At 59.1% G+C, this 450,677-nt stretch carries 450 protein-coding genes, 6 tRNA genes and 1 other RNA gene (2 of these 457 running past the window's edge); 253 read left to right on the top strand and 204 right to left on the bottom strand.

Annotation, left to right across the window (positions count from 1 at the left end):
- The 5 genes from ACR3FB_RS10880 to thrS form a co-directional block, all read right to left on the bottom strand.
- A protein-coding gene (locus tag ACR3FB_RS10880; RefSeq protein WP_170459064.1) for a DoxX family protein crosses the window boundary here: on the bottom strand, positions 1–127 show its 5' portion. The gene continues 392 nt to the left of window position 1, outside the view; only the first 127 of its 519 coding nucleotides appear in the window; its start codon is at positions 125–127; the stop codon falls past the left edge of the window.
- Positions 124–885 (bottom strand): HvfC/BufC family peptide modification chaperone, encoded by a 762-nt coding sequence (locus ACR3FB_RS10875; protein WP_419739972.1) that lies wholly within the window; start codon positions 883–885, stop codon positions 124–126. Before ACR3FB_RS10875 ends, ACR3FB_RS10880 begins: the two co-directional genes overlap by 4 nt.
- Positions 882–1,739 carry an MNIO family bufferin maturase gene (gene bufB, locus ACR3FB_RS10870; RefSeq protein WP_419739971.1) on the bottom strand — a complete coding sequence of 286 codons (858 nt, stop codon included), beginning with the start codon at positions 1,737–1,739 and terminating at the stop codon, positions 882–884. The genes ACR3FB_RS10875 and bufB overlap by 4 nt, the downstream gene beginning before the upstream one ends.
- A 73-nt stretch (positions 1,740–1,812) precedes the next feature.
- Positions 1,813–2,115: a BufA1 family periplasmic bufferin-type metallophore gene (locus ACR3FB_RS10865; protein ID WP_170374122.1), complete on the bottom strand. Its 303-nt coding sequence runs from the start codon at positions 2,113–2,115 to the stop codon at positions 1,813–1,815.
- A 221-nt stretch (positions 2,116–2,336) separates the two neighbouring features.
- Positions 2,337–4,295, bottom strand: a complete 1,959-nt coding sequence (gene thrS, locus ACR3FB_RS10860; protein WP_480563895.1) for a threonine--tRNA ligase — start codon at positions 4,293–4,295, stop codon at positions 2,337–2,339.
- A 215-nt stretch (positions 4,296–4,510) separates the two neighbouring features.
- Here thrS and ACR3FB_RS10855 point away from each other — a divergent pair, with 215 nt between their 5' ends.
- From ACR3FB_RS10855 to ACR3FB_RS10840, 4 genes are all read left to right on the top strand, one after another.
- Complete coding sequence (locus tag ACR3FB_RS10855) at positions 4,511–5,260, top strand: alpha/beta fold hydrolase (RefSeq protein ID WP_480563897.1); 750 nt, start codon at positions 4,511–4,513, stop codon at positions 5,258–5,260.
- A complete protein-coding gene (locus ACR3FB_RS10850; RefSeq protein WP_480563899.1) occupies positions 5,257–6,252 on the top strand; it encodes an alpha/beta hydrolase in 996 nt (331 codons plus the stop codon). Before ACR3FB_RS10855 ends, ACR3FB_RS10850 begins: the two co-directional genes overlap by 4 nt.
- Before the next feature lie 40 nt (positions 6,253–6,292).
- Positions 6,293–6,907, top strand: a complete 615-nt coding sequence (locus tag ACR3FB_RS10845) for a hypothetical protein (protein ID WP_480564991.1) — start codon at positions 6,293–6,295, stop codon at positions 6,905–6,907.
- Positions 6,908–6,989: 82 nt separating this feature from the next.
- On the top strand, positions 6,990–7,700 hold the full coding sequence (locus ACR3FB_RS10840) for an alpha/beta fold hydrolase (protein WP_480563901.1): 711 nt from the start codon (positions 6,990–6,992) through the stop codon (positions 7,698–7,700).
- Here the strand turns inward: ACR3FB_RS10840 and ACR3FB_RS10835 are convergent.
- The gene (locus tag ACR3FB_RS10835) at positions 7,697–8,275 is read right to left on the bottom strand and encodes a DUF6151 family protein (protein WP_419739965.1); all 579 of its coding nucleotides are present in this window, start codon (positions 8,273–8,275) and stop codon (positions 7,697–7,699) included. The genes ACR3FB_RS10840 and ACR3FB_RS10835 overlap by 4 nt on opposite strands.
- 5 nt (positions 8,276–8,280) lie before the next feature.
- Positions 8,281–9,552 carry a polyhydroxyalkanoate depolymerase gene (gene phaZ, locus ACR3FB_RS10830; protein ID WP_480563903.1) on the bottom strand — a complete coding sequence of 424 codons (1,272 nt, stop codon included), beginning with the start codon at positions 9,550–9,552 and terminating at the stop codon, positions 8,281–8,283.
- Positions 9,553–9,663: 111 nt separating this feature from the next.
- On the opposite strand from phaZ, the gene ACR3FB_RS10825 reads away from it, so the two are divergent.
- The 4 genes from ACR3FB_RS10825 (at position 9,664) to ACR3FB_RS10810 (ending at position 13,505) form a co-directional block, all read left to right on the top strand.
- Entirely contained in the window at positions 9,664–11,466 is a 1,803-nt protein-coding gene (locus ACR3FB_RS10825) for a PHA/PHB synthase family protein (RefSeq protein ID WP_425083114.1), read from the top strand.
- A gap of 143 nt (positions 11,467–11,609) precedes the next feature.
- Positions 11,610–12,056 carry a phasin family protein gene (locus ACR3FB_RS10820; RefSeq protein ID WP_170374114.1) on the top strand — a complete coding sequence of 149 codons (447 nt, stop codon included), beginning with the start codon at positions 11,610–11,612 and terminating at the stop codon, positions 12,054–12,056.
- Between the two features lie 134 nt (positions 12,057–12,190).
- On the top strand, positions 12,191–12,739 hold the full coding sequence (phaR, locus tag ACR3FB_RS10815; RefSeq protein WP_170552879.1) for a polyhydroxyalkanoate synthesis repressor PhaR: 549 nt from the start codon (positions 12,191–12,193) through the stop codon (positions 12,737–12,739).
- 10 nt (positions 12,740–12,749) lie between these two features.
- Positions 12,750–13,505 (top strand): trypsin-like serine peptidase, encoded by a 756-nt coding sequence (locus tag ACR3FB_RS10810; RefSeq protein ID WP_480563906.1) that lies wholly within the window; start codon positions 12,750–12,752, stop codon positions 13,503–13,505.
- Here the strand turns inward: ACR3FB_RS10810 and ACR3FB_RS10805 are convergent.
- The 7 genes from ACR3FB_RS10805 to ACR3FB_RS10775 form a co-directional block, all read right to left on the bottom strand.
- The gene (locus ACR3FB_RS10805; protein WP_480563908.1) at positions 13,493–14,707 is read right to left on the bottom strand and encodes a DegT/DnrJ/EryC1/StrS family aminotransferase; all 1,215 of its coding nucleotides are present in this window, start codon (positions 14,705–14,707) and stop codon (positions 13,493–13,495) included. The two genes, ACR3FB_RS10810 and ACR3FB_RS10805, sit on opposite strands and share 13 nt — an antisense overlap.
- 115 nt (positions 14,708–14,822) lie before the next feature.
- Complete coding sequence (locus ACR3FB_RS10800) at positions 14,823–16,127, bottom strand: NAD(P)/FAD-dependent oxidoreductase (protein ID WP_480563910.1); 1,305 nt, start codon at positions 16,125–16,127, stop codon at positions 14,823–14,825.
- Positions 16,128–16,146: 19 nt separating this feature from the next.
- Positions 16,147–17,505, bottom strand: a complete 1,359-nt coding sequence (locus ACR3FB_RS10795) for a glutamine synthetase family protein (RefSeq protein WP_170374109.1) — start codon at positions 17,503–17,505, stop codon at positions 16,147–16,149.
- Positions 17,505–18,185, bottom strand: coding sequence for a type 1 glutamine amidotransferase (locus ACR3FB_RS10790; RefSeq protein ID WP_480523215.1), 681 nt, complete (start codon positions 18,183–18,185; stop codon positions 17,505–17,507). Before ACR3FB_RS10790 ends, ACR3FB_RS10795 begins: the two co-directional genes overlap by 1 nt.
- 59 nt (positions 18,186–18,244) lie before the next feature.
- Complete coding sequence (locus ACR3FB_RS10785; protein WP_480563912.1) at positions 18,245–19,564, bottom strand: glutamine synthetase family protein; 1,320 nt, start codon at positions 19,562–19,564, stop codon at positions 18,245–18,247.
- Positions 19,565–19,693: 129 nt separating this feature from the next.
- Positions 19,694–21,880: a xanthine dehydrogenase family protein molybdopterin-binding subunit gene (locus ACR3FB_RS10780; protein WP_480563914.1), complete on the bottom strand. Its 2,187-nt coding sequence runs from the start codon at positions 21,878–21,880 to the stop codon at positions 19,694–19,696.
- Positions 21,881–21,883: 3 nt separating this feature from the next.
- Entirely contained in the window at positions 21,884–22,348 is a 465-nt protein-coding gene (locus ACR3FB_RS10775) for a (2Fe-2S)-binding protein (RefSeq protein ID WP_170374105.1), read from the bottom strand.
- Positions 22,349–22,486: 138 nt separating this feature from the next.
- Here ACR3FB_RS10775 and ACR3FB_RS10770 point away from each other — a divergent pair, with 138 nt between their 5' ends.
- Positions 22,487–23,098, top strand: coding sequence for a TetR/AcrR family transcriptional regulator (locus ACR3FB_RS10770; RefSeq protein WP_480563916.1), 612 nt, complete (start codon positions 22,487–22,489; stop codon positions 23,096–23,098).
- A 32-nt stretch (positions 23,099–23,130) separates the two neighbouring features.
- Here the strand turns inward: ACR3FB_RS10770 and ACR3FB_RS10765 are convergent, their stop codons facing one another.
- A complete protein-coding gene (locus ACR3FB_RS10765) occupies positions 23,131–25,188 on the bottom strand; it encodes a CocE/NonD family hydrolase (RefSeq protein WP_480563918.1) in 2,058 nt (685 codons plus the stop codon).
- Between the two features lie 487 nt (positions 25,189–25,675).
- On the opposite strand from ACR3FB_RS10765, the gene ACR3FB_RS10760 reads away from it, so the two are divergent.
- The 16 genes from ACR3FB_RS10760 to ACR3FB_RS10685 all read left to right on the top strand — a co-directional run bounded on the left by ACR3FB_RS10760 (position 25,676) and on the right by ACR3FB_RS10685 (position 39,880).
- Positions 25,676–25,930 carry a helix-turn-helix transcriptional regulator gene (locus ACR3FB_RS10760; protein WP_480565621.1) on the top strand — a complete coding sequence of 85 codons (255 nt, stop codon included), beginning with the start codon at positions 25,676–25,678 and terminating at the stop codon, positions 25,928–25,930.
- A complete protein-coding gene (locus ACR3FB_RS10755) occupies positions 25,927–26,172 on the top strand; it encodes a hypothetical protein (protein ID WP_480563920.1) in 246 nt (81 codons plus the stop codon). The genes ACR3FB_RS10760 and ACR3FB_RS10755 overlap by 4 nt, the downstream gene beginning before the upstream one ends.
- A complete protein-coding gene (locus ACR3FB_RS10750) occupies positions 26,172–26,630 on the top strand; it encodes a hypothetical protein (RefSeq protein ID WP_480563922.1) in 459 nt (152 codons plus the stop codon). Before ACR3FB_RS10755 ends, ACR3FB_RS10750 begins: the two co-directional genes overlap by 1 nt.
- An 830-nt stretch (positions 26,631–27,460) precedes the next feature.
- Positions 27,461–27,724, top strand: a complete 264-nt coding sequence (locus ACR3FB_RS10745; RefSeq protein ID WP_480563924.1) for a hypothetical protein — start codon at positions 27,461–27,463, stop codon at positions 27,722–27,724.
- Positions 27,721–29,049 carry an AAA family ATPase gene (locus ACR3FB_RS10740; RefSeq protein WP_480563926.1) on the top strand — a complete coding sequence of 443 codons (1,329 nt, stop codon included), beginning with the start codon at positions 27,721–27,723 and terminating at the stop codon, positions 29,047–29,049. The genes ACR3FB_RS10745 and ACR3FB_RS10740 overlap by 4 nt, the downstream gene beginning before the upstream one ends.
- Positions 29,050–29,718: 669 nt before the next feature.
- On the top strand, positions 29,719–29,877 hold the full coding sequence (locus tag ACR3FB_RS10735; RefSeq protein ID WP_480565619.1) for a hypothetical protein: 159 nt from the start codon (positions 29,719–29,721) through the stop codon (positions 29,875–29,877).
- Entirely contained in the window at positions 29,867–31,144 is a 1,278-nt protein-coding gene (locus ACR3FB_RS10730; RefSeq protein ID WP_480563930.1) for a terminase large subunit domain-containing protein, read from the top strand. Before ACR3FB_RS10735 ends, ACR3FB_RS10730 begins: the two co-directional genes overlap by 11 nt.
- A gap of 1 nt (position 31,145) precedes the next feature.
- A complete protein-coding gene (locus ACR3FB_RS10725; protein WP_480563932.1) occupies positions 31,146–33,191 on the top strand; it encodes a portal protein in 2,046 nt (681 codons plus the stop codon).
- Positions 33,192–33,202: 11 nt separating this feature from the next.
- The gene (locus ACR3FB_RS10720; protein ID WP_480565617.1) at positions 33,203–34,168 is read left to right on the top strand and encodes a hypothetical protein; all 966 of its coding nucleotides are present in this window, start codon (positions 33,203–33,205) and stop codon (positions 34,166–34,168) included.
- On the top strand, positions 34,168–35,208 hold the full coding sequence (locus ACR3FB_RS10715) for an SU10 major capsid protein (protein WP_480563936.1): 1,041 nt from the start codon (positions 34,168–34,170) through the stop codon (positions 35,206–35,208). The genes ACR3FB_RS10720 and ACR3FB_RS10715 overlap by 1 nt, the downstream gene beginning before the upstream one ends.
- Before the next feature lie 58 nt (positions 35,209–35,266).
- Positions 35,267–35,437 carry a sigma factor-like helix-turn-helix DNA-binding protein gene (locus ACR3FB_RS10710; protein WP_480563938.1) on the top strand — a complete coding sequence of 57 codons (171 nt, stop codon included), beginning with the start codon at positions 35,267–35,269 and terminating at the stop codon, positions 35,435–35,437.
- A 210-nt stretch (positions 35,438–35,647) separates the two neighbouring features.
- A complete protein-coding gene (locus ACR3FB_RS10705; protein ID WP_480563940.1) occupies positions 35,648–35,959 on the top strand; it encodes a hypothetical protein in 312 nt (103 codons plus the stop codon).
- Positions 35,960–36,119: 160 nt separating this feature from the next.
- Positions 36,120–36,569, top strand: coding sequence for a hypothetical protein (locus ACR3FB_RS10700; protein ID WP_480565615.1), 450 nt, complete (start codon positions 36,120–36,122; stop codon positions 36,567–36,569).
- Positions 36,569–37,240 (top strand): hypothetical protein, encoded by a 672-nt coding sequence (locus ACR3FB_RS10695; RefSeq protein ID WP_480563944.1) that lies wholly within the window; start codon positions 36,569–36,571, stop codon positions 37,238–37,240. Before ACR3FB_RS10700 ends, ACR3FB_RS10695 begins: the two co-directional genes overlap by 1 nt.
- A 32-nt stretch (positions 37,241–37,272) precedes the next feature.
- Positions 37,273–38,241, top strand: coding sequence for a hypothetical protein (locus ACR3FB_RS10690; RefSeq protein ID WP_480565613.1), 969 nt, complete (start codon positions 37,273–37,275; stop codon positions 38,239–38,241).
- A gap of 4 nt (positions 38,242–38,245) precedes the next feature.
- Entirely contained in the window at positions 38,246–39,880 is a 1,635-nt protein-coding gene (locus tag ACR3FB_RS10685) for a hypothetical protein (RefSeq protein ID WP_480563948.1), read from the top strand.
- Positions 39,881–40,270: 390 nt separating this feature from the next.
- Here the strand turns inward: ACR3FB_RS10685 and ACR3FB_RS10680 are convergent, their stop codons facing one another.
- Positions 40,271–41,305 (bottom strand): tyrosine-type recombinase/integrase, encoded by a 1,035-nt coding sequence (locus tag ACR3FB_RS10680; protein WP_480563952.1) that lies wholly within the window; start codon positions 41,303–41,305, stop codon positions 40,271–40,273.
- Positions 41,306–41,380: 75 nt separating this feature from the next.
- On the opposite strand from ACR3FB_RS10680, the gene dusA reads away from it, so the two are divergent.
- Genes dusA through ACR3FB_RS10665 form a run of 3 tightly spaced genes read left to right on the top strand, consistent with a single transcriptional unit; the run spans position 41,381 to position 44,012 of the window.
- Entirely contained in the window at positions 41,381–42,370 is a 990-nt protein-coding gene (dusA, locus tag ACR3FB_RS10675) for a tRNA dihydrouridine(20/20a) synthase DusA (RefSeq protein ID WP_480563954.1), read from the top strand.
- Positions 42,371–42,408: 38 nt separating this feature from the next.
- Positions 42,409–43,233: a sulfite exporter TauE/SafE family protein gene (locus ACR3FB_RS10670; protein WP_480563956.1), complete on the top strand. Its 825-nt coding sequence runs from the start codon at positions 42,409–42,411 to the stop codon at positions 43,231–43,233.
- A complete protein-coding gene (locus ACR3FB_RS10665) occupies positions 43,227–44,012 on the top strand; it encodes a hypothetical protein (RefSeq protein ID WP_480563958.1) in 786 nt (261 codons plus the stop codon). The genes ACR3FB_RS10670 and ACR3FB_RS10665 overlap by 7 nt, the downstream gene beginning before the upstream one ends.
- Positions 44,013–44,533: 521 nt before the next feature.
- Here the strand turns inward: ACR3FB_RS10665 and ACR3FB_RS10660 are convergent.
- From ACR3FB_RS10660 to ccmI, 3 genes are read right to left on the bottom strand one after another with little or no spacing between them, the layout of a single operon-like run.
- Positions 44,534–44,764 (bottom strand): DUF1289 domain-containing protein, encoded by a 231-nt coding sequence (locus ACR3FB_RS10660; RefSeq protein WP_170639526.1) that lies wholly within the window; start codon positions 44,762–44,764, stop codon positions 44,534–44,536.
- Positions 44,765–44,781: 17 nt separating this feature from the next.
- Positions 44,782–45,246 (bottom strand): Holliday junction resolvase RuvX, encoded by a 465-nt coding sequence (gene ruvX, locus ACR3FB_RS10655; protein WP_170639527.1) that lies wholly within the window; start codon positions 45,244–45,246, stop codon positions 44,782–44,784.
- Positions 45,243–46,469, bottom strand: a complete 1,227-nt coding sequence (ccmI, locus tag ACR3FB_RS10650; protein WP_480563961.1) for a c-type cytochrome biogenesis protein CcmI — start codon at positions 46,467–46,469, stop codon at positions 45,243–45,245. Before ccmI ends, ruvX begins: the two co-directional genes overlap by 4 nt.
- A gap of 175 nt (positions 46,470–46,644) precedes the next feature.
- Between ccmI and ACR3FB_RS10645 the strand changes: the two genes are divergently transcribed.
- From ACR3FB_RS10645 to ACR3FB_RS10630, 4 genes are all read left to right on the top strand, one after another.
- Complete coding sequence (locus tag ACR3FB_RS10645) at positions 46,645–47,889, top strand: sarcosine oxidase subunit beta family protein (RefSeq protein WP_170666423.1); 1,245 nt, start codon at positions 46,645–46,647, stop codon at positions 47,887–47,889.
- A gap of 76 nt (positions 47,890–47,965) precedes the next feature.
- Entirely contained in the window at positions 47,966–48,295 is a 330-nt protein-coding gene (locus ACR3FB_RS10640; protein ID WP_419739951.1) for a sarcosine oxidase subunit delta, read from the top strand.
- Between the two features lie 43 nt (positions 48,296–48,338).
- On the top strand, positions 48,339–51,368 hold the full coding sequence (locus ACR3FB_RS10635) for a sarcosine oxidase subunit alpha family protein (RefSeq protein ID WP_480563963.1): 3,030 nt from the start codon (positions 48,339–48,341) through the stop codon (positions 51,366–51,368).
- The gene (locus ACR3FB_RS10630; protein ID WP_480563965.1) at positions 51,361–51,927 is read left to right on the top strand and encodes a sarcosine oxidase subunit gamma; all 567 of its coding nucleotides are present in this window, start codon (positions 51,361–51,363) and stop codon (positions 51,925–51,927) included. Before ACR3FB_RS10635 ends, ACR3FB_RS10630 begins: the two co-directional genes overlap by 8 nt.
- A gap of 109 nt (positions 51,928–52,036) precedes the next feature.
- Here the strand turns inward: ACR3FB_RS10630 and ACR3FB_RS10625 are convergent, their stop codons facing one another.
- Complete coding sequence (locus ACR3FB_RS10625) at positions 52,037–52,798, bottom strand: FkbM family methyltransferase (protein ID WP_480563967.1); 762 nt, start codon at positions 52,796–52,798, stop codon at positions 52,037–52,039.
- Between the two features lie 100 nt (positions 52,799–52,898).
- Here ACR3FB_RS10625 and ACR3FB_RS10620 point away from each other — a divergent pair, with 100 nt between their 5' ends.
- The 3 genes from ACR3FB_RS10620 to ACR3FB_RS10610 all read left to right on the top strand — a co-directional run bounded on the left by ACR3FB_RS10620 (position 52,899) and on the right by ACR3FB_RS10610 (position 55,162).
- Complete coding sequence (locus ACR3FB_RS10620) at positions 52,899–53,498, top strand: superoxide dismutase (protein ID WP_480563969.1); 600 nt, start codon at positions 52,899–52,901, stop codon at positions 53,496–53,498.
- A 185-nt stretch (positions 53,499–53,683) separates the two neighbouring features.
- A complete protein-coding gene (locus ACR3FB_RS10615) occupies positions 53,684–54,469 on the top strand; it encodes an ABC transporter permease subunit (RefSeq protein WP_480563971.1) in 786 nt (261 codons plus the stop codon).
- 234 nt (positions 54,470–54,703) lie between these two features.
- Complete coding sequence (locus ACR3FB_RS10610) at positions 54,704–55,162, top strand: host attachment family protein (RefSeq protein WP_170552939.1); 459 nt, start codon at positions 54,704–54,706, stop codon at positions 55,160–55,162.
- A 36-nt stretch (positions 55,163–55,198) separates the two neighbouring features.
- On the opposite strand, the gene ACR3FB_RS10605 is transcribed toward ACR3FB_RS10610, so the two are convergent.
- Positions 55,199–55,738 (bottom strand): LOG family protein, encoded by a 540-nt coding sequence (locus tag ACR3FB_RS10605; protein ID WP_480563973.1) that lies wholly within the window; start codon positions 55,736–55,738, stop codon positions 55,199–55,201.
- 126 nt (positions 55,739–55,864) lie between these two features.
- Between ACR3FB_RS10605 and ACR3FB_RS10600 the strand changes: the two genes are divergently transcribed.
- The 3 genes from ACR3FB_RS10600 (at position 55,865) to ACR3FB_RS10590 (ending at position 59,606) form a co-directional block, all read left to right on the top strand.
- The gene (locus tag ACR3FB_RS10600; RefSeq protein ID WP_480563975.1) at positions 55,865–57,301 is read left to right on the top strand and encodes a LysM peptidoglycan-binding domain-containing protein; all 1,437 of its coding nucleotides are present in this window, start codon (positions 55,865–55,867) and stop codon (positions 57,299–57,301) included.
- A gap of 77 nt (positions 57,302–57,378) precedes the next feature.
- On the top strand, positions 57,379–59,184 hold the full coding sequence (locus tag ACR3FB_RS10595) for an ABCB family ABC transporter ATP-binding protein/permease (protein ID WP_170640856.1): 1,806 nt from the start codon (positions 57,379–57,381) through the stop codon (positions 59,182–59,184).
- 98 nt (positions 59,185–59,282) lie between these two features.
- Positions 59,283–59,606, top strand: a complete 324-nt coding sequence (locus ACR3FB_RS10590; protein WP_480563977.1) for a hypothetical protein — start codon at positions 59,283–59,285, stop codon at positions 59,604–59,606.
- Between the two features lie 55 nt (positions 59,607–59,661).
- Here ACR3FB_RS10590 and ACR3FB_RS10585 read toward each other — a convergent pair whose 3' ends face one another.
- A complete protein-coding gene (locus ACR3FB_RS10585) occupies positions 59,662–63,453 on the bottom strand; it encodes an efflux RND transporter permease subunit (protein WP_480563979.1) in 3,792 nt (1,263 codons plus the stop codon).
- Complete coding sequence (locus ACR3FB_RS10580; RefSeq protein WP_480563981.1) at positions 63,450–64,682, bottom strand: efflux RND transporter periplasmic adaptor subunit; 1,233 nt, start codon at positions 64,680–64,682, stop codon at positions 63,450–63,452. The genes ACR3FB_RS10585 and ACR3FB_RS10580 overlap by 4 nt, the downstream gene beginning before the upstream one ends.
- Positions 64,683–64,907: 225 nt before the next feature.
- On the opposite strand from ACR3FB_RS10580, the gene ACR3FB_RS10575 reads away from it, so the two are divergent.
- From ACR3FB_RS10575 to ACR3FB_RS10555, 5 genes are all read left to right on the top strand, one after another.
- Positions 64,908–65,579 carry a hypothetical protein gene (locus ACR3FB_RS10575; protein ID WP_170552958.1) on the top strand — a complete coding sequence of 224 codons (672 nt, stop codon included), beginning with the start codon at positions 64,908–64,910 and terminating at the stop codon, positions 65,577–65,579.
- A gap of 42 nt (positions 65,580–65,621) precedes the next feature.
- Positions 65,622–66,944: a PQQ-like beta-propeller repeat protein gene (locus ACR3FB_RS10570; protein ID WP_480563983.1), complete on the top strand. Its 1,323-nt coding sequence runs from the start codon at positions 65,622–65,624 to the stop codon at positions 66,942–66,944.
- Between the two features lie 48 nt (positions 66,945–66,992).
- Positions 66,993–68,456 carry a ribosome biogenesis GTPase Der gene (gene der / locus ACR3FB_RS10565; protein WP_170676506.1) on the top strand — a complete coding sequence of 488 codons (1,464 nt, stop codon included), beginning with the start codon at positions 66,993–66,995 and terminating at the stop codon, positions 68,454–68,456.
- Positions 68,457–68,618: 162 nt separating this feature from the next.
- Complete coding sequence (locus tag ACR3FB_RS10560; RefSeq protein ID WP_170676504.1) at positions 68,619–69,608, top strand: fatty acid desaturase; 990 nt, start codon at positions 68,619–68,621, stop codon at positions 69,606–69,608.
- 72 nt (positions 69,609–69,680) lie between these two features.
- Complete coding sequence (locus tag ACR3FB_RS10555; RefSeq protein WP_480563985.1) at positions 69,681–70,307, top strand: helix-hairpin-helix domain-containing protein; 627 nt, start codon at positions 69,681–69,683, stop codon at positions 70,305–70,307.
- A 60-nt stretch (positions 70,308–70,367) separates the two neighbouring features.
- Here the strand turns inward: ACR3FB_RS10555 and serS are convergent, their stop codons facing one another.
- A complete protein-coding gene (gene serS / locus ACR3FB_RS10550; protein ID WP_480563987.1) occupies positions 70,368–71,660 on the bottom strand; it encodes a serine--tRNA ligase in 1,293 nt (430 codons plus the stop codon).
- An 88-nt stretch (positions 71,661–71,748) separates the two neighbouring features.
- Positions 71,749–73,263: a mechanosensitive ion channel family protein gene (locus ACR3FB_RS10545; protein ID WP_480563989.1), complete on the bottom strand. Its 1,515-nt coding sequence runs from the start codon at positions 73,261–73,263 to the stop codon at positions 71,749–71,751.
- A 345-nt stretch (positions 73,264–73,608) separates the two neighbouring features.
- On the opposite strand from ACR3FB_RS10545, the gene yajC reads away from it, so the two are divergent.
- The 10 genes from yajC (at position 73,609) to ACR3FB_RS10495 (ending at position 80,599) form a co-directional block, all read left to right on the top strand.
- Positions 73,609–73,896, top strand: coding sequence for a preprotein translocase subunit YajC (gene yajC, locus ACR3FB_RS10540; protein WP_155151194.1), 288 nt, complete (start codon positions 73,609–73,611; stop codon positions 73,894–73,896).
- 33 nt (positions 73,897–73,929) lie between these two features.
- Positions 73,930–75,591: a protein translocase subunit SecD gene (secD, locus tag ACR3FB_RS10535; protein WP_480563991.1), complete on the top strand. Its 1,662-nt coding sequence runs from the start codon at positions 73,930–73,932 to the stop codon at positions 75,589–75,591.
- Between the two features lie 2 nt (positions 75,592–75,593).
- Positions 75,594–76,562 (top strand): protein translocase subunit SecF, encoded by a 969-nt coding sequence (gene secF / locus ACR3FB_RS10530; RefSeq protein WP_480563993.1) that lies wholly within the window; start codon positions 75,594–75,596, stop codon positions 76,560–76,562.
- Positions 76,555–77,301, top strand: a complete 747-nt coding sequence (locus tag ACR3FB_RS10525) for a TSUP family transporter (RefSeq protein WP_480563995.1) — start codon at positions 76,555–76,557, stop codon at positions 77,299–77,301. The genes secF and ACR3FB_RS10525 overlap by 8 nt, the downstream gene beginning before the upstream one ends.
- 9 nt (positions 77,302–77,310) lie before the next feature.
- Positions 77,311–77,664 (top strand): Mth938-like domain-containing protein, encoded by a 354-nt coding sequence (locus ACR3FB_RS10520; protein ID WP_170552987.1) that lies wholly within the window; start codon positions 77,311–77,313, stop codon positions 77,662–77,664.
- 145 nt (positions 77,665–77,809) lie between these two features.
- On the top strand, positions 77,810–78,424 hold the full coding sequence (ccmA, locus tag ACR3FB_RS10515) for a heme ABC exporter ATP-binding protein CcmA (protein WP_170640834.1): 615 nt from the start codon (positions 77,810–77,812) through the stop codon (positions 78,422–78,424).
- Positions 78,421–79,077, top strand: a complete 657-nt coding sequence (gene ccmB, locus ACR3FB_RS10510; protein ID WP_170676494.1) for a heme exporter protein CcmB — start codon at positions 78,421–78,423, stop codon at positions 79,075–79,077. The genes ccmA and ccmB overlap by 4 nt, the downstream gene beginning before the upstream one ends.
- A gap of 61 nt (positions 79,078–79,138) precedes the next feature.
- Complete coding sequence (locus ACR3FB_RS10505; protein ID WP_425083039.1) at positions 79,139–79,912, top strand: heme ABC transporter permease; 774 nt, start codon at positions 79,139–79,141, stop codon at positions 79,910–79,912.
- Positions 79,909–80,067 carry a heme exporter protein CcmD gene (gene ccmD / locus ACR3FB_RS10500; RefSeq protein WP_170374069.1) on the top strand — a complete coding sequence of 53 codons (159 nt, stop codon included), beginning with the start codon at positions 79,909–79,911 and terminating at the stop codon, positions 80,065–80,067. The genes ACR3FB_RS10505 and ccmD overlap by 4 nt, the downstream gene beginning before the upstream one ends.
- Entirely contained in the window at positions 80,060–80,599 is a 540-nt protein-coding gene (locus tag ACR3FB_RS10495) for a DsbE family thiol:disulfide interchange protein (protein WP_170466049.1), read from the top strand. The genes ccmD and ACR3FB_RS10495 overlap by 8 nt, the downstream gene beginning before the upstream one ends.
- Here ACR3FB_RS10495 and ACR3FB_RS10490 read toward each other — a convergent pair.
- Both ACR3FB_RS10490 and acnA read right to left on the bottom strand, forming a co-directional pair.
- Complete coding sequence (locus ACR3FB_RS10490; RefSeq protein ID WP_480563997.1) at positions 80,596–81,297, bottom strand: SDR family NAD(P)-dependent oxidoreductase; 702 nt, start codon at positions 81,295–81,297, stop codon at positions 80,596–80,598. The genes ACR3FB_RS10495 and ACR3FB_RS10490 overlap by 4 nt on opposite strands.
- 143 nt (positions 81,298–81,440) lie before the next feature.
- Positions 81,441–84,131 carry an aconitate hydratase AcnA gene (gene acnA / locus ACR3FB_RS10485; protein ID WP_480563999.1) on the bottom strand — a complete coding sequence of 897 codons (2,691 nt, stop codon included), beginning with the start codon at positions 84,129–84,131 and terminating at the stop codon, positions 81,441–81,443.
- A gap of 222 nt (positions 84,132–84,353) precedes the next feature.
- Here acnA and ACR3FB_RS10480 point away from each other — a divergent pair, with 222 nt between their 5' ends.
- Positions 84,354–85,055, top strand: a complete 702-nt coding sequence (locus tag ACR3FB_RS10480) for a DUF1223 domain-containing protein (protein WP_480564001.1) — start codon at positions 84,354–84,356, stop codon at positions 85,053–85,055.
- Here the strand turns inward: ACR3FB_RS10480 and ACR3FB_RS10475 are convergent, their stop codons facing one another.
- From ACR3FB_RS10475 to purB, 4 genes are all read right to left on the bottom strand, one after another.
- The gene (locus ACR3FB_RS10475) at positions 85,056–85,979 is read right to left on the bottom strand and encodes a lysophospholipid acyltransferase family protein (RefSeq protein WP_480564003.1); all 924 of its coding nucleotides are present in this window, start codon (positions 85,977–85,979) and stop codon (positions 85,056–85,058) included.
- A gap of 83 nt (positions 85,980–86,062) precedes the next feature.
- The gene (locus tag ACR3FB_RS10470) at positions 86,063–87,148 is read right to left on the bottom strand and encodes a flagellar motor switch protein FliG (RefSeq protein ID WP_480564005.1); all 1,086 of its coding nucleotides are present in this window, start codon (positions 87,146–87,148) and stop codon (positions 86,063–86,065) included.
- A 77-nt stretch (positions 87,149–87,225) separates the two neighbouring features.
- Complete coding sequence (locus ACR3FB_RS10465) at positions 87,226–87,774, bottom strand: tetratricopeptide repeat protein (RefSeq protein WP_425083033.1); 549 nt, start codon at positions 87,772–87,774, stop codon at positions 87,226–87,228.
- Positions 87,775–87,948: 174 nt separating this feature from the next.
- Positions 87,949–89,253 carry an adenylosuccinate lyase gene (gene purB, locus ACR3FB_RS10460; protein WP_170458892.1) on the bottom strand — a complete coding sequence of 435 codons (1,305 nt, stop codon included), beginning with the start codon at positions 89,251–89,253 and terminating at the stop codon, positions 87,949–87,951.
- A gap of 117 nt (positions 89,254–89,370) precedes the next feature.
- On the opposite strand from purB, the gene ACR3FB_RS10455 reads away from it, so the two are divergent.
- The 4 genes from ACR3FB_RS10455 (at position 89,371) to ACR3FB_RS10440 (ending at position 91,502) form a co-directional block, all read left to right on the top strand.
- Positions 89,371–89,799, top strand: a complete 429-nt coding sequence (locus ACR3FB_RS10455; protein WP_480564007.1) for a DUF6314 family protein — start codon at positions 89,371–89,373, stop codon at positions 89,797–89,799.
- A 72-nt stretch (positions 89,800–89,871) separates the two neighbouring features.
- The gene (locus tag ACR3FB_RS10450) at positions 89,872–90,459 is read left to right on the top strand and encodes a biotin transporter BioY (protein WP_480564009.1); all 588 of its coding nucleotides are present in this window, start codon (positions 89,872–89,874) and stop codon (positions 90,457–90,459) included.
- 140 nt (positions 90,460–90,599) lie between these two features.
- Complete coding sequence (locus tag ACR3FB_RS10445; protein ID WP_480564011.1) at positions 90,600–91,157, top strand: hypothetical protein; 558 nt, start codon at positions 90,600–90,602, stop codon at positions 91,155–91,157.
- A gap of 9 nt (positions 91,158–91,166) precedes the next feature.
- The gene (locus tag ACR3FB_RS10440) at positions 91,167–91,502 is read left to right on the top strand and encodes a hypothetical protein (RefSeq protein WP_170374057.1); all 336 of its coding nucleotides are present in this window, start codon (positions 91,167–91,169) and stop codon (positions 91,500–91,502) included.
- A gap of 12 nt (positions 91,503–91,514) precedes the next feature.
- Here the strand turns inward: ACR3FB_RS10440 and ACR3FB_RS10435 are convergent, their stop codons facing one another.
- Entirely contained in the window at positions 91,515–92,729 is a 1,215-nt protein-coding gene (locus tag ACR3FB_RS10435; protein WP_480564013.1) for a bifunctional alpha/beta hydrolase/OsmC family protein, read from the bottom strand.
- A gap of 216 nt (positions 92,730–92,945) precedes the next feature.
- On the opposite strand from ACR3FB_RS10435, the gene ACR3FB_RS10430 reads away from it, so the two are divergent.
- Positions 92,946–93,137: a hypothetical protein gene (locus ACR3FB_RS10430; protein WP_170374055.1), complete on the top strand. Its 192-nt coding sequence runs from the start codon at positions 92,946–92,948 to the stop codon at positions 93,135–93,137.
- A 4-nt stretch (positions 93,138–93,141) separates the two neighbouring features.
- Here the strand turns inward: ACR3FB_RS10430 and dddP are convergent, their stop codons facing one another.
- Complete coding sequence (gene dddP, locus ACR3FB_RS10425) at positions 93,142–94,485, bottom strand: dimethylsulfonioproprionate lyase DddP (protein ID WP_480564015.1); 1,344 nt, start codon at positions 94,483–94,485, stop codon at positions 93,142–93,144.
- Positions 94,486–94,609: 124 nt separating this feature from the next.
- On the opposite strand from dddP, the gene ACR3FB_RS10420 reads away from it, so the two are divergent.
- Positions 94,610–95,353, top strand: coding sequence for a heme-dependent oxidative N-demethylase family protein (locus ACR3FB_RS10420; protein WP_480564017.1), 744 nt, complete (start codon positions 94,610–94,612; stop codon positions 95,351–95,353).
- A 36-nt stretch (positions 95,354–95,389) separates the two neighbouring features.
- Here the strand turns inward: ACR3FB_RS10420 and ACR3FB_RS10415 are convergent, their stop codons facing one another.
- The 5 genes from ACR3FB_RS10415 to ACR3FB_RS10395 all read right to left on the bottom strand — a co-directional run bounded on the left by ACR3FB_RS10415 (position 95,390) and on the right by ACR3FB_RS10395 (position 99,867).
- Positions 95,390–96,286 (bottom strand): hypothetical protein, encoded by an 897-nt coding sequence (locus ACR3FB_RS10415; RefSeq protein WP_480564019.1) that lies wholly within the window; start codon positions 96,284–96,286, stop codon positions 95,390–95,392.
- Between the two features lie 199 nt (positions 96,287–96,485).
- The gene (locus tag ACR3FB_RS10410) at positions 96,486–97,277 is read right to left on the bottom strand and encodes a lytic murein transglycosylase (protein ID WP_480564021.1); all 792 of its coding nucleotides are present in this window, start codon (positions 97,275–97,277) and stop codon (positions 96,486–96,488) included.
- A gap of 63 nt (positions 97,278–97,340) precedes the next feature.
- Complete coding sequence (locus tag ACR3FB_RS10405; protein WP_480564023.1) at positions 97,341–97,985, bottom strand: MSMEG_1061 family FMN-dependent PPOX-type flavoprotein; 645 nt, start codon at positions 97,983–97,985, stop codon at positions 97,341–97,343.
- A gap of 103 nt (positions 97,986–98,088) precedes the next feature.
- Positions 98,089–99,495, bottom strand: coding sequence for a type I glutamate--ammonia ligase (glnA, locus tag ACR3FB_RS10400; RefSeq protein WP_480564025.1), 1,407 nt, complete (start codon positions 99,493–99,495; stop codon positions 98,089–98,091).
- Positions 99,496–99,528: 33 nt separating this feature from the next.
- Positions 99,529–99,867 carry a P-II family nitrogen regulator gene (locus ACR3FB_RS10395; protein ID WP_170325301.1) on the bottom strand — a complete coding sequence of 113 codons (339 nt, stop codon included), beginning with the start codon at positions 99,865–99,867 and terminating at the stop codon, positions 99,529–99,531.
- Between the two features lie 169 nt (positions 99,868–100,036).
- Between ACR3FB_RS10395 and ACR3FB_RS10390 the strand changes: the two genes are divergently transcribed.
- The 3 genes from ACR3FB_RS10390 to tig all read left to right on the top strand — a co-directional run bounded on the left by ACR3FB_RS10390 (position 100,037) and on the right by tig (position 104,629).
- Complete coding sequence (locus ACR3FB_RS10390; RefSeq protein WP_480564027.1) at positions 100,037–101,680, top strand: NAD(P)H-hydrate dehydratase; 1,644 nt, start codon at positions 100,037–100,039, stop codon at positions 101,678–101,680.
- A 308-nt stretch (positions 101,681–101,988) separates the two neighbouring features.
- Positions 101,989–103,113: a porin gene (locus tag ACR3FB_RS10385; protein WP_480564029.1), complete on the top strand. Its 1,125-nt coding sequence runs from the start codon at positions 101,989–101,991 to the stop codon at positions 103,111–103,113.
- Between the two features lie 184 nt (positions 103,114–103,297).
- Entirely contained in the window at positions 103,298–104,629 is a 1,332-nt protein-coding gene (tig, locus tag ACR3FB_RS10380) for a trigger factor (protein ID WP_170666493.1), read from the top strand.
- Between the two features lie 94 nt (positions 104,630–104,723).
- Here tig and ACR3FB_RS10375 read toward each other — a convergent pair whose 3' ends face one another.
- From ACR3FB_RS10375 to rpsF, 6 genes are all read right to left on the bottom strand, one after another.
- Positions 104,724–105,578, bottom strand: a complete 855-nt coding sequence (locus ACR3FB_RS10375) for an acyl-homoserine-lactone synthase (RefSeq protein WP_480564031.1) — start codon at positions 105,576–105,578, stop codon at positions 104,724–104,726.
- Between the two features lie 107 nt (positions 105,579–105,685).
- Positions 105,686–106,387: an autoinducer binding domain-containing protein gene (locus ACR3FB_RS10370; RefSeq protein WP_170374044.1), complete on the bottom strand. Its 702-nt coding sequence runs from the start codon at positions 106,385–106,387 to the stop codon at positions 105,686–105,688.
- A gap of 220 nt (positions 106,388–106,607) precedes the next feature.
- On the bottom strand, positions 106,608–107,093 hold the full coding sequence (locus tag ACR3FB_RS10365) for a transglycosylase SLT domain-containing protein (RefSeq protein WP_170466117.1): 486 nt from the start codon (positions 107,091–107,093) through the stop codon (positions 106,608–106,610).
- A gap of 149 nt (positions 107,094–107,242) precedes the next feature.
- Positions 107,243–107,863, bottom strand: a complete 621-nt coding sequence (gene rplI, locus ACR3FB_RS10360; RefSeq protein ID WP_170640804.1) for a 50S ribosomal protein L9 — start codon at positions 107,861–107,863, stop codon at positions 107,243–107,245.
- A 12-nt stretch (positions 107,864–107,875) separates the two neighbouring features.
- Positions 107,876–108,103: a 30S ribosomal protein S18 gene (gene rpsR, locus ACR3FB_RS10355; RefSeq protein WP_005608650.1), complete on the bottom strand. Its 228-nt coding sequence runs from the start codon at positions 108,101–108,103 to the stop codon at positions 107,876–107,878.
- A 27-nt stretch (positions 108,104–108,130) separates the two neighbouring features.
- Positions 108,131–108,484 carry a 30S ribosomal protein S6 gene (rpsF, locus tag ACR3FB_RS10350; RefSeq protein ID WP_068332653.1) on the bottom strand — a complete coding sequence of 118 codons (354 nt, stop codon included), beginning with the start codon at positions 108,482–108,484 and terminating at the stop codon, positions 108,131–108,133.
- A 284-nt stretch (positions 108,485–108,768) separates the two neighbouring features.
- On the opposite strand from rpsF, the gene ACR3FB_RS10345 reads away from it, so the two are divergent.
- Positions 108,769–109,287, top strand: coding sequence for a hypothetical protein (locus tag ACR3FB_RS10345; protein WP_480564034.1), 519 nt, complete (start codon positions 108,769–108,771; stop codon positions 109,285–109,287).
- 130 nt (positions 109,288–109,417) lie between these two features.
- Positions 109,418–109,990: a YceI family protein gene (locus ACR3FB_RS10340; RefSeq protein WP_480564036.1), complete on the top strand. Its 573-nt coding sequence runs from the start codon at positions 109,418–109,420 to the stop codon at positions 109,988–109,990.
- A gap of 59 nt (positions 109,991–110,049) precedes the next feature.
- Here the strand turns inward: ACR3FB_RS10340 and ACR3FB_RS10335 are convergent, their stop codons facing one another.
- Positions 110,050–111,276 (bottom strand): cytochrome b/b6 domain-containing protein, encoded by a 1,227-nt coding sequence (locus tag ACR3FB_RS10335; protein ID WP_480564038.1) that lies wholly within the window; start codon positions 111,274–111,276, stop codon positions 110,050–110,052.
- Between the two features lie 174 nt (positions 111,277–111,450).
- Here ACR3FB_RS10335 and fabD point away from each other — a divergent pair, with 174 nt between their 5' ends.
- The 7 genes from fabD to mltG all read left to right on the top strand — a co-directional run bounded on the left by fabD (position 111,451) and on the right by mltG (position 117,774).
- Positions 111,451–112,389, top strand: coding sequence for an ACP S-malonyltransferase (gene fabD / locus ACR3FB_RS10330; protein WP_480564040.1), 939 nt, complete (start codon positions 111,451–111,453; stop codon positions 112,387–112,389).
- Positions 112,390–112,431: 42 nt separating this feature from the next.
- On the top strand, positions 112,432–113,169 hold the full coding sequence (gene fabG / locus ACR3FB_RS10325; RefSeq protein ID WP_170374037.1) for a 3-oxoacyl-[acyl-carrier-protein] reductase: 738 nt from the start codon (positions 112,432–112,434) through the stop codon (positions 113,167–113,169).
- Between the two features lie 209 nt (positions 113,170–113,378).
- Positions 113,379–113,612 (top strand): acyl carrier protein, encoded by a 234-nt coding sequence (locus tag ACR3FB_RS10320; RefSeq protein WP_008756330.1) that lies wholly within the window; start codon positions 113,379–113,381, stop codon positions 113,610–113,612.
- Positions 113,613–113,751: 139 nt separating this feature from the next.
- Positions 113,752–114,291, top strand: a complete 540-nt coding sequence (locus ACR3FB_RS10315) for a GNAT family N-acetyltransferase (RefSeq protein WP_480564042.1) — start codon at positions 113,752–113,754, stop codon at positions 114,289–114,291.
- A gap of 124 nt (positions 114,292–114,415) precedes the next feature.
- Positions 114,416–115,159 (top strand): 1-(5-phosphoribosyl)-5-[(5-phosphoribosylamino)methylideneamino] imidazole-4-carboxamide isomerase, encoded by a 744-nt coding sequence (locus ACR3FB_RS10310; protein ID WP_170676451.1) that lies wholly within the window; start codon positions 114,416–114,418, stop codon positions 115,157–115,159.
- A gap of 191 nt (positions 115,160–115,350) precedes the next feature.
- Positions 115,351–116,616, top strand: a complete 1,266-nt coding sequence (gene fabF / locus ACR3FB_RS10305) for a beta-ketoacyl-ACP synthase II (protein WP_480564044.1) — start codon at positions 115,351–115,353, stop codon at positions 116,614–116,616.
- On the top strand, positions 116,617–117,774 hold the full coding sequence (mltG, locus tag ACR3FB_RS10300) for an endolytic transglycosylase MltG (protein WP_170676447.1): 1,158 nt from the start codon (positions 116,617–116,619) through the stop codon (positions 117,772–117,774). It begins immediately after the preceding gene.
- 43 nt (positions 117,775–117,817) lie between these two features.
- Here the strand turns inward: mltG and ACR3FB_RS10295 are convergent, their stop codons facing one another.
- Together ACR3FB_RS10295 and ACR3FB_RS10290 are read right to left on the bottom strand one after the other, a co-directional pair.
- A complete protein-coding gene (locus tag ACR3FB_RS10295) occupies positions 117,818–119,074 on the bottom strand; it encodes a DEAD/DEAH box helicase (RefSeq protein ID WP_480564046.1) in 1,257 nt (418 codons plus the stop codon).
- A gap of 319 nt (positions 119,075–119,393) precedes the next feature.
- Positions 119,394–120,899 (bottom strand): peroxidase family protein, encoded by a 1,506-nt coding sequence (locus ACR3FB_RS10290; protein WP_480564048.1) that lies wholly within the window; start codon positions 120,897–120,899, stop codon positions 119,394–119,396.
- A gap of 414 nt (positions 120,900–121,313) precedes the next feature.
- On the opposite strand from ACR3FB_RS10290, the gene ACR3FB_RS10285 reads away from it, so the two are divergent.
- Entirely contained in the window at positions 121,314–121,658 is a 345-nt protein-coding gene (locus ACR3FB_RS10285) for a hypothetical protein (RefSeq protein ID WP_480564050.1), read from the top strand.
- Positions 121,567–122,937: a DNA-packaging protein gene (locus ACR3FB_RS10280; RefSeq protein WP_480564052.1), complete on the top strand. Its 1,371-nt coding sequence runs from the start codon at positions 121,567–121,569 to the stop codon at positions 122,935–122,937. The genes ACR3FB_RS10285 and ACR3FB_RS10280 overlap by 92 nt, the downstream gene beginning before the upstream one ends.
- Before the next feature lie 72 nt (positions 122,938–123,009).
- Here ACR3FB_RS10280 and ACR3FB_RS10275 read toward each other — a convergent pair whose 3' ends face one another.
- Both ACR3FB_RS10275 and ACR3FB_RS10270 read right to left on the bottom strand, forming a co-directional pair.
- Entirely contained in the window at positions 123,010–123,264 is a 255-nt protein-coding gene (locus ACR3FB_RS10275; protein ID WP_170553092.1) for a hypothetical protein, read from the bottom strand.
- A gap of 261 nt (positions 123,265–123,525) precedes the next feature.
- A complete protein-coding gene (locus ACR3FB_RS10270; protein ID WP_480564054.1) occupies positions 123,526–124,374 on the bottom strand; it encodes an SDR family NAD(P)-dependent oxidoreductase in 849 nt (282 codons plus the stop codon).
- A 239-nt stretch (positions 124,375–124,613) separates the two neighbouring features.
- Between ACR3FB_RS10270 and ACR3FB_RS10265 the strand changes: the two genes are divergently transcribed.
- From ACR3FB_RS10265 to cysE, 17 genes are all read left to right on the top strand, one after another.
- Complete coding sequence (locus ACR3FB_RS10265) at positions 124,614–125,774, top strand: phage portal protein (RefSeq protein WP_480564056.1); 1,161 nt, start codon at positions 124,614–124,616, stop codon at positions 125,772–125,774.
- Entirely contained in the window at positions 125,767–125,985 is a 219-nt protein-coding gene (locus tag ACR3FB_RS10260) for a GTA head formation protein, RCAP_rcc01685 family (protein ID WP_170721787.1), read from the top strand. Before ACR3FB_RS10265 ends, ACR3FB_RS10260 begins: the two co-directional genes overlap by 8 nt.
- A gap of 26 nt (positions 125,986–126,011) precedes the next feature.
- The gene (locus ACR3FB_RS10255; RefSeq protein WP_480564058.1) at positions 126,012–126,557 is read left to right on the top strand and encodes an HK97 family phage prohead protease; all 546 of its coding nucleotides are present in this window, start codon (positions 126,012–126,014) and stop codon (positions 126,555–126,557) included.
- 33 nt (positions 126,558–126,590) lie between these two features.
- Entirely contained in the window at positions 126,591–127,769 is a 1,179-nt protein-coding gene (locus ACR3FB_RS10250; protein ID WP_480564060.1) for a phage major capsid protein, read from the top strand.
- 171 nt (positions 127,770–127,940) lie between these two features.
- Positions 127,941–128,540 carry a head-tail connector protein gene (locus ACR3FB_RS10245; RefSeq protein ID WP_480564062.1) on the top strand — a complete coding sequence of 200 codons (600 nt, stop codon included), beginning with the start codon at positions 127,941–127,943 and terminating at the stop codon, positions 128,538–128,540.
- Positions 128,537–128,875, top strand: a complete 339-nt coding sequence (locus ACR3FB_RS10240; protein WP_480564064.1) for a phage head closure protein — start codon at positions 128,537–128,539, stop codon at positions 128,873–128,875. The genes ACR3FB_RS10245 and ACR3FB_RS10240 overlap by 4 nt, the downstream gene beginning before the upstream one ends.
- Complete coding sequence (locus ACR3FB_RS10235) at positions 128,872–129,285, top strand: DUF3168 domain-containing protein (RefSeq protein ID WP_419739886.1); 414 nt, start codon at positions 128,872–128,874, stop codon at positions 129,283–129,285. Before ACR3FB_RS10240 ends, ACR3FB_RS10235 begins: the two co-directional genes overlap by 4 nt.
- A gap of 20 nt (positions 129,286–129,305) precedes the next feature.
- Positions 129,306–129,719, top strand: coding sequence for a phage major tail protein, TP901-1 family (locus ACR3FB_RS10230; RefSeq protein WP_170374021.1), 414 nt, complete (start codon positions 129,306–129,308; stop codon positions 129,717–129,719).
- On the top strand, positions 129,719–130,033 hold the full coding sequence (locus tag ACR3FB_RS10225) for a gene transfer agent family protein (RefSeq protein ID WP_480564066.1): 315 nt from the start codon (positions 129,719–129,721) through the stop codon (positions 130,031–130,033). Before ACR3FB_RS10230 ends, ACR3FB_RS10225 begins: the two co-directional genes overlap by 1 nt.
- Entirely contained in the window at positions 130,030–130,239 is a 210-nt protein-coding gene (locus ACR3FB_RS10220) for a rcc01693 family protein (RefSeq protein ID WP_480564068.1), read from the top strand. Before ACR3FB_RS10225 ends, ACR3FB_RS10220 begins: the two co-directional genes overlap by 4 nt.
- The gene (locus ACR3FB_RS10215; RefSeq protein ID WP_480564070.1) at positions 130,226–130,888 is read left to right on the top strand and encodes a phage tail tape measure protein; all 663 of its coding nucleotides are present in this window, start codon (positions 130,226–130,228) and stop codon (positions 130,886–130,888) included. Before ACR3FB_RS10220 ends, ACR3FB_RS10215 begins: the two co-directional genes overlap by 14 nt.
- 12 nt (positions 130,889–130,900) lie before the next feature.
- A complete protein-coding gene (locus ACR3FB_RS10210; protein ID WP_480564072.1) occupies positions 130,901–131,533 on the top strand; it encodes a phage distal tail protein, Rcc01695 family in 633 nt (210 codons plus the stop codon).
- On the top strand, positions 131,533–132,420 hold the full coding sequence (locus ACR3FB_RS10205; RefSeq protein WP_480564074.1) for a DUF2163 domain-containing protein: 888 nt from the start codon (positions 131,533–131,535) through the stop codon (positions 132,418–132,420). Before ACR3FB_RS10210 ends, ACR3FB_RS10205 begins: the two co-directional genes overlap by 1 nt.
- Positions 132,417–132,863 (top strand): NlpC/P60 family protein, encoded by a 447-nt coding sequence (locus tag ACR3FB_RS10200; protein ID WP_480564076.1) that lies wholly within the window; start codon positions 132,417–132,419, stop codon positions 132,861–132,863. The genes ACR3FB_RS10205 and ACR3FB_RS10200 overlap by 4 nt, the downstream gene beginning before the upstream one ends.
- The gene (locus ACR3FB_RS10195) at positions 132,863–136,804 is read left to right on the top strand and encodes a baseplate multidomain protein megatron (RefSeq protein ID WP_480564078.1); all 3,942 of its coding nucleotides are present in this window, start codon (positions 132,863–132,865) and stop codon (positions 136,802–136,804) included. The genes ACR3FB_RS10200 and ACR3FB_RS10195 overlap by 1 nt, the downstream gene beginning before the upstream one ends.
- Positions 136,805–136,809: 5 nt before the next feature.
- Positions 136,810–137,106: a DUF7742 family protein gene (locus tag ACR3FB_RS10190; protein ID WP_480564080.1), complete on the top strand. Its 297-nt coding sequence runs from the start codon at positions 136,810–136,812 to the stop codon at positions 137,104–137,106.
- 131 nt (positions 137,107–137,237) lie between these two features.
- Positions 137,238–138,047, top strand: coding sequence for a serine O-acetyltransferase (gene cysE, locus ACR3FB_RS10185; protein WP_170374012.1), 810 nt, complete (start codon positions 137,238–137,240; stop codon positions 138,045–138,047).
- Positions 138,048–138,050: 3 nt separating this feature from the next.
- Here cysE and ACR3FB_RS10180 read toward each other — a convergent pair whose 3' ends face one another.
- The 7 genes from ACR3FB_RS10180 to ACR3FB_RS10150 form a co-directional block, all read right to left on the bottom strand.
- The gene (locus tag ACR3FB_RS10180) at positions 138,051–138,368 is read right to left on the bottom strand and encodes a hypothetical protein (RefSeq protein WP_480564082.1); all 318 of its coding nucleotides are present in this window, start codon (positions 138,366–138,368) and stop codon (positions 138,051–138,053) included.
- Between the two features lie 69 nt (positions 138,369–138,437).
- Positions 138,438–139,742 (bottom strand): pyruvate dehydrogenase complex dihydrolipoamide acetyltransferase, encoded by a 1,305-nt coding sequence (locus ACR3FB_RS10175; RefSeq protein ID WP_480564084.1) that lies wholly within the window; start codon positions 139,740–139,742, stop codon positions 138,438–138,440.
- A 1-nt stretch (position 139,743) separates the two neighbouring features.
- Positions 139,744–140,004 carry a hypothetical protein gene (locus tag ACR3FB_RS10170; RefSeq protein ID WP_170374009.1) on the bottom strand — a complete coding sequence of 87 codons (261 nt, stop codon included), beginning with the start codon at positions 140,002–140,004 and terminating at the stop codon, positions 139,744–139,746.
- Positions 140,004–141,377, bottom strand: coding sequence for a pyruvate dehydrogenase complex E1 component subunit beta (locus ACR3FB_RS10165; protein WP_425082999.1), 1,374 nt, complete (start codon positions 141,375–141,377; stop codon positions 140,004–140,006). Before ACR3FB_RS10165 ends, ACR3FB_RS10170 begins: the two co-directional genes overlap by 1 nt.
- A gap of 15 nt (positions 141,378–141,392) precedes the next feature.
- On the bottom strand, positions 141,393–142,382 hold the full coding sequence (gene pdhA / locus ACR3FB_RS10160; RefSeq protein WP_170721817.1) for a pyruvate dehydrogenase (acetyl-transferring) E1 component subunit alpha: 990 nt from the start codon (positions 142,380–142,382) through the stop codon (positions 141,393–141,395).
- Between the two features lie 128 nt (positions 142,383–142,510).
- On the bottom strand, positions 142,511–142,810 hold the full coding sequence (locus ACR3FB_RS10155) for an FtsB family cell division protein (protein WP_170458795.1): 300 nt from the start codon (positions 142,808–142,810) through the stop codon (positions 142,511–142,513).
- A gap of 161 nt (positions 142,811–142,971) precedes the next feature.
- A complete protein-coding gene (locus ACR3FB_RS10150) occupies positions 142,972–144,162 on the bottom strand; it encodes a phosphoglycerate kinase (protein WP_480564087.1) in 1,191 nt (396 codons plus the stop codon).
- 132 nt (positions 144,163–144,294) lie between these two features.
- Between ACR3FB_RS10150 and ACR3FB_RS10145 the strand changes: the two genes are divergently transcribed.
- Together ACR3FB_RS10145 and ACR3FB_RS10140 are read left to right on the top strand one after the other, a co-directional pair.
- Positions 144,295–144,801: a peptidylprolyl isomerase gene (locus ACR3FB_RS10145; RefSeq protein WP_170374004.1), complete on the top strand. Its 507-nt coding sequence runs from the start codon at positions 144,295–144,297 to the stop codon at positions 144,799–144,801.
- Positions 144,794–145,348: a peptidylprolyl isomerase gene (locus ACR3FB_RS10140; RefSeq protein WP_170374003.1), complete on the top strand. Its 555-nt coding sequence runs from the start codon at positions 144,794–144,796 to the stop codon at positions 145,346–145,348. Before ACR3FB_RS10145 ends, ACR3FB_RS10140 begins: the two co-directional genes overlap by 8 nt.
- A gap of 57 nt (positions 145,349–145,405) precedes the next feature.
- Here the strand turns inward: ACR3FB_RS10140 and aqpZ are convergent, their stop codons facing one another.
- The 6 genes from aqpZ to ACR3FB_RS10110 form a co-directional block, all read right to left on the bottom strand.
- Positions 145,406–146,092 (bottom strand): aquaporin Z, encoded by a 687-nt coding sequence (gene aqpZ, locus ACR3FB_RS10135; RefSeq protein ID WP_480564090.1) that lies wholly within the window; start codon positions 146,090–146,092, stop codon positions 145,406–145,408.
- A gap of 92 nt (positions 146,093–146,184) precedes the next feature.
- Positions 146,185–147,000, bottom strand: a complete 816-nt coding sequence (locus ACR3FB_RS10130; protein WP_480564093.1) for a M90 family metallopeptidase — start codon at positions 146,998–147,000, stop codon at positions 146,185–146,187.
- Between the two features lie 125 nt (positions 147,001–147,125).
- Positions 147,126–147,626 carry a bactofilin family protein gene (locus ACR3FB_RS10125; protein WP_170374000.1) on the bottom strand — a complete coding sequence of 167 codons (501 nt, stop codon included), beginning with the start codon at positions 147,624–147,626 and terminating at the stop codon, positions 147,126–147,128.
- The gene (locus ACR3FB_RS10120; protein WP_480564096.1) at positions 147,616–148,947 is read right to left on the bottom strand and encodes a DUF5930 domain-containing protein; all 1,332 of its coding nucleotides are present in this window, start codon (positions 148,945–148,947) and stop codon (positions 147,616–147,618) included. The genes ACR3FB_RS10125 and ACR3FB_RS10120 overlap by 11 nt, the downstream gene beginning before the upstream one ends.
- Positions 148,948–149,121: 174 nt before the next feature.
- Complete coding sequence (locus ACR3FB_RS10115; protein ID WP_480564997.1) at positions 149,122–149,940, bottom strand: ferritin-like domain-containing protein; 819 nt, start codon at positions 149,938–149,940, stop codon at positions 149,122–149,124.
- An 87-nt stretch (positions 149,941–150,027) separates the two neighbouring features.
- Entirely contained in the window at positions 150,028–150,489 is a 462-nt protein-coding gene (locus ACR3FB_RS10110; RefSeq protein ID WP_480564099.1) for a peroxiredoxin, read from the bottom strand.
- A gap of 68 nt (positions 150,490–150,557) precedes the next feature.
- Between ACR3FB_RS10110 and ACR3FB_RS10105 the strand changes: the two genes are divergently transcribed.
- The 4 genes from ACR3FB_RS10105 (at position 150,558) to ACR3FB_RS10090 (ending at position 157,101) form a co-directional block, all read left to right on the top strand.
- The gene (locus tag ACR3FB_RS10105; protein WP_480564102.1) at positions 150,558–153,941 is read left to right on the top strand and encodes a YhdP family protein; all 3,384 of its coding nucleotides are present in this window, start codon (positions 150,558–150,560) and stop codon (positions 153,939–153,941) included.
- A 41-nt stretch (positions 153,942–153,982) separates the two neighbouring features.
- Positions 153,983–155,029, top strand: coding sequence for a tRNA preQ1(34) S-adenosylmethionine ribosyltransferase-isomerase QueA (gene queA, locus ACR3FB_RS10100; protein ID WP_480564104.1), 1,047 nt, complete (start codon positions 153,983–153,985; stop codon positions 155,027–155,029).
- Between the two features lie 112 nt (positions 155,030–155,141).
- Positions 155,142–156,422 (top strand): MFS transporter, encoded by a 1,281-nt coding sequence (locus tag ACR3FB_RS10095; RefSeq protein WP_480564107.1) that lies wholly within the window; start codon positions 155,142–155,144, stop codon positions 156,420–156,422.
- 100 nt (positions 156,423–156,522) lie between these two features.
- Complete coding sequence (locus tag ACR3FB_RS10090) at positions 156,523–157,101, top strand: DUF924 family protein (RefSeq protein WP_480564110.1); 579 nt, start codon at positions 156,523–156,525, stop codon at positions 157,099–157,101.
- On the opposite strand, the gene ACR3FB_RS10085 is transcribed toward ACR3FB_RS10090, so the two are convergent.
- On the bottom strand, positions 157,098–157,532 hold the full coding sequence (locus tag ACR3FB_RS10085) for a hypothetical protein (RefSeq protein ID WP_480564113.1): 435 nt from the start codon (positions 157,530–157,532) through the stop codon (positions 157,098–157,100). The genes ACR3FB_RS10090 and ACR3FB_RS10085 overlap by 4 nt on opposite strands.
- Positions 157,533–157,748: 216 nt before the next feature.
- Here ACR3FB_RS10085 and lpdA point away from each other — a divergent pair, with 216 nt between their 5' ends.
- Positions 157,749–159,143, top strand: a complete 1,395-nt coding sequence (gene lpdA / locus ACR3FB_RS10080; RefSeq protein WP_480564116.1) for a dihydrolipoyl dehydrogenase — start codon at positions 157,749–157,751, stop codon at positions 159,141–159,143.
- Between the two features lie 136 nt (positions 159,144–159,279).
- On the opposite strand, the gene ACR3FB_RS10075 is transcribed toward lpdA, so the two are convergent.
- Positions 159,280–160,665, bottom strand: a complete 1,386-nt coding sequence (locus ACR3FB_RS10075) for a dipeptidase (protein WP_480564119.1) — start codon at positions 160,663–160,665, stop codon at positions 159,280–159,282.
- Positions 160,666–160,994: 329 nt separating this feature from the next.
- On the opposite strand from ACR3FB_RS10075, the gene hemA reads away from it, so the two are divergent.
- The 3 genes from hemA (at position 160,995) to ispG (ending at position 164,737) form a co-directional block, all read left to right on the top strand.
- Positions 160,995–162,218 (top strand): 5-aminolevulinate synthase, encoded by a 1,224-nt coding sequence (hemA, locus tag ACR3FB_RS10070; protein WP_170660136.1) that lies wholly within the window; start codon positions 160,995–160,997, stop codon positions 162,216–162,218.
- Positions 162,219–162,347: 129 nt separating this feature from the next.
- Positions 162,348–163,544, top strand: coding sequence for a helix-turn-helix domain-containing protein (locus ACR3FB_RS10065; protein ID WP_480564122.1), 1,197 nt, complete (start codon positions 162,348–162,350; stop codon positions 163,542–163,544).
- A gap of 71 nt (positions 163,545–163,615) precedes the next feature.
- Positions 163,616–164,737, top strand: coding sequence for a flavodoxin-dependent (E)-4-hydroxy-3-methylbut-2-enyl-diphosphate synthase (gene ispG / locus ACR3FB_RS10060; protein WP_480564125.1), 1,122 nt, complete (start codon positions 163,616–163,618; stop codon positions 164,735–164,737).
- Here the strand turns inward: ispG and ACR3FB_RS10055 are convergent, their stop codons facing one another.
- The 3 genes from ACR3FB_RS10055 to ACR3FB_RS10045 are packed head-to-tail and all read right to left on the bottom strand — an operon-like array spanning position 164,738 to position 167,955.
- Positions 164,738–165,808 carry an agmatine deiminase family protein gene (locus ACR3FB_RS10055; RefSeq protein ID WP_480564128.1) on the bottom strand — a complete coding sequence of 357 codons (1,071 nt, stop codon included), beginning with the start codon at positions 165,806–165,808 and terminating at the stop codon, positions 164,738–164,740. It abuts the gene before it with no gap.
- Between the two features lie 9 nt (positions 165,809–165,817).
- Positions 165,818–166,576: a DsbA family protein gene (locus ACR3FB_RS10050; protein WP_480564131.1), complete on the bottom strand. Its 759-nt coding sequence runs from the start codon at positions 166,574–166,576 to the stop codon at positions 165,818–165,820.
- Positions 166,573–167,955 carry a M48 family metalloprotease gene (locus tag ACR3FB_RS10045; RefSeq protein ID WP_480564134.1) on the bottom strand — a complete coding sequence of 461 codons (1,383 nt, stop codon included), beginning with the start codon at positions 167,953–167,955 and terminating at the stop codon, positions 166,573–166,575. The genes ACR3FB_RS10050 and ACR3FB_RS10045 overlap by 4 nt, the downstream gene beginning before the upstream one ends.
- On the opposite strand from ACR3FB_RS10045, the gene ACR3FB_RS10040 reads away from it, so the two are divergent.
- From ACR3FB_RS10040 to ACR3FB_RS10015, 6 genes are all read left to right on the top strand, one after another.
- Positions 167,954–169,114 (top strand): pyridoxal phosphate-dependent aminotransferase, encoded by a 1,161-nt coding sequence (locus tag ACR3FB_RS10040; RefSeq protein WP_480564137.1) that lies wholly within the window; start codon positions 167,954–167,956, stop codon positions 169,112–169,114. The genes ACR3FB_RS10045 and ACR3FB_RS10040 overlap by 2 nt on opposite strands.
- Positions 169,115–169,180: 66 nt before the next feature.
- Positions 169,181–170,401 carry an N-acetylmuramoyl-L-alanine amidase gene (locus tag ACR3FB_RS10035; protein WP_480564140.1) on the top strand — a complete coding sequence of 407 codons (1,221 nt, stop codon included), beginning with the start codon at positions 169,181–169,183 and terminating at the stop codon, positions 170,399–170,401.
- A 94-nt stretch (positions 170,402–170,495) separates the two neighbouring features.
- Positions 170,496–172,985: a penicillin-binding protein 1A gene (locus ACR3FB_RS10030; RefSeq protein ID WP_480564143.1), complete on the top strand. Its 2,490-nt coding sequence runs from the start codon at positions 170,496–170,498 to the stop codon at positions 172,983–172,985.
- A gap of 112 nt (positions 172,986–173,097) precedes the next feature.
- On the top strand, positions 173,098–174,222 hold the full coding sequence (gene prfB, locus ACR3FB_RS10025) for a peptide chain release factor 2 (protein ID WP_170373982.1): 1,125 nt from the start codon (positions 173,098–173,100) through the stop codon (positions 174,220–174,222).
- A gap of 190 nt (positions 174,223–174,412) precedes the next feature.
- Positions 174,413–175,813, top strand: a complete 1,401-nt coding sequence (locus ACR3FB_RS10020; RefSeq protein WP_425082981.1) for an amidase — start codon at positions 174,413–174,415, stop codon at positions 175,811–175,813.
- Positions 175,814–175,836: 23 nt separating this feature from the next.
- A complete protein-coding gene (locus ACR3FB_RS10015; protein ID WP_425082980.1) occupies positions 175,837–176,610 on the top strand; it encodes a DUF2189 domain-containing protein in 774 nt (257 codons plus the stop codon).
- Here ACR3FB_RS10015 and ACR3FB_RS10010 read toward each other — a convergent pair.
- The 3 genes from ACR3FB_RS10010 to ACR3FB_RS10000 form a co-directional block, all read right to left on the bottom strand.
- Complete coding sequence (locus ACR3FB_RS10010; protein ID WP_170466303.1) at positions 176,607–177,308, bottom strand: helix-turn-helix domain-containing protein; 702 nt, start codon at positions 177,306–177,308, stop codon at positions 176,607–176,609. The two genes, ACR3FB_RS10015 and ACR3FB_RS10010, sit on opposite strands and share 4 nt — an antisense overlap.
- Positions 177,309–177,587: 279 nt before the next feature.
- Positions 177,588–178,148, bottom strand: a complete 561-nt coding sequence (gene ilvN, locus ACR3FB_RS10005; protein WP_170466306.1) for an acetolactate synthase small subunit — start codon at positions 178,146–178,148, stop codon at positions 177,588–177,590.
- Between the two features lie 66 nt (positions 178,149–178,214).
- A complete protein-coding gene (locus tag ACR3FB_RS10000; protein WP_480564147.1) occupies positions 178,215–179,966 on the bottom strand; it encodes an acetolactate synthase 3 large subunit in 1,752 nt (583 codons plus the stop codon).
- Positions 179,967–180,391: 425 nt separating this feature from the next.
- Between ACR3FB_RS10000 and ACR3FB_RS09995 the strand changes: the two genes are divergently transcribed.
- Positions 180,392–181,237, top strand: a complete 846-nt coding sequence (locus tag ACR3FB_RS09995) for a HalD/BesD family halogenase (RefSeq protein WP_480564150.1) — start codon at positions 180,392–180,394, stop codon at positions 181,235–181,237.
- A 46-nt stretch (positions 181,238–181,283) separates the two neighbouring features.
- The gene (locus tag ACR3FB_RS09990) at positions 181,284–181,667 is read left to right on the top strand and encodes a bleomycin resistance protein (protein WP_480564153.1); all 384 of its coding nucleotides are present in this window, start codon (positions 181,284–181,286) and stop codon (positions 181,665–181,667) included.
- Positions 181,668–181,746: 79 nt separating this feature from the next.
- Here the strand turns inward: ACR3FB_RS09990 and ACR3FB_RS09985 are convergent, their stop codons facing one another.
- Both ACR3FB_RS09985 and ACR3FB_RS09980 read right to left on the bottom strand, forming a co-directional pair.
- The gene (locus tag ACR3FB_RS09985) at positions 181,747–182,385 is read right to left on the bottom strand and encodes a response regulator transcription factor (RefSeq protein WP_170373975.1); all 639 of its coding nucleotides are present in this window, start codon (positions 182,383–182,385) and stop codon (positions 181,747–181,749) included.
- Positions 182,382–183,815, bottom strand: a complete 1,434-nt coding sequence (locus tag ACR3FB_RS09980) for a cache domain-containing protein (RefSeq protein WP_170466340.1) — start codon at positions 183,813–183,815, stop codon at positions 182,382–182,384. Before ACR3FB_RS09980 ends, ACR3FB_RS09985 begins: the two co-directional genes overlap by 4 nt.
- Before the next feature lie 248 nt (positions 183,816–184,063).
- On the opposite strand from ACR3FB_RS09980, the gene ACR3FB_RS09975 reads away from it, so the two are divergent.
- From ACR3FB_RS09975 to ACR3FB_RS09965, 3 genes are all read left to right on the top strand, one after another.
- A complete protein-coding gene (locus tag ACR3FB_RS09975; protein WP_170373973.1) occupies positions 184,064–185,146 on the top strand; it encodes a TRAP transporter substrate-binding protein in 1,083 nt (360 codons plus the stop codon).
- Between the two features lie 120 nt (positions 185,147–185,266).
- Positions 185,267–186,193: a TRAP transporter small permease subunit gene (locus ACR3FB_RS09970; protein WP_170466343.1), complete on the top strand. Its 927-nt coding sequence runs from the start codon at positions 185,267–185,269 to the stop codon at positions 186,191–186,193.
- Between the two features lie 17 nt (positions 186,194–186,210).
- Positions 186,211–188,565, top strand: coding sequence for a TRAP transporter large permease subunit (locus tag ACR3FB_RS09965; RefSeq protein WP_170639624.1), 2,355 nt, complete (start codon positions 186,211–186,213; stop codon positions 188,563–188,565).
- 124 nt (positions 188,566–188,689) lie between these two features.
- Here ACR3FB_RS09965 and ACR3FB_RS09960 read toward each other — a convergent pair whose 3' ends face one another.
- The 4 genes from ACR3FB_RS09960 to ACR3FB_RS09945 all read right to left on the bottom strand — a co-directional run bounded on the left by ACR3FB_RS09960 (position 188,690) and on the right by ACR3FB_RS09945 (position 190,907).
- Positions 188,690–189,079, bottom strand: a complete 390-nt coding sequence (locus ACR3FB_RS09960) for a VOC family protein (RefSeq protein ID WP_480564157.1) — start codon at positions 189,077–189,079, stop codon at positions 188,690–188,692.
- A 7-nt stretch (positions 189,080–189,086) separates the two neighbouring features.
- Positions 189,087–189,911, bottom strand: coding sequence for an arginyltransferase (locus ACR3FB_RS09955; protein WP_170676309.1), 825 nt, complete (start codon positions 189,909–189,911; stop codon positions 189,087–189,089).
- A 75-nt stretch (positions 189,912–189,986) separates the two neighbouring features.
- A complete protein-coding gene (locus tag ACR3FB_RS09950; RefSeq protein WP_170482976.1) occupies positions 189,987–190,418 on the bottom strand; it encodes an RDD family protein in 432 nt (143 codons plus the stop codon).
- Positions 190,419–190,484: 66 nt separating this feature from the next.
- Complete coding sequence (locus ACR3FB_RS09945; protein ID WP_480564160.1) at positions 190,485–190,907, bottom strand: DUF2852 domain-containing protein; 423 nt, start codon at positions 190,905–190,907, stop codon at positions 190,485–190,487.
- Positions 190,908–191,050: 143 nt separating this feature from the next.
- On the opposite strand from ACR3FB_RS09945, the gene ACR3FB_RS09940 reads away from it, so the two are divergent.
- The 5 genes from ACR3FB_RS09940 to ACR3FB_RS09920 are packed head-to-tail and all read left to right on the top strand — an operon-like array spanning position 191,051 to position 196,319.
- Positions 191,051–191,437, top strand: a complete 387-nt coding sequence (locus ACR3FB_RS09940) for a DUF4440 domain-containing protein (protein WP_480564163.1) — start codon at positions 191,051–191,053, stop codon at positions 191,435–191,437.
- A gap of 49 nt (positions 191,438–191,486) precedes the next feature.
- On the top strand, positions 191,487–194,282 hold the full coding sequence (locus ACR3FB_RS09935; protein WP_480564166.1) for a [protein-PII] uridylyltransferase family protein: 2,796 nt from the start codon (positions 191,487–191,489) through the stop codon (positions 194,280–194,282).
- On the top strand, positions 194,266–194,538 hold the full coding sequence (locus ACR3FB_RS09930; RefSeq protein ID WP_480564169.1) for a hypothetical protein: 273 nt from the start codon (positions 194,266–194,268) through the stop codon (positions 194,536–194,538). The genes ACR3FB_RS09935 and ACR3FB_RS09930 overlap by 17 nt, the downstream gene beginning before the upstream one ends.
- Before the next feature lie 39 nt (positions 194,539–194,577).
- A complete protein-coding gene (locus ACR3FB_RS09925) occupies positions 194,578–195,780 on the top strand; it encodes an RSP_2647 family RNA methyltransferase (protein ID WP_480564172.1) in 1,203 nt (400 codons plus the stop codon).
- Complete coding sequence (locus tag ACR3FB_RS09920) at positions 195,777–196,319, top strand: RSP_2648 family PIN domain-containing protein (protein ID WP_480564175.1); 543 nt, start codon at positions 195,777–195,779, stop codon at positions 196,317–196,319. The genes ACR3FB_RS09925 and ACR3FB_RS09920 overlap by 4 nt, the downstream gene beginning before the upstream one ends.
- A 70-nt stretch (positions 196,320–196,389) precedes the next feature.
- Here the strand turns inward: ACR3FB_RS09920 and ACR3FB_RS09915 are convergent, their stop codons facing one another.
- The 8 genes from ACR3FB_RS09915 to ACR3FB_RS09880 form a co-directional block, all read right to left on the bottom strand.
- Complete coding sequence (locus ACR3FB_RS09915; protein WP_480564177.1) at positions 196,390–197,076, bottom strand: M48 family metallopeptidase; 687 nt, start codon at positions 197,074–197,076, stop codon at positions 196,390–196,392.
- 85 nt (positions 197,077–197,161) lie between these two features.
- Positions 197,162–198,508, bottom strand: coding sequence for a hypothetical protein (locus tag ACR3FB_RS09910; RefSeq protein WP_480564180.1), 1,347 nt, complete (start codon positions 198,506–198,508; stop codon positions 197,162–197,164).
- Positions 198,475–198,882, bottom strand: a complete 408-nt coding sequence (locus ACR3FB_RS09905) for a hypothetical protein (protein ID WP_480565599.1) — start codon at positions 198,880–198,882, stop codon at positions 198,475–198,477. Before ACR3FB_RS09905 ends, ACR3FB_RS09910 begins: the two co-directional genes overlap by 34 nt.
- Positions 198,883–199,206: 324 nt before the next feature.
- On the bottom strand, positions 199,207–200,391 hold the full coding sequence (locus ACR3FB_RS09900) for a vWA domain-containing protein (RefSeq protein ID WP_480564185.1): 1,185 nt from the start codon (positions 200,389–200,391) through the stop codon (positions 199,207–199,209).
- Positions 200,392–200,394: 3 nt separating this feature from the next.
- On the bottom strand, positions 200,395–200,565 hold the full coding sequence (locus tag ACR3FB_RS09895; RefSeq protein ID WP_170373958.1) for a hypothetical protein: 171 nt from the start codon (positions 200,563–200,565) through the stop codon (positions 200,395–200,397).
- Positions 200,566–200,572: 7 nt separating this feature from the next.
- Entirely contained in the window at positions 200,573–201,937 is a 1,365-nt protein-coding gene (locus ACR3FB_RS09890) for a DUF2927 domain-containing protein (RefSeq protein WP_480564188.1), read from the bottom strand.
- Positions 201,934–202,383 (bottom strand): N-acetyltransferase family protein, encoded by a 450-nt coding sequence (locus ACR3FB_RS09885; RefSeq protein ID WP_480564190.1) that lies wholly within the window; start codon positions 202,381–202,383, stop codon positions 201,934–201,936. Before ACR3FB_RS09885 ends, ACR3FB_RS09890 begins: the two co-directional genes overlap by 4 nt.
- Positions 202,384–202,460: 77 nt before the next feature.
- Positions 202,461–203,306: an AAA family ATPase gene (locus ACR3FB_RS09880; protein ID WP_480564193.1), complete on the bottom strand. Its 846-nt coding sequence runs from the start codon at positions 203,304–203,306 to the stop codon at positions 202,461–202,463.
- Positions 203,307–203,677: 371 nt separating this feature from the next.
- Between ACR3FB_RS09880 and dksA the strand changes: the two genes are divergently transcribed.
- Both dksA and ACR3FB_RS09870 read left to right on the top strand, forming a co-directional pair.
- Positions 203,678–204,100, top strand: coding sequence for an RNA polymerase-binding protein DksA (gene dksA, locus ACR3FB_RS09875; RefSeq protein WP_170374347.1), 423 nt, complete (start codon positions 203,678–203,680; stop codon positions 204,098–204,100).
- Positions 204,101–204,171: 71 nt separating this feature from the next.
- Positions 204,172–205,323 (top strand): FAD-dependent oxidoreductase, encoded by a 1,152-nt coding sequence (locus tag ACR3FB_RS09870; protein WP_480564195.1) that lies wholly within the window; start codon positions 204,172–204,174, stop codon positions 205,321–205,323.
- A 2-nt stretch (positions 205,324–205,325) separates the two neighbouring features.
- Here ACR3FB_RS09870 and xth read toward each other — a convergent pair whose 3' ends face one another.
- Entirely contained in the window at positions 205,326–206,105 is a 780-nt protein-coding gene (xth, locus tag ACR3FB_RS09865; RefSeq protein WP_480538172.1) for an exodeoxyribonuclease III, read from the bottom strand.
- Positions 206,106–206,386: 281 nt separating this feature from the next.
- Positions 206,387–206,710, bottom strand: coding sequence for a HesB/IscA family protein (locus tag ACR3FB_RS09860; protein WP_170373953.1), 324 nt, complete (start codon positions 206,708–206,710; stop codon positions 206,387–206,389).
- A 76-nt stretch (positions 206,711–206,786) separates the two neighbouring features.
- Here ACR3FB_RS09860 and ACR3FB_RS09855 point away from each other — a divergent pair, with 76 nt between their 5' ends.
- Positions 206,787–207,929, top strand: coding sequence for a deoxyguanosinetriphosphate triphosphohydrolase (locus ACR3FB_RS09855; protein WP_480564199.1), 1,143 nt, complete (start codon positions 206,787–206,789; stop codon positions 207,927–207,929).
- On the opposite strand, the gene ACR3FB_RS09850 is transcribed toward ACR3FB_RS09855, so the two are convergent.
- Positions 207,930–208,475: a putative pterin-binding protein gene (locus ACR3FB_RS09850; protein ID WP_480564202.1), complete on the bottom strand. Its 546-nt coding sequence runs from the start codon at positions 208,473–208,475 to the stop codon at positions 207,930–207,932. It abuts the gene before it with no gap.
- Between the two features lie 131 nt (positions 208,476–208,606).
- Here ACR3FB_RS09850 and argS point away from each other — a divergent pair, with 131 nt between their 5' ends.
- The 6 genes from argS to ACR3FB_RS09820 all read left to right on the top strand — a co-directional run bounded on the left by argS (position 208,607) and on the right by ACR3FB_RS09820 (position 214,209).
- Positions 208,607–210,352, top strand: coding sequence for an arginine--tRNA ligase (argS, locus tag ACR3FB_RS09845; RefSeq protein ID WP_480564204.1), 1,746 nt, complete (start codon positions 208,607–208,609; stop codon positions 210,350–210,352).
- Between the two features lie 87 nt (positions 210,353–210,439).
- The gene (locus ACR3FB_RS09840) at positions 210,440–211,495 is read left to right on the top strand and encodes an SPOR domain-containing protein (RefSeq protein ID WP_480564207.1); all 1,056 of its coding nucleotides are present in this window, start codon (positions 210,440–210,442) and stop codon (positions 211,493–211,495) included.
- On the top strand, positions 211,492–212,499 hold the full coding sequence (nagZ, locus tag ACR3FB_RS09835; RefSeq protein WP_480564210.1) for a beta-N-acetylhexosaminidase: 1,008 nt from the start codon (positions 211,492–211,494) through the stop codon (positions 212,497–212,499). Before ACR3FB_RS09840 ends, nagZ begins: the two co-directional genes overlap by 4 nt.
- The gene (locus ACR3FB_RS09830) at positions 212,489–213,283 is read left to right on the top strand and encodes a segregation and condensation protein A (RefSeq protein WP_170688808.1); all 795 of its coding nucleotides are present in this window, start codon (positions 212,489–212,491) and stop codon (positions 213,281–213,283) included. Before nagZ ends, ACR3FB_RS09830 begins: the two co-directional genes overlap by 11 nt.
- Positions 213,276–213,926, top strand: a complete 651-nt coding sequence (scpB, locus tag ACR3FB_RS09825) for an SMC-Scp complex subunit ScpB (RefSeq protein ID WP_170373946.1) — start codon at positions 213,276–213,278, stop codon at positions 213,924–213,926. The genes ACR3FB_RS09830 and scpB overlap by 8 nt, the downstream gene beginning before the upstream one ends.
- Before the next feature lie 64 nt (positions 213,927–213,990).
- Positions 213,991–214,209, top strand: a complete 219-nt coding sequence (locus ACR3FB_RS09820) for a hypothetical protein (protein ID WP_425082952.1) — start codon at positions 213,991–213,993, stop codon at positions 214,207–214,209.
- On the opposite strand, the gene ACR3FB_RS09815 is transcribed toward ACR3FB_RS09820, so the two are convergent.
- The 8 genes from ACR3FB_RS09815 to ACR3FB_RS09780 all read right to left on the bottom strand — a co-directional run bounded on the left by ACR3FB_RS09815 (position 214,206) and on the right by ACR3FB_RS09780 (position 219,516).
- Positions 214,206–215,285 carry a 2'-deoxycytidine 5'-triphosphate deaminase gene (locus tag ACR3FB_RS09815; RefSeq protein WP_480564213.1) on the bottom strand — a complete coding sequence of 360 codons (1,080 nt, stop codon included), beginning with the start codon at positions 215,283–215,285 and terminating at the stop codon, positions 214,206–214,208. The two genes, ACR3FB_RS09820 and ACR3FB_RS09815, sit on opposite strands and share 4 nt — an antisense overlap.
- Positions 215,286–215,346: 61 nt before the next feature.
- Positions 215,347–215,423 (bottom strand) — tRNA-Pro (locus ACR3FB_RS09810).
- A gap of 60 nt (positions 215,424–215,483) precedes the next feature.
- Positions 215,484–216,044, bottom strand: coding sequence for a MerR family transcriptional regulator (locus ACR3FB_RS09805; protein ID WP_480564216.1), 561 nt, complete (start codon positions 216,042–216,044; stop codon positions 215,484–215,486).
- Between the two features lie 18 nt (positions 216,045–216,062).
- Entirely contained in the window at positions 216,063–216,365 is a 303-nt protein-coding gene (ihfA, locus tag ACR3FB_RS09800) for an integration host factor subunit alpha (protein WP_037316145.1), read from the bottom strand.
- Between the two features lie 96 nt (positions 216,366–216,461).
- A complete protein-coding gene (locus tag ACR3FB_RS09795) occupies positions 216,462–217,433 on the bottom strand; it encodes a beta-ketoacyl-ACP synthase III (protein WP_480564218.1) in 972 nt (323 codons plus the stop codon).
- Positions 217,434–217,455: 22 nt separating this feature from the next.
- Complete coding sequence (gene plsX / locus ACR3FB_RS09790) at positions 217,456–218,544, bottom strand: phosphate acyltransferase PlsX (protein WP_170548168.1); 1,089 nt, start codon at positions 218,542–218,544, stop codon at positions 217,456–217,458.
- A gap of 24 nt (positions 218,545–218,568) precedes the next feature.
- Complete coding sequence (rpmF, locus tag ACR3FB_RS09785) at positions 218,569–218,775, bottom strand: 50S ribosomal protein L32 (RefSeq protein ID WP_008756996.1); 207 nt, start codon at positions 218,773–218,775, stop codon at positions 218,569–218,571.
- 204 nt (positions 218,776–218,979) lie between these two features.
- Complete coding sequence (locus tag ACR3FB_RS09780; protein ID WP_480564221.1) at positions 218,980–219,516, bottom strand: YceD family protein; 537 nt, start codon at positions 219,514–219,516, stop codon at positions 218,980–218,982.
- A gap of 84 nt (positions 219,517–219,600) precedes the next feature.
- On the opposite strand from ACR3FB_RS09780, the gene ACR3FB_RS09775 reads away from it, so the two are divergent.
- The 3 genes from ACR3FB_RS09775 (at position 219,601) to ACR3FB_RS09765 (ending at position 222,789) form a co-directional block, all read left to right on the top strand.
- On the top strand, positions 219,601–220,077 hold the full coding sequence (locus ACR3FB_RS09775; protein WP_425082948.1) for an outer membrane protein assembly factor BamE: 477 nt from the start codon (positions 219,601–219,603) through the stop codon (positions 220,075–220,077).
- Positions 220,078–220,177: 100 nt separating this feature from the next.
- Positions 220,178–220,912 carry a GNAT family N-acetyltransferase gene (locus tag ACR3FB_RS09770; protein ID WP_480564224.1) on the top strand — a complete coding sequence of 245 codons (735 nt, stop codon included), beginning with the start codon at positions 220,178–220,180 and terminating at the stop codon, positions 220,910–220,912.
- Between the two features lie 68 nt (positions 220,913–220,980).
- A complete protein-coding gene (locus tag ACR3FB_RS09765; RefSeq protein WP_480564227.1) occupies positions 220,981–222,789 on the top strand; it encodes an ABC-F family ATP-binding cassette domain-containing protein in 1,809 nt (602 codons plus the stop codon).
- Positions 222,790–222,832: 43 nt separating this feature from the next.
- Here the strand turns inward: ACR3FB_RS09765 and ACR3FB_RS09760 are convergent, their stop codons facing one another.
- Together ACR3FB_RS09760 and ACR3FB_RS09755 are read right to left on the bottom strand one after the other, a co-directional pair.
- Positions 222,833–223,387, bottom strand: coding sequence for a sugar O-acetyltransferase (locus tag ACR3FB_RS09760; protein WP_480564230.1), 555 nt, complete (start codon positions 223,385–223,387; stop codon positions 222,833–222,835).
- Positions 223,388–223,397: 10 nt separating this feature from the next.
- Positions 223,398–224,153, bottom strand: coding sequence for a 3-hydroxyacyl-CoA dehydrogenase (locus ACR3FB_RS09755; protein ID WP_170638478.1), 756 nt, complete (start codon positions 224,151–224,153; stop codon positions 223,398–223,400).
- 199 nt (positions 224,154–224,352) lie between these two features.
- Here ACR3FB_RS09755 and ACR3FB_RS09750 point away from each other — a divergent pair, with 199 nt between their 5' ends.
- Positions 224,353–225,105, top strand: coding sequence for a hypothetical protein (locus ACR3FB_RS09750; protein WP_480564232.1), 753 nt, complete (start codon positions 224,353–224,355; stop codon positions 225,103–225,105).
- A gap of 100 nt (positions 225,106–225,205) precedes the next feature.
- Here the strand turns inward: ACR3FB_RS09750 and ACR3FB_RS09745 are convergent, their stop codons facing one another.
- Entirely contained in the window at positions 225,206–225,967 is a 762-nt protein-coding gene (locus tag ACR3FB_RS09745; RefSeq protein ID WP_480564235.1) for a DNA/RNA non-specific endonuclease, read from the bottom strand.
- 109 nt (positions 225,968–226,076) lie between these two features.
- Complete coding sequence (gene tyrS / locus ACR3FB_RS09740) at positions 226,077–227,327, bottom strand: tyrosine--tRNA ligase (protein WP_480564238.1); 1,251 nt, start codon at positions 227,325–227,327, stop codon at positions 226,077–226,079.
- A 230-nt stretch (positions 227,328–227,557) separates the two neighbouring features.
- Between tyrS and ACR3FB_RS09735 the strand changes: the two genes are divergently transcribed.
- The 3 genes from ACR3FB_RS09735 to ACR3FB_RS09725 all read left to right on the top strand — a co-directional run bounded on the left by ACR3FB_RS09735 (position 227,558) and on the right by ACR3FB_RS09725 (position 229,532).
- On the top strand, positions 227,558–228,694 hold the full coding sequence (locus tag ACR3FB_RS09735; protein ID WP_480564241.1) for an anhydro-N-acetylmuramic acid kinase: 1,137 nt from the start codon (positions 227,558–227,560) through the stop codon (positions 228,692–228,694).
- 84 nt (positions 228,695–228,778) lie between these two features.
- Complete coding sequence (locus ACR3FB_RS09730) at positions 228,779–229,060, top strand: hypothetical protein (RefSeq protein ID WP_480564244.1); 282 nt, start codon at positions 228,779–228,781, stop codon at positions 229,058–229,060.
- Between the two features lie 10 nt (positions 229,061–229,070).
- A complete protein-coding gene (locus ACR3FB_RS09725) occupies positions 229,071–229,532 on the top strand; it encodes a hypothetical protein (RefSeq protein WP_480564246.1) in 462 nt (153 codons plus the stop codon).
- Positions 229,533–229,623: 91 nt separating this feature from the next.
- Here ACR3FB_RS09725 and ACR3FB_RS09720 read toward each other — a convergent pair whose 3' ends face one another.
- Positions 229,624–230,046, bottom strand: coding sequence for a cupin domain-containing protein (locus ACR3FB_RS09720; protein WP_480564249.1), 423 nt, complete (start codon positions 230,044–230,046; stop codon positions 229,624–229,626).
- Between the two features lie 87 nt (positions 230,047–230,133).
- Here ACR3FB_RS09720 and ACR3FB_RS09715 point away from each other — a divergent pair, with 87 nt between their 5' ends.
- The gene (locus ACR3FB_RS09715) at positions 230,134–231,552 is read left to right on the top strand and encodes a protein adenylyltransferase SelO (protein WP_480564252.1); all 1,419 of its coding nucleotides are present in this window, start codon (positions 230,134–230,136) and stop codon (positions 231,550–231,552) included.
- On the opposite strand, the gene ACR3FB_RS09710 is transcribed toward ACR3FB_RS09715, so the two are convergent.
- Entirely contained in the window at positions 231,528–232,445 is a 918-nt protein-coding gene (locus ACR3FB_RS09710; RefSeq protein WP_480564255.1) for an adenylate/guanylate cyclase domain-containing protein, read from the bottom strand. The genes ACR3FB_RS09715 and ACR3FB_RS09710 overlap by 25 nt on opposite strands.
- A 157-nt stretch (positions 232,446–232,602) precedes the next feature.
- On the opposite strand from ACR3FB_RS09710, the gene ACR3FB_RS09705 reads away from it, so the two are divergent.
- From ACR3FB_RS09705 to ACR3FB_RS09685, 5 genes are all read left to right on the top strand, one after another.
- Complete coding sequence (locus tag ACR3FB_RS09705) at positions 232,603–233,307, top strand: endonuclease/exonuclease/phosphatase family protein (RefSeq protein WP_170676235.1); 705 nt, start codon at positions 232,603–232,605, stop codon at positions 233,305–233,307.
- An 83-nt stretch (positions 233,308–233,390) separates the two neighbouring features.
- The gene (locus tag ACR3FB_RS09700) at positions 233,391–233,804 is read left to right on the top strand and encodes a Fur family transcriptional regulator (RefSeq protein WP_170373928.1); all 414 of its coding nucleotides are present in this window, start codon (positions 233,391–233,393) and stop codon (positions 233,802–233,804) included.
- 140 nt (positions 233,805–233,944) lie between these two features.
- A complete protein-coding gene (locus ACR3FB_RS09695) occupies positions 233,945–234,829 on the top strand; it encodes a DMT family transporter (RefSeq protein WP_480564258.1) in 885 nt (294 codons plus the stop codon).
- A gap of 136 nt (positions 234,830–234,965) precedes the next feature.
- Positions 234,966–236,243, top strand: a complete 1,278-nt coding sequence (gene eno / locus ACR3FB_RS09690; protein ID WP_480564261.1) for a phosphopyruvate hydratase — start codon at positions 234,966–234,968, stop codon at positions 236,241–236,243.
- 221 nt (positions 236,244–236,464) lie between these two features.
- Positions 236,465–236,635, top strand: a complete 171-nt coding sequence (locus tag ACR3FB_RS09685; protein WP_480564263.1) for a hypothetical protein — start codon at positions 236,465–236,467, stop codon at positions 236,633–236,635.
- Here ACR3FB_RS09685 and ACR3FB_RS09680 read toward each other — a convergent pair.
- The 3 genes from ACR3FB_RS09680 to mazG all read right to left on the bottom strand — a co-directional run bounded on the left by ACR3FB_RS09680 (position 236,632) and on the right by mazG (position 238,925).
- The gene (locus ACR3FB_RS09680) at positions 236,632–237,081 is read right to left on the bottom strand and encodes a GNAT family N-acetyltransferase (RefSeq protein WP_170659736.1); all 450 of its coding nucleotides are present in this window, start codon (positions 237,079–237,081) and stop codon (positions 236,632–236,634) included. The genes ACR3FB_RS09685 and ACR3FB_RS09680 overlap by 4 nt on opposite strands.
- Positions 237,078–238,016: a nucleoside hydrolase gene (locus ACR3FB_RS09675; protein WP_480564266.1), complete on the bottom strand. Its 939-nt coding sequence runs from the start codon at positions 238,014–238,016 to the stop codon at positions 237,078–237,080. The genes ACR3FB_RS09680 and ACR3FB_RS09675 overlap by 4 nt, the downstream gene beginning before the upstream one ends.
- A gap of 63 nt (positions 238,017–238,079) precedes the next feature.
- Positions 238,080–238,925: a nucleoside triphosphate pyrophosphohydrolase gene (gene mazG, locus ACR3FB_RS09670; RefSeq protein WP_480564269.1), complete on the bottom strand. Its 846-nt coding sequence runs from the start codon at positions 238,923–238,925 to the stop codon at positions 238,080–238,082.
- A gap of 66 nt (positions 238,926–238,991) precedes the next feature.
- Between mazG and ACR3FB_RS09665 the strand changes: the two genes are divergently transcribed.
- The 4 genes from ACR3FB_RS09665 (at position 238,992) to ACR3FB_RS09650 (ending at position 242,645) form a co-directional block, all read left to right on the top strand.
- A complete protein-coding gene (locus tag ACR3FB_RS09665) occupies positions 238,992–240,155 on the top strand; it encodes a M20 aminoacylase family protein (protein WP_480564272.1) in 1,164 nt (387 codons plus the stop codon).
- Positions 240,156–240,166: 11 nt separating this feature from the next.
- Complete coding sequence (speB, locus tag ACR3FB_RS09660) at positions 240,167–241,141, top strand: agmatinase (RefSeq protein ID WP_170483447.1); 975 nt, start codon at positions 240,167–240,169, stop codon at positions 241,139–241,141.
- Between the two features lie 89 nt (positions 241,142–241,230).
- Positions 241,231–242,178 (top strand): agmatinase, encoded by a 948-nt coding sequence (gene speB, locus ACR3FB_RS09655; RefSeq protein ID WP_480564275.1) that lies wholly within the window; start codon positions 241,231–241,233, stop codon positions 242,176–242,178.
- Positions 242,179–242,243: 65 nt separating this feature from the next.
- Entirely contained in the window at positions 242,244–242,645 is a 402-nt protein-coding gene (locus tag ACR3FB_RS09650) for a DUF1499 domain-containing protein (protein WP_480564278.1), read from the top strand.
- Between the two features lie 7 nt (positions 242,646–242,652).
- On the opposite strand, the gene ACR3FB_RS09645 is transcribed toward ACR3FB_RS09650, so the two are convergent.
- Positions 242,653–242,934: a hypothetical protein gene (locus ACR3FB_RS09645; protein WP_480564281.1), complete on the bottom strand. Its 282-nt coding sequence runs from the start codon at positions 242,932–242,934 to the stop codon at positions 242,653–242,655.
- A 63-nt stretch (positions 242,935–242,997) separates the two neighbouring features.
- Here ACR3FB_RS09645 and prfA point away from each other — a divergent pair, with 63 nt between their 5' ends.
- The 3 genes from prfA to ACR3FB_RS09630 all read left to right on the top strand — a co-directional run bounded on the left by prfA (position 242,998) and on the right by ACR3FB_RS09630 (position 245,718).
- On the top strand, positions 242,998–244,053 hold the full coding sequence (gene prfA, locus ACR3FB_RS09640) for a peptide chain release factor 1 (protein WP_480538233.1): 1,056 nt from the start codon (positions 242,998–243,000) through the stop codon (positions 244,051–244,053).
- Positions 244,050–244,895 (top strand): peptide chain release factor N(5)-glutamine methyltransferase, encoded by an 846-nt coding sequence (gene prmC / locus ACR3FB_RS09635; RefSeq protein ID WP_170638534.1) that lies wholly within the window; start codon positions 244,050–244,052, stop codon positions 244,893–244,895. Before prfA ends, prmC begins: the two co-directional genes overlap by 4 nt.
- 241 nt (positions 244,896–245,136) lie before the next feature.
- Positions 245,137–245,718, top strand: coding sequence for a DUF4167 domain-containing protein (locus ACR3FB_RS09630; protein WP_170466528.1), 582 nt, complete (start codon positions 245,137–245,139; stop codon positions 245,716–245,718).
- 55 nt (positions 245,719–245,773) lie between these two features.
- Here ACR3FB_RS09630 and rsmA read toward each other — a convergent pair whose 3' ends face one another.
- The 5 genes from rsmA to lptG form a co-directional block, all read right to left on the bottom strand.
- On the bottom strand, positions 245,774–246,616 hold the full coding sequence (rsmA, locus tag ACR3FB_RS09625) for a 16S rRNA (adenine(1518)-N(6)/adenine(1519)-N(6))-dimethyltransferase RsmA (protein ID WP_480564284.1): 843 nt from the start codon (positions 246,614–246,616) through the stop codon (positions 245,774–245,776).
- 84 nt (positions 246,617–246,700) lie between these two features.
- The gene (gene pdxA / locus ACR3FB_RS09620; RefSeq protein WP_480564287.1) at positions 246,701–247,666 is read right to left on the bottom strand and encodes a 4-hydroxythreonine-4-phosphate dehydrogenase PdxA; all 966 of its coding nucleotides are present in this window, start codon (positions 247,664–247,666) and stop codon (positions 246,701–246,703) included.
- Positions 247,663–248,916 (bottom strand): peptidylprolyl isomerase, encoded by a 1,254-nt coding sequence (locus ACR3FB_RS09615; protein ID WP_480564290.1) that lies wholly within the window; start codon positions 248,914–248,916, stop codon positions 247,663–247,665. The genes pdxA and ACR3FB_RS09615 overlap by 4 nt, the downstream gene beginning before the upstream one ends.
- Positions 248,907–251,069 carry an LPS-assembly protein LptD gene (locus tag ACR3FB_RS09610; RefSeq protein ID WP_480564293.1) on the bottom strand — a complete coding sequence of 721 codons (2,163 nt, stop codon included), beginning with the start codon at positions 251,067–251,069 and terminating at the stop codon, positions 248,907–248,909. Before ACR3FB_RS09610 ends, ACR3FB_RS09615 begins: the two co-directional genes overlap by 10 nt.
- Entirely contained in the window at positions 251,069–252,169 is a 1,101-nt protein-coding gene (gene lptG, locus ACR3FB_RS09605; RefSeq protein ID WP_170764542.1) for an LPS export ABC transporter permease LptG, read from the bottom strand. Before lptG ends, ACR3FB_RS09610 begins: the two co-directional genes overlap by 1 nt.
- 229 nt (positions 252,170–252,398) lie before the next feature.
- On the opposite strand from lptG, the gene ACR3FB_RS09600 reads away from it, so the two are divergent.
- From ACR3FB_RS09600 to ACR3FB_RS09590, 3 genes are read left to right on the top strand one after another with little or no spacing between them, the layout of a single operon-like run.
- Positions 252,399–253,865 (top strand): leucyl aminopeptidase, encoded by a 1,467-nt coding sequence (locus tag ACR3FB_RS09600; protein WP_480564296.1) that lies wholly within the window; start codon positions 252,399–252,401, stop codon positions 253,863–253,865.
- Positions 253,866–253,869: 4 nt separating this feature from the next.
- Positions 253,870–254,328: a DNA polymerase III subunit chi gene (locus ACR3FB_RS09595; RefSeq protein WP_480564299.1), complete on the top strand. Its 459-nt coding sequence runs from the start codon at positions 253,870–253,872 to the stop codon at positions 254,326–254,328.
- A gap of 34 nt (positions 254,329–254,362) precedes the next feature.
- The gene (locus ACR3FB_RS09590) at positions 254,363–255,409 is read left to right on the top strand and encodes an aldo/keto reductase (RefSeq protein WP_480564301.1); all 1,047 of its coding nucleotides are present in this window, start codon (positions 254,363–254,365) and stop codon (positions 255,407–255,409) included.
- A 100-nt stretch (positions 255,410–255,509) separates the two neighbouring features.
- On the opposite strand, the gene ACR3FB_RS09585 is transcribed toward ACR3FB_RS09590, so the two are convergent.
- The 3 genes from ACR3FB_RS09585 to ACR3FB_RS09575 form a co-directional block, all read right to left on the bottom strand.
- The gene (locus tag ACR3FB_RS09585; RefSeq protein WP_480564304.1) at positions 255,510–256,490 is read right to left on the bottom strand and encodes a GlxA family transcriptional regulator; all 981 of its coding nucleotides are present in this window, start codon (positions 256,488–256,490) and stop codon (positions 255,510–255,512) included.
- 290 nt (positions 256,491–256,780) lie between these two features.
- Complete coding sequence (locus ACR3FB_RS09580; protein WP_170373905.1) at positions 256,781–256,963, bottom strand: hypothetical protein; 183 nt, start codon at positions 256,961–256,963, stop codon at positions 256,781–256,783.
- An 80-nt stretch (positions 256,964–257,043) separates the two neighbouring features.
- Positions 257,044–257,910 (bottom strand): helix-turn-helix domain-containing protein, encoded by an 867-nt coding sequence (locus ACR3FB_RS09575; protein ID WP_480564307.1) that lies wholly within the window; start codon positions 257,908–257,910, stop codon positions 257,044–257,046.
- 110 nt (positions 257,911–258,020) lie between these two features.
- On the opposite strand from ACR3FB_RS09575, the gene ACR3FB_RS09570 reads away from it, so the two are divergent.
- From ACR3FB_RS09570 to ACR3FB_RS09560, 3 genes are read left to right on the top strand one after another with little or no spacing between them, the layout of a single operon-like run.
- Entirely contained in the window at positions 258,021–258,230 is a 210-nt protein-coding gene (locus tag ACR3FB_RS09570; RefSeq protein ID WP_480564309.1) for a DUF2061 domain-containing protein, read from the top strand.
- Positions 258,217–259,110 carry a fatty acid desaturase gene (locus ACR3FB_RS09565; RefSeq protein ID WP_480564312.1) on the top strand — a complete coding sequence of 298 codons (894 nt, stop codon included), beginning with the start codon at positions 258,217–258,219 and terminating at the stop codon, positions 259,108–259,110. Before ACR3FB_RS09570 ends, ACR3FB_RS09565 begins: the two co-directional genes overlap by 14 nt.
- A 21-nt stretch (positions 259,111–259,131) precedes the next feature.
- Complete coding sequence (locus ACR3FB_RS09560) at positions 259,132–260,034, top strand: EamA family transporter (protein ID WP_480564315.1); 903 nt, start codon at positions 259,132–259,134, stop codon at positions 260,032–260,034.
- A gap of 105 nt (positions 260,035–260,139) precedes the next feature.
- Here ACR3FB_RS09560 and ACR3FB_RS09555 read toward each other — a convergent pair whose 3' ends face one another.
- From ACR3FB_RS09555 to ACR3FB_RS09540, 4 genes are all read right to left on the bottom strand, one after another.
- The gene (locus ACR3FB_RS09555) at positions 260,140–261,498 is read right to left on the bottom strand and encodes a DEAD/DEAH box helicase (protein WP_170373900.1); all 1,359 of its coding nucleotides are present in this window, start codon (positions 261,496–261,498) and stop codon (positions 260,140–260,142) included.
- Between the two features lie 184 nt (positions 261,499–261,682).
- Positions 261,683–262,612, bottom strand: coding sequence for a glycosyltransferase family 2 protein (locus ACR3FB_RS09550; RefSeq protein WP_480564318.1), 930 nt, complete (start codon positions 262,610–262,612; stop codon positions 261,683–261,685).
- Entirely contained in the window at positions 262,609–263,364 is a 756-nt protein-coding gene (locus ACR3FB_RS09545) for a hypothetical protein (RefSeq protein ID WP_480564321.1), read from the bottom strand. Before ACR3FB_RS09545 ends, ACR3FB_RS09550 begins: the two co-directional genes overlap by 4 nt.
- A 49-nt stretch (positions 263,365–263,413) precedes the next feature.
- Complete coding sequence (locus ACR3FB_RS09540) at positions 263,414–265,021, bottom strand: peptide chain release factor 3 (RefSeq protein ID WP_480564324.1); 1,608 nt, start codon at positions 265,019–265,021, stop codon at positions 263,414–263,416.
- A gap of 110 nt (positions 265,022–265,131) precedes the next feature.
- Between ACR3FB_RS09540 and ACR3FB_RS09535 the strand changes: the two genes are divergently transcribed.
- From ACR3FB_RS09535 to ACR3FB_RS09505, 7 genes are all read left to right on the top strand, one after another.
- Positions 265,132–265,494: a nuclear transport factor 2 family protein gene (locus ACR3FB_RS09535; protein WP_170458600.1), complete on the top strand. Its 363-nt coding sequence runs from the start codon at positions 265,132–265,134 to the stop codon at positions 265,492–265,494.
- 74 nt (positions 265,495–265,568) lie between these two features.
- Positions 265,569–266,348 (top strand): SDR family oxidoreductase, encoded by a 780-nt coding sequence (locus ACR3FB_RS09530; RefSeq protein ID WP_480564326.1) that lies wholly within the window; start codon positions 265,569–265,571, stop codon positions 266,346–266,348.
- A 2-nt stretch (positions 266,349–266,350) separates the two neighbouring features.
- Complete coding sequence (locus ACR3FB_RS09525) at positions 266,351–267,466, top strand: hypothetical protein (protein WP_480564329.1); 1,116 nt, start codon at positions 266,351–266,353, stop codon at positions 267,464–267,466.
- A 126-nt stretch (positions 267,467–267,592) separates the two neighbouring features.
- Positions 267,593–268,636, top strand: a complete 1,044-nt coding sequence (locus tag ACR3FB_RS09520; RefSeq protein WP_480564332.1) for an ABC transporter ATP-binding protein — start codon at positions 267,593–267,595, stop codon at positions 268,634–268,636.
- 111 nt (positions 268,637–268,747) lie between these two features.
- Entirely contained in the window at positions 268,748–269,530 is a 783-nt protein-coding gene (gene surE, locus ACR3FB_RS09515; RefSeq protein ID WP_425082910.1) for a 5'/3'-nucleotidase SurE, read from the top strand.
- Complete coding sequence (locus tag ACR3FB_RS09510; RefSeq protein ID WP_170373891.1) at positions 269,527–270,177, top strand: protein-L-isoaspartate(D-aspartate) O-methyltransferase; 651 nt, start codon at positions 269,527–269,529, stop codon at positions 270,175–270,177. Before surE ends, ACR3FB_RS09510 begins: the two co-directional genes overlap by 4 nt.
- Positions 270,178–270,243: 66 nt before the next feature.
- Positions 270,244–271,425 carry a peptidoglycan DD-metalloendopeptidase family protein gene (locus tag ACR3FB_RS09505; protein WP_480564335.1) on the top strand — a complete coding sequence of 394 codons (1,182 nt, stop codon included), beginning with the start codon at positions 270,244–270,246 and terminating at the stop codon, positions 271,423–271,425.
- Between the two features lie 63 nt (positions 271,426–271,488).
- Here ACR3FB_RS09505 and ACR3FB_RS09500 read toward each other — a convergent pair whose 3' ends face one another.
- A complete protein-coding gene (locus ACR3FB_RS09500) occupies positions 271,489–272,160 on the bottom strand; it encodes a helix-turn-helix transcriptional regulator (protein WP_425082908.1) in 672 nt (223 codons plus the stop codon).
- A gap of 21 nt (positions 272,161–272,181) precedes the next feature.
- Positions 272,182–272,484, bottom strand: coding sequence for a hypothetical protein (locus ACR3FB_RS09495; protein WP_480564337.1), 303 nt, complete (start codon positions 272,482–272,484; stop codon positions 272,182–272,184).
- Positions 272,485–272,702: 218 nt separating this feature from the next.
- On the opposite strand from ACR3FB_RS09495, the gene ACR3FB_RS09490 reads away from it, so the two are divergent.
- The 4 genes from ACR3FB_RS09490 (at position 272,703) to ACR3FB_RS09475 (ending at position 275,217) form a co-directional block, all read left to right on the top strand.
- Positions 272,703–272,918, top strand: a complete 216-nt coding sequence (locus ACR3FB_RS09490) for a twin-arginine translocase TatA/TatE family subunit (RefSeq protein WP_170373887.1) — start codon at positions 272,703–272,705, stop codon at positions 272,916–272,918.
- 6 nt (positions 272,919–272,924) lie between these two features.
- The gene (gene tatB, locus ACR3FB_RS09485; protein WP_170548320.1) at positions 272,925–273,383 is read left to right on the top strand and encodes a Sec-independent protein translocase protein TatB; all 459 of its coding nucleotides are present in this window, start codon (positions 272,925–272,927) and stop codon (positions 273,381–273,383) included.
- Positions 273,380–274,255 (top strand): twin-arginine translocase subunit TatC, encoded by an 876-nt coding sequence (tatC, locus tag ACR3FB_RS09480; RefSeq protein ID WP_170665008.1) that lies wholly within the window; start codon positions 273,380–273,382, stop codon positions 274,253–274,255. Before tatB ends, tatC begins: the two co-directional genes overlap by 4 nt.
- Positions 274,256–274,374: 119 nt before the next feature.
- Positions 274,375–275,217: an ATP-binding protein gene (locus ACR3FB_RS09475; RefSeq protein ID WP_480564342.1), complete on the top strand. Its 843-nt coding sequence runs from the start codon at positions 274,375–274,377 to the stop codon at positions 275,215–275,217.
- 59 nt (positions 275,218–275,276) lie between these two features.
- Here the strand turns inward: ACR3FB_RS09475 and ACR3FB_RS09470 are convergent, their stop codons facing one another.
- The 7 genes from ACR3FB_RS09470 to ACR3FB_RS09440 all read right to left on the bottom strand — a co-directional run bounded on the left by ACR3FB_RS09470 (position 275,277) and on the right by ACR3FB_RS09440 (position 282,071).
- On the bottom strand, positions 275,277–275,933 hold the full coding sequence (locus tag ACR3FB_RS09470) for an SDR family NAD(P)-dependent oxidoreductase (protein ID WP_480564345.1): 657 nt from the start codon (positions 275,931–275,933) through the stop codon (positions 275,277–275,279).
- Positions 275,934–275,975: 42 nt separating this feature from the next.
- The gene (locus ACR3FB_RS09465; protein WP_170373882.1) at positions 275,976–276,224 is read right to left on the bottom strand and encodes a hypothetical protein; all 249 of its coding nucleotides are present in this window, start codon (positions 276,222–276,224) and stop codon (positions 275,976–275,978) included.
- A 221-nt stretch (positions 276,225–276,445) separates the two neighbouring features.
- Positions 276,446–277,969, bottom strand: a complete 1,524-nt coding sequence (gene purF / locus ACR3FB_RS09460) for an amidophosphoribosyltransferase (protein WP_170373881.1) — start codon at positions 277,967–277,969, stop codon at positions 276,446–276,448.
- Positions 277,970–278,569: 600 nt separating this feature from the next.
- Positions 278,570–279,160 carry a CvpA family protein gene (locus ACR3FB_RS09455; RefSeq protein ID WP_170373879.1) on the bottom strand — a complete coding sequence of 197 codons (591 nt, stop codon included), beginning with the start codon at positions 279,158–279,160 and terminating at the stop codon, positions 278,570–278,572.
- A gap of 40 nt (positions 279,161–279,200) precedes the next feature.
- On the bottom strand, positions 279,201–280,565 hold the full coding sequence (gene radA / locus ACR3FB_RS09450) for a DNA repair protein RadA (RefSeq protein ID WP_170458573.1): 1,365 nt from the start codon (positions 280,563–280,565) through the stop codon (positions 279,201–279,203).
- Between the two features lie 120 nt (positions 280,566–280,685).
- Positions 280,686–281,468, bottom strand: coding sequence for a kinetochore Spc7 family protein (locus ACR3FB_RS09445; RefSeq protein WP_480564352.1), 783 nt, complete (start codon positions 281,466–281,468; stop codon positions 280,686–280,688).
- A gap of 156 nt (positions 281,469–281,624) precedes the next feature.
- Entirely contained in the window at positions 281,625–282,071 is a 447-nt protein-coding gene (locus ACR3FB_RS09440) for a paraquat-inducible protein A (RefSeq protein ID WP_425082901.1), read from the bottom strand.
- Between the two features lie 103 nt (positions 282,072–282,174).
- Between ACR3FB_RS09440 and ACR3FB_RS09435 the strand changes: the two genes are divergently transcribed.
- On the top strand, positions 282,175–282,603 hold the full coding sequence (locus tag ACR3FB_RS09435; protein WP_480564355.1) for an acyl-CoA thioesterase: 429 nt from the start codon (positions 282,175–282,177) through the stop codon (positions 282,601–282,603).
- Here the strand turns inward: ACR3FB_RS09435 and ACR3FB_RS09430 are convergent.
- The 10 genes from ACR3FB_RS09430 to ACR3FB_RS09385 form a co-directional block, all read right to left on the bottom strand.
- The gene (locus ACR3FB_RS09430; protein WP_170466619.1) at positions 282,600–283,346 is read right to left on the bottom strand and encodes an ATP-binding cassette domain-containing protein; all 747 of its coding nucleotides are present in this window, start codon (positions 283,344–283,346) and stop codon (positions 282,600–282,602) included. The two genes, ACR3FB_RS09435 and ACR3FB_RS09430, sit on opposite strands and share 4 nt — an antisense overlap.
- Positions 283,343–284,125, bottom strand: coding sequence for an MlaE family ABC transporter permease (locus ACR3FB_RS09425; protein WP_480564358.1), 783 nt, complete (start codon positions 284,123–284,125; stop codon positions 283,343–283,345). Before ACR3FB_RS09425 ends, ACR3FB_RS09430 begins: the two co-directional genes overlap by 4 nt.
- Positions 284,122–285,156: an alanine racemase gene (gene alr / locus ACR3FB_RS09420; RefSeq protein ID WP_480564361.1), complete on the bottom strand. Its 1,035-nt coding sequence runs from the start codon at positions 285,154–285,156 to the stop codon at positions 284,122–284,124. Before alr ends, ACR3FB_RS09425 begins: the two co-directional genes overlap by 4 nt.
- A 226-nt stretch (positions 285,157–285,382) precedes the next feature.
- Positions 285,383–286,426 (bottom strand): Hint domain-containing protein, encoded by a 1,044-nt coding sequence (locus ACR3FB_RS09415; RefSeq protein WP_480564364.1) that lies wholly within the window; start codon positions 286,424–286,426, stop codon positions 285,383–285,385.
- 106 nt (positions 286,427–286,532) lie between these two features.
- A complete protein-coding gene (locus ACR3FB_RS09410) occupies positions 286,533–288,023 on the bottom strand; it encodes a replicative DNA helicase (protein ID WP_170458558.1) in 1,491 nt (496 codons plus the stop codon).
- Between the two features lie 259 nt (positions 288,024–288,282).
- Positions 288,283–288,960, bottom strand: a complete 678-nt coding sequence (locus ACR3FB_RS09405) for an orotate phosphoribosyltransferase (RefSeq protein ID WP_170458556.1) — start codon at positions 288,958–288,960, stop codon at positions 288,283–288,285.
- A 141-nt stretch (positions 288,961–289,101) separates the two neighbouring features.
- Positions 289,102–290,283 carry an ammonium transporter gene (locus tag ACR3FB_RS09400; protein WP_475215730.1) on the bottom strand — a complete coding sequence of 394 codons (1,182 nt, stop codon included), beginning with the start codon at positions 290,281–290,283 and terminating at the stop codon, positions 289,102–289,104.
- A 198-nt stretch (positions 290,284–290,481) separates the two neighbouring features.
- Positions 290,482–290,958 (bottom strand): CinA family protein, encoded by a 477-nt coding sequence (locus tag ACR3FB_RS09395; RefSeq protein WP_480564368.1) that lies wholly within the window; start codon positions 290,956–290,958, stop codon positions 290,482–290,484.
- Positions 290,955–291,452, bottom strand: a complete 498-nt coding sequence (locus ACR3FB_RS09390; RefSeq protein WP_209253716.1) for a phosphatidylglycerophosphatase A family protein — start codon at positions 291,450–291,452, stop codon at positions 290,955–290,957. The genes ACR3FB_RS09395 and ACR3FB_RS09390 overlap by 4 nt, the downstream gene beginning before the upstream one ends.
- On the bottom strand, positions 291,449–292,579 hold the full coding sequence (locus ACR3FB_RS09385) for a bifunctional 2-C-methyl-D-erythritol 4-phosphate cytidylyltransferase/2-C-methyl-D-erythritol 2,4-cyclodiphosphate synthase (RefSeq protein ID WP_480564371.1): 1,131 nt from the start codon (positions 292,577–292,579) through the stop codon (positions 291,449–291,451). The genes ACR3FB_RS09390 and ACR3FB_RS09385 overlap by 4 nt, the downstream gene beginning before the upstream one ends.
- A 182-nt stretch (positions 292,580–292,761) precedes the next feature.
- Between ACR3FB_RS09385 and dusB the strand changes: the two genes are divergently transcribed.
- From dusB to ACR3FB_RS09350, 7 genes are all read left to right on the top strand, one after another.
- Positions 292,762–293,745, top strand: a complete 984-nt coding sequence (dusB, locus tag ACR3FB_RS09380; RefSeq protein WP_480564374.1) for a tRNA dihydrouridine synthase DusB — start codon at positions 292,762–292,764, stop codon at positions 293,743–293,745.
- Positions 293,742–294,830 (top strand): two-component system sensor histidine kinase NtrB, encoded by a 1,089-nt coding sequence (locus ACR3FB_RS09375; protein WP_170373864.1) that lies wholly within the window; start codon positions 293,742–293,744, stop codon positions 294,828–294,830. The genes dusB and ACR3FB_RS09375 overlap by 4 nt, the downstream gene beginning before the upstream one ends.
- Positions 294,830–296,197 carry a response regulator gene (locus tag ACR3FB_RS09370; protein ID WP_170373863.1) on the top strand — a complete coding sequence of 456 codons (1,368 nt, stop codon included), beginning with the start codon at positions 294,830–294,832 and terminating at the stop codon, positions 296,195–296,197. Before ACR3FB_RS09375 ends, ACR3FB_RS09370 begins: the two co-directional genes overlap by 1 nt.
- A 99-nt stretch (positions 296,198–296,296) precedes the next feature.
- Positions 296,297–298,585, top strand: coding sequence for a sensor histidine kinase NtrY-like (locus ACR3FB_RS09365; RefSeq protein ID WP_425082890.1), 2,289 nt, complete (start codon positions 296,297–296,299; stop codon positions 298,583–298,585).
- Positions 298,582–299,991 (top strand): nitrogen assimilation response regulator NtrX, encoded by a 1,410-nt coding sequence (gene ntrX / locus ACR3FB_RS09360; RefSeq protein ID WP_170373861.1) that lies wholly within the window; start codon positions 298,582–298,584, stop codon positions 299,989–299,991. Before ACR3FB_RS09365 ends, ntrX begins: the two co-directional genes overlap by 4 nt.
- Positions 299,992–300,009: 18 nt before the next feature.
- Complete coding sequence (locus ACR3FB_RS09355; RefSeq protein WP_480564377.1) at positions 300,010–300,600, top strand: helix-turn-helix domain-containing protein; 591 nt, start codon at positions 300,010–300,012, stop codon at positions 300,598–300,600.
- A gap of 43 nt (positions 300,601–300,643) precedes the next feature.
- Positions 300,644–301,804, top strand: coding sequence for an MFS transporter (locus ACR3FB_RS09350; protein ID WP_480564380.1), 1,161 nt, complete (start codon positions 300,644–300,646; stop codon positions 301,802–301,804).
- On the opposite strand, the gene ACR3FB_RS09345 is transcribed toward ACR3FB_RS09350, so the two are convergent.
- Complete coding sequence (locus ACR3FB_RS09345) at positions 301,792–302,271, bottom strand: hypothetical protein (RefSeq protein ID WP_480564383.1); 480 nt, start codon at positions 302,269–302,271, stop codon at positions 301,792–301,794. The two genes, ACR3FB_RS09350 and ACR3FB_RS09345, sit on opposite strands and share 13 nt — an antisense overlap.
- Before the next feature lie 96 nt (positions 302,272–302,367).
- Here ACR3FB_RS09345 and trkA point away from each other — a divergent pair, with 96 nt between their 5' ends.
- The 4 genes from trkA (at position 302,368) to hflX (ending at position 306,923) form a co-directional block, all read left to right on the top strand.
- Entirely contained in the window at positions 302,368–303,744 is a 1,377-nt protein-coding gene (trkA, locus tag ACR3FB_RS09340; RefSeq protein WP_425082887.1) for a Trk system potassium transporter TrkA, read from the top strand.
- A complete protein-coding gene (locus ACR3FB_RS09335) occupies positions 303,744–305,282 on the top strand; it encodes a potassium transporter TrkG (RefSeq protein WP_170458533.1) in 1,539 nt (512 codons plus the stop codon). Before trkA ends, ACR3FB_RS09335 begins: the two co-directional genes overlap by 1 nt.
- A gap of 130 nt (positions 305,283–305,412) precedes the next feature.
- A complete protein-coding gene (gene hfq, locus ACR3FB_RS09330) occupies positions 305,413–305,652 on the top strand; it encodes an RNA chaperone Hfq (RefSeq protein WP_005982826.1) in 240 nt (79 codons plus the stop codon).
- Positions 305,652–306,923, top strand: coding sequence for a GTPase HflX (gene hflX / locus ACR3FB_RS09325; RefSeq protein WP_480564386.1), 1,272 nt, complete (start codon positions 305,652–305,654; stop codon positions 306,921–306,923). Before hfq ends, hflX begins: the two co-directional genes overlap by 1 nt.
- 3 nt (positions 306,924–306,926) lie before the next feature.
- Here the strand turns inward: hflX and ACR3FB_RS09320 are convergent, their stop codons facing one another.
- From ACR3FB_RS09320 to hemB, 4 genes are all read right to left on the bottom strand, one after another.
- A complete protein-coding gene (locus ACR3FB_RS09320) occupies positions 306,927–307,322 on the bottom strand; it encodes an SgcJ/EcaC family oxidoreductase (RefSeq protein WP_480564389.1) in 396 nt (131 codons plus the stop codon).
- A 109-nt stretch (positions 307,323–307,431) separates the two neighbouring features.
- Positions 307,432–309,894 (bottom strand): penicillin acylase family protein, encoded by a 2,463-nt coding sequence (locus ACR3FB_RS09315; RefSeq protein WP_480564392.1) that lies wholly within the window; start codon positions 309,892–309,894, stop codon positions 307,432–307,434.
- 162 nt (positions 309,895–310,056) lie between these two features.
- On the bottom strand, positions 310,057–310,629 hold the full coding sequence (locus tag ACR3FB_RS09310) for a lipid-binding SYLF domain-containing protein (protein ID WP_170373852.1): 573 nt from the start codon (positions 310,627–310,629) through the stop codon (positions 310,057–310,059).
- Between the two features lie 143 nt (positions 310,630–310,772).
- On the bottom strand, positions 310,773–311,771 hold the full coding sequence (gene hemB / locus ACR3FB_RS09305) for a porphobilinogen synthase (protein ID WP_425082884.1): 999 nt from the start codon (positions 311,769–311,771) through the stop codon (positions 310,773–310,775).
- A 119-nt stretch (positions 311,772–311,890) separates the two neighbouring features.
- Between hemB and ACR3FB_RS09300 the strand changes: the two genes are divergently transcribed.
- Together ACR3FB_RS09300 and mfd are read left to right on the top strand one after the other, a co-directional pair.
- Positions 311,891–312,415: a component of SufBCD complex gene (locus ACR3FB_RS09300; RefSeq protein WP_425083202.1), complete on the top strand. Its 525-nt coding sequence runs from the start codon at positions 311,891–311,893 to the stop codon at positions 312,413–312,415.
- A gap of 20 nt (positions 312,416–312,435) precedes the next feature.
- Positions 312,436–315,897 (top strand): transcription-repair coupling factor, encoded by a 3,462-nt coding sequence (mfd, locus tag ACR3FB_RS09295; RefSeq protein ID WP_480564395.1) that lies wholly within the window; start codon positions 312,436–312,438, stop codon positions 315,895–315,897.
- A gap of 132 nt (positions 315,898–316,029) precedes the next feature.
- Here the strand turns inward: mfd and ACR3FB_RS09290 are convergent, their stop codons facing one another.
- The 4 genes from ACR3FB_RS09290 to ACR3FB_RS09275 form a co-directional block, all read right to left on the bottom strand.
- Positions 316,030–317,688 carry a tetratricopeptide repeat protein gene (locus ACR3FB_RS09290; RefSeq protein ID WP_480564398.1) on the bottom strand — a complete coding sequence of 553 codons (1,659 nt, stop codon included), beginning with the start codon at positions 317,686–317,688 and terminating at the stop codon, positions 316,030–316,032.
- Positions 317,689–317,749: 61 nt separating this feature from the next.
- Positions 317,750–318,958 carry a multidrug effflux MFS transporter gene (locus ACR3FB_RS09285; protein ID WP_480564400.1) on the bottom strand — a complete coding sequence of 403 codons (1,209 nt, stop codon included), beginning with the start codon at positions 318,956–318,958 and terminating at the stop codon, positions 317,750–317,752.
- Between the two features lie 78 nt (positions 318,959–319,036).
- The gene (locus tag ACR3FB_RS09280) at positions 319,037–319,693 is read right to left on the bottom strand and encodes a DsbA family oxidoreductase (protein ID WP_480564403.1); all 657 of its coding nucleotides are present in this window, start codon (positions 319,691–319,693) and stop codon (positions 319,037–319,039) included.
- Positions 319,690–321,207 carry a class I adenylate-forming enzyme family protein gene (locus ACR3FB_RS09275; RefSeq protein WP_480564406.1) on the bottom strand — a complete coding sequence of 506 codons (1,518 nt, stop codon included), beginning with the start codon at positions 321,205–321,207 and terminating at the stop codon, positions 319,690–319,692. Before ACR3FB_RS09275 ends, ACR3FB_RS09280 begins: the two co-directional genes overlap by 4 nt.
- A gap of 65 nt (positions 321,208–321,272) precedes the next feature.
- Here ACR3FB_RS09275 and ACR3FB_RS09270 point away from each other — a divergent pair, with 65 nt between their 5' ends.
- Complete coding sequence (locus tag ACR3FB_RS09270) at positions 321,273–321,896, top strand: helix-turn-helix domain-containing protein (protein WP_170373845.1); 624 nt, start codon at positions 321,273–321,275, stop codon at positions 321,894–321,896.
- A gap of 2 nt (positions 321,897–321,898) precedes the next feature.
- Here ACR3FB_RS09270 and ACR3FB_RS09265 read toward each other — a convergent pair whose 3' ends face one another.
- Positions 321,899–322,120 (bottom strand): hypothetical protein, encoded by a 222-nt coding sequence (locus tag ACR3FB_RS09265; protein WP_170665037.1) that lies wholly within the window; start codon positions 322,118–322,120, stop codon positions 321,899–321,901.
- A gap of 295 nt (positions 322,121–322,415) precedes the next feature.
- On the bottom strand, positions 322,416–324,230 hold the full coding sequence (locus ACR3FB_RS09260; protein WP_480564410.1) for an extracellular solute-binding protein: 1,815 nt from the start codon (positions 324,228–324,230) through the stop codon (positions 322,416–322,418).
- 285 nt (positions 324,231–324,515) lie between these two features.
- On the opposite strand from ACR3FB_RS09260, the gene ACR3FB_RS09255 reads away from it, so the two are divergent.
- Complete coding sequence (locus ACR3FB_RS09255) at positions 324,516–325,289, top strand: 3-hydroxybutyrate dehydrogenase (RefSeq protein ID WP_425082878.1); 774 nt, start codon at positions 324,516–324,518, stop codon at positions 325,287–325,289.
- 64 nt (positions 325,290–325,353) lie between these two features.
- Entirely contained in the window at positions 325,354–326,379 is a 1,026-nt protein-coding gene (locus tag ACR3FB_RS09250) for a patatin-like phospholipase family protein (RefSeq protein ID WP_480564412.1), read from the top strand.
- On the opposite strand, the gene ACR3FB_RS09245 is transcribed toward ACR3FB_RS09250, so the two are convergent.
- From ACR3FB_RS09245 to ACR3FB_RS09235, 3 genes are all read right to left on the bottom strand, one after another.
- A complete protein-coding gene (locus ACR3FB_RS09245) occupies positions 326,380–327,057 on the bottom strand; it encodes a DUF502 domain-containing protein (protein WP_170373840.1) in 678 nt (225 codons plus the stop codon).
- Positions 327,058–327,121: 64 nt separating this feature from the next.
- On the bottom strand, positions 327,122–328,033 hold the full coding sequence (locus tag ACR3FB_RS09240; protein ID WP_170458499.1) for a pseudouridine-5'-phosphate glycosidase: 912 nt from the start codon (positions 328,031–328,033) through the stop codon (positions 327,122–327,124).
- Positions 328,030–328,923, bottom strand: coding sequence for a PfkB family carbohydrate kinase (locus ACR3FB_RS09235; protein ID WP_170665042.1), 894 nt, complete (start codon positions 328,921–328,923; stop codon positions 328,030–328,032). The genes ACR3FB_RS09240 and ACR3FB_RS09235 overlap by 4 nt, the downstream gene beginning before the upstream one ends.
- Positions 328,924–329,088: 165 nt before the next feature.
- Between ACR3FB_RS09235 and ACR3FB_RS09230 the strand changes: the two genes are divergently transcribed.
- Positions 329,089–330,201 carry a HupE/UreJ family protein gene (locus ACR3FB_RS09230; protein WP_480564416.1) on the top strand — a complete coding sequence of 371 codons (1,113 nt, stop codon included), beginning with the start codon at positions 329,089–329,091 and terminating at the stop codon, positions 330,199–330,201.
- Here the strand turns inward: ACR3FB_RS09230 and ACR3FB_RS09225 are convergent.
- A complete protein-coding gene (locus tag ACR3FB_RS09225; RefSeq protein ID WP_170705178.1) occupies positions 330,194–330,817 on the bottom strand; it encodes a thiamine phosphate synthase in 624 nt (207 codons plus the stop codon). The genes ACR3FB_RS09230 and ACR3FB_RS09225 overlap by 8 nt on opposite strands.
- A gap of 161 nt (positions 330,818–330,978) precedes the next feature.
- On the opposite strand from ACR3FB_RS09225, the gene ACR3FB_RS09220 reads away from it, so the two are divergent.
- The 4 genes from ACR3FB_RS09220 (at position 330,979) to ACR3FB_RS09205 (ending at position 335,760) form a co-directional block, all read left to right on the top strand.
- Positions 330,979–331,722 (top strand): RNA methyltransferase, encoded by a 744-nt coding sequence (locus ACR3FB_RS09220; RefSeq protein ID WP_480564419.1) that lies wholly within the window; start codon positions 330,979–330,981, stop codon positions 331,720–331,722.
- Positions 331,723–331,784: 62 nt separating this feature from the next.
- Entirely contained in the window at positions 331,785–332,930 is a 1,146-nt protein-coding gene (gene ctaA / locus ACR3FB_RS09215; RefSeq protein ID WP_480564422.1) for a heme A synthase, read from the top strand.
- Positions 332,931–332,934: 4 nt separating this feature from the next.
- Positions 332,935–334,404 carry a carboxypeptidase M32 gene (locus ACR3FB_RS09210; RefSeq protein ID WP_480564425.1) on the top strand — a complete coding sequence of 490 codons (1,470 nt, stop codon included), beginning with the start codon at positions 332,935–332,937 and terminating at the stop codon, positions 334,402–334,404.
- Between the two features lie 87 nt (positions 334,405–334,491).
- Positions 334,492–335,760 (top strand): DsbA family protein, encoded by a 1,269-nt coding sequence (locus ACR3FB_RS09205; RefSeq protein WP_480564428.1) that lies wholly within the window; start codon positions 334,492–334,494, stop codon positions 335,758–335,760.
- A gap of 30 nt (positions 335,761–335,790) precedes the next feature.
- Here the strand turns inward: ACR3FB_RS09205 and gyrA are convergent, their stop codons facing one another.
- Complete coding sequence (gene gyrA / locus ACR3FB_RS09200) at positions 335,791–338,529, bottom strand: DNA gyrase subunit A (RefSeq protein WP_480564431.1); 2,739 nt, start codon at positions 338,527–338,529, stop codon at positions 335,791–335,793.
- Positions 338,530–338,722: 193 nt separating this feature from the next.
- On the opposite strand from gyrA, the gene ACR3FB_RS09195 reads away from it, so the two are divergent.
- A complete protein-coding gene (locus ACR3FB_RS09195; protein WP_170373832.1) occupies positions 338,723–338,992 on the top strand; it encodes an usg protein in 270 nt (89 codons plus the stop codon).
- A 4-nt stretch (positions 338,993–338,996) separates the two neighbouring features.
- Here ACR3FB_RS09195 and ACR3FB_RS09190 read toward each other — a convergent pair whose 3' ends face one another.
- A complete protein-coding gene (locus tag ACR3FB_RS09190) occupies positions 338,997–340,565 on the bottom strand; it encodes a caspase family protein (protein ID WP_480564434.1) in 1,569 nt (522 codons plus the stop codon).
- Positions 340,566–340,754: 189 nt separating this feature from the next.
- Between ACR3FB_RS09190 and zwf the strand changes: the two genes are divergently transcribed.
- The 4 genes from zwf to ACR3FB_RS09170 all read left to right on the top strand — a co-directional run bounded on the left by zwf (position 340,755) and on the right by ACR3FB_RS09170 (position 346,289).
- Positions 340,755–342,206, top strand: coding sequence for a glucose-6-phosphate dehydrogenase (gene zwf / locus ACR3FB_RS09185; protein WP_480564437.1), 1,452 nt, complete (start codon positions 340,755–340,757; stop codon positions 342,204–342,206).
- Entirely contained in the window at positions 342,203–342,874 is a 672-nt protein-coding gene (gene pgl / locus ACR3FB_RS09180; RefSeq protein ID WP_480564440.1) for a 6-phosphogluconolactonase, read from the top strand. Before zwf ends, pgl begins: the two co-directional genes overlap by 4 nt.
- Before the next feature lie 3 nt (positions 342,875–342,877).
- Positions 342,878–344,485, top strand: coding sequence for a glucose-6-phosphate isomerase (gene pgi, locus ACR3FB_RS09175; RefSeq protein ID WP_480564442.1), 1,608 nt, complete (start codon positions 342,878–342,880; stop codon positions 344,483–344,485).
- Between the two features lie 184 nt (positions 344,486–344,669).
- Entirely contained in the window at positions 344,670–346,289 is a 1,620-nt protein-coding gene (locus ACR3FB_RS09170) for a long-chain-fatty-acid--CoA ligase (protein WP_480564446.1), read from the top strand.
- Between the two features lie 11 nt (positions 346,290–346,300).
- Here the strand turns inward: ACR3FB_RS09170 and ACR3FB_RS09165 are convergent.
- The 3 genes from ACR3FB_RS09165 to ACR3FB_RS09155 form a co-directional block, all read right to left on the bottom strand.
- Positions 346,301–346,375: transfer RNA gene (locus ACR3FB_RS09165), tRNA-Asn, on the bottom strand.
- A gap of 133 nt (positions 346,376–346,508) precedes the next feature.
- Positions 346,509–346,583: transfer RNA gene (locus ACR3FB_RS09160), tRNA-Asn, on the bottom strand.
- 75 nt (positions 346,584–346,658) lie between these two features.
- Positions 346,659–347,573, bottom strand: a complete 915-nt coding sequence (locus ACR3FB_RS09155; RefSeq protein ID WP_480564449.1) for an MBL fold metallo-hydrolase — start codon at positions 347,571–347,573, stop codon at positions 346,659–346,661.
- A 44-nt stretch (positions 347,574–347,617) separates the two neighbouring features.
- On the opposite strand from ACR3FB_RS09155, the gene ACR3FB_RS09150 reads away from it, so the two are divergent.
- Positions 347,618–348,937: an ATP-binding protein gene (locus ACR3FB_RS09150; RefSeq protein ID WP_480564452.1), complete on the top strand. Its 1,320-nt coding sequence runs from the start codon at positions 347,618–347,620 to the stop codon at positions 348,935–348,937.
- Positions 348,938–348,970: 33 nt separating this feature from the next.
- Here the strand turns inward: ACR3FB_RS09150 and ACR3FB_RS09145 are convergent.
- Positions 348,971–349,047: transfer RNA gene (locus tag ACR3FB_RS09145), tRNA-Ile, on the bottom strand.
- A gap of 107 nt (positions 349,048–349,154) precedes the next feature.
- Here ACR3FB_RS09145 and purM point away from each other — a divergent pair.
- From purM to rnd, 3 genes are all read left to right on the top strand, one after another.
- The gene (gene purM, locus ACR3FB_RS09140) at positions 349,155–350,201 is read left to right on the top strand and encodes a phosphoribosylformylglycinamidine cyclo-ligase (RefSeq protein WP_480564455.1); all 1,047 of its coding nucleotides are present in this window, start codon (positions 349,155–349,157) and stop codon (positions 350,199–350,201) included.
- Complete coding sequence (gene purN / locus ACR3FB_RS09135; RefSeq protein ID WP_419738032.1) at positions 350,198–350,794, top strand: phosphoribosylglycinamide formyltransferase; 597 nt, start codon at positions 350,198–350,200, stop codon at positions 350,792–350,794. Before purM ends, purN begins: the two co-directional genes overlap by 4 nt.
- Positions 350,795–350,903: 109 nt before the next feature.
- Entirely contained in the window at positions 350,904–352,061 is a 1,158-nt protein-coding gene (gene rnd / locus ACR3FB_RS09130) for a ribonuclease D (protein WP_480564458.1), read from the top strand.
- Positions 352,062–352,065: 4 nt separating this feature from the next.
- Here rnd and ACR3FB_RS09125 read toward each other — a convergent pair whose 3' ends face one another.
- Positions 352,066–352,593, bottom strand: coding sequence for a hypothetical protein (locus ACR3FB_RS09125; protein ID WP_170466753.1), 528 nt, complete (start codon positions 352,591–352,593; stop codon positions 352,066–352,068).
- Positions 352,594–352,731: 138 nt separating this feature from the next.
- Here ACR3FB_RS09125 and ACR3FB_RS09120 point away from each other — a divergent pair, with 138 nt between their 5' ends.
- Positions 352,732–353,142, top strand: a complete 411-nt coding sequence (locus ACR3FB_RS09120; RefSeq protein ID WP_480564999.1) for a SufE family protein — start codon at positions 352,732–352,734, stop codon at positions 353,140–353,142.
- 2 nt (positions 353,143–353,144) lie between these two features.
- On the opposite strand, the gene ACR3FB_RS09115 is transcribed toward ACR3FB_RS09120, so the two are convergent.
- Together ACR3FB_RS09115 and ACR3FB_RS09110 are read right to left on the bottom strand one after the other, a co-directional pair.
- Positions 353,145–353,804: a DUF1638 domain-containing protein gene (locus ACR3FB_RS09115; RefSeq protein WP_170717909.1), complete on the bottom strand. Its 660-nt coding sequence runs from the start codon at positions 353,802–353,804 to the stop codon at positions 353,145–353,147.
- 108 nt (positions 353,805–353,912) lie between these two features.
- Entirely contained in the window at positions 353,913–354,611 is a 699-nt protein-coding gene (locus ACR3FB_RS09110; RefSeq protein ID WP_170373819.1) for a corrinoid protein, read from the bottom strand.
- Positions 354,612–354,866: 255 nt separating this feature from the next.
- Between ACR3FB_RS09110 and ACR3FB_RS09105 the strand changes: the two genes are divergently transcribed.
- The gene (locus ACR3FB_RS09105; RefSeq protein ID WP_480564461.1) at positions 354,867–355,934 is read left to right on the top strand and encodes a PA0069 family radical SAM protein; all 1,068 of its coding nucleotides are present in this window, start codon (positions 354,867–354,869) and stop codon (positions 355,932–355,934) included.
- Positions 355,935–355,942: 8 nt separating this feature from the next.
- On the opposite strand, the gene ACR3FB_RS09100 is transcribed toward ACR3FB_RS09105, so the two are convergent.
- The 3 genes from ACR3FB_RS09100 to gltX form a co-directional block, all read right to left on the bottom strand.
- Complete coding sequence (locus tag ACR3FB_RS09100; protein WP_480564464.1) at positions 355,943–356,836, bottom strand: autotransporter domain-containing protein; 894 nt, start codon at positions 356,834–356,836, stop codon at positions 355,943–355,945.
- A 230-nt stretch (positions 356,837–357,066) separates the two neighbouring features.
- A complete protein-coding gene (gene gltA, locus ACR3FB_RS09095; protein ID WP_170373816.1) occupies positions 357,067–358,362 on the bottom strand; it encodes a citrate synthase in 1,296 nt (431 codons plus the stop codon).
- A 124-nt stretch (positions 358,363–358,486) separates the two neighbouring features.
- Positions 358,487–359,887 carry a glutamate--tRNA ligase gene (gltX, locus tag ACR3FB_RS09090; protein ID WP_480564467.1) on the bottom strand — a complete coding sequence of 467 codons (1,401 nt, stop codon included), beginning with the start codon at positions 359,885–359,887 and terminating at the stop codon, positions 358,487–358,489.
- 78 nt (positions 359,888–359,965) lie between these two features.
- On the opposite strand from gltX, the gene ACR3FB_RS09085 reads away from it, so the two are divergent.
- Complete coding sequence (locus ACR3FB_RS09085) at positions 359,966–362,017, top strand: ComEC/Rec2 family competence protein (protein WP_480564470.1); 2,052 nt, start codon at positions 359,966–359,968, stop codon at positions 362,015–362,017.
- On the opposite strand, the gene lexA is transcribed toward ACR3FB_RS09085, so the two are convergent.
- From lexA to ACR3FB_RS09055, 6 genes are all read right to left on the bottom strand, one after another.
- Positions 362,011–362,709, bottom strand: a complete 699-nt coding sequence (gene lexA / locus ACR3FB_RS09080; protein WP_170638631.1) for a transcriptional repressor LexA — start codon at positions 362,707–362,709, stop codon at positions 362,011–362,013. The genes ACR3FB_RS09085 and lexA overlap by 7 nt on opposite strands.
- Before the next feature lie 78 nt (positions 362,710–362,787).
- Positions 362,788–363,960: a molybdopterin molybdotransferase MoeA gene (locus ACR3FB_RS09075; protein WP_480564473.1), complete on the bottom strand. Its 1,173-nt coding sequence runs from the start codon at positions 363,958–363,960 to the stop codon at positions 362,788–362,790.
- Complete coding sequence (gene moaC / locus ACR3FB_RS09070; RefSeq protein ID WP_170665063.1) at positions 363,957–364,430, bottom strand: cyclic pyranopterin monophosphate synthase MoaC; 474 nt, start codon at positions 364,428–364,430, stop codon at positions 363,957–363,959. Before moaC ends, ACR3FB_RS09075 begins: the two co-directional genes overlap by 4 nt.
- On the bottom strand, positions 364,430–365,242 hold the full coding sequence (trpC, locus tag ACR3FB_RS09065) for an indole-3-glycerol phosphate synthase TrpC (protein WP_480564476.1): 813 nt from the start codon (positions 365,240–365,242) through the stop codon (positions 364,430–364,432). Before trpC ends, moaC begins: the two co-directional genes overlap by 1 nt.
- The gene (gene trpD / locus ACR3FB_RS09060) at positions 365,239–366,258 is read right to left on the bottom strand and encodes an anthranilate phosphoribosyltransferase (RefSeq protein ID WP_170688719.1); all 1,020 of its coding nucleotides are present in this window, start codon (positions 366,256–366,258) and stop codon (positions 365,239–365,241) included. Before trpD ends, trpC begins: the two co-directional genes overlap by 4 nt.
- Positions 366,255–366,836, bottom strand: a complete 582-nt coding sequence (locus tag ACR3FB_RS09055) for an anthranilate synthase component II (protein WP_170459279.1) — start codon at positions 366,834–366,836, stop codon at positions 366,255–366,257. The genes trpD and ACR3FB_RS09055 overlap by 4 nt, the downstream gene beginning before the upstream one ends.
- Before the next feature lie 195 nt (positions 366,837–367,031).
- Here ACR3FB_RS09055 and ACR3FB_RS09050 point away from each other — a divergent pair, with 195 nt between their 5' ends.
- Positions 367,032–368,459, top strand: coding sequence for a divergent polysaccharide deacetylase family protein (locus ACR3FB_RS09050; RefSeq protein ID WP_480564479.1), 1,428 nt, complete (start codon positions 367,032–367,034; stop codon positions 368,457–368,459).
- A 53-nt stretch (positions 368,460–368,512) separates the two neighbouring features.
- Here the strand turns inward: ACR3FB_RS09050 and trpE are convergent, their stop codons facing one another.
- The 5 genes from trpE to fabI all read right to left on the bottom strand — a co-directional run bounded on the left by trpE (position 368,513) and on the right by fabI (position 374,501).
- Complete coding sequence (gene trpE / locus ACR3FB_RS09045) at positions 368,513–370,024, bottom strand: anthranilate synthase component I (protein WP_480564482.1); 1,512 nt, start codon at positions 370,022–370,024, stop codon at positions 368,513–368,515.
- Between the two features lie 11 nt (positions 370,025–370,035).
- The gene (locus ACR3FB_RS09040) at positions 370,036–371,877 is read right to left on the bottom strand and encodes a SurA N-terminal domain-containing protein (RefSeq protein ID WP_480564485.1); all 1,842 of its coding nucleotides are present in this window, start codon (positions 371,875–371,877) and stop codon (positions 370,036–370,038) included.
- A 68-nt stretch (positions 371,878–371,945) separates the two neighbouring features.
- Positions 371,946–373,121, bottom strand: coding sequence for an aminotransferase (locus ACR3FB_RS09035; protein WP_480564489.1), 1,176 nt, complete (start codon positions 373,119–373,121; stop codon positions 371,946–371,948).
- Between the two features lie 57 nt (positions 373,122–373,178).
- Positions 373,179–373,688, bottom strand: coding sequence for a xanthine phosphoribosyltransferase (gpt, locus tag ACR3FB_RS09030; RefSeq protein ID WP_170717921.1), 510 nt, complete (start codon positions 373,686–373,688; stop codon positions 373,179–373,181).
- A gap of 6 nt (positions 373,689–373,694) precedes the next feature.
- Positions 373,695–374,501: an enoyl-ACP reductase FabI gene (gene fabI, locus ACR3FB_RS09025; RefSeq protein WP_170458428.1), complete on the bottom strand. Its 807-nt coding sequence runs from the start codon at positions 374,499–374,501 to the stop codon at positions 373,695–373,697.
- Positions 374,502–374,637: 136 nt separating this feature from the next.
- On the opposite strand from fabI, the gene pdxH reads away from it, so the two are divergent.
- The 4 genes from pdxH to ACR3FB_RS09005 all read left to right on the top strand — a co-directional run bounded on the left by pdxH (position 374,638) and on the right by ACR3FB_RS09005 (position 376,485).
- On the top strand, positions 374,638–375,243 hold the full coding sequence (gene pdxH / locus ACR3FB_RS09020) for a pyridoxamine 5'-phosphate oxidase (RefSeq protein WP_480564493.1): 606 nt from the start codon (positions 374,638–374,640) through the stop codon (positions 375,241–375,243).
- 121 nt (positions 375,244–375,364) lie between these two features.
- Positions 375,365–375,892, top strand: coding sequence for a cold-shock protein (locus ACR3FB_RS09015; protein WP_170373801.1), 528 nt, complete (start codon positions 375,365–375,367; stop codon positions 375,890–375,892).
- A gap of 4 nt (positions 375,893–375,896) precedes the next feature.
- On the top strand, positions 375,897–376,364 hold the full coding sequence (locus ACR3FB_RS09010; RefSeq protein ID WP_480564497.1) for a DUF192 domain-containing protein: 468 nt from the start codon (positions 375,897–375,899) through the stop codon (positions 376,362–376,364).
- 44 nt (positions 376,365–376,408) lie between these two features.
- Positions 376,409–376,485, top strand: a tRNA-Pro gene (locus ACR3FB_RS09005).
- Between the two features lie 9 nt (positions 376,486–376,494).
- Here the strand turns inward: ACR3FB_RS09005 and ACR3FB_RS09000 are convergent.
- A complete protein-coding gene (locus tag ACR3FB_RS09000; protein WP_480564500.1) occupies positions 376,495–376,929 on the bottom strand; it encodes a hypothetical protein in 435 nt (144 codons plus the stop codon).
- Between the two features lie 507 nt (positions 376,930–377,436).
- Between ACR3FB_RS09000 and ACR3FB_RS08995 the strand changes: the two genes are divergently transcribed.
- Positions 377,437–381,051, top strand: coding sequence for a vitamin B12-dependent ribonucleotide reductase (locus ACR3FB_RS08995; protein ID WP_480564503.1), 3,615 nt, complete (start codon positions 377,437–377,439; stop codon positions 381,049–381,051).
- A 536-nt stretch (positions 381,052–381,587) separates the two neighbouring features.
- Positions 381,588–381,833, top strand: coding sequence for an EF-hand domain-containing protein (locus ACR3FB_RS08990; RefSeq protein WP_170373797.1), 246 nt, complete (start codon positions 381,588–381,590; stop codon positions 381,831–381,833).
- A 50-nt stretch (positions 381,834–381,883) separates the two neighbouring features.
- On the opposite strand, the gene ACR3FB_RS08985 is transcribed toward ACR3FB_RS08990, so the two are convergent.
- A complete protein-coding gene (locus ACR3FB_RS08985) occupies positions 381,884–383,428 on the bottom strand; it encodes a trimethylamine methyltransferase family protein (protein WP_480564506.1) in 1,545 nt (514 codons plus the stop codon).
- A 645-nt stretch (positions 383,429–384,073) separates the two neighbouring features.
- On the opposite strand from ACR3FB_RS08985, the gene ACR3FB_RS08980 reads away from it, so the two are divergent.
- Positions 384,074–386,923 carry an Rne/Rng family ribonuclease gene (locus ACR3FB_RS08980; RefSeq protein WP_480564509.1) on the top strand — a complete coding sequence of 950 codons (2,850 nt, stop codon included), beginning with the start codon at positions 384,074–384,076 and terminating at the stop codon, positions 386,921–386,923.
- Between the two features lie 64 nt (positions 386,924–386,987).
- Here ACR3FB_RS08980 and ACR3FB_RS08975 read toward each other — a convergent pair whose 3' ends face one another.
- A complete protein-coding gene (locus ACR3FB_RS08975) occupies positions 386,988–387,221 on the bottom strand; it encodes a sulfurtransferase TusA family protein (protein ID WP_170373795.1) in 234 nt (77 codons plus the stop codon).
- Positions 387,222–387,326: 105 nt separating this feature from the next.
- Between ACR3FB_RS08975 and ACR3FB_RS08970 the strand changes: the two genes are divergently transcribed.
- The 4 genes from ACR3FB_RS08970 (at position 387,327) to ACR3FB_RS08955 (ending at position 391,638) form a co-directional block, all read left to right on the top strand.
- Complete coding sequence (locus ACR3FB_RS08970; RefSeq protein WP_170458345.1) at positions 387,327–388,079, top strand: cytochrome c biogenesis protein CcdA; 753 nt, start codon at positions 387,327–387,329, stop codon at positions 388,077–388,079.
- A 55-nt stretch (positions 388,080–388,134) separates the two neighbouring features.
- The gene (locus ACR3FB_RS08965) at positions 388,135–389,337 is read left to right on the top strand and encodes a hypothetical protein (protein WP_480564513.1); all 1,203 of its coding nucleotides are present in this window, start codon (positions 388,135–388,137) and stop codon (positions 389,335–389,337) included.
- Entirely contained in the window at positions 389,334–390,683 is a 1,350-nt protein-coding gene (locus ACR3FB_RS08960; protein ID WP_480564516.1) for a cytochrome P450, read from the top strand. Before ACR3FB_RS08965 ends, ACR3FB_RS08960 begins: the two co-directional genes overlap by 4 nt.
- A gap of 73 nt (positions 390,684–390,756) precedes the next feature.
- A complete protein-coding gene (locus tag ACR3FB_RS08955) occupies positions 390,757–391,638 on the top strand; it encodes a fructose bisphosphate aldolase (RefSeq protein ID WP_480564519.1) in 882 nt (293 codons plus the stop codon).
- Between the two features lie 3 nt (positions 391,639–391,641).
- Here the strand turns inward: ACR3FB_RS08955 and ACR3FB_RS08950 are convergent, their stop codons facing one another.
- Genes ACR3FB_RS08950 through fumC form a run of 4 tightly spaced genes read right to left on the bottom strand, consistent with a single transcriptional unit; the run spans position 391,642 to position 394,091 of the window.
- Entirely contained in the window at positions 391,642–392,244 is a 603-nt protein-coding gene (locus ACR3FB_RS08950) for a DNA-3-methyladenine glycosylase I (protein WP_480564522.1), read from the bottom strand.
- A gap of 58 nt (positions 392,245–392,302) precedes the next feature.
- On the bottom strand, positions 392,303–392,524 hold the full coding sequence (locus ACR3FB_RS08945) for a ribbon-helix-helix domain-containing protein (RefSeq protein WP_170466824.1): 222 nt from the start codon (positions 392,522–392,524) through the stop codon (positions 392,303–392,305).
- The gene (locus ACR3FB_RS08940) at positions 392,521–392,697 is read right to left on the bottom strand and encodes a DUF4169 family protein (protein ID WP_480564525.1); all 177 of its coding nucleotides are present in this window, start codon (positions 392,695–392,697) and stop codon (positions 392,521–392,523) included. Before ACR3FB_RS08940 ends, ACR3FB_RS08945 begins: the two co-directional genes overlap by 4 nt.
- Positions 392,697–394,091, bottom strand: coding sequence for a class II fumarate hydratase (fumC, locus tag ACR3FB_RS08935; RefSeq protein WP_480564528.1), 1,395 nt, complete (start codon positions 394,089–394,091; stop codon positions 392,697–392,699). The genes ACR3FB_RS08940 and fumC overlap by 1 nt, the downstream gene beginning before the upstream one ends.
- A gap of 241 nt (positions 394,092–394,332) precedes the next feature.
- Between fumC and ACR3FB_RS08930 the strand changes: the two genes are divergently transcribed.
- Positions 394,333–394,848 (top strand): hypothetical protein, encoded by a 516-nt coding sequence (locus ACR3FB_RS08930; RefSeq protein WP_425083199.1) that lies wholly within the window; start codon positions 394,333–394,335, stop codon positions 394,846–394,848.
- 29 nt (positions 394,849–394,877) lie between these two features.
- On the opposite strand, the gene ACR3FB_RS08925 is transcribed toward ACR3FB_RS08930, so the two are convergent.
- The 9 genes from ACR3FB_RS08925 to ACR3FB_RS08885 form a co-directional block, all read right to left on the bottom strand.
- Positions 394,878–395,336, bottom strand: a complete 459-nt coding sequence (locus tag ACR3FB_RS08925; RefSeq protein WP_170466831.1) for an SspB family protein — start codon at positions 395,334–395,336, stop codon at positions 394,878–394,880.
- A 76-nt stretch (positions 395,337–395,412) separates the two neighbouring features.
- Positions 395,413–396,666, bottom strand: coding sequence for a chromate efflux transporter (gene chrA / locus ACR3FB_RS08920; RefSeq protein WP_425082837.1), 1,254 nt, complete (start codon positions 396,664–396,666; stop codon positions 395,413–395,415).
- Between the two features lie 161 nt (positions 396,667–396,827).
- A complete protein-coding gene (locus ACR3FB_RS08915; RefSeq protein ID WP_480564531.1) occupies positions 396,828–397,259 on the bottom strand; it encodes an ester cyclase in 432 nt (143 codons plus the stop codon).
- Positions 397,260–397,360: 101 nt separating this feature from the next.
- Positions 397,361–397,733: a transfer-messenger RNA gene (gene ssrA / locus ACR3FB_RS08910) on the bottom strand.
- Positions 397,734–397,758: 25 nt separating this feature from the next.
- Positions 397,759–398,121 carry a DUF4345 family protein gene (locus tag ACR3FB_RS08905; RefSeq protein WP_170638655.1) on the bottom strand — a complete coding sequence of 121 codons (363 nt, stop codon included), beginning with the start codon at positions 398,119–398,121 and terminating at the stop codon, positions 397,759–397,761.
- An 18-nt stretch (positions 398,122–398,139) separates the two neighbouring features.
- Positions 398,140–398,790 (bottom strand): TenA family protein, encoded by a 651-nt coding sequence (locus ACR3FB_RS08900; protein WP_480564534.1) that lies wholly within the window; start codon positions 398,788–398,790, stop codon positions 398,140–398,142.
- A 75-nt stretch (positions 398,791–398,865) separates the two neighbouring features.
- Entirely contained in the window at positions 398,866–399,516 is a 651-nt protein-coding gene (locus tag ACR3FB_RS08895) for a hypothetical protein (protein WP_170373782.1), read from the bottom strand.
- Between the two features lie 13 nt (positions 399,517–399,529).
- Positions 399,530–400,930: a selenium-binding protein SBP56-related protein gene (locus ACR3FB_RS08890; protein ID WP_480564537.1), complete on the bottom strand. Its 1,401-nt coding sequence runs from the start codon at positions 400,928–400,930 to the stop codon at positions 399,530–399,532.
- A gap of 127 nt (positions 400,931–401,057) precedes the next feature.
- The gene (locus ACR3FB_RS08885) at positions 401,058–401,789 is read right to left on the bottom strand and encodes a FadR/GntR family transcriptional regulator (protein WP_480564540.1); all 732 of its coding nucleotides are present in this window, start codon (positions 401,787–401,789) and stop codon (positions 401,058–401,060) included.
- An 84-nt stretch (positions 401,790–401,873) separates the two neighbouring features.
- Here ACR3FB_RS08885 and ACR3FB_RS08880 point away from each other — a divergent pair, with 84 nt between their 5' ends.
- From ACR3FB_RS08880 to ACR3FB_RS08790, 19 genes are all read left to right on the top strand, one after another.
- On the top strand, positions 401,874–402,665 hold the full coding sequence (locus tag ACR3FB_RS08880) for a DUF2182 domain-containing protein (RefSeq protein WP_480564543.1): 792 nt from the start codon (positions 401,874–401,876) through the stop codon (positions 402,663–402,665).
- 4 nt (positions 402,666–402,669) lie between these two features.
- Entirely contained in the window at positions 402,670–403,374 is a 705-nt protein-coding gene (locus tag ACR3FB_RS08875; RefSeq protein WP_170458301.1) for a DUF1326 domain-containing protein, read from the top strand.
- The gene (locus tag ACR3FB_RS08870; protein ID WP_480565002.1) at positions 403,374–403,901 is read left to right on the top strand and encodes a DinB family protein; all 528 of its coding nucleotides are present in this window, start codon (positions 403,374–403,376) and stop codon (positions 403,899–403,901) included. The genes ACR3FB_RS08875 and ACR3FB_RS08870 overlap by 1 nt, the downstream gene beginning before the upstream one ends.
- Positions 403,902–405,005, top strand: a complete 1,104-nt coding sequence (locus ACR3FB_RS08865; protein WP_480564546.1) for a dimethylsulfoniopropionate demethylase — start codon at positions 403,902–403,904, stop codon at positions 405,003–405,005.
- Positions 405,006–405,106: 101 nt separating this feature from the next.
- A complete protein-coding gene (acuI, locus tag ACR3FB_RS08860; RefSeq protein WP_480564548.1) occupies positions 405,107–406,102 on the top strand; it encodes an acryloyl-CoA reductase in 996 nt (331 codons plus the stop codon).
- A 168-nt stretch (positions 406,103–406,270) separates the two neighbouring features.
- Positions 406,271–406,834, top strand: coding sequence for a ribosome recycling factor (frr, locus tag ACR3FB_RS08855; protein ID WP_170373774.1), 564 nt, complete (start codon positions 406,271–406,273; stop codon positions 406,832–406,834).
- A 10-nt stretch (positions 406,835–406,844) separates the two neighbouring features.
- Positions 406,845–407,576 carry an isoprenyl transferase gene (locus ACR3FB_RS08850; protein WP_170458293.1) on the top strand — a complete coding sequence of 244 codons (732 nt, stop codon included), beginning with the start codon at positions 406,845–406,847 and terminating at the stop codon, positions 407,574–407,576.
- The gene (locus tag ACR3FB_RS08845; protein ID WP_480564551.1) at positions 407,573–408,355 is read left to right on the top strand and encodes a phosphatidate cytidylyltransferase; all 783 of its coding nucleotides are present in this window, start codon (positions 407,573–407,575) and stop codon (positions 408,353–408,355) included. Before ACR3FB_RS08850 ends, ACR3FB_RS08845 begins: the two co-directional genes overlap by 4 nt.
- Complete coding sequence (gene dxr / locus ACR3FB_RS08840) at positions 408,355–409,527, top strand: 1-deoxy-D-xylulose-5-phosphate reductoisomerase (RefSeq protein ID WP_480564553.1); 1,173 nt, start codon at positions 408,355–408,357, stop codon at positions 409,525–409,527. Before ACR3FB_RS08845 ends, dxr begins: the two co-directional genes overlap by 1 nt.
- Positions 409,528–409,531: 4 nt before the next feature.
- On the top strand, positions 409,532–410,884 hold the full coding sequence (gene rseP / locus ACR3FB_RS08835; protein ID WP_480564556.1) for an RIP metalloprotease RseP: 1,353 nt from the start codon (positions 409,532–409,534) through the stop codon (positions 410,882–410,884).
- Positions 410,885–410,964: 80 nt separating this feature from the next.
- Complete coding sequence (locus tag ACR3FB_RS08830) at positions 410,965–411,093, top strand: hypothetical protein (protein WP_419737989.1); 129 nt, start codon at positions 410,965–410,967, stop codon at positions 411,091–411,093.
- Positions 411,094–411,261: 168 nt separating this feature from the next.
- A complete protein-coding gene (gene bamA / locus ACR3FB_RS08825) occupies positions 411,262–413,580 on the top strand; it encodes an outer membrane protein assembly factor BamA (RefSeq protein ID WP_480565583.1) in 2,319 nt (772 codons plus the stop codon).
- A gap of 90 nt (positions 413,581–413,670) precedes the next feature.
- The gene (locus tag ACR3FB_RS08820; protein WP_480564562.1) at positions 413,671–414,171 is read left to right on the top strand and encodes an OmpH/Skp family outer membrane protein; all 501 of its coding nucleotides are present in this window, start codon (positions 413,671–413,673) and stop codon (positions 414,169–414,171) included.
- 75 nt (positions 414,172–414,246) lie between these two features.
- On the top strand, positions 414,247–414,720 hold the full coding sequence (gene fabZ, locus ACR3FB_RS08815; RefSeq protein WP_480564565.1) for a 3-hydroxyacyl-ACP dehydratase FabZ: 474 nt from the start codon (positions 414,247–414,249) through the stop codon (positions 414,718–414,720).
- Positions 414,717–415,502, top strand: coding sequence for an acyl-ACP--UDP-N-acetylglucosamine O-acyltransferase (gene lpxA, locus ACR3FB_RS08810; RefSeq protein ID WP_480564568.1), 786 nt, complete (start codon positions 414,717–414,719; stop codon positions 415,500–415,502). Before fabZ ends, lpxA begins: the two co-directional genes overlap by 4 nt.
- Positions 415,503–415,506: 4 nt before the next feature.
- Positions 415,507–416,301 (top strand): LpxI family protein, encoded by a 795-nt coding sequence (locus tag ACR3FB_RS08805; RefSeq protein ID WP_480564571.1) that lies wholly within the window; start codon positions 415,507–415,509, stop codon positions 416,299–416,301.
- Positions 416,301–417,467, top strand: a complete 1,167-nt coding sequence (gene lpxB, locus ACR3FB_RS08800; protein WP_480564574.1) for a lipid-A-disaccharide synthase — start codon at positions 416,301–416,303, stop codon at positions 417,465–417,467. Before ACR3FB_RS08805 ends, lpxB begins: the two co-directional genes overlap by 1 nt.
- Positions 417,460–418,035, top strand: a complete 576-nt coding sequence (locus ACR3FB_RS08795) for a hypothetical protein (RefSeq protein WP_170665099.1) — start codon at positions 417,460–417,462, stop codon at positions 418,033–418,035. Before lpxB ends, ACR3FB_RS08795 begins: the two co-directional genes overlap by 8 nt.
- 80 nt (positions 418,036–418,115) lie before the next feature.
- Entirely contained in the window at positions 418,116–418,661 is a 546-nt protein-coding gene (locus ACR3FB_RS08790) for a carboxymuconolactone decarboxylase family protein (protein ID WP_480564577.1), read from the top strand.
- On the opposite strand, the gene mnmA is transcribed toward ACR3FB_RS08790, so the two are convergent.
- Positions 418,658–419,803 carry a tRNA 2-thiouridine(34) synthase MnmA gene (mnmA, locus tag ACR3FB_RS08785; protein WP_480564580.1) on the bottom strand — a complete coding sequence of 382 codons (1,146 nt, stop codon included), beginning with the start codon at positions 419,801–419,803 and terminating at the stop codon, positions 418,658–418,660. The genes ACR3FB_RS08790 and mnmA overlap by 4 nt on opposite strands.
- Positions 419,804–419,931: 128 nt before the next feature.
- Between mnmA and sciP the strand changes: the two genes are divergently transcribed.
- From sciP to ACR3FB_RS08760, 5 genes are all read left to right on the top strand, one after another.
- On the top strand, positions 419,932–420,225 hold the full coding sequence (sciP, locus tag ACR3FB_RS08780) for a CtrA inhibitor SciP (RefSeq protein ID WP_170466867.1): 294 nt from the start codon (positions 419,932–419,934) through the stop codon (positions 420,223–420,225).
- A gap of 84 nt (positions 420,226–420,309) precedes the next feature.
- A complete protein-coding gene (gene ctrA / locus ACR3FB_RS08775; RefSeq protein WP_170466869.1) occupies positions 420,310–421,026 on the top strand; it encodes a response regulator transcription factor CtrA in 717 nt (238 codons plus the stop codon).
- A gap of 125 nt (positions 421,027–421,151) precedes the next feature.
- Positions 421,152–423,404: an NAD-dependent DNA ligase LigA gene (ligA, locus tag ACR3FB_RS08770; RefSeq protein WP_480564583.1), complete on the top strand. Its 2,253-nt coding sequence runs from the start codon at positions 421,152–421,154 to the stop codon at positions 423,402–423,404.
- Positions 423,401–425,491 (top strand): ATP-dependent DNA helicase RecG, encoded by a 2,091-nt coding sequence (recG, locus tag ACR3FB_RS08765; RefSeq protein ID WP_480564586.1) that lies wholly within the window; start codon positions 423,401–423,403, stop codon positions 425,489–425,491. Before ligA ends, recG begins: the two co-directional genes overlap by 4 nt.
- Positions 425,492–425,604: 113 nt before the next feature.
- Positions 425,605–425,727, top strand: a complete 123-nt coding sequence (locus ACR3FB_RS08760; protein WP_256439826.1) for a hypothetical protein — start codon at positions 425,605–425,607, stop codon at positions 425,725–425,727.
- Between the two features lie 187 nt (positions 425,728–425,914).
- Here the strand turns inward: ACR3FB_RS08760 and ACR3FB_RS08755 are convergent, their stop codons facing one another.
- Both ACR3FB_RS08755 and ACR3FB_RS08750 read right to left on the bottom strand, forming a co-directional pair.
- Entirely contained in the window at positions 425,915–426,553 is a 639-nt protein-coding gene (locus ACR3FB_RS08755; RefSeq protein WP_425082814.1) for a MarC family protein, read from the bottom strand.
- Positions 426,554–426,612: 59 nt separating this feature from the next.
- A complete protein-coding gene (locus tag ACR3FB_RS08750; protein WP_425082813.1) occupies positions 426,613–427,065 on the bottom strand; it encodes an iron-sulfur cluster assembly scaffold protein in 453 nt (150 codons plus the stop codon).
- Positions 427,066–427,113: 48 nt separating this feature from the next.
- Here ACR3FB_RS08750 and hisI point away from each other — a divergent pair, with 48 nt between their 5' ends.
- The gene (gene hisI / locus ACR3FB_RS08745) at positions 427,114–427,503 is read left to right on the top strand and encodes a phosphoribosyl-AMP cyclohydrolase (protein WP_425082812.1); all 390 of its coding nucleotides are present in this window, start codon (positions 427,114–427,116) and stop codon (positions 427,501–427,503) included.
- Positions 427,504–427,558: 55 nt separating this feature from the next.
- Here the strand turns inward: hisI and gluQRS are convergent, their stop codons facing one another.
- The 4 genes from gluQRS to ACR3FB_RS08725 all read right to left on the bottom strand — a co-directional run bounded on the left by gluQRS (position 427,559) and on the right by ACR3FB_RS08725 (position 431,461).
- Positions 427,559–428,431 carry a tRNA glutamyl-Q(34) synthetase GluQRS gene (gene gluQRS / locus ACR3FB_RS08740; protein WP_425082811.1) on the bottom strand — a complete coding sequence of 291 codons (873 nt, stop codon included), beginning with the start codon at positions 428,429–428,431 and terminating at the stop codon, positions 427,559–427,561.
- Entirely contained in the window at positions 428,428–429,042 is a 615-nt protein-coding gene (locus ACR3FB_RS08735; RefSeq protein ID WP_480564589.1) for a class I SAM-dependent DNA methyltransferase, read from the bottom strand. The genes gluQRS and ACR3FB_RS08735 overlap by 4 nt, the downstream gene beginning before the upstream one ends.
- Positions 429,043–429,079: 37 nt before the next feature.
- On the bottom strand, positions 429,080–430,420 hold the full coding sequence (gene trmFO / locus ACR3FB_RS08730; RefSeq protein ID WP_480564592.1) for a methylenetetrahydrofolate--tRNA-(uracil(54)-C(5))-methyltransferase (FADH(2)-oxidizing) TrmFO: 1,341 nt from the start codon (positions 430,418–430,420) through the stop codon (positions 429,080–429,082).
- Positions 430,421–430,675: 255 nt separating this feature from the next.
- Positions 430,676–431,461 carry an enoyl-CoA hydratase gene (locus ACR3FB_RS08725; RefSeq protein WP_480564595.1) on the bottom strand — a complete coding sequence of 262 codons (786 nt, stop codon included), beginning with the start codon at positions 431,459–431,461 and terminating at the stop codon, positions 430,676–430,678.
- 58 nt (positions 431,462–431,519) lie between these two features.
- Here ACR3FB_RS08725 and ACR3FB_RS08720 point away from each other — a divergent pair, with 58 nt between their 5' ends.
- Positions 431,520–431,963, top strand: coding sequence for a PaaI family thioesterase (locus tag ACR3FB_RS08720; RefSeq protein WP_170458244.1), 444 nt, complete (start codon positions 431,520–431,522; stop codon positions 431,961–431,963).
- Positions 431,964–432,026: 63 nt separating this feature from the next.
- Here ACR3FB_RS08720 and ACR3FB_RS08715 read toward each other — a convergent pair whose 3' ends face one another.
- The gene (locus tag ACR3FB_RS08715; protein ID WP_170373748.1) at positions 432,027–432,254 is read right to left on the bottom strand and encodes a DUF1127 domain-containing protein; all 228 of its coding nucleotides are present in this window, start codon (positions 432,252–432,254) and stop codon (positions 432,027–432,029) included.
- A gap of 99 nt (positions 432,255–432,353) precedes the next feature.
- On the opposite strand from ACR3FB_RS08715, the gene ACR3FB_RS08710 reads away from it, so the two are divergent.
- From ACR3FB_RS08710 to rpsI, 3 genes are all read left to right on the top strand, one after another.
- Positions 432,354–433,757 (top strand): aminotransferase-like domain-containing protein, encoded by a 1,404-nt coding sequence (locus ACR3FB_RS08710; protein WP_480564598.1) that lies wholly within the window; start codon positions 432,354–432,356, stop codon positions 433,755–433,757.
- Positions 433,758–433,919: 162 nt separating this feature from the next.
- Complete coding sequence (gene rplM, locus ACR3FB_RS08705; RefSeq protein WP_170373746.1) at positions 433,920–434,378, top strand: 50S ribosomal protein L13; 459 nt, start codon at positions 433,920–433,922, stop codon at positions 434,376–434,378.
- A 6-nt stretch (positions 434,379–434,384) separates the two neighbouring features.
- Positions 434,385–434,870 carry a 30S ribosomal protein S9 gene (rpsI, locus tag ACR3FB_RS08700; protein WP_039535473.1) on the top strand — a complete coding sequence of 162 codons (486 nt, stop codon included), beginning with the start codon at positions 434,385–434,387 and terminating at the stop codon, positions 434,868–434,870.
- A gap of 58 nt (positions 434,871–434,928) precedes the next feature.
- Here the strand turns inward: rpsI and ACR3FB_RS08695 are convergent, their stop codons facing one another.
- The 3 genes from ACR3FB_RS08695 to ACR3FB_RS08685 form a co-directional block, all read right to left on the bottom strand.
- Positions 434,929–435,957, bottom strand: a complete 1,029-nt coding sequence (locus ACR3FB_RS08695; protein ID WP_480564601.1) for an alcohol dehydrogenase catalytic domain-containing protein — start codon at positions 435,955–435,957, stop codon at positions 434,929–434,931.
- Between the two features lie 175 nt (positions 435,958–436,132).
- Positions 436,133–436,687, bottom strand: coding sequence for a hypothetical protein (locus ACR3FB_RS08690; protein WP_480564604.1), 555 nt, complete (start codon positions 436,685–436,687; stop codon positions 436,133–436,135).
- Positions 436,688–437,269: 582 nt separating this feature from the next.
- Positions 437,270–437,359 (bottom strand) — tRNA-Ser (locus ACR3FB_RS08685).
- A gap of 123 nt (positions 437,360–437,482) precedes the next feature.
- On the opposite strand from ACR3FB_RS08685, the gene ACR3FB_RS08680 reads away from it, so the two are divergent.
- The 9 genes from ACR3FB_RS08680 to ACR3FB_RS08640 all read left to right on the top strand — a co-directional run bounded on the left by ACR3FB_RS08680 (position 437,483) and on the right by ACR3FB_RS08640 (position 444,916).
- Positions 437,483–438,325 carry a DUF2059 domain-containing protein gene (locus ACR3FB_RS08680; protein WP_480564607.1) on the top strand — a complete coding sequence of 281 codons (843 nt, stop codon included), beginning with the start codon at positions 437,483–437,485 and terminating at the stop codon, positions 438,323–438,325.
- Entirely contained in the window at positions 438,325–439,125 is an 801-nt protein-coding gene (locus ACR3FB_RS08675; RefSeq protein ID WP_480564609.1) for a DUF2059 domain-containing protein, read from the top strand. Before ACR3FB_RS08680 ends, ACR3FB_RS08675 begins: the two co-directional genes overlap by 1 nt.
- 209 nt (positions 439,126–439,334) lie before the next feature.
- The gene (locus ACR3FB_RS08670) at positions 439,335–439,946 is read left to right on the top strand and encodes a 50S ribosomal protein L21 (protein WP_480564612.1); all 612 of its coding nucleotides are present in this window, start codon (positions 439,335–439,337) and stop codon (positions 439,944–439,946) included.
- 11 nt (positions 439,947–439,957) lie between these two features.
- On the top strand, positions 439,958–440,227 hold the full coding sequence (gene rpmA / locus ACR3FB_RS08665; RefSeq protein ID WP_039535512.1) for a 50S ribosomal protein L27: 270 nt from the start codon (positions 439,958–439,960) through the stop codon (positions 440,225–440,227).
- Positions 440,228–440,323: 96 nt separating this feature from the next.
- Positions 440,324–440,932, top strand: coding sequence for a LysE family translocator (locus ACR3FB_RS08660; protein ID WP_170373740.1), 609 nt, complete (start codon positions 440,324–440,326; stop codon positions 440,930–440,932).
- The gene (locus ACR3FB_RS08655) at positions 440,929–441,465 is read left to right on the top strand and encodes a GNAT family N-acetyltransferase (RefSeq protein WP_170458229.1); all 537 of its coding nucleotides are present in this window, start codon (positions 440,929–440,931) and stop codon (positions 441,463–441,465) included. The genes ACR3FB_RS08660 and ACR3FB_RS08655 overlap by 4 nt, the downstream gene beginning before the upstream one ends.
- Positions 441,466–441,503: 38 nt before the next feature.
- On the top strand, positions 441,504–442,538 hold the full coding sequence (gene obgE, locus ACR3FB_RS08650; RefSeq protein WP_480564616.1) for a GTPase ObgE: 1,035 nt from the start codon (positions 441,504–441,506) through the stop codon (positions 442,536–442,538).
- Positions 442,526–443,632, top strand: a complete 1,107-nt coding sequence (proB, locus tag ACR3FB_RS08645; protein ID WP_480564619.1) for a glutamate 5-kinase — start codon at positions 442,526–442,528, stop codon at positions 443,630–443,632. The genes obgE and proB overlap by 13 nt, the downstream gene beginning before the upstream one ends.
- A gap of 21 nt (positions 443,633–443,653) precedes the next feature.
- On the top strand, positions 443,654–444,916 hold the full coding sequence (locus ACR3FB_RS08640) for a glutamate-5-semialdehyde dehydrogenase (RefSeq protein ID WP_480564622.1): 1,263 nt from the start codon (positions 443,654–443,656) through the stop codon (positions 444,914–444,916).
- Here ACR3FB_RS08640 and ACR3FB_RS08635 read toward each other — a convergent pair.
- Positions 444,913–445,509, bottom strand: coding sequence for a histidine phosphotransferase family protein (locus ACR3FB_RS08635; protein ID WP_425082798.1), 597 nt, complete (start codon positions 445,507–445,509; stop codon positions 444,913–444,915). The two genes, ACR3FB_RS08640 and ACR3FB_RS08635, sit on opposite strands and share 4 nt — an antisense overlap.
- Before the next feature lie 40 nt (positions 445,510–445,549).
- Here ACR3FB_RS08635 and ACR3FB_RS08630 point away from each other — a divergent pair, with 40 nt between their 5' ends.
- The 5 genes from ACR3FB_RS08630 (at position 445,550) to tsf (ending at position 449,331) form a co-directional block, all read left to right on the top strand.
- Complete coding sequence (locus tag ACR3FB_RS08630) at positions 445,550–445,732, top strand: DUF3553 domain-containing protein (RefSeq protein ID WP_170393080.1); 183 nt, start codon at positions 445,550–445,552, stop codon at positions 445,730–445,732.
- 100 nt (positions 445,733–445,832) lie between these two features.
- The gene (gene olsB / locus ACR3FB_RS08625; RefSeq protein WP_480564625.1) at positions 445,833–446,588 is read left to right on the top strand and encodes an L-ornithine N(alpha)-acyltransferase; all 756 of its coding nucleotides are present in this window, start codon (positions 445,833–445,835) and stop codon (positions 446,586–446,588) included.
- Entirely contained in the window at positions 446,575–447,429 is an 855-nt protein-coding gene (gene olsA, locus ACR3FB_RS08620) for a lyso-ornithine lipid O-acyltransferase (protein ID WP_480564628.1), read from the top strand. Before olsB ends, olsA begins: the two co-directional genes overlap by 14 nt.
- 166 nt (positions 447,430–447,595) lie before the next feature.
- Positions 447,596–448,378, top strand: coding sequence for a 30S ribosomal protein S2 (rpsB, locus tag ACR3FB_RS08615; protein WP_170466928.1), 783 nt, complete (start codon positions 447,596–447,598; stop codon positions 448,376–448,378).
- A 77-nt stretch (positions 448,379–448,455) separates the two neighbouring features.
- A complete protein-coding gene (tsf, locus tag ACR3FB_RS08610) occupies positions 448,456–449,331 on the top strand; it encodes a translation elongation factor Ts (RefSeq protein WP_170373730.1) in 876 nt (291 codons plus the stop codon).
- A 362-nt stretch (positions 449,332–449,693) separates the two neighbouring features.
- Here the strand turns inward: tsf and ACR3FB_RS08605 are convergent, their stop codons facing one another.
- Positions 449,694–450,449 carry a LuxR family transcriptional regulator gene (locus tag ACR3FB_RS08605; protein WP_480564631.1) on the bottom strand — a complete coding sequence of 252 codons (756 nt, stop codon included), beginning with the start codon at positions 450,447–450,449 and terminating at the stop codon, positions 449,694–449,696.
- On the bottom strand, positions 450,446–450,677 hold the 3' portion of the coding sequence (gene aroQ, locus ACR3FB_RS08600; RefSeq protein WP_425082796.1) for a type II 3-dehydroquinate dehydratase. The gene runs 218 nt beyond the window's last position; only the last 232 of its 450 coding nucleotides appear in the window; the start codon falls outside the window, past its right edge; the stop codon is at positions 450,446–450,448. Before aroQ ends, ACR3FB_RS08605 begins: the two co-directional genes overlap by 4 nt.

The raw sequence follows: 450,677 nt of genomic DNA, 5'->3' as shown, positions 1-450,677 counted from the left end.
CCGAATTCCAGTAATAGACGAGCAATACAGCAATAAACACGAGCCGGGCGAGGGTAGGCGTCAGCCAACCGGACGCATGGTCCACCTTTCCCAAAACGGAGTTGTGGATTGAGATGAGCGCAGTCATGACTCCAGCCTTTCGATAGTCACAGAGGTTATTGCACCGCCTTGCAAAAGCAGTGCCAGAGTGGTTCCAAGATCAAAGTCGGGCGTGTCGGCAGCGGTTTTTTCGAACGCGCTGCCGATGGTGTCGCCCGCTTGCATATGTGCGATCCAGTCTGCTCCGCCTTTGGGCAGCAGATGCGGTGCGGGATCATATTCGGGGCGGGTGACCAGAACGTCCTCGGCCTGAGCGACCGGTTTCGGGGCATCCGCTTCCGAATTGTAGCGCCAGATCGCGTGGATCGGCCAATCCGACCGGATTACGCGCATCGCCGGGGCAAAACTCAGCCGCGCGCGCATCACGTCTTCGGGCGGAACGGCCAGCGCATCGGCGTGCGCAGGCGTGCTGTCTGCTGCGTGGTAAGAGTGGCGCAAGGCAAGTTCCAGCCGGGCCATGTCGGCAAGGTAGCCCAGATGGGATAGTTGAGGCATTTCGGCGACAAAGGCTGGAAACGCCTCACCATAGAACATCATCAGCGGGGATGTAGGCGGGTGCTGGCGCAGGAAAATGCCGGAAAGGCCGTCCATATTCTGCGGCCCCAGCAGCTTGGTGATCACCGGAAAGGCCTGCTGCATGGCCTCGGTCAGTGAGACAGCGACATTGTTGCGATAGACGCTGAACCGACGACCGGCGGGTTGGTTTTCGGAATCCAGCAACCCATCCGGGACCGGGGTAGAGGCGTCCAGAAGCGCGGCGCGGAACTGGGTTTGCGACACGCTCATGCCGGGATCCGTTCCAGTGCCGCTTGGGCGCGCTCGGCCTCGTCCCGCAGGACCGGCCAGTCGGGGACATCCGTGTCCCACTCGACCAGAAGCGGCTTTGGCCCCGACCGATCCAGAACATAGTCCAAAAGCGCCCAGACCGGATCAACGACCTCGCGCCCGTGGCTGTCGATCAGCAGAGGTTTGCCGTGGTCGTCTTCGTCTTCATCGTGACCGCCGAGGTGAATCTCACCAACCTTTTCAAGCGGGTAGGCGTCGATATAGCCCTGAGGCGAGAAGTCCAGATTTGTAGCTGAGACAAAGACGTTGTTCACGTCCAGCAACAACCCGCATCCGGTTCGGTTCGAAACTTCGCGCAGGAAGTCGGGCTCGGACCAGGTGCTTTCCTCAAACGCCAGATAGCTGGAGGGGTTTTCGAGCAGCATTTGCCGTCCGACCACCTCTTGCACCTGGTCGATGTGATCGCAGATGCGGGTCAATGTGGCATCGGTATAGGGCAGGGGCAGAAGGTCGTTCAGGAAGTGGCTGTCATGAGTCGACCAAGCCAGATGCTCAGAGAAGCTGGCCGGGTTCAGCCAGCCGACCAGATGTTTCAATCGCGCCAGATGGTCTGCATCCAGCGGGCCTTCGCCGCCGATGGACAGGCCAACACCGTGGACCGAGATAGGGAATTGTTCTGACAGATGGCGCAGTTGCGCCAGCGGGCGGCCGCCGTCGCCCATGTAGTTCTCGGCATGGATTTCCAGCCATGCGACGGGCTGTGCGTGTTCAAGGATCTGTGCAAAGTGCTGCGGTTTATACCCAACACCCGGCGCTGCGGGCAGGCGATTCGACCTGAGTGCGTCGTCCAGCATGTGTCAGTTCCCTATGATCACGCGAAAAGGGGCGGGCGAATTGGCCCGCCCCTTGGATCTCGTATGGCAGATATTATGCCGGCAGGTCGCGGTTCAGTTCTTCCAGCGAACCTTTACGCGGGGTGCCGTCTGCCTGTGCAGGCAGTTCGATATCGGCGCAGGTGCCTGCATCAACCAGAGTCCAGGCGTTGCCCTGATAGTCAACGGTCGAGGTGCCCGCGCATGTGGTGCCGGGGCCTGCGGCGCAATCGTTCTGACCGGCCAGCGAAACGCCATAGCATTTCTCTTTCGCTTGTGCGGAGGCGGTGGTTGCTGCGCCCGAAACGGCGGCTGCGACTGCTGTTGCGATAACCAGGGATTTGGCTGTGTTCGACATCTCGGTAATCCTTTTGATGACTGCGTATGTCTGCTTGTGACAATGACAAAGGTAACGACTAGTGAGCCACAGTTAAATTCACGAGGCCGTGTCTCACAAGCGCGTCAGGCATTGTCATGCCCTCTTGCAGGTTAACAAATTGTTTTTGAATTGAAAAATGTAAAATGTTTCAATCCGGCCCCGAATTCAGGGCCGGATGAGCGGTTAGAATCAACCCAATGTTACAGCAGGTCTGGTGGGGTGGCTGCCTTGGACAGCTCATTTGTTACAGTCTCAAGCGATTGAACCTGTGTCTGTTTTTCACCTAGGCGTCGGACGCTTACAGTGCGCTCATCCACCTCGCGGTGACCCACGGCCAGAATGACCGGAACCTTGCCGACCGAGTGTTCTCGGACCTTGTAGTTGATCTTTTCGTTGCGGATATCTGCCTCGGCCCGGACGCCGGCGGCGCGGAGCGTTTCAACAACCTCGGCCACATAGTCATCCGCGTCCGAGGTGATCGAGGCCACAACGACCTGCCGCGGAGCCAGCCAGAATGGCAGCTTGCCAGCGTGTTCTTCGATCAGAATGCCGATGAACCGTTCGAACGACCCAAGACAAGCCCGGTGCAGCATGAAGGGCCGATGCTTGGAACCGTCCGCGCCGATGAAATTCGCATCCAGTCGTTGCGGCAGGTTGGGGTCGACCTGCAGCGTGCCGCATTGCCAGTTGCGGCCGATGGCGTCTGTCAGAGTGAACTCCAACTTTGGACCGTAGAACGCGCCTTCGCCTTCGAGGACCTCATACTCATAGCCAGCGGCCTTGCAGGCATCGCCCAAGGCTTTCTCGACGAAATCCCAGCTTTCGTCGCTGCCGATCCGCTTTTCCGGGCGGGTGGACAGCTTGATGGTCCAGTCGTGGAAGCCAAGGTCGGCGTAGACCTTCGACAAGAAGGCGATGAACTTCGCGGTCTCGGATTCGATCTGATCTTCGGCGCAGAAGATGTGGCCATCATCCTGAGTAAAGCCTCGCACCCGCATGATTCCGTGCAGCGCGCCCGAGGGCTCATACCGCGCGCAAGAGCCGAACTCGGCCATGCGCAGTGGCAGGTCGCGATAGGATTTCAGGCCCTGATTGAACACCTGGACGTGGCAAGGGCAGTTCATCGGCTTCAGCGCATTAATCGCCTTTTCGCGGGCATGCTCTTCGTCGACTTCGACGATGAACATGTTCTCCTGGTACTTGTCCCAGTGGCCCGAGGCCTCCCACAATTTGCGGTCGACGACCTGCGGGGTGTTGACCTCGACATAGCCATCGCGGTCCTGCATCCGGCGCATGTAGTCCTGCAGGGTGGTGTAGATTTTCCAGCCGTTGGGATGCCAGAACACCTGACCCGGAGCCTCTTCCTGCATGTGATACAGGTTCATCTCGCGGCCCAGCTTGCGGTGGTCGCGCTTGGCAGCCTCCTCCAGCATGTTCAGGTGCGCTTTGAGCTTTTCCTTTCCGGTGAAGGCTACGCCATAGATGCGCTGCAACATCGCGCGGTCGCTGTCGCCACGCCAATAGGCGCCCGCAATGCTCATCAGCTTGAAGGCATCGCCCGGCAGTTGACCGGTATGCTGCAGGTGCGGGCCGCGGCACAGATCCTGCCAGTGGCCGTGCCAATACATGCGCAGAGGCTCATCACCCGGAATGGCTTCGATCAGCTCGACCTTATAGGGCTCGTTGTTTGCCTTGTAGAATTCGGTCGCACGGTCACGCTCCCAGACCTCGGTTGTGACGGGGTCTCGCTTGTTGATGATCTCTTTCATCTTTTTCTCGATAAGGCCGAGATCTTCGGGCGTGAATGGCTCTTCACGGTCAAAGTCATAGTACCAGCCGTTTTCGATAACGGGGCCAATGGTGACTTTGGTCGCGGGCCAGATTTCTTGCACTGCGCGCGCCATGACATGCGCCAGATCGTGGCGGATCAGCTCATTGGCCTGCGCTTCATCCTTCATGGTGTGGATGGCGATTTGGGCATCTGCATCGATGGGCCATTGCAGGTCCCAATGCTTGCCGTCCACAGTGGCCGAGATGGCCTTTTTCGCCAGCGAGGTTGAGATGTCGGCAGCCACCTGCGCGGGCGTTACGCCTGCGTCATAGGAACGTGCATTGCCATCGGGAAAGGTGAGAGAGACGGATTTTGAATCCAGGGCCATATCGGCTCCCCTCGTCGGTTTGGCGCCCACTGAACGCCCGGTTGCGGGTTATTTGCGTCTGGCTGCTTTGGCAGGTGGTGGGGATTGTGTCAAGAGCGGGAGCGAGGGGCCAGCCCCTCGCGCTCCCCGAGGTATTTTTAGCCAGATGAAGAGGGATCACGGAATTGCACTTGGGCGGGGGGCGTGCATGATGTCAGGAAAGCAAAGAGGGCTCCATGGCAGCAACAGATTTTTTAGAAACGGCGCAGGGGCGGCGGTTGGCTTATCACAAGAGCGAAGGGGCCGGTCCGACCATTGTTTTTCTGGGCGGTTTGAAATCGGATATGGAGGGTACCAAGGCCGTTCATCTTGAGGCCTGGGCACAGGCGCGGGTGCAGGCGTTCTTGCGGTTTGACTATTCCGGGCATGGAGAAAGCTCTGAGGCGTTCACAGATGGCTGCATTGGCGATTGGCACGAAGACACTCTAGCAGCGGTGAGCGCCTTGACCGAGGGGCCTTTGGTGGTCGTTGGGTCCTCAATGGGTGGCTGGCAGGCGCTGCTGCTGGCAAAGGCGTTGCCGGAGCGAATTGTGGGCATGGTGACCATCGCGGCAGCTCCGGATTTTACCGAGGACGGCTATTGGGCGTCCTTCTCAGATGCGCAAAAGGCGGCGCTGGATGAGGTTGGGCATGTGGAATTGCCCTCGGACTATATGGAGCCTTACATCATCACAAAGCGTATGATCGAGGATGGTCGGCAGCGCCTGGTTTTACGGGACGCGTTGAATCTGCCGTTTCCCGTACGTTTTTTGCAGGGGACGGCTGATACGGCGGTATCGACTGAAACAGCGGTGCGCCTACTAGAGCATGCGACCGGACCGGAAATGCGATTGTTGCTGGTCAAGGATGCGGATCATCGGTTCTCGGACGGTCCGTGCCTTGGCTTGATCGAGAACGCCGTGCTTGACGTTTTGGGGGGTGAATGATGCGTTGGTTCGGATGGGTGCTGGGTCGGGTTTTACTGGTTCTGATCGTTATCGGAGGCCTGATCTATTGGTTCGGGCCGCGGGAAGAAGTGAAAGTGGACCCCGATTTCGACCCCCGCAAATTTGGCGAAGGTGTTCAGGTCTATTTTGAAAGCACGGAATCCGCCTTTGACGATATCGTTCCCGGCGTTGAAAAACGTGTGATCTGGCAGGACGGGTTCAAAGAACAGCGGACGCCCTATTCGGTGCTGTATATCCATGGCTTCTCGGCCAGTTCCGAAGAGATCCGCCCTGTACCAGATATGGTTGCTGATGCTCTGGGCGCCAATCTGGTGTACGCGCGTTTGCAAGGACATGGGCGCAGTGGGGCCGCGATGGGCGATGCGACCGCCTCGGGCTGGATGCAAGACATGGCCGAGGGGCTCGCGGCGGCCAAAGCCGTTGGTGAAAAGGTCGTGGTCATTTCGACATCGACCGGGGGCACGCTGGCGGCGGCGGCTGCTTTAAACCCGGACCTCAGCGAGAATGTCGCGGCGATGGTGTTCGTATCGCCGAATTTCGGAGTGAATGCGGCAGGGGCGTTCATACCCGGTCTGCCTTGGGCTCGGGATTGGTTGCCACTGCTGATGGGGCCGAAACGAGATGTATCCGGGCCAGATCCAGAAAAGAACAAGTACTGGACTTCAGTTTACCCGTGGGAGGCCGTGGTGCCGATGACAGTTCTGGTCGAAACGGTCTACGGTCTTGATTTCTCACAAGCTTTGGTGCCAGCGCTGTTCTGGTTCTCGGATGATGATCAGGTCGTGCGCCCGGACAAGACCCACAAGGTGGCTGAGGCCTGGGGTGCGCCAGCAACGGTTGAGCTTGTCACCATGGGGCCGGGGGATGATCCGATGTCGCATGTGATTGCCGGTCGCCTGATGTCACCGAACCAGACAGAGCCGACGGTGAATGGGCTATTGGCTTGGTTGAAAGCGCAGGGGATCGAATGACCCCTCGTTCAAGGGCATAGCGATGCGCAAGCCGGGCAGTATGTGGAGCCTAGAGACGCTGGGTCGTGTGCGTCTGTCCCGGCATTTCTTCATGCGCGATTTCCTGTACTCCGAGATCGGGAATTTCCACCAAAAGCAGAACCTGCCTGAGAACCCGGATCTGGCCATCGAAACCGGCAGCGCCTTTTGCCAAACCTTGCTGGACCCGCTGGAGGAGACCTTTGGCCGGGTCGCAGTGCGCTCGGGCTATCGGTCACCGTCCTTGAATGCCTTTGGCAACGAAAACCGGCTGAACTGCGCGCGTAATGACAATCCGTTGGAGTGCCATGTCTGGGACTGGGGGCAGGGTGAGGCGCGAGTCGCTGGCGCGTCTGTCGTGATCCCCTGGTTTGCGGATCGCTACGCGCAGGGGCGGGACTGGCGCGATCTGGCGTGGTGGATGCATGATCATCTTGACTACTCCGAGATCTGGTTTTTCCCGAAACTCTGCGCATTCAATCTGGTGTGGCGCCCCAGGCCTCAACGCCGGATCGACAGCTATATCGCGCCCAAAGGTTGCCTTTTACGACCGGGGGCCGAGCCAGCCGAGACACTTTCCGTCCGTCAGAAACGCTATGCTGATTTCCCGCCGTTCCGTGGAATCGCCTATCCATAAAGATTCACTTGCTGGGCTGATCCAAACCTTCCATCCTGATGAGAAGGAACGACTCGGATAACCGAGCAGAAGGAGGCCCCACGTGATTGAGCCGCTGGTGTTGTTGCCGGGTTTGATGTGTGATGCCCGGCTGTTTCATCCCCAAATTGATGCGTTTTCACGCCGCCGTGCCGTGGTCGTCTCGGCGATCAGTCGGGGGGAGCGTATTGAAGAGATCGCCTCGGACCTACTGGATCAGTTGCCCCATCGGTTCGCTCTGGCCGGGCACGGGCTGGGCGGCGTGGTGGCGTTGGAGCTTGTTCGACGTGCCCCGGATCGGGTGTCGCGGCTGTGCCTGATATCGACCGATGCGCAGGCCGACACCCCGCAGATCGCGGCGGGGCGGGAGGATCTGATTATCGGCGCGCAGGCAGGGCGGCTTGAGGAGGTGATGCGGCAGGTTGTGGGGTCAGACACTCTGGCGCCAGGACCGCAGCGCATCCCTGTGTTGAATGACCTACTGGCGATGGCACTGGATCTAGGCCCGGAGGTGTTTGTTACCCAGATGCGCGCTTTGCAGAGGCGCGCGGATCAGCAGGGCACGTTGCGACGGATCAAAGCGCCCAGCCTGATCCTGTGTGGAAAACATGACCGGCTGACGCCCGAGCGCAAGCATGCCTTCATGGCGGACATGATCCCGAATGCGGTGATGCACACAATCGACGCAGCCGGATATCTGCCAACTCTGGAAGCGCCCGAGCAGGTGGTCGACCTGATGCAGGCGTGGCTGGATGAACCCTTGCGCATGGCCTAGGGGTAAAGCGCTGCGCGTTCCTCTTTGCTGATCACCGTCGGTGTCACGACGGGTTCAAAACTCTCAGGATCAAAGAACGGCGTGTTTTTCCACCCACCGGATAGTCTTGATTTGATCACGCGGCGCAGCAACCCGATTACCGCTGGAGCCAGATTTTCGTGCTTTTGCTTGCCGTTGGGCCGAGGCACGAACCCACGAGTCGCAATCGGACCAAGCCGTGCGCGATCATCGATACGCAAAGCGATGAACCCCGCAAAAGGAAATCTGGCGGTGCGTGGCGTGGTTGCCAAGGGTGCATTGCAGCATTTGGCATACCATCGCAGCATGCCCTTCGGGCTCAGAGACATCGCCGCCAAATGTTCGGCGCCGCTGTCAATCGTGACCTCGTCGGGGGCGATTTGAAACACCTCAACCGGTCCGGGGGCCGGGTCGGGTTGGCCGAAGTAAAGCTGGGCCGCACGGCAGTCGCGGCAAAAACACTCGGCATGAGTCCCCAGACGCGCACCATCGGATGTGATGCGGCCTGTCAGTGTCCCGCAGGCGCACGAAAAGGTGAGGTCAGACTCTGACGCCAAAGCCCTTACGCGACTTTGTTGCTGTTGGCCGCCCGACGACGCGGTTTGCGGCTGTTCTCGTTCATGAAGTCGATGACCAGCGGGCGGATATTGTCGCGCCAGCTGCGGCCAGCGAAGATGCCGTAGTGCCCCGCACCGGGTTCCACATGACTGGCTTTCTTGCTGTCAGGCAGGCCGGTACACAGATCAAGCGCGGCGATACACTGCCCAGGCGCTGAAATGTCGTCATTCGCGCCTTCCACGGTTTTCACGGCCACATCGGTGATCTTGCCCATATCCACCTTGTGCCCGGCGACGACAAATTCGTTCCGCCCGATCTCGCGATTTTTGAAAATGCGTTCGACCGTGGAGAGGTAAAACTCCGCCGGCATATCCATGACAGCGAGGTATTCATCGTAGAAGCGATTATGGGCGTCATGGTCCGAGGCTTCCCCCCGCATCACGCGCTGGATCTGATCCGTGAAGGCGGTGGAGTGGCGTTCGGCATTCATCGACATGAACGAAGCCAGCTGCAACAGGCCGGGATAGACCATCCGACCCACGCCTTTGTATTTGAAACCAACGCGCTGGATCATGGTCTCTTCCAACTGGCCCATCGTCACGCGACGGCCAAAGTCGGTCACGTCGGTCGGGGTGGCGTCGGGATCGACCGGGCCACCGATCAGGGTCAGGGTGCTGGGTTGGGCCTTTGGTTCGACCTCGGCCAGATAGGCGGTCGCGGCCAGTGTCAGCGGCGCAGGTTGGCACACAGCGACTACATGGGTGTCCGGGCCAAGCTCTTTCATAAAATCGACAAGGTAGAGGGTGTAATCCTCGACATCGAACTTTCCGGCGGACACGGGGATATCGCGCGCGTTATGCCAATCGGTGATGTAAACTTCGCAATTGACCAGCAGGCTTTTGACGGTCGAGCGCAGCAATGTGGAGTAGTGACCGGACATCGGAGCCACCAAAAGCACCTTGCGAGGTTGCGTTTCGCGCCCGTTTACCTTGAAATGGAGAAGGTCCCCAAAGGGACGCTCCAGAACCGAGGTGACTTCGACCAGATGATCTTTGCCATCTTCACACGTGAACGTCCGGATGCCCCAATCGGGCTTCGCGACCATGCGTTGAAAGGTGCGCTCGGTCACTTCACCCCAGGCGGCCATCCAGCTGAATGCCGGGTTCGGAACCATCGAAAACAGCGGGTAGGAGGCCATCGCATTTGCCGTCGAACCAAGCCATTGGTTCGTATTGCGCATGGTTTCCATCAGATCGTAGGTCATCATGTAGCGCATCGAAGGATCCTCCGTAGTATCAACCTAAGAGTTCGGACCATTCGTCGCTTTGTCGACCAACGTCCGCGACGTTATTCTGCATAGCAGCGAGAGTAGGGGTGAATTGTTAAAATGACAACAAGTGAAGACAATACGGGCCAAGTTACCGAAGAACATATTGAACGCATTAAAGAAAATATGGAGAAGGTTGAGGCTCTCTCCAAGCGCCTGATAGAAGTCATGGCTTCAAAGAAGTCTCATGTCCCGGCTTTGGACGGCCCGAATCAAGAGCTTTATGCACGTGCGGCAACAGCCTATTGGGCCGACGCATTACAGAACCCCGCCAAACTGCTGGAACAGCAAATCGAATACTGGGGCAAGTCCGTTCTGAACTTTGCCGAAGCGCAGCAGGCCCTGACCACGGGCGAAGTGGAGGAAGACGAACCCAAGTCCAAGGACAAACGCTTTTCCAACCCGCTTTGGGACACCAACCCCTATTTTCGCTTGATCCGCCAGCAGTATCAGACCAATGCCGAAGCCATCGCGCAGGCGGTGTCGTCGGTTGAGGACCTTGAGGAAAAGGACAAGCAGCGCCTTCAGTATTTCTCGCAGCAGATCATCGACCTGATGGCCCCCACCAATTTTCTGGCAACCAACCCCGATGCCTTGGAGAAAGCTGTCGAAACCGAGGGGCAATCCCTGATCCAAGGGCTTGAGAACCTCGTTTCGGATCTAGAGGCCAATGATGGTGAGCTTGTGGTCAAGCTTGCCGATGACAGTGCATTCGAGGTTGGGGTCAATATTGCGACCAGCCCCGGCGATGTCGTCTATCGCAACCGTATGATGGAGCTGATCCAATACAAACCGGCAACCGAGACAGTGCATGAAACCCCCATCGTTCTGTTCCCGCCGTGGATCAACAAATTCTACATTCTCGACCTCAAAACCCAGAACAGCCTGATCAAATGGGTGACCGAGCAGGGGTACACGCTGTTTGTCGTCAGCTGGATAAATCCCGACTCCACCTACGCCGATGTGGGGATGGAGGACTATATTCAGGATGGGTTCCTGACTGCGATCGAGACGGTCAAGAAGATCTGCAAAGTAAAACAGGTCAACGCCGTTGGGTATTGCATTGCGGGCACGACGCTCAGCCTGACCCTGTCACTGCTCAAACAGCGCGGGGACAAATCGGTCAAGTCGGCGACCTTCTTTACGGCTCTGACCGATTTTGGCGATCAGGGAGAATTCACGCCGTTTTTGCAAAACGACTTTGTGGATGGGATCGAGGATCAGGTCGCCAAGGATGGCCTCCTCCGCGCATGGATTCTTGGGCGCACCATGTCTTTCCTGCGTTCACGCGACCTGATCTACACGCCTGCAATCCGCAGCTATATGATGGGAGAGACCCCTCCGGCTTTTGACCTGCTGTATTGGAACGGCGACGGCTCGAACCTGCCGGGGAAGATGGCGGTGCAGTATCTGCGCGGCCTGTGCCAGCACAACGAATTCGTGGGCGATGGCTTCGAGATGCTGGGCCACAAGCTGCATGTCAGGGATGTGGACGTCCCCCTGATGGCTATCACCTGCGAGACGGACCATATCGCCCGCTGGAAAGACTGCTATCGCGGTGTTCAGCAGATGGGGTCCAAGTCCAAGACTTTTGTTGTGTCAGAGTCCGGTCACATTGCAGGGATCGTGAACCCGCCCAGTAAGAAGAAATACGGCCACTACACCAACCCTGATCTGAAATTGGATGCCGAGGCCTGGTTGAAAGACGCTGACTTTCACGAAGGATCCTGGTGGCCGATGTGGGGCGCTTGGCTGAAGAAACGGTCTGGCAAGCAGGTTCCGGCGCGCGAAACGGGTGATTCGGAGCATCCGAGCCTGTGTCCGGCGCCTGGCAGCTATGTTTTGCTAAAGGCAAATCGTTGAGCAAATCGCTGATTTCAAAATGAAACTCGATTTTTTCTGCATTGCAGCAAGAAAAAACTTGAAATGCTGCGATGCAGAAATCATATTGTCCTCAAGCCGATGGAAACCGGGGTGGGCCCGGTTCGGTGAAAAGGATTAGGACAATGGCAAAGACCCAAGACTTCACCGCGATCATGAAAGACGTCATGGGCGCGTTTCCGGTAGACACCACCGCAATGGAAGGTGCCTTCAAATCGACCGCAGCGCTGAACGAAAAGCTGTCGGGCGTTGCTCTGGACGCGGCTGAGAAATCGGCTGAAATCTCGAACAAATGGACCAAGGACACCCTGGCCAAGCTGACCGAGATGTCGAAAGCAAAGGCCGAGCCTGCTGACTACGCAAAAGCCGCAACCGACTTCGCAAGCGCGTCGGCCGAAGTTGCTGCTGAAAACCTTGCTGCTTTCGCTGAAATCGCGAAAAAAGTTCAGTCGGAAACCGTTGAGCTGCTGATGGCCGCTGGCAAAGACGCTGCTGAAGAAGCAACCGCAGCTGTCAAGAAAGCGACTTCTGAGGTGACGACTGCTGCCAAGAAAGCTGCAGCTGCCAAGTAAGAACGTCCGCGACGAGCATCTTATCCTCCCTATAGGTGCCATCGCGTTGGGCAGGTCGATTGACCTGCCCTTTCTTTTTGTGCTGCAGTCGCATAACCTCTGCTGCAACGCATCATCCTTGGGGAGGGTACAAGGTGTCGGACAAAGAAAAACCGCTGTTGATCAAGCGCTATGCCAGCCGTCGGCTGTATAACACCGAGACCAGCGATTACGTGACGCTCGAAGATATTGCGGGGTTCATCCGCGACGGGCGCGAAGTTCAGATCATTGATCTGAAGACGGGCGATGACCTGACCCGCCAGTACCTTTTGCAAATCATAGCCGAACATGAAAGCCGGGGCGAAAACGTCCTGCCGGTGAATGTCCTGAACGATCTGGTGCGCAGCTACATGGTGCCGGGCGGGGGTATGATGCCGCAATTCCTGCAAAGCTCGTTCGATATGCTGCGCGAAAGCCAAAGCAAGATGATGGAGAACATGAACGCGATGAACCCGATGTCTCAGATGCCGGGGTTCGAGGCGATGCAGGCGCAGCAACAGGCGTTCCTCAAAGCAATGACAGGCGGGTTGTCCGGCAACTGGTCTGGCCCTGACAAAGAGGACGAGTCCGAGCCGAAAGAGGATCTGGACGACATTAAAAAGCAATTGGCCGAGTTGCAGCAGAAGCTTTCGAAACTGAACTAGGGCGCAGGCGATGCGCTGGCTGGTCCTGTGTGTCGCTATTTTGTGGTCGCAAGCCGTTTGGGCCGAGGGGCAGTTCTCTGAAAACTGGTCCGCAGTCTGTCGGCTGGGGACCGATACATCTGCGGGGTGTCAGGATATCCGTGCGCGTGAAACCCTAGATGCGTCCGAGGCCCCTTGGCGCGCGATTGGTCGTGTGAACTACGCAGGGCGGGATCAACGATCTCATTGTACGGGCGTTCTGATCTCGGAAAACCATGTGCTGACGGCGGCGCATTGTCTCTACAATCGATCACGTAAACGCTGGATACCACCCGAGAGCATCCGATTTGCAGCCGGATACCAGCGGGGCGAGGCGGTCTCGGTTGCGCGGGCCGATGACTATATCTTACCTGCGGGTCAGGATGTATCGGTCAGCTTCTCCGATCAGCCCGAATTAGACTGGGCCATTCTGGTACTGGACGCTCCGATCGGGGCCGAGGTCGGTTTCGTTAAGCCGGCAAATCAAGAGGTCGAGGCAGGCTTTGTCGCGGGCTATCCGGGGCTGAGGCCACATGTCTTGAGCCAGACAGAGACTTGCCCCATGCGTCCATATGCAGACCAAATGTTGCGTGGAATTTGCCCGGTGATGATGGGGGATTCCGGCGCGCCGCTGTTGGTGAAGACCTCGGACGGGCTGCGGGTTGCTGCTATCTTGTCCCGCATCGCACCGACCCCCGAAGGGATCGACGCATTGTTCGTCTCAGTGCTCGGAGTTCATGTACCGTAAGCGGGGACAGGGCCAATCACCTCACCGACCGAGGCCAGCAAGATATCGGCGATCACGTCCAATTCCTCGCGCGTCAGGCGCACGGGCAGGCGCACGTCACAGGCTGTCATCAGCATGGCACGCGTTTGCGGCAGCTCGAATTGCTCAGGCAGGAATTGCCAGTTCCAGTAGGCGCGGGCATTGTCTTCACTCATGCCAAAGACCTGAACCTTGACGCCGCGCGCCTCGGATGCGGCGGCAAAGGCACGGATTTCACCCTCATCCATGCCGACCAGATTGAACTGAATCGAATCCGGCGCACGACGTTCGGGCGCAAGCGGGGCGGGAACGTCGATATAGTCCGAGCTGTTCAGACGTTCGGCTACATAGTCGTGGTTCGCCAGCCCATCGCGCACGCGGCGCGCCAGTTCTGGAACCTGAGGGCGGATCACTGCGGCGCTGAGGTTGCTCATCCGCAAGTTATATAGCGGCAGTTTGTTCTGCCAGCGTGCAAAGGCCTGCACCAACTCAGGTGAGTTGTCGCCATGCGGAGTTTTGTGCTTCTTCCAGTTATGCTCATAAGCGCCGGACATGATCACGGTGCGCGCCACCAGATCGGCGTCGTCGGTGATCAGAATGCCACCTTCGCCCGCGTTGATCATCTTGTAGGACTGGAACGAGAAGCAGCCAATTTTGCCGATGGTGCCGATGTTGCGCCCATGCCAGGTTGTGCCCAGCGAGTGGGCGGCATCCTCGATCACCGGGACATCGCGCGCGTCGCACAGCGCCATGATCGCATCCATATCCGAGGTATGGCCGCGCATATGGCTGATGATCACCGCTTGTACATCGTCCAGCTTGGCCTCGAAATCAGCCATGTCGATGCGGTAGTTCGGACCAACTTCGCACAGAACCGGAACGCAATCCGCATGCACGACCGACGATGGCACAGCGGCGAAAGTGAAGCCCGGGATCAGAACCCGCGCATCCCGCGGCAGGCCAAGTGCCTTCAGGGCCAGAAACAGAGCAGCCGAGCAGGAAGAAACGGCCAAAGCGTATTTTGTGCCTAGTAGTGTGGCGAACTCGGATTCCAGCAAAGCGACCGGAGCGTCCTGCGGCGCGGTGTAGCGAAACAGGTCGCCTGACTGCATCAGGGCGTCAATTGCGTCTCGTGCGGCGGCGGGGATGGGTTCGGCGTCATGAACGTTGGGTGGCAGCGTCATATTTGGTTTTCCCGAATTCTAACTTTCACTTTATTAAATCAAGCGTGCCGCCCGTGCCAAGCCCCCAATCGCAAGATCGGCAAAATTTCACCAAATTGTCGTATGGAAACGTGGGCTAGATCCCCAGCCGATCCCGCATCGCGTACCATGTCATCGCCAGCACCAGCAGAGGGTTCCGCAGGGCCGGACCGCCGGGGAAGGGCAGGGCCGGGACGCGGGCCATGGTATCGAACCCTTCGGCCTGTCCTTGAATGGCCAATGCCATCAGCTGACCGGCATGTGTTGCCGTGCCTACGCCATGGCCGGAATAGCCCGAGGCGGACAGGATATTCGGCGCGACACGCGTTAGATAAGGCATCCGACGCATTGTAATCGCCAGAGTGCCGCCCCACGCGTAGTCGAGTTTGATCTCCCGCAGATGCGGAAAGATCTCGGTCATTGGTTTGCGCACGGTAGCGGAGATATCCGAAGGGAACCGGTAGCCATAGCTTTCGCCTCCGCCAAACAGGAGGCGCCCGTCGGCGCTGAGACGGAAGTAGTTCACCACGAATTTCGTATCCGCAACCGCGACATCCTGCGTCAGCACATGTGCGGCCTCACCCCCGAGCGGTTCTGTCGCGGCGATGAAGTTGTTGATCGGCATCACCCGCGCCGCGACCTGCCGGTTCAGCGCCCCAAGGTATCCGTTGCAGGCCAGTATGACGTGGCGGGCGTTGACCTTCCCACCTTCGGTGAGAACCGCGGCCGGGTCGCCTTGTTCGATCCCTGTCACCTCGGTGCCTTCAAAAATACGCACGCCTGCGGCCTCAGCAGCACGGGCTAGACCGAGCGCATAGTTCAACGGGTGCAAATGCGCCGCCCCCATGTCCAGATACCCACCCTTGTAAGCGGGGGAGGGGCAAAGCGCATGGCCCGCCTCTTCATCCAGCAACTCGATCTGATCGTAGCCGTAACGGTCCAACAAATGCGCCGCATGGGCGTGCAGATCACTGCGCTCGGACGCTGACAGACCTAGGTTGGCGATACCGGGCTTCAGGTCGCAGTCAATTTTGTGCTTTTCAATCAGAGATTTGACCAAGGTCTTTGCATCCTCGGCCAGTTCCCAAAGCTTGGCAGCGTCGTCCTGCCCGACGAGCCGCTCCAGATCTTCCTGGTCCATGCGCTGGGCGCTGCCCAACTGGCCGCCATTGCGGCCTGATGCGCCAAAGCCCACTCGGTGTGCCTCAAGCAGGACAACGTTCATCCCGGCCTCGGCCAGATGTAACGCAGCCGACAAACCCGTATAGCCACCACCGACGATACACACATCGGCGCGTGTTTCGCCCTTGAACTCAGGGAACCGCGCGAGCGGATTGGCTGTCGCGGCATACCAGCTTGCCGGATACTCGGCTTTGCTATCGTTGGAATAGAGAAGGTTCATCCCTGGGACCCCAAAAGGCTCAGACGTTCAGCAAGAGATGTTCCCGCTCCCACGGAGAGATTACCTGCAGGAACTCTTCATACTCGGCCCGTTTCACGATGCCATAGACGCGGGCGAACTCGGGGCCCAGAATCTCATGCAGCTCCGTGGCTCCGTCAAACAGGTCCAGAGCATTCCCCATCACCTGTGGAATATCCCCTTCGCCCTCATAAGCGTCACCGTAGAACTGCCGGCGGGGGCGCTCCTGTTGGACCAGCCCCAGATAGCCACAGGCCAGCGACAGCGCGATCCCGAGATACGGGTTGCAGTCCATCCCAGCGATACGGTTTTCCACGCGCCGCGCCTCAGGCCCCGACAGAGGCACCCGGATGCCCGTGGTGCGGTTGTCCCGCGCCCATTCCAGATTGATCGGCGCGGCGTGGTCTTTCACATAGCGGCGGTAGGAGTTCACATACGGCGCCATCACGGCAAGACCGGCGGGCAGGTGGGTCTGCAGGCCCGCGATGAAGTGATAGAACGCGTCGGTCTCTCCGCCTTGAGGTCCAGAGAAGATGTTCTGGCCGGTCTCAATGTCGATGATCGAATGGTGGATATGCATGGCCGATCCCGGCTCATCCTCGATCGGTTTCGCCATGAAGGTCGCGAAGCAATTGTGACGCAAAGCGGCCTCGCGGATCAGGCGTTTGAAGTAGAAGACCTCATCCGCCAGCTTCACCGGATTGCCGTGGCGCAGGTTGATCTCAAGCTGGCCTGCGCCGCCTTCCTGAGTGATCCCGTCGATCTCGAACCCTTGATGTTCGGCGAAATCATAGATGTCGTCGATCACCGGGCCGAATTCGTCCACGGCCGTCATGGAATAGGCCTGACGCGCGGCGGCAGGACGGCCCGACCGGCCCATCATCGGCTCAATCGACTGCGCCGGGTCAACGTTGCGGGCGACTAGAAAGAACTCCATCTCCGGGGCGACCACCGGCTTCCAGCCCTTGTCGTGATAGAGCTGCACAACACGCTTCAGCACGTTGCGCGGGCTGTAGGGGATCGGGTTGTCGTCGCGGTCATAGGCGTCGTGGATCACCTGCAGCGTCCAGTCGCCAGTCCAAGGCGCCGCCGATGTGGTCGAGAAATCCGGTTTCAGGATCATGTCGCGTTCAATGAAACCGTCCTCACCCGCGGCTTCACCCCAGCCGCCCGTGATCGTCTGGTAGAAGATACTGTCAGGCAGGTGGAAATAGGATTGCCGCGCGAATTTCGATGCGGGAACGGCCTTGCCGCGGGCAATGCCCGGCAGGTCCGAGATGATGCACTCGACCTCATCCAGCCGATGTCCGGCGATATAGTCTTGTGCGGCCTGCGGTGCTGCGTCTGTCCAATCGGCCATCAGGCCCTCGCTTTCTTCAGAAAATCCGCCATGATCTGCGCGATCCGGGCATTGTGATCCGGTGCTGTTTGTCTGTTCGCTGCGGCTTGCATGAGGTCATCAGGCACCAACCCTTTGCCGCGCGTGCGCATCAGGCCCGAGACGAAATCGTTGGTAAATTCAGGGTGGGCTTGCACGGTCCAGATCTGGTCACCATAGCGCAGCATGGCGTTTTGGCAGAAGTCGTTGCTGCCGATCACCTCGGCCCCGTCCGGCACGGCCACGACCTGATCCTGATGCCAGGCGTTCAGCCAGACGTTATCGCCATCGAAGTCATATTCGGTCCGCCCAACCGACCAACCACCTTGGTATTTTTCGACCTTGCCGCCCAGCGCCTGCGCGATGATCTGATGGCCAAAGCACACGCCTACCAGCGGCTTGCCGCTTTGATGAATCTGGCGGATCAGGTCCTCAAGCGGGGGAATCCATGGCAGATCCTCATAGGCCCCGTAGCGAGAGCCTGTGATCAGCCAGCCATCTGCGTCTTCTGCGCTGTCTGGGAAGATCCCGTCAACGACTGCGAAGGTTCTGAATTCAAACCCATGTCCGTCCAGCAACGCCGGAAACAAAGAGTCATAGTCCCCGAAGTCCTGCATGAGCGCATCAGGGGTGTGGCCAGTTTGTAGAATGCCGATTTTCATAAGTCACCGAATTTGATCAAATTCAGAAATACCCGAGAGCGGGCCGTCGGGCAAGGGGGTCACACGGCCTCGAGATAGCTTAGCCAGTGTTCGTCGTCGGGGCGGTCTGCAAAACGTGCAATTTCCTGCCGTTTGGTCATCGACAGATTGCGGACTAATTCCGATGGGAAAAGCCGGGTAATGATCGGGTCGCTCTCGAACAGGTCGATGGCGGCGGACCAATCGCCAGCCAGCTGAGGCAGGCCTTCAATCTCATAAGCGTTGCCCGAGATTGGGGCGGGGGGCACCATGCCGTCCTCGATGCCGACCATCGCCGCGCCCAGAACGGCACTGAGCATCAGGTAAGGATTGATGTCGCCGCCAGCCACGCGGTGTTCGATACGTCGGGCCGAGGGCGCTCCGCCCGGAATACGGATGGCGGCGGTTCGGTTTTCATAGGCCCAGCTTGCACCGGTGGGTGCATGAGCGCTGGGCACAAGCCGCGCGTATGAATTCCCATGAGGGGCAAAGATCAGAGTGCTAGCCGGCATGGCAGCAAGGCACCCGGCCACGGCTGAGCGCAGCAGGTCGGTGCCCTCGGGCCCGCCATCGTCGAAGATGTTCCGCCCATCTTGGTCCAGGACAGAGAAATGCACATGCATCCCGTTTCCCGCGTCCTCGACATATGGTTTCGACATGAAGGTCGCAGCAAAGCCGTGTTTTCGGGCCAAGCCGCGCGTCAAAGCCTTGAAAAGCCACGTATCATCGGCGCAGCGCATGGCGCCCTGATGATTGAGGTTGATCTCGAATTGACCGATACCGCTTTCGGATATTGCGGTTTGCGCGGGGATGCCCATTGCAGCGCACCCGTCATAGAGGTCGGTGAAGAATGCCTCGAACGCGTCCATTTCGGCGACGGACAGAACCGCCTCGTCCGTCAGGCGGCGGCCAGTGATCGGGTTGAAGGGTGCTAAGGGTTGGGGGCCGGACGCGTCGACAAGGGTGAATTCCAACTCGGTCGCCGCAACGACTGACCAGCCGCGCTGCGCGTAACGCGACAGCACAGAGGCTAGTGCATGGCGCGGGTCGCCTGAAAAGGGAACGCCGTCATCGTCATAAAGGCTCATGGGAACCAGAGCTGTTGAAGTCTCCAACCAAGGGACCGGAACGGGCCCGCGCTCGGTCGGAAACAAGATGCCATCGGCGTCACCGGTTTCGAACACGAGGGGGCTTCCGTCGATATCTGCGCCCCATAGGTCGACGTTCAACGCCGAGAATGGCATGCGCACAGCACCCTTGCTCAGCTTATCGGCATAGGTTGGCGGGACACGTTTGCCACGCATCTGACCGTTCAGGTCGCAGGCGGCAACGCGGAAATTATGCAAGGCGTTCAGGTCCATTGGGGCTGTAGCTCCTCTCGGTTATCTGAGATGTAGCGAAGCCAAACGGCCTTGTCACGAAATTTGATCAAATTTCAGGGGTGGAAAAAGGCGTCGGCACAAATTGCGCCGACGCCCCGTGTTTTAGGATCAGACGAAGGTTACGCCGTTTTCCGCCATGGGTAGGGTCGTGACCTTCACACCCGAAAGCGCGCGGATGGCATTCGCCAGCGCCGGAGCGGACGGAGGTGTGCCCGGCTCGCCAACGCCTGTGGGCGCTTCGGCCGACGGAACGATATGGACGTCAATCGCCTGGATGTCGCCGATCCGCAGAGGCTCGTAATCCGGGAAGTTGAACTGGTCCACGGCACCGCTGGTCAGCGTGATCTGGTCGCGCATAACGTGACCAATGCCATAGCCGACACCACCTTCGATCTGCGCTTTGACCACATCGGGGTTCACCGCAATGCCGCAATCCACTGCACAGGTTACTTTTTCGATGCGAACTCCGCTGTCCAGATCGCCGGACACCTCGACCACTTCGGCCACATAAGAGCCAAAGGACTTGTGGACCGCGATGCCCTGCGCGCGCCCGGCTGGAGCGTTGCCCCATCCGGCCTTCTCAACCGCCAGCTTCAGAACTCCGGCCTTGCGGGCCTGATCTGCGTTGCTGTCATCGCTCAGATGCGCCAAGCGGAACTCGACCGGGTCGCGACCGGCGGCCTCTGCGGCCAGGTCCATCATGGCCTCCATCGCATAGCCCGTATGGGTGTGCCCGACCGAGCGCCACCACAATACCGTCGTGGCTTTCGGTGTATCCGTCAGACCTACGGCCATGCCGGGGATGGCGTATGGGCTGTCAGAAACCCCTTCGACCGAGCTGTGGTCGACACCGTCATGCACCAGAACAGCTTCGAAGGGCGTCCCCTTGATGACCGATTGACCGGCGATTTGATGGTGCCATCCGACGATGTTTCCTTCACCGTCCAGACCGACGCGCACTTTGTGACCAAAGGCAGGGCGATAGTAGCCGCTGCGTATGTCATCTTCACGCGTCCAGACCAGTTTGACCGGGCGAGAGCGGTCTGTGACCACGAAGGCCAACGCAGCCTCGACCTGATAATCCGCATCAGGTGTTGCGCGGCGGCCAAAGGACCCGCCTGCCAGCATCGTGTTGATATGGATCTTTTCGGCCGGAAGCTCGAAGATCTGCTGGTAGGCCATATGCGGGCCGGTCGGCATCTGCGCGCCATCATGCAGGACAATGTCTCCGTCCGCAGTCTGTTCGATGGTGCAGTTCAGCGGCTCCATCGGCGCATGGGCCAGAAGCGGGAAGTAGAATGTCCGCTCAACCACCGTGTCAGCGCCGTCGATGGCGGCAGAGACGGTTGCAAAATCAGCCTTGTTGACATTGTAGGTCGGCTCGGCATCGAGCGCGTCCATGATCTCGGCATTGATCTGGTCCGAGTCGCGGGTTTCAGCGCCCGACATATCCCATTCGACCTCAAGCGCATCACGCGCCTGGATCGCGGCCCAGGTGTTTTCCGCGTAGACGGCGACACCCGCTTGGTTGGGTAGAACTGCGGCACTGATGTAGCCTTTGACCTCTTTCGAGGCGCTATCATCAAACCCTTGCGCAATTCCGCCCTTGGATTCGGGGCGTTTGATCATAGCGATCATCTGGTTGGGCAGGTGGACGTCCATGGCATACATGGCCTGACCATTGCCCTTGATCGCCGAATCTTTACGCCGAACGGTTTCATTTCCGATCAGGCGGAACTCGGACGGGTCCTTCAGACGCGGCTCGGTCGGGGCGTCCAGCTGAGCGGCTGCGGCCACGAATTCGGCAATCGGAGCCGACTTGTCGCCGGATTTGACAATGCTTTCTTCGATTGTGACGCCCGATGCGTCGACGCCCCAGCTTTGGGCCGCCGCGTTGATCAGCATCTCGCGTGCGGCAGCACCGGCCTGACGGTATTGCAGCCACGAATTCGCCATCGCGGTCGACCCGCCCGTGCCTTGGAACGGGCCGAACAGAAGGTTGTTGTAGACGTTGGGATCAGAGGGCGCGAATTCGTATTCGATCTGGTCCATTGTCAGGCCGATTTCTTCGGCGATCAGCGTGGGCAGACCGGTCGCAGGACCCTGACCCTTCTCAAAGTGTTTGACGATTGCGGTCACAGTGCCGTCGGCATCAATTTTAACGAAGGGGTTGAACTGAGCGGTCTCGGTCGAGGTCGCCGCCAAAGCGCCATCCGGACGTGCGCCAACTAGCAGGACGGCACCAGCAGCAGCGGCGCCTTTCAGAAATCCACGGCGAGAGGTGTTGATGTTCATGGATCAGGCCTCCAGAATTTCAGATGCGCGCTGGATGCCGGCGCGGATACGTTGATAGGTGGCACAGCGGCAGGCATTGCCGTACATGTACGCGTCGATTTCCTCTGCGCTGGGCTTGGGGTTCTCAGCCAGCAGGCCAACTGCCGACATCACCTGACCCGACTGGCAGTAGCCGCACTGAACCACGTCCAGCTCGACCCAGGCCTGTTGGACAGCTGCGCCGATCTTGTCCTCACCGACGGCTTCGATTGTGGTGATCTCGGCGTCTTCGACGTCTTCGATATATGTCTGGCACGAGCGGACGGGCTCGCCATTCAGATGCACGGTGCAGGCGCCGCAAGACGCGACGCCGCAGCCAAATTTGGTTCCGGTGAGCTTCAGCTCATCCCGGATCACCCAGAGCAGGGGCGTGCCGGGTTCGGCGTCGACAGTATGCGTCTCGCCGTTCAGTTTCAGATTGATGGCCATGAGGGGATACTCCGTGTTGGCTTGCTACCTGAGTCGGTAAACTTGCGGGTTTACATGTCGCACAGAAAGTCGCGCCTGTAAACTCCCGCGTTTACCTAGTGTTTGACCCGATGCTGTCAATGGGTCTATAGCAATGGAATGAATGAGATCAGCGCGCCCAATGCGTCCAAATATGCACAGATCATCGAAGCTGCTGTGGCCGAATTCCAGGAAAAGGGGTTCGCGGCGGCCAGCATGGATCGAATTTCACGTCAGGCCGAGGTGTCCAAGCGGACGCTCTATAAGTATTTCGAAAGCAAGGAAAATCTGTTCCGCTCAATCGTGACGGAACTGTCCAGTCGCTTTGCGGAAGTGCTTGAGATTAGGTACGAAAAAGGGCGCGATGTTCATGAACAACTGACTGAACTGGCCTGGGCCGAGGGGCGCATTCTGATGCTGCCGGATGTGATGGCCATGTCCCGCATGGTGATCAGCGAAATCCTGCGCAACCCTACCTTGGCTGAACAAGCGCAGGGCAAGTTGGACAAGACGGCCTCGTTCATCGACATGCTGCGGGAAGCCGCCGCAGACGGGCAACTGAAGATCGACGACCCCGAACAGGCTGGGCGCGAATTCATCGGCCTGATCAAGGCGCGGGCGTTCTGGCCGCTGTTGTTCTCAGGCACGGTTCTCAGCCATGAGGAAATGGCGGACACAATCAACAACAGCGTCGAGATGATGATGCGCAGATACGGCCCGGGCACCGCGTAGCGTTTAGCGCCATAGGGCGGACAAACCCGCCCCTACATGCCGTTGCGCGGGATCACGTGATTCCATTCCGTTTTGAAGAACAGCGTGTCTCCGTCCCAGCATTCGACCGTGGCGTTCAGCACGAAATCACTTGCCGTGGCCGTCTGCTGAGACCAGGTCTTGATACGCGCATCCCAGTCTCCACGCTCAAAGCGGGTTTCTTGCCGCATGGTCGCGACCGCGGATAGGGGATCATCGGGCAGGATGGAGTAAATCCGCTCGGACGTGTCGGAAATCTCGGTCCCTGTTTCGAGCACCTTCTTTGACGACGGTCCCATGACGCCGCCGCCGATGAAGACGCGCTCCGTCAGTCTGCCGGTGTGGGTGTCCCGTGTCAGCGTCGTCTCGGATCCGCCCTGACCTCTGGTCGAGGTCTCGGGTACCGAACCCGGGGCAGGAACCGGAAGGTCCCGAGGGGTCGACGCATCCGGCGCATTGGTGCGAACGGGCAACGACAAGGCCGAGGAGCCGGGCACGACAGTCGCGCAAACTGGATTCGGGGCGGGCCACAAGATGGGCCAATAGGCGGTCGCAAGCTGCACCATGATCCGGTGACCGACAGGTACGTTGTAACCGATGGCGTGTAGCTGGATCGAGATATCCATCTCTTCTCCGGGCACGACCGGGGTAGGTTTTGTGTCACTGTCGCGGTGCATCAGGTTGAAGAACCCACGTGAAATCAGGGTTTGTGCGCCGTCGGGGGCTTCATCGATCAGCAGGGCAGCGACAAAGGCCTGAGGCTGGTCGACACTGACCCGCAGCGCGACTTCAGGTTGGCCCAGAATGTCCAACGATGACTCCAGCTTGTCTGTGCGGAACACCATCGCCCCGGCCGCGTCGATCCGACAATCCAGAGGCAAATCGCCCGGAATACCGAAAGAACACATGACCCCACCGGCCGAGCCGAACGTCTGCGGCGAGGTGATCTGCATCGGCGCGCCTGTTTGCGCCTGAGCGTCCAGCGACCCCGCGTTCAGCCAATAGGTCTCGTTCGACACATTGGGCGAGGGCCAGCTGGGCTCCTCGACCCAGCGCCCGGGGCGGTGTGTTTGCGTTCCAGCGGGGCGCATGCTGTCCATCATGTACAGTTGCAGAGGTGGCTCCTCCTCGATCCCGGTGTCGATCCCCTTCAGCCAATAGTCCCAGAACCGTAATACCTCGGCGACGAAATCGACCTGAGGAGTCGGTTTGCCCTCATGCGGGTAGAGGTGAGACCACGGGCCCATCATCACCTTGACCGGCACGTTCAGGTGTTGCGAGATCCGGAACGGTGTGTCGCGATACAGATCGGCCCAGCCGCCGAAATAGTAGACGGGCACATTGAGTGCGTCATAGTCCTCGCAGATCGAGCCACGTCGCCACATCTCGTCATGGGTCTGATGTTCCAGCCACATGGCGGGCCAGAACTCCATCGCCTCAAGCCGTTCACGCCAGAGGTCGCGCCACTTATCCTCGCCTACAATTTCAGGGTCGGGCGGGAAGGCGTTCAGCAATTGCATGATCGACCCCCACCAGAAATTGTCACCAGCCAGCACGCCGCCGTAGAAGTGGATATCTTCGCGCCAGCGGTCGTCGCAACCCATCACCGGCGCGATGGCTTTCAGTGCAGGGGGGCGTTTAGCGGCCACCTGAAATGAGTTGTAGGCCCCCCAGCTTTTGCCGAACATACCGACATTGCCGTCGCACCAAGGCTGTTCGGCCAGCCACGCGATGACATCAACGCCGTCCTGTGTTTCCTGGTGCGAGTATTCATCCTCGGCCAGCCCACCACTATCGCCGTTGCCGCGGATATCCACCCGGATCGAGGCATAGCCCGCCTCGGCAAAGCGCGGATGCATGGTTTCATCGCGCAAACGCGTGCGATCTCGGCGACGATAGGGGATGTACTCTAGCAGACAGGGGACAGGATTCTCGCGCGCATTGGGTGGCAACCACAGACGCGCGGCTAATTGCGTGCCGTCGGGCATCGGAATCCAGATGGTTTCGATCACCTCTACGCTATTCATTGCCGGGTCCTTCCTGTTGTTTTGGCTTGTGTTTCTCTCATGCACCTGTGTCGCGTCGCCGCGTTTGGTCGTATGAAACGCACAACCCGTTCAGCGCGCAAGCGAATAGGAGGCTTCGGGCCGCAAAATGTGACTCAAGTTTGCCGTTCCGCTGTGATAGCCACACGCAGGCACAGACCGGGATTTGTCAGGTGACAGAGAATAACGTGAAGAACTTGGACCGAGCAGCGCGTTTGAGCGTGGCCCCTATGATGGATCGGTAAGACTTTCGTTAAAAAACAATTACTTACTTGGCGTCATTGCCAGTAATTTGGTACGCGATTTTCCGCCCCTAGGGTGGGGGACGCAAGAAAATCCTTATTTGTCAATATGTTAGCTAAAATTGGGGGTTGACAAATCAAATTTAATGTAGTATACTCAAGGGGTTGTGAGAAAGCTGATGCAGGTATTGCCGCCCTGCTTTATCAAAAATCCGGTTACGCCACAGACTTAGGCGGTCTGTAGTCCCCCACATTGGGGGCGGTGAAATGCTATGTCTATTGCAGACAAAGAAACTATGTCGCGGAACGAGGCCGCTGCATACATTGGCTGCACCCCGCAGCACCTTGCTAACCTAGCTTGTCGCGGTGAAGGCCCGCCGTACTTCAAGGGTAACAGCCCCTACACTCGGAGCGACGGAGAAGTACGGAACGTCGGGCGAGTTCGCTACCTGAAAAAAGATATCGACGCTTGGATTAACAGCCAGTTCAACTACGTGAAGCCCGCTGTAAACGGTGCGCGGCTATGAGTGCGCCTAACGTAGACATGCTGAAAGACGCTGACTTAGACGACCTCAAAGAAATCATCATGTACCAGCAGGGGCAAATTCAGGCCCTTACGAGCGCGGTGCAGAAGGTCGCTCAAGACAACGTAGACCTAGCCAAGAACGACAACACCCTGAGCAACAATCAGCGGCTCATGTCTGAGGACATGGGTAAGCTGCGCGATGCTGTTCTGTCACTCTCAACCCCCGCAAAGGAAAAGCACTGATGCAGCAATCAATCCTAGATGAAATCGTATTTGGCATAGCGGAACAGGCACCGCCGCAGGGCTTTGAGGCTACTGAGTTCGGCAAGACGCTCTTACACGGCACAGAGGCGCAGCTACGGTTGCGTATCCTACAGCTAGAGGATGACCGCGCTATGCAGGATGAGCGTATCAACAAGCTAGAAAAGGCGCTCAACCTCATGGTGAAAGCGTTTGATGACCGCTTTAAGAACTTAGACAACTCCGTAGACGGGAACACTATGTTCCGCTTTCGGATCATTCACACGCTGGTAGAGGCGGGGCTGATCCCAGAGCATACAGAGAGCGACCCCAAGGCGGTGCCAGCGGCGCTTATGGAGATTATCAAGTCCGTAAACGATATCTGGGACTTTGCCCGCACAATCGACGGTAAGGCAGCGCGGGCGCACCAGAAAATCGACAGCATTAAGGGCGCTGAGTGATGGTGTACTTTTGTCTGGTGATACTGCTGCTTAGCCTAGCGCTTTTCTCTAGTGGCTTGGTCGGCGTTTCCATAGCGCTAGCGATGATAGCTCTGTCTTGGTTGGTGCCTGTTGCGGCGGTCAATCTATACATGGTCTACCTGCGCGGCACCGCCTCAAACAGAAAAGCCTGAAATCCCCCAACAGAGGGGACAATAGCGGCGTGTTTTTGCAAATGCGTCGCAATAACAAAAAGGAAATGTCCGATGAACCCATACGGCGTACCGCGCAAGCCAGAGAGTTACTACGCAGAGAGGCTTAGACGCGCTGGTGCTTCTGACGCCTTGCTAGACACCCTTTCATTCTCTCGCCTTAACACTGCAAAGACGTCTGTTGCTGCCTACAAGAGCGAGTGTACCGACTGTGGGACTACCGTACATAGGTCAATCGGTGACTGGATTAAGTCGTTAGCAAAAGGGCGTAAGACAACTTTGTGTGACCCTTGCAGTAGGCAGCGCAGCAACTCAGACCGCAACCACATCAACAAGCGGGCGCTGGGTCGGCGTAGTCGGTTCGATCACCGCTACTATGACAATGAAATACTGTACCTGTCAGGCGGCGCGTTTCAATTAGATGCAACCCATTGGGCGGGACCGCGCAACCGCATTACTCTTGAGTGCGTGACTTGCGGGACTAACAAGAGCTACGCCAACTTCAACAACGCATCCACCACGTTCAGGCGCGGCAACATTGTATGTGAGACGTGCGGCTGCAAGGCGGTTGCGGGCATCAGGTACGGTAAGCCAGCGACACTGTACGTTGTGCAGCTTTCTCACTGTGGCAGGCAGTATGTGAAAGTAGGGCTAACCACGATCCCGTTAGAAAAGCGCTTCAAGCTGCTACCCACAGAGACAAAACTGGAAGGTGTTTTGTTTCAAACAGAGCTTTCGTGTGGACAAAAGGCGAGAGAGCTTGAGGCCGACATATTGAAACGGTTCTACAGAGACAAAGCGCGCAACTACTGGATCACAGAACGGGCCGGTGGTGACACTGAGGTCTTAAACTATGAAGTCAAAGACGCCGTGCTTGACTACGTGCGGGGGTTGGCAGCATGAGCGACGATAAATTTGACCCGTTTGAGATAGTCGGCGGCACAGAACACGACAGCGACAAGTCTTTAAGCGATCTGTTCAGCATCCTACCCGAGGCAGCAGTCAAAGACCCAGAGGTACAGGCGCGTTTCATCCCGGCGATGCTGCGACAGCTACGCGCTCAAGAGGTTTTAGAGCGTGAGGAACGCCGTAAATCACGCCAGAAACAGACAGAGCTACGCTCAGCCTTTGGCAAGCGGCGCGATTGGCGTAGCAGAGCCGAGAAAGCGCCGCCTATCCCTTGGGTTTTTCAGGGTTGGATACCAAGAGGCGAGGTCACGACCTTCTTTGGTGAGGACGGTAAAGGCAAAACTACGGTCATGATGCTGATTTGCATGATGCTAGCTGTAGGTAGACCCATTTTCGGCGTCAAAACTACGCCTCAGAGGGTGTTTTTCCTAGCGGGCGAGGACAGCGAGAGTGTTTTGACTAAGCGCGTGATGGTTCTAGCCGAGAAACTTGGTTTGACTGAGGAAGAATGGGGCAAGTTAGCGAACAATTTTGTCTGTGAGGACATGACCTTAGAGGAAATACAGTTTTTTCAGTGGGTCAGGGACAGCAAAACGCATGAAAACTCAGTCAAAGAGACGCCGTTCTACAACGCTTTGCTAGATGAGCTTGATAATCGGGATTATGACTTGCTTGTCATTGACCCTATGCTTGACGCTTACGCTGAAAACGAGGTCGATACGAACAAAGTGCGTGAATTTATGCAGCGTATCAGACGCTTGGCGCGTCAATACAGCATCGGCGTCGTGTTTATCGGACACCCTGCGAAGTCAGCAGACAGCGAATACGGCGGGTCGCGTTACTTTTCCGCTAAGGCAAGGTCACGCTGGTTCCTTGAGGAAGTGTCAGACGGCATGGTCAGGCTCTCAGTCAAGAAGCTGAGCTATGGCAAGAAGCCAAATCCTGAGACGTTTGTGCTGCGTGATGGCGGCGTTGAGACGGTAGAGGAAGAGTTTGTAGAAGCGGTGAAGCATGAGCAGCAAAAATCTGTCCGTGAACACATCGTACAGACGCTGTTTTCGCTTGCCACTCGTGATGAGGTAGCGTCGGCTTCGAAGAACGCGACTACCTACTTCCCAAAGCTGGCAGACCGGCGCTCATTCTTGGGTCCGTATAGCTTCGCTCTTGTTGAGAATGTGTTCCATGAAATGCTTGCAGATGACCTGATGAAAGTACCGTTTGATGGTTCGGATGGGCGTCCTTTGATTAAGAACAACAAACGTATGCCAAAAGAGGGTGTTTGGCCTGTTGATCCCCTCAAGTGGGGGAGGTCAGAATAGTGCTGCTACCCGGTTGCTACCTAGTTGCTAACCGGTTAGCAACCGGGTAGCAGACCCAATCTAAGTGTATGTTTTTGCTTGACAAATCAGGATGGATGTGCTAGACTGTCAATATGATCAGATTTTTGACCACGCTGCTGAAATTTCTGCTACCCGGTGCTGCTAACCGGTTAGCAAAAACCTGCTACGCAGTGTCCTTTAGGGCTACTGCGGAGCGCGTAGCAGGGCAAATCGAACTAGGTAGCAGGCGGGGTCTACCAAGGTCAGGTTTCGAGGGCGCGCGCAGTGGCGCAAAATCAATCGCTGTGGGGCGGGTTCGAGCATTTTCGGCACCGAGACACCCGGCGAGGCTAGAGGCGCTGTATCGGGCTATTTTCGGCCTCTCCGTCGATTCTAGTTTTAAGCACTGTGCTAACTGGTCTGCACCACCATAGGTAGAGTTTTGTTCACCTTCTGTTCCCCTTGACTATGTTCTCGTTTTGTGCTACTAATTACGAGGACATTTCCGCTTGCGCGACAGCCACGCTAGGGCAAGCCGTTTTCTGAGAAATCAACGGCTTAACCTTAAAATGGTATGACATGGCAAACCGTCGTAGGCAGTCTGCATCAGACATAGCAAAGGCTCTTAACTGTAACCCGTTCACCTACTTGGCTGAGCGGTTTAACGGTATGGACGACGGTAAGGAAAAAGACGGTATTGCCCTTGAGCTTCTGCCTTACATTTTCCCAAAGCTCAAAGCCGTAGACGCTAACGTAGCAGTAGACGGTGAAATCACCGTAACCATCGGCACCACAGCCCCTATCGTGGGGGACCAAGATGGGGATTGAGCTTCAAGTCAACTTCAGACCTGAGCAGTTGTCGCTGTATAACTCAGCGGCGCGCTTCCAGTGCCGTGTTCTGCATCGGCGCTTTGGCAAGACGTGGCTGGCGGTGTGTGAACTGCTAATCAAAGCGTTGACTACAAAGCGCAACGATTGGCGCGGCTACTACATCGCACCGACATTTAAGCAGGCAAAACGTATCGCATATGACATGCTCAAGACGTTCTGCCGTGGCATCCCCGGCGTGTCGTTCAATGAGCAAGAACTGCGCGCTGACTTCCTCAACGGTTCACGCATCCAATTGCTTGGCGCTGAAACGTATAATTCGCTGCGCGGTATCTACATTGATCACGCCGTACTTGATGAGTGCGCGCAAATACCATCGGCAGCGTGGTCGCAAGTCATCCGTCCAGCGTTGTCAGATCGTCTTGGTACAGCGGTGTTGATGGGTACGCCAGCAGGTAGGCATAACCTGCTGTTTGACTTGTTCAGCTACGCCGACACAAGCAACGATCCAGATTGGGACGCAACGCTGCTTTCAATCAATGACACCAACGTATTGCCTACTCGTGAAGTCAAGGCGATGCAGCGGGAAATGAGCCAGTCAGAGTATGAGCAAGAACTGCTTTGCTCATTCAATGCAGCCATCAGGGGCGCTTACTACTCCAAAGAAATGATGGCGCTGGACGCGCGCGGTCAGATCACCAGCATAAAGTATGAGGCTACAGCGCCCATCTACTGCGCTATGGACCTTGGCTGGTCTGACTTGATGGTCTGCCACTTCATACAGCCAGTCGGGACAGAGCATCGCTTTCTGACAACCAAGGCGTATGCAGAGACCAAGCTGCCAGACGTTGTGAACGATTGGAAATCGCTACCATTCGAGATTGATACGGTCATCATGCCACACGACGCGGTGCAGCATGAACTGACTAGCGGTATGACCCGTGAACAGGTCGTGCGGAATATGGGCCACAACGTCCGTATAGCGCCGCGCGTCAAGTCAAAGCATGAGGGCATTGAACAGGTGCGGGCGCTGCTGCCTCACTGTTGGTTCGACAAGGAAGAATGCGGCACGACAGTTGAGGCGTGTTTTTCCTACCGCGCCGAGTACGACGAAACAAAGCGCGTAGTGAAGCTAAGCCCGGTTCACGACTGGTCCAGCCACTACGTTGACGCAATCCAAACCTACGCGACTGGACGCCCTGACCACATGGTCAACTGGGACAGCTTCCCGCGTTCCAGATCACCCAGCGCAAGTGTGAGGTTCTAAGATGGCTATTAAGCAGACAAAGAAAGAGCAGCGACTGCGTAGCGTGATCCAAAGCGAGATTGCGAACGGCGAGAACAGCACACAGTCGGAGACGTACCAGAACCGGCAAAACGCTCTGGACTATTACGAGGGCAAGAAGCCCGCACCGGGCGAGGACGGTACAGAGGACTTTATCGTCTCTACTGACGTCGCAGACATGACCAATGCAGTGTTGGCGCAGCTAACGCCTATGCTCAGCACAGACGCGCTTGTCACCTTCGAGAGCAACGGCAAGCAGGACGAACAGAACGCGCGGGCAGAGAGCAACGCAGTCAACAACGTGATCATTGAACGCAACCAAGGCTTTATTGAGCTTGAGGAAGCAATCAAAGACGCGCTGCTGATGCGCAACGCCGCAGTCAAAATCTATACCGACGATGAGGTAGACGTTAGGTACATCAACACTGAACTGCCCCCCTCTGATGGGGGAGAACCTGAGCCGCTGCCACCTGAACAGATTGCAGCGTTGTTACAGCCACGATCCCCGCAAGAGACCCGTGAGCTAGTCGGTAAGCGTATCAAGGTCACGACTACAAACCGTCAATTCCGGTTTGATGCAGTGCCGATTGACAACATCATCTATGAGGCCAACGCCACTACGTCGGACGTGCAGAAACTGCGCTTCCTAGCTGAGCGCCTTTACTACACACGCTCTGATCTGGTCGAAATGGGTTTCGATAAGGCCGAGGTAGCGCAGCTACGCTATGTGACTGACGCTCAGCAGTTGGTTGAGCGTAAGCGGAACAAGTCAAACCAGACACCGCACCTTGCTCAATCAGAAGATCAGCAGGTGATTGAGTGTTACGAGGTCTATCTACGCTACGACATTGACGGTGACGGTATCTCAGAGCGCTTGCGCATCCTCTACGCAGGCGGTGCAGGCGGCTATGTGCTTGACTATGAGGAAGTAGACGTGACGCCCTACGCAATCGGGACAGCGTTTATCAGCAGTCACCGCATTCAGGGCGAAAGCCTATTCGATCACCTGCAACAGACGCAGGTTTATAAGACCTATCTACTGCGTCACTGGATGGACAACATAGGCTACATGAGCGGCGGACGCTGGGTCGCTGATCCTATGGCCGTTGACTTCCGTGACTTCATAAACGGTAGCAAGGTCATCAAGACCAAAGACCCGAACAGACCACCGCTCAGAGTAGATGAGGCTGACATAGGCGGTAGCATTCTCAACGCTCTAACGTACCAAGACAAGATGCGGACAGAGCGCGGCGGTGCTGCGCTGGATATGATGAGCGCAGACGCTCAGCTAGTGGGCGAGACCGCCTACGGTATTGAGCGCCAGTACGGGCAGCGTGAGTTGCTTGTGTCGTTCATGGCCCGCAACCTAGCAGAGACCTTGATCCGTCCCGCTTACCTGCTCATGCACCATTACATGCGCAAGTATTCCAACGCGCCGCTCAGCCTCAAGTTCAATGGCGATTGGGTGCAGATTGATCCTACGCAATGGCCGCAGCGTGTGCGTTGCAACGTCAAGGCTGGCATGAGCGCAGGTGAGCGCACACACATTCAGCGTACCTTGTCGCAAATGCTGCAAATCCAGATGAGCGCAATCGGGCAGGGCATGAACGGTGTGCTTGCCGACGTGAATACGATCTATAACACGATCCACGATTGGGCGGTGATGGCTGGCCTAGATGAGCCAGATAACTACTCAATCAACCCAAATTCAAAAGCCGCCAAGCAAGCCGCGCAGCGCAACCAGCAGAGCCAGCAGGCGCAGCAACAAGCGCAGCAGCAAATTCAGCAGGCAATCTACCAGCTTGAAATGCGCAAGCTGCAACAGGCGGCAAAAGAGAGCCAAGACGAGCTTGCCTACAAATACTGGTCAGACCGTCTCAGCGCAGAAGTCAAAGAAGCGGAAATAACCGCAAAAGGCGTGATCGACCTAGAGCGCGTCCAGATGGAAGGGGAGACCCGTGAACGCATCGCACTTAACGGCGCTGAGAGACGCGCTGACAACAATCAAGAAGATAGAGGAACAGCATGAACGAGAGTTCTATGAACAGTGGCTTACTTGCGGAGACGCAGCCTCAGCCGAGAAGCTCAGAAACGAAATCAACGGAAGCCGCGCAGCCTACCGAAGCCTCTACTTCGAAATCGAAAAAGGGCCGGAGCAAGGGTCGCCAAAGCCAGCAAGACAGGCTGGCAGCAGTAAATGACCTTCTGCAAAACAGCACGTCCCCCACTGAGGGGGACCAGCGACCGAGCCAACAAGAAACCGCCGGTTCATCCACTGACAGCGGCGGCTCTGCTGGCGTCCCCGACGATGGAACAGCCACCATCCCGGCGCAAGGAGGGGACGTCAGCGACCTATCGGTAAAGGAACTAGCTGAGCGGCTAGGGACAACGCCAAAAAAGCTGTACGACAGTGTGCAGATTACTACCCAAGAGGGTGAAACCTTGACTTTGGGTGAGGTCAAAGACCGCATTCAGAGCCAAGAAGCGGCCACGCGAGAGATCGTGAAACGTGAGACCGCGATTAGTGAGCGCGAGAGCGCGACGTTGCAGAACATGCAACTGCTTCAAGAGGTCATGAGTGATCTGAAAGGCAAACTCAACCCGCAAACCATCCAGAAGCTACAGCAGCGGACAGCAGAAACAGAGGCGCGAGAGCGTCAGATGATGCTGCAAGTCATGCCAGAGCTACAGGACAAGGCGCAGCTTGATACGTTCCGCTCAGAAGCGGCAACGCACATGGAGGCGTTTGGGTTCCGTCCGAATGAGCTAGTGATACGCGACCATCGCATTGCGCTAGCCATCAAGGACGCAATCCAGACTAAGCGACAACTGCAAAAGCTCATGGACTTTGAGCCGACGCAAGACCCGCCGAAGCCCCACAAGCCGCAGGGTAAGAAGCGCCGACAGTCAAACATGGCCGAGACAATCGCAACCGGGCGTAAGAGCGCGAGACCACAAGACAAGGCCCGCGCTGCTAACGCCATCTTACATGAGGCCAAACGATAATGCCTAATCCTTCAACACATCAGGACTTTGCGTCCGTAGACTTCAACGGCACGATCCACGAGGACGTAATGGACGCTATCTGGGATATCTCAGACTATCCGCTTCCATTCACTGATCTGGTCGGTTCAAGCACCGCCGAAAACCACTACCATGAGTGGGTAGAGGACAAACTGTCCGATCCTGCTGCGGGTGGCTGGGTTGCTGACGGTGCGGACAGCGACAAAGACGACAGCAAACTCGGTACACGTCTGGGCAACCACACCGGCATTTTGACTAAAGAAGTCAAGGTGTCTCAGGCTGCGCAGGACGCCAACAGCATCGGCAATATCGCATCGCTGGGCTATCAGGTCATGCAGCGCCAAAAGGAACTGCGCCGCAACTATGAAGCTAACTTTCTTGGCTTGCAGGGCAACACCGCAGACAGCGGCGACGGGGTAACGCCCGGTGTTCCCGCTGGTTTGGCTTGCCAGTTGACCCAGGTAGATACAGGCTCAGGCGCAACAGGCGGCGGCTTTGCTGCTGGCGTATGGACCGGCATTACGCCCGGTACGCGCACACCGTTGACTGAGACGCTGGTACGCGATGCGTGTCAGGCAGCTTGGGAAGATGGCTCAAACCCGAATGTGATCATGTCGGTTCCGTCTGTGATCCGCGCACTCAGCGAGTACATGTTCACGTCGTCCAGCCGCATCGCCACTCTGACCCGCGAAACGGTTGGCGTAGGCAAAGGCGGCGCTGCCGAGGCAATGGGTTCGGTCAACGTGTTCATCACTGATTTTGGCGTCACGCTGGACATGATCGCAAACCGTCTGCAACTGACCTACCAAGACGTAGGAACCGACATTGCAGCGGCGGTGTATGTGATCGACCCCATGTACGTCGATATCAGCTGGTTGACTGGCTATACCGTCGATGAACTGGCGAAAACCGGACTTGCCGATAAGCGTCTGATGCACGCCAACGGCACCGTATGCGCTCTGAACCGGGACGCGGGCCGTGTCCTTCTGGATATCAATCCAGAAGCCGCAGTGACGACCTAAGCGCTAAGCTAGTTCCCCCATCTTGGGGGAGCTAGCCCACATAGTCTGGGGGGACACTATGGAGGGCGAATACAAGCGCGGTCAGCGCAAGCTAACAGAAGAAGAAGTGCATGACATAAAGTACGGCGATTGGGATGGATGGACGCAGAAAGAAATAGGCGACCTTTTCGGCATAACTCAAGGCGCTGTTTGTAAAATACAAACCGGGGTCACTTGGAGAAAAACATAATGGCGAAGTTAGCAGCACCATACGTAGCCAGAGGCGGTAGAGCCACGACCAAGAGCGCTTTCAACGAGGGCGTACAGGTGCCGCAGAAGGACTTCGACGCCATCGCCAAGCGTAACCCAGCGCTCAAGTCAAAGAACCGCCTAGAGCGCTCTGAGGCGATGAAAAAGGAAATTCTAACTGGCGAACTAGCCAAGTACAGGAGGCGCTAAAATGCCCGGTAAGTTAGATATCGGTAGAGACCCGCACCACGGGTTTTACCCGAAGCTGGCAAAGCTTGAGGCCGAGGGGGCCGACGCAGTAGCGGCGTTTAACGATATCAGGTTTTCGCAAGTTACTAGCGGGCCGTATTCGTCTGCCAACGGTCCCGACTACTCGGTAGCTGAGAACCTAAACGGGTCTTACGTGCTGGTTGAGGGCGATACGTGGTTTCTCAGCACGTTCATGGGGCTACCGACTTACAGCCAAGCGTACAAAGACGATGTGTACGCAAAGGCCGTAGAGCAGTTGCAGAGTGTGGAGTGATGGGAAAGCTAACGCCCCTCAAGCAGACGCCCGCAACCATTGTGCGTAGGCCGGGGCAGTTGATTGTTCCCAAGAAGCCGCCGAGGAAACCCAGCTAATGCAGATGATACGACACAGACAGCGCGTTATTTCAGCGGTACGCAGACCGGGACAGGCTCTTGTGCCTAACCGTCGCGCAACCGTCGAACTGACAGCCGCATTCACTTTAGGAACAGGCGCAACGGACCAAGGCGGCGGGCAGTACCGTCTGACCGGGCCTAGCGCCGTGCTAGAGGTAGGCGTAGCCAATGCGCCTGCTGGTCAGTACGTCCTGTACTACGACGTTATCGAAGCCTTTGTAGGCGGCGTTCTGTACGATACGCCCAAAGGTGACACTGGCTTTAGCACCGCTATCCCCACGTGTGCTGACCCTATCCCCAACGGTTTCCATCCAGCACGAGGCGGCATGGTCCCTAGCGTTAACGGTCAGTATTTTGCAATGCGCCGCTATCAGCAGGTGCCAGCCAACGCTATCGGAACTGACAAATTGTTCCGCTTGTCACTGTGTAGCAGCGCCGCCGCTGGTGACTACGAAACCTACGGAAACTTCAAGCTAGAGAGGTACTTGTAATGTCGATCGGCGGTAAAGCATCCGAGGACAACACTTATAGCTACACTAACCGGGATGCGTTTGACTTTAGCAGCGCAAGCGGCGGCACGTTCATTGATCCGAGCCAAGCACCGTTTCTAGACAGTCTGCGAAGCATGGCGATGGGGCAGTATTCGAATGAAAGCCCTGCCTTTGACAACATCGCCAACGTCACTGATGCAGTTGGGGCAGGTGCTGTGAACAACTTAGGCGCTCTAGGTAACACCGAGCAAGTTGTGAACGCACAGCTTACAGGGCTGCGCTCTGGTCTGGATGAGATACATCAAAAAGGGCTGAACACGTTGGGCGACAACGCCGCCGCCGCTGGTGCCTTCGGTGGATCACGTCACGGCGTAACTGAGGCAGCGTTAGCGGGTGAAATCGGTGACGCTTACACGCGCGGTTATGGCGATATCATTGCCAACGCTAACCGTCAGGCAATCGACGCCAACTTAGGCGCTATTGCTGGTGGTAGTCAGGCACTAGGCAACGCAATCACTGGAAACTTTGGGATGCTGCAAGGGCTGCAAGGCTTGCTTGGTGATCCAACCATTCTCAGCAGTCAAGAAAGCATCGGGTTTGGTTCTGACACGACCAGAAGCGAGAGCTTTGGTGACGCGCAAAGCGCAGGGTTCGACATCGGGATTAAGTGATCCCCCTCAGTGGGGGACTTGGAGGATAGACAATGGTAGCACCAGTTTTACTAGGCATCCTTGGGGCGGGGCTTGCTACCCAAGCAGCCGCGCACGGTTGGGCTATACCCAAGTTCAAAGAGCGCCAAGGACAGAAAGCCAAAAGCATTCTGGACGAACTGCCTGACGATGCGGGTATTGACGACAAGCGCCGCGCGCTGATGGCAGGCGGTCTGCTTGACCCTGATCGGTTTGCAGAAATCGGCTTTGACGACGCCGCCAGTAGCCGTGACTTCTTTGAGGCGTTGCAGCTTGCCAACACGAACAACGCCGCCGCAATGGATCGCGCTATTCTGGGTGAGGAAGGCGCTACCAACCGTACCCAAATCACTCAGGCAGGCGCAGACAAGCGGCAAGAGAACAGCCAAAACTTCACCGCTGAACAGAACGAGCTAGACCGTCAAGCTGATCAAGACGTGATCACCGCTAACCAGTGGCGTGAGGCTGACGACACGTTCTGGGCTACTCAAAACGCCCTAGAAAGCGCGGTAGCACCAATCAACAACAACATTGCGATGCGTAACCGCGCTATTGAGATTGCGCAGAAGCTGCAAGAGCAAGGCAGGGTTGGCGGTGTCTTGTCGCCAGAAGAACGTAACGCCCTGATGTTTGAGTTGAGCGAAATCGACGACCAACTGTTCTTTGAATACAAGAACAAAGTGTACGGGGAGGCAGAGCCGCCGCCAGCGGTGCTTGAGCAACTGCGTCAGTCCTACCCAACGTTTACAGATCAGCCGCGTAGACGCTGGAATGAGACGTTGAAGCAGTACACGCGAAGAAACGATGAGGACGCCGGGACGGTTCAAGGCGCAATCGACAAAGCGCAGCAGACCATTGACCGGATTAACCAGCGCTTCCCCCAAAGTGGGGGAGGATGGGCGCTAGAGAACCCTGACCAGTACGTTGTTCAACCGTGGCAGTCGGGCGGCGGCGTACCTAACGACGAGGTAGTGAGGGACTAAGCCAATGGAAACCGGACGCACAAAAGACGGTCGCTTTGTCATCAAGCGCACTGAGGATACTACGTGGACCGAAGTACCAGAGGACGTGTACCGCGCCGCAAAGGCAGGACCGGCTGAGGCTTTTGGGCGCAGCGCAGTTGAAGGTACGCGGGACTTAGGCGCTGGTGGTACTGAGCTACTGGCAGGTGGTCTACAGGTAGGCGAGAGCGGGCCAAACTTTGACTTGCTCAACCTCATGCCCGGCGGTGCCTTGGTGAGGCAGGGTCTAAACGCCATGCAAGGCGTTAGCGGCGTTGACGCTACCGAGCTTGCGCGTGAAATCCGTACTGAGAACGACCCACGCCAAGAAGCGCTGAGAGAGGGACAGCCCGTCGCTAGCTTTGCTGGTGAAATGCTTCCAGAACTAGCCCTAGGAGCGCCAGCGCGGACTATTCGCGGTGCTATGGCCCTAGACGCCGCTCTAGGGGCCGCTAGGAACCCTGACGACCCGCTTACAGGGGCAGCGATAGGGGCAGGCATCGGCGGGGCTGCTAACGTCGTTACAAAGGGCGTCACAAGAGCTACGCAGCGGGGTTTGAACATCGGGCAGAACGTCGTGAACACTGTCAGAGGCAGACCACGCGCTGATAGCGTGAACGCCGCTAGAAATCCTGACCCAGAGTTCACCAGAACTGAGCGCGAGCTTAGGGGCTTTATTGAGCCTAGCCGCGCTGAGCAATTGGGTTTTCGTTTGACACCGGGCGAGCGTATGGCGCTAGAGGCTACCAGCGCTGAACAACTCGCAATTGCTAACCGTATCCGTGACACAGAGGACTTGGTAGCAAGTACCAATATCACTGGCACTGGTATCAGGGGCAGCGACATACCGGGCATCAGCCGCTTTGCGCGTGACGATCACCGCCAAGCCTTCACAAGCTATATCGGTGACATTCTGGACGAACCCAACGTAGACACGCTGACACCGCGCCGCCTTGGTGACTTGTTGGCTGATACGCAAGCGGTGTTCAAAGAGAACATTGACGAACTGGACGAGCCTATCCCGTCTGCGACCATCATTGACGACGTGTCAGAAATGGCCGAGGAAATCGGACCTACTGGACAGTCTCAGCTAGCCAAGCTGGCTAAGGATATCCAGAAGCTAGGCGAGGATGGCAACCTAGACGCTCAGGCAACTACGTCGCTCATGAACATACTGCAACGCCGCTCTAAGGCTGCGTTTGATGCAGGCAACTATGAGCTTGGTTCTGCTTACTCAGCGGTGCGTAACTCGCTGAATGACGCGATTGTAGCAGTTGCAGAGGAAGTCAGGCCGGGGGCAGCGGTAGAGCTAAAGCTAGCGCGCCAGAAATACGGCATCATCAAGTCTCTGCAACGTGGCAGGGCTGTTGATCCCGGTGGTATCATCAACGCGCAGACGTTCAGCAACAACTACGCCAAGACGCACCGCCGCTACGCCAACGGGCAGGACGACAGCGAACTGGCGCAGGTCATGGACACCATGAACTACCTGACAGCGCGTCAGACAGGCGATAGCGGCACCGCTGCGCGCCTCATTGCTGCTGGCGTAGGTAGCGCACCAGCCACGGCAGCAGGGGCAGGAGCCGCCGCCGCTGGGTACAACGCACTGTTTGGCCGATGAACGTAGTCACGCCGCCTGAAAGTCTCACTGAGACGCTTCTTAGGTACAAACCTCAGATAGAGGCGGCGTTAGGGTACGCGGATTCCTCCCACAGCTTCGATCAGATTGTGCAAGCGGTACTGTCTGGGAAGCTGCACTTCTACCCGCTAGAAAATTCCTTTGTCATCATGGAGCTACGCCAGTTTGGTAACTGGTCTAGCTATCACTGTTTTCTAGCGGGTGGGCTTTTTGAGGAAATCAACGCGCTAACTGAGATAGCCGCCGACAACGCCCGCAAGCTAGGCGCAAAAAAGCTGACACTGACAGGGCGTAGAGGGTTTGAGCGGCGACTAAAGCCGCATGGCTGGAAAGCAACTCATGTGCTGCTAGAGCGTCCCCTATGATGGGGGACTATTGCCCAAAGCCCCTAGCGCCGCCTTTTTCGTGAATGCTCTGTGCAGTCGGGTGAGTGTATCGACTGATCATGTTGGCGTCTCTGTGGCCGCTCAGCGTCATTATCTCAGCCCACACATACCCACGGCGCAGCAAGTCAGTGATCGCCGTGTGGCGCAGATCGTGGAAGTGCAAATCATCAATCTCAAGCTTGGCGACAGCCCGCGTGAAGTTGGCTGTTGTAGCGACCCGCGTGTAGGGAAAAATCCGTTCATCCGTTCTAGGTTGGCGATTGATTATGGCAGGTGCTGAGCCAAGCAGCGCTACTAGGTCGTCGTGTCTTTCGTCGTCGTCTGGGTGCTTTCGATCACGCACCATTACCGTGCGTCCTTGGGCGTCGTAGTCAGCCCACCTAAGCCCTAAAATCTCACTCATACGCAGGCTGGTTTCTAGAGCGAAATCGACAATATCTGACATAGGCACTTTGATGCGTTTGTTGCTGTCAAAGTATGCTTTCAGCCGCTCAATCTCATCAGGCTTAGCCATACGCTTCCGGTGCTTGCTGCGTCCTATCAGCCCTAGCGTTTTCATGTTGGTGCGCGCTTCCTCAAACGCAGTCAAGTCAATGTCATAGTCTTTGACTGCCGAGCCATATTTCAGAACAGCGCCCAAATAGCTAATCTCAGGCGACACAGTAGCAGGGCCAGCGCCTTCCGCTTTCCTTGACTTGGCGTGGTCTAACATGACTGTTTTTGTCAGGTTTCGTAACGGCTGATTGCCTAAACGATCTGACAGCATATTCAAGGAAGCCTCTTTGCTGCGACCCCACGGTTTGAGTGGTTTGACTTCCTTTCTGTATTCTTCAATAAGCACCCCAAGCGTGAGTTTTGAAACGTCTTGCTTTAGTCCCGCTGCGCTGCGCTCTATCTGACGTTCAATGGCTCTAGCCCAATTCTCAGCAGCCTTGCGGCTGTTAAAGCTAGCGGTCTTTGTAACGCCCTTCTTGCGTACTCTGACCATATAGGAATTACCCCGTTCTGTGATCGTCGCCATGTACCAAACCTGTACCAAAAAATGTTATGTCAGAGTATATAATGGTAATATTTTGGTACATCAAGGCTTAGAAAAATGCAGCTAAATCAACACGCTAAACTATCTATTGCGCCGATGATGGATTGGACCGACCGCCATTGCCGGTTTCTGCATCGGCTGCTGAGTGAGCAGACGCTGCTTTACACCGAGATGGTCACCGCGCCCGCGCTGGTGCGGGGTGGGGCGTTGCATCTGTTGGACTTCAGCCCACAGGAACATCCCGTTGCGCTGCAGCTTGGTGGCTCGGACCCCGAGGAACTGGCGCGGGCCGCGCGACTTGGAGCCGAGGCAGGGTATGATGAGATCAATCTGAATTGCGGCTGCCCCTCGGACCGGGTGCAATCGGGCACGTTTGGGGCTGTGTTGATGAAAGACCCCGCGCGGGTCGCCGATTGCGTGGCCGCCATGGGTGAGGCCGTCTCGGTCGATGTGACCGTAAAATGCCGGATTGGCGTGGACGATCAGGAACCGCGCGACGTGCTGCCGAACTTTCTGGACAAGATACAGCAAGCCGGGTGCCGACGGGTGACGATCCATGCGCGCAAGGCGTGGCTGCAAGGCCTCAGCCCGAAAGAGAACCGCGATATCCCTCCGCTGGACTATGATCTCGTACATCAGATGAAGGCCGATTTTGCGGATCTTCACATTTCGATCAATGGCGGCATCACCTCGTTGGACGAGGCGCAGACGCATCTGGAGGCCGGGCTGGACGGGGTGATGATTGGACGGGCGGCCTATCACCAGCCTTCGGACATCCTCTCCGAAGCGGATATGCGGATTTACCAAAGCGGCAGCGCTCGGGACCCGATCGAAGTGGCCCGGCAAATGGTGCCCTATATCGAGCAGCACCTTGTCAACGGAGGGCGTTTGCACCAGATCACGCGGCATATGCTTGGCCTCTTTGCCGGTCGCCCTGGCGCACGGGCCTGGCGGCGCGCGCTGTCGGAAGGGGCGGTGCAGGATGGGGCAGGGCCCGAAGTGATGCTGAAGGCGCTCGATCACGTGGCGCCTCTGGCCGAGGTTTGAACAAATGAAGCCTGGTCTATGACCGGTTTGGGGGGAAGATGCCCGAGACGATGTTGCTGGCCCAGATGCTGGGCCTTTTGCTTGTAATTGGCGCACTTGCGGGCGTTCTGGCGGGGCTGCTTGGCGTCGGCGGAGGCATCGTGCTTGTGCCCGCGTTTTTCTATGCGTTCCAAACGCTTGGATATGGTGGGCCGCAGTTGATGCAGCTGTGTCTGGCGACCTCGTTGGCGACGATCATCGTAACCTCGATCCGGTCGGTGCTGGCCCACAACAAGAAGGGCGCAGTCGATTGGGAGATCCTGCGCGGATGGGGGCCGGGTATTGTCGTTGGGGCGATTGTCGGCGTGCTGGTCGCCTCGGCCCTGCGGACTGAGGCCTTGCAGGCGCTGTTCGGCGTTCTGGGCATGTTGATTGGTGCATATCTGGGCTTTGGCCGTTCGGAATGGCGCTTGGGGGATGCGATGCCAAAGGGGATCAAGCGCGCGGTTCTATCCCCATCCGTCGGGTTCCTATCGGTGCTGATGGGGATCGGAGGCGGCAGTTTCGGCGTCCCTCTTATGAGCCTTTACAACACGCCCATCCACCGCGCCGTGGCAACGGCCGCAGGGTTCGGAGTGATCATTGCCGTGCCATCTGTACTTGGTTTTCTCTTTCTGGAGATCGCTCCTGAACACAGGCCTCCGCTGACGATCGGGGCCGTGAACCTGGTGGCCTTCGGGATAGTAGTCGCGATGACGATGATCACCGCCCCGTGGGGCGTTAAACTCGCTCATGCGATGGATCCGAAGCCACTCAAGAGGGTCTTTGCGCTGTTCCTGACACTGGTCGCTCTGAACATGCTGCGGAAGGCTTTGGGATGGTAGAGGATTTCTGGGCGAAGGGTTGGGTCAAATTTCCGTTCGACCCGGCTCTGGCCGAATGGGTTGGGCAGGTTTTGCCCGCCGCTCAGCAGTCGATCACGGCGCCTGAGCATGCCGAATGGCTGGATTGTGAGGGCACGTGGTTCATTGGCGTCGATGCCTTGCCCAACGATGAATTTGGACAGGTTGGGTCGTCAAAACCGCTGTCCGGGATGGCCATGGATTTCATCGCCGCGCATCTGGGCAGCTTGCCGTTGCATCCGGGGCAGGTGTCGATCATCTATCCGGGGTATCCTCGCCCTCGAAAAGGCGAAAGCGAGGCCGCCGGGCGCTACCGGCGCAATCGCGACGCGGCGCATGTGGACGGGTTGCGGCCTATGGGCCCGGATCGTCGCCGCCGCGTGGATGAACCGCATGCGTGGATTTTGGGCATTCCCCTGTCGGAAGCCAGCCCCGATGCCTCGCCCATGGTGTTGTGGGAAGGTAGTCATATCCCAATGGGCGAGGCCTTCAGAGCGGCTTTCGCGGATCAGTCCCAGACCGATCTGAGCAAGGTCGACATCACCGATATCTATCAAGCGACCCGCCGCGAGGTGTTCGAGACCTGCCCAAGGATCGAATTGCCTGCCAAACCTGGCGAAGCCTATCTGCTGCACCGCCATTGCCTGCATGGCGTTGCGCCATGGCCAGATGAGGCGACCGCGGGTCCGGATGGACGTATGATTGCCTATTTCCGCCCCGAATGCGCAAACGGCGTCGCGGAGTGGATTGAAACACGCTGATGTCTCGGTGGGGAAACGGTTCCCCCGAATTACCCCAGCAGACCACGCCCACATCTGCCCGTTTCGCAACTTGTGGGCTTCAAAACCCGGCTTATCACGAAAAATGACGTAGGGTCATTTTGCGATAAGTTTATTGATTGCTGAGTCAATGAATATACAACTGAGGGCGTTTTCTTCTTCGTTCCGGCTGAAAACTCTTTAGCCAGACCGTGCCGCTGCGGGTCGCCACTCACTCACGGAACCGGTTTTCGCCTCGCATTTTTTGAGGCGTGCGTCCGGCCCGCAGCAGGCACACTTAATTGATTGGTTCTTAGTGTTTTTCAAAAGCTTTCTACGACGCTTTTCCAAGCTGCGGGATCACGCGCAACCCGTGACTGTCGCCACCACGATGGAACGGTCTGCCAAACATCCAAGAACCAGCCGGTCCGAATATTCTGACCTGTTCAAGGATGAACTCGCGATCCGACAGGCGGGCAGGTGTGACAAATCAAAGGATGAAACCAGCCCGGTGGACTGAGCGGTTAGCTTTTCAGGCGGGCCGAACGTCCGCCGCGCCGTTTGGCAAGGCGTGGTTTGCGGGCGGGCAGAGCCTCCATGATTTCGGCGCGTTCGCTGCTGCCCATGCGGGACCAGCGCGCGATCTCATCAAGGGTGCGGTAACAGCCGGTGCAAATCTGCTCTGTCGGGTGGACAACACAGATTCGTACACAGGGGCTTTCGACCTCATCGCGCTGCCAAACCATGTTCGTCATTCGTGGTCTCCGACCCGTTACAAAAAGCGCAGCCTGTCCAGCGCTCCTTGCAAGATATACCCTGCTGCAACGTGATCAATAACCTGTCCGCGACGTTTTCGTGTCGTATCCGCCTCTAAAAGTGCCTTTTCTGCCGCAACTGTGCTCAGACGCTCGTCCCAGAAGCCGATGGGGCAGTCGGTCAGGCGGGTCAAGTTGCGGGCAAAAGCGCGGGTGGATTGGCAACGGGGGCCCTCAGTACCGTCCATGTTTTTTGGCAGCCCGAGGATGACGCCACCAATCTCACGATCCTTGATCAACTCAAGCAAGCGCGCGGAATCGAGTGTGAATTTCTTGCGACGCACGGTCTCCAGAGGGCTGGCCACCCCGCGCATCCGGTCCGAGACCGCCACGCCGATGGTCTTTTCACCCAGATCCAGCCCCATAAGCGCCGTCATCGGCGACAGGGAAGCGGCGAAGTCCTCAAAATCGTCGTGGATCATTGGGCAATACCGGCTTGCAGGGCGGCTGCGTCGATCATCTCAAGCGCCTCGGGGTTGTCGGCAAAGAGGATCTCGGCTTCGTCGCGAATATCTATTGCACGCTGGGCCTGACCCAAAACGCCAAGCGCCGCGATCAGGCGCGCCCAGTCCTGAGGAGGACCGCCCTCAGTCGCCAGGCGATCAGACAGACGGTCAACCATGCCTTGGATCATCTCTTGCCGTTCTTCCGGGGTCATCTCCGCTGCGGCGGCGACATCGTCCTGACTTGGGCCGGGCTGGCCCAATGAGCTGGGGTCGGGGCCGTTGAAAACCCCAGCGCGGAAGGCAAGCTCATCCAACTGGGTGCGAATGGCATCACCCCAGGGTGCGCCCACCGGCGCATCCCGCGCGGTGTCGACCCAGACACGATAGGCGAGGTCTGGACGTCCGGTCTGGGCCAGCATCTGCCCCCAGTAGTAGCGCGCCGGGCCGTGTCGGGGATCACGCTCAAGCGCGGCGGCCAGAATTTGCTCGGCTTCGGGCGAGACATAACCGCCTGCCGCAAGGATCATCTTTTCGGCCAGATCCGAGTAATCATCGGCTGTTGCCGCCTGACCCGAAAGCTCGATAACGCGTTGCTGCGCGGCATAAGCGGCCTTGAAGTTCCCCGCATTGACTTCGTGCTGTGTCAGCAGGATATGCCCTTGCAGGTCATTAGGCCGGGCCGCCACGGTGTCGCGCAGTTGCTGGAGCAGCGTTGCGTAGCTTTCTTCCAGTTGTCGCGGCTGCGGCGGGGTGGCAAGGGCTTCGGCTGCTTCCTGCGCCGGGCGGTTCGTCCGGACCTCCTCGGCCAATGCCAGTCGTGCTGTCAGGGGTTGATCGGGCAAGCCGACGGCACCGGTTCGGTAGTACATCGCCAGCGCGCCGCCGATAACGATCAGCATCACGATCGCGATACTGACGACGGAAACCCCGCGCGACGGGCCCGAGGCCACCCGGTCACCCTGCATCTGGGCGTCCGCTGCCAGAATGCGGCGTGAGATCTCGGTACGGACCCTCTCGGCATCGGCTTCGCCAATGACTCCTCGGGCCAGATCACGGTCCACACCGGCCAGTTGTTCACGGTAGACGCGCAGATCGTAGGCTGCGGTTGGCTCGTCCGCGCGGCGGCCGCGCAAAAGCGTGTAGCCGAGGAACCCTGCGACCAGCAGCGCGATCAGACATGAAATGACCCAGAACGTCATGCTCTCTCCTGAAATTCTGCCCTGACTTAGACCTGCGGGCCGCCTAAAAAAAGGGACAAATGGCCGCGAATGTGCCACATGTCGCAATAGTGCTATATTGCGGCGTTGACCGGCGTGGATATACCCGGTCGACGCGGCATACCTGCGCTAATCACCGAACCGGATGGATTCGCTTATGAAACACTATTCAGCCTTTGCTGTCGCGCGCGAAGCGTTGCGCTATCACACCGGATGGGAGCGCGCATGGCGCTCGCCCGAGCCAAAGAAAAAATACGACGTCATCATCGTCGGTGCCGGGGGGCATGGTCTGGCGACCGCCTACTACCTTGGTAAAAACTACGGCATCCAGAATGTCGCCATCATCGAAAAAGGATGGCTGGGCGGCGGGAACACGGGCCGGAACACGACCATCATCCGGTCGAACTACCTGCAGGATCCTTCGGCGGCGCTCTATGAAAAGGCGCGGGGCCTCTATGAGGACCTGAGTCAGGACCTGAACTACAACATCATGTTCAGCCCCCGCGGCGTGATCATGCTGGCGCAGACTCAGCACGAAATTCGCGGCTATCAGCGCACGGCGCATGCCAACGCACTGCAGGGTGTTCAGACTGAGTGGATCGGACCCGAACGCGTGAAAGAGCTGGTACCGATCATCAATCTGGACGGTCCGCGTTATCCGGTTCTGGGTGGCCTTTGGCAGGAACGCGGCGGCACCGCGCGTCACGATGCGGTGGCGTGGGGCTATGCACGCGCCTGTTCGGCCATGGGCATGGACATCATCCAGAAATGCGAAGTCACCGGTGTGCGCTCGGACAATGGTCGCGTTGTTGGCGTTGATACAACCAAAGGCGCGATCGACTGCGACAAGCTGGGGATCGTCGTTGCAGGCCATTCCGGTCAGCTGGCCGAGATGGCAGGCTTCCGCTTGCCGCTGGAAGCCGTTGCGCTGCAGGCGCTGGTGTCCGAGCCGATCAAACCCTGCATGGACGTGGTCGTGATGGCCAACACCGTACATGGCTACATGTCGCAGTCCGACAAGGGCGAGATGGTGATCGGCGGCGGTACCGATGGGTTCAACAACTTCACCCAGCGCGGCAGCTTCCATCACATCGAGGAAACCGTCCGCGCATTGGTTGAGACCTTCCCGATGATCTCGCGCCTGAAAATGCTGCGTCAGTGGGGCGGGATTGTGGATATGACCGGCGACCGGTCTCCGATCCTGTCGAAAACACCGCTGCAGGGCTGTTTCATCAACGCAGGTTGGGGCACCGGTGGCTTCAAGGCCATTCCGGGCTCGGGCTGGGGTATGGCACAGCTGATGGCGACAGGTCATTCACCGCTGACCGAGGCCTTCTCGATGGACCGCTTCAAAGAGGGCCGCTTCATCGACGAAAGCGTCGCCGCCGGGGTGGCGCACTAAGGGCTCTGCCCGAGGTGGCCACAACACAGAATTCTGGTCGGCCCGAGTGCCGACCGACCGAGAAAAGGATGACCATATGCTGATCCTGAATTGCCCCTATTGCGGCGTCGATGCCGAAGAAACTGAACTGGCCGCCGGCGGCGAAGCGCATCTGAAGCGCTATGGCCCCGGCTCGTCGGATGATGAATTCCACGACTACCTGTTCATGCGTGAGAACCCGAAAGGCGTTCATTTCGAACGTTGGCGCCACGCGAATGGCTGTGGCAAGTGGTTCCACGCGGCGCGCTGCACCAACACGCTTGAGGTGTTCGGCACATATCCGGCCCAGACCACCGAGCCACCGCAAGAAATCAAGGACGCCATCACCGCCAAGCGTCCCGGCTGGACGTGGAGAGAGTTTAAATGATCCACCCAGCCAACCGTAATTCCGCCTGCGAAAGGTCCGCAACATGAGCACCCGTCTCGCAAATCAAGGCCGGCTGATTGACCGGTCGAAACAGGTTACCTTTACCTTCAACGGCACCTCGATGCAGGGCTATGAAGGCGATACCCTTGCATCCGCCCTGTTGGCCAACGACCAGATGATGATTGGCCGGTCGTTCAAATACCACCGTCCACGCGGCGTCGTCGCAAGTGGCGCGGAAGAGCCGAACGCTCTGGTCGGTTTGGGCGAAGGCAACCGGTTTGAACCGAACCAGCGCGCCACCACGACCGAGCTGTTCAACGGTCTGACGTCTGTATCGCAGAACCACTGGCCGAACCTCGAGTTCGACATCGGGTCGATCAACACCCATCTGTCGCGCTTCCTGCCGGCTGGCTTCTACTACAAGATGTTCATCCATCCGAAGCCGTTCTGGAAACACGTCTACGAGCCGTTCATCCGTCAGTCCGCCGGGCTGGGCAAAGCGCCCGACAAGGACAATCGTGATGCAGACACCTATGAGCATTTCTACCACTTCACCGATGTACTGGTGATCGGTGGCGGTGTCGCTGGTCTGCAGGCGGCTAAGGCGGCGGCTCAGTCCGGTGCCAAGGTCATGCTGATCGAGCAGACCGCGCATTGGGGTGGTCGTGCTCCTGTTGATGGTGGAACGATCGACGGTGAGCCTGTGGATAAGTTCGTGGAACAATTAGTTTCTGAACTCGAAACAATGGACAACGTCATCCTGCGCAATCGCTGCATGGGGGCAGGGGTTTATGACCACGGTTACGTACTGGGCTACGAACGCCTGACGGACCACACTCCGGGCGTGCAAGGCCCGCGTCATCGCCTGTGGCGCATCCGTGCCAAACAGGTTGTCACAGCAACCGGCGCGATTGAGCGTCCGCTGTCTTTCGCGGGTAACGATGTTCCGGGCGTGATGTTGGCCTCGGCTATGCGGGATTATGTGGTGAACTGGGGCGTGACCCCCGGCGACCGCGTGATCGTTGCGACCAACAATGACGACGCCTATCGCACTGCAATTGCCCTCAAGAAAGCCGGTGTGGATGTTCTGCGCGTGGTCGATGCGCGCGCAAGCGCCGGACCTCTGGCGGAAGAGGCGCGTCAGTTGGGCATCCGTGTTGATCCCGGCAAGGCCATCGCCAAGGTCAAGGGCGGCAAGCGCGTCAAAAAAGTTGCGCTGTGCAACCAGGAAGGCATCGGTGGTGCGCGGGAAGAGGTCGAATGCGATGCAGTCGCCATGTCGGGCGGCTGGTCTCCGGTTGTTCACATGTGGTCGCATTGCGGCGGCAAGCTGATCTGGGATGAGGCAAATGCCCACTTCCGTCCTGACCCTGAACGTCCTCCGCTGGGTGCAGACGGTGAAGGCTTCGTGATTGCCGCGGGTTCGTCCAATGGTCCGTTGGCTCTCGGCGACGTTCTGACTGACGCGGACGCTGCAGGTAAAACAGCGGCGAAGGCGGCCGGCTATAAGGCAAAACGTACCAAGGCTCCTACAGGCGAAACCACGGCCGAGGCTCCGATGGCGGCTGTTTGGCTGATGCCTGCGAATGCGGACATCCAGCTGCGCATGAAATCGTGGTTGGACTTCCAGAACGACGTGAAGGTCTCGGACGTTCAGCTGGCTGCGCGCGAAGGTTATGAAAGCGTTGAACATACCAAGCGCTACACCACGCTGGGTATGGCGACCGATCAGGGTAAGTTGAGCAACATCAACGGCTTGGCGATCCTTGCTGATGCGTTGGATTCCGAGATTCCGAAGGTCGGTACCACGACGTTCCGTCCGCCCTATACGCCCATCTCGCTGGCGTCGATCGGTGGTGAAGCACGTGGTGAGGTGTTCCAACCGATCCGCCAGACCCCGATGCACAACTGGCACGACCAGAATGGCGCAGACTGGGAGCCAGTCGGCCATTGGCGCCGGGCCTATGCCTATGTCCGTCCCGGTGAATCCGTGCATGACGCGGTGAATCGTGAGGTGAAGAACACCCGCGAAAACCTCGGCCTGCTGGACGCCTCGACACTGGGTAAACTGATCGTCAAAGGCCCCGATGCGGGCAAGTTCCTGGACATGATGTACACCAACATGATGTCCACGCTGAAGGTCGGTAAATGCCGCTATGGCCTGATGTGTTCCGAGAACGGCTTCCTGATCGATGACGGTGTTGTTGCCCGCATCGACGAGGACACATGGCTGTGCCACACCACCACCGGCGGTGCCGAGCGCATCCATGGTCACATGGAAGAATGGCTGCAGACCGAGTGGTGGGACTGGAAAGTCTACGTTGCGAACGTCACCGAGCAATATGCTCAGGTCGCCGTGGTTGGTCCCAACGCCCGCAAGGTGCTAGAGAAGCTGAACGCTCAAGCCGGTGGCGGCATGGATGTCTCGAAAGAAGCGCTGCCTTTCATGGAATGGCGTGACGGTAAGATCGGCGCGTTCGATGCGCGGGCCTACCGCATCTCGTTCTCGGGTGAACTGTCCTATGAAATCGCGGTTCCCGCATCTCAGGGTCAGGCGTTCTGGGATGCTCTGATCGACGCGGGCAAAGAATTCGGCGTTATGCCGTATGGCACCGAATGCCTGCACATCCTGCGGGCCGAGAAGGGCTTTATCATGATCGGGGACGAGACAGACGGCACCGTGATCCCGCAGGATCTGGGGCTGCATTGGGCGCTGTCCAAGAAGAAAGAGGATTACCTCGGCAAACGCGCCCATTCGCGGACCCATATGGCCGATTCAGAGCGTTGGAAACTGGTCGGTCTGGAGACTGTGGATGGATCGGTTCTGCCGGACGGAGCCTATGCGGTCGGCGAGGGCGTCAATGCCAACGGTCAGCGCAACATGATCGGGCGTGTGACCTCGACCTATTACTCGTCCAATCTGGACAAAGGCATCGCGATGGGTCTGATCAAGCACGGTCCTGACCGCATGGGCGAGATTGTCGAGTTCCCGGGAACCGATGGCAAAACCTACAAAGCCAAGATCGTCGATCCGATCTTCTACGACAAGGACGGGGAGAAGCAGAATGTCTGAACCCATCAGTGCACTGAACCACGCCAGCTATGACGGTATCGCCAAAGTGGCCGAGGTCGGCCTGCAGGGCATGATCACCCTGCGCGGCGATCTGTCCGACAAGGTGCTGGCCAAGGCTGTCAAGGATGCAACCGGGCAAAAAATGCCCGGCCAGCGTGAGGCTCTGGTCGATGGCGATACCGGCGTGTGCTGGATGTCCACCGATGAGCTGCTGGTGCTTGTGCCCTATGCCGAGGTTGAGGCCAAACTGGCCGAGATGGCCAACGCGCTTGGCGGTACGCATGCGCTGGCCGTCAATGTCTCGGACGCCCGTGCGGTGTTCTCAGTCACGGGCAGCAACGCGCGTGAAGTTCTGGGCAAGGTTGCTCCGGTCGATCTGTCACCTGCGGCTTTCCGACCCGGCCAAATTCGCCGTTCGCGTCTAGCTCAGGTGGCTGGTGCATTCTGGATGGACGACGCCGAGACCCTGCGCATCGTCTGCTTCCGTTCGGCGGCTGACTATGTGTTCAAACTGCTCAAGGTTGCGGCGCAGCCGGGCAGTGAGGTCGGGGTTTACTAACGAACCGACGACTGATGTAAAAAAAGGCTCCGGTTTTGGCCGGAGCCTTTTGCGTTCCGACCTTGGGAATACCAGTTAAGAGTGATCGGAGGCCCGAACGGCGCCCACTTCAATCATGTAAAAGGATCGTTTGAAAGCGGCTGAGCGCCGCGGGTTCCAACAGCGCCTGTACCGTCACCGGCTGTCCGTTTTCGTCGCACAGATGGTTGTAGTACCTTAGGCTTTCTAGCAGGCTTTCCATACGGGAACGCCGGTTCGCCTCTTCCAAAAGTGGCGCATGCAGGGACAGAAACAAAGCGGGACGTTTCTGTTTCAGCCAGTCCAGTAACGTAGGCAGGACAAAGAACTCGGCCCCTTCGATATCCATTTTCACCAGCGAGACGCGGCTTAAATCCTGGGCGGCCTGGAACTGATCCCATACGATTGTCAAAGCATCCGTTCCATGCGCCGCGTCATGCAAAAGGGAACTGGTGGAATCGCCTGGCTCTCCTCGGGTTGAGGCTATGCGGGCCACTCCGAACTGATCCGACAGAGCGACCCCAAAGGCCGAGACATTGCGGATATTGTTCAGGTCCAGGTTCCAGGCCAGATGACGAAAAGCGGTCGGGTCAGGTTCAAAGCAATACACATGGCGGGCTTTGCGCGCACCGTAAAGGACAGTCGGCCCGATCCACGCGCCAATATCCAGATAGTCGTTTTCCGGGGACAGGAACTGATCGAGAACGGCGAAGGTCTCGGGCTCCCAATCTCCGGCCGAGGCTTTACGCCAGAATTTCGAATGGTAGGGATCCAGCCGGAACGCCTGACCATTCAGGTTCCCAGCATAGTATCCGCGGGCGCGGTAAAAGATTTTGCGCGCCTGTGTCAGCATCGCGGACCTCCGGGTTTTATTGTCTCGCCCCTTGACCTGCGGCGGTTGCCAAAGCATTTAACCCTTGGGAACCGCAACTTTTATTTTACAGGGGGCCGACATGGCTTTTGAACTTCCTGATCTTCCTTATGCACATGACGCGCTGGCAGCCAAGGGCATGTCCGCCGAAACGCTGGAATATCACCACGACCTGCACCACAAAGCCTATGTCGACAACGGCAACAAGCTGATCGCCGACACCGAGTGGGACGGCAAGTCGCTGGAAGAGATCATCGTAGGTACCTACGACGCAAACGCCGTCGCGCAGAACGGTATCTTCAACAACATCAGCCAGCTGTGGAACCACAACCAGTTCTGGGAGATGATGGGCCCCGGCGAAAGCGCGATGCCTAGCGAACTTGAAAAAGCGCTGACCGAAAGCTTCGGCTCGGTTGACGAGTTCAAGTCGCAGTTCAGCGCGGCTGGCGCGGGTCAGTTCGGCTCGGGCTGGGCATGGCTGGTCAAGAACGCAGACGGCTCGCTGGCCGTGACCAAAACCGAAAACGGCGTGAACCCGCTGTGCTTTGGTCAGACCGCTCTGCTGGGTTGCGACGTGTGGGAGCATTCCTACTACATCGACTTCCGCAACAAGCGTCCGGCTTACCTGTCGAACTTCCTCGACAACCTGGTGAACTGGGAAAACGTCGCATCGCGGATGTGATCTGAGAGTCCCGTTTGGGCACAAGGGCCTGCTGGCGGAGACGCTGGCAGGCCTTTTTCATTGGCATAGTTTTTATGTGGCGCGGTTGGTTAATCCGCGCAGCAAACCTTGCGGGACCACCTCAACCGTGACAGTCCTGCTGAAACCAACTGGCAAACCGCCATTTTGACGATTGGACCTCAAGCTTGCGTGGAAACCATCTCCTCGATCACGCGATTCTTCTGGCGGGCGTTGCCTTGATGTGCGGGCCGGTCTGCCTGCTGCTTTGGCAGTTGCTCACGGCCCTTGATCTGCCCGAGCTTTGGGTCTTGGTTCAGCGGGTCTGGCGTGGTGGCCTCAGCAGCGCTGGCATTGGGGCAGGGGCGATGATGTGGAATTCGCTGGTACTGGCCCTTGGCGTTGCCATCTTGAAAAGCGTGATGTCGATGATGGCCGCTTATGCGCTGGTTTTCTTTCGACTGCCTTGCAGCGGGTTGATCTACGGCGTGATCCTGATCGCGATGTTCTTTCCGATCGAGACCCGGATCCTGCCGACCTTCGCCGTTGCCAGTGATCTTGGGCTGCTCAATTCCTACGCCGGGATGATCCTGCCGATCACGGCCAGCGGGCTCGGCGTGCTGGTCTTTCGCCAATACATGCGCCAGATCCCTAATGAGGTGATGGAGGCCGCCCAGATGGACGGCGCCGGACCGCTGCGTGTTCTGGTCGATATTGTAATCCCTCTGTCTTTGCCGATGATCGCGGCGGTATTCGCGATCCTGTTTGTTCTGGGGTGGAACCAGTATGTCTGGCCGATCATGATCACCACCACGAGTCAGGACCATGACACCTTGGTGCGCGGCATGGCCTATTCGGGCTTTGGTGGCACCGCGGGTATGGTTCTGGCGCTTTTGGCGCTGCTGCCACCAGCTATTGTCGTGATCGGGCTGCAGCGATGGCTGATGCGGGGTCTGACCGCAGGCATCCACTAGGTCCGCGATCTGCTCGAACATGAAGCGCAGGTGAAAACTTGCCGATACGTCAAGTTTCGGTATGAGACGGGATTGTACCGGGTCCGCCAGTGCTTAAGTAAATAGAGCGGAGGGAGAGAACCGCACTCATTGGAAGCACAAGCAAACACCGCGCCAGAACGCTCTGGCCGCGAAGCAAAGAACTTGTGCCCAATACATGAGGGATAGCCATGGAAACCACTACGGGAGAGCATAATGGCTGCACTTGAACAGGGAACCTGGGTTGTTATCGCGGATGGGGAAAAGGCACTGTTCGTCGAGAACATCACCGATGCCGAAGACCCCAATCTGGTTGTTGTTTCGGTTGAGGAGCAAGAATCTCACGACCGCCCCACTGACAGGGCCGGTCGGCGGTCTGATCCGGGGCCGAACCAGAAATCGGCGGTTGAGGAGCCGGACTGGAAATCCCATGCGAAATCGCTGTTCGTGCAGGACCTTGCCAATCTTCTGAACCGCAAGGGTTTAAAAGGCAAATTCCAAAGGCTTGTTCTGGTGGCCAGCCCACATGTTCTGGGGCTGCTGCGGCGCAGGCTTCATAGTGAGGTGCTGGCCAAAGTTGTGGCCGAGGTGGACAAAACCCTGACCAACCACCCGCTTCACAAGGTCGAACAGGTGCTGAAACAGCGCCTTCGCCCTGCGCCACGTTTAGCGTGAATGAAAACGGGCGGCTTCGTCCGCCCACAAAACGGCCTACCGCAAAGCGGTGATGGCCGCGTCCGCGTCCTCGACCCACGTCACGAAACTTGACAGAGACTGATCGGCAAAGCCCTGTTCGATCACCTGTTTCAGCAGGTCGCGGAGCTTATCCCAGTAGCCCCCCACATTCACCACCACAATCGGCTTATCATGCAGGCCCAACTGCCGCCATGTCAGCGCCTCAAACAGCTCGTCCAGTGATCCCGGCCCTCCGGGCAGCACCACGACGGCATCCGCATTCATGATCATGACTTTCTTGCGCTCGTGCATCGTCTCAGTGATCACGTAATGCGTCAGGTCGCTTTTGCCGACTTCGCGCTGGACCAGATGCACCGGGATAACGCCGAAGGTTTCGCCACCGGCAGATTGCGTGGCGCGCGCAACTTCCCCCATCAGACCCACATCTCCGGCCCCGTAGACCAGTCGCCAGCCTTCCTGCGCCAGCGCGGCTCCCAACTGTTTGGCGGCGTCAGAATAGGCGGGATTGGTGCCATTGCGTGACCCGCAATACACACAGACGGATTTCTGGGACATGACAGGTGCGCTCCGGGCTTGTTTCAGACGTTTTGACCCCTGATAGCGAGATTGGTAGGTTGGCTCAACTGTCCGCCGGAACACGAGTCACTCACATCAGTTTCGCGGCGGAATGAAAGGGAAAGAATGAACGGCACATCGGGAAGCGGAAGCTCGGGCAGCTTCATCTGGGGGCTGCTTGTCGGCCTTGTGGCAATTCTTGCGGCCGGTGGTCTGTATTTGTCGGGTGTGTTTTCAAGCAGCCCCGAACCCGTACAGGAACAGGTTGAGGTTGCAGAGGAAACTCCAGCGCCGGAGGTTGCACCCGAAGAAGAGGCCTCGCAGGAGCCCGCACCCGAGTCAGAGGAGGCTACCGCCGAGGCTGAGGAACCTGCCGCAGAAGAACCCGAAGCCCAGCCCGAAGAAGTTGCAGTTGAGGCTACCCCTTCGACACCTCCGGCGTTGGACCAGATTTTCGTGTCGCCGGACGGTAGCGCGTTGCTGTCGGGTGAGGCAGAGCCGGGCAGTGACGTTGATGTGGTGCTGAACGGCGAGATCGTGCATCAGTTTTCGGTCGATGAGACGGGCGAGTTCGCCGAATTCGTTGCGGTCCCATACAGCGATGATCCACGTGGCCTTGTTTTGCAGTCTACCGATGGGGATGAAACCGTTCGATCTGACGACTATCTGATAGCAGCCCTGCCAGAACCCGCCCCCGAGGAGCCAGCGCCAACGGTTGAGGAAACGTCCTCGGAACCGGAAGTTGCTGAAGATCCCGAGCCTGAGGCGGAAGATACGACTGTGGCAAATGTTGAGCCTGAGCAGTCGACGGAAACCGCAGACGCGGGCACCGAAGCCGCGGAAGCCGGTACGGAAACTGCAGACGCGGGTGCGGAAGCCGAGAACACCAGTACAGAAATTGCAGATGCCGGTGCCGAAACCCAGAACACTGGTGCGGATACAGAAGAGGCCGTTTTTGAGGCTGAATCGACCTCGGAAGAAGCAACCGAAACCCCTGCTGAAAACCAACAGGTTGCCATCCTGCGTTCAGGCGAGGATGGGGTGGAGCTGGTGCAATCCCCGTCCGAAGAGAACTCCGCGCCCGAGCAGGTTGAGTTGGACACAATCGGCTATTCAGACACCGGCGATGTGCAACTTACAGGCCGTCTGAACGAAGGTTCAGCTGTGCGGATCTATCTGAATAACCGACTGGTGGCCGATGTAACACCGCAAGACGATGGCAATTGGAGGGGAGACCTCGAGGGGATTGATCCCGGCGTCTACACCCTGCGAGTGGACGAGGTGCATTCCGACGGCACAGTCCTGAGCCGGGTTGAAACGCCTTTCAAACGTGAACCCGTCGAGGTGTTGCAAGCGGCCGAGGCGCAGACCTCGGAGCAACCGCAGGAAACCCCTGCGCCGATCCGGTCGGTCACGGTTCAGGCGGGCGACACCCTGTGGGCCATCTCGCGTGAGAGGTTCGGAGACGGCGTGCTATATGTCCGCCTGTTCGACGCTAACCGCGAGCTGATCCGCGACCCGGACCTGATCTTCCCGGGGCAGGTGTTCACCATTCCTGAATAAGCTCAGGCTCTGGCCTTTCTCGGGCCGGGGCCCATATTGCACTTCACACTAGGCAGGTAATGCGACGTATGCCCCCCATGACATCGGACGAATTGGCCGGAATTGACGAGCGCCGCTCTGGCTGGCGGACGATACGCAAGGTTGCGCCCTATATGTGGCCTGATGATGAGCCATGGGTGAAGCGACGCGTTGTGATTGCCATGGCGATGCTGGTGTTGGCCAAGCTGATCGCTGTCTATACGCCGATCCTCTACAAAGGCGCGGTGGACGGTCTGGCGGGCGAGGGCGTGCCTCCTCTGGCCCTTGGCGCTGTTGGGTTGACTGTGGCCTATGGTGTCGCCCGGATGATGACCGTGGGCTTTCAACAATTGCGCGATGCAGCCTTTGCCCCTGTTGGCCAACGAGCCTTGCGTGCGCTCGCGTTGGAGACCTTTCAGCATATCCACCAACTGTCCATGCGCTATCACGTTGGACGCCGGACAGGCGGCCTCAGCCGGATCATCGAGCGTGGGGTCAAGGGGGTCGAGTTCCTTTTGCGGTTCCTGCTGTTCTCGATCGGGCCGCTGATCCTGGAGCTGCTGCTGGTCGCCATCATCCTGATGTGGCTGTTCGATGTCTGGTATCTGGTCGTCGTGGCCGTCACTATTGCGCTTTACATCTGGTTTACTTTTGCCGTCACCGAATGGCGCGTGAAGCTGCGCCGCGAGATGAATGATCAGGATACCGAGGCGAACCAGCGCGCCATCGACAGCCTGCTGAATTTCGAAACCGTCAAGTATTTCAATGCCGAACAGCGTGAAGCAAACCGGTATGACGTGTCGATGAAGGCCTATGCCGGGGCGGCTTTGAAGACCGCCTATTCGCTGGCCTTCCTGAATTTTGGGCAGTCCTTCCTGATCACCTGTGGCCTGATCGGAGTGATGGTTCTGGCGGCCATCGGGGTTCAGAACGGAACGCTCACGGTTGGCGATTTCGTTATGGTAAACGCCTACATGATCCAGATCACCGTACCGCTGAATTTTCTGGGCACGGTGTATCGCGAGATCCGGCAAGCACTGGTCGATATGGGCCAGATGTTCGACCTGCTGGAACAGCCCGCCGAGGTGAAAGACAAGCCGGACGCTCCGGACCTAAAGGTCAATGGAGGCGAGGTGACCCTGCAGGATGTGCGTTTTGGCTATGACCCGGAGCGTGAGATCCTCAAAGGGGTGTCGCTGTCGGTGCCCGCAGGGCAGACCGTTGCCATTGTTGGCGCGACGGGGTCCGGGAAATCCACCATCGGGCGGTTGTTGTTCCGGTTCTACGATGTGACCGGTGGGGCGTTGAAAATTGATGGTCAGGACGTACGGGATGTACGTCAGACCAGTCTGCATGCGGCCATCGGCGTTGTGCCTCAGGACACGGTGTTGTTCAACGACACCATCCGCTACAACATTGCCTATGGCCGTGACGGCGCAACGCAGGCCGATGTGGAAGAGGCCGCGCGTGCAGCACAAATCCACGACTTCATCGCCTCTCTGCCCGAAGGCTATGACACCAAGGTGGGTGAGCGTGGCCTGAAGCTCTCGGGCGGCGAAAAGCAGCGTGTCGGCATCGCGCGGACGCTGCTCAAGAACCCGCCTATTCTGTTGCTGGATGAGGCGACCTCGGCCCTCGACACCGATACCGAGCAGGAGATCAAGGATGCTCTGGCCCGTGCGGGTGAAGGGCGGACCGTGATCACCATCGCGCACCGTCTGAGCACGATTGCCGAGGCCGACCAGATTGTGGTTCTGGAAAGCGGTGAGATCATCGAACAGGGCACCCATGATGCGCTATTGGCGCGCGAAGGTCGTTATGCCCAATTGTGGAGCCGCCAGCAGGCCGACACGCAGGCTGCCTGAGATTTTCTGTTTGACGCGACTCGTCCGCTGGTTGAAACCACAGCTAGCGCAGTATCGCGTTAGGCTTGGTTTTGCCATCGAACAGGAAAGAGCAAAGAATGAAGAAAGTCGTCACTTCCTTGACACTCGGTTTGACACTCGCAGCATTTGCCGCGTCAGCCGAAGATCTGGAGTTTCTGCTGGTCAATGAAACCAGCGTGGATCTGGTCGAGTTCAATGTCTCCCCCGCGTCATCCGGCAGTTGGGAGGGGAACCTTCTGCAGGGTGGATACCTCGCGCCAGACTATGAGATCGATGTATTGATCGCGGATGGGCTTGTAACCTGCGTCTATGATATTCGCGGCGTGTTTGATGACGGCAGCGCGGTTGAGGATTACGACCTGGACCTGTGCGACCTGGGCGAATACGCGTTCTCGGAATAGAAAAACGTTTCAAGAAACGAAAAATGGCGAGCCATTGGCTCGCCATTTTTTTTGGTTATTCGGCTGCTTTTAGCGGTGACCCAGGCGGGATTGTCGGGTGATCCTCGTCTGTCCCAGTGGCCTGTTCGGGCCGACGCGCAGGCTGCTCGTCCCAGACGATCTCAGTCGCTTGCGCGGCCCGAGCGCTTTGTCCGATCGCCATGTCCTGCGCGATCTGGCTGGACCGACCCGCTGTGACTCTAGCAAGGAGTTTGCCCAGCCAGATGGCATAGGTTGTCACCCAGACCCGCAGGGCCAGCATCGATGGCGTCACGATCAGGGTCAGCACGGTGGCGATTCCGAGGCCAAAGACCACAGCGGTGGCCAGCTGTTTCCACCACAGTGCTGTGGGGCTGTCGATCGTGTAGCCGCCATTGATGAAGTCCAGCGACAGGCCAAACATCATTGGCGTCAGACCGGCCATTGTGGTCAGCGTTGTCAGCAGAACGGGGCGAATCCGAGCCTCAGCCGTACGCACAATCGCGTCGATCCGCGGCATGTAGCGGCTGTATTCCTGATAGGTGTCGATCAGAACGATGTTGTTGTTCACAACAATCCCAGCCAGAGCGACGATCCCTGTACCGGTCATGATGATCGAGAAGGGTTGCTCCATCACCAGCATCCCGATCAGAACGCCGGTTGTGGACAGTACAACCGCCAGCAAAACCAGAACAGAGTTGTAGAAGCTGTTGAACTGCGCCAGCAGGATCACGAACATCAGCCCGAGGGCCGCCAGAAACGCGCTGGACAGGAAGGCCTGGCTTTCGGCCTGTTCTTCCTGATCACCGGTCCATTCCCATGTGATCGAAGGGTCGAACGGGTTGGTGTTCAGCCATTCAGTCAGGACGGCGATACGTTCGTTGGGATTGATCGGCGCGATGCTGGCTTCACCATTTTCAACGGCGGTGCGCAGCTCCTCGGTTGTCTCAGCCCCGGTCAATTGCACCAGATCGTATTGCTTGCCATTGGGCGCAGTGATCGCGGTTGAGGAGGGTTCAGCCCCATCCGCAACCGCGCGCAGAACGGCCAAACGTTTTTCACCATCGTCTGGTCCAGCGACCACTGCTTTGCTGAGGCCAGCTTCGACATCGGCTTTGACGTCATAATAGCGTTCCTGATCAACACGGTTGATTTCGGCCAGTTTGGCAACCGGCTGGCGGGTGACGAAGTTGGAAAGAGGCACAAGGCCGTCCGCCGTGCGCACCTTCAGCGTGTCCAGCGTTGACAGGACACGGTCCTCTTCGGGTAGGCGGACGCGGATCTCGATCTCTTCATCCGTAGTGTCAGGGCGCATTTCGCCCAAAAGGATACCGCGTGTGACCAACTGCACCATGGCCCCGACAGTGGCCACATCGGCGCCAAATCGGCCGGCTTTGGCGACGTCAACGTCGATCTGCCAGTCGATGCCGGGCAAGGGCAGGGTGTCTTCTATCTTGATCAGGCCGGGGGTCGTGTCGAAAACCTCTCGGGCGGCGACAGTGGCGGCGGTCAGAGGCTCCCACCCGTCGCCCTTGATCCGCAGATGCACGGGCTTGGCTGAGGCGGGGCCTTGCTCCAGCGCCAGAATCTCAACCTCGAAACCGGGCAGCTCGGCCAATTGGGTGTTCAGCTCTTCCAGAACATAGTCGCCATCATATTCGGGGGCGATGAAATGTCGGTCGAATAGCCCGCCCAGAATGGGCTCCGAGACGTTGGGGCGGTCTTCCCATGGGATGATTTCGAACTGGACGCGTCCAACCGTGTCTGCCGGGTCTTGCGCGCCGCCATTATTCTGCGTCAGCCCACCTTCGCCCGCAAACGAGAAGACGTTGATCACGGCCGGGTGCGCGGCAATCACCTGTTCGGCGGCCAGCACCATGGCGTCTTTTTCCATCAACGAAAGGTTGCCCCGCGCGCGGACGTAAGCCGTGGCCTGTTCCGGCTCGCTTTCGACGAAGAACTCAACGCCTCGGTTGTTTTCGCCGAACACCGAGATTACCGTCATCACAGCCATGATAACGGCAGCGATCGAGACAATCGGCATCACCGGATTGCCCACGAGGAATTTGATGACATAGCCGAAGGGCGTGTGTTCCTTCGCCGTGTGAACCTTGGTGTCGGGTTTGCGCTCGATCCGGGCGGCGCCTAGCGTGACCGATCCGGCGAAAGCTCCGAGAATCATCAGTATGGCCCCGAGGAGCGAACCACCACCCTCGACCAGATAAGAGGGGTTCAGCACCTGCATCGCGCCGAGGAAGACCAGATAGAAGGACGGGGGGACCATTACGGCGCGCAACCACCACGGCGTGCGACCGCGCAACCAATCCGAGGCGCGGTCGAAGACGCGGCTCAGCCGACCCGAAACACCGCCCATAACCGGCAGGTAGATCAGCGCCACGATCAGCGACGCGGAGAGAACAAAGATCAGCGTGACCGGCAGCATGCCCATGAACTCACCCGGAATACCGGGCCAGAACAGCATCGGTAGGAAGGCGCAGAGTGTTGTCGCCGTGGATGAGACGATAGGCCAGAACATGCGCTGCGCCGCTTCGACATAGGCATGCATCGGGCCGACGCCCTCTTTGATACGCTTGTCCGCATATTCGACCACAACGATCGCGCCATCCACCAGCATACCAACGGCTAGGATCAGACCAAACATCACGATGTTCGATATGCTGACCCCCATGACCGCAAGAAAGGCAAAGCACAGCAGGAATGAGGTCGGAATCGCAAAGCCTACCAACAGCGCTGCCCGCGATCCCAGCGAGGCCAGAACCACGATCATCACCAGCGCAATCGCCGTCAGGACCGAGCCTTCCAATTGGCTAACCATGGATCCAACGATCCGGCTTTGGTCGTTCGAGGTGCCTACGTCCACCGCAGCCTGCAATTCTTCGGGCCATTTGGTTTGCGCTTCGGCGATTGTCGCTTTGACCTGCTCGACCGTGTCGATCAGGTTGAAGCCCTTGCGCTTCACCACCTGCAAAGCGACGGTTGGCACATTGTCGAACCGGGCCGTGCCCTCGCGGTCCTCAAACGTGTAGTTGATTTCGGCCAGTTCACCCAGAGTCACGACGCGGTCGCCGTTGACCTTGATGGGCAGGCCGTAGACGTCCTGCGCGGTTTTGAAAGACGAGGGGATTTTAACCGAAAAGGCCCCTTGCGCGCTGTCCACTTCGCCCGCTGCGATCAACTGGTTGTTGTTTTGCACAACCGTGATCAGCTCATTGGCGGTGACGTTGTAGGCCTCAAGACGCAGAGGGTCGATAATGACCTCAAGCAGCTCATCCCGGTTGCCTGCGATCCCGGCTTCAAGCACGGAATCCAGCGCTTCGATGTCGTCCTGCAAATCCTTGGCGATGCGTGCCATCGTGCGCTCTGGCACCGCTCCGGTCAGGTTGACGATGACGATGGGGAATTCGGAGAAGTTCAGCTCGCTCAGCGAGTATTGCTCGGCCCCGTCCGGGAACTCGGCCTGCGCGCTGTTCATCGCGTCGCGGACGTCTGCGGTGATCGCGGTCTTGTCCCAGCCGAATTCGAACTCAAGGAACAGGCCTGCATAGCCTTCGGCGGCAGTGGCGGTCATCTCTTTCAGACCATCCAAATCTGCCAGCTCGGTCTCCATCGGTTTGACCAGCAGGTTCTCGGAATCCTCAGCCGAGATTCCGGGGAAAACGACCGATACGAAAAGGGCAGGGACCTCGATATCCGGCTCGCCCTCTTTCGGTAGATTGACATAGGCAAACCCACCAATGACCAGCGAGATCAGGATGAAAGCCAGAACCATACGGGCCCTGTCGGCGGCCCAGCTGACGATTCCCGTCATTGCGTGACCTCCTGATAGGTTGGGTTCACGGTGACACCTTTGACGACGAACTCCTGCCCCACGACGATGATGTCAGTGGTTTCAGGCAGCCCGTCGATCCAGACGCCCTCGGCCGTGTCGCGCAACACACGGACCGGAATGAAATCGACCACATCGCCTGCGCCGACGGTGCGCACGCCCAACTGTCCTTCGTTGCTGAGGGTCAGGGCCGATTGCGGCAGCAGATGCGCCTTGGCCCCTTCGGCCGAGATACGGATTGTCGTTGTCTGGCCATCGCGAATAGTCAGGTCTTCATTCGGCACGGTGATCTCGACCTCAAAGGTACGAGTGGTTTCATCTGCCGAGCGGCTAAGGAAGGTCACGCGGCCTTCGACCTGACGACCGGTGACCAGCTGCGCCGAGGCCAGCGCCCCGACCTGAACACGGTTAACTTCGGTCTCGGGCACGAAACCCACCAGCTTGATCGGGTCCAGCTGGATGATGGTGGCGCAGAGCGTTCCCGGCTGCATCAGGCTACCCAACTCAGCGGTGTCGCTTTCCAGCAGGCCCTGAAACGGGGCCTCAATCGTCAGCCGATCCATTTCACGTTGGGCGGCTTCAACCTCGGCAGCGGCGGATTCAATACCGGCGCGGGTGGCTTCCAGGCCTGCCTCGGCCGATTTGATGCCTGCTTCGGCGCTGCTCATCGCGGCCTCGGAGGAGACGCGGCGGGTTTCCGAGCCAAAGCCCGTCTCTGATAGTTTGCGGGCCGCTTTCAGGTTGATATCAGCCTCGGCCACAAGGGCATGTGCTTCTTCCAGACGCGCCTCGGCCTCGGGGATGCGGCTTTCGGCCTCAAGCTTGCCTGCCTTCGCTTCGGCCAGGCTGGCAGGGCGGGTGCCGGGATCAAGCTCACACAGCAGATCGCCCGCCTCAACAAAAGCACCGCGGCGCATAGGTTCTGAGATCACGGTCGAGGTCGTCTCGGCCAGCACTTCGACCTGACGGTTGGCTTTTGTTTGGCCGCGCAGCAGGACGGCGCTGTCAATCTCGCGCGCGACCGAGCGCAGGGCGACCACGCGCACAGCATTTTCATTGGCTATCGAAACCACCGCCTCTTCGGTCTCTGATGAGGCGCTTTCCTCTACGTCACCTCGGCCTGCAAAGGCGAACAGCGCGTCACGCTCAAAAACAAGGAAATACAGCGCGACAATCACCAAGGCGGCATTGATGAATGAAATCAGACGCATAAAGCTGGTCTCCTTAAAAAATTCGCCGGCTTAGACCGGGGTAGTATAGTGAAAGATGGGCGTCGGCTTGTGTATTTTCTACGCTAAACTGATTAGTTCGGTTTATTTTTTTTGGCAAGGGCGCATGCAGTCAGCGGAATTGTGCAAAATCCGGCCCTTGGCTTGGCCGTGGTGCCGGGGTATGACATGGCCCACCAAGACAGGATACACAGCCCGGGGGCAGGTATGAGCGATACCGACAGTTTTATTGATGAGGTCACAGAAGAGGTGCGCCGCGACCGGCTGTATCTGCTTTTGCGGCGCTGGGGCTGGGTCGGTGTTGTTGCCGTCGTGCTGATCGTCGGTGGGGCTGCATTCAACGAATACCGCAAGGCGCGGGATACCTCACAGGCTCAGAAGCTGGGCGATGACATTCTTGCCGCGCTGGCGGAAAACGATACGGCCGCGCGTGTCGCTGGCCTGGAGCAGGTGGACGTGTTGACGCCGGGTGGTGAGGCTGTGCGCAACATGCTTTTGTCCGCCTCACAGCTCGATGCTGATTCCCGGCAGGACGCGGTCGATAGTCTAAATGCTGTGGCCGTTCAGGGCGATTTGCCCGAGATTTACCGTGCTATTGCCAGCTTCAAGGCGCTGCTGCTTCAATCCGACACGATGCCCGCTGCAGACCGTCGGCAACAGTTCGAGGCTTTGGCCGCACCGGGCGCCCCGTTGCGCCTTCTGGCCCAAGAGCAACTGGCCCTGATCGACATCGCCGAGGGCGAAGTAGACGCCGCGTTGGAGCGATTGCAGGCGCTGCGTCAGGATGCAGAGGTCAGCGTGGATCTGCAGCAGCGCGCCGCGCAATTGATTGTTGCACTGGGCGCTGAGCCCGAGCCATTGGTCGCTCAGCAGGGCTAATCGGGCGGAACACAGGTTAATGACAGGCGAGTTCGGATTAAAATGGTAACAAGACTTTTCTCTCGCGTGGGACTGCCGATTGCGGCACTGGCCCTGACCGCTCTGGCCGCTTGTGAAGAACCCGAACAGATTTTGCCGGGCGTGCGCGAGGATATCCGACCCGCCTCAGACCTTGAAACGGTCGCCAAAAGCGGCTCGCAACCGATTAGCCTGCCATCGCAGAGTGCAAATGCAAGCTGGCCCCAAAGCCCTGGCACGCCAGCCTTCCGGACGTCCAATGCTTCGTTGCGTACGACACCTCAACGTATTTGGTCGGCCTCGATTGGGGATGGCGATTCCCGCAAACAACGAATTACGGCTGACCCGGTTGTCGCGGGGGGGCTGGTCTACACGCTTGACGCGGGGGCGACGGTTTCAGCGGTGACACCGCAGGGACAGGTCGCCTGGAGCACCAATCTGATTCCAGCAACCGACGGAGACGCGGATGCCACGGGCGGTGGTATGGCCTATTCGGGTGGCATTCTCTATGTCTCCTCCGGTTTTGGCCGTCTAACAGCGCTGGATGCCAAGACAGGCGCGATCCGTTGGCAGAAACGCCTAAACGCAACCGGCAGCGGCGCGCCTTTGGTGAGTAACGGACTGCTGTATCTTGTCGCCGGAGATGAAACCGGTTGGACCGTTGACACCAAGGATGGCCGCATTCAATGGCAGATCGAAGGCACCCCTAGCGTTGGCAACGTTCTGGGCGCACCTGCGCCGGTTGTGACCTCGGACCTAGCTGTCTTTGCCTTTGGTTCGGGTGATATCGCCGCAACATTCAAGCGGGGCGGGATCAGCCGTTGGAATGCCTCGGTGGCTGGGGGCCGCCGTGGACGCGCGACTGCGCGGATCGTCGACGTGACAGGTAGCCCAATGGTAGTGGGCGACACCATCTTCATCGGTAACCACTCTGGCCGTACCGTTGCGTTTGACGCGGGAACAGGTGAGCGTCGCTGGACTGCAGATGAAGGCGCGGTTGATACCGTCTGGCCCGCAGGCAACAGCATCTTCCTGATCAGCGATCGCAGCCAGCTGGTCCGCTTGAACAGCGCCGATGGTTCGGTGATCTGGGCGCAGGACCTACCGGGCTTTGTAAAGGACAAACCAAACCGTCGCGGTCCGATCGTGGCCCATTATGGCCCGATCATGGCCGGAGGGCGCATTGTGATCGCCTCGAATGACGGGTTCCTGCGGTTCTTCAACCCGGTGAACGGGGCGCTTGTGCATCAGGTCGAAGTTCCCGGAGGCGCGACCACCGCGCCTGTCGTTGCCGGACAAACACTGTATGTCGTGTCGACCAAAGGTGATCTACACGCTTTCCGTTGACCAAAAGATACGCTAAAGGGCGCATCTTGAGTCTTGAAAGTTGAGAACATGTCACTGACCCTCGCCATCGTGGGGCGCCCGAATGTGGGCAAATCCACTCTGTTCAACCGCCTTGTGGGCAAACGTCTGGCCTTGGTCGACGACCAGCCCGGCGTGACGCGCGACCTGCGCGAGGGTGAAGGGCGGCTGGGTGATCTGCGGTTCACCGTGATCGACACGGCGGGTCTTGAAGACGCAACTGATGATAGCCTTCAGGGCCGCATGCGCCGCCTGACCGAGCGCGCGGTCGATATGGCAGATGTCTGCTTGTTTATGATTGACGCGCGCACCGGCCTGACTCCGACCGACGAGATGTTTGCCGAGATTCTGCGCAAACGCTCCAAACACGTGATTTTGGCTGCCAACAAGGCCGAAGGGTCGGCTGCTGATGCCGGTGTTCTTGAAGCCTATAACCTTGGCCTTGGCGAACCAGTGCGCCTTTCCGGCGAGCATGGCGAGGGGATGACCGACCTTTACGCCCAGCTGATGCCTCTGGCGGATGCGGCTGAGGAAGAGGCCGAAGACGACGCTCCCGTGGTCGAGATTGAGCTGGATGAGGATGGAGAGGGCGAATCCCCTCTGATCACCATAGCGAAGCCGTTGCAGGTTGCCGTTGTCGGCCGACCGAACGCAGGTAAATCCACACTCATCAACAAGATCATGGGCGAGGATCGCCTTCTGACCGGCCCCGAGGCTGGGATCACCCGTGACGCGATCAGTCTTCGGGTCGATTGGGCCGATCCGGATGGCGAAAGCACTCCGATGCGGATTTTCGACACTGCGGGCATGCGCAAAAAGGCCAAGGTTCAAGAGAAGCTCGAAAAGCTCTCGGTCTCTGATGGACTGCGTGCGGTGAAATTCGCCGAAGTGGTTGTCGTCCTGCTGGATGCGGCCATTCCGTTCGAGCAGCAAGACCTTCGCATTGCCGATCTGGCCGAACGCGAAGGCCGTGCGGTCGTGGTCGCCGTCAATAAATGGGACGTTGAGGAAAACAAGCAGGAGAAACTGCGTGAACTCAAAGAGTCCTTCGACCGACTGCTGCCGCAACTGCGGGGCGCACCTCTGATCACCGTGTCAGCCAAAACGGGCCGGGGGCTGGAACGTTTGCGCGCCGCCATCTTGCGTGCGCATGATATCTGGAACCGCCGGGTACCCACCGCCGCGCTGAACCGCTGGCTGACCGCCATGCTCGAGCAGCACCCGCCGCCAGCCCCGCAAGGCCGCCGCATCAAGCTGCGCTACATGACCCAGGCAAAAACGCGGCCGCCGGGCTTTGTCGTTATGTGCTCGCATCCCGACAAGATGCCGGCCAGCTATACTCGCTATCTGGTCAACGGCCTGCGTGAGGATTTTGACATGCCCGGCACGCCGATCCGCCTGACGTTGCGCGGGCAAGGTGACAAGAACCCTTACAAAGGGCGGCGCAAGAAAAACGCCGGTGCCTTGGCCAAACACCTCAAGGGACGCGCGTAACTGCGCCAATTTTCAGCATTTTCAGCGCAAGGGCGTGACAGCGCCCTTTCTGCACGCTAGCATTCAGGAGCGTGCATTTGTTTCCTGTGCGCGGTCCGTCCTGCGGCGGGTCTGAATTCCTTTTGCTTCTCATTTAACCGGGCCATCGTGGGAGAGGGCTTGATGAATCTCAGAGACTACACGCGGCAATACGCGGTTCAGGACAACAGGCTTGCAGCCCTGAGCTATTTCGGAACCTTCGCCGTCTATTTTGCCTCGCTGGCCTTGGCGATTGTGAACGTGGACCACTGGTATGTCATGGTCCCAGCCGGGATCATCTTCGCCTTTTCCGCTGTGCGACTTTACGTGCTGCAACACGACTGCGGGCATCATTCCCTGTTCGAAACCCGGCAGCAGAATGAATGGGCGGGGCACGGCCTGTCGCCTTTCACCTTTGCCCCTTTTGAGGTGATGAAGCAGAACCACAATCTGCATCACGCAGGGATCGGCAACCTTGAGCATCGGGAGACTGGTGAAATCCACACCATGACCCTGCGGGAATGGAACGAGGCGGACTGGCTCAAACGTCTTGTCTATCGCCTGTACCGCAACCCGTTCATTCTGGTGCCGGTCGGTGCTTTGTTCACTTATTTCATTCGCTACCGGTGGCCCAAAAACACGGTGCGGTTTGGTGTAAAGGGCGTTGTTCTGCACAACCTCTCGATCGTCGTTTTTCTCGGGCTGCTTTATCTGATCGCCGGGACGACCGGTATTTTGGTCTGGCTTGTGTTTTCCTTGCTGGGTGGGATGCTGGGCGTATTCCTCGTCTACCTACAGCACAATTTCGAGGACACATATTGGGATCGTCGCCCGGAGCTGGATCCGCAGATCGCGGCGCTTCAGGGCTCGTCAGCGCTGGATTTCGGTTGGTGGTTCGACAACGCGGTGGCCTGTATCACCTTGCACGATATTCACCATTTCAACGCTCGCATTCCGTCCTACCGGTTGCGTGAGTGCCACTACAACCTGCCGCCCGAATACACCCCGCGTCGGATCAAGTTTCCCGAAGCCGTGGCCGCGTTAAATCTAAAACTGTGGGACGAAGACGCCAAGCGACTGGTGCCTTTTCCGAAAAAAGGGCAGACTGCTGACTTGGCCCATGGATCGTCATAGGCGCAGCTCCGCTTGAAGAACGTATATCCTGTGTATATACAGGTGACCAGGGAGATAGAGAAAGGACCCAGAATGACCGCATTGACCGAGATAAAAGGCGTTGGCGATACTCTCGCTAAAGGTTTGGCGGATAACGGTCTCAAGACCGCCGAAGCCGTTGCGAAAGCGAAACCGGAAGATCTCGTCAAGGTCCCCCGCGTCGGTGTGGCGCGCGCAGCGGTCCTGATTGCCGCTGCGAAAGAGGCGACCGCTGCGAAACCGGCGGCTGCCAAACCAGCCCCGCGTCGCGCGGCCGCTCGCAAACCTGCTGCCCGCAAGCCCGCTCCGCGTAAACCGGCGGCCCGACGCCCCGCTGCGCGCAAGACAGTTGTCGCCGCCGCTGCCGAGAAGCGCGCCGCCGAAGCCGCGCGCAAAGCGGCCGAGGAAAAAGCCGCTGCAGAAGCCGCAGAGGCGAAGGCCAAGAAGAAAGCCAAGGCAAAAGCCAAGGCTGAAAAAGCTGCGAAAAAGCGGGCCGAGATGGAGGCCGCGTTCTCAAAAGCCAAGGACAAGGTTAAAGCCAAGTCCAAGAAGGGGAAGAAATCCAAGAAGGACGACAAGTCCAAAAAGGCCGACAAGAAGAAAGATGCTGGCAAAAAGGATGCCAAGAAGTCGGACAAAAAATCTGACAAGAAGAAGGATAAGAAAAAGGCGAAGAAATAACCTTTCTGCGCCCTTTCAAGTGTTTCGAACCGGCACCGCGCAACGCGGATGCCGGTTTTCTTATGACAGCGTACCGTCCAGTTGCAGCGTCAGCTTGCCACCCAGATAGGGGGCAAGGGCATCGGGCAGGGTGACCGTGCCGTCTGCGTTCTGACCGTTTTCCAGTACAGCGATCAGGCAGCGACCCACCGCAAGGCCAGAGCCGTTCAGTGTGTGGACATATTCTGGCTTGCCACCGCCTTCGGGCCGGAAACGCGCATTCATGCGACGGGCCTGAAAATCACCACAGGTTGAGACCGAGCTGATCTCGCGATAGGTGTCCTGACCGGGAAGCCATGCCTCGATGTCAAAGGTACGGCGGGCGCCAAAGCCCATGTCGCCGGTACACAGGATAACGGTGCGATACGGCACGCCCAGCTTTTCCAGAATGCCCTCGGCGCAGCCCACCATGCGTTTTTGTTCGTCATCCGAGGTCTCGGGATGGGTGATCGAGACCATCTCGACCTTTTCGAACTGGTGCTGACGCAGCATTCCGCGGGTGTCTTTGCCCGCCGAACCGGCCTCGGACCGGAAGCAGAGCGAATGCGCGGTATAACGGCGGGGCAGGTAGCTTTCCTCGATCATCGTGTCGTTGACGATGTTGGTCAGCGAAACCTCGGAGGTCGGGATCAACCACCAGCCTTCGCGGGTCTGATAGCTGTCCTCGCCGAATTTCGGCAGCTGGCCGGTGCCCTGCATCATCTCGGACAGAACCAGAACCGGGCCGTTGACCTCGGTCAGTCCGTTTTCGTTGATATGCGTGTCCAGCATGAACTGAGCCAGTGCACGGTGGATACGCGCAACGCCGCCGGACAGCAGCACAAAGCGCGAGCCAGAGAGTTTCGCTGCGGTTTCGAAATCCATACCGTTTTGAACGGCCTCAATCTCAAAATGCTCTTTTGGGGCAAAGTCCATTTCGCGCGGGGTACCCCAACGGCTCACCTCGACATTGTCGTTCTCGTCGGCGCCCTCTGGCACATCGTCGGCGGGTAGGTTGGCAATACGGATCAGTTGGTCTGTCAGCAGAGCGTCCAGATCCTTGGCCTCGGTCTGCATCCGGGCGATTTCGGCCTTCTTTTCAGCTACTAGCGCGCGCAGACGCTCAAATTCGGCCTCATCACCGCGGGCTTTGGCCGCGCCGACTTCTTTCGAAGCTTTGTTCTGTTCGGCCTGTGCGGTTTCTGCGGCCAGAATCTTGGCGCGGCGGCTTTCGTCCAGCCGCAGCAGGTCTGACGACACCGGCGCGTCCCCACGGCGCGCGAGAGCGGCGTCGAAAGCGGCTGGATTTTCGCGAATGGCGCGGATGTCGTGCATAGTTCAGATCCTTGAATGCAGTGAATCACTGCGACTGCTTATGCACCATATATCGCGGAGGGTGTAGCGCTGGTTAACCAAACTACGCCTAACTGTCCGGCTCCTCATCGTGATGAGCCAGATGTCCGTCCCATTCCCCGGGCGGAATCTTTGGTTCGGGCGGGTCAGCGATGTAGGAGGGGGTCATGATCTGCACGTTATTCTCGTTGAATACGGCCACAATGTTGCGATGCAGATCTGACCGAATCTTGGGAATAATGCTGCCTCGGGTAGTGTATCCGTTGATCTGGTAGTTGATCGCGTAGTCGGCCAGCGCGGTCCACAGAACAAAGGGCTCGGGCTTGGCCTTGATCCCTTTGGTGCGATTGGCGGCCTCGATCAGCATTGCCTCGATCTTTTCGGGTGGCTCTTCATAGCCGATGCCAACGGTTGTGTGCAGCAACAGCCCGCTGCCATCTGTTTTCTTCGAAAAATTCACCACGTCCGAATTCATCAGCTGCGCATTGGGGATCGAGATTAACTCGTTCTTGATGGATTTCAGATGTGTTTCCATCAGTTTGATCTGCACCACGTCACCGATGTGGTCTCCAATCTGAATACGGTCCCCGATCGAGGTTGAGCGGCGATAGATTACAAACAGCCCGGCCAGCATGTTCGACACGACTGAGTTCGCGCCCAACGACAGCATTGCGCCGACCAGAATGGTCAGGCCCTGAAATGCCGCCGAATCCGAGCCTGGAATGTAGGGCACGGCAAAAACCAGCGCGATCAGTATCACGACCACTCGGGCAATGTTGAAGGTCGGGTTAACCCAATGCTTCTCAAAATCGCCCATATCGAACGATCCCGCTTCGACCGCGTCAAAAAAGACCCGCATGCCCTTGATAATATACAAAGTTACCCAGGCGATCAGGCCAAGCATGATCATGTTTGGGATATAGCTGAGGATGCCTTTGAAGATAAGGAGGACCGGCTCGGTCAGATAGGTCAGCAGCAATTGCGCGAAATACCGGGTTTCGGCAAAGGCCAATAAGACGAACGACAGGTAGTAGTAGAAACCCAGGAAGAAAATCACCAGCAGAGCGAAATTCAGACCGTAACGCACCAAGGCTGCAATGGCCTCGGCTTGAACGCTCTTGGCCGTGGCGGTTTCCACGTCCTTCAGGTAGCGCTTCACGAATCTCAGTGTCCGCCGCCGTATCCTGCGGTGCAGCCACAAGATCATCACGATAAAGACAACGAAGCCCAAGGTCCAAGCCGCGGCTTCGATAGCACCTGAAACCCGCGCCTGTTCTGTTCGATTCAAACGGTAGGCCTCAATAGCCTGTTTGATCGCATTGCCGTGCAGAACGCTGACAACGCTGAGTTCCATCTGGTCCAATTCTGCATCGGCTTCGGTGACGATCGAAACCCGTTCACCATCAACCAGAACCCAGGTGCCGAACTCGGTTTCCTCAAAGCTGATCGTGACCTCGGACGCGTCCGACGCTTCGGCGATTTCTATGATCTTGTCTTGAACTTCTTCGGCACGCTCGGGGGCGGGTAGTGCGCTTGAGCCTCGAACCTGAAACAGAACGTCCCCGTCGATTATGACTGGGGCCATAAAAGATTCTGATTCTGCAGCTTCTGGCACAGGCGTATCGGTCGGTGACTCTTGCGCCTCGACAGGTTGGCTTAGCCAAAGGGCTGCTGCCATTGCAGTCAGCAAATAACGTAGCGAATGGAAGGGTTTGAATTGCCGTGCCATGTGTCCCCCTTGTTGGGAACTATACCCGGTTTGAACAGTGTTCCTAGGACATATCTGCAACGTTTTGACGGTTCTTGTGGCGGCAGGTGTGCGTTCAGGTGGGTCACGCTGCCGCCATTGCTTGCAAACACGCATATCAGCGCATAGGTTCCCGCCAAATTTGCGGAACGGTGCCGCAGGTCAAAGAAAAAGGAATATCCCATGGAAGGTGGCGCAATCGCCCAGTTTCTCCCGCTGATCCTGATCTTCGCGATCATGTATTTCCTGCTGATCCGTCCGCAGCAAAAGAAGATGAAAGAACACCAGGCCATGGTCGAAGCTGTGCGCCGTGGCGATCAGGTCGTCACACAGGGTGGTCTGATCGGCAAGGTGTCGAAGGTCAAGGAAGGCGACAACGAGATCGAGGTCGAGATCGCCGAGGGCGTTAAGGTTCGTGTGGTCAAATCGACCATCGCTCAGGTTCTGAACAAGACCGAACCTGCGAAGTAACTTCGCCTTACAATTCCTTGAAAAGGCAGGGTTATGCTGCAAATTGATACCTGGAAGCGGGTTCTGATCTGGCTGGTCTGTGTGACCGGCCTGCTCTTGGCTCTGCCGAATGCGTTCTACACGCGGGTCGAACAATCTAATGACGCCAAAGCCGCGATTGAGCTTGGCGCGGATACGCCCGAAAATCAGGCCGAGGCGGCGCAGTGGCCGAACTGGCTGCCGTCCTCCTTGGTCAATCTGGGCCTCGATCTGCGGGGCGGTGCGCATCTGCTGGCCGAGGTCAAGGTCGAGGATGTCTACGAATCCCGCATGGAGGCGATGTGGCCCGAAATCCGCGACGCCCTGCGGGATGAGCGTTCCACCGTTGGCACGATCCGCCGTCAGGACTCGGACCCCGATCAGATTCGCGTCCGCATCAGCCAGCCCGAGGGGATGTCGCGCGCGCTCGAAACCGTTCGCGGTCTAGCCCGTCAGGTTCAGACGCTGACTGGTGTCGGTGCGACTGATATCGAGGCCTTTGCCGATGGCGATACAATCGTCGTGCAGCTTTCCGAGGCGGAGAAGCTGGCCTCAGATGATCGCACTGTGCGCCAATCGCTTGAGATCGTGCGCCGCCGGATCGATGAGGTCGGTACGCGTGAACCCACCATTCAGCGCCAAGGTGCGGACCGCATCCTCATTCAGGTTCCCGGAATCGGAAGTGCAGGCGAGCTGAAAGAGATCATCGGCACCACGGCGCAGCTGACCTTCAACCCCGTTGTTGGTCGTGGCACGGACCCGGATGCCACTGCCGGTATCGGTGAAGAAGTGGTGCCGTCGATTGACGAAAGCGGAGTGTACTACACGCTTGAATCCTCTCCGGTCGTGACTGGGGAAGAGCTGGTGGATGCGCAGCCCTCGTTCGATCAGAACGGCCGTCCCGCGGTCAGCTTCCGGTTCAACACGTCGGGCGCGCGAAAATTCGGCGACTATACGCTGGAAAATATCGGCGCGCCTTTCGCGATCGTGCTAGATGATGAGGTAATCTCGGCCCCTGTGATCCAAAGCCACATTCCCGGCGGCTCAGGCATCATCACAGGCAACTTCACGGTCGAGGAAAGTACTAACCTTGCTATCCTGCTACGGGCAGGGGCCTTGCCTGCCGAGTTGGAGTTCCTCGAAGAACGCACAATCGGCCCCGAATTGGGTCAGGACAGCATCGACGCAGGTAAAGTCGCCACTATGGTAGCCTTTGCCGCGGTACTGGTTTTCATGGCGCTCAGCTACGGTTTGTTTGGCGTCTTCGCCAACATTGCCTTGATCATCAACGTGGGCCTCTTGTTCGGCCTGCTGTCGCTGATCGGCGCGACGCTGACCCTGCCGGGCATTGCGGGTATCGTTCTGACGGTCGGTATGGCCGTCGACGCCAACGTGCTGATTTTCGAACGTATCCGAGAGGAACTGAAATCTGCCAAAGGCCCTGCGCGTGCGATTGAGTTGGGCTATGAAAAGGCCCTGTCGGCCATCGCGGATGCCAACGTGACCACCTTCATCACGGCGGTGATCCTGTTTGCCATGGGCAGCGGCCCCGTGCGCGGATTTGCCATCACTCTGGGCCTGGGCATCCTGACCTCGGTCTTCACCGCGATCTTCGTGACGCGCCTGATGGTCGTCATGTGGTTCGAGCGCCGCCGTCCGAAAACGATCGAGGTTTGATCATGAGACTGAAACTCGTACCCCAAAGCACCTCGTTCGATTTCTTCAGCCGCTGGAAGGTCTGGCTGGGCATCTCGGCCCTGATGATGGTTGTGGCCTTCGCCTCATTCATGTTGCAGGGCCTCAACTTCGGCATCGACTTCCGGGGCGGCACGACGATCCGCACCGAAAGCACCCAGCCGATTGACGTGGGTGTCTACCGTGACGCGATTGCACCGCTGGAACTGGGCGATGTCTCGATCACCGAGATTTTCGACCCGACCTTCGGACCAGAAGACAACGTCGCGATGATCCGCATTCAGGCGCAGGCAGATGCGGAAGCTGTCGAAGCCTCGACCATCACAGCTGTTGAGGGCGCGTTGCAGGCCGTGATCCCCGATATCCAATTTGTATCGGTGGAATCGGTTGGCCCGAAAGTCTCGGGTGAGCTAATCCAGACAGCCGTGATCGCCATCGTTTTGGCCATCGGAGCGGTGCTCGTCTACATCTGGCTGCGGTTTGAATGGCAGTTCGCTCTTGGCGCGGTCGCGGCGCTTGTGCATGACGTGATCCTGACCATCGGCATTTTCTCGGAACTTCAAATCCGCTTCGATCTGGCTATCATCGCGGCGCTTCTGACCATCGTGGGTTACTCGCTGAACGACACGGTGGTTGTGTTCGACCGCGTGCGTGAGAACCTGCGGAAGTATAAGAAGAAAGACCTAAAAGAGGTCCTCAATATCTCGATCAACGAAACCCTCAGCCGGACGGTGATGACCTCGGTCACAACCCTGCTGGCGCTGATCTCGCTCTACGTGCTGGGCGGCGATGTGATCCGGGGCTTTGTCTTCGCGATGATCTGGGGTGTGATCGTGGGGACCTATTCGTCGGTCTTCGTGGCCTCGACCATCCTATTGTGGCTTGGCGTCAAGCGTGACTGGTCCAAGCCATCAAACAACGCGGGCAACCAGTTTGCCAACGTAGATGCCTGAGCTCTTCGGCCAGTCCCCACAGGGTCTGGCCGTTGTCTTATTGGCAGCCTTTCTTGGGGGCGTCGTTCGCGGCTTTTCGGGGTTTGGCACCGCTTTGGTTTTCCTGCCTATCGCGACCCCTTATCTCGGCCCGTTTGGAGCGCTGATCGGCCTGACAATCATGGACATCTTTGGCCCCCTGCCGAATCTGCGCCGGGCATGGAGTGCCGTGAACAAGGGCGATCTGACACGCCTCCTGCTCGGCTGCGCACTGGTCCTTCCGCTGGGGCTTTGGGTGTTGACGCAGGTCGCGCCCGAGGTTTTCCGCTATGCGGTCAGCGGTCTGGCCCTTGCGATGTTGGCCATTCTGATCCTCGGTCTGCGCTATCACGGTCATGTCAGCCGCATGATGGTCACAGGTATCGGCGGAGCCGCCGGGTTCCTTGGTGGCGTAGCCGGGCTCCCTGGTCCGGCCGTCATCCTGTTCTACATGTCGCGCCCACTGCCGGTGGATGTCATTCGCGCGACGATCCTGCTGTTTCTGTTCGGCTTCGACTTCCTGCTTCTCGGTTACCTGACCGGTATGGCGCAGGTCACCCTCGCCGCTGCTGGGCTGGGGCTTCTTCTGGCGCTACCTAACCTGCTGGGCAATTGGCTTGGCGGGTGGCTTTTCCGACCAGACCGAGAACGCCTCTACCGCGCGGCCGCCTATATGGTGATTGCCCTGGCGGCCTTGTCCGGCCTGCCGCTTTGGGGGTAAACACAACGCATGCGATTGAATGAGATCAACTACACCAACGCCGAACCCGTTGACGGGTACGGCCCCGGCTTTTTCCGGATCGGAGGGCGCGTTCATCAAGGCGCCGCGCTGATCGGCCCGACGGGAACGCAGGCGTGGGGCGGATACTCAGACGACGAGCCACTGCGCGAACTGTCCGAGGTCGTCGATGTCCTGTTCATAGGAACCGGAGCAGAGCTTGCCCACATCCCACCCGAGCTGCGCCAAACTCTCGAATCTGCGGGGATCGGAGTCGAGATCATGAACTCCCCCGCCGCCTGCCGTACCTACAACGTCCTGCTATCCGAAGGTCGCCGCATTGCGCTCGCTCTGATCCCCGTCTGACGGGATCCCCTTCATCTGGCCCAAAATATCTCGGGGAGCGCGAGGGGCTGGCCCCTCGCATCCGAACCCATCCAAGCGCACTGCCCTAGCTCCCTGCGTCAAATCCAACCTTTTGCCTGCGTCCCCAATCGGATAAGCGAGTCTCATGACTCTAACCGTTTTCGATCTGACCATCACCCGTGGTGGCGTGCCCGTGCTCGAGGGGGTGAGCTTCAAACTCACCCCCGGTCAGGCGCTCATTTTGCGCGGGCCGAACGGAATAGGAAAAACAACGCTGCTCCGCACTCTGGCAGGGCTACAGCCTGCTTTGGCGGGAAAGATCGAAGGTGCCGAGGACCAGATCGCCTACGCCTCGCATTCCGATGGTTTGAAGCCAACCCTGACGGTTGTCGAAAATCTTGCCTTCTGGGCGTCCGTCTTTGGGACCCATGACATCCAGCCAGCACTAGACGCCTTTGCGCTGAATGACCTGTCCGACCGCCATGCGGGCAACTTGTCGGCCGGGCAAAAGCGCAGGCTGGGCCTTGCACGGATGCTGGTTACGGGGCGGCCGATCTGGATGCTGGACGAACCAACCGTCTCACTCGACAAAAACGCCGTTCAGATGTTCGCTGACGCTGTGCGCGGGCATCTGGGGCAGGGCGGCTCGGCCCTGATTGCAACCCATATCGACCTCGGCCTCGACGGAGAGGTTCTGGACGTCGGCCCCTACAAAGCCAAACCGCAACCCATCGATGACTTCGACGGAGGCTTCCTGTGATCGCCCTATTGTTGCGCGACCTGAAGCTGGCCTTTCGCGCAGGCGGAGGCTTTGGTCTCGGCCTGGCCTTCTTCCTGATCGTAACGGTTCTGGTGCCTTTTGCTGTCGGTCCACAATCGTCGCTGCTCTCGACCATCGCGCCGGGAATTCTGTGGCTGGGCGCGTTGCTGGCCTGCCTGTTATCTCTCGACCGTCTTCTGGCCCTGGATTGGGAGGACGGATCGCTGGACCTTCTGGCTACCGCGCCTCTCCCGCTAGAGGCCGTCGTCTCGATCAAAGCGCTGGCGCATTGGATCACGACCGGTTTGCCTCTGGTTCTGGCGGCACCGTTTCTGGGCGTCTTGCTGAACCTTCCCACGCCGGGCTTCTTCTGGCTGGTGATCTCGCTCCTGCTCGGCACCCCCGCCATGAGCGTCATCGGCACCTTCGGCGCCGCTCTGACCGTCGGGCTGAAGCGCGGTGGCCTGCTGTTGTCATTGCTGGTTCTACCGCTCTACGTCCCAACCTTGATCTTCGGCGCAGAAGTCGCCCGCCGGGGTGCCGTCGGGATGGAGACCCAAACGCCACTTTTGATGCTGGCGGGGATCACGATGGCCACGATAGCTCTGCTTCCATTCGCCAGCGCAGCGGTCCTGCGCATCAATCTGCGGTGAAGCGCCACAACTTTGAGCAAGGTCAATTGAGAATGAACCCGAGTCAGACTAAATAACGGCCATGTCTATCGCAGCCAAAGCCAACGCCCTCTGGGAATATGCCAACCCGCGCAAGTTTCTTGCCACCAGCGAGCGTATCTTGCCCTTTTTCTGGATCACCTCGGCGGTTTGCATCGTGGTCGGGCTGATCTGGGGCTTCTTCTTCACGCCGGATGACTTCCGACAGGGATCGACAGTCAAGATCATCTACCTGCACGTCCCATCGGCCCTGATGGCGATCAATTGCTGGCTGATGATGCTGGTGACCTCGCTGGTCTGGCTGGTCCGCCGCCATCACGTCAGCGCTCTGGCCGCGCGCGCCGCCGCACCTGTGGGCATCGTGATGACCCTGATCGCACTGGCGACCGGAGCGATTTGGGGCCAACCGATGTGGGGCACCTGGTGGGCCTGGGATCCACGCCTGACTTCGTTCCTGATCTTGTTCCTATTTTATCTCGGTTACGTCGCCTTGTGGGAGGCGATCGAGGACCCGGACACCGCCGCCGACTTGACCTCGGTCCTGTGTCTTGTGGGGTCGGTCTTCGCGATACTCAGCCGTTATGCGGTGAATTTCTGGAATCAGGGGCTGCACCAGGGTGCCTCGGTCATGCGGGCGGGAGCGGTCACGGGAACGGACACCGAAGAGAAAGTCAGCAACGTGTTCTTCTATCCATTGCTGACCTGCATCATTGGCTTCGTTCTGCTGTTCATAGCATTGGTTCTGTATCGCACCGGCACCGAAATCCGCGCGCGTCGGGTCAAAGCGCTGCTGGCTCGTGAAAGGGTGGGCGCATGATGCCTGATCTTGGAAAATACGCAGACGCTGTCTTGTCGTCCTACGCTGCTTCGATCCTTCTGCTCGTTGCGCTGGTCGTCTTCAGCGTGATCCGGGGACGCAAAGTGCGGGCCGAAATGGAGAAAATCGAACAAAGGATGTCGCGCAATGGCTAAGATTTCGCCTTTGATGATCGCGCCGCCGCTGATCTTCGGTGCTTTTGCCGTTCTGGCCGGTATCGGCATGTTCCGAGACGACCCCAACGCCCTGCCATCCGCCCGCGAAGGGCAACCCGCCCCTCCGGTCGTCCTGACTGAGTTTCCGGGCAAAACGCCTTTCGACGACGCGACCCTGCGGGACGGGCAGGTCAAGCTGGTCAACTACTGGGCCAGCTGGTGTGCCCCCTGTCGGGCAGAGCATCCAAACCTTGAGGCGCTGTCGAACGAAGGCATCCCGGTCTACGGCGTCAACTACAAAGACAAGTTGGACAATGCGCAAAGCTTTCTGACTGAATTGGGCGATCCCTATACCGGCATCGGTCGCGACGAGCAGGGCCGCATGGCTTTGGATTGGGGGCTTTACGGCGTTCCCGAAACCTATGTGATCGACGGGGAAGGCACCGTGATCCTGCGTTTCGCCGGTCCGATCACCCAACGTGTGATCGAAAGCACGATCCGCCCGGCGCTTGAAAAAGCGGCTGGCGGTTAGAGCCTGTAGCCACCGGTCACAGCCAAGGTCTCACCCGTGATGAATGCGGCGTCGTCTGACGCCAAGAACCGTACGGCCTTCGCGATATCTTCGGGCCGCCCAATCCGCCCTACGGCTGTGTTCTCGACGAACAAGGCGGTCAAGTCTTCGGGGCGCGGGTCTTCAGGGATGTTAATCGCCCCCGGTGCCACAGCATTGACCCGAATACCCTGAGGCCCAAGTTCCTTTGCCATCCCGCGTGTCCAAAGGTTCAGGGCTGCCTTGCTTGCCCCGTAAATCACCGCGCCTTTCGGTGGCAAAACGGCGTTCATCGAGGAAATACTGACAATCGCCGCCCCCGGTTTCAAATGGGGCATGGCAGCCGCCAGCAAAGCAGAAGGGACCAGCAGGTTCAAATCCAAAATTGCGCGATGATCTTCCAGTTCAAAAACCTCTTTCGGAGTAGACCTGACCAAACCCGCATTGTTCACGATCACGTCCAGCCGCCCGAAACGTTCGACAACGTCGCGTATCACTGCTTCAGGCTGTCCGTCCTGCGTCAGATCGGACCGTATCGGCTGCAAACCTTCCCCTTCCAACGCAGGATCTGGCTCGCTTGACAGCCATGTGAAAGCAACACGATGATCGCGCCGCAGATCCTCAACAATCGCGCGCCCAATCCCCCGCGCGCCGCCGGTTACCAAAACCACTTTCTCCAAACCAACCTCCCGCGCACCGCTGATCGTCCACTTAGGACACAATCAACTTCTTCTGTTCAAAAATACCTCGGAGCGCGAGGCAGAGCCTCGCATAAAAAAGGACGCCAATCGGCGTCCCTTTCAGTCCCTTGATAAGCACCGCGTCAACCCGCCTTCGCGAGATTGCGCAGCACATAGTGCAGAACACCGCCGTTCTCGATGTATTCGATCTCAGGGGCTGTATCTATGCGGCATTTCAGGGTGATGGTCTTCTCGGTCCCGTCGCCATAGGTGATGGTGCAGGGCACCTCCTGCAGCGGCTCAATCGTGTCCAGACCGTGGATCGAGACCGTCTCATCCCCTTTCAAACCAAGCGTTTTGCGCGTGTCTCCGCCGGAGAACTCAAACGGAATCACGCCCATGCCCACGAGGTTCGAGCGGTGGATGCGCTCAAAACTCTCTGCAATCACGGCTTTGATGCCCAGCAGAGCAGTCCCCTTCGCGGCCCAGTCACGGGAAGAGCCCGCGCCATATTGCTCGCCTCCGAAAACGACCAGAGGGGTGCCATTCGCCTGATACGCCATCGACGCGTCGTAGATCGAGGTCTGCGCGCCATCCGGCCCCTTGGTGTAACCGCCTTCGACCCCGTCCAGCATCTCGTTCTTGATGCGGATATTGGCGAAGGTGCCGCGCATCATGACCTCATGGTTGCCCCGGCGCGAGCCGTAGGAGTTGAACTCACGCGGCTGCACCTGACGTTCCATCAGGTACTGACCGGCGGGCGAGGTCGTGGCAAACGATCCGGCGGGTGAGATATGGTCGGTCGTGACCATATCGCCCAGGATCGCCAGTACCTTGGCCCCTTCGATATTAGAGATCGTGCCCGGCTCGGCCCCCATGCCCTGAAAATAGGGCGGGTTCTGGATATAGGTCGAGGTCGGCGGCCAGTCATAGGTTTCCTGCTGCGGAACCTCGACCTCACGCCATTTCTCATCCCCTTTGAAAACGTCGGCATATTTCGACTGGAACGCCTCGCGGGTTACGGTTGCTTCGACCAACTCCGCGATTTCGCTCTGGCTGGGCCAGATGTCCTTCATAAAGACGTCATTGTCGTCCCGGTCCTGACCAATGGGTTCAGAGGTCAGGTCGATATCCATGGTGCCCGCCAAGGCATAAACGACCACCAGCGGTGGCGAGGCCAGATAGTTGGCGCGCACATCCGGCGATATCCGACCTTCGAAGTTGCGGTTACCGGACAGAACCGAGGTGGCGACCAGATCGCCTTCGGAAATCGCCTCGCTGATTTCTCGCTGGATCGGACCCGAGTTGCCGATACAGGTGGTGCAGCCATAGCCCACAAGGTTGAACCCGATCTTGTCCAGATCGTCTTGCAGACCCGCGGCCTCAAGATAGGCGGAAACCACCTGCGATCCCGGTGCGAGCGAGGTCTTGACCCATGGCTTGCGGTCCAGACCCAGCGCGGCGGCTTTGCGGGCAACCAGACCCGCTCCGATCATCACATAGGGGTTCGAGGTGTTGGTGCAGGAGGTGATCGAGGCGATCACGACCTTGCCCGATTCCATACCGTAGTTCTCGCCTTTGACTTCGACCTGCTTGCCCATCGGGCGTTTGAAGGTTTTCTCCATCTCGTTCAGGAACGCGGCCTTCGCTTCCGTCAGCGCCACATAGTCCTGCGGACGTTTCGGCCCCGAGATGGCAGGAACGATGGTGCCCATATCCAGTAACAGGGTGTCGGTATAGATCGGCGCGTAGTTTTCATCACGCCACAGCCCGTTTTCCTTTGCGTAGGCTTCGACCAGCGCAAGACGGTCTTCGTCGCGCCCGGTATTGCGCATGTAGCGCAGGGTTTCGCCGTCGATCGGGAAGAAGCCGCAGGTTGCGCCATATTCGGGGGCCATGTTGGCGATCGTGGCACGGTCGGCCAAAGGAAGACGATCCAAACCTTCGCCGTAGAATTCGACGAATTTACCAACCACGCCCTTTTCACGCAGCATCTCGACGACTTTAAGCACCAGATCAGTGCCGGTAGTGCCCTCGACCATCGCTCCGGTCAGTTCAAAGCCTACAACCTCGGGGATCAACATCGAGATCGGCTGGCCGAGCATAGCTGCCTCTGCCTCAATCCCGCCGACGCCCCATCCCAGAACGGCCATGCCGTTGACCATGGTGGTGTGGCTGTCTGTACCGACAAGGGTGTCGGGATAGGCGACCTCTTCGCCGTTCTGATCAGTATCCGTCCAAACGGTTTGGGCCAAATATTCTAGGTTCACCTGATGGCAGATGCCGGTGCCAGGCGGTACGACGCGGAAATTGTTGAACGCGTTCTGACCCCATTTCAGGAACTGGTAGCGCTCCATATTGCGCTCGTATTCGCGGTCCACATTCACCTGGAACGCACGCGGGTTGCCGAACTCGTCAATCATGACCGAGTGGTCGATGACCAGATCCACCGGGTTTAGCGGATTGATTTTTTGCGCATCTCCGCCCAAAGCTTTGATCCCATCGCGCATGGCCGCCAGATCGACCACGGCAGGCACACCGGTGAAATCCTGCATCAGCACGCGGGCAGGGCGATAGGCGATCTCGCGCGGGTTTTTGCCTCCGTTCTCACCCCATTCCGCAAATGCTTTGATGTCGTCGACCGAGACGGAGAACCCGTCATCCTCGAAGCGCAGCATGTTTTCCAGCACCACTTTAAGCGCGGCGGGCAGCTTGGAGAAATCACCCAGGCCGGCCTTTTGAGCGGCGGGGATGGAATAGTAGGAAATGGTTTTGCCATTCACGCTCAGGCTGCGGCGTGTTTTGGCGGTATCCTGTCCGGTTTTGATAGGCATCCTGTGGCCTCCCTCTCAAATAACTTGGAAAATGGGATTCGTTGCGGTTTATCTTGATCACGTTTGTCCGGGGTTCAAGCGTCAGTTACTGACAAGATGAAAGTGTATACTGTGGTATGCAAAATCAAGAGCAAGGGACTGCCTCGTCTCAAGAAACCTTGATTGGAGCTTGAAGAGCAAAACGTTTATCCGTTTTGCATGATTTTCAAGCCGAGGGGACTCATGTTCAAATCCGCCCTAGCAGCCGCCATTCTATCCGCCTGTGCCGCCTTTTCAGTATCGGCGCAAGAGGATCCGGTTGTGATCGAGTTGTTTACCTCGCAAGGGTGTTCATCCTGCCCCCCGGCGGATCGGCTTTTGCACGAGCTGATCAAGCGCGACGACGTGATCGGGCTGGCGCTGCATGTGGACTATTGGGATTACATCGGCTGGAAGGACGAATACGCCATTCCTGATCATACGACGCGGCAGCGGGCCTATGCCCGCAATGGTGGCCGGTCGATGATCTACACGCCGCATATGGTGATCAATGGGCGGCATGACGTGGTTGGCGCGCAAGTGCAGGAGTTGGATCGGCTGATCAAGGCGCATCTGATCGCCGCGCCCACTGCTGAAGTGCAGGCTGAGCGTTCGGGGCAAGAGGTGACGGTGCGCGTGACGCCGATCGATTTGCCTGGTGGAGAGACCTATGACGTGCGGATCGTCCAGTACACGCCGCTGCGTCACGCCTCGATCCGGCGTGGAGAGCTCGCGGGCCATGAGCTCGACTATGCCAATGTGGTGGAAAGCTGGCAGATGGCCGGGCGCTGGGATGGGGCTAACGAGCAGGCGTTTTCAGCGCAGTTGGATTCTGACCTGCCAGCGGTTGTTCTGGTGCAGCGGGCAGGTCACGGTCCAATCATCGCGGCCGCGCATGCGAAGTGATCAGGGCATATCTTCGGGCTGAACACCCAGCCCGTTCCACGCCTTCCAGCGGCGGTGAATCCAGAACCATTGACCCATATGCTGGCGCACCATCTGCTCCAGATCATCGTTGATATATTGCGTCATGGTCTTGGGGTCGGAATGCGGCACCGGGTCGTGCATCACGATTTCGAAATCCAGACCATTGGCTTGGCGCACCGCGTAGCAGGGGATCATGACCGCGTTGAATTTCATCGCAAGTTCGGCGTTCAGAACGGATGTGACGGCGGGCTTACCAAAGAACATCAACTCCTCGCCGCCGTGAACATGCAAGTCAGAGACGATGGCGATCATCTCACCCCCTTTGAGGGAGCGCACCATCTCAACCATTCCGCGCCGACCCTGTTCGAACATGGGCGAGCCGGTTTTGTAGAAGGCTTCGACATAGGCCTCATTGAAATAGGGGTTGGCCATACGACGATAGAGGCAGCCCAGAGGGCGCCCGCTGCGGGCTTGCAGCGCGATCCGCGTTGCGAGGTAGTGGCCGAAATGCGCGGCGATGATCATGACCGGTCGCCCCTCGGCGGCAGCGGCATCAAAAGCAGCGACACCGGGGCCGGACAGCTTTGCGTTGCGTTGGCGCGCTGTGAACCCTTCGGGCGAGAAGTGCTCCATCATGGCCCGACCTGCGTTGTCCGAGACCTCAGCCGAAATACGGTTAATGTCACGCTCTGACAGCTCGGGGCAGGTGAGTTTCAGGTTGTCTCGGACCCGTTTGCGAAACCCAACCAACGGGGCCAATCCGCGCACCAAGGTCCCCATTGCCCCGATGCGGGTTCCATAGGGCAGCAACCGCATGCCACCGATCACGCCTTTCAGGAACAGACTGGCGACATAGTATTTCCCAAGCTCAAACCGGCTGAGCTCTGACTTTTCGACAGGCATGGAGGTGTCTCACGGCGTGTTGCGTTTGCTGGGCCAGACATACAGGCCCGGCCCGGCAAGCTCAAGCACTCAGCCGGTTGAGGTCAGTCTTCGTCTTCTTCCGGCTCGACCAATGTCAGCGTGCCATCGTCTACCAAGGTGCGAATTGCGCCTACGATTTCGGTCATGGCCTCTTCGGCCTCGGACTGTTTGACGCGCCCGCGTTCAGCCATTTCTTCGCGCAGATTGTCGGCCATACGGGCGGAGATGTTGGATAGGATGAACTCAACCGAGGCTTTGTCATCGTCAGCGGCGGCCCCAGCCAGTGCAGTGACAAGGCTGGCTTGTTCAACCCCGCGCAGAATAGCGGGCACATCGCGTGTGGCGATACGGGCCGGGATGTGCGCGAAGGTGAAAATGGATTGACGCACAATGTCTGCGAATTCGGCGTCCTCTTCGTTCAGGGCCGTCAGCAACCCGTCGCGGGTTGAGGCTGCCGATTGATTCAGGATCGCCCCCACGCGCGCACCGGGGCCATCGGAAAACGCCTGCGACGGGCGTTGATCCAGTTGAGCAGCCAGCGACCAGCCGATCCGTTCCACCGCTTCGGGGGTCACATTGGCCGTTTTGGAGATCGCATAGGTGATGCGTCGCGCAATGGGGCCGGGCAGGTGCCCCAGCAATTGCGCGGCTTTGGCCGTGTCGAGCTTGGACAGCATCACGGCGGCCACCTCGGTGCTTTCTGCCTGCGCCTTCTGGGCCAGATCTTCGGCCGAAATCTCTCTCAGTCGCTGCCATGGATCGCCGATCTGACGCACGCCTGCGATTTTTCGCAATCGCGCTGCCGTGGCCGGGGCAATCTTGCCGTTCACCGCATCCAGCGCCCCAGCGAGGCCATGAGGGAAGGACAGGCCCACGCTATCCAGCGCGTCGCCAAATTCCTGCGCCACGGCATCCAGCGTCACACGGTTCACAAGACCCATCTGACCCAGTTGATGCGTGAGTGTTTCCTGCAATGCGTCGGGCAGTTCCTCTAGCGGGATATCCGCCCCTTCATTCAGCAACAGACGCACCACGATAGCGGCCTTTTGACGATTGCTGAGTGTGCGTGGGACGACGCGGGGCGCGTCGTCCGCCTGACCTGCGCCCGAGGGCTGCGCCCCCGAGGCCACCTGAACCAAAGTATTCATGTCCTGCATCTGCCTGCGGTGCCAAAGTTCTGTTCCACAGGCAGGTTAGCGGGAATCAGGTAAAGAAAGGTTGAACCTCAGTAGTTATAGGTCAGCCCGGTCTTGATGGCTTCGCGCAGAGACGCCTCGGCCCAGGTGCCTTCGCCTCCACGCGCCTTGATCTCGCGCCATTGGGCGATGGCCAGATCAGTTTTCCCTTCGGAAACAAAGCCCTGAGCCATATAGCTGCGCGCCAGAAGGTTATCGGGGTTTGTGGCGATAGCCTGCTTGTAATAGGCATTCGCAAGCTCAATGTTGCCCATCTTGCGGTGCGTGAAGCCCCAGTAGGTCAACACGCGGTCATCATTTTGATCGCTCATGACGCGCAGGATGTTCTGGGCGTTTTCCAACTGACCATCATAGGCCAGCTCACGAACGGCTTCATAGAGGTCCTCATCGGTGAAATTCGTCGCGCTCGGTTTGACGCAGCGCCCGCGGTCTTCGCTCCAGACTCGGCCGAACAGGCATTTCTTGGTCGTGTTAGTGGGCTTGGGCGGATTGGCACCGCCGCCACCGGCTGCGTGGGCTGCTATGGGGGAAAAGGCGAAAGAGGTCAGTGCAATCGCGGATGCAAGAAGAATGCGCATAGTTTTAACTCCGTGGTCAGGTCTGCTCATTGAAATCATAGTGTGATCTTCAAAAAAGCTAACACCGGAGCTTTTCGATTTATTCACAAAGCAGACAGAATTTTTGTTCACGAAGTGCGTGATGATGCGAAAAGCGCCCGGTCGATGAGGGGCCGAGCGCTTTTCTGGGATGGTTTATTCGCCGAAGACACGCTCGAAAATCGTGTCGACATGCTTGGTGTGGTAGCCCAGATCGAACTTCTCCTCGATCTCTTCCACGCTGAGGGCAGCGGTCACCTCGGCATCGCCCAGAAGCTCGGTTTTGAAGTCCTTGCCTTCTTCCCAAACCTTCATCGCGTTGCGCTGCACCAAACGGTAGGCATCTTCGCGGCTGACACCGGCTTGGGTCAGGGCCAGCAGCACGCGCTGGCTCATGACCAAACCACGGAACTTGTTCATGTTGGCCAGCATGTTTTCCGGGTAAACGACCAGCTTGTCGACCACGCTGGTCAGGCGCGACAGCGCGAAGTCCAGAGTGACGGTGGTGTCGGGGCCGATGTTCCGCTCGACCGACGAGTGCGAGATGTCACGCTCATGCCACAAGGCCACGTTCTCCATCGCGGGCACGACGGCCATGCGGACAAGACGGGCCAGACCGGTCAGGTTCTCAGTCAGGACCGGGTTGCGCTTGTGCGGCATCGCCGAGGAGCCCTTTTGGCCTTTCGAGAAGAACTCTTCGGCCTCAAGAACCTCGGTCCGCTGCATGTGGCGGATTTCGATGGCGATGTTCTCGATGCTGCTGGCAATGACGCCCAGCGTGGCAAAGAAGGCCGCGTGGCGATCGCGCGGGATGACTTGAGTGCTGATCGGCTCGGGCACTAGACCCAACTGGTCGCAGACATGCTCTTCGACGCGCGGGTCGATGTTGGCAAAGGTCCCAACCGCGCCGCTGATCGCGCCGGTGGCGATTTCGGCGCGTGCGTCGCGCATACGAGACAAATTGCGATCCATCTCGGCGTAGAAGCGGGCAAAGGTCAGGCCCATCGTTGTCGGCTCGGCGTGGATGCCGTGGCTGCGGCCGATGCGAACCGTGTCTTTGTGTTCGATGGCGCGGCGTTTCAGGGCTGCCAGCAGGCCTTCGAGGTCTGCGATCAGAATATCGGCGGCGCGGGTAAGCTGTACATTGAAGCAGGTGTCCAGAACGTCTGAGCTAGTCATGCCCTGATGTACAAAGCGGGCCTCTTCGCTGCCTACATGCTCGGCCAGGTGAGTCAGGAACGCGATAACGTCGTGCTTGGTGACGGCCTCAATCTCGTCAATGCGGGCCACGTCGAATTCCACGTCCTTGGCTTTCCACACCGCGTCGGCGTTCTCACGCGGGATCACGCCCAGATCGGCCATCGCTTCGCAGGCATGCGCCTCGATCTCGTACCAGATGCGGAACTTGGTTTCGGGTGACCAGATGGCAACCATCTCGGGGCGGGAATAACGAGGAATCATTGGCAGCAGGACCTTATTGTGATTTGGCAGAGAGCGATGCGGCGGGGTTTAACGCCGCAGGCGTATGGGAACAAGGCATGAGTGCCCGATTGCGGCGATCTGGCCGGGATAGTGGAAATGACGACCTTACCGACAACATTGTCCGATTTCGAAGGGCGCTGGCGCCTGACGCGCACAATCCGCGATGCGCGGGCCGGGCAGGTCGTGCAAGCAGAAGGAGAGGCCCTGCTGCAGCGATCCGAGGACGGGCTGATCTACACTGAAGAGGTGACGCTCAACATCCCCGGACAGCCTCCGATTAAAGGAACCCGCAAGTATTTATGGTGCGATGGTGGACGTCGCGTGTTGATCCATTTCGACGACGGGCGGTTTTTCCATGCCTTGACGCTGGGCGAGCAAAACGCCTCGGACCACCATGATTGTGCGCCTGACAGTTACGATGCGGTCTACGATTTCCACGACTGGCCCCGTTGGTCGGTGCAATGGACGGTGAATGGGCCGCGAAAATCCTACGAAATGACCACAGACTATGCTGCGGTAGCGTAATCATGTTGCAGTTTGAGCGCTGACAAGGCATTGCTGGTGCAGAAATCTTGGTCCGAATTGGGAGAAGTTAAGATGAATGTAAACGTTCTGGCCAATGCGTTTGGCCCGCGTGAAGGTACGGCGCTGCTTGTAAAGCAGGTTGTACTGGTCGCTCTGGGCATCGTAGCCTTGGCGGTTGCAGCGAAAATCAAAGTGCCGATGTGGCCCGTTCCGATCACCATGGGCACCTTTGCCGTCCTGACCATCGGCACCGCCTATGGCGCACGTCTGGGTCTGGTCACCATGCTGGGCTACCTGTTGGTCGGCGCACTGGGCTTTGATGTGTTCGCAGGTTCCTCGGCCGAGAAATTCGGTCTGACCTACATGATGGGCGGCACCGGCGGCTATCTGGTTGGCTACCTGATGGCGACCGTTCTGCTGGGCGCTCTGGCCGCGCGCGGCTGGGACCGCTCGGTTACCAAACTGGCACTGGCGCTGTTGCTGGCCAACGTGCTGATCTACGTACCGGGCCTGCTTTGGCTGGGTCAGCTCTACGGTTGGGACAAGCCGATCCTGGAATGGGGTCTGACACCGTTCCTGCTGGGCGACGCAATCAAGCTGGGTCTTGCAGCCCTGCTGATCCCCGCCGTTTGGAAACTGGTCGGCGACGCACGCAGCTAAGCGCCTGAACCTTCCGAAATTCAAACCCGCGCCCCGAGATCCGAGGCGCGGGTTTTTTCGTTTCCAGGCAAGGCGGTGCTGGACAAGACTAGCCGCGACGGGCCAATCTGCGGTCAGTGAAATAACTAGGCAATTGAGATATGCGTATTCGTTTAAAGACGGCTCTGGCGGCCTGCGTGGCCCTTTGGGTCGGGGCGGCTGTGCCAGCTGCCGCAGAAACTCCGGTGACGTATACCGACGCCGGGCGTGCGCTCTTCAGCTTTGCGGTGCCGGATTTCTGGGTGCTGCGCACAGGCGGGCCACGCGACATTGAAGACACCGAGCTGGGCGACCCCCGCGCTGTGGCGCGTGTGATAGGGTTCAAGCCGGTCACGGATGACACGGTCTGGATGGGCTTTGTCTCGCCGGCCGGAGTTACCAGCATTCAGGACGGGTTGCGGTATCTGGATGATATCGACAAGTTTCTGGTGAATGATCCCACGGTTACCAGCACCAGCGACATTCGGATTGCAGGACTGCCTGCCAAGGTGATCCGGGGCACCGGCACGCGAGACGGAGGGGTGAGTTTCACTGCCACCATTATTGATCTGCCCCGTGGGCGCGTTGCGATTGCCGTGACGATCCTGCGGAACGGGGCCGATCCTGCCTATGTGGATGATCTGAACGCCGTGTTCGCGTCGTTCCGGTCTTTGCAATAGGGGGCTCAGATGACACGTAAACTGATGAAGCGATCCGTTCTAGTGTTGGGTCTAGGGATTTCAAGCCTGACTCTGGCGGCCTGTGATGGCGTCAGCGTGGGGGTAGGCGTCGGATATGGTTATGATCCCTTCTACGACTCGATGCTGTGGAACGATTACTATCACGACGTGGATGTGGATATCGATATCGACCGTCCGGACAGGCCGGACCGACCGCCGGTCAACAGACCTCCGGCACGTCCGACGCCGCCGATCGCGAAGCCTCCGGCGCGCCCACGGCCTCCGGTTGCGCGGCCGCCAGCAGCACGGCCTCCGATCCATCGGCCTGCGCCTCGTCGGGGCTGAGAATCGTCAGGCTCAGGGGAGGAGTTCGGTCGTGATATGTGCCGAACCCTCCAACGTGCGATGCACTGGGCATTTGTCGGCGATTTCCAGAAGACGGTCGCGCTGGGCCTGATCCAGAGGCCCCTCAAGCCGAATCTTGCGGCGGAACAGATCGACCTTGGCGTCCCCGTTAAGCCCAGCATCCTGCGCGTGGACCTTATTGTGACACACATCGACCGACACGCTGGTCAGCGGCCACTTCTTGCGCCGCGCATACATGCGGATCGTCATCGACGTACACGCCCCAAGCCCAGACGAGACAAAGCCGTACGGCGACATACCCCGATCAGTGCCGCCGTATGAGGCGGGCTCATCCGCCACGACGTGATGGCGCGGTCCGGCTTGGATATCCTGCAGGAAGCCATTGGGATCGGCCTCGGTCACTCGGACAACACCTTCGGGCGCGCCCGGTGGCGGGGCAGGTGGGCGGAGTTCGATATAGCGCGAAACCCATGCTGAAATGACGTCAGCGGCATATTCGGCGTCTTTGGCCCGCGTGATCAGGTGATCGGCATCGTCGAGTGTCACGAAGCTCTTGGGGTGTTTGGCGGCCAAAAAGAGCGTGCTGGCGTTGTCGATGCTCACCGTTTCATCCCGCGGCGCGTGCAAGATCAAAAGTGCGGCCTTGAGGTCGGCAACCGAGGGGGTCAGCGCAGCCTCCGAAATATCATCGACAAAGGCCTTGCCGATGCGGAAGGGGCGACCGCCCAGAGACACCTCGGCGCTGCCTTCTTGTTCGATCTCGGGCAGAGCCTGTTCGAAATGGTGCGAGACGTGTCCCGGATCGGCTGGTGCCCCAAGCGTTACCACCGCCTTGACCGAAGGAATGCCCGCCCGCGCGCGCAGAACCGCAGCGCCACCCAGCGAATGCCCGATCAGCAATGTAGGGGCCATGTCTCGGCCCGCAAGGTAGTGCGCCGCCGCGATCAGGTCTTCGACATTGGAGGTGAAGGTTGTGTTTGCGAACTCGCCCTCGGAATGGCCCAGTCCCGTGAAATCAAAACGCAAAACGGCAATGCCCATTGCCGCCAAACGGGCCGAAATCCGACGCGCGGCAGGAATGTCCTTTGAGCAGGTGAAGCAATGCGCAAACAGAGCGGTCGCCAGGACGGGTCCTTCCGGCATGTCGAGTCGCGCGGCAAGACGGCCACCGTCGTGACCGGCAAAAGTGATGCGTTCGGTGGGCATGGCAGTTCCTTGGATTTCGGTATGGGATCAATAGTGTGCAGTTGTGCCGGATGTCTCAACCCCATTGTAGGAAGCGTCACGGGAAGGTGAGCAAAAACCAGTGAATATTTCGGTATTCACGAAATGTGATGATACACACATCAAATATTCGTTTTCATAATTGATCTCTTCGCCCCATCTTGCAGCTGTCACACCAAGCAAGACAAGGAGACCGAGATGACACATACGGCATGCGCCCCTCGCCAGCATAACCTTCGCGCTGATCTGCTGATCCTTATCGCGCTCAGCGGGGTATTGGGCTTTTCACTGGGTCAGAATTGGGAAAGGGCGACCCCGACCAGTGTCGAAGCCGCCCTTCCATCCGAGGATTGGCACGGGAATGTCCGGCGCTCAACCTGGCCGGACTGAGTGCTTATTCCAGCCCCATCAAGCGGGCATCAAACGGGTATTTGGTCAGGTTCTCATAGCCGTCTTCGGTGATCAGAACCTGATCCTCCAGCTTGATCGAGAAGTCCCCACCGACCTCACCAACAGCGGCCTCGACGCACAGGACCATGCCGGGTTCGAGCGGGTAGTCATAGGCGCCCGCGACCGCTTTGTCCGAGTAAGCGACCAGAGGCCATTCATCGCACAGACCGACGCCATGCATCAGGCAGCCGTATTTCTGGGCCTGGAACTTGTCGTCGAGTTTGTGCGCATTTGCGGTAAGCTCAGGGATCATGACGCCGGGTTTGAGCATTTCCATGTTGGTCATGATATGCTCATGCGCGTGCTGCATGGCATAGACCATGTCCGGGCGCGGCTTCTGGTCACCGATCCACCATGTGCGTGAGATATCGATGCAGATCCCGTATGAACCGACCAGATCGGTATCAAAGGCGATGATCTCGTTCTGTTGCGTGATGCGTGGGCCGCACTCTTGGAACCACGGGTTGGTGCGCTGGCCCGAGGCCAGCAGGCGAGTTTCAATCCATTCGCCACCGCGGCGGATGTTCTCGGCGTGCAAAACTGCCCAGATGTCATCTTCCGAAGTCTTGCCATCCCCAACATTGGCGCGGGCGAATTTCTCCATCTCGGCCACGGCGGTTTCGCAGGCGTGGCTGGCGCAGCGCATGGCCAGAATCTCATCCGGGCCTTTGATGGCGCGGGTTTTCTCGGTCAGCTCTTCGCCTTCCATCACCTCGAAACCCTGCACCTCAAGCGCGCGCAGCCCGTGCAACATGATCTTGTCGACGGCCAGACGCTTGTTGCCGCCGCTATGTTCCTCGATCAGGACCCGCACCTCGTTCGAGAACACATCCGCCGCGACATCCACCTTGTCGCCTCGGTCGAAATAGAACAGGTCCGCGCCCGAGCGCTGCTCGCGCACCAGCGGGTTGAATTCGGATAGGAAGGGCGAGTTCTTGTAGTCCCAGATCACCATATACCCGTCAGCGCACAGCAGAACGGCGCGGAATGGGTTGTGGGTGTTCCACAGCTGCATGTTCGTGCTGTCGGTTGCATAGCGGATATTGAGCGGGTCAAAAATCAGCAGCCCGCCATAACCACGATCCACGATGGCTTGGGTCAGACGCTTCCAGCGATGCTCGCGCATACGCTCGAGGTTGGGCAGGGTCAGCCCGGCCTCGGCCCATTCTTCAAAGGCAAGCTGGGTGGGCCCGATTTCGATTCGGTCATTGTCATTCGGCGTGCCGTCGCCGAGCGTTGCGCCTCGGGTCGGGTCAATTTTACGCGTGTCACGGTAATGCTGGTTCATGACTGGCCTCTGCTGGTTCACCCGAGAGGTATCAAACTTCGGTCTGGGGTGTCCCAGAAGAATACGACGGATTCTTGGTCGCTTTTTTACCGACAGTCGGTCAGGCTGATGATAAGTGGATGGCATGGTTGCCATTTTACAGTCCAGTATCCCATACGATCCGAGCCAAACCCGTGCCTTGCCAGGCATTCAGCCCACCGATATGTCGGAATGGTTGCATCAGGACGATGCCTTCGCCGCGCAGATGGCGCACCGCGCTACCTTGTTGAAAAACCAGCGGGACGATGTTCTGGCCCTGTCCACCGAGGCGGAGCCAGCCGCACAGGAGTTGTTACAGCTTGTGCTGCGTCAAACCTACCCAGAGGCGACTGACTGCGCTTTGCGTTTGGATGGCGTTCGCGTGCCGATTGATTTTGCAAACCCGTTGGATACGCTGTGCAATCTGGTGCAAGAGGATTTCTGCATCCTTCAGAAGCACGGGGATGAGCATGTTCTGACCGGTGCGATCTTGTGCTTTCCGGCCAGTTGGCTCTTGCGTGAAAAGTTCATGCGGCCGTTGGTGGGAATTCATGTGCCCGTGGACAGCTATGATGACAATATCGCCCGTCGCGTGCAGCGCCTATTTGACGGGATACAACCGGGGCGACCGCTCTGGCGGTTCAATGCCCTATGGTACGACGACCCCGAGCTGCACCAGCCCCGTAGTGCCAGCGAACGGCGTGAAATCCGCGATCATGGTCGCGCCCCATATTTGCGTAGCGAACGTCAGACCCTTCTGCGCCTGCCGGAAACACGGGCAGTGGTGTTTTCGATCCATACCTATGTTTTGGCAGCAAACCAGATGCCAGAAATGGAAAACCCCGCCTGATGGCGGGGCCTCCAAGGAGGGTCTTCGGTAATAAAGTTACATGCCGAGCGCGGTGGCGACATCGGCAAATGCATTGCTGGCGTTCAGCGCAACGATGGCAAAGGTAAAGACCAGAACCTGAGTGTTCAGGCGGAAATCCTCGCCCCGGATCAGGTTGACTGCGGCCATCGACACAGCAATCGGAGCCGACATGCTGGCGACGACACCAGTCAGGCACCAGCTACTCAGCCGCAGGGCGTCGCTTGGACGATCGGATGTGTCCTCTTGCGGATCAGGTGTCGCTTGCGCCACTGGGTCATCTTCGGTTCGAAAGGCGATGCTCAGCAATTGCTCATCGGTCAGTTGGATGGGGCGGGGGGCAGGTTTGGCAGTTTCAGGCTCTTCGGGTTCCGGATAGTTCAACCCTGCAAACTGTCCGCTGACCGACTGAAAGATCTGTTTGCGATTTCTGGGTTTGGTCGGTGCGAGCGTGTCAAAGGCGCTCATGAACTGCTCGACTGTCAGAACCGTATGAGGCGACAGCCACTCCACCCGCTGGGATGAGCAGATGTCGACCATGCGATACAGGATAACCACCAGCATCAACTCCGAGATTTCGGAATCATCCAGCAAGGGGGACACTGGGGAGATGTTGATAACCAAACGGTTGCGAGGACGCGACGCAGACGGCCTGACCAAGGTTTTCAGGCCGGCGGCACGGTCCAGACGCTCATGCCGGTCGTTGGGCTGCAGGTCCTCGGTCTCGAGCGTCAACCGCACGAGATACTGGCTGCAGACGATGCTGGCCTCAGTGTTGCTCAGCAGGGCCTTGCGCTCAACGAGGTGGCCGTAGTCCTCTAAGGTCGCAGCGACAATTGTTCCGAAACGCTCGACCGCGCCGTCGGTGTCGCCTGCAAACTGCAAGCCGCCATGATAGCTGTGCTTTTTGGTCACTGCGCATTCCTTTGCCGCAAGTCGTCTTGGGCATCATTCTAAAGCGCGATGTGGGGCAGAATTTGACGAAATTACAAAAAAATCGAAATTCAGATGGATTGACTACGCTTTGGAAACCAAGCGATTGAGGCTTTTTCCGTGCAACTATGGCGATATTGTGGCTGAACTGTGAGGGGTGCGCGGCGGGATCGCGGCCGGGCTATCCATCGATTCGGGCAGCCATTATCGCGATAGATTGCTGGTAGACCGAGGCGGCGTTCCACTGTTGGATAACCTTGAAATTTGGCTGCCCTGGCTGGTAGCCGCGACCGGGTTTCCAGCCTTTCTTGCGCAGGAAATTGGCGGTTGAGGCCAGCGCATCCGTCATGTTGTAGAAATCCACACGCCGGTCCCCAGTGGCATCGACACCATAGGTCAGCGCGTTGCCGGGTAGAAACTGAGTATGGCCCAACTCGCCATGTTTTGCCCCTTTTGTCGCCATGGTAATACTACCTTGATCGACCAGCTTCAGTGCCCCAATTGCATGGGGAATGAAGAACTCGGATCGGCGACAATCATAGGCCAGAGTGGTTATTGCTGACACAACCTGACTGTCGCCCATAAAACCTCCAAAGCCGGTTTCCATACCGTGGATGGCGATCAGAACCCCTGCCGGAACTCCATATTGGCGTTCTAACGCGGCGTAGAATTCCGGGTTTCTGGCCTTCCGTTTGCGTCCCTGCGCTACGATGGTATCGGCACCGCGCACGCGCATGAATTTATCCAGCGAGTATTTGAAGCTTTTCTGGTTTCGATCTGCGGCAATGGTTCCGGTCGCATATTGCGTCTGTGCTAGGGCTTGCAAGCCCTTCTTCTTCACCCCGGATTTCTTGGCCTGCCTGGCAAAATCAGCTTTCCAGGCCTCGAACCCGGCACTGGTGTTCCCACAGGGGGCCGCGAGACCAAGCGTCGGTGCAAACATGGCGAGCGTCAGGGTTAGAATGCGCAACATCAGGTCAATTCCCTCATACAATCTGCATCAAGGCTAAACGCCAGTTCTTGCTTCGCAAAGGGTTTAATACAGGTCCAACTCGCCTGCTTGCTTGAGGTCTTCGAACCACTCATCGGGCGTTTTGTCGATCTTGGCGTGTTTGACCATCATCGCGTTCATATTCGGCAGGTCCGAGGAGTCAGGCCAGTTCTCCGGCTGCCAGAGGTTGGAGCGGATGACGCATTTGGGGCAGTGGGCAAAGGCGGTTTCGACATGGACCAGCAGAGCCAGCTTGGGCGCCTTGCCTTTGATAGCCATGCTCTTCAAGAGCGTTTTATCGGCACAGATGCGCGCCGTACCGCGAAGGCGCAGCGTCTCCATCTTGCCGGGGACGAAAAAGATCACACTGACGCGTGGGTCTTTCAGAACGTTGTGAAAGGTATCGACGCGCTTGTTGCCGGGGCGGTCGGGGATGGCGAGCAAGTTGTCCGAGATGACATGAACGAAGCCTTCGGGGTCGCCACGCGGGGAGATATCGAGATACCCTTCCGGGTTCGCTGACGCGATCAGGCAGAAGGTGGACCTGTCTATGAAGTCCCGGCACATCTGATCCAGAGCCGACTGCTCCTTTGCGATGATCTGAGGCAATGGCGCGCCGGTGAAGCCTTCCAGCTGTTCAGCCGAGGTCACATATTCGGTGAATTGCGCGAACGGGTCATCGGATGACATGCGCTCTCTCCCAACCTGTTTTGACTTTCAGTTTGAAAGATCACGCCATATCAGACAAGGGCGCCCGAATGGACGCCCTTGGAATGGAAGGTCTGCAACCGGCTTAGCAGCTGTAGTACATGCCGTATTCTACCGGGTGCGGTGTATGCTCGTAGGTTTCGACCTCTTCCATCTTCAGTGCAATGTAGCCGTCGATCTGGTCTTTGGTGAACACGTCGCCCTGCAGCAGGAAGTCGTGATCGGATGCCAGAGCTTCCAGAGCCTCACGCAGCGAGCCGCAAACGGTCGGGATGTCGGCCAGTTCTTCGGCAGGCAGATCGTAAAGGTTCTTGTCCATGGCTTCGCCCGGATCGATCTTGTTCTTGATGCCGTCCAGACCAGCCATCAGCAGTGCGGCAAACGCCAAGTAGGGGTTCGCAGCTGGATCCGGGAAGCGGGCCTCAACGCGCTTGGCTTTCGGGCTCTCGGTCCACGGAATACGGACACAACCCGAACGGTTACGGGCCGAGTAGGCACGCAGAACAGGTGCTTCGAAGCCCGGGATCAGACGCTTGTAGCTGTTGGTCGACGGGTTGGTGAACGCGTTCAGGGTCTTCGCGTGTTTCAGAACGCCGCCAATGAAGTTCAGTGCTTCGTCCGACAGGTCGGCGTATTTGTCGCCAGCGAACAGAGGCTTGCCGTCTTTCCAGATCGACATGTTCACGTGCATGCCGGTGCCGTTGTCACCTGCGATAGGCTTCGGCATGAAGGTGGCCGATTTGCCGTAGGCATGTGCAACGTTGTGGATGACGTATTTGTACTTCTGCAACTCGTCAGCTTGCTTGGTCAGGCTGTCAAAGATCAGGCCCAGCTCGTGCTGACAGGACGCAACCTCGTGGTGGTGCTTGTCCACTTTCATGCCCAGACGCTTCATAGTCGACAGCATTTCCGAACGCAGGTCTTGTGCTTCGTCAACTGGGTTCACGGGGAAGTAGCCGCCCTTGACGCCCGGACGATGGCCCATGTTGCCCATCTCGTACTCGGTGTCAGTATTCCACGACGCATCAGTTGCATCAACTTCGTATGATACCTTATTGATACTGTTTGAGAAACGGACGTCATCGAACAGGAAGAATTCGGCTTCGGGGCCCATGTAGGCGACATCACCGATACCCGAGGATTTCAGGTATGCTTCAGCTTTCTGAGCGGTGCCGCGAGGATCACGCTCATAGGCTTCGCCGGTGTCGGGCTCAACAATCGAGCAGTGCAAGCAGATGGTCTTTTCCGCATAGAACGGGTCGACATAGGCGCTTTCGGTGTCGGGCATCAGTTTCATGTCCGACGCTTCGATCGACTTCCAGCCCGCAATGGACGAACCGTCGAACATGAAGCCTTCTTCCAGGAAGTCTTCATCGACCTGGTCGGCCATGATGGTCACGTGCTGAAGCTTGCCGCGCGGGTCGGTGAAACGGATGTCGACGTACTCTGCGCCTTCTTCCTTGATCAGCTGAAGAACTGCGTCCTTGCTCATTCTCTTGATTCCTCTGGGTTGAAGATGTGTGTGTTACAGGGCTTCCGAACCGGTCTCGCCGGTACGGATGCGAATGGCTTGCTCGACAGGTGAGACAAAGATCTTGCCGTCACCGATCTTGTCGGTTTTCGCGGCCGAGACGATGGCTTCGATCGCGGCGTCAACCTGATCGTCGTCGAGTACGACCTCAACTTTTACTTTGGGCAGAAAGTCGACGACATATTCCGCGCCGCGATACAGCTCGGTGTGACCTTTCTGGCGGCCAAAGCCTTTGACTTCGATCACGCTGAGACCCTGGACGCCAACGTCCTGCAGTGCCTCTTTCACTTCGTCCAGTTTGAACGGCTTGATGATCGCTTCGATCTTTTTCATTCCGGCTCACCTTGCATGGTTGTCTGAAGTGCAGTGATCACGTCTAAAGGGATGCAGCAATCCGATTGCGCGCTTCGGCGTGATCTGGTGCATTGAAAAAAGGCGCATGGTCAAATTTTGATCGGTTTGCACAAAAAGTAATCGAAATTGAATCGCGTGAGGATTTGAGATGGTTGATTTGCTGACAGCTGCGCAGATGGGTGCGCTGGAACGCGTGGCTATCGACTCGGGCGAGGTGACCGGACTGCAGCTGATGGAGCGCGCCGGTCAGGGCGTTGTGGACGCGATCTTCGAGGAATGGCCAGAGCTGAGGGATCGAGTGGCCAGCCTCTCGAGCTCCCCGGGATATTTACAGCCAGATGAAGCGGATCCCTTGCGCGCCATTGTGCTGTGCGGACCCGGGAACAATGGGGGCGACGGGTTTGTGGTGGCGCGGCTGCTTCGACAGTTGGGGTGGGCGGTTGAGGTGGTCTTGTTTGGCGACCCGTCAAAACTGCCTGAGGACGCGCGGACGAACTATGAGCGGTGGGGTGGACCAACACGCCCGGCGGCGGATTTGGGGGGCGAGGATTTGCACCTCCCGGATGTGTCGATTGATGCGCTGTTTGGGACCGGGTTGGCCCGACCAATCGACGATCCTGCGCTTTGGGAACACCTTTGGGCGCATGATGATGCAGCAGATGCGTGGGCTTTGCGGCAGCAGGGGTGCGGTACAGATATCATGCCACCGCGGACGGTCGCGATTGATCTGCCCTCGGGGCTTTGCTCGGATTCGGGGAAGGTATTGGGGGGTGCGTTTCCGGCACATGGTCGGAGGTGTGCCCACTCGGCCCTTACGGTCACGTTTCATTCGCGCAAACTTGGGCATGTACTGGGGGATGGAGCGTCCTATTGCGGGAAGCTGGTCGTCAAGGATATCGGGCTTAAGGGTGAGCCGAGCGCGCCCGAGGTGGTGACGGCGGTTCAGCAGCCGTCTGGCGAGGAGTTAGGGAAGGGGGCGCCAGGCCACAAATACGCGCATGGGCATGCTTTGATTCTGACGGGTGGGTTTGGAAAAACCGGAGCCGCGCGACTTTCGGGGTGGGGGGCGTTACGGATTGGGGCAGGGTTGGTGACATTGGGTGTTCCGCCCTCAGCGCAGATGGAGGTGGCCTCTCAGATCACGGCCCTGATGATGAAGCGGGTCGAAGGGGGCGATGACCTGCGCGGCATTCTGACGGATCATCGACTTAACGCTTTGTGTCTTGGTCCTGGAATGGGTGTTGAGCGGGCGGCGGATCTGGTACCTGTTGCCCTCGCGGCGAAGCGCGCGACGGTGTTGGACGCGGATGCGCTAGCGGCATTTGCCGAAGACCCCTCGGCCTTGTTCGGTCAGCTGCATGAAGGCTGTGTTCTGACGCCTCACGGCGGCGAATTTGCGCGGCTGTTTCCTGATATTGCCGATAAGCTCTCGGCCTCACCGACCCGAGGACCGGCGTTCTCTAAGGTAGATGCAATGCGTGAGGCTGCAAAGCGCGCAGGCTGCGTAGTGCTGTTCAAAGGGCCAGATACGGTGATCGCCGCCCCGGACGGGCGGTGTTCGGTTCACTCGGCGCAGTATGAGCGCGCGGCCCCTTGGCTGGCGACGGCCGGGTCCGGGGATGTGTTGGCCGGTTTCATCACCGGATTATTGGCTCGGGGGTTCGACGCGATGGATGCGGCGGAGACGGCGGTGTGGCTTCATGTGGAATGCGCGCGTCGGTTCGGTCCCGGATTAATCGCTGAAGACCTGCCTGAGGTCTTGCCTGATGTTTATAAGTGTATGAATATGTAAAAGCGTCTTGCGCGACCGGGATGCGAAAATCACATCTGATCGCGCGTCCGTTACAGGAATTTCCCTGTGCGCATAGCGGCTATTTGCTGCACTCATGAGAAGCTGTCAGATTTTTCTTGGGGGCAGCCCGTTGTTTTCGCGGGAAGGCAGTTATATGATTGAATTAAAAGAACTTATCTTGATTGCACCAAGATATTCTGTTGCGGATTCGCCACCTTCTTTTGGCGTAGGGCGCGCCCCATTGGAACGGCTCGGTGTGGTGAGCATGTGAGCAAGACCTAATAATAAACCCTTTCAAGGTGAGTGACATGACCCTTAACCTGAAAACCTCGTCTGTTGCCGCGATTTTGGCGGCGACCACGGCCATTCCGGCTGCGGCTGAGCTGAAATACGAAAACAATAGCGGCGGATATGTAGAGCTCTACGGACAGTTCAACCCCGCGCTGATCTCAGTTGACGACGGACAAGACACCGAGACACGTTTGCTGGACAACGACCTGTCCAACAGCCGTGTCGGCTTGCGCCTTATGCAGCCTTACGGTGACAACGAGTTTACGTTTCGGCTCGAAACCGGACTAGGACTGCCAAACTCGAGCGAATGGAACCAGCTGGGTACGGATTTCAGCGGTTGGACGCGGGAAGATATCCGTCACGTGGATTTCGCGCTGAAGGGCGGCTACGGTAAGTTCTCGGCGGGGCAGGGCAGCATGGCTTCGGACGGGGCGGCTGAGACGGACTTGTCTTATGTTGGAACGGCGCTCTATTCGTTCACCAACGATGAGAACTCGGGCTTCTTCTATCGCGGAACCGATGGGGTACTCAGCGACATTACGGTCGGTGACTCCAGCAGCAACTTCGACGGTGGCCGCCGGACGCGCGTACGCTACGATACGCCTGACTTCAACGGGTTCAGTGCAGCTATCGCCTATGGTGAAAACGCGCTCTCCAGCAGCGACGATGACACGTATTACGACTTTGCGATCGCGTATAACAACACCTTTGCCGGTGGCGTCGAGTTTGCTGCCAGCGTGGCCTATGCAGTGCGAGACTTCGACAATGTATCGGGTGAGCGCAAGGATACCATAGGGTCTGCCTCGGTTCTGCTGCCCAGCGGGTTTAGCTTTACCGCTGCTGCAGGGTCGCGGGACGACACCGCAAGTGGCGCATCGGATCCAAGCTTCTGGTACGCAAAAATAGCATACGAGGGCGACTGGGTGGCCTGGGGTAAAACCGGTGTGGGCATCGACTACTACGATGGGTCAGATTTCAACAATGATGGGTCGGACACCAAAGCATGGGGTATTGCTGTCGTGCAGCGGATCGACTCGATCAACACGGATGCATACCTGAAATACCGCAACCACGATTTCGAAGATGGGACGTCGTTCGACAAGAACGAAGCCTGGGTCTTGGGCGCGCGCTGGCAGTTCTGATCAGCGATAGATGTTTCACAAAACGCTCCGGTTCCAGCTGGGGCGTTTTTTTGCTGTTGAAGACGGTAAAACCGGGGTGATCCGGGCATTGCCCCCTTGCACGTGGGCGGCTGGGCAAATAGAAGGCGTCAAATTTGCCCGGCGCGCCGTTTTGCGCGCCCCGAATCCTATGGGGACTACCATAATGCAGGTTACCGAGACGCTGAACGAAGGTCTGAAACGCGGCTACAACATCGTTGTGACCGCAGCCGAGCTGGACGACAAGGTCAACGAGAAGCTGACCGAAGCGCAGCCCGAAGTCGAGATGAAGGGTTTCCGCAAAGGCAAAGTGCCGATGGCGCTGCTGAAAAAGCAGTTTGGCCAGCGTCTGCTAGGCGAAGCCATGCAGGAAACCATCGACGGTGCGATGAACAAGCACTTTGAAGACAGCGGCGACCGCCCTGCGCTGCAGCCCGAGGTCAAGATGACCAACGAGGACTGGAAAGAAGGCGACGATGTCGAGGTCGCGATGTCCTACGAGGCGCTGCCTGAAATCCCGGAAGTTGACCTGAAATCGGTTGAGCTGGAAAAGCTGGTCGTCAAAGCTGATGACGCAGCCGTCGAAGAAGCGCTGAACAACTTGGCCGAAACCGCGCAGGACTTCAAAGCGCGCCGCAAGGGTTCGAAAGCCAAGGACGGCGACCAGATCGTGTTCGACTTTGTTGGCAAGGTTGATGGCGAAGAATTCGAAGGTGGCTCGGCCGAGGACTACCCGCTCGTTCTGGGCTCGAACAGCTTCATCCCCGGTTTCGAAGAGCAACTGGTTGGCGTGAAAGCCGAGGAAGAAAAAGACGTCAACGTCACCTTCCCCGAGGAATACGGCGCCGAGCATCTGGCCGGTAAAGACGCTGTCTTCACCTGCACCATCAAAGAAGTGAAAGAGCCGGTTGCAGCCGAGATCAACGACGAACTGGCAACCAAATTCGGTGCCGAGGATCTGGAAGCCCTGAAGGCCCAGATCTCTGAGCGTCTGGAAGCCGAATATGCCGGTGCTGCACGCGCTGTCATGAAGCGTGGTCTGCTCGACGCGCTGGACACCAAAGTGTCGTTCGACCTGCCTCCGTCGCTGGTTGAAGCCGAAGCCAAGCAAATCGCACACCAGCTGTTCCACGAGGAAAACCCGGATGTGGAAGGCCACGACCACGGCGAGATCGAGCCTTCGGATGAGCACAACAAACTGGCTGAACGCCGCGTGCGTCTGGGTCTGCTGCTGGCCGAGCTGGGTCAGAAGGCCGAGGTTGAAGTTACCGATGCCGAGATGACTCAGGCGATCATGAACCAGGCGCGTCAGTACCCGGGTCAGGAGCGTCAGTTCTTTGAGTTCGTTCAGCAGAACGCACAGATGCAGCAGCAGCTGCGCGCGCCGATTTTCGAAGACAAGGTCGTCGACTACGTGTTCGAACTGGCTCAGGTATCTGACAAAGAAGTCAGCAAGGACGACCTGCAAAAAGCCGTTGAGGCATTGGAAGAGGAATAATCCTCTTCCCCCATTTAGGGGCGCCAAAATAGAAGCGGAGCCGCCTGATCAGGGCGACTCCGCTAGGGTGGCTTTGTACTATGAGGTGAGGGGGTCAGGCCTCATGAGCAAAAGCACGGGGGGTATGTAGCAGAGCGGTCTTCTGCTCTGGCGTGAAGGTGTTGGAGAGCGTCTCGATGAGCCTCAGAACATCTTGCCGTTCGGCCTCGGTCCGCGCTGCGTTCATCTGCTCCACAAAGTATTTCTCAAGCTCTGTGAGTGGTTTGTGGTCGCGATTTGCAGGGTTCTGATCAACCAGCTTCTTGCTGTTGAACAGCTCGAGCGCCTTGTCTTCTTCCAGGAAGACATTGGTTTTGATGCCGGCAAAGTCCCGAATGGCGTCGATACGTTCATCGGTGCAATCCAGAAGGGCGGCAAGGGCCGAGACTTTACCCATCGGCACGGTTTTACCCACATAGTCATAGGGCGCACAGTTCGACCGTTTCAGCACCCGATCCATGATCGGGTCGATCACGGTGATGATGTCCTGGATACCGGCGTTCTTCGCATATTCCAGCGAGCCGATCATCAACTCACAGGTTGCGTAAGATACCGAGTTCTTATCTTTGCCGCGGTTCAGGCGTTGGGTATCGACGCAGAAGCGGGTGGATTCCCACATGGTCGCGCTGCGGATCGGAGGTTCACCATCCAGAATGGCCGAGAACACGTCCGACAACATATGCGGTCCGGTGGTCTGCAGGGCACGCACGGCTGCGACGACATTCCCCCCGTCGTCGAGTCCGATTACGTATGCAGGATCCAGATGGTCGAATTCATCAATCTCTTTGCCGTCTTCGATTTTGACGTCCCAGCCCAAGCGATCGCCGAAAACGCGCGCGCGCAGTTCAAACATTTCGTCAAGAACGTCGCTGAATTGGTGTCTGTTCAGCCCATCTACTACGATGATCATGGTTTCCCCCTTCGAGTGGTTGTTCGGTAAACCGATCGTTACCTGTTTGAAGGGAGATTTCTATTGGGGGTTTCCCGTATTTTGGCCGAATTGTGTGATTTTTGTGTTTATCCCGGGGTGATAAGCCCGATCGCAATCGCTCGTCCAACGGCCTGTGGCGTCGTCAAAGCGCTCAGTTTTTCGCGGCTGGAGCGCAGATGAACCTCAACCGTGCGGTGCGAGATCGACAGAATGTCGCCGATATCCTGCTGAGATTTCCCTGCCGCGACCCATTGCAGGATCTCGGCCTCGCGGGTCGAGAGGTTCGGGTGATAAAGCGCACCTGTCAGCTCATCCGAGGTCACCACGTTGTCATGGATATGCACGGCCATGGACTGCAGATCGCTGATCACATGAGTATATAGCTTGCGCCATTCTTCTTTGGAGCAATCCCGCGTCGCGCTCAGGAACCCGATATCTCCGTAGGGGCCGCGAACCGGTATCGTAACACCTTGATTAGACAAGCCAAAATCATGTGCATCGCGGAATACGCGTTGGAAGTCGGGGCTGCGTTCCAAGCGGCTCCAATCAACGGGGGCGATGCTGCGTTTTGCCATGTGAAGTGTCGGGTCAATCATGACCAGACCCTGCTTTTGATAGTGCTCGTTCCAGGCATCATCATAGGTCACGAAGCCAGCGACTTTGCCTGCAGCGGGGTTCATCCCAGCGTAGGCGGCGTGGTCCATATCGTGTTTTTCGCACACCTGCTTCAGAAACTCGGTGTACCGAGTTTCTGAGTCCGGCAGAGTGCTCAGATCAACGATCTCCATCTTTCGCCTACGACCTGCGGCTTATCTTGAAATCCGGTGGTGTGGCCGGACTTGCAATTTACCTAGAGTGGAACCCAACTTACCTCACGGCAATCAGGACATCACATAATTCAAAACATGACAAGTCAATGCAGGAAATGTCTAAGCTTTTGGCGTGTTGTTTCAAGCTATAGAGCATTTTTGTCACTATTTTGCCCAAACTGCTAACAGCGCACAGGGCCTAGGGCGCGGGTCGTAGCCCTGTTTCTACGAGCATTCCGCGCGCCTTTGCTTCGGGGTAAAACCCTTTGGCGTAAAGGAAAATCGCGCGTTGTTGATCTCCGTCCGCCAGCATCCAAGCACCTTTCAGGTACTTGCCTGCGTATTCAAGATTTGTGTCTGCGTCCAGCAAACCTTGGGCATTTCCCTTGTATCCCATCGAACGTGCGGTAGCGGGCAGGATCTGCAAAAGCCCGTAATACGGCCGATTTACAGCCCATGGCCTGTGCGTGCTTTCGCGTATCGCAAGTTTGTGGACCAGCTCTCGGGGGAGTTCGTAGTGATCGGCCCATTTGTTGATAGAGGCCCTCAACTCGGGCGTTTCGTTGGGGTAGAGCGGCGGATCGAAGGGATCAGGGTCACCGCGTGAAACCTCCGCACCACTGCACGCGGCGAGGGCAGACAGCGCAAGGAAAGCGATAATGCTGCGACGTGAGAATAGGGCCATCAAACTACTCCGAACTTCAGGCGGCGATCATATGGATCACGGGTCTTGTCGCAACCTTAGCTTTAAAATTTGGCTGAATTTTGCTGGTTCCGATACGAAAAAGGGCCGCGCGAGTAGCGCAGCCCTTCAATCTTGTTGCGTCAGCCAGATCAGGCTTTGGCTTCGTCTTCGTCCGCCGGAGCGGCCTCGGGCGCCAGATCCTCGTCTTCCGACGCGGCCGAGCCGATGTCGTCAAACAGTTCGGCGATTTCGAATTCAGCAGCGGCTTCTTCTTCAGCAGCCAGTTCCTGAATCGATTTGCCCGATGCCTGCAGTTCGGCTTCTTCTTCCGAACGAGCAACGTTCATCTTGATCTCGACTTCAACCTCGGGGTGCAGGCGAACTGCAACCGCGTGCAGGCCCAGTTCTTTGATCGGAGCGACCAGAACGACCTGTTTCTTGTCGACGGTGAAGCCTGCTTCGGTCGCAGCGTCTGCGGCGTCACGAGGCGTGACCGAACCGTACAGAGCGCCAGCATCCGATGCCGAGCGAATCACGATGAACTGCTGACCGTCCAGCTTTTCAGCCAGCGCTTCAGCTTCTTTCTTGGTTTCCAGGTTGCGCGCTTCCAGCTGCGCTTTCTGGGCTTCGAACGACGCGATGTTGGCGTTCGATGCGCTCAGGGCTTTGCCTTGGGGCAGCAGGAAGTTGCGGGCGTAGCCGGGCTTAACGTCAACGACGTCGCCCATTTGACCCAGTTTCGCAACGCGTTCCAGAAGGATAACTTGCATGTCAGTCTCTCCTTACTTCACAGCGTAGGGCAGCAGGGCGAGGAAGCGGGCGCGCTTGATAGCACGGGCCAGTTCACGCTGCTTTTTCGCCGAAACGGCGGTGATGCGCGAAGGTACGATCTTGCCACGCTCAGAGATGTAGCGCTGCAGCAGACGGGTGTCTTTGTAGTCGATTTTCGGCGCGTTCTCACCCGAGAACGGGCAGACCTTGCGGCGGCGGAAAAATGGTTTTGCGGCCATGGTTTATGTCCTTTCGTCAGGCGTTGATCAGCGGCGCTCGCGGCGGCCTTCGCGCTCATCGCGCTTCTGCATCTGGACCGAGGGGCCCTCGGCATGCTCGTCGACCTTGATGGTCAGAACGCGCATAACGTCGTCATGCAGGCGCATCAGGCGTTCCATTTCCTGTACCGCGCCCGAAGGGGCATCGGTTTTCAGGAAGGCATAGTGGCCTTTGCGGTTCTTGTTGATCTTGTAAGCCATCGTCTTGACGCCCCAGTACTCGCTTTCGACGACGTTGCCGCCGTTGTCAGCCAGAACGGTGCCGAAATGTTCGACAAGGCTTTCTGCCTGCGCGTTGGACAGATCCTGACGCGCGATCATTACATGCTCATACAGTGGCATGTGCACTCCTGTTTATATCAAGGCGCATTTCAAAGGCGGGGCCATCTGGTCCTTCGCGACCCTGCCACGAGAGGCTGCGCGATTCATATCTCTTGCGAAGGATGGCCCCGTATACACGTTTGAGCGGGCGGGGCAAGCCCTGCCACATATGCCTCTGTGAAGTCGCCCAATTTCCACTGCTGCGCCCAATTCCTGACGCTTTTCGCCCCGAAGTTGATAAGCAACCCGGAAATAACCGGATAGCACAGACTTACGACGGTAACCTTAATAAGGGTATGGATGTTATGACCGCGATTCAGACAAATACGCTCGACAATAAAACTACGGGTACGAGCTTTGAGCATTCCGTTCCGGTCATGATCACGTTCAAAGCGAACTGGGAAGCACGGCTGGTTCTGGCGCGCGCCGTCGGAGCCTTCCTGATCGTTTCCGCCTTTTCGATGTGGCTGATGCCCGGTTCGATGTTGGGAGCCGAGGTTTGGCCGATCAAAATGGTGGCCTCGATGGTGTTTTTGATCGTTGGCGTAAGCCTGTTGACGATCGAAGTGATGGACAGCCGCCCGGATGCCTATTTTGATCCGATCCGCCGCGAGGTACGCGTGCTGCAGAAGAATGAAAACGGACGCCCTCAGACCGTTCTGCGTCGCAGCTATGACAGCCTAGGTGGTGCAAAGTTCGAGGATGACGAGGTGCAGTTGTTCGATGTTGACGGCAGCCTGTTGATGAAACTGCCTCTGCAATCGGCGGATGTCAGCCGAGCGCTGAAGGGGCAACTCAGCCAAAGTGTAACAATTTTTGCCTGAGATTTATTCTGTTCAACCAAGCACAGAAATTGTGAATCAAAAAGACTTGTGTGCTGCCCTTGGGCAGCACATTTTTGTTTCCGAGCAAACGCACTATGTTTGCGTATAGTCCACAAACCCGGAGACAGTCATGAAATCCACCCTCCTTGCTGCCGCGCTTGCCCTTACGGCAACCACTGCTTTCGCCAGCGCCGAAAAATACGTTCTGGACCCCAGCCATAGCCAGGTACTTTTCAGCTACGATCACCTTGGTTTCTCGACCACTTACGGCATGTTCTCGGGCTTTGAAGGCGAGATCATGTTCGATCAAGAAGACCCCGCCGCGTCGAGCGTTTCGGTCTCCATGCCGGTTCTGGAGATGTTCACAGGCTGGAAGCCGCGTGAAGATCACTTCATGACCGAGGACTTCTTTGGCGCCGCCGAGGGGGACCTGGTGACGTTCACTTCGACCTCGATCGAAGTGACCGGCGAAAACACCGCCAATATAACCGGTGACCTGACCATGAACGGCGTTACCAAATCGGTTGTTCTGGACGCCAAGCTGAACAAGGCTGACAGTCACCCGATGGCAAACAAGCCCTGGGCTGGCTTCGACGCAACAACGACGCTGGTGCGCAGCGAGTTCGACCTGGGCCAGTTCGCGCCCTTCGTCAGCGATGAAGTTCAGGTGCAGATCTCTGTCGAGGCTCAAAAAGCCGAGTAAATCTGCGCTGATCCTTTGGATCACAACCGCCGGGGGCCAAAACCCCCGGCGGTTTCTCTTCATTCTGAGCGTTTCGCCGTCAAGTCAACGGAGACCGTAACGTTGAAGCCCAGAGACTCCTCGGTCGGTTGGGACGTGCCCACATCGAACGCCATGCGGTTCAGCTCCAATGCGCCGGACATGGTTGCCGTGTCGTCCTCGAGCTGCAGGGAGAAGGGCAGTATGACGTCCACCGATTTGTCTCGGATGGTCAGGGGGCCTCGGGCCTCGTAGCCTGTATCTGTCTTGAACAGGTCGGCTTTGAACTGGGCTGTTGGGAATTGCGCGCTGTCGAAGAAATCAGCGCCCATGGCTTGGTCCGTGACCGTCCCGAGGCTGAGCGACGCGATGGCGATGGTCACATCCACCGATCCCGCAGGGCCCGGTTGGGCGGGGTCTTCAAAAGCGATTGCGGCCGTCCATTCGTTGAAACTGCCGGTGACGGGGCTGCCCAACTGCGAGATTGTGATCGCAAGGGTGCCTTCTTCGACGTTCCAGTCGGATTGCACATCGCCAAGCTCGGCCGCGTCCACGGCGCCTTTTGCGTGATCCTCGAACACTCCGATGGACCAGCCGCCGACCAGAACGGCACCCCAGATGGCCAAGGCTGCAAATGCAGGTACGGGTGAGTGGTGTTGCGTTGGAGGTTCGGGCGCGTCAGCTCGTCCCGGCAGCATCCGTCGCAGGGTGCTGTCCTTGTCCACGACGTGATGTTTCAGCGCACCCGCGATGTGCAGCGCCAGCGACCCGGCAAGAACCCAGATGAACAGCCAATGCAGGTTTGCCGTCACCTCGGACAAATAGAGGGATTTGGGCACGAAGGGCAGGTTTTGGCCGAAGGGCCACCAAATGGGTGCAAAGCCTTCGGTCGCGGCGTGGTGTATCCAGCCGGTCAAGGGCACCAGAACAAGCGAAGCGTAGAGCATCCAGTGAACGGTCTCAGCGGCGAAAGCCTCGGGCTTGTTGTCCGCATTAAGCAGGCCGGGTTTGGTTTGGGTCAGCGCCCAGAGGATACGCGCCAGCGCCACGAAGAACACGGTGACCCCGATCGTTTTATGCAGGGAAAACAGCGTTGCGGCCCGCGCGATATCGGATTCGCTGGTCGGGATGTTCGGGTCGTAGATGGCATGCGCCAGATCATTGGCAAACCAGCCCAAGGGCAGGGCGGTCAGGATCAGCAAAGCGGTCAACCAGTGAAAGGTTTTGGTCACGCTGCCATAGCTTGAAAAGGTATTGGTCGAGGGCATCTCTTGCACGCTCCGGATTCGATTGTCTGACTTGAACCTAAAGCCAGAGGGATTCGGCACAAGCCCGACCCGCGCACAGATATGGTGCCCGAATGCAGAGCGCAGGCCCTACTTGTGCCGCGTCCTCACACGGTTTACACCCCGCCGCAACCTAACGTCATCCAAGAGGTTGCAATGACACGCGCGTTCGTTTTCCCAGGGCAGGGTGCCCAGACCATCGGCATGGGCAAGGCTCTGGCCGAGGCATACCCGGCAGCTCAGGCCATCTTTGAAGAGGTGGACGACGCGCTTGGCGAAAAGCTGAGCCAGCTGATCTGGGAAGGCGACATTGCCGATCTGACCCTTACGCAGAACGCGCAACCGGCGCTGATGGCGACCTCGATGGCGGCGATGCGCTCGCTTGAGGCCGAAGGCGTCTCGGTCACCGATGCCGCTTTTGTGGCCGGGCATTCATTGGGTGAGTATTCCGCACTTGCTGCAGCTGGTGCGTTGTCGGTGGCCGATACCGCACGTCTGTTGCGGACCCGTGGACAAGCCATGCAAAGCGCCGTGCCGGTGGGCGAAGGTGCGATGGCTGCGATCTTGGGGCTGGATCTTGATGCCGTGCGCTCTGTGGCTGAAGAGGCCGCGCAGGGTGAGGTTTGTCAGGCGGCCAATGACAACGACCCGACTCAGGTTGTGGTGTCCGGCGCAAAAGCTGCCGTGGAACGCGCGGCTGAGATTGCCAAAGAAAAGGGCGCAAAGCGTGCGGTTATGCTGCCAGTCAGCGCTCCGTTCCATTGCGAGCTGATGCAACCCGCTGCGGATGTGATGGCCGAGGCACTGGCCGCCGTTGAGATCAAGGCACCGGCCGTTCCTCTGATCGCCAATGTGCGGGCCGAGGCGGTCACAGACCCCGATTTGATCCGCCAATTGCTGGTCGAGCAGGTCACAGGATCGGTCCGCTGGCGGGAAAGCGTGCAATACATGGCGGCGCAGGGTGTCACCGAGACATGGGAAATTGGCGCGGGTAAGGCTCTGTCGGGTATGATCCGCAAAATTGACCGCGCAATTGCAGGCAAGGCCGTTGGTACGCCCGAGGATGTTCAAAAGGCCGTTCGGGCCGAATCGTAAGCATAGAACGCGGCCTTCGGGGCGCCTCACGAGGGAAATAGAATGTTTGATTTGACAGGTAAGAACGCGCTGATCACTGGTGCTTCGGGTGGTATCGGAGGCGATATCGCACGGGCTCTGCACGGCGCGGGTGCCTCGGTCGGTCTGTCCGGCACGCGGGTTGAACCGCTGCAGAAACTGGCCGACGAACTGGGCGAACGCGCCCACGTGCTGCCGTGCAACCTGAGCGACTCCGAAGCCGTCGAGGCCCTGCCAAAACAGGCAGCCGAGGCGATGGGCTCGGTCGATATCCTGGTCAACAACGCGGGTATCACACGTGACAACTTGTTCATGCGCATGTCCGACGAGGAATGGCAGAGCGTGATTGACGTCAACATGACCTCGACCATGAAGCTGTGCAAAGGCGTGATCCGCGGCATGATGAAGGCGCGTTGGGGCCGGATCGTGAATGTCTCGTCCGTTGTGGCTGCGATCGGCAATCCGGGGCAGGCGAACTATGCGGCCTCCAAGGCGGGGATGATCGGGTTCTCGAAAGCGTTGGCGCATGAGGTCGCAACGCGTGGGATTACGGTGAACGCAGTGGCCCCTGGCTTTATCACGACGGCGATGACGGAAAAGCTGACGGACGAGCAGAAAAAAGGTTTGTTGCTGAAAGTTCCGGCTGGTCGAATGGGCGACCCTGAGGAAATCGCGGCCGCTGTTCTGTACCTGTCCAGCCCCGAGGCCGGATACGTGACCGGAACAACCTTGCATGTGAACGGCGGCATGGCCATGTTGTGACCGCAACCAAGGCGGTGCGAAAGCGTTTGCCTTGCGCGTCGACTATGCTATAGGCGGCGCATCTATGCTGGGGCCGGTCGTTTTGGTCGGCCCTCGACTTTCCCGGACAGCCGGGAGCCAAACCGCCCGGAACGGGCAAAACAAGTCCATCCCGAGCGGGCAAGGGCAGAACCGGGCGGATCGCCCTGAAGAAAGAATGAGGAATAGACATGAGCGACGTCGCAGATCGCGTGAAGAAGATCGTTGTTGAACACCTGGGTGTTGAAGAAGACAAAGTAGCGGAAAACGCTTCGTTCATCGACGACCTGGGCGCAGACAGCCTGGACACCGTTGAACTGGTCATGGCCTTCGAAGAAGAGTTCGGCATCGAGATCCCTGATGACGCAGCCGAGACCATCCAAACCTTTGGTGACGCCGTCAAATTCATCAGCGAAGCGTCCTAAACGTATCGTACTGATAGAAAAGCGGCGCTTCCGGGCAACGGAGGCGCCGCTTTTTTGTGCCTGCGTTAAATTCAGGGTTGCACGAGGCGATTTCGATTCGCACTGTTTCCACTGAGGCACAATTCAAGGTGGGCAGGACATGATAAGATCCACCCCGATGATAAATACGGCGCGTCTGACACTCTGTGCGATGCGCCCTGAGGATTTTGAACGGTTCGCCGAGATCTGGCGCGACCCTTGTGTAACGCGCCATATCGGTGGCACCCCGCGGTCGCGCGGTGAGGCCTGGGACTCGTTTCTGCGCAATGCAGGGCATTGGCAGATGGCCGGGTTCGGGCAATGGGGTGTGCTACAGCAATCGAATCGCAAGCTGATCGGGCAAGCCGGATTCTTCTATGGAAACCGTGCAATGGGCGAGGATTTCGACACTTATCCCGAAGCCGGTTGGGTTATGGCCCCCGAAGCACAGGGGCTGGGTCTGGGATATGAGGCCGCGCAGGCCGCCCATGATTGGTTTGATCGGATCATGCCGGGCCGATTGGTGGCGATGGTGAACGCAGCCAACGCTTCGTCGCAGAAGCTGGCGAAAAAGCTGGGCTATGTCGTGATGCGGGAGGCCGAGTACAACGGCACCCCTGTCCATCTGCTTCGCCGCAACGGTCCTCCGGCGCGGGCATAATACCGCCAACACACTGCAATGCCGCAAACAGCGCAAACAATGCCGATCCTGGTCGCAGCAGGCTCGAAGGTGAGCGTGTATGTTACAATGAGACTTTAGGGCGCTTGGGCGGAGGAGAAAGCTCATGAGAATCTACCCCACAATGGAACTTCAGAACGGTCGCTGCGTCACCTTGGACAAAGGGCGTCTGGAGGATGCGATGATCTGGCATGTGAACCCGGTCGAAACCGCGCGGGGTTGGGCCGAGGCCGGGGCCGAGTGGATGCATCTGACAGACTTCGATGCCGTAGAAGGCCGCGACACCAACCATGAACTGGTGGAAGAGATCATTCGGTCGGCCGAGATCCCCGTGCAATTGGCCGGTGGTATGCGTAACCGCGAGCAGGTCGAATACTGGATCGACAAGGGCGCAGGCCGCGTTGTCATCGGGACGCTTGCGGCGCGGGACCCTAACCTGGTAAAAGAGCTTGCGAAGCTCTACCCGGATCAGATCGTTCTTGCGGTCGATGTCTGGCAGGGTTTTGTCATGACCGACGGCTGGCGTAGCCAAAGCGCGTTCACTCCCGAGGCGTTCATTGACGCCTTCGACGGCACGCCTTTCGCAGCCATCGTTGTGACGGACATTGACAGCGACATGGAAGATGTCGAAGCGCAGCTTGGCCTGATCTCCGGCTTGGCGCAGCATTCGCGAACGCCGGTCATAGCCAGTGGCGTGGTGCGTACTGCGGACGATATCTCGCGCCTGTCCTACATCCCGAACATTGCTGGCGCGATTGTCGGCCGAGCTTTGTTCCGGAAAACAGTCGATCTGTCCGACGCTCTGGGCGTAGCGGCTGGCGCGCATGAGCCAGTGGCGCAGTTCCAGTAACGGAACCGAAAATGAAACTCTCTCTCGCCCTGCGATGTCAGCAGGGCGAGGGGGATTTGCAGGCGCAGGTTCGCCCAAAATCAAGCTGAAACCGCAAGATGCAGACGGGGAATGGAGCGTGGCCCTTGCCCCCGCACCCCGGGCCGGGGTATGAGCGGTTCGCATAACAGTAAGCAGGCAAGAGGCACTTCATGCGCAGAGTCGTCGTAACCGGTCTGGGGTTGGTCACTCCTTTGGCCAGCGGAGTCGAGGAAACCTGGTCGCGTCTGCTGGACGGAGAGTCCGGCGCAGGGCCAATCACACATTTCGATGCCGAGGCAAGCGGGGTCACTACGACCTATGCCTGCGAGGTGCCGCGTGGGGACGGAACAAACGGAACGTTCAACCCCGATGACTGGATGCCTCCGAAAGAACAACGCAAGATCGAAGACTTTATCCTGTACTCGATCGCCGCAGCGGAGATGGCGTGCAAGGATGCAGGCTGGACCCCTGAGGGTGAGGAAGATCGCCTGCGCACTGGCGTTCTGATCGGCTCTGGCATTGGTGGGCTGGGCTCGATTGCGGATACAGCAAATCTGATCCGTGACAAAGGCCCGCGCCGTGTGTCGCCCTTCTTCATTCCCGGCGCGCTGATCAACCTGGCGTCCGGTCAGGTGTCGATCCGGTTTGGGTTCAAGGGACCGAACCACTCGGTCGTGACAGCATGTTCGACAGGTGCCCATGCGATTGGGGACGCCAGCCGCATCATCCGCGCGGGCGACGCCGATGTCATGGTGGCCGGTGGCGGCGAGGGCTGCATCTGCGAGATCGGCATCGCAGGTTTCAACGCCTGTAAGGCGCTTTCGACCAAATATGCAGACGATCCGAAGAAAGCCAGCCGCCCCTACGACGTTAACCGCGATGGTTTTGTCATGGGTGAAGGCGCAGGCATCGTCATTCTGGAAGAATATGAACACGCCAAGGCGCGTGGCGCGAAGATCTATGCCGAGGTTCTGGGCTACGGCATGTCGGGCGACGCTTATCACATCACCGCACCGTCCGAGGATGGCGACGGGGCTGAGCGTTCGATGAAAGCCGCTCTGCGCAGCGCTGGGCTGGAGCCGAAAGATCTGGACTACATCAATGCGCATGGCACCTCGACCATGGCGGATACCATCGAATTGGGTGCTGTTGAGCGTCTGTTGGGTGACCATGCAGCGAATGCCACCATGACTTCGACCAAATCGGCCACGGGGCACTTGCTCGGGGCTGCAGGCGCGATTGAGGCGATCTTCTCGATCCTTGCGATCCGCGATCAGGTGGCTCCTCCGACCATCAACCTCGAAAATCCGGCGGTTGAAACACCGATTGATCTAGCTCCGAACGAAAAGCGCGAGCGTGAGATCAACGTGGCCCTTTCGAACTCGTTTGGGTTTGGTGGCACCAATGCCAGCGTGATCTTCGGAAAGGCCAGTTAAATGTGGCGGGCCATTGCATCGAACGCGCTGACCATCCTGGTGGTCGGCCTGTTTCTGGTGGGCGGTCTGATCCTTTGGGGCCAGACCCAGTATCAGTCAGAAGGCCCGCTGGAAACCGCGATCTGCCTGCGGGTGGAAAGCGGTTCGAACATGACGCGGGTCAGCCGCGAGCTTGAGGACCAGGGCGCGATCACCAACGCCACGATCTTTCGCATGGCCGCTGACTACACCGACCGGGCGCAGCAGTTGAAAGCAGGCAGCTTTTTGGTGCGTGAAGGCGCGTCGATGGAGCAGATCATCTACGAGATCACCAGCAGCGGCGCGAGCACCTGCGGTTCGGAGATCGAATACCGCATCGGCGTGACCCGCGCTCAGACTCGCGTGCGTGAGTTGAACCCAGCCACGCTGGAATTCGACGAAATCGCCGAGTTTGATATGGCCGAGGAAGAATCCCCGGCGGCCTATCAGGAGAAGCGCCAAGAGGCAGACACGCGCTATCGTGTTTCACTCGCAGAAGGCGTGACCTCGTGGCAGGTGGTTGAGGCGTTGAAGGGTTTTGAAGCGCTGAGCGGCGAGATTTCCGAGATTCCTGCCGAAGGCTCGCTTGCGCCAGACAGCTACGATGTCGCTGCCGGTCAGGACCGCAACGACATCCTGAAAGCGATGCAGGACAAACAACAGCTTCGGATCAATGCTGCCTGGGAAAACCGCCAAGAGGGTTTGCCGCTGGAAAGCCCTGAGGAAATGCTGATCCTTGCCTCGATCATCGAAAAAGAAACGGGCGTTCCCGGAGAGCGGGGCCAGGTCGCCAGCGTCTTTGTGAACCGTCTGAATCAAGGCATGCGCCTTCAGACAGACCCGACGGTGATCTACGGCGTCACCAAGGGGCAGGGAACGTTGGGACGTGGCCTACGGCGCAGCGAGTTGAACCGGCCAACACCTTGGAACACCTATCAGATCGACGGGCTACCACCGACCCCGATCGCCAACCCCGGTCTGGCGAGCCTCGAAGCAGCCGTTGCGCCTGACAACACGAACTATGTGTTCTTTGTTGCGGATGGCACTGGAGGTCATGCCTTTGCCGAGACGTTGCAGGAACATAACCGCAATGTCGCGAAATGGCGCGAGATTGAGGCCGAACGAAACTCGGGCAACTAAGTTAAAACGAAAAACAGCGCCGCTTTCGGCGCTGTTTTTTTGATCAGGCCGCGGGTTTGCGACGGGGGCGCCGGTGCTTGTTTTGCCCGGGCTTCGCACTTCCGTTCGCCGATCTCGGCTTGAAACGCCGATTGTTCTGGCGGCGTCCGCTACGTTCCGCCTCAACAGGTTCGGGCTGTGTGCCGCTGGCAACCGGGATGTCGATCTTCATCAGCCTTTGGATTTGACGCAGCAGATCGACCTCTTCCGCCGAGCAGAACGCAATCGCCTCGCCTTCGCGACCGGCCCGGGCCGTACGGCCAATGCGGTGGACATAATTGTCGGGCACCTCGGGCAGGTCGTAGTTGATCACATAGGCCACACCGGGAATGTCGATCCCGCGCGCGGCGACATCGGTTGCGACCAGCACGTTGATCTCTCCGGCGCGGAAGGCCTTGATGGCGCGGTCACGCTGTCCCTGGCTTTTGTTGCCGTGGATCGAGGCTGCGTTGTAGCCATCGGCAACCAGCCCCTTCATCAGCTTCTCGGCCCCGTGCTTGGTGCGCGAGAAGACAAGGGTCAGGGCGTCGGTGTCCTGCGACAGGATCTCACGCAGTTTGCCAGGTTTCTCGGGTTTGGTGACGAAGTGAACCGATTGCGTGATCTTGTCCGCCGCTTTACCTGGAGGCGAGACTTGCACCCGCTGCGGATTGGTCAGGTAAGCCCGGCTGATCTCTTCCATCTGCTTTGGCATCGTGGCCGAGAACAGCATGGTCTGACGCGGCGTGCCCAGAGCAGGCGCGATTTTGCGCAACGCGTGGATGAAGCCAAGATCCAGCATCTGGTCGGCTTCGTCCAGAACAAGGTGGCGAACCGACCCAAGGTCGACGGCCTTCCGCTCCATCAGGTCGATTAGACGCCCTGGCGTGGCCACCAGAATATCTGTGCCGCGGCCCAGAAAGGCGATCTGTTTGTTGATGGACTGACCACCCACAACAGTTGCCACGCGCAATTTGGTCTTGCCGGTTAGAACGCGCAGGCTGTCGGCAATCTGGTTCACAAGCTCGCGCGTGGGCGCGAGGATCAGAGCCTTGGCCGTTTTGGGCGCAGGTTTGCCGGGTTGGTTTAGCAGGTGATCAATCAAAGGCAGGCCAAAGGCCAGCGTTTTGCCGGTACCGGTCTGCGCCAGCCCCAGAATATCATGCCCGTTTAGAGCCAGCGGGATCGCCTGGTTCTGGATCGGCGTGGGCTGTGAGAAATTCGCACTTTTCAGTGCATCGTTGAGCGCTGGTGCAAGGCCCAGCATATCGAAGTCGAACAATATTTATCCTTTGCCGCCCGCAGCATTCGCCAACGGGCAAGTCGTGATGGGCCGCATTCGCGACCGATAGGGTCAAGCGGGACCTCGGGACAGGCAGGCGAATCCTGCTCTATCTGGTCGTCGCGTTAAGAACCCTGCGTGATGGGGAACTGGAAAAATCTGTGGCGCTGTGGGGCAGATGGTGCCCGCCGAGGCTCACGCGTCAGCGCTGGTCAGAGGCACATGATGCGTGGCAACTGAATTGTCAAGGCTTGTGAGTGATGGTTCCTTGGTCGCGCGAAAACCCTGATCCGACTTACCGGATCAGGGCATGGTAGATTTAGGTGCGAAGATCCCCCGCATGGGCGATGCTATCGCGATTGGCTTCAACGAATTTCAGCATATGACCCATCGAGTATGTGCCGTCATCATCTGCACCAAGTTCTTTCCACGGCTTAAAGCCGTGGGTCGAGCAGACCAGGCTTTCCGGGTCAAGATACAGAAGTCGTAGCAGTACCGTCGCGACGATCGTGCCGCCCACCGGCCCAAGTCGTCCGCCATGACCTTCAGCCTCTTGCAGACAGTAGTACCACAGCGGTGTTTTGGTGACGCCGTGGTCTGACAGCTCAGGCGGAGCGTCAAGTTCGGGCACATGCATCTTGCGCGCCATTTGCTGACCTGAGGCAAGCTCTAACGTGAGGCGGTCGCGCAGCAGGTTGCGCAAGGGAAGTTTGCGGTTTTGATCTTCGGACATTGTGGCGCCGCCGATATCGGCCGTGCCGCTGATGAAGGGGAGCGCGAAAATGGATTGCGCCATTTTGCGCCCAATGGGTCGCGCACGCGTGCCTGCAGTTTGACCGGGATAGTCGAACAATTTCTCGAAATGAATGTTCAGGTTTGACGGCCGGAAGGAGAACTCGGGCCGTCCTAGCTTGAACAGGTCAAAATCCAGATTGTCATGATTGAGTTGGTATTTGGATTGCACTGTTGCGTGTCCGAAGCGGTAAGCAGCGCCGGAGAATTCTATCGGCATAACCGGAGAGTCAACTTTGAAAGGCTTTGGAAGTGTCCCGCCTTCGAGGTGATCGCGCACATGTTTTAGAGTGTGGGCGTCGACGAATGCCTGAAGCAAATCATGGGCTACGAGATATTGATAGTGCAGCCGACAAATACGGCGTGCAACCTGGAAAGGCTCCTCGCTTTTCTTGAAGGTATGCATGGCTGCCGCTGAGATGCCGGACAAGGCTTTGCGCGCCATGCCACTGTCTGCCTCCAAGGCTGTCATGACGATGTTGTGTAAGCAGATAAAAGCGCCCTGCAATTGCGAAACGATTTGGTTTTCGTCGTTACGAGGATCGCCAATCAGCGCTGTACCTTGTTTGGTTCGGGCAAGATCGAGATGATTGTCAGCGTTGCCAAAAAGAAGGAAACCGTGATGGTCTGGGTGATAAAGGAGCGGTGATGCTTCGGGACCATCGCCGTAAACGCAATCGAGGTCCAGTGTTGGGGTGCGGATATTGCGAATGGTGGCTGGATCAATAACTGTCCCAATGGCTGAGGTTGCGTCCAGCGTTACATCGTGGTCGACGAATTGACCGAAGAAGGTCATACCGGCGGCGACGTCATGCCCCTGTGGGTCATTGGCATCTTTCATAGAGTCAACCGCTGCATCAAACGCGGCGAGGACATCGGCGGTATCAAAAGGCTCACCGCCTGGGGCGATACCTGAGAGAGGGTTGCGATGTCCGATTCGTCCAAACGTATCCGGCAGCGGCGGGCGTGGGGTATCCGCGCATTCTTTTACCAGCGTTTCATATCGGCTAAGCCCATGGGGTTGGCGTGACATAACTACTCCAAAAAATAAACAACTTCGTTCTAGGTTGAATCATGCTCACAAAATGATGAGCATAATGGTCAAAATAGCACAAATGAGGACCAATTTCCTTCTTTTTCTCAAAAAAGGAAACGTAATTGGGAAATAAGTCTGTGTTTAATCTGCATATGTGAGCTGTATTGGTGGGTTTTTTCTATCGATAAGGTGGTTCGCGCAGGAGAACGCTCGCGGAGGGTTTTGAAAAGCTTAATCTACAGAACGGTTTAGGCGTTGCGACCCGTTGCGCACAAACTTGACGCCGCGCACTCATTATCGTATAAGTTGTGCCATGCTAGAAGAAGTGGGCAACGGCCCCGGGGCGACCCGGTGGCCGTTTTTTCATTTCTCTCGTGCGGAGAAAACTCACGCATGAGGTCACAGGCAAACATGACTTTGATTAACCCGGAAGAGCGGATTTCCCAGACGGCTGACTTGTTGCAGTCGCTCGAGAGGTCCATTCGCGATCTGCGCCATACAGCGGAAGAACTGCGCCAGCAGATCGGAGCCGGGGAGGATGCAGACCTTGCCGGAACAGGCAAGCAACTCGGCCAGCTAGAGGGGCTGATCCGCAGTTGCCAGAAAGTGGAGACAAGCTTTGTCGAACAACATCACAGACAAGCCGGAATTGCCCAAGGTGGATATGCGCTCGACCTTGACCGAGCTCGGTTCGAGGTCGGGTGCAGGCTGGCTCGCCTCCGCACCTGTTGCGGTGCAGGACAGATTTCTGAGTGAGATCGGGGAGGGGGGGCTATGTGCCCTCCCTTTCCTTTTCGAGTTCTGGGCGCTGCCGCATCAGTTGCCCCCCAAAGGCGACTGGCGGTCCTGGGTGATCATGGGCGGGCGCGGGGCGGGCAAGACGCGGGCGGGGTCTGAATGGGTGCGCTCGATGGTCGAAGGGGCCAAGCCGTTGGACAAAGGCGCGGCGTCTCGTGTGGCTCTGGTGGGTGAGACCTTTGATCAGGTGCGTAATGTGATGATTTTTGGCGATAGCGGTATTTTGCAATGTTCGCCGTCCGATCGACGGCCCTTGTGGAAAGCCTCGGAACGCAAGCTGATCTGGCCCAACGGGGCCGAGGCGCAGGCGTTTTCAGCGCATGATCCCGAGGGGTTGCGCGGCCCTCAGTTCGATGCGGCCTGGGTGGATGAGTTGGCCAAATGGAAAAAGGCCAGTGAGACCTGGGATATGCTGCAATTCGCGTTGCGTTTAGGGGATCAACCTCGGGTTTGTGTAACGACCACGCCGCGAAATGTGAAGGTTCTGAAACTGTTGCTGGCGTCGCCCTCCACCGTTCAAACCCATGCGCCGACTGAGGCGAACCGGGCCAATCTAGCCGCGTCTTTCCTGGAGGAGGTGCGTGCGCGTTACGCAGGCACGCGGCTGGGGCGGCAGGAGTTGGATGGGGTGCTGCTGTCGGATGCCGAGGGGGCGTTGTGGACGGGCTCGATGTTGGAGGCGGTGCGTTGCGCGCATTTGCCCGAACTGGACCGGGTGGTCGTAGCGCTGGACCCGGCGGTAACGGCGGGATCGGATGCGGATGCCTGTGGGATCGTGGTCGCGGGCGCACAACTACAAGGTCCGCCGGAGGAGTGGCGCGCCTATGTGCTGGCCGACCGGACGGTGCAGGGCGTCGGCCCGGCGGGCTGGGCGCAGGCGGCGATTGACGCGATGGATGAATTTGGGGCCGAGCGGTTGGTGGCCGAGGTCAATCAGGGCGGGCAACTGGTGGAAGAGGTCGTGCGGCAGGTGGACCCTTTGGTCCCGTTCCGCGCTGTGCGAGCCTCTCGCGGTAAGGTCGCGCGGGCCGAGCCTGTGGCGGCGTTGTACGAGCAGGGGCGGGTGGGCCACGTGATTGGCCTGGACGCGTTGGAAGAGCAGATGTGCCAGATGACTGCGCGCGGGTTCGATGGGCAAGGCTCACCCGACCGCGCCGACGCGCTGGTCTGGGCTCTGCATGAGTTGATTGTAGGGCCTGCAGGATTGTATCGGCGGCCAAGGGTGCGGAGTTTGTGAGCTTTAAGAAGTGTGCTTGCCAACAATCGCATTTTGCATAGCGGACTGATCGCTTGTTGGATGCACTCAGGTTCAAGACATCGGCTTCCCTTGGCTCCAACTATCCTCATATTCACCGAGCAATCGGGACAACGCCAACAGCGAAGAAAACAGCCTTGCATAGACATCCGGTGACATCATTGTTTTGTAGTCATCAAGCACCTGCACAAGATTGACTACGCTTGAGGCAAACGCCTCGTAGACGTGTTTGTCAGCAGCGGTAGGTTCATTTGTCCAGATATCGTGCGCATCGTAGTAGATGGGCGGGACAGGGTCTTTTTCATTCATCGTCTGGCCTCATGCATTCGAAGCGCACGTGGGGGGCAAATGAGACGCAAACAACATGTCTGGCATGAATTCAAAAGACTTTGGCTGCGACTGAAAAGGAATTTGGTTCAATCTTCAAAGAGCGGCCAATTCTTACAATTGGCCATGTTGGGTTCAGGGCAAGGCTCGCACGACCGGCTCGACGCGCCGGACAGGGCGCTGCACGAGTTGATGGTGGGGCCCGCGGGGGCGTATCGGCGGCCTCGGGCGTGGTGCCTTTATTTATTGCTCACCAGTTTTCTCGAATTTAGCAAATGCTTCTGCGTAATCGGGGTGCCAGCGAGAGAGTGGAGGGCGGTTTTTGGTAATGTCTTGAATAGCCCATTGTGCTCGACGTCGATCGCGTGTCTCGTCGACATCGTTGTCCGGGCAAAGGATATAAAAATCACCGTTGGCCATTCGACTGAACAAGTGATCAACTGTTTGTTCACTGGTCCAAGCCGCGGGCGGTTTTTCCGGGAGGAAAGACGCAATCATACCAGTGTATGTAAAACCTGGCACAAACAAGTGAACAGAAATTGGCGCTCCGGCTTCTCGCAACTCATGAGCCAATTGTTCGCTGAGCACTTTGACCGCGGCCTTGGTGACATTATAGCCGGGGTTGCCCGGCGGTGTTGTAATACCCTGTTTCGAGCCGGTATTTATGACTAAAGCAGGGCGGTTCGCTTCGACCATGCGAGGCATAAAGGCCTGCACACCTCGTAGAACGCCGAAAAAATTCACCTGCAAAAGCCGCTGCCAGTTTTCCATTTCCGACCAAGCGGTTGTCGGCAGACTAATCCCCGCGTTGTTCATCAAAGCAGCAATTGGACCGATCTCAAATGCGAGATCGGCAAGTCTGTTTACCTCTTCATCTGACGTTACATCAGTCGGTATGCCTTCAATAGGTGCGTTAGCGGAGGCCAATTGACGTGCTTCTTGAACTGTTGCGTCAAGTTGTGCTCCGGGTAGATCTGCCAGAACGACGCCCAAACCCGCGTGCGCAAACCGTAGTGCGGCAGCGCGCCCGACCCCACTTGCTGCCCCGGTAACAACCGCGACGCCACCATTTTTCACTGCCTCGTTGAACATATTGCGTTCCTTCCCGATTCATGAAACTTCGCAAATTTGAAATGGTCATCCAAATGTATCAAAGGTTGTCTCAATAGAGTATCAAGCTCATCAACAATTCTGTCTACTACTCTGACGACAGATGATTTTGGGGGCTTATGTTGCTCACCCTCCGTACGCCCCATTCCCAAGGCTTAAACGTCTTTCCGACATAACTCCTTTCAACAAGCCGGGCAGAGCAGCGGCAGAAAGGAGCACAGATGGTATTCGATTTCTTGCGTCGTGGAGCGGCCGTGGAAGCGCCCGAGGCGAAGGCGAGCGCCGCGGGCCCCGTTGTGGCGTGGCAGACGGGCGGGCGCGTGGCGTGGAGCCCTCGGGACGCGGTGTCGCTGACACGTACGGGGTTTTCGGGGAACCCGGTGGGTTTTCGATCCGTCAAGCTGATTGCTGAGGCGGCGGCGGCGTTGCCGTTGGTGCTGCAGGATCAGGCGCAGCGGTTTGATGTACATCCGATCCTCAGCCTCATGCGCCATCCGAATGCGGCGCAGGGACGGGCGGAGTTGATGGAGGCTCTGTTCGGGCAGTTGCTGCTGTCGGGCAATGCCTATGTTGAGGCTGTTCAGGCCGACGAGGGGCTACCGGTTGAGCTGCATGTGCTGCGATCCGACCGGATGAGCGTTGTGCCGGGCGCGGATGGCTGGCCCAAGGCGTATGACTACGCTGTGGGCGGCAAGAAGCACCGGTTTGCAGCGGAAAATATCTGTCATATCAAATCGTTCCACCCGCAGGATGATCACTACGGGTTCTCGCCCATGCAGGCGGCGGCGATGGCGATTGATGTGCATAACAGTGCGTCTCGCTGGTCAAAATCGCTGCTGGATAATGCGGCGCGGCCTTCTGGGGCGCTGGTGTGGAAGGGCGACGGCCATGGGGTGATGGCCGAGGATCAGTTCCGGCGTTTGTCCGATGAGATTGAGCAGAACTATCGCGGGGCGCGCAATGCAGGCCGCCCGATGGTTCTGGAAGGGGGGCTGGACTGGAAGCCGATGGGGTTTTCGCCCTCGGATATGGAGTTTCAAAAGACCAAGGAAGCCGCCGCCCGCGAGATCGCGTTGGCCTTTGGGGTCCCGCCGATGCTGCTGGGGATACAAGGCGACGCGACCTATTCGAACTATCAGGAGGCCAACCGGGCGTTCTATCGCCTGACCGTGCTGCCTCTGGTGACGCGGGTGGCGGCGGCGGTGTCGGAGTGGCTGGTTGGCTTTACCGGCGAGGATCTGATGCTGAAACCCGATCTGGATCAGGTGCCCGCGCTATCGGCGGAACGCGATGCGCAATGGGCGCGGGTTAACGGGGCCGATTTCCTGACGGACGCCGAGAAGCGCGCCCTGCTGGGCCTGCCGGAGCGCGCGGATGTCTGACGGGTATCCTCCGTTCGAATGCGCGCCGGGCCTGCGTCTGGCCGCGCATGAGCGGGTGGCTGAGATCCAGCACGCGCATCTTTGCCAAAGGCTGGATCAGATCGAAGAGATGATGGAGCGGCTGGAGAAGCGGTTGTGGCTGACGGTCTATGGCGTGGTCGCGGTGATCCTGGCGCAGGCGTTTCAATCTATCTTGGTTGTAACGCCATAATTTCAGTAGATTACATGGAGAAGTTCATGGATTTAGAGCATAAATTCGCCCAGTTTGGAGACGGGTTGTCCGTCACCGATGACGCGGTGATCGAGGGTTATGCCAGCCTGTTCGGTCAGGTCGATCAGGGCAGTGATGTGGTGCAGCGCGGGGCGTATCGCGGCTCGCTTGAGGGGCTGGCAAAGGCTGGGCAGCGGGTCAAGATGCTGTGGCAGCACGATCCGGCGCAGCCCATCGGTGTGTGGGAGAAGGTCCGCGAAGATGACCAAGGCCTTTGGGTCAAAGGACGTCTGCTTGAAGCCACGCAAAAGGGCCGTGAAGCGGCTGAATTGATCCGGGCGGGCGCGATGGATGGCCTCTCGATTGGTTATCGTACCAAGCGGGCCATGAAGAATGACAAGGGCCAGCGGGTCCTGACCGAACTGGAGCTTTGGGAAGTGTCCTTGGTGACCTTCCCGATGCTGCCCAGTGCGCGGGTGGTGGCCAAGGGCGTGGACCCCGAGGCCGAGAAAACCTGGCGCAGTATTGCCGAGGTGTTCCGTGACGCCCGGCAGGAGCTGGCGCGGATCTAGCGCCTCAAAACCCACCCAGAAAAGGAAGTGCTGATGAGCAAGACCGAGACCCCGGCCTTGAACGGAGAGGGTGCGCCCCTGGTTCAGGAAGTGAAGCAGGCGATGGCTGGATTCGTGAATGAATTCAAGGGCCTCAAGGCCGAAGTTAAAACCCAACTGCAACAGACAGAAGAGCGACTGACCATGCTGGAACGTAAATCAACCATCGCGGCGCGCCCGCATCTTGCAGCCTCGATTGAGGACGGCGCCCCGCATCAAAAGGCTTTTGATGCCTATGTGCGTTCGGGCGAGGATGACGGGCTGCGCGGGCTTGAGATGGAATCGAAATCTTTGTCGACGGCGGTGAACAGCGATGGCGGATTTCTGGTTGATCCGCAGACCGCTGAGGCGATCAAATCGGTACTGAATTCGACCGCTTCGATCCGTTCGATTGCGTCGGTGGTGAATGTCGAGGCGAACTCTTTCGACGTGCTGATCGACCATACGGATGTGGGTGCGGGCTGGGCGGATGAAAACTCTGCGACTGCGGAAACTGGTACGCCTTCGATTGACCGTATCTCGATCCCGCTGCACGAGCTGAGCGCGCTGCCCAAGGCCTCGCAACGCCTGCTGGATGACAGCGCGTTCGACGTCGAAGGCTGGTTGGCCGGTCGCATCGCCGACAAATTCGCCCGCGCTGAGGCAGCGGCGTTTATCAATGGCGACGGTGTGGACAAGCCCAAAGGCATTCTGACCCACCGCACGATGGAGAATGACAGCTGGGATTGGGATAGCTTGGGCTATATCGCTACCGGCGTCGATGGCGGCGTTGATGCGGATGCCATTGTGGATGTGGTTTATGCGCTGGGCGCGCAGTACCGGGTGAACGGCACTTTCGTGATGAACTCGAAAACCGCGGGTCTGATCCGCAAGCTGAAGGACAGCGATGGCCGCTTCCTGTGGTCGGATGGCCTGGCCGCTGGTGAGCCTGCGCGTCTGATGGGCTATCCGGTGCTGATCGCCGAGGATATGCCGGATGCAGCGACCGACAGCTACTCGATTGCCTTTGGTGATTTCCAGTCGGGCTATACCATTGCCGAGCGTCCTGACCTGCGCGTGCTGCGCGATCCGTTCAGCGCCAAGCCGCATGTCCTGTTCTACGCGACCAAACGTGTGGGCGGCGATGTAAGCGATTTTGCTGCGATCAAACTGCTGAAATTCGGCATCGCCTAAGCGGTGGCGGATCCGGGGGGCTGCAAGGCCCCTCGGGCGGCGGGCGCGGGCCGGGGTGAGATCCCCCGCGTTGTCTAGCTGCTCCCCTCCGTCCGAGCAACGTGGGGCGGCGCGTGCCCGTCATTTTCAAGGATACGGCCCCGGAGGGGTCCGAGATTGCGGAGTGAATGGATGATGTTGATCGAAGAAACCGCCATCGCGGATGCGGCGCTGCCGGTGGATCAGTTCAAGGCGCATCTGCGGCTGGGCACGGGGTTCGCCGAGGGTGATACGCAGGATGAAGTTCTGACCGGTTTTCTGCGTGCAGCGATTGCAGCGATTGAGGCACGCACCGGCAAGGTGCTGATCGAGCGAGAGTTTTCGTGGAGCCTGAATGGCTGGCGCGACCCGGAAAGCGAAACTCTGCCGGTGGCCCCAGTGGTTTCAGTTGACGCTGTGACACTGACGGATGCGCTGGGCGCTGAAACCGTGGCGGACAGCGCGACGTACAGGTTGGAGCGGGATGCGCAGCGCCCTCGGGTGCGGGCGGCGGGGTCTTGTTTGCCGAGAATCCAGACCGGTGGATCGGTAAAGATCACCTTCACAGCCGGCATGGCGGCAGATTGGGGTGGCTTGCCCGCCGATCTGGGACAGGCGCTGCTGCTGTTGGCGGCGCATTACTACGAATATCGCGACGAAACAGCCTTGGGTGCGGGGTGTATGCCTTTCGGTGTGACTAGCCTGATTCAACGCTATCGCACAGTGCGCTTCGGCGCTGGGGTGACGCAATGAACGCGCCTCGACTGAACCGCAAGCTGGAGCTGGAAGCGCCGGTTCGCACCGCTGACGGCGCTGGAGGCTATGCCGAAACCTGGGCCGCTTTGGGCTCGCTCTGGGCCGAGGTGACGGCGCGTAGCGGGGCGGAGCGTGCGGTCGGTGGGGCTTCGATCTCGCGCGTTGGCTACCGGATCGTTGTGCGGGGCGCGCCTGAGGGGTCGAGCATGCGGCCTGCTCCGGACCAGCGGTTCCGAGAAGGTGCCCGACGGTTCGTGATCCGGGCGGTCGCTGAGCGGGACCCACGCGGCCAGTACCTGACCTGTTTTGCAGATGAAGAGGTGGCGGCATGAGCTATGGCGTTTCAGCCGCTTTGCAGGCGGCGGTGTTTCAACAGCTGTCAGGCGACGCGCAGGTGAGCACGCTGTCGGGCGGTGCGATTTACGACGCGGTGCCTGCGGGGACCATGCCGCAGACCTACGTGACTTTGGGCCCGGAAGAGGTGCGAGAGGCCTCGGACCGCGCGAACGCGGGCGCTGTGCATCGCTTCACAGTCTCGGTGGTTTCCGAGGCAGCAGGCTTTGGTGCCGCCAAGGCGCTGGCCGGCGCGGTTTGTGACGCGCTGGAAGGTGCCGCGCTGAGTTTGGACCGCGGCCATCTGGTGGGGCTGTGGTTCGAACGGGCCAGCGCCCGACGCACGGGAACTGGCGGCGCGATCCGCCAGATCGACCTGAGATTCCGCGCCCGCGTGGAAGACGACTAAGCAATCAACGGAGAGAGCATATGGCTGCCCAGAACGGAAAAGACCTGTTGGTCAAAGTGGATATGAACGGCACCGGCCTGTTCGAGACCATCGCGGGCCTGCGCGCCACGCGGATCAGTTTCAATGCGGAAAGCGTGGATGTCACTAGCCTGGAAAGCCAGGGCGGGTGGCGCGAGCTGCTGTCGGGGGCGGGGGTCAAATCGGCCTCGATCTCGGGCTCGGGCGTGTTCAAGGATGAAGGCACGGATGAGCGTGCGCGTCAGCTGTTCTTTGACGGTGAGACGCCCGGGTTTCAGGTGATCATCCCCGATTTCGGCATCGTTGAAGGCCCGTTTCAGGTCAGCAGCATCGAATATGCGGGCTCGCATAACGGTGAGGCGACCTATGAGATGAGCATGGCAAGCGCTGGTGCGCTGAGCTTTACGGCGCTCTGATGGCCAATCAGTGGACGGGCGAGGTGGCGCTGACCATCAATGGGGAGCAGCGGGTGCTCAAGCTGACTTTGGGTGCTTTGGCGGAATTGGAACAGGAACTGCAGGCCGGGTCTCTGGTCGAGTTGGTGCAGCGGTTTGAGGGTGGAGGGTATTCCAGCGGCGATGTGCTGGCGCTGATCGTAGCGGGGCTGCGGGGTGGTGGTGCGCGGGTCACTCGCGATGACCTGCTGCATGCCGAGATCGCGGGCGGGCCGATGGCGGGGGCCAAGGCAGCGGCAGAACTGCTGGCGCGGGCCTTCATGGTGCCCGAGTGAGCGGGTTCGACTGGCCCGTGCTGATGCGGGCCGGGTTTCTCGGCCTGCGCCTGACGCCGGATCAGTTCTGGCGTCTGACTCCGGCCGAGCTGCGGCTGATGCTGGGGCAGGGCGCGGGGATGCCTGCGATGAACCGGGCGGGGCTGGATGCGCTGCTGGTGGCCTATCCGGACAGAACACAAGGAGAGCGTGATGACGGATCGTGAGGGTTTTGACGACCTACAGGAGCGGGGAGAGGCGCTAGGCGATGCGCTTGGGGATGCCGCCACGATGGCTTCGGCGTTTGATGGCCAGATGCGGCGGATCAAGGCTGCGTTTGAAGAAACCGGAAAGGATGTGGCCACGCTGGAGCGCGGCATGTCCGGCGGGCTGCGCAAGGCATTTGATGGCGTGGTGCTGGACGGGATGAACCTGTCGGGCGCGCTGGATGTGCTGAAGAATTCGATGATCCGCACGGCGTATTCGGCGGCGATCAAGCCGGTGACGGATCACTTTGGCGGCATGCTGGCCAATGGGGTGGGCGGTTTGGTGCAGGGCATTTTGCCGTTTGCCGATGGCGGCAGTTTTTCCCAAGGCAGGGTGATGCCGTTTGCCAATGGTGGCATCGTCAGCAGCCCGACTATGTTCCCGATGCGCGGTGGCACCGGGCTGATGGGTGAGGCGGGTCCCGAGGCGATCATGCCGCTGGCGCGCGGCGCAGATGGCAAGCTGGGCGTGCGGACACAAGGCGGGGGCCGGGCGGTGAATGTGGTGATGAATATCTCCACACCCGATGTGCAGGGATTCCGCCGCTCGCAAGGTCAGATCGCGGCGCAGATGAGCCGCGCCTTGGGCCGTGGCAATCGCAACAGATAAGAGGAGCAGGGTATGAATTTCCATGAGGTGAGATTTCCGGCCAGCCTGAGCTTCGGCTCGGTTGGGGGACCTGAGCGGCGCACGGATATTGTGACGCTGGCCAACGGATTTGAGGAACGCAACACGCCCTGGGCGCATTCGCGCAGGCGCTATGATGCGGGTCTGGGGATGCGGTCGCTGGACGACGTCGAGACGTTGATCTCGTTCTTTGAGGCGCGGCAGGGGCAGATGTTTGGATTCCGCTGGAAGGACTGGTCGGATTTCAAGTCGGGCGCGGCAACGGCAGAGGTCGACAAGGGCGATCAGGTCATCGCGCGCGGCGACGGAGAGCGTACCGAGTTTCAACTGGTGAAAACCTATAGCTCGGGCGGGGTCAGCTATGTGCGACCGATCACCAAACCCGTCCTCGGTACGATGCGTTTGGGTCTGGATCAGGATGCCATGCGTGAAGGTGTCGACTATGAGGTTGATCTGGCCCGTGGGGTGGTCACATTCGTGGCCCCTCCGCCCGAACAGGTCGAGATCACGGCGGGGTTCGAGTTTGACGTGCCGGTGCGGTTCGACACCAACAAGATTCAGACCAGCGTGGCCAGCTTTCAGGCCGGGGATGTGCCGAATGTTCCCGTGGTCGAGGTGCGCGTCTGATGAGCGGGGATACTCAGGCACTTCAGGCCCATCTGCAAAGCGGTCTGACCACTGTGTGCCGTTGCTGGGCGATCACCCGCAAGGATGGTCAGGTCTTTGGCTTCACCGATCATGACATGGAGCTGCGGTTCGACGGGCTGACCTTTCGCGCCAGCACCGGCCTGACCGCAGCCGCCATCGAGCAGGCCACCGGGCTGTCAATTGACAATTCCGAGGCGATGGGCGCGCTGTCCAATGCCTCGGTCCGAGAGGATGATATCGAGGCCGGTCGTTTCGACGGGGCCGAGGTGCGCGCCTGGCTGGTCAATTGGGCCGCGCCAGAGCAGCGTGTGCTGCAGTTTCGCGGCTCGATTGGTGAGCTGCGGCGGGCGGGCGGAGCCTTTCATGCAGAGCTGCGCGGGCTGACTGACCTGCTGAACCGCCCGCTGGGACGGATCTACCAAAAGCCCTGCACGGCTGTATTAGGGGATTCCGCCTGCCGATTTGCCGTAAGCCAGCCCGGTTATCAGGTCGAGGCTGAGGTCTCCGGTTTTGACGGAGGCACGTCGCTTCGGCTGCTCGGCGGGACCTCCTCCGACGAAGCCTGGTTTGAACGGGGGCGGCTGGATGTGATCTCAGGCACGGCAAATGGGCTATGGGGGTCGATCAAGCAGGACCGTCGGACGGAAGACGGGCGCGAGATCACCCTGTGGGCCAGCATCGGTGGTGGATTGGCCGTTGGAGACCAGGTGCGCCTGACCGCTGGCTGCGACAAGCGGATGGAGTCCTGCCGGTTGAAATTCAACAATTTTCTGAACTTTCAGGGCTTTCCGGATCTTCCGGGCGAAGACTGGGTGATGGCCGTGCCAAAGAAAGGCAACGCGAATACAGGCGGAAGCAGACGATGACGAAAAGCAAGCAAGAGATCGTGGACACTGCAAGCGCATGGCTTGGCACGCCTTATGTGCATCAGGCCTCGGTTCGCGGGGCGGGAACGGATTGTCTGGGCCTGCTGCGCGGTGTCTGGCGCGAGGTGATCGGGCACGAGCCCGAGGCGGTTCCCCTCTACAGCATGGACTGGTCCGAACCGCAGGGTGAAGAACGCATGTGGGCAGCTGCGCGCAGGCACCTGAGCGAAAAGCCCTCAGCTGAAATGGCCGCCGGAGATGTGCTGCTGTTCCGGATGCGGGACAGCGGTGTTGCTAAACATCTGGGTATTGTCAGCAGCATCGGCGAGGTGCCGCGCTTCATCCATGCCTATTCCGGACATGGCGTTGTTGAAAACGCCCTGAGCGACCCCTGGCGCCGCCGGGTGGTCGCCTGTTTTGAATTCCCGTTGGAGGGTCGCTGATGGCTACTATTCTTCTTTCCGCTGCAGGGGCTGCGCTGGGCGGCTCGATCGGCGGCACGGTGGCCGGTCTGTCCACCGCCATCGTCGGCCGGGCAGTTGGGGCCACGCTGGGCCGCGTGATCGACCAACGCATGATGAGCCAATCGGTCATGGGCAGCGGCAGCGAAGTGGTCGAGACCGGTCGCATGGACCGTTTCCGCCTGACCGAAACAGCCGAGGGCGCCCCCGTCACCACTGTCTTTGGCCGTATGCGCGTAGGCGGCCAGGTGATCTGGGCCTCGGACTTTCTGGAGACCCGGACCACGAGCACGCAATCCTCAGGCGGGGGCGGCAAGGGCTCGCCGAAACCGCCCAAGGTGACGACGACCACCTACAGCTACTCGATCTCTCTGGCGATTGCGGTTGGCGCGGGCGAGATCGCCGATGTTACCCGCGTCTGGGCCGATGGTGAGGAGCAGGAGCGCGCGAGCCTGAACATCCGTGTCTATCAAGGGACACAGGATCAACTCCCCGATCCCCTGATCGAGGCCGTCGAGGGCACCGGCAATGTCCCGGCCTATCGCGGTACGGCCTATGTGGTGATTGAGGATTTCCAGCTGGCGTCCTTTGGCAACCGGGTGCCTCAGTTCTCGTTCGAAGTGGTGCGCCCCACACAGCCCGAAATGCCGGACCATGTGTCCGCGCTGGGCCAGATCGTCAAAGGCGTGGCGCTGATGCCGGGCACTGGCGAATATGCACTGGCCAGCACTCAGGTGAACTATTCCCAAGGACGCGGGCGCAGTTGGGCGGCCAATGTTAACTCGGCCTCGGGTGAGCCGGATCTGATCACCTCGACCAAAGCGCTGGCGCGTGAGTTGCCGGGCTGCGAAGCGGCCTCCCTGATTGTGTCGTGGTTCGGAAATGACCTGCGCTGCGGTGAGTGTCAGATCACACCCAAGGTGGTGCGCGATGACATTGATGGTGTGAACATGCCCTGGGTCGTGTCGGGCCTGCGGCGCAACACGGCCCAAGTGGTCCAGCATCAGGATGACCGACCCGTTTACGGTGGCACTCCGGCGGATGGCGCGGTTGTGCAGGCGATCCAGCATCTGAAGGAGGGCGGCAAGGATGTGATGTTCTACCCGTTCATCCTGATGGATCAGTTGCAACAGAACGGCTTGCCCGATCCATGGTCGGATGGCGAGCAGCCGCATCTGCCCTGGCGTGGACGGATCACGCTGGACGTGGCTCCGGGGCGCGACGGGTCGCCGGATCAGACAGCCGCCGCCGACGCGCAGGTGGCCGCGTTTTTCGGGGCGGCTCAGGTCAGCGACTTTGGCATCAGCGCGGGGCAGGTGACCTATTCCGGCCCGGAGGAGTGGGGGCTGCGTCGGTTTATCCTTCACTATGCCACCCTCTGCCAGATTGCAGGTGGCGTAAGTTCCTTTTGCATCAGTTCCGAAATGCGCGGCCTGACGCAAATTCGCGGAGAAAACGGCTTTCCTGCCGTAGAACAACTGTGCCAGCTGGCTGCGGACGTGCGCCAAATTCTCGGGCCGGATACCAAGATCGGCTACGCAGCGGATTGGAGCGAATACTTCGGCTATCAACCTTCGGGGACAGGAGACAGGTTCTTTCACCTCGACCCCCTTTGGGCGGATGACAATATCGACTTCGTCGGTATCGATAACTACATGCCTCTGTCCGATTGGCGCGATGGTGAAGACCATCAGGATGCCGATGCCGGGTCGATCTACAATCTGGACTACCTGCGCGCCAATGTCGAAGGTGGCGAAGGTTATGACTGGTACTACGCCTCGCCAGAAGAAGCCGAGGCGCAGATTCGGACTCCGATCGAAGACAGCACCCATGATGAGCCGTGGATCTGGCGCTACAAGGACCTGCGCAACTGGTGGTCGAACTGGCATCACGAACGGATTGATGGCGTCCGGCAGAACGCCCCGTCGGACTGGGTGCCAGGGTCCAAGCCGATCTGGTTTACGGAGCTGGGCTGCGCGGCCGTGGATAAGGGTACCAACCAGCCGAACAAGTTTCTCGATCCTAAATCCTCGGAATCGAGCCTGCCGCCGCATTCCAACGGCCTCAGGGATGACTTCATTCAGGTTCAGTATCTGACTGCAACACTGGGCTACTGGTCCGAGCCGCAGAACAACCCGGTATCCGAGATTTATGACGGCCCGATGCTGGACCTTTCCAACGCCTATGTCTGGGCCTGGGACGCGCGTCCTTATCCCACCTTTCCGAACCTGCGAAGCCAATGGGACGATGGCGAAAACTACGCCCGAGGGCATTGGCTGAACGGCCGATCCGGCGCGCGCACGCTGGCCTCGGTGGTGACCGAGATCTGCCATGGGGCAGGGGTCACGGATATTGATGTCTCGCAGCTTTATGGCGTGGTCCGGGGCTATGCGGTCGAGGATGTCTCGGACGCACGTTCGGCGTTGCAGCCGTTGATGCTGCGCTATGGGTTTGACGCGATCGAACGGGACGGTGTCCTGCGGTTCCAGACACGTGACGGCTTTGGTGCTGTGACGCTGGGCCCGGATCATCTGGCTGTCAGTTCCGATCTCGACGGTACTGTGGAATACCGCCGCGAGGCCGAGGCCGAGATGACCGGACGCGTTCGCCTGCGCTTTGTTCAATCAGACGCCGATCACGATCTGGTCGCGGAAGAGGCCGTGTTGCCCGACGCACAGACCCATGCGGTTGCGGTCAATGAGATGCCCCTGTCCATGACCCGCGCCGAGGGTCGTCAGACCGCCGAACGCTGGCTCAGCGAGGCCCGCGTGTCCCGCGATACCGCCCGGTTTGCCCTACCGCCCTCCCTGTTGCATCTGGGTGCCGGAGATGTGGTTCGCCTGTCTGAACAGGACGGTAGCGCGTTTTTCCGTATCGACCGGCTGGAGAAAGCCGACCTGCAACTGGCCGAGGCGGTGCGGATCGAGCGTGGAGTCTACACGGCTAACGGATTGCAGGATGACCCGGTTGCGATCCGGCCCTTCGTCGCCCCGGTACCGGTGGCGCCTGTGTTCATGGACCTGCCTCTGTTGACGGGGACAGAAGCTCCGCACGCGCCGTATCTCGCCGCATCGGCCGATCCTTGGCCTGGCAGCGTCGCCGTTCATGCGTCGTCCCGAGATGAGGACTATGCGCTGCGCGACGTCATTGCAGATCAGGCGGTGATGGGTTTTACCGAAACGCCGCTGCATCGCGCCTCAGCAGGGATCTGGGATGAGGGCGCGCCCCTGCGGGTCAAACTGATTGACGGCATTCTGGAGTCCCGTCCGCGTTTATCCATGCTGAACGGGGCCAATTTGGCGGCCATTGGTGACGGAACACCGGGCAATTGGGAGGTGTTTCAGTTCTCCGACGCCGCCCTGCAAGAGCCGGGCGTCTATGCCCTGTCCGACCGTCTGCGTGGTCAGCTGGGAACGGACGCCCTGATGCCCGACGTCTGGCCCGAAGGATCAACTTTCGTCCTGCTGGACGAACGCGTTGCGCAGACCAGCCTGTTGCCAAGCGAACGGCGCGTGGCGAGGCACTTTCGGATCGGCCCGGCCTCGCGCGGGTATGACGACCTATCCTATGAGTATATGGTTGAGGCTTTCGACGGGAACGGCTTGCGCCCCTATGCGCCGGTGCATGTGTCTGTGCAGACCAAGTCGGATGAGGATGCGTTCAATTGGATCAGGCGAACGCGGATCGAAGGGGACGACTGGGCGGGGCTGGACGTCCCACTGGGTGAGGAAAGCGAATCCTACCTCATCCGTGTGCGGGCAAATGGGGCTTTGATCCGCGAAGAGATCGTGCCTGAACCGCGCTGGGCCTATACCGCAGCCGTGAAGTCCGCTGATGGCCTGACAGGTGGATATGCGGTCGAGATCGCGCAAATCTCGGCCACATATGGTGCTGGTCCGGCCGCGCGCATTCAGGTCGCGTAAGACCTTTGCGCTCCGTCCTCCACGGAGATGTCAGTGCTGCGGCACGCGCCTTGTTGGCCGTGCCGCAGCGCAGCCGCCGATCGCTTTGTATCAAGATGGTGGCCGAGGCCGAACTGGCCGACCTCCATGTCCAGCGCACCGGGCGGCTGCACCCGGACTATGGCAACGGATCCCTAATGACAGCCGCCCGCACGCGGGTACTGGCGGATGAACCGAGCTTTGATGATCCAAACTATTGCCAGTGTTTTGGGATGGTTTTGCGCCAGTTGATACGGCATCAGGCTCGGAAGACGCAGGGCTAGCATCTTGTAGTACCAAGAGGTGAAGGCATCCTCCTGGAACACATTCATTTTGGTTAAGTTACAGATCACGGGTTTGCGTTTGGCGTTTTTACCACTAAATGGCATGCTAGGCGCAGCAAAGGATCAAAGCCATGTTTGAAAAGCGCAGCCACGTGACCCCCGTTGACCCGGTCTGGAACCGGATCACGACCGAGGCCCATACCGCCGTTGAACAAGAGCCGCTTATGGGCGGGCTGGTGCATGCCTGTATTCTGCATCACCGCAGTCTTGAAAGGGCATTGTCGTACCGAGTGGCGGCCAAGTTGTGTTCGAACGAGATGTCGATGATGGTCCTGCGTGAGATCGTGGACGAGGCCTACGCCGACGACCCAAGCTTGATTGAGGCTGCGCGCGCCGACCTGATGGCCGTCTATGAGCGCGATCCAGCTTGCCACCGTCTACTGCAGCCGATCCTTTATTTCAAAGGTTATCAGGCGATGCAGGCGTATCGTGTGGCACACTGGTTGTGGCGCAAGGGACGGCATGATTTGGCCTATTTCTTCCAGATGCGGTCGTCTGAGATTTTCGGCATCGACATTCACCCCGCCGCCAGGATTGGCAAAGGGATCATGATCGACCACGCCCATTCCATCGTGATTGGTGAGACTGCTGTGGTTGGTGACAATGTCTCGATGCTGCATTCTGTTACGTTGGGCGGAACCGGCAAGGAAGAAGAGCAGCGCCACCCAAAGATCGGTGATGGAGTTCTGATCGGTGCCGGTGCCAAGGTTCTTGGCAATATTGAGGTCGGCCACTGCAGCCGGATCGCCGCCGGATCGGTGGTGCTACAAGAGGTTCCCGCCTGCAAGACAGTCGCCGGCATCCCGGCCAAAATCGTGGGGGAGGCGGGGTGCGATCAGCCCTCGATCTCGATGGACCACATGCTGGGCAAAGACCAATAAACCTCAGTTCGAGCGGTTGTTCATTCGGTTCAACCGCTCCTGTCGCCTTTGCTCCCGCCGTGCCTTGCGCTCGTCAATGCGTTGCTGGCGCTCAGCCTTTTGCTGGGCGATGACAGCAGGATCACTGGATTTGAACCTGGAGTTTTCGCCCGGATAACTGTTGGGTTTCGCCAGCGCCGTGTCAGCCGCAGTTGCGGACGCGACAACGACAAGCAATATCTTAGTAAAATCAAAAAAGCGCATGGGCCACCTTTGGTTTTTAAAACCGTCTTTTAGAAGGTGGGAAAGTGCGGTTGCTGCGACAACCTTTTGGGTGATCACACTTGCTCACATCGTGGCCGTGATCGCGAGAGCACCCGCCGAGGTCATACCCCGGCGGGTAGAATTTGATCAGGCTAGCATGACCATCGGATTCTCCAGGTTTTCGACGATGGCTTGCAGCAACTGTGCCCCAAGCGCGCCGTCGATAACCCGGTGATCCACCGACATCGTGACGGACATCACGGTGGCGACCGTCAGCTCTCCGTCTTCGCCTACTATCGGTTTCTTCAGGCCTGTGCCGACCGCAAGAATGCCTGCATGCGGCGGGTTCACGATGGCGTCGAAGTTGTCGATGCCGAACATGCCGAGGTTCGAGACTGCAAACGTGCCGCCCTGGTATTCATGCGGAGCCAGCTTGCGTTCCCGGGCACGACCAGCAAGGTCCTTCATCTCGGTCGAAAGGGCAGACAGAGACTTGGTGTCGGCATCCTGCAGGACCGGAGTGAACAGACCGCCTTCGATCGCAACCGCAACGGCCACGTCCGACGGTTTCAACTGCAGCACTCGGTCGCCTGCCCAGACGGCGTTGCATTCGGGTACCTGCTGCAACGCGTTGGCGACGGCTTTGATGATGAAGTCGTTGACGCTGAGCTTCACGCCACGGCCTTCCAGCTGCTTGTTCAACTGGCTGCGGAACTTGAGAAGCGCGTCCAGTTTGATATCGCGGCGCAGGTAGAAATGCGGGATGGTCTGCTTGGCCTCGGACAGGCGCGCGGCGATGGTCTTACGCATGCCGTCGAGCTTGATTTCCTCGTAGTCGCGAGTTTCGTACATCTTGGCCACGGCATCTGCCGACGGGCCAGCCGGTGCCGCCGCTGCGGGCGCGGCTGCTGCGGCAGGCGCAGGAGCGGCTGCTGCTGGTGCTGCGGTTGCGCTTTCGACATCCGCTTTGACGATGCGACCATGCGGGCCCGAGCCGGTGATCTGTGCCAAATCAAGGCCCTTTTGCGCCGCGATGCGACGGGCCAGCGGTGAGGCGAAGATACGACCGCCATCGGCTTTAGCCGGAGCTGCCGGAGCAGGGACGGGCGCCTCGGACGCCGCTGGCGCGGCAACCTCGTCGCCCGCGGCGGCTGCAGGCGCAGCCGCTGGGGCTGGGGCCGGTGCAGCGCCGATGTCATCGACGCTTTCGCCATCTTCCAGCAGGACTGCGATGGCAGTGTTGACCTTGACCCCTTCGGAGCCTTCCGGGATCAGAATCTTACCAATGGTGCCTTCGTCAACAGCCTCGAACTCCATCGTGGCTTTGTCGGTTTCGATCTCGGCCAGCAGGTCGCCGGAGGACACGGTGTCGCCCTCGTTGACCAGCCATTTGGCAAGGGTGCCTTCCTCCATGGTCGGAGACAGGGCGGGCATTAGGATTTCGGTGGGCATTTCAGCGCTCCTCAATCAGAGTAATTTGGTCAAAGGGCGCCTTGGGGCGCCCGGTGCCGCGTGCGAGCGTCGCAATCGCGGCCTCGATTTTTTCTTTGTTCTCTGCCATCCAGACATAGGCGGTCTGGTGCGAGGGGCGCGCGCCTATCAACCGCATATCCGCCGCCAGTCGCTCGGGCACAAGCGCCCGTACGATGCGGTTGTCGATGTCAATCTCGACACGGTAGCATTCGGTTGCTGGATCGCGGCCCCTGATCTCCATTACCGGTAGGTCACCTGTTTGACGGCAGCGATCACCTCATCCGTGGTGATTAGGGCCAGTTTTTCGAGGTTCGCGGCATAGGGCATCGGAACATCCTTGCCCGTGCAGTTGATGACCGGCGCATCGAGATAGTCGAACGCTTCCTGCATCACGACCGAGCTGATGTAGCTACCGACCGATCCTTGTGGCCAACCTTCTTCCACAGTCACGAGACGGTTGGTCTTCATCACCGAGTTGATGATCGCGCCTGTGTCCATCGGTCGGATAGTGCGCAGGTCGATGACCTCGGCGCTGATGCCCTCTTCGGCCAGTTTGTCGGCGGCTTCGAGGGCATACTGCATGCCGATGCCGAAGCTGACGATGGTCACGTCCGAGCCTTCGCGCCAGATGCGGGCCTTGCCCAGAGGAATGGCTAGGTCATCCACTTGCGGCACGTCGAAAGTGCGTCCGTAGAGGATTTCGTTTTCCAGGAAGATCACCGGGTTGGGGTCGCGGATCGCCGATTTCAGCAGGCCTTTTGCGTCGGCGGCCGAGTATGGCATCACGACTTTCAAACCAGGGATCTGCATGTACCATGCGGCGTAGTCCTGAGAGTGCTGCGCGGCCACGCGGGCGGCGGCACCGTTGGGACCACGGAACACGATCGGGCAGCCCATCTGGCCGCCGGACATATAGAGCGTCTTGGCGGCGGAGTTGATGATCTGGTCAATCGCCTGCATTGCGAAGTTGAAAGTCATGAACTCGACGATGGGTTTCAGACCACCGAAGGCTGAACCAACCGCGATACCGGCAAAGCCATGCTCCGTGATCGGGGTGTCGATCACGCGTTTGGGGCCGAATTCGTCCAGCAGACCTTGGCTGATTTTATAGGCGCCCTGATATTCGGCGACTTCTTCACCCATCAGGTAAACGTCTTCGTCGCCACGCATCTCTTCGGCCATCGCATCGCGGAGCGCTTCGCGGACAGTCTCGGTTTTCATTTCCGCGTCAGCTGGCCAATCGGGCGACAGGTCCACGACCGGAGCGGCCGGGGCGGCGGCTGCGGGAGCGGGGGCCTCAACCGCCGCAGGGGCGGCCTCGGTCACCGCTGCGGCTGCGGGGGCAGCCGCGGGCAGGGCGGAGGCATCTTCGCCTTCTTCAACCAGGATCGCGATGGGGGTGTTGACCTTGACCCCCTCGGTGCCTTCTTCGATTAGGATTTTGCCGACTATGCCTTCGTCAACGGCCTCGAACTCCATCGTGGCCTTGTCGGTTTCGATCTCGGCCATGATGTCGCCGGAAGATACGGTGTCGCCTTCCTTGACCAGCCATTTAGCCAGCGTGCCCTCTTCCATTGTAGGCGAAAGGGCGGGCATGAGAATTTCGGTTGCCATGTCTTATTCGTCCTCTCAGGCGTAGATATCTGTCCAGAGCTCTTCGACGGAAGGCTCGGGGCTTTCTTTCGAGAATTCGGCGGCCTGGTTGACGACCTCTTTGATCTCTTTGTCGATCGCCTTCAGGTCATCTTCGGTCGCGTGTTTGCCGGTCAGCAGCAGCTCGCGCACATGTTCGATCGGGTCGCTTTGCTCGCGGACCTTCTGAACTTCTTCGCGGGTTCGGTACTTGGCCGGGTCGGACATTGAGTGGCCACGGTAGCGGTAGGTTTTGACCTCAAGGATGTAGGGGCCTTTGCCTGCGCGGCAGTGCGCGACGGCTTTCTCGCCCGCGGCTTTGACCGCCAGAACATCCATGCCGTTGACCATTTCGCCCGGGATACCGAAGGCCTGACCACGGTGATAGATATCCGCCGAAGAGGTCGAGCGCGCCTGGGCGGTGCCCATAGCGTATTGGTTGTTCTCGATCACGAAAACCACGGGAAGTTCCCAAAGGGCTGCCATGTTGAATGTCTCGTAGACCTGACCCTGGTTGGCGGCGCCGTCACCGAAATAGGTGAAGGTCACGCCACCGTTTTCCTTGTATTTATCAGCGAAGGCCAGACCCGCGCCCAGCGGGACCTGAGCGCCAACGATACCGTGGCCGCCGTAGAAATGCTTCTCTTTCGAGAACATATGCATCGAGCCGCCTTTGCCCTTAGACAGGCCGCCCTCACGCCCGGTCAGTTCGGCCATGACGCCGCCCGGATCCATGCCGCAGGCCAGCATGTGACCGTGGTCGCGATAGGATGTGATGCGTTTGTCGCCTTCCTTCGCAGCAGCCTCAAGGCCGACAACAACCGCTTCCTGTCCGATGTAGAGGTGGCAGAAACCACCAATCAGACCCATACCGTAAAGTTGCCCCGCCTTTTCTTCGAATCGACGGATCAACAGCATTTCGCGGTAGTAGGTTTTCAGCTCTTCCGCAGAAACGTTTGGTTTCTTTGTGGTTTTTCGCGCAGCCATTGTGGCGATCTCCCCCTTTCGGACAGATAGTTTAGCGTTAAACTATCTTTTAGAGCATTTCTTGCGATCTGGCGAGCGTAAATATGACGCAGCGTAGCTTTGCGCAATTCGTGCAGGGGGAGGAAGGGTTAGCGGATGACGATTTCATCCGCGCGGATCATGCCCAGTACGGATCGGGCCTGTTGATCCAGTAGGTCGAGATCAAGGTAATTGTCCGAAAGACGGCGGGTGAGGTTTTCCATCTCGGCAATCTCAGCTTTGAGCGCCGCGAGGTCGCGTGACAGGGCGTCCCGTTCCGCCGAAATCTCAACCCGTCGGAACAGGCCATAGTCTCCTTGCACGGCGGCAAAGGTGAAATATACACCCAGCATAAAAGCCACCGAAAAGAAAAAAACTGCGCCCAAACCGGGCCGATGGGAACGGGACACTCTGTTGACCGCCGTATGAAGTCTGCCTCAATAACGGGCCCTTTATGGGCCTCTGATTGCACTATGTCACAGGTGATTCGGGATGTGAATCCCCTGATTCGCAAAAATTGCGTGGTTGAGTCAGATTGTCTTACGGCACGCGTGGAAGCGCGCGGCGATGATCACTGCTCCAAAGCTGCGACGCCGGGCAGGGTCTTGCCCTCCATCCATTCCAGGAAAGCTCCGCCTGCGGTCGAGATATACGAGAAATCCTTGGCCGCGCCCGAAGCATTCAGGGCAGCAACCGTATCCCCGCCACCTGCGACCGAGATCAACTGACCCGCGCGTGTCAGCGCAGCGGCTTTGAGGGCGGCGGCGTTGGTGGCGGCGTCAAACGGCTCCAACTCGAACGCGCCGAGCGGGCCGTTCCAGATCAGGGTCTGGCTTTTGCCGAAAATCTCGGTGATGGCGGCAACACTTTCGGGACCTGCGTCTAGGATCATGCTGTCTGGAGGGCACTGATCAGCGGGCAGAACCTGATGCGGCGCGTTTGCTTCGAATTTCTCGGCGACCACCACATCAACGGGCAGCACGATGGTGCAGCCGGAAGTTTCGGCCTTGGCCAGGATTTCTTCGGCGGTGTCTTTCATCGCGGTTTCGGCCAGCGATTTTCCGACATCGACGCCCTTGGCGACAAGGAACGTGTTTGCCATGCCGCCGCCGATGACCAGATAGTCGACCTTGTCGATCAGGTTGCCCAACAGCTCCAGCTTGGTCGACACTTTCGCGCCACCCACAACGGCTGTCACGGGGCGTTTAGGTGCGCCCAGAGCGCCCTCCAGCGCCTCAAGCTCGGCCTGCATCAGGCGACCGGCGCATGCAGGCAGCAAACGGGCCAGCGCCTCGGTCGAGCTGTGGGCGCGGTGAGCGGCCGAGAACGCGTCATTGCAGTAGACATCGCCCAGACGCGCCATGCCAGAAGCCAGATCGGGATCGTTCTTGGTCTCAGCCGCGTGGAAGCGGGTGTTTTCCAGCAGCAGAACCTGACCGGGCTGCAGGGCTTCGGCGGCCAGTTCCGCCTCAGTGCCCACGCAATCGGCGGCGAACAGGACCTTCGCCCCGAAAGCAGACTCCAAGGTCGGGACAAGTTGGTTCAGCGACAGGCTTTCACGACGCTCACCGCCAGGACGACCGAAATGGGCCAGCAGGATGGGTTTGCCACCGGATGCCAGAATGTGCTGCACCGTGGGCACAATACGCTGAATACGGGTGGCGTCGGTCACAACACCGTCAACGACCGGCACGTTGATATCCACACGCACCAGCACGCGTTTGCCGTTCAGGTCCATATCGTCCAGTGTTTTCCAGCCCATCGCGCAATCCTCGTGTTTTGATACCCTTTGGGCGGTTCTTTTCCTGCATTTTGCCCTCAGGTCAATGCGTCACTTGGCATTCAGGCGCTTGGCGCATAGGTATTTGCGCAAGACAAACGACAGGAGGGCCAGATGGCCGAGATCAAGGATCCCGAAAACACAATCATCATCGAGCTGAAAGACGGCAATGTCGTCATTGAGCTGCTGCCCGACGTGGCGCCTCTGCACAGCGCCCGGATGAAGGAACTGGCCCGTGGAGGCGAGTATGACAACGTGGCCTTCCACCGAGTGATTGACGGCTTCATGGCCCAGACCGGCGACGTCCAGCACGGCGACATGGAAGACGGGTTCAACATCCGCATGGCGGGCACAGGCGGGTCGTCTCTTCCGAACGTTCCGGCGGAATTCTCGAAACTGCCGCATGACCGTGGAACTCTGGGCGCTGCGCGCTCGCAGAACCCGGATTCGGCAAACTCGCAGTTTTTCATCAACTTCAAAGATAACCACTTCCTGAACGGTCAGTATACGGTCTATGGCCGCGTGATCGACGGGATGGAGCATGTAGACGCAATTGTACGGGGTGAGCCGCCTGCGAGCCCGGACCGCATGATCAGCGTCAAGGTAGCGGCAGATGCATAAGCTCGCCGCCGCTTTTGTCCTGCTGGCCAGCCCCGCGCTGGCCACCGGGCTGCAGATCGAGGTTGAGGGTGAGGCCAATGGCACCATCACCGTCGACTTGTTTGAAGATGTCGCTCCCAAGCACGTGGAACAGATCACCGCGCTCGCCAACGCGGGTGAATATGACGGCGTCGTCTTCCACCGCGTGATCGAAGGGTTCATGGCCCAGACCGGAGACGTTCAGTTCGGCAACCAGACCAAGGGCAGCTTCAACGCTGCGAATGCAGGTCGTGGTGGCTCGGACCGTCCCGACCTGCCGGCCGAGTTCTCGGACATCACCTTTGATCGCGGTGTGGTCGGCATGGCGCGGTCTCAGAACCCCAACAGCGCGAACTCGCAATTCTTCATCATGTTCGAGCCGGGACCGTTTCTGGATGGCCAGTACACCGTTGTCGGTCAGGTCACGGACGGGATGGACGTAGTTGATGCGATCAAACGCGGTGCGGGTCAGAACGGTGCCGTTGTCGGCCAGCCTGACGCGATGAAAAAGGTCACAGTGACCGAGTAACGAAAAACCCCGGCGCAGGCCATGCGCCGGGGTTTTCTTGTGGGCTAGGGACTGAAATCAGTCGTCGCCCATTGCTTTCCAGATCAACGCACCGATAGCGCCCCCGATCAGCGGGGCGACCCAGAACAGCCATAGCTGTGCAAGGGCAGGACCATCCGCAAACAGGGCCACGCCCGTTGACCGCGCCGGGTTGACCGACGTGTTGGTGACAGGGATCGAGATCAGGTGGATCAGGGTCAGCGCCAGACCGATGGCGATAGGGGCAAAGCCCGCAGGCGCTCTGCTGGAGGTCGCCCCCAGAATGATCACGATGAAGAACGCGGTCAGCACGATCTCGATCACCAAGGCGGACATCATGGAATAGCCTTCGGGTGACGCCTCGCCATACCCGTTTGAGGCGAACCCGCCAACACCTTCAAATCCGGGCGCGCCGCTGACGATCACGTACAGCACCACCGCTGCTGCAATTGCACCCAGCACCTGCGCGACCCAATAAGGCAGCAGGTCCTTGGCGGGGAAGCGCCCTCCGATCATCAGGCCGAGGCTGACCGCGGGGTTGAAATGCCCGCCCGAGATATGGCCCACCGTATAAGCCATGGTCAAAACGGTCAGGCCGAAGGCGAAGGATACACCAAGCCATCCTATGCCAACATCAGCGACCCCTGCCGCCAGAACTGCGCTGCCGCAGCCGCCCAGAACCAGCCAGAACGTGCCGAAGAATTCGGCCATGAGTTTTGATGACATGAATAGTCCTCCGTAAATCAATGAGGACCAGAGTAATTCAAAAACTGTGATTTGTGAAACTAGCGTTTGGGGGAATTTTCACGGTGTGCAAGTCAGTTATGCACTTCACCCCATGCTGCGGGATCGAGATTGAACAGCGCGGACAGCTGTTCGTAGACCTGAGGCACTGCCTTTTGCAGGGCGTTAGGACGCTCAAAAAACACCTCGACCGAGACGGCGAAGAACTCCTCATGGCCCTCGGCTCCGTAAGGATCGATGACGGTGCGATGCCCGGCCTCTACTGCTTTGACATGGTCGGAATAGGCCGTCAGGAAGACATGTTCCCACTCGGCATAGCTCTGCCCCTTTGCAAGGACCGGAATGCCGTTGGTGCCGCCCGACAGGTCGTCGATCTGATGCGCAAACTCGTGGAACACCACGTTGTGCCCGTCATGGTCATTCATCGCGCCCTGCTTGCTATGCGCCCATGACAGGATCACCGGCCCACGATCCCAGCTTTCGCCGGTTCGGATGATTTCCTTCTCGGTTACGACATAGCCGCTGCGCCTTTTCTGCCGAGACTTGAACGCGTTGGGATAGATCAGAACGGTTGTCAGGTTGTCGTACCAGGTGTCGGTGTTCACCACGAGCAGGCAGGCTTGCGCGGCGATGGACAATTGCATCTCATCGGTGACTTCCAGCCCGTCGCAGCCGTAAAAGCTCACCTGCTCGAGAAACAGGTTGATCTTGCCATCCAGTTTCTCACGTAGGTCGGCGGGAACACGTTGGAGGATGGGGACCAGTGCCGCGATGATGCGCCGGTCGTCTTCGCTCAATGGCTCGGCCAGAAGTGCTGCGCGCGCCTTTTTCTTGGACCAGGACCAATACAGAATCGCGGCTGCGACGGCTGCGACAAGAGCAAAAAACATCCACATGGGCAGAGTTTATCTGGATCAGTTCAAGCTTGGAACTGGATTCAGAGGAACGCATGCAGTTGAATCGAAAACGCCGCAGGATGGCCTGCGGCGTTTCAAAAATCCGGGTTGGATTTGCTCTACTGTTTGACTTCCGCAGCCGGGTTGGCACCCGGTTTTGCGCCGCGGCCAGGGTTCAGGGGGTCGTCCTGACGCTGAACCGAGCCTTCGAAATGCGCGCCGCTTTCGATGGCGATGGTCTTGTGGATGATGTCGCCTTCGACCCGTGCGGTCGAGGTCAGGCGGACCTTCAGGCCACGCACGCGACCCACGATGCGGCCGTTGACCACGACGTCGTCTGCAGTGACTTCGCCTTTGATGGTCGCGGTTTCGCCGATGGTCAGCAGATGCGCGCGGATGTCGCCTTCGACAGTGCCTTCAACCTGAATGTCACCGGTTGTCTTGATGTTGCCGGTGATGTGCAGGTCCGAAGACAGGACCGATGCGGGTGGCTTCGGCTTGGGCGCCGTGCTGGCCTTAGGTTCGGAAGGTGCAGGGGCCGCCGGAGTCGCCGGAGCAGCAGGTTTTGCCGCCTCAGAATCCTTGGATGCGGGTTCGTTGATTTTGCTCTTAGAAAACATTTCTCGCAGCCTTGATGTAAGTCATTGGGTTTACAGGTTTTCCGTTCACGCGCACCTCATAGTGCAAATGCGTGCCGGTGGACCGTCCGGTGCTACCCATATCAGCAATATGATCCCCGCGCGAGACCCTTTGGCCGACCTTCACACGGATCTTGGTGTTATGAGCGTAAAGTGTCTCAATCCCGAAGGCGTGTTTGATCCTCACAAGGCGTCCAAAGCCGGACTGCCAGCCGGCATGGGTGACCACGCCGTCTGCAGTTGCAAAGATATCGGTACCCTGAGGGCCCGCGAAATCGACGCCGTTATGCATCCGGCGTCCGCCCGTTTTGGGGTCGCGACGAGAGCCGTAGCCGCTGGTAAACCGCACAGCGGAATGAACCGGGTTCGCAAAGGGCGCTTTTTCGGCCGCCAGACGATACAGGTTCAACTGATCCATTTGTTGCAGAAGCTGGTTTGCGCGCACCTCGTCGGCGGAGATGTCACTCTCCTCGCCGCGGGTGCTCAGGGATAAAGGGGTCAGCGGACCGCCCATACCGCTATACCCGCGTCGCACCTCTTCGATGATGCGGTCCGTGGGCATGCCCGCCTGGCGGAACATCTTGTCCAGAGGCTCGATCGAGATCACCATCGCCTCTTCCAACTGGCGGAAAATCTCGTCACTGCGTTCCTGCATCAGCCGGATTTCCAGCTCCAGATCATCGCGCTGGTCCAGAGCATCACGCGCGTCGGCTGCGATCTGATCCCGCTCTTCCGCGGTTCGGGTCAAAGCGTCTGTCATGAATTCCATCTGCGCTGGGGCCGAGGCGGCCACGACGTAGGAGTCCGGTGTATCCGCATCCTGTTGCATCTTCGCCAGCTCGCCACGGGCCTCTTCGCGTTGCTTCATCGTGGCGCGCAGGGTGGTCTGGATCACCTCGATTCCGGTTTCCAACTCGCGCCGACGGTTTTCCGATGCCAAAAGCTCAGACTGCATCGCCGAGACCTGCGTCAGTGCAGCGTTGAACCGGTCCTGCGCGGCCAAGGCTTCCTGCGCGCGGGCGTCACGCTCGGCGGACAGGATGTTGAGGCGTTCTTGATAGGTGGCCTGATCGCGTTTGGCTTGCTCGCGGAAGTTGCCAGATCCGATGCTGTCCATCAGCAGAATCGCAGTGGCGACCGCGGTCCAGCCAACCATCACTGCAACACCGGCCACCGCAGCGATCTGCGTTTCCGAGCTGAGCCGGATGTACCGTGTGTCTTTGTCAGATTTCAGAAAAACCCGGCGTTCCGGGAAATGCCGTTCGAGCAGCGAGTGAAATTTTATTGCCAGACGTGTTCTCACGCGTCTTACCTCTCATCCCCAAGATCGGGACCGGTCGTGGTGCAATAGCCGTCCCTTGGACGGGATGCTTAATAGGGTCTCAGCATTCGGGCAAGTTTGTTGACCAATTTGTCGTCGAAGGTGCAGATTTCCCCCTACGGATCGGCGAAAACCTGCCGAAATTAACCTCTAACTTCAGTCTGAGACCTGACCCGGCGCAGGCATATCCTCGGTTAGTGGCCAGTAGAAGTCCGGCGGCAATCCTGCCTCGGCGCGCTTCTCTTCGTTAAAGGGCGGTTTCAAGGCACCGTGGAAATAGCGCCGAACCAATTGGTGGAAGACGTCCTTGGGGTCGGCGTTTTCGCGTCCGCACAGAAAATGAAACCACTTGGAGCCATAGGCGACGTGGCCAACCTCTTCTGCATAGATCACCTCGAGCGCGGCGATGGCCTGTTCGGCCTTTGCCTTGCGAAAGATGTCGATCATGCCGGGTGTAACGTCCAACCCGCGTGCCTCCAGCACCATGGGAACCACCGCAAGGCGGCCCATCAGATCCTCGGCGGTGTCTTCGGCAGCGCGCCACATGCCTGCGTGGGCGGGCAGGGCGCCGTAAAAGCTGTCCATCTGTTCAAGGCAGTCGCAGACCATCTCAAAATGGCGCGATTCTTCTTCTGCGCATTTGACCCAGTCATCATAAAAACCGATCGGCATGGGCACGTGACCAAAGCGGGCAATGATGTCCCAATGCAAATCCACCGCGTTCAGCTCTATATGCGCAACGGCGTGCAAAAGCGCGATCCGCCCGGCATCGGACCCCGGTTTGCGCTTTGGCACTTCGCGCGGTGAGAGCAGCTCGGGCTTTTCAGGGCGTGCAGGGGTCAAAGGCGGGGTGGCGGTGCCGATTTCAATCGCTTCAGCCTCGCCCTTGCGCGACGCGAACCAAGCGGCGGCATGGCGTTTGGACAGGGCGGTTTTCTCCCGCCCGTCCGCTGTTGTCAGAACCTCGGTTGCCATCTGGGTCAGTGTTTTGGGCACTGGTACGCTCCACCTTGTCGTATCGAGGTTGGGGATAGACCGGATGGCGCTCGAGGTCGAGGGGGGCTACATCGCCTTAACGGCTTCAAGCACTGCATCCACGTGGCCCGGCACTTTGACCTTGCGCCAGACCTGTGCGATGCGGCCCTCGGCGTCGATCAGGAAGGTCGAGCGTTCGATGCCCATGGATTTGCGGCCATACATGTTTTTCTCGACCCAGACGCCGTAATCCTCGCAGACGGTCGAGTTTTCATCCGACAGCAAAGGCGTAGTCAGGTCGTGTTTGGCGACGAAGTTGTCATGTTTGGCCACGCTGTCGCGCGAGATGCCGAAGACCTGAGCGCCTGCATCGGCAAAGGCCTGAAGCTGCTCTGAAAAACCGATGGATTCCTTGGTGCAGCCCGGCGTATCATCGCGGGGATAAAAGAATAAAACGACGGCACTGCCGCGCAGATCCGCGAGGGATACCTCACCGCCGCCGTCTCGGGGAAGGGTGAAATCAGGGGCCATGTCTGAAACGTCGGGCATTGGAAACTCCGCTAAAGGTTTTTAAACGCTGCCCGATATCATAGGGCAACGCGGACGGGTTGAAAGGCGTGGAACGCAAATTGGTGCAGCAGGATCAGGACAATAGCGAAGAGGTCGGCCAACCGAAACGCCGCCGCTCGCGCCGTCGGACGGCGGGCATCTGGACGTTGCGCGGCGTTGTTTTGCTGGTCGTTCTGGCTGTGGTCACGGGGTTCATGGTGCTGGGCCAGCGTATGCACGCCCCGGCCTGGCTGCGCAGTAACGTTGAGGCTCGGCTGGAGGAAAATCTGGGCGGCCTCCAGATCCGCTTTGGCGATGTCAGCTTTATCATTCACGAAGGCTGGCGGCCCCGTTTGCGTCTGACGGATGTGTCCATCAGTGATCAGGCCGGACAACAGATCGCCCAAGTGTCGGATATGCGGGCCAGTCTGGCGATGCGGCCCTTGCTGCGCGGTCATGTGAGGCCCAAGCGGATCAAACTCAGCGGAGCGCAGATCGCCCTGACCCGAGGTGAGGATGGCGCGCTGACGCTGACAGTGGGCACCGGCAGCGCGCCGGTGCAAAGCGCATCAAACCTGGCCGAATTGATCGAGGCCGGGGATGAGGTGTTCCTGTCTCCGGTCCTGTCTGCGCTGACATCGGTGCAGTTGGATGCGATCACGCTGGACTATCGCGATCTGCGGCTTGGGCGGTCTTGGATTCTGGACGGCGGCCATATTCAGCTCACCCGCAATGACGATGACATGCGGTTGGCCACCGGGTTCTCGGTCCTGTCCGGGCGCGATTATGTCAGCCAGATCGAGGCCAATTATACCAGCATCCTGGGAACGCCCGAGGCGCGTTTTGGTGTCACGATCACCGACCTTCCGGCCGAGGATATCTACGGCCAAAGCCCGGCGTTGGCGTGGTTGCAGGTTCTGAAAACGCCGATCTCGGGCGCGGTGCGAGGCAGTGTGGATGGCTCAGGGGCGTTTGGCCCTGTTTTCGCAACGCTCAATCTGGGGGCCGGGGCGGTGCAGCCGAATCCAGAGACACGTGCCATCCCGTTCGACTCCGCGCGCACCTACTTCACCTATGATCCCAACCGGCAGGAGTTGGACTTCAACGAGGTCTCGATCGATTCCGCCTGGGGATCGGTGCAGGCCGCGGGCAAAGCCTATCTGCAAGGGGTGGAAAACGGGACGCTCGACAGTCTGGATGGGCAGTGGAGCCTGACGGGGATCAACGTCAACCCGGCCAAACTCTTCCCCGAGCCGCTGAATCTGACGCGGGCCGACCTAGACGTTCAGATGAAATTTGCCCCGTTCCGGTTGCGCGTCGGCCAGATGACGATCGAGGATGGTGGCCACCGCGTGAGGACCTCGGGTCTGTTGGTCGGGCTGGCCGATGGCTGGTCGGCCGATCTGGATGCGCATCTGAACCAAATGGGTTCCGAAGATGTCCTAAACTATTGGCCCGAGCGTTTGGCGCCAAAGCCGCGGGAATGGGTGACTAAGAACCTCTCCAAGGGCGCCTTGTCGGATATGGATTTCGCGCTGCGCCTGCGGCCCGGTAACAAACCCGACATCTATCTGGATTTCGGGTTCGAGGATGCCACCATCCGTTTCGCCAAGACCCTGCCTCCTGTCGAAGGCGCGCAGGGGCAGGCCAGTCTGATTGATGATCGCTTCACCGCAACGGCGCAGCAGGGTCTGGTGATGGCCGATCAGGGCGGGGCCGTGGATGTGTCGGGAACGTCCTTCATCATTCCCGATGCCGAAATCAAAAAAAATACGCCGGGTATTGCAAGGATAAGTGCGACGGGGGGTGTCACTGCCGCGCTATCCCTACTGGATCGCCCGCCTCTCAGCCTGCTCAGCAAGGCAGGACTGCCGGTCGATATGGCCGAGGGGAATGTTGCGCTTTCGGGCACGTTGTCCTTACCGCTGATCAAGGGCCTCAAGTTTCAGGACACCCAGTTTCACTTTACCGGCACTCTTGGAGACTTGAGGAGCAACCGTCTGGTGCCGGGATTCTCCGTCAGCGCACCGATGCTAGAGTTGTCCGGAGACCAGACCGGCGTGCAGATCGAAGGGCAGGGCCTGTTCGGCGATGTGCCCGTGCAGGCCAAATGGCAGCAGCCGATTGACGGCGAAACGGCTCAACGCAGCACCGTGACGGGGCAAATCGAGCTGTCTCAGCGTCTGATGGCCGAATTGAAGGCCGGGTTGCCGCAAAGCTTCCTCAGCGGGTCCGGCACGGCTGATTTTACGTTGGGCATCGGTGCAGGCGCGCCGCCGCAACTGTCCGCCTCATCAGATCTGGTGGGCGTCACACTGGCTATCCCCGAGCTGGGATGGCGCAAGCCCGCGTCGACCAGCGGCACGCTTACTGCTGATGTAACACTGGGCCATGGGTTGAAGGTTGATGCCCTGAACCTTCAAGCGGCGGGGTTGCGGACCGCAGCGTCGATCACCTTTCGGGACGGGGATTTTGACCGAGTTTCCTTCAGTTCCTTCGATCTGGACAACTGGCTGGCTGTACCGGCCGAGCTGATCGGGCGGGGCAATGCCGCACCTGACATTCGCGTTCTCGGCGGGGCGCTGAACCTGGGCCGCGCCACATTCGGCGGGTCTGAGGGTGGCGGTGGCGGGTCGGGCGCTGGCCCGAATCTCGACGTGACGCTCGACCGTCTGCAAGTCACCGAGAGCGTGGCTCTGACCGGCTTTAAAGGCGCGTTTCAAACGACCAGAGGGGTCAACGGTACATTCAACGCCCGCGTCAACGGAGGGGCTGCGGTGCAAGGCCGCCTCACGCCACGAGGCGTGCGCAGTGCAGTATCGTTGACCTCGATTGATGCGGGCGCTGTCTTGCGTTCTACAGGTTTGATGACACAGGCACGGGGCGGAACGCTGGACGTCCAGCTAGAGCCTGTCGCGACGGTTGGCAACTATGACGTGATCCTGAAAATTGCCAGCACCCGTATTCATGATGCGCCCGCAATGGCGGCGTTGCTGAATGCAATCAGTCTGGTCGGGCTGTTGGACGAAATGGCCGGGCAAGGCATCTTTTTCGCTTCAATCGACAGCCGAATGCGGATCACTCCGACCGAGGTTAAAATTCTGAGCGGCAGTGCGGTCGGACCGTCCATGGGCCTGTCTTTTGATGGAACGGTGGATACGGTTTCCGGAACGCTGGACCTGCGGGGGGCCATTTCTCCGATCTACCTTTTGAATGCGGTGGGCAGCGTCTTCACCAAGAAGGGCGAAGGGGTCATCGGGTTCAACTACAGGCTTACGGGGCCGTTGACGGATCCCAAGGTCTCAGTCAACCCTCTCTCGGGCCTCGCGCCGCTGTTCTTGCGCAACCTGCTGCGCCCGGCGGCCCCGACGGTTTCGGACGGGCCCAATGCTCGACCGCGCAAGCCGGACGAACCCAACCGGACGTACGGTACGCCGAACTACGACCGCTAGAGGATATGGCCGAATCTCTTGCGGCCTTGTATGGCGCGGCCATGAAACTCAGCGATTTTGATTTCCACCTGCCCGAAGACCTGATTGCGACTCGCCCCGCCAACCCGCGCTCGTCTGCGCGTTTGCTGGTGGCCGAGCGCGAGGCGATCTCGGACAGCCATGTGTTCGATCTGCCCAACTGGCTGCGCCCCGGCGATCGGCTTGTGTTGAACGATACGCGCGTGATCCCGGCAAGGCTCAGCGGGCGGCGGCACCGCGACAGCGCGCAGGGGCCGGTTTCCGCTGCGATCGAGGCGACGTTGCTGGAGCCTCAGGCGGATGGATCCTGGACCGCGCTGATCAAGCCGCTGAAAAAGGTCAAACCGAGCGAAGAGATCGTGTTCTCTGACGATCTCAGCGCGACGCTGGACCGGGTAGAGGACGGGCAGGCCTATCTGCAGTTCAACCTCAGTGCTGAGGATTTTGACGCTGCCCTCGAACAGGCCGGTGCGATGCCCTTGCCACCCTACATCGCCGCCAAACGTCCAGCGGATGAGCAGGACAAGACGGATTACCAAACCATCTGGGCGCGCAACTCGGGCGCTGTGGCCGCACCAACCGCGTCGCTGCATTTCGATAGTGCGTTGATGGCCGCGCTGGCAGAGCGTGGGGTGGAATTCAGCCACGTGACCCTGCATGTGGGCGCGGGAACCTTTCTGCCGGTCAAGGTTGAGGACGTGACAACCCACAAGATGCATGCCGAATGGGGCCGGGTCAGCCAGCAGGCCGCTGATGAGATCCGCGCCACCAAGACGGCAGGCGGCCGGGTGGTCCCGGTCGGTACAACCGCGCTGCGCCTGATCGAAAGCGCCGCGCGTAGCGGGCGGATTGCACCTTGGGAAGGGGAAACCGACATCTTCATCTATCCGGGCTTTCAGTTCCACGTGACGGACGCACTGATGACCAACTTCCACCTGCCCAAGTCGACCCTGCTGATGCTGGTTTCGGCGCTGATGGGGCAGGAGCGTATGCGGTCCGTCTATGCCCATGCGATTGAACAGAAATATCGCTTCTTCTCGTATGGGGATTCGTCCCTTCTGATCCCCTAAAATCCTCAGCCGCGACACTGTCAGACAGGGAATGTCGTAGACAGGCGCGATCTGCATTTGTTTTGATCACATAACGACTCGCAATTCAGCTTGGCACATCCCGGAGGCCCAAATGATTCAGGTTCTGTCCACCGCTTGGGCGCTTCTTCTCGGTATGGGATTGCTGATGGTCGGCAACGGCCTGCAAGGTACGATTCTGGGTGTTCGAGGTGAAATCGAAGGTTTCTCGACCCTGGAGATGTCCTTTGTGATGTCGGCCTATTTCATGGGGTTTCTGGGCGGATCGCGCCTCGCGCCTGAGATGATCCGCAGGGTTGGCCATGTGCGTGTCTTTGCAGCCCTGGCCTCGTTCATTTCCGCGGTCATGATCATGTATCCGATGCTGACCGACCCGATCGCGTGGTTCCTGGGACGTGCCGTGATCGGCTTCTGTTTCTCGGGCGTGTACGTGACCGCTGAAAGCTGGCTCAACAACGCGGCCAGTAATGAGAACCGGGGGCAGGCACTGTCGCTCTATATGATTGTGCAGATGCTGGGGATCATTTCGGCTCAGGGATTGGTCTTGCTGGGCGATCCCGCAGGGTATGAGACGTTTGTGATCGCGTCGATCCTCGTTTCCGTCTCGTTCGCGCCGATCCTTTTGTCGATTTCTCCGACCCCCGCATTCGACACCACCAAACCCATGACCCTGCGCGAGCTGATGGGCAAATCCCCCTTGGGCTGTGTCGGTATGTTTCTGTTGGGCGGGGTGTTCTCGGCGCAGTTCGGCATGGCGGCGGTCTATGGCGCGCGCGCCGGGTTGAGCCTGATCGAGATTTCGACCTTCGTGGCCGCCTTCTACATCGGCGCTATCGTGCTGCAATACCCGCTGGGATGGTTCTCGGACCGAATGGATCGGCGTTTCCTGATCCTGCTGGCGGCAGCCATAGGCGGTGCCAGTGCCGTAGCTGGCATGCTACTCGGGGTGAATTTCCCGATCCTGCTGGTAACCGCTTTCTTTATTGGCGGTATGTCAAACCCGCTCTATTCCCTGCTGATCGCCCATACGAACGATTTTCTGGATCGCGAGGACATGGCCGCTGCATCTGGTGGTCTGCTTTTCATCAACGGCTTGGGCGCGATTGCTGGCCCGCTGATTACGGGTTGGTTGATGGGGGACGGGGTCTTTGGACCTCCGGGCTTTTTCCTGTTCATCGCGGCGTTGCTGTTCGCGATGGCTGGCTATGCAATGTATCGCATGACGCAGCGTGCGGCGATTCCTGTCGACGAAACCGGTACCATGTCGCCTCTGTACCCGTCCGCATCCCCCGTTGCGCTTGAGGTGGCCCAGGAAGTGGCCATCGAAGCCGCCGAGGCCGAGGAAGACGCACAAGATGTTTCCGCTAACGCCTAAATATGTCCGAAATGTAGTAATATTTTACTGTCACAAATCTGTAAAACAGCCTTAAATGACCTTACGTCCCTGGGGAGGGCAACACACGGAGTTAAGGGCAATGGTTGGTCCTGAAGACGTATTGAGTTTTTGGTTGGATGAGGTCGGCCCCAAGGGGTGGTACATGCAGGACGACGCGCTGGATCAGCAGATCCGCGACCGTTTCCTGACCACTTGGGAAGCCGCGGCAGAGGGCAAGTTTTCGCTCTGGCTGACATATCCCAGCGGGTCGCTGGCCTATATCATCCTAACAGACCAATTCCCGCGCAACATGTTCCGCGGCGAGGCACGGGCTTTTTCGTCGGATCGGGCGGCTCTGGCCGCTGCGAAATGCGCGGTGGACAAGGGCTGGGATCTGAAAATCGACGAACCCGCGCGGCAGTTCTTTTATCTGCCGATGATGCATTCCGAGAACCTGTGTGATCAGGAGCGCTGTGTGCGTTTGATTTGCCAGAACCTCAGCAGCGAGGATTCCAGCAACCTGCTGCACGCGCGCGCGCATCGTGAAGTAATCCGGAAATTTGGACGCTTCCCCTATCGGAATGAGGCCCTTTCACGCACACCAACCGTGCATGAGACCGCCTATGTCGACATGGGCGGCTATGGCTCTACCGTGCGTGAGTTGCAAGCAGCTGGTTAACTTTCGGGCCCGCATCCACGGATAGCAATGATCCGGTCGGCTACCACGTCGGCCGAGGTCTCAATTGCATGGTCAATTAATTGGCCAGGTGAATCCGCCAACTCTGCAAACCGGGTCTGAACGGTCTGCAGCTTGGTTTCTATCGTTTCCAGCTTGTCTAGCGTATTGGACATTCGCAGAGAAACGACGGTGTTGCTCACCAGACCGTCCTCTTGAATGCGCGCCAAATCACTGCGCAGCCCTGAAAGTTGTTCGCGAATACCCTGCGCCTCGTCACGCAACGGGGCGACAACTTGCAGCTTTTCCGACAGACCCGAGGTGACGTCCTCCACCGTCGAAGCCAGTTTCCAGCCCAAAAACAGGCAAAGCGCCACTAGGATCAGCGTTGCATTCAGAAGTGCAAGGAGAAGGTCTTTGAGGGTCTTGGCCATGATAAGTCTTTCGAATGCTTTGTGAATATAAGACGGGTGGAGGCCCCGACTGTTCTTTTCTAGCCTTTGAAAAAGCTTGGGTATAGGCTGAAAGCTGCACGTATCGACCATAACATACCGGCGTCGCTTTTGTCGCGGTATGTCTATATTGATGCGCTGTGAAAAATAGTTTAATGCTAAACTAAATTTCAAACCGACCTGGGCCGAGAGGGACACATGGCTGAAAAATCTTTTGATCTGATCGTAATCGGTGCTGGTCCGGGCGGCTATGTGGCCGCAATCCGCGCGGCGCAGCTGGGCCTCAAGACCGTCGTGGTCGAGCGGGAGCATCTGGGCGGCATTTGCCTGAACTGGGGCTGCATCCCAACCAAGGCAATGCTGCGCTCTTCGGAAGTCTTCCACCTGATGGAGCGCGCAAAGGACTTTGGTTTGACGGCAGACAAGTTCGGTTACGATCTGGACGCGGTGGTCAAACGCTCACGTGGCGTTGCCGGCCAGTTGTCGGGTGGGATCGGCCACTTGCTCAAGAAGAACAAAGTCAGTGTCGTGATGGGCGAGGCGACGATTACCGCAAAAGGCAAAGTCTCAGTCAAAACTGAGAAGGGCACCGAAGAGCTGACCGCCAAGAACATCGTCCTCGCCACCGGCGCGCGCGCACGTGAGCTTCCAGGGCTGGAAGCGGATGGCGATCTGGTCTGGACCTATAAACACGCACTTCAGCCGCCGCGGATGCCGAAGAAACTGCTCGTCATCGGCTCGGGCGCCATCGGGATTGAATTCGCCAGCTTCTACAACACGCTGGGCGCGGATACGACCGTGGTTGAAGTGATGGACCGCGTGCTTCCGGTTGAAGATGCCGAGATCAGCGCCTTCGCGAAGAAAGCCTTCACCAAGCAGGGTATGACCATAATGGAAAAGGCGATGGTCAAGCAGCTTGATCGCGGCAAGGGTAAGGTCACCGCGCATATCGAGGTCAAAGGTAAGGTCGAGAAGCACGAGTTCGACACGGTAATCTCGGCCGTTGGCATTGTCGGCAATGTCGAGAATCTGGGACTGGAAGCAATCGGCGTGAAAATCGACCGTACTCATGTTGTGACGGATGAGTTCTGCCGCACCGGCGTTGATGGTCTCTATGCAATTGGAGATATCGCCGGCGCGCCTTGGTTGGCTCATAAAGCCAGCCACGAAGGCGTCATGGTAGCAGACCTGATCGCAGGTAAACACGCGCATCCGGTCAAACCCGAAAGCATCGCAGGTTGCACCTATTGTCATCCGCAGGTGGCATCGGTCGGCTATACCGAAGCCAAAGCTAAAGAGCTTGGCTACGACATCAAGGTGGGCCGCTTCCCGTTCATCGGGAACGGTAAGGCGATAGCGCTTGGAGAGCCTGAGGGCATGATCAAGACGATCTTCGACGCCAAGACCGGCGAGCTGCTGGGCGCACATATGATTGGCGCAGAAGTGACCGAGATGATTCAGGGCTACGTGGTCGGTCGTCAATTGGAGACGACGGAAGAAGACCTGATGAACACCGTCTTCCCGCATCCGACACTGTCAGAAATGATGCATGAAAGTGTTCTGGATGCGTATGATCGCGTGATCCATATGTAAAGGGTTAGGGGGCTCTGCCCCCGCGGCGGCAAGCCGCGACTCCCCCGGGAAAATTACAGCCAGATGAAGCATGGGATCCGTCCTTCATCTGGCCGAAAATACCTCGGAGCGCGAGGCAGAGTCTCGCAAAAGACTTCTACGAATTCAAAGCATCGAGAATGCGGGCCCAAGAGCGGATGCCCTTGTGGAAACTTTTGACATCGTATTTCTCGTTCGGAGAGTGGATGGCATCGTCGTCATTGGCGTAACCCACCAGCATCGAATCCAGGCCCAGAACGGTGTCGAAATAACCAACGACCGGGATTGAGCCGCCCATTCCGGTGAACACGGCCTCGCGGCCCCATTCGTCAGACAGCGCAGCGCGGGCCGCTTCGAATTCAGGGCGATCCAGGTTCATGACCGAGGCTGGTGACCCTTCGAGGTCATTGTCCCATACAACTTTGGCATCCGGGGACAGGTGCTCTTCTACGTGTTTGCGGATTTTGTCGCGCAAGGCGTCTGGGTCCATGTCGCCGACAAGGCGGCAGGTGATTTTGCAGTGAGCTTCCGACGGAATCACCGTTTTAGATCCGGCACCATTGTAGCCGCCCCAAAGGCCGTTGACCTCAAGTGTGGGGCGTGCCCATTGCTGTTCCAGCGTGGAATAGCCTTTTTCACCATGCGGTTGGCTATATCCCACAGAGTTCAGGTACTCTGCTTCGTCGAAACCGCAGTTTTCCCACTGGCGCAGTTGATCTGCCGGGACCTCGTGAACGCCTTCGTAGAAACCTACGACAGCGACCCGTCCGGTCTCATCGTCATAGAAGGAAGCCACGATCTTGGACAATTCGCGCAGCGGGTTCAGGCCGGGGCCGCCGTAGTGGCCGGAATGCAGGTCGATGCGGGGGCCGACGATGGTGAACTCATCCTTCAGCATGCCGCGCAGTTGCGACGCGATAGAAGGCACTCCGCGTGACACCATCGAGGTGTCGCAAACCAAGGCCAGATCGGCCTGCAATTCGTCTTTATTCGCTTCGAGGAACGGAACCAGCGAGGGCGAGCCTGATTCCTCTTCACCTTCGAAGAAAAAGGTGATGCGGCAGGGCAGGGTGCCGTGGACGGCTTTCCAGGCGCGGCAGGCTTCGACAAAGGTCATCAGCTGGCCCTTGTCGTCGGACGATCCACGGCCACGGATGACGGGTCCGTTTTCGGTCTCCTCGATGGCGGGGTCGAACGGATCGCGGTTCCACAGGTTCAGAGGGTCGACGGGTTGCACATCATAGTGCCCATAGAACAGCACATGCGGGCCTTCGCTGCCCTCACCTACATGACCCACGACCATAGGGTGGCCGGGTGTTTCGCGCTTTTCTGCTGCGATCCCAATGCTCTGGAGGTCTGAGACAAGCCAGTCGGCAGCCTTGTCGACTTCGGCTTTGTAAGCGGGATCGGTTGAGATCGATTGGATGCGCAACAGCTCCATCAGGCGGTCGATCGAGGTTTGCAGATCAGAATCGATCCGGCTCAGCACGGCGTCTAGCGACATAACAGGGCTCCTGCTTGGGAATGATTTGCGCGAACCCTATCAGTGTTGGCGCTGCCGTCCAGAGCAGAGTGCGCAGCACCGCCCAGTTGCGAGCGGCCGACGTTAAGCTTCTGTACCTGCGTCGTTTCCCCGCGTCTTTTAGACGTAAGTTTACTTGCTGCCCGGCTATGAAGCTTATATTTGATGCAAATCAAAGTTGGGTTCTAACGGGCGGCTTTAATAAGGTGGAACGTGCGAACACAAAGCTGCTTTTAGGGGCGATGCCCTTTCGGGTGGCGGAATACAGGCTTTGGGTGAGGGGTTTGCCCGAGGCGATCAAGGAGGGTCCGTTGGACTATACTGCTCAGCTCGATTCAGCGATTGCCAGGCTGCATGACGAAGGACGTTACCGGACCTTTATCGATATCGAACGCCGCAACGGGCACTTCCCGCATGCCGTTCGGACCCGTCCCGATGGAACGCAACAGAACATTACCGTATGGTGCGGCAACGACTATCTTGGCATGGGCCAGCACCCGGTTGTCCTGAACGCAATGCACGAAGCCGTCGATGCGGCCGGTGCCGGTTCGGGCGGAACGCGCAACATCTCGGGCACGACTGTATATCACAAGCGTCTTGAGGCTGAGCTGGCCGATCTGCATGGCAAAGAGTCCGCTCTGCTGTTCACCAGCGCCTATATCGCCAATGACGCGACGCTTTCGACTCTGCCGAAACTGTTCCCCGGTCTGATCATCTATTCGGACGCGCTGAACCATGCCTCGATGATCGAAGGCGTGCGGCGCAATGGCGGCGCCAAGCGCATCTTCCGCCACAATGACGTCGCCCACCTGCGTGAGCTGCTTGAGGCTGACGACCCCAAAGCCCCCAAGCTGATCGCATTTGAGTCGGTCTACTCCATGGACGGCGATTTTGGCCCGATCGAAGAGATTTGCGATCTGGCCGATGAATTCGGAGCGTTGACCTATATCGACGAAGTCCACGCGGTTGGCATGTACGGCCCGCGCGGCGGTGGTGTGACGGAACGTGATCGTTTGGCGCATCGCATCGACATCATCAATGGCACTCTGGCCAAAGCCTATGGCGTGATGGGAGGCTATATCGCCGCCAGCGAAAAGATGTGTGACGCCGTGCGTTCCTACGCTCCGGGGTTCATCTTTACCACCTCTCTGCCGCCGGCTGTTGCGGCTGGTGCGGCGGCCTCGGTCGCGCATCTGAAAGTGACGCCGGAACTGCGTGAGCAGCATCAGACCCAGGCAAAGATTCTGAAGCTGCGCCTGAAAGGCTTGGGCCTGCCGCTGATCGACCATGGCAGCCATATCGTGCCTGTTATCGTCGGTAACCCAGTCCATACCAAAATCCTGAGCGACCGGTTGCTGGACGATCACGGTATCTATGTGCAGCCGATCAATTTCCCGACGGTTCCACGTGGTACAGAGCGCCTGCGCTTCACCCCATCTCCGGTCCATGGACCAGGTGAGATGAACCGTCTGGTTCAGGCGATGGACGAACTTTGGTCACATTGTGCGCTAAATCGCGCCGAACTTGCCGGTTAACCTCACGCTAAAGTGTGCAACGTGTTTGCCGCGTGTTAAGCTTACGCTAACAAAATAAGTGGACGAATCGTTATGGGGACGATTCGCCATTAGCGTGAAACACGCGACGGGCAAAATGGGGCGGCAGGAATGATTGGGCGCAGATCACAGCGCGATTCCGAAGAAGGTTTAGAAGTCAGACCGAAGGGGTTTGACGACTACGAAGTACGGCTTGGTGATCAGATGCGCGGCGAACGCGCCACCATGGGCAAATCCCTTCTGGATGTTCAGCGCGAGCTGCGGATCAAAGCCAACTACATCGCTGCCATTGAAAACGCCGATCCTGATGCATTCGATACACCCGGCTTCATCGCCGGGTATGTGCGTTCTTACGCCCGGTATCTAGGCATGAACCCGGATGAGACCTTTGCCGCTTTCTGCAAGGAGAGCGGCTTTGAGGTCGCGCATGGCATGTCCGCCGAAGCATCCGTTGTTCGCAAACCGACCGGAGATCTTCCGGCCCGTGGCCCGATGGGGCGGGATCCGTTTGTGTCTCCGAACACCCCGTATATCCCTGGCAAAGAATCCTTCGTCAGTCAGGTTGAACCACGCGCGATTGGCTCGTCACTGGTCTTGCTGGCCGTCATTGGCGGTATTGGCTATGGCGGCTGGGCCGTGTTGAACAAGATCCAGCAGGTGCAGGTCAGCCCGGTTGAGCAAGCCCCCGTGGTTCTGTCGGATCTCGACCCCCTTGATGCGGCGCGTAGCACTGAGACCGTCGAGACCGCTTCGACCGAAGCGCTGGATCGCCTCTATCGCCCGCAAGCGCTGGATGTTCCGGTGATGGTCGCGCGGGATGCTCCAATTTCCACGCTTGACCCGCGGACCGTTGGCACATTCCGCCCGCCGGAACTGCCCGAGGTTCAGGTGGCCGAATTGCACACAGTTGAACGCCCAGCCCTGCCGCAGGTGGTCGAGCAGTTGGATACGACGTTGAAGATTGTTGCCGTGAACCCTGCTTGGATGCGTGTCACCGCCGCCGATGGCAGCGTGATCTTCGAAGGTACGCTCGGCACGGTAGAACAGGGCAGCGTGTTCGAAGTGCCCCTGACCGAAGAACCTCCGCTGTTGAGGGCGGGGGCATCGGGTTCTGTGTTCTTTTCGATGAATGGTGAACATTTCGGACCGGTCGGTGCGCCGGGTACAGTGGCGAAAGGCGTCGTCCTATCCAAGGACGCAGTGGCTGAGACTTATGCCGTCGCCGATCTTGAGGCTGAACAGAACAGTGCCCTCAAGCAATTAGTAGCCGAGCTTCAGACGCAAGCAGCGGGCGATCCTGCCGAATAGTCTTGCCATTGCTCAACTGCGGTTGCCGAACTATCTATGAGGCAACCTAGGCTAGATGCGGACCACTCTTCATGTCGCTCAACCACGTACGTCCCTGGCGCGATATCTACCGCCGCAAATCCCGTCAGATCATGGTCGGCAACGTGCCGGTCGGAGGCGATGCTCCAATTGCCGTGCAAACCATGACCAACACTCTGACCACCGACGTGGCGGCAACGGTCGCGCAGGTTCAGGCCGCTGCTGAGGCCGGGGCCGATATCGTGCGAGTCTCTGTCCCGGATGAGGATTCCGCCAAGGCACTGAAAGAGATCGTGCGCGAAAGCCCGGTGCCCATCGTGGCCGACATTCACTTTCATTACCGCCGTGGCATCGAGGCCGCTGAGGCCGGCGTCGCTTGCCTGCGGATCAATCCGGGCAATATCGGCAACGAACAGCGCGTGAAAGAGGTCATCAAGGCCGCAAGGGACCACAATTGCTCGATCCGGATCGGAGTGAATGCAGGCTCGTTAGAGCGGCACCTGCTTGAGAAATATGGCGAACCCTGTCCCGAAGCGATGGTCGAGAGCGGGTTGGAACATATCCGCATACTGCAGGACAATGATTTTCACGAATTCAAGATCAGCGTGAAGGCCAGCGATGTCTTCCTGTCCGCGGCGGCCTATCAGGGCATTGCCGAGGCCACCGATGCCCCCATTCACCTTGGCATCACCGAGGCCGGAGGGCTGGTCAGCGGCACTATCAAATCCGCCATCGGGCTAGGCAACCTGCTGTGGATGGGGATCGGAGATACGATCCGCGTCAGCCTGTCCGCCGACCCGGTCGAAGAGGTCAAGGTTGGCTTTGAAATTTTGAAATCTCTGGGCCTGCGCCATCGCGGCGTCAACATCATCTCATGCCCGTCCTGCGCGCGTCAGGGATTTGACGTGATCAAAACCGTCGAGGCGCTGGAGCACCGCCTGGAACACATCAAAACGCCGATGTCCCTGTCGATCATAGGTTGCGTCGTCAACGGCCCGGGCGAGGCGCTGATGACCGATGTCGGCTTCACTGGCGGCGGAGCAGGGTTGGGCATGGTCTATCTGGCGGGCAAAGCGAGCCACAAGATGTCGAACGACCAGATGATCGACCACATCGTGGAAGAGGTCGAGAAAAAGGCCTCGGAACTGGATGCGGCGGAGAAGGCCGCTGAGTAGCTACACTGCGGGCATTTGCTGCGTCGCACAATGAATGCCTCCGCCCAATTCGCCCAGTATGTCGACATTTAATGAAACGACCTCGCGCCCAGGATAGTGACGCCCAAGGGCATCGCGCGCGATCCTGTCTGTTTCCCGATCTCCGAACTCGGCCATCACCACCGCACCGTTGCAGACATAGTAGTTTGCATATGAGGCGACGAATTCCGGGTCTTGAACACGACGTTTGAAAGGTTCGGGAATGACGTCGATCTGCAATCCTTCGTCCGCAAGCCGATCATGAGTGTCCAGTGCAGCGAGGTGAAACGGATCATCCATGTCGGGTTCATCTGGAAGGTTGATGAGAACGCGCCCCGGCCCTGTAAAGCGGGCTAGGCTATCAATATGGTAGTCGGTGATATCTTCGCCCAAGACACCTTCGGACCAAATGATGCGGTCAGCGCCATAAGCTGCCAGCAGACGGCTTTCGATTTCGGCGCGTGTCATGCCAGGATTGCGGTTTTCATTCACCCAAGAGCTTTCATGCGCCATGAGCAGCCCATGCCCATCCTGCTCGACCCCACCAGCCTCGCCTTGCAAACCGGTGGGTCGCAGAGTTAGGCCCAACCGATCCGCTACCCTGCTGGCTACTTTTGCATCGAGGGCGTGGAGTTGCTTTTGCCCCCAGCCATTGAATTGGATTTGGCTGATAGCCAATTTGCCCTGTCCGTCGACGACAAAGACCGGACCGGCATCGCGACACCAAAGGTCTTCGGTCGGGATATCCCACAGCTCGACCTGCGCAGAGAGCCTTTGGCGGGCGGCGTTGTGATGTTCTGCCGCGGCCAACATGGTTACAGGCTCAAAAGCCGAGATCGCGTTGGCAATGTCCGCGATTGTCTGTTGTACCAAGTCCAGAAATATGTGGTCGCGATAGACTTTGCGACTGCTGGGCCATTGCATGAAAGTGCGCTGATGAGGCATTTCCTCGGCCGGTACGTAGTAGCCAGAACGGGGCTGGGTCGAGGATTGATTTGGCAAACCCATAAGACCCAGCGCCCCTCCGGCAATCAAAAGCTGTCGACGATTCACTTCGGGAGTCTACCCTTGTTCAGCCCGCACTCCGTCTGCGATCTGCTTCATCTGATCCGCTGGTAGGAAGCCGCGCAGCATTTCGGTGCCCAGCACAAACGAGGGCGTGCCGGTGATCTGCATGCGTTGTGCCAGCTCTCGGGTGCGGGTGATCTCTTCGGTGACCTGGTTGCTGTCCATCGCGGCGATGATGGCGTCGCTGTCTAGCCCAAGCCCGTCCGAAATACGGCGCAGGGTCACTTCGCTGGGTTCTCCGCTGAATTCCATCAGGGCGTCGTGGACCTGTTTATAGGCGTCATCCCCGGCGACATGTTTGGTTGCCACGGCGAAGCGCGAGGACAGAACCGAGGCATCGCCCAGGATCGGGAACTCTTTGATCACAAGACGGATATTTCCGTCCTCGGCCAACAGGCTGGCTACCTCGGGCACGGCACGGCGGCAGTAGCCGCAGCGGTAGTCCATGAACTCGACCAGGGTGATGTCGCCATCCGGGTTGCCGCCCACCCAGCTATAGCCATCATTGAACAGCTCATCCGCGTTCGAGGCGACCAGATCACGGTCGGCTTGTTCCTGAGTCGCGGCGTTGCGCTCCTCCAGAATGGTGATCGCTTCAATGATCACTTCTGGGTTTTCCAGCAGATATTCGCGCACTTGTGCTCCGAACTCTGCCTTTTCGGCGTCGCTGAGCGCGTTCAGGTCCAGCGCCTGCGCCGAAGTCGATATCAGGGAAAGCCCCAAAAGGGCGGGGGCTGCATGTTTCAGGATCATTTGCGTTTCCTTTTCGCTTTCTCTGCGCGTTTTGAGGCAATCAACACATCTTGTGCCCTTTGCCAACCCGGTGAGCCTTCGGGAAGTTGCCCGATGGCCCGTCTTGCGTGAATGCCTGCATCGGACAACCGGCCCTGCAAAGCGTATCGTTCTGCGGTGACGGTCGAAGCCATCCCGTTATTACCCACCTTGGAATAGGCCACGCCCAGATCCCGCATCAGCCGAGCATTGCGGTAGTCACGGGCACGGGCTTTCTCAAGCGCTTCCAACGCCGTGTCGGTCTGGCCTTGTAGCAGCAGCGCTCGTCCGTACCCGGCAAGGATCAACGCATCGTGCGGCGCCATTTCAACCGCTTGGGCATATGCATTAACAGCCTCGGATAATTGCCTGTTTTCCAGAAGAATTTGTCCTTTCAGTTCGTAGTAGAAGGGGTCCTCGGGCCGAATTTTCAAGGCTTCATCTATCGCTGCGCGCGCACGGGCCAGATCGCGGTTCTGGTGATGGGCCGACGCCTCGCGCATCATTCGGATGTCGTGGGCCGTTTCCTCTTTCGCGCGGCGCATTGTCCAACTCGGAGAGCGCAAAAAGGCCGAGAGCTTACCCTTGACCCGCGCAAACCAGTAATCGGCGCTTTCATTGGGTTGGGTTCGATCGCCGAATTCGTCCAGAAACGCCTCAGCCGCGCGCAGACGATCCCGGCTGGTGGGGTGAGAGCGCATGTAGAGGTCCTGATTGGCCGTGCTCAGCAATTCCTGACCTGCGAATTTGCGGTGGATTGCGACCATTCCCTTGGGTGAGATTCCGGCCCACCTTAGATAGCTGGCTGCGCTGCGATCGGCTGAGGCTTCCTCGGCCCGCGTGTGCCCCAGAAAGCCACGAATGGCAGCGCCTTGCGTGCCAACTGCAAGTCCTGCAGCGGCTTCCCGAGCGCCCGCGGCGGCAGTGATAAGGGCAAGCGCTGTGCCAAGGTTTGCCTTGCTCTGTGCGTCCTGCAGGTTTTGGTGACGGCGGGCCAGATGACCGTTGGCGATATGGGCGGCCTCGTGGGCGATGACGGCTTGCAGCATTTCGGGGCTGTCGACTGACAGGATCAGGCCGTAGTTCAGGTAGATCGCGTTGTAGTCGATCACGAAGGCGTTGAAGGTGTTGTCGTTGACCACCAGAATACGCACCTGATTGGTGCTTAGGCCGGCGGCACGCAGCACCGGAAAGGCCAGTTCGCGCAGGCCGAACTCGATATCGGGGTCGCGGATCAGGCTTTGGGCGTGGCTCTGCGCTGCCGCCGTCAGCCAGATGACAGCCGCAAGTATCAGGGCTGGGATTGACGCCAGCCGGGATACGCGTTCAAAAGCCATGGCTGCAACATGGGAGATGGGCATGAGAAACTCAACCCGGTCCGGGGTCGATCCGTTTATTGTGATGGACGTGATGGAGGCCGCACGCAAAGCCGAAGAGGCCGGACGCCACATCGTTCATATGGAGGTCGGCCAGCCCGGAACCGGCGCCCCGAAAGGCGCGACTGCGGCATTGGCCAAAGCAATGGAACAAGGCTCGTTAGGTTATACCGTCGCGCTTGGGCTGCCCGCCTTGCGACAGCGGATCGCGCAGATGTATGGCGAGTGGTACAATGTCGATCTGAACCCCGAACGGGTGGTGGTGACACCTGGGTCTTCCGGCGGGTTCTTGCTGGCCTTTACCGCGTTGTTCGACAGCGGGGATCGCGTGGGGATCGGTGCGCCGGGCTATCCGTCCTACCGTCAGATCCTCAAAGCGCTTGGGTTGGTGCCCGTCGACCTGCCGACCTTGCCCGAGAATCGGCTGCAACCGGTGCCTTCGGATTTTGCTGGACTTGATCTTCAGGGCCTGATGGTTGCGTCCCCAGCCAACCCGACCGGCACCATGTTGGATCATGCCTCGATGGGCGCGTTGATCGATGCCGCGCAGGGGCAAGGTGCCTCGTTCATCAGTGACGAAATCTACCACGGGCTGGAATATGAGGCCAAAGCCGTCACCGCGCTGGAGCTGACGGATGAGTGCTATGTGATCAACTCGTTCTCGAAATATTTCTCGATGACAGGTTGGCGTGTTGGTTGGATGGTCGTACCCGAGGACCAGGTCCGCGTGGTTGAACGGATCGCCCAGAACATGTTCATCTGCGCGCCCCATGCCAGCCAGGTGGCCGCCTTGGCCGCGATGGATTGCGATGAGGAGCTGCAGGCCAATCTAGATGTTTACCGTCGCAACCGTGAGCTGATGCTCGAAGGGCTGCCAAAAGCTGGTTTCACGAATATCGCGCCACCTGATGGGGCGTTTTACGTCTATGCCGATGTCTCTGACCTGACAGATGACAGCCGCGCCTTTGCAGCCGAGATTCTGGAAAAGGCCGGTGTCGCCGTCACGCCAGGTTTGGACTTCGATCCTGAGCGCGGACATACGACCCTGCGATTCTCCTACGCAAGGGCCACTGCCGATATTCAGGACGGGTTAGAGCGTCTGCGCAGCTTCATGGCCGAACGCGGCGCGTTGCAGCCGGTGTAAAGCGTTCACAAGAGGGGGCGGATGCGCTAGGGTCACGCTCAAACGATCTCGGGAAAACTTGAGGCCATGAGCAGGATTTTCTTTTGCATCGCGCTGATCTGGGCGCTGTCCGGCGCCGCATTGGCGCAAGACTTTAATGCGTTGGCGCGCGTGCAGCCGGACCAAAGCCGCATCATCGATTCTGGTCGCACGGCGGTTCAGGTCGATCTTGGCGTCAGTCAGGGGGTGCCCTACCGCATCTTCACGCTGCGCGATCCCTACCGCATGGTTCTCGACTTTCAGGAGGTCGACTGGACCGGCCTCAACGCCGACGACTTCCTACAAACCGACCGGATCAGTGGCGTGCAGTTCGGGGCCTATGTCCCCGGCTGGTCCCGTATGGTGCTGGAACTGGGCGCGCCTATGGCGGTGGACACGGCCGAGTTGCGTTTGGATGAGGCCTCGGGCGCGGCACTGTTGACCCTTCAATTGGTCGGTACCGATTTTGACACGTTCAACGCGTCCGCTGGCGTGCCGCAGAACCACGGCTGGGATCTTCCAGAACCCGCCGTCACCACGTCCGAGGTCCCGCGCAATGTGGCGCAGGTCATGCGGGTGATGCTGGACCCCGGCCATGGCGGTATCGACCCGGGCGCCGAATTCGGTGGCATTGACGAGAAAACCATGATGCTGACCTTCGCACGTGAACTACGTGAATTACTATTAAGGTCAGGTGGTTACGAAGTGGTGCTGACGCGGGTAGAGGATCAGTTCGTCTCGCTAGAGCGTCGTATCGCTCTGGCACACAGGGCGGGTGCAGATGTGTTCATCTCGCTTCATGCCGATTCCCTCTCTGACGGGCAGGCGCACGGCGCGGCGGTCTATACCTTGTCCGAGGATGCCTCGGATGTGGCCAGCGTCAAACTGGCCGAGCGCCATGATCGGGGTGATCTTTTGTCTGGGGTCGACCTGAACGGGGCTGATGATCAGGTCACCGATGTGCTGCTGGATATGGCGCGGCAGGAGACCAAACCCCGCACCACATCGCTTGCTGGCGCGATTGCCAATGGCATGGCGCAACAGGGCGGGCCGATGAATCGTAAACCGCTGCGCACCGCATCGTTTTCGGTGCTGAAAGCGGCAGACATACCGTCCGTTCTGGTCGAACTTGGGTTTCTTTCCAGCCCCAGAGACTTGAAAAACATCAAAGATCCCGAATGGCGCGCCAAAATGGCGCTGGGGATTTATCAGGGGCTCGAGGACTGGCGGCAGCAAGATGTGATCAGGCGGTCCCTGATTGGACAGTGACCTGACGACGCAAAACGGCTAGAATGCGCTTGTGGTTTTGACCCTCGGGCTTGGCATCCCTATATAGGCGGCAGCGCGAAAAAAAGGCAGTGACGTGATCCGGTTCATTCTATCGATTTTCGGGGCAGTTTTCAGCCTCGTGACTTTGGGTATCTTCATGGTTGCGCTGGTGATCGGCGCGGTCTTCTGGATGTATGGCCGCGACCTGCCCAGCCACGAGTCGCTGGCCCAATATAAGCCGCCCACGATCAGCCGGATCTATTCCGGCGAGGGGCAGTTGATCGACGAATTCGCTCAGGAGCGCCGTCTGTTCACCCCGTCCGAGGAAATCCCCGATCTGGTGAAACAGGCCTTCATTTCTGCGGAAGACAAGAATTTCTACACCCATCAAGGCTATGACCCGCGCGGCATCATCGCTGCCGGTGTTGAAGCTGTGCGCACCAAGGGAGAGACCGTGCGCGGGGCCTCAACCATCACACAGCAGGTGATGAAGAACTTCCTGTTGTCAGGCGACCGCCGGGCCGAGCGTAAGATCAAGGAAATCATCCTCGCCACTCGGCTTGAGGATACGCTCGACAAAGAACAGATCCTCGAGCTTTACATGAACGAGATCTTTCTGGGTCAGAACTCCTATGGTGTGACCGCCGCGGCGCAGACCTATTTCAACAAGACCCTGCAGGAACTGGCCCCGCATGAGGCCGCGATGCTGGCCGCGATGCCCAAGGCACCGTCGGACTATCACCCGGTCCGTCAAAAGGAACGCCTGCTGGCCCGCCGCAACTATGTTCTGCGCGAGATGAACCAGAACGGCTACATTGATCAGGCGACTTATGAGACCGAGGTCGAGATGCCTCTGCGTTCGGTTCAGAACGGGGATTTCGAAAGCTTCCGCACTGCCTTGCCGCCGCGCGATTACTTCACCGATGAAATCCGCCGTCAGCTGAGCGAAGACTTTGGCGAGGGTGAGTTCTTTACCGGCGGTTTCACCGTACGAGCCTCGGTCGACGAAGAAATGCAGGTCGAGGCCGCGCGTGCGCTGCGTGAGGCATTGCAGAAATACGACCTGTCACGCGGTAGATGGCGTGGCACGGGCGAGGTGATCGCCGAAGAACAGTTGGCGGATGAAGCCCAATGGCGCGATGCGCTGGCGCAGATGGAGATCCCCCGTGACGTCGTCCTGCCGACCCAGTGGTACCCGGCCGTTGTGCTGGATGTGGCTGAGCAACAATTGACCGTCGGAATCGAGGATGGCCCCGCCGATGGCACCATTCCTCGCTCTGACATCAAGTGGATGCAGGGCAACTTCTTCGACAATTTCAAACGTGGCGACGTGATCCTTGTCATGGCCGGGGAAGAGGGCCAATGGTCCGCCCGTCAGGTGCCCGAAGTGCAGGGTGGCTTTGTCGCGATGGACGTGAACTCGGGCCGTGTTCTGGCGATGCAGGGCGGGTTCTCGTATCAAGATACCGTGTTCAACCGCGCCACGCAGGCGCAGCGCCAGCCGGGGTCTTCATTCAAGCCGTTCGTTTACGCCGCCGCGCTCGACAGTGGCTATAGCCCGGCGACGATCGTTGTGGACGCGCCGATTGAGGTGAATACACCGCAGGGCCTGTGGCGCCCCAAGAACTCGTCGAACAAGTTCTACGGCCCGACACCGCTGCGCACCGGGATCGAACAGTCGCGGAACCTGATGACCATCCGTCTGGCGCAAGAGGTCACGATGCCCGTCGTTGCGGGTTATGCGGAACGGTTTGGTGTCTATGAACGGATGGGTGCGTTCTTGGCCAACTCGCTCGGGTCCGAAGAAACCACACTGTATAAAATGGTTGCGGCCTACGCGATGTTCGCAAATGGCGGTGAGCGGGTCGAACCTACTCTGGTCGATCGGATTCAGGACCGCTTTGGCAAGACAATCTATCGCCATGACGATCGCCAGTGCCTCGATTGCAACTCGACCTGGTTGGAGCCAAACGAGTCGCCGACCATCGAGACCAACCGCTCGCAGGTCATGGATGCGATTACCGCCTATCAGCTGACCTCGATGATGAAGGGTGTTGTGGATCGCGGGACAGCGTCGCGCTATGTCAACCTGCCGGTGCCGACGGCGGGCAAGACCGGAACGACCAACGAATCCAAGGATGCGTGGTTCATCGGCTTCACCTCGAACATCGTGGCCGGTTGCTATATCGGTTATGACCGTCCGCGTCCGATGGGCCGGGGGGCTTATGGTGGCACCATGTGCGGGCCGGTCTTCCAGAGCTTCATGGAAAAAGCCGTTGAGAAATACGGCGGTGGTCCGTTCGAGGTGCCCGAGGGCGGTCACTTCATCAAGATCGACCGTTTTAGCGGCGCGCGCCTGCCTGATGACGCATCCGGAGAATATGTCGTGGCCGAGTTCTTCCGTGATGGTGTGGATGGGTTTATCGACCGCGTTTATGACGGCGGCTTTGCCATCGGATCGGACCTTCCGCTGTTCGAAGAAGCGCAACGCGCAGGCGTTCAAGTCCAAACCTCGACCGGTAGCACCGTCACTGTTGGCCCCAAAGCTTCGCAAGGGGATTTGAGTACCGGCGGCCTTTACTGATCGCTTTGCAAAATCTCTGACGGCCAGACGTGCAATCCCGTCTGGCCCGTCTTGTGGTGGCCTTCTGCTCTTGCTATCACGCAGTCCTGTTTGACCAAGTTGGGGCAAGACCATGCGCGCCGAAACCCAGAATATCGTGGCGGAAATCGAAAAGTCGCTAGAGCTGCTGGCGCAGCGTATGGACTATGAAACCGCGCCCCATCGGCTTGAGGAATTCAATGCGCGAGTCGAGGATCCGAACCTATGGGACAGCCCCGAGAACGCACAGAAACTGATGCGCGAACGGCAGATGCTGGTCGACGCGATCGAGACCTACGAGTCCATCAAAACCGATCTCAGCGACAATATCGAGCTGATCGAGCTGGGCGAGATGGAAGAGGATGAAGAGGTTGTTCAGGACGCCGAAGCCTCGATCAAGTCTCTGAAGGACAAAGCCGCCAAGAAAGAGCTGGAGGCTCTGCTGGACGGCGAGGCTGACAGCAACGATACCTTCCTCGAGATCAACTCGGGCGCGGGTGGGACCGAGAGCTGTGACTGGGCCTCGATGCTGGCGCGGATGTATGTGCGTTGGGCGGAAAAGAAGGGCTATACGGTCGAGCTGCAATCCGAAACAGCGGGTGAAGAAGCCGGGATCAAGTCGGCGGCCTACAAGATTTCGGGTCACAATGCCTATGGCTGGCTGAAATCGGAAAGCGGCGTGCATCGTCTGGTGCGGATCTCGCCTTATGACTCGGCGGCCAAGCGGCATACCTCGTTCAGTTCGGTCTGGGTTTACCCCGTAGTCGACGACAATATCGAGATTGAGGTGAACCCAGCCGATATTCGGATTGATACCTATCGGTCCTCGGGCGCGGGTGGTCAGCACGTGAACACCACGGACTCGGCGGTGCGGATCACGCACATCCCGACCGGGATCGTAGTGACCTCATCCGAAAAGTCGCAGCACCAGAACCGCGATATCGCCATGAAGGCGCTGAAATCACGCCTTTACCAGCAAGAGCTGGACCGTCGGAACGCCGATATCAACGCGGCGCATGAGGCCAAGGGTGATGCGGGCTGGGGCAACCAGATCCGGTCTTACGTCTTGCAGCCTTATCAGATGGTGAAGGATCTGCGGACCAATCATGAGACTTCGGATACCAAAGGTGTTTTGGACGGAGATCTGGATGGGTTCATGGCGGCGACGCTGGCGTTGAACGTGGCGGGCAAAAGCCGGTCCGAGGCGCAGGGCGACTAAGTCTGGGCAGGGGGCGCTGCCCCCGCCGCGGCAAGCCGCGAGTCCCCCGAGATATTTTTAGCCAGATGAAGGGGATCCGGGTGGTGCTTAGCCATTCGGGAAAAGATGTATTTAAACAATGGGTTTTATTGGTCGGGGTGCGCGGCTAGGCTGGATTTGAACCAAACAGATCGAGGTGATTGAAACCCGGATGGATATCACTCAGCTTTCCGCAAAGGCGCTGGTCGATCAGCTGTCATCTGGTGCTGTTTCATCGGTCGAGGTGATGGCTGCGACGCTGGAGCGTATTGGGGCCGTAAATGGAGCGGTCAATGCGATTGTGGCCCTGCGCGACGCGGATGATCTGATGGCCGAGGCGGCGGCACTGGATGCGGGTCCGAAGCGGGGACCACTGCACGGGTTGCCGATTGCGGTGAAGGATCTGGTTAATGTCGCCGGGATAGTGTCATCGCAGGGATCGCCGCTGTTTCGCGATTTTGTGCCCGAACAGGACGATCTGATTGCAGCGCGGATGCGCGCGGCGGGGGCGATTTTGATTGGTAAGACGAACACGCCCGAGTTTGGGCTTGGCTCGCACACGTTCAACCCGGTCTATGGCGCGACCCGGAACCCCTATGACGGCGTGCGTACCTGTGGGGGGTCGTCTGGCGGCGCGGCGGTTGCGTTGGCGACTGGGATGGTCGCGTTGGCCGATGGCTCGGATATGATGGGAAGCCTGCGCAACCCGGCCGCATGGAACAACGTCTACGGATTTCGCCCCAGCTGGGGGCGGGTACCGTCGGAACCTATTGGGGACGAGTTTCTGCATCAGTTGTCGACCCTGGGACCGATGGCGCGCAGCCCTGAGGATTTGGGGCTATTGCTCGACGTGATCTCGGGCGCTGATCCACGGTCACCTTTGGTCGCCGATGCCAGGCGTGTGAGCCCCGTTCAAGAGGTTGATCTTCGCGGGGTTCGGATTGGTTGGTTGGGAGATTGGGGCGGTGCGTTTCCGATTGAGGACAGCGTTCTGGCCCTTTGCCACGATGCCCTTCGCGTTTTCGAAGATAAAGGCGCAGTGGTCGAAGATGTGCCTCCACCCTTTGATGCCGAGAAGATGTGGGGCAGTTGGGTTACCCTGCGGTCCTGGGCGGTGGCGGCGGGATTGCAGCCGTTGCAGGGCAAATCAGAGGCCTTGAAGGACAGCGCGCAGTGGGAGTTGGAGCGGGGCCTGATGCTATCAGCGATGCAGGTGCATGAGGCCAGTGTTACCCGTTCGGAGTGGTTCCGACGGGCGGCTGAACTGTTTCAGGAGTACGATGCTTTGGTTTTGCCGGCCGCACAGGTCTGGCCCTTCGATATCGAGACGCCGTATCCGCGTGAGATCATGGGGCGGGCGATGGATACCTATCATCGCTGGATGCAGGTGACAGTGCCGGTCAGCCTGATTGGCTTGCCCTGTCTTGCTGCGCCTGCCGGGTTCGGAGCGGAAGGCCTGCCAATGGGCTTTCAGCTATTTGGGCCCAAGGGGTCGGATGCGCGGCTACTGTCCATGGGTGCCGCGTATCATGACGCAACGACATGGCCGCAGAAAAGGCCCGCGATGAGATAGGGCCAGACGGGGAGGAGAAACAGATGGAAAGACCATTCGGAGCGCCTCAGATGCGCCCTGTTGACAGTGGGATGCTCAAACAGGCGATGCGGCGGGCGTGGGTTGACCTCCGCAGGGCGCCGCTGTTCGGCTTGATATTTGCGGGGTTTTATGTGCTGGCGGGCTGGACGATCGCCTGGGTGACACTCCAGTCGGGAACAAGCTATTGGCTGGTCCTCGCCGCGATCGGGTTCCCTCTGATCGGACCGTTTGCAGCGGTCGGGCTGTATGAGGTGTCGCGCCGCCTGGAGGCCGGGGAGGATCTTGATTTTAAAGCGATATTCGGGGTCGTGCTGCAACAGAGCCGTCGCCAGTTGCCCTCAATCTGCGCGATCATCGTGGTGATGTTTCTGTTTTGGTTCTTTCTGGGCCATATGATCTTTGCCCTGTTCATGGGGCTGTCGACGCTGACGAACGTATCCTCTTCGCTCGAAGTGTATCTGACGGCAAACGGGTTGATGATGCTGGCCGTAGGGTCGGCCGTCGGGGCTGTCTTTGCCACTATCCTCTACATGATCACCGTGCTGTCCATCCCGATGCTGTTGGACCGCGAGCTGGATTTTGTGACGGCAATGATCGCAAGTTTCTCCTACGTAAGGGACAACTTTCCAGTCATGATCGGGTGGGGCATTTTCATCGCCGTGCTGACGTTTGTCGCGATGGTGCCGTGGTTCTTGGGACTGCTGCTGGTGCTGCCGCTTTTAGGCCATGCAAGCTGGCACCTGTATCGCCTGATCTGCGAGGATGGCCCGAGCTAGCGTCGTTCGTCGGGCCTGTGGGCCCTTATCAGCTTGCGCGCGGCACCAAGCGCATCTGTTGCATCCTGCCCCAGACGGGTCAGGGTCACGGGGCGCGCGTCGTCTTTGTCCGGACGCGTGTAGCTTGTACCTTGCCAGAGGGTATCTTTCTTGCTGACCACATAGACCCGGCTGTTTTGGCCGTTACGACCGGAAATCAGCATGTAGACATAATCGCCGGAACAGCTCGCTATACCGCGCACCTCTCGTGCCATTGATGGGCTGCCGGGCATGACGCTGCGCGGTGTGAAGCCGCGTATCAACGTGCATTGCGGCAGCCGTTTGGCGTGCAAAACGATGGACGTTCGGGTGTCCGTCGCCGCATAAAACCCTGGCGGAAAGGTGCAGTCGTGGGTGGCCTGAGCGCCCGAGCCGAGGAATTGCGTCAGTGTGGCGTTCACACGATGCGTATTGGCATCCGGGATGTCGTCAAGCGGTGTGAGAACGATACGGGCATCCACATCAAAGAAGCGACATATCCGGTCCAGAACATCCGCGCGCGGAAAGCTCTCGCCCGCAAGATATCTGTTGAATTGAGTTCGGTTGATGCCCAGTTCGCGGCACAATGCCGAAATCGAAGGGTAGTTTCGTGCCAAGCGTCTGAGGTTTGCACCGAACATGGCGCGAAGTTCGTCCGGGCTGCGCGTATCCTCTGGCATCGGTTCCCCCTGCATCGGCGGTTTCAGTCGTGAAAACAGCGGTGCAGATCGGCAGACCGGATGTGTGACCGAAATCGTAAAGATGACCCCAAAGCAACGTTTCCCCACGCCGCGTTGCACCTGAGATGCTAGTCGGACGTAGGGTAAAGGCAATAGGTATTTGTCTGTTGGGGGTGATCTTTACGGTTAATTTGCAGGCTTTTTGCGCGAAGTATCAAATAGATACTTGCTGTAAAAAGCGAAAGGTCCCGGGGACGCCCTGCCGGGACCTTGCAATTGTCAGTCGCCGCGCAAAAGGGCGGCCACGCCGGTTCTGGCGATCTCGACGAGCCCCAACGGGCGCATGAGGTCGGCAAAAGCATCGATCTTGTCGGGGGCGCCCGTGATCTCGAAAATGAACGAGTTCAACGTGCTGTCGACCACATTGGCGCGGAAGATATCGGCCAGACGCAGTGCCTCGACCCGCTTGTCACCTTCGCCAACGACCTTGATGATCGCCAGTTCCCGCTCGACCGCAGGACCTTCGACCGTCAGGTCATGGACCTCGTGAACCGGCACAATGCGGCCCAGCTGTGTTTTGATCTGTTCGATCACCTGCGGGGTACCGGTGGTCACGATGGTGATGCGGCTGAGATGTCCAGTGTGGTCGACCTCGGCCACGGTCAGGCTTTCGATGTTGTAGCCACGGCCCGAGAACAAGCCGATCACGCGGGCTAGAACGCCCGGTTCGTTCTCGACCAGAACCGCAATCGTATGGCGCTCCTGCACGTCCGAAAAGGTCGGGCGTAGGTTATAGGCCGAATGGCGGGTAGAGCCTTTTTTGATATGTAGGGCAGACATTTACGTCCCTTTCATCATCTTGCGAAAACCGGGCGCCGGACGCCCGGTCAATTCCGACGAATGTTGTTAAACTAGAACCGAACCTTTGGAATCGATCACGCCCTGCGTCTCCGCCTCGCCCAGCAGCATCTCGTTATGGGCTTTGCCCGACGGGATCATTGGGAAGCAGTTCTCGTGCTTTTCTACAAGGCAGTCAAAGATCACCGGACCGTCGTAGTTGATCATCTCCATGATCGCGTCGTCCAGATCGGCTGGGTCGGAACACAGGATGCCCTTGGCCCCGAAGGCCTCGGCGAGTTTAACGAAATCGGGCAGGGCTTCGGACCACGAATGCGAGTAGCGCTCACCATGCAGCAGCTCTTGCCACTGGCGGACCATGCCGAGGCGTTCGTTGTTCAGGATGAACTGTTTCACAGGCAGGCGATACTGAACTGCGGTGCCCATTTCCTGCATGTTCATCAGCCATGAGGCCTCACCCGCGACGTTTATCACCAGCGCGTCGGGATGCGCCATCTGCACACCGATCGAAGCCGGGGTGCCATAGCCCATCGTGCCCAGACCGCCTGAGGTCATCCAGCGGTTGGGGTCCTCGAACCCAAGGTACTGCGCGGCCCACATCTGGTGCTGACCAACCTCGGTCGTGATATAGCGGTCGTGGTTTTTAGTCAGCTCTTCAAGGCGTTGCAGCGCGTATTGCGGTTTGATCGTCTTTTCGCTGTTGGTGTAGGCGAGGCAGTTGACCTTGCGCCAGTCGGCAATCTGCTCCTGCCACTTGGCGACCGAGGCGACGTCGGTCTTGCGGCCACGCGATTTCCAGACCTTCAGGATGTCTTCCAGAACATGCGCAACGTCGCCGACGATCGGGATGTCGACGCGGATCACCTTGTTGATCGAGGACGGGTCAATGTCGATATGCGCCTTTTTCGAGTTCGGTGAGAACGCGTCGATACGGCCGGTGATCCGGTCGTCGAACCGCGCGCCGATGTTGATCATTAGGTCACAGTCATGCATCGCCAGGTTGGCCTCATAGAGACCATGCATCCCCAGCATGCCCAGCCAGTTCTCACCCGAGGCCGGGTAAGCGCCAAGGCCCATCAGGGTCGAAGTGATCGGGAAACCCGTCGCATCCACCAGCTCACGCAGCAATTGGCTGGCTGCGGGGCCTGAGTTGATGACGCCGCCGCCGGTGTAGAACACGGGTTTCGTGGCGGTCTCCATCGCGGCGACCAGTTCGGTGATTTCTTCCAGATCGCCTTTCAGAACAGGCTGATAGCGAGAGGTCGAGATCTTGGGGCCGGTATAGTCGCCCGATGCAAACTGCACGTCCTTGGGAATGTCGATCAGCACCGGACCCGGGCGGCCCGAGGTGGCAACATGGAACGCCTCGTGCATGGTTTCAGCCAGCGAATCCGTGTCCTTCACCAGCCAGTTATGCTTGGTGCAGGGGCGGGTGATGCCAACGGTGTCGGCCTCTTGGAACGCGTCCGAGCCGATCATGAAGGTCGGGACCTGACCGGTTAGAACAATGATCGGAATCGAGTCCATCAGCGCATCCGTCAAACCGGTGACCGCGTTGGTCGCGCCGGGGCCGGATGTCACCAGCGCAACGCCGGGTTTACCGGTCGAGCGGGCATAGCCCTCGGCTGCGTGAACCGCGCCTTGCTCATGCCGCACCAGGACGTGGCGAATGTCGTTTTGCAGAAAGATCTCGTCATAGATCGGTAGGACGGCGCCACCGGGATATCCGAAAACTGTGTCTACGCCCTGATCCTTGAGGGCCTGAACCACCATCTTTGCGCCGGTCATCTCACGTGTCATCTGCTTTGCTCCGTTCGCGACATGTGTCTTGCGTTTGCCAAAAAAAAGCCCCCGAGGTTTTCGGAGGCGCATGGGTTCGATTGTGGTTTTCCGTTACCGGCCCATACGCGTGTTTCCTACGATTACGACTAGCGTGTTCATCGCCAGAGGCTCCTTATCAGCTTGCAGGGGACATTATGTTCGGCGCGACGGAGCGTCAACAGGCAATCGTATGAATTTCATGACCGGATTGATGAATTTTGCGACATTTTGTTGCGCAAAATGACGCATGTCGGGAATTTCCGGTAAAGCAGAGGGGGCCGGGTGGTGTTTTGACTGATTTCTGACTTGTCTAAATCCGCCAACGCGATGTCTGAAATGAACCAGAAGCGCGCCATGTGCTGCGGCAGGCTGCCTTGTATGAGGGGCAAATAGGGAGGTCGGCCTTGCTGCAGGAACTCGTGGACTTGGGGCGCTATCCGATTGATCGTCCGGACTCAACCGCGTACCGCCAGTTGATCGGTGATCTGCGCCGAGAGCTTGAGCATGACGGTTGCGCGGTTCTGCCGAGCTTTGTGCATGAGGCCGGGTTGGAGCAGTTACTGGCCGAGGCAGATGCCGTCGCGCCCAAGGCTCACCGGTCCTTCAACCGAACGAATGTCTATTTCACCAAGGATGACCCCAGCTATGGGATCGGGCATCCGGTGCGTCGGTTTTATGATAGGTCGAATGCGTTTGTACCTGCGGACAATTTCCCCGGATCAGGGCCTTTGCGGCGCATCTATGAGTTCGACGGTTTTCTGCCCTTCATTCGCGATGCGCTGGATGAGCCTGAGGATCGGTTCTTTCGCTATGATGATCCGCTGGCGGATGTCATCATCAATGTCGTGGAAGAGGGGCAGGGATTTCCCTGGCATTTCGACACCAACAATTACACGGTGACTTTGGCCATTCAGAATGCCGAGACAGGCGGTGCGTTTGAATATGCTGCGGATCTGCGCAGTTCAGAGGATGAGAATTTTTCGGCGGTAAGAAGAGTTCTGGATGGCGATATGCAGGCCGTTCGCAGGATCGACCTGCAGCCCGGTGATCTGCAAATATTCAAAGGTCGCTATGCCCTGCACCGAGTCGCGCCGGTTGAAGGCGCGCGCAAACGCTATGTTGGCATCTTCTCGTTTGTGGACACCGAAGGCATGTGTGGCGGGGTTGAGAGGACACGACAGCTCTATGGCCGGGTTCTGCCGCATCACTACGCGCGGGAGGGCCGTCGGGCCGACGAGCTGTTGGACTGAGTTGCCGACGGAGGTAGGCTAGGGCCCATTCAGGGAGGGCTTTGGCATGGCACGTATATTGCAACTCACGCCGTTTGTTTTGTGCTCGTCGTTGCAGAACCAGATTGATTTCTATTGCGACCGTTTGGGATTCAGTTGCGGGTTTCGGCAGGACAATTATGCTTTTCTTTCGCGCGGACCGTTGGCTATTCGGCTGCTGGAATGCCCGCCGCGAGACGATGGCAAGCTGCTGGGGGAAGAGCAGTCCTATTACATAGATGTCGAGGGGGTTGATGCGCTGTATGACAGCCTCAAACCGGGGTTGGAAGATCTGCCCGACGGACGTGTTCGCCCTCCGTTTGATCAGCCGTATCAGCAACGAGAATTTCACGTCATTGACGAGGATGGGACGTTGATCTTTTTCGGTGAGGATATCAGGCCGCGCGGGTAACCCTCCCGCCCACCGTCAACGCGCCTGAGGCGCGCCTCCTCTAGTTGGGCCGTGCGGCGCGTGCCGCGCTGCGGGTGGCTCAGAAGCCGACGCCGGTACCCTGTAACACGCCATGTTCCAGCGCATAGCGGGTCAGGCCCGCTGTTGAGGAGATGCCCAGTTTGCGTTTGATGTTCTTGCGGTGGGTCTCAACAGTCCGGACCGAGATATCGAGTGCCAGGGCGACTTCTTTGTTGGATTTACCCTGCGCCAGTTCCAGAAGGATGGTCTGTTCGCGCCCGGTAAGGGCTTCGCGTGCGCTGTCGCCTTTGGGCTTCAAGGACCCGCTGGCGCCGGTGCATAGATATTGCTCGCCCTTCATCACGGCATCAATCGCCTCTTTGATCTCATCCGTGGGGACGTCTTTCAGCACATATCCTTTGGCCCCGTGGCTGAGCGCAGTCGAGATGTATTCGGGGCTGTCATGCATCGAAAGGATCAGGATGCGGGTTTCGGGCAGGCGTTCGAGGATCAGTTCGGTCGCGCTGAGGCCGCCGAGTCCAGGCATGTTGAGGTCCATCAGGATCACGTCAGGGGTCAACTCGGCCGCGTGATCAACGGCGGCCTGACCGCTGCCCAGAGTGCCGACGACCTCAATCTCATCATAGCTTTCGAGGATCGACTGGATGCCCTCGGCCACCATGGGGTGATCGTCAACGATGAGGACTCGGATGGTCATGTCCCGGCCTTTCGGTTCGGTGTTGCGTCTTCCTGCGGCGGCAGCAGGTGGCTGAGGGGCAGGCTGACTTCGATCACCGTGCCCCCATGCGGGCCGCGTGATGACAGAATACGCAACGTGCCGTCAAGCTGTTCGATCCGTTCCTGCATGTTGCGTAGCCCGATGCCGGTGCCGCTCTGATCTGGTTCAGAGCGTAGCCCGCGCCCGTCATCAGTGATCCGCATAGTCGCGCCTTTCTTGTGCCCGCGCAGGTCGATTGTAACATGCGAGGCGTCTGCGTGGCGCTCAATATTGGTCAAAGCTTCTTGAGCGATGCGGTAGAGGGCGATCTTGCTGTCCTGATCCAGCCGGTTGCGGAAGACGACGGTCGAAAACTCGGTTTCGATCCCGGTGCGCTCGCGGAAGTCATCGGTCAGCGCCTTGAGGGCCGGGCCGAGGCCCAGATCATCCAGCACGCCCGGGCGCAGGTCGCGGCTGATGCGGCGCACTTCGGTGATCGCCGTGCCAAGGTGATCAATGCCCTTGTCCAATGGGGCCTGCGCGCCCGCGTCATCGCCACGCGACAAGCGCCTTCGCGCATTATCCAGCGCGTAGCGCACACCGACAAGGATCTGGCTGATCCCATCATGCAGCTCGCGCGCGACGCGGCCGCGTTCTTCTTCTTGAGCGTCGAACACCCGCTGGGTTAGCTCTTTCAGCTTGGCATCTGCCAGCCGCCGCTCGCGTATGTTCAGCAACATGCCCGAGGCGAAGACGATCAGAACCGAGGCGACAACGATGGCGCCGATATACATGAAGGTACGCTGGACCCGGTCTTCGACCTCCGCGCGGGCATTGGCAACGGTGGCCAATATGTCGTCGATGAAGACACCGGTGCCCACGGCCCAACGCCAATCCTGCAGGCCCACGACATAGGCGATCATTTGCGCCTCTTCCCCGGTCGAGGGCTTTTCCCACATGAAACTGTGCCAGCCTGCACCTTGGCGCGCCAGACGGATGAACTCATCCACAACCGGAGTACCGTCGCTGTCGGTCAGACCGTCCCAATTGCGGTTGATGAACTGAGTCTGGCGCGGGCTGACCAAGTTCGTGCCGTCATAGTCATAGACAAAGAAGAACCCGTCCTGCCCGTAGATCATCGCCGACAGAATCTGAGTGACCAGCGTCTTGGCGACATCATCATCGGGTTCGGCGCGACCGTAGATATAAGCAAAACCGTTGCGCGCCTGTGTGACATAGTTCTTGAGTTCTTCCTTCTTGGCCTCGATCAGGCGCAGCTCCAGCGCCTGTATTTCGCGCTCGGATGTCGCACGGGCCTGGTAGGCGACCAGAAAGGCAATGGCCGCGACGGCAACGACCAGTGGAATGGCCGCAACCAAAGACAGTTTCTGCGCATAAGTCAGCGAAACCAGATGTCGGAGTCTCTGCATGGTCGAATCGATACGCAAGCGGCGGCGAAAATGCAAAAAGATTGAGCGTTTCTGGGGGTAAATGCCCTTGAGAACGTGGAGTGGCTGGCTTTTTTGCCGATTTTATCTACGAAAAACGGGCAGAAATTCGGGTTTCTACGCAGTAGTAGGTATTCCCTTTCATATCCCTGCCTCTAGGCTCCGATCCATTGAAAGCGACAGGCCCGGACACCTCCGGGTGATGACTTATGAAGGGGAGGAACACTCATATGGATCGTCGTTCATTTCTGAAGAAATCTGCTCTGGGCGGCTCGGCTGCTGCGGCAACCGCACTGGCGGCACCAGCTTATGCGCAGGGTCAGCGGACCCTGACCATGGTTACCTCGTGGGGTCGTGGTCTGGCCGGGGTGTTCGACAGCGCACAGCGCTGCGCCGATAGCATCAACGCGATGTCCGATGGCAGCCTGAACGTAGAAATCAAGGCCGCAGGCGAACTGGTTGGCGCGTTCGAAGTGTTCGACGCCGTTTCGTCCGGTCAGGCCGACATGTACCACGCGGCTGACTACTACTTTGTGGGTCAGCACCCAGGCTATGCCTTCTTCACCGCTGTTCCGTTCGGCATGACCGCGCAGGAACTGGTGAACTGGTACTACCACGACGGCGGTATGGAGCTGCATGACGAGCTGGGCTCGATCTTCGGCCTGAAGTCCTTCCTGGCGGGTAACACCGGCGCGCAGGCAGGCGGCTGGTACTCGAAAGAGATCAACGGCCCCGAGGATTTCCAGGGTCTGAAGTTCCGTATGCCAGGTCTGGGTGGCCAGGCACTTGGCAAACTGGGCGCATCGGTTCAGAACATTCCGGGTTCGGAAGTGTATCAGGCGCTGTCCTCGGGTGCGATTGACGGCACCGAGTGGATCGGCCCCTGGGCGGACGAAAAAGCGGGCTTCCAGGAAATCACCAAGACCTACTACACCGCGGGCTTCCACGAGCCGGGCGCAGGTCTGTCGCTGGCAACCAACCGCGACGTGTTCGACGAACTGACACCGGCCCAGCAGAAGATCATCGAGATCGCAGCTGCCGAAGCGCACCAGTGGAACCTTGCGCAGTTCCTGGCCAACAACGGCGCAGCTCTGCAGCGTCTGCAGTCGGGTGGCGTGAAGGTCATGGAATTCCCAGACAGCGTGTGGGACGCATTCGGTCAGGCCTCGCAAGAGGTTCTGGACGAGAACATGGGCGACGAGCTGTTCAAGAAGATCCACGACAGCGCAATGGCGTCGATGGCATCGTCCTCGGGCTGGCTGAACCTGTCGTCGGGTGCCTACACCGCTCAGCGCGACCGCGTTCGCGGCTAATCCCAAGTGAACTGACCAAACGGTTTCCCCGCAATCGCGGGGGAGCCTTTCTTGTTGCATATGCGCGGACCCATCATGCCGCTATAATTTGCAGTGCAACTGACGTGACCCGGGGACAACATGCAGGACGATAACGGTATCTCGTTTTTCGGCGCCCTGTGGAATGGACTGATCTGGTTCATTCAGAACATTGCCGAAGCCTTCTATAATTTTGGATATGCGATCACGCATCCGCAGCTGTGGCTGGATTGGTCCGACAAAGAATCCATCATGCGCTTTGTCTACTACGGAGGCTCGGTCGAGTTCTTCTTCGTGGTTTTCACGCTGTTTCTGGTGCTGACAGCCATCGGCCTCTACTACCGAAATGTGATGTGGGGCATGGTGCGCGGGCTGGAGGCCTTCGCCAACACGACCGGGCGGTTCTTTGCCTGGGCGGGCTTGCTGATGGTGATCCAGCAGATCGTTATCGTGTTCATGCAGCGTGTCTTTGCCCGGCCTGATATGTCTTTTGGTCTGGGTATTCCTTTCAATCAGGACATCAGCTGGTTCGCCGAAGAGCTGAAGCTCTATAACGCGATGGTCGTCTGCCTATGCTGCACCTACACCTTTGTGCAGGGCGGGCATGTGCGGGTTGACTTGATCTATGCCGGTATCAGCCACCGCGCCAAGCGCGTCGTTGATATGTGTGGCGCCGTTCTGTTCATGATGCCAATGGCCGTACTGACCTGGATGTATGGCTGGTACTTCATGTGGCGGCATCTGATCGTACCGAAACCCTCGGCCAGTGACACACTGGACAGGCTGGTGGCCAAGTCGCGCGCCCTGCGCTGGAACGTGGAAACCATCGGCTTCAGCCCGAACGGTTTCAACGCGTATTTCCTGTTCAAAATCCTGCTCGTGATCTTTGCGGGCATGGTGTTCCTGCACGCGGTTGCCTTCCTGTGGCGGTCGTATCTGGAATACGTGGAAGGGCCGGAAAGCGCCGGAAAATACCTCGACAAGGATAGCCTTGGTGAGGGTGAAGAAGCCTACGAAGGCGCACATTAAGGACGGAGACCAAGACAATGCTATTCGGACTTGATGGCGTCGAGATAGGCCTCATTATCGTATTCTTTTGCCTTTTCGGAGGCATTCTTTCAGGCTTCCCGGTGGCCTTCGCCATCGGTGGGGCAGGTGTGATCTCCTTCGGGATCATCGCCGCGCTGGACAGCGCCGGACTGCTGATCCACCAGGCGATTGACACTGGCTCACAAGCTTACCGAGACCTGGTGAATTCCGGGGTGAAACCCGATACGGTCTCGGTTTTCCGATACCCGGACTTACCAAGGATAGGCGAGCCGGTCTTCCCCTCAGGTTGGGAAACCGCGCTGGACCGGAACGTTTCCTTCATCGTCAACCGCATGAACGAACGGGTTCTGGCCGGTCAGTCGATTGAAACCCTTCTGGCCGTGTTGATGTTCGTTCTGATGGGAATCACGCTGGAGCGTTCCAAGATCGCCAATGACCTGCTGACAACGATGGCGCGCGTCTTTGGACCGCTGCCCGGTGGTCTGGCCGTGTCTATTGTTGTCGTGGGTGCGTTTCTGGCCGCCTCGACCGGTATCGTTGGTGCGACTGTGGTTACCATGGGCCTGCTGGCGCTGCCGACGATGTTGCGAAACAACTACTCGCCCGAGTTGGCGACAGGTGTGATCGCGGCCTCGGGGACACTTGGGCAAATCATCCCACCCTCGATCGTGATTGTTCTTCTGGGTACGCTGGCGGGTGACCTGTATTCGACGGCGCAGGAAGAGCGTGCGGTCGAGGCGGGCTGTACCGATGCGCTGACCTTTTTGGGGGAACCTGCGGTGGTCTCGGTTGGAACCTTGTTCCAAGCAGCCTTGTTGCCGGGGATTATGCTAGCGCTGCTTTATGCGCTTTATGCCTTTGGTTATGCGCTGCTGAACCCGGACAAGGCTCCGGCTGTTGAGCTGTCGGGTGGCTCTGGTGAGACGATCACCCGTTCTGAGGGTCTGACGTGGCTGCTGGGTGCGCCGGTTGCGATCATCGTCGGTGCGGTGCTTCTGGGCAGCGCAGGAGTGATCGGCAGCCAGAACATCTCGGTCTCGGCCTTCTCGGATGTGGGGCAGGGCGCGTCTTTGCGCACGAATGTCTCGGCTGAGTGTCAGGCCTCGATGATCGAGCTGCATGGCCAATCCGCCTGGGATCAGGCCGTGGCCGAGCAAGAGGCAATCGACGCCGCCGGTGGCGTTGCCAGCGCTGAGCGCCTGAGCGAGGAAGAACTCGCTGCCGCCCGTGACGCCAAGATCGCCAATGCGGCTCCGATCGGAACCGGCGTTTCGATTGTTGTGGTGCTGCTTGCGCTGACCTTGGTTCTGGGTCGTGGCATCGCGCCTTCACGCTCGCCGCAACCTCTGATCGTTGGGGCGATTGGCCTGTTGTTGATGCTGTTGGTGGATATTCTCTTCATCCAGCCAACAACCTCATCCGGGGCGACATTCGTGTTGCTGGCGATTCCCTTCGCCATCGCGATCTACGGCTGTAAGGAGGCTGCCGCGCGTTGTGCCACCAACGATCTGATCCGAGTTGTGTTCCCGCCGCTGGTTCTGATCATCGCGGTGCTGGGTTCGATCCTTGGCGGTGTTACCAATCCGACACCTGCTGCGGCACTGGGTGCCGGTGGTGCGATCATGCTGGCTGCTTACCGCAAGCTGCAGGATCAGGGCCGGTCCGGGAGTGTGATTATCTGGTCGACCTTTGCAGTCATCATCTGTCTGCTGATGGGCGTGAACTTCGATTTGCGGATCAATCAGGGCAATGTCCCGGTTGAGACCTGGATCGCCTTTATCATGGCCTATGCGACTTACCTCTACGCTCTGTTCGGTCTGTTGTTCGGCTGCTGGGTCCTGTTCTCAAGCGGAGTTCTGACGCCGGTGGTGCGCGAGACGGCGAAGGTGACCTCGATGGTGTTTACCATCCTGATCGGGTCGCAGCTGCTGAACCTTGTGGTAATCTCGTTCGGGGGTGAGCACTACATCCAGCAGTTCCTACGCAGCTTTGACAACGAGTTCACGGTCTTCCTGATCGTGATGCTGGTCCTGTTCATTCTGGGCTTCGTGCTGGACTTCCTTGAGATCATCTACATCGTGATCCCGATTGTTGGGCCTGTGATCTATGGCGGGTCGTTCGATCCGAAATGGGTGACCATCATGGTGGCGGTGAACCTGCAGACATCGTTCCTGACGCCACCCTTCGGGTTCGCCTTGTTCTACCTGCGAGGGGTCGCCCCGAAAGAGGTGACGACAGGCCATATTTATCGTGGCGTTGTACCTTTCGTGATCATTCAGGTCGTTGGTATTGCGATCCTATGGTTCTTCCCGACCATTGTGACCATCGTGCCGGATCTGATCCCGAACTGATCACTGAGTGTAGTCCAAATGAAAAAGGGGGCCTGAAGGGCCCTCTTTTGCTTTCTTGCTTGAGTTTTGATGCGAAGCGCTTTCTCGGACTTTGCATGAGTTATCCTCGGCCGGATGAACGGGATCAGGCGAACTGGATGAGGTCCCAACGATTTCCGAAAGGGTCCTGCCATACCGCGACTGTGCCGTAGGGTTCAACACGAGGCTCTTCTTCGAAATGGACACCCTTTGCCCGCATTGCTGCGTGATCGCGTTGGAAGTCATCGGTTTCCAGAAAGAACCCAACACGACCTCCGGTTTGGTTGCCGATAGCGGCCTTTTGTTCGGCCCCGTCGGCTTTGTCCAGCAGAAGGGAGGCCTCGCCCGAACCCGGCGGCGTGACGAGGACCCGGCGTTTCCCGCCTCCCAAATCAATATCTTTGGAAAGGATGAAGTCCAGCGTTGCAGTGTAGAAATTGATCGCAGCATCGTAGTCAGGCACCACAAGGGTGACAGCGTGCAGGCTCTGTTTCATGAAAGGATCAGCCTTTAGTGGGGTGGCGGTCAGGCAGTTGGATGTTTGCCACCTGCTCGGCTATAGGGGCCGAGGCGAGAGGGTGGTGCGAGGCATCTGCGAAAGCCTCGGGGTTGGAGATTTTCTCCCAGCGCCCCCGAACATAGGCCTCTAGCCCGGAAAACTTGGCTTTGTAGCCCATTTTCGGACTGCCCGGGACCCAGTAGCCTAAGTAGATATAGGGCAGGCCGGCCTCACGCGCGATCTCGATATGGTCGAGGATCATGTAGGTGCCCAAAGAGTTCTGCGGCTGGTTTGGGTCGTAGAAGGAATAAACCATGCTGAGGCCGTCATCCAGAACATCGGTCAGACTGACGGCGATCAGGTTTCCGGTCTCGGGGTCGGCATACTCCACAACGCGGCTGCGGATTGGGGTTTCCTCGATCATCGCGGCGAATTCGAAAACGTCCATATCGGCCATGCCGCCATCAGCGTGGCGGGTATCGAGGTAGCGACGGAACAGCTCGTATTGATCATCGGTGGCCCAGGGCGAGGTTGCGCGGCGTTCCAGATAGCCATTGCGTTTGGCCGCGCGTTTCTGGCTTTTGGTCGGGCGGAAGGCCGAGACGTCGATCCGGGCGGAAAGGCACGCAGCGCAATCAGTGCAGGATGGGCGATAGAGGACGTTCTGCGACCGGCGAAACCCTTGTTGGGACAGCGAATTGTTCAACTGATCCGCGCCTGCGCCTTGCAGAGCGGTGAATAGTTTGCGCTCCATCCTGCCCTCAAGGTAAGGGCAGGGCTGGGGGGCCGTCACATAGAATTGTGGCGCAATTGGCAGCGTGTGTCGCATGAAGGTCCCATGTAGCCTCGGACCGGATGATAGCAACGGATTTTTAAGCCGCCAAGTGATTCAAGTGTGTTGCGTTCAGGCCCGCTGGTTGATCATGACTGTGCCAAGGAAGGCATCCGTCAGACCCTGGCAGCGCGCGCTGGTCAGCATCATGATGACAGATACGATCTGAACAACGAAGAACGCCATGCTGATGAAGTATCCGGCCGTATGGGCCACGGCCTTGCCCATATCCATCCGTTCGCCGAATGCGTCGCGCAGTTCGATCCCCATGAACCGCATGCCAAGCGTGGCAGACCCGTTCGAGATCGTGATGACCCGGTAGACAAAGCTGATCACGGCATAGATCAGCGGCAAGAAGAACAGCCCGGCCCCAAGTGTTAGGAAGACGGGGACGATGCACAGAAGTGAGATAAAGGCGATGTCGAACAACCATGCGACAAAACGCTTGGTTGCAACGGACTGGTAGAACTCGGGTTGAGTATCGGGATCGGGCAGATGGTTCATTGTCAGGTTTCCGAAAGGGTAGGTCGTGTTACCCTGTCCCGAATAATCGGGACAGGGCAAGTCAATTCAGGCCGGTTCGCCTTTGCCATCGTCTTCGTAGTTTTCACGTGCGCGTTCATCCATGAACTGGTCGAACTCAGCTTTGTCCTTGGCTTCGCGCAGGCGGCGCAGGAAGGCTTCGAAATCCTGCTGTTCACGTTCCAGACGGGCCAAAGTGTCGGCCTTGTAGGCGTCGAAGGCGCTGTTGCCTGATGGCTTCATTGCACTCATGTGACTGTGCCAGGATTTGCGGCGGCTGCAGGACTTGCTGAACATGCGTTTGCTCCAGATCATATAGGCCAGAAGGGCGAGGCCTACGGGCCAGAAGAAGATGAACCCAAGAACCATGGCGGCGATCCAGGCGCCTTTGCCTTTGTCGTCCATCCAAGCCTCGGCACGATAGAGCCACCCCGGATTTGCGGGTGCGGCGGGTTCGGACAATGCGGTCATGTGGTCTCTCCTGGGGTTGATGTAAATTCCTTTCACATGATCTAGATGGGGAGCGCTTGCGGGGTTGCAAGGGGCCGATGTGAAAAAGATTTACATTTTCGGATTTGGTTGACGACGCAGGCCTCGGGCAGCAGGGTGCGGACATGATGAATGAGAACGCAAATGCGTCAACGCTTGTTGAGATCTTGGAGCTGGAAAAGCAGGTATGGTCTGCTTTGGTGACAGGCGATGCCCATGCTGACAGGGCGCTTCTGAGTGCTGATTTCCTGGGTGTCTACCCCTCGGGTTTTGCAAATCGGGACGACCATGTCGGGCAGTTCGCTGAGGCTCCGACAATGGCGGAATTCAAGTTGAGCGAAGAGCAACTGCGGATTTTGACCCCGGATATCGTATTGCTGTCCTATCGGGCAGACTATGTGCGACCGGGCGCGGAAGAGTGGGAGGCGATGCTCATATCTTCCCTTTGGGAACGTCGGGCGGGGGCCTGGATCAACAGTTTCAGTCAGGACACTCCGCTCGAACAGGAATAATGCGTTTGCCGCATTGACCTTGCCGCCCAGCGGTGCGCAGGGTCCGGGTATGACTGAGAGTTTGACCATCAACCGTCTGCCGCGCGCGTTCGACCAATCCTTGGGCGACGAAACCCGCGCTCTGCTTGCTGACCTGACGGCTGAGCAAGGCGATCTGATCGCCGGAACCGCTGGGTCCAGCCCGTATCTGAAGGGCCTGATCGAGCAAGAGAAGGAGTGGCTGCCGCAGGCCTTGCACCAGCCGGACCACGCTTTGGCAGAGGTGATGGAGGCCGCGCGCGCCTTGGCACCAGATCTGCTCAAGCCGGGATTAAGGCTGGCCAAGCGGCGGATGGCGGTACTAACCGCTTTGGCGGATATTGCAGGTGCTTGGCCGCTGGAAAGGGTCACGGCAGCGCTGACCGAGTTTGGTGCGCTGGCGGCGGATGTGGCCGCAAAGGCCGAGATTGCCGCCTTGATCCGCCGCAAGAAGCTGCCCGGAATGACTGAGGATGATGTCGAAACCGCAGCCGGGATGGTCATTCTCGCGATGGGCAAGATGGGCGCGCATGAGCTGAACTACAGCTCGGATATCGACCTGATCGTTCTGTTTGATGAAACACGCTTTGACCCGGATGACTTCTACGAAGCCCGGCACGGGATGGTGCGGGCCACGCGCAATTTCTGCGCCACGCTCAGTGACAAGACCGCCGACGGCTACGTGTTCCGCACCGATCTGCGCCTGCGGCCCGACCCGGCGGTGACCCCGGTCTGCATGGCGACGGAGGCGGCCGAACGGTACTATGAGAGCCTCGGCCGCACATGGGAGCGGGCAGCCTATATCAAAGCACGCGCCTGTGCGGGTGATTTGGCGGCCGGAGAGCGGTTTCTGGATACGCTGAAACCCTTTGTCTGGCGTCGGCATCTGGACTTTGCCGCCATTCAAGACGCCCATGACATGCGCCTGCGCATACGAGAAAACAAAGGGACGGGCGGTAGCCTCTCGATCCCTGGTCATGATATGAAACTGGGTCAGGGCGGTATTCGCGAGATCGAGTTTTTCACCCAAACCCGGCAGTTGATTGCAGGTGGGCGCGACCCCGATCTGCGCGTGCGCGGCACGGTGCCCGGGCTGGCGGCTCTGGCGCAAAAGGGCTGGGTGCCGGAAGAGGTTGCGGAAAAGCTGACCGATCACTATCGCGCGCATCGCGAGGTCGAACATCGCATTCAGATGATCCACGACGCTCAGACCCATAAGGTCCCTCAATCTGACGATGGGATCGAACGGGTCGCCTGTCTGCTGGCGCTTAGTAGCGGCGATCTGACCAAGGGTCTGACCCGCCGCCTGACCGAAGTGCATGAGCTGACGGAAGGCTTCTTTGCACCGGGTGCAGGGCCCGCGCCGACGCCCACGCCTGAGGTGACGTTCGACCAGAATATCCTCGCCCGCTGGGCCACATATCCGGCCCTAAGGTCCCAGCGCGCGCGGCGCATCTTCGACCGGTTGAAGCCCGAGCTCCTCTCGCGCCTCGCCAAAACCGCGCAACCTGACGAGGCGCTGCTGGCGCTGGATGGGTTTCTGGCAGGCCTGCCTGCGGGTGTTCAGTTGTTCTCGCTCTTTGAGGCCAACCCACATTTGAACGACCTGTTGATCGACATCGTCGGCACCTCTCATGCGCTGGCGTCCCACCTGTCGCGCAACGCTTCCGTTTTTGACGCGGTGATCGGAGGCAGTTTTTTCAGCGATTGGCCCGGTTTGAAGGCTTTGCAGGCCGAGTTGGTCGAAGCTCTGGCGCAGGAAGCCGACTATGAAACGCAACTCGATCTGGCGCGGCGCTGGTGCAAGGAATGGCATTTCCGCATTGGCGTTCACCACCTGCGCGGCCTGATCGATGGGGCGCAGGCCGGTCGGCAATATGCCGAGCTTGCCAAAGCCGTGATCGCCGCGATCCTGCCCTATGTGACCGACGCCTTCGCCCGCAAACACGGCCCGGCACCGGGGCGCGGAGCGGCCATTCTGGGCATGGGGTCGCTGGGGGCAGGGCGGATCAACTCGCAATCCGACCTGGATATTATCGTGATCTACGATCCGCTCGATCAGGACATGTCCGACGGTCCCCGCCCGCTGGCAACGCGCACCTATTACGCTCGGTTCACGCAGGCGCTGATCACGGCGCTTTCGGCTCCGATGTCTCAGGGGCGGCTCTATGAAGTCGACATGCGCCTGCGCCCTTCGGGCAATCAGGGACCGGTGGCGACCAGTTGGGCAAGTTTCACGCACTACCAGCAGGAAGAGGCGTGGGTGTGGGAACATCTTGCCCTGACCCGCGCTCATGTCGTCGCCGGAGACTCGGGCTTGGCTCAGGACATCGAAGCCTTCCGAACCGAGCTGTTGTCGCGACCTCGGGAGGCAGACAAAGTTCTGCGTGAAGTGGCCGAAATGCGGACGCGTCTGGCGGCGGCCAAGGCCCCGGCAGGCGTTTGGGATGCCAAGAACGGCGAGGGCCGGATGATGGATATCGAGTTGATGGCCGAGACCGGAGCGCTGATGGCAGGCCTCGCAAACCGGGATGTAGTGTCTGGCCTCGACGGGGCGGTCGCTGCCGGTTTGTTGGATGTCGCGCAGGCACAAACATTGAAGGACAGCTACGATCTATGCTGGTCGGTACAATGCGCGGCGCGGCTGTTTTCGGGCAAGGTGATTGAAGCGGATAAAATCGGCGAGGGCGGAGCGGCCTTCCTATGCCGCGCCACCGGGTTCGAACAGGTCGAAGCACTGCAATCCGCGTTGCAGGTCAGCTACTCCACCGCCGCCGCGATCATCGGCAGCGTAATCAAAGAGGATGAAGATGGCGCGCAACACTGATCCAAACGACCCCAAGGGCCTGATCCGCGAGGCATATAACATCGAAGGCATCGCCATGCCGGAATGCCGCAGCATCTTTCTGGACTGGGCGCTCAGCCTGCCCGATGGCTTGGACCAGAAACAGGCTCTGGCCGAGCTGCACGCGGCCTATTCCGCACAGGACGCCGATCATCCCATGACTCAAGTGATGAGCGAAGGGTTGCAGGCCGCCCAAGCGCCCAAGCGGCGCGGTGGCTGGCGCTCTCGCCCGCGCTAGGGGGTTTTCCTTCGGGCTGTTCGCGACTATGAGGCGGTCATGACCCAAGCCGCTGACCGCCCCCGTATCCGCCTGAAACCCAAAGCCAATGCGCGCGGGCTGCGCCATGGGTTCCCATGGGTCTATGCCAATGACATCGTCACCGACCGACGCACGCGCAAAATCCCTGCCGGGGCGCTGGCCGTGCTTGAGGATGACAAACGCGCGCCGATCGCTCTGGTCGCGGTGAACCCTGAATCAAAAATCATGTGTCGTGTTCTGGATCGCGATATTGAGGCCGATCTGAATGCGGACTGGTTCGAATCCCGCCTGCAGCGCGCGCTTGAGATGCGTGAACGCCTGTTTGACGCGCCATATTACCGCCTGATCCACGCCGAAGCAGATGGCTTTCCCGGTGTGATCATCGACCGTTTCGGCGATGCCTGCGTGATCCAGCCCAACGCCGCCTGGGCCGAAGCGCATCTGGAGGTGCTGACCGACGCGCTGGTCAAGGTGACCGGCGTGACAACCGTTCTGAAAAACGCCTCGGGCCGGACCCGCGGGTTGGAGGGGTTGGATGATGTCAACCAAACCCTGCGGGGAACCGTGCCTGACGCGCCTCTGCCTGTGCCCATGAACGGCGCGACCTATATGGCCGACCTGACAGGCGGTCAGAAAACCGGCCTCTTCTACGATCAACGTCCCAACCACGCTTTTGCGGCGCGTTTGGTGCATCCCGAAGCTCAGGTGCTGGACGTGTTCAGCCATGTGGGCGGCTTCGGCCTCGCCATGTTGGCAGGTGGGGCCGCACAGGCGCTATCCGTCGATGGCTCTGCCGCCGCTTTGGACCTAGCCACCAAAGGGGCCCAAGCAAGCGGATGTGCTGACCGGTTCCAGACCCGCCAAGGCGACGCTTTCGATGTGCTGACGCAACTGGGCGAAGAGGGCGCAAAGTTCGATGTCGTCATCTGCGACCCGCCTGCCTTCGCGCCTTCGAAACAAGCCCTCGACGCCGGCCTGCGCGCCTATGAACGCATCGCTCGCCTCGCCGCCCCACTTGTCAAACAAGGCGGCTATCTGGGCCTCTGCTCCTGCTCTCACGCGGCCGATCTGGGCCGCTTCCGCGACGCTTCGTCCCGCGGGATCGGACGGGCCGGGCGACAGGCGCAACTGATCCACACCGGCTTTGCCGGACCCGATCATCCGCAATTGCCGCAATTGGCCGAAAGCGGGTACCTCAAAGCCGTATTCTACCGGCTGTGAAGGCGGTACTGGATACCTGCGTCATCTACCCGACGGTGATGCGAGAGATGCTGTTGGGCGCGGCTAATCTGGGCCACTTCACCCCCATCTGGTCCGCGCGTATCCTTGAAGAATGGGCCCGCGCCGCCCGCAAACTGGGCCCCGAAGGCGAAGCACAGGCCCGCGCCGAGATCGCTCTGGCCCAAGCGCAATGGCCTAAAGCCGAACGCAATGTCGCATCGGGTATAGAGCAACGTCTTTGGCTGCCCGACAAGGCCGATATCCACGTTCTGGCAACGGCCATTGAGGCCTCGGCGGATGTCATCGTCACCGTCAACGCCAAGGACTTCCCCAGAAACATCCTGTCCGAAGAAGGCCTTGAGCGCCGCGACCCAGACAGCCTGCTCCACAGCTTCTGGCAAACCGACCCCACAAGTATGACGGAGGCCGCCAACGCGGTTCTGTCCGAAGCCAACCGCCTTTCCGGCGATCAATGGACCCTGCGTGCGCTCATGAAAAAGGCCCGCCTGCCGCGCCTTGGCAAAGCCCTGACCACCTAGGCGGGATCTCTCTTCATCTGGCTAGAAATACCTCGGAGAGCGCGAGAGGCTGGCCTCTCGCTGCGCATCCTCAGCCACGCGCCCAACGCTGCTCCAGAGCTTCCAATGCAGCAATCCGCTCATCCGTCTTTGGATGGCTCATCAGCCACGCAGGCACGATTCCGGCACGCTGCTGCGTCAGGTCTTCCAACTTGTGGAACAGAGATTTCTGCGGCGCGATCCCAATCCCGGCCTTGGTCAGCAAGGCGGCGGCATATTCGTCCGCCTCATACTCATCCTGCCGTGACAAACGCGACGCCAACACGGAGGTCAGCGCATTCGCAATCATGGCTCCGATGAAGGGAATGAACCGGTTCAACACCATGATCAATGCGGTCCGCATTGCGTTCTGGCCTGAGAAATCAATCATCCGCCGTTTCGCATGCCCCAAGGCTACATGACCCAGCTCATGGGCAATCACGCTCGCCATCTCCTCGGCAGAGACCTCACCGTTGCGAAACTTGCGATAAAACCCGCGCGTGATGAATATCCGCCCGTCCGGAGCCGCCAAGCCGTTTACCGGATCAATCTCGTAGATATAGACCGGCACCCGCGCGATATTCAAAGCAGCGGCCAGCCTGTCTGTCATCCGTTTGAGGGCAGGGTCAGCGAGTTCGGTCGACTTCTGATCCAACTCACGATGGGTGCGCCAGATGGAAATCCGGTACATCACAAGGCCATAGGCAATCGCCAGAAGGATCGGAGTTAAGCGAAGCATGACATAGATATGGGCGGCTCACCCAGTCTAGGCAAGCCGCAATTGCAGTTAAGTCCTAGGTCAAAACATGCCCCGAATGCTGAACCTACCTACCCGGCAGAGGAAGCTGCAAGTTGGAATGGAATTCAGAGAGAGACTGTTTCGTTAACGTGGCACCTTTTGAAGCCTCGAAAAAGGCATGTTCTGCCTCCTTCTCCGCGACCAGTGCATCCACTCTCAAGTCCCTGACATCCGCGCGCAGGTCCTCACGCGCTTCTTCATAGGTTTCGGCGTCACGCAGTTCATCCTCAAGCGCGTTCAGGTCGTCCTCGTAATTGGGGTCCGAGGGATCAAGCGCGGCAATGTCGTCCGCAATGTCGTCGCTGCTACGGCCGTCATAGCTTTCGTTCAGATCCCGCAACTCGCGCCGTGCGTCATAGAGATCCCCACGCAGGTCATAGTAGGTTTCCGCAGCAGCCTGATAGGTCGCGATCTTGCCGACATTGCTGTTGGGAGACGCGTTACGAAACGCCGGAGCCGCCGCTTTCGATGCGTTCAGATTGCGCAGCTTGTCCGAGCCATAGGGGTCGGTAATCGCAGCCACAAGCGGATCGCGGTAATAGCGATACCGATCCTTCTTTTGATGCGAATAGGTGTCATAAAGATCCCGCTTATCATCCCACTGTTCGTAGGTCGCATCGTCTTTGGTGTATCTGTAACGATCAGGATCGTAGGGCACGGGCTGGATTGTTACTCCATCCTTGTAGCGATGCCGCGGCTGCGGCAGATCTAGGTAGCCGTGGAACTGAGACAAAGTGCCTTTGGTCACCGTCCGGCCTTTGGACGCGTCGAAGAAGGCGGTTTCTGCGTCTTGCAGGGCGTCGCGCGTTTCGTGGCGCAAATCCCTTACATCTGCGCGCAGGTCGTCACGTGCCTCTTCATAGGTTTCTGCGTCGCGCAGTTCGTCTTCAAGCGCGTTCAGGTCGTCTTGGTAGTTGGGGTCTGAAGGATCAAGCGCGGCGATGTCGTCGGCAATGTCGTCGCTGCTACGGCCGTCATAGCTTTCGTTCAGGTCACGCAACTCGCGCCGTGCGTCATAGAGATCTCCGCGCAGGTCATAGTAGGTTTCCGCAGCGGCCTGATAGGTCGCGATCTTGCCGACATTGCTGTTGGGAGACGCGTTGCGAAACGCCGGAGCCGCCGCTTTCGATGCGTTCAGGTTGCGCAACTTGTCCGAGCCATATGGGTCGGTAATCGCAGCCACAAGCGGATCGCGGTATCTACGCTTGTCCGGGTTTTGTTCGTCGTATCGCTTGGTGCGATAGTCCGAGCGAGCAACTGGTCGCGGGGAGTATTCGACCGGAGCAATGGACGCTTTGCGGTAGGCTTTGTTTACGCGTTTTCCGCTGGCTTTGGGTTTCACGCGTGAGCGTTTGCCGAACAGTTCTTCCACATCGCGTTTGAACTCTCGCCCAACGTTCGCGAGGGTTGTTTTCTGAACTTTGCCGCTTCGTGACTTGTTGTTGGAAGGTTTTTGGGACTTCGCTTTCTGCTTGTTGCCAGTTCCGAATATGTTGCGAGAGCGTTGAGTTGTGGACTTGGCTTTTTGCTTTTTGCCATTTCCAAATAGGTTGCCAGAGCGTTGGGTTTTGGACTTCGCTTTCTGCTTGTTGCTACTTCCGAATAGGTTTCGAGAACTCTGGGTTTTGGATTTGGCTTTTCCATGATCCTTACCGGCACTTTTTGCGCCGTTGCTTTTACCAGATTTTCCCTTTTCGCCGCTCTTGCCTCCGTCTTTTCCTCCCTTGCCGGAATTCCCCTTGCCACCTCCGTTGCCCCTTCCGTTCCCCTTGCCTTTGCCGTTGCCTTTATCGTTTTTTGCGTAAGCCGCATCCGGCGCAAAGGCAAAAGTCGCAACGGCTCCGGACGCCAGCACCAATGCAGAAACGGTCAAAAAAGATGTCAGGTAGTTGCGAAGTTTAGATTTGGTCATCTCAGCCCCCCAGCGTCGATCCATTTGGTTTATACCACGAATCTCAAAAATGCGGGGAATATTGCTTCGATTGTTTCCTCTGAAGCTATTTCGAGGGCAAAATCTAAGACTTTGTCTTGTTTTTAGCAGCGTTGATCTACTTCGGCGCGCAGTGACGCCTAGCGAGTCAACTCGCGCATGCCTTGTTCCAACCCGGCTAGTGTCATTGGCACCATGCGGTCCTCGAAAATCTCTTGGATCATGCCGATGGAGTGAGTGTAGCCCCAGTATTTCTCGGGCACCGGGTTAATCCACAGGTTTGACGTCCACTGCTCGCGCGCGCGCTGCAGCCAGACTTGGCCTGCTTCTTGGTTCCAGTGCTCGTTGGCGCCGCCGGGGTAGGCGATCTCGTAGGGGCTCATCGAGGCGTCGCCGACAAAGATGCATTTGTAGTCGCCGCCGTAGGTGCGCAGCACCTCGTGGGTGGGGATCTGTTGGTCCCAACGGCGGCGATTGTCGCGCCAGACGCCTTCATAGAGGCAATTGTGGAAGTAGTAGTATTCCAAATGCTTGAACTCGGTCCGCGCGGCCGAGAACAGCTCTTCAACCACCTTGATATGCGGGTCCATGGAACCACCGACGTCCAGAAACAGCAGGACCTTGACCGCGTTATGCCGCTCGGGGCGGGTTTTGACGTCGAGATAGCCGTTTTCGGCAGTGGCGCGGATGGTGCCGTCCAGGTCCAGCTCCTCCGCCGCGCCCTCGCGGGCCCAGCGGCGCAGACGCTTCAAGGCGACCTTGATGTTGCGCGTTCCCAGTTCAACAGTGTCGTCTAAGTTCTTGAATTCGCGCTTGTCCCAGACTTTCACCGCGCGCTGGTGACGGCTTTCCTTCTGGCCGATCCGCACGCCTTCGGGGTTGTAGCCATAGGCCCCGAACGGAGAGGTCCCCGCCGTGCCGATCCACTTGTTCCCCCCCTGGTGACGGCCTTGCTGCTCTTTCAGGCGTTCGCGCAAAGTGTCCATCAGCTTGTCGAAGCCGCCAAGGGCTTCGATCTCGGCCTTTTCTTCTTCCGAGAGGTGTTTTTCTGCCATCTTGGCCAGCCAGTCCGCAGGGATGTCGACCGCCTCCAGCACCTGATCGAAACTGATCTCACCCAGCCCCTCAAAACTGGCGGCAAAAGCGCGGTCGAACTTGTCGATATTGCGCTCATCCTTCACCATCGAGACTCGTGCGAGGTAGTAGAACGCCTCGACATCATAGGTGGCCAGGCCCTTTTTCATACCCTCCAGAAAGGTCAGATATTCCCGCAGTGAGACCGGGATGCCTGCTTTTCTGAGGTTTTCGAAAAAGGGCAGGAACATGGGCTACACCAAGAACCGCACAAGGATCAGCGACAGGATCAGGCCCAAAAGCGCAAAAGCTATGCCGTAACCGGCCGCGTATTGCGCCATGTCGGCCCGGTTGCCGTTGCGCTTGCGCGCGGCCATTACGCCCAGGATCGCACCCAAAACAGCCATTCCCACTACTACGAGCATTCGTCTGTCATCCACCTGTATTGTTTCTCGACGTTCCAGCGTCGCCCTCTGCCAGAGACCGGGCCACCAGATCCGAGCCAAACCCGTATCGCGCCCATCCGATACTGTCCAGCCTGACCGCACGTGCCTGCTGCTCCTGTCCGGCTTGTTTCAGGGCCTCGGATTTCAGCAGTAGCAACGTCGCCAGAAGCGAGGCGTTCTCTGCCCTTGTTATAACGTCAATTGCGGAGTTCAGTTCGGGCAGGATTTCGGGCCCTCTGTCCTGCGCCAGTGCAAAAGAGGCGGTTTGGGCCGTGACATGCGCGCGGTGAACCTCGGTTCCGGGGGTGGCGTTCAGGAACTGCAGCGCGATTTGGTAGTTCTGCAAGGCGGCGGCGGGGTCGCGGAATTGGATCATGCGGCCCATCAGGTAGTGCGGATAGGCTCGGCGGTGGTCGGTCCAGCCCTGTCGCCGTCCGATTTCGGCCGCGCGTTTAGCGGCGCGCAGCTGTCGGGGGGATCCGGGACCGGGGCCGAGGGCTTTATTAATCGCGTCGACCCATTCGCGCGGGGTTTCGGTCAGCGGTTGCACCGGCAGCCGGTCGCCGCGCGGGTTGAGGCGGCTGAGCAGGCCGGGGATCACGGCCTCGACCTGTTCACGGGTCATGCCCGAGCGCAGTTCAGGAGAGTAGGCCGCCCGCAGGATCAGCATGTCGAACCCGGTCAAAACGGTGTGAATGTTGTCGTCGTTGAACACGGAATCTGGCAAATGATACAGGTCGTTGAGCGGCCCCAGCGCCTGCGCCAGTTCCTCATGCAAGCAATCGCGGATTTCTTGCGGGCTAACATCTGCAGGGATGAAAATGCCCAGACGCTCGCGCCGTTGCAACTCGGTCCAGCTGCTCTTGGGCTTGCGGCGGTCGCGGCGGTATTCCTCGAGGCTCGATGAATTGGGGACCACGAAGCAGGCAGCATTGGGCAGGATGCGTTGGATGTCGCGCTGGGTGACGGCCTCAATGGTGATGTTGGCCTGACCTTCGGGAATTTGCCGGATGTCGATCCTGGCCTCGCGCCGAATGCGGTTCAACAGGCTGGTCAGGTCGCGCTGCATGCTGGCCGTGGGCGTGCCCGTCAGGCGCACGGTGACGGGTGTTTCGAACCGGGTGAAAACCGGCAGCTCAACGCCGCTTTCCAACGCAAAATGCAAGTCCAGGAAATCGGCAGCAATGTTGGTATTGGACCGCGCAGGGGGCGTTGGCCGCGACGCCGAGAACGACTTTGTGGGGGGCAGGGATTGCTCAACGACCTTGACGTTGTCCGGCAATTCGATCCGTTCGACCGTTGTACAGGCTGACAGCGCCAACACTGCAACGAAGGCGACAAACCGCTTCATGCGCGATTGTACTTTATGAACGGCGTCAGGGTGCCAATCCGATCATAGAGCTGGCGTGCGGTGTGATTGAACTCCTGCGTGAGCCAATAGACTGCCGGAGCTCCTTGGCGATCGGCCTCATCATAGACCGCCTGAATCAGGGCGCGCCCGACGCCGGTTCCACGCGCCTCGGGGCGGGCGAACAGGTCCTGCAAATAGCAGACATTCTCGACTTTCCACCCATGACGGTGAAACAGGAAATGCGTCAATCCGACCAGCTTGCCGTCCTGTTCTGCAACAAAGCCCGAGAAATCCTGCGGGTCATCGCCCAGCAGACGTTCGAATGTCGTCTCGTAGATTGTGTCGGGCAGGGTGGTTTCATAGAACGCAAGATAGTCACGCCACATCTCGGCCCATTGGGCCTTGTCCTCGGCGGTCAGTGGGCGGATTTTGAGGTCTTTGGCCAAGCGATGCGTCCTGCTTATTTGGTTTGTGGGATGCTGACACCCGGACCGCCAAGAAGCAAGCCGCGCTCACATCCTGTTCAACGTCGACTGCGTGCCATGAAGGCCAATCGCTCAAACAAATGCACGTCTTGTTCATTTTTCAGCAGCGCGCCGTGCAGTTTGGGCAGCGCGTTGGCCCCGTCTCGTTTGAGGTCTTCGGCGCTCAGATCCTCGGCTAGCAGCAGTTTCAACCAGTCCAGAACCTCGGAGGTTGAAGGTTTCTTCTTCAAGCCTTGCGTGTCCCGGATCTCGTAGAATTGCGTCAGAGCGGTGGTCAGCAGGGCATCCTTAATACCGGGATGATGGACTTCGACAATGCGGCGCATCGTGGCTTCATCCGGGAAGCGGATATAGTGAAAAAAGCAACGGCGCAGGAAGGCGTCGGGCAGCTCTTTTTCGTTGTTTGAAGTGATGATCACGATCGGGCGGTTCTTTGCCTTGATCGTGTCGCCGGTCTCGTAGACGTGGAACTCCATCTTGTCGAGTTCCTGCAGAAGGTCATTGGGAAACTCGATATCCGCCTTGTCGATCTCATCAATCAGCAGAACGACTTTTTCGTCGGCCTCAAACGCTTGCCAGAGCTTGCCCTTGCGGATGTAGTTCGAGACGTCATGCACACGCTCTTCGCCCAGCTGGCTGTCCCGCAACCGGCTGACGGCGTCGTATTCGTAAAGTCCCTGCTGCGCGCGCGTGGTGGATTTCACATTCCACTCGATCATGCGCAGACCCAACGCGCCGGCGACCTGTTTTGCCAATTCGGTCTTGCCAGTGCCGGGTTCCCCTTTGACCAGCAAGGGGCGCTCCAGCGTGACGGCGGCGTTCACGGCGATGGTCAGATCTTCGGTGGCGACATATTCGGCTGTGCCTTGAAAACGTGCGGTCATCGGGTCCTCTTGCTGTTTCCGGCGAAACTGTGGTGTCCGGGTTACAGAGCGATGGGGAATTTGACAAGCCGGGCCGCTGCGTCGGTGAATCAAATTTACCTGCGACTCCAACCGCTTTTGCATGATTCGCAGGCAGGTGCCTTTCTCGAGGGTTGAACAATGCCCTGAAATTGCCTGTCGATTTTCACAGAAAAACAAGGATTTGTTGTTTTAAGTCTCATATTTAGATGAAGGCTTGCGACGGGGCGTCGGTTCTACGTTTGTGTAGTGACATTCCAGTGCCCGTCGGCTAAACGCTGCGCAGAAGGGAGAGCCAAATGTCTGGTGAAGCAACCGTGACCGACGTTACAGGCCATACCGAGGGAGCAAATATGAAGCAGGAAGTTTTTCTGCCGGAGGACTACCGTCCGGCCGAAGATGAGCCTTTCATGAATGATCTGCAGCTTGAGTATTTTCGCCGCAAGCTGCTGGACTGGAAGACAGAACTACTCGCAGGCAGCCGCGACACGATCGAAGGGCTGCAGGACAACACCCGCAACATTCCGGACGTCGCCGACCGCGCCAGTGAGGAAACCGACCGCGCGCTGGAACTGCGCACACGGGATCGTCAGCGCAAACTGGTGGCGAAGATCGACTCGGCCCTGCGCCGGATCGACGAAGGCGAATACGGGTATTGCGAAAAAACAGGCGACCCGATCTCGCTGAAGCGCCTGGATGCGCGCCCGATTGCGACCATGACACTCGAGGCACAGGAACGGCACGAGCGTCGCGAAAAGGTCCACCGCGACGATTGATCGTCCTGATAAAGTGAATAATTCAAACGCCGGGGCCTGTCGCTCCGGCGTTTTTGCGTTAAGGCAAGGCCATGAAGATCAACGGTTTGAAGTTTTGCGTGGTGGGCGGCGGCATTGGCGGCCTTGCGGCGGCGTTGGCCCTGCGCCAGCGCGGGGCGCAGGTGACCGTGTTAGAGCAGGCCCCAGCGCTGACCGAGGTTGGAGCAGGCCTTCAGATCAGCGCCAACGGGATGTGCGTTCTGCGCGCCTTAGGGGTTGCGGGGGATCAGCCCAAGGCCGCGCAATTCTCGCACGGAACTGTTTTGCGCGACTATCGCAAGGGCCGGGTGATCAGTCGTATTCCAGCCCCGGCGGCGGGCCCGACATTCTACTATTACCGCGCCGATCTTCTAGAGCTGTTGCGACGGGCGTCTGAGGATGTAGGTGTCGACATACGCCTTGGTGCGCGAGTGCAGACGGTTCGCAAACACCCGTCCGAGGCCGAGATTGTGCTGGATGATGGACAGCGCCTTCGCGCCGAATGTGTCATTGCAGCAGATGGCGGACGCAGCACCCTTCGCCCGATCCTGAATGGCCCCGAGGCTCCTGCCTTTACCCACCAGATTGCCTGGCGCGCCACGGTGCTTTGGGAGGACCGGGTTGAGAGACCGCAAGCTTCACTGACTATGGGGCCGGGGCGGCACGTCGTCACTTATCCGCTGCGCGACCAACGCCTGATGAACATCGTCGCGATTGAAGAACGCTCGGACTGGCAGCAAGAAGGCTGGCGCGTTAAGGGCGATCCCGACGACTTGCGCGCGCGGTTTGCCGATTTTGGCGGACCGGTAAGGGACATACTGACAAAAGTCGAAGAAACGCATCTTTGGGCGCTGTACCTGCGTCCGGTGGCCGAGAGATGGCAGAACGGACGCTTGGCTCTGTTGGGCGATGCGGCACATCCGACGTTGCCCTTCATGGCACAGGGGGCATGTCTAGCGCTTGAGGATGCCTGGGTTCTGGCACGCTCTTTCGACAGCCAATCGGGTGTGAGGCAAGCTCTTGCAGCCTACGAATCCGCGCGCCAGCGCCGCGCGCAACATGTGGTCGCTGCTGCATCCGCTAACGCGCGCAACTTCCATCTGCGGGGTCCGATGCGTCTGGCCGCGCAAGCGGTTCTGGCAGCGATTGGTCCGCGCCTGACGCGAAAATACGACTGGATTTACAACTACGACCTGACCGTCTGATCTCAGATGTCCAGATCGACCCAAACCGGCACGTGGTCCGAGGGTTTTTCGTGCCCACGCACTTCTTTGTCGATCTGACAGTCCCGCATCAAATCTGCGGCCTGCGGGGTCAGTAGAAAATGGTCGATGCGAATGCCGTCATCCTTGTTCCACGCTCCGGCCTGATAGTCCCAGAAAGAATAGTGGCCCGCACCTTGCACGCGGGCACGGAAAGCTTCGGTGAAGCCAAGGTTCAGGATCTTGCGGAACGCAGCCCGGCTTTCGGGCCGGAACAAGGCGTCCTCGCGCCATGCATCGGGGCGTTTTGCATCTTCTGCTTGGGGAATGATGTTGTAGTCGCCCGCAATTAACGCAGGCTCTTCGCTGGCCAACAGGGCACGGGCGCGATCGTACAGACGCTCCATCCACGCCAGTTTGTAGTCGTATTTTGGCCCGGGCGTTGGGTTTCCGTTCGGTAGATAAAGGCCACAGACCCGCAGCGCCTGCTTGCCGACAACAGTTGCTTCGATCCAACGCGCTTGTTCATCTTCATCGTCACCGGGCAAACCGCGCGTCACATCCTCCAAAGGTAGCTTCGAGAGGATTGCGACGCCGTTAAAGCTCTTCTGACCATGTGTCTCGACATTGTACCCGCGCTCTTCGAAAATTTCGCGGGGGAAGTTCTCGTCGATGGATTTGATTTCCTGCAAAAGAACCACGTCTGGCTGGGCATCATCTAGCCAACGTGGCAAGGCTTCGGCCCGCGCTTTTATGCCATTGATGTTGAACGTGGCGATTTTCATGCGCGATCCTCCGAAGCTGTTTGCAACCTATCGCCCAGAATGATCGCAGCGGCAAGGTGGTGGACGGGGTTGCGAGGCTCTGCCTCGCGCTCCGAGGTATTTTTGGCCAGATGAAGAAGCGGATCCTTAACCAATTTGGTTGTAGAAAAGAGATGCGGTACAAGCGGAGGCGCCGATGACCGCGCCAGGTGAAGCTCTCCGGCGTTCAGGTCGGAGAGTGGATCCCCGCTTCATCTGGCTGAAAATACCTTGGGGGTGTGGGGGCAAAGCCCCCACGTGGCTTACATGGAAAACGATGTTCCGCATCCGCAAGAAGACGTCGCGTTTGGGTTTTCGATCACGAACCGCGCGCCGATAAGTTCCTGGGTAAAATCAATGACTGCATTTTCCAGAAAGGGCAGGGAGATCGAGTCGACAATCACCTTTTGGCCTTTGCCTTCCAGCACAAGGTCGTCCTCTTTCGGTTCGTCCAGCGCGATTTCGTATTGAAAACCGGAACATCCGCCGCCTTCAACGGCGACTCGAAGGGCCTGACCCTGATTGGCAGCACCGATTTCAGCAAGGCGCTCAAATGCTCGTTCTGTGACTGTCGGAGGCAGATTCATGCCAGACTCCAAAGGTTTATTTCCCAACCAACGTACAATATATGAAACCTATCGACAGGCGACAAGGACCAGACTTTTGGACAGAGCGGGTTTTGCCTCGGATCCAGGCCGCGCACGGGGGCGGTTGGTGCCTGAGGAGGAAAGCAGTTTCCGGTCATGCTTTCAGCGTGATCGTGATCGCATCATTCATGCCAGCGCGTTCCGGCGGCTCAAGCATAAGACGCAAGTTTTTGTCGAACATGAAGGCGATAGCTACCGCACCCGCCTGACGCATTCGATTGAGGTGGCTCAGGTCGCGCGCACAATTGCTGGGGCTTTGGACCTGAACCCAGAGCTTACCGAGGCCATCGCGCTTGCGCATGACTTGGGTCACACACCTTTTGGTCACACGGGTGAGGACGCGCTGCATTCTTTAATGGCCCCTTACGGCGGTTTTGACCACAACGCGCAGGCCATCCGCATCGTCACCAAGCTGGAGCGCCACTATGCCGAGTTCGACGGCTGCAATCTGACATGGGAATGTCTGGAAGGGATCGCAAAGCACAACGGACCGGTGACCGGAGAGCTGCCTTGGGCTCTGGCCGAATGCAACGGCGAATTTGATCTGGAACTGCACACCCACGCCAGTGCCGAGGCACAGGTGGCGGCCTTGTCGGACGATATTGCCTATAACAACCACGATCTGCTGGATGGGCTTCGGGCCGACCTGTTCTCTGACGATGAAATCCAGCTACTCCCGATTGTGGGAGAGTGCTATGCGGCGGTTGATCGGGCCTATCCCGGACTTGACCCGTATCGCCGCCGGCATGAGGCGTTGCGGCGGGTTTTTGGTGTTATGGTCTCGGATGTGATTGATACATCGCGAGAGCTCATTGCCAGATCGGGGGCGCAGTCGGTTGAGGATATCCGGCACTATGGTGCTCCGGTCATTCAATTTTCTGACGGGCTTTGGGCGCAACTTAAGGAGATCCGCGCTTTCCTGTTCGCGCGGATGTATCGCGCCCCCAGTGTGATGGAGGTTCGGGAAAAAGTGGCGCGTGTGGTCGAAGACCTGTTCCCGATCTATCTGAATGATCCCAAACAGATGCCGACCCGCTGGCATAACGATATCGAAGCCGCGCAGGATGAGACCGCGTTGGCGCGGATCGTTTCAGATTACATTGCGGGCATGACAGATCGGTTTGCGCTGCAGGATCACAAGCGCCTGACCGGCCAGTAACTATTCGATCCCGATATAGGCCAGCGCCCAGACCTGCTGACCGGCCTGTTCCGCAGCCAGATCAGCGTCGTCGGTAGGCGGGAAGACGATCATGGTAGGACCGTAGCCGCCAATGCCCATCGGGCTGCCGTCTGCATGGGTCGCGACAATCGGGTTGTGGGCCTCAATACTGCTCCAAGGAATTTCGGCCTGATACCCGTCCAGTGCCATGGGTTTGGCGGTTCTTCCCTCAGCTCCGGCCATTGACATCACCGCCGACAGAAGAGGGCCAGAGAACGTGATCTCGCGTTTGTTGCCTTCGGGGCCGTAGGGTATCGTGATTTCGGTCTGATCAAGCGCGTCCAGCATCGCGGTGTCGAAACCGGCTGCCCCGCTATGCGTGACCTCCAGATATCCAAGCAGACCGCCGTCATTCTCGCCGCGTGCGGGCAGGTTGGTCTCAGACACCGCGCCGCCCAATGTCAGCAGAACGTGCCCCTTGGGCGCGGGCATCTCGGCCCATACGGGCGTCGCTAGGGCAAGGACAAGGGGCAGGACTAGGCGCATGGGTCGTCTCCGGTTTTGCAATCCTGCTCAAATTAGCCGTGTTCGTGGACAATCCAAGCCCAAACAGATGCCCTCCATTGACCTTGACGCTTTGCGTGGTAAACCGCCGGGCAAGCAAAAGGACATCCGAAATGAACCTGTTTTCCGAGATCCGCGGCCTTGTACTGGACGCGTTGGCGCAGATGCAGTCCGAAGGCGCTCTGCCCGAGGGGTTGAGCTTTGACAACGTGGCGGTCGAGCCGCCGCGCGATGCCGCGCATGGCGATATGGCGACCAATGCGGCGATGGTGCTGGCGAAGCCAGCCAAGATGAAACCACGCGACATCGCGGATGCTTTGGCGGTCAAGCTGGCCGCCGATGACCGGATCACCAGCGCCGAGGTTGCGGGGCCCGGGTTCCTAAACCTACGTCTGGCCGCAACGGTCTGGCAGGGTGTTCTGGCGCGCGTGTTGGAGATGGGCACGGACTACGGCCGCTCGACCATGGGACAGGGGCAGAAGGTCAACGTGGAATATGTCTCAGCCAACCCGACAGGTCCGCTGCATGTCGGTCATACAAGGGGTGCCGTGTTCGGGGACGCTCTGGCGAGCTTGCTGGCCTATTCCGGCCACGACGTGACGCGTGAGTACTACATCAACGACGGTGGCGCGCAGGTGGATGTGCTGGCACGTTCGGCCTATGAGCGCTACCGCGAAGCCAACGGTCTGAGCCCCGAGATTGCCGAGGGTCTCTATCCTGGCGACTACCTGATCCCCATCGGTGAGGCTCTGAAAGAGAAATACGGCGATAGCCTGATCGACAAGCCCGAGAGCGAATGGCTGGAAGATCTGCGCAACTTCGCCACCGACGCGATGATGGATCTGATCCGCGCCGACTTGAAGGCGCTGGGCGTTGAAATGGATGTGTTCTTCTCGGAGAAATCCCTCTATGGCACGGGCCGGATTGAGGCCGCGTTGCAGTCGCTGACCGACAAGGGCCTGATCTATGAAGGCGTGCTGGAACCGCCCAAGGGCAAAAAGCCCGAGGATTGGGAGCCGCGTGAGCAGACCCTGTTCAAATCGACCGAACATGGCGATGACGTCGACCGTCCGGTCAAGAAATCGGATGGCGCCTGGACCTATTTCGCCCCGGATATCGCCTATCACTACGACAAGGTCAGCCGTGGTTTCGACGCGCTGATCGACGTGTTTGGCGCGGATCATGGTGGCTATGTCAAACGGATGAAGGCCGCTGTGTCGGCGCTGTCTGACGGCAAGGTGCCGCTGGATATCAAACTGACCCAACTGGTGAAGCTGTGGAAAAATGGCGAGCCGTTCAAGATGTCCAAGCGGGCTGGGAACTTTGTCACCCTGCGCGATGTGGTCGATCAGGTTGGCCCGGATGTGACCCGTTTCGTGATGCTGACCCGCAAGAACGACGCGCCGCTGGACTTCGATTTCGACAAGGTGCTGGAGCAGAGCCGTGAGAACCCGGTGTTCTACGTGCAATACGCCCATGCCCGCGTCATGAGCGTGCTGCGCCGCGCGGCCGAGTCCGAGATTGCTGCCGACGATGCGACCCTTGTGGGCGCCGATCTGGGCAAGATCGACCATGCCTCCGAGCTGGCTGTGGCCAAGAAACTGGCCGAATGGCCACGCTTGGTTGAGATCGCAGCCCGGACCAACGAACCGCACCGCGTAGCCTTCTATCTGTATGAATTGGCAGGGGATTTTCACGCTCTGTGGAACAAGGGCAACGAAGAAACTCAGCTGCGCTTCATCCAGGATGGCGATGTTGCCACAAGCCAGTCGAAAATCGCATTGGCCCGTGCCGTTTCTGTTGTGATTTCAGCAGGCTTGGGTATTCTTGGCGTTACTCCGGCGCAGGAGATGCGGTAACCAATACCGCCCGAACCGCCGGTCTGAGGCAGACAAGAAATGACCCGCGCGCCTTAATTTCAGGCGCAATCGGGCGGTGAGGCGGACATGACGAGTTACGATTACTCGGGGCATCAAAGCCCCGGGCAGATGCATTACCCGAATCAATCCTATGCCGATGATGGGTATGACTACCCTGACGAGATGGCCGACCATGCCGCGCCGCGCAGCGGTTTTGGCGTCGGCAAGGCGATGAATGTGCTGGGGGCGGTCGCCTCTCTGGCGCTTGTGGCCGGAATCGGGATCTGGAGCTACAAGCTGGTGATGCGCGATGTCAGCGGCGTACCGGTTGTGCGCGCCGCCGAAGGTCCGATGCGCATTCAGCCCGAAAATCCGGGCGGGCGCCCCGCAGATCATCAGGGTCTGGCCGTGAATGCGGTTGCTGCCGAAGGCTCGGCAGCCGCCCCTGCGGATCGTCTGATCCTGGCTCCTCGTCCGGTCTCGCTGACAGATGAGGACCTGCCCGCCGGTGAATTGAAGCCGACCAAAGCTGTCCATGTCGTCGAAGAGCCGATCTCGAACGAAGAGGCCGCGGCGCTGCGGCAGAACGCAGTGGACGCACTGGTAGCCGAACTCGCGGGCGAGGCGGCTCGTGCCAATGATGAACAAACCGAGGCTAGCGTGCAGTTGGCCTCTCTGGTGACGCCCGAGGAAGAGCCGGCGATCGACCCGGCGGATTTCGCCGCGGCCCTGCCGGATCCGGCCATTGCCGAGCTTCCGGGTGTGCGCCGCTCGTTGCGCCCGCAGACCCGCCCGGCCCGCCGTGCGGTGGTCACCGATACGTCTGAGAAAGCGATCAACGCGGCCGTCAAATCCGCCGTTGGGTTGGATGTAGACCCTGACACGCTGAGCAAAGGCACTCGTCTGGCGCAGCTTGGCGCTTTTGAAAGCGCAGATGTCGCGAAGTCCGAATGGGCACGTCTGAACGGTCAATTCGGTGAGTATATGGATGGAAAACAGCGCGTTATCCAGAGAACCTCAAGCGGTGGCCGGACCTTTTACCGGTTGCGCGTGCTTGGCTTTGATGACCTAAGCGACTCACGCCAGTTCTGCGCGGCGCTTGTGGCGCAAGGGGCCGACTGTATCCCGGTGGCCGTCAGGTGACGTTCGGCGCCGCGATTTCTGACGCAGAAGCGCTGCGGTTGACCGATGACGAAAGGGCCCTGTTCCGTGAGATGAACCCGTTTGGGTTCATCCTGTTCGCGCGCAACATCGAAAGTGCCGATCAGGTCCGGGCCCTGTGCGATGACTTTCGCGAGGCCGTAGGGCGGAATTGCCCTATCACGATTGATCAAGAGGGCGGCCGTGTTCAACGCCTGCGCGCCCCTCTGGCGCGTGAATGGATGCCGCCGCTCGATCATGCCGAACGGGCCAGAGAGCATGCGGAACGCGCCATGTACCTGCGCTATCGCCTGATTGCGCATGAGCTCTTTGAGCTGGGGATCGACAGCAACTGCGCGCCGATGGTGGATGTCGCGCGCACGGAAACCCACGCCTTTCTACGTAACCGCTGCTACGGCAGCGATGCAGATAGCATCGCTCAACTTGGGCGCGCGGTTGCGCGGGGGCATTTGGATGGCGGGGTATTGCCTGTCGTCAAGCACATGCCCGGTCACGGTCGGGCCACGCTGGACACACATTTCGATCTGCCGCGCGTCGACCTGACGCTCGAAGAGCTGACGCAGACCGATTTTGCCCCGTTCAAAGCTCTGAACGACTTGCCGATGGCGATGACCGCTCATCTGGTGTTCGAACAAATCGACCCGACTCCGGCCACGATCTCGGCTCCGATGATGAAGGTCATACGCGAGGTGATCGGCTTTGACGGCCTGGTCATGACCGATGACATCAGCATGAAGGCGCTGAGCGGGTTGGTGTCCGAGCGCGCGGCACAGGCCTTGCAGGCAGGCTGTGATGTCGTATTGCACTGCAACGGCAGCTTCGCTGAGCGTCGTGATGTGCTTGAAGCCGCAGGCCAGATGACCGAGGCGGCGCAGGCCCGCGCAGATCGGGCCTTGGCCATGCGCAAAAAGCCCGCCGAACTTGACATCGAGGCCACTGAGGCTGAACTATCTGCCCTAATGGGCGGGCAGGTATATGAACGATAGTCTTTTCAGCGAAGATCCGGTCTCGGTCGCCGACCGGCTGGCGGCCGAAGCACTGATCGTTGACGTTGACGGTTTTGAGGGCCCGTTAGACGTGCTCCTGACCCTGTCGCGGACGCAAAAGGTCGACCTGCGCAAGATCTCGGTCCTGGCACTGGCGCAGCAATATCTGGCTTTTGTCGAAAAGGCGCGCGCGCTGCGGATCGAACTGGCCGCAGACTACCTGGTGATGGCCGCTTGGCTGGCCTTTCTCAAATCCCGCCTCCTGCTGCCGCCTGACCCGGATGATGAGGGGCCCTCGGGTGAGGAACTCGCAGCCCACTTGGCGTTTCAGCTTGAGCGCCTGCAGGCCATGCGTGATGCCGCCGCCCGGCTCATGGCGCGGGACCAGCTGGGGCGCGATTTCTTCAAGCGCGGGCAGGCCGAAGACGTCACTCGCATTCGCACAGTGACCTATTCCGCCACGCTGTTGGACTTGATGCAGGGCTATGCGCGCATCCGTACCCGAGATGAATTCCGCCCCTTTGTGATGGACCGCGACTCGGTTTTCACGATGGAGCAGGCGCTGGAGCGTATGCGCCCTCTGATCGGGTTTGCCGGTGCCTGGACCGATATGGAGACCTATCTGCCCGACGGATGGGACGGTGATCCGGTGCGGCGACGCTCGGCCACGGCGGCAACCTTTGCGGCCTCGCTGGAGCTGGTGAAAGAAGGACATATGGAGATCAAGCAAAGTGACACCTTTGCCCCGATCCATCTGCGCAAGAGGACCGAGACCCGTGACTGACGCCCCCGAAGAAACCGGCACCCTGTTCGAAGCGCCCCCTCTGGCCGAGCAGGAGCGGATGGTCGAGGCGGTGCTGTTTGCCAGCGCCGCACCAGTGACGAATGCCGATCTTGAGGCGCGGATGCCACATGGTAGCAATGCCTCGCAGGCCGTCGAATTGCTTCAGAAACGCTACGAGGGCCGCGGTGTGCGCGTGGTCAAGGTAGGTGAGGCATGGGCGATCCGAACCGCCCCTGACCTTGGCTTTCTAATGCAGAAGGAAACGGTTGAGACCCGCAAGCTGAGCCGTGCGGCGATCGAAACGCTGGCCATCGTGGCCTATCACCAGCCTTGCACGCGGGCCGAGATCGAAGAGATACGCGGTGTCTCCGTGTCACGCGGGACCATCGACCAACTGCTCGAGATGGAGTGGATCCGGCTGGGCCGCCGCCGCATGACGCCCGGTCGTCCGGTGACCTTTGTCGTCACGCCCGAGTTTCTGGATCATTTTGGTCTGGAGAACGCCCGCGACCTACCGGGCCTCAAGGAATTGCGCGCCGCTGGCTTGTTGGAAAATCGCCCGCCGCCGGGTGCTATCCCACTGGGCGAGGGGCGCGAAGACGAAGTTGACGAAGATCAGACCGAACTCTTCGAGGAAGAGTGATCAGACAGCCCTTTTGCCGCCGTATAGATACCCTATCTCTAGGCGCAGGAAACGGAGTTGAGCAATGAGTGCAAATCGGATCATCGACATGATCGTCCGCCAGGTCACGCGCCGTCTTGTCAACAAGGGGATCGACAAGGGATTTGATATGGCCAGCCGTATGGGCGGTTCGTCGGATGCGGATAGTAGCCAACCAAAAGGGAAACCGGGGCCGGCCCAGTCGCAGAGTATCAAACAGGCCAAGCAGATGACCCGTCAGATGCGGCGGTTCATGCGGTTTTAGGTAGCCGCCTTGAAGTGTTTGGACAGTTTCAGTCCCTGTCCTTGATAGTTCGAGGCAATGCCCGCGCCATATAGCTGCGTGGGCATTTCGGACATCTTCTCATAGACCAAGCGCCCTACGACCTGACCGTGTTCTAGCACGAACGGGGCTTCGTGGCAGCGAACCTCAAGCACACCGCGCGATCCGGCACCACCTGCGGCCGCGTGGCCAAAGCCGGGGTCAAAAAAGCCCGCATAGTGAACACGGAACTCACCGACCATGGCCAGATAGGGGGCCATTTCTGCCGCGTACATGGGTGGGATATGCACCGCCTCCCGGCTGACGAGGATATAGAACGCGCCGGGATCGAGGATGATGCAGCCATCGCTCGTGCGCACCTCTTCCCAATAATCCTGCGGGTCGTATGCGCCGATCCGGTCCAGATCAATCACGCCTGTATGCGGCTTTGCGCGATAGCCAACCAGATCGGTGTCGGGCAATTGCAGGTCAACGGAAAAGCCCAACCCGTCCTGAATTACGGCAGGCCCGTCGACCAGCGGGGACTCGGTGTGCAAGGCGGTCAATTCCGCGTCGGTCAGAACGGCCTGGCCCTGACGGAATCGAATCTGGTTCAGCCGCATGCCGGGTCGTACAAGAACCGAGAAGGACCGTGGACAGATCTCGGCATAGAGTGGACCAGTATAGCCTGCGGGCACCCGGTCGAACTCGGTGCCGCCATCGGTGATAGTGCGGGTCAGTAGGTCCAATCGACCGGTCGAACTTTTGGCATTCGCCACCGCGCTGGTCTCGGCTGGCAGGGCGAGTGATTCCATCAACGGCACCAGATAGACGCAGCCTTTCTCCAAAACGGCTCCGTCGGTGATGTCGATCCTGTGCATTTCGAACTCGGACAGACGGTCGGCGACCGATCGCCCTTCGCCCGCCAAGAACGAAGCGCGGACGCGGTAAGCCACTGTTCCCAAACGCAGATCAAGGCTAGCGGGTTGCACCTGTGCCGGGATCACATCCGGGCTTGCACTGATTTCGCCACGCGCAATCATCGCTTCGATCTGCTGGTTTGGGCATACACCTGTCATTTCGATCCCCCCTGATGCCAGAGCGGGATCTGGCCTGTCTGCCATAAACGTCGGTGTGATTTGGTCGGGCTAGCAGGACTCGAACCTGCGACCTTCCGTCCCCCAGACGGACGCGCTACCAGGCTGCGCCATAGCCCGACGTTGGAGTGTTCATAACGGTTTTCCCGGCAGGGGCAAGAGGAAAACATTGCCTTTTTTCTATCCCGCAGTCCGTGTTTCCACCCGGTTCAACCATGCACGCAAATCCTTGGCCAAGGGCGCGATACGGCTGAGTAGTTCATCGTCGAATTCGGACCGATTCCATGCCAGTGAAGCGATGCCTCCAACCAAAGGCGCGGCATCCAAATCGGCTGGTTCTGCGCTTTCCTCTGGTGCCTCGGCCTCTTGTGGTGCGTCGAGGTCCATGGGGATTTGTTCGGTCTGCGGGGCAGGTTTGGCGGAAAAGGGAACAACGGTGTTGTCCGTATTCTCGGCCGTGGGATCATCCAGAGAAGGAGAGAGCGCGGCGACATGGGCAACGCCCTGTTCGCGCAAAATCCGCTGTACGCCCTTGATGGTGATCCCATCCTCGTGCAGCAGCTTTTTGATACCGCCCAGCAGACGCATATCATTGGGGCGGTAGTACCGGCGCCCTCCGGCCCGTTTCACGGGCTTGACGTGTGTGAACCGGCTTTCCCAAAAGCGCAGGACATGGGCCTGTACTCCGAGCCAATCCGCAACTTCACTTATGGTGCGAAATGCGTCGGGAGATTTGCTCATGTCCGCGAGGTCCTAGGATTACTTGCGATTCCCGGCGGCGACGCGATCCTTCATCAGGTGCGACGGACGGAAAGTTAGCACGCGGCGGGGTTGAATGGGAACCTCCTCGCCGGTTTTGGGGTTGCGACCGATACGAGCGGTTTTGTCCCGAACGCTGAACGTGCCGAATGAGGAAATCTTAACCTGTTCACCGCGCACCAGCGCGTCGGACATGTGGTTCAGAACGCTTTCCACCAGCTGCGCGCTTTCGTTGCGTGACAGGCCAACTTCACGAAAGACGGCTTCGCTTAGATCCATTCGGGTCAGTGTTTTGTCGCTCATACCTTTTCCCCTGTTGCTGTCAAAGCATAGGGCGGGGGCAAATTCACTGTCAATATCAATGAATTGCAGGTGGGGGCGTAAGCTGAATTGCGCCGGTTACCAGCGCAGAACAACAGCGCCCCAAGCCAGCCCGCCGCCGATGGCTTCGGTTACGATCAGATCGCCTTGCTTGATTTGCCCACGCTGTTTGCCAACCGACAGGGCCAGAGGGATCGACGCGGCCGAGGTGTTGCCGTGATCCTGTACGGTGACCACGACATTCTCCATCGGCAGGCCCATCTTCTTGGCGGTGCCCTGAATGATGCGGATATTGGCCTGATGCGGCACAATCCAATCAACGTCCGAGGCCGAAAGCCCGGCGCGATCCAGTGCGGTGTTGGCGGTTTTGGCAAGCTTTTCAACGGCATGACGGAAGACCTGATTGCCTTGCATCCGCAAATGACCGGTCGATTGCGTTGACACGCCGCCATCCACGTAAAGCAGGTCCTGATAACGTCCGTCCGAGTTCAGATCAGTTGCCAGAACGCCTCGGTCGGCTGCAGTGCCTGCGCCGTCTTGTTCCTCAAGGATCAGGGCACCTGCGCCGTCGCCGAACAACACGCAGGTCGAACGGTCGGTCCAGTCCATGATTCGGGAAAACGTTTCGGCCCCGATCACCAGAACGCGTTTAGCCTGACCCGAGAGGATCAGCGCGTTTGCATTGCTCAGCGCGAAAACGAATCCGGCACATACGGCTTGCACATCGAAGGCAAAGCCGCGCGTCATGCCAAGGCGGGCCTGAACCATGGTCGCCGCTGACGGAAAGGTCAGATCAGCGGTCGAGGTCGCAAGAACGATGGCGTCAATGTCGTCCGCCTCTAACCCCGCGTCTGCAAGGGCGGCTTTTGCGGCATTGGTCGCCAGATCCGAGGTGGTTTCGCCTTCGGCAGCAAAGTGGCGGCGTTCGATCCCCGACCGGGTTCGGATCCATTCATCCGTCGTATCCAAAGTCTGTTCAAACTCGGAATTCGGGACAACACGTTCGGGCAAATAATGTCCGACACCTACAACGACTGAACGGCCTGCCATGTTTGAGGTACTGCCTTCTTTGTTATTTTTCCGCCTGCGGCGCGGCATGCGCGGCATCTTGTGCAAGCTGGGCCGTTGATGCAACCCGTGCTGCCAATTTTTCGGCAAAACCTGATTGGGCCAGCGTGAAGGCCAGCTTGACTGCGGCTGACACTCCGGTCGCGTCCGCGCCGCCGTGGGATTTCACCACAGTTCCGTTCAGCCCCAGGAAAACGCCTCCGTTCACCCGACGCGGATCGATGCGTTTTTTCAGGCGATTCAGCGAGGTGATCGCCAACACCGACGCAAGCCGCGAGAGGGGTGTGTATTTGAATGCTTCGCGCAGAAGATCGCCGATCAGGCTGGCCGTGCCTTCGCCGGTTTTGATCGCGACATTGCCGGTAAACCCATCGGTCACAATGACATCTGCCTTGTCGCCGGGAATATCGCTGCCTTCGACAAAGCCCACGAAATCAAAATTCGCGGATTCGGCGAAGTCAGTAATCATGGCATGCGCTTCTTTAAGCTCTGCCCGACCTTTGTGTTCCTCGGTACCGACATTCAGAAGCCCGATCCGAGGGCGTTGCAGCGCCATGCCGTTGCGGGCGTAAGAGGCGCCCATCAGCGCATATTGCAGCAGATCCTTGGCGTCGGCGCGCACATCGGCGCCTACATCCAACATCACGTTGAACCCCTGAGGGTTGCGTGAGGGCCACAGAATCGCAATCGCCGGGCGGCTGACACCCGGCAGTTTGCGCAGACGCATCATCGACAGCGCCATCAACGCGCCGGTGTTGCCACAGGATACCGCGCCATGGGCATCACCCTGACGCACGGCCTCAAGCGTGGACCACATCGAGGTCTGTTTGCCGTTGCGCACAACCTGGCTGGGCTTGTCCTCCATCGTGACGACGTCAGGACAATCACGAAAATCGACGCGCCCATCAAGGACGCGCCGTTTCGCTACGAGCTTGCGCAGCTTGTCTTCGGGACCGTGCAGCAGAAACCCGATATCGGGGTTCTTCTTCGCCGATTGCGCCAAACCTGCAACAACAGCTACGGGACCATCGTCCCCCCCCATGGCATCAACGGAAATGATGATCCGTCCGGCGTGCGTGGGTTGTTCCGTCATGCGAAGGCTTGCGCTCGATCAGGCTTAGGCTGCGTCTTCGTCCAGGTCGATTTCGTCGGCCTGAGCGACGACTTCGCGGTCGTCATAGTGGCCGCAGGATGCGCAAACGTGGTGCGGGCGCTTCAGCTCGCCGCAGTTCGGGCATTCGTTCGGGTTTGCAGCAACCAGAGCGTCGTGTGCGCGGCGGTTGTTGCGACGCGACTTGGAAACTTTGTTCTGTTGGACGGCCATGGTCTCAACCTTTGTCTACTGAGGGTCAGCAGAATCGCCGCCGACCGGGTTTCATATTTCGTTTATCGTGGTTTGACGCGCGTTTAGGGTACATGCCCCACGTTGTCCAACCCTAAATCCGATGAGCGCGCGAAAATACTGCGATTCTCTACATGTTCAAGCGATTTTTCTGACCGCTTGCTATGACAGGAAATCTCTGCCCTGTCACTCGTCTTTTTTCAGCGCATCGCGCAAACCTGCCAGTCCGGCGAAGGGTTTGGCATCTTCGTCCGTCATCGCCTGTTTACCCGGCTCTGTATAGTCGGCCTGCTCCAGTTCCGCACCCTCCTTGCGTGGATAAAGGGGGAGGGCCAGCGACAGCGCCTCGATCATCACCTGTGTGGGGTCAATTTCGGTGCCAAGGGCTTCGGTTTCGTCGCCTTCGGGGATTTCGAACTCCTCGTCCTCGGGGTCTGCCCAATCGGCCAGAAAAGTGCGGGTGACGGGGACGTCAATGCGTGTGGTCACCGGTTCCAGCGTCACGACACAGGGTTGCACGACTGTTGCGCCCAGTTTGGCGGTGAGGACCCAGTCCTTTTTTCCTTCGGCCTCAACTTGGCCGACAAAGCTGAGCTTGCGAAGACCCAGCAGGTCAAGCTCGGCTTTGATGTTGTCCAGTTCCGTCGCGTTTGGGCGCAACTCGAAGGATGTTGGCGTGTTTTGGGGCAGGTCGGCCACCCGCAGAGATGTCATGTTGCTCATTCGTGACCCTTTCCTGTGTTGAACCGGGGCATCGGTTTCTGTAAGCGGATAGGGGCCGCTACGGATCAAGGCAAGAGGGTGTATATGGTGATGGGTGTAAACAAGGTGAAACGAGCAGCGAAATCGCTCGTCTTTATTGCCTGTCTGGCTGCGATTGCGGCCTGTACGCCGACCTTCAAGAATCACGGCTATATTCCGCCTGCCGAAGATCTGGCCGAGATCAAAGTGGGCGTCGATACCCGCGACACCGTGGCCGAAGCCATCGGCGCGCCCGGCATTTCCGGCGTTGTGCAAGATTCGGGCTATTACTACGTCGCCTCTCGCGTACGCTTTTACGGCCCCAAAAGGCCCGAGGTTGTCTCGCGCGAGTTGGTTGCCATCAGCTTTGACCAGCGCGGCGTCGTCAGCAATATCGAGAAGTTCGGCCTTGAAGACGGTGTCGTCGTGACCCTTGAACGGCGCGTGACCGAATCCAGTGTCCAGAACACCGGCTTCCTACGTCAGCTGCTTGGAAATATCGGCAACTTCAACCCAGCCAACATTCCGGGCGCTTCGAACTGAGTCACAGGACTGTCGTGTCGTCTTCACAAGGCGGTCACATCTGCCGTGATAGCAGAGCCATAAGGTTGAAATCCGGTCGGCAAGGGCGGAGGATGCGGTCATGGCTGTGTTGTTGAGCAAAGGGCGCTTTCGGGCACGTCTGGCGCAGAGTGACGAAGATCTGGCGGCGGCGCAGGCGCTCCGAACGCGGGCGTTTGGCACCGGCGCATTGGATGCTGACGCGTTCGATCCCGTTTGCGCCCATGTTCTGGTCGAAGACCTGCAGGACGAGGGCGCTCTGTTATGTTGTTTCCGCATGCTGACCATGGAGAGCGGTGCTGAGATCGGACGCAGCTACTCGGCGCAGTTTTACGATCTGTCCAGCCTCGAAGGATTCTCGGGCCGTATGGTCGAGATGGGGCGGTTCTGTATCCACCCCGACCGGACAGACCCGGACATCCTGCGTGTGGCGTGGGGCGCGATGACGGCCTATGTGGACCGGAACCGGATCGAGATGCTGTTTGGATGTTCCTCATTCGCAGGGACCGAGACGGCCGAGTATCTGGATGCGTTTGCGATGCTCAAACACCGTCATTTGGCCCCGAAACGCTGGCTGCCGCAGGTGAAGGCACCGGATGTGTTTCGGTTTGCGTCCAAGCTGCGGCGCAGGCCGGACGTCAAAAAAGCGATGCTACGGATGCCGCCCTTGCTGCGCACCTATCTGATGATGGGCGGCTGGGTCAGCGATCACGCGGTGGTGGATCGGCATATGAACACGTTGCACGTTTTCACCGGGTTAGAGATCGGTGCGATTCCTCCAGCCCGCAAACGCTTGTTGCGGGCGGTGGCCGGGTGAATCGAGTATTTTTGAAAAGGTGAAGCCGGGGCGTTGACGCATCAGGCTGGCCGGTTTAGCTGGCGGGCATGGCGAGAATTCCTTTGTTGCAGATGTCTGGTATTTCCCTGACCTTCGGGGGTGATCCGGTGTTTTCCGGTTTGGATCTGGTGGTCCAGCCGGGTGATCGAGTAGCGCTAGTGGGGCGCAACGGCTCGGGTAAGTCCACCTTGATGAAGGTGATGGCGGGGCTGGTTGAGGCGGATCAGGGCGAGATCGTTGTGCCTCCCGGTAAATCCGTTGGCTATATGGAGCAGGACCCGGGGATGGAGGGGTTCGCGACGCTGGGCGATTATGCCTCAAGCGGGTTGGAGCCGGGCGAGCTGTACAAGGTCGAACGCGCGGGTGAGGGGTTGAAATTCGACCCATCGCGCCCCGTTGAGACCGCTTCGGGCGGGGAACGGAGGCGGGCGGCCTTGGCCAAGCTGATGGCCGAAGCGCCGGACCTGATGTTGTTGGACGAGCCGACCAACCATCTGGACATCGAAGCCATCGCTTGGCTCGAGCGCGAATTGGGCGCGACGCGGGCTGCCTATGTGCTGATCTCGCACGACCGCGCGTTTCTGCGGGCGTTGACCCGCGCGACCCTATGGATTGATCGCGGCATGGTGCGGCGGCAGGAGCAGGGGTTTGAGGCGTTCGAGACTTGGCGCGACAAGGTCTGGGAAGAGGAAGATCAGCAGCGTCACAAGTTGAACCGCCTGATCAAGTCTGAGGCGAAATGGGCGGTCGAAGGGATCAGCGCGCGACGTAAGCGCAACCAAGGGCGGGTGCGCGCGTTGCAGGCCTTGAGGGCCGAGAAGGCGGCGCAGATCAAACGTCAGGGCTCGGCGGCGATGTCACTCGAAGCGGGCCCGAAGTCCGGCCGCAAGGTGATCGAGGCCAAGGCTTTGTCGAAAGCCTATGGCGACAAGCAGATCGTGCGCAGTTTTGATCTCTTGGCGCAGCGCGGCGATCGGGTTGCTTTTGTTGGACCGAACGGGGTGGGCAAAACCACTCTATTGAAGATGCTGCTGGGGCAGGAGACCCCGGATGAAGGCTCTGTGACGCTGGGCACCAACCTTGAGATCGCGGTGTTCGACCAGACCCGCGCGCAGTTGGACCCTGAGATGAGCCTGTGGGACAGCCTGACCGGCGATCCAGAGATGCGCGTGTCGGGCAAGGCCGATCAGGTCATGGTTGGCGGGCAGCCCAAGCATGTTGTGGGTTACCTCAAAGAGTTTCTGTTCGATGAACGCCAGGCAAGAGCGGCTGTTAAGTCCCTGTCTGGCGGGGAAAAAGCGCGTTTGCTGTTGGCGAAGCTGATGGCGAAACCGTCGAACCTGCTGGTGCTGGACGAACCGACCAACGATCTGGATGTGGAAACTCTGGACCTGTTGCAAGAGCTGTTGGACGACTATGACGGCACGGTTCTGCTAGTCAGCCACGACCGGGACTTTCTGGACCGCGTTGCCACCACAACCATCGCGATGGAGGGCAATGGCCGCGCGACCGTCTACGCGGGCGGGTGGTCGGATTATATCGCTCAGCGGGGTGATCTTGCCCCTAAGAAAGAAGAGAAAACAAAAGCTTCCAAGCCAAAGGTGAAGCAAGAGGTCAAGCCGAAACTAGGCCTGTCCTTCTCGGAAAAACACCGGTTGGAGAAACTCCCGGCCGAGATCGCGCGGCTGGAGGCCGAGATTGCCAAGCTGGAAGAGCTGATGGCCGACCCCGATCTGTTCACGCGTGAGCCGGTCAAGTTCCAGAAAGCCACCGAAGCGCTAGTCGAACGGCAGGAAAAACTGTCGGCCTCCGAGGAAGAGTGGCTGATGCTGGAGGAAAAGGCCGAAGGCGGGTAGCAAACGACCCGGAACCCGTTTTCCTCAGACTTTGAGGGTCGTTTTATGCGAGACCCCGGATCGGACGTGCAGGGTTACCAACGACGGTTTCATCGGGTGGGACAGATTTGGTCACGACGCTGCCCGCGCCGACAATGGCCCGGTCACCGATTGAGACACCAGGCAGGATTATAGCTCCGCCGCCAATCCAAACATTCTCGCCGATCGTGACCGGATGTGCGATTTCAAGACCGTTTGCGCGCAGGGCGGGGTCTTTGGCGTGTTCGGCGCAGTAGATCTGGACGTTAGGTCCCAGCATGGTGTCGCTTCCGATCCTCACCGATGCGGTATCCAGTACGGTACAGCCCGCGTTAAAATAGACGCGATCGCCCAGAGAGAGGTTGAATCCATAGGCGCAATGAAACGGGGCTTCGATGAAACACATATGCCCAGTCTCGGCGAAAAGCGTACGCAGCTCGGGCGCGATCGGGCCGCGATCATCGGGTTGGCTTGTGTTGTGGGCGTAAACGGCGCGACGGGCGGTCTGGCGCAAGTCTTCCAGTTCCGGATCGAGGCAGGTGTACCACGCACCTGCCGCCATTTTCTGTCGCTCGCTCATGTTTTTAGGGTTAGCGCATCCTTAGAGCGCCGTCGATGCGGATGACCTCTCCGTTCAGATATCCCATCTCGACGATGAAGGCGGCGAGGCGTCCGTATTCCTTCGGGTCCCCCAAGCGGGGTGGGTTCGGGACGTCGGCGGCCAATTGGGCTTGCACCTCTTCCGGCAGACCGGCCAGCATGGGCGTCATGAAGATTCCGGGCGCGATGGTCATCACCCGGATACCGGTTGAGGCCAGATCGCGTGCCATAGGTAGGGTCATACCAACCACGCCGCCTTTTGAAGCCGCATAGGCCGCCTGACCCTTTTGCCCGTCGAACGCCGCGATAGAAGCGGTGTTGATGATGACTCCACGGGCCCCGTCTGCATCGGGTTCATTCAAGGCCATTTGAGCCGCAGCCAAACGGGCGACATTGAAACTGCCCACCAGATTGATGTCGATGGTGCGCTGGAACGCGTCCAAAGGGTGCGGGCCGTCGCGCCCGACGGTCTTGATACCGTCCGCAATACCGGCGCAATTCACGGCAGCGGTGATCTTGCCCATTTTATCCGTGGCCAGCCCGACCGCTGCTGCGACCGACGCTTCTTGGGTTACATCGGTCTCATTGAAATGCCCTCCGATCTCGGCGGCGACCTTCGCGCCTCGGTCGGCATCGCGATCCAGCAGCGTGACCTGAGCGCCTTGCGCGGCAAAGTACCGGGCGGTGGCTTCGCCCAAACCGGACGCACCGCCGGTGATGATGGCTGCGGTGTCGGACAGGTTCATGATGGGCCTCCTCGCGGGTTAATGAACATATGTTCAATAAACAGTTTAGCCGCGTCCTGTCTATAGGTTTGGCTTTGGACCCCGCGTTGGGTTCTGAAGAAATCCTCAGAAACCTTTCAGATCGGCTTCACGGAAGATCGCCAACTCGTGAATGAACAACCTGACGCGGTCGGGTGTTTTTTCGTCAGGAGGTGCTGAAATGTTAAAGAGTACGAAGCAAAAACTTGGCGCGCTTGCGATTGCGCCGTTTGTCGGGGTGTTCATGGTCGGAAGCGCAGCAGCCGCGCCGGAAACCTGCAACTGGAAAAAAGCGCGCGACCTCGCCAATGCCGGAGACTATGCGGGTTTGTGTGATTGCGCGCAGGTTACGCCGAGCTTTCTGGAGCGTCTGCAGAGGCGGTCCGATTTCGAAACCACCCTCAGCGTAACAGGTGCGCAATGCCCGGGATTGGCAACGTTGCTGACCGATTTGCCGACGGCGAGTGTGCGGGTGGCTTCAAATCGGGGTGAAGACAGATCTTCCAACGGTCCGGGCAACGTCGGCGGAGGCGGTCCGGCAGGTGACGGTGGTCCAGGCGGCGATGACGGCCCCGGTGATGGGGGCGATGGTCCCGGAGATGGCGGCGGCGATGGACCGGGTAACGGCGGCGATGGCCCCGGTAATGGTGGCGGCGGTGACGGCCCCGGTAACGGTGGCAATGGCGGCAACAACGGAGGCCCGGGCAACGGCAATGGAAATGGCGGAAACCCCGGAAACGGTGGTGGCAACAACGGAGGTTCAGGGCCGGGCACCGGTAACGGTGGCGGCAACAATGGACAGGGCGGCGGCTCCGGAAACGGCGGCGGCGGTAACGGAAATGGAGGAAGCAGCGGCGACGGCAAAGGCGGTGGTGGCAAAGGCGGCGACGGTAAGGGTGGCGGCAAGAACGGCGGAGGAAAGGGCAAGAAGTAGCCCATCGTGACGCGGTGCCTGAACTTTGTGTAGGTCGCCAAATTCGGCGCCTTACGCCAGCAAATTAATCCCCGGTTGCAGCCAGCGCCAGCTTGGCAATCTACAGCGCCAGCGCGTAGGTCACCGGTTGAGCGCCACTCGCTTTAGGCATCTTCTTTGCTGCCGATGCCGGTAATTTAGACTTTGCGATCCGCTCGCCTGGTTTGCCGTCTTTGAAAAAACTGTCGACCCGCCAGCTTGCTTTCAGGGTTCTCGGCAGTTTGCTCAACATGCGCGAGGTTTCCTTTGACGCACTGCTCCACCAAGGTTTCATGCCGCCGCTGCACTTTGCATGAAACCGGACGCGGACCCGATAACCCGAGGCTTTCTCTTCTTTTTTGAAATCCTGCAAGCTCTTGATCAGTTTGGATTCAAAGGCGCTGTAGTAGGTCGAGTTCGAGCTGGCAGACATGGGCGTCAGATTAACATTGGTGCCGGGACCACCAAGTTTTTCGCTTAGGATATGGCCTTTGATGTATGTCTGTGCCTGCAGTTCCGAGTAGTCGGACAGCATCTGAATTTCTGTCAGCGCCAGAAGCTCCAAAATCTTGTCGACCGAATTTGCCTTGGCAAGCTTTTGGAGCGTCGACTTACTGGATAGGGCCTTTTGCACCGCAGCCAGATCAATCAGGTCTTTTACATCCCAGCGCGAGTTGAACCGCTCGACAATCGCGCAATGGCCGGTAGCCGGAGAGCTTCCCTTTTGCTTCAAACTGTCTGTTGTCAGGATGCAGGTGACTTCGTCTGCGCCGGTTGAGAATTTTTCGCCTTCAAAGACAACGTCGGCGCGGCGGGAAGATGTGAATTTGTTCGCAACTACCATGTTCAAATCATACTAAAACGCTTCAATAGTCAGCAGTTTAGCATAGATTTGGGCTTCAACGAAATAAGGCGCTCCGGGCGCAGGTGTTTGCGCCCGGAAACGAGAAAGATCAGCCCAGCTGAACCAGCGCGTGGCGCTTCTTTCCCGCGCTCAGTTTGATCGGAGAGGACAACGCGCCTGCGTCAATCATCAGGCCTGCATCCGTCAGCGGCGCGTCGTCCAGCTTGGCACCGTTTTCCGAGATCAGGCGCTTGGCTTCTTTGCCGGACTTGGCCAGACCGGATTTCACGATCAACTGCACGATCGACATGCCTTCACCCAGCTCATCCGCGCTGAGCGTGAGGGTTGGAAGGTCTCCTCCCACGCCGCCTTTTTCGAACACTTCGCGGGCCGTGGCCTCGGCTGTGGCAGCGGCTTCGGCACCATGTAGAAGGGTCGTGACCTCATTGGCGAGGCGAATTTTGGCCTCGTTTATCTCGGATCCCTGCAACGCGCCCATGCGGTCGCACTCATCGGCCGGAAGCTCGGTGAAGATCTTAAGGAAGCGGCCCACATCGGCGTCGGTGGTGTTGCGCCAGAACTGCCAGAACTCATACGGCGATAGCATATCGCCGTTCAGCCAGATCGCACCGCCCTGCGATTTGCCCATCTTGCGGCCGTCGCTGGTGGTCAGCAGAGGTGTCGTCAGGCCGTAGATTTCCTGATCCAAGACGCGGCGGGTCAGGTCGATACCGTTGACGATATTGCCCCACTGATCCGAACCGCCCATTTGCAGAACGCAGCCATAGCGGCGGTTCAGCTCAAGGAAGTCATAGGCCTGAAGGATCATGTAGTTGAATTCGAGGAAGCTCAGCGATTGCTCGCGGTCCAGCCGGGATTTCACGGACTCGAAGGACAGCATCCGGTTGACCGAGAAATGCCGCCCGATATCGCGCAGGAAATCGAGGTAGTTCAGGCTGTCTAACCACTCGGCATTGTTCAGCATCAGCGCGCCGGTCTCGCTGTCATCGTAAGACAGGTATTTCGAGAACACCTGCTTCATGCCCGCGATATTGGCGTCGATCTGTTCGGGCCCCAGCAGGGGACGTTCATCCGACCGGAACGAGGGGTCGCCCACCTTGGTGGTGCCGCCGCCCATCAGGGTGATCGGCTTGTGGCCGGTCTTTTGCAGCCAACGCAGCACCATGATGTTCATCAGGTGACCCACATGCAGCGACTGCGCTGTAGCGTCATAGCCGATATAAGCCGTCTGAACCCCGTCGATCAGAGCGTCGTCAAGGCCTTGATAATCGGTGCAGTCGGCGAGGAAGCCGCGCTCGATCATCGTGGCGATGAAATCCGATTTGGGGTGGTAGGTCATATCGTGCCCTCGGGGTTACTGTTGCGGGGCACTGTATAGGCGGCGGCGTAGGGAAGGGGAAGGTGCCTTTTGCGCTGAAAAAGACCTCGGGCCAGCGTCGCAAACAGGGCGCTCGGGGCAGAATTCTTTGCAGCTTGGGCGCAAGGCGCTTGCCTTGTCTGCCGCGGGCGGGGCAGGTTGGCGCCGTTGCACGCTCTGATTGTCCAGAATGCAAGTGTGGCGACTGATACATGCAGGAGGCAGCCGTGCGGCAGTCCAACAAGATACAAGGGCCGATCCGGGCGCTTGGGGCGATGTCCGGAACGTCAATGGATGGCGTGGATGCCGCTGTGGTCGAAACCGATGGTCACCGGATCCTCAGCTTTGGTGAAACCGGCTATCGCGCCTATTCCGAGGCCGAACGCGCGGTGATCCGGGCCGCCTTGGGGCAATGGCAAGGCCCCGATGTCGAGGTCGCGGGCGAGTTGGTGACGGTGGCCCATGCTGAGGCCCTGTCTGAATTTGAAGATGTGGATTTGATCGGCTTTCACGGCCAGACCCTTGCGCATGAGCCGCGCGGGCGCGGCACCTTGCAGGTGGGCGACGGCGTCGGTCTGGCGCAGGCGTTGGGTTTACCGGTTGTATGGGACTTCCGCAGTGACGATGTGGCTTTGGGGGGCGAAGGCGCGCCTCTGGCCCCGTTCTTCCATTTCGCTTGTGCCAAATGGATCGATGCGCAGGAGCCGCTGTGTTTCCTGAACCTCGGCGGTGTCGGCAACTTGACCTATGTAGACCCGTCCTTTGATGGCCCTGAGGCACCGGGGGCGTTGCTGGCTTTTGACACCGGCCCGGCAAATGCGCCTGTGGATGATCTGATGCAAGCTCGCCTGGGCCTACCGATGGATCGCGATGGCGCAGTAGCCCGCGGCGGCTCCGTGGAAACCGGTGCGCTGGAGCTGTTTTTGGCCGAGCCATTCTTTGCGCGCATGCCGCCCAAATCCTTGGACCGAAACGACTTTGCCGAGATGGTGCGTCTGGTGCAGGAGTTGTGCGACGCAGATGCGGTTGCCACTCTGACCGCGATGTGCGCGGCGGGTGTGGCGCAGGGTATGCAGCATTGCCCGAAACCTCCGGCGCGCGTGTTGGTGACCGGCGGCGGGCGGCACAACCCCGTTCTGATGGAGATGCTGCGCGTCTCGTTGGATTGCCCGGTTGAGCCGGTCGAGGCCGTGGGGCTGGACGGCGATATGCTGGAAGCGCAGGCCTTCGCCTATCTGGCGGTCCGCGTGGCGCGAGGTTTGCCGACCTCATGCCCTGGAACGACGGGGGTGCAGGCCCTGGTGGGCGGTGGCATTGTCAGCCGTGTCTCGGTGGACCAGGCCAGCTAAGCTGGAAACTCGGACCAAGTGGTTCAAAAGCGGACACAAATGTGCAACGCTTGTGTAAACTTGTTTCAACAAAGGTCTTGTTTCATGGCGACGAAAGCGGAACTGGAAGCCGAACTTGAGGCGTTGCGTGCTCGTAACGCGAAGCTGGAGGAGAGCGCTGAGGCGGGTTCTGAAGAGAAGACCTCGACCAAGACAAGCGATGAGATTCGGCGATTGCTGAAAGAACATGGGGTTGATCTATCCGGGGCTGAGGCCATGGGTGAGGATGTCGTTGCCGAGTTTGGCCGTTTGCAGAAGGACTATCCGATTACAGTTCTGCTGATTGCGTTCTCGCTTGGGTACGTGGTCGGTCGGGCCAGCAGGTAGAGAGGGTGAGATGAGCAGACTTAGCAGAAATCTTGTAACGATCTATCGCACGGAGCGCCTGATTGCGCGTCGTCGTCTTGCGGTCATGCAGCAACAGACAATCCTGATGGTGTTGGCGGGTATCGCGGCGCTGGCCGGTCTTGTCGCGTTGAATGTTGCCATCTTTTTCGCGCTGGAAACGTTGATGTCTTCCGCCGGTGCGGCTGGCCTATTGGCGGCCGGGAACCTGGTTTTAGCGGCGCTGCTGGTTCTGTTTGCGCGGCGGACCAATGTCGAGGATGAAATCGCCCCGGCGGTGGAAGTTCGCGATATGGCGATTGCAGACGTTGAAGACGAGATGGAAGAGATGGCCACTGAAGCACGTGAGGTGGTTCAGGCGGTGAAGAGCATTGGGGCAAACCCGTTGGGCTCTTTACCAGCGTTGCTGGTGCCTTTGTTGACTGCTCTTTTGAAGAACCGGGCGGAGAAATAGGTGGGTGCGGGGTTGGGGGCTCTGCCCCCGCCGCGCTTTGCGTGACTCCCCCGAGGTATTTGTAGCCAGATGAAGTTTGGATCCCCAATTGCTATCGGCTGCGAGGGATGTCGAAACTGGGGGCGGCGAGGTCGAAGCATTCGAATTCGAAACCGGGAGAGACGGTGCAGCTGACCAGAGTATAGTCTCCGGTCGTTCGGGCGGCTTGCCAGTGGTTTTCAGGAACAATCAGTTGCGGTGCGCCTTGGGACAGGTTGGGGGTGAGAAGGTGATCGGTGGAGGGGCCTTGGTCGGTTTCACTGATCGATAGCACCAGAGGCGCGCCTGCATGGTAAAGCCAGATCTCGGTCGCATCGACGCGGTGCCAGTGGCTGGATTCCTCGGCCTCTAGCAGGAAATAGATGCAAGTGCCCGTGGCACGGCCTTCGTTTTGCGCGCGCCATGTCTCGCGGTACCAGCCGCCTTCGGGGTGTTTTTGCAGGTTCAGGTGGTCGATGATCTCTTGCGCGGTCATGTTTGGCCCTTTGGGTTTTTGCGCGATTATGCATGGGTTCGCACGATCCGCTATGGCAATCATCGCCTAAGGTCATATGTTTGCGCCATGACCCTTACAATCCCCTTTGATAACTCCTACGCCCGTTTGCCGGATGCCTTTTACACGCGGCAGTCTCCGGTCCCTGTGAAAGAGCCTCAGTTGATTGCGTTCAACGAGGGGTTGGCGCGGATTTTGCGCATCTCCCACGGAGATGTCACGGAGATGGCGCAAGCCTTTGCGGGCAATACGGTGCCCGACGGGGCAGAGCCTTTGGCGCAGCTTTATTCGGGGCACCAGTTCGGGACTTATAATCCTCAGCTTGGCGACGGTCGTGCGGTTTTGCTGGGAGAGACTGTGGGCGAAGACGGGATACGCCGCGACATTCAGCTGAAGGGCTCGGGCCGGACACCTTATTCGCGGCAAGGCGATGGGCGGGCATGGCTGGGGCCGGTTTTGCGGGAATATGTGGTCTCAGAAGCGATGCATGCGCTGGGCATTCCGACCACACGGGCTCTGGCGGCCGTTGAAACGGGGGAAGCCGTTTATCGCGAAGGGCCGATGCCTGGGGCGGTTCTGACCCGTGTGGCGCAGAGCCATTTGCGCGTTGGAACATTTCAGGTCTTTGCTGGGCGCAGGCAGGTCGATAGCCTCAAGCAACTGACCGACTACGCCATCCAGCGCCACTACCCAGAGGCCGAGGGGCCAATGGGCCTGTTGCGGGGGGTTCGCGATGCGCAGGCAAAGCTGATCGCGGCGTGGATGAGCGTTGGCTTCATTCACGGTGTGATGAATACAGACAATTCCTCGATCGCGGGGGAGACCATCGACTATGGTCCTTGCGCCTTTATGGACAGCTATCATCCGAATACGGTTTTCAGCTCGATCGACAGGATGGGGCGCTATGCCTATTCCAACCAGCCCGAAATCGCGGTGTGGAATCTGGCGCAACTGGCGACGGCCTTGATCCAGCAAATCGATGACCCTCAGGACGGTGTCGAAGAGGCGACCGAGATCGTACACGCCATGCCCGATTTGCTCCAGCAGGAGTGGTTGAGCCGCTTCCGTGCCAAGCTGGGTTTGACGCGCGAGGAGGATGGCGATCTTGGGCTGATCACCGACCTGTTGAAGCGTATGGCGGAAGAGCAGGCGGATTTCACCAACACCTTCCGGGCGCTGGGCGGTGAGACCGCGCGGGATCAGTTCACAAATCCTGAGGCCTTTGATAGCTGGTCTGAGGGTTGGCAGACCCGCATCTCGCGTGAAGCGGACCCGCTAGGAGTGATGTCAGCTACAAACCCGGCCTTCATCCCGCGCAACCATCGTGTTGAGCAAATGATCGAAGCTGCGGTGAACGGGGACTATGCGCCGTTCCATCGTTTGAACGATGTGTTGTCCCGCCCCTTTGAAGATCAGCCCGGGAATGCTGACCTAACACGGCCCCCCGGTGCAAATGAGGTGGTTCACGCCACGTTCTGCGGAACCTGATTGCGGCCTAGAAGCTCGAATTGCAGGCAAGTCTCGGACATGTCTATGGGCAAGGTAGGTGAGATCAGGCCACTATCGGCCAGCATGACCGATTCCCGTTTCAGTTGGATTTCGCGCCCAGATTCTGATTTCACGTAGGTCCCCGAGGTGCTGCGATCTGTCAGGATCAGCTTGCCTGCTTTCATGGCAAGGACCGCATGCAGGCGCGAGATCCAGGGCTGAGGCAGGACCACATCGCAATCGGGCGCGCGGCCAATCTTGAATTCTCCGTTGCCAAGACAGCGCCAGACACGATCCTCATGGCGAAGGATCAGCGTGAGGCCCTCACGTGGTTGCCAATTTTCCTCCGTACGGCCGAAATTCTGTGGCAGCCTTGTCTGCATGATCGAGTCAGACTCGGGGTGGATCAGCGAATATGCTGTCTGCGCCTCGGTAAGCCCCTTAAGGCTAAGCTGGCCCAGTGGTGTAAGCGTGCTCCGAAGCTCGGTGGGCAGCAAAACGGCGATCCCCTGGCTGAAACAGGCCTCGCCCGGATTGGCTGCGGTTGCAAAGCGGGCCGTCACGTTGACGGCCTCGCCATAGATGCCGCGCTTGCCAATCACGATGGGGCCGCAATGCACGCCCACATGGACCGACAGCGGTGTATGAGTTGAAGGCTCGATCAGCTTCAGGGCTGCATTGTAGGCCGCGCTTGGGTTCTCGAAATAGCTGAGAACATCGTCGCCCTTTTGCCCGACCGGAATGCCGCCAAACTCCTGCAGCACCGAGCGCAACCGGTCAATTTCAAGTTGGATCAGGCGCTGGGCTTCGTCATCGCCCACCGCCTTGTAGAGCGGCGTACTGCCCACGATATCGGCAATGATCATCGTGGCGAATGTGGATTCAACGTCCAAGGGCGAGTTTCCTTTTTGCGGCAGTTTAACCCCGCTTGATTTCGTGTAAACTTATTTAATGTAATGCTCATAAACCTTTGAGGGAACGCGCTGAGAATTGCAACAGCGTGCCCATTCCAAAGGTCCCAAATCGGTGCCGTTGATTCTGAAAAGCGATATGAAAATACCCTCAGTTCTGCGGCTTGCCAGCTACAATATCCAGAAATGTGTCGGCCTTGATCTCCGGCGTCAGCCACAGCGTATTCTTCAGGTTCTCGAAGGAATGCGCGCCGATATCGTCGTGTTGCAGGAGGCTGACAAACGCTTGCCGCCTAGGCCTGCCGCGCTTCCTCAGTTCATGTTAGATGAGGCCGGATGGCAGATCGTCGATCTGGGCGGGGCGGGCAGTTTGGGATGGCACGGAAATGCGGTGATCTGGCGGGGTGATGCGATCTCGGTCCGTCAGACTGGGCATCACGAATTGCCGGGGTTCGAGCCGCGCGGCGCGGTACGGGTTGAGTTCGATACCCCCATCGGGCCGCTTCGGGTGATGGGTATGCACCTGGGGCTGCTGTCTGCCTCGCGTCGCCGGCAGATCACCCATATACGCCAATTCGGCGCGGATCTGGAGGATATGCCGACGGTCTGGGCCGGAGATTTCAACGAATGGTCGCGCTCACCTGTGCTCGATAACCTCGTGCCTGAGATGCGGTTTCTGCCTCCGCTCCCCAGCTTTCCTGCAGCCCAGCCCTTAGGCGCCTTGGACCGGATTGCCCTTGGGCAGGGGGTCGAGGTGCATGCGCATGGCGTGCATGAGGATCGCCCGGCCCATATCGCCTCGGACCATTTGCCGATCTGGGCCGATCTGCGCCTTGAAGGATGATCTGCGCAGGCATGTCGAATTCTTGTGGCGCGGCGCGTATGGAAATACTAAGACAGACACCCGAGTAGTTTCTGAGGGGCATCATGCCGGATACGATCATTTCGCGCTGTGAGGCCAAAGGCCTTCGCATGACCGGCCAGCGGCGCACTATTGCGCAGGTTCTTGAAGAGAGCGCGGACCACCCGGATGTCGAAGAACTCTATGCCCGCGCGTCAGCTTTGGATTCGGGTATCTCGATCGCAACGGTCTACCGCACGGTGAAACTATTCGAAGAGGCTGGCATTCTGGAGCGTCTGGAATTCGGCGATGGCCGCGCCCGTTATGAAGATGCCGAGAGGGATCACCATGATCACCTGATCGACATGCAATCGGGGGAAGTGATCGAATTCGTCGACCCCGAGATCGAAGCGCTGCAGGAAAAGATCGCGGAAAAGTTGGGTTACCGTCTCAAAGGACATCGGCTGGAGCTGTATGGCGTTCCCATCAAGCCCGAGTGATCCATCACCAAACGCGATGGGTGGCAACAAGACAATTCATCGCTCGCGATGTGATAGGTCTTGATTTAACGCAATACATACGGTTTTTCTGAAGCGAGAAGGCGGCAATTGGTGCCGCCCGTTTCTTTACGGACAGACCCATGAACAACGTCAACGGCATTTTGCTGGTCATTGCGTCTATGGCGGCTTTCACGCTTGAGGATGTCTTCATCAAGCAGCTGACGTCATCAATAATGCCTGGCCAGATTCTGGTCATGCTGGGGCTGGTTTGTTCTGTCGTATTTCTGGTCATGGCCATCTCGACCCGCAAACGGATTTTTGTACCCGAGGCGTGGCAGCTTTTACCAATGATCCGCGCTATGTCCGAAGCCGTCGCTGCGGTAGCCTTTGTGACGGCGCTGGCCCTTGTGGACCTTTCGACCGTGGCGGCCGTGTTTCAGGCAATGCCTCTAGCGGTCACCATGGGGGCGGCGCTGTTTTTGGGTGAACAAGTCGGTTGGCGACGCTGGAGCGCGATTGGCGTTGGTTTCATAGGGGTGCTGATGATCATCCGACCCGGGCTTGAAGGTTTCCGCCCGGAATCCCTCTATGTGGTGGCTGCGGTTATTGGCGTGGCGGCCCGCGATCTGATTACACGGCGATTGGACAGTAAGGTCTCGTCGGCGGTGGTGTCCCTACAGGCCTATCTAGCCTTGGCTGTGGGCGGCGCGACCTTGATGATCATGAGCGGCCATCCACTGGAAACCATGCAAAGCGCTGAGGTTTGGCCTTTTGCCGGAGCGGCCTTTTTCGGTGTTCTGGGCTACTATGCGATCGTGATCGCAATGCGCGTCGGCGAAGCCTCGGCCGTCACGCCGTTTCGCTACACGCGGCTTCTGTTTTCGATCCTTGCGGGTGTCCTGGTCTTTGGGGAACGTCCGGACCTGATGACACTGGCCGGGGCGTCCCTTATCATCGGCTCGGGCCTGTATACCTTTCTACGCGAACGCAAATTGGCGCGCGAAATGGCCTTGGCCGCGGCGTAACCCTGTTGGCGCAAACATGACGCTGTTAGCCCTAAAGGGCCGAGAATATAAGTGTTAGCGATAACGGAAATGGTTTACTTTTGGTTCCGTGCTGCTATGACGCGTGCAACGGAATGCAGCCACAGGGACCGCCCTCATGAGTACCATCATCGACATTCACGCACGCGAAATCCTGGACAGCCGGGGCAACCCGACGGTCGAGGTCGACGTGATTCTGGAAGACGGCACAATGGGCCGCGCGGCTGTGCCCTCGGGTGCTTCCACCGGCGCCTACGAGGCGGTCGAAAAGCGCGACGGTGACATGTCGCGTTACATGGGCAAGGGCGTGCTCGAGGCCGTTGCCGCCGTCAACGGCGAGATCGCCGAGGAGCTGGTAGGCTTTGACGCGACCGAACAGGTCGCCATCGACCAGGCGATGATCGAGTTGGACGGGACCGAGAACAAGGGTCGTTTGGGCGCAAACGCTATTCTGGGTGTTTCGCTTGCGACGGCCAAGGCGGCGGCGGATTTCACCACGCAACCCTTGTATCGCTATGTCGGTGGTACTTCGGCCCGCGTCCTGCCGGTTCCGATGATGAACATCATCAACGGGGGCGAGCACGCCGACAACCCGATCGACATTCAGGAATTCATGATCATGCCGACCTCGGCCGCGAATATTCGCGAGGCGGTTCGCATGGGCTCCGAGGTGTTCCACACACTCAAGCGTGAGCTGTCGGCTGCCGGTCTGGCCACCGGAGTGGGCGACGAAGGCGGCTTTGCCCCCAACATCGCATCGACCCGTGAGGCATTGGATTTCATCCTGCAGGCGGTCGAAAAAGCGGGCTACAAGCCGGGCGAGGAAATTCACCTCGCCCTGGATTGCGCCGCGACCGAATACTTCAAGGACGGCAAATATGTGCTGGCGGGTGAGAATATCTCGCTGACCTCAGAGGAAAACGCCGAGTATCTGGCGACCCTGGTCAAAGACTATCCGATCATATCGATCGAAGACGGGATGTCCGAAGACGACTGGGATGGTTGGAAAGCTCTGACTGATGCCATCGGTGACAAGGTGCAGCTGGTTGGCGACGACCTTTTCGTGACCAACCCGGAACGTCTGGCCGAAGGGATCGAGCGTGGCTGCGCCAACTCGATGTTGGTCAAGGTGAACCAAATCGGATCGCTGACCGAGACACTACGCGCCGTCGATATGGCCCACCGCGCGCGTTATACCAACGTGATGTCGCATCGCTCAGGCGAGACCGAGGACTCCACCATTGCCGATCTGGCCGTGGCGACCAATTGCGGTCAGATCAAGACCGGCTCGCTGGCGCGCTCGGACCGGTTGGCCAAGTATAACCAGCTGATCCGTATCGAAGAATCGCTGGGTGAAGTTGCGGAATATGCCGGAGCATCGATCCTGAAACGGTGATCCGAAACTCGATTCTAAACACATCCAAAGGCTCTCTTTCCCCGGAAAGAGGGCCTTTTTTGATAGCAAAAAGACTGTTGCGACCGTCAATTCCTCTGGCTAGGAGAATTCGCCTTATTTGCAGGTATTTAGCGGTTTAACGGATGTTATGTGTGAACTTAATCACACAGCGCTCACGGTTTCGTGTTCTATACTGAAGTCATTACAGAAAGGAGCACACCATGACTGGTTCGAAATTCCTTCTCGTAGCGACAGTTTTCAGCACTGTTTTTTTGGCAGCCTGTGCAGGACCGGGGACCTACCCGATCACGGGGCAAGAGGTCTCATCCAATGACCCGGTGCAGGAGATGTATTATGACAAAGGCTTAGTTTTCCAGGGCGAGTCGCGCTAGAGCGCTTTGCTCATCAGCATGTAGCGCTCGCGTGGTTTGAAGCCGGTGCGCAGATATAGTTTCTGCGTCGCCTCATGCGTGCGGTCAACTTCTAGGTGCAGGGCCGTCAGCCCGGCCTCGGCCAAGGCTTTAGGCAATTCAAGTAGGACCTCGGTTGCGATACCTCGGCCACGAACGGCGGGGCGGATGTAGATTTCGTCCACGAACCCATCCATGCCTCCGAATTCAACCGACCAGCCGAAGGTCAGGATTATATAGCCCAAAGGCGCGCGGCCTGGGCCGATCAGGTAGATGCAGCCATGGGGAATCCCCTCAAGCAAAGGCATCAGTGCCTCGCGCCGTTGGTCGGCGTCCTGTGCGATCCCTTGTTCGGCATGGAACGCAGAGACCAGCCCCATCAGGCGGTCCAGATCTTCAGGGCGAGCCAGTCTTAAAGCGGCGGTCATAGGCGGGCCAGCCTTTCCGTGAGGAGGGTGAAGAATCCTTGGGCGTCTACGTCGCCCATGAACATAGCATTCGGTTTTCGGTCTGTTACACGCCACCAGTCAGCGACTGTCATACCCAGCGTCAATTCTGACTTGGTTTCGATCTCAACATTTATGTGACGACCCGAGAACAGTTCTGGTCGAATCAAATAGGCGGTAACGCAGGGATCGTGCAAAGGTGCGCCCTCTGAGCCGTACTTTTCCTTGTCAAAGCGCTCGAAGAAATCGGTCATTTCGGCAACTGCATGACCGACCTTACTATCCAGCGATCTGAATGCGTCATTGCGATGCGGTGTAACCAAAGCGTCATGGGTCACATCAAGAGGCATTACGACAATATGAGTGCCAGATTTAAACACAATATCAGCAGCTTCCGGGTCGACATAGATATTGAACTCTGCGGCTGGTGTGATGTTCCCGACCTCGAAATAGGCACCGCCCATCAGCACGATTTCCTGCACCCGGCCGACGATATCGGGGGCCTTCTGGAAGGCGGTCGCGATGTTTGTCAGTGGCCCTAGCGGGCAGAGCGTGACTGTCCCAGGCTCATGCGCACGCAGGGTGTCGATGATGAAATCAACCGCGTGGCCCTCGGCCAAAGGCATTTCGGGATCGGGAAGCACAGGCCCGTCGAGCCCAGTTTTACCGTGCACATGTTCAGCGGTGACCAAAGGCCGGTTCAAGGGGCGATCGCATCCGGCGTAGACGGGGATATCAGTGTGACCTGCCAATTCGCACACAATCCGCGCGTTCTTGGCGGTCAGTTCAAGCGGCACATTTCCGGCGACGGCAGTGATACCCAGAACCTCGATCTCTTCGGGGCTGGCGAGCGCCAGAAGAATGGCGACGGCGTCGTCCTGACCGGGGTCGGTGTCGATGATGATCTTGCGGGGCATTGGAGTCTCCGGGGGGCGTGAAGGTCGGACAGTCGCAAGTGTCACGCGACTTGTCCACCTGTTTCAGGCCCCAACTGGCGGGAGTTTGCCATTGGCGCGATGTTCCTCGGTCTTCACCTCATCCCAGAGCGCGTCCATCTCGGCCAGATCGCTTTGTGCAGGGGTTTTGCCGCGCGCGGCCAGACGAGCTTCGACCTGTTCAAAGCGGCGGGTGAACTTGGCGTTGGTGCGGCGCAGGGCGGCCTCGGGTTCGATCCCCAGATGTCGACCGAGATTGACCATCACAAAGAGCAGATCGCCGAATTCGTCCTCAAGCGCGTCGGCGTCCTTGGCGTTACGCGCTTCCTCCAATTCGGCGGCTTCTTCGGTGATCTTGGCGAGGACATGGCTGGTATCGGGCCAGTCGAATCCCACACGCGCGGCCCGTTTCTGCAGCTTATGCGCCCGCAGCAGGGCGGGCAGGTTGGCGGCCACTCCGTCGAGCGCACCTTTCTGTTCTTTTCCCGCGCGTTCGGCAGCCTTGATGGTCTCCCAATCTTTGGTTTGCTGGTCGGCGGATTTTTCACGAGATTCGTCGCCGAACACATGAGGGTGCCGACTGACCATCTTGTCCGACATGGTGCGGACCACATCCTGAAAGGTGAAATGCCCCGCTTCCTCAGCCATTTGCGCGTGGAATACGGATTGGAAGAGAAGGTCGCCCAGTTCTCCTTTCAGCTCGTCATAGGCCTGCCTTTCGATGGCGTCGGCGACCTCATAGGCTTCCTCGATCGTGTAGGGGGCGATGGTGGCAAAATCCTGTTCGATGTCCCACGGACACCCGCTTTGCGGGTCGCGCAAGCGGCGCATGATTTCCAGCAGGCGCTCGATACCCGCATCACTGTCATGGATCAGAGGATTTTCAGCCATTGCGAACCCTTTCGTTCCAGTGTCAGATGCATCCATTCCGCAGTCCCGATCAGGAGTCCACCCCAGATGCCCGTCGTCAACCGAATTGCCGATTTTGCCGCCGATATGGCCAAGTGGCGCCAGCACTTGCACACGATCCCTGAACTGGAGTTCGAATGCTACGAGACAGCCGCTTTCGTAGCTGAGCGTCTGCGCGAGTTCGGGGTGGATGAGCTGCACGAAGGCATTGCCAAAACCGGGATCGTGGCGATCATCAACGGACAGGGCGAGGGCCCGACCATCGGGTTGCGGGCCGATATGGACGCGCTGCCGATCCCCGAGGAGACGGGCGTTGAATACGCCTCGAAGAACCCCGGCAAGATGCATGCCTGTGGGCATGACGGCCATACCACGATGCTGTTGGGGGCTGCGCGCTATCTGGCCGAGACGCGGAATTTCTCGGGCCGCGTGGCGCTGATCTTTCAACCGGCCGAAGAAGAAGGCGGTGGCGCGGATGTGATGGTGCAGGAAGGCATCATGGACCGGTTCGATATCTCTCAGGTCTATGGCATTCACAATGATCCGGGAAACCCCGAGGGGGCCTTCTACACGACCGCCGGGCCTCTGATGGCCGCTGTGGATACGTTCGAGATCCACGTGCAAGGGCAGGGCGGCCACGGAGCGCTGCCGCACCAGACAAAGGATCCAGTGATGGCAGCCTGCGGGATTGCGCAGGCGATCCAGACGATTGTCAGCCGGAACCACTATGCGGTGCAGGATCTGGTGATCTCCGTCACGCAGATTCACGCCGGGACGGTGAACAATGTGATCCCGGATACCGCCTATCTTAACGGCACTGTTCGCACGTTTGATCCAACTGTTCAGAAGATGGTGATCGAGCGGATGGAGCAGATCGTGGCCGGGCAGTCGGCCTCATACGGGGTTGAGGCGACGCTAGACTATCAGATCGGGTATCCGGCGACGATCAATGACGCTGAGAAAACAGCCTTTGCTGCAGATGTGGCGCGCGAGGTCTCAGGCGAGGACCGCGTTGTCGACAATATGGGCCGCGACATGGGGGCCGAGGATTTCTCATACATGCTACAGGCGCGCCCTGGGGCTTATCTGTTTCTGGGTCAGGGTGAGGGCGCCGGGCTGCACCACCCGAAATACAACTTCAACGATGATATCGCGCCGGTCGGGGCTTCGTTCTTTGCCCGGATCGTGGAAAAGGCGCAGCCGCTGGGCTGAGGGGACAAGACATGGCACTGGAAGACGCAAAGCATCAGGTCGATGAGGCCTTTACCAACCCCGACCTCAAGGGCCTGTCCTATGAGAACACTTTCGGCGGCGCGACCTCGTTCCTACGGCGGCTTTACACCAAGGATCTGAAGGGCGTCGATATCGCTGTCACCGGCGTACCCTTTGACCAAGCGGTAACGAACCGCCCCGGCACAAGGCTGGGCCCCCGCGCGATCCGCGAGGCAAGCGCCTTGCAATCCCCCGATGCCCCCTATGGTTGGCCCTTTGACGCGCTGAGCGAGCTGGCGATCGTCGACTATGGCGATATGGCCTATGACTACGCCAATATCCCGGCCTTTCCGGACACGCTGACCGATCATATCCGCACGATTCTGGCGGCTGACGTGGCCTCGGTCACCTTGGGCGGGGATCACTATATCAGCTTTCCGATCCTGAAAGCCTATGCCGAGAAATTCGGGCCCATGTCGCTGCTGCAATTCGATGCGCATACGGACACCTGGGCCGATGATGATATGTCCCGCGTCGATCACGGGACCATGTTTTACAAGGCGGTGAAATCGGGGATCGTGGACCCGAAACGCTCGGTTCAGGTTGGTATCCGCACCAGCAACGAGGATACGCTGGGCGTCAATATCATCGACGCGCGCGAGGTCTACGAATCCGGCCCCGCTGCCGTGGCGCAGAAGATCAAATCCATTCTCGGCGACCGTCCTGTGTATCTGAGCTTCGATATCGACGGGTTGGACCCGGCCTTTGCGCCGGGGACCGGCACGCCGGTTTGGGGCGGTTTGTCCTCGATTCAGGCGCAAATCATTCTGCGCGACATCGCCGGGATCAACATCAAGGGCGGAGATGTGGTCGAGGTCTCTCCGCCCTATGACACCTCAGGAGCAACGGCGATTGCAGGCGCGCATGTGGCCACGCAAATCATCTGTCTGCTTGGGTGGAACCGGCTGATGGCCGAGAAAAAGTAAACGGGGATCGAAGCGCGTTAACCAATGGTTAGCCAAGTTTCCGCTATGAGCTGAGACACGTGATCTGATGGGATGGGAAACAACCGCACATGACTGAATACAATCAACCTATCAGCGGCAATGATCTGGCGCGGTTCTCCGGGCCGAACACGTTTATGCGGCTGCCGCAGGCGACCTCGCTGGCTGGGCTGGATGTGGCGCTGTTGGGGATACCGATGGATATCGGTACCTCGTGGCGGTCGGGCACGCGGTTCGGACCCAAGCAAATCCGCAGCGAAAGCGCGATGATCCGGCCCTACAACATGGCTACATCGGCAGCCCCGTTCGATACGTTGCAGATTGCGGATATCGGCGATCTGGCGATCAATACGTTTTCGTTGTCGGAAAGCCTCAAGATCATCAAGGACAGCTATGACGGTATCCTCGCGCAGAATGTGGTCCCTGTGGCGATGGGCGGAGATCACTCCATCACCCTGCCGATCCTGCGTGCGATTGCCACGAAACACGGGCCGGTCGCTCTTGTGCATGTGGATGCCCATGCAGATGTAAACGACGAGATGTTTGGCGAGCGTGAGACCCACGGCACCGTCTTCCGCCGCGCCTATGAGGAAAAGCTGATCGTTCCCGACAAGACCTTTCAGATAGGCATTCGCGGCTCGGGCTATGCCTCAACCGACTTTACCGAGGCGCAAGGCTGGGGCTTTCAGCAATTCCCCGCGTGGGAGTTGTGGCAGCAGAACCTCACGCAGATCGGTTCGCAAATCCGCAAGACGGTCGGCGATCACCCGGTCTATATCACCTATGACATAGATAGTCTGGACCCGGCCTATGCCCCCGGCACCGGCACGCCCGAGATCGGAGGGCTGACAACCCCGCAAGCCTTGCAACTGATCCACGCGTTGCAAGGGGTGAACGTGGTGGGCTGCGATCTGGTGGAGGTGTCTCCGCCCTACGACCCGTCTGGGAACACGGCGCTGACGGCGGCCAACCTTCTGTTCGAGCTTCTGTGCATCCTGCCCGGTGTAACGTCACGGTAGTTGGCCGGGTTCGCCTTGAAACGGCGTCTGTTCCGCATAGGGTTCAGGAAAAGGACAGGAACGGAATGAAACGCATGCTGATTTTGGGTGTTGTTGGTCTGGTGATCGCGCTGGGGGCCTATATCCGGCTTGCGCCCTCCGATCCGGCGGACTGGCACGTTGCCCCGCAGGCCGAGACCAACCAGGATCTGCAAGGCGGCGTACTGCGCGTGGTCGAAACAGGGCCAGAGGGGTTGGCGAGGCTGGATGCCATTGCCCGCAACGCGCCGCGTACAACCGTTCTGGCTGGGTCGGTGGGTGAGGGGCGGATCACCTATATCACCCGCACCAAGATCATCGGCTTCCCCGACTACACCACAGTCCAGCAGGACGGAGACGTGCTGCGCATCCATGGCCGCTTGCGCTTTGGCCGCAAGGATTTCGGGGTGAACAAGGCCCGCGTTGATGGGTGGCTGGCGCAGATGTAGGCGGCGTTTAGGACGCGGATGTCTTGAGGGGCTGATCCAGATCGGGCCAGTCCAAATCCGAGGACAGGCATCCTTCCTGCACCTCGCGCCACATCGGCACATTCAACGACATCTGGCATTGCGCGGTGAAAATCCGGCCATCAACCTGCAGGCAGATCATTTGCCCCAACTCGATCCGCGAGCCTGATTTGTCGGTGCAATAGCAATCGCGAACCTTTCCATCCGGCCCGACATAGTCGGCCATGGCGGGTAGTGCGAGCAGCGAAAAAATGAAAACCAACCCCTTCATGATCGAAAGCTTAGCACAAGGCTGGCCCTTGACCAAAGCCCCAGATTGAGAGACACCCGCCGGATGATCCCCGAAGAACGCCTTGAGCAGATAACCCAGCGATTCCAATACCTCGAAGCCGCCATGGCCGACGGCGCCTCGGGCGGGGATATCGCGACTTTGGCCAAAGAGTATTCCGACCTCAAACCGGTGGTCGATCAAATCCTGTCCTGGCGTCAGCTGGTCTCGGATTTGGCTGAGGCCGAGGTGATGCTGGCGGACCCGGATATGAAGGAACTTGCTGAAGAGGAAATCCCCCAGCTTCAGTCCCGTATTCCCGAGGCCGAACATGCGCTGCAACTGGCGCTGCTGCCCAAGGACGCAGCGGATGCGCGACCGGCCATGCTTGAAATCCGTCCCGGTACCGGCGGGGATGAGGCGGCGTTGTTCGCCGGGGACCTGCTGCGCATGTATCAACGCTATGCCGAGGCGCGAGGATGGCGGTTCGAGATCATCGAAGAACAGGCCTCGGACCTTGGCGGCATCAAAGAGGTTGTGGCCCATATCAAAGGCGACAACGTGTTTGCGCGGATGAAATACGAATCCGGCGTGCATCGGGTGCAACGCGTGCCCGAAACCGAAAGCGGTGGGCGTATTCATACCTCGGCGGCGACGGTTGCGGTTCTGCCCGAGGCCGAGGATGTCGACATCCAGATCGACGCCAATGACATTCGCATTGATACGATGCGGTCGTCCGGAGCCGGGGGGCAGCACGTGAACACCACCGACTCGGCGGTGCGGATTACCCACTTGCCGACCGGTCTCGTGGTGACCAGCTCCGAGAAATCGCAGCACCGCAACCGCGAGATCGCAATGCAGGTGCTGAAAACTCGCCTCTATGATCTGGAACGGCAGCGGATCGACAGCGAACGCTCGGCGGATCGGGCCAGTCAGGTCGGCTCGGGTGATCGGTCCGAGCGGATCCGGACCTATAACTTCCCGCAAGGTCGCATGACGGATCATCGCATCAACCTGACGCTCTACAAACTGGATCAGGTTATGCAGGGCGATCTGGACGAGGTGATCGATGCCCTGACTGCGGATGATCAAGCCCGGTTACTGGCCGAGATGGCGCAATGATAGCGGCCCTGACCGCCGCCAAGGCGATGGCTGCCGCAACAGCCCGCCTGCGTGCTGCTGGTGTCGATGACCCGGCCCGCGACGCGCGGGTCCTTTTGGCGCATGCGGCCCGAATTGAGGCCAGCCGCGTCACTCTGATCGCGCCCGAGGAATTGTCGCCTGACATCGCCGAACGCTATGAGCAACTGGTATCGCTGCGCGCGATCCGGGTGCCTGTGTCGCATCTGCTGGGAGAACGGGAGTTCTACGGTCGCAATTTCCGCGTCAGCCGCGATGTGCTGGACCCGCGCCCGGAAACCGAAACGCTGATCGAAGCCGCGCTGAGCGAACCGTTTGACCATGTTCTGGACCTTGGGGTTGGCTCGGGCTGCATCCTGGTGACGCTGCTGGCCGAACGCGCCAGTGCTACGGGCCTGGGTGCAGATCTGAGCGAAGCGGCCTGTTTACAGGCCAGCGCCAACGCGGTTCAGCATAACGTACAGGACCGGGCCGAGATTTTGCGCTCGGATTGGTTCGAGCGGATTGAAGGGCAGTTTGATCTCATCGTCTCGAACCCGCCCTATATCGCGCTGTCAGAAATGCAGGACCTGTCGCCCGAAGTGCGCGAGCATGAACCTCGCATGGCTTTGACCGATGAAGGGGACGGGCTGGACGCCTATCGCCGGATCGCGGCGGGTGCACCTGATTTCTTGATGGCGGGCGGGCGCTTGCTGGTAGAAATCGGACCGACACAGGCCAAGGACGTGTCGGCTTTGTTCGATGCCGCTGGCTTGTCGGATATCCGCGTCATCCCCGATCTGGACGGGCGAGACCGTGTTGTTTTGGGCAGAATCCCGGGTTGAACGCAGCGTTAGAGGCCGAAAAGCGCCGGTCTTTGTAAAAAAGCTGCGAAATATCCCAGAAACCTCTTGTCTGAGGCGGCAGGACATGTTTACTCAGGAATGGTCGGAGAGGTTGACGCTGCTTCAGCGCGCCCCTGACGCCAAGCCCAAAAAAGCCGATGACACGTTACGGGACAGGCCTCTGAGCAGCGTAAGGTACGGGTTGATCGGCAGCGAATTGATAAGGCTGACGTAAAGTAAGATGAGATCTTCCAAATCCCGCTCGCGGGCCAAAAATAACCGCAATCGTCCTTCTGGCGGCAACGTCGTCAACCGTGTGTTCGACAGCTCGGGCCCCGAGGGTAAGGTGCGTGGCACACCGCAGCAGATCATTGACAAATACAACCAGCTTGCGCGCGACGCACAGCTGTCCAACGACCGTGTCGCGGCTGAGAACTTTCAGCAGCATGCCGAACACTATCTGCGGATGCTGAGCGAGGCGCAGCGCGAGATTGAAGCGCGCCGCGAAGAGCAGGAGCGCCAGAACCGCGAACGTCAGGCCGAGCGCGACCGTGAACGCGCCGAACGTCAGGAGCGTGAAGCCGCCCGTCAGGCCGACCCGGCCGAGGCGCCCCAGCCTGATGTAATGGATTTCAGCGCGCCCGAGCCTGCGCCGGAAAGCGGGTTGGTTGAGACCCCTGAGAGCAAAGACAAAGGTGCTCAGGCCCCTGAGAAGAAGGAAAAGCCGCCGCGTAAACCGCGCGCGCCTCGCAAGCCCAAAGCTGCACCTGCGGCTGAGGAAGCGCCAAAAACCGACGGGGACGCGCCCGAAGCGGCTGAGTAAGCCCTGCACGGATACGAAGTAAGCCCCGGTTTGATCCGGGGCTTTTTTGTTGCGCTTAGGTTTTTTTGATTTCGCGCGCGAGGGCGCAAAAGGCCTCAAGCGGGACCTGCTCGGCCCGCTCGGTAGGATTGATGCCGGCTGCGATCAGGCGGTCCTCGATATCGGGCGCCACGCCTTTCAAGGAAGCGCGCAGCATTTTGCGGCGTTGATTGAAGGCGGCGGCCACGACGCGGGACAGTGTGCTGGCGTCGGCGGGATAGCGCGGCTCGGGCAGGGCGGTCAGGTGAACCACCGCGCTGGAGACTTTGGGCGGCGGGGTGAACGCTCCGGGGGGCAGGGACATGGCGATGCGTGCCTCGGCCCGCCATTGAGCCAGAATCGCAAGGCGACCATAGGCTTTGCTTCCGGGTTGAGCGACGATGCGTTCGGCCACTTCGCGCTGAAACATGAGCGTCAGGCTTTGCCAGAAGGGCGGCCATTCCGGCGGTGTCAGCCAGCGCACCAGCAGCTCGGTGCCGACATTGTAGGGCAGGTTGGCCGCGACGCGGATGGGCGGGGTCAGGTGTTCCAGCGGGTTTATTTCCAGCGCGTCGCCGTTGATCACCTCCAACTGGCCGGGATAGGCGGCGGCGATGTCGTTCAGAGCGGCGATACAGCGGGTGTCTTTTTCCACCGCTACGACCCTGCGCGCGCCCTCAGATAGCAGCCCACGGGTCAGCCCTCCGGGGCCGGGGCCGATTTCCAGAACGTCACAGGTGCTGAGGTCTCCAGCCTGGCGCGCGATCTTGGCGGTCAGGTTCAGGTCCAGCAGAAAGTTCTGGCCCAGCGATTTGCGGGCGGACAGCTGGTGGGTCGCGATGACTTCGCGCAGCGGAGGGAGGGTGTCGATAGCGCTCATGATCCGGTTACCGTGACGCGTTTGGGGTGGTTAGCGCCAGTGATTTTTTGCCTCCGGCGGGGATATTTCCAGCCAGGTGAAGGATCAAGCGCTTTGTGCCATCTTCTGCGCGAGTTTCAGTGCTTCGATCAGGCTGGTTGGGTTGGCGATGCCTTGCCCTGCGATGTCCAGAGCAGTGCCGTGATCGGGCGAGGTGCGGATGAAAGGTAAGCCCAGGGTGACATTTACGCCCCGGTCAAAATCCAGCGTTTTAATCGGGATCAGGGCCTGATCGTGATACATCGCGATTGCTGCATCATAGCGGCTGCGCGCGGCAGCGTGGAACATAGTGTCGGCGGGATGTGGGCCGGTCACGCTGTAGCCCTCGGGCTGTAGGTTCGCTAGCATCGGGGCGATCCAGTCCAGTTCTTCGGTTCCCATCTTGCCGCCTTCGCCCGCATGGGGGTTCAGGCCAGCCACGGCGATGCGCGGGGTCTCTATGCCGAACTGGGTCCGCAGGCCGGTGGCGGTGATCTCGATCGAGTCGTGCAGCAGGGCCGGGGTCAGCTCTTGCGGGACACGGGAGAGGGGGATGTGAATGGTCGCGGGCACGACGCGCAGTTGATCGCTGGCCAGCATCATCACCACCCGTTCGCGGCCCGCTAGCGCTGCCAGAAATTCGGTATGGCCGGGGTAAGAAAAACCTGCTCCGTCGATGAGCGCCTTTTTGTGGATCGGGGCCGTACACAGGGCCGACGCCGCGCCGGATTGCACAAGGGAAACGCCCTGTTCGATGGCATCAATGACCGATGGCGCGTTGGCCGGGTCGGGTTGGCCGGGCGTGTTGGGGGCTGGGAAGTTCAGCTGCAAAACCGGTAGGGCGGTTTGGGAAACCGAGATGGCCTCGACCGGGTCGCTGATCAGCTGGGCCTGTGTGTCTGATGGCAGGTGCGCGACGTCGCCGATGTAGAAAAAGGGACAGGCGTTGCGCAATTCCACCCATGCTTTGGCGGCGATCTCGGGGCCTATGCCCGCCGGATCGCCGCAGCTGAGCGCGATGGGTGCGCTCATTGCTCGATGATGCTGGCGTCGGCGCGCAATTGTTCCAGCAGGCTGTCCGCAAGGGCCTGCAAACGCTGTTGTGTCAGCGCGTTGGCCACATCGGCGCGCGAGGTGTTCTCACCCAGATCACGGGTGCGGTTGCACAGCATCAGGAACATCAGCGTTTGGCCATTGTTGCTTGTAAGCGCGGTCGAGACTTCGTTCGGATCCAGTTTGGCCAGTTCGATCGCTATGTCGCGTGGAATCTCGGAGGGGGCGGCGACGACACGGTTGAGTACTTCGCCAGGTTGTTCCTTTGCGATGCCATATAGGTCATCGCATGTGTCGATCTCTTCGCGCAGTTTTGCTGCAGCGGCCAGGGTCTCAGCACTGCGGCCACCGGCCATGTAATAGATAGCGTAGTCAATCTCGGAATATGACGGTGTGCCCGCTGCAACTTCACGCAAACCGCGCATCTGGAAAAGAGCTATGGCGTTTGGGAGGCCGATAGGTCTAGTGATCTCGCCATCCTTCAAGCCCAGAACCACGGGTTGCAGCGCCGGGGGCAAACCAGATAGGTTCAACCAGTCAAGGCGACCTCCATTATTGCGGGTTTCTGCGGCCGAGTATTGGGCTGCCGCTGCAGAAAATGCCTCAAACCCTTCGAGATTGGCGATTTCTTCGGCCAAAAGCTCGGTCTGGGCGAGGGTTTGTTGGTTCACTGGAATGATGATCTCCGACAGTAGCACCTGAAGTCCACCGCCGCCGCCTTGACCGAGCGCTCGGTTGATTTCTTCCTCGGAGGGGGTGGCCTGAGATAGAAAACGGGCGCTGACATAGTTGCGCCATGTCAGCTGGTCAGCGACGAAATCGCGAACGGTTTCCGGGTCCACGCCTTCGTTGGCCAGCAGTTGCAGGAACTGTTCCGTACTGAGGCGCCCACGGGCTGCGAATTCGTCGACCCCTGCCTGAATCGCCTCGGGCGGGACCTCGATCCCGGCTTCTCGCATAGCTTGTTTGCGCAGGCGCTCGTCGATCAGAGCCTGTCGAACTTCGGCCTCGGACCCGCCAGCGATGCCAAGCGCGTTCACGAATTGCTGCCGTTGCTCCAGTTCGTACCAAGTGACCACGTCCTGATTGACCCGGATCGCTGGCGAAAACAGGCTTTGCGCAAACGTATGTGGCGCGGTGAAGGTAAGAGTCGTAACGGCCAGGGCCGGAAGCACCAGCCGGATCGAAGCGGAACGAAGAAACCGTGAGAAAGTTGATATCAACTGCATGTTCTCTTGTAAGTGTTACCAGCGCCTTCGAGGGCGTATCCTGTCAACGATACGGTAAAGCCGAATTCGGTCGAAGGCTCAATAGTTGATGTTGAAGTAAAGCGCCGCCTTACGGACATGTTAACCCGAACGCATTCATTCTGGTAGGTCACACCGAGGCCCAGGCGAATGGGTTCGGATTCGTTCAGGTCGTAGCGGGCCTCGGCCCGGGTCAGCCAGTTCTGGTCAACCTGATAGCGCCCGCGCAGCCAGATCTCAGAGACCGCCTCTTCGATGTTTTCAGCCGGGTCGGGTTCCAGCCAGATATAGCTGCCGGTGAAGGCTGAACCTTCTTTCGCCCACTCTCCACGCAGCTCGGCCTTGGCAAAACTCAGGTCACCGTTGAGAATTCCGCGCCCGGCCAAAGACCAGCCATTGGCGGTTTTGAGCTGACCGGCCAGCAGGATATCGGACGATGTGCCCTGCAGTCCCGAAGTCAGAGTGAAATCCGGATCGGCATCCGCACGAAAGACTTGGCCCACCGAGGCAAGCGCCTGCCAGCCTCCGCGACCATAGCGCGCCCAGTTGACGCCGACAGCGGCGGTTGCGCCGTCCTCGCGGCGATCCTCGGCCGGAAAGCGCGACAGAGACAGTAGGTTGCCCTCGTCGAATTCCTGAAACGTGCTTTCGTCGATCGGCACGTCATTGTCGGAAACATTGGTCCATCCGAACTGAACGATGGGTTCCAGAAACTGCGTCGCCCCGGATTTTTCGCGGCGTGTCATCGGATAGCTCAACGTCAGAGCGGCCCGAGGGGTCGTCCGGGTTTCTTGCGTGGGGAAATTGCTGTCGTGGCGGACGTTGAACGCGTCAATGGAGGCACCGAACAACGCATTTGCCCGCAATCCGGTGGCAAAGGTCCAGCTGCGCAGCCATTCTGCGTCAAAGGTTGTGCGCGCCACGTCGCGTCCGACCACGTCCTCATCGCTGGTGCGCTCATGCGCGTGGGCGATGACGTTTACCCGAACCTCTCCGCCGACGGAGGTTGGGAAATAGCGCTTTTGGAAGTTCAGATCGAAAATGCGCGAGGGGATTTCATCCTGATCTTCGCTGTCACGCAGCGTTTTGTAGTGAATAAAGCTGGTCCGGAACGCCGTGTCGCGCTTGATCCGTTCCAGCGCAACTTCGCTGCGGAGGCGGTCCAAATCGGGCAGACCGTAGTCGGCCAGATAGGAATCATCCGAGGTCGTCTGCAGATCGAAGGTAAAGCGATAGTCATTTTTAAAGTCGAACCAGCCTTCGGCGAACAGATAACCGCGATCCTGATCCGGTTGAATGTCGTCCCGGGTCTGCGCGCCGTTGATCTCGATCCGGCCATTCACGAAAGCCTGTCGATAGCGATAGCCAAGCGTCGTGGTTTTGGACGAGAGATAGGGCGTAAGGGTCAGGTCCTTGTGGTCGCCGATTTTGAAGAAATACGGCACCTGCACCCCGGTTCCAAGCTGAGAGGTGGTGCGAATCGACGGCACCAGAAAACCGGTCGCACGCTCCAGCGTCGGGTCGGGCAGGCGCAGATAGGGGAAGTAGAAAACGGGAACGTCCAGTACCCGCAGCTGCGCTCCTTCAAAGTAAAGCTGCCGCTCTAACGAGTCATGCGTGACCTTGCGCGCCCGGATCTGCCACAGAGGCGGACGGCCATCGGTGCAGACATGGCACGAGGTTGCGGCGATCTTGCTGAATTGCGTAAAGCGCCCTCCGGCGCGGCGGGCCTGAACGGATGCGATTTGCACCTGCTGCTCGAACACCATCCGCGCGCCCACCAGCAGGCCATTCTGAAGCCCGTTGTCCAGCTGCGCCGACTCCGCCAGTACAGTCGTCTGCCCACCCTGATCAATGCGGACGGGGCCATCCAGTGTTAGCTCTCCGGTTTCGCGGTCATAGACGATGCGATTGGCGCTGAGTTTGACGTTGCCCTGAAACGCCTCGACATTGCCTTCGGCCACCAGCTTGCGTTCGGGCGTGATAAAGATCCTGTCGGCCACAAGCAGCGCCGGTTCTTCCTCTTGGGCCGGGCTTTGGGTGACGGCTGGATCGGACAGATTCTGCGCGGCCAGGCCAAGGGGCAGGGTCAGGGCCAGCATGCTGGTCGCTGCAAACGGTAGAAAACGCCGCATCAGCCGTCCTCCGCGTGCAGTAACAGGCCAAGCGATAGCAGGATCGCCGCAAAGGGTGGTGCCCAAGCAGCGACATAGATCGGAAGCTGACCGTTTTCGCCAAGAATCTGCGCGAAGTTGCGCACGAAATAGATCGCAAAGCCCAACAGAACAGCCGTCAGCACCGCTACACCGGTTCCACCAAAGCGCACATGGCGCATGGTGAAGGCCGCTCCGATCAGGACCATGGCAACCAGAAACAGGGGCCGGGCAAGTTGGACATGCAGCCAGACCTCATATTGCTTGGTCGAAAACCCGGCCTCACCCAGATCGCGGATCAGCTTGGGCAGATCATAGACCGAGACCGAGTCCTGCTTACCCAGCGTGTCCAGAATGCGTTCCCGCGTTAGTGTGGTCGGCAGCTCAAGACGTTCATGCGAAACAGCGTTTGTTTCAGGGTTGAGGTCGTCCCGCAGCGGCCAGAGTTTGGCGTCGGTCAAAACCCAGGTTCCGTTGGTTAGCTCCGCGCGTTCGGCCACGATCTGCTGGTTTGGCTTTCCGCCGCCCGAAAAGGTGATGATGGTCACATCGTCAAGACCCAGAGTATCCCCGTTCGATGTACCCCTGGCATGGATCACGGATTGGCCATTGTCCGAGCTTTGACGCAGCCATAGCCCCTCCCGGCTGATCGATAGGGCAGAGCTGCCATCGTCGCGATAGGCATCCGATAGACGCTCAAACTCTTCCGAGGTCGCGGCGGCGATCGGGTTCAGCAAAGCAACGGCCAGAATGCCAATCATCAGGGCCAGGGTGACCGGGGCCACAAGCGCCCGCAGGCCGGAGCGACCGGTGGCGCGGGTCACCACCAGTTCTGAGGTGCGCGCCAGCCCAACAAACAGCGCGATGGTGGACAGGATAATCAGCAGGGGCAGCATCTCGCTGATCGCGGCGGGGGTGTTCAGCAGCGTCAGACCCAGTAGTTGGCCCACGGACAAGTCGTAATCGTCAAAGCGGCGCAGCTGTTCGATCAGGTCGATCAGAATCATCAGGGTCAGAAAGATGCCGCCGATGACCATAAAGCTTTGAAGAAAGCGGCGCGCGAAGTAGCGGTCAAGGATCACGGAAAGACCCTCGCAGGGCTTGAAACGCAGGGGTTCACGCCCGGATCGCCATTGCATGTCATCTTGCGCGACAGCGAATGCCTGCCGTTTGGTGCCACTTAGATCTCCCCCGAGCCTGCCGTTTATTTTTGCAGAACCTTAATGCAAATGGCGGGCGGGGAAAACTGCTATCTGGTCAAGCCGCGCAGCGCGGGCTAGGTCTTGGGGAACAGATTTTGAGGAGTTTGCTATGAGCAGTCTGGTACCAATCCGTTTTGAGGCTTTTGACGTGGATGCCATGGCGCAGGCGGAAGGGCGCGTGGCAATCATCGTTCCCGCCGATGGCAAGATGAGCCCCGCCGTGCGACGTGCCAACAAACTGACCCGTGGAGCGGTTGCTCGGGTGGTGGAAAGCGATCGGTTCGAAAAGGTGAAAACCGGGGATGTGATCTCGCTGGCGTGGCCGGTTGGTATGGCCGCGCAAGCATTGGACATCGTGGTCCTGCCGCGCCGCCCCGAAGCGGATGAGGCGCGCAAAGCGGGCGCGGCATTGGCAAAACTGGCCGGTGGCAAAGACCTGTTGGTGATGGCGGGCAATCAGGTGCGCGTGGAAGATCTGGCGATGGGTATCGCTTTGCGCAGCTACGATTTCGACGTCCACAAGACCAAAGATAGTGATGCGGAAGGTTCGGTCACGATCAGCCACAGCAAGCATGACGAAGCCGAAGCGGGTTTCGCCCCGATGTATGCGGTTGCCGATGGGGTGCGGATGACCCGCGACCTGACGAATGAGCCTGCGAACATCCTGAACACCACCGAATTTGCCGACCGTCTGGACGAGATGAAATCGCTGGGCCTCGAGGTCGAGGTGCTGGAGGAAGACAAGCTGGCCGAATTGGGCATGCGCACGCTGCTGAGCGTGGGGCAGGGCTCAGTCAGCCCGTCGAAAGTTGTGGTGATGCAGTGGAACGGGGGCGACAAGGATGATGCGCCGCTGGCTCTGGTCGGCAAGGGCGTTGTGTTCGACACCGGGGGGATCTCGCTGAAACCGGCGGGTGGCATGGAAGACATGACCATGGACATGGGCGGCGCGGGGGTTGTGGCCGGCACCATGCGGGCGCTGGCCAAGCGCAAGGCCAAGGCCAATGTGGTCGGTCTTGTGGGGCTGGTCGAGAACATGCCCTCGGGCAATGCGACCCGTCCGGGCGACGTTGTGAAATCAATGAAGGGCGATACGGTCGAGATCATCAACACAGACGCCGAGGGCCGTTTGGTTCTGTGCGACGTGATGTGGTACGCGCAGGAGAGGTTCTCTCCGGTCGGTATGATCGATCTGGCGACCCTGACCGGGGCGGTCATCATTGGACTTGGCCATGAGAATGCGGGTGTCTTCTCGAACAACGATACCTTCTGTGATGCCTTCCTGAAATCGGCTAAGGCCGAGGACGAAGGCGCATGGCGGCTACCTTTGGGCGCGGCCTATGACAAGCAGCTGAAATCGCGCATCGCCGATATGAAGAACGTGGGCGGACGGCCTGCAGGCTCGATCACCGCGGCGCAGTTCCTGCAACGCTTCGTGAAAGAAGAAACGCCTTGGATTCACCTCGACATCGCCGGTGTTGCCTCGGTCGCGGCTGAGACATCCTATGCCCCCAAAGGCGCAACAGGCTGGGGTGTGCGCGCGCTGAGCCGCTTTGTGCAGGACAATTTCGAGTAAACCCATGGGGGCCGTCTATTTCTATCACCTGACCCGTCAGCCGCTGGAGCATACTTTGCCAGTCCTGCTGGACAAGGCGCGTCAGGCCGGGTGGAAGATCGCCGTGCGGGGCACTGATCCCGCCCGGCTGGACTGGTTGGATGAAAAACTCTGGTTGGGACCCGAGGACGGGTTCTTGCCGCATGGACGGGCTGGTGGGGCGCATGATGCGATGCAACCGATCCTGTTGACGTCGGACATGCAGGTCGCAAATGATGCCAGCTGCGTAATGGCGGTGGACGGGGCGGCGGTTGACCCGGATGAGGTCGCCGCGCTGGACCGAGTTTGCATTCTGTTCGACGGCAATGACATGGAGGCTGTTCAACATGCGCGCGGCCAGTGGAAAGCGCTGACCAGCGCGGGGTGTTCAGCGCAATATTGGTCCGAGGAATCGGGCCGTTGGGAAAAGAAAGCCGAAGCCTAGCGCGCGGCTGTTGCGGAAATCAGGAGAGCGACAAATGGAAATGAAGCCTTTGGGCCGCACCGGGATCATGGTGTCTGATCTGTGTCTTGGGACGATGACATTCGGATCGCAAACCTCGGAAGCCGACGCGAATTCGCAGATGGACGTGGCGCTGGCAGCCGGGATCAATTTTGTCGATGCCGCCGAGATGTACCCGGTCAATCCGGTCGCCAAAGAGACGATTGGCCGGACCGAGGAAATCCTTGGCAACTGGAATGCAGCCAATGCTGCGCGCCGGGGGGATTATGTTCTGGCCACCAAGCATTCCGGTGAGGGGCTTCGCTTTGTCCGCGATGGTGCGCCGATCACCGCTCAGACAATCCCCGAGGCCATCGAGGGCTCACTGAAGCGTTTGAAGACCGACTATATCGACCTCTACCAGTTTCACTGGCCCAATCGGGGCAGCTATATGTTCCGGCAGAACTGGACGTTCTCGCCCAAGGGGCACAACACCGATGAAGTGCTGGAGAACATGCAGGAGTGTCTGGAGGCGCTTCAGGTTCAGGTCGACAAGGGCAATATCCGGGCCTTTGGATTGTCCAATGAAAGTGCCTGGGGGACGGCGCAATGGCTGCGCTTGTCCGAGCAGATGGGCGCGCCTCGGGTGGCGTCGGTTCAGAACGAATACTCGCTGCTGTGCCGGCTGTTTGATACGGACATGGCCGAGTTGAGCGTTCATGAAGACGTGGGCCTGATGGCGTTCTCGCCTTTGGGAACTGGGTTGCTGACCGGCAAATACCAGGGCGGGGCCATTCCCGAAGCCTCGCGCATGTCACTGACGCCGGAGCTGGGGGGGCGCAAGTCCGAGCGGGTTTTTGATGCCGTTGACGTCTATTTGCAGATTGCCGCGCGGCATGGGCTGGACCCGACATTGATGGCGCTGGCGTGGTGCCGGACCCGTCCGTTCATGATGTCAGCCATCTTTGGCGCGACGACAGTGACGCAGTTGGAGCATATCCTGTCTGGCGCCGATCTGCGCTTGTCCGATGAGGTTCTGGCCGAGATCGATGCGGCGCACAAAGCGCATCCGATGCCGTATTAAGGCGTTTCGGGTTTATCCTGAAGCGATCCAGGGGGCGCTGCCCCCGCCGCGCGTGCCGCGCCTCCCCCGGGATATTTTTGGCCAGTTGGAGTGGATCCGGTCAGTGATGGGTGGGGTGGGCACTATCTTGTCTGAGGTCACGGGCCGACAAACCGTGGGCCGTGCGGAAGGCGCGGGCGAAGCTGGATTGCGAGGTGAACCCGGTGGCCTGAGCCACGTCCATCAGCGACATGTCGGTATCGGTAACCAAACGGCGGGCCTCGGCCATGCGCAGTTGCAGGTAGTGGTCCTGCGGCGTGGTGTTCAGGCGCAGGCGGAATTGCTGTTGCAGGGTGCGGGGGCTGGTGCCCAATCTGTCGGCGATATGGGCTAGTGGCAGCGGATCGTCGAGCGCGGCCTCCATCAGGCTATTCGCTTTGGACGTCAGCGCTGAGTGGTGGTTCGCTTTGGGCGTGTCTGTTCTGGTTTGGGCCGGAGCGCCTTCGTACAGGAACTGGTTCGAGACACGTGCGGCAAAACCAGCACCATGGCGCGCGGAGATGATGTGCAGCATCATCTCGACCGCGGGGATCGCGCCGCCCGAGGTCAGACGGTTTTCGGAGATTGCGAAACGGTTTGCCTGAACATCGACCTTTGGAAAGCGGCTCGCGAAACTGTCAAGATCGTCCCAATGGGTGGTTGCGGTGTGACCATCTAGCAGACCAGCCTCGGCCAGCAGCCAAGGCCCTCCGTCTATGCCGGCCATGGTGGCACCCGTAGCTGCGATGCGCCGCAATCCCGCGATCAGGCTGGGGGTTGCTTGGCGGGCCATTTGAAATCCGGCAACGACAATCATCAGGTCGCAGCTTTGCAGACGGGCCAGCGGTATGCCGGGAACGGTGAGCGCACTGGTCAGCATGACTGGCGCGTCCGTTGGGGTCACGTAGTCCCAATCAAAGGCCGGACGATCGGCCAAACGGTTGGCGGCGCGCATCGGATCCACGGCCGAGGCGAAGCTGAGCGTGCTGCACTCATCCAGTACCAATAGCGCTGTTTTCAGGGCGCGATGTTCCGGTTGCAGTATGTTTTTTGCGGATTTCATCAAGTTCGATTCGCATTCTGACAAGTGTTCCCACAAGGCTGCGCCAGAGGCGTCGGTTGCGCAAATCGGAATCCGGGGAGAAGCCTGGGGAAAACTTTACTCAAAGCTGGGTATAACTTGGGGAAAACGTTTTTGCCCGGAAAACGGCAGGTATTCCATTGTTGGGAGCCCGCCCATCAAACAGTGCCGGGCACTGTGTTTCGATCTGCCGGCCAGCGGAAAAAGCCCGCTGACCGGATGGGCGGAGTGCGTCGTTGTTGATAGCGCGACACGCGCGTAGAGCTAGGGCGTCAGCCTTGATTCGGGCCTCGGATCTGGCGGATTGTGCGGCGGACGGCTTGCCAATCTTTGGCCTCTTGCGTGTTTCCCGCGGCCTCACATTCGCGCATCTTCTGAGCGGCTTCCGCCTCGGCCCGGTCGCCGTGCGCGGAATAGAGGGCGCGTGCATATTGAGCGGTTTGTAGTGCGTCCATTCTGATCATCCTCCGTAGAGTGTCTGCGCGTTCGCGGTGTCACTATACTACAGGAACCGGAAAACCGCACGTTTGAGGCGTCAGCCCTTCGCAATCTCGGCCCGCAACCCGCGCAGGTATTCCGGGAAACGGCGGGCGGTCATCTCAGACTCGCGGATCAGGGTGTCGAAATGCCGGCTGAACACCTCGATCCGGTCGCGGTCGCGGAAGGCCATGTAGTGACTGCCCGCATAGAAGACGCAAAGAAGCGGGCCGAAGATCGTGACAGGTGCAGAATACAGTCGTTTGGCATCGAACAGATAGATGCGCAGGCGGGGATAGTGCTGTTCGCTGAGGTCCAGAAGGTGGTCGATCTGTTCCAGACGGACTGGCAAAGGCAGCCCCTCGTAGTAGCCGGTCCCGAGGGCGAAGCTGCGGATTTCATACAGGGGCATGGCGATCTCATAGTCCGACTGGGCGCTGCGCATCCAGGACAGGCGATCCTCGGATGCGCCAATCGCTTGATCTGCCGTGCGACCCAAATGCGGGGCGTATTCCCATTCAAGGATCGCGCGAGTCTTGAGCATATCGGGTAGGGTGGCGGGCACGTAGCGGATTTTGTAACCCGCAGCCTCTTGATGCCATTGGAAAATACGCTCATCGACAAGGGCGCGGGGGGCCTCGGCCATAGTCAGTGAACTGGCCAGCAGTTCCGCGGCGCTTTCGGGGCGATCCGACAGGCTTAGCAGCCAATCCGCTGAGACGCCCAGAGCAGAGGCGCAACTTCCGACCACATGGGCGTTGGGCAAGCGGGCGCCCTCATCGGTCAGCAGCTGTGATACGGTCGAGCGGTCTACACCGATATGTCGGGCCAGGGCGCTTTGGCTGACGGTGGCGTCCTCCATCGCGCGGGAAAGCCGCAGGCGAAACTGCGCAGCGCGAACTCGTTTGTCGATTTTATCTACCATAAGGTAATAAATATCACCTATGATGATTTTTGTTAATCATATTCGGAATTCCCAACATGCCGCCCGTTGAGTAACGCTTTTGTGATAACAACAAAAAAACGGGGTCCGGAATGGAAACGCGACGAAGATCTGTCGTGAAAGCACTCATTTGGAATGTGATGGGGTTGGTGATGATGACGCTGGTGGGCCTGATCGCCACCGGGTCAGTTGCGGTGGGTGGCGTAGTAGCGCTGGTCAATACCGCCATCGGTCTGACGTTTTACATTGCCTATGAGCGGGTCTGGGCGGGGATCTCATGGGGGCGTCATGGAGAAAGCTGAAACGCCCGAATGGGGCACCTTGGCCCTGATTGCCGCATGTAACGCAGCCTGGTTGATTGCCACTTTCTTCGTGGCGGGTTGGAGCTTGTGGCTTGCCATCCCGATGATGGGCGCGATTGCCGCCCTTCATTCTTCGCTGACGCATGAGGCATTGCATGGCCATCCGTTTCGCACCAAATGGCTGAACGAGGCGCTGATGGCCCTGCCTTTGACCCTGTTCATTCCGTTCAACCGGTTTCGCGACTTGCATCTTGCGCATCATCAGGATTCGAACCTGACAGACCCCTACGACGACCCCGAAAGCAACTACCATGACCCGAAGGTCTGGGCGCAGTTGTCTGGATGGCAAAAGAGGCTGCTTGCCGCCAACAACACGCTGCTCGGACGCATGGTACTGGGGCCTGCGATTGGGCAGGCTATGTTTCTGCGGGATGAATGGAGCAGTCTGATTCGTGGTGACCGTTCAGTCGCTCTTGCATGGGCGTTGCATATTCCGGGAATAGCGGTGGTATTGTGGGTCGTCGCGCACTCCTCCATGCCGATTTGGGCCTATGTCATGTCGACTTATATCGGGTTGGGTCTTGTGAAGATCCGCACCTTTCTTGAACACCGTGCGCATGAGAAATCGCGCGCCCGTACGGTGATCGTCGAAGATCGTGGTATCTTGGCTTTTTTGTTTCTGAACAACAACTTGCACGTGGTTCACCACATGAACCCATCGGCCCCCTGGTATCAACTACCCACGCTCTATCAATCGGGAAAAGAGCGGTATCAGGATTGCAACGAAGCCTATGTCTACACGTCCTATGCCGAGATCTTCAGGGCATATTTCTGGCGGGCGAAGGACCCGGTGCCGCATCCGCTCTGGCCAAAGCCCTGATTTAAAGACAGAACGGGGTTCATGAGCTTATGGATTCCAATCACCATCGCCGCCGCCAGCTTTCAGACTGTCCGGTTCATGCTGCAGAAATCGCTCAGCAGCGTAAAACTGTCTGCGGCTGGGGCAACTTTTGCGCGCTTTGCCTATTCCTTGCCATTGGCTCTGATAGGGCTGGTCGTCGCGATGCAGGTCACCGGGCTGAGCCTGCCCGAATTGTCCGCGCGGTTCTGGGTGTTCGCGATCATCGGCGGCACCACGCAGATTCTGGCGACGATCTGTGTTGTCGCCCTGTTCAAGCAACGCAACTTTGCGGTCGGTATCACGTTCAAGAAAACCGAAGTCATCCAGACCGCCATAGTTGGATTTGTGGTGCTGGGCGATCAGGTCTCGACCGGTGCGTTGGGGGCGATTGTCGTGGGGCTTCTGGCAGTTCTGCTTCTGTCCAAAACTCCCGGAGGAGACGGGGCGTGGTGGCACCATCTGACCAATCGTGCCTCGCGACTGGGGCTGGGTTCGGGGGTGTTGTTCGCCTTCTCTGCGGTCAGCTATCGCGGTGCCTCGCTTGAGCTGGGCGATATCGACGCGTGGTTTCGCGCGCTGGTCACGCTGGCCGCTGTGGTCTCGTTTCAGTTCGTCAGCATGGCGATCTGGTTGCTTTGGCGCGACCGGGCCGAGTTGCGCGCGGTCTGGAACACACGCCGAACCGGAGTGTTCGTTGGCCTGACCAGCCTGGGCGGATCATTCTGCTGGTTCTTCGCTTTCACCTTGCAGAACGCGGCATATGTCAAAGCACTGGGGCAGGTCGAGCTTTTGCTCAGCCTGCTTGCCTCGACCCTGTTTTTCCGTGAGACCATCACCCGGCGCGAGATCGCCGGGATGATGTTACTGGGCGCGTCAATACTGGTACTGGTGCTGTCGATCTGAAGCATTCTACTCAAGGCACAAGCATCGAAATACGCCTTCGATCGCAGGGAGAGACAGCGTTTTTCGATTCAAATCAAATGCAAAGCGATACAAGCGCCCGGGCGACTAGCCCGCGCGGCGCTCATCAAAGCTGAGGGCGATGAAGCTGGGCAGGTGATCGCCCATGCCGACAACAGCCGGGCCATGATCGTCCTTGCGGCCTCGACCGCGAGTTTTGGGTTCGCGGGGCTCGCGCTCTTTCTTGCCTTCGCTTCGCTTTCCTTCCGCCGCTTTGGCGGGCTTCTCGGCTTTCGGTTTCTCGGGCTTTGGTTCTTCCTTGACCGGGTTATCAAGGCGCGGAATTTCCTTCTGGATCAGCTTTTCAATCGCGTCCAGAGCCTTTTCGTCACGACCCGAGCAGATCGTCACGGCCTTGCCTTCGCGTCCGGCACGGCCTGTACGGCCGATGCGGTGAACATAGTCCTCGGCATGGCCGGGCACGTCGAAGTTGAACACATGGCTAACCGAAGGGATATCGAGACCGCGCGCCGCCACATCTGAGGCAACTAGCAGGCGCAGCGAGCCATCGCGGAACCCGTCCAGCGTTTTCATCCGCTGCGACTGATCCAGATCGCCATGGATCGCGGCCGCGTTGTAGCCGTATTTCTTCAGCGATTTCGCACAGATATCCACATCCGTCTTACGGTTGCAGAAGATGATCGCGTTGGTGCATTTGTCACCTTCGGCGTCGATCAGCGCACGCAGAACCTTGCGTTTGCCGCTGGCTTCGCGATCCCGGCGACCGCCTTTGAACATCACCACGCCCTGTTCAATCGTCTCGGACGCGGTGGCCTGACGGGCGACCTCGATCCGGGCAGGGGCGGACAGGAAGGTGTCGGTGATACGCTCAATCTCCGAGGCCATTGTGGCCGAGAAGAACAGCGTCTGGCGCGTGAAGGGCGTCAGTGAGAAGATGCGTTCGATATCGGGGATGAAGCCCATATCCAGCATCCGGTCGGCCTCATCCACGACCATGATCTGCACACCGGTCAGCAGCAGCTTTCCGCGTTCGAAATGGTCCAGAAGACGGCCCGGTGTCGCGATCAGTACGTCTACGCCGCGGTCGATCAGGGCCTCTTGCTCTTTGAAGCTGACACCGCCGATCAGAAGGGCCTTGGTCAGTTTCAGATGCTTGGAATAGGTGTCGAAATTCTCGGCCACCTGCGCGGCCAATTCCCGTGTCGGGCACAGCACCAGCGAGCGCGGCATCCGGGCTCGGGCGCGGCCACGGGCCAGCAGGGTAATCATCGGCAGCGTGAAGCTTGCGGTTTTCCCGGTGCCGGTCTGGGCAATGCCCAATACGTCTCGCCCTTCCAGCGCGGGTGGAATCGCACCTTCTTGAATCGGAGTGGGGGTTTCGTATCCGGCTTCCTCAATGGCTTTGAGGACCTTCGGGTTCAGGTTCAGTTCGGTAAACTTTGTCATATATGTCCGATTATTGCGGACACTTGACCTGGCCCGCGCGTCTGCGTCATGCCGGGTCAATCTGACCATGCGCACCATGCGCGTTTCGGCTTGAGGCGGGACATAACAAAAACGTGGGGCGGGGTCAAATGAACTGAAATCCCGACGGCGTCAACCGGCTGGAAATAGCATTTTTTGCAACAATTCAGCAGCTTCCGGGAAAGTGTTTCGCTACTTTTTCATCCAGATGCAACGGGCGGTGCCGGATCTGACCATGTGCCTCAAGCCGAGCACGGACGTCCGGGTCAGCGGCGCTGAGTTCATCGTAAAATGCACGCAGCCCATCAACACCACGGGCAGACTCGATCTGGCTGAACAGCTCGTTCTTGTTCACGCCGCCCTGATCGCGAGGCAGGTTCGGGGACATGCCGGGTTTGTACGAGCCACGCTCCATCCGGAAACGGTAGTGTTTGAACCAATGCTCCCAACTCAGGGCGTGATGGTGGCACAACTCCAGTCCCGGCAGCTCGAATTTGCAGGGCAGGAGGGTCTTGTCCTGAAACAGGTTGTGGATGCGAAAACTCAGCTTTTTCAAACCCGTGCGCACGATCAATTTGCCCTGCACATGGCTGAGGAATCCCCCAAGAACATGGGCGCCATAGGTGGGGTAAAGCGCCTGAACCAAAGCCTCACGGTCCGGGCCTTTGGGGATATGCGCTTTGTACAGGTTTTCGGCCTCGGCAATGGACTCGATCGGTCGGACCCGAACGGCGGGGATATCTGCGGGCACGGTTTCAAGCAGCTCCGGGATGGGAGCGTCCGCCCACAGGAACTCATCCACATCGATATGGGCCAGCCAATCCAGATCGGTTTTGCGATAGGTATAGCTGGCATGGGTGGATTGGCGCACCTGATGCTTATCCGGACGCGTCCGGTTCCGGCCACGCCAGAAAGCGTCATCACAGAGTGTCACTTGCACCTTAGGGTGCTGCTCCAACTGGCGCTGCGCCTCGGGGTTGGGCTCATCCAGATAGAGGTACAGCCGGTTGGCCCCCAGATCGAGGTGATAGGCCGCAAACCGCAGGATATCCTGCGTGGGCCCTCGCACCATGGAGACAACACCCCATATGGTCATTGGCGCTGCATCCGGGCGAGACGGCGTTCGCGCATCTTTTTCAGACGGCGAAAGACGGTTCCGGGGTCTTTGTTCAGCTCGGTCATCAGGTGATCCGCCAGCGGGGCGATGGTCGGATCAGTCAGCGCCTTGGTCCAGATCGGCGCGACTAGCGACACGGCCAACCCGCCGCGCTCCAGTGAGAAAGACTGCATCTGCAACGGCAGCGGGGCGGTGCTTTTGCCGCGAAACCAATGGGTTTCCTCCGGCCCGCGTTTGGAGAACAACCGTTCGAACTCATAGAGCTTCATCAGCCCAAACAGCATCCGCAGTGCTTGACCAACCTCGCGTTGTGTTGGGGTGTCGCCGTGATCGGCAAAGGTTTGCACCGACGAGACGAGCCAGCGCAGATCAAGCGCTTCGAGGAGATGCTGGGATTGTTCGGCCCAGAGCCGCCGGAACAAAGCGGGCGTGTGACGCGGATAGGAGCGTTTGCGCAGATTGGCGATCAACTGGGCGTTCAGGAAGGCAAGTTCCGAATTGCCTACAAACTCGGTCGCGATCTTGGCGCGCTTCTGGTCCCACGCGGTGGCATCGTCGCTTTCGGGGGCGAGGGTCGCGCATTCCGGCACGATCTGCTGCGCCATTACGTCCAGATCAACGTCGAGATCGGGCAGGGGGCGGGCACCGAACACAAAAGGCGCGCGCCTGTTTTCCAGGATCTCCAGCATGTCGGGCAGGCCGCCGGGAAAGGTCAGGTCGTCATCGCTCATGCGGGCAGAATTGCACAGCCGGGATTGGCTGTGCAATCAGGCAGTTGGATCACACCATCATCTCTTTGGTGGCCGTCAGGTTCAGCGCCGGATAGTCCCGCACGACCCGGTCGATATCCCATTGCAAGCGGGTCAGATAGACAATGTCGCCGTCATGGTCATGAGCGATGTGCTGCTTGTTGGCGTTGACGAATTTCTCGACCTCGGCCTTCTCACCGCTGACCCAACGGGCCGAGGTGAACTGAGACGCCTCGAACCGAACCGGCAGGCCGTATTCCATCTCAATCCGGCTGGCCAGTACTTCGAATTGCAACGCGCCGACGACGCCCACGATAAAGCCCGAGCCGATCGAGGGTTTGAACACTTTGGCCGCGCCTTCTTCGGCAAACTGCATGAGCGCCTTTTCTAGATGCTTGGCCTTCATCGGATCGCCCGGACGGACGGTCTGCAGCAGTTCCGGTGCAAAGGACGGGATGCCGGTCACGCGGATCGCTTCGCCCTCGGTAAGCGTATCGCCAATGCGCAGCTGGCCGTGGTTCGGGATGCCGATGATGTCCCCGGCCCAGGCTTCCTCAGCAAGTTCCCGGTCAGAGGCAAGGAACAGGACGGGGTTCGAGATCGCCATCGGCTTTTTCGACCGCACATGGGTCAGCTTCATGCCACGTTTGAAATGCCCCGAGGCCATGCGCACAAACGCCACCCGGTCGCGGTGCTTGGGGTCCATATTGGCCTGCACCTTGAACACGAAACCGGCGACCTTCTTTTCATCGGGCGCGATCTGACGGGGCTCAGCAGACTGAACCTGCGGCTGCGGGCCATAGGCGCCGATGCCTTCCATCAGCTCTTTCACGCCAAACGAGTTGATCGCCGAGCCGAACCAGATCGGGGTCATGTGCCCTTCCAGAACCGCTTGCGGATCGAGGGCAGGCAGCAATTCGCGCGCCATTTCAACCTCTTCCAGCAGCTTCTCCAGCAGGTGATCGGGCACGTGTTCCGCCAGTTTGGGATCGTCCAAACCGTCAATCTGAATGCTCTCGGCCACTTTGTTGCGGTCGGCGCGGTCCATCAGCTCCAGCCGGTCGCGCAGCATGTCATAGCAGCCGATGAAGTCGCGGCCCACGCCGATGGGCCACGCGGCAGGCGTGACGTCGATGGCCAGCATTTCCTGAATTTCGTCGATGATCTCGAACGTATCGCGGCTTTCGCGGTCCATCTTGTTACAGAAGGTCAGGATCGGCAGATCGCGCAGGCGGCAGACCTCGAACAGCTTCTGCGTCTGGCTTTCGACACCTTTCGCACCGTCGATCACCATCACCGCCGCATCCACCGCGGTCAGCGTGCGATAAGTATCTTCCGAGAAATCGCTGTGGCCGGGGGTGTCGACTAGATTGAACCGGAAATCCCCATAGTCGAACGACATCGCCGAGGCGGAAACCGAAATCCCTCGGTCCTTCTCCATCTGCATGAAGTCCGACCGCGTGCGCCGCGCCTCACCCTTGGCGCGCACCTGACCGGCCATCTGGATCGCGCCGCCGTACAGCAGGAACTTTTCCGTTAGCGTGGTCTTACCCGCATCCGGGTGCGAGATGATGGCGAATGTCCGACGACGAGCGATCTCGGGCGGCAATACGGGTTGGTTCGAGGCGGTATCAAGCATAAGCGGGCGTATAGGCGGGGAAACCCGCCGAAGCAAGACAAACGGACTGGTTCGAATCGGCAAGCTATGGCAAAGAGAACGTATAGTGAACAAATTATGGGAGTGAACCAATGGAATTGAAAGAGATTGCGAACGAGCTTGTCGCCGGCTGCCGCGAAAACCGGACCGCCGAAAATCTGGGCAAACTCTATGCCGCGGATGCTGTCTCGGCCGAGGCGGTGGATGACGTTGGCATGGGGCGTGAGGTCCAAGGTCTGGATGCCATTCGCGGCAAACACGAATGGTGGGACAGCGCGGCAGAAGTCAGCCATGTCTCGGTCAGTGATCCGATGTTGCATGGCGACGACCGCTTTGCCGTGATTTTCGAGATCAAGGGCAAGTTCATAGAAAGCGGCGAGAATTTCGATATGAGCGAAGTGGGTGTCTACCACGTGGCCGATGGTAAAATTGTGAGGGAAGAGTTCTTTTACTAGGGCCTGTTGAATTCTGGTCTTCTCAGTCTGGCTGGTGCTAGACATGCGGGCAACAACAGACAGAGGGGATCAGAATGGATCTGGGAATTCGCGGCAAACGTGCGTTGGTGTGTGCCAGCAGTAAGGGGCTTGGGCTGGGCTGTGCCGAGGCGTTGGCTGAAGCAGGCGTTGATCTGTTGATGAATGCGCGCGGTGCTGAGGCACTTGAAGCTGAAGCGGCGCGGTTGCGTGCGGATCATGGCGTTGTGGTTGAGACGGTGGCCTGTGATGTGACCTCGGCCGAAGGTCAGGCGCAAGTGATCGAGGCAGCACAGGGTATTGATATTCTTGTCACAAATGCGGGCGGGCCGCCTCCGGGTTTGTGGTCGGACTGGGATCGTGAGGATTTCATCAAGGCACTGGATTCCAACATGCTGACGCCGATCGCTTTCATGAAAGCGCTACTGCCGGGGATGATGGACAAAGGTTGGGGGCGGGTGGTGAATATCACCTCGCAATCTGTCCGCGCGCCGATCCCGGCTTTGGGTCTTTCGAATGCTGCGCGCACCGGGCTGACCGGTTATGTGGCCGGAACGGCGCGTCAGGTCGCCCCGCAAGGTGTGACGATCAACAACCTGCTTCCGGGTATCCATGACACCGACCGCGCCTTGTCGCTGGATACCGGTGTGTCCAATCAACAAGGGATTTCGCTGGATGAGGCCCGCGCGGCCAGGTCCGCCACGATCCCGGCGCGCCGCTATGGCACACGTCAGGAATTCGGCGCGGCCTGTGCTTTCCTGTGTTCTCAACATGCGGGCTTTATCGTTGGGCAGAACATACTGTTAGATGGCGGCGCAACCAATTTGACGATGTAGGAATGGCACAGAATTTCTCTCTGAAGGACCAATTGTTCAACGCGGAAAAAACCCGCTATCTGGCGGGTTTGTTCCAGTCGGCGGACCCGGAATTCGACGCCGAGGCGTTCGAAGCGCAGGTCATGTCGCGCCTGTTGGATCTGGAACTGAAAGAGAGAATGACCTGGATCGCCGATTGCCTCCAGCAGTCCTTTCCGGGCAATTTGCCATCGGTTGCGCCGGTGATCCTGCGCGCCTTGCCGCCGCCATTGGACCCAAGCAAGACGGATGATGATTTCGGCGATTTCATCTTTGCGCCGCTTGGGGATTGGGTTGTCGCAGTTGGGGCCGAGCATCCAGAACTGGCGTTGGACGTGCTGGAGGAACTCACACAGCGTTTTTCGATGGAATGGGCGATCCGTCCGTTCCTGAACAGCCACCCCGATCTGGTCTTGGCGCGGATGCTGCGTTGGAGCAAACACGACAGCTATCATGTGCGCCGTCTGGTCAGCGAGGGCACGAGGCCTCGTTTGCCATGGGGGCAGGCGGTTGGTCTCGCGCTGACCGACCCCTTGCCTTTGCTGGATGGTCTGCATCAGGACACAACGCGCTATGTGACGCGCTCGGTTGCGAACCATCTGAACGATATCACGAAAAAAGACCCCGATCTGGTTCTTGAATGCCTGCAGCGCTGGCGCGAGGCAGGTGAGCAGGACGAGGCGGAGCTGGAGTGGATGATCTCTCATACCCTGCGCGGTCTTGTAAAGGCCGGGCATCCTGGGGCGATGAAGATGCTGGGCTATGACCCGGATGCGGATGTCACTGCAATCATTTCTGTTGAGGGCGAGGCCCGGATCAATAGCGCTTTGGCGTTCTCGGTCGATTTGAAAGGGTCTGCTGATCAACCGGTTCTGGTGGATTATATCATTCACTTTCAACGCCCTAACGGAAAAACGTCAGCCAAGGTTCACAAGCTGAAACAGGCCGCTCTGAAAAACGGCGCGTTGCGTCTGGACAAACGCCACAAGCTCAAAGGCAATGCGACCACGTTCAAACTGGTGCCGGGTGCGCATCGGCTTGAGGTTCAGGTGAACGGAAAAATCCGCGCCGGTGTCGATTTCGAGCTGCTTGCGGAATAGCTGATCCCTTGCGCCGGACGGGCGGGGTTGCTATCCCCGCTCAAGCCCGATGGAATTGATCGGGAAAGGCAACAGGACCCATCTGTGACAGGCAACACACCTCCTCCTCGTTTGGAAATTCGCAATATGATCCGCCGGTTAGAAGGCCGGGTTGTGGTGGATGACGTCTCGCTGACGCTCGAGGCGGGGCGGGTGACCTGCCTGCTTGGTCCGTCCGGATGCGGCAAATCCACAACCTTGCGGATGATCGCCGGGGTCGAGATGCAAGACTCGGGCGAGATCTATGTCGATGGCAAACTGATCTGTGACACGGTGTTCCGTGTCCCGCCTGAACGCCGCGAGATTGGGTTGATGTTTCAGGACTTTGCCCTGTTCCCGCATCTCAGCGTGGCCGATAACGTGAGTTTCGGCCTGAAGGGTAGCAAGGATCAGAAACGTGCCCGGGTCGAGGAGCTGCTGACCAAAGTCGATCTGATGCGGTTCATCGACGGGTTCCCGCATCAACTGTCCGGCGGCGAACAGCAGCGGGTGGCTTTGGCGCGCGCTCTGGCTCCGCGCCCCCGGATCATGTTGATGGACGAGCCGTTCTCGGGCCTCGACAACCGCCTGCGCGACGGTATCCGCGACGAAACGCTCGCGATCCTGAAAGAGGAAGACGCCGCCGTTCTGCTGGTCACCCACGAGCCGGAAGAGGCCATGCGCATGGCCGATGAGATCGCCCTGATGCGGGGCGGCAAGATCGTGCAACAAGGCGCGCCCTACAACGTCTACACGCGGCCAGCGGACAAGGCGGCCGTGGCCTTTTTCAGTGATGTCAACGTGTTGCAGGCGCAAGTGAATGGTGCTTTGGCCGAGACCCCGTTCGGACAGTTCCTGGCACCGGGCTTTCCGGACGGCACCGATGTCGAGATTGTTTTCCGCCCCCAACACCTCCGGCTGGATTTCGACCGAAACGGCAAAGGGCCTTTGCCCACGGCCACAGACGGCGTCGCCGCACGGGGCGTTGTTGAACGCGCCCGGTTCCTGGGCAATGAAAGTCTGGTCGAGTTTCGGATGGACTTTGACGGCTCGATCCTCAAGGCGACGGTTCCGAACGTGTTTGTCCCCGCGCCTGGGCGGGCGATGTGGCTGACCATCCGACGCGACCGCTGTTTCGTTTTCCCTAGATAGAACGCAATTTACCCGCAAGTGGTGCGCGAAAGCCGCAGATTGCGGGCCTGCATTGCTTGCCGCAACGCGGGGTCGGGTCTATCAAGGGCGAAACGCGGGGGTGGGACGGTCATGCGTATTCTGATTACCAATGATGACGGCATCAATGCGCCGGGGCTGATCACGCTTCAGGCGATTGCAAAGGATCTGTCCGGACCCGGCGGTGAGGTCTGGGTCGTGGCCCCAGCATTCGAGCAATCCGGTGTCGGCCACTGCATAAGCTACACCCATCCCATGATGGTCGCCAAACTGGATGAGCGGCGATTTGCTGCCGAAGGCTCTCCGGCGGATTGTGTTTTGGCGGGCCTGCATGACGTGATGAAGGATTGCCCGCCCGATTTGGTGTTATCTGGCGTGAACCGGGGCAACAACTCGGCGGAAAATACACTCTACTCCGGCACTATTGGCGGCGCTATGGAGGCCGCTTTGCAGGGTGTGCCGGCCATTGCCTTGTCGCAGTATTTCGGCCCACGCAATCTGGGGCTCGAGGATCCGTTCGAGGCCGCCAGTCGCTTTGGCGCCGATCTGGTGCGCCGCATTCTGGACGCAACCCCTGCAGAGCAAGGCGATTACCGCCTGTTCTACAATGTGAACTTCCCACCCGTTCCCGCCGATGAGGTTCTGGGCACTCGCGTTGCCCCGCAAGGGTTCCGCCGCGATACGCATTTCTCGGTCGAGCCGCATAGTTCGCCTTCGGGGCGGCGGTTTCTGTGGATCAAGGGCGGATACCAGCACAACCCGACCGCGCCCGGCACGGACGCGGCGGTCAATCTGGAAGGCTATATCTCGGTCACGCCGATGCGCGCGGATCTAACCGCGCATGACACGCTAGAGGCATTGAAGTCGATCGAATGAGTGGACTGGACCCAGAAACCGTCATGCAGTTCCTGTTTGCCCTGCGCAAGCGGGGCGTGACCGATGCGCGTGTCCTGGCCGCGATGGAAGCGGTCGACCGGGGGCGCTTCGTCACCGGCCTGTTCGCCGACCGCGCTTACGAGGATATGCCGCTGCCCATCGCCTGCGGTCAGACGATCAGCCAGCCCTCGGTGGTGGGGTTGATGACACAGGCACTGGATGTGCGTCCGCGTGACACTGTTCTCGAGATCGGGACCGGGTCGGGGTATCAGGCGGCGATCCTCGCGAAACTGGCGCGTCGCGTTTACACGGTTGAACGGCACAGGCGGCTTGTTAGCGAGACCGGCAAGCTGTTTGCCGAACTGGGGCTGACCAATGTCACGTCGATGCTGTCGGATGGCTCGTTCGGTTTGCCGGAACAGGCACCCTTTGATCGGATCATCGTGACCGCGGCGGCTGAGGACCCGCCAGGCCCGCTCTTGGCGCAGCTGAAAATCGGGGGTATCATGGTGCTACCCGTCGGGCAGTCGGATGCGGTGCAGCAGTTGATCAAGGTGACGCGCACCGAGACCGGTTTGGACTATGATGAATTGACGTCGGTTCGGTTCGTGCCGCTGCTTGAAGGGCTTGGCAAGGACGAGACGTAACAGGTTTTTTTTGGAATGGATCGCCGGAACCCCGGACAACAGGGGCAGGTGTTGAGGACAAAAGTCATGAGAGCAGTTACCAAATCAACGATGCGCCGTTGTGCGACCGGAGTTGCGGCTCTGGCCATTCTGACCGGGTGCGAGGGGCCGTTGGACTACGACCTGCGCGGGCAGCTTGGCGGGTTTTCCACCACGGATGCGGCGCAATCCGCCACCACCAGCCGCCCTGCGCCCGATGCGCGGGGGGTGATCACCTATCCGAACTATCAGGTCGCCGTGGCGCGACGGGGCGATACCGTGCGCGATGTGGCGGCTCGGGTCGGCCTGCCGGAAGGTGAGCTGTCACGGTTCAACGGCTTGCAGACAACCGACGCGCTGCGCGAGGGTGAGGTTTTGGCCCTGCCGCGATCTGTTGGGGCGTCAAGTGGTGTGGATATTGCCTCAATCGCCGGAAACGCGATTGATCAGGCCCCGGATACGGCCGGGGTGCAGACGACGCTGCTGAAGCCGGTTGAACCGGCGCCAACGCCTGCGCCGGTCGCCTCTGGACCGGAGCCGGTGCGCCACAAGGTGAAACGGGGCGAGACGGCCTTTACCATCTCGCGCCTCTATCAGGTGCCAGTTGAAGCTCTGGGAGAGTGGAACGGGTTGGGCCCGGATTTCGCCATTCGCGAGGGGCAGTATCTGTTGATCCCGGTCAAGAACCAGGCCGCCCCGCGTCAGGCGGCGGCAGCGGCTCCGGTCGCTGCGACAGAGGTGACGCAACCGGGGCAGGGTTCTCCGACACCGACACCGCCGAGTGCGACCCAGCCGCTACCGGATGAGCAGGTCGCGCCGCTGGCCGAGGCTCCCGTGGCGCCGGATGTCACAGCTGAAGCGCCGACCAGAAGTTCCGGCAATTCCGCGCTGTCCTTGCCGGTCGCGGGCAATATTATCCGGACATATGACAAGGGTAAGAACGAAGGCATCGATATCGCGGCCGCTCCGGGCACGTCGGTCACTGCAGCCGAGGCAGGCACCGTGGCCGCGATTACCGCAGATGCCGATCAGGTGCCGATCATTGTTGTGAAGCATAACAATGACTTGCTGACGGTTTATGCAAATGTCGAGGATATCACCGTCAAGAAAGGTGATCGCGTGCGGCGAGGGCAGAAATTGGCGGAACTGCGCGGCGGCGACAATGCGTATGTTCATTTCGAAGTCCGCAAAGGCTTCGAATCGGTTGATCCTGAGCCGTATCTGAGGTGACCAGAATGGCCCGTTCCGGGCCATGCCTCCGGCGGGGATATTTTTAGCCAGATGAAGGGCGGATCACCCGTGTGGATCGAAGTCACTTAGGCGTTTCCCCGGCTCGTCTGCGAATAGCTCGGGCAGGGGTGTGACGGTTTCGATCAGGTCGATGCGAAAAACGCGAAAGCCGTTGCGCAGCTCGCACCATGCGGTGAGGGTCCAGACGCGGCCCCAATACTCCATATGGAGGGGGCGGATTGTGCGTTCGGTCAAGGTGCCGTCGATGCGGCGGTATGACAAGTGCAGCTTCTGGCGGGATTTGATGGCGGCGCGGAGCGGGGCCATATGTGCCAATCCGCGCGCGGCATCGGCGAAGGGGTAGACTGCGAATTTCCAAGTATCGGCCTCGGCCACAACCTGCGTGGGCAGGACGGCGTCAATCTTTTCTGCGAGTGACTCGGCTGCGGCTTTCAGGTCCGGGTCAGCTGCTTCGGCGACGATGGCCATTCCGAGGTTCAGTGCCTCAAGCTCGGCCGTGGTCAGGTTGAGTGGGGGCAGGGTGATCTGCTCGCGAACCATGTAACCCACGCCGCGTTCGCCTTCGACGGGAACACCCGAGGCGACCAATGTGTCCATATCGCGATAGATCGTACGGACCGACACCTCGAGCCGGTCCGCGATGTCCTGCGCGCGGTGCAGTTTGCCGTCGCGCAGGATCTGGATGATATCGAACAGTCGATCAGTGCGGCGCATAATACGCCGTTCTGACCTGCGTCAGGTCATTTTCCATAGGACTGCCTCATGCCGCATCTGCATGCTTTCGGGGTTGATGGCTGCCATCAGGGCCGGTGCAAACTCCTGTTGAGGGAATTCTGCAGCCGCCGTCTGAGCGGCCTTCATATCTTGCCAAACGACATAGTCCGTCCAGCGACCGTCTTCCCCTTGACTGAGGTGGCGATGGGCAAAGCCGGGTGCTGCGCGCACGAAGCTCTCGGTCGATTGGCTGAGTTTGACGAAGGCCTCGGGTGAGGTGCCCTCGGCCAGGGTGAAGGTGACGATTTCGGCGACATGGGTCATGTGTTTCTCCGTTGACCAGGTTGCGATACCGCTGTCCTAGCCGGTTACAACTGACATAAACCTGTCAGTTGAGAAAAGCGAGGGCCATGAATCGGCAAGATCACATCAAATTTGCCGCTCGAATTGGCTCGGTCACCTTTTGAGAACGCGGCTTGCGGCGTAAACACGGGGTCAGAAAAGGGTTCAGGCGCAGTGCGCCTTTGAGAAGGAGAATAAACATGCTCAACAATATCGGACTTCCCGGCCTGCTGCTGATCGCTGTTGTGGTGCTGGTGCTGTTTGGCCGCGGAAAAATCAGCTCGCTGATGGGTGAGGTTGGCAAAGGCATCACATCGTTCAAGAAAGGCGTCAAGGAAGGCGCGGACGAGCTGGAGCAGGATGCAGCCGAAGTGGCCAAGGACGTCACGCCCGAAACCGAGAAAGACAAGGTCTAAACCCGGATGTTTGATCTGGGCTGGACCGAGCTTCTGGTCATCGGCATCGTTGCCCTGATTGTGGTGGGGCCAAAAGACCTGCCCGTGCTGTTTCGCAATGTCGGGCGGTTTGTCGGCAAGGCCCGCGGCATGGCGCGTGAATTCACCAGCGCCATGAACGAGGCTGCGGATCAGGCAGGTGTGAACGAGATCAAGAAGGGTCTGAACGCGGCCACGAATCCCGTGAACAGCGCGATGGACGGTGTGAAAAAGGCCGCTCAGGATCTCAGCAGCAGCATCGATCCGACCAAGTTTGACCCGGAAAGCGAAACGGGCAAGCTGGCGGCTGAACGGGCTGAACAGGCCAAGAAGATTCAAGCCACAACCGCCCGCGCTGCTGCCGAGCGTAAGGCCAAAGAAGCCGCTGACGCGCTGGCCAAGGCCGAAGAGGCCGAAGCCGCGCTGAACACTGAGAACAAGACATGAGCAAGACCGACGAAATCGAAGACAGCTCAGCCCCGCTGATCGAGCATCTGGCCGAATTACGGACACGACTCATTCACTGCGTCGTGGCGTTTCTGATCGGTATGATCATCTGTTTCACGGTTGCGACACCTCTTTTCAACTTCCTTACGCATCCTTTGTGTGAGGTGTTGAATGAGCGTGGGCAGGATTGCGGGCTGATCTTCATCTCGCCGCAGGAAGGCTTCTTTGTTGCGATCAAGGTATCGCTGCTGGGGGGCTTCATACTGGCGTTCCCCTATATCGGGATGCAGATGTGGCGCTTTGTTGCTCCGGGGCTTTATAGATCCGAGAAGAACGCGTTCCTGCCGTTTATGTTGGCCTCGCCCTTCATGTTCCTGTTGGGGGCAAGCTTCGCCTTCTACGTCGTAACGCCTTTGGCCTATGACTTTTTCCTCGGGTTCCAGCAGTTCGGCGCTGAAGGTGAGGCCGTCGTGGATGGCACCACCGCCGCACCGCTTAGTGTGGTGTTCCAAGGCTCCGCTCAGGAATACCTGAACCTGACAATCAAGTTCATCGTGGCCTTCGGGCTGTGTTTCCAACTGCCAGTGTTGCTTACGCTGATGGGCAAGGCGGGGCTGGTTACAGCTGAGGGGCTTGGTAGTGTCCGCAAATACGCGGTAGTCGCCATTCTGGTGCTTGCTGCGCTTGTGACCCCTCCCGACGTGATCACACAGATCATTTTGTTCGTAGTGGTCTACGGCCTCTATGAGGTGTCGATCTTCCTTGTGGGGCGTGTCGAAAAGAAACGCGAAGAACAACTCCGCGCGGATGGCTACTATGATGACGAGGCCGAAGCGGATGAGGACCTGATGCAGGAAGAAGACGGGAAGTAATCTCTTGCTGTTACCAAGACAGGCGCGCCCATGACAGGCGCGCCTTTTTCATTGGAGCCCCTTGTTGCCTAAAGCCGAACGTGGTTTGACACCGTTGGACTAAGACCTCGGAGGCCACCATGGACACTCAAGCCCTGAACCGTATCGCCGACGCTTTAGAGCGGATGGCTCCGGCTCCTCTGGCTGCTCCGGACTTCAATGCCGCGCCGGCCTTCGTCTGGCAGGTTGAGCCTGACCGGCTTGAGCCTGTCCCTCAGGTCAACCGCGTTGATCTGGACCTGCTGGTCGGCATAAACCGTTCACGCGATACGCTGTTGGACAACACAAGGCGCTTTGCGGCGGGGTACAAGGCCAACAACGCACTGCTTTGGGGCGCGCGAGGGATGGGCAAATCCAGCCTCGTAAAGGCCGTCCACGGCACGCTCCAAACCGAGTACGCAAACCTGAAACTGGTCGAGCTTCAACGCGAAGATATGGGCTCTGTTGCGCGTCTGTTGAACCACCTGCGCGCCGCGCCGCACCGGTTCATCCTGTTCTGCGATGACCTGTCGTTTAGCCACGATGACCAGCACTATAAGTCGCTCAAGGCTGTGCTGGATGGCGGCATCGAAGGCCGGCCTGAAAACGTCGTCTTCTACGCCACCTCGAACCGCCGCCACCTGATGCCACGGGACATGATCGAGAACGAACGCTCCAGCGCTATCAACCCGTCGGAAGCGGTCGAAGAAAAGGTCTCACTGTCCGACCGGTTCGGGCTTTGGCTCGGCTTCCACCCCTGTGATCAGGACGAATACCTGGCCATGATCGACCGTTACTGCGCTGCCTACAAAGTGTCGGTCGACCCGCAAACCCTACGCGCGGATGCTATTGAATGGCAGGCGACGCGCGGTTCACGCTCGGGTCGCGTTGCGTGGCAATTCTTCGTCGATCTCGCCGGGCGCAACGGCGTCCATATCGCGTGATCCCAGCTTCATCTGGCTAAAAATACCTCCGCCGGAGGCGTGGCCCAACCGGCCACTCCCTACAACAAAGCCAGAATCCGAGTCGCCTCATCCGCTGTGCTGGTCAGCACGTCGCGATCCTCACCGGGATGAAACCGCGCGCGCACGGCTGTCGGCATCGGGGCAGGCTCCACAATCGACACCTTAGGCCCAGTCCGTTCAGTCTCAACCTGCCAACTGCGTGCCAGAGCCATCTGGGCGGCCTTGGTGGCGCCGTAGATGCCATAGAACTTCTCGCCCGCTTTGGGGTCATCAAAGAACACGGCATGCCCGGCCTCACCCAGCAAAGGTGTCACATAGGGGATCAGAACCGAGGTGGCATTGGCGTTGGTGTTCATCGCCTTTGTCCACTCTTTGGAATCAACGAAATGCGCCGGTGTGAGGGCCGAGGTGTGGACGGCCGTGTGCAGCCACAAATCCACTTTGCCCCAGCGGTCATGAATACCCCTGCACAGGGTGGCCATCGCGTTGGGGTCGGTGATGTCCATGGGCGCAAGTGTGGCCGAACCGCCCTTGGCTTTTATTCGGTCGTCCAGCTCTTCCAGCCCGCCGGTGGTGCGGGCGACGGCGACGATGTGATACTCGGGGGCCAGTGCTTCGGCCAGGGCTGCGCCCAACCCGCGAGAGGCCCCAGTGACGAGGGCAATTTTGGTGGCAATTTTGGTCTGATCGGTCATGGCAGCGGTTTGAACGCCCGCGCGCGGGTCGTCAAGAGGACGCTAGCCTCCCGGAATTCCAATCCGGCGGGTCTGGCCGCTTTGTCGCAGCATGATCCCGTGTTCATCAATGGCGACAACGGTGCCTGAGGCCACGCGGCTGCCCGGCTTGACCTCTTTCACGCGCCCTGAAGACAGGCGCATCAAAGCGCGCAGGTCGGCTTTCGGGCCAAAAACACCCAGAACCGAGACCGAATTTCTTTTCAACGCGCCCCGCTGCGTGGCCGCGCTTTTGACATTGGCATTTGGCATTTTCTGCGGCTCGAACCCGGTTCGAACCCCTTGTGTGAGTGGTGGTGAAGCGCTGCCTACCAAACCGCAAAGTAAATCAAAAGATCACCCCGCTCGCATTGGGTCACGGCGAGGTGAGGGGGCCGGAAGCCTTTGCAATCAGGTCATTCCTATCGGCAAAATCCAGCCAAAGCCGTGGCGATGCCCAAGGCCTGTGTTGTTTTCTGATTCGCGTTGTCTCTTTAGCCCGACGCCAGTTTCGCCGCGTTCCACGACCCACCGACAACCTGCATGTCTTCGCGCTTTTTGCTGACGCGGGTGCTGTTTTCGAGACTGTCGAGATAGTCACCGCTGACACTGCCGGTGATGTAGTTTCCGTCAAAGCAGGAACAGTCGAAGGCCTCGATCTCGGGGTTGCCTTCTTTGGCGGCCCAGATCAGATCGTCGAGGTTCTGATAGAACAGAGCATCCGCGCCCAGTTCTTCGCGAATCTCTTCGATCTCTTTGCCATTGGCGATCAGCTCATGCTTGGTGGGCATGTCGATGCCATAGACATTGGGGTATTTCACCGGGGGCGAGGCGCTGGCGATATAGACCTTCTTGGCTCCGGCCTCACGACACATCTGAACGATCTTCTTGATCGTATTGCCGCGCACGATCGAGTCGTCGATCAGCAGGACATTGTGATCCTTGAACTCCAGCGGAATGGCGTTCAGCTTGCGGCGCACGGATTTCTGACGCTCTTCCTGACCGGGCATGATGAATGTTCGGCCGACATAGCGGTTCTTCACCAGACCTTCGCGATAGGGGATGCCGGTGATCTTGGCAGCCTCAAGCGCCACGGGGCGGGCGCTATCAGGAACCGGGATGATCCGGTCGATCTGAAGACCCGAGTCCTGGATCTGTTTCGCCAGCGTTTGCCCCATACGCATCTGGGTTTTGTAGACCGAGACGCCGTCCAGCAGGGAATCCGGACGGGCGAGGTAGACATATTCGAAGATACAGGGCGTCAGCTTGCCTTCAACGGCCTGAAACTCGTGCATATTGCCGTCCAAATCGATCAGGATAGCCTCGCCCGGGTTCAGGTCACGAATCTTGGTAAAGCCGTTGATACCAAAGGCCACATCCTCGGAGGCGAAGGCGTAGTCATTGCCATCGCCCTCGGTCTCGCGGATTGCGACCGAAAGCGGACGAATGCCGTGCGGGTCGCGGAAGGCCAGCATGCCCACACCTGCAACAAGGCAGATGACCGAGTAGGCACCCTGTACACGCTCCATCGTCATCTTCACGCCGGCAAATATGTTGCGAATGGGTTCGGCATTGCCATTCACCTTGATCGCGTCGGCCACCTTGTCGGCCAGAACGTTCAGCAGGATCTCGGAATCTGACGTGGTGCGCAGGTGACGGCTGTACTTTCCGGTGACTTTTTCGCGCTGCTCAGCCGTGTTAGTGATGTTGCCGTTATGGACCAGATAAATCCCGTAAGGCGCGTTGACAAAAAATGGCTGCGCCTCGGACGCGCTGAGCGACCCTGCCGTGGGATAGCGCACATGCCCCATGCCGACCTTGCCCAGAAGAGTTTCAGCGTCCGTCGCGTTGAACACGTCCTTGACCAGACCGTTTGCTTTTTTCTCGCGAAAGAACTCACCGTTGTATGTGACGATCCCCGAGGCGTCCTGCCCCCGGTGCTGCAGCATCAACAGCCCGTCATAGATTTCCGCAAACACATCATGTGTCCGGCTTGCGATCCCCAAAATCCCACACATTTACGGGCTCCAATTACTATGACGTTTTGACCAGAGGGTTGAGTGACGGCCGGATAGGGAGGGGTCGTACCGTTCGTATCTTGCAGGCCAGACGGTACATTATCACCGCATTGCAGGCAGATGAACATTGAAAGGACAAACCCGACAGCTCCGATTCCGTGGCAGTTTGGCCTCCACATACTGCGTTAGAACGCGGCTGTCATCAAAGGATCACATTTCTATAGGCCGCAGTTCCGATTTCCTCAGTTGCGGCGTGGTGACATATGAATCCATTTGTGCTGACATATGCATAATTTTATCGCGGATCTTATCGGGGAGGGGGCCAGAATGTGGCAGGAACGCTCACCAAACAAGAAAGATGAGCCGCCCAAAAGGCGCTGCCATCGGTGCCGCGGCATGGGGCGTGCGCCGTGCCCGATCTGCAAAGGGGCAGGTGAAGTGGTCAAAAGCCGTGATATTCTGGGTAAACCGATTTCCAGCCGCTGTGATGGCTGTTTCGGTTTGAAAACCACTCGCTGTACGGTCTGCGGGGGTGAGGGGTTCGTTCAATGAAAAAAGCCCGGCGCGAGGCCGGGCTTTTCGAATAACATTCTGTATGAATTAGCTGTCGGTGGTTTCCGCAGCAGGGGCCGCGTCGCCTGCGGTGCAGCTGGCCACCAGCTCTTCGTATTGTGCCGTGACCCAACCCAGCGCTGCCTCGGGGTTTTGTTCTTCGATCTGGGTGCTGAACTGTTCGAACACCTTGGCCGAGCGGCTTTCGTCTACAAGCGTGTAGGACTGGCCGGTCATCACGGTGTCGTAGACAAAGAACGCGATAGCGACCAGCAGGATGCCCCGCGCTATGCCGAAGAAGAAGCCAAGCGCCTGATCCAGACCACCCAGTGCCGACCGTTGCACCAGCGATGAAAATAGCGGCGTGAAAATGCTGACGATGATCAGGGCGATTGCAAACACGGCTGCAAAGCCGGTGATGACGGACAATTCGCAGCTGTCGCGCAGGAAGTCTCCGACCACCGGGATTTCTTTGACCAGCGGCACGGCCTGCGGTGCGAAGATGAATGCGAGGACAGCTGCTGCCACCCAACCCGCGATGGCAAGAACCTCGCGCATGAAACCGCGCGAATAGGCCAGAATGCCTGACAGCACGATGATCAGGGCCACAACCCCGTCAATAATTGTAAAACCTTCCATGGCCCTCGCCTGTTCTTTTTCTGCCCCTCAGGGCGGGACTTTAACCTGCTCCGAAGGTTTCGCCAACAAACCCAACCAAATCAGAGGGTCGGGTGAGTGTCAGACCTGCCACAGTACCGGTTTTGCCGCCCGCCGGAGCGATTGCCGATGTGAAACCAAGTTTTTGTGCTTCTTTCAACCTGTTTTCGGTCTGAGGGGCCGGTCTAAGTGCCCCGGACAGCGAGATTTCTCCGAAAACGACCGTATCAGCGGGCAGGGCGCTGTCTTCGCGTGCACTTAGTAACGCTGCGGCAACAGCCAGATCGGCGGCGGGTTCACTGACCTTCATCCCTCCAGCCACGTTCAGATAGACGTCGAGACCCGCGAAGGGGATGCCGCAGCGGGCCTCGAGCACGGCGAGGATCATCGCCAGCCGTCCGCTGTCCCAGCCGACGACGGTACGGCGGGGTTGCGAATGCGGTGACGGGGCGACGAGTGCCTGCAATTCCACCAAAACGGGGCGAGTACCTTCGATCCCGGCAAAGACGGCCGAGCCGGGGCTCGGCGTGCCGCGTTCGGACAGGAACAGGGCCGAGGGGTTGGTGACCTGCGCCAACCCTTTGCCCGTCATCTCGAACACGCCAATCTCATCTGCGGGGCCGAAACGGTTTTTGACCGCGCGCAGGATACGGAACTGGTGGCCGCGTTCGCCCTCAAAATAGAGAACGGTGTCGACCATATGTTCGACGACGCGCGGGCCTGCGATCTGGCCCTCTTTAGTGACATGGCCGACCATCACGATCGAAACACCGTGTCGTTTCGCAAACGTGGTCAATTCATGCGCAGCGGCCCGGACTTGTGACACCGAGCCGGGCGCGCTGTCCACATTGTCGGCCCACATGGTCTGAATCGAGTCGATGATGGCGAGGCCGGGTTTTTCAGCCTCAAGCGTCGTCAGGATATTGCGCAGATTGGTTTCTGCCGCCAGTTGGACCGGCGCGTCCTCGAGCCCCAAACGGCGAGCACGCATACGGACCTGCGCGCTGGCTTCTTCCCCCGAGACATAGATCGTTTTGACGCCCGCGCGCGCGAACCGAGCGGCGGCTTGCAGCAGAAGGGTGGATTTGCCGATACCGGGGTCTCCGCCCACGAGCAGGGCCGAGGCGGGGACGAGGCCGCCGCCCAGAACGCGGTCAAGCTCATCCACCCCGCTGAGTGTACGGGGTGGCGGGGTCTCCTCGGTCGACAAGTCCGTGAGTGCAATGGACTGGCCCCGCTTGCCGCCGAGGGATTTCTTGGCCGGGCCCGCCGACAGGGGCACGTCCTGAGTGATCGTGTTCCATTCGCCGCAGGCGTCGCACCGCCCGGACCATCTTGTATGTGTCGCACCGCAGGCCGAACAGGAGAAAGAAGTCGTCTTTGCCATGAGGCCTTTGGTGCCCGAGGACGGGCGGTTCTTCAAGCCCTTGCGGGCTTTCATCTCCGCCGGTAGCGCGCCGCGCCCTCAGGCCCTATGGGCCATCGGGTGCGCCGGGCGCTAACGCGCCTATTCCGCCGCGCGAGGGGGCGACATGGCGACCACGCTGGAGGCGCTTGGGTCGCTGCCGTCGGGTGGTGTCTGCAATTGTGCCGAAAGCTCGGGTAGAAGTTCGAACAGTTCATCCCGTAGTCGTGCCAGTTGGGATTTGGCGATGGATTCCTCGATCTCGATATCGCGGGTCCATTGGCTGAGTTCGTGCAGGATGGTCTGGGCATCCTCGATCCGTTGCTGGAACAGTTCGACCTCTTCCTGCCGTTGTTTCAGGAAGGTGCGCGCGCGTTCGACCCGCTCGTTGCCATAGGTTTCGGCCAGTTCGTGGCTGATCTGGCTCATCTGAGCGGCCGTTTCCAGTATCTCTGGTTCCAAAGCCTGAAGGTCGGGGTGGTCGCGTAGAAAGGCCATACGCTCCTTGACCGCATCGAATTCCGAGGCCAGAGCGAAAACGCCGCTGCGGTCGGCGGCGTGGGCGATCTGGTATGCCTCGACGATGTCCTGCATGTTCAGCGAAAACTTCCTGTGCGCATTCTCGAGCGCCATCATCCGGGCGCTGGAGGGCAGGTAAAAGCCCAGCATGAGAATCAGGCAGGTCAGGCCGATCTGAACAAAAATACCAGCGTCGATCACGCCGGTCTGGCCGAATCCGGCCTGAAGGGACAGCCAGGGCAAAACCCCCAGCGCCGAAAGTGAGGTTGCAACCACCGCGCAGAGGGCTGCGATGCAGATCATGAAAAAAGTCAGTCTTAAAAAGGCATTCTGAAATTGCAATGTAATGTTGTTGAGGGCGGGCATGGTCGTCCATCTCCTTCTCAAACCGATACAAATCGGGCCGAAGCGGAGGACAAATCAAACACGCAAGGTGATCCTCTGCGGACCCGTACACGACTAGAACTTTGCTGCTCGAAATATAGAGATGATACTTAGAAATGTGTTTTCAATCAACACGGTCTAAGCTTTTCGTGAAGTGGATGTCATCTCGGTAATATATCCCAGCGCGATCGAGGCCAGAATGCAGCCGGTAAACAGGTAGAGGCCCCAGGCCGTCTCGATGGTCGCGTAAGAGATCCCCTTGGCCAGCGTGATGTAGAGCGCGATGAGGAAGATATCGGCCATGGCGAGCTTGCCGAGGATGTTCAGTGCGGGTTGGACGCGGGCATCTAGCAGGTCCCATTGGATCAGGGCGGTACCGATGGTTTTAATGTAGGGCGCGAAGAGGGCGAAGACGGTGACGATCAGCGCGAGGAAGATGTCGGATTTCCAGAGAGATTGGAGGCCAGTGATGACGCTGATTTCGGAAAGTCCGAAGATCGGTAGCAGACCCGCGCGCATCAGTGGGGCGAACCACGCGATCGGGTATAGGATCAGGAGGGAGAGGGTGGCGAGGCGAAGGGTCATTAGCTGTGCGTCTCGGCGAGATTTCAGATTTTGCGGCGATGTTTTGTTATGGTTAACTTAAACCGGTACTCGCCACTGAGTTATTTTTAGACGGGGAGGAACGATGTCGGGTTTTGTGGCCTACAAGTCAATTGTCGATCCATCAGACTGTGATTTTCTGGGGCATATGAATGTGTCCAAGTATTTTGCTGCATGCTCGGATTCCGTTTTTGCGTTGCAGTCAGAGCTGGGGCTTACGGCCGAAGACATGCGATCGGGACGAAAGCTATCCTTTGCGGTGGTCCATGCAGACAGCAATTTCCTTTCGGAATTGAGTGCCGGCGAAGCGATACAGATGGAAAGCGAAATCCTGGAGGTAGGAACGAAATCCATGACCTTCAGCCACAAACTAATTCGAGTTACGGACAGTGAAACGACATTTTCCACTGTTTTCAAATGCGTTTTGCTCAACCTGCAGACAAGGCGCGCAGAAGCTATTCCGCAGGACGTTATCGAACGTTCGACTAAGTGGATGGCAAAGATTGAAGATTAGCGCACCGCCTCAATCGGCCCCTCTGCGCTTCCGCTGATGAACTGCTCCAGATACGGATCGCCCGAGGCATCCATCTGACCCACAGGCCCGGTCCACTGGATCACCCCATCATGCAGCATCGCAACGTTGTCGGCAATTGCGCGGACGGAGGTCATGTCGTGGGTGATGGTCATGGCGGTTGCGCCCATCTCGGTCACGATCTCTCGGATCAGATCGTTGATGACGCCGGACATGATCGGGTCCAGCCCGGTTGTGGGTTCGTCAAAAAAGATGATCTCGGGCTCGGCGGCGATGGCGCGGGCAAGGCCCACGCGTTTCTGCATCCCCCCCGACAGCTCGGACGGAAAGCGGTCGGCGACGTTGGATTTCAGACCCACGCGGCGGAGTTTCTCGATAGCGATCTCGCGCGCCTCATCCGTGGGGCGTTTCAGCGAGCCACGTAGCAGGCGGAAGGCCACGTTCTGCCAGACAGGCAGCGAGTCGAACAGTGCCGCGCCCTGAAACAACATGCCAAAGCGCGCCAGAAACGCGTCTCGGTCGCCCTTGCTGGCGTCCTTGCCGTCGACATAGATCATGCCGCTGTCGGGCTTGATCAGACCAAGGATACATTTCAGCGCGACAGATTTGCCCGTGCCGGATCCTCCGATGATCACCATCGAGGTGCCCTTGGGGATCTCAAGGTTCATGCCTTGCAGCACGTGGTTGTCATCAAAGGACTTTTTGACGTTCTCCATCCGGATCATAGCGAGAAGAACACTCCTGTCAGAACGAAGTTGGCGGCGAGGATCAGCACGGCTGCGGCCTCGACCGAGCCTTTGGTGGCGCGGCCCACGCCCTGTGCGCCTCGACCCGAGTTCATGCCGTAGTAGCAGCCCATGATTGCAGCGATCAGGCCGAAGGCAGCACCCTTGACAAGGGATGAGACGATGTCGCGGGCCTCAAGGAAGTTGACCGTGTTTTGCAGATAGGCCGCCGGGTTGAACCCGAGGTTCTGCGTCGCCACCGTATAGCCGCCCATGATGCCGATGATGTCCCCTATCCCGACAAGGATCGGCACCGTGATCAGTGCCGCCAGCACGCGCGGGGCGGTGAGGTATTTCATCGGATGGGTCGACAGGGTGACAAGCGCGTCAATCTGCTCGGTCACTTTCATCGTGGCGATTTCGGCGGCGATGGAGGAGGTCACGCGGGCTGCGATCATCAGGCCGACAAGCACGGGGCCAAGCTCTCGTACCATGCCGATGGCAACGATCTGAGGGACCACGGCCTCAGCATTGAACCGCGCGCCGCCTGCATAGATCTGCAGCGCCAGCGCGCCGCCGGTGAAGATTGCGGTCAGGCCGACCACAGGCAGCGACAGCCAGCCGATATTCAGCAGCGCCATTGAGATCTCGCGCGGGTAGTAAGGGGGGCGCAGGATGTGCGAAAGCGAGTCCAGAGCGAACAGGGTCACGCGCCCAAATGCGGCCAGCAGGGTCAGAACTGTGCGGCCCAACCCACCCAGCAGAGACAGCGGGTTCATTCCACGTATCCTCGTGAATAGCGGCGGCCCATTGAGGTTAGGATTTCATAGCCGATCGTGCCTGCAGCTTCGGCCAGATCGTCAACGGTTTGATGTCCGTTCAGGATACGCAGTTTCTCGGGCTCAAAGCCCAGATCGGTGACGTCGATGGTGATCAGGTCCATCGAGATGCGACCGACGACTGGGCAGGGTTGGTTTCCTGCAAAGGCGTCAATACCGCCGCCGATAGCGCGATGCAGGCCGTCGGCGTATCCAGCTGTGACGGTTGCGATCTTCGATGGGCGGCGTGCCGTCCAGCTGTTGCCGTAGCCCACGGTCTCTCCAACCGCGACGTCACGCACCTGCACGACCGGCAGATCGACGGTGACGACGGGCTTGGCGTCGGCAAAGGGCATCCCGCCATAGAGGCCAATGCCCGGGCGGCAGAAGTCAAAGTGGAATTCAGGCCCCAGCAACGTGCCTCCGGTGGCTGCCAGAGACCGGGGGGCCGTCATACCGTCGGTCATCCCGCGAAACGCGGTCAGTTGCTGCTGATTCATCGGGTGATCCGGCTCATCCGCGCAGGCCAGATGAGACATCACAACCGCCGGGTTCAACTTCTCGGCCTGAGGGCGCAACTCGGCCCAGTCGGCGGGCTCCAGCCCAAGACGGTTCATGCCGGTGTCAAGCTGGATGCCGAACCCATGTTCAGGCAGAGCCTGTTGGTGGCGTTGGAATTGCTCGCCCGAGTTGATCAGGGGTGTCAGGTCGTGATCGCGCAGCAGCTCGGTATCCCCGTCCATATGACCTGAGAATACAGCGATCATCGGACCGGGCCCGACCGCCTCGCGAATTTCTGCGCCTTCTTCGGCGACGGCGACAAAAAACTTGCGGACACCTTCCTCGGCCAGTGACCAGGCGACAGGTTCGGCCCCAAGACCATAGGCGTCGGCCTTAACTACGGCGCCGGTTTCGACACCCGTTTTTGCATCGAGCGCCCGCCAGTTGCTGGCGAGCGCCTGAAGATTGATCGTCAAACGTGCGGTACTCATGGAGTTGTTCATGACACTGGAACACGGCAGGTCAAGAGGGGATCGTACACAACCTGTCAGGAAAATCCGCAAGATAGGCGGCATACGGCCATCTGACGCTGGAATTTGGGTAGGTTTGAGGGGCTTTTGACTGGCAGTGATGCGCATACCGGGATTGTGCAGCGATACAAGTCAAAGGTCTTTTGAGCGGCGGATCGTTCAGAGCGACCCACGCAGGAGGCCCGTCTTATCGCCGCTGGTCAAGCAGCGGCTTGTTGTTGTTAAGATGCCGGGTCACCAATTTGCGTTGGCGTTTATTGCTTGGAATGTAGCGAGCAGGCTGTGGGGCGGCAAAGATGGCAAGCTGCGGGAACAGCAGCATCAACTCCTCACGTGAGGCTTCGTCCATGGATTGCAGCGCCTGCGGCCCGGTAAACAGGCTTTCGCTGGGCGCGTCTTCGGCAAACAGCACCACGTGGCGGTCGAACACAAGGTGGTGATAGGTCACCTGCGAGACACTGGTGTCGACGAAAACGCCGGGCATTCGGGTCAGTTGAATAGCCGAGACCAAAACGGATTCGGTCCCGAACATGCGCTGCGCAATCGGAGACCGGATCAGCATCCGATGCTGGCGCGAGACCAAAAGATCACGTTTCGGCAGAGACTGCCCAAGCGCTCCAGCGACGATGCGAACCGGAAACAGTTGCGGGGTCTTTATCAACTCGGCCCGGTTGAGGCTGCGGGACAGGGTCATACGCAGGGTCTCCGGCGGGCCACCTTCGGTCAGAACCTGATCTCCGGCGCGGAGTGCCTCAACAGGAACCTTGCCACGCGGCGTGCCGATCAGAGTGCCGGCTGTGAAGCATGGCGCGCCGGGGCTTGGGTTGGGGTTTTCAACGAAATTCACCCCGTCGGTCGAGGTAAGGGACGAGGTGTCATCTGTTCCGTTGCTGCCGATCTGGGTAGAGGTCTGCCCGCTGGCGGCGCCTTGTGTTGCGGTGACCTCATTGTCGAAGGACACAAAGCTCAGCACCGTGCCATTGTCGTCAAGCGACACAGCGCCCAGCCGGTTGGTACGTGCCGAGACCACAAAATAGTCGAAACCGTTGACCGTGTTCACCGGCGCTGTATCGACATCTGTGGAGCTTCGGACTGTTCCGTTGGCGTTGTAAACTTGAACCCTCAGGTCCGAGACATCCGTACCGGTCGGAACGCGGATTTCGATGAAATCGCCGTCCGGCGCAAAATTCGGCCCGTTTCTGTATCGTATTTCCGAGATGATTGCGGGCAATGACGTAGGCCTTGCTAAAATCCGGCAGTACGTGCCGTCATTCAGTACACACTAACACACGACGATCGGCATTCAAAATCGGCTATTTGGATAGTTAAGGGGACTTTTAGTATCCTTCGATCTCGCCGCCCTGTTGCCAGGGCTTCACCAGATTGCCAAAGCGGGTGAACTGCGCCTCGAACGACAACTCGACCGTGCCGATGGGGCCGTGGCGCTGCTTGCCGACAATCACCTCGGCCTTGCCATGCAGGCGCTCCATGGCCTGTTTCCACTCTTCCATCTTTTCCAGCTCATGATCGCCTGGCTTTTCGCGTTCCTTGTAATATTCCTCACGGAATACAAACATCACCACGTCCGCATCCTGTTCGATCGAGCCCGATTCCCGCAGATCGCTTAGCTGCGGGCGTTTGTCGTCGCGGCTTTCCACCTGACGGCTCAGCTGGGACAGGGCGATCACCGGGATGTTCAGCTCCTTGGCAATCGCTTTCATGCCCATCGAAATCTCGGCGATCTCATTGACGCGGTTGTCGGACATGCCACGGCACAGCTGCAGATAGTCGATCACCAGCAGGTCCAACCCATGCGTCCGCTTCAACCGCCGTGCGCGGGCGGCAAGCTGTGAGATCGGCAGGGCAGGTGTGTCGTCAATGAACAAAGGGCAGGCTTCCAGTTCCTTAGCGGCATCGACGAAACGGCGGAACTCGGCCTCGGTCATGTCACCTTGACGGATCTTGTGGCTGGAGATTTCAGAGGCTTCGGCCAGAACACGACCGGCCAGCTGTTCGGCGCTCATCTCGAGCGAGAAGAATCCCACGACGCCGCCATCAATCGCGCCTTCGCTGCCATCAGGTTTCAGCCCGCGCTTGTAAGCCTTGGCTACGTTGAACGCCACATTGGTCGCTAGCGAGGTTTTACCCATCGACGGACGACCCGCGAGAATGATCAGGTCCGATGGGTGCAACCCGCCCAACTGTTTGTCCAAGTCGGCCAGACCGGTGGAAATCCCCGCCATGCCGCCACCGCGCTGGTACGCCTCGTTGGTGACGTTGACGGCTTCTGTGACCGCCTTGAGGAAGGATTGGAAACCCTGCTCGGTCTGGCCCTGCTCAGAAAGCTGATAGAGCTGTTGCTCGGCCTCGACGATTTGTTCTTTGGGCTCGCTGGACACATCGACCCGCGCGGCTTTGTCCGAGATGTCGCGACCCAGCCGGATCAGCTCGCGCCGGATCGCCAGATCATAGATCATCTGGGCATAGTCATGCACCGCGAAGGCACTGATCGAAGCGCCAGCGAGTTTGACCAGATAGGCGGGTCCGCCCAACTCCTTCAGGCCTTCGTCATCTGCCATGAAGGATTTCAGCGTCACGGGCGAAGCCAGCGCATTCTTGGCGATGCGATTGGCCGCGACCTCGTAGATCCGTGAGTGAACCGGGTCGTAGAAATGCTCGGCTCCGATGATCGAAGCGACCCGGTCATAGAGGTCGTTATTGGTTAAGATCGCGCCCAGAAGCTGCTGCTCGGCCTCAATGGAATGCGGCATGGTTTCGGCGTTTTGAATCTGCGCCGCTGCCTGCTCGATACTGCTGATCTCGTTCATCTTGTCCCCGCTGCCCGTTCCGAGGTTCTACACGCCAAGCCCCGGTTCAAGCTATCTGCAAATGAATGGGGGTAAGTTGGTATAACCGCCCCCGGCTTCGGGATAACTGCCCATCTGAATGGGGATAACTTCCGTCCAGTTTTGCACGGGACGAAAGCTATCGCAACATTTGGTGTGATGGGCGCGAAATTCGACTAGATAGGCGCGCTTTGGATCGATTCGAAAATCAAATATCCCCAGCTTACCCACAGGCCGAATTTTACGATTTATTCGCGTCCTGCCACCCGCGCGGGTCGTTCAGGAAGGCTTCGACACCGCTAAGGGTCTCTTCGTCAAAGGCCTTTTGTGCCTTGGCCTCGGCCAGAACGTCCCACCAAGTGCACAGCGAATGCAGCTTCACGCCGTGATCGCCGAGGGTCTTCTCGGTCTCGGGGAAGATGCCGTAGTAGAAGATCACCGCGGTATGGCCGCAGGTCGCGCCCGTTTCTCGGATCGCGTCGACGAAGGACAGCTTGGAGCCGCCATCGGTGGTCAGATCCTCGACCAGCAACACGCGTTCCCCTTCGCTCATCGCGCCTTCGATGCGGGCGTTGCGGCCGTAGCCTTTGGGCTTCTTGCGCACATAGGTCATGGGCAAGGCCATCCGCTCCGCGACCATGGCGGCAAAGGGGATGCCCGCCGTTTCACCGCCCGCGATATTGTCAAACGCCTCGAACCCCGCCTCGCGCATCACGGTGACGGTCAGGAAATCCATCAGGGTTGAGCGGATGCGTGGGTATGAGATCAGCTTGCGGCAGTCGATGTAGGTCGGGCTGGGCAGGCCCGAGGCCAGCGTGAACGGCTCACGCGAGTTGAAGTGAACGGCCTTGATCTCCAGCAGCATCCGCGCGGTCAGGCGGGCGATTTCAGAGCTGTCGGGAAATGAACTGGGGATCATGGCGCAAACCTCGGGGCTGAAAGAGTGTTGCGGGCTGATAGCCTGTCCATCGGCCCGGAGTCGAGAGGGCCGAACAAAGAAAAAGCGGACCCGCGACAGGTCCGCTTTTGCCCTTGCGGGCAATGGGCAACCAAGGTGGGCTTAGCTGCTCATGTCATAGGCGCGCTCGCCGTGTACCGACAGGTCGAGGCCGTTTGTCTCGGTCTCGGCGTCTACGCGAAGCGGGGTGATGGCTGCAACCACCTTAATCAACACAAAGGTGACAACTGCCGTGAAGGCACCCACGATCACAAGGCCTCCAAGCTGTGCTGTCCATGTTCCCAGACCGAACAGCGCAATCATCAGGGTGCCAAAGATGCCCCCGACACCGTGCACGGCAAAAACGTCCAGTGTGTCGTCGATGTTCAGCTTGTTGCGGATGACAAAGACGGCCTCCTGACACAGAACACCTGCAACGGCCCCGATGATCAGTGCCTGCACCGGACCCACAAAGCCCGAGGCCGGAGTGATCGAGGCCAGACCCGCGATGGTGCCGGTGACTAGACCCACCATCGACGCTTTGCCAAAGCGGATCTTCTCCCACAGCGCCCAGGTCAGAGATGCAGTTGCGGCGGACAGATGTGTGACGGTCATGGCCATCGCGGCGCCTCCGTCGGCGGCCAGTTGCGAGCCGCCGTTGAAGCCGAACCAGCCGACCCACAACATCGCGGCGCCGATCATGACAAAACCCGGATTGTGCGGAGGCGTCGTGCGGTTGCGGCGTGGGCCGAGGATCACGGCGATGATCAGCGCGGCCAGACCCGCGGTCTCGTGAACAACAATGCCGCCAGCAAAGTCGCGCACACCGATCTCACCCAGAATGCCGCCATCGGACAGCATCCCACCGCCCCAGATCCAATGGACCACCGGCGCGTAGCACAGCAGCATCCACAGGCCCGAGAAGGTGAGGACAAAGCCAAAGCCGACCCGCTCGACATAGGCGCCGATGATCAGGGCGGGGGTGATGATCGCGAAGGTCATCTGAAAGGCAAAGAACAGGATTTCGGGCAGGGTGCCCGCCAGGCTGTCGGCATCAACTCCATTCAGAAACGCTTTGCCCAAGCCACCCCACAAACCGCTTTCACCGGGTCCGAAGGCGATGGAATAGCCCGCGACCAGCCAAAGGATGCTCATTAAACAGGCAATCGAGAAGCAGTGCATGAACACGCTGAGGACATTTCGGGCACGTACAAGCCCGCCATAGAACAGGGCAAGGCCCGGCAGTGTCATGAACAGGACCAGTGCGGTTGCCACAATGATCCAGGCTGTATCGGCTCCGTTCATGGGCCGGTCTCCTTTTTTGCCGTTTGGGCGTCCGCCGGGCAAACCGCCACGGCCGACACCTCGTGAGTGGTGTGCGGCGGGTTGAAGCTGAGCTAGATCGGGGAAAAAAGAGGCAGAGGTGAAAAAAGACGCCTATTTAGGTGGCTTTTTGTCAACTGGCGCTTAAATTTGCGTCATGGCGACATCTTTGCTGTAAATTTAAGCGATTTGCGAAAGGCCGGAATAAAGCAATTCCAGCGCATGCTCCCGTGCGGCCTGACGGACCTTGTCGCGGCCCAGAGCGCCGAATTCGACGGTTTCCATGCGCGTTGGTTGCCCTGTGGCGGCAAGGCCAAAGCACACGCGGCCTTCGGGTTTGAATTCTGCCCCTCCGGGGCCTGCGATGCCAGTGATCGACACGGCCAGCTGCGCGCGCGACTGGCGGAGAGCGCCTTCGGCCATTTCTAGTGCGACCTGCTCTGAGACCGCGCCATAGGCGTCCAGCGTCTCGCCGCGCACACCAAGCATCTGCTGCTTGGCCTCGTTGGTGTAGGTGACGAACCCCCGGTCCACCACGGCCGAGCTGCCGGGGATGTCGGTCAAAGCAGCAGCCACCAAGCCGCCCGTGCAACTTTCTGCGGTTGCAATCATGATGCCTTGCGCTTTGGCTTGGTCCAGCAGCTCGGTTACGGTCATAGGCCCAACACTCCATGTGCGATCCCGGCCAGAACCATCACGCCGATGGCGGCAAAGACCCCGGCGATCACATCGTCCAGCATCACGCCCATCGCGTCGCCTTTGCGATCGGCCCAGCCGACCGGGCCGGGCTTGGTGATGTCGAACAGCCGGAACAGCAGGAAACCCGCGACCCAACCGGGCCAGAGCGCGGTGATCTCGATCCCATGTGCCCAGCTTGGGTAGGAAATGGCCCAGAGCGCGATGAACTGGCCCGCGACCTCGTCGACGACGATCTCGGACGGGTCGTGATCCTCTTGCCCGGCGGTCATCACCTTTGTGGCCCACAGCCCTGCGATGAACACCACGAGCGTCGCGAGGACGAGCAAGGGGAAGCCGCCCAAAACGTGCAGGACCCAGACCAGAGGCAGGGCCGCAAGCGATCCCCATGTGCCGGGGGCAGGGCGCAGATATCCAACGCCGCAAACGGTTCCGATCAGACGCGCGATACTCATGCTTTCACCAGACAGGCAGTGGCGAGCGACGCGATGCCTTCGCTGCGGCCAGTAAAGCCCAGACGCTCGGACGTGGTGGCCTTGACCGAGACCTGATCGGCGCGCAATCCCATGATTTTAGAAATTTCTTCTTTCATTTCCGGGGTATGAGGGCCGATCTTAGGGTATTCGCAGACCAGCGTGCAATCGACGTTCGAGATGCGGTAGCCCATCGTCTCAGCCAGCTCGACCGCATGGCGCAGGAAGATCTCGCTTGCGGCGCCTTTCCATTGCGGGTCCGAGGGCGGGAAGTGCTGGCCGATATCCCCTTGCGCCAGCGCGCCGTAAATCGCGTCGGTGATTGCGTGCATACCGACATCCGCGTCGGAATGCCCTTGCAGCCCGCGCTCATGCGGGACTTTCACGCCGCAGAGGATCACGTGATCGCCATCGCCAAAACGATGCACGTCATAGCCGTTGCCCAGCCTCACATCCATATTCGTTCCCATTATCCGTTCCGCCCGGGCGAAATCCTCAGGGCGGGTGATTTTCAGATTGTCCGCATCGCCCGGAACAATGCAAACCTCAAGACCTGCGGCCCGTGCGACCTCAACATCATCCGCAGCGCCTCCGGGATGTGTGGCATGCGCCTTGACGATGGCATCGTAGTCAAACCCCTGAGGCGTCTGCGCCGCAAACAGGTTGCTGCGGTCCTGCGTGCCAGAAACCGAGCCATCATGCCCGATCCAAAGTGCATCCGTAACGGGTAACCCGGGGGCTGCGGCCTGGTGGGTATCCAGTGCGCTCAGGACATTCTGAATGAGATGTTCCGAGACACAGGGCCGTGCCACGTCATGGATCAGCACACGGGTCACTTGATGATTTGCCAATGCTTGCAGTCCGTTACGAACCGAGCTTGCCCGACCCGCACCACCTGCGCACAGTATCAGTTCGGTGTCGCGAAACTCCTCCCAGGCCGGGGCGTCTTCGTCCGACAAGACCAAAACAATGTGGTCGACGAGACCGCGAAAACGGTCGATCGTCCAATCCGCCACACGGCGACCAGCCAGCGCGCGCCATTGCTTGGGCGTGCCGCCTCCGGCGCGCAATCCGCGCCCTGCGGCAACGATTATGGCGGCTGTGGTCATGGTCGGGTTTCTCCGGAATGCTGCGCATTGTTTAGGGGGCGGTGAATGCAGAGGCAATCACCCATGGTAATGTGATTAAAAAATAGGCATGTGATGATTTTGCAGGCTTGATGGCCGTCGTTTTGTTGTTCATATGCTTCGAATTCGATATCTAATCCGCAATTGCCCAAGGATTAAGCACGTTGACGCTGCACCTCGCCGACAAAACCGTATCTTCGCCTGTGTTATTGGCCCCGATGGCTGGAATCACGGATCGCCCGTTCCGCGATCTGGTTATGCGTTTTGGCGCGGGCATGGTGGTCAGTGAAATGGTCGCCAGTCAGGAAATGGTGCAGGCCAAACCTGGCGTGCGCGAGCGGGCCGAGCTGTCGGCCGATGTGGAGAACACAGCCGTTCAACTGGCCGGGCGCGAGGCGCATTGGATGGCCGAAGCTGCGCGCCAGGTGGCAGATCGCGGCGCGCGGATGATCGACATCAACATGGGCTGTCCGGCCAAGAAAGTGACCAACGGATATTCTGGCTCGGCCCTGCTGAAGACACCAGACCACGCCCTGAGTTTGATCGAAGCTGTGGTTGAGGCCGTCGATGTCCCCGTGACGCTGAAAACGCGGCTTGGATGGGACGACGCACTTCTAAATGCCCCAGACGTAGCGCGCCGGGCCGAGGAGGCAGGCATTCAGATGGTCACGATCCACGGACGGACACGCTGTCAGTTTTACAAAGGCCGTGCCGATTGGCAGGCGATCCGAGCAGTGAAAGAGGCGGTCTCGATCCCCGTCATCGCCAATGGGGACATCGTGGATACGCATGCGGCCCGCACAGCGTTGAAGCAATCGGGCGCGGATGGCGTCATGGTTGGCCGAGGGGCGCAGGGCAAGCCATGGCTTCTGGCGCAGATTTGCCATGAGGTCTATGGCACCGACGCGCCGGAGATCCCCGAAAGCGCGGATCTGATCGACATGGTGCACGCGCATTATCAGGCGATGTTGGGCTTCTACAGTACCGACCTTGGCCTCCGCGTCGCCCGCAAACATCTTGGCTGGTACATGGATGAGGCCGGAACGCCCGCGCCTCTGCGTCGCGCGGTTCTGACCTCGCGCGATACGGATGAGGTGCTGCGCCTGTTGGGTGATGCGCTGGAGTGTCAACAGGGGGTGGCAGCATGACCTCGGATCAGAGCATCTGGAACTCGCTACCCGTTCCAGCCTTCATTATCGACCAAGACGACCGGATTGCGGATGTTAATTCCTCGGGCGAGGGGTTCCTGAACGCCTCGCGCAAGTCGGTGATCGGCCACCCCGTCTGGGATCAGATCGCCGTTGATGCCCCACTAGAGGAAGCCTTTGACCGCGCGCGTGCTCAGGGAACACCCCTGTTCGTTAACGATGTGGATGCGGGGTCGGGCAACCGCGCACCGCTGCAATGCGCCTTGCAGATTGCGCCGCTGGTTGGGCATCCTGGATCGATGATCATGATCATATCCCCGCGCGAATTGGCGGGGCGCATGACGCGGGGCAATACGGTCAAATCCGCGGCGCAGTCCGCCATCGGAATGGCAGAAATGCTGGCGCATGAGATCAAGAACCCATTGGCGGGGATCACCGGCGCCGCGCAATTGCTAAGCATGAATATCGCGCCGCAAGACTTGGAACTCACTGATCTTATCGTTGCCGAAAGCCGCCGGATCGTGAAGTTGCTGGAGCAGGTCGAGCAGTTCGGAAACCTGCAGCAACCGGATTTCAAGCCGGTCAACATCCATGATGTTCTTGACCGCGCCCGCCGTTCGGCCTTGTTGGGTTTTGGCGCGGATATGGCCATTGTCGAAGACTATGACCCCTCGCTGCCGCTGGCCTTTGGAGACCCGGATCAACTTCTGCAAGTCGTTCTGAACCTGTTGAAAAACGCCTCCGAGGCGGCGGGTCCGCAGGGCGGCACAATCCGTCTGCGGACCTATTTCGAACATTCCTTCCGCCTGCGCCGCAGCGATGGATCGGGACATTCGCTGCCGCTGCAGATCGAGATCATCGACGATGGACCGGGCCTGCCGGAGAAAATCCGCAGTGACATCTTTGACCCCTTTGTCTCGGGCAAGGAAAACGGGACAGGGCTGGGGCTGGCCTTGGTCAGCAAGATCATCTCGGACCATGACGGCTGGATTTCCGTCGATTCTGTTCCTGGGCGGACCGTTTTCAAACTGTCGCTACGCCGTGCGCCGGCTGAAAATAAAAAATCGAAAGAGGAGAGTATCTGATGGATGGCACCGTTCTGGTCGCGGATGACGACCGCACGATCCGCACCGTTCTGACACAGGCTCTGACGCGCGCCGGATGTAAGGTGCATGCCACATCCTCGCTGACCACGCTAATGCGCTGGGTTGGCGAAGGCAAAGGGGACGTGGTGATCTCGGACGTGGTCATGCCGGACGGCAACGGTTTGGAAATGCTGCCAAAGATCGCCGAGGACCGGCCGGGCTTACCGGTGATCGTGATCTCGGCTCAGAACACGATCATGACCGCGATCCAGGCGGCCGAGGCGGATGCCTACGATTACCTGCCCAAGCCGTTTGACCTGCCGGATCTGATGAAGCGGACGGCGCGTGCCTTGGAGCAGAAGCAACGCTTGCAGAGCGACCCTGAACCCCAAGAGAATGAGCGCCCGGATGAATTGCCTTTGGTAGGGCGCACGCCGGTGATGCAGTCGCTTTATCGTCTGGTGGCGCGCGTGATGAACACCGATCTCTCGGTCATGATTTCTGGTGAAAGTGGGACCGGTAAGTCACTGATTGCGCGGGCTATTCACGATTTTTCGGACCGTCGAACCTTACCGTTTGTGACGGCAACGGCGGCTGATCTGCGCGACCTCGAAGGCCCCGCACGCGTTATGGCGCGGGTGCGTGGCGGGACGCTGCTGATTGATGAGATCGCCGATATCGATGACGAGATTCAGGCGCGGATCGTGCGGATGATGGATACGCCAGGCGACCACGTGCCCCGCTTCATGGCGACCAGCCAATCGGATCTGACTGCCGGGATGGAGGGCGGGCGTATCCGTCAGGACCTCTACTACCGCCTCTGCGGCGCAACCATCCATGTCCCGGCTCTGCGTGAGCGGGTGGATGATATCACCTTGTTGGCCGAGCATTTTCTGGCCCGTGAGGAAAAGGACCTTGGGTCCAAACGCTGGCTCAGCGCTGATGCGGTTGAGCTGGTCCGGCGCTATTCCTGGCCGGGCAATGTGCGGCAGTTGGAGAACGCGATCCGCAGGCTCAGCCTGACCAGCCGATCCGACGAGATATCTAAGGCCGAGGTTGAGATGGTTCTGGGCAGCCAACCCGAAGCCGAGCCCGTTCTGGGCGGAGGAGAGCGTGAGAAGCTGGCAACCTCGGTTGAACGCCATCTGCGCCGTTATTTCGATCTGCACGGCAATATGCTGCCACCTCCGGGCCTGTATCAGCGCATTTTGCGGGAAGTTGAGGCGCCGTTGATCGAAATCGCACTGGAGGCCACCGGCGGAAACCAGGCAAAATGCGCGGATTTACTTGGGATTAACCGAAATACGCTGCGGAAAAAGATCACGGACCTCGATATTCAGGTGACACGCCGTCGCAAACTGATGTAATATCGCCACACAAAGCGTGGCATTCGGGTATCGCCCGGGAACAGACCACGAGATATGGCGGTTCGCTGCGAAAGCAGCACATCAGGATGAGGGCAGACGGTGGCAACCCGGGCACAGAGCGGGATTCTCCCATCGGTTAACCGGTGGCGCAGATCCCGGAAACTGCGCAATTACAGCACCTTCGGGCTGGTTCTTCTGGGGCCGGTCTTGGCGCTTGCGACATATCTTGTCATTGGTCCTTTCGATCTGGGTGCAACTGCCCCGACGTTGCGCCTGATTCTGCTGGCCGACCTCGTTTACGTGCTGGTCGTTGCGGCTCTGGTGATGAGCCAGTTGGGCAGTCTGATCGCGGCGCGGAGGGCCAAATCAGCGGGATCGCGCCTGCATTTGCGTTTGATTGGCGCGTTTACACTGCTGGCACTGGTGCCGACGGTGACGGTCGCGATCTTTGCCGGGCTGACGGTGAATATCGGCCTTGAAGGCTGGTTCTCGGACCGGGTTCGGCAGGTTGTGGGATCGTCCCTCACCGCGGCCGAGGCTTATGAGCTTGAGCACCGGCAGGGCCTGACACAAGACGCCGCCGTTCTGGCGCTTTTCCTCGACAATGCACGCGCGCGCGATTTTTACATTTCGGACGCCGAGCTGCGCGAGGTTCTGGCGCAAGGGCAGGCTCAGATCCAGCGTGGCCTGCGTGAGGCCTATGTGATTGACGGCGAAGGTGAAATCCGGTCGCGTGGCGATCGCTCTTACCTGTTCAACTACGAAGCACCGACCCCTGAGCAGATGGCGGATGCCACCGAAAGCGGCCTTCTGATCATCGCGGACTGGCAGAACAACGAATTCCGCGCGTTGGTGCCCTTGCAAGCGTATCTGGACCGGTACCTCTACGTTAGTCGTGAGGTCGACGGCCAGTTGCTGACCCTGCTGGATGACACCAAGGAAACAGCGCAGTTCTATCAACAGCTTGAAAGCGAACGTGGGAGGGTGCTGTTCGAGTTCGGTCTGCTTTATCTTGGCTTTGCGCTAATCCTGATACTTGCGGCGATGTCGCTTGGGATGTGGTTCGCAGAACGCCTCTCGCGGCCGGTGGGGCGCCTGACCACAGCGGCGCAGAGGGTCGGCGCGGGCGACCTGAGCGTGCAGGTGATCGAAGAGGCCAGCGATGACGAAATCGCCATGCTGGGTCGGTACTTCAACCAGATGACACGGCAGTTGAAAGGCCAGCGGGACACGCTGCTTGAGAATACTCAGCAGATCGAAAGCCGCCGCCGCCTGTTCGACTCGGTGCTGAGTTCGGTAACCTCGGGCGTGGTGGGGGTTGACCCGGAAGGGTGCGTGACCTTCGTCAACCGCTCTGCCGAGCGGCTGCTGGATTGGTCCCGGGGCGAAGAGCATCTGGCCATTGGCATCGCCGTGCCTGAATTCCTGCCTCTGTTCGAAAGCCTGAAAAGCAGCGGGCAAGAGGCGGTGCAAGGTGAGATCAAGGTCACCCGCAAAGGCCAGTTGGAGAACCTGCTGGTGCGGATGGCCACGCGGCGGGGCGAAGATGGCGGGCTTGAGGGCTATGTTGTGGCCTTTGATGACGTCACAGATCTGGTCAGCGCGCAGCGTATGGCCGCGTGGGGGGATGTGGCCCGGCGGATTGCCCATGAGATCAAGAACCCTCTGACCCCGATTCAGCTGAGTGCTGAGCGGATCAAGCGGAAATTCTCGCGCAAGCTGGATGAAGAGGATTGCGATATCCTCGTCTCCATGACCGACGTGATCGTGCGTCAAACCAATGACTTGCGCCGGATCGTGGATGAGTTCTCGAAATTCGCGCGCATGCCCGAGCCGGAACGGCGCGAGGAAGATATTGTTGCGCTGGTGCGCGAGGCGGTGCTGCTGCAACAGGCTGGTCAACCCGAGGTGCAGATTGATGCGGATCTTCCGGACCAACCGATCCCGGTGGATGTGGACGCGACCATGCTGAATCAGGCGTTCACCAACTTGATCAAGAATGCCGGGGAAGCCATTGAAACCTTGAAGGAAAAAGGCGCTCCTGAAAACCTGAAGCCACAGATCAAGGTGGCGGTCTCCAGCGACGATGCTGGGACGATCATCACCATTGCGGACAACGGGATCGGGCTGCCGGAAGACCGTGCGCGGTTGTTTGAGCCCTATGTGACCACACGCGACGAAGGGACCGGGCTGGGCCTGCCCATCGTCAAGAAAATCATCGAAGAACACGGCGGAGCGCTGACGCTAGAAGACGCGCCCACCTTTGACGGACAGGACCATTTCGGCGCAATGGCCGTGATCCGTTTACCGGGGGCGAACCTCCCACCCAATTCAGCGCCACAGAAGCAGGCGATTAAAACCAACATAATGAAAGCAGGCCAAAGATGAGCGACATTCTGATCGTAGATGACGAACGCGATATTCGCGAACTGGTGTCCGACATTCTGGAGGACGAAGGCTATTCAACCCGACTGGCGGCGAACTCGGATGAGTGCATGTCGTCGATTAATTCCGAGCCGCCGGGGCTTTTGATACTGGATATCTGGCTGAAAGACAGCCGCATGGACGGGATTGATATTCTGAAGGCGGTGAAACGTGACAACCCGGATGTGCCGGTTGTGATCATTTCGGGTCACGGCAATATCGAGATCGCCGTCGCCGCAATCAAACAGGGTGCGTACGACTTTATCGAAAAGCCCTTCAACATCGACCAGTTGATGGTCGTGATCCGCCGCGCGATGGAGACTTCGCGCTTGCGTCGCGAGAATGCATCGCTGAAACGCAAAGAGGTCAGCTGCTCGGATATGATCGGCAAATCGGCCTCGTTCCGGGCGATGCAGGGCCAGTTGGACAAGGTCACCAAGTCGAACGGCCGCGTGATGCTGAGCGGACCGGCCGGGTCGGGCAAGGAAATCGCGGCGCGCTATATCCACGCGCATTCCAACCGGGCCAATGCGCCCTTCGTGACGGTCAATTGCGCCGGAATCGAGCCAGAGCGGGTCGAAGAGGTTCTGTTCGGACGCGAAAGCAGCGAACGCGGTGTGGAGCCGGGCCTGCTGGAAGAGGCCCACGGAGGTGTGATCTATTTTGACGAAGTGGCTGATATGCCCTTGGGTACTCAATCCAAGATCCTTCGGGTTCTGGTCGATCAGCAATTCCAGCGCGTTGGCGGCTCGGACAAGGTGCGGGTCGATCTGCGCGTGATTTCCTCGACCAATAAGAACCTCGATGATGAGATTGTGGCCGAGCGGTTCCGGGAGGAACTTTATCACCGTCTGAACGTTGTCCCGATTGACGTCCCTTCGCTGGAGGACCGTCGTGAGGATATTCCGGTTCTGGCACAGCATTTCATTGAAATGTGCAATGAAACGCAGGGCTTGCCGGTTCGGGAACTGTCCGAGGAAGCGGTTGCGCTGCTCCAGACCATGACCTGGCCCGGCAACGTCCGGCAGTTGAAGAACCTGATCGAGCGTGTTCTGATCCTCGGCGATGGCACAGGCCCGATTGAGGCGCGTGAGCTGCCGAGCGATGAGGACAAGGCCGAGGATTCGGGTCGTGTGGTCCTGTCCGGTGCGCTGGCCACTCTGCCACTGCGCGAGGCGCGTGAAGCGTTTGAGCGGGAATATCTGCTGACCCAGATCAACCGGTTTGGTGGCAATATCAGCCGCACGGCCAGCTTTGTCGGGATGGAGCGCAGCGCGCTGCACCGCAAGCTGAAATCGCTGGGTGTTGTGACCTCGAACAAATCGGGCGCGCGCGTTGCACAAATTGATGAGCCGGAACCGGCAGAGTAATCTGCCGGGAGGGCCACGATGAGTATTGGCGCGCCAACCAAGAGCAAGAGGCTTGAGACCCGGGGCTATCCGGGCTTCGGCAAGCGCCTGAAACGGTTGCGCCGATCCGTCGGGTACAAGCAGGCCTATCTGGCCGAGCTGCTGGAGGTGGATCAGGCCACCATCTCACGTTGGGAGAGAGGCGGGCAAACGCCGCCTCCGGACACGCAACAAGCGGTCTTTGCCGCGCTAGGTCCAAAGCGATCCGATGACAGTGCGTTGCGGCGCTTGGTGATGAATTCCTCCGATTGCCTTCACTTGGTCGAAGAGGCGAGCCATAAATGCCTTGCCTATTCCGCCAGTCGGGCAAGGGACTGGAACACCAGCCAGAACGCGCTTTTGGGCGTGTCGCTCTGGCAGTTTGCGACCGAAGAAATCCAGGAGGCCGAGGCCGAGTTGGAGGCCGAGGGGTGGTGGGATAAGCACACCCCCGCGCCTAAGGCATTCCAAACCTCCGAGGCGATTCACGACCGTATTCGGATCAGTGCCGGAGAAATCTTATGGGAACGTCTCTACCTGTCTGACGGCACGCCGGTTCGTCTGGTCAGCGGGACGAAAGCAGGCGCATAATTTATGCGTTCCGTGGGCTGAGCAGGCGCTGTAAAAGCGCCGCATGATATTAGCATTTCAGGTTCTTCTTCTCTGGTTGGCCGGTCTGGGCGCGGCCACGCAATTTGCCAAGATTGCCGTGCCGTTTCCCGAACTTGTGCTGCTCTATCCCAGCCATGCCGAGAGCATGGGGTGGCTTTTGTCGATCATCAGCTTGCTGGGCGCTGTTTTGGGGGCATTGTCCGGTGCCGTCGTGGGGCGCGTCGGGGCGTTGAAACTGTTGATTGGCGGATTGTGTCTGGGCGGCGCGCTGTCGATCTTTCAGGCGAGCCTTCCCGGATTTAACACCATGCTGGCCACCCGGTTTGTCGAGGGGGTCTCACATCTCGCCATCGTTGTCGCAGCACCCACGTTGATCGCTCAGATCACCAGCGGCAAGGCGCGCGATATCTCGATGGTGCTGTGGAGCACATTCTTCGGTGTGGCCTTTGCGTTGAACGCCTGGATCGGTCTGCCGGTTGTCGAGCATTTCGGGCTGCCCTTTTTCTTCGTTCTGCACGGCGGCCTGATGATCGCCATCGCTGGTCTGATCCTGCTTTGCGGATTAAACGTTCAACCATCTCAGGGTGCTGCCCCTTGGCGTTGGAGCGAACTCTTTGACGTGCATTTGCGCACCTACCGATCGCCATTTGTGTCGGCCCCGGCCATAGGGTGGTTCTTCTACACCTTAACCTTCGTCTCGTTGCTGGCCATCCTACCCGGTCGGCTGCCCGAGGGGCTGGCGGCGACGGTCGCGGGCCTCATGCCTTTGGCGGGCATTGTTCTGAGCTGGCTCGCGGTCCCGATCTTGTTGTCTCGCACGTCCTGCGTTGCGGTCGTTAACCTGGGGTTTGCGCTTGGCATGATGGCTATCGCAGGGGTGTTTCTTGGCGCGCCGCTCGAACTTGTTTGTATATGTCTGTTTGCGGTGCTGGGCTTGGTGCAAGGGGGTAGCTTTGCCGCCGTGCCGATCCTGAACCAAACGCCCGAGACGCAGGCCCTCAGCTACGGCGCCATGGCGCAGATGGGCAATGCGGGGAACCTGTTGGGTACGCCTGTTCTGTTGGCTGTCCTTGGGCGTACAGGTGAGGCTGGCATGTTGATCACAGTGATCGGGATCTACGCGGCTGCGATCCTTGCGCATGTCGCACTGGCGCGAAAACGAACGCTCCGTCAGCCGGCCTGACCGGGCGTGATGATCTGAAAAGACCCGTCATCGAATTTGACGAAGCAGGATTCAGTATTCAGCGGAGGCAGGGTCGTTGTGCGGGTCGCCGGAACCCGGGATTTCACGCCGGATTTGCAGGGCGGCAGGCTGACAGGGCGAAACCCTTTCTGCGCCATGCACTGTGCTTCAACCGTGTTGCGTAGCGGTTGGTTGACGTCGACCGTGTATATGCGCCCAGGCTCCCACCAACCGCCACTGCGATAGCACCGTCCGCTCCCGTCGCAATAGGTGCGGCCTGGCCAATAGGTCGGCGGCCCCTGACGGACCTGGTTGGCAACCGGTGCCTGTTCAAGCGCCTGAACCTTACACTGAGCGGTTTGTTCCTGCATCTTCGAGACGCTTTCTCCCTCGCGATAGTATATGGAAAGCGGGCCGCAGGCGGTCAGCAGCATCACTGGAACAAGCAGGTGAACGAGTGTTTTCATATGCTTATTCTGCCCGAAAAGGTCGGGTATGACAATTCAATTGACCCTCTCAGGACCATCTGTCATTCAAAGATTTCAGGCAGAAGGGCCAGAAACATGAAGGTCATCATTTGCGGTGCGGGTCAGGTTGGCTGGCAGATCGCACGGCATCTATCGGGCGAGCTGAACGACGTCACGGTGGTGGACAACAACCCTGATCTTGTGCGCCGCGCGACGGAAACACTGGACGTGCAGGGGATCGCGGGCTTTGCCAGCTATCCGGATGTGCTGGAACGGGCAGGGGCGCGCGATGCCGACATGATCATCGCCGCAACCCATTCGGACGAGGTGAATATGGTCACCTGCCAGATGGCCCATTCGGTTTTCGCCATCCAGCGCAAGATCGCGCGTTTGCGATCTCAATCCTACCTTCAGGCGATCCACTCAGACCTCTATCGCCGCGACCACCTGCCGATTGATGTGGTGATCAGCCCCGAGCGTGAGGTCGCGGCCGCCGCCATGCGTCGCCTGTCAGCCCCGTCCGCCTTTGACACCGAGATGTTCATGAATGGCAAGGCCCAGCTGTTGGGCATTCGGATCGACGAGGATTGCCCGATCGTGAACACGCCTCTGCGGCAATTGACCGACTTGTTCTCGACCCTCAGCTCCATCGTGGTCGGGGTCCGGCGCGAGGGCAGCCTGTTTGCACCTGAATCCGAAGATCAGCTGTTTGTGGGCGATGAATGTTATGTCTTCACCAGCGTGAAGGATGTCGACCGAACGATGGAGGTGTTCGGCAAAGCGCAAAAGCGGCAGGACCGTGTGGTGATCGTTGGCGGCGGCAATGTCGGCCTTGAGGTTGCGCGAACACTGGAAGAACGCGAAAGCCGCGTGCGGGCCAAGATAATTGAACGAGACCGGGAATGCGCCGAAAAAGCCGCCGAAGCGCTGGAGCGGACCATCGTCCTGCATGGCGACGGGCTGGATTCGGCTTTGCTGAACGAGGCAGGCATCGACCGTGCCGACGCGATGCTTGCCGTCACAGATGATGACCGCACCAACATGCTGGCAGCCGTGCGCGCCAAGGCCGAAGGCTGTGCGCTGGCGATTGCGCTGATCAACGATCCCAGCATGGTGGCTTTGATGGGGCCTCTGGGGATCGATGCTTATATCAACCCGAGAGCGACCACCGTCAGCTCGATCCTGCGCCATATCCGGCATGGGCGGGTGCGGCAGGTTTACTCCATCGGCGACGCCGAAGCCGAAGTGATTGAGGCCGAGGTGCTTTCGACCTCGCCCATGGCCGGGCAGAAACTGCGCGACATCGACTTCCCTGAGGGTGTTTTGGTTGGCGCGGTTCTCAAAGGCAACGAACTGTTGCGCCCAACGGGCAGTCTGCGGATTGACGAAAAGGACGTGCTGTCGATCTTTGCTATGGCCAAGGACGTCCCCGAGGTCGAACGGCTGCTGCAGGTCTCGATTGATTTCTTCTGATGGCGCGTGTGGTCACAGCTCGGATCGGGGTATTGCGGCGCTTGCCGCTGTTTCTGCTGATCTGGGGGATTTCGGCGCTATCGATGTGGGTGCCGGCGGGTTATGCGCTGGCGCTGGATGATCACGATACCTCGCGGTCTTTCCTCTATTCCGGGCTGCTTGGGTTGTTTCTGGTGTCCGCGATAGCGCTGGCGGCCTCGAACCGGGTGCCGCGGCGGGGGACGCTTGGGCAATTGGCTGTGCTGCTGGGCTGTTTCACCATTCTGCCGATCTTTCTGGCCATCCCGTTCCATGACGCGCTTGGCAATACTACCTTTTTGAACGCCTATTTCGACATGGTCAGCGCCCTGACCACGACCGGAGCCGATTTGTTCCCCGACCCCAACCGCCTCAGCGCGCCCTTGCATCTGTGGCGCGCGTTGGTGGGTTGGATGGGCGGTTTGCTGATGTGGATTGCTGCCGCCGCGATCTTGGCGCCGCTGTCACTGGGCGGGTTCGAGGTCACGGCGCGTGGTCAACCCGGTCGGCCGGTCTCGGGTGTGGCCCAGAGCGAGCAGGTCGATCCTCGTGGCCGCCTGCTGCGCGTAACCCGCACTCTGACGCCGATTTACGCGGGCCTGACCGCCGTGGTCTGCATCCTATTGCTGATCGCCGGAGAGCAGGGCCTGACCGCGATTTGCCATGCGATGTCGGTGATGGCGACCTCGGGCATCTCTCCTGTTGGTGGGCTGGAGGGCGCGCAGGCGGGCATCACGGGAGAGATGATCCTGTTTCTCTTCCTACTTTTCGCCCTGTCGCGCTTGACCTTTTCAACCGACACGGCCGCCAGCGGCTTTGCCCGGCTGGACAAGGACCCCGAGTTCCGGATCGGGCTGTTCATCGTTCTGGCGGTCGCGGTGCTTCTGTTCTTCCGCGTTTGGGCAGGGGTCAATGAAATTGGAGGCCAGCTGCAGCCCTTGCAAGCCCTACACGTGATCTGGGGAATGCTGTTCACCGGCCTTGCGTTCCTGACCACAGCTGGGTTCGAGAGTGCGAATTGGAACGATGCCCAGCAGCTTTCGGGTCTGGGGACTCCAGGGTTGGTTCTGATGGGGCTTGCGCTGGTTGGTGGCGGTGTCGCGACAACGGCAGGTGGGGTCAAATTGCTGCGGGTCTTTGCGCTTTACCTTAACGGCGCGCGCGAGATTGACCGGCTGATCCACCCATCCTCGGTCAGTGGTACCGGCGGCGGCAACCGCCGCATTCAAAGCGACGGAGCTTTCATCGCGTGGATATTCCTGATGATGTTCGCGCTGACCCTTGCCCTGTTTAACCTCCTACTGGCCCTGATGGGGTCGGGGTTTGAGCAGGCCATGGTGCTGAGTGTCGCTGCTCTCAGCACAACCGGACCGTTGATCGAGCTTGCGACGGATGTCCCTATCCGCCTGGTTGACCTGTCGGGCGGGGCCAAACTGACGCTCTGCGCGGCGATGGTGATCGGTCGGCTTGAGACACTGGCGATCATCGCGCTGATCACGCCGACCCTGTGGCGGGATTGAACCACTGCGCGTGCCCAGCGTTACTGCCTGATTTTTCGTCTGGAATATCTGTGCGCGTCACTCCATACTCTGCCAGAGGGAGCGCGTTGGTCCGCAGCGCGTAGCAAGAACAATGGCGAGTTAATAAAATATGGCTTCGGACAGACAGAATCTGCAGGACGCGTTCCTGAACAATGTACGGAAAGCAAAAGTCCCGGTCACGATTTTCCTGATCAATGGCGTGAAATTGCAGGGTGTGATCACTTGGTTTGACAATTTCTGCGTATTGTTGCGCCGCGACGGACAGTCGCAGTTGGTCTACAAACACGCGATTTCAACCATCATGCCATCGCAGCCGATCAACCTGTATGAGGGCGAAGACGCCTCTTGATGGAACATGAAAGGAAGCGCACCCGGGCTTGGGTGCTGCATCCTGAAATCAAATCAGATGAACAGCGCCGCGTCCCCGGACCCGCGCTGGAAGAGGCGGTGGCACTGGCTGCCGCATTGCCCGATCTGGATGTGATCGGGTCCGAGATCGTACGCCTGCCGCGCGCCCAACCGGGGCTTCTGTTCGGCAGCGGCAAGATCGATGAACTGGCCGAAAGGTTGCACGATAGCGAAGTCGAGCTGGTTCTGATCGATGGCCCCGTGACACCGGTTCAACAGCGCAATCTAGAAAAAGCATGGAAGGTCAAGATCCTCGACCGGACCGGTTTGATCCTTGAGATTTTCAGCGACCGCGCGCGTACACGTGAAGGTGTTTTGCAGGTCGAGATGGCGGCGCTCAGCTATCAGCGCACGCGACTTGTCCGGGCTTGGACCCACTTGGAACGCCAGCGAGGTGGGTTGGGCTTTGTTGGCGGCCCGGGCGAGACTCAGATCGAGGCCGACCGCCGCGCTATTGATGAGCAATTGGTACGTTTGCGTCGGCAGTTGCAAAAGGTGGTCAAGACCCGCACGCTGCATCGGGCTGCACGGGCCAAGGTGCCGTATCCGATTGTTGCCCTGGTGGGCTATACCAACGCGGGCAAATCCACCCTGTTCAACCGCCTGACCGGGGCCGAGGTGATGGCCAAGGACATGCTGTTCGCCACGCTGGACCCAACCATGCGCCGCGTTGTTCTTCCAGACGGCCCCGAGGTGATCCTGTCAGACACGGTGGGTTTCATCTCGAACCTGCCGACTGAGCTGGTCGCTGCGTTTCGGGCAACGCTTGAGGAAGTTCTGGGCGCGGACCTGATCGTGCATGTGCGCGACATCAGTCATGACGAGTCTCAAGCACAGGCCGATGACGTTCAGGCCATTCTCACTTCACTGGGTGTCGATGATGAGCGGCCCATGCTGGAGGTTTGGAACAAGACTGATCTGCTGGACGTCGATGAGCGTGAGGCGGTTTTGGCGCGTGCTGACCGGGATCCTTTGATCTTTGCGATCTCAGCCGTGACCGGGGATGGGATCGCGCCTCTGTTGGCTAATATCGCCACAAAACTGCAGGGGGTCAGGCGTGAAACCACTCTCTCGCTGAGCTTCGCCGAAGGGAACAAGCGCGCGTGGCTGTTCCGACAGGATGTCGTTCGATCCGAAGAGCAGACGGAAAACGGGTTTGAGATTACGGTACTTTGGACCGACAAACAGGCAGCGCAGTTTGCAGGGCTTTGAAGGCTAGCTACCGGCGATCTGCCTGTGAAAATCCTCCATATCGAACCAGCCCACAGAGGATTTGACCGTGTATTCGGGTGTCAGCTCCCACTCTTCCCATCCACGAACCACCACCTGATTACCTGTTTCGGAATGATGCCCTTCCATCGTTTTCACGAAGATCGCGTGTGATCCAGCCCAGCGAAACATATCGCATCGCACTTCGAGGTTGGAAAATTCAGCGTGAAAACCACGCACCATTTCTACGATGGCGTCCCGGCCTTTATGTGGTTCGCCTCGGTTGATGATGATCTGCCCATCGGGCGCGAAAAAACGTGCGACATCCTCTGCGTCACCGGAGCTCCAGGCGATGGCGTAATCGCGCGCTAGATTGTTCAGGATGTCCCGAATGCTTGCCATGATCGTCCCCCACGGATCCCACATCACCTGGTCGGTGATCCTAGGTCAAAATGGGAACGCTTGCCACGACACCTCGGAATTCGGGGCGAGGAGTCGCCGAATGGGCGGATTATTGCGGGGTGAGGGTGGTGACACCCACCGCGGCGGCCCGCGCCAGATCAATGTCGAGGGACATCGGGATATATTCTCCACGCCGCCATAGCTGTGCCTGATCGTCATAGTAGCGAGACAGGAAATGCCCGGACTGGCCGGTTGCGGTGATAAAGACGGAACTGTCGGGATCGGCGAAATCATAGACACCGCGATAGCCAGCACCATGCACGTTCAGGAATGGGTCAGGTCCTTCACCTGAGGTCCGCCCGCGCAGCAGCGTGTTGTCGCCTCCGCTGGTCGATTGGCGAATGTTGACGAAGTAACGCAGGACCGGAACGTTCCCGAGGACCGGGTGATCATGGGTCGCCTGATGGGCATCGCCCCAGCGCAGAGATTCCAGCGTGGTGCCATAGGTCTCGGCGATCCAGATCAGCGCGTCGTCCAACGCCAGTTCTGCCATGTCCGAGCAGGTTTCGACCGGGGCGCTTTGGCGCACGTCACACCAGACAGACGCGCCATCAATGTCGCGGTAAACCCGTTCGATGAACAGAGGTTCGACATGTTTGAACTCACTGGCGAGCGGGCCGAGTTCATCCCCGATCAGGCGGATCTGCAAAGCGCGTAGCCACGCGGCATAGATCAAAGGCTCCGGCAGATGTTCGTTCATTTCGCCATTCCATTCCGCCAGCAGCGACAGGGCGATCTGGCGCTGACGTTCGGGCGTGCCTTCGGGGGCCGAGGCACCGGTGAACCACAGATCAGCTCCAATCAGCGGTAGAAGCGAGCGCGCGGTGAAGCTGACAGTGTCAAGTTGCGCTTCGATAAAGCTGTCGCGGGTATGGACCTCGCGTGATTGCATCAGCCGTTCCCAGCGGTGAACGCGCTGCGTGTCACCCCACTCGAACGAGACATGGTTGGGAAATGGACGGTCGATAATCTTGTTGTTGGTATTGCCTAGCAAACCACCGGCGGGCGAGGTGAACTCGGGGTTGGTGGCATAGGGCATCCGGCCTTGCCACCGGTTTTCCGCTATCCAGCCGGGGGTTGGAATGCGTCCCTTGCTTTGGTTGAGGCGGTCGCGCTTAGGGATTGCTCCGATCAGTTTCATGCCAATCGTTTCGGTGTCGACCAGAGACAGATTCTGCGACGGCGCGATGAATTTCTCTGCGACGTCAATGGCTTCGTCTACGGTATCGGCGTTCATTAGGGCCATGGAAGCGCTCATCGACGTGTCATTCGGGCTGAGTGCGGTCCAGGACAATGACGCGACATGTCCGGGTGGCGTGATCGTCTCCAGATCATAGTGGCTACCGGGCAGAACCGGGCCGTTTTCCGTCCAGCGCAGGGTCAGGGTGATGGGGGCTTCGTCCTTGATCTCGATGATCGAAGGGCGGCTTTGGAATTCCTTGAACCCGTCGGGGGTCAGGTATTCCTCGGGATTGACAGGGTTGAGCTGCTCGATATGCAGGTCCTGATCGTCCAGATAGGAGGAGGTAAGGCCCCAGCCCAGACGGTCGCTGCGGCCGCTCATCACGGCGGGAATACCAGGGATCGTTGCACCGATCACGCCGCCCTTTGCGAGGTCCAGATGCGCGAGGTACCACACGCCGGGCGCGGTGAACCCAAGATGCGGGTCGTTGGCCAACAGAGTCGCTCCGGCGGCCGAGCGGGACGGCGCGGCAACCCATGCGTTTGACGCTCCGGCCAAACCACGTTTGGGGAACGGCGAAAGCGGCGTATCCGGCATCGGCGTCCCAGCGGCATAGCGCGGCAGGCCGGGAAACAGCTGGGCATATTCGGGCAGGGCGGCGATACCGGCTCCGGGCACATCCGGCAGGATGTCGACCAGCCGCGCGGGATCGTCCAGCATCAGCGAGGTTCTGGCGCGCAGAACCTCATCTTTCAGGTGGCCTGACAGCTGCAACCCCATCAGTTTGATCACGGCGAGGCTGTCGCCGGGTTGCCAGGGAGAGACGGGGGCGTTGAACAGAAACATCTCGGGCGCGCCGCGGCCTAAAGCCTCTTCGTTGATTTGTGTGAGGCGGGCGTTGACCCCTGCAGAATAGGCGCGCAGCGCAGCCTTTGTATAATCATCCTGCGCCTCGACCGAGCGATGGGCCAACCCATAGAGGTCAAGCCGACGTAGCAGTTTGTCGATAGCAACGGTGCGCGCGCCAAAAACCTCGGACAGGCGGCCCTGTGCGGTGCGGCGCATGACGGTCATCTGCCACAAACGATCCTGCGCGTGTGCATAGCCCAACCCAAAGAACACATCCGGGTCGGTTTCGCCAAGAATATGGGGCACATTCGCCGTGTCGCGAATGATCTCGACCGGGGCAGTGACGCCCTGAACCTCAAGGGTTTGATCGTATTCGGGCAGCGATTGGCTGGCCAGAAAATAGACCAGTCCAATGGCGGCAAGAACCAGCAGGACAAGACCCGTGGTGATGCGTATCAACCAGCGAAAGACAAGAGCCATAGACGTCCTACTTGTATTCGTTCTTCACGTGGCGAGAGGTTACTTCAAGGCCGCCCCGACCGAAAGAGGAACACTGCGGAAACCTGCCTAGAATTGACAATGAAAAAGACCTCGCCGCAAGAGGGGACGAGGTCTTTCAGAGAGGGGCGTGGTAGTGCAAAATCAGGGGATGATGCGGGTGTATTTGATGCCTTCGACGGTCGCGCCGATCTGCAGGCCCGCCTGGCCGAAGATGGCCGCCAAGACCGGGCTGAGCAGGGTGGTCGTATCGGTCGACAACTGGTCACCCTGATCGCTGACCACATAGCCGATATCGGCACCAGCCGTCCAACCGCTGGAACGGCGGAAATCGTTCAGTGCGTCCTCGGTCATGAAGAACAGCACGTGGGCGTATTGCTGGGCGCCGATCTGCAGACCAGCTGTGCCTTTAACGGCCGAGTAATAGTCAACCGTGGCTCCATTGATGCGCAGCGCGCCTTGACCATAGCCGCCGCCGAATACGAACCCGGCCTCTGTGATCAGGGGCATGACCAACATGCCATTGGCTTTTTCAGCGATCTCGACCGTGTTGGGGTAGCGGGCAAACATCTCGGTCAGTGTTGCGTCGACACGGGCGTCAAGCGTGGCCGCGTTCGAGTTGCCGACGCCGTTGCCGCAAGCTGCGGTCAGGGTCAGACCTGCCATGCCCAAGGCGAAGCCGCGACGGTTCAGTCGGGGAAGGGTGGAACTGCTCATGGTTTTTTGTCTCTGTAACTGTGCCTGATATGTCGGGTGTTCCCGATCTTATGTGCAAGAATACGCCGATTGAGCGTGCATGTCACGACAAAGCTGCCGCGGCCCGCGTAACAATCGGCGAAAAATCGCGAGGTGGCGGGGTTTTAACCTTGGAGAACCCGTGCGACCTGCGGCGCGAAATAGGTCAGGATTCCGTCGCAACCCGCGCGTTTGAACGCCAGCAGACTTTCCAGCATCACCTTGTCGCCATCGATCCACCCGTTCTGCGCCGCCGCCTGGATCATCGCGTATTCGCCCGAGACCTGATAGGCGTAGGTGGGCGCACCAAACGTGTCTTTCACACGGCGGCAGATATCCAGATAGGGCATGCCCGGCTTGATCATCACCATATCGGCCCCTTCGGTCAGATCACGCTCGATCAGGCGCAGGGCCTCGTTCGAATTTCCCGGGTCCATCTGATAGGTTTTCTTGTCGCCGGTCAGAGCGCCCGAGGCACCAACCGCATCGCGGAACGGGCCGTAGAAGGCGCTGGCATATTTCGCGGCATAGCTGAGGATCATCACGTTGTGATGACCCGCCGCCTCAAGCGCCGAGCGCATCGCGCCGATCCGGCCATCCATCATATCTGAGGGACCTATGATATCGGCCCCGGCCTCGGCCTGAGCGAGGGTCATCTTGACCAGCGCCTCAACGGTCTGGTCATTCACGATCTCGCCATCCACCACATAGCCGTCATGGCCGTTGATGTTGTACGGATCCAACGCAACATCAGTCATGACCGCGATATCCGGCGCCGCCGCCTTGATCGCGCGGATGGCGAAGTTCGAGAGGTTGTCAGGACTCCAGGCCTCGGCACAATCCTCGGTCTTGAGCGCTGCATCGGTATAGGGAAAGATGCAGATCGCAGGGATTCCAAGGGCTTGCGCCTCGACCGCTGCTTTGGCAATCAGATCGACCGACCGCCGCTTCACGCCGGGCATCGAGGGCACTGGATCTTCTATGCCTTCGCCATCGCGTACGAAAACCGGCCAGATCAGATCGTCGGTGGTCAGTGTATGCTCGCGCACCAGCCCGCGGATCGCATCGGACTGACGCGCCCGGCGAAAACGGGTCTGAGGGTAGGGGGCGATGGTCGGTTTCATGGCGCGTCCTCCTTGAACATTGTCGCATTGGGTGGCATGAATCCGCCAAGGGCTCAAGGGTATCAATGGACGCGCTTTCGCGACAGAACCCCCTGAGGATTGTGAATAAAGGGCTGCGTTTGGACTGGTACTCTTCGATTTTCGAACTCATCGACATGCGCAGCTTTTCGAATCTGTGGTTCTGGATTGTTCTGGCGGTCACTTGGTCTTCGGCCAGTCACTGGACGATGGGGGTGCCTTACGACATGGTGGTCCGTGCGCGCCGCGTCGGAGGCCAGCTTGAGATCGACCTGCTGGACATCGTGCGCATCAATACAAACCGCATTCTCTACTATGTCGAGGCGTCCGGCATAGTGATGTTGGCAATGGCCTGTTTTGTCTTTACCGCATTGGCGACGCTGGGCTTTTACTATTGGGTTGAATTCGCACAGGCCGTGTTCCTACTGTTGTTTCCCTTGGTCGTCGTGACCTTCATCAACATTGTCCAAGCACGCCGTTTGCGGCGGCATGATCTGACATTGGATCGCGTTACCAAGACGCTGTCACGATGCCGCCTCTATACACAGATCATCGGCATGATCTCGATACTGGTCACTTCGATGTGGGGCATGTATCAGAACCTTTCAATCGGCGTTCTGGGATAGCGAAATCTGAAAGGGCAGGGATGAAGGCTCCGAACCACGTGACAGTCGGCGGTGCCCCCGAAGGGTATGACGCACAGCTTGTCCTGAACGAGATCGCGCGCTCGGGCGGGCCGGTTTGCCATGTGGCGCGCGATGACAAGCGGTTGGAGCGGATACGGGCAGCACTTGCGTTCTTTGCCCCCGATATGCCGGTTTTCGTTTTCCCCGGTTGGGATTGTTTGCCTTATGACCGAGTCTCGCCCAACACGGATATTGCCGCTGCACGGGTAGCGACGCTGGCCGCGCTGGTTCACCAGATGCCCGAGCGTTTCGTGCTGCTGACCACACTGAATGCCGTGACCCAACGCGTCCCCGCGCGCGAGATTCTGCGCGAGGCCGCCTTTACCGCTCGCGTCAACCAACGCGTGGACGAAGACGCCCTGCGCAAGTTCCTGGTGCGGATGGGGTTCACCCAAAGCCCTACCGTGATGGAGCCCGGAGACTACGCGATCCGGGGCGGGATCATCGACATCTTCCCTCCGGGCGAATCCGGCCCCGTCCGACTAGACCTGTTCGGAGACGTTCTGGACGGCGCGCGCCGCTTTGATCCGGTCTCGCAACGTACCACCGAAAAGCTTGACGTGGTCGAGCTTGCCCCCGTCTCCGAGGTCATTCTGGACGAGGCCGCGGTCACCCGATTCCGTCAGAATTATCGCATCGAATTCGGTGCGGCGGGTACGGATGACCCGCTCTATGAGGCCGTCAGTGCGGGCCGCAAGCATCAGGGCATCGAACATTGGCTGCCCTTTTTCCACGAAAAGCTGGAAACCCTGTTCGACTATCTGCCGGAGGCGACGATTTCTCTGGATGATCAGGTCTCACCCGCGCGTTTGGCGCGGTGGGATACGATTGCTGATCAGTATGAGACACGGCGGCTGGCGCTGGAAAACCGCTCACGCATGGATACGGTTTATAAGCCGACACCGCCCGGTTTGCTCTATCTCGATGACGCGGCGTGGGATCAGGCCGTGGGCGATAGGCGAGTGCTACAGTTCAGCCCTCTGCCACAGGCCAGCGGACCCGGCGTGATCGACGCGGGCGGGCGGATCGGGCGGAACTTTGCGCCTGAGCGTCAGCAGGAAAGCACCAGCCTGTTTGGCGCTTTAGCGGACCACATCAAAGGCAAGCTGGACAAAGGACCGGTGCTGATCGCGTCATATTCCGAAGGCGCGCGAGAACGTCTGACCGGCTTGATCGAGGATGAAGGTCTGGCCGAGGCGATCCCGGTCACCGATGGTACGCGTATCGGTAAAAGGGGCCTCCATCTGGCGGTCTGGGCCTTGGAGAATGGGTTCGAGACGGCTGATCTGACCGTGATCGCGGAACAAGACGTGCTGGGCGACCGCCTGATCCGCCAGCCCAAGAAACGACGCAAGGCCGAGAACTTCCTGACCGAGACCCAATCCCTCAGCCCCGGCGATCTGGTGGTGCATGTGGACCACGGTATCGGCCGCTACATGGGCATGGAAGTCGTCACCGCCGCTGGTGCGGCTCATGAATGCCTGCTGCTGGAATATGCCGAAGCGGCCAAGCTGTACCTGCCGGTCGAGAATATTGAGCTGCTGTCGAAATACGGCCATGACGAAGGGCTGCTGGACCGTCTGGGCGGTGGCGCATGGCAGGCCAAAAAGGCCAAGCTGAAAGAGCGCATCCGCGAGATGGCGGACAAGTTGATCCGCATCGCCGCTGAACGCGCCCTGCGCAAAGCCCCCGTGATGGACCCACCGCCCCACGCGTGGGAGGAGTTCAGCGCGCGCTTCCCCTATCAGGAAACGGACGATCAGTTGCGGGCCATCTCGGAAGTCATGGAGGACATGCATTCCGGCGCGCCAATGGATCGTCTGATCTGTGGGGATGTCGGCTTTGGCAAGACCGAGGTCGCCATGCGCGCGGCCTTTGTCGCCGCCATGTCAGGCGTTCAGGTAGCCGTCGTTGCACCGACCACTCTGCTTGCTCGTCAGCACGCGGCCTCGTTCAAGGAACGATTCCGAGGTTTCCCTCTGGAGGTTCGGCAGCTATCGCGTTTTGTTTCGGCGAAAGAGGCGCAACAGACCCGAGACGGGCTGGCGCGCGGGACAGTCGATATTGTGATCGGCACTCATGCTCTGCTGGCAAAAGGTATCCGTTTCAACAACCTCGGCTTGCTGATCATCGACGAGGAACAACATTTCGGCGTTGGCCACAAAGAGCGCCTGAAACAGCTGCGCTCGGATATCCACGTCCTGACTCTGACCGCAACGCCGATCCCCAGGACGCTGCAACTGTCACTAACTGGCGTGCGCGACCTATCAATCATCGGCACGCCGCCCATCGACCGTCTGGCCATCCGCACCTATGTCAGCGAGTTCGACGCGGTAACGATCCGCGAGGCCCTGCTGCGCGAACACTATCGCGGCGGGCAGAGCTTCTACGTGGTGCCGCGCATCTCGGATCTGCCTGAGATCGAAGAGTTCCTGAAGGAGCAATTACCAGAGCTGACTTACGTCGTCGCTCATGGGCAGATGGCAGCGGGTGAACTCGACGACCGAATGAACGCGTTCTATGACGGCAAATATGACGTGCTTCTGGCGACGACGATTGTCGAGAGCGGTCTGGATATCCCAACTGCGAATACGATGGTCGTGCATCGGGCGGATATGTTCGGCCTCGCGCAGCTCTATCAGATCCGAGGCCGGGTCGGGCGGTCGAAAACCCGCGCCTATGCCTATCTGACCACGAAACCCCGCCAGAAGCTGACCGCCACCGCCGAAAAGCGTCTGCGCGTTCTGGGCTCGCTTGATACGCTGGGAGCCGGATTCACGCTTGCCAGTCAGGACCTCGACATTCGTGGGGCCGGTAATTTGTTGGGCGAAGAACAATCCGGCCAGATGCGCGATGTGGGTTATGAACTCTACCAGTCGATGCTGGAAGAGGCGATTGCCAAGATCAAAGCCGGTGAGATGGAGGGGCTCTCGGACGCCGATGACCAATGGGCGCCGCAGATCAATCTGGGCGTACCGGTTCTGATCCCCGAGGATTATGTGCCCGACCTTGATGTCCGCCTAGGCCTTTATCGCCGTTTGTCCTCGCTCTCGACCAAGGTTGAACTTGAGGGCTTTGCCGCGGAACTGATTGACCGCTTCGGGGCGCTGCCAAAAGAGGTGAACACCCTGATGCTGGTCGTCCGTATCAAGGCCATGTGTAAGCGTGCAGGTATTGCGAAATTGGATGGAGGGCCGAAAGGCGCGACGATTCAGTTTCACAATGACAAATTCGCCTCGCCCCAAGGGTTGGTCGAGTTCATCCAGAACCAGCGCGGCATGGCGAAGGTCAAAGACAACAAAATCGTTGTGCGCCGCGACTGGAAGAAAGACAGCGACAAGATCAAAGGCGCTTTTGCGATTGCCCGTGACCTTGCTGAGAAAGTCGTGGCCGAAAGAAAAAAGGCGAAGACAAACGGATAGCGGGGAAGGGGGCGCTGCCCCCGCCGCGGCAAGCCGCGACTCCCCCGAGGTATTTCCGGCCAGATGAAGCAGGCGATCCGGACTTTATCTGGCTAAAAATACCTCCGCCGGAGGCATCGCGCGCAGCGCGATTCAGCCTTGCATTGCGGACTGGGCGCAGAAACAGGATGCAGCCACTGCGCGGTCGGCCCTTGCCAGGGCCAAGTCCAGCCTCTGTTTGATCTGAGGTAGCTCAATCGTATCACCGCGGGCTTTCAGGCAATCGTGCAGGCCCTTCAAACTCCAGATATTGTCCGGATGGATCGAGGCGCGACTGAGAGTTCCACCAAGGCCCAGATCTTCTCGGTAAACGGTTTCCGCCTCGGTCAAATAGCCTTGTTCGAAGAGCAGCGCGCCCAGGGCGTGGCGGGTGGGTTGCATCCATCCCCAAGGCTCGTCGTAGGGCAAGGTGTCGTCCAATTCGACAGATCGGAGCAGGTGAGCGAAGGCGAGATCGAAGTTTTCCTTTCGGTATTCGATCTCACCGCGCAGCATTTCGGTGGCGATCTCCAGCAGGTCGATGACGCGGTTGTTGTGCAATCGCCGAGCCTCGGGCACTCGGACCTTGGCTTTGAGGAAAAGCTGCTCCTCGGCTTCGGCGTTGGGCACATCGCCGGTCGCGGCGAAAGCAAGCGCGCGGGCGTAGTGGGTTGTTGCCGTCAGCGTGCGGTACAGGTCAGGGTCGTCGGGTAGCGCCAGCGCTTTTGCCTCCTCCCACCGGCCAAAGCGGATCAGGATGTGAGGCCCCATGGACATGTAGCTTTCGAAGAAATCCGCCATGGGCGGGCTCTCGATGCGCAACATCTCTTCGGGGGTTGTGTCCCAGATACCCTGGTTGGCCCGCAGGGCCGGTTCGATCTGACCCAGAAACATCGCGCCATAGATGGTGAAATGATAGTCGTGCTGGCGGTAACCGGTGTAGATATTGAACGCCCCTTCACGCTCATAATATTTCAGGTCCGCTTCCGAGGCTTTCTGGTTCCAATGCACCACGTTCTGATAGTGGCCGCAGAGGATATCTATATGCGTCGGCATATGCACAAGGTGGCCTGCATCCGGGACCAGAGTGCGCAGGATATCGCCCGCTTTGAGGGCCTTTTCGGGGGTTGGGGACATCTCCATCAGGTGAACGTACAGGTGCAGAAGGCCGGGGTGAGACATGGCGGCGGGGTCGTCCTGCATGGCCCACTCCAGCGCCTCTTGCGCCTCAAGCGTGGCGGCCCCTTCGGCGGGTTGACCTGTTGACAGGTCCCACATTTGCCACGGCGTCAGGTTGAGCAGCGCCTCAACATAGATTGTACGCAGGTCCAGATGATCTGGCTGAGCCTTAAAGGCCGCGCGCATCGCGTCGGCAAAATCATAGTCCCAATCATGCATGCCCTCGGTCGTATCACGCTGCGGATACCGGAACTGCAGGGCGTGGATCAGAGCCTTTTCAACCTCGGTACAGCCATCGGTTAGGCTCAGCGCCTTTTGCGTGGCGTCAAAGGCCTTTGTCAGTGCTTTCTGCCGTCCCCGGTCATCTTGCAAGTCCCAGGGCAGGTTGTAGTTCGGGCCAGCCGCGTAGGCGACACCCCAATGCGCCATGGCGCAGTTCGGGTCATGTTCGGCAGCTTTTTCAAAGCAGGCGACGGCTTCATCATGGTTGTAGCCGTAGGTCCAGACCAGCCCCCGGTCGAACCAGATTTGGGCTTCAGCGGATGCTGTTGAAACAGGGCAGGAATAAGTGCCCAGATCGTAATACTCACTCATAACTGACCCTCCGCCATGTTGGTCGGGACAGCGTAGCGCGTTTGATCCGGGCTGAAAATCCTCAGGCGAGCAGTCTGTTTTCGATGCGGCCCATATGGATCATCAGGCTGAAGGCCAGGATACACATGGTCAGAATGCCGGTAGTCAAAGGCAAGATCGAGCCGTCAAATAGCAGCCCAACCGGGGCGGCAATGGCTGCGGCGAGCACTGTCGAGACCGAGCCGATGACAGAGGCGGCCATTCCGGCGATATGCCCCATCGGCTCCATCGCGATGGCGTTCAGGTTGCCCATGGTCACACCTGCCATGAAGAAGACGGTGGTTTGCCAAACCACGAACAGGCCAAACGAGGCGTCGGGCGACAGCGGGAAGGAATTGGTCACGATAACCAACGCCGTGATGCCGATCTGCGCCCCGAGCGCCCAAGTCACCATGCGGCGCATGCCGACGCGCACGACTAGGGCTGCATTCAACACACTGGCCGATCCCGACATCAGTGCGACGAACCCGAACCAGAACGGAAAGCTCTCAGCTCGGTCGTGGATCACGTCGTAGACGGGCTGAACCATGGTCAGCATGGTGAACAAAATCCCCATGCACAGGGTTTGCACCATGATCGACAAACGCACGGTTGGATGGGCGAACATCTCTTTCGTTGCTGCGACCATCAGCGGTAGACGGAAGGGGCGACGGTTCTCCACAGCCAGCGACTCGGGCAGGCGGGTTCCCATCCAGACGCAGACGATCACGGCGAATAGAATAAAGGACATAAAGATACCGCGCCAGCCGAACAGGGCGATCACTCCGGCCCCCAACATGGGTGCCACGGCGGGTACAAGCGTGAACAGCAGCATTGCGATCGAAATGATGCGCGCCATGATCCGGCCCGAGTACAAATCGCGGATGACAGCCATAGCCACAACGCGCGGACCTGCCGCGCCCAGCCCCTGTGCCACACGGGCCGCCAGAACGAGTTCAAGCGAGGAACTGGCCCAAGCCACGGCCGAGGCCGCAATATAAAGCGCGACACCGCCATAGATGACCGGTTTGCGGCCAAACGCATCCGACAGAGGGCCGGTAAAAAACGTGCCAATCCCCATCCCAAGCACGAAAGACGTCAGGATCAGCTGCGCGCGATTGACGTCATCCGGGCTGAGCTGCGCGCCGATCTCGGGCAGGGCAGGCAGCATCGAGTCGATCGAAAAGGCGATGGTCGAGAACATCATTGCGATCAGCGCAATGAACTCTCCACGAGACATGCGGTTGGTCATGGGGACTCCTTACCTGATCGCGCTATCACGACGGATCAGGTTGCGCCAGACCGGAATTTCGCACAGACCTCTGTGCTTCTATGCAGAGGAAGCCTCAAGTTGAGACATGATTTCTCCGATCACTTTCTCCCATATTTCAGGAGGTTGCGCGCCCGGAACGGCATGTTGGTTGGCAACAATGAAGGTCGGGACCGAGCTAACGCCCATCTCGCGTGAGTGGGTGTCGCGGTTGCGGATATCCTCGCGGTCGGCGTCGGATTTCAGCAATTTCATTACCACTGCCGCGTCCATACCAGCGCTATCGGCGATGTCGGACAGGACCTCCGGGTCGCCGATATCACGCGCTTGAACGAAATAGGCGTCGAACAGAGCATCGACAACGGCGTTCTGCTTGCCCTCGATCCCGGCCCAGTGGATCAGGCGATGTGCGTCCAGGGTGTTTGGCGTGCGCTTCATCCCCTCAAAGTCGATTTTGAGGCCTGCATTCTCGGCATGTTCGACCACGGGCGCATAGGCGCGCACCGCACCGTCCTTGCCGCCGAATTTCCGTTCCAGATATTCGCGCCGATCCATGCCCGCGTCTGGCATATCGGGGTTCAGCTGGAACGGGTGCCATTCGATCACAAACGGGTGGTCCGGCAGTTTTGCCAAGGCTTTGTCCAGATGGGTTTTGCCGATGTAGCACCACGGGCAGATCGGATCGGACAGTATATCAAGCTTGACAGTCTGGGTCATCGGTTGGACGCCTTGAAATAGGCCGGCAACGCGCGGCGCAGGAGTTTGCCGTTGCCGCCGGTTGGCAACTCGGGAAGGTGAACAAAGGCGCGCGGCTGTTTGTAGCGCGCCAGATTGGCTTGGACATAGGCGTGCAGAGCGTCTTCGTCCAGTCTATCGGGGCCGGAGTAGAAGGCCGCTATCACGAATGTGTCCTGTTTGACCTCGACGGCTGCGGCCCCGACCTGAGTGATGCCGGGGTAGCGGGACAGGACGGATTCGACCTCAACCGGCGAGACGCGGTAGCCGCCCGCGTTCATCATGTCATCGTCGCGCCCCAGATAAGTGATCTGCCCATCGACGGCCATGGCGCCCTGATCGCCGGTCAGGAACCAGTCGCCTTGCAGTCGGGCGGCGGCCTCTTCGGGGGCGTTCAGATAGGTCAGCATCAGGCCGGGGTCAGAGCGGTGAATGGCGATGGTCCCCTCGGCCCCTTGCGGCACAGGCCCCTCCGGCCCGAGGATCGCGACGCGGCGGCCCGGTTGGGGCTGTCCCAGGGCATCCCCGCGCGCCGGATGAGTTGGGCTGGACGAGATGAAGGTCGAACATTCGGACATGCCGAACGCTTCGTAAAGTTCTGTTCCGGTGGCCGTTTCCCACTGGGCATGCAGCGACCGAGACAGCTTTTCCCCGGCGCATAGGCCGTGGCGCAAATCGGGCAGCTCAATCCGATCCGTACCGGACAGCATCTTGCGAAAAACACCCGGTGCCGCAGCAAAGATCGTCGCGCGGTTTTGGCGCAGCATTTGCGGTAATTGAGACATATCGGTGCCGGGTTCAGGGATCAGGGCCGAAGCTCCGATCGTCCACGGATCCATTAGGCCGGTGCCCAGCGTATAGGTCCAGTTGAACGCACCCGCGTGGCACAGGCGATCCTTCTTAGTCAGCCCGTACCAGCCATCGACCATCATCTGACGTGCCCAGATCGCTCGATGAGCATGGGCGACCGCGCGGGGCTTGCCCGAGGTGCCCGAGGTATACACCACATAGGCCAGACGCTCGGGGTCGCCCATGTCGAACTGCGCAGGTGGCAGGTCATGCATGGCGATCAGGTCGTCCAGATGGATTTGATTGGGGTGCTCGGCACAGGCCACAGAGGGGTCGCGCAAGATGGCGGCGGGCGAAAGCTCCGCGATGATCCGGGCGGTTTCCGGTTCGGTCAGTTGCGATGAAGTCGGAACAGGCACGATGCCGACGGCGATAGCCCCAAGATAGGCGATCGGAAACTCGACGGTGTTTCCAAGACGCATCAGCACGATGTCTCCGGGGTGCAGTCCGGCCTGCAAAAGGCCCTGACCCGTTCCCAGAACAGCGGCTTTCAATGCGCGATAGCTCCAGTCTTCGGACCCGTTTTGGCGCAACACGGAAAGGGCGGTTTTATCGGCCAACGCATCCGCCCTGCCCAGCACATGAGCGGCCAGATTAAACGGGGTCGGGCAGGGCGTCGGTGGCCCCTGATCGAAGATTGACAGCATGGCAACTGGCTAACCCGGCCCATGGCGCGTTGCAAGCGCGGCTTGTGCGCCCTATAGACGAAGTCATGAGTACCCAAGATCCCAAATCCCTGATCCGCATTGCCCGCGATGCAGGCGAACACACAGAACCCGAGCCTTTGGACCTGGGCGCCCGCGTGCGCGAATTGCGCAAGGCGCGCAACTGGACGCTGGAGCAGGCGGCCTCGCAGGCCGGGCTGGCGCGTTCAACGCTCAGCAAGATCGAAAACGGTCAGATGTCGCCCACTTACGATGCGCTGAAAAAGCTGGCCATCGGGTTGGAGATCTCGGTGCCTCAGCTCTTCACCCCGCCGCAGCGTGAGCAGGTGATTGGCCGTATGGCCGTAACCCGGTCGGGCGAGGGAGCTGCACATGCCACGGCCACCTACGAGCATGAACTGTTGGCCGAGACCCTGACGAAAAAGCAGATGCTCCCCTATCGCGCCCGCGTCCGCGCCCGTTCGATGGATGAGTTCGAAGGCTGGGTGCGTCATGACGGTGAGGAGTTCATGTACGTCCTAACCGGCGTCGTGCGGTTGTACACCGAGTTTTACGAACCCGTTGAGATGCGCCGGGGCGACAGCGCTTATTACGACGGCAGCATGGGGCACAATGTGATTTCGGTTAGCGATGAGGATGCGACCATCCTCTGGGTGACATCACTCGCCTAGGGTTAGTTCAACTCGCGGTTCAGCGATTCCGTGAACAGGAAATCCTCGACCTCTTCGTGAGCTTCATTGACGGTCAGGTGATGACGTTCGGCCAGATAGGCTTCGAACTGTTTGCGATCCTTGCCGACGCGCGACATATCCTGGTCCCTCAGGTTGGGAAAACGGCGTTTAGCGCGGGCGTAGCACGCGTTCCAGTCTTGTGTCAGATCGGTCCAGTTCAGCATCTGCGAGCTTTCCTTCTTCAGGTTTCAGGACGGCTCTCCCCTATGGACAGCGTACGGACGAGTTGACGCAGCGGAAGACATGACAAGATGTCGCACCCTTGAGCAGGTCGATATTATGCCGATTAGAGTCAGGTTTGTGCCGTGGGTTTGGTGCAAAACCCGGGCGAACGTCCATATATAGGGACGCTTTGTGATATGAGCGCATTATTTTGCGTGCCGCGGAATGTGCCAGTTTTTGCCGATCACCACGTGCATAGGTGTCAGTTCCGGTGCGTCACACCCTATGCGCGTGGTTCTAATCAGCGTACCACCAGACCTCGGGCATGTATTGCGGGCCATCGCCGTAGATCGGCAGGGTCTCGGGGTATTTCAGTGCACTGACATGGGCGATACGGCCGACGTCGAAGCTCCAGATCGGGATCACGTATCGGCCCGCCGTCAGAACACGGTCGAGGGCGCGGGTGGCGGCCACGAAATCCTTACGGCTTTCCGAAGCGAGCATGGCGTCGATCATCCCGTCAACAGCCGGTGAGGCGACACCCATCAGGTTGCGTGTGCCCTGCGCATCGGCGGACTCGCTGCCCCAATAGAGGCGCTGCTCATTGCCCGGCGACAAGGACAGGGCGCGGCGGAACGGGGTCATATCGAAATCTAGCTCAGATAACCGCCCGGTATATTGCGCATTGTCGACACGCTCAGTCGTGACTTGAATGCCCAGACGTTCCAACGCACGGGTGTAGATCTCGACCGCTGTCTGCATCTCACCATCGCCTTGTTGCAGCAGAACGGTGATCTGAAACGGCTCACCCGCTGCATTGCGCAGCACGCCGTCCTGAATGGTCCAGCCAGCCTCGGCCAACAGTTTTGCCGCCTTACGCAGGTTCGCGCGGTTTCGGGCTGAACCGTCGCCCTCGGGTGGGGCGTAGCCTTCAAGCGTTCCGGGGATCAGGTCTGCGCTATAGGGCGCCAACAGGTCCGCAACGCGCCCCGTCGCGGGTCCCGGTCGCATCGCCAGATCAGAGCCCGAGAAATAGGATGAGATCCGCGACTGCGCACCGCCGGTGATCGTGTCGTTGATGAATTCGAAGTTGAAGGCCAGCATCAGGGCTTCACGTACGCGCCAGTCGTCGAACGGAGCTTTGCGGGTGTTCATCACCAGCCCGGTCATGCCCGAGGGCTTACCATGCGGGATCTCGGTCTTGATCATATCGCCACGTTGAACGGCGGGGAAGCCGTACTGCGTGTCCCATTTGTCGGCGTTGAACTCACGCACGGCGGAAAGCTCTCCGGCTTTGAAGGCTTCGAACAGAACGGTGGCATCGCCGTAGAATTCGATCCGGATGTCATCGAAATTCATCGTGCCACGGCGAAACGGAACATCAGCGCCCCAATAGTCCGGATTTCGACGCAGGTTCACATAGCGACCGGCCTCGTAATCTTCGACCACATAGGGTCCGCTTCCGACAGGAACGTCGTGCAGCTGCGTTTCGGCAAAATCCTTCCCGTCCCATTGGGCTTTCTGAAGGATCGGACGCAGGCCTACGATCAATGCAAGTTCGCGGTCAGCCTCGTTAAAGCTGATCCGGACGGAGCGCGGGCCGGTCTGTCCGATACTGTCGATCTTGGACCAGAGACCGCGATAGCGCAGATGCCCTTCGGTCCCGAGGGTCTGGAAAGACCAGATCACATCGTCAACTGTGACCGGGGTGCCATCGGAGAATCGAGCCTCTTCCCGGAGGGTGAATTCCACCCATGACCGGTCTGGCGCAGTCTCAACCGATTCGGCTAACAGCCCGTAAAGAGTGAAAGGTTCGTCCCAGGAGCGGCCCATCAGGCTCTCGTGTGTCCAAAATCTTAATTGCCACGGAGGGGTGCCTTTTTGCACAAACGGGTTCAAACTGTTAAAGCCGCCGGTATTTCCGAAAACGACTTTGCCGCCTTTGGGCGCCTCCGGGTTCGCATAGGGTAGAGACACAAAATCCGGTGGTAAGGCCGGGTCGCCATACATAGCTATGCCATGAGTCGATTCTGCCTGTGCTAGTGAGGACGCAAAAAGCAGGGCGATTCCCGCTGCCAAACCACGAAGCGGGTGTGAAAAATACGGGCTCATTTTGGAAACAATCCTGCTCTGGCCTTATTTTGTTGGGATTCATCGTAGCGATGATTTTTCTTGTTTTCAAACTTTTAGCTTGGACGAAAGCACAGAATTGCTTATAAAGGTCTCACTGCTCGATAGGTTTCTTGCCTGTATGAAACCTGCCTCAATAACTTAACGCCCGCTTCGTGCGGGCGTTTTTTTTGGCAGTTTTACAACCGGGCGCGACGCAGTTCCCCGTTTTCTTTGCAGGTGCAGCATGGCACTGTGCGCTCAGTGGACTTTTGAGGGAGAGCGGTCATGAGCCTTTCGGGAAAAACGGCAATCGTCACAGGATCGAATTCAGGGATCGGGCTGGGTGTCGCGCGCGAGCTGGCAAGAGCCGGGGCGGATGTGGTTCTGAATTCGTTCACGGATCGGGACGAAGATCATGCGCTGGCGGCTGAGATTGCAGCCGAGACAGGCACCAATGCACGCTACATCAAAGCGGATATGTCGAAGGGTGCGGAATGCCGGGCGCTGATCGAACAGGCCGGTACTTGTGACATTCTCGTGAACAACGCGGGTATTCAGCACGTCTCGCCCATCGATCAGTTCCCGGTGGACAAGTGGGATGCAATCATCGCGATCAACATGAACTCGGCCTTTCACACCACGGCGGCGGCATTGCCCCTGATGCGTGCGGCGGGCTGGGGGCGGATCGTGAATATTGCCTCGGCCCATGGGCTGACCGCGTCGCCCTATAAGACGGCCTATGTGGCGGCCAAGCATGGGGTTGTGGGGATGACGAAATCCATCGCTTTGGAAACCGCGCAGGAGCCGATCACCTGCAACGCGGTCTGTCCGGGCTATGTGCTGACGCCGCTGGTCGAGGCTCAGATTCCCGACACGATGAAAGAATACAACATGAGCCGTGAGGACGTGATCAAGAACGTTATGCTGGAACGGCAGCCGTCGAAAGAGTTTGCAACGGTTGAGCAATTGGGTGGGACGACGGTGTTCCTATGCTCGGACGCGGCGGCGCAGATTACCGGAACGACGATCTCGGTCGATGGTGGCTGGACGGCTTTGTGAACTTTCATGGGCGCTCTGCCACCATACCCCCGGGATATTTTTGGCCAGATGAAGAGGCGGAACCATGAAATGGATCAATCTGGCATTGCAGGGTGGTGGGGCGCATGGGGCGTTCACTTGGGGTGTCCTCGACCGCCTCCTCGATGAAGAGGATATTGAGGTTGCGGCGATCACCGGAACCTCAGCCGGGGCATTGAACGGGGCTGCGTTCAAGTCGGGCATGGTTGCAAATGGGCGCGAGGGCGCGCGGGCGCGGCTGGACGGATTGTGGAAACGCATGGGGGCGCTTGGCGATATGCGAATTGCCAACTGGTTCCGGGGGCTGGAGCCTGCGAGCATCGCGCAGGCGATGGAGTATTCGCTGCCTTACTCCATTGGAGATGCGTGGTCCCGGATGGTGTCCCCCTATGCCTATGGTCCGTTCTATTCGAACCCGCTGGAATCCGTGGTGGATCGGTTCAACTTTGATGAGGTTTGCGCTGATCAGGGGCCACGTCTGTTTGTTTGCGCGACTTGCGTGCGCAGCGGCAAGATCCGTGTGTTCACGGGCGATGAGATCTCGACCAATGCGATTTTGGCCTCGGCCTGTTTGCCGACGCTGTTCAAAGCGGTTGAGATTTATGACCCCGAAACCGACAGGACCGAAGCCTATTGGGATGGCGGCTATACCGGCAACCCGGCGCTGTACCCCTTGTTCGAGGGTGACCTTCCCGATGATGTGGTGATCGTGAATATCAACCCTCTGGAACGGGACGAGTTGCCGGTCACGCCGCAGCAAATCCAGAACCGGATCAATGAGATCAGCTTTAACTCATCCCTGTTTCGCGAGTTGCGAGCGATCAATTTCGTTCAGCGGCTGCTGGAAGAAGGCAAGCTGAAAGCCGGTGAGATGAGCCGCGTTTTGGTGCACATGATTGCGGATAATGAGCTGATGAACAGCTTGTCCGTGGCGACCAAAACGGTGCCCAATCCGGTAGTACTGCACAAGTTGAAGCACGCGGGTCGCGACGCGGCAGATGGGTTTCTGGCGCGTCACAAGGATGATCTTGGGCAGCACAGTACCGTTGATCTACCCGCAATGTTTGGCTGATCACTCGGGCGGCTGCGTCGGGTCTTTTTCGTTGGGATAGACCAGACCGGCCGAGATTACGAGCTTTGCGGCCTCTTCAATCGACATGTCCAGCAGGATCACATCCTCTTCCGGAAAGAAAAGCAGAAAGCCGGAGGTTGGGTTTGGCGTTGTCGGGATGAAGATGCTCAGGAGGTTGCCACCTGTTTCGGCGCGATTGCTAACCTCACCCCTTGCTGTGGTCGATACGAACCCGATGGCCCAGATGCCACGCCGCGGATATTGCACGAGGCAGGCTTTCTCGAAAGAGCGCTCGGTCTGCGCGAACACCGTCTCCGAGATCTGTTTGATCCCGGAATAGATCGAACGGACGATCGGCATCCGATCGACGAGGCTCTCGGTGAATGAGATGAAGGACCGGCCCAAGATGCCTTTGGCGACCCAGCCGACCAGAATGGTGAACACCAGGAAGATGATGACCCCGACGCCGCGCAGGTTGATGCCCACATATTCTTCGGGGCGGAACTGCTGTGGCACCAGCGGCAGAACGGCGCTGTCGATCCAGCCCACGACGGACCAGATCAGCCAGATTGTCAGCCAGACAGGCGCAATGACAACGATACCCGTCAGAAAAGAACCGCGCAGGCGCGAGAACAAGCCGGGGCGGCGATGTGGCTCTTCGTCAAACGGTGTGTTCATTACAGGTCCGAGTGGTTTGAGAAACTACCTAAGCAGTCCGATGCGCCGGTGCAATAGGGCAGGTTTACGCGCCGTTTACCAGTGCCTTAGCAATATTCGCCGCCAATCGCGCGTTGTTGCGCACCAAGGCGATGTTCGCGGTGAGTGAGCGACCCTCGGTCTTTTCAAAGATCCGCTGCAGCAGATAGGGCGTGACGGCCTTGCCAGTGATCCGATGAGCATCTGCATCCGCCTGGGCAGCGGCGATGATCGGGGCCAGCTCCTCGGCCGGGATCTGGTCTGCGGCCGGGATCGGGTTCGCGACCAGCTGACCGCCCGGTAGGCCCAGCGCGCGGCGCGTCGCATGAGCTTTTGCGATGGCCTCAGCACTGTCCATGCGCAGCGGTGCGGCATATGGGGATTGCGCGGACCAGAAGGCGGGAAAGGCATCCTGACCATAGGCGATGACCGGAACGCCCAGCGTTTCCAGTACTTCCAGCGTTTTGGCCAGATCGAGGATCGCTTTGGCACCCGCCGCCACAACCGTCACTGGGGTTTGACCCAGCTCATGCAGGTCGGCTGAGATATCAAACGTGGTCTCGGCCCCCTGATGGACGCCTCCGATCCCGCCGGTGGCAAAGACCTCAATCCCCGCATATTGCGCGGCGATCATGGTTGCGGCCACTGTTGTGGCTCCGGTCCCGCCGGTCGAGATACAGGCGGCCATGTCCGCGCGCGAGATTTTCGCAACACCCTGAGCCTGGCCCAAGGCCTGCAGCTGGTCGGGTTCAAGGCCCACATGCAGCACGCCTTCGATCACGGCCATGGTGGCGGGCACAGCTCCGGCATCGCGGATGTCCTGTTCCACCTGTGCGGCGACCTCGACGTTCTGGGGGTAGGGCATGCCGTGGGTAATGATGGTGCTTTCCAGCGCCACGATGGGGTGGCCTGCGTCTTTCGCGGCGCGGACCTCGGCAGAGTAGTGGATAGGGATCACAGCGGAGTTTCTCCTGAAACGTATGTTGCAGCGGCGTGGAGCGCGCGGGTCAAAGCCGTTTGCGCGTCGGCGCCGTCTGATTCTGAAGCGATATGGGCGGCCATGAACGTGTCGCCCGCGCCGGTCACGCGGGTCACAAGCACAGACGGAGGTGTCTGGGTCAGAACGCCTTTGGCCGAGCCCACGGTGGCCGAATTGCCACCATCGGTGACGAGAACGCGCAGCGCGCCCCGGTCCAGCAGGCCTTTGGCGGCGGATTCTGAATCGGTAAACTCGCGCTGGCACAACAGGCCAGCCTCTTCGAGGTTCACATAGAGCGTCGCGCGGGCATGTTTTAGGAAGGGCAGCAGTCGCTCGGCTTTGCCGGGTGAGGCGGGTGCAACCCGCAGGTCCGCCTTGGCGAAGGCGGGGCTTTGGGCGATTTCTTCCAGCAAGTCCAGCGTCAGGTTGCCGTCCAGCGCAATCGGCCCTTCGAACGGCGTGTTCTCATAACCCAGCGGCCCGTGCATCAACGGGCGCAGGATTTTCGCGCCTGAAGCCTCAAGCGAGTGGGCGTCAGCGATGGCCGCGATCAGGCCGTTGGCCCCTTCGACCGCCATGTAGCGATCGGTCGGCAGGTCTTGCGAGCGGTAGATATGGTCGGTGACCATGCCGAGCCGGGCGCAAGCGTGGACCAGCTCGTCACCCTCCGGGTCGCGGCCAATGGCGGTCAGCAGGGTTGGGGTCATGCCAAACCGCACCAGCGTCATGGCGATGTTCATGGCAACGCCGCCGGGAAGACGGGTGATCCGCCCAGGCACGTCCGATCCTTGCCGCATGGCACTTGCCGAGCGTCCGATCACGTCCCACAGGACCGAACCGATACACAGGATTTCACTGTTCTGAGTCATGGTGCTGTCATGCCGCAGCGCTGAGGGCCGTGCAAGCCAGAACGTCAGCGATAACAGAGATAAGGCCTTTGTGTTCCGATCCGCCGTCGTTTCGACTTGCGATCCGATGCGTTCGGCGGGACACTCGACCTGTATGATTGATGATTTTATTGATGAGCGTCGCAGATGAGCGGTATTTTCCGTTTCCTCCTGATTTTGCCTGTCTTTCTGGTGCTTTCGGCGTGGCCCGCGAAGGCTCAGACCCCTCCGACTATTGTCGAGTTCTGGACGAAGGCAGACACTCTGTTCCTTGAGGTCACGCTGAATGCCGAGATGTTCTTGGCCGGGATCGACCCCGAAACCCGCCAGGATTTTGCCGATGACGCGCGGTACAGAGAGTTGCGCCGACGGGTCTCCTCAGAGCTGGAGCCTGAAGTTCGGTCGTTTGTCAAAGACTGGGCCGAGACGCTGCGGGTCGAACTCGCAGGCCCGGCCCGCCTGTCCTATGAGGGCGTGCGCATTCCCATTGTCGGTGATCCTAATACTCCGCGTTTGTCAAAGCTGTTGCTGGCTGCGCCGCTGCCGGAAGCCGCGTCCAGTTTGCGCCTGACATGGCCCGAGGGGCACGGGCCTGCCGTTGTGAAACAACAGCGTGTCGACGCACCCTACACGGGCTATCTGGTCGCCGGAGAGGTCAGCCCTCTGATCCCGTTGCAAGGCGGTGCCGCGCTCGGCCCGCAACAGGTGCTGCAGGGGTTTCTGCCAAGGGGTCTGTCTCGCATCCTGCCGCATGGCTATCACGAGATCGCCCTTGTGCTGTCGCTGGTCTTTTTGACCCTCAGCCTGCGTCCGTTGTTGGCGCAGATGTTGTTTGTGTCCCTCGGGTTGATCTTCGGTCTGGCGCTTTCGGTATACGGCGCGGTTGCTTTGCCTTTTGCGATCGCCTCTCAGGCGCTTACGGCTGCAACACTTGTGTTGGTGCTGTGGAATTTGGTTCTCAGACGACTGACTGTATTCCGCCTGCTCGCTGTTTTCGGTGCCGGATTGTTGTGCGGGATCACGCTTAGCGCCTCGCTGGCGACGATTGGGATGCCACCGGATCATTTGCCGCCAGCAATATTCGGCTATGCGGGCGGCGTGCTGGCGGCGCTTTACGCAATAGTCGCCGCAGTTTTTGCGGTCTCAACTCTGATTGCCGGGGCATCTGAGAGGATGCGAGGCCGAATATCGGTTCTGGCCTCGATCCTGATTGCGGGAATTGCCGTCTATTGGTTGGCCGAGCCCCTGATACTCAGCTAGCCATATGGGACAGAAGGTCGTTCAGAGCGGCCGAAGGGTCCTCCGCCGACCAGATTTCATCGCCGATGCCGAAGAAATCCGTATGCGGGGACAGAGTGCGGATCAGGTCTGGGGTCAGGCCGCCCTCGGCCACGACCGGGACCTCGATCATCTCCGACCACCACTGGAATAGGTCCTTTTCGGCAAGAGTGCCGTCGCCCAATGACGACGCTCCGACCGGGCCGAAGGCGACATAGTCAACGCCTGCTTCGCCAGCCGTCATGCCGTCATGGCTGGAGGCCCCACAAAAACTACCGACAATCGCATCCGTGCCGAGCTCTTTGCGCGCAGCCCGAACCGAGCGCGCCGCATCGTCCAGATGCACACCATCCAGCCCCAGCCGTTGCGCCAGCAGAACGTGGTTTGAGATCACGATAGCCACGTCGCGCGCATGCGCCACCTCGCGGCAGGCATCTGCGGCGCGGGCGATCGTGTCCTCGTCATTCCCAGCCAAGGCCAGCCGGATGCAGGCAATCTCGGTCCCGTCAAGAACCCGCGCCAATTGGTCGGGGAAGGTACTAAGCGTGATGGTCGGCGGTGTGATCAGATAGATCTGAGGCTGCTCGGGGGTGTCCATTAGCGCGTCCTTCACTTTCATTCTTTGGCGCGGTTTAGCGGATTGAGCGCGGGAAGCAAACTTTTATGCCTGCCGAGCGGGTATTTGGGAACAGAAGAAGAGGATCGGGTTGCCCTGATGAGGCTGGGTGATTAGAGCAGGCGGAGCTTTCGGAGACAGACATGCCTAGTGAAACCTCTCAGCCTTTCTTTGTACTCGTGCGCCCACAAATGGGCGAAAACATCGGGGCCGCCGCGCGGGCGATGTGGAATTTCGGGCTGGACCGGATGCGGATCGTAGCCCCTCGGGACGGGTGGCCGAACCCTAAGGCGGTGGCGATGTCCAGCGGTGCCGGTCGGCTTCTGGATGAGGCACAATTGTTTGACGATCTGGCGGGGTCGCTGTCTGACACCACCTTTGTGTTTGCGACCACCGCACGGCAACGCGGGTTGACCAAGCCGGTCTACAGCCCGGAACGCGCCATGCAGATTGCGGCTGAAAAGGTTGCCGCGGGCGAAAAGGTGGCAGTTCTCTTTGGCCCCGAACGCGCGGGGCTTGAGAATGAGGATATCGCCAAGGCCAATGCCATCATCTCGGTGCCTGTGAACCCGGAATATGCCTCGCTCAACCTTGGGCAATGCGTGCTGCTGACGGCGTATGAGTGGATGCGCCAAACCGGCGATGTGGTGCATGAGGCTACCGATCTGGGCAAGGGCGACTGGGCGACCGGGATCGAGGTCGAGAAGCTGGTTGAACACTATGAAGACCGGCTGGAAGAGGCTGGTTTCTTCTACCCACCGGAAAAGGCCGAAGGCATGAAGACCAATCTGCGCAACCTGTGGTCGCGGATGCGGATGACGCGGGCGGATGTGCAGATGTTGCACGGAGTCATGCGTCAGATGGTCCGTTGGAAAGACAAAGGGTAAGGCTGGACCTTGTCCCTCACTGGCCCTAGCTTGCGACGAAATCCAGGACATATGAGGACAGCATGAGCGCCAAGCGCAGCATCTTCGAAGAAGTCTCAGACACCGAAAAACAACAAGCCATTCAACCCGGTATGATCGACAAGGGACGGGGCGGGGCACGCAAGGCGATCCGCGCGTGGCTGATGATCCTGTTCGCTCTGGTTGTTGTGATGATCGCCGTTGGGGGGCTGACCCGGTTGACCGATAGTGGGCTATCGATCACCGAATGGCGTCCGATCACCGGGGCCATCCCGCCGATGACCGAGGCCGACTGGCAATCCGAATTCGACAAGTACAAGGAAATCGACCAGTGGCGCATCCAAAACCAGTGGATGGAGCTGAATGATTTCAAGTTCATCTACTGGTGGGAATGGGGCCACCGCCAACTGGGTCGCGTGATCGGTCTGGTCTGGGCAATTGGCTTCTTTGGTTTCCTGATCGCGCGCAAAATCCCCGCGGGTTGGACCGGCAAACTGCTGATCCCCGGTGCCTTGGGCGGCGTTCAGGGTGCGGTCGGCTGGTGGATGGTCGCCTCGGGCGTCACGCAGGGCGAGGGCATGACGGCCGTTGCCAGCTATCGCCTGGCGACGCATCTCGGCTTGGCTTTTGTGATCCTTGGGTTCCTTGCGTGGTATATCTTTGAGCTGGGTCGGGACGAGCGTGATCTGATGCAGGCGCGCCGCGCGAAAGAGGCGAAGCTGTTCTCGCTCTCGACCGGCCTTCTGCATTTCACCTTTTTACAAATACTCATCGGTGCGCTGGTCGCCGGGATTGACGCTGGGCGGTCTTACACAGACTGGCCTATGATCGGTGGGCAGCTGTTGCCGCCAGATGCGACCATGCTGGAACCGCTATGGCGCAACTTCTTCGAAAGCCCCGGTCTGGTGCAGTTCATCCACCGTTGCGCGGGCTATCTGCTGTTCATCTTCGCCATCATCGTCTGGCGTCGGGGGCAGGGCAGCGCCCATCCACAAACCCGTTTTGCCTTCAATGCAGCCTTTGCAGCCCTGTCTTTACAGGTGGTGGTCGGGATCGTCACGGTCGTCTACGCAGCCCCTTGGCAGATCGCCATTTTCCACCAGTTCATGGCCGTCGTGGTCTGGATCCTGATCCTACGCGCGCGCTTCCTGAGCGGCTATCCCATTGCAACCTCAATCCGTGGAGCGTGACCCGATGAGCGCCTTTGACGACCTGATGGCCTTTCAACGTGAAACCTCGGCGCTTGGTCAGATCGCCGGCCGGCTCGGCTGGGATCAGGAGACCATGATGCCGCGCGGAGCTGCCCCGCAACGGGCCGAGGAAATGGCCGCGATTGAGGCCGTTTTGCACGCCCGCAAGTCCGACCCGCGCGTGGCCGAATGGCTGGACCAAGCCAACGCGAATGATGCCTCGGGTCAGGCCCAGTTGCGTGAGATCCGCCGGTCCTATGAGCGCACCATCAAAGTCCCCGCCGATCTGGCCAAAGCTCTTGCTCGGGTCACCTCTGCCGCGCAAGGCAAATGGGCGCAGGCGCGCGCGGATGAGGATGTCTCGGCCTTCTTGCCAGTGCTGGAAGAAGTCGTTGCGCTGAAACGCGAGGAAGGGGCCGCACTGGCGCAGGGCGGCGACGTTTATGACGCCATGGTCGAGGATTATGAGCCCCATACGACAGGAGCGCAGATTGCGGAGATCTTCGATCAGATGCGCCCCCGCTTGGTGGCACTGCGAGCGGCGGTTCTGGATCGGCCCGCCCCAAAGGCGCTGGACGGTTCTTTCGACGAAGCTGAGCAGATGCGCCTGTCGCAAAAACTGGCGCGCGCCTTCGGTTACGACCTGCACCGAGGCCGCGTCGACAAGGCGGTGCATCCGTTCAGCTCGGGCAGTGGCTCGGACGTGCGGATCACGACCCGGACCAGCGCGACTGACCCGTTCAACTGCTTTTACTCAACCATTCATGAGGTCGGCCACGCCGCCTATGAACAGGGCATCAACCCAGACTACGCGTTGACGCCTCTGGGTCAGGGCGTGTCGATGGGCGTGCATGAAAGCCAAAGCCGGATCTATGAAAACCAGCTTGGCCGCTCGCGCGCCTTCACCGGATGGCTGTTCACCCAGATGCGCGACGCGTTCGGAGATTTCGGGATCGCGGATGCCGACGCCTTCTACGCGACTGTGAACCACGTCCAAAACGGCTATATCCGAACCGAGGCGGATGAGGTGCAATATAACCTGCACATCATGCTGCGCTTTGATCTGGAACGCGCGTTGATGGCCGGGGACCTGCAGGTCTCGGACCTTGAGGCCGCATGGAATGACCGCTTCAAGGCCGATTTTGGCTATGCGGTCGACAAACCCTCGAATGGATGTCTGCAGGATGTGCATTGGTCCGTGGGTCTGTTCGGCTATTTCCCGACCTATTCTCTGGGCAACGTCTATGCCGGGTGTCTCTATCAGGCGCTGCGCGACGCCGTGCCGGGGCTGGATGGGCAATTGACCGAAGGCGATACCTCGGGCGCGACCACGTGGCTGCGCGAGAATGTGCAGCAATATGGTGGGCTCTACGCCCCGCGTGAGGTCATTGAGCGTGCAAGCGGTGTTGAACCGGGGCCGGACCCGCTGCTGAGTTATCTGGAGCAGAAATTCGGCGCGCTTTACGGGCTGTAACCCGGGCCACTCACGTTGCCGTGTGCCCGCGTGGTGTTCCGCGCGGGATTGGCTAGGGTAGGGTATCTGACCCAGGCGGAGACGACTGTGCCCTTCACTTCTTTGGTAAAACCCCGGCTTGCCGAGATCATCACCAGCCGAGGGTTGCAAAACACGCGTCGTGGCCTGCATGATCTGGGCCGAAGGGCACGCGGCGCGCAGCACGAAGTTCACTATTTCCACGACGAGTCTGATCCATATTGCGCGCTGACCGCGCAGGTTTTGCCGTCATTTGAAGAGCGGTATGACATTGCGCTGCGCCCTCATTTGATCTCAGGCCCGCCAGCAGAGGCGGTTCCTGATCCGAAAGCGCATCGCGAGAACGCGCTCAAAGATGCAACGCGCTTGGCGCAAAAGCTGGGTTTGGACGCGCCAAAGGCGGCTGGCTTGCCGCCAGAGGTCAACGCTCATCTGGCCGCCCATCTTGGAGAGCCGGATTTCGCGCAACATCTCAAAGCCATTAGCGCCGCCCAATGGGCTGGGCGGGATTTACCTGTGGGCAAACAGAGTGATCCCGCCGCTGCTATGCGCGCCGGGGATCAGGCGTTGCGCGTGATGGCACACTACCTGGGTGGCACGTTTTACTATGGCGGTGAATGGTACTGGGGTGTGGACCGACTGCACTATCTTGAAGACAGGTTACAAAGCGCCGGGCTGGGTACCGGTCCCCTTCTGGTGCCGCCCCCAGAGCCGGTGTTTGACCGCCAAGGGGACACCCCAAAAACTCTGGAGTTCTTTTTCTCCTTCCGCAGCCCGTATTCTTTTCTGGCTTTTGACCGGGTCCAGCACTTGGCAGAACACTACAGGGCTGAACTGATCCTGCGTCCGGTGCTGCCGATGCTGATGCGCGGCTTGCCAGTGCCAAAGGCGAAATCCCGATACATCCTTCAGGATTGCACGCGTGAGGCACGGCGGCTGGGTATCCCGTTTGGCCGTATCTGCGACCCTCTGGGCGCGGGGGTCGAGCGCGGTTATGCGTTGTTCGACTACGCCGAATCCGAAGGTCGGATGGCCACGTTTTGCTCTGCTTTTATGCGCTCGGTCTGGTCCGAGGGTGCGGACGCGGCGAGTGATAGAGGGCTATCCCATATTGTCAGGGCCGCCGGTCTGGATTGGGCCAAGGCGCGCGATGAGCTGAAATCACAGACTTGGCGTCGGCGGGTTGAGCAGAACCAAAACAGGCTGCAAGACGTTGGCCTTTGGGGTGTTCCCAGCTTCCACGTCGACGGTCAGAGCATTTGGGGTCAGGATCGGCTCTGGGCTGTGGCTGATCTATTGGGCACTGAATCAAAACAGGCGCTGCCCGGGTCCGGATAGCGCCTGTTTCATGTTCCATGGCCGAAAGACTTATTCTTCGGCCTCGTCCTCATCGCCCTGATCGGCGATCCAGGCGACGCTGACGACCTCTTCGGCTTTGCCGGTGTTGAATACCCGCACGCCGCCGGCGCTGCGGGACCGGAAGGAAATGCCATCGACCGGCACGCGGATCGACTGACCTTTTGAAGTGGCCAGCATGATCTGGTCATCAATCTCGACCGGGAACGAGGCGACAAGTTCGCCGCCGCGCATCGCCTTGTCCATTGCGGCAACGCCCATGCCGCCGCGCCCACGGACAGGGTAGTCATGGCTGGAGCTCAGCTTGCCTGCGCCGCCCGCTGTAATGGTCAGGATCAGGTTCTCCGCGGCCGACATCTCGGCATAACGTTCCTGAGGCAGAACGCTGTCGGCATTGCCTTCATCCTCATCGCCCTCGGCCTCATCGGTGACGCCAGCCATCAGACGGCGCATCTTGAGATATGCGGCCCGCTCATCCGAGGTCGCATCGAAATGGCGGATGACGGACATCGAAACCACTTCGTCATTGCCGGAGAGGCGCACACCGCGAACACCGACCGAAGAGCGGCTGTTGAACACCCGCACGTCCGTCGTCGGGAATCGGATCGCACGGCCGGATTTGGTGACCAGCATCACATCATCCTCTTCCGAGCAGATGCGCGCGTTTATCAGTTTCGTTTCGGCGTGCTCATCCTCGAACTTCATGGCGATCTTGCCGTTGCGCTTCACATTGGTGAAGTCCGACAGGCGGTTACGCCGTACGGTGCCCGCGCTTGTGGCGAAGACGACCTGAAGGTTTTCCCATTCCTCGTCAGGGACGTCGACCGGCATGATCGCCGCGATGGAGACTCCGGTCGGGATCGGCAGGATGTTGACGATCGCCTTGCCCTTGCCGGTCCGCCCCGATTGCGGCAGGCGCCAGGTCTTCAGCTTGTAGACCATGCCATCGGTGGTGAAGAAAAGCAGCTGCGTATGGGTGTTGGCCACGAAGAGCGTGGTGACCACGTCCTCTTCCTTGGTCTGCATCCCCGACAGGCCCTTGCCGCCACGCTTTTGCGCCCGGAAGTCGGCCAGCGGGGTCCGCTTGATATAGCCGCCCGAGGTGACAGTAACGACCATGTCTTCGCGTTCGATTAGGTCTTCGTCTTCCATGTCGCCGGACCAATCGACGATCTCGGTGCGGCGTGGCACGGCGAATTGCTCACGCACTTCGCGCAACTCATCGCCAATGATCGACATGATCCGTTCGCGCGAGGACAGAATATCGAGGTATTCCTTGATCTTGGCTGCCAGTTGCTCCAGCTCGTCCGTGACCTCTTTGACGCCCAGCTGGGTCAGGCGCTGCAGGCGCAATTCGAGGATCGCACGGGCCTGAACCTCGGTCAGGTTATAGGTGCCATCATCGTTCATCTTGGACAGCGGGTCGTCGATCAGGCGCAAATAGCCTTCGATCTCGGCCGCAGGCCAGCGGCGGGTCATCAGCTTTTCACGCGCCTCGGCCGCGTCTGCCGACGACCGGATGGTGGCAACAACTTCGTCCACGTTCGAGACGGCCACGGCCAGACCACACAGGATGTGGCTACGCTCGCGAGCTTTGCGCAGATCATAGGCGGTACGGCGGGCTACCACATCCTCGCGGAAGTCGATGAAGGATGTCAGGAATCGGCGCAGGGTCAATTGCTCGGGTCGGCCACCATTCAGGGCCAACATGTTGCAGCCGAAGGAGGTCTGCATCGGCGAGAAGCGATAAAGCTGGTTCAGCACCACCTCGGGCGTTGCATCGCGCTTCAGCTCGACCACCACGCGCACGCCGTTGCGGTCGGATTCGTCCTGAACATGCGCTACGCCTTCGATGCGCTTCTCACGTACTGCTTCGGCGATCTTTTCGATCATCGAGGCTTTGTTAACCTGATAAGGGATCTCATCCACGACAATGGCGTAGCGATCTTTGCGCAGTTCCTCGACTCGGGTCTTGGCGCGGATAATGACGCTGCCACGGCCTTCCAAATAGGCTTTGCGCGCACCGGAGCGGCCGAGCATGACGCCGCCGGTTGGGAAATCGGGGCCGGGGACGTATTCTATCAGTTGTTCGGAGGTCAGATCCGGATCGTCGATCAGAGCCAGCGTGGCGTCGACCACTTCGCCCAGATTGTGCGGCGGGATATTCGTGGCCATACCAACGGCGATACCACCTGCACCATTGACCAGCATGTTCGGGAAGCGGGCGGGCAGGACGGTCGGCTCTTTATCTTTGCCGTCGTAGTTGTCCTGAAAATCAACCGTCTCTTTTTCGATATCGGCCAGCAGGGCTGCGGCAGGTTTGTCCATCCGAACTTCGGTGTAACGCATGGCCGCTGGGTTATCGCCGTCCATCGAACCAAAGTTGCCCTGACCGTCCAGCAACGGCAGCGACATCGAGAAATCCTGCGCCATCCGCACCAGCGCGTCATAGATCGCGCTATCGCCGTGTGGGTGGTATTTACCCATCACATCGCCGACCGGACGGGCCGATTTGCGATACGCCTTTTCATGCGTGTTACCGGTCTCGTGCATGGCGTACAAAATCCGCCGATGCACGGGTTTCAGACCATCGCGCAGATCGGGGATCGCGCGGGAAACGATGACCGACATGGCATAGTCCAGATAGGACGTGCGCATCTCGGATTCGATGGAGACCGTCGGGCCGTCATAGACAGGGCGCTCGGGCGGGGTTTCATCCATGTTTTCAGGTGTTTCTGGCGTATCGCTCACGTAAACTGCTCGTTTCTTGTGCAGACTCTATATTTTGTGGTTCTACTCTATCAGACCCAGCACATAAGGTGCAAGCAAGCAACGAATCCGCGTGTGAAAATCCGAAGTAACACTAGGGTAACATCTTGTTATCCAACTGTTAGGTGGTTTTGCTGCTATCATGGAGAGACCCTGAACGAAATCGGAGGTCTGAATGCAGCAAAGCGAAACCGAATTGATGCTGAAGGGATACGGTCTGACGACGGCGGAATTCTTCTACCATATGCCTGACTATATCCATGTCCTGAATACGTTTATCTGGCAGGAATATGATCTGGCGCCGGATCATCCAAAACTGTTCGAATTTATCGACTTTTGGCAGCGAGAGATTGAGGGGCCTTTGCACTCGGTCAAGTTCACCCACCGCAAGATGATCGCGCCGGGGGAATGGCGCAATATGGTGGGTGAGTTCCGCGTGAACTGACGCCTTATCCCGCCCGCCACGCGTAGACCGAACACCCGGTTGAGCCCGAGCTGGTGAAGCTGTTGCCATCTTCAGCCAGACGACCGCGCCATTGAACTGTGATGCCAGGGAAATAGTCGGTGCCGCTGATCTGTTGGTCATTCACGTAGATCACCGTGTTGGCTTTTTGACCCAACGAGTCGGTGAGGCTTCCGGTGTATTTGTTGCCTCCGGCATGAGAGTAGCGCACTGTTCCGGTCACTTTCACGACCACCGCGCAGGTGGCCTTGAACTGCCAGGTGCCAGCCATAGAAAGGCTGGTGGATACCGATGGCGCAGGGGACGGTGTGGGGGATGGAGCAGCGACCACTTTGCAGATCGTGCCGCTTTTGCCCTGCAACTCTTCCAATGCGTGCTGAGTTCCCAAATCATCCGCCCCCAATTGCGACGCGCTCGCTTCACGGTAGCGCGCAAAGGCCTGACGGGTGCGCGGTCCGGCGACACCATCTGCGCCGCCTGCACTGCAGCCCAGCGCGTTCAAGGCCGATTGCGTGGCGCGCATCACTTCGCGCGAATCTGAAATAATCGGGGTGTCTGGGGCTTCGGGGGCCGGAGTGCGCTCTGTCTCGATTGGCAGCTCAACCGAGGCAAGGCTGTCGCGCAGCTGCAGAGCCACCTCATAAGAGTAGTTCTCAGACTGATCCTCGTATTTCTCCAGAAATGCGTCCAGCGCCGTCACCGTCCCAACCGAGCGCGCAAGCTCTAGATCTGCGCGCATGTCATCTGTCGGGGGCGTTGGCGCGTTCCGCGGGACCGTTGCGACAGCTGGGGTGAAATAGAACTCTCCCAGCAACTCATCATAGTAGGCCGGGATCTGCGTATGCTGGACAGTGCGGGACAGATCGCGCACCTCGCGCCGCAGGTCTGAGACCATGCTGCGCAGCTCAAGACCCGGTTCTGACAGGCGCGGCAGCAATGCGCGGGTGAAGACTGAGTTCTTCGCGGGTTCATCATCGCTCAGGCGGTCCAGCGCCATCTGGCCAGCCCCGGCTGAGAAGATCACGAACATACCCTCAGGCGCGTTGATGCGACCGAGGCCGCGGGTGCGCCCGACGCTGCGCCCGGAAACGGTTTCAAACGGATTGTCGCGGCAGGCGTCTATGATCGCGATGGAAGTGCGCGCACCGGTGGCGCGGACGCGGTCCAAAAGGTTCGACAGGGCGATGGATTCGGACTTCACAAAATCGGTCTCGCCGGACGAGGGCGCGACAATATCGGTGGGCAGCAGATAATTCTCTCCGTCGATCTCAACGCCGTGACCGGCAAAGAACACAAAAGCGGTATCGCCAGCCTCAAGCCGAGCCGTAAAGTCGGCGATTTTCTGGTTCATACCGCGCCGGTCGAGGTTGAGACCTTGGATAGTTTCAAAACCCAGATTTTCCAGCTTGTCGGAAACAGCCTCGGCATCGGCGACGGCTTTCTTCAAATCAACGACCGAGTTGTACTGATCATTGCCGATCACCAGCGCCAAACGCTCTTGCGCCCAAAGCGGGGCGGCGAAACATGCAAACAGAAAAAACAGAAACTTGTTCATCTCAACAACCCAAACTGGAATGATCCTGTTACATCTATAGCGGAAAACCGCCGCGTCCCTCAGTGATTTGGATTACTTTGGCTTAACCCATCGCATAAGAGGCGGTTTTCAGGTCATGCGACGGAAAAAAGTAGCGTTATGATTGCGCTAACATTGGACATGACCTTAGGTGCAGGTTAAGGACAACTCATGGTTTCACGCGTCATTCCCGTCGATCCGTTCGATCTGGTCATTTTCGGCGGCACCGGAGATCTTGCGCAGCGCAAGATCCTGCCCGCCTTGTTTCGCAGGTTCTGCGCGGGGCAGTGGCCTGAAAGCGCGCGCATCATTGCGGCTGCGCGCAGTGAGCTTTCGACGGATGCGTTCCGGACCCTCGTGGCCGAGTCGTTGCGGAGCTATACGCCCAGACGGTCCAGCGAGATTGAGAATCTGCAAGGGTTCCTGCAGCGCCTCGACTACGTCCGGATGGATGCCCTCTCAACCGGCGGGTGGGATGAGCTGGCAGGCAAATTGACCCCGGACCGGGTGCGGGCGTTCTATTTCTCGGTTGGTCCTAGCCTGTTTGCCCCTCTGGCCGAACGTATCCGCGCGCATGCGCTTGCGACCGAGGATACAAGGATCGTGGTAGAGAAACCCTTTGGCCACGATCTGGACAGCGCGCGGGTTTTGAATGCGACGCTGGCGGCGCATTTCGACGAAGGGCAGATCTATCGGATCGACCACTATCTGGGGAAAGAAACCGTCCAGAACCTGATGGCCGTGCGGTTTGGCAACATGCTGTTTGAGCCGCTCTGGAATAGCCAATACGTGGATCACATCCAGATCACCGTGGCCGAAACGGTCGGTGTCAAAGGGCGCGAAGACTATTATGAACGCGCCGGAGCCATGCGCGACATGGTGCAGAACCATCTGATGCAACTGCTCTGCCTGATCGCGATGGAGCCGCCCGCCAAGTTTGATCCGGACGCGGTGCGGGACGAAAAGCTCAAGGTCATCCGCGCGCTCGACCCGGTTGAGCCGCACCATATTGTACGCGGGCAGTTCGCCGAGGCCGATGGGGCGGGCTACCGTGAGGTTGTCGGCAATCCCCGCTCGACCACGGAAAGCTACGTGGCCCTTAAGGCGCATATCAGCAACTGGCGATGGGCCGGGACGCCGTTTTACCTGCGCACCGGCAAGCAGCTGGTGGCGCGGTCCTCGGTGATCAACGTGCAGTTCAAGGACGCTCCGCATTCGATCTTTGGCGAGGCAGCAGGGCGGCACGCTAATGCCTTGTCGATCCGGTTGCAGCCGAATGAGGGGATCACCCTGAAGGTGACGATCAAGGAACCGGGGCAGGGTGGAATGCGCCTGATCGACGTCCCGCTCGACATGAGCTTTGCCGAGGCGCTCGGGCCCGAAAATCAGGATCCGCCTGACGCCTATGAACGTCTCATCATGGACGTGATCCGGGGCAACCAAACCCTGTTCATGCGCGGTGATGAGGTCGAGGCCGCCTGGGCCTGGACTGATCCGATCATCGCCGGATGGCAGGCGCGGGGCGATGTCCCCAAACCCTATGATAGTGGCAGCACAGGGCCGGGCGACGCCGAGCTGCTGATGAAACGAGATGGTCGCCACTGGCAAGGAATCAAGCCATGAATATTCAGGAATATGCCGACCGCGACATGTTGGCGATCGACGTGGCCAACGCATTGGCCGGAGAATTGGAGGCCGCGTTGTTGCATGACGACACGGTGGCCCTTGCAGTGCCGGGCGGAACGACTCCGGGGCCGGTTTTTGATGTCCTCTGCGCTGCAGATCTCGATTGGGCGCGGATACGCGTGCTGCCGACCGACGAACGCTGTGTGCCTGTGGACAGTGACCGCTCGAACGAGCGTCTGATCCGCGAACGTCTTCTGACCAACCGCGCCTCGGTGGCGCAATACGTGCCGCTTTATGTGCCGGGGGCCGCGCCCGAGGACGCTCTGCCAGAGATCGAGTCATTGATCGCACCAGTGCTGCCTTTGTCGGTACTGGTGTTGGGGATGGGCGGCGATATGCACACAGCCTCACTGTTTCCCGGAATGCTGGGGTTGGCTGAGGCGTTGGACAGCAATGCGCCGACACTGGCCGTGGCGCGGACGGATGTGCAGCCGGAACCGCGCATCACCCTGACGGCTCCGGTCCTAGATGGGGCCTTGTCGAAACATCTGATCATTTTCGGCGCCGAGAAGCGGGAAGCGCTGGAGAAGGCCATGTCTCTGCCGCCCGAAGAGGCGCCGATCGCGGCCGTTCTGGGCGGCATGACCGTGCATTGGGCGGAGTGAGCCATGCAACTGGATAGATTGAAAGCACTAGCAGCATCGCAGCAGGCGCGCATTCTAGACCTGTTCGAAGCGGACGCGGATCGTGCACAGAATTTCTCCGCCTCAACCGGCGATATGCTGTTCGACTACTCAAAAACGCAGCTCGACGGCGAGATTCGGGACGCTCTGATCCAACTATGTGACCAAGCCGATCTGGAAGCACGCCGCGAGGCGATGTTTTCTGGCCAGAAAATCAACGAGACCGAAGATCGCGCGGTGTTGCACACGGCGTTGCGAAACCTGGACGGCGACGCGGTGCAGGTCGATGGTCAGGATGTGATGCCGGACGTTTTGGACACCTTGCAGCGGATGCGCGTCTTCGCAGAGGAGGTGCGCGGAGGCACGGCAGCCGGGGCAGGGGGCAGCTTTACCGATGTGGTGAATATCGGTATCGGAGGCTCGGATCTGGGGCCAGTGATGGCGACCCATGCGCTGTCGCCCTACCATGATGGGCCGCGTCTGCACTATGTCTCGAACGTTGATGGCGCGCATATCGCGGATACGTTGCGCCAGCTGGACCCGACCCGGACATTGGTGATCGTGGCCTCGAAAACCTTCACAACGATTGAAACCATGACCAACGCCCGCACCGCGCGGGCATGGATGAGCGAGGGCGGAGGAGACCCCGCCAAGCAGTTTGCCGCCGTCTCAAGCGCGTTAGACAAAACGCAGGCCTTCGGCATCCCCGAGGATCGCGTATTCGGTTTCGCAGATTGGGTCGGAGGGCGTTATTCTGTCTGGGGTCCTGTCGGATTGCCGGTGATGATCGCGATTGGCTCGAACGCGTTCGACGCGTTCCTGCGGGGCGGACAGGCTATGGACCTGCATTTCCGTTCGGCCGACTGGGCTGAGAACGTGCCAGTGATGCTCGCCTTGGTCGGAATCTGGCATCGTCAGGTGCTGGGCCATGCCAGCCGCGCGGTGTTGCCCTACGACCAGAGGCTGCTGCGCTTGCCGGCTTATTTCCAGCAGCTTGAGATGGAATCGAACGGCAAATCGGTCGCAATGGATGGCAGCGCGCTGTCGGTGCCATCGGGGCCTGTCGTCTGGGGTGAGCCGGGCACCAATGGCCAGCACGCTTTCTACCAGCTGATCCACCAGGGCACCGACGTGATCCCCTGCGAATTCATGGTCGCTGCCGAGGGGCATGAGCCTGAACTGGCCCATCACCACCGCCTGCTTCTGGCCAACTGCCTCGCCCAGTCCGAGGCTTTGATGCGCGGCAGGTCTTTTGACGAAGCCAGCGCCCGCATGGCGGCCAAAGGCTTGACGGGCGATGAACTTGACCGTCAGGCGCGGCATCGGGTCTTTCCGGGCAACCGGCCCTCGACTACCTTGATCTATCCCAAACTGACGCCCTTTGTGTTGGGGCAGATCATAGCGCTCTATGAGCATCGGGTGTTCGTCGAAGGCGCTCTTCTGGGCATCAATTCCTTCGATCAATGGGGCGTTGAATTGGGCAAAGAACTTGCCACCTCACTCGGGCCGATCGTGGACGGAGAAGAAAGCGCGGATGACAAGGATGGCTCGACTGCCGCTCTGGTCGCCTATGCCCTGCAACACCGCAATTGACGTGGTGATTTGCGGCCCGGGGCAATCTCGGGCTGCAATCTTTTTATTGTCAGACAAATAATTGCTTGGCAGGGTTCTTCCCAATGAACCGTCATGATTGATCGCCCGGCCACAGGCCCGCGTATCACTCAAAGCACGGAATGGCCGCCGACAGCGTGGCCTGAACAAAAAAGGGAGGATGTCCATGCTGGGACAGATGATGACGCAGCCCTTGCTGATCTCGTCACTGATTGATCACGCAGAGCGCTACCACGGTGAGACGGAAATCGTGTCGGTTGAAACAGACGGCACCGTAGCGCAAACCAATTGGTCCGACGTGGCGCGCAACGCTCGCCGGTTGGGATCGGCATTGACCAAGCTTGGACTGGAACCACAAGACCGCATCGGCACCCTGGCCTGGAATAATCGCCGCCACCTTGAGATCTACTATGCGACCTCGGGCGCAGGTTTCGTGTGTCACACGATCAATCCGCGCCTCTTCCCCGAGCAGCTGACCTACATCATCAACCACGCCCAGGATCGCGTTCTGTTTTTTGATGCCACCTTCATCCCATTGGTCGCGGCGTTGCAAGAAGGTCTGGGAGAGGTCCATCACTTTGTGCTGATGGGTCCTCGTGATGAGGAAGCGGCCGCGCAGATCGACGGGCTGCAATTCTATGATGAACTGATCGAGACGGGTGATACCGATTTCGCATGGCCGGATTTGGACGAAAACACCGCCTCCGGCCTGTGCTACACCTCAGGCACGACGGGCCATCCCAAGGGGGTGCTCTATTCGCATCGCTCGACCGTATTGCATGGCTTCGCCTCGAATGCGCGAGACGTCATTGGCTATTCGGCGATGGATGTGGTGATGCCCGTGGTGCCGATGTTCCATGTCAATGCCTGGGGGTCGCCCTATGCCTGTGCCATGTCCGGCTCGCGCATGGTTTTACCGGGGCCGGGGCTGCATGGTGAGGCACTCGTCAACCTCATTGACACTTATGGCGTGACGGTCGCGATGGGCGTTCCCACGATCTGGCAGGGCCTTTTGGCCCATGCCGCGCAATCCGACAGCAAACTCGCCAGTCTTGAGCGTACCGTGATCGGAGGCGCTGCTTGCCCACCCTCTATGATCGAGACCTTCCGCGAGGTCTACGACGTTGACACCGTCCACGCCTGGGGCATGAGTGAAATGAGCCCGCTGGGCTCAACCAATGTCCCGATTGCCAAACATCGCGACCTGCCGATCGAAGAGCAACACCGTCTACGCGAAAGCCAGGGGCGGCCTCCCTTCGGGGTCGAGCTGAAGATCGTGGATGACGACGGCAATGACTTGCCCCATGACGGCGAAACCCAGGGCGACCTGATGGTGCGCGGCCCGTGGGTGCTGGACAGCTACTTCCAGATGCAGGACGAGGCGCTTCTGCAGGACGGCTGGTTCGCCACCGGGGATGTCGCAACTCTGGATGCCGACGGCTACATGACGATCCGCGACCGGTCGAAGGACATCATCAAATCAGGCGGCGAATGGATCAGCTCGGTCGAGCTGGAGAACATCGCGGTCGCCCATCCAAAACTCGCCACAGCCGCCGTTGTCGGGGTCCCGCACCCCAAATGGGATGAGCGCCCGATTCTGGTCGCCGTGAAGGCCGAGGGAGAGGAGCCGTCAGAGGACGAACTGCTGTCCTTCTTCGATGGCAAGATCGCCAAATGGCAAGTGCCGGACAAGGTTGTATTCATCGACGCTCTGCCGTTGAACGCCACGGGAAAGGTGCTGAAACGGACCTTGCGCACGCAGTTTGCCGACACATTGACGGGGTGATCTGGGGGAATTGGCTCCGGCGGTAGGGATCGAACCTACGACCAATTGATTAACAGTCAACTGCTCTACCGCTGAGCTACGCCGGAACGGTTCGCGCCGTATAGCAAGCTGTTTTCACGGCGTCCAGTGGGGGATGAAAAGTTTTTTCTGCCGATCAGCAAAGCGCAGTTCTGGCCCGTCTGGACCATGACCAATTTCACCGGATTCTGCTGAGAAGATTGGCTCCGGCGGTAGGGATCGAACCTACGACCAATTGATTAACAGTCAACTGCTCTACCGCTGAGCTACGCCGGAACTGAGGGGCGTATAACAACCCCGATTTTTGACGTCCAGAGGGGAAGCGCGAGAAATCTGAATTTTTTCACGCGCTCACGAAAGTCGCCGGAAAACCGCATCTGAAGCAAGCGGGCCATTGTAGGTGACTTTGGATTTTCCCGCCAAATCAATCAAATGCGCCAGGACGTTACGCTCGGCTGCGGGCAGCAGGGCTTTCGGGGTGTCGGTGTAGATACGCTCGGCCAATTGACGGGCCGAGCCTTGCCGATCTGCCAGCGCCGCCAGGATCTGCGCTTCTCGTCCTAGCCTATGCTGAATCAACCACTCCAACCGCTCAGCAGGGTTTTCGATCGGCGCGCCGTGACCCGCGTGAAAGACGGACCAGTCGCGCTGTTGCAGTCGATGACAGGCCGCCATGAAGTCGGTGAGGTCTCCGTCAGGGGGAGAGACGAGCGAGCTGGCCCAACCCATCACGTGATCTGCCGTAAAGCAGATATCGCCCCAGGCCAGCGCGATGTGATTGCCCAGATGACCGGGGGTGTGGATGACCTCAAGCTGCCAGTCGTCACCCGTGATGCGTTCTCCGTCCGCCAGCTCGGCATCCGGCCGGAATGCGGTGTCGATGCCTTCGCCGCCTTGCACCATGCCACTTTGGGCGAGGTCGGACATGACCGCACTGCGCCCGGCTTCGGGGCCTCCAAAGGCCAGAATAGGGGCACTCGTGCGGGCGGCAAGCGGGGCAGCCAGAGGCGAATGATCCAGATGGGTGTGGGTCACGAGGATATGGCTGATTCTCTGATCGGGGGACAACGCGTCCAGAATCGCCTCCAGATGCGCGTTGCTCAGCGGTCCGGGGTCGATCACCGCCAGATCCCGCGTCCCCAGAAGATAGGTGTTCGTGCCCCGATACGTCATCGGCGAGGGATTCGGAGCCAGAATGCGCCGCAAACCCGGCTGCAACTCATGCGCCACGCCAACCGGCGGGTTGAATTCGTCAGGTGCCTGCATTCTGTCCTCTTTCTCTTGTCCGGGCAGCCCGCTAGGTTTAGCGCATGTCCACGCAATGGCTCAAACCCTATATGCCGCGCGGCCTGTATGTCCGGGCTGCCCTGATTCTTGTCCTGCCGGTGGTGGCCTTGCTGCTGGTGGTGGGCATTGCGTTCTTGCAAAAGCATCTGGAGGACGTGACCGCGCAGATGACGCAAGCCGCCGCGCGTGAGGTCCGACTGATCACTCAGACCATGGCCGAGGCTGAGACCCGGCAACAGGCGCTGGCCGCCGTGCGTCCCGATCTAAGCGCTTTGTCGATGAAGATGCAGTTCCTCGATGCGGATGAGATGCCGGAAATCGGCCGGCGCAGATGGTACGACTTTATAGCGCCACAGGTTGAGGCGGATCTGATGGCGGAATTGCCCGACCTTGTGGCAGTTGCCCTGCCCAGCGGGCAAGAGGCGCGCCTGTATATGCCCACTCATCTGGGTCTGTTGCAGCTGACCTTTGATCGACGGCGTCTGTCCCCTGCAGCGCCGCATCAGTTGATTGTGACGATGGTATTCTTTGCCATCATCATGACCTCGATCTCGTTTCTATACATGCGCAACCAACTCCGGCCCATTACGCGGCTTGCAGACGCGGCGCAGGCTTTTGGTCGCGGACGGGTGGTGCCGTATTCCCCCGGCGGCGCGGTCGAGGTTCGGGCCGCGGGCAACGCTTTTCTCGACATGCGGGCGAGGATCGAGCGGCAGATGGAGCAGCGGACAATGATGCTGTCGGGTGTCAGCCATGACCTGCGTACGCCGCTGACACGGCTTAAGCTTGGCCTATCAATGCTGCCCGAAGAAGAGGCTGCGCCGTTGCAGCAGGACGTGACCGAGATGCAGTCGCTTCTGGATGCGTTCCTCGACTTTTCACGCGGTGCCGCAGAAGGCGCGCCCGAAGAGGTCGATCCCGAAGCTTTGCTGACGCAGATCGTCAGCGACGCGAACCGGGCTGGCCATAAGGCGAAAATTGTAGGCGTCGAAGGGCAGGGGACCGTGATGCTACGCCCTTCGGGCATGCGCCGGGCCGTCGAGAACCTGATTGGTAACGCCGTGCGCTATGGCAGCAAGGCGGATGTCAGCCTGACGCTGACGCCCAAATCGCTGCGCATCCGGGTCGAGGATGACGGGCCGGGTATCCCGCCCGAACAGCGGACTGAGGCCGTTAAGCCCTTTTCCCGCCTGGACCCTGCACGCAACCAAAACCAAGGCAGCGGTGTGGGGCTGGGCCTTGCCATCGTAGCAGACATCGCCCGTGCCCATGGCGGCGTCTTGCGCCTTGGCAAAAGCGAGCGACTGGGCGGGCTGTGTGCCGACATCATCGTAGGGCGCTAGAGGCGCAGCGTTCTTAGGAAAAAAGGCGGAATTTGGTAGGCCCGGCAGGACTTGAACCCGCAACCAAAGCGTTATGAGCGCTCTGCTCTAACCAATTGAGCTACAGGCCCGCCTGAGCGCTTTGAGTACCACGGTGATCGCCCGCGTCAAGCCTGACCGTTGCATCAAAGCGCACAATCGACTAACCCGCCCGCAAACCATTCATGAAGGATAGGCCATGACAGCGGGCAAGAACGGAATCACCTACGCCGACGCGGGTGTGGATATTGATGCAGGCAACGCTCTGGTCGACCGCATCAAGCCTGCTGCAAAACGCACCAATCGCCCCGGTGTCATGAGCGGTCTGGGCGGGTTCGGCGCGCTGTTCGACCTCAAGGCCGCTGGCTATGAAGACCCCATTCTGGTTGGAGCAACTGACGGCGTTGGAACCAAGTTGCGGATCGCGATTGATACTGGTGTTGTCGATGGCGTAGGCATTGATCTGGTCGCGATGTGCGTCAACGACCTGATCTGTCAGGGCGCTGAACCTTTGTTCTTCCTCGACTATTTCGCCACCGGCAAGCTGGACACCGATACCGCCGCGCGGATCATCGAAGGCATTGCCGAAGGCTGCGCTCAGTCTGGTTGTGCTCTGATCGGTGGTGAAACCGCCGAGATGCCGGGCATGTATCCCGATGGTGATTTCGATCTGGCCGGGTTCTCGGTCGGCGCGATGGAGCGTGGTGCCGATCTGCCCGACGGCGTAGCGGCGGGCGACGTTCTGTTGGGGCTGGCCTCGAACGGGGTGCATTCCAACGGCTACTCTCTGGTGCGTAAACTGGTCGAGATTTCCGGGCTGGGTTGGGAGGCCGACTCGCCCTTTAGCGGCGGCACGTTGGGCGAGTCGCTGCTGACGCCCACGCGGCTCTATGTGAAGCCTGCACTGGCCGCGATCCGGGCCGGGGGTGTGCATGCGCTGGCGCATATTACTGGCGGGGGTCTGACCGAAAACCTGCCGCGTGTTCTGCCCGAAGGGCTGGGTGCTGAGATCAATCTGGACGCATGGGATTTGCCGCCTGTCTTTGGTTGGATGGCCGAAACTGGCGGGATTGCCGAAGCTGAGATGTTGAAAACTTTCAACTGCGGCATCGGTATGATCGTGGTCTGCGCCGAAGATCAGGCCGACGCGCTGACGGCTTTGCTGGTTGAGGCGGGTGAGACTGTGTCGCGCATCGGCACTGTGACAGACAAGGCTGGCGTGGCCTATTCGGGCAAACTGCTGTGAGCCACAAGCGCGTCGCGATCCTGATTTCCGGCGGCGGGTCAAACATGGTCTCTCTGGTCGACAGCATGACCGGAGACCACCCTGCGCGCCCATGTCTGGTTCTGTCCAACGACGCGCAGGCCGGTGGTCTGGCAAAGGCGCGGGATCGCGGCATTGAAACGGCTGTGGTTGATCACCGCCCCTTTAAAGGGGATCGAGCGGCGTTTGAGGCGGAACTGCTGAAACCGCTTGAGGCCGCGCAACCCGATATTGTCTGTCTGGCCGGGTTCATGCGGGTTCTGACTGGCGATTTCGTCTCGCGCTTTCAGGGGCGGATGCTGAACATTCACCCCTCGCTGCTGCCGAAATACAAAGGCCTGCACACCCATGCCCGCGCGATCGAAGCAGGTGACGCCGAACACGGCTGCACCGTGCATGAGGTCACCGCGGCGCTGGATGATGGCCCAATTCTGGGGCAGGCGCGGGTCGCGATTGCACCCGAGGACACCCCCGATAGCCTGGCCGCCAAAGTGCTGGTTTATGAGCATCAGCTCTACCCGCCGGTGCTGCGGCGGTATGCGGAAGGCAACAGGTCCGTTCTTATGCTGCCCTGATCGCCCTTGGGTGATTTACACCCGGCGGAAATTCGTCCTATGGTCGCCGATAACGCTCGGGACGGTAGAAAAACGGGCAGTCACACAAAGAACAAGAATAGTACGGCGCATGAAAACTCTGACAACGACGCAAGAGCTGGCTGATTTCTGCTCGGCTGCTGCTGCCTTTCCCTATGTCACTGTAGATACCGAATTTCTGCGCGAGCGGACCTACTATTCAAAACTGTGTCTGGTGCAATTGGCCGTCCCTTCTGAGGATGAAGACAGCGCCGTTCTGGTCGACCCGCTGGCCGATGGTATCTCGCTTGAGCCGCTCTATGAGCTGTTCCGGAATGAGGGCGTGGTCAAGGTGTTCCACGCGGCGCGTCAGGATCTGGAAATCTTCTGGGTCGATGCGCATGTGTTCCCAACGCCGCTGTTTGACACGCAGGTTGCCGCGATGGTCTGCGGCTTTGGCGAACAGGTCGGCTATGAGACGCTGGTACGCAAGATCTGCAAGCAGGGGGTGGATAAAACCTCGCGCTTTACCGATTGGTCGCGGCGTCCTCTGACAGATGCGCAAAAGACCTATGCGCTGGCCGATGTGACCCATCTGCGCAAGATCTACGAACATCTCGCGGCCGAGCTTGAGAAAACCAAGCGCAGCCATTGGGTGTCCGAGGAGTTGCGGATCCTGACCCAACCCGGCACCTATGACATCCGGCCCGAGGATGCGTGGAAGCGTGTCAAAACGCGGACGAACTCGGCCAAGTTTCTGGCGGTTGTGCGGGAACTGGCGCAGTTTCGCGAATCCCATGCGCAGGACAACAACATCCCGCGCAACCGTGTGTTCAAGGATGACGCGCTGATCGAACTGGCCTCGACCAAACCCAAAACGTCATCGGACCTTGGCGGCTCGCGCCTGTTGCTGCGAGAGGCGCGCAAGGGGGCGATTGCGGAAGGCATTCTGGCGGCCGTCAAAAAGGGTGTGAACTGCCCACCCGAACAGCTGCCCAAGGTCGATACAAGCCGCGACAAACTGAAGGTGAACCCAGCGCTGGCGGATCTGTTGCGGGTGCTGCTGAAATCGAAAACCGAAAGCTCGGGCGTGGCGGCAAAGCTGATCGCCACCAGTGCCGAACTGGACCAGATTGCAGCGGGCGAGCGTGGCCTTCCCTCCATGACCGGCTGGAGGTTCGAGGTGTTCGGTGAGGATGCTCTGAAGCTGTGCGAAGGCAAGATCGCACTGGCCGCAAAGGGCCAGAGCGTGAAGGTCGTGCCCCTCTGACCGCTTAGCGGCGACGCGACTCCAGCGCGTTTTGCTGCCCAACCACGCGGACCAGACGAATGCCTTCAAGCTCTTGCCGGGAGACGTTGATGGCGTCGGAGACCATGCGCGAACGCTCAGTGCCCTGAGCCGTTTGCGCCTTGGGGTAATTCACCAGGAAGGTGAACTCCATCACGCCGTTCTTCTGGTTTTCTTCCGAATTCACGGGCACCAGACGGGCGTTGAACGCGCCCTGGCGTTGCGCCGTGCCCGAGGAATAGACGATCGCTCCGGTAGGCGTCGCGTCGATCCGCAGCTCGTCGATTTTTGCAATTGGAACGCTGGTGTCTTCTTCTATGGGACGGTCAAACAAGCCGATGCCATCGCTTTGTCTTGGCACCAGCGCATAGGCCTCGTCTACCGGGGCGGTTTCGACCGGGGCGGGCTGGCTGGATCCGAACCAGTTCGACGGGTTCGCCCGTGAATTGCGCCAGCTATTGCAGGCAGACAGGGTCAACGCGGCGATGATAAGAAGAGACAGTGATTTTTGCATGGACCCACGGCTTTAACAGTCATTCACGCAATGGGTTAGCGCAATTTCCTTGCCTTGAAAAGCCACGGCGAGGGCTGGACAGGGGGCTATCGTCGGCATAGGTCACAATTGTGAATGAAACAGAAGGACCGCCGCGCCATGGCAACGCCCGCCTTTGAAGAAATTGTCGAAGATTTCGAGTTCCTTGAAGATTGGGAGGACCGCTATCGCCATGTGATCGAACAGGGCAAAGCGATGGAGCCGCTGGACGACGCGCTCAAAGTTCCAGCCACCAAAGTGGACGGCTGCGCCAGCCAGGTGTGGCTGCACCCGATGATCGACGGCGGCGTGTTTCGTTTCGATGGGGATAGCGATGCGCTGATCGTCCGTGGCCTGATCGCGGTTTTACGTCTGCTTTACAACGACTTGCCAGTGGCCGAGGTGATCAAGGTCGACGCCGGCGGAGAGCTGGCGCGGTTGGGCCTGAATGACCACCTGTCCGCGCAGCGGTCGAACGGTCTGAGGGCGATGATCGAACGCATCCGCGAGGTTGCGCAGGAAAAAGTGTAGCGTCAGCGCGTTCTGGTCGCCCAATCGGTCAACGTGGTTTCCAGATCGCCATAGCCGGTCAAGCGGCGCTCAAAATCCAGACCCATACGCTCAGCACATTCCTGTGCGCGTGCCGTCAGCGCGGGATCATCTGTTTGGGCCTGATAGACCAGTTTGGTGTAGTTCCCGAAATACATGTCTCGTAGCTGAGGATGACGATCCAGCCCCAGCGGTTTCCAGACGAATGCATCGAACTGCCGGGCCAGAAAATCGGTCAGGTAGAATGCGGTTGTCTCGTCCTCACCCTTTGCGGCAAAGGCCTCATTCCCTTCGAAGAACGAATAGCAATGCGGGCCTTTGACCATCTCGACACCCAGCCGATCGCACGCCTGTTGTAGAAGGCCGCCGGTGCCGCAATCCGCGTAGACGACGAAGACCTGATCGTAGCGCTCACGATGCTTGGTAATCGCGTCCTCTACGGCCTGAGTGATCTTTTCGGGGTGGACATGAAGGATCGCGGGCAGGCAGGTCAGGTCCATATGGTCCCAGCCGTTGCGGGTCTTGAGGTCTAGAATCTCGCGCGCCAAGGCCCCGCAGGCCAGCAAAAGGATACGCCCCTTGCCGGTTTCGTCATATCCATCGGTCGTTAGACGGGCGTCATCGGGATGCTGGTTCTGTGACATTCCGGAGTCCTCTGGCTGGCTGGTCCGGGTGATTTTGCCCGAAAACGCGGCTTGAAACAAAAAGGCCGCCCGAAATCGAGCGGCCCTTTCAGAACAGAAACGGTGTTCTTATCCCGCCAGCTGGTTGTGCTTGCGCGAGACGAAGTCCTTAGCGGTCTCAACAGCCACAGCCGCGTCACGGCAATATGCGTCAGCGCCGATGGCTTTGCCGAACTCTTCGTTCAGCGGTGCGCCGCCGACCAGAACGATGTAGTCATCGCGAACGCCTTGCTCTACCAGCGTGTCGATCACAACCTTCATGTAAGGCATGGTCGTGGTCAGCAGGGCCGACATGCCCAGGATGTCGGGCTGTTCGTTTTCCAGCGCTTCCAGGTAGTTCTCGACCGGGTTGTTGATGCCGATGTCTACAACTTCGAAGCCAGCGCCTTCCATCATCATCGAAACAAGGTTTTTGCCGATGTCGTGGATGTCGCCCTTCACGGTGCCGATGACCATCTTGCCCACGCGCGGTGCGCCTGTTTCAGCCAGCAGAGGCTTCAGGATCGCCATACCGCCTTTCATGGCGTTGGCGGCCAGCAGAACCTCGGGCACAAACAGGATGCCGTCGCGGAAGTCGTGGCCAACCACGGTCATGCCGCCGACCAGAGCTTTGGTCAGGATGTCGTAGGGGGTCCAGCCGCGCTCGAGAAGGATGTTGGTGCCTTCTTCGATCTCTTCTTTCAGGCCGTCGTAGAGATCGTCGAACATCTGTTCAACAAGCTCTTCGTCGTTCAGTTCGGACAGGATGATGTCTTCTTCGTCGGACATGGGGTGTTTTCCTGAGCTGTGCGGACCCTTGGTCCGGGGTGGCATTTTTTTCGTTTTGGCCAAAACGTCGCAGATTTACTGTGACGATTGCGACCTCGGCGGTTTCGGGACCGACGTTTATGTCAAAAATCGGCATCGGGCGACAGAATAATATGCATGATCATCCTGTGTCTGGCTCAGGTTAGCAAAAACAGGGGGCGGTTGCCTCGCGTTCAGTATTCGTCTACCCATAATGAGAGAACGTAAGGTGAACAAATGCAACCTCAAACCAATATCCGCGCTCGAGGGACCGCATCCAATGAAGCGGGTCGCTTTGAAAAATTTGCCACGGTCCAGACGGATGACGGTTGGGACATCGAAGAAGATCAACCGCTTCTGAGAACCGAGGTTCGGGACGAGGTTGCGCGCAGTTTGATCACCTATAATCGCTCGCCCGACCTACCGTTTGACCGCTCGATCAACCCATATCGCGGGTGCGAACATGGCTGCGTGTATTGCTTCGCACGGCCCAGTCACGCCTATCTGGGGCTGTCTGCAGGGCTGGATTTTGAGACCCGTTTGACCGCGCGTGGCAATGCGGCTGAGGTATTGCGCAAGGAATTGTCCGCGCGGTCCTACAGGGTCGCGCCAATCGCCTTAGGCACTAACACCGACCCTTATCAACCCGTTGAAAAAGAACGCGGGATCACGCGCGCCTGTCTTGAGGTTCTGAGGGATTTCAACCACCCCATAGCGATCGTGACCAAAGGGACGCTGATCGAGAGGGATATGGATATTCTTGCCCCCATGGCCGCGCAGGGGCTGGTCCGCGTCGGGATATCCCTGACAACTATGGACGCGGGCCTCTCTCGCCGGATGGAGCCGCGCGCTCCTTCTCCCAAACGGAGGGTGGAGGTCATCCGACGTCTCACCGGGGCAGGGGTGCCAGTGCGGGTGATGACCTCGCCCGTTGTGCCCGGGCTAACCGATCATGAGCTAGAGACCCTGCTGGAGGCCGGGCATGAGGCCGGAGCTGACACTGCGAGCTGGATTATGCTGCGTCTGCCCCGAGAGGTGTCGGCGCTGTGGCAGGACTGGCTGGCTGAACATGAACCAGCGCGGGCCGAAAAGGTCATGGCACGGCTGCGCGAGATGCATGGAGGTCGCGACTATGACCCGCGCTGGGGTCACCGGATGCGGGGGGAAGGAGAGTATGCCGAATTGATCGCAAAACGCTTCAAGGTGGCCGTTAAACGTTTGGGCCTGAAGGTGAAGTCCGACGAACTGCGTCGCGATCTTTTCGCAAGACCTGCGCAACCGGGCGATCAGATGAGCCTGTTTTAGACCGCGCGTCAGAAGCTGATACCGATCCCGGCTGTGAACCCGTTGACCGTGTCGCTGCCGTAGTAGCGGACCATGATCCGAGTGGTGCTCACCCATGGAACCCAGGTGTCGGACAGATCAACCTCGATCCCGCCGCCGACGCGTGCCAACCAATCTGTGCCCAGAACAATCGACTGATCTCCGACCAGATAAGAGATAGACAGATCCCCGACCCAACGCACCGGTCGGCCAAACATCCGACCGCCTGTAGGAAACCGGTACCGTGACCAAAGCACTGCATTTGCAGCTGTCGATTGCACGAGGAGGTCTTCGTCGTCACCAATGGGCCAGTATTCGATATGCGTGTAGCGAAGGCTCATCTCGAACTCTCGGTCATTGGTCAGAGGGCGTGCGTAGTCCAGCGTCAGGGAGCCACCCGCACCTCCGGCCCAGAGGCCGCCGCTTTCGAGAAAATCGGCTTCGATGCCAAGCCGCTCTGCGATCACTTGGGCGGCGACCGACGTGTCAGATTGCGTGCGCCCAATCGAGATATGCGCCATGGGCGTCAGTTTCCAGCGCTCTCCCAGGTCGAACTGGTAGCCGATACCGCCTGTTGCAGCGGCGCTCGTCCATTTGAGCGGCAACGTGGTGGTGTCGCCGGAGCCAGAGAAGAACAGGACCGGGTCATAGCGCGCATAGCCAATATAGCCTTCAAGGTAGATGGGTACGCCTTCGCTCAGCCGAAAGCCCCCGCCCAATTGTGCGGATTTGAAGTCGTACTCGCGGTTTCCCGTATTCGATTGCAGTGAGATCGCACTGGCCGAGTCATCAGGGATGCCTGCAAGACCCAAAATTGCCAGAGAACCCGCCGCGTTTTCGCGCTGGATCTGTTTGAAAATGTCGTCAAGAATCCCTTGCGCCAATCCAGACGCCGGAAACACAAAGAACGCCAAAAAGGCTATTTGAATTAGCCGACATACCATCGCAACACAGGGTTTCTACAATTTCACGAAACCATATCCATGGTCTTAGGCTGAGAGAAGCAGGCGCAAAAACGGCCGGGGCAAGTGACGCAGCGCTACAACAACTCGGGATTAAAAAAAGGCCCCGGAGAACGTCCGGGGCCTTGGTTGTGTTTGGTTTAACGCGCGGTTCAGCGCTTTTCGATATCCACGTAGTCGCGGAGTGTTTCGCCCAGATACAGCTGACGCGGGCGGCCAATCTTGTTCTGAGGATCGGCGATCATCTCTTTCCACTGGCTGACCCAGCCAACTGTGCGCGACAGGGCGAAGATCGGTGTGAACATCGAGGTTGGGAAGCCCATCGCCTCGAGGATGATGCCCGAATAGAAGTCCACGTTCGGGAACAGTTTCTTCTCGGCGAAATACGGATCTTCCAGCGCCTGTTTTTCCAGCGCTTTGGCGACCTGAAGCTTGGGGTTGTTTTCGACACCCAGCAGATCCAGCACTTCGTCAGCCGATTGCTTCATCACCTTCGCACGCGGATCGAAGTTTTTGTAAACCCGGTGACCGAAGCCCATCAGACGGAACGGATCGTTCTTGTCCTTAGCGCGGGCGATGTATTCGGGGATACGATCAACGGTGCCTATCTCTTCCAGCATCTCAAGGCAGGCCTGGTTCGCACCACCATGCGCCGGGCCCCAGAGGCAGGCGATACCAGCAGCGATACACGCAAACGGGTTCGCGCCCGAGGACGACGCCAAACGCACGGTCGAGGTTGAGGCGTTCTGTTCGTGATCCGCGTGCAAGGTAAAGATGCGATCCATCGCACGGCTGAGGATCGGGTTCACCTCATACTCTTCGGCCGGAACGCTGAAGCACATGCGCAGGAAGTTCGACGCATAGTCCAGATCGTTGCGCGGATACACGAAGGGCTGGCCTGTGTGGTACTTGTAGGCCCAAGCCGCAATCGTTGGCATCTTGGCGATCAGGCGGTGCGAGGCGACCTCGCGCTGATGCGGGTCCGAGATATCGGTCGAATCGTGATAGAAGGCCGACATCGCGCCGACAACACCAACCATAATGGCCATCGGGTGCGCGTCGCGACGGAAGCCGCGGTAAAAATACTGCATCTGCTCGTGCAGCATGGTGTGACGCGTGATCGTGGATTCGAATGTTTCGAGATCTTTTGCGACCGGCAGCTCTCCGTAAAGAAGCAGGTAGCAGACTTCGAGGAAGTGGGACTTCTCGGCTAGCTGATCAATCGGGTAGCCACGGTGCAGCAGCTCACCTTTGTCGCCGTCGATATAGGTGATGGTGCTGTCGCAACTGGCAGTCGAAGTAAAGCCGGGATCGTAGGTGAACACACCTGCCTGACCGTAAAGCTTGCGAATATCGACAACATCAGGCCCAGCAGTTGGAGAGTGAACGGGCAACTCATACTCTTTGCCATGGACGGTCAGAGTTGCTGTCTTATTGCTATCAGTCATGGTTGTCCCTTCTTCATTTGTGCGCAGGTCAGTTCATTGCCCTGACCTGCGGGCAATGGCTGCGCGCGGGCACGCAGCCCGGGTGTGTTAGCGGTGCAGCGTTACCCGAATATGAAGATTGGGTTTAATCCGCTGCTTCAGAAAGCCGCGCCAGGGTTTCATCGCGCCCCAGCACAAGCATCATGTCAAAAACCGAAGGAGTGACTGCCCGACCCGCCAATGCCGCCCGAAGCGGACCTGCCAGCTTACCGAACTTGACCTCCTTTGCTTCTGCAAAGGAATTCAGAGCCTCCTCCAGCTCGTTCCGGGACCAGCTAACATTTTGCAGCTGCGGCGTCAATTCACTCAGTATACCATCGGATACAGATGACAGCGCCTTTTGGGCTTTCTCATCGCACTCGATAGGGCGCGAGGTTAGTACAAAATGCGCTTTTTCAAGCAGTTCCGGGAAAGTCCGAGCGCGGTCCTTGAGACAATACATCGCGCTTTCCAGATCACCGGATTGTGTTTCTGAGAGAGGTGGCAGTTCGGCCGCTGCCAAGTAGGCTTCGATTTCACGCCGCAGCGCAGCATCATTTGAGATCGCAATATGCTGGCCACACAGGTTCTCGAGCTTTTTCAGATCAAACCGTGCCGGGCTTTTGCCGATTCCGCCCAGATCGAACCATTCTTTGGCCTGTTCATCCGTAAAGAACTCGTCGTCGCCGTGGCTCCAGCCGAGGCGGGCCAGATAGTTGCGCATCCCTGCGGCGGGGTAGCCCATCGCCTGATATTCCTGCGCGCCCAAGGCACCGTGACGCTTCGACAGCTTCTTGCCGTCCGGCCCGTGAATCAGCGGGATATGAGCCCACACCGGAACATCCCAGCCCATTGCCTCGTAGATCATCATCTGGCGCGCGGCGTTGTTCAGGTGATCGTCGCCCCGGATCACATGGGTCACCCCCATGTCGTGGTCATCCACCACAACCGCGAGCATATAGACTGGCGTCCCGTCCGAGCGCAGAAGAATCATGTCGTCCAACTGGTCGTTCCGGATGGTCACGTCACCCTGGACCTGATCACGGATCACCGTGGCGCCGTCCTGCGGGGCTTTGATGCGGATCACGAAGGGCATATCCGGATGCGTGGCCGGATCAGCATCGCGCCATGGGCTGCGGAAGAGGGTCGATTTACCCTCGGCCCGCGCCTGCTCACGGAAAGCCGCGATTTCGTCCTGGGTCGAGAAACATTTATAGGCTTTGCCCTCGGCCAGAAGCTGATGCGCCACTTCGGCATGACGCGCGGCCCCTTCGAATTGGCTGATGACATCTCCGTCATGGTCGAGACCCAGCCACTCCATCCCTTGCAGGATCGCCGCCGTGGCCTCAGGGGTCGAACGTTCCCGATCCGTGTCCTCGATCCGCAACAGGAACTTACCGCCGCGTCCACGCGCATAGAGCCAGTTGAACAGCGCAGTACGCGCGCCGCCAATGTGAAGAAAACCGGTAGGCGAAGGGGCGAAACGGGTGACGACCTGATCGGACATTGTATTGATTAACCTTTTGGTAACCGCGATGGGCTTAACTTGGCGCCTGTCTAACGAGCCTCAAGGACGGGGGCAACCATGCGTGTTCTCGCACAGGTCCGGTTGGCGCTGCTGAACCAGATCGGGTTTTTGTTCCCGTGGTCTCCGGTGTGTTTGGGCCTTGGGATCGGTCTATATTTCGGATTGCGGTTCGAACCTGAGGGGCCTTTGTACCTGGGTCTGTCCGTCACAGGGTTGGCTTTGATCGGCTTGGGTCGCGTGTTGCCCGCCGGATGGGGCGCGTTGGCAATCGGGGGGGCGCTGGTTGCAGCTGGCTTTCTGCTGGCGGGTGCCCGCGCCCATATGGTGGCGGAACCGGTTCTGTCATGGCGATACTATGGCCCTGTCGAGGGGAGGGTCGTCGCCATGGATCGCTCCGCCTCGGATGCGCTGCGATTGACGTTGGATCAGGTGCGGGTAGGGGACGTGCCAGAGCACCGACGTCCGCAGCGCATCCGTCTTTCTGTTCATTCCGAGGTCGGGCGAATCGCGCCGGGACAACGGATCATGACCACGGCGCATCTGTCCCCGTCGCAAGGCCCTGTCGAGCCCGGAGGGTTCGATTTCCGCCGTCACGCCTGGTTTCAGGGGCTTGGTGCTGTCGGGTACACGCGGGTACCGGTAATGACCATCGCGCCGCCGCAGGACGCGGTGCAAGGCGTTCGGGTCACGGCCATTCGCATGGCAATCTCAGACCACGTGCGCGCCCATCTTCCGGGCGAGGTCGGAGGGTTCGCAGCCGCCGTCACGACAGGAGACCGGAGCGGCATGGGGCAAGACACGCTCGATGCGCTGCGCGCGTCAAACCTTGCGCATCTTTTGGCGATATCAGGCCTGCATATGGGGTTGCTGACCGGGTTTGTTTTCATGGTTTGCCGCATTGGGTTGTCTGCGATCCCCGCTTTGGCCCTCCGTTTGCCCGTCCGCAAACTTGCCGCTGGATGTGCGCTGTTCGCGGCTGTGATCTACCTGATGCTAGCCGGCGGCAATGTTGCGACCGAGCGGGCCTTTGTCATGGTCAGCGTCATGTTCGGCGCGGTCCTGATTGACCGTCGCGCCATTTCGCTACGGGCGGTCGCTGTGGCCGCATTGATTGTGTTGACCCTGCGCCCCGAAACCCTGCTCAGCCCCGGCTTTCAAATGTCATTCGCGGCGACCACCGCTTTGGTGGCTGTATTCGGAGCGCTGCGTGATGTTGGCCCTATGCCGGGGCCGAAATGGTCCAAAGCTGCGGTTGGTCTGCTGATGTCCTCTGCCATCGCGGGTCTTGCAACCGCACCAATCGGAGCGGCGCATTTTAATACGATGTCGCATTACGGCCTGTTGGCCAATCTGCTTTCCGTGCCTGTCATGGGGTCCATCGTCGTGCCCGCAGCCGTCGTCGCCGCGCTGTTGGCGCCTTTCGGGCTGGAGTGGATCGCGCTTGAGGTCATGGGGCTGGGACTGCGTTGGATCTTGATGATCGCTGAGTGGGTGTCCGGGTTGGACGGATCTCAGGGCTATGTGGTTGGCCCGCCATGGTTTGTCCTGCCCATGATCGCGTTGGGGGCACTTTGGCTGGCTTTGTGGCAGGGCCGCGCGCGATGGGTTGGGGTGGCTCCGGTGGTTCTGGCCTTTGAGCTTTGGACCTCGGGCAATCGGCCCGAGGTTCTGATCGCCGAATCCGGTGGGCTGGTTGGTGTTATGACCAGTGAGGGCCGCGCGCTCAGCAAAGGAAAGGGCAGCGGGTTCGTGGCCACGGTCTGGCTTGAGAATGACGGAGACGGTCTGACACAAGGGCAGGCGGCCAGTCGATGGCCGGTCCACGCGGGCCGAGTGCAAAGGATCGCTCTGACCGGGGCCGAGGTGATCCACCTCACCGGCAAACGCGCGACGCTTGAGTTTGACGAATGTAAAACCGGTCAGATCATTGTGTCTTCGGTCGATCTGAAACTCAGCGGAGGTTGCACCATCTACGACCCGGACCGGCTGTATGAAACTGGAAGCCTGTCGATCTCAGGAGGCAAGATGACCTCAAGCGCCGAAATGATCGGCGATCGGCTGTGGTCCCCGAAATCAACGGGGACCCGCGCGAAAACGGGCAATCAGTAGGTCCGGATCAAGCCGACCAGACGGCCCTGAACTTTGACCTTTTCCTGCGGCAGAACGCGGGTTTCATAGGCGGGATTCGCGGCCTCCAGCGCGATGGCTTTGCCACGGCGGAAGAACCGTTTCAGCGTCGCCTCCTGATCCTCGACCAGAGCAACAACGATATCGCCATTGTCGGCAGTTGAGGTTTCGCGGATCACCACAACATCGCCGTCGTTGATCCCGGCGTCGATCATCGAATCTCCGCGGACCTCAAGTGCGTAATGCGACCCCTGACCCGAGACCATCGGGCCGGGCACCGCCACGTGGTGTGAGACATGGCTGATCGCCTCGATTGGAACACCGGCTGCGATCCGGCCCATGACTGGCAACTCCATCGCGTCGACCGAGACCGGCTCGAAATTCGCGGGGCGCGGGCCTTCGGGCCTGTCACCTTCGATCACGCGGGGGGTGAAGCCTGCCGTGGGCTCTCCGCCCAGGCTCTCTGGAAGTTTGACGATCTCAATCGCGCGGGCGCGGTGCGCCAGACGCCGGATAAAGCCGCGTTCTTCAAGCGCTGTAATCAGTCGGTGGATGCCGGATTTGGATCGAAGGTCCAATGCCGCCTTCATTTCGTCAAAGCTGGGCGGAACGCCATCTGCTTGTACGCGTTTGTGGATGAATTCCAGCAAATCCAGCTGCTTCTTGGTCAGCATCGCTCATACCTCGTCGCTTATGCGTTTGCATTTGTTCTACGCATGTTCACGTTTTGTGTCAACGATTTTGAGGATGTTCTACAGCGGCAGGTACTGAACTTGGGTCCCTTCGGGCAAGGCTGGATCCTGCGGCGGGCGCATCAGTAAAGCATTGGCATCCGCCAAAACGCTCAGCAAGGAACTGTCCTGATCCGCGCAGGCCCGAACGCCGTTTTCATCGACGATAGCGCGCATGTAATGTTCACGCGGACCATTGGCTGCAAGCGGTTCGGTCAGTACGGCTGTTTTGAACGGGTTGAGAACGGCCTCTAGCCCCAGCATCCGCCGTACCAGAGGAATAAGGAACAAATAGCCGCAAACCATTGCACTCACAGGGTTTCCGGGCAGCCCGACCATCGCTGCATCCCCCATGCGGCCGGCCATCAGAGGTTTTCCGGGCCTCATACGGATTTTGTAGAAGGAACGATCCATGCCTAACGCCTCGGAGACCTCGGAGACAAGATCATAGTCGCCGACAGATGCCCCTCCGATCGTGACCACCAGATCCGCTCCCTTGGCCAGTCCAAACGCGGTTTCCAGCGAAGACGCGGTATCTCGCGCGATGGGCAGAATGCGAACATGCGCGCCTTCACGCTCCAAAAGCGACTTCAAACCGAACGTATTCGACGCGATGATCTGATCCGGACCCGGAACCTCTCCGGGCATCACCAACTCGTCCCCGGTCGAGATCAACGCAATCTGTGGTTTCCGCGTCACGGGGACCTGAGGGATATTCATCGCCGCCATAAGCGCCATGTCTTCTGGGCGGATTACGCGCGGGGCGGTGATTGTGGTGCCCTTGGTGAAGTCTATGCCCGCTGGTCGGACGTTGGTCTTTTGCCCGGGATCGTCGCTGATGGTGATCAGGTCGCCCTTATGGTCAACATCTTCCTGAATCACAACGAAATCAGCACCTTCCGGCACTGGCGCGCCGGTGAATATCCGCACGGCCTGACCCGGACCCACCACGCCGTCAAAGCGATTTCCTGCTGCCGATTCACCCACCAGCTTGAACATGGCGTGGAGCTCGACCTCGGCCGCTTTGACTGCATAGCCATCCATGGAAGAGGCCGCGAAAGGCGGTTGATCGCGCGTAGCGCTCACGTCTTGCGACAGCACACGACCTGCGGCCTCGGCCAAAGGGACGGTTTCTACGGGAAGGGTCTCAACCAGATCAAAAAGCAGCGCGCGGGCGTCTTCGACAGTTATCATGTCGCCTCGTAACGCCCTGATTTACCGCCGTCTTTCAGTAATACGCGAATACCGCCGATCTCCATCGCTTTGTCGACCGCCTTTGTCATGTCATAAACGGTCAGCGCTGCGGTCGAGACGGCAGTCAAGGCCTCCATTTCAACGCCGGTTTGGCCCGACGTCTTGACGGTGGCCTCGATCTGAACACCAGGCAGGTCGGGGTCCAGCGTCAACTCGACTGCGACCTTGGTCACCGGCAGAGGGTGACAAAGCGGGATCAGGTCCGGGGTTTTCTTGGCCCCCATGATCCCCGCAAGACGTGCGATACCCAGAACGTCACCTTTCTTGGCGCGACCTTCTGAAATCAAATCAAAGGTTTCCAAGGCCATCTTGATGTGACCAGCGGCTACGGCCACGCGGTCAGTCACCTCTTTATCCGAGACATCGACCATATGAGCCTGCCCCTGTGCATCAAAATGGGTGAGCGGCATCACATCACTCCGGGGATCAGCGGGTTGGAGAGGATGTGGCGGGTGGCCGAGGTGACATCATCCTGCCGCATCAGGCTTTCGCCGATCAGGAAGCACCGCGCGCCGTAGCGAGCGATATCCGCCAGATCCTCGGGTGTGCTCAAGCCGCTTTCACAGACGATGGTGCGATCGCCGGGCACCAGCTTGGACAGGCGGCGCGTTGTATCTAGAGTCGTCTCGAAGGTCTTGAGATTGCGGTTATTTATCCCGATCAGCGGGCTCTTGAGTTCTGTTGCGCGCTCTAACTCTTCCTGATCGTGAACCTCGATCAGGACGTCCATACCCCAATCAAACGCTGTCTGTTCCAACTCGGCGGCCTGACTGTCCTCGACCGAGGCCATGATGATAAGGATGCAGTCGGCGCCTAAGGCACGAGCCTCGACGACCTGATAAGGGTCATACATAAAATCCTTGCGCAGCGCGGGCAGGTTGGTCGCGGCACGCGCGGCGGTCAGATACTCTTTCGCACCTTGGAAACTGGGCGTATCGGTCAAAACCGACAAACAGGCCGCACCACCTTCTTCATAGGCTTTCGCCAAGACCGGCGGATCAAAGTCGGGACGGATCAAGCCTTTGGACGGGCTGGCCTTTTTCACCTCGGCAATCAGGCCATAGCCAGACCGGGCGGCTTTACGCAGAGCTTCGGCAAAGCCGCGAACCTCGGGCGCGCTCCTGGCTTCGCTTTCAAGCTCATCCAGCGATTTCTGCGCCTTGTCCGCTTCGATTTCTTCCAGCTTGTAGGCTTTGATTTTGTCCAGAACGGTCTCGGTCATGCGGCTTCCTGTGTGATCCGCGCCAGCGCGGTGACTTTTTCTTTTGCTTTGCCACTGTCGATGCTTTCAGCAGCCATTTCAACACCTTCGCGCAGATCTGACGCGGCATCAGCCACGACCAGAGCGGCCGCCGCGTTCAACAGCGTCGCATCGCGATAGGCCGAGGGCGCGCCGTCGAGTAGAGCGCGGAACGCGACGGCGTTGTCTTCGGGTGTGCCGCCGACGATGTCTTCGAACGGATGGACGGGCAGGCCAGCATCTTCGGGATGCAGTTCGACCTCCTTGATGCGGTCGTCCTCCAAAGCGGCGACCCAGCTTATGCCGGTGATTGTCAGTTCATCCGTGCCGTCTGAACCATGTACCAGCCAAGCGCGCTCAGACCCCAGCAGACCCAGCGTTTCGGCCATAGGGCGGATCAGCTCGCGCGTGAAGGCACCGGTTAGCTGACGCTTCACGCCTGCAGGGTTGGTCAATGGCCCGAGAATGTTGAAGATCGTGCGGGTTCCAAGCTCTTGCCGCGAGGGCATGACATGGGCAATCGCAGGGTGATGCATCGGGGCCATCATGAAACAGATACCGGCCTCATTCAGCGCCTTTTCAACAACTTGAGGGCCAACCATCACGTTGATCCCCATCTGCGACTGCAGATCAGCAGTCCCCGATTTCGAGCTGAGGTTGCGGTTGCCGTGTTTGGCGACCGTCACACCGGCCCCGGCCGTCACAAAGGCCGTCGCGGTGGAAATGTTGAGGGTGTGCTTGCCATCACCGCCCGTTCCAACGATGTCCATCGCGCCCTCGGGTGCCTTCACCGCGTTGCATTTGGCGCGCATCACGGCGGCGGCGGCGGCGTATTCCTCAACCGTTTCGCCGCGCGTGCGCATCGCCATCAAAAGACCGCCGATCTGGCTGGGCGTGGCTTCGCCGTCGAAGAGGATGGCAAAAGCCTGTTCGGCCTCGGCACGGGTCAGAGGGCGGTCGGCGGACGCTCCGATCAGCGGTTTCAGTGCGTCGCTCATGCGGGGACTTTCAACTCTTGCAGGAAGTTTTTGAGCAGGGCGTGGCCATGCTCGGACGCGATGGATTCCGGGTGGAACTGGACACCGTGGATGGGCAGCTCTTTGTGCTGCAGCCCCATGATGGTGCCGTCTTCCAGTTCAGCCGTGATCTCAAGGCAGTCGGGTAGGCTCTCGCGTTCAACAACCAGCGAGTGATAACGCGTGGCCTCAAAGGGCGAAGGAAGCCCTGCGAAAACACCTTTGCCGGTGTGGTTCATGGTACCCATCTTGCCATGCACGATCTCATGGCAGCGCACGACCTTGCCACCAAAAGACTGCCCGATGGTCTGGTGCCCCAAGCACACACCTAACAGCGGAGTTTTGGTCTCGGCGGCGGCTTCGGTCAGGGCAAGACAGATGCCCGCCTGATCCGGGTCGCAGGGGCCGGGACTCAGCAGGATACCGGCGGGGTTCATCGCCATGGCCTCTTGCACATCCAGCGCATCATTTCGGCGAATGACCATTTCGGCCCCAAGTTCGCCCAGATAATGCACCAGGTTGTATGTAAACGAGTCGTAGTTGTCGATCAGCAGCAGCATTTGGCACTTGTCTTCGTTTGGGCATTTCAGGCTGGCGATGCAGCCCCGGGCCACGGTATAATGTCGGAACATACATGCTCAGGCTTGTGAGGCAGCGTCAAGAGGACATCCCGTTCTAGACCCGCCATCAGGTCGAGCGCCACAGAAGATGGCGCAGGATGGGCGAGGCAAGATTAAAGTCGAGAGGCACGAGCAATGCGTGGATTTTTCGGAGGAATGATCGTCGGGGCGGTCGTTGTTTTGATCGTGGGGGTGATGTTGTCGCTCAACACGCCGCTGGCCAATAAGCCGGTGGTCAAGACCCAGGCTCCCGAACCGGTAGATGTGGAAACACCCGAAGCGCCGGAACAAATCGCCGAGACCCCGTCGGACGCAGATCTTGTCGAACTGCCGCCTGCTGGGCCGAAACCCGCCGAAGAGCCGGACGAGGCGCTTGATCTGTCCGATCTGGAAACAGTGCCGGACGAACAGCCTGTCGTGGCTGAAGCCGGGGACGCGTTGCAGGAGCCTCAGGCCGAGTTGCAGGAGCCTCAGGCCGAAGAGCAAACAAGCGTAGCCGTTATGACCGATGCGCCGGCTGCGCCGCAGACACCCAGCACCGCCCCCGCCTTGCCGGAAACAGACGCGGCGCCGGTTGTTGTGGATGAAGCCCCGGAACCCTCTGCGGAGCCAGAAGATGTGGCGACGCTTTTGCCCGAACTGCCATCTCAGCTTGCGCCGGAAGAGGCCGAGTTAGATGAAGAGAATCCCTTTGAAAACAGCCCAATCGCGGTGGAAGGGGATGAGGATACTTTGCCCCGCAATCTGCCCAAACTTGCCGCACTTCCCCAGATCGGCGGAGAAGACACGACCTCAACCAACACACTGGTTGGCACGCGCGTTGTGCCCCTGACCGAACGGGACGATGCCCCGGTTGAAACCGATGAAGCAGTCGTAGACGAGATGACCGGAAAGCCGATCGAAGACTACGCTGCCAGCTTTGAAAATCCCGAAGCCAAGCCTCTGATGTCGATTATACTGATCGATGATGAGGGCTCTTTCGGAGCCGAAGCTTTGCAGGATTTCCCCTATCCCGTCAGCTTCGCGATCAGCCCCTCTGACCCCGACGCCACCGAGAAAATGGCCCGCCACCGCGCCGCCGGGTTTGAGGTTCTGGCCATGGCCGATCTGCACGAATCCGCCAGCGCGCAGGATGCCGAGGTGTCGATGGCCGTATGGTTGGACACGCTGCACGAGACAGTTGGTATTCTGGAAGGGGTCGAAAGCGGAATTCAGGGCAATCGGAAACTGGCCGATCAGGTTGCGTCGATTGCGGCGGCCACCGGTCGTGGGTTGATCACGCAGGATAATGGGCTGAACACGGTCCAGAAACTGGCCGCGCGCAACGGCATTCCGTCGGGCGTGGTGTTCCGCGATATCGATGGTGCACGGCAGGACCCGAAAATCATGCGTCGTTTCCTGGATCAGGCCGCGTTCCGTGCCGGGCAGGAGGGAACGGTTGTGATGCTGGGTAGAGTACGCCCCGAAACGATCTCGGCCCTGCTGCTGTGGGGGCTTGAGGACCGTGGCAACCGGGTTGCCATGGCACCGATCTCGGCAGTTATGAAACGCGAAGTCCAGTAACGGTTCAGCAGAAAAGAGAAGGGCGGTTTATCAAGTGATCAGCCGCCTTTTCTTTATGAGTTACGGTTGCCTGTGAACCGGGCCGCATCTGCCGCCGCCCGTCGTATGGCGTTGGATTTATGGACGGTTTCCATATATTCGGCCTCGGGGTCGCTGTCGTAGACAACGCCGCCACCGGCTTGGATATAGAGCTTGTGATCCTTCACGATGGCTGTACGCAGGGCGATGCACATATCCATGTCGCCGCCCGCACTGAAATACCCAACACCGCCGCCATAAACGCCGCGCTTTTCGGGCTCCAGCTCATCAATGATCTCCATCGCACGGACCTTGGGCGCGCCTGACACGGTGCCCGCGGGCATCCCGGCAAAGAACGCATCCAGCGCGTCTTTGTCTTCGGCCAGCTCTCCGACCACGTTTGAGACGATATGCATCACGTGGCTGTAGCGTTCGATGATGAACTCTTCGGTTGGGCGAACAGTGCCGATCTTGGCGACGCGGCCGGTGTCGTTGCGACCCAGATCCAGCAGCATCAGATGCTCGGCCAGTTCCTTTTTGTCGGCCAGCAGGTCAAGTTCGTTCGCCTTGTCCTCTTCCGGAGTCGCGCCACGCGGACGCGTACCGGCGATCGGGCGGATCGTCACTTCGCTGCCGAAGACGCGCACCAGAATCTCGGGGCTGGCACCCACGACCTGAAAGCCGCCGAAGTTGAAATAGAACATGAAGGGCGACGGGTTCGTGCGGCGCAGCGACCGATAGAGCGCAAAAGGTGGAAGCGGGAAGTCCTGCGTCCAGCGTTGGGCCGGGACGACCTGAAAGATATCACCCGCGCGGATGTATTCCTTGGCCTTTTCAACCGCTTCCATATAGCCGGATTTGGTAAAATTCGACACTGGCGGGGCAACCTCATGCGCTTCGCCCAGATCGCGTGTTTCAGCAGGCATGGCGCGTTCCAGATCACGCACCGCGTCCATCACACGCTCGGCTGCCTGCGCATAGGCGGCCTTGGCTGACTGGCCATCGGTCACCCACGCCGGGGACACGACGGTCACTTCGCCCTTCACGCCGTCCAGCACCGCAATGACCGAGGGGCGCTGCATGATGGCATCCGGCAAGCCCAGCGGGTCGGGATTCACATCGGGCAGATACTCGACCAGACGGACCATGTCATAGCCCAGATAGCCAAACAGACCAGCCGCCGCTTGGGGCAGATCATCGGGTAGGTCGATGCGGCTTTCCGCCAGCAGCGCGCGCAGGTTGTCCATCGGATTGCCGTCTTGCGGCGTGAAGGCTTCGCCATCGAACCGGGCCGAGCGGTTCAGCTCGGACTCCTCGCCCCGACAGCGCCAGATCAAATCGGGCTTCATACCGATGATCGAGTAGCGCCCGCGCACTTCGCCTCCGGTGACCGATTCCAGCACAAAGGCATCTTTCTGCGCGCCTGTCAGTTTCAACATCAGCGAGACAGGTGTGTCGAGATCGGCCGCAAGCCGCGTATAGACGACCTGGTTTTCGCCCGCTTCATAAGCGCGCGCGAAGCTTTCATATTCGGGTGTCAGGGCCATTTGGGTCTCGTTTAATAACTCGCCTGCACGGCGTTCAGGGCCTGCTGGTCGACAACCGGGCGCGCGCGGGTTTGAGCGTCGCGCACATAGGCATCAAAGATGTTCTGCGCCAGCGCCTGATTCATCTGCGCGGCCAAAGCGTCGCTCAGTTGACGCAGCTCATCGCTTTCGGCCGGGGGCAGAACCTCGTCCAGACGGACGATCAGGGCAGTTCCTTCGCCGCCAATGACGCGCAGTTCGCCCGGCTCCATCTCGAAGACTTCGTTCATGAAGTTTGCTGGGACATCATCCAGAAAGGCGGTCCGTGTCAGGGCGTTTTCCACGCGGAACGGCAGGCCGGTGGCGGTGAAATCGCCATCTGTTGCCAGGGTGGTGACAACAGAATTGGCCTGCTCTTGCAGTGCCTTGGCGGTCTCGGCGGCAACCCATGCAGCGGCGACGCGGTCACGGGCGCTGTCCAGAGGCTCTGGGCGTGGGGCCAGCTCTTCGTTCAGACGCAGGGCGAAGATCGATCCGTCCTCGAGAAAGTCGATCTCGGGGAAGTCGCCTTCGCGCACGGCCTCAGCCGCACTGCGAAAGCCGTCATAAGCGGCGACTTCATCCACACTGTCGCGGGTCCAGTCGATTTGGCCCAGCTCCATATCGGTTTCCTGTGCCAGCTCTTCGAGCGTAGCGCCACCGGCAAGCATATCGTTGATGTCTTCGGATTGCGCTTCGATCAGACGCCGCGCACGGTCCGAGGCCAGTTCTTCCCGCAGGGCAGGCTCAGCATCCTCGAACGGGACGTTGTTGGCGGCCAGCGAACCGTTGATGCGGAACAGCGCCGGGCCGAACACGGAGGGCAGAGGGCCAACGACCGAGTCCAGCTCCGCTGCAAAGACCTCATCCGCGGCCTCGCCCAGATCGTCGCGGGTTACGTCGCCCAGATCAATGTCGCTCAGCTCAAGCTCGCGTTCGCGCACGAGTTGCTCGAAGGTTGTACCGCCGACCTCAAGCTGGGCTTTGGCGTTGTTCGCGGAGCCCTCATCCGGGAAGTTCAAGCGTTCGACCAAGCGGCGCTCGGGCTGCTGATACTCATCGGCGCGCTCATCATAGAGGCGGCGCAGCGTGTCCTCATCTACCTCGACCGTATCCAGCAGCATTTCCGGAGACAGGATCGCATAGGTCAGACGCTTGGTGCGGGGCAGGATGAATTGGTCGGTGTTCTCGTCGTAGTAATCTTGGATTTGCGCATCGGTCGGATCGCCGACTGGTGTTTCCAGCGCGTCCGTGCCCAAAGTCGCCACGGTAAAGCTACGGCGCGCGCCGATGTAATTTGTCAGAGTTTCGGTTAGCGTCGCAGGCATTTCGACGCCCCCGATGATCGCGCCCTGTACGATGGTGCGCGAGGATTCCTTTCGCAGGTCCGATTCGAACTCGGTATCTGTCATCCCGATCTGTTCCAGCTGAAAGCGATAGGCTTCGCGGTCGAACGTGCCGTTCACGCCTTGAAAGGCCGGGATCGAGACGATCTCGTCTTGCAAGTTCTCGTCGCCGATGGACAGGCCCAATTGACCGACCTCATTGTCGAGAGCGGCTAAGGCGGTCAGACGGGACAGGGCGAGCTGTTCCAGACCCAGCTCGCGCGCCTGAGACATCTGCAGGGCTTGGCCGGTCTGCGCCTCAACTGCGCGGATTTCGCGTTGAAGCTCGCGGACATAGGCGTCGACCGAGATACTCTCATCCCCGACCTGCGCAACCGTGCGGATGGTGCCGGTCAGGCTGGTGGCGCCAAACCCTGCGAGGCCTACGAACAGAAGGCCCATCAGAATCCAGACAAAGGTTTTCGAGATGCTGTTTTTGCCTGCGGCCATGATGCCCTCTTACTGCTTGCCCTGTTGGTTGCGGCCCTGAATACGACGGGCACCGCCGGGGGGCAAGCTTAGAAGGACAGAGCCTGCAACCGGTCGAACAATTGGACGATCCCGGCGCGGTCTAGATTGGCGAACGCGATGCGCACCTGACGTTTTCCGGCCGGGTCATGATCAGGCATGAACATGGTGCCGGGCAGAAGCAGGATGCCGGCCTCGGGCACCAGTCTTTGCGCCAGCTCGTCCGACGGGAGGTCGAATGGGTGTTCGAGATAGGCGAAATAAGCGCCGAGTCCCAGCAGGCGCCACCCTTGGGCCTCGAGCTGAGGCATGCCTTCAGCAATCGCGGCGCGGCGGTCGAGGATTTCGTCCCGCTCTCCGGCAAGCCACTGCGACAGGTTCTGCATGCCCCACAGGGCGGCAAACTGGCCGATCTGACCGGGGCATATGGCGACGGTGTCTAGAAATTTCTCGGCCTCGGCCAGCAGGCTTGCGCTGGTTGCAACCGCGCCGACGCGATGTCCGGTCAGGCGGTAGGCTTTGGAGAAGGAATAAAGATGCACCAGCGTCTCATCCCAGCCGTGCTTTTGGAACAGGTCATGCGGAGGACCGCTGCGGCTGTCAAAATCGCGGTAGGTTTCGTCGACCAGCAGGCGAATACCTGCATCGCGCGCGAGATCGTAGAAGGCGCTGACCAGTTCGGCCGGGTATTCGACGCCGCCCGGGTTATTTGGGGTCACCAGAGAAATGGCGCGGGTTTTTTCGGTAATCAAAGCGCGCGCCGCCTCTGGATCGGGCAGCAGATCGTCGCCCGTGGGCAGGTCAACGGCCCGCACGCCTGCCATGTCCAACCACATTTTATGATTGAAATACCATGGGGTTGGGAGGATGACCTCATCCCCCTCGTCGGTGAGCGATGAAATCACAGCTGAGAATGCCTGATTGCAGCCCGACGTTATGGCGATCTGATCTGCTGAAACCTGCCCGGCATAGTGATTGCTGATTTCCGCGGCCAATTCGGCGCGCAGATCGGCATTGCCGAGCACTGGCCCGTAGAGATGGGCGCTGTCTTCGTTTACAGCGAACTCTGCCATGGCCTCCCGCATGGACAACGGCGGAGGGTCAACCGGTGCAGCCTGGCTAACATTGATCAGGGGCCGGTTATCAGGAAACACGACCCCGTCCAACCAACGCCGCGCCTCCATAACTGGAGGGGGGAAAGTGGACCGAGTGCGTGTTTGGGACATGGCAGAATCTTTGCGAGGCTCTGCCTCGCGCTCCGAGGTATTTTTGAACAGAAGAAGTTAGTCGGTGCCGCGATAAGGCTCGACATATTGCAGGGCCATATCCCAGGGGAAGAAGATCCACGTGTCCTGGCTGACTTCGGTGATGAACGTGTCCACCATGGGGCGGCCTTTGGGCTTGGCATAGACGGTGGCGAAATGCGCCTTAGGGTACATCGCGCGCACCAGTTCCAGCGTTTTGCCGCTATCGACCAGATCGTCGATGATCAGAACGCCTTCACCATCGCCCATCAGATTTACATCTGGTGCCTTCAAAACTTCGGCTTCGCCTTGTTCCTGATGGTGATACGAGCGGACGCTGATTGTGTCGACGGTGCGGATGTCCAACTCGCGGCTGACGATCATGGCAGGGGCCATGCCGCCGCGGGTGATCGCAACAACAGCGCGCCACGCGCCATCATCCGGGCCTTGACCATCCAGCCGCCACGCCAGAGCGCGCGAGTCGCGGTGAATTTGATCCCAACTGATGTGGAAGCCTTTTTCGTGGGGCAGGCGGTCTTTGGCGCTCATTTTGTCTTAACCCTTTTCAACGTCCGGGGCATCGACGGCTTTCATGCCAACGATGTGATACCCCGAATCCACGTGCAGATTCTCACCGGTGACGCCGCTGCTGAGGTCAGACAGCAGATACAGGGCCGAGTTGCCCACATCGTCGATCGTCACGTTGCGGCGCAGGGGCGAATTGTATTCATTCCACTTCATGATGTAGCGGAAATCTCCGATGCCGCTGGCGGCCAGTGTCTTGATCGGGCCGGCGGAAATCGAGTTAACGCGGATACCGTCCTTGCCCAAATCTTCGGCGAGATACTTGACCGAAGCCTCAAGCGCAGCCTTGGCGACACCCATCACGTTATAGTGTGGCATGACCTGCTCGGCACCGTAATAGGTGAGCGTAATGGCACTGCTGCCCTCGGACATCATCTTTTCGGCCCGCTGCATCACGGCGGTGAAGGAATAGACCGACACATCCATCGTCAGTTTGAAGTTCGCCCGGCTGGTGTCGACATAGCGGCCGCGCAGCTCATTCTTGTCTGAGAAGCCGATGGCGTGGACGACAAAATCCAGCTTGCCCCATTTCTCTTCTAGTGAGGTGAACAGAGCGTCGATCGAAGCTTCGTCGCTCACGTCGCAGGGCAGGACGATTTCACTACCGAGTTGCGCTGCCAGAGGGTCGACACGTTTTTTCAGAGCATCGCCCTGATAAGAAAAGGCCAGCTCGGCCCCGGCGTTGGACAAGGCGCGGGCGATTCCCCATGCGATTGATTTGTCATTGGCCAGTCCCATGATGAGGCCGCGTTTTCCGGCCATCAACTGATTTGACATGATTGGTTCTCCGCCTGTCGTCGCGTTATGTTGCGACGGGTTTATGCCATTGACTGCCCTGCTTCAAGGCCGTGTGGTCTTGCCCGCGGCGGGTAATCGCCCTAGGCTTCCGTCAAATACTTTCCAGGGGATGGAAATGACCGAGCGTGATGGCATTTTTGCTGGCTCCGATCCGTTTGAAATAGCGGCGCGGTGGCTGGGTGAGGCCGAAGAGAATGAACCGAATGACCCGAACGCGATTGCCCTGGCGACCGTTGATAAAGACGGCATGCCGAACGCGCGCATGGTACTTTTGAAAGACATCGAGCCGGAGGCCTTTGTTTTTTATACCAACTATGAAAGTGCCAAAGCGGCTGAGTTGGATCAGGCTGAAAAAGCCGCTTTTGTCATGCATTGGAAATCTTTGCGGCGTCAGATTCGCGTTCGTGGTATAGTCAGTCGGGAAAGCGGGCCCAAGGCCGATGAATATTACGCGTCACGGTCGCTGAAAAGTCGGCTGGGTGCTTGGGCGTCTAAGCAGTCGCAACCCTTGAGCAGCCGAACGGCCCTGATGGCCGAGGTTGCCAAGGTGACAGCAAAACTTGGAGCCAATCCACCGCGCCCTCCGTTTTGGGGAGGATACCGGTTGGTTCCGACTGAAATTGAATTCTGGGCCGACGGCGCATTTCGCCTGCATGATCGGTTCAGATGGCGGAGGGCTGATCCGGGTTCCGCTTGGGATGTGCAGAGGTTAAATCCATGACGTTCACGTATCGCGAAATGCAACAGACCGAAATCAAAGGTTTTTTTCAGCTTGAATTTGCCTGCCATTGCCATAAAAACCGAAACCTTAACGCACTACTAAATCATTCGATGGGAACACCGTGCCTGAAGACCTGAACAACATGTACCGCGTTCGTGGACACGTAAAATGGTTCGATCCCGCAAAGGGATACGGGTTCGTTGTGTCTGATGAAGGCGGCCCGGATATTCTGTTGCATGTGAACGTGTTGCGGAATTTCGGGCAGAGCTCGGTCGCCGATGGGGCAGGCATCGAGATCATGACCCATCGTACGGATCGTGGTGTTCAGGCGGTCGAAGTTGTTGCTGTCGATCCTCCGGTGCGCGCCGACTCGATGATGTTGGCCGACTTTGCCGAGCTAGATCCGGCGGCGATTGCGGCGGCGCCTTTGGAAGCTGCTCGGGTGAAATGGTTCGACAAGGGCAAGGGATTCGGATTCGCCAATGTGTTCGGTCGGGATGAGGATGTGTTTTTGCATATCGAAGTTCTCCGCCGTTCCGGACTTGCCGATCTGCAGCCGGGCGAAGCGCTTGCCATGCGGGTGATTGATGGCAAACGGGGCCGCATGGCGGCTCAGGTCTTGGCTTGGGAAGCGGCGCTGGATCACTAACACCATGATGCGGTTTTGGGCTTCTCTGGCAGTATGCGTGACATTTCTGGCAGAAAGCGTGGCCGCCGAATGTCGTCCTGACCGGGTAGAGTTGCGCAACGATCAGACTCATGTCCGATTTGATGTCGAACTGGCTGTGACCGGTCCCGAGAAATCGCGTGGGCTGATGTTCCGCGAGCACTTGCCGAACCGGTCTGGCATGCTCTTCGTCTACGATCCACCGCAACAGGTGGCGTTCTGGATGAAGAACACACTGATTCCTCTGGATATGATTTTCGTCGACCAGGCGGGTGTCGTGACTCGCGTGCATGAAGGTGCGATTCCCGGTGATCTGACCCCGATTGAAGGGGGTGGCGACATCTTTGCCGTGCTTGAAATCAACGCCGGTTTGTCCGCGCGTTACGGCATTCAGCCCGGCACCCAGATGCGGCACGAAATTTTTTCACAAGCGAGTGCGATTTGGCCCTGTTAGGGCTTTTCAAATCAGATCAGCATCGTTAGGTACGGCGCACGGTCCGGGGCGTGGCGCAGTCTGGTAGCGCACCTGTTTTGGGTACAGGGGGTCGTAGGTTCGAATCCTGCCGCCCCGACCACTTCTTCACTTATGTTGGTGAACCACCCATCGCTTGGTAGAGCGCGCTCAGCGCTTTATCCAGCGTTTTGCTTTCAACGGGAACTTCGACGGTCGCGCCGTTTTTCTGCGGCACTTGGAAGAACAGCCGCGCATCCACGCGGTACCCGCCAGAGGTCTTAGTTGAGGTCATGCGCATGATGCTCTGCGGCAGATCCTCGGGCGAGCCATCATAGCTGAGAATCAAAAAAGCTGTAGTGTCCGGAGGTAGAAACTCGCGGCACTCATAAGAATTGGCGTCGATCTTCAGGAACGTCTCACCGAGGCCTTCGCAACTGGTCTGAAAGGTTTCGAACAACCTGTCGGGGTAGGTGCTGAATTGAGCGCTACGCGACGCGGTAGGCAATTCTTGCGCTGTGCAGGCCACAATCAGGGCGCCTATCGGGGCGAAGTGAAGCAACTTCATCGTTTTGCCTGCTCTTTGTTCAATGGGTTGACGCGAGGATATGGCCGAAAGGCCACAACATGATTCCCTGCCAGCTTAGCCAGCACAGGTCTGGATGATCAAACCCGGATAACCATGCTGGTAAAAAAGGCAATTTCATCTGGCCGGTTTTGCGATCGGCGTCGTCTCGCCGTGGATCATTCTGTGGAGGAATCAGATCGCCCAGCACCCGACAAACAGGTCAACACAAAAGATTTCAAAAATGACTTAAAAAGGTCGTTGACCTGATATGCAAAGATACGCCAGATTGTATGGGCCGAATATGACGCCACTACATCTGGTATGAAAGCCGGGGAGGGCGCAGGGCAGGGACGGAACGCACACGAGTACATTTGTGCAACCGCAGCGGCGGTATCGCGCTCATACGGGCAGCGGGTGGTCCTTTGCGTCTGTCAGGTTCGGCATTGCTGGTGGCTTTGCATTTCCCAAGCCGCAGCGAGGGTTGACGGACATTAAAAGGCGGCGGACATGAAGATTGAAAGAAAATTTACCAAATCAGGGCAGGATGCGTATGCGGACCTCGATTTCGTCTCGGCAACGTCCGAGATCCGAAACCCTGACGGCACAATTGTTTTTCGTCTGGACAATATCCAGGTCCCCTCAAGTTGGAGCCAGGTGGCCAGTGATGTCATCGCACAGAAATACTTCCGTAAGGCGGGCGTTCCCAGCAAGCTGAAGAAGGTCAAAGAAAAGGATGTACCTGAGTTCCTGTGGCGCTCGGTCCCGACTGACGATGCCGAGTTCGAAGGTGAGACATCTTCGAAACAGGTGTTTGACCGTTTGGCAGGCGCTTGGGCCTATTGGGGTTGGAAAGGCGGTTATTTCTCAACCGAGGAAGACGCGCGCGCTTACTTTGACGAAATGCGCTACATGCTGGCGACTCAACGCGCCGCGCCGAACTCGCCGCAATGGTTCAACACGGGTCTGCACTGGGCCTATGGCATCGACGGCCCGGCGCAGGGGCACCACTATGTCGACTACAAAACCGGCAAACTGACCAAATCGAAATCCGCATATGAGCATCCGCAGCCGCATGCGTGCTTCATCCAGTCCGTCGATGATGATCTGGTGAACGAAGGCGGCATCATGGATCTGTGGGTGCGCGAGGCGCGCCTGTTCAAATATGGCTCGGGCACCGGCACCAACTTCAGCCACCTGCGTGCAGAGGGCGAAGCGCTGTCGGGTGGTGGCAAGTCCTCGGGCCTCATGGGTTTTCTCAAGATCGGCGACCGCGCCGCTGGCGCGATCAAATCAGGCGGGACAACTCGTCGAGCAGCAAAGATGGTAATCGTCGATGCGGATCACCCGGACATCGAGCAATTCATCGAATGGAAGGTGATCGAAGAGCAGAAGGTGGCCTCGATCGTTGCCGGATCGAAGATGCACGAGAAGATGCTGAACGGCATTTTCGAGGCCATCCGCAGCTGGGACGGCGCGCAGGGCGATGCGTATGATCCCAACAAGAATGACAGCTTGAAGAAAGCGGTGCGCGAGGCGAAAAAGGTCGCGATCCCCGAGACTTATATCAAGCGCGTGTTGGACTATGCGCGGCAGGGACACGACAGCATCGAGTTCCCCACCTACGACACGGACTGGGATTCGGAGGCCTATAGCTCGGTCTCGGGTCAGAACTCGAATAACTCGATCCGCGTGACCAACGCGTTTCTGACCGCTGTTGAGAAAGACGCCGATTGGGAGTTGATCAACCGCACCGACGGCAACGTCGCCAAGACCGTCAAGGCACGCGATCTGTGGGAAAAGGTCGGCCACGCAGCATGGGCCTGCGCCGATCCGGGCATCCAGTTCCATGATACGGTCAACGAGTGGCACACATGTCCCGAAGACGGTGAGATTCGCGGTTCGAACCCGTGCTCGGAATACATGTTCCTTGACGACACGGCGTGTAACCTCGCGTCGATGAACCTGCTGACATTCCTGCAGGATGGTGAGTTTCAGGCTGTCGACTACATGCATGCGGCGCGCCTGTGGACCCTGACGCTGGAAATCTCTGTGACCATGGCGCAGTTCCCGTCGAAGGAAATTGCGAAACTCTCCTATGATTTCCGTACCTTGGGTCTGGGTTATGCCAATATCGGCGGGCTGCTGATGAACATGGGCTACAGCTATGACTCTGACGAGGGCCGGGCCATCTGTGGCGCGCTGACCGCGATCATGACGGGCGTGGCCTATGCGACCTCGGCTGAGATCGCCGGAGAGCTTGGGCCGTTCAAGGGCTATGAGCGCAACGCGGACCACATGCTGCGCGTCATACGTAACCACCGCCGTGCTGCGCAGGGTGTGGCTAATGGATATGAGAAACTGGCCGTGAAGCCGGTACCTCTGGATCACGGTAACTGCCCGGACAAGCGTCTGGTCGATCTGGCCATGTCGGCTTGGGATGAAGCGTTGAGCCTTGGTGAGAAGAACGGTTACCGTAATGCGCAGGCGACTGTGATCGCACCAACCGGCACCATCGGTCTGGTGATGGATTGCGACACAACGGGAATTGAGCCGGACTTTGCGCTGGTGAAATTCAAGAAACTGGCCGGTGGCGGCTACTTCAAGATCATCAACCGCTCGGTGCCTTCGGCGCTTGAGAAGCTGGGCTATTCCTCGTCTCAGATCGAAGAGATCGTGGGCTATGCCGTCGGTCACGGCACCATCGGCAACGCGCCGGGTATCAACCACACATCGCTGACCGGTCACGGCTTTGGTCCGAATGAACTGGCCAAGGTGGATGCGGCGCTGGAAAGCGCCTTCGACATCCGGTTCGTCTTCAACCAGTGGACTCTAGGTGAGGATTTCTGCACCGGCGTGTTGGGCATCCCGGCGACCAAGCTGAATGACCCGACCTTCGATCTGCTGCGCCATCTGGGCTTTACCAAGGCGGATATCGACGCAGCGAACGACCACGTCTGCGGGACCATGACGCTGGAAGGCGCGCCGCATCTGAAGGAAGAGCACTATTCGATCTTCGACTGCGCCAACCCGTGCGGTAAGAAAGGTAAGCGTTTCCTTGGGGTTGATAGCCATATCACCATGATGGCGGCTGCGCAGAGCTTTATCTCGGGCGCGATCTCGAAGACGATCAACATGCCGAATGACGCGACCATTGAGGATTGTCAGAAGGCATACGAACTCAGCTGGTCGCTGGGTGTGAAGGCCAACGCGCTGTACCGCGACGGCTCGAAACTGTCGCAGCCTCTGGCGGCGGCGCTGGTCGAGGATGACGACGAAGCGGCAGAAGTTCTGGAAAGCGGATCGACGCAGGAAAAAGCTGTCGTTCTGGCCGAGAAGGTGATCGAGAAGGTTGTGGTCAAGGAAATGATCCGCAGCCATCGTGAGAAACTGCCGCATCGCCGCAAGGGTTATACCCAGAAGGCGATCGTGGGCGGCCATAAGGTCTATCTGCGGACTGGTGAGTTCGAAGACGGCAAGCTGGGTGAGATCTTCATCGACATGCACAAGGAAGGCGCTGGCTTCCGGGCGATGATGAACAACTTTGCTATCGCAGTGTCGGTCGGCCTGCAATACGGTGTACCGCTGGAGGAATTCGTCGACGCCTTTACGTTCACCAAGTTCGAACCGGCCGGGATGGTGCAGGGCAACGACTCGATCAAGAACGCGACGTCGATCCTTGACTACATCTTCCGTGAACTGGCCGTGTCCTATCTGGATCGCACCGATCTGGCCCATGTGAAACCCGAAGGCGCGAGCTTCGATGATCTGGGTCGCGGGGAGGAAGAAGGCGTTTCGAACGTTTCCGAGATCAGTGACACTGCGGCGTCCAAGTCCTTGGAAGTGCTGAAGCAAATCAGTTCGACAGGCTATCTGCGGAAACGCTTGCCGCAGGATCTGGCGATGTTCAACCCGCAGGCGGAGCTCAACGGTATGTCCGAACCGGCAGCCGCGTTTGAAGCGTCGGCGGAAACGGCCGTAGCGACCGGCATGGACGCACGGACCAAAGCCAAAATGCAGGGCTATGAAGGGGACCCCTGCGGCGAATGCGGAAACTACACGCTGGTGCGCAACGGCACCTGCATGAAGTGCAACACCTGCGGCGCGACAAGCGGGTGTAGCTGAGTTTAGCGCCCTGGCAACCCGGGGTGCAGGGGTCGGTCGCTGCCTTATGTACCGGCCCCGACGAATACGGAGCGTGGCGCTGAGACTTACCATCAAAGCCATGTTCCACTCGGCCGACATGCCCGTGTTGGCCGGGAACAGGGTGGGGCGGAATATTGCTCCCTCCCACTCTTTCACGGGGCGGGTGCGCTCGCCCCATGCGCAGTCCAGGCCGCAGGCAAAAAAATACCGGGCGGTCAACGAAATGAGCCTGGAAGGCGAAACTGACAGGGGGCTTCGGCCCCCTTTCTTTTTGTCCAACGACCGGCCGCTAAGCTGAGTTTTGCCAGATCACCTCAAAACCGTCGGGCAAGTTCTGCCGAGGCGCGATGGGGGATTTTTGCCCGGCAACAAGCCGCAGAGGCGACTCGGCCAAACACGCGGAGATTGGCGCGAAGTGGCCTCGATCTCGCTATACGGGTGACGGTGGCTCGGTCCTGAGGTTTCTTGCGCTCGTCCGGACGCAAAATCCAAATATTCACTCAGGAGGCAAACTTATGACACCGAAATATCTGACCGCTCTCGCGGCTGTAGCACTCGCAATGCCCACTCTGGCCACTGCACAATCGGCAGCCGACGCAAATGGAGATGGCGTGTTGACCATCGAAGAGGTTCAAGCCGTCGTGCCCGAGGTTAACGCCGATACGTTCTCGGCCATGGATGCAAATGGGGATGGCGCATTGGATGCGGATGAAATCGCCATTGCGCAAGAAGCCGGTCTGCTGCCCCCAAGCAACGGCTGATTGCTGAATTAGACAGCGGCCCGAGTAATATCGGGCCGCTTTTCAATTTCTTACAGTGGCAAGTGAATGTTGAACTTGGCGCGAATTTCCGCGTCCAGCAGAGGGTCGAAATTCGCTGCAGACGGGCTGGATAGGATTTCGTTTTTCCGCGCGACGGCTTTTTCGATCAGGTCAGGCTTGTCCAATTCGGCCCATTCCTTGGGTGAGGTGCGGTCGCCGAATGTCGGGTACACATAGTCCGCCTGCATCCGGCTGAGCGTTGCATCCGTGCCGAGATAGTGGCCGGGCCCGCCCATACACACCTCGGCGATTTGATCCAGCGCCAGGGTTTCGTCCGACACCTCAATTCCACGCACGCAGCGTTGTGCCTGTCCGATCAGGTCATCGCCCAGGATCAGGCTCTCAAGGCAGAACCCGAGAAGGGACGCGTGCATACCGGCAGCCTCGTAGATCATATTGGCGCCGGATAAGCCGGTCATGACGTTTGAACACATCTGCTCCCATCCGGCCTGCATGTCGGGCAGTTTCGAATCCGACGCTCCGGCAGCGGTTCCACCCGGAAGGTTGTAGAAATTATGCATCTGGGCGCATCCCGCGCTGAGCAGCGCCTGTTCGCCCGATCCCACGGACATCGCCCCAGTGCGGAGGTCCAGACCGAAGGGCCAAGTGCCAAACACGGCAGGCGCGCCGGGCACCACGGCGTTTACGTAGACCAGACCGGCCAGGCATTCCGCGGTCGCTTGAGTGATTGCCCCTGCGATCGTCGACGGTGCAGTTGCTCCGGCCATGCCAGCCGACAGCAACAGGACCGGCATCCCAGCTTTGATCACCGCTTCCATGACCTCGCAGCTTTCGGTTGCGAATTTCATGGGCGGCACAACAAAGCAGTTCGAGTTCGAGATGAAAGGACGTTCGCGCCATTTATCCTCACCGCCGGCGATCATGTGGATCATCTCCATCGCCGGGGCGACGTGGCTGGGTTCGGTAAAGGAGGTGCCGATATGTTTGAAAGTACCCGCGCATGCCGCGTAGATCGTGTTCAGGTCCATCTCGAGGTTGTCGGCGATGTCACGACACACCATGGGGCGCTGAACGAAGTGGATATTGTCTAGCTGCTCGCAGATGCGAGAGGCATCGTGCAGGTCCTGTACGGTCGAGTCGCGGTAGTTTCGCCCATCCACGTCGACCATGCTGACCGCGGCACCTGCCGTGCCGTAATGAACCTTCGTCCCACTCAGCTCCAGATCGGTCTTGCCGTTTCGACTATACAAAGTGACCGAGCGGTTTGCTTTGGCGATGGTGTCTTCGACCAATGCCCGAGGGAAACGAATGCGCCCGTCTTCACCAAGACTGCACCCAGCGCCCACCAGATAGTCGATCCCGCTTTGCGGAGCGTCCGCCAGCCCGATGGTTTCCAGAGCCTGAAGCGCCGCTTCGTGAATACGCTCCATCTGCGCTTGGGTCAGAGGCTTGTAGGTGCCGCCCTCCATCCCCGGGCGGACCGGGCGCAGGTGGTCGGGCAGGGCTGCGGCACGGGCGGCACGACGCGCTGCGCGTCCGCCAGTTCTTGCAGAGCTGCGAGTTTGTTCGTTCATTGTGGGTATCCGATTATTCAGGTGATTGAGATTGCGATCAAAATCAGACCTGTGCTGGGCGTCCCCGCGCGGCACGCCCACGATCCGCGCCAATCGTGCGGCTGATCAGACGTATTTTCCAAACTTCGTTGTGCATTCAGTTCCTCGGACTTGCAGCCCCATCCTGAGCAGCGGTAGATTTAAGTCTGTTCTGTTTGCGACCTCGCTGTCAATTATGTTGCTTTCTCGGTCGCGTGACGTTTGCCCATTGTCTTTTCCACAGGACTGCTTTTATTGTGTCCGAACGGGCATGGCGATTTTGACGCCCATAAGTCCCGCTTTTTTGAGTTTCGCTGCTGTGCCGCATGTGATGATCCATCTTTCACGGCATGGCAGACCGATTGTGCCCCGATCGGGGCAATGGAGTGCCTGAGCCCGGAAAATTCCGGGCGAAAGGAATAAATGGGCAGGCGGCGACCAAGATCGCGCTTGTCGGAGAAGAACCGCGATGACGCGCGCGCAACGTTTGAGAGACCGGGCAGGGGGCCACAGCGCCAGACCCTGCCGCGCGCCGTCTGATATCGCCCGTACAAGACACCTCCCCAAAAGTGCCTGTCCGCCTGGATGGGTCAGGACAACGCGTTTGGCGCGGTGCATCAAGGACACATGGCTAAGAAAATGCTTATCGATGCCACCCACGCCGAGGAAACTCGGGTTGTGGTGGTTGACGGAAACAAGGTCGAGGAGTTCGATTTTGAATCCGAAAACAAACGCCAGCTCGCTGGCAATATCTATCTAGCAAAAGTTACCCGCGTCGAACCGTCTCTGCAGGCGGCGTTCGTGGACTATGGCGGCAATCGCCATGGTTTCCTGGCGTTTTCTGAAATTCACCCCGACTATTATCAGATCCCCGTCGCCGACCGTGAGGCGCTGATGGAGGAAGAGCGCGCCTATGCCGAGGCGATGAAGGCGCGTGATGAGGCCGAGGAAGCCAAGCCCAAAAAACGCCGCTCGCGGTCGCGCAGCAAGGCAGCAGACGTCAAGTCGAACGACCCGGTCGAGACATTGGATGTCTCGTCCGAGCCGACGGGTATGGAGACCATTGATCTCGACGACAGCGAAGAGAACGATGATCTGACAGTGCCCGAGGGGACCTCTCCGATGGAGACGGTTGCCGAGACACCGGTGGAAGAACCCTCTGAGGATGAAGCGTCTGAGGCCACTGACGCCCCGGCTGCCGAGGAAGAGACTGCTGAGGTTGAGGCCGTTGAAGTCGAGACCGTCGAGGCGACCTCGGATGAGCAGGCGGAAACCGAGGCGGAAGACCAGCCAGAAGCGGCAGCTGAATCGGAAGAAGCCGATGCTGACTCTGAGGAAACCGCGGAGGCGGAGGCTGAGGCAGAAACCCCTGAGGCCGAGCCTGCCGAAGGCGACGACTCGAACGACGAAGAGAAAAAACCTGATGCGACCGCCAAGGATGATTCGATTGAGTCGGTCGCCGATGAGGACGACAGCGAGGATATCCGTCCTCCGCGCAAGCCGCGCCCGCGTCGCTACAAGATCCAGGAAGTGATTAAAGTGCGCCAGGTTCTGCTGGTGCAGGTCGTCAAGGAAGAGCGGGGCAACAAGGGTGCCGCGCTGACCACCTATCTGTCGCTGGCCGGTCGCTACTGCGTCCTGATGCCCAATACCGCACGTGGCGGCGGCATCAGCCGCAAGATCACCAATGCGCCCGACCGCAAGAAGCTGAAGGAAATCGCAGCCGAGATCGACGTGCCAACCGGCGCGGGCCTGATCATCCGGACCGCAGGGGCCAAACGCACGAAATCCGAGATCAAGCGCGACTATGAATACCTGCAGCGCATGTGGGAGCAAATTCGCGAGCTGACGCTGAAGTCCATCGCGCCCGCAAAAATCTATGAGGAAGGCGACCTGATCAAACGGTCGATCCGTGACCTCTATAACCGTGATATCGACGAGGTTCTGGTCGAAGGCGAGGGCGGTTACCGCATCGCCAAGGACTTCATGAAGATGATCATGCCTTCTCACGCCAAGAACGTGAAACGGTATGAAGACGCGTTGCCTCTGTTCGCGCGCTATCAGGTGGAAAGCTATCTGGCCGGGATGTTCAACCCGACCGTGCAGCTGAAATCCGGTGGCTATATCGTGATCGGTGTGACTGAGGCGCTGGTGGCGATCGACGTGAACTCGGGCCGGGCGACCAAGGAAGGCTCGATCGAAGAAACAGCGCTCAAGACCAACCTTGAGGCGGCCGAGGAAGTGGCGCGCCAGTTGCGTCTGCGTGACCTTGCCGGTCTGATCGTCATCGACTTCATCGACATGGACGAGCGCAAGAACAACACTGCGGTCGAAAAGCGCCTCAAGGACAAGCTGAAAACCGACCGCGCGCGCATTCAGGTGGGCCGCATCTCGGGCTTTGGCCTGTTGGAGATGAGCCGCCAGCGCCTGCGCCCCGGTATGCTTGAGGCGACGACTCAGCCATGCCCGGCCTGTCATGGCACTGGTCTGATCCGTTCGGACGACAACATGGCGCTGTCGATCCTGCGCCAGATCGAGGAAGAAGGCACCCGCCGCCGCTCACGCGAGGTTCTGGTGCGCTGCCCGGTCAGCATTGCCAACTTCCTGATGAACCAGAAGCGCGAACATATCGCCCAGATCGAGGCGCGCTACGGTCTGTCCGTGCGCGTCGAAGGCGACATGCATCTGGTCAGCCCTGATTTCTCGCTTGAGAAGTTCAAGACCGCCAGCCGGATCGTGCCCGAAGCGACCGCTCCGGTCGTGTCCGTCGATGCGTCACTGATGGATCTGGTTGACGCAACCGAAGAGGAAGAGGCCGAAGAAGAGGCGGTTCAGGCCGAAGAAGAATCCAAGCCCAAGCGCAAGCGTCGTCGTCGTCGCCGCAAGAAGGGCGGTAACGATCAGCAAGAGGCTGAGGCATCGGAAACGGCTGAGGACACGGCTGCCGACGCTCCCTCGGACGAAGCCCAGAAGGAAGACGTTCCTGAGGCATCGGACGAGGACGAAAAGCCGGCCAAGCCCAAGCGCCGCCGTGCGCCGCGTCGCAAGAAGAAAGATGTGGAAGCCGAAGCGCAGGATGCCTCCGAACAGGAGGCTGAGGCCAAGGAAGACGCCCCAGCGGAAGCATCCGATGTGATTGCCGAGGCTGAGGCTTCTCCGGAACAGGCGGAAGAGGGTCCGGCGGACGTTGCTGAGGTTGCAGAAGCCACACCGGAACCGGCTCAAGACACCGAAGAACCTGCTGCTGAGGCCGTCGAAACGGCAGAACCTAGTGAGGCGGTGGAAGCAGAAGAACCGGTCGACGCTCAACCGGCTGAGGAGCCCGCTCCGGTCGAAGAGGTTGCCGAGGCTGAAGCCGCATCTGCGGTGGAAGAAGCCCCAGCCGAACCCGTTCTGGAAACGGTTTCGGATGAGCCGGAAAAACCGGCTGAGCCACCCAAGCCAAAACGGCGCGGCTGGTGGTCGCTCGGAAGCTAAAATGAGAAGCTAAAATGAAAAGGCGGGCTTGAGGCCCGCCTTTTTCGTTTTGACAGCTTAGGTCTTAACCCGCTTTCTGGATCAGATAGACCTGATGGCCGTTCTCTTCCCCTTGCGACAGCAGGGTGTGGCCGCTCTCCGAGCAGAAATGCGGTACATCAACAATCGCCGCAGGATCATCCGCCAGCACGCGCAACACGGCACCACCGGGCAAAGACTTCAACCTTTTGCGCGCTTTCAACACAGGCAAAGGGCACAACAGGCCGAGGGCATCGAGGGTTTCAGTAGGATTAGACATAAGGCTCAAATATTTCGCCCAAGGCGCAGTGTCCAGCGCGCAACCACGAGGATGTGACTTAATAGCCCCGTGACGAAGCCGCCTCCATACCATATGTGCTGAAACATGTTCGGAATAGATATCATCGACGCGGGTCTGCTGCCTGCTATGTTCATCGCCCTGATCGGCGGTTTGATCAGCTTTCTGTCGCCCTGTGTGCTGCCCATCGTGCCGCCGTATCTGGCGTATATGAGCGGCGTCAGCATCAACGAAATGCAGGATCAGGCCCGCGCCCGGCGCAAGGCGACTTTGACTGCCTTGTTCTTCGTTTTGGGTCTGTCGACCGTGTTCCTGCTGCTTGGCTTTACCGCCTCGGCCTTCGGGGCGTTTGTTCTAAAAAATCAGGTGCTTTTCGCCAAGCTCTCGGGTGCGGTTGTGATTGTCTTTGGTCTGCACTTTCTGAACGTGTTCCGCATCCCTTTGCTTGATCGCGAAGCGCGGGTTGAAACCGGTGATTCCGGCGGTACGGTCTTTGGTGCCTATATTCTGGGGCTCGCTTTTGCCTTTGGCTGGACGCCGTGCATTGGCCCTCAGCTGGGTGCAATCCTGTCACTGGCCGCGTCCGAGGCCTCGGTCGCGCGCGGCACGTTGCTACTGGGTGTTTATGCGGCGGGTCTGGGCATTCCGTTCCTGCTGGCTGCAATGTTCCTGAATCGCTCGATGGGCGTCATGAACCGGATCAAACCCTATATGGGCACGATCGAGAAGGTCATGGGCGGGCTGCTGCTGTTCGTGGGCATCATGCTGATCACCGGTCTGTTTACCGAATTCAGCTGGTGGCTGTTGGAAACCTTCCCGGCACTGGCGGTTCTGGGCTGATCCACCTTACCTTGGCCGCAATGCTGCGTTAACCTGCGCAGCAGAAGGTAAGGCCATGAGCAGTCAGATAAATCAGCCACAGCTGCGCAGGCGGCATGTGTTTTACATTCCCGGCTACGACCCGATCCCCGCGCGGCGCTACCGCGAGCTGTACCGGACCGAGTCGAAGGCGCAGGCTGAGATCTCGGGATATCAGGTTACGCTTGCGCCAAAGACGGGCAATGGCCCATTTGGCTGGCATGTTTCGTCCGTTCAGGATGGGATTGAGGTTCAAACAGATATCGAGGTTCTGGTTTGGTCCGATATCGTGCAGGACAGCATGTCGGGCTCGATTCTGGCGACCTACGGGCAGCTTGGTAAGACGGCGTGGACCTATATCTCAACAGGAACATTGAGGAGGCTGCGGCAACTCAGGAAGGGCCCGGTGATTGCAGCGCTTTATCCGGTGGGGATGCTGCTGCTGCAACTTCTCGCCGCCGTTTTCGTCGTGTTCCTAGCGGTCACTCTGGCGGGATGGTGGGGGCTGCTTCCGGGTTTGGCTTTGGCCTATGGCTTGCTGAGCTGGTTCCGTAAAATCGACAATCGCCTTTTTGCTTATTACCTGATGCATGATTACGCATACTCGGCGCAATTTCAGGGGGAGATTCCGGACAAGCTCCGGCACCGTCTTGACGGGTTCGCGGATTTGATCGAGGCCGCGCTAAAGACGGATGTGGATGAGGTTCTGGTCGTCGGCCATAGCTCGGGCGCACACCTTGGCGTTTCGGTTCTGGCGGATGTTCTGCGCAGACAGGCGTCAGATTTGAGGCGGCCAGCACTGTCGTTTCTGACACTCGGGCAAGTGGTGCCGATGGTCTCGTTCCTGCCCAAGGCACAGAAACTCAGGTCGGACCTTCAATTCCTGTCTACGCAAGCGACTTTGACATGGGTGGATGTCTCAGCACCGGGGGATGGCTGTTCTTTCGCCCTATGTGATCCGGTCGCCGTTAGCGGAGTCGCGGGTCCCGACAAGAAATGGCCTCTGGTCCTGTCCGCCGCCTTCACCCAGACGCTGTCACCAGAGCGGTGGAAAACCCTGCGGTGGAAGTTCTTTCGGCTGCACTTTCAATACCTCTGCGCTTTTGACCAACCGGGAACCTATGACTATTTCCGCATCACTGCGGGACCTCTGACATTGGCAGAACGGTTCAAAGACCGCGCACCGTCGAACAGCCGGATCGAGACGCCTGTTTCCAAATACACGGATACGAGCCGATGAAGCCGCCCAAGCCGCAATCTCGTCCGGATCGAGTCTCTCTTTGGCGCTATCTGAAATTGTTCCGGCAGGACCTGTTGTCGGCGCAGCCTCAGCGCCTCTACCGCGCGTGGATGGCCGAGTTTCGCACGCCTTTCTTCCGGTCCTACATGATCAATCAGCCGGATTTGGTGAATGAGGTCCTCAAGAAACGCCCGGATGAGTTTCCGAAATCCAGCCGCATCAGCGAAGGTCTGCGGCCGTTGCTGGGGGATTCTGTGTTTCTGACCAACGGTGCGACATGGAAGCACCAGCGCCGTATCATTGACCCCGCTTTTGAGGGCGGACGTCTGAAGGATACGTTCCCCGCCATGCTCGCGGCCGCTGATGCTTGTGTGGATCGGCTGCGACCTTTGGTGGGAACGCAAGTCGAGTGCGAACAGGTCACCAGCCATGCCGCCGCTGACGTGATTTTCCGAACTCTGTTTTCCGTGCCTATCGAACACGACATCGCCGCACAGGTATTTGATAGGTTCCGAGCGTATCAGCGCGAGCAGCCCTTGTTGAACCTGGCCGCTTTTGTGCCGCTCCCGCGCTGGTTGCCCCGATTTCATTCGCGAAAGACTCGTAAGACCGCGCAAGAGATTCGTTCCCTGATTGCCAATCTGACGAAAGATCGGGCTGCGGCGATTGCTGCGCATCGCGCGCCCGATGATCTGGCAACCAAGATCATGACGACACCTGACCTGGAAACCGGCAAGTGTTTTGAGCCGGAGGAGATGGTCGATCAGGTTGCGATTTTCTTTCTGGCCGGACACGAAACCAGCGCCTCGGCTTTGGCGTGGACGCTCTACCTGATGGCGCTTTACCCCGAGTGGCAGGAGAGACTAGCGAAGGAAGCTGAAGCACTTGACGATCGTTCTTTCGCGGTGATGTCCAAGCTGAAACTCAGCCGCGACGTGTTCCGTGAGGCCCTCAGGCTCTATCCGCCAGTGCCGATGATGGTCCGGCAGGCCAGTTGCCCCGAGAGGTTTCGCAACAGAGACATTCCAAAAGGGTCGCAGATCGTGATCAGCCCCTGGCATCTGCATCGGCAAGAGCGGCTGTGGGACAACCCGGATGACTTCGATCCCATTCGTTGGGGTACGGAAAACGGCAAAACCTGTCAGCGTGAGGCCTATATTCCATTCTCGACAGGCCCTCGCGTCTGTCCCGGGGCCGGGTTTGCGATGGTGGAGGGACCTTTGATCCTGTCCACATTGCTGCGCCATTTCAGATTCGAAACAATCCCGGACAAAACGCCCGTTCCGGTGGCTCATCTGACGGTCAGATCGCGGGATGGCATATGGTTGCGCGTGGTTGAGCGCTAACAAACTACCATCACCCATAACTGTGCTGTATGCGGTGAAGGAAATCGGAATCAGTCTTGAACGGGAAAATACTATGTCCAAAGCAGAACAGCGCGCGCAGATGTCAGATGGAGCAGGCTTTATTGCAGCACTGGATCAAAGCGGCGGATCAACCCCGAAAGCTCTGGCACTCTACGGTGTGGATGCCGCGCAATACGCCTCGGAAGAGGAGATGTTCGGCGAAATCCAGAACATGCGCGCGCGGATCATCCTGGCGGATGACTTCACCAAGGACAAAGTGATCGGCGCGATCCTGTTCGAACGCACCCTTGGCGAAGAGATCGAAGGTCGCAAGGTCGCCGATTACCTATGGTCCGTCAAAGGGATCGTGCCGTTCCTGAAGATCGACAAGGGTCTGGAAGACACTTCGAACGGTGTGCAGATGATGAAGCCGATCCCGGGGCTGGCCGAGACACTGGCCCAAACGGAAGGCGTGTTTGGCACCAAGGAACGCTCGGTCATTCATGAAGCCAACGCGGAAGGCATCGCCGCCGTTGTTGCCCAGCAATTCGACGTGGCCCGCGTTGTGACCGACGCTGGCATGGTGCCGATTGTCGAGCCCGAGGTGAACATCAACTCGGAAACCAAGGCCGAGGCCGAAGATATTCTAAAAGCCGAAATTCTGAGAAACCTCGACCAACTGGCCGAGGGGCATGAGGTCATGCTGAAACTGACCATCCCAAGCGTCGCGAACCTCTTTGACGAATTGGCCGATCACCCGCGTGTTCTGCGTGTCGTGGCCCTGTCAGGTGGTTACTCGACCGAGCAGGCCTGCGATCTGCTGGGGCAAAACGGCAAGATGATCGCGTCTTTTTCGCGCGCGCTGACAGAGGGGCTTTCGAAACAGCAATCGGATGCGGAATTCAACGCCGCCCTCGGCAGCAATATCGACAAGATCTTCAAAGCGTCCGCGTGACGCCTAAACCGGTTTGACGAAATCGCGGCGCATCTGTGCCGCTTTTTCCCGGCTGACGCAGCCTATCGCGTGATCATTGATCAGCCCCATCGCCTGCATGAAGGCAAAAACGGTGGTGGGGCCGACAAACTTCCATCCCCGCTTCTTAAGGTCTTTCGACATCGCGACCGACTCGGTCGAGGTGCTGGCGGTCTGTGGCTCTGGCGGTGAGGTCGGTTCATACCGCCAGACATAGGCCGCGAGGGAACCTTCCTGCGCCACCAACTCCTGCGCACGACGGGCGTTGTTGATCACGGCTTCGATCTTGCCGCGATGGCGGATGATACCTGCATCTTGAAGAAGGCGTTCGATATCTGCCTCAGAAAACTCGGCCATCTTGTTGAAATCAAAGTCGTAAAAGGCTTGTCGAAAATTCTCGCGCTTGTTCAGGATCGTGCGCCAGCTGAGGCCGGACTGAAAACTCTCAAGACACAGTTTTTCGAACAATCGTCGATCATCGGACACCGGGTATCCCCATTCTGTGTCGTGATAGTCGAAGAACTCAGGCGCCGCTTGACACCAGGCGCATCGGGCGAGGCCATCAGGACCCAAAACGGTTTTACTCATAAATGTACCTATTTTGTTCTCATCCAGCCTACACTCAAAGCTGAGGCTCTGACAAGCGTCAAAGCTTGTCGCGGTACCAGTTCAGAACAAAAACACGAATGGCCGATGCCAACCCTGTTTCAGGGTCGCGTGCAACATCAATATCTGCCGCCAACGCGTTGATGGGTTGTTGTTTTTCTTCGGCGATGTCGCGGAACGCACGCCAGAATTCATCTTCAAGCGAGACTGACGTCCGGTGCCCCTTGAGGGTCAGAGAGCGTTTGACCGGCGGGCCGCTCATTCATCCAGCTCGTGATTGTCCAGATCGCGGTTCTGCTTTTCTTTTTGCAGCTTCACGACCTGTTTTTCGGCCTTGCTGCGCCCGAAGGCGACCGCATTTTGATCCGCGCGGGCCTTTTTTTCGGCCCGCGCTTTTTCCTTCCGATACCGGTTCAAGTTGACCGGCTTACCCATCAGTCTTTCGGGCCGATCATCTGTTCGGGGCGCACAACGGCGTCGAAGGTCTCTTCATCGACAAAGCCCAGTGCGATGGCCTCTTCCTTGAGGGTAGTACCGTTTTTGTGCGCCGTTTTGGCAACCGTAGTGGCGTTGTCATAGCCGATGGTTGGGGCCAGAGCGGTCACCAGCATCAGCGATTCCTTCATCAGCTTGTCGATGCGCGGTTCGTTGGCTTGAATGCCCGACAGCATCCGTTCGGTAAAGCTGTCGGTGGCATCGCCCAGCAGTTGGATCGACTGCAGAAGGTTGTAAGACATCATCGGGTTATAGACATTCAGCTGGAAATGACCCTGAGAGCCCGCAAACTTTATCGCAGCATCATTGCCCATGACATGTGCGGCCACCTGAGTGAGGGCTTCGGCCTGTGTCGGGTTCACTTTACCAGGCATAATGGAAGACCCTGGCTCGTTTTCTGGTAGAATCAGCTCTCCTAGACCCGAGCGAGGACCTGAGCCTAGCAGGCGAATGTCGTTAGCAATCTTGTAGCAAGACCCGGCGATGGTCGCCAATGCACCCGACAAGAAGACCATGGCGTCATGCGCGGCTAGGGCTTCAAATTTGTTTGGAGCGGTTACAAAGGGCAGGTCAGTGATTTCAGCCATGTTGGCGGCGACGGCTTCGTCCCATCCACCATGGGTGTTCAACCCGGTTCCAACGGCGGTGCCACCCTGCGCCAGTTCGTAGATACCGGGCATTGCAGCCTCAACACGGGTAATGCCCTGACGGATCTGATGGGCGTAGGCTCCGAATTCCTGCTCCAGCGTCAGGGGAGTCGCATCCTGCGTATGAGTGCGGCCGATCTTGATGATACCCGCGAATTCAGCCGCCTTTTTCTCAAGCGTTTCCGCGAATTTGGTCAGGCCTGGTAGCAGCACGTCGCGCACGCTGACCGCAGTTGCGATATGCATGGCGGTGGGGAAAGTGTCGTTCGACGATTGGCCCATGTTGCAGTGATCATTTGGATGAACCGGGTCTTTTGAGCCGATCACGCCGCCCAGAATCTCGATCGCGCGGTTTGCGATCACTTCATTCGAGTTCATGTTGGACTGCGTGCCCGAGCCGGTCTGCCATACGACCAGAGGGAAGTTGTCGTCGAACTTGCCCTCGATCACCTCGCCAGCGGCCTGAATGATTGCGTCGGCGATCTTGGCGTCCAGCTTGCCGGTCGCTTTGTTCTCCATCGCGCAGGCTTTTTTGATCACGCCCAGAGCGCGCACGATGGCCACGGGCTGCTTCTCCCAACCGATGGGGAAGTTCATAATCGAGCGCTGCGTCTGCGCCCCCCAGTACTTGTCAGCGGGAACCTCGAGCGGGCCAAAGCTGTCGGATTCGGTGCGGGTCTGAGACATCGGGTACTCCGTCTGGTATGCAGTTGTATGCCGTTTAGCCAAGGCAGCGCCGCAACGCAATTGGCCAGTTGCGCGCAGCTTAAACTCAACAAAACCCAAGGTATAGGCGCAAGGCGGGTGAAATTGTTCCAATCGCGCGCGCAAGCCCCATTGTGCGCGCCTGCCGCTGAGCTACAATATATGTGTGGCCATCGTGGAGGATGAAATGCCAATCTCAGCTCGGATGATTCCGTTGAAAACCATGCTGTTGGCCATGGGGCTGGTCCTGCTGGGCACGCTGGCAAACGCATCCAGTATCACGCCCTTCGTCGGGGACTACACCGGATCCGCCAATGTTGTCGACGTAGATGGAACTGCAACGCCTCGGGATATGAGCGTTTCGATCCATGAGACCCGCCACGGGTTCAATGTCAGCTGGACCACAACGACCTACAAGCTGGACGGGCGGGTCAAGCAACAGAAATTCTCGGTCGACTTTGTGCCCTCGGACCGGCCCGATGTGTTTTCGGCAGCCATGCAACGGAATGTGTTCGGCCATGAGGTGCCTCTGGACCCAATGAAAGGAGAACCCTTTGTCTGGGGCCGGATTGAAGGGGACACGATGACCGTGTTTTCCCTGTTTATTGATGCGCAGGGCGGCTACGAGTTGCAGCAATATGATCGAACCCTGGCCGAGGGCGGGCTGAATCTGTCGTTCTCGCGCTTCATCAACGGAGACAAATCCCGCGCGGTCGAGACCTTTTTGCAAAAACAATAAACCCCGCGAAGAGCACGGGGTTTGATGGACTACTTGCGGAAGCTGTCCAATGAGACGACGTCGGCGTCGTGATGAACCTCGGGTTCTTCAACCTCGATTGTCTCTTCTACGAACTCCTCTTCCGCGTCGTCATCCTCGGGTCCTTCAAAGCGCAGGCCGAATTCGACGGACGGATCCACGAACGTTTTGATGGCCGTGTAAGGGATGTAGAGCGGTTCCGGCGCATCGCCGAAGTTCAACGTAATCGCAAAGCCGTTTTCGCCGACCTCAAGGTTTTCGAACCAATGTTGCATCACGATCGTCATCTCTTCGGGATAGCGGTCACGCAGCCAGTCTGCGATGTCGACGCCGTCTTCTCTTGTATCGAACGTGATGAAGAAATGGTGCGCGCCTGGTAGCCCGGTTTCAGAGACACCGGTCAGAACGGTTTTGATCAGCCCGCGCATGGCGGTGTGCATCAGGTTTCCATAGTCGATGTCTTGCGACATGTGTCATCCTCGAAAGTGGTTACTTCCAGCATAGGCGTTTTAGCTGGAAACGAAAGGGCGGGTATCGCCGGATTGATCATAATAGCTGGATAGCGATGCCAGTGACGGACATCAGTGCCAGAACCGTTGCCATCCCTAATTTTGCCCGAAAAATCAATACCCCAGCGGCGATAGTGAGCGCAACCGCAGTGAGGTTTAGCGAGTCCCACCCAGGCAGAGGTATCGAGACAGGCCCCCAACTGTATTGCGTGAGCGCACCGAATAGAACGTTCAAGGCGAACCACACGGAAAGGTTGAGAATCACACCTACGACGGCTGCCGTTATGCCATGCAAAGCGGCAGAGAGCCGAGGGCGGGTCGCCAGTTTGTCCAAGTACGGAGCGGCCAGAAAGATCCAAAGGAAACACGGAACGAACGTCGCCCATAGCGCAACCGCACCTGCGGCGAAGGCAAGCGAGACCCCTCCGTTGATTTGTCCAGTCAGCATCGCGACGAATTGCGTGACCAGAATCAACGGCCCGGGGGTGGTTTCCGCAAGGCCCAGCGCGTCGATCATCTGGCCGGTGCTGATCCATTGATATTGATCGACCACTGTCTGTGTCATGTAGGCCAAAACAGCGTAGGCCCCGCCAAAGGTCACCACGGCCAGACGGGCGAAGAACCATCCCAAGTCGCTGAGCAATTGATGACCGGACAGGGACAGGAGGACCAATGGTCCGAGCCAGAGCGGCACCCAAATGGCAACCGTGCGTAGAGTGCCGGAAAAACTTGCGCGTGAGGAGGTGTCTTGCCGCGCAACGGGTCCTTTGAAAGACACATAGCCCCATAGCGCGGCGGCCAGAATGATCAGTGGAAAGGGCAGGTTGAACAGGAAGATACCCAGGAACCCGATCCCCGCGATGAGGCGGTGTTCCGTGTCGGTTAATGCCTTTCGTGACAACTTCAGAAGCGCTTGAAGGACGATCACGATGACCGTGGCCTTGATCCCCAGAAAACCGGCTTGCACAAGGGGCAGGGTGCCGAAGCTCGCATAGAGCAGAACCAGCGCAGAGATGACTATTGCCCCCGGTAGAACAAACAGGGTGCCAGCAATCAACCCTCCGGTCACGCCCCGAAGACGCCAACCCGCATAAGTGGCCAGCTGCATCGCCTCTGGCCCCGGCAGCAACATGCATAGAGACAAGGCGCGCAAATAAGTTTCCTCAGACAACCAAGCGCGACGGTCTACCAACTCCTGATGCATCAAGGATATCTGCGCTGCAGGGCCGCCGAAGGACAAAAGACCAATTCTGCCGAAGACCAGAACAAGGTCGCGTACTGAAGGCGCCATGTCACGCCAGCCCGACGGTCAAAATGCGCTCGGACAGCTGGCTTTGTCGATCACGAAGCATGACCCATTTCCCTGCAATAACGTCCGCGCGCTGAATGCGCGCAGCACGTATGGCCTTAGCTATCGCGTCTGAAACTTGGGGGTCAAGGCGGCTTGGGTGTTCAGAACCAATCCAGTCGATGACCGGTCATGCAGACGGGAAGGGTATCCTGCGGAAATTGCCCAAGCTGTTCAAAGAACGATATGAAATCGAACTGGTTGTAGGCCTCGACCATCTTTTTGCCTTTGAAGCGGGCCATGACCTGGCCGGTCACCTCCAGCGGGGCATCATTGTCAGCGCGGAAGGTTTTGACATGTAGAATGGCGGACACCCAATCCCCGTTTTCGATGATCTTTGGCAGCTCCACCGAGATTTCACCCAGAATATGCCGGAAGGCCATCACCAGATCGCGAAAATCATCGGCCCCAACCTGCATTTCAGGGATTAGCCCCTCAGCCATGGTTTCCGGTGCAAAATATTGATCAATCACATCGGTATTCCCTTGTTCCCAAACTTCGGCATACCAAGCTTTCAAGATATCTGAGTGGGTCATCCCGGCCCTCCTGTCTGTCTGAGAGGACTCTGGACAAAAGGGATGAAAAAACTCTGAATCTGAGCCGAAATAAAAATAAATGCAGACATAAGGTGGGGGGAAATGCAGGTTTCTGTTGCCAGGTACCTGCGAACCCCGCCTTACGCGGCTAGGCGCAAGGGCTTAAGTTTCGGTCTTGTTACTGCTTACGCAGCAACTGCAACCGGAGCACGATTGTCGTTTGCAATTGTACTAGTTTCGCCGATAACGGTGGCAGACAGCCGAGACAAAGCTAACCCCTTTAGACGTTCGTCGATCCTATTTCGGCCCCCCGATCCTGAAAGTGATCCTCAAACGAAGGATGCCCCCAGAAGGTATATGGTGGAGCCGCCGGGTACCGCCCCCGGGTCCGATCCGCTTATTACGAGCGCGTTTATGTCCATAGTCCCGAAGGACAGACCTTATATAGGTGAGGAGATTTCGGGATGCAAACCCGGAAATGCCCGCAGGGCACTGTAAATCACGGGGTGCGGTTCAGGTTTGCGGCGATCAGCCAGACGGCCAAGACCAGCTCAATTCCCCCGAAAATCATGGCCTTAGCAAGTGGTGGATTGTCCAGCAGCACCGACACGAACCGCCCCAAAGCCGCCCCGGCATAGGCTACGCCCAGCATGGCGTATGCCATTGGGTGGTTTAGCCAGATCACGGCGATGCCCGTGACAACGAACAACCCTCCGACCGAGGCGCGCATCTCGCTCAGACCCATGTTGCTGTTCGTCGGGGCCAGATCCAGCGCCGTCGCGGTGTGCAAAGGTGCGAGAAAGCCGAACAGGCCAAAGCCGATGGTCAGCAGAGCTGCGATGACGTTGAGGATATGTACCATGATCGTGCCTTTATCCGGTTACACCGCGTAGGCGGCGTCAAAGAAGTCTTTTTCCAGCTCGACCGCCCTGTGGAACAGCCTTGCGACCTCGGCTTGCGCCTCTGGCGTCAAGGTGGGCCAGGTTTTGTCAAGTTGCCCGCGCAGATACTCGACCACACTTTCAAAGCCTTCCCCGGCATGTAGCGTGATCCATTCCGCGAACCAGAAGGGTAAATCGGGTTTCGGCGGATTTTCCGGGCTGGCCCAGCTGAGATAGACCCATTCGGCGACAACCAGCACTGCAAGCATGTTCTCATACCGGCCCGTAGCCGCAGCCTCCGCCATCAGGTCCTGAAACGCCTTGGTGGCGGGGGCAGCGTCGGTGCTGGGTTGTGTGCCCAGAGCCTCGAGTGAGCGCAGGAAGTAGGTGTTTTCAGGACCGGTAATCACCGCTAGAAATTGCGCGGCCAGAACGCTGTCGGCCAAGGTGGGCGCGTGTGCGATGGCGCTGGCCAGTAGGCGGACGAAGCCGTCGACGAACTGATAGTCCTGTTGCAGATACCAGCGCATCTTGTCCTCGGGCAGGGTGCCGTCTGACAGCTCGCGCGTGAAAGCATGGGTTGTAGCTGCCTGCCAGTCGGCAGCCTTGCCTTGGCGCAGCATTTCCGTGGGGCGCGTGTTCTGGGACACTTCGAAAACTCCTAACTTCTTTCAAAGCAGGACAAAGCGGTTTTTCAGAACATGTGCAAGGTTGTCGTGCGGCGACTAGATTGCGGACCAAAGCCCTAGTACGCCGACCAAAATCAGGCTGAGTGCCCAGATGAGTTCAAGGTTGAACCAGGTGCGTGAGAGGAATTGCAGCCCAAGCCAGCGATAGACGCCATAGGCCAGAAGACCGCCTCCTAGGATCATAGCCGCCGTATGCAGCGCGGCCACGGCCAGAACCAGCAGGGTGTTTGTTGTCATGATTTGAGAGATGGCCTGATGCCCGGCGTCCAGCTCATCCAAGTTGCATAGGCCCAGATAGATCGGAACCAGCATCAAAGCCGCGCCATGTGCCAGCGCGACCAAAAAGGACCACAGTGCGAGTTTGCTGGGCGGCACGCGCGACAAAAACCGAGGGTGGTTGCGTGTGACAGCAATATACAGCCCCATCGCAATCACGATCAGCGCGGCCCCGATGCGGATTTCGCGTTGGTAGTCGATCAACACGGCCATCATCGCAAACGGCAACAAGACACCCAGCATCGCCAGGAAATGACCGCCCGCAAGGGCCGCCAACGCGCGCCAGAGGGCGGATTGGCGTTGCTCCATTAAGGCGGAAGAGACAGCAAGCGGCCAGCCCATACCGGGATTCAGCCCGTGATAGGCACCGCTGAGAACAACGGCCAGCCAGAGGCCAGCCGTTGATGTCATCAGGAACTCCAACTCAGACCGAGGGGTAGCAGAAACTGTCGGTCGAACAGTCTCCGCCCTCCAGCCGGATCTGGTGGCTGCGATAGCCTTCGGGGAATTCGACCCAGAACTCGGGATCCAAAGTCAGGCCGCCGTTCTCACCGACATCCGCCTTGACCATCGCTGCACCACGTTCGCCAGGATAGAATTGGTCGTCCCATGTGGAATAGAGCGAGTTGGTCCAGTAAACCCGCTTCCCATCGCGGCTGATTTCGACCATCTGCGGGCCATAGCCAAAGTCCTGACCGTTCGGGTGTTTGGTCTTTTTGACGATCCCGCCAATTTCAACCTTGCCTGCCAGTGTCGGGTTCATCGGGTCCGAGACGTCATATTGGTGCATCTCTCCGGTGCCCCAGCAGGCGACATAGAGGTACTTGTCGTCGAGGCTCAGATCGATATCCGTCACCAGCGGTGGAACGGCTGAGAAGCCTTTCAGCAAGTCCGGCAGGTCATCCGGGTCAGCCGGTTGCGGGTCGATGGTAATTGTCTTCTTGGCCTCAAACGTGCCGTCGTCGTTTCGCCACCATGTGAAGATCGCGCCTTGCAGGTTGGTTGTGTCCACAACGACGCCGCAGAACCCATACTGTTTGACCGGATCATGCGCAGGCCGGATCTCCAACGCCATCTGGTGGTTTTCGCCCAGATCAATGGTTTGGATATTGGTACGGCTGCGCAGGTTCCAGAAATGGATGCTGTGACCATATTTGTTGGACAGCAGATCCTCGGCCACGATTCCGTTCTCGAACTGTGGCGGCAGACCCCATTCGGAACTGACCATGTAGTCGCGGGGCAAGTTCCACCAGAAATCATAGTGTTTGTCCTGCACGCCGCGTTCGATCTCATACCGTCCGATGATCTCGAAGCTTTCACAATCCATGATAAAGATACCCGGAGGGCCGTCGGTCCCGTCCTCTCCGCCGCCGCCCAGGGTGCTGACATAGATGCCCTCGGGCCCGCAATGGATGGTGTGAGGGCGAGAATATCCGGTCTTTGCAAAGACTTCTTCGGGTTCGATGATCTTGTGGATCTTGGCCTCAAGCGGGTTCTTAACGTCGATCACGTAGATCCGGCTGGAGCGGATGCCAGGAATGATCAGATAGCGCCGTTCCAGAAACGCATGTCCGGTCAAGGGCGACAAAGCCGAAGAGCAGGCGTTCCAGCCAAAGTGATGAAACTCATCGCCTTTTTCCGGCATGATGACCTGATGGACGATTTTTCCATAGTCGTCAGAAGTTGGATCGACATTCACAACCGCCAGCCCGTCAGGTTGCGAAAAATCCGGGCTGAGCATCAGCGTAAAAGCAAGCGTCTCAGTGGGGCCCTCCATCGCCAGCTTGGCAGATGGGTAAAAGGTTGGGTCCGGTCTTGTGTTCATAACATCCTCCCGTAAGTCATTGATCTTCAATTCATTCTGAGAGTTCCGGTCTTGACGCCGGGTGACATCCTGCCTGCTCGTGCTTCCTTTCTGCCTGTTGGTCTGCGTCAGATTTCGGGCCTGAATATCAGGCGGTTTTACGTTTGCGCTCGGCCACATCTCGGGCCAGTTGGCGCGTATAGGTTTCAAGTTCGATCAGCGTCGCGTCCACCGTTGGCGCATCTCGCGCTTCAAGTGCGTCGGCGATCTTGGTGTGCAGCGCAATGATCTCTTCGCGCGAGCGCGCGGTGAAGGTGATCATGTTCATCAGTGGCTGCATGGCCTCGACCGCACCCGCCAGTTGATAGGACAGCACTGGATTGTCAGCGCCATCGACCAGCGCGCGGTGAAAGGCGACGTCCGAGGCGCAGAAAGCCTCATCTGTCAGGCCCGGCTGAGCCTGACGAAAGATCTCGGCCCGCATTGTAGCCAGTTGATCCGCGGTGCGACGTTGGGCCGACAAAGCCGCGCAAGCGCGCTCCAGCGCATACCGCGCCTCACATGCCGTATCGAAACTAACAGCGTTCATCGACAGCAGCAGGGTTGAGGTGGTGATTTGCTGCGAATAGGCGTCCTCAAAGCTGATCCGGTTCACAAAGGCCCCGCCGGTTGCACCGCGTTGGGTGCGGATCAGGGACTGAGCAGCCAAGCGCTTCAGGGCCTCTCGAACCGTAGGTCGCGACACCTGGAACTGATCAGCAAGCTCCGATTCAGAGGGCAGGCGCTCATCCACGATCAATTCACCCGACACAATCGCGTTCCGAATGGCCTGTGCGATCTGGGCAGAGAGGTCTGCGGGATTGGCGGGGTCTATCTTCATTTTAGAGCCGGTCTGAAAATTTTATTTGTCTGACATTTAAAAGTCTGACATTTGAAAAGCAAGAGAGTTGAGTCGGAGGATCACATGAGTCGCGCATTATTCCGCAGCGGAATGTGGCTGGCGTTCTATGCTGTGATCCTGTGGGCGTGGTGGGTCATGTTCTCGATGAGTCGCGACATGGACCTCGACTGGATTGGTCGGCCAGGGCCGATGGGACAGGCCATGTCGGTGATGGATCCGCGCATGGATATGTATATGCCCATGGCCGAGTTCGGACCTTTGTTCTGGATGTGGGCGATCATGATGGCGGCGATGATGTTGCCGACGCTGGTGCCGACGCTCCGCAGCTATGACGACCTGATCCGCAGCGCCAATGGTACAGGGGCTGGATGGCTGGGCGTTCTGGCCGGGTATTTCATCGTCTGGGTCGGGTTTGCGGCGCTCATTGCGGGTGTGCAACTTGCTCTGCTGTTCGGCGGTTTTGTCGATATGCTGGGCATCGCCAAGTCCCATTGGGTGGCTGGAGGGCTGTTGATCGTGGTCGGCGCCTTCCAGTTCACTCGCGCGAAAGAGGTCTGCCACGGCGTTTGTCATGCCCCAATGACGTATTTCCTGGGCCATTGGAAAACCGGCTTTGCGGGCGGTGTGAGAATGGGGCTGGGGCTCGGCGCATTCTGCGTCGGTTGCTGCTGGGGCTTCATGGCGCTTGGCTTTGTTGGTGGCGTCATGAGCCTTTTGTGGATGGGTCTGGCGACCTTGTTCATGGTTTTGGAAAAACTCCCCCAGATCGGGCATGCTGTGACCCGACCCATGGGGTTCATACTGATCGCAGGCGGTGTTGTGCTGCTGATCTATCCCTTTGCTTACGGAGGATAAGCTGATGGCGAAAAACAGAAAACCCGAGGCCGACCGGCTTCCGATTAGTCAGCGGATCGACAGCCGTATGCCCAACCCCAAACGGCGTGAGATGAGCCCAACGGACTGGTCCATCAAGGGCGAGCTGATCCTGAACTGCTCATGCGATGTGTTCTGCCCCTGCGTGGTCTCGTTGGGCGCGCACCCTCCGACCGAGGGTCATTGTCACGCCTGGATGGGTGTGATCATCGACGAAGGGCACTACGAGGGCGAAGATCTATCGGGCCTGAATGTTGGTCTTCTGGTCGATATTCCGGGTCGTATGGGCGAGGGGCAGTGGAAAGTCGCTGCCTATGTAGATGAACGCGCGAGCGGCAAGGCCTATAACGGGCTGCTGCAGATTTTCAGCGGTCAGGCCGGCGGCACCACTGGCCTGTTCACGATGCTGGTGAGTGAGATCATCGGGGCCGAGCGTGCTCCGGTCCAGATCGAACGGGACGGCAACAAGCGAAGGATCGCGATCGGTCGTAAAATCCAAGGCGAGATCGAGATGCTGGGCGGTAAAGACCCTGAGCATCCGGTGATGGTGTCGAACTCCAAATACTGGATGGGGCCGGACATCATCGTAGCCCGAGGAAACAAATCGAAAGTGCGCGACTATGGTCGCGTCTGGGATTTCGGCGGTAAATCGGCCGAGATTTGCCCGATCGACTGGCATGGGCCGAAGTGATGATCACCGGAGCCTTTGCCCGAGAAATGGCGCGCTACAACCACTGGCAAAACAGCCAGTTGGCGGAATTTCTTCAAGCGCTTTCGCCCGAAGAACTGATGCAGGAACGTGGTGCTTTTTTCGGCTCGATTATAGGCACGGCGAACCATTTGCTGTGGGGCGACTGGATCTGGATGTCACGCTTTGACAAAGGTCCGGGACCGGAAAGCAACATCCACCGACCCGGAGGCGGCATCCACGAAAGCGTGTATCTCTGCCCCGATCTCGACAGCTGGCTGGCTCTGCGCGTGGCTATGGATGACCGGATCTCGGATTGGGCGGATACGCTTGGCGATGAGGTCCTTTTGGGTCCTTTCACTTGGTACTCAGCCGCAAAAGAGGCTGATGTTACTTTGCCTTACGCGCAATGCGTGATGCATTTCTTCAACCATCAAACCCATCATCGTGGACAACTCCACAAAATGCTGACCGAAGCCGGTTCCGAAGCCCCGGTCAGCGATCTTTGCTTCATGCCAAAGGAGGGCTGAATGCCGCAAATATCCCTGTCTCGTCGCCTGCGTCGCACGCCGTTTTCCGAAGGCGTCGAAGCCGCTGGTGTCAAAGGCTACACGGTTTACAACCGGATGTTGTTGCCAACGGTTTTTGAAAGTGTCGAGGCCGACTACCATCACCTGAAGAAGAACGTTCAGGTCTGGGACGTCTCATGCGAACGTCAGGTTGAACTGCGCGGGCCGGATGCTGCCCGTCTGATGCAGATGCTGACACCGCGTGACCTGCGTGGCATGCTTCCCGGGCAGTGTTTCTATGTGCCGATTGTGGACGAAACTGGTGGTATGCTGAACGATCCCGTGGCGGTGAAACTGTCGGAGGACCGCTGGTGGATCTCTATCGCCGACAGCGATTTGTTGCTATGGGTCAAAGGGTTGGCCAACGGATATCGTCTGGATGTGCTGGTTGATGAGCCGGACGTGTCGCCCTTGGGCGTTCAGGGGCCAAAAGCTGAGGAGCTGATGGCCCGCGTTTTCGGAGACCGTGTGCGCGATATTCGTTTCTTCAAATTCGACATGTTCGAATTCGAAGGGCGCGATCTTGCGGTTGCTCGCTCGGGATACTCGAAACAGGGCGGGTTCGAGATTTATGTCGAGGGCAGCGACATCGGCATGCCTCTGTGGAACGCTCTGTTCTCGGCGGGTGAAGACCTGGACGTGCGGGCCGGTTGCCCCAACCTGATCGAGCGGATCGAAGGTGGGTTGCTGTCCTACGGCAATGACATGACCGACGACAACACACCGCATGAATGCGGGCTGGGCAAGTTCTGCAACACGCATACCGCCATCGGCTGTGTGGGCCGGGATGCGTTGTTGCGTGTGGCCAAAGAAGGTCCAGTGCAGCAGATACGTCCGATCGCGATTGACGGAGATGCAGTGCCGCCTTGTGTCCAGCCGTGGCCTGTTCTTGCGGACGGAAAGCAGGTGGGTCAGGTGACGTCTTCTGCCTGGTCTCCGGATTTCTCGACCAATGTTTCGATAGGTATGGTCAAATTGAGCCATTGGGACGCCGGAACCAAGGTCGAAGTTGAAACGCCTGACGGTATGCGAGGCGCGACGGTGCAGGGGCAGTTTTGGATCTAGCGGAGGCAGGGGGCTCTGCCCCCGTCGCTGCGCGACTCCCCCGAGATATTTTGGGCCAGGTGAAGGATTGGGCTGGCCGTCAAAAATGAAAGGATAGCAATATGTTCAATGCTTTGGTTATGGAAAAGGATGAAGAAAGCGGTCTGGCAAGTCCCTCGGTCAAGCAACTCTCGCTTGAGGATTTGCCTGCCGGAGAGGTGACGGTTGCTGTTGAGTATTCGACGGTGAACTACAAGGACGGTTTGTGCCTGTCGGCCAAGGGCGGCGGTCTGGTGCGCAACTACCCGCACATTCCCGGTATCGACTATGCAGGAACGGTCGAGGCGTCCTCGGACGACCGCTACAAGCCGGGTGACAAGGTGGTTCTGACCGGTTGGCGTGTGGGTGAGGCCCATTGGGGTGGCTATTCGCAGAAGGCCAACGCTCGGGCCGATTGGTTGGTGCCGTTGCCGGATGGGCTGGACGCGCGGCAGGCGATGGCCGTTGGAACGGCTGGGTTCACGGCCATGTTGGCGGTCATGGCTCTGGAGGATCACGGGTTGACGCCGGATCGTGGGCCTGTGCTGGTGACTGGTGCTGCAGGCGGCGTTGGTTCAGTGGCGACGGCCATTCTGGGCAAGCTGGGCTATGAGGTCGCGGCTGTGACCGGTCGCCCTGAGACCGGAGACTACCTGAAATCGCTTGGCGCCACGACCATCGTGCCGCGTGAAGAGCTGAACGAGACTACGAAGCGCCCGCTGGAAAGCGAAACTTGGGCGGGCTGTGTAGATGCCGTTGGCGGTGACATGCTGGCGCGCGTTTTGGGGCAGATGAAGTATGGCTGCTCGGTCGCCGCAGTCGGTCTTGCTGGCGGAGCGGGGTTGCCTGCAACAGTGATTCCCTTCCTGCTGCGCGGTGTGAACCTTCTGGGGATCGATAGCGTGATGCAGCCTTATGACAACCGCCTGCGGGCTTGGCAGCGCATCGCGACCGACCTGCCGATGGACAAGCTGGAGGCCATGGTGCATCCGGCAGCTCTGTCCGATTTGCCGCAACTGGGTGCGGATATTCTGAAAGGTCAGGTCAAGGGCCGCGTTGTCGTCGACGTAAACGCCTGATCCAAGAAAATAGCCGGGGCAGAACTGCCCTGGCTTAACCTTCTGGGCGGCAAAAGGACCGAAACAGTTCTGGTCATTGCCACAATTCATGCTCATGATTGCTATACATCCCAAATGTGATGGCTTAAGACCCATCCAAACAGCACTTGAAGACGGGGAGTGAGCAGCATGTCTGACGACTTCGAACTGGACACCGACGATCTGAAACGCCGCATGGACGGCGCTATGTCCAATCTCAAAACTGAATTTGCCTCTCTGCGCACCGGGCGGGCCTCGGCCTCGATGCTGGAGCCGGTGATGGTGGATGCCTATGGCTCGATGACGCCGATCAACCAGGTTGGCACGGTCAATGTGCCTGAACCTCGGATGGTGACGGTGAATGTCTGGGACAAGGGCCTTGTGGGCAAGGTTGAAAAGGCGATCCGTGAAAGCGGGCTCGGCATCAATCCGCAGCTGAACGGCACCATCATCATGCTGCCGATCCCGGAACTGAACGAAGAGCGCCGCCGCGAGTTGGGCAAAGTTGCCGGGCAATATGCCGAAAGCGCGCGGGTTTCGATCCGTAACGTGCGCCGGGACGGTATGGATCAGATCAAGAAAGCGAAATCGGACGGAATGTCCGAAGATGACCAGAAGTTCTGGGAGAGCGAAGTTCAGGATCTGACCGACACGATGATCAAAGCTGTTGATGCCGCGCTTGAGACCAAGCAGTCGGAAATCATGCAGGTCTGAGCCGGTACTGATGCCCAAGGATCCACATACGGACGTGCAGGCTGGCCCAAAGCATGTCGCGATTATCATGGATGGCAATGGTCGGTGGGCGCAGGCGCGTGGCCGCCCTCGGCTTTTTGGTCACCACGCAGGTGCGCGGCGCGTACGTGAGGTGGTCGAGGCCTGTCCGGGGTTGGGCATCAAATACCTAACCGTTTTTGCGTTTTCGACGGAAAACTGGAAGCGGACTCAGGTCGAAGTCGCTGGCCTCATGAGCCTGTTTCGGCGCTACATCATCAAGGAAACCCGCACTCTGGCCGAGAACGGCATTCGCGTACGCTTTATCGGCGACCGGGTCCGCTTGGATGCAAAGCTGATCGACCTGATGGATTCGCTGGAAGAGGCGACGAAGGACAACGATTTGGTCCATTTGACCGTTGCGTTGAACTATGGCGGCCGGGATGAGGTGGCGCGGGCCACAAAACGTCTTGCACGGGATGTGGCCGAAGGGAGGCTGAAGCCCGAGGATGTTGATGAAGAAACTCTGCCCAAGTATCTGGATACACGTGTTCTTCCCGATCCCGATCTGGTCATTCGCACCAGCGGAGAGGCGCGGATTTCGAACTTTCTCCTCTGGCAATCTGCCTATTCCGAATACGAATTTATCGACACGCTCTGGCCGGATTTCACTGCGGCCGAATTGGAGCGTCTGTGCCGCAACTACGGCTCGCGCGAGCGGCGTTTCGGGGCGGTACTGGCATGAGCGAAGGCCGATGGTCTGATCTGACCGCACGGATTCTGTCCGCAGTCGTTTTGGTCGCAATCGGCGCGGTTGAGGTCTGGCTGGGCGGGTTGTGGTTTGAAAGCTTCATCGCGGTTGCCTGCGGTTTGATGACCTGGGAACTCGTGCGGATGATTGAACCGCAGCGCAGTGGCATGGCCGTGCAGCTCGGTATCCTGACCGGGGTTGCGGTGATCATCAGCTATCACGTGCCGCCGCTCTATAAGTTGCCGTTTCTGGTGGCTCCGGCGCTGGTCGGGGCAGGGCAGGTCACCCGTTCGCGCGGCTTGTACTTTCTGTTTGCCTTGTGGATCGCGGGCGCTGGTCTGGGTTTCATTTCCATTCGTGAAAACATGGGCTTCGGTTGGATGGTCTGGCTGATCGCGGTTGTCGTGGCCACCGATGTTGCCGGGTATTTCGTGGGCAAAACCATTGGTGGCCCGAAATTCTGGCCCAAGGTTAGCCCAAAGAAGACATGGTCGGGAACAGCAGGTGGCTGGGTTGCGGCGGGCCTGATTGGCGCGGGCTTCGCACTGCATGGCGGGTTCGGGGTGCCCTTCGTTCTGGTCTCGGTTCTGGCGTCCATGGCCAGCCAGGCGGGCGATATCGTTGAAAGCGCGGTCAAACGGAAATTCGGCGTCAAGGACAGCTCGAACCTCATACCGGGGCATGGCGGTTTTCTCGACCGGTTTGACGGCATGATGGGCGCGGCATTGTTTGTGCTGATAGCGGGGCTGGTTTACGCACCCGGAGAGATGTGATGCGCAAAGTCTCAATCCTCGGGGCGACCGGATCAATTGGTCAGAATGCGATTGACCTCATTGCGCGCGATATCGACGCCTATGACGTGGTCGCGCTGACAGGTGGCGCGAATATCCGGCAACTGGCCGAGGACGCCCAGCGGCTTGGCGCGCAATTCGCCGTCACCGCGTTTGAGGATCGATTGCAGGACCTCCGTGAGGCTTTGCAGGGCAGCGGGATCGAGTTGGCGGCGGGTCAGAGCGCGATCGTTGAGGCCGCCGCGCGACCCGCGGACTGGGTGCTGTCCGCGATCGTTGGCGCCGCCGGTCTGGCCCCCGGAATTGAGGCGTTGAAACACGGCGCAACGCTGGCGCTTGCCAATAAAGAAACTCTGGTCTGTGCTGGCGCGCTTGTGTTGCAGACGGCCCGCGAGAACGATGCGCGTGTACTGCCCGTCGACAGTGAGCATTCAGCGGTGTTTCAGGCATTGGTCGGTGAGGATATGGATGCGGTCGAACGCGTTATCATCACCGCAAGCGGCGGAGCGTTCCGGGATTGGCCGCTCGAGGATTTGGCGTCCGCGACCGTTATGCAGGCCTCAAGCCATCCGAACTGGGACATGGGGCAGCGGATCACGATTGATAGTGCATCCATGTTCAATAAAGCGCTTGAAATCATTGAAACCCGAGAGTTCTTTGGCGTCGATCCGAACCAGATCGAGGTTTTGGTACATCCCGAATCCATTGTCCATGCGATGGTCGGTTTTCGGGATGGGGCGCTGATGGCGCACTTGGGCCCGCCGGATATGCGGCATGCAATCGGTTATGCTCTGCATTGGCCTGAACGGCGTAATCTGCCGGTTCAGAGGCTGGATCTGGCCCAGCTCAGCCAGTTGCGCTTTTCCGATCCCGACCTGAACCGCTATCCCGCGCTGAAATTGGCCCGAGACGTGATGGCGCGTGGAGGGCTGTCCGGGGCGGTCTTCAACGCCGCGAAAGAACGCGCGCTGGATCACTTCATCGCAGGCCAAATCGGTTTCACGACCATGGCGGATGTCGTCTCATGCGTTCTGGATCGATTTGATGCCGAAGATGGTCTTATTAACGCCCCTTTGACCCTTGATAACGTACAGCAAACGGACCATCTCGCACGGCAGTGGACGGATGAAGCCGTGATCAAACGAGCAGGATAGAGTTTTGGACGTACTTTCGCTGATCCCTCAGTTCGGAAATTTGCTCTGGACGATTGTGGCCTTTGTGATCGCCCTCTCCGCGATCGTCGCGGTTCACGAGTACGGGCACTACATCGTCGGTCGCTGGTCCGGCATTCATGCCGAGGTGTTCTCGATCGGGTTCGGCCCTGTTCTGTGGAGTCGCGTGGACAAGCGCGGCACGCGGTGGCAGATCGCGCTGTTGCCGTTTGGTGGATATGTGAAGTTCCTTGGCGATGCCAATGCGGCCTCGGGCAAGGATGAAGACACGATGGATGACATCGCGCAGCAGCAGCCCGAATATCTGCGCCACACCATGCACGGCGCACCCTTGTGGGCGCGAACTGCCACTGTGGCGGCGGGGCCGGTTTTCAACTTCGTCATGTCCATTCTGGTCTTTGGCCTGATCTTCTGGTCTCAGGGCGTCACGCGTGAGCCGCTGACGGTTGGCGAACTGAAGCCGCTGCCGGGAACAGAGCAGGGGCTGCAGGAGGGTGATGAGATTCTGGCCATTGCCGGGATTGAAGTGCCTGATTTCGATGAAGAAGGCGCTTGGAGCGATTTCACCGACGCGCTGCCGGTCGAGCCGGTGCTGGACTATACGGTTCTGCGCGATGGCGAAACGTTGGATGTCTCAGCCCCTTGGCTGTTTCCGCCGCTGATTCAGCAGGTCACACCGCGCAGTGCGGCGTTTGATATCCAGCTGGAAGGGGGCGACGTCATTACTTCGGTCGATGGAGATCCGATCTTTGCCTTCGAACAGCTGAAAGAACATGTCGAAGGCTCGGACGGTCGGGTGTTGTTGCTGAACGTCTGGCGTGACGGGGCCGAGCTTGAATTCGCGCTTGCTCCGCGTCGGACTGATGAACCGAAGCCAGATGGCGGTTTTGTCACCCATTGGCGGATCGGGATCGTCGGCGGCATGATGCTGCAACCCGCGACCGAGCCTGCGGGGCTTTGGGATTCGCTGGTTGGCGGGGTGGGCCAGACCGGTCGCATCATCGAAGGTTCTCTGTCCGGCATGTGGCACATGATTACCGGCGCGATTAGCACATGTAACATTTCGGGTCCGATCGGAATTGCCGAGACCTCGGGCGCCATGGCCAGCCAGGGTGCGCAGAACTTCATCTTCTTTATCGCGGTACTGTCAACGGCCGTGGGTCTTTTGAACCTTTTCCCGATCCCGGCATTGGACGGAGGGCACCTTGTGTTCTACGCCTATGAGGCGGTCTCGGGCAAACCGCCCAGCGACAAGGCCCTGCGGATTTTGATGACCCTCGGGATTGCGGTGGTTCTCAGCCTCATGGTTTTCTCGGTCAGTAACGATCTGTTCTGCTGATTGTGGCGCAAGCGGCGCAATCGCGCCGCATTGCTGCCTCATTTCAGGGGTAAAAATTAGCCGCTGAAAATGAGGCGGCCATGACCAAAGCTATTCAAAAATCCTATCAGAGTGTCAGCGTCCTGTTTGTTCTGAACTGGGATGTGCTTTTGTGCTTTGGTCTGACGGCGCTGGCGCTTGCCGGCGGCGCGTATCTCGCCGGTCTCTGATTCCCCAAAACCCTATTATAATGCGTGTCAGGTGACCTATCGTCGCCCCGATGGTTTTGGAGTTTTGACAAGCGCATTCAATCTCGTTACTCAGCATTAAGTCCTAAATTTTTGGGTAGAGAAAAAATGGCTGACGGGCGAGGCGCGGGTATATCCTGCGGAGGGCAGATGACAACAAACAAGATTTTGTGGCGCACACGATCATTTCTTTTTCTTACTGCGGCAATGGGTTTACTGGCTTTGCCGCATGCAGCGCAGGCGCAAAACTTTACCATCAACTCCTTCGAGGTTGAGGGGAACCGGCGCATCGAGACAGGTACAATCATCCAACGGACGGGAATCGAACCCGGGCAGACGGTTTCGGCCGGTCAGTTGAACGACGCCTATCAGCGTGTGCTTGACAGTGGTGTTTTTGAAACAGTCGAATTGACACCTCGAGGCACGACTCTGGTGATCGAGGTGCAGGAATACCCGACGATCAACCAGATCAGCATCGAAGGGAATCGCCGCGTCAAAGATGACCTTTTGCTGGATGTGATCTCGTCCGAGCCGCGCCGTGTTTTCACTCCGCAGGCAGCCGAGGCGGACGCCGATCTGATTGCCGAAGTCTATTCCGCCCAAGGTCGTGTTTCGGCAACCGTAATTCCGCGCGTAATCCGCCGAAACGACAACCGCGTCGATCTGGTATTCGAAGTTGCAGAAGGTACCACGATCGAGGTTGAACGTGTCAGCTTCGTCGGCAACCGTGCCTTCTCGGACCGCCGCCTGCGTCGCGTGCTTGAGACCAAACAGGCGACCTTCCTGCGGACGTTCTTCCGCAACGATACGTTCATCGGGGACCGGATCGAGTTCGACAAACAGGTCATCCGGGATTTCTACCTGTCACGTGGTTATGTCGACTTCCGTGTGAACAGTGCCAATGTTGAATTCACCCGCGAGCGGGATGCTTTCTTCTTGGTCATGAATATCACCGAAGGGCAGAAGTTCTCGTTTGGCAGAATCACGACCGTAAGCGAGATCCCGGGTGTGGATCCGTCGATCTATCAGGATGCTCTGAAGATCAAACCGGGCGTGACCTATTCGCCGACCCTGATCGAGAACTCGATTGCGCGTCAGGAGCGGTTGGGTGTTAAGCAGGGCGTGGATTTCCTGCGGGTCGAACCGCGCGTAACACGCAACCCGCGTGATCTGACGCTGGATGTGGAATTCGTCCTCAGCCGTGGGCCGCGGATTTTCGTGGAACGGATTGATATCGAGGGCAACACAACAACGCTGGACCGGGTGATCCGTCGTCAGTTCGACACCGTGGAAGGCGACCCGTTCAACCCACGTGAAATCCGTCAAGCGGCTGAGCGGATCAACGCACTAGGCTTCTTTGCAAATGCAGAGGTCGAGCCGCGCGAAGGATCCTCGCCCAGCCAGGTGATCCTGGATGTCGATGTCGAGGAACAACCAACCGGCTCGCTGAGCCTTGGTGGTAGCTATTCTGCCTCGGATGGTTTCGGTATTGCGATTGGCTTGAATGAATCGAACTTTCTTGGCCGGGGCCAGAATATTGGGGTACTCATCTCAACTGCCCAGGACTCAGAGCAATATTCTTTGAGTTTTACCGAGCCTTACCTTTTGGGCCGTAAACTGCGTTTTGATCTTGGTTTGGGCATTGCGGCAACAAATTCCAGCTTTGCAAGCTATGATACCGACCGCGCGTTCTTTACCCCGCAGCTAACCTACTCGATTGGCGATTTGTCGGCCCTGCGTGTGCGCTACGGTTGGGAACGATCTGAAATGACCCAGCAAGGCGATCAGCCGAACGGCGCGGTCATCAGCTCGGAAATTGCTCAAGGTGAGCGGGTCAGCAGCACCCTTGGCCTAACTTATGTGTATGATAGCCGACTGGGTGGTCTGAATCCAAACGCCGGTGTTTTGTTCGAACTCGGGTTTGACGCAGCGGGCCTGGGCGGTGACAACAAGTTCTTCAAGACCACTGCGCGCAGTATCGCACAGACCCGTGTGTGGAACGAAGAGGTCGTTCTGCGGGCAACTTTTGAAGCCGGTGCGCTGCATTGGTCGGGGAATGACTTCAGCCGTACCATTGACCGTTTCATTCTGGGGCCCAGCACGTTCCGGGGGTTTGAACCGGCTGGTATCGGACCGCGAGACTTGTCCAACGGGCAGGATGATGCAATCGGCGGCAACTATTATTGGGTGGCGCGGTTCGAAAGCGACTTTCCTCTTGGGCTGCCCGAGGAATTGGGCCTGCGGGGCGGTCTGTTTTACGACGTCGGCAACCTCTACAATGTCAGCAACGTCAACACAGCAGGTGCGAATATTGTGGGGGCTGATGGCTCGATCCGTCACGTGCTTGGTGTGTCGGTTCTGTGGGAAACACCGTTCGGCCCACTGCGCTTCAACTTCTCGAAAGCTCTGAAAAAAGAAGATTTCGACAAGGAACAGAGTTTCGACCTGACCGTTCAGGCAAGGTTCTAACTTGGTATGCTGTTGCATTCACTCAGGCAAGCTTGGGGCCCAGTTCGGGCCCTTTGCGTTTTGCTAGGCCTCACGCTTGCGCCTCAGGGTGTGTCGCAACAATTGGGCGTACGTGACCCGCTTGTTCTGACCATCGCAAGCGACCGTTTGTTCACGGAGTCTGCGTTTGGTAAGCGCGTACTGCTCGAGATCGAAACTGAGAGCGCGCAGCTTGCAGAAGAAAACGAACGGATCGTGGCCGAACTCAGCAGCGAAGAGAAAGACTTGACGCAGATGCGCGCGGAATTGCCACCCGAGGACTTTCGCCCTCTGGCGCAGGCCTTCGACGAAAAGGTGCAATCGCATCGGGATGGCCAACGCGCCAAACTGGACGCTTTGGCCCGGCGTAGCGAAGAAAGCCGCCAAACGTTTTATGCCTTGGCGCGGCCCGTTCTAATCGAACTGATGCGCGAAACAGGGGCCGCCGTCGTGTTGGAACGCGCAAATGTATTCCTCAGCGCCGACACCTCGGACATTACCGATGAAGCGATTGCCCGCATCAATGCCGCAATTGGCGATGGAACCGGCCTGCAGGACGGCACAGGCGAATAGGTTCGCTTGCCCTCGGGGGCGGGTATTGCTAACCACGCGGAAACTTACACATCCAAATGACGGGACGAGTGAACGATGACGACGGAAACCAAAAGCGCCGACATTCAGCTGATTCAGCGGATATTGCCGCATCGCTATCCGTTTCTGCTGGTCGACAAGGTGGTCGACATCGACGGCTATCAATCGGCCCGTGGCATCAAGAATGTCACCATGAACGAGCCTCATTTCCAGGGCCACTTCCCCGGAACGCCGATAATGCCGGGTGTCACCATTGTCGAGGCGATGGCGCAGACTTCGGGCGTGATGCTGGGCGTCGGCATGGATGTCATTGATACCGAGCTGCTGATCTATTTCATGAGCATCGACAAATGCAAATTCCGCCGCAAAGTGGTGCCGGGTGACGTGCTGGAGATGCATGTCGAAACCCTGCGCGGCAAGAAGGGCGGCAAGCTGTTCAAGTTCAACGGACGCGCCACCGTTGACGGTGAGGTCGCAGCCGAAGCCGATTTCTCGGCCTATGTCGATTGGGACATGGAAAAAACGACATGAGCGGAATTCACCCAAGCGCAATCATCGAAGAGGGTGCGCAGATCGGTCAGGACTGTGTGATTGGTCCGTTCTGCTATGTGGGTCCTCAGGTCAAACTGGGCGACCGGGTCGAGTTGAAGACGCATGTGGTCGTCACAGGTGATACCTCGGTCGGCGACGATACTGTCATCTTCAATTTCTCGGTGATCGGTGAGATTCCCCAGGATCTGAAATTCGGCGGCGAGAATACGCGGCTTGAGATCGGCCAGCGCAACCGCATCCGAGAGCATGTGACCATCAACACGGGCACCGAAGGCGGTGGTGGTGTGACTCGGATCGGTGACGATTGCCTGTTCATGGCCGGAGTTCACGTGGCCCATGACGTTCAGATCGGCAACCGTGTGATCATGGTGAACCACGCGGGCGCGGCGGGGCATTGTATCGTCGAAGATGACGTAATCGTTGGCGGTATATCGGGCCTGCACCAATGGGTCCGTGTTGGTCGTGGCGCCATCATTGGCGCGCTGACCATGGTGCCGAATGACGTTATTCCCTACGGTCTGGTGCAAGCGCCGCGCGGCGAGTTGGACGGGCTTAACCTTGTTGGCCTGAAACGTCGCGGTGTATCGCGTGAGGATATCTCGGCACTGCGGGCGGCGTTCAAGGAACTGTCCGGCGGCGAAGGGACCTTTCAGGAACGCGCCCATCGCGCAGGCGAGGGTACCGACAGCGAATATGTTCAGCGCATTGTCGAGTTCGTCACCGGTCAATCAGATCGCTCGTTCCTGACGCCGAGGAAGTAACCAAATGCTGGCTTTGATCGCAGGGACGGGTGTTCTGCCAGACGCTGTCGTGGACGCTCTGCCAGACCGTCCGTTGGTCTGCGCGATGGAGGGGTTCGAACCTGAGAACCTGACGGCGGACGTCGTTTTCCGCCTGGAGCAGCTCGGCAGCTTTCTCGCAGATCTCAAAGCGCGCGGCGTGACGCAGATCTGCATGGCGGGTGCGGTGCAGCGGCCAAAAGTCGATCCCACGCGGATTGATGCCGCAACGATGCCTTTGGTGCCGATCATTCAAAAGGCGATGATGTCGGGTGACGACGGCGCTTTGCGCGCTGTGATCGGTATTATCGAAGATGCCGGTCTGGCCGTCAAAGCCGCGCATGAGATCGCACCTGATCTGCTGCCTCCGCTGGGATGCCTGACCGAGACGCACCCGTCCGAGGCCGATCTGGCCGATGCCGACCGTGCCGCAGGTATTCTGCGCGCGATGGGCAGTGCCGATATCGGTCAGGCCTGTGCCGTCTCCAAAGGGCAGGCTCTGGCGGTGGAGAGTATTTTTGGCACTGCGTGGATGTTGCAATCGCTGACCCAGCGCCCGGATGCGGGCGGAGGCGTTCTATTCAAAGGTCCGAAACCCGATCAGGATCGCCGCGTTGATCTGCCTGCCATCGGTCCGGAGACCGTCACCGATGCGGTGGCCGCCGGTCTGACGGGCATTGTGATCGAAAAAGGCGGCGTGATGGTGCTGCGGCGGGATCATGTCATCGCCGAGTGCAACCGCCTTGGCCTGTTCCTCTTTGTGCGCGAGCGGGCCGTCTGATGCGTGTTTTTCTGGTCGCCGGAGAACCTTCGGGCGACCGGCTGGGCGGCGCGTTGATGGAGGGCCTAAAGGCGCTGGTCCCTGACGTCGCGTTTGACGGGGTTGGCGGGCCGCTGATGCAGGCTCAGGGCCTGAACAGCCGCTTTCCCATGTCCGAACTCAGCGTCATGGGGTTGGTCGAAGTTCTGCCCAAGTTCTTCCACCTCAAGCGCCGGATATCTGAGACGGCACAGGCTGTGCTGGAGACACAGCCGGATGTTTTGATCACCATCGACAGCCCGGATTTCTCATTGCGTGTGGCCAAACTGGTCAAGGCGAGCAGTGACATTCGCACTGTTCACTATGTCGCCCCCAGCGTCTGGGCCTGGCGTCCAGGGCGGGCCGACAAGATGGCCAAGGTGATTGACCATGTTCTGGCGCTGCTTCCTTTCGAGCCGCCCTACATGGAACGCGCCGGGATGGAGTGCGATTTTGTCGGCCACCCGGTGGCAAGCGAACCGCAGGCGACGCAAGCGGACATCAAGGCCTTTCGAGACGCCCATGATCTGGGGGATGCGCCGCTGTTGCTGGCCCTGCCGGGTTCGCGCCGGGGAGAAGTCGACCGGCTTGCACCTGTCTTTGGCGAGGCGCTCTCGCTCTACCTTAGGACCCGCCCAGAAACGCGGGTTGTTGTGCCAGCGGTGGCCCATATGGTCGACACCGTGACCGAGCATTTGCGCAATTGGCCCGGTTCGCCCGTGGTGGTTGATCCACGTGATCTGCCCTCGGATCAGGCGGTGGCGCCAAAGCGGGCGGCCTTTGCGGCGGCTGATCTGGCCTTGGCAGCGTCAGGGACTGTGTCACTGGAACTGGCGGCTCAGGCCACGCCGATGGTGATTGCCTATAACCTCAACTGGCTGACAACTCTGATCGCAAAGCGGATGGTGCATCTGGACACGGCGACGCTGGTCAATCTGGTCTCGGACAAGCGGACGGTGCCCGAGTGTCTGCTGGACGATTGCCAGCCCGACCGGATCGCCGAAGCCCTGGAACGTGTTGCAGCGCAGCCGGAGGCCCAGCGTGAGGCCATGGCGGTCACGATGGATCGTCTGGGCCGCGGTGGTGAGGCGCCGGGCCTACGCGCCGCCAAGGCCGTTTTGGCCGGGATGGCCAAAGCTGATGCTTGAGTATCTTCTCTTTTCTATCTCGGCCGGGGTTGTGATGGTGTCGACCAATCTCGACAATCTGGCCGTGTTGTTGGGGCTGATGCTGGTTATGGATCACCGCCGCTCGCTTGTGGGGTTCGCCGTCGCGCATGGGCTTGTCCTGTGCCTGTCATTAGCCGTGGCAACAGGCCTAAGCCAGAGCGGCTTGCCAGAGTGGATCGGGTATCTTGGGATCGTTCCATTGGCACTTGGCCTGCGCGGTATCTGGCACCAGATTTCAGGTGTTGAGCAAACAGACGACACGCCAAAGGGCGCGGTGACCTCGGTTGTGACGCTGTTTCTCAGCCTGTCGGTCGATACATTCGCCGTGATGACACCCTTGCTGGCGGATTCCAGCCCCGCGTTCCGGCTGGCAGCACTGATTGGCGCGGTCTGCGCCTCGGCAAGCCTGGCAGCGATTGCTGCCTGGGGTGCGCCTCATGCGCAGAAACTAGGCCCACGCGTCACTCGGCTAGAGAAGATCGCGCCCTATATCATGGTCTGCGTCGGGCTTTACATTCTGCTGAACTCGCCGACTGATATACTCTGATCTGTCTCGGTGTTGTGAACGAAGCGGCGTTGCAGTTGGACTTGCGGCTTGCGATACCCTGCGGCAGAAGGAGAGCCTTGATGACCCGTATTCCCGCCTTGACCGACGATGAGATGACACCGGCCGCGCGCGCGGCGCATGCGGAATTGGGCGCATATGGGCCGTTCGGCAATTGGGCGCGGGTGGCGGCGCATTGCCCGCCGGTTCTGGAACATGTCAGCGGGATGCTCACCACTTTACGCGCGCAGGCAACCCTGCCGCGCCGCGCGTTGGAGCTGGCGATGGTCACGGTTTCCAAACTGAATGCCTGTGACTATTGCGTGTCGCATCACACGCCCTTGCTGACCGTGGCAGGTCTCAGCGCAGAAGGCGTCGCTCGGCTGCCGGAGGTCGAGGATCACCTCGAGCTGGACGCCTGTGACAAGGCGGTGGTCCGCTATGCCGAAGCGGTGACCACCCGCTCAGGTCGGATGCGCGACGCTGAGGTCGCTGACCTGAAAGAGTGGTTCACTGACGCACAGATCGTTGAGCTGACATGGCGCATTGCCCTTTGCGGGGCGTTCAATCGGTTCAACGATGCGCTTCAGATCCAGATCGAACCCGAGGTTACGCCGGTTTCGGCCTAATACCCGCGCCAGATCCAGCCGCCCCCGAAAATGCGGCTGCTTTCGGGGGCGTAGAACACGCAGGCCTGTCCCGGAGAGATGCCTTCTTCGGGCGTCAGCAACTCAACCTCGGCTGTGGTGTCTGACAGGGGTCGAATGATCGCCTCACGCGGGGGGCGGGTCGAGCGGACCTTGACCGACAGGTGCCATTCGTCGCGCGACGTGAAGGGTTCATCGCCCAGCCAGTTGATCTCGCGCACCGGGACCTTGCGGGTCGCCAGCATCTCTTTCGGGCCGACAACGACCTGCTTTGTGTCCACGTCCAGTTTCACCACGTAAAGCGGCTCGCTGAGGCCACCGATGCCAAGCCCGCGGCGTTGACCGATCGTATAGTGGATCACGCCGTTATGCTTTGCCAGCACACGGCCATCGGCATGGACGATCTCACCGGGTTCAGCAGCACCGGGGCGCAGTTTTTCGATGACGCTGGCATAGTTGCCGTTGGGAACGAAACAGATGTCCTGACTGTCGGGCTTGTCCGCAACGGCCAGCCCGTATTGCGCCGCCATTTCGCGGGTCGCATCCTTGGACGGCAGGTGCCCCAGCGGGAAACGCAGGAAATCCAGCTGCTCTGGCGTGGTGGAGAACAGGAAATAGGACTGATCGCGGTTCGCATCCTCGGCGCTGTGCAGCTCGGGCCCGTTCGGTCCCATCTTGCGCTGAATATAGTGGCCGGTCGCCATGCAGTCAGCTTCCAGGTCTTTCGCGGTTTCCAACAGGTCCTTGAACTTCACCCGTTCATTGCAGCGAATACAGGGCACCGGGGTCGCGCCCGCCAGATAGCTGTCGGCGAATTCGTCAATCACCGCGTCCTTGAAGATGTTCTCATAGTCCAGAACGTAATGCGGAAACCCACGCTCTTCGGCCACGCGTCGTGCGTCATGGATGTCGATCCCGGCACAGCACGCGCCTTTCTTGGCCAGCGCCGCGCCGTGGTCGTACAGCTGCAACGTGACGCCCACCACGTCATAGCCCTGATCCGCCAGATACGCTGCCACGACCGAGCTGTCGACGCCGCCCGACATAGCAACCACCACCCGCGTTTCCGAGGGCGGTTTGGCAAAGCCAAGCGAATTGAGTTGGGTCTCGGCGGCGAGGGCCATGGCGATTCCAGTCCGGGTTAAGAAAGACCGGCAGAATATAAGAAAATTCTAGACACTCTCAAGGGGCGGTTTCACGCAGCATTAAGTAGGCTGGTGTCAACTTTGTCGCAGCAGAGAAGGGTTGAGAGATGTATTTGCACAAAGTTGAAGGTCCGCGGTCTGTAACCCTTCCGGATGGCACGATTTTGTCGCAGGCGGATCTGCCGCCGCCGGACACGCGGCGCTGGGTGGCGTCGCGCAAGATCCTTGTCGTGCGCGGGGTACTATATGGCCTGATCACCTTGTCCGAGGCCAAGAAACGCTACGGCATCAGTGATGAGGAATTCAACATCTGGGTCTCTGCTGTGGCAGAGCATGGCGTTGATGCTCTGAAAGTTACCGCGCTAAAAAAATATCGACAACCTAAAGGCGAAAGTGAATAAATGATTCAACGCTAACGCAAGATTAACCATTCTTGGTCAGGTTTATTTTTAATTGGAAGTTTTGACCCGAATTGGAGCAGTGAAATGAGAATACTTCTTGTCGAGGATGATCCGACCACGTCCAAAAGCATTGAATTGATGCTGACGCATGCCAACCTGAATGTGTATGCGACGGACCTTGGGGAAGAGGGGATCGACCTGGCGAAACTCTATGATTACGATCTCATTCTCTTGGACCTGAACCTGCCGGATATGAATGGGCATGAGGTTCTGCGCCAACTGCGTATCGCTCGGGTGGAAACGCCAATTTTGATCTTGTCCGGTGCTGATGACACCGAAAGCAAAATTAAGGGCTTCGGGTTTGGGGCAGACGACTATCTGACCAAACCGTTCCACCGCGAAGAACTGGTGGCCCGTATCCACGCCATCATTCGCCGTTCAAAGGGCCATTCGCAATCGGTGATTCACACCGGTCGGGTTGCAGTCAATCTGGATGCAAAAACCGTCGAGGTTGATGGTCAGACAGTGCATCTGACCGGCAAGGAATACCAGATGCTCGAGCTGTTGAGCTTGCGAAAGGGCACAACCCTTACGAAAGAGATGTTCCTCAACCACCTCTATGGCGGCATGGACGAACCCGAATTGAAAATCATCGACGTGTTTATCTGCAAGCTGCGCAAGAAGCTCAGCAACGCGACGGGCGGTGACAACTACATCGAAACCGTATGGGGGCGCGGCTACGTTTTGCGTGACCCGCAAAGCAACTCCCTCGACGAGACGCGGATGGCGGTCAACGCCTGACGTTCGAAGACACTTGCCCCCTATGGTCCAGAGGGTGGCATTTCCACTCACGGCTCAGCACATCTGGACCTAGCCATGACCTCGCCCTATCACTGAGGTCCAGAACAAAGTGACAGGGCGAGGCCATGAGCAATTCCATCTCGATAGCAGACCTGACAGAGGAAGAGGCACGCGCCGAACTCGCGCGCCTTGCAGACCTGCTGTTGCGTGCCAACCGGCTATACCACGGGGAAGACGCGCCTGAGATTTCGGATGCCGAGTACGATGCGCTGAAACGGCGAAATGTCGAAATAGAGGAGAAATTTCCGCATCTAAAACGCTCTGACAGTCCAAGTGATCAAGTTGGCGCGCGCCCGGCGGACGGCTTTTCCAAAGTCACGCATGCACAGCGCATGATGTCATTGGGCAATGCCTTTGATGATGAGGATGTTGCGGATTTCGACCGCTCGATTCGCAAATATCTCGGCCTTTCTGCGGACGCGCCTTTGGCCTATACGGCTGAGCCCAAGATCGATGGGCTTTCATTGTCCCTGCGGTATGAGCAGGGAAAACTGGTCCAAGCCGCCACGCGGGGCGATGGAGAAGTGGGAGAGAATGTGACGGCGAATGCCCGAACGATCTCGGATATCCCACATACTATCGCAGGCGCCCCCGATATTCTGGAGGTGCGCGGTGAGGTCTACATGTCTCACGCGGATTTCGGAGCGCTCAACCAACGTCAGGCTGAGGCTGGCGGCAAACCCTTTGCCAACCCCAGAAATGCTGCAGCCGGTTCGTTGCGACAGTTGGATGCCGAAATCACGCGCGCGCGACCGCTGAAGTTCTTTGCCTACGCGTGGGGAGAGCTGTCGGCCCCTCTGGCGGAGACGCAAGATGGGGCGATTGAGCGTCTGAAAAGCTTTGGGTTCTCGACCAATCCGCTGACACGTTTGTGCAAGACAACTCAGGACATGTTGGCGCACTACCGGTCGATCGAAGAACAGCGCGCGACGCTGGGTTATGATATCGATGGTGTGGTCTACAAAGTGGATGACCTTGGCCTGCAAGCCCGTCTCGGGTTTCGATCGACGACACCCAGATGGGCCATCGCGCATAAATTTCCCGCTGAACTGGCCTGGACCCGGCTTGAAGCGATTGACATTCAGGTCGGCCGCACCGGCGCGCTCAGCCCTGTTGCGCGTTTGCATCCGGTCACAGTTGGCGGAGTTGTGGTTTCGAATGCAACGCTGCACAACGAAGACTATATCGCCGGGCGCGATGCCAAGGGGGGCACCATCCGGGATGGCAAGGACATCCGCGAGGGGGATTGGGTACAGGTCTACCGCGCCGGGGATGTGATCCCTAAAATCGCCGATGTCGACCTGTCGAAACGGCCTGAAGATGCGGTTCCTTATGAGTTCCCGCGCACGTGTGGGAAGTGTGGAAGTGCGGCGGTGCGCGAAGAAGGTGACGCGGTGCGGCGCTGTACGGGCGGTATGATCTGCCCGGCACAAGCCGTTGAGAAGTTAAAGCATTTCGTGTCTCGTAAAGCCTTCGATATCGAAGGCTTGGGCGCAAAACAGATCGAGATGTTCTATGAAGATCCCGTCCTGCCGATCAAAACGCCTGCCGATATCTTCAATCTGCAAGAGCGGGACTCAAGTGCTCTGTCCCGTTTGAAAAATCGCGAAGGATGGGGGGACACCTCGGCCAGCAATCTGTTTGCGGCCATAGATGAAAAACGGACTATTCCCTTTGCGCGATTGCTGTTTGGCCTTGGCATCCGCCATGTAGGTGAGGTCGTCGCGCGTGATCTTGCGCTGCATTACCGCGACTGGGAGGCGATGTCCCAAGCTGTCGATACCGCGAGACCGGCGGCGCTTGCGTATCGCGCCGCGGATCAAGCGGAGGAGGCTGAACGGTTGGCCGCCGCCTCTCAAGGGCGTCGGGCGCGGATCAAGGAAAGCCGCACCGCCACCATCGCGGAATTGTCCGTCCCCGAAGAGGCTTCAGCCGCGTGGTCGGATTTGATTGCGGTTGACGGGATCGGCGCGACGGTTGGTTTGGCCCTGTCCGACGCCTTCGCCAACGTCGAAGAGCGACAGGCTTTTGATGCGCTCAAGGCGCATTTGACCGTCGTGCCTCCCGATGCGCCAGCCTCAGAAAGCCCGGTGGCGGGCAAGACCGTGGTTTTCACCGGCACGCTGGAAAAGATGACACGCGCCGAAGCCAAGGCGCGGGCCGAGGCGTTGGGGGCCAAAGTCTCAGGGTCGGTCAGCAAGAAAACCGATATTCTGGTTGCGGGGCCGGGCGCTGGCTCCAAGGCCAAAAAGGCGGCAGAGCTGGGGATCGAAACCCTGGATGAGGATGGCTGGTTGCAGCTTATCGACGGCGCATGAGCGGACGGCCAGAATCCTTATTTCCCCTGTTTGCTGGGGTTGAAACGTTGGAGGGGGTCGGCCCAAAGACCGCGCAGGCGATGGCGCAGACCGGGATGGAAAGCCCGCGCGATGTTCTGTTTGGCTTGCCCTATGCCGTGATTGATCGACGCAGGCGCGACACGATCCAAGGGGTTGATCTGCCGTCGACGTTGACGGTTGAGGTCACGGTCGGCACGCATCGCCCATCTCGGAACCGGGGCGGCGCGTATCGGGTCCATGTCGAGGACAGTCAGGCCGATTTCCAACTGGTGTTCTTTCACGCGCGTGGCGACTACCTGAAGAAAGTCCTGCCGGAGGGATCGCGCCGTGTGATCTCGGGCAAGTTGGAGCTGTTCGACGGCATGGCGCAGATGGTGCATCCCGATCATTTGCTGCCCGTAGATCAAGCCTCGGAAATACCGGAGTTTGAGCCGGTCTATCATCTGACGCAGGGGATCACGCAGAAGACCATGTTCAAGGCCGTCCGCAGCGCTTTGACGCGCGCACCGGTCTTGGCCGAATGGGTTGATCCGGCGCAGATCAGCAGTCAAAACTGGCCCTCATGGCACGCGGCAATTCAGGCCGCACACAACCCTCAAGGCGCGGATGACGTAGCTTCATTCGCCCCGGCGCGCGAGCGTTTGGCCTATGATGAGCTGCTGGCGCATCAGTTGACGCTGGCTCTGGCGCGGCAACGGGAACGCAAAGCACGCGGGATTGTCAGTGTTGGCTCGGGCAAGTTGCAATCGAAGGTTCTGGCGAGCCTGCCTTATCGGCCAACTGGTGCGCAGACACGGGCGATAGATGAAATCGTGGGCGATATGGCCTCGGAATCGCGCATGAACCGGTTGCTTCAGGGTGACGTGGGCGCAGGCAAAACGCTGGTGGCGTTCATGGCTCTGCTGGTCGCGGTGGAGGCCGGGGGGCAGGGGGTCATGATGGCTCCGACCGAGATTCTGGCACGCCAGCATCTTGAGGGGTTGCGTCCCTTGGCGGAAGAGGCCGGCGTTGTGTTGGAAATCCTGACCGGACGCGACAAGGGGGCAGAGCGGCGGGCCAAGCTTGCCGCTTTGGAGGCTGGCGATATCCAGATACTTGTGGGCACCCATGCGGTGTTCCAAAATGATGTGGCGTTCAAGGCCTTGCGTCTGGCGATTGTCGACGAACAGCATCGCTTTGGCGTGCGCCAGCGGATGGAGCTGTCGGAAAAAGGGCAGGGTGCTGATGTTTTGGTCATGACGGCCACGCCGATCCCGCGCAGTCTAGCCCTGGCGCAATATGGCGATATGGATGTCTCGGTTCTGGATGAAAAGCCGCCGGGGCGAAAACCGATCAAGACCGCGATTGTCAGCACAGGGCGGATGGAAGAAGTCGTCGCCCATCTGCGCCGCGCCATTGAGGAAGGGCGGCAGTGTTACTGGGTCTGTCCGCTTGTCGATGAGTCCGAGGTGTCCGACCTAACGGCGGCGGAAGAGCGGTTCAAGCGCCTGCGCGCTATCTTGGGAGAGGGCACCGTTGGTCTGGTCCACGGTCAAATGCCGCCTGCCGAAAAAGATGCCGCCATGACCGCGTTCCAGACAGGTGGAACCAAGGTTCTGGTAGCGACGACCGTGATCGAGGTGGGCGTGAACGTCCCCAATGCCTCGATCATGGTGATCGAACGGGCTGAGATTTTCGGTCTGGCTCAACTGCACCAATTACGCGGACGCGTTGGCCGAGGGGATGCGGATTCGACCTGTTTGCTGATGTATCAGGCGCCTCTCAGTGAGGGTGGCCGCAAACGGTTGGAGGTTCTGCGTGAGACCGAGGACGGCTTTCGCATTTCTGAGACTGACCTACAGATGCGTGGTGCGGGCGATCTGATTGGCACGGCCCAGTCGGGCCTGCCTAAGTTTCGCATTGCGGATCTGGAACGGCAGGCCGGATTGATGGCCGTTGCCCAAACTGATGCACGAGCCTTGCTGAATACCGATCCCAAATTGACCACAGATAGAGGCAAAGCTGCGCGTGTTCTGCTTTGGCTGATGAAACAGGATCAGGCGATCCGTTTGATTTCAGTGGGTTAGTAACGAAGTATCCATAAAGTTCGCAAATGTTCATAAAAAGTTCTTTACCGACTCGGGGAAATATGAGAACAAAAGGTCAACAAAGGATTAAATCCCTGACCCGGAGGTGACCCATGCTGACCCAGATCAAGACCGTAATCACACGCTCGCACTCGACCATCCTGCAGGATGCAGCGGGTGTTGCGTCTCTGGTCGTTATGCTGATGGTGGCTCTTCACCTTCCGGTCGGCTTCTAACTCTTTTTGCCTGCGATCTCGTGCCGAATAGCCCGCGCCTGTCATCCCCAGTGAAATCAAGGGTGACCTGCCTGTCCCAAACCCCTTGAGGGGCCATGCCTCGGCCCCGCGCGGTATCCCGGACCCCACACGAGAAACGCATTGCCTGCCGCCGCCCTTCCCGCCCGGAAGGAGCGGCGGTTTTTTTTTACAGCTGGCCGGTCTTTATGATTTCCAACATCGCCGACAGAACGGAATTCACTGCGACCGAGGCCAGGATCATCCCCATCACCCGGCTGATGATTGCCGCGCCGGAATGACCGATAAGGCGTATGATCGGCTCGGCCAGAAGCATCAGAACAAAGGCGATAAGCACGACCGACAACATGACGAGGGCAGTAATCCCCTGGTCGGTGGCGCTGTAGCGGTGGTTGTCGGTCAGGATCACGATCGCTAGCATCGCACCGGGTGAAGCTAGCGATGGCACTGCCAGAGGGAAGATCGCCGGATTGTGCTTATGGATCTTGTCTTCCTTGTCGTCTTCGGCAGCGCGTTGTTCGATCTCCTGTTTGCTTTCGCCAAAGATCATGGTCAGCGCGAACAGGAACAAGATTATCCCTCCGGCAACCTGGAACGAGTTCAACCCGATATCCAGCGCCTCGATCAGCAATTGTCCGAAAACGAGGAAGAACAGAAGCACACCGGCACTTATCAACGACGCGAGCATCGCCGTTTTGCGCCGTGCAGCGGCTTCGAGGCCCGCAGTGACGGCGATGAAAACAGGAATTGTGCCGATCGGGTCAATGACAACCCACAACGTCACGAAGTGTTCGAGTAGGTTGTTCAAGCCCATTCCTCCACCGAAGTTTGGGTGAAATTAAACAGGTTTGGTTTAGAACGCCAAGCTTAGGCGCAGTTCGACTGTTCGGCTTGTTCCATCGCTTCAGCTGTTGCCTCAAGCGCCAGCATGATTGAGGCATGGCGGTTTTTGTATTCACGGGCGGGGATCAGAACCTCAAGCCCGTCAAACGGAGCATCTGGGGCAGGGCCGTCCTTTTTTAGCATGGTCTTCAGCTGATCTCGGGCGGTTTCAACTTGTGCCCGCGTTGCACCAATCACCGCATCGCCAACCACTGAAGCAGCGGCCTGACCGAGGGCGCAGGCTTTGACGTCCTGCCCGAAATCGCTAACACGTCCGTCTTTCATCGCCACGTCAACGGTTACGGTTGATCCGCAAAGCGGCGAGCGTTTCTTGACCGTCGCATCGGGTTGATCCAGCCGATCCAGATGCGGGATATCAGCCGCCAGCGCCAGAATGCGGCCGGAGTACAGCTTAATCAGGTCGTTCTCGCCGCTCATGGCTTTCCCTCGTTCCGTGTTCCCCATACATAGTGGTCAGCCCTCGGGATGCAAAAGGTTTTTGTCATGTCTGACACTGTCACGTTCGATCCATCCAATCTCAAATATAACGAAGCCGGGCTGATTCCCGCCATCGCGCAGGATCACGCCTCGGGTGAGGTGTTAATGATGGCCTGGATGAATCAGCAAGCGGTTGAGCGCACGCTGGAGACGCGGTGCGTCACCTATTGGTCGCGCTCGCGTCAGGCGTTTTGGATCAAGGGCGAGACGTCCGGGCATATTCAGGAACTGGTCGATTTCCGCTTTGATTGCGACCGGGATTGCATCTTGGTCGTGATCCGTCAGACTGGCGCGGCGTGTCACACCAACCGCCGGACGTGCTTCTACACGGCTGTGCGCGACGGCGAAGAAGTCGAATTGATGAAACCGATGGAGTGAGTGGCGCAGATGTCGCCACCTTCGGTCTGAGTATTTTTAAAAAGACAATGCGGGGTCAGAGGTTGACCATGGCGCGGATGTCCTGAGGGGTTGCGCCTTCGTCCCTGTATTTGGCGATCGCGCGGGCGTCGTCTCGTTTGGCGAGGCGCTTGCCGTTCGGGTCGCGGATCAAGCGGTGGTGCAGGTATTCGGGCGTGGGTAAGCCCAGCAGAGCCTGCAACAGGACGTGGATACGCGTTGCCTCAAACAGATCCTGACCGCGAATGACATGGGTCACACCCTGCGCCGCATCGTCGAGGGCGACGGACAGATGGTAAGAGGTGCCCATACCTCGGCGGGACAGGACAACATCACCGATCGTTGTTTCCAATTCGGTTTTGTCGAAGGAAATCCGTCCGGTTTCCCCATTTGGGCCAGTGCCCAGTTCGAGAAAACTGCCGGTCCCATGTGGCAGAACGGATTGTGCCGCCATAGCCATATCAAGTCTCAGCGGCGTGTCTTTAGGCCGTTCTACGCTGTTTCGGCTGGCTTTATGCCGACAGGTACCGGGATAGATGATGCCATCCGGCCCGTGCAGAGGTGCCCCTTCCTGCGGGGCACTGGCCGCCGCCGCGATATCCTTGCGATTGCAGGTGCAGGGGTACAATAGACCTTTCGACCACAGGGTATCGAGGGCCTGTTCATAGATTTGGATGCGCTCAGATTGCCTCAAAACGGGTGTTGGCCAGCTGAGGCCCAGCCATTCGAGATCCGCATAGATCTGATCCTCCCACTTCGGTCGCGCGCGGGATTGGTCGATATCCTCGATCCGCAGCAGGAATGTGCCGCCTTCGGAGGCAGCCTTGTCACTGGCCAGCATCGCCGAATAGGCGTGTCCAAGATGCAGGGGACCTGTAGGGGAAGGCGCGAAGCGAGTCGTAAAAGTCACGTCTTTTCGAGTACGTACACGTCAGATTTCATGTTCATTCCGGGCAGATGAGGCCCGTATTCCTTAAACAGCAGGCGCGCTGCCCCCATGTCCAGCCAGTCGTTCAGGCGTGAGGTGTAAGAGTAGTCCGCAAGTGCATGATCATTATAAGAGAATGCCAATAGACCATCCTTGGGCAGCGCGTGCATGAGGAGGTCTAGAGTTTCAGGCGGTGCTGCTCCGGCACCGATCACTCCGATGGCTGAAATGGTTGAGTAAGCGCCGTGTTCAATGGGTTCGGAATCAGAGATGTCAAAGCCGATCAGCGATCGATAGACGTTCTTCGCTTTGGCCTCCTCAAGCATATTGGGCGTGGGGTCCATTCCGTCGATCACTTTAAACCCGACTGAGCGCAGCGCAACGCCGGACAAGCCCGTTCCACAGCCATAGTCGAGAATGGGCGTTTGTGCCTCAGGCCTCTTGGACCACAGCGCTTTGGCAACCCGGCCCGGCGTGGCATATCCCTGTTCCGCGACAGAATCCTCATAGGTTGCGGCCCATTTCTGGTAGTGCGCTTGCGTGTCCTGCGGAGATTTCGATCCGTATGTGTCCTTGAAAAACTTGTCACTCATAACCGCATGTTAAGCCGCTGGATCGTCTATCGTCCAGTCAGCTTTGCGCGAGCCACTCCGTCCATTCAGCCTTGGCGCGGTCGGTGTAGGCCTTGTAGCGGTCTTTGCGTCCCCGGCGGCCACCTTTCAGGCCATCCACAGGGCGGAACAGACCGAAATTGACATTCATGGGCTGAAACGTCCTGGCCTCCGCGCCGCCGGTAATGTGGTGGATCAATGCGCCCATGGCGCTGTCCTGCGGTACCTCAGGCAGGGTAAGGCCCATAATTTCAGCTGCCGCCAGTCGACCTGCCAGAAGCCCCATGGCCGCGCTTTCGACATATCCTTCGACACCGGTGATCTGACCGGCGAAGCGGATATTGAGCTTTGATTTCAAACGCATCTGCGCGTCCAGCAAGGTCGGAGAGTTGATAAACGTGTTGCGATGTATCCCGCCAAGGCGTGCGAAACTGGCGTTCTCCAGACCGGGGATCATACGGAACACCTCGGTCTGGGCGCCGTATTTCATCTTGGTTTGGAACCCCACGATGTTAAACAGCGTGCCAAGCGCATTGTCGCGGCGCAGTTGCACAACGGCATGAGGTTTCACGTCCGGCTGATGGGGGTTGGTCAAGCCGACGGGTTTCATCGGCCCGTGGCGCAGGGTCTCACGACCCCGTTCAGACATCACCTCGATCGGCAGGCAGCCATCAAAGTAGCCGGCGGTTTCGCCCTCGTGGAACTCGGTTTTGTCGGCGGCAAGAAGGGCGTCGATGAAAGCCTCGTACTGATCGCGATCCATCGGGCAGTTCAGATAGGCTGTGCGCTCTTCCTCGGTCTCGCCTTTATCATAGCGGGACTGCATCCAGGCTTTGCTCATGTCGATGCTCTCGGCATAGACAATCGGCGCGATGGCATCAAAAAACGCCAGCGCGTCCGATCCGGTTTCGGCCTGAATGGCCTCTCCCAACTTGGCCGAGGTCAGAGGACCGGTGGCAAAGATCCACTGACCGTCGTCGGGCAGAGACGTAACCTCTTCATCCGTCACAGTGATCCGGGGATGCGCGCGCAGTTTAGCCGTTACCGCCTCGGCAAACGGATCGCGGTCGACGGCCAGCGCCCCGCCTGCGGGCAAGCGGTGGTCATCTGCGGTCGTCATGATCAAGCCGTTCGCAGCGCGCATTTCCCAATGCAACAGGCCTACGGCGTTTTGTTCATCATCGTCTGAGCGGAACGAGTTGGAGCACACCATTTCGGCCAGATTGCCGGTCTGGTGCGCAAAGGTACCCACTGTGGGACGCATTTCGTGGATCACAACATCCACGCCCACTTCCGCCGCTTGCCATGCGGCCTCGGACCCGGCCATGCCGCCGCCCACGATATGCAATGCTTGTGTCATGCGCTGCCACATAGGGCAGAGCCCAAGCAGGCGCAACTGAGCAACCGCCAAATGATTGAGATTTTAGGGGGTCTTGGGGTCGCCGCTGCGGGAATGTCAACGCCAGTGAGAGAAACCAGCTTGGAGGGACCTTCCGCCCACGGCGACCCAAAAGTGTAGCTGAGGCCTTAGCCTCGTCCCAGCATTGCCACAGTGTTGCCCTTTTGAAAAGTGCAAAAATGATGACAGTGATGAAAAATGTTCGGAATAATTGTCTTATTGAGACCAATTCGGGGGGCGTTTTTCGATAAACGCAGAAATGCCTTCTTCGGTATCGCGATGCAGCATATTCTGCACCATTACCTCTCCCGTATAGGCATAGGCTTGATCCAGCGGCATCTGAAGCTGTTGATAAAACGCCTCTTTTCCGATTTTGACGGCGACGCCCAGCTTGTCTGCGATCTGTTCAGCCAAGGCGAGGGCTTGGTCGTTGAGTTGAGTTTCAGGGACAACCCGATTGACCAGCCCCAGTTCCTGCGCGCGTTCGGCTGAGAGGAATCCTCCGGTGGTCAGCATCTCAAATGCCTGTTTTCTGGGGATGTTGCGGCTGAGCGCGACCATGGGGGTTGAACAGAATAGGCCGATATTCACTCCGTTCACTCCAAAGCGCGTGCCCTCGGCGGCGACCGCCAGATCGCAGGTGGCGACCAATTGACAACCGGCGGCTGTGGCAATGCCGTGGACCTGCGCGATAACGGGTTGGGGAAGGGACTGAATCGATATCATCATCTGCGCACAACGGTTAAAGAGGTCCTGGAAATAGGCCTTGCCGCCATCCTCAGACTGGCGACCGGCTGTCATCTGTTTCAGATCATGACCGGCGCAGAAAGCCTTGCCTTCGCCCGACAGTATAACGGCCCGGATCGAGCGGTCATCGCGCAGCGCATCGAACTCGGCCTGCAACGCGGCCAGCATCTCGTCGCTCAGCGCGTTCAGCCTTTCCGGTGCGTTCATATGCAGCCGCGCGATGGCACCTGTGTCGTTACGTTCCAAAATTGCCATCTTGCCCTCCCGCTGGCTGTTGGGCCAACTCTAGGGCGAGAAGTTAAGGAGGGGAAGCATGGGATTGGCGTTGAGCAAAGACGAGCTGTCGCAGTACCTTAAAGAGGTATTCCCACAGGTTCATCGCGATTTCGTGGTCGAGGACCTGACCGAGGAGACGATCACCATGCGCCTCGTGGTCGAAGACCGTCATTTGCGCCCCGGCGGTACGGTTTCAGGGCCGTCGATGTTCGGCCTGGCGGATGTTTGTGTCTATGCCATGGTGTTGGCGCGCAAGGGGCGTCAGTCCTTGGCGGTGACGACCAATAGCTCTCTGGACTTTTTGCGCAAACCTGAAGGGGGCAAAGATTTGATCGCTGAATGTCGCTTGCTGAAATTGGGGCGCACTCTGGCGGTTGGCGATGTGTTGATTTACTCGGTCGGGTCAGATCAGCCCGTGGCGCGGGCCAGTATGACCTATTCCATCCCACCTGCTGGGTCTTCGGCTGCAAAATTCGGATAAAAAGGGCCGGGGCGAACCCCGGCCAGGGAAGAGGTCCCAATTGAATTTGGGACTGGGGATGGGTTAGAGCTGCCAGAAATAGCGCTTGATTTCGCGGTCGGCTTGCAGACGGGTCAGGCCTACGTCCTTGAGCAACCTGTCATCCAGCTTTCCCAGATTGACGCGACTGCGACGACGGCGTTCCCATTGAGTGACCGCCGCCGCAAACTGCACGGCCAGCACAGCGATCAGCGGCAGCCGAGGGCTGGCGTTCAGCAGTGTAAGGGCGGGAGTGTGCATTGTGCGTGTCATCTCAGTATTCCTTTCAAATTGTATTGACACAAAGTAGCAATGTTCGGTACATGTATTTGATACATTCGCAATTGTGTCAAATGCAAAGGAAGAATTGTAATGGATACAATTTGGCCGGAGACGCTGCCAAAATCCAAAGGGCCTAAGTATACCTTAGTGGCTGATACAATACGAAAAGCAATTGAAAGTAAGACGTTAGATATCGGGACCAAACTGCCCCCAGTGCGCGAACTCGCGTATCGCCTCCAGATCACTCCGGGAACCGTCGCGCGGGCCTATACGATTCTGACCGAAGAGGGCTTGCTACAAGCTGAGGTTGGACGTGGTACATTTGTCGCCCCTCCGAAATCTCCGATTCTGGACGATGTCTGGTCAAGGCAGCTTCATCTGGCCGAAGCTCAGAATGCCAATCACGTGAGTCTGTTCAGCCCGAGGCTTGCGGATATGGGGCAGGTGTCTTTGATCCGCGAGTGTCTACAGAAAGTTGCGCAGTCTGATCCGGCTTTGTTCATGAACTATCCGACACGCGATGCGTATAAACCCATGCGTCAGGCGGTGGTTGATTGGTTGTCGGACCTGCCGCTCGGCAAGTTGTGCGACGACGACATTGTACTGACACACGGCGGTCAGAACGGCCTGTGCCTTGTTTTCCAGACCATTCTGCAGGGTCCCAAACCGATCGTTATGGTCGAAGACCTCTCCTATGCCGGGTTCCGCCGCGCAGCTGAATTGATGCGGGCCGATGTGGTTGGCATCCGAATGGACAAATGGGGAATCGACCCAGGAGCGATGGAGCATGTCTTGCGCCAGACGCCGGCGCAGGCGGTCTGTGTTTCGCCTGAGGTTCAGAACCCGACCGGACTGCACACCCCTTTGGAGCGGCGCAAGGAACTCGTGGAAATTGCACGGAAATACGATGTGCAAATTGTCGAGGACGACTGCTACCGGATGGGAGACGCGAAGGAACCAAGTTTCCGCGCGTTGGCCCCTGAGCGGGGATGGCACGTGTCTTCGATCTCGAAAGTGCTGACACCGTCCTTGCGCGTCGGCTTCGCTATTGCGCCCAGAGACCGGAGCGTGGATCTGCGCCGTTCAGCTGAATACGGATATTTTGGCCTTGCACAGCCGCTGGCTGAACTGACCCGGTTGTTGCTCTCTGACCCTCGCACGCGTCAAATCGCGCGGGATGTACGCTCGCGGATGGGAGAGTATGTGCGGGTGACAGTGAATGCCTTGGGCGGGTTCGATCTGAACTGGGCGCCTGATGTGCCGTTTGTTTGGCTGCATTTGCCGTCGGGTTGGCGGGCTGCTGCGTTCAGCCGCGCGGCAGAGCGAGAAGGAATTCAACTGCGATCCGCGGATGAGTTCGCGCTACGGGACGGGCGCGCCCCGAACGCTGTGCGCATTGCGATGAACGGGCATGTCTCGCTGCAGAGGTTCGAGGACGCGATGCTCCGCCTTCGGGCTTTGCTGGACAATCCGCCTGAGCAAATCAGCGTGTAGGATGGGGTAAAATAATACCTATTTTATAAGCATATGAAAATGCTATATAAAAACTTGATTACGTGTGTTGACGTGCATTCTAAGCAGGTCTAAACCCCCTCCATCGAATTCGGACCGCTCTGTCTTGGGGCGGTCTTTCACATCAAACAGGACTATCCTGCCATGAAAACCTTTTCTGCAACACCTGCAGACATCGACAAGAAATGGATCCTGATCGACGCCGAGGGCGTTGTTCTGGGCCGTCTTGCTTCGATCGTCGCCATGCGCCTGCGTGGCAAGCACAAAGCGTCGTTCACCCCGAACATGGACATGGGCGACAACGTCATTGTGATCAACGCTGACAAAATCCAGATGACCGGCAAGAAGCGCGAAGAGAACTTCTACTGGCACACTGGCCACCCGGGCGGCATCAAGTCGCGCACCAAACAGCAGATCTTGGAAGGTGCACATCCTGAGCGCGTTGTCGTTCAGGCCGTCAAGCGCATGCTGCCGGGCAACCGTCTGGCGCGTCAGCAAATGACCAACCTGCGCGTTTATGCCGGTGCCGAGCACCCGCATGAGGCCCAGGCCCCCGAAGTTCTGGACGTTAAGTCCATGAACAAGAAAAACACCCGGAGCTAATGACCGATGGCTGATCAGATCAATACTCTCGAAGAGCTGAGCGCCGTCGCAGGCGTTGAAACCGTGGCCGAAGAAGTCATCGTACGTGAACCCGTACGCGACGAGCTGGGCCGCTCCTACGCTACCGGCAAGCGTAAAGACGCTGTTGCGCGTGTTTGGATCAAGCCGGGTTCCGGCAAGGTCACCGTGAACGGCAAAGACCAGGACAAGTACTTCGCGCGTCCGGTTCTGCAGCTGATCCTGCGCCAGCCGTTCCAGGTTGCCGGTGTGGAAGGTGAATTCGACGTTGTTGCAACCGTCAAGGGCGGTGGCCTGACCGGTCAGGCCGGTGCGGTTAAGCACGGCATCTCGAAAGCGCTGCAGCTGTACGATCCGTCGCTGCGTGGTGCTCTGAAAGCCGCTGGGTTCCTGACCCGCGACAGCCGCGTTGTGGAACGTAAGAAATACGGTAAGCGCAAAGCGCGTCGTTCGTTCCAGTTCTCGAAGCGTTAATCGCTGCGGACACCGAATTTGGAAAGGGCTCGCATGTGCGGGCCCTTTTTTCATGGGGTCAGGGCGTGATGATCACCTTCCCGTCGTTTGTTTTCAAAGCGTCCGCCAGGTTAGAGATCAGGTTGCCCAGTGCCAGACGCTTGGACACATCCGTTTTCCAGCGCCCGTCTGCGAAACGCGCCTGAACCTCGGTCACAACGCGCATCTGATCGGCCGGAGGTGTGGTCATCATCCAGTTGGTCAGCCAGAACCCCTCGATCCGTTTGCCCATAAAGATCAGTTGCCCGGTTTGGGTCAGGGTCGGGGCGTCGCTGCCGAGTTTGCCATAGCAAATCCAGCGCGCACGATTGGGCATGGCGCAGAAAATCTGCTCGGACAGAGGGTCCATGACAGCGTCGAGAAAGACGCGGGGCTTCAGCCTGGCGCTCAGTTCGGCAAATTGGTGCGCAACGTCAGGGTCCGTTGTGACCAGAACTTCCGCAGCACCAAGCTCTTTCAGCATCGGAGCAGCCTCAGCGCGCCGCACCATGGCGATGGGCTTCAAGCCCTGATCCCGCCCAAGGCTGCACATCAGCTTGCCCAATTGGCTGGTTGCGGCTGAAACAACAAACGCATCGCCGTCTTCCTTAGCCATATCGACCATGGCCATCGCGGTCAGCGGATTGACGATCTGCGCAGCCCCGTCATCGTCCGAGATGTCGGGGCGCAGAGGGATGCACATTTGCATCTGGGTCACGACATATTCCGCCCAAGCCCCCGATCCGGCGGCGACAAAGGCGACGCGCAGGCCTTGTAGACCTTCCGCACCCTTGCCCGTTGCCACAACATCTCCGCACCCTTCAAAGCCCGCAGCAGCGCCTTTGACACGGGGTTGGCCGTATTCGCCTTTGATGAAGTGAATGTCCGACGGATTGACCGAAGCGGTGCGCAGCCGGATCAGAACCTGTCCGGGGCCGGGGGTAGGGACGGGCAATTCGGCGTCTGCCAACCATTCAGACGCGTCTTCGATCGTGGGGCCTGTCATGGTGCCGGAATAGCCGTCATGTTTCAGGACAACGGTGCGCATCGTAGAGGGCAAGTCGGTCATTGGTCAGTCCTTCAGTCGCGCCGGGCCCACCGGATCAGGCGTCAGCCTGACGGCAAAGAAAAACGGCGCGGGGTTCTTGTTGGGTCAAGCCAAACAAAAGCCCCGCGCCGCGTCAATTCTGCCGTGCTCTAACGTCACGGCATGTGGAAAAGGCCGCCGGTGGACGGCCTGGCACTTATTGGCTCATCGCTTTTTGCAGGTCCTGAAGCTTGGTCAGAACCGCCTCGGGCGAGGCTTTGATCTCATCCAGGATCTTGATCACCTGATCTTTGACACCCTGTGCCATCTCGCTGTTTTGGACTGAGGCGACCATGGCGTCATAGTCGAAGTTCTGAGCTGTCAGCATGCCTTCTTGAACCCAGGAGTTGAACAGCTCCTGACCCTGATCCGCCAGCGAGGCAACCTGATCACCGGCTTGATCTGCCGCCTCGGACGCCTGATCCGCGATCGAATTGGCGGCCTCAGTGGCCTGATCCGCAACAGATGACGCGGCCTCAGAGGCCTGTTCGGTCAGAGATGACGCCGCTTCGCTGGCTTGTTCCGTAGCCGATTCCAGCGCTTCGCTTGCGGCCTCCTGCACGGCCGAGGCCGCTTCGCTGACCGCATCGCCTGCATCCTCGGCTGCAGCTTCAAGTTTTTCGGCCGGCGTCGGTTCGGGTTGGTTAAGATAGAAATACCCGCCCGCGCCAAGGCCGACGAGGACGATGATGATAAGAAGAGTACGCGACATTATGTGTCTCCTTTGGAAATTTGTGCCGCTGGGATGATCCAAATCTAGGACGACTCAAAGGGGAATTCTTGTGATTTCTCAGCAGAATACGGGTTTGGGCCAAGCTACGCTGATTGAGCGGCTTGATCCGGCGACAAAGCGCCCACCGCTTTGCGCTTTGCATTGAATTTCGATGATATCGCATTACCGCGTTGAGCCCGGCGTTTGAGGTATAGGCGTTGTAAGAGAACGTGGTGCCGAGCGAAACCTGCGACGATGCTCGCACTTTACTGCTCGGTCGATTTTTTGGTCTTATGTGAAGGACTTCACTGCCTTTGACCCCAAAATGACCGACACTGCAGTCAGACGGGGCAAAAGTGACATTGTGGGGGTCGCGCTCGGGTACGTTTCCCAAGTTAACGAGTAACGTCTTTTGTTTGAATAGGCCTATTGGGCCAATAGGGGCACTGATCTCTCACTTTGTGGTTGAATGTGAGGGGCGGTGTGAGGGGGGCTGGATGAGGGGGTCTTGGCCAGCCCCTCTCTTTGCGCATCAGGACAGACCTGTCGGTCTGTGAAAGCAAAGAAACCATTTGGAAATTATGGCGGAGAGACAGGGATTCGAACCCTGGGTGGGCTTGCACCCACAACGGTTTTCGAGACCGCCCCGTTCGACCACTCCGGCACCTCTCCGCGGGGGTCTGTGAGGGGGGGATTTAGTGAGGAACGCGCAGGGGTGCAAGCAGAAAATTCCCAGAATTCACATTCCTTGGATTTTCCATTGCCTGCCGCAACAAAACACCTAGGCTGATAGTCATGAAAAATCGAGTTGAGCGTTCTATTGTCCCATTGCTCGCGCTGCTTGTCGCGCTTGTTTTGGTCCCCGTTTCTTCGGCTGCGGCCAACCGCGACCGGATCGAAGCCTTCCTCAATACCACCGGGTTTGATGTGGCGCTGGAGAGTATCGCGCTAGCGTCCGGTTCTGCCCCAGAAATGCTGGGCATTGATCCCGATGGGTTCGGATCAGACTGGACCCGCTTGACTGAAGAGGTGTTCGATACCGAGCTCATGCATGAAACGGCGGTCTCGATTCTCGAAGAGACGTTGAGCGATGAGGCGTTGGCTCATGCGGTTGAGTTTTATGCCTCGAATCTCGGTCAAAGGCTGGTCGAAGTCGAAAACGCGGCGCATCTGAATGACGATGAAGAGGCCAAACAGCAGGAGGGGCAGGAAATCGTGGCCGGCCTTGTGCAGGATGGCTCGCCCCGGGTGGAGCAGCTCAAGCGGATGAACAATGCGATTGATGCCAGCGGTACTTCGTTGCGCGCTTTGCAGGAGATCCAATTGCGGTTTCTTCTGGCGGCCAGCGCGTCTGGCGTGATCGACCTGCAGTTGGACGCGGATGAGCTGCGGTTGATGCTTCGGCAGAATGAGGCAGGGATGCGCCAGGCGTTACAACTTTCGGCGCTGGCAGGGGCAGCTTATACCTATCAGGATTTCTCGGACGAAGAGGTCGAGGCCTATGCCGAGGCGCTTGAACAGCCATTGATGCAAGAGGTCTATGAGCTTCTGAACGCGATCCAATATGAAATCATGGCCATGCGGTTTGAGGTTCTGGCTGTCCGCATGGCAGACCTTCATCCGGCTCAGGATATCTGATGCGTCTGGCACTTGCTTTTGTGGTGGCGTTGCTCTGCGCGCTGCCAGCTGTCGCGAATGAACGGGCCAATCGGCTGGCGCATGCCATGAAGCTGGATCAGGTTGTGGGAATTCTGATCGACGAAGGCATGGTTCATCAGCAGGAACTCGAAGAGAGCCTGTTGGACGGTGACGGAGGCCCTCTCTTCCACGATGAGGTTGAGGAGATCTACAACCACTCCTGGATGAAGTCCCGTCTGACCGAAGCCTTCGCCGAGGGCATGACGAAAGAGCAGATGGACCAGGCAATCGTTTTCTTCGAAAGCGATCTGGGGCAGACGATCGTGACGCTGGAGAACTCGGCCCGCAAAGCCTTTGCAGATGAGGCGATCGAAGAGATGGCGAACGAGGCCTATGAGGGCACCGAACCCGACTCGCCGCGGTTCGAACTGGTCGAGGAATACATCCGTGCAAATGACCTGATTGACCAGAATGTCCAAGGCTCGCTGAGTTCAGATTACAACTTTTTCCTGGGGCTCTACGGCGACAGTTTGGCCGAATACGAAGAGGTTCTGGATGGGTTGCTGGCGCAGAAAGACACTGTGACGGAAGAGACGACGACGTGGTTGTATTCCTTTCTGCTTCTGGCCTATCAGCCACTGGACGAGGCCGAGATGCGCGAGAATATCGCGTTTTCCAGAACCGAGACCGGGCAGGCCCTGAACGCGGCCCTGTTCAAAGGGTTTGACGAGATGTTTGATGGGATCTCGTACCGTCTGGGTGCGGCGGTGGCGCAGGTGTGGCAATCCTCGGATCTCTGACCGGTCTTGGGTGTTGACTTTGCCTTTCATTATGTGGATAAGCGCGCATCCCGGCCGGTTCTCCGCGCCGGGTGTCGTTATTATATGACCCTTTGAAACTTCACGGGGTCTTCCACACAGCCCAAACAGGGCGCGCTGTTCGAGGTGGCTTTCAAGCCAAAAACGCCCGGTAGGGGACCACAGAACGCGGGTTAGAAAAGGAAAGACGCATGTTTGCGGTCCTCAAGACTGGCGGCAAGCAGTACAAGGTTCAGGCGGGCGACGTGCTCCGCGTTGAAAAACTGGCTGCCGACGCAGGTGAAAAAGTTCAATTCAACGATGTTCTGATGCTGGGCGGCGACGCTACGGTTGTTGGCGCACCTTTCGTTGAAGGCGCAGGCGTACAGGCCGAAGTGATCGAACAGATCAAAGGTGACAAGGTCATCAAATTCGTCAAGCGCCGTCGTAAGCACAGCTCGAAGCGTACCGTTGGCCACCGTCAGAAGCTGACTCTGGTCAAAATCACCGACATCCTGTCTTCGGGCGCTGACAAGTCGGGCATCAAAGCTGCAACCGGGTCTGCTCCGGCCGGCGAAGCGGCACCTGCTGCAAAGCCTGCCAAGAAAGCGGAAGCCAAAGCAGAGGCACCCGCCGCTGCTGCCGCTGACGATCTGACCAAGCTGAACGGTGTTGGCCCTGCCGCTGCCAAAAAGCTGGTTGAAGCCGGTATCGAAAGCTTTGCCGCTCTGGCCGCCTTGTCGGACGAGCAGATTGCTGCTATCGACACCATCAAAGTGAAACCCGAATGGGTTGAGCAAGCCAAAGAGCTGGCTCAAGGCTAAGGAGAGAGAGAATGGCACATAAAAAAGCTGGCGGTTCCTCCCGTAACGGTCGCGACTCAGCTGGTCGTCGCCTTGGCGTGAAGCTGTATGGTGGCCAAGCTGCCATCGCAGGCAACATCATCGTACGTCAGCGCGGCACCAAGTTCTGGCCGGGCGAAGGCGTAGGCATGGGCAAAGACCACACAATCTTTGCAACCACCGATGGCGCCGTGAAGTTCCACAAGGGACTCAAAAACCGCACCTTCATTTCGGTCCTGCCAGTGGCGGAGGCCGCAGAGTAAGCCGAAACCCAGAAGGTTTAATAAAAAATTCATGGGGGACCGGCAGAAAATGCCGGTCCCTTTTTCGTTTTAACGCAGTCGTGATCCAGAACAGCAATGCCCGTCGCAACCACCAGCTTTCTTATCTTTGCCGCCTCACAGGTCGGCACGCCGGGACCGGCCAACATGGTCCTGATGGGAACAGGTGCGCGTTATGGCTTTCGCGCCGCGTTGCCTTTTGTGGCCGGGGTCGTGTTGGGCAAGCAGCTGATCATCTGGCCCGTAGGCTTTGGCCTGATGCAGGTTGCCGATCAGGCTCCACTGGCGTTTGAGGTGCTGAAATACGCTTCTGCCGCCTATATTTGCTGGCTGGCCTGGAAGATCGCCAATCTAAGGCTGTCTCGTGCAGCGGCGGAAGGGAACGCGCCGGGCTTTTTGTCTGGGCTCATCGTGCATCCGCTGAACCCCAAGGCCTGGGCGATGATCATTGCAGGTTTCACGGGGTTTGTTGCGGCGGGGACGTCCAGTTTTGAGGCGACGCTCACGATCGCTCTTTGTTTGTTGTTCTGCCAGATCGTTTTGCACCCGATCTGGACATTTGCAGGAGACCGGATCGCCCATGTGGTTGAAGGTCGGCCTGCGGAAAAATATCTGATGTGGACGCTCGCCAGTCTGACTGTTGCGTCCGTACTTTTTGTGTTGTTCGGAGGAGGAACGCACTCATGAAACTTGAAGCAATCATAAATCAGCCGGTCATCGAAACCGAGCGGTTCGACCTGCGCCCTCTGCGTCGGTCGGATATGGGGCTTATCGAACACTATGCAGGCGATGAGCGTGTGGCGAGGATGACCACGTCGATCCCACACCCGCTGCCGCCGGGCTCGATCGAGGCCTTTGTGACCCGCTCGATGGCGGAAGACCGGGATGAGGACGTCTGGGCGATGGACGCCACCAAAGACGGCGGGCCCGAGCTGATCGGCCTGATCTCTTTGCAGCGGCTCGATCGCAACCAGTCCGAGGTTGGCTATTGGGTTGCGCCTGTCTATTGGAACACGGGCATTGCCTCGATGGCTGTTGAGGCCCTGGTCGGTGCCAATCCGCTTGAGAACGCCAATATGTTCGCCAGCGTGTTTCAGGACAACCCGGCCTCGGCGCGGGTGCTGACCCATTGCGGGTTCCAGTATTTGGGCGATGCAGAAAGCTACTCGGTGGCGCGCGACGCGAATGTGCCCACCTGGACCTATACAAAGAAACTCTGACTTGTGGCCGATGGGGCCTTTGCAGTAGGGGACAGACTATGAAATTTCTCGATCTAGCAAAGGTCTACATCCGGTCCGGGGCCGGAGGTGGCGGCTGCGTCAGCTTCCGACGCGAAAAGTACATTGAATACGGCGGCCCTGATGGCGGGGACGGCGGCAAAGGCGGGTCCGTCTGGGCCGAGGTCGTGGACGGGCTGAACACCCTGATCGACTTCCGCTATCAGCAGCACTTCTTTGCCAAGAACGGACAACCGGGCCGCGGTCAGCAACGTACGGGTAAGGATGGTGACGACATCATTCTGCGGGTGCCGGTCGGGACTGAGATCCTCGATGAGGACGAAGAGACCGTGATTAGCGACCTGACCGAGGTCGGGCAGCGGGTTCTGCTGGCCAAAGGCGGCAATGGCGGTTTTGGCAATCTCCACTTCAAATCCGCAACCAACCAGGCGCCGCGTCGGGCCAATCCGGGGCAGGCGGGTATTGATCGCACCATTTGGTTGCGGCTGAAACTGATCGCGGATGTTGGCCTGTTAGGCATGCCCAATGCCGGCAAATCGACCTTTCTGGCCGCAACTTCGAACGCGCGGCCTAAAATCGCCGACTATCCGTTTACCACTCTGCACCCCAATCTGGGCGTGGTCGGTGTAGACAATGTGGAATTTGTGGTGGCCGACATTCCGGGCCTGATCGAAGGCGCTCATGAAGGGCGCGGGATCGGCGACCGGTTCCTCGGTCACGTTGAACGCTGCGCCGTGTTGCTGCATCTGGTCGATGGCACCTCGGAAACCGTGGCAGACGACTACCGCACCATTATTCATGAGCTTGAGGCTTATGGCGGTGAACTGGCCGAGAAACCTCGCATCACGGTGCTGAACAAGGTCGACGCGCTGGATGATGAAGAACGAGATTTGGCCAAGGCCGAGCTGGAAGAGGCCGTTGGCGGCCCCGTCATGACGATGTCAGGTGTCGCGCATCTGGGCGTGACCGAAGTGCTGCGCGCGCTCCGTGCTCAGATCGACGAAAACCGCCTGCGTCAGAAACCTGCCGAGGAGGCCGCGCCGTGGCAACCCTGACCGCAGCCCGTCGGCTGGTGGTCAAGATCGGGTCCGCCTTGCTGGTGGATCGGAACACGGGACAGCTGCGCTCAGATTGGTTGAAATCACTGGCTCAGGACGTGGCCTGGCTCAAAGGGCAGGGCACGGATGTGATTCTGGTGTCTTCTGGCTCAATCGCTTTGGGGCGCGGTGTTTTGGGCTTACCTGCGGCGGCTTTGGCTCTGGAGCAGTCACAGGCTGCGGCGGCTGTAGGACAAATCCGTCTCGCGCGTGCCTATGAAGAGGCGCTGACCCCGCACCAGATCACCACGGCCCAAGTGTTGGTGACGCTCGAGGATAGCGAGGATCGTCGCCGCTATCTGAATTCACGCGCGACACTTGAGACGCTTTTGGGCCTTGGCGTTGTTCCCATCGTCAACGAAAATGATACAGTCGCCACGGATGAAATCCGCTACGGCGACAATGATCGGCTGGCAGCACAGATCGCGGTAACCGTTGGTGCGGACCAACTGATCCTTCTGTCGGATGTGGACGGGTTTTATACCGGCAATCCGAATGAGGATTCCTCGGCCGCGCGCTATGACACGATCGACCAAATCACGCCCGAGATTGAGGCGATGGCCGGTGATGCTGGATCCGGCCTCTCCAAAGGCGGTATGAAGACCAAGCTGATGGCAGCCAAGATGGCGACGGCTGCAGGTTGCGATATGGCGATCACCGAAGGATCGACGCTCAACCCATTACAATCGCTTGAGAATGGCGCGAACAGCACGTGGTTCACGGCAACGCTTGATCCGCATGCGGCGCGCAAGCGCTGGATCTCAGCGATGAAGCCGCGCGGAGAGATCACGATCGACGACGGCGCCGCAAAGGCGCTTTCGAATGGCAAAAGTCTCTTGCCTGCGGGTATCGTCGAAGTGACCGGTGATTTCGGCCGGGGCGATCCGGTTGCCATTCTTGACCTGCAAGAGCGTCGGCTGGCACAGGGCATCAGCCGCTATACCGCGCAAGAGGCGGACGCAATCAAAGGGCGAAAATCCTCAGAGATTGAGGCAACGCTGGGCTATCCTGGTCGCGCAGCGCTGATTCACAGGGACGATTTGGCGCTATAAAGGCGCAGAAAGGCTAAGGTTATGAAGGATCTCGACAATATTCCCGCTCTGATGGCCGATCTGGGTAAGCGCGCCAAAGCAGCAGCGCGCGAGCTGGCTTTTGCCACGGCTGAACGCAAACATGCAGCCCTGATCGCGGCGGCTGAGGCTGTCTGGGCCAATCGCGCTCAGATCATCGAAGCAAACAAGAAGGATCTGGAGTTCGGACGTGAAAAGGGCCTGAGCCCCGCCATGATGGACCGTCTGATGCTGGATGAGGACCGCATTCAGGGCATGGTCGATGGCCTGCGCACGGTGGCTGATCAGACCGATCCGGTGGGCGAGGTGATGGCCGAGTGGGACATGCCCTCAGGCCTGAATATTCAGCGTGTGCGCACGCCGTTGGGTGTCATTGGGGTGATATACGAAAGCCGCCCTAATGTAACCGCCGATGCTGGCGCGTTATGCCTGAAGTCCGGTAACGCCGTGATCCTGCGCGGTGGATCCGAGAGTTTTCACTCCTCCACCGCCATCCATGCCTGCCTGGTCGAAGGTCTGAAGGCCGCGAACTTGCCTGAGGTCTCAATTCAACTCGTGCCGACCCGAGACCGCGCGGCGGTGCAGGAATTGCTGACCATGACTGACTATGTAGACGTCATCGTTCCGCGGGGCGGCAAAGGGCTGGTTGGGCTGGTTCAGCGCGAAGCACGCGTGCCGGTCTTCGCCCATCTTGAAGGCATAGTGCATATCTACATCGACAAAGCTGCCGACCCGCAGAAAACGCTGGACGTGGTGCTCAACGCCAAGACTCGTCGTACCGGTATTTGCGGCGCGGCAGAGTGTCTGCTGATCCATCAGGATGTGGCCGAAACCCTCGGGCGCGACGTGATTGCCGCGCTTATGGCCGCCGGGGTCGAGGTTCATGCCGAAGGTGTTCTGGCCGTCGACGGAACAAACCAAGCCACCTCTGAGGATTGGGGCAAAGAGTTTCTGGACAGCATCATTGCCGCCAAACCTGTCGCCGACATTGACGCCGCCATTGCGCATATCCAGCACTTTGGCTCGAACCACACCGATTGCATCATGACCGAGGATGACGCGGCTGCGGCCCGCTTCTTCCAGCGGTTGGACAGCGCCATCCTGATGCACAATGCGTCAACGCAGTTTGCGGATGGCGGTGAGTTTGGGATGGGCGCTGAGATCGGCATTGCCACGGGTAAAATGCACGCACGTGGTCCGGTCGGCGCGGCGCAGTTGACCAGCTTCCAATATCTGGTGCGCGGTAACGGAACGACCCGTACCTAAAACCTTAGGGTGACGCGGGTTGTGGCGGTTTCGACGGCAACCCGCCGCCCCATGGCCGCCGCCGTTTCCGGCAGCAAGGCAAACTGAACCTGCGCAGGGGTGAGTTTGTTGGCGAAGTTGCCCGTGGCAGCATTCTTCCACAAGTCATTGTCAATGTTCAGCTTATCGGCTGTGCCTGTTACCTGCCAACCGATGTCAGAGGTCGATATATCGACCTGCCCGCCAAACGGCATCGCGCTCTCGCAGCACATCAGGGCTAGAAAGGCCAGTTTGACCTGATTGCGTGGCACAGCCTCGGTCAGGTTCCAGTTGACCCGCACACGACCTGCTCGTTCCACGTCTTTTAGCAACTCGGCAACCTCGCTGCGCCCCAATGGCTGGTCGCTGGCCGAGCCAAAGGCCACGCGGAAGAACCGAATCCGCGCGCCGGCACTGCCGACACTGCCCGAGATCAGCTCCATCTCCGGACCTTGCACCGCGCCAACCATATCCAACAGCTCCAGCCCGTTGGTGATGGCCCCGATCGGGCTGATCAGATCGTGACAGATGCGCGAGCCAATCAGCTCGGCCAGGTTGACGTCTGTGGCGCCCATGCGTACCTCCTGCTGTATCTGCCACCGGACCGGAGCCCCCATGACAGACCTCAATGCCATACTTGCACCGGGCATGTTCGTCCGCCACCCCGATTTCCCCGATTGGGGCGTTGGACAGGTGCAGTCCAATATCGGGGGCAAGATTACCGTGAACTTCCGCGAGCAGGGGAAAGTGGTAATCGACGGAACGCGTATCGCCTTGATGCCGGTCTTTGATCCGTGAAACTGGTTTAGGAAAGGTTAACGCCAGACGCCAGCTGGGACCCGTATTGCCTTTGGGGGAACAGCTGCGGTATCAGCCGGAGGCAACTTCAAGGAACGACATGCCGGATTCAGGCCCTTCTTTCACCATCCGACTCGCTGAAACAGAACAGGACCTGCGCGCCGCGCAGCGCCTGCGCTATGACGTGTTTGTACGCGAATTAGGTGGTGGCGGAGAGATGGTCGATCACGATGCCGGTCTAGAGCAAGACAAGTTCGATCCGTATTTCGATCACATGCTGGCGATCGATAGTCAAACCGGGGAAACTGTTGGCGTTTACAGGCTGTTACCGGGCGAACGTACAGCAGAGTTGGGCCAATTTTACTCCGAAGACGAATACGATTTGACCGTTCTGAAGCAAAGCGGTCGCAAGCTGCTAGAGCTTGGCCGATCCTGCCTGCATCCCGACTATCGCGGCGGCACGGCGATGTATCACCTGTGGAACGGTTTGGCGGCTTATGTCACCGAGCGTGAGATCGAGGTTCTGTTCGGCGTCGCCAGTTTTCACGGCACCGATGTCACAGCGCTCGCCCAGCCCTTGTCGATGCTGCATCACAACCATCTGGCGCCCGAAGATCTGCGTGTACGTGCGCAGCCGGATGTGTTTCAATCCATGAACCTTGTGGCGCCCGAAGACCTCGACCGCCGGGCAGCCATGGTGCAGGTTCCCGCGCTGATCAAAGCCTATCTGCGTTTGGGCGGCTTCGTGGGCGAGGGGGCCTTTATCGACCACAGCTTCAACACCACCGATGTCTGCCTGATCTTAGATACCGCGCGGATGAACGAGCGGCAAAAGCGCATCTATGGCGGAGCCTAACCCCGTGAGTGATCCGCTTTGGAACAGTGAAGACGCGCCGGATGCGATTCACCTTGGCGTTCTGGGGTGGGTTTTGGTTTTCTTGCGCGGTGTGCCGTTGTCGCTGCTGGTCTTTGGTGGCTTGATCATCTTGCTGGCGATACGCCTGATCGAACGCCCCTTGTTCGGTATTCGCCGACCGATCACGCCGTTCATCACTCAATTTGTTTGCCGCAACGCCTTTCGCATTCTGGGCATAAGATTCCGTACCTCCGGAGATCTGATGGCTGAGCGTGGGGCTGTCGTGGCAAACCACACCTCCTGGCTGGATATCTTTGCGCTGAACGCTCGCAAACGGGTGTATTTCGTATCCAAGGCCGAAGTGGCGAAATGGCCCGGTATCGGCTGGTTGGCGCGCGCGACCGGAACGGTTTTTATCGAACGGGACCGAAAAAAGGCAAAAGAACAAACGCAGGTGTTCGAAACCCGCCTGAAAGCAGGGCATAAGCTGCTGTTTTTCCCCGAAGGAACCTCGACCGATGGCCTCAGGGTTTTGCCATTTAAAACAACGCTCTTTGCCGCGTTCTTCGCAGATGAATTGCGAGATTTCATGTATGTTCAGCCGGTCTCGGTGGTGTTTCACGCTCCTGTGGGTGAACCGGACCGGTTTTACGGTTGGTGGGGCGACATGGATTTCGGCCCGCATCTGCTGAAAACACTCGGTGCGCGTCGGCAGGGGGCGGTCGAGCTGATTTATCATGCGCCGGCCAAGGTCAGCGGTTTTGAAAACCGCAAGGCGCTGGCCGCGCATTGTGAAGAGGCCGTCCGTCACGCACACAGCTTGGCGCGGCTTGAAAAATAAGGGCGATTGGCCCTTGCGCTGCATCCAAACCTGCCGTATACGCGCGCCATTCAAACCCGCAGGCGGGGTTTGGGCTTTTTGAGGGAGACATCCTCATCAAGACCGCCGGTTGGAGCATCCGCTTCTTTCACCCCCGCCAAGGCGTAAACCGGAAAAGGAAAATAGCATGGCTCTTCCCGAGTTCTCCATGCGCCAGCTGCTGGAAGCTGGCGTTCACTTTGGTCACCAGACACAGCGTTGGAATCCCCGCATGGGCCCGTTCATCTACGGCTCGCGCAATGGCATCCACATCATGGATCTGACCCAGACTGTTCCGATGCTGGATCAGGCTCTGCAGGCTGTTCGTGACACCGTCGCAAAAGGTGGCCGCGTTCTGTTCGTTGGTACCAAGCGTCAGGCCGCTGGCCCGATCGCTGAAGCGGCTGAAAAGTCGGCTCAGTACTACATGAACCACCGCTGGCTGGGCGGCACGTTGACCAACTGGAAAACCGTTTCCCAGTCGATCAACCGTCTGAACCAGATCGACGAAGCCATGGAAGCGGGCGCAGAAGGCCTGACCAAGAAAGAGCGTCTGGGCATGGAGCGTGACCAGCAGAAGCTGCAGGCATCGTTGGGCGGTATCCGCGAGATGGGCGGTGTTCCTGACCTGCTGTTCGTCATCGACGTCAAAAAAGAAGCACTGGCCATCGCAGAAGCCAACAAGCTGGGTATCCCGGTTGTGGCTGTTGTCGACACCAACTGCTCGCCCGACGGCGTTGACTACATCATCCCTGGCAACGACGACGCAGCCCGCGCGATCTCGCTGTACTGTGACCTGGCCGCACGTGCCGCTCTGGACGGTATGACCGCTCAGATGGGTGCTGCAGGCGTTGACCTGGGTGCCTTCGAAGAAGCACCGGTTGAAGAAGTCGTTGCAGAAGAAGCCGCTGAAGCTCCGGCCGAAGCGTAAGCTGCCCGTCACGTAAATGACACATGGGGCAGGGTATGACCTGCCCCAATTCCGTTTGAATTGAGGAGAGCCAAAAGATGGCAATCACAGCAGCAATGGTTAAAGAACTGCGCGACGCAACCGGCGCAGGCATGATGGACGCGAAAAAAGCCCTGACCGAAACCGGCGGCAACATGGACGAGGCCGTTGACTGGCTGCGCACCAAAGGTCTGGCCAAAGCGGCCAAGAAATCGGGCCGTACCGCAGCAGAAGGTCTGGTTGCTGTTCACGTCAACGGTGGCAACGGTGTTGCTGTCGAAGTGAACTCGGAAACCGACTTCGTTGCGAAGAACGCTGAGTTCCAGGAAATGGTCGGAAAGATCACCTACGCTGCTGAAGGCGTCGACAATGTCGAAGCTCTGTTGGCTGCTGATCTGGGCGGAAAGTCCGTCGCAGACACGATCACTGACAAGATCGCCACCATCGGTGAAAACATGTCGGTGCGCCGCATGTCGAAACTGTCGGGCGACACCGTTGTGTCTTACGTGCACAACGCAGCCACAAACGGCATGGGCAAAATCGGTGTTCTGGTTGCTCTGACCGGTGGCGACGAAGCGATCGGCAAGCAGGTTGCGATGCACATCGCAGCTGTGAACCCGGCAGCTCTGTCCGAGGCCGACATGGATCCGGCTGTTGTCGAGAAAGAAAAGCAGGTTCAGATGGACATCGCCCGCGAATCCGGCAAGCCGGAGCAGGTGATCGAGAAGATGATCGAAGGCCGTATGAAGAAATTCGTGGCTGAATCGACTCTGCTCAACCAGTCCTTCGTTGTGAACCCTGACCTGACCGTTGAAGCAGCGGCAAAAGAAGCAGGCGCAACCATCACCGGCTTCATCCGTCTGGAAGTTGGCGAAGGCATCGTGGTCGAAAAAGAAGACTTCGCTGCAGAAGTTGCCAAAGCGGCCCAAGGCTAAGCATTTGCTCCAGGCCCCGGTTGCGGGGCCTAACGACATTCAGAACCGGTCACGTCGAACGTGGCCGGTTTTTTCGTGCCAGAGATAGATTTGTCTGTTCAAGCAGAAGGTGAATGGAGGGCCCCGCATGATGGGGATGGTCGGGACCCTCCAAAATTCCGACGTCGGTACGCGGACGAATAGGCGCTCCAAAAGTCAGAGTGATTGGAGAGCTCTGGTATTGCAAAGATCCAATCGAATGTTCCTTGGCTAAAGCCACCACTCACGGAACGGTATCAATCTGCAATTTTCCCGTGAAGATGGGAAGTCATGATTTCCTTACCTTAGGTAAATTGACGCGGTTTGGCGTCAATCTCTTGTGTTTAGGCTTCCATCACATACATCTGGTTGTGTAGGGCGGCTTTGAGAACAGCTTGGGCTGTCGTCTCGACCGAAAGCGATTCGCGTGCCAGCCTCAGGTGTTTTTCTACTGTCGCCGCCGTCAGCCCCATCAGCAGGGCTATATCCTGAGTCGTTTTGCCATCACCGACCCATTGCAGCGCCTCTCGCTGACGTTTGGTGAGCGACCGATTCGGCGGTGTGTAGGGCAGGGTCAGGATCTTGAGATGAGCGATGTTGTTCATCAGAAGGATATCCTCGCCATGCTGTTCCCACATGTCGTCAATCTCGTCCTGGTTGCGGTTTTCTTCGGCCGATAGCGAGATCGCACCCTTGGACCGCACCGAGACCGAGTTGAAGCTGACAGTATATCCAGCAAGCACGTTGTGCGACTTGTTGAAATCCACAACCTTTTGCTGCTCGGGCGTGAGTTCCCCGTTCGAGGCCAAATCCTGAATCAACCCCCAGCTTGCCGCGCCATCGTTGTTCAAAGCCCATTGCAGCATCGGAGCGTTGGAATACCTGCTGTCACCAAGAAAACCATCAACATATTCCCGCCGATGATTGCTGAGGATGACAAAATCCTCAGGGTCGCCCAAGGATGTGGCAGTAAGATATTGAGTGTAGCCATAAATTAGCCGGTCAAACCCGTATATGGCCATCTGTCGGCAATGGGCATCCCAAAGCTCTTCCAGGGTTCTGGCATAGCTGACAAAGCGAAGATATTCCTTCAGCTTCATGTAACATCCCCTGATTTCAGATGAGCCGCCAAGGCATCCAGCGCCAAAACATAACTCTGCGCACCAAAACCGCAGATCTGCCCAAGGGCAACCGACGCGATGTAGGACTTGTGGCGGAAGCTTTCCCGCGCGTGGATGTTGGACAGGTGAACCTCGACCAAAGGCAGCTCTACCGAGGCAATCGCATCCATCAGGGCAATCGACGTATGGGTATAGGCGCCTGCGTTC

This window comes from Ruegeria sp. AO1, from assembly GCF_056535985.1.
This window is presented reverse-complemented; position numbering and strand designations above follow the sequence as displayed.

Coding starts and splice junctions, on each gene's coding strand:
- eno (WP_480564261.1), top strand. CDS start 234,966: ATGAGTACCATCATCGACATTCACGCACGCGAAATCCTGGACAGCCGG.
- ACR3FB_RS10570 (WP_480563983.1), top strand. CDS start 65,622: ATGGTAACAAGACTTTTCTCTCGCGTGGGACTGCCGATTGCGGCACTG.
- ACR3FB_RS09350 (WP_480564380.1), top strand. CDS start 300,644: ATGATATTAGCATTTCAGGTTCTTCTTCTCTGGTTGGCCGGTCTGGGC.
- ACR3FB_RS09590 (WP_480564301.1), top strand. CDS start 254,363: ATGGAAATGAAGCCTTTGGGCCGCACCGGGATCATGGTGTCTGATCTG.
- ccmD (WP_170374069.1), top strand. CDS start 79,909: ATGATGCCTGATCTTGGAAAATACGCAGACGCTGTCTTGTCGTCCTAC.
- ACR3FB_RS08655 (WP_170458229.1), top strand. CDS start 440,929: ATGAAACTTGAAGCAATCATAAATCAGCCGGTCATCGAAACCGAGCGG.
- ACR3FB_RS09410 (WP_170458558.1), bottom strand. CDS start 288,023: ATGAACGAGATCAGCAGTATCGAGCAGGCAGCGGCGCAGATTCAAAAC.
- ispG (WP_480564125.1), top strand. CDS start 163,616: ATGTCGCTCAACCACGTACGTCCCTGGCGCGATATCTACCGCCGCAAA.
- ACR3FB_RS10770 (WP_480563916.1), top strand. CDS start 22,487: ATGAATGAGATCAGCGCGCCCAATGCGTCCAAATATGCACAGATCATC.
- ACR3FB_RS09505 (WP_480564335.1), top strand. CDS start 270,244: ATGAGAGCAGTTACCAAATCAACGATGCGCCGTTGTGCGACCGGAGTT.
- rplM (WP_170373746.1), top strand. CDS start 433,920: ATGAAAACCTTTTCTGCAACACCTGCAGACATCGACAAGAAATGGATC.
- ACR3FB_RS10150 (WP_480564087.1), bottom strand. CDS start 144,162: ATGGGCTGGAAAACACTGGACGATATGGACCTGAACGGCAAACGCGTG.
- serS (WP_480563987.1), bottom strand. CDS start 71,660: ATGCACGACATCCGCGCCATTCGCGAAAATCCAGCCGCTTTCGACGCC.
- ACR3FB_RS10670 (WP_480563956.1), top strand. CDS start 42,409: ATGCCCGAGACGATGTTGCTGGCCCAGATGCTGGGCCTTTTGCTTGTA.
- ACR3FB_RS10630 (WP_480563965.1), top strand. CDS start 51,361: ATGTCTGAACCCATCAGTGCACTGAACCACGCCAGCTATGACGGTATC.
- purF (WP_170373881.1), bottom strand. CDS start 277,969: ATGTGTGGGATTTTGGGGATCGCAAGCCGGACACATGATGTGTTTGCG.
- ACR3FB_RS10390 (WP_480564027.1), top strand. CDS start 100,037: ATGGTTGATTTGCTGACAGCTGCGCAGATGGGTGCGCTGGAACGCGTG.
- ACR3FB_RS10200 (WP_480564076.1), top strand. CDS start 132,417: ATGACGAAAAGCAAGCAAGAGATCGTGGACACTGCAAGCGCATGGCTT.
- ACR3FB_RS08795 (WP_170665099.1), top strand. CDS start 417,460: ATGCTTGAGTATCTTCTCTTTTCTATCTCGGCCGGGGTTGTGATGGTG.
- ACR3FB_RS09700 (WP_170373928.1), top strand. CDS start 233,391: ATGCCGGATACGATCATTTCGCGCTGTGAGGCCAAAGGCCTTCGCATG.
- ACR3FB_RS10195 (WP_480564078.1), top strand. CDS start 132,863: ATGGCTACTATTCTTCTTTCCGCTGCAGGGGCTGCGCTGGGCGGCTCG.
- ACR3FB_RS09385 (WP_480564371.1), bottom strand. CDS start 292,579: ATGACCACAGCCGCCATAATCGTTGCCGCAGGGCGCGGATTGCGCGCC.
- ACR3FB_RS10140 (WP_170374003.1), top strand. CDS start 144,794: ATGCATAAGCTCGCCGCCGCTTTTGTCCTGCTGGCCAGCCCCGCGCTG.
- ACR3FB_RS10785 (WP_480563912.1), bottom strand. CDS start 19,564: ATGGACCTGAACGCCTTGCATAATTTCCGCGTTGCCGCCTGCGACCTG.
- ACR3FB_RS09880 (WP_480564193.1), bottom strand. CDS start 203,306: ATGACCGCACGTTTTCAAGGCACAGCCGAATATGTCGCCACCGAAGAT.
- ACR3FB_RS09000 (WP_480564500.1), bottom strand. CDS start 376,929: ATGAAGTTGCTTCACTTCGCCCCGATAGGCGCCCTGATTGTGGCCTGC.
- ACR3FB_RS10710 (WP_480563938.1), top strand. CDS start 35,267: ATGGAGGGCGAATACAAGCGCGGTCAGCGCAAGCTAACAGAAGAAGAA.
- ACR3FB_RS09730 (WP_480564244.1), top strand. CDS start 228,779: ATGGCGACGAAAGCGGAACTGGAAGCCGAACTTGAGGCGTTGCGTGCT.
- ACR3FB_RS10145 (WP_170374004.1), top strand. CDS start 144,295: ATGGCCGAGATCAAGGATCCCGAAAACACAATCATCATCGAGCTGAAA.
- ACR3FB_RS08955 (WP_480564519.1), top strand. CDS start 390,757: ATGTCCAAAGCAGAACAGCGCGCGCAGATGTCAGATGGAGCAGGCTTT.
- ACR3FB_RS10210 (WP_480564072.1), top strand. CDS start 130,901: ATGAATTTCCATGAGGTGAGATTTCCGGCCAGCCTGAGCTTCGGCTCG.
- ACR3FB_RS09335 (WP_170458533.1), top strand. CDS start 303,744: ATGGCGCGTGTGGTCACAGCTCGGATCGGGGTATTGCGGCGCTTGCCG.
- ACR3FB_RS09275 (WP_480564406.1), bottom strand. CDS start 321,207: ATGCTGTCAATCTTCGATCAGGGGCCACCGACGCCCTGCCCGACCCCG.
- pdxH (WP_480564493.1), top strand. CDS start 374,638: ATGACCGAGCGTGATGGCATTTTTGCTGGCTCCGATCCGTTTGAAATA.
- ACR3FB_RS09665 (WP_480564272.1), top strand. CDS start 238,992: ATGCCCGTCGTCAACCGAATTGCCGATTTTGCCGCCGATATGGCCAAG.
- der (WP_170676506.1), top strand. CDS start 66,993: ATGTCACTGACCCTCGCCATCGTGGGGCGCCCGAATGTGGGCAAATCC.
- acnA (WP_480563999.1), bottom strand. CDS start 84,131: ATGCCTATCAAAACCGGACAGGATACCGCCAAAACACGCCGCAGCCTG.
- ACR3FB_RS09310 (WP_170373852.1), bottom strand. CDS start 310,629: ATGAGCAGTTCCACCCTTCCCCGACTGAACCGTCGCGGCTTCGCCTTG.
- ACR3FB_RS09820 (WP_425082952.1), top strand. CDS start 213,991: ATGAGTGCAAATCGGATCATCGACATGATCGTCCGCCAGGTCACGCGC.
- fabD (WP_480564040.1), top strand. CDS start 111,451: ATGACACGCGCGTTCGTTTTCCCAGGGCAGGGTGCCCAGACCATCGGC.
- ACR3FB_RS10495 (WP_170466049.1), top strand. CDS start 80,060: ATGGCTAAGATTTCGCCTTTGATGATCGCGCCGCCGCTGATCTTCGGT.
- ACR3FB_RS10720 (WP_480565617.1), top strand. CDS start 33,203: ATGAACAGTGGCTTACTTGCGGAGACGCAGCCTCAGCCGAGAAGCTCA.
- ACR3FB_RS08715 (WP_170373748.1), bottom strand. CDS start 432,254: ATGACACGCACAATGCACACTCCCGCCCTTACACTGCTGAACGCCAGC.
- ACR3FB_RS09010 (WP_480564497.1), top strand. CDS start 375,897: ATGATGCGGTTTTGGGCTTCTCTGGCAGTATGCGTGACATTTCTGGCA.
- ACR3FB_RS08870 (WP_480565002.1), top strand. CDS start 403,374: ATGATCACCGGAGCCTTTGCCCGAGAAATGGCGCGCTACAACCACTGG.
- ACR3FB_RS08720 (WP_170458244.1), top strand. CDS start 431,520: ATGGGATTGGCGTTGAGCAAAGACGAGCTGTCGCAGTACCTTAAAGAG.
- ACR3FB_RS09040 (WP_480564485.1), bottom strand. CDS start 371,877: ATGGCCGCAGGCAAAAACAGCATCTCGAAAACCTTTGTCTGGATTCTG.
- gltX (WP_480564467.1), bottom strand. CDS start 359,887: ATGTCCGATCAGGTCGTCACCCGTTTCGCCCCTTCGCCTACCGGTTTT.
- ACR3FB_RS09315 (WP_480564392.1), bottom strand. CDS start 309,894: ATGGCTCTTGTCTTTCGCTGGTTGATACGCATCACCACGGGTCTTGTC.
- ACR3FB_RS10125 (WP_170374000.1), bottom strand. CDS start 147,626: ATGTTTTCTAAGAGCAAAATCAACGAACCCGCATCCAAGGATTCTGAG.
- ACR3FB_RS10825 (WP_425083114.1), top strand. CDS start 9,664: ATGACAACAAGTGAAGACAATACGGGCCAAGTTACCGAAGAACATATT.
- ccmA (WP_170640834.1), top strand. CDS start 77,810: ATGACTCTAACCGTTTTCGATCTGACCATCACCCGTGGTGGCGTGCCC.
- ACR3FB_RS09500 (WP_425082908.1), bottom strand. CDS start 272,160: ATGCGCCGCACTGATCGACTGTTCGATATCATCCAGATCCTGCGCGAC.
- ACR3FB_RS09490 (WP_170373887.1), top strand. CDS start 272,703: ATGCTCAACAATATCGGACTTCCCGGCCTGCTGCTGATCGCTGTTGTG.
- ACR3FB_RS09510 (WP_170373891.1), top strand. CDS start 269,527: ATGAGTGGACTGGACCCAGAAACCGTCATGCAGTTCCTGTTTGCCCTG.
- secD (WP_480563991.1), top strand. CDS start 73,930: ATGCTGCAAATTGATACCTGGAAGCGGGTTCTGATCTGGCTGGTCTGT.
- ACR3FB_RS10725 (WP_480563932.1), top strand. CDS start 31,146: ATGGCTATTAAGCAGACAAAGAAAGAGCAGCGACTGCGTAGCGTGATC.
- ACR3FB_RS08760 (WP_256439826.1), top strand. CDS start 425,605: ATGCTGACCCAGATCAAGACCGTAATCACACGCTCGCACTCGACCATC.
- ACR3FB_RS09850 (WP_480564202.1), bottom strand. CDS start 208,475: ATGCGCCTAGTCCTGCCCCTTGTCCTTGCCCTAGCGACGCCCGTATGG.
- ACR3FB_RS10255 (WP_480564058.1), top strand. CDS start 126,012: ATGGATTTAGAGCATAAATTCGCCCAGTTTGGAGACGGGTTGTCCGTC.
- ACR3FB_RS10065 (WP_480564122.1), top strand. CDS start 162,348: ATGATTGGGCGCAGATCACAGCGCGATTCCGAAGAAGGTTTAGAAGTC.
- ruvX (WP_170639527.1), bottom strand. CDS start 45,246: ATGATCCACGACGATTTTGAGGACTTCGCCGCTTCCCTGTCGCCGATG.
- ACR3FB_RS09645 (WP_480564281.1), bottom strand. CDS start 242,934: ATGAAGGGGTTGGTTTTCATTTTTTCGCTGCTCGCACTACCCGCCATG.
- ACR3FB_RS08930 (WP_425083199.1), top strand. CDS start 394,333: ATGCTGTTGGCCATGGGGCTGGTCCTGCTGGGCACGCTGGCAAACGCA.
- ACR3FB_RS10375 (WP_480564031.1), bottom strand. CDS start 105,578: ATGATCATCGTAGTAGATGGGCTGAACAGACACCAATTCAGCGACGTT.
- ihfA (WP_037316145.1), bottom strand. CDS start 216,365: ATGAGCGACAAAACACTGACCCGAATGGATCTAAGCGAAGCCGTCTTT.
- ACR3FB_RS09650 (WP_480564278.1), top strand. CDS start 242,244: ATGAAACGCATGCTGATTTTGGGTGTTGTTGGTCTGGTGATCGCGCTG.
- ACR3FB_RS08710 (WP_480564598.1), top strand. CDS start 432,354: ATGGATACAATTTGGCCGGAGACGCTGCCAAAATCCAAAGGGCCTAAG.
- ACR3FB_RS10225 (WP_480564066.1), top strand. CDS start 129,719: ATGGCCAATCAGTGGACGGGCGAGGTGGCGCTGACCATCAATGGGGAG.
- ACR3FB_RS10175 (WP_480564084.1), bottom strand. CDS start 139,742: ATGCCCACCGAAATCCTAATGCCCGCCCTGTCTCCGACCATGGAGGAA.
- ACR3FB_RS09715 (WP_480564252.1), top strand. CDS start 230,134: ATGACCCTTACAATCCCCTTTGATAACTCCTACGCCCGTTTGCCGGAT.
- ACR3FB_RS10580 (WP_480563981.1), bottom strand. CDS start 64,682: ATGCGTCTGATTTCATTCATCAATGCCGCCTTGGTGATTGTCGCGCTG.
- ACR3FB_RS10040 (WP_480564137.1), top strand. CDS start 167,954: ATGAGAAACTCAACCCGGTCCGGGGTCGATCCGTTTATTGTGATGGAC.
- ACR3FB_RS09345 (WP_480564383.1), bottom strand. CDS start 302,271: ATGAAAACACTCGTTCACCTGCTTGTTCCAGTGATGCTGCTGACCGCC.
- pdhA (WP_170721817.1), bottom strand. CDS start 142,382: ATGGCTGCGCGAAAAACCACAAAGAAACCAAACGTTTCTGCGGAAGAG.
- ACR3FB_RS10450 (WP_480564009.1), top strand. CDS start 89,872: ATGAATGTAAACGTTCTGGCCAATGCGTTTGGCCCGCGTGAAGGTACG.
- ACR3FB_RS08940 (WP_480564525.1), bottom strand. CDS start 392,697: ATGGGTAAGCCGGTCAACTTGAACCGGTATCGGAAGGAAAAAGCGCGG.
- ACR3FB_RS10795 (WP_170374109.1), bottom strand. CDS start 17,505: ATGGCCGATTGGACAGACGCAGCACCGCAGGCCGCACAAGACTATATC.
- ACR3FB_RS10850 (WP_480563899.1), top strand. CDS start 5,257: ATGATGCGTTGGTTCGGATGGGTGCTGGGTCGGGTTTTACTGGTTCTG.
- sciP (WP_170466867.1), top strand. CDS start 419,932: ATGTATTTGCACAAAGTTGAAGGTCCGCGGTCTGTAACCCTTCCGGAT.
- ACR3FB_RS10465 (WP_425083033.1), bottom strand. CDS start 87,774: ATGCGCATTCTTCTTGCATCCGCGATTGCACTGACCTCTTTCGCCTTT.
- ACR3FB_RS09370 (WP_170373863.1), top strand. CDS start 294,830: ATGGATGGCACCGTTCTGGTCGCGGATGACGACCGCACGATCCGCACC.
- ACR3FB_RS08635 (WP_425082798.1), bottom strand. CDS start 445,509: ATGGGCGCCACAGACGTCAACCTGGCCGAGCTGATTGGCTCGCGCATC.
- ACR3FB_RS10265 (WP_480564056.1), top strand. CDS start 124,614: ATGGTATTCGATTTCTTGCGTCGTGGAGCGGCCGTGGAAGCGCCCGAG.
- ACR3FB_RS09530 (WP_480564326.1), top strand. CDS start 265,569: ATGGATCTGGGAATTCGCGGCAAACGTGCGTTGGTGTGTGCCAGCAGT.
- ACR3FB_RS10755 (WP_480563920.1), top strand. CDS start 25,927: ATGAGTGCGCCTAACGTAGACATGCTGAAAGACGCTGACTTAGACGAC.
- ACR3FB_RS10405 (WP_480564023.1), bottom strand. CDS start 97,985: ATGTCATCCGATGACCCGTTCGCGCAATTCACCGAATATGTGACCTCG.
- ACR3FB_RS08670 (WP_480564612.1), top strand. CDS start 439,335: ATGTTTGCGGTCCTCAAGACTGGCGGCAAGCAGTACAAGGTTCAGGCG.
- ACR3FB_RS08880 (WP_480564543.1), top strand. CDS start 401,874: ATGAGTCGCGCATTATTCCGCAGCGGAATGTGGCTGGCGTTCTATGCT.
- ACR3FB_RS09170 (WP_480564446.1), top strand. CDS start 344,670: ATGCTGGGACAGATGATGACGCAGCCCTTGCTGATCTCGTCACTGATT.
- ACR3FB_RS10115 (WP_480564997.1), bottom strand. CDS start 149,940: ATGGCAACCGAGGTTCTGACAACAGCGGACGGGCGGGAGAAAACCGCC.
- ACR3FB_RS09745 (WP_480564235.1), bottom strand. CDS start 225,967: ATGGTAGTTGCGAACAAATTCACATCTTCCCGCCGCGCCGACGTTGTC.
- ACR3FB_RS09105 (WP_480564461.1), top strand. CDS start 354,867: ATGCAACCTCAAACCAATATCCGCGCTCGAGGGACCGCATCCAATGAA.
- ACR3FB_RS09055 (WP_170459279.1), bottom strand. CDS start 366,836: ATGCTGCTGCTGATCGACAACTACGACTCGTTTACATACAACCTGGTG.
- ACR3FB_RS09990 (WP_480564153.1), top strand. CDS start 181,284: ATGGCACGTATATTGCAACTCACGCCGTTTGTTTTGTGCTCGTCGTTG.
- ACR3FB_RS08970 (WP_170458345.1), top strand. CDS start 387,327: ATGTTCGGAATAGATATCATCGACGCGGGTCTGCTGCCTGCTATGTTC.
- ACR3FB_RS08990 (WP_170373797.1), top strand. CDS start 381,588: ATGACACCGAAATATCTGACCGCTCTCGCGGCTGTAGCACTCGCAATG.
- ACR3FB_RS10430 (WP_170374055.1), top strand. CDS start 92,946: ATGACACATACGGCATGCGCCCCTCGCCAGCATAACCTTCGCGCTGAT.
- ACR3FB_RS10365 (WP_170466117.1), bottom strand. CDS start 107,093: ATGGCCCTATTCTCACGTCGCAGCATTATCGCTTTCCTTGCGCTGTCT.
- ACR3FB_RS08915 (WP_480564531.1), bottom strand. CDS start 397,259: ATGACCCACTCAGATATCTTGAAAGCTTGGTATGCCGAAGTTTGGGAA.
- ACR3FB_RS10855 (WP_480563897.1), top strand. CDS start 4,511: ATGGCAGCAACAGATTTTTTAGAAACGGCGCAGGGGCGGCGGTTGGCT.
- ACR3FB_RS09555 (WP_170373900.1), bottom strand. CDS start 261,498: ATGACAAAGTTTACCGAACTGAACCTGAACCCGAAGGTCCTCAAAGCC.
- ACR3FB_RS09575 (WP_480564307.1), bottom strand. CDS start 257,910: ATGGTAGATAAAATCGACAAACGAGTTCGCGCTGCGCAGTTTCGCCTG.
- rpmF (WP_008756996.1), bottom strand. CDS start 218,775: ATGGCCGTCCAACAGAACAAAGTTTCCAAGTCGCGTCGCAACAACCGC.
- trpE (WP_480564482.1), bottom strand. CDS start 370,024: ATGGCCCTGACACCCGAATATGAAAGCTTCGCGCGCGCTTATGAAGCG.
- pgl (WP_480564440.1), top strand. CDS start 342,203: ATGAATATTCAGGAATATGCCGACCGCGACATGTTGGCGATCGACGTG.
- ACR3FB_RS10585 (WP_480563979.1), bottom strand. CDS start 63,453: ATGACGGGAATCGTCAGCTGGGCCGCCGACAGGGCCCGTATGGTTCTG.
- ACR3FB_RS09860 (WP_170373953.1), bottom strand. CDS start 206,710: ATGAATCTGCCTCCGACAGTCACAGAACGAGCATTTGAGCGCCTTGCT.
- ACR3FB_RS08960 (WP_480564516.1), top strand. CDS start 389,334: ATGAAGCCGCCCAAGCCGCAATCTCGTCCGGATCGAGTCTCTCTTTGG.
- lpxB (WP_480564574.1), top strand. CDS start 416,301: ATGCGTGTTTTTCTGGTCGCCGGAGAACCTTCGGGCGACCGGCTGGGC.
- ACR3FB_RS10760 (WP_480565621.1), top strand. CDS start 25,676: ATGTCTATTGCAGACAAAGAAACTATGTCGCGGAACGAGGCCGCTGCA.
- ACR3FB_RS10715 (WP_480563936.1), top strand. CDS start 34,168: ATGCCTAATCCTTCAACACATCAGGACTTTGCGTCCGTAGACTTCAAC.
- ACR3FB_RS10600 (WP_480563975.1), top strand. CDS start 55,865: ATGAACGGCACATCGGGAAGCGGAAGCTCGGGCAGCTTCATCTGGGGG.
- ACR3FB_RS10110 (WP_480564099.1), bottom strand. CDS start 150,489: ATGCCCGACGTTTCAGACATGGCCCCTGATTTCACCCTTCCCCGAGAC.
- dusA (WP_480563954.1), top strand. CDS start 41,381: ATGCAGCTAAATCAACACGCTAAACTATCTATTGCGCCGATGATGGAT.
- ACR3FB_RS09975 (WP_170373973.1), top strand. CDS start 184,064: ATGGATCGTCGTTCATTTCTGAAGAAATCTGCTCTGGGCGGCTCGGCT.
- ACR3FB_RS08830 (WP_419737989.1), top strand. CDS start 410,965: ATGACCAAAGCTATTCAAAAATCCTATCAGAGTGTCAGCGTCCTGTTT.
- cysE (WP_170374012.1), top strand. CDS start 137,238: ATGTTTGAAAAGCGCAGCCACGTGACCCCCGTTGACCCGGTCTGGAAC.
- ACR3FB_RS09795 (WP_480564218.1), bottom strand. CDS start 217,433: ATGGCAGGCCGTTCAGTCGTTGTAGGTGTCGGACATTATTTGCCCGAA.
- ACR3FB_RS10865 (WP_170374122.1), bottom strand. CDS start 2,115: ATGTCGAACACAGCCAAATCCCTGGTTATCGCAACAGCAGTCGCAGCC.
- ACR3FB_RS09930 (WP_480564169.1), top strand. CDS start 194,266: ATGGCGCGCAACACTGATCCAAACGACCCCAAGGGCCTGATCCGCGAG.
- ACR3FB_RS08950 (WP_480564522.1), bottom strand. CDS start 392,244: ATGAGTAAAACCGTTTTGGGTCCTGATGGCCTCGCCCGATGCGCCTGG.
- ACR3FB_RS10095 (WP_480564107.1), top strand. CDS start 155,142: ATGATTCAGGTTCTGTCCACCGCTTGGGCGCTTCTTCTCGGTATGGGA.
- ACR3FB_RS09220 (WP_480564419.1), top strand. CDS start 330,979: ATGCCTAGTGAAACCTCTCAGCCTTTCTTTGTACTCGTGCGCCCACAA.
- tatB (WP_170548320.1), top strand. CDS start 272,925: ATGTTTGATCTGGGCTGGACCGAGCTTCTGGTCATCGGCATCGTTGCC.
- ACR3FB_RS09445 (WP_480564352.1), bottom strand. CDS start 281,468: ATGCCCGCCCTCAACAACATTACATTGCAATTTCAGAATGCCTTTTTA.
- ACR3FB_RS09475 (WP_480564342.1), top strand. CDS start 274,375: ATGGACACTCAAGCCCTGAACCGTATCGCCGACGCTTTAGAGCGGATG.
- tatC (WP_170665008.1), top strand. CDS start 273,380: ATGAGCAAGACCGACGAAATCGAAGACAGCTCAGCCCCGCTGATCGAG.
- ACR3FB_RS09980 (WP_170466340.1), bottom strand. CDS start 183,815: ATGCAGAGACTCCGACATCTGGTTTCGCTGACTTATGCGCAGAAACTG.
- gpt (WP_170717921.1), bottom strand. CDS start 373,688: ATGAGCGCCAAAGACCGCCTGCCCCACGAAAAAGGCTTCCACATCAGT.
- ACR3FB_RS09210 (WP_480564425.1), top strand. CDS start 332,935: ATGAGCGCCTTTGACGACCTGATGGCCTTTCAACGTGAAACCTCGGCG.
- fabI (WP_170458428.1), bottom strand. CDS start 374,501: ATGTCAAATCAGTTGATGGCCGGAAAACGCGGCCTCATCATGGGACTG.
- ACR3FB_RS10340 (WP_480564036.1), top strand. CDS start 109,418: ATGAAATCCACCCTCCTTGCTGCCGCGCTTGCCCTTACGGCAACCACT.
- ACR3FB_RS09830 (WP_170688808.1), top strand. CDS start 212,489: ATGAACGATAGTCTTTTCAGCGAAGATCCGGTCTCGGTCGCCGACCGG.
- ACR3FB_RS08695 (WP_480564601.1), bottom strand. CDS start 435,957: ATGACCGACTTGCCCTCTACGATGCGCACCGTTGTCCTGAAACATGAC.
- ACR3FB_RS10590 (WP_480563977.1), top strand. CDS start 59,283: ATGAAGAAAGTCGTCACTTCCTTGACACTCGGTTTGACACTCGCAGCA.
- ACR3FB_RS10015 (WP_425082980.1), top strand. CDS start 175,837: ATGGAAAGACCATTCGGAGCGCCTCAGATGCGCCCTGTTGACAGTGGG.
- hflX (WP_480564386.1), top strand. CDS start 305,652: ATGGAACATGAAAGGAAGCGCACCCGGGCTTGGGTGCTGCATCCTGAA.
- ACR3FB_RS10250 (WP_480564060.1), top strand. CDS start 126,591: ATGAGCAAGACCGAGACCCCGGCCTTGAACGGAGAGGGTGCGCCCCTG.
- bamA (WP_480565583.1), top strand. CDS start 411,262: ATGACAACAAACAAGATTTTGTGGCGCACACGATCATTTCTTTTTCTT.
- rpsF (WP_068332653.1), bottom strand. CDS start 108,484: ATGCCACTGTATGAGCATGTAATGATCGCGCGTCAGGATCTGTCCAAC.
- dksA (WP_170374347.1), top strand. CDS start 203,678: ATGAAGCAGGAAGTTTTTCTGCCGGAGGACTACCGTCCGGCCGAAGAT.
- ACR3FB_RS09520 (WP_480564332.1), top strand. CDS start 267,593: ATGATCCGCCGGTTAGAAGGCCGGGTTGTGGTGGATGACGTCTCGCTG.
- rplI (WP_170640804.1), bottom strand. CDS start 107,863: ATGCAAGTTATCCTTCTGGAACGCGTTGCGAAACTGGGTCAAATGGGC.
- ACR3FB_RS09050 (WP_480564479.1), top strand. CDS start 367,032: ATGCGTGGATTTTTCGGAGGAATGATCGTCGGGGCGGTCGTTGTTTTG.
- alr (WP_480564361.1), bottom strand. CDS start 285,156: ATGAGTACCGCACGTTTGACGATCAATCTTCAGGCGCTCGCCAGCAAC.
- ACR3FB_RS10875 (WP_419739972.1), bottom strand. CDS start 885: ATGAGCGTGTCGCAAACCCAGTTCCGCGCCGCGCTTCTGGACGCCTCT.
- ACR3FB_RS09935 (WP_480564166.1), top strand. CDS start 191,487: ATGACTGAGAGTTTGACCATCAACCGTCTGCCGCGCGCGTTCGACCAA.
- glnA (WP_480564025.1), bottom strand. CDS start 99,495: ATGAGCAAGGACGCAGTTCTTCAGCTGATCAAGGAAGAAGGCGCAGAG.
- ACR3FB_RS09695 (WP_480564258.1), top strand. CDS start 233,945: ATGAACAACGTCAACGGCATTTTGCTGGTCATTGCGTCTATGGCGGCT.
- ACR3FB_RS10440 (WP_170374057.1), top strand. CDS start 91,167: ATGACACGTAAACTGATGAAGCGATCCGTTCTAGTGTTGGGTCTAGGG.
- ACR3FB_RS10085 (WP_480564113.1), bottom strand. CDS start 157,532: ATGGCCAAGACCCTCAAAGACCTTCTCCTTGCACTTCTGAATGCAACG.
- ACR3FB_RS10480 (WP_480564001.1), top strand. CDS start 84,354: ATGTTCAAATCCGCCCTAGCAGCCGCCATTCTATCCGCCTGTGCCGCC.
- trpC (WP_480564476.1), bottom strand. CDS start 365,242: ATGACCGAGACCGTTCTGGACAAAATCAAAGCCTACAAGCTGGAAGAA.
- chrA (WP_425082837.1), bottom strand. CDS start 396,666: ATGGCGCCTTCAGTACGCGACCTTGTTCTGGTCTTCGGCAGAATTGGT.
- ACR3FB_RS10525 (WP_480563995.1), top strand. CDS start 76,555: ATGCCTGAGCTCTTCGGCCAGTCCCCACAGGGTCTGGCCGTTGTCTTA.
- ACR3FB_RS08925 (WP_170466831.1), bottom strand. CDS start 395,336: ATGTCGCAAGACATCGACTATGGAAACCTGATGCACACCGCCATGCGC.
- ACR3FB_RS09925 (WP_480564172.1), top strand. CDS start 194,578: ATGACCCAAGCCGCTGACCGCCCCCGTATCCGCCTGAAACCCAAAGCC.
- ACR3FB_RS10370 (WP_170374044.1), bottom strand. CDS start 106,387: ATGGAGATCGTTGATCTGAGCACTCTGCCGGACTCAGAAACTCGGTAC.
- ACR3FB_RS09915 (WP_480564177.1), bottom strand. CDS start 197,076: ATGCTTCGCTTAACTCCGATCCTTCTGGCGATTGCCTATGGCCTTGTG.
- ACR3FB_RS10545 (WP_480563989.1), bottom strand. CDS start 73,263: ATGGCCCCAGTCATAATCGACGGGGACGTTCTGTTTCAGGTTCGAGGC.
- ACR3FB_RS10640 (WP_419739951.1), top strand. CDS start 47,966: ATGCTGATCCTGAATTGCCCCTATTGCGGCGTCGATGCCGAAGAAACT.
- secF (WP_480563993.1), top strand. CDS start 75,594: ATGAGACTGAAACTCGTACCCCAAAGCACCTCGTTCGATTTCTTCAGC.
- mnmA (WP_480564580.1), bottom strand. CDS start 419,803: ATGGCCCTCGCCGCCGAGACCCAACTCAATTCGCTTGGCTTTGCCAAA.
- ACR3FB_RS09615 (WP_480564290.1), bottom strand. CDS start 248,916: ATGCAGTTGATATCAACTTTCTCACGGTTTCTTCGTTCCGCTTCGATC.
- ACR3FB_RS08735 (WP_480564589.1), bottom strand. CDS start 429,042: ATGAGTGACAAGTTTTTCAAGGACACATACGGATCGAAATCTCCGCAG.
- ACR3FB_RS10165 (WP_425082999.1), bottom strand. CDS start 141,377: ATGGCAACCGAAATTCTCATGCCCGCCCTTTCGCCTACAATGGAAGAG.
- ACR3FB_RS09355 (WP_480564377.1), top strand. CDS start 300,010: ATGAGTATTGGCGCGCCAACCAAGAGCAAGAGGCTTGAGACCCGGGGC.
- fabZ (WP_480564565.1), top strand. CDS start 414,247: ATGACGACGGAAACCAAAAGCGCCGACATTCAGCTGATTCAGCGGATA.
- ACR3FB_RS08790 (WP_480564577.1), top strand. CDS start 418,116: ATGACCCGTATTCCCGCCTTGACCGACGATGAGATGACACCGGCCGCG.
- ACR3FB_RS09970 (WP_170466343.1), top strand. CDS start 185,267: ATGCAGGACGATAACGGTATCTCGTTTTTCGGCGCCCTGTGGAATGGA.
- ACR3FB_RS10275 (WP_170553092.1), bottom strand. CDS start 123,264: ATGAATGAAAAAGACCCTGTCCCGCCCATCTACTACGATGCGCACGAT.
- ACR3FB_RS08605 (WP_480564631.1), bottom strand. CDS start 450,449: ATGAAGCTGAAGGAATATCTTCGCTTTGTCAGCTATGCCAGAACCCTG.
- ACR3FB_RS09375 (WP_170373864.1), top strand. CDS start 293,742: ATGACCTCGGATCAGAGCATCTGGAACTCGCTACCCGTTCCAGCCTTC.
- tsf (WP_170373730.1), top strand. CDS start 448,456: ATGGCAATCACAGCAGCAATGGTTAAAGAACTGCGCGACGCAACCGGC.
- ACR3FB_RS09870 (WP_480564195.1), top strand. CDS start 204,172: ATGAAGATCAACGGTTTGAAGTTTTGCGTGGTGGGCGGCGGCATTGGC.
- ilvN (WP_170466306.1), bottom strand. CDS start 178,148: ATGTCTGCCCTACATATCAAAAAAGGCTCTACCCGCCATTCGGCCTAT.
- ACR3FB_RS10000 (WP_480564147.1), bottom strand. CDS start 179,966: ATGACACGTGAGATGACCGGCGCAAAGATGGTGGTTCAGGCCCTCAAG.
- ACR3FB_RS10075 (WP_480564119.1), bottom strand. CDS start 160,665: ATGTCGCTAGACGCCGTGCTGAGCCGGATCGATTCTGATCTGCAAACC.
- rpsB (WP_170466928.1), top strand. CDS start 447,596: ATGGCTCTTCCCGAGTTCTCCATGCGCCAGCTGCTGGAAGCTGGCGTT.
- ACR3FB_RS08630 (WP_170393080.1), top strand. CDS start 445,550: ATGACAGACCTCAATGCCATACTTGCACCGGGCATGTTCGTCCGCCAC.
- ACR3FB_RS09075 (WP_480564473.1), bottom strand. CDS start 363,960: ATGATAACTGTCGAAGACGCCCGCGCGCTGCTTTTTGATCTGGTTGAG.
- ACR3FB_RS08690 (WP_480564604.1), bottom strand. CDS start 436,687: ATGTCGCGTACTCTTCTTATCATCATCGTCCTCGTCGGCCTTGGCGCG.
- ACR3FB_RS10090 (WP_480564110.1), top strand. CDS start 156,523: ATGGTTGGTCCTGAAGACGTATTGAGTTTTTGGTTGGATGAGGTCGGC.
- ACR3FB_RS10520 (WP_170552987.1), top strand. CDS start 77,311: ATGCGATTGAATGAGATCAACTACACCAACGCCGAACCCGTTGACGGG.
- ACR3FB_RS10695 (WP_480563944.1), top strand. CDS start 36,569: ATGTCGATCGGCGGTAAAGCATCCGAGGACAACACTTATAGCTACACT.
- ACR3FB_RS10475 (WP_480564003.1), bottom strand. CDS start 85,979: ATGCCTGTCGAAAAGTCAGAGCTCAGCCGGTTTGAGCTTGGGAAATAC.
- frr (WP_170373774.1), top strand. CDS start 406,271: ATGTCTGACGACTTCGAACTGGACACCGACGATCTGAAACGCCGCATG.
- ACR3FB_RS10560 (WP_170676504.1), top strand. CDS start 68,619: ATGAATCTCAGAGACTACACGCGGCAATACGCGGTTCAGGACAACAGG.
- phaZ (WP_480563903.1), bottom strand. CDS start 9,552: ATGCGCTACATGATGACCTACGATCTGATGGAAACCATGCGCAATACG.
- zwf (WP_480564437.1), top strand. CDS start 340,755: ATGGTTTCACGCGTCATTCCCGTCGATCCGTTCGATCTGGTCATTTTC.
- ACR3FB_RS09570 (WP_480564309.1), top strand. CDS start 258,021: ATGGAAACGCGACGAAGATCTGTCGTGAAAGCACTCATTTGGAATGTG.
- obgE (WP_480564616.1), top strand. CDS start 441,504: ATGAAATTTCTCGATCTAGCAAAGGTCTACATCCGGTCCGGGGCCGGA.
- ACR3FB_RS09320 (WP_480564389.1), bottom strand. CDS start 307,322: ATGGCAAGCATTCGGGACATCCTGAACAATCTAGCGCGCGATTACGCC.
- ACR3FB_RS10130 (WP_480564093.1), bottom strand. CDS start 147,000: ATGTTTTTTGCTCTTGTCGCAGCCGTCGCAGCCGCGATTCTGTATTGG.
- ACR3FB_RS08725 (WP_480564595.1), bottom strand. CDS start 431,461: ATGGCAATTTTGGAACGTAACGACACAGGTGCCATCGCGCGGCTGCAT.
- ACR3FB_RS10395 (WP_170325301.1), bottom strand. CDS start 99,867: ATGAAAAAGATCGAAGCGATCATCAAGCCGTTCAAACTGGACGAAGTG.
- ACR3FB_RS10260 (WP_170721787.1), top strand. CDS start 125,767: ATGTCTGACGGGTATCCTCCGTTCGAATGCGCGCCGGGCCTGCGTCTG.
- pdxA (WP_480564287.1), bottom strand. CDS start 247,666: ATGAGCGCACCCATCGCGCTCAGCTGCGGCGATCCGGCGGGCATAGGC.
- ACR3FB_RS09890 (WP_480564188.1), bottom strand. CDS start 201,937: ATGAAGCGGTTTGTCGCCTTCGTTGCAGTGTTGGCGCTGTCAGCCTGT.
- ACR3FB_RS09125 (WP_170466753.1), bottom strand. CDS start 352,593: ATGCAAAAATCACTGTCTCTTCTTATCATCGCCGCGTTGACCCTGTCT.
- acuI (WP_480564548.1), top strand. CDS start 405,107: ATGTTCAATGCTTTGGTTATGGAAAAGGATGAAGAAAGCGGTCTGGCA.
- olsB (WP_480564625.1), top strand. CDS start 445,833: ATGCCGGATTCAGGCCCTTCTTTCACCATCCGACTCGCTGAAACAGAA.
- ACR3FB_RS09265 (WP_170665037.1), bottom strand. CDS start 322,120: ATGCTGAACTGGACCGATCTGACACAAGACTGGAACGCGTGCTACGCC.
- ACR3FB_RS10470 (WP_480564005.1), bottom strand. CDS start 87,148: ATGAATACTTTGGTTCAGGTGGCCTCGGGGGCGCAGCCCTCGGGCGCA.
- ACR3FB_RS09805 (WP_480564216.1), bottom strand. CDS start 216,044: ATGAGCAAATCTCCCGACGCATTTCGCACCATAAGTGAAGTTGCGGAT.
- ACR3FB_RS10705 (WP_480563940.1), top strand. CDS start 35,648: ATGCCCGGTAAGTTAGATATCGGTAGAGACCCGCACCACGGGTTTTAC.
- ACR3FB_RS09705 (WP_170676235.1), top strand. CDS start 232,603: ATGAAAATACCCTCAGTTCTGCGGCTTGCCAGCTACAATATCCAGAAA.
- ACR3FB_RS10035 (WP_480564140.1), top strand. CDS start 169,181: ATGAGCAGGATTTTCTTTTGCATCGCGCTGATCTGGGCGCTGTCCGGC.
- ACR3FB_RS10505 (WP_425083039.1), top strand. CDS start 79,139: ATGTCTATCGCAGCCAAAGCCAACGCCCTCTGGGAATATGCCAACCCG.
- ACR3FB_RS09585 (WP_480564304.1), bottom strand. CDS start 256,490: ATGAAATCCGCAAAAAACATACTGCAACCGGAACATCGCGCCCTGAAA.
- olsA (WP_480564628.1), top strand. CDS start 446,575: ATGGCGGAGCCTAACCCCGTGAGTGATCCGCTTTGGAACAGTGAAGAC.
- trmFO (WP_480564592.1), bottom strand. CDS start 430,420: ATGACACAAGCATTGCATATCGTGGGCGGCGGCATGGCCGGGTCCGAG.
- aqpZ (WP_480564090.1), bottom strand. CDS start 146,092: ATGTCATCAAAACTCATGGCCGAATTCTTCGGCACGTTCTGGCTGGTT.
- ACR3FB_RS09595 (WP_480564299.1), top strand. CDS start 253,870: ATGGGGGCCGTCTATTTCTATCACCTGACCCGTCAGCCGCTGGAGCAT.
- ACR3FB_RS09230 (WP_480564416.1), top strand. CDS start 329,089: ATGAGCGGTATTTTCCGTTTCCTCCTGATTTTGCCTGTCTTTCTGGTG.
- ACR3FB_RS09395 (WP_480564368.1), bottom strand. CDS start 290,958: ATGACCGTAACCGAGCTGCTGGACCAAGCCAAAGCGCAAGGCATCATG.
- ACR3FB_RS08660 (WP_170373740.1), top strand. CDS start 440,324: ATGCCCGTCGCAACCACCAGCTTTCTTATCTTTGCCGCCTCACAGGTC.
- ACR3FB_RS09110 (WP_170373819.1), bottom strand. CDS start 354,611: ATGTCCGACGAAGAAGACATCATCCTGTCCGAACTGAACGACGAAGAG.
- ACR3FB_RS08875 (WP_170458301.1), top strand. CDS start 402,670: ATGGCGAAAAACAGAAAACCCGAGGCCGACCGGCTTCCGATTAGTCAG.
- ACR3FB_RS09545 (WP_480564321.1), bottom strand. CDS start 263,364: ATGAGCGATGACGACCTGACCTTTCCCGGCGGCCTGCCCGACATGCTG.
- ACR3FB_RS08850 (WP_170458293.1), top strand. CDS start 406,845: ATGCCCAAGGATCCACATACGGACGTGCAGGCTGGCCCAAAGCATGTC.
- ACR3FB_RS09390 (WP_209253716.1), bottom strand. CDS start 291,452: ATGAGTATCGCGCGTCTGATCGGAACCGTTTGCGGCGTTGGATATCTG.
- ACR3FB_RS09765 (WP_480564227.1), top strand. CDS start 220,981: ATGGCGAGAATTCCTTTGTTGCAGATGTCTGGTATTTCCCTGACCTTC.
- ACR3FB_RS10790 (WP_480523215.1), bottom strand. CDS start 18,185: ATGAAAATCGGCATTCTACAAACTGGCCACACCCCTGATGCGCTCATG.
- ACR3FB_RS08945 (WP_170466824.1), bottom strand. CDS start 392,524: ATGAGCGGCCCGCCGGTCAAACGCTCTCTGACCCTCAAGGGGCACCGG.
- queA (WP_480564104.1), top strand. CDS start 153,983: ATGAAACTCAGCGATTTTGATTTCCACCTGCCCGAAGACCTGATTGCG.
- ACR3FB_RS09290 (WP_480564398.1), bottom strand. CDS start 317,688: ATGAGTGAGTATTACGATCTGGGCACTTATTCCTGCCCTGTTTCAACA.
- ACR3FB_RS09895 (WP_170373958.1), bottom strand. CDS start 200,565: ATGCTCGTAGTAGTGGGAATGGCTGTTTTGGGTGCGATCCTGGGCGTA.
- ACR3FB_RS10345 (WP_480564034.1), top strand. CDS start 108,769: ATGACCGCGATTCAGACAAATACGCTCGACAATAAAACTACGGGTACG.
- ACR3FB_RS10810 (WP_480563906.1), top strand. CDS start 12,750: ATGCGCTGGCTGGTCCTGTGTGTCGCTATTTTGTGGTCGCAAGCCGTT.
- hemB (WP_425082884.1), bottom strand. CDS start 311,771: ATGAAACCGACCATCGCCCCCTACCCTCAGACCCGTTTTCGCCGGGCG.
- prfB (WP_170373982.1), top strand. CDS start 173,098: ATGCGCGCCGAAACCCAGAATATCGTGGCGGAAATCGAAAAGTCGCTA.
- ACR3FB_RS09960 (WP_480564157.1), bottom strand. CDS start 189,079: ATGAAACAGAGCCTGCACGCTGTCACCCTTGTGGTGCCTGACTACGAT.
- ACR3FB_RS10690 (WP_480565613.1), top strand. CDS start 37,273: ATGGTAGCACCAGTTTTACTAGGCATCCTTGGGGCGGGGCTTGCTACC.
- ACR3FB_RS09940 (WP_480564163.1), top strand. CDS start 191,051: ATGATGAATGAGAACGCAAATGCGTCAACGCTTGTTGAGATCTTGGAG.
- rnd (WP_480564458.1), top strand. CDS start 350,904: ATGAAAACTCTGACAACGACGCAAGAGCTGGCTGATTTCTGCTCGGCT.
- ACR3FB_RS10595 (WP_170640856.1), top strand. CDS start 57,379: ATGACATCGGACGAATTGGCCGGAATTGACGAGCGCCGCTCTGGCTGG.
- tig (WP_170666493.1), top strand. CDS start 103,298: ATGCAGGTTACCGAGACGCTGAACGAAGGTCTGAAACGCGGCTACAAC.
- ACR3FB_RS10335 (WP_480564038.1), bottom strand. CDS start 111,276: ATGCCCTCGACCAATACCTTTTCAAGCTATGGCAGCGTGACCAAAACC.
- ACR3FB_RS10620 (WP_480563969.1), top strand. CDS start 52,899: ATGGCTTTTGAACTTCCTGATCTTCCTTATGCACATGACGCGCTGGCA.
- trpD (WP_170688719.1), bottom strand. CDS start 366,258: ATGAGCGACGCACTGAAACCGCTGATCGGAGCGTCCGCCGACCGCCCT.
- ACR3FB_RS08975 (WP_170373795.1), bottom strand. CDS start 387,221: ATGTCTAATCCTACTGAAACCCTCGATGCCCTCGGCCTGTTGTGCCCT.
- ACR3FB_RS10635 (WP_480563963.1), top strand. CDS start 48,339: ATGAGCACCCGTCTCGCAAATCAAGGCCGGCTGATTGACCGGTCGAAA.
- ACR3FB_RS09235 (WP_170665042.1), bottom strand. CDS start 328,923: ATGACTCAGAACAGTGAAATCCTGTGTATCGGTTCGGTCCTGTGGGAC.
- radA (WP_170458573.1), bottom strand. CDS start 280,565: ATGGCAAAGACGACTTCTTTCTCCTGTTCGGCCTGCGGTGCGACACAT.
- gltA (WP_170373816.1), bottom strand. CDS start 358,362: ATGACTGATAGCAATAAGACAGCAACTCTGACCGTCCATGGCAAAGAG.
- pgi (WP_480564442.1), top strand. CDS start 342,878: ATGCAACTGGATAGATTGAAAGCACTAGCAGCATCGCAGCAGGCGCGC.
- ACR3FB_RS10845 (WP_480564991.1), top strand. CDS start 6,293: ATGTGGAGCCTAGAGACGCTGGGTCGTGTGCGTCTGTCCCGGCATTTC.
- mfd (WP_480564395.1), top strand. CDS start 312,436: ATGAAGGCTCCGAACCACGTGACAGTCGGCGGTGCCCCCGAAGGGTAT.
- ACR3FB_RS08675 (WP_480564609.1), top strand. CDS start 438,325: ATGCGTCTGGCACTTGCTTTTGTGGTGGCGTTGCTCTGCGCGCTGCCA.
- ACR3FB_RS09270 (WP_170373845.1), top strand. CDS start 321,273: ATGAGTACCCAAGATCCCAAATCCCTGATCCGCATTGCCCGCGATGCA.
- hisI (WP_425082812.1), top strand. CDS start 427,114: ATGCAAAAGGTTTTTGTCATGTCTGACACTGTCACGTTCGATCCATCC.
- ACR3FB_RS09155 (WP_480564449.1), bottom strand. CDS start 347,573: ATGCAGGCACCTGACGAATTCAACCCGCCGGTTGGCGTGGCGCATGAG.
- rpsI (WP_039535473.1), top strand. CDS start 434,385: ATGGCTGATCAGATCAATACTCTCGAAGAGCTGAGCGCCGTCGCAGGC.
- ACR3FB_RS09455 (WP_170373879.1), bottom strand. CDS start 279,160: ATGGAAGGTTTTACAATTATTGACGGGGTTGTGGCCCTGATCATCGTG.
- ACR3FB_RS10605 (WP_480563973.1), bottom strand. CDS start 55,738: ATGTCCCAGAAATCCGTCTGTGTGTATTGCGGGTCACGCAATGGCACC.
- ACR3FB_RS09440 (WP_425082901.1), bottom strand. CDS start 282,071: ATGACCCTTCGCCTCGCCACCCTCTCCCTCCTGATCCTATACCCGATC.
- surE (WP_425082910.1), top strand. CDS start 268,748: ATGCGTATTCTGATTACCAATGATGACGGCATCAATGCGCCGGGGCTG.
- purB (WP_170458892.1), bottom strand. CDS start 89,253: ATGATTCCTCGTTATTCCCGCCCCGAGATGGTTGCCATCTGGTCACCC.
- speB (WP_170483447.1), top strand. CDS start 240,167: ATGGCACTGGAAGACGCAAAGCATCAGGTCGATGAGGCCTTTACCAAC.
- ACR3FB_RS09675 (WP_480564266.1), bottom strand. CDS start 238,016: ATGCCCCGCAAGATCATCATCGACACCGACCCCGGTCAGGACGACGCC.
- ACR3FB_RS09750 (WP_480564232.1), top strand. CDS start 224,353: ATGTTAAAGAGTACGAAGCAAAAACTTGGCGCGCTTGCGATTGCGCCG.
- ACR3FB_RS10270 (WP_480564054.1), bottom strand. CDS start 124,374: ATGTTCAACGAGGCAGTGAAAAATGGTGGCGTCGCGGTTGTTACCGGG.
- ACR3FB_RS10290 (WP_480564048.1), bottom strand. CDS start 120,899: ATGTCACGCCAACCCCATGGGCTTAGCCGATATGAAACGCTGGTAAAA.
- ACR3FB_RS09150 (WP_480564452.1), top strand. CDS start 347,618: ATGTCCACGCAATGGCTCAAACCCTATATGCCGCGCGGCCTGTATGTC.
- ACR3FB_RS09680 (WP_170659736.1), bottom strand. CDS start 237,081: ATGACCGCCGCTTTAAGACTGGCTCGCCCTGAAGATCTGGACCGCCTG.
- ACR3FB_RS10555 (WP_480563985.1), top strand. CDS start 69,681: ATGACCGCATTGACCGAGATAAAAGGCGTTGGCGATACTCTCGCTAAA.
- ACR3FB_RS09425 (WP_480564358.1), bottom strand. CDS start 284,125: ATGAACCCGCTGTCTCTGCTGGGTGGGTTGGGCCGCACAGTTCTGACC.
- rsmA (WP_480564284.1), bottom strand. CDS start 246,616: ATGAGCGCTATCGACACCCTCCCTCCGCTGCGCGAAGTCATCGCGACC.
- ACR3FB_RS09245 (WP_170373840.1), bottom strand. CDS start 327,057: ATGAACACACCGTTTGACGAAGAGCCACATCGCCGCCCCGGCTTGTTC.
- ACR3FB_RS09470 (WP_480564345.1), bottom strand. CDS start 275,933: ATGACCGATCAGACCAAAATTGCCACCAAAATTGCCCTCGTCACTGGG.
- xth (WP_480538172.1), bottom strand. CDS start 206,105: ATGAAAATCGCCACGTTCAACATCAATGGCATAAAAGCGCGGGCCGAA.
- ACR3FB_RS10045 (WP_480564134.1), bottom strand. CDS start 167,955: ATGCCCATCTCCCATGTTGCAGCCATGGCTTTTGAACGCGTATCCCGG.
- ACR3FB_RS10800 (WP_480563910.1), bottom strand. CDS start 16,127: ATGAACCTTCTCTATTCCAACGATAGCAAAGCCGAGTATCCGGCAAGC.
- thrS (WP_480563895.1), bottom strand. CDS start 4,295: ATGGCCCTGGATTCAAAATCCGTCTCTCTCACCTTTCCCGATGGCAAT.
- ACR3FB_RS09965 (WP_170639624.1), top strand. CDS start 186,211: ATGCTATTCGGACTTGATGGCGTCGAGATAGGCCTCATTATCGTATTC.
- ACR3FB_RS09190 (WP_480564434.1), bottom strand. CDS start 340,565: ATGAACAAGTTTCTGTTTTTTCTGTTTGCATGTTTCGCCGCCCCGCTT.
- ACR3FB_RS10435 (WP_480564013.1), bottom strand. CDS start 92,729: ATGCCCACCGAACGCATCACTTTTGCCGGTCACGACGGTGGCCGTCTT.
- ACR3FB_RS10685 (WP_480563948.1), top strand. CDS start 38,246: ATGGAAACCGGACGCACAAAAGACGGTCGCTTTGTCATCAAGCGCACT.
- moaC (WP_170665063.1), bottom strand. CDS start 364,430: ATGCCGCTCACCCATTTTGATGCACAGGGGCAGGCTCATATGGTCGAT.
- ACR3FB_RS09760 (WP_480564230.1), bottom strand. CDS start 223,387: ATGAGCGAGCGACAGAAAATGGCGGCAGGTGCGTGGTACACCTGCCTC.
- dxr (WP_480564553.1), top strand. CDS start 408,355: ATGCGCAAAGTCTCAATCCTCGGGGCGACCGGATCAATTGGTCAGAAT.
- plsX (WP_170548168.1), bottom strand. CDS start 218,544: ATGACGGAACAACCCACGCACGCCGGACGGATCATCATTTCCGTTGAT.
- ACR3FB_RS10245 (WP_480564062.1), top strand. CDS start 127,941: ATGATGTTGATCGAAGAAACCGCCATCGCGGATGCGGCGCTGCCGGTG.
- lpdA (WP_480564116.1), top strand. CDS start 157,749: ATGGCTGAAAAATCTTTTGATCTGATCGTAATCGGTGCTGGTCCGGGC.
- ACR3FB_RS09840 (WP_480564207.1), top strand. CDS start 210,440: ATGACGAGTTACGATTACTCGGGGCATCAAAGCCCCGGGCAGATGCAT.
- ACR3FB_RS09400 (WP_475215730.1), bottom strand. CDS start 290,283: ATGAACGGAGCCGATACAGCCTGGATCATTGTGGCAACCGCACTGGTC.
- ACR3FB_RS10730 (WP_480563930.1), top strand. CDS start 29,867: ATGGGGATTGAGCTTCAAGTCAACTTCAGACCTGAGCAGTTGTCGCTG.
- ACR3FB_RS10575 (WP_170552958.1), top strand. CDS start 64,908: ATGAGCGATACCGACAGTTTTATTGATGAGGTCACAGAAGAGGTGCGC.
- ACR3FB_RS08995 (WP_480564503.1), top strand. CDS start 377,437: ATGAAGATTGAAAGAAAATTTACCAAATCAGGGCAGGATGCGTATGCG.
- ACR3FB_RS10240 (WP_480564064.1), top strand. CDS start 128,537: ATGAACGCGCCTCGACTGAACCGCAAGCTGGAGCTGGAAGCGCCGGTT.
- ntrX (WP_170373861.1), top strand. CDS start 298,582: ATGAGCGACATTCTGATCGTAGATGACGAACGCGATATTCGCGAACTG.
- ACR3FB_RS10050 (WP_480564131.1), bottom strand. CDS start 166,576: ATGATCCTGAAACATGCAGCCCCCGCCCTTTTGGGGCTTTCCCTGATA.
- ACR3FB_RS08905 (WP_170638655.1), bottom strand. CDS start 398,121: ATGGTACATATCCTCAACGTCATCGCAGCTCTGCTGACCATCGGCTTT.
- ACR3FB_RS09250 (WP_480564412.1), top strand. CDS start 325,354: ATGAAATGGATCAATCTGGCATTGCAGGGTGGTGGGGCGCATGGGGCG.
- fumC (WP_480564528.1), bottom strand. CDS start 394,091: ATGTCTCAGACCCGCACCGAATCCGACAGCTTTGGCCCGCTCGAGGTT.
- ACR3FB_RS09225 (WP_170705178.1), bottom strand. CDS start 330,817: ATGGACACCCCCGAGCAGCCTCAGATCTATCTGATCACACCGCCGACC.
- ACR3FB_RS09600 (WP_480564296.1), top strand. CDS start 252,399: ATGAGCAGTCTGGTACCAATCCGTTTTGAGGCTTTTGACGTGGATGCC.
- ACR3FB_RS09685 (WP_480564263.1), top strand. CDS start 236,465: ATGACTGGTTCGAAATTCCTTCTCGTAGCGACAGTTTTCAGCACTGTT.
- ACR3FB_RS09120 (WP_480564999.1), top strand. CDS start 352,732: ATGGCAACGCCCGCCTTTGAAGAAATTGTCGAAGATTTCGAGTTCCTT.
- ACR3FB_RS10315 (WP_480564042.1), top strand. CDS start 113,752: ATGATAAGATCCACCCCGATGATAAATACGGCGCGTCTGACACTCTGT.
- ACR3FB_RS10610 (WP_170552939.1), top strand. CDS start 54,704: ATGGCTGCACTTGAACAGGGAACCTGGGTTGTTATCGCGGATGGGGAA.
- mazG (WP_480564269.1), bottom strand. CDS start 238,925: ATGGCTGAAAATCCTCTGATCCATGACAGTGATGCGGGTATCGAGCGC.
- ACR3FB_RS09630 (WP_170466528.1), top strand. CDS start 245,137: ATGAGATCTTCCAAATCCCGCTCGCGGGCCAAAAATAACCGCAATCGT.
- ACR3FB_RS08890 (WP_480564537.1), bottom strand. CDS start 400,930: ATGAACACAAGACCGGACCCAACCTTTTACCCATCTGCCAAGCTGGCG.
- ACR3FB_RS09525 (WP_480564329.1), top strand. CDS start 266,351: ATGGCACAGAATTTCTCTCTGAAGGACCAATTGTTCAACGCGGAAAAA.
- rpmA (WP_039535512.1), top strand. CDS start 439,958: ATGGCACATAAAAAAGCTGGCGGTTCCTCCCGTAACGGTCGCGACTCA.
- ACR3FB_RS10780 (WP_480563914.1), bottom strand. CDS start 21,880: ATGAACATCAACACCTCTCGCCGTGGATTTCTGAAAGGCGCCGCTGCT.
- ACR3FB_RS09430 (WP_170466619.1), bottom strand. CDS start 283,346: ATGATCCGGATGGAGAACGTCAAAAAGTCCTTTGATGACAACCACGTG.
- lpxA (WP_480564568.1), top strand. CDS start 414,717: ATGAGCGGAATTCACCCAAGCGCAATCATCGAAGAGGGTGCGCAGATC.
- ACR3FB_RS10455 (WP_480564007.1), top strand. CDS start 89,371: ATGACGACCTTACCGACAACATTGTCCGATTTCGAAGGGCGCTGGCGC.
- ACR3FB_RS10665 (WP_480563958.1), top strand. CDS start 43,227: ATGGTAGAGGATTTCTGGGCGAAGGGTTGGGTCAAATTTCCGTTCGAC.
- ACR3FB_RS09535 (WP_170458600.1), top strand. CDS start 265,132: ATGGAATTGAAAGAGATTGCGAACGAGCTTGTCGCCGGCTGCCGCGAA.
- ACR3FB_RS10205 (WP_480564074.1), top strand. CDS start 131,533: ATGAGCGGGGATACTCAGGCACTTCAGGCCCATCTGCAAAGCGGTCTG.
- ACR3FB_RS10230 (WP_170374021.1), top strand. CDS start 129,306: ATGGCTGCCCAGAACGGAAAAGACCTGTTGGTCAAAGTGGATATGAAC.
- ACR3FB_RS09720 (WP_480564249.1), bottom strand. CDS start 230,046: ATGACCGCGCAAGAGATCATCGACCACCTGAACCTGCAAAAACACCCC.
- ACR3FB_RS09085 (WP_480564470.1), top strand. CDS start 359,966: ATGCGTGTTCTCGCACAGGTCCGGTTGGCGCTGCTGAACCAGATCGGG.
- ACR3FB_RS10285 (WP_480564050.1), top strand. CDS start 121,314: ATGACTTTGATTAACCCGGAAGAGCGGATTTCCCAGACGGCTGACTTG.
- ACR3FB_RS10280 (WP_480564052.1), top strand. CDS start 121,567: ATGCGCTCGACCTTGACCGAGCTCGGTTCGAGGTCGGGTGCAGGCTGG.
- ACR3FB_RS09735 (WP_480564241.1), top strand. CDS start 227,558: ATGCAGGAGGCAGCCGTGCGGCAGTCCAACAAGATACAAGGGCCGATC.
- purM (WP_480564455.1), top strand. CDS start 349,155: ATGACAGCGGGCAAGAACGGAATCACCTACGCCGACGCGGGTGTGGAT.
- ACR3FB_RS09900 (WP_480564185.1), bottom strand. CDS start 200,391: ATGTTCCTGCCCTTTTTCGAAAACCTCAGAAAAGCAGGCATCCCGGTC.
- ACR3FB_RS09565 (WP_480564312.1), top strand. CDS start 258,217: ATGGAGAAAGCTGAAACGCCCGAATGGGGCACCTTGGCCCTGATTGCC.
- ACR3FB_RS09435 (WP_480564355.1), top strand. CDS start 282,175: ATGTCGGGTTTTGTGGCCTACAAGTCAATTGTCGATCCATCAGACTGT.
- ACR3FB_RS10215 (WP_480564070.1), top strand. CDS start 130,226: ATGACGGATCGTGAGGGTTTTGACGACCTACAGGAGCGGGGAGAGGCG.
- ACR3FB_RS09255 (WP_425082878.1), top strand. CDS start 324,516: ATGAGCCTTTCGGGAAAAACGGCAATCGTCACAGGATCGAATTCAGGG.
- ACR3FB_RS09465 (WP_170373882.1), bottom strand. CDS start 276,224: ATGCCAAATGCCAATGTCAAAAGCGCGGCCACGCAGCGGGGCGCGTTG.
- ACR3FB_RS09755 (WP_170638478.1), bottom strand. CDS start 224,153: ATGAACCTGTCCGACACCGCAGCCATCATCACCGGCGGTGCGTCCGGT.
- ACR3FB_RS08980 (WP_480564509.1), top strand. CDS start 384,074: ATGGCTAAGAAAATGCTTATCGATGCCACCCACGCCGAGGAAACTCGG.
- ACR3FB_RS09285 (WP_480564400.1), bottom strand. CDS start 318,958: ATGACCAACCGCATGTCTCGTGGAGAGTTCATTGCGCTGATCGCAATG.
- ACR3FB_RS09560 (WP_480564315.1), top strand. CDS start 259,132: ATGAGCTTATGGATTCCAATCACCATCGCCGCCGCCAGCTTTCAGACT.
- ACR3FB_RS10420 (WP_480564017.1), top strand. CDS start 94,610: ATGGTTGCCATTTTACAGTCCAGTATCCCATACGATCCGAGCCAAACC.
- ACR3FB_RS08845 (WP_480564551.1), top strand. CDS start 407,573: ATGAGCGAAGGCCGATGGTCTGATCTGACCGCACGGATTCTGTCCGCA.
- ACR3FB_RS09580 (WP_170373905.1), bottom strand. CDS start 256,963: ATGGACGCACTACAAACCGCTCAATATGCACGCGCCCTCTATTCCGCG.
- ACR3FB_RS09280 (WP_480564403.1), bottom strand. CDS start 319,693: ATGACCCAGACTGTCAAGCTTGATATACTGTCCGATCCGATCTGCCCG.
- argS (WP_480564204.1), top strand. CDS start 208,607: ATGAACCTGTTTTCCGAGATCCGCGGCCTTGTACTGGACGCGTTGGCG.
- bufB (WP_419739971.1), bottom strand. CDS start 1,739: ATGCTGGACGACGCACTCAGGTCGAATCGCCTGCCCGCAGCGCCGGGT.
- ACR3FB_RS10740 (WP_480563926.1), top strand. CDS start 27,721: ATGAGCGACGATAAATTTGACCCGTTTGAGATAGTCGGCGGCACAGAA.
- ACR3FB_RS10410 (WP_480564021.1), bottom strand. CDS start 97,277: ATGTTGCGCATTCTAACCCTGACGCTCGCCATGTTTGCACCGACGCTT.
- ACR3FB_RS09405 (WP_170458556.1), bottom strand. CDS start 288,960: ATGATCCCCAGTTCATTTCCCGACAGCTCTGAAATCGCCCGCCTGACC.
- ACR3FB_RS10445 (WP_480564011.1), top strand. CDS start 90,600: ATGCGTATTCGTTTAAAGACGGCTCTGGCGGCCTGCGTGGCCCTTTGG.
- yajC (WP_155151194.1), top strand. CDS start 73,609: ATGGAAGGTGGCGCAATCGCCCAGTTTCTCCCGCTGATCCTGATCTTC.
- ACR3FB_RS10170 (WP_170374009.1), bottom strand. CDS start 140,004: ATGGAGATCAGGGGCCGCGATCCAGCAACCGAATGCTACCGTGTCGAG.
- ACR3FB_RS10750 (WP_480563922.1), top strand. CDS start 26,172: ATGCAGCAATCAATCCTAGATGAAATCGTATTTGGCATAGCGGAACAG.
- prmC (WP_170638534.1), top strand. CDS start 244,050: ATGATAGCGGCCCTGACCGCCGCCAAGGCGATGGCTGCCGCAACAGCC.
- ACR3FB_RS09770 (WP_480564224.1), top strand. CDS start 220,178: ATGGCTGTGTTGTTGAGCAAAGGGCGCTTTCGGGCACGTCTGGCGCAG.
- ACR3FB_RS08885 (WP_480564540.1), bottom strand. CDS start 401,789: ATGAAGATAGACCCCGCCAATCCCGCAGACCTCTCTGCCCAGATCGCA.
- ACR3FB_RS10645 (WP_170666423.1), top strand. CDS start 46,645: ATGAAACACTATTCAGCCTTTGCTGTCGCGCGCGAAGCGTTGCGCTAT.
- recG (WP_480564586.1), top strand. CDS start 423,401: ATGAGCGGACGGCCAGAATCCTTATTTCCCCTGTTTGCTGGGGTTGAA.
- ACR3FB_RS08680 (WP_480564607.1), top strand. CDS start 437,483: ATGAAAAATCGAGTTGAGCGTTCTATTGTCCCATTGCTCGCGCTGCTT.
- tyrS (WP_480564238.1), bottom strand. CDS start 227,327: ATGACCTACCACCCCAAATCGGATTTCATCGCCACGATGATCGAGCGC.
- ACR3FB_RS08805 (WP_480564571.1), top strand. CDS start 415,507: ATGCTGGCTTTGATCGCAGGGACGGGTGTTCTGCCAGACGCTGTCGTG.
- mltG (WP_170676447.1), top strand. CDS start 116,617: ATGTGGCGGGCCATTGCATCGAACGCGCTGACCATCCTGGTGGTCGGC.
- ACR3FB_RS09195 (WP_170373832.1), top strand. CDS start 338,723: ATGCAGCAAAGCGAAACCGAATTGATGCTGAAGGGATACGGTCTGACG.
- dddP (WP_480564015.1), bottom strand. CDS start 94,485: ATGAACCAGCATTACCGTGACACGCGTAAAATTGACCCGACCCGAGGC.
- ACR3FB_RS09950 (WP_170482976.1), bottom strand. CDS start 190,418: ATGAACCATCTGCCCGATCCCGATACTCAACCCGAGTTCTACCAGTCC.
- ACR3FB_RS09780 (WP_480564221.1), bottom strand. CDS start 219,516: ATGAGCAACATGACATCTCTGCGGGTGGCCGACCTGCCCCAAAACACG.
- ccmI (WP_480563961.1), bottom strand. CDS start 46,469: ATGACGTTCTGGGTCATTTCATGTCTGATCGCGCTGCTGGTCGCAGGG.
- ACR3FB_RS09540 (WP_480564324.1), bottom strand. CDS start 265,021: ATGCTTGATACCGCCTCGAACCAACCCGTATTGCCGCCCGAGATCGCT.
- trkA (WP_425082887.1), top strand. CDS start 302,368: ATGAAGGTCATCATTTGCGGTGCGGGTCAGGTTGGCTGGCAGATCGCA.
- ACR3FB_RS10805 (WP_480563908.1), bottom strand. CDS start 14,707: ATGACGCTGCCACCCAACGTTCATGACGCCGAACCCATCCCCGCCGCC.
- ACR3FB_RS10735 (WP_480565619.1), top strand. CDS start 29,719: ATGGACGACGGTAAGGAAAAAGACGGTATTGCCCTTGAGCTTCTGCCT.
- ACR3FB_RS08985 (WP_480564506.1), bottom strand. CDS start 383,428: ATGAACGAACAAACTCGCAGCTCTGCAAGAACTGGCGGACGCGCAGCG.
- ACR3FB_RS09260 (WP_480564410.1), bottom strand. CDS start 324,230: ATGAGCCCGTATTTTTCACACCCGCTTCGTGGTTTGGCAGCGGGAATC.
- hfq (WP_005982826.1), top strand. CDS start 305,413: ATGGCTTCGGACAGACAGAATCTGCAGGACGCGTTCCTGAACAATGTA.
- ACR3FB_RS09945 (WP_480564160.1), bottom strand. CDS start 190,907: ATGACCGCATTGTCCGAACCCGCCGCACCCGCAAATCCGGGGTGGCTC.
- ACR3FB_RS09775 (WP_425082948.1), top strand. CDS start 219,601: ATGGTGATGGGTGTAAACAAGGTGAAACGAGCAGCGAAATCGCTCGTC.
- ACR3FB_RS09815 (WP_480564213.1), bottom strand. CDS start 215,285: ATGACAGGTGTATGCCCAAACCAGCAGATCGAAGCGATGATTGCGCGT.
- ACR3FB_RS10310 (WP_170676451.1), top strand. CDS start 114,416: ATGAGAATCTACCCCACAATGGAACTTCAGAACGGTCGCTGCGTCACC.
- ACR3FB_RS10660 (WP_170639526.1), bottom strand. CDS start 44,764: ATGACGAACATGGTTTGGCAGCGCGATGAGGTCGAAAGCCCCTGTGTA.
- ctrA (WP_170466869.1), top strand. CDS start 420,310: ATGAGAATACTTCTTGTCGAGGATGATCCGACCACGTCCAAAAGCATT.
- ACR3FB_RS10775 (WP_170374105.1), bottom strand. CDS start 22,348: ATGGCCATCAATCTGAAACTGAACGGCGAGACGCATACTGTCGACGCC.
- ACR3FB_RS09955 (WP_170676309.1), bottom strand. CDS start 189,911: ATGCGACACACGCTGCCAATTGCGCCACAATTCTATGTGACGGCCCCC.
- ACR3FB_RS09550 (WP_480564318.1), bottom strand. CDS start 262,612: ATGACCATATGGGGTGTTGTCTCCATGGTGCGAGGGCCCACGCAGGAT.
- ACR3FB_RS10235 (WP_419739886.1), top strand. CDS start 128,872: ATGAGCTATGGCGTTTCAGCCGCTTTGCAGGCGGCGGTGTTTCAACAG.
- prfA (WP_480538233.1), top strand. CDS start 242,998: ATGATCCCCGAAGAACGCCTTGAGCAGATAACCCAGCGATTCCAATAC.
- ACR3FB_RS10680 (WP_480563952.1), bottom strand. CDS start 41,305: ATGGCGACGATCACAGAACGGGGTAATTCCTATATGGTCAGAGTACGC.
- ACR3FB_RS10385 (WP_480564029.1), top strand. CDS start 101,989: ATGACCCTTAACCTGAAAACCTCGTCTGTTGCCGCGATTTTGGCGGCG.
- ACR3FB_RS09495 (WP_480564337.1), bottom strand. CDS start 272,484: ATGACCCATGTCGCCGAAATCGTCACCTTCACCCTGGCCGAGGGCACC.
- ACR3FB_RS10625 (WP_480563967.1), bottom strand. CDS start 52,798: ATGCTGACACAGGCGCGCAAAATCTTTTACCGCGCCCGCGGATACTAT.
- lexA (WP_170638631.1), bottom strand. CDS start 362,709: ATGCTGACCAAGAAGCAGCTGGATTTGCTGGAATTCATCCACAAACGC.
- ACR3FB_RS10820 (WP_170374114.1), top strand. CDS start 11,610: ATGGCAAAGACCCAAGACTTCACCGCGATCATGAAAGACGTCATGGGC.
- ACR3FB_RS10320 (WP_008756330.1), top strand. CDS start 113,379: ATGAGCGACGTCGCAGATCGCGTGAAGAAGATCGTTGTTGAACACCTG.
- ACR3FB_RS09985 (WP_170373975.1), bottom strand. CDS start 182,385: ATGACCATCCGAGTCCTCATCGTTGACGATCACCCCATGGTGGCCGAG.
- ACR3FB_RS08865 (WP_480564546.1), top strand. CDS start 403,902: ATGCCGCAAATATCCCTGTCTCGTCGCCTGCGTCGCACGCCGTTTTCC.
- rpsR (WP_005608650.1), bottom strand. CDS start 108,103: ATGGCCGCAAAACCATTTTTCCGCCGCCGCAAGGTCTGCCCGTTCTCG.
- ACR3FB_RS09115 (WP_170717909.1), bottom strand. CDS start 353,804: ATGTCACAGAACCAGCATCCCGATGACGCCCGTCTAACGACCGATGGA.
- ACR3FB_RS08640 (WP_480564622.1), top strand. CDS start 443,654: ATGAAGGATCTCGACAATATTCCCGCTCTGATGGCCGATCTGGGTAAG.
- ACR3FB_RS10020 (WP_425082981.1), top strand. CDS start 174,413: ATGGATATCACTCAGCTTTCCGCAAAGGCGCTGGTCGATCAGCTGTCA.
- ACR3FB_RS08895 (WP_170373782.1), bottom strand. CDS start 399,516: ATGACATCAACGGCTGGCCTCTGGCTGGCCGTTGTTCTCAGCGGTGCC.
- ACR3FB_RS09725 (WP_480564246.1), top strand. CDS start 229,071: ATGAGCAGACTTAGCAGAAATCTTGTAACGATCTATCGCACGGAGCGC.
- fabF (WP_480564044.1), top strand. CDS start 115,351: ATGCGCAGAGTCGTCGTAACCGGTCTGGGGTTGGTCACTCCTTTGGCC.
- ACR3FB_RS08965 (WP_480564513.1), top strand. CDS start 388,135: ATGAGCAGTCAGATAAATCAGCCACAGCTGCGCAGGCGGCATGTGTTT.
- ACR3FB_RS09035 (WP_480564489.1), bottom strand. CDS start 373,121: ATGTCCCAAACACGCACTCGGTCCACTTTCCCCCCTCCAGTTATGGAG.
- ctaA (WP_480564422.1), top strand. CDS start 331,785: ATGAGCGCCAAGCGCAGCATCTTCGAAGAAGTCTCAGACACCGAAAAA.
- speB (WP_480564275.1), top strand. CDS start 241,231: ATGACTGAATACAATCAACCTATCAGCGGCAATGATCTGGCGCGGTTC.
- ligA (WP_480564583.1), top strand. CDS start 421,152: ATGAGCAATTCCATCTCGATAGCAGACCTGACAGAGGAAGAGGCACGC.
- ACR3FB_RS10010 (WP_170466303.1), bottom strand. CDS start 177,308: ATGCCAGAGGATACGCGCAGCCCGGACGAACTTCGCGCCATGTTCGGT.
- fabG (WP_170374037.1), top strand. CDS start 112,432: ATGTTTGATTTGACAGGTAAGAACGCGCTGATCACTGGTGCTTCGGGT.
- ACR3FB_RS09610 (WP_480564293.1), bottom strand. CDS start 251,069: ATGCGGCGTTTTCTACCGTTTGCAGCGACCAGCATGCTGGCCCTGACC.
- ACR3FB_RS08750 (WP_425082813.1), bottom strand. CDS start 427,065: ATGAGCGGCGAGAACGACCTGATTAAGCTGTACTCCGGCCGCATTCTG.